The organism is Enterobacter sp. UNJFSC 003, from assembly GCF_036903355.1.
GTDB lineage: Bacteria > Pseudomonadota > Gammaproteobacteria > Enterobacterales > Enterobacteriaceae > Enterobacter.
Window position 1 is genome coordinate 1 of record NZ_JBAKHK010000001.1, and the last position, 461,373, is coordinate 461,373.

Here is a 461,373-nt window from a genome sequence, read left to right on the forward strand (position 1 = left end):
CTCAGAAGTGAAACGCCGTAGCGCCGATGGTAGTGTGGGGTCTCCCCATGTGAGAGTAGGGAACTGCCAGGCATCAAACAAGTGAAGAGGCCATCCTTGCGGATGGCCTTTTTGCGTTTTTCTCCCTTACCGGTATTCATAAACTCATACCTGCCTTCGTTTCCCTTACCCTGCTAATAAAATATGTGATCTCCATCGCAATGTTATATATAACAAAATTATAACATTTCATTTACGAAGCAATTGAGTCTTTCTGGCTCAACACGCCGCTGTATATGGCAGGAGCATAATTACAATGACAGAAAACATCACATCACACGGGACGCTGGATAACAGTGATACCCGTAGAAGAGTATGGGCAATCGTCAGCGCCTCTTCAGGTAATCTGGTTGAATGGTTCGACTTCTACGTCTACTCGTTTTGTTCACTCTACTTCGCACATATTTTCTTTCCGTCCGGTAACACCACCACTCAACTGCTACAAACAGCAGGCGTTTTTGCCGCTGGATTCTTAATGCGTCCAATTGGTGGCTGGTTGTTTGGCCGCATCGCGGATCGTCGTGGGCGCAAAGCCTCCATGCTTATCTCCGTCTGCATGATGTGCTTTGGTTCATTGGTCATCGCATGCTTACCCGGTTATGAAACTATCGGTACATGGGCGCCAGCGCTGCTGTTACTGGCTCGCTTGTTTCAGGGATTATCAGTAGGAGGAGAATACGGTACCAGTGCAACCTATATGAGCGAAATTGCACTTGAAGGCCGGAAAGGTTTTTACGCCTCATTCCAGTACGTTACGCTTATTGGTGGGCAGTTGTTGGCCATCCTGGTTGTAGTGATCCTCCAGCAGATCCTTACAGATGAACAACTCCACGGTTGGGGGTGGCGGATCCCCTTTGCGATGGGGGCTGTTCTGGCCATCGTCGCACTTTGGCTGCGTCGTCAGCTGGATGAAACTTCTCAGAAAGAGGTCAGAACACTGAAAGAGGCTGGAACATTCAAAGGATTATGGCGTAACCGTAAGGCCTTCCTGATGGTATTGGGGTTCACCGCTGGCGGCTCACTCAGCTTTTATACCTTCACCACCTATATGCAAAAGTATTTGGTGAACACGACGGGAATGCATGCCAACGTGGCCAGTGTAGTAATGACCGTCGCGCTGTTTGTCTTTATGTTGATACAGCCACTTATTGGCGCGCTCTCAGATAAGATGGGACGACGGACGTCAATGCTGATATTCGGTGGGCTGTCTGCGGTCTGTACCGTACCTATCTTGTCTGCTCTCCAGCATGTGTCTTCCCCTTACGCTGCCTTTGCTCTGGTCATGCTGGCGTTGGTCATTGTCAGTTTTTACACGTCTATCAGTGGGATCCTGAAGGCAGAAATGTTTCCGGCGCAGGTGCGTGCTTTAGGGGTAGGGCTTTCTTATGCGGTAGCGAATGCACTGTTTGGCGGCTCTGCTGAGTATGTTGCGCTGTCTCTTAAATCATGGGGAAGTGAAACGACCTTCTTCTGGTATGTCACCGTGATGGGCGCGCTGGCATTCATCGTCTCCCTGATGCTGCACCGCAGGGGTAAAGGGATTCGACTTTAATAGTGCGCCATCTGCCATACGGCGTAGCCGGTCGATGCACCGGCTACGTCCCAGGCAAAGTCTTTCCAACTCCATCCGCTTCCTGCGGCGCGGCTATCCCAAAGTTCCTTAGATGCACCGAGGCTTAACGAGAACATCAGGCCGATTGCTGCGCTACGATCCCGACTATATCCCTGGCGCTGTGCATACTCGTTACCCGCGGCAGATAATATAGCAGACGCAAGAAAGTGCTGCGCTTTATCCTGACCAGACCAGCTATCGTTTGCCATATGGCTGCATCCGGTCAAGCAAAGGATGCCCAGCAGGAGAGGGATACGCATTTACGAACTCCATAAAAAAGCCCTGTCGATGACAGGGCCTGAATATTACAGAATACGACTAATAAGACGGTCAATACGGATTCGACGTAAACGGCGAATAAGTTTGCGCACTTTCACCGGATAATCGGCAATACTCTGCAGATCGCGGTAATGGCGCACAACTGTTGTATGAGTGCGAATAAGTTCCAGCTCGCGATCGCGTTTCGCGGCAAGCTCATGCTGCGGATCGTGGATCAATATGGCATTTTCCAGATCCAGACGCCAGGCGCGTGGGTTCAGGTTATTGCCGGTCAGCAGCATCCATTCATCATCGACCCACATCCCTTTGAGATGATAGCTATTTTCTTCATCTTTCCAGAGACGCACAACCAGCTGATCGGTATTCACATAGTACTGTAAGCGGCTCAGGAAACGACGCAGATTGATTTCATAGAGATAGGGCAGGGCACCGATGATCTTGAACGGCTGATCTTCCGGGATGAAGAAGTCGTTTGCCGTTTTATCACCGACGATAATTTCCACTTTCTTCCCATCACGCAGCAGCTGAATAATATTACGTACAAGCACCGCGGGAAGGTTGAAATATGGCGTACAGATGGTGAGCTTATGCTCCGCACACGGCATCAGGTGATAAATGGTTTTATTCAGCAGGCTGGATTTACCTAATCCTACCAACGGCGTAACGGACAGCTCTTCGTTATTAGCATCGCCCTGGAAATGATAGACCGCATCGCGTAATTCCTGTCGGAAGGCTCGCACGTCATTTTTTATTTCAGGGCTCTTTGGACGCAGGGGATCGTCAAGACGGTTCACGCCGCGACCATGAACAAGGTTCTTATCAACCCAGTTGAACATGATGTCGGCCATCTGCGGATTACGAATCAGATGATAGCGGTCATAGCGATACTTATCGAGCTGATGGAGGTAAACATCATTCAGACTCGCACCGCTGTAAAGCACGCTATCATCAATAATGAAACCTTTGTAATGCAGTACGCCAAGGGCCTCACGGGTATTTACCGGTACACCATAAACAGGCACATCGACACCTGGGTTTTCATGAGCCGTACGGCAATACCAGTCTGCATTGGTGTTTGAAGCGGCAGCGCCGATGCGTCCACGCTGCCCGCGATGCCAGTCAACCAGCACCCGAACATCCAGTTCTGGACGTTGACGTTTAGCTTCATAGAGCGCGTTCAGGATCGCGCGCCCACCTTCATCCTGTTCAAGATACAGTGCCACAATGCAAATGCGTCGCGTGGCGCTGGCAATCTTTTCCAGAAGCGTCTCCCGAAAATGAGCGGGAGCATAAAAGAACTCTACATCATCAACTGACTGAGAAATCTTCGGTAGTTGAGCAAGGTGTTGTTGATGTTTATTACGCTTAAATTTTGACAACATCACAGTGCGTTTCTTCTCTGTTCATTGAAGGGTTGTCTGTACCATGCAAACAACATAAGCGGACAATGATACCACCAGTACCGTGCAAAGTGGGTAACATTTCCAGTAGCTTACTCGTGTTTATCTGCTGAATTCAGGCTGAGGGACAAGGCGACAATCCCTTCATCCAGCTGAACATCAACGTCAAATCCGAGTTTCCTCGCCAGTGTCACCATACCGCGATTATTTGGCATAGTAATGCCATTGAGGCGTAACAATCCGTGATCGCGCGTATAACTGATTAGTTTTTCCAGCAGTCGCCGCCCGAGGCCCAGGCCTTTAAGATCGGAGCGCACGAGTACCGCAAACTCAGCATCAACATTGTCCGGGTCGGAAATGGCACGCGTCACACCGAGGATCTCATCTCCCCGATCGGAACGACGAACGGCAACAAATGCCATTTCACGATCGTAGTCGATCTGGGTCATATTGGCTAAATCATCATGGGTAAATTCATTGATTTCGCTAAAGTAGCGATAGTAAAGATCTTCTTTAGTGACCTGAGAAATGAACACGCGTAGCTGTGGTTCATCTTCAGGCAGAATAGGGCGAAACAGGGCCTGTTCACCATTTTTCATCTCAACCCACTCTTCGAGCTGTAGAGGATACGGACGGATCGCAAGGCGACTTTCTCTGTCCCCGTCGAAAGGGGCAATATCCAGCGTAACGTCCAGCGCCGTAAATTCATTGCCGGAGGCGAGCAGGGGATGAATGTCCAAACGCTGGATCTCCGCACAGTCGACAATCAGGTTAGAAACCTGCACCAAAAATTGGCTCAACCCGGCAATATCAAGGGGGCGCAGGGCGCTGCGGCCACGGATTTTTTTACTTTTGATAGCCTGAATAACCAGATAGCGTGCCAGGTTCATGTTCAGCGGGGGGAGCGCCACAACGGCCTGCTCATCCGGTCTCCATTCAACACCGCCTTCACCCAACATGATTAGCGGGCCAAAAACCGGATCCTGTTCAACAACGACCCGTAGCTCCTGAGCACCCGCACGGTTTGCCATACTTTGCACCAGCAGACCATGGATCCTGGCCTGCGGCCAGGTCATTTTTACGCGGTCGATAATGGCATCTGCCGCTTGCTGTACTTCCGCGGCCGTACGGAGATAGAGCATAACGCCCTGCACGTCTGACTTATGTGGAATATCCGGCGATCGGAGCTTAAGGGCGACTGGATAACCAATCTGCTCGGCAATATGCACTGCTTCAGCACTGTCGCTGGCGATCCAGGTGGGCAGGGTTTGCATCCCATAACTGCCAAGAATGGGCTGTACTTCGTGAGTATCAAGGGATGTCGCGCCTTCGTCGATAGCCTGCAGCAGCAGCCGGTGGACGTCGACGGAATTCGCCGTCAGGTTGCCGGGTAACGCAGGCGTTTCACGTAGCTGCTTCTGGTTACGACGATATTCCACCATATGCATAAACGCGGTAATAGTGCCTTCCGGAGTACGGTACGTTGGCAGTCCGGCTTCACTGAAAAGACGCCGCGCTTCCTGGGAAGAAAACTCACCGCACCAGTTGGTCAACAGGGTGACGTATTTACCGCGAGGGTGGTTTCGCACGGCCTCGATAAGCGCACGCGCACTTTCGCTGCCGGGAGCTACCGCGCTGGGCGAGTGGATAATCATCAAAGCATCGAAATCCTGACTATCCAGTAAAATGGAGATTGCCTTGATATAGCGATCGCTGCTGGCATCGTCACGTAAGTCGAGCGGATTACCGGGCGCAACGCTGCCAGGCAATGTATCGCGCAGGCGCTGAAGGGTTTCGTCACCCAGTGTCGCCAGCTTGCCGTTGCGAAGCCACAGCTCATCAAGTGCCAGTGCTGCAGGGGCTGCACCATTACTGACAATCATTAACTTCTCACCGCGTAGCGGGCGCATATGGCTTAACGTCTCAACGGCGGAAAACAGCTCGTGTGTGTCCTGTACACGCAGCAACCCCGCACGCTGGATCGCGGCATCCCAGGCCGGATCCATGCCGGAATGAGAATGCAGCAGGCGCTGAGCTGTAGGACTCCGCCCGCTTTTAATGACCAGGATCGGTTTATTGCGTGATGCGCTACGTGATGCCGACACAAAACGACGCGCGTCGCTGAGGTGCTCAAGGTAAAGAAGAATAGCGCTGGTTTTACTGTCGCGTGCCAGGAAATCCAGTAATTCATCAACGTCGATATCCAGGCTGTCGCCCAGTGCGATGAAATAGGAAAATCCCATCTCCCGCTGTTGTGCCCAGTCAAGGATGGTGTTCGATACGGCTGCCGACTGCGAAATGAAGGCCAGCTTGCCTTTTCGGATAGGCACCGGGGAGAAACTGGCGTTTAATCCCTGCCACGGCGCGAGCAGGCCCAGACTGTTTGGGCCGAGAATACGCATCTGATGTCGGCCGGCACAGGCCAGAAGCGCAGGCTGTTGCTCAGACGGCGAGGAGAGAATAATACAGGTTTTGCATCCTTTCGTGCCGAGTGACTCCAGTAATTCGAGGTTCCGTTTTGCATGCGTACAGAGCACGGCAAGATCGGGCACGAAGGGCAGGCTCTGTATATCCGGCCAGGCAAGTACGCCCTGAACAGCTTTATAGGCGGGGGTAACGGGCATGACGGGGCCATTAAATCCGCCGGCCAGCAGATTGCGCATCATCAGATAACCGGCGCGGTCCGGTTTCATTGAGGCGCCAATAACGGCAATGGATTTAGGACGTAGTAGCGCTTCTAACCCTCGCTGGCTCATGCAATTCTCCTGTGAATGCAAGCGACCTGATGATTTTAAACGCTTTCTGCCTCAGTTGCTGTGACGTTGCCCTTATGAACGGTTTTTCCCGCCAGGTAGCGCTCGCGAAAACAAGCGAAATGGTTACCCAAAGCGCCAGCCGCCACGGTGTCGCCCGCTAAATCCAGAAGTGCAATCGCCACTTCTGCGGTGCAATATTGCCCTTCAGCATGTGCTTCACGCAGGCGATAGGCAGATACGCGAGAAAGATCGATGGAAATTACCGGGAGCACATCCAGATACGGGCTTTTACGAAACATTTTCCGTGCCTCGGTCCAGGTACCGTCCAGCATAATAAACAGCGGCGGTTTGCCTGATGACGGCGCGGAAAGCACCTGTCTCTGTTCTCCGGCATAGGAGGCAGGAAACACGACCATCGGCTGATAGTCTGGATTGGCCACAATGTCGAGCAATGCCTGAGGCGGCTCCGTGCGCGACCACTGAAACGCGACGGTATCCGGCAAAATATCGGCAATAAGACGGCCAGTATTGCTGGGTTTCATCGGTTCCGTATCGAACATCACCAGACAAAAACGGCTTTTCGCCATGCTCGGCGTAAGCGTCTCGCATAAGCATACTTTAAGCGGCAACAGGCAGCGTTGACAGCGGCGAATGCGATTGCCACGGGCAAGGAAAGGGCGAGTCGCACGTGCAAGGCGTTCGGCGCGTAATTGAAGAACAGCGTTATTAGTCATGGGCGAAGTGCAGGAAAAACGCTATTTTCGCAGAGGCGGGAACGGGGCACAAGATGTACCCCGCGAATGTTACAGTGATTCGTTTAACCAGCTTTCAAAAGGCGCCTTTGGTACCGCGCCGTTGAGCATGTCGATGACCTCACCATTTTTGAAAATCATAATGGTTGGGATGCTTCGAATGCGAAAACGGGCACTCAGTTCGCGTTCGGCTTCGGTATTCACCTTAACGAAGCGCATCTTTCCGCTACGCTCTTCGGCCACATCTTCAAATATTGGCGCAAAGTTACGGCACGGGCCGCACCAGGGGGCCCAGAAATCGACCACTACAGGAAGATCGTCCTTGAGGAGTTTGTCCAGCGTAGCACCTGTAGCGTTAATGACGTCGCCATCAAATAATTCATGACCACAACGTCCGCATTTCGCACCATCTTCAATCCGTTCGTCCGGAATGCGATTTAAAGCCTGACAGTTGGCACATACGGTATTCATAACTAACCTCTGATAGAGCCGCGGGACAGCGGCAGAATGCCGATATTGTTTCTAATATGTTACATATTATCAATGAGCCTGTTTGAAACGACAATGCGTTTTATTCAATGAGAACAATAGTCACAGGCTTTTGTACGAAATTATGGCTATGAGGTGACACATCGGGTAATCTGCGCGCTTCGCGCAGCGCTGGTGGAGAAAAGCATGAACGACGAAATGAAAAACAAAAGCGGCAAGGTCAAAGTGATGTATGTCCGCAGTGATGATGACTCTGATAAACGCACCCAAAATCCGCGTACCGGAAAAGGTGGCGGGCGTCCGGCGTCCTCTCGTGCAGACGGTGGCCGTCGCCCCGCCCGCGATGACAGAAATAACCGCGGTGATGACCGCAAACGTGATGACCGTAAGCGTGACGATCGCAAACGCGATGACCGACCACGTGACGATTTCCAGCGTGATGCCTCCCCATGGCGTACCGTTTCTCGTGCACCTGGTGATGAGACGCAAGAAAAGGCCGATCACGGCGGGATCAGCGGTAAAAGCTTTATCGATCCGGAAGTGCTGCGCCGTCAACGTGCAGAAGAGACCCGCGTTTATGGCGAGAATGCTTGCCAGGCACTGTTCCTGAGCCGCCCTGAGTGTATCGTCCGCGCCTGGTTTATCCAGAGCGTCACTCCGCGCTTCAAAGAAGCGCTGCGTTGGATGGCCGCAAACCGTAAAGCCTATCATGTGGTCGATGATGCCGAGCTGACGAAAGCGTCCGGTACTGAGCACCACGGTGGCGTCTGCTTCCTGATCAAGAAACGTAACGGTACTACCGTACAACAGTGGGTCAGCCAGGCGGATGCCGATGACTGCGTACTGGCGCTTGAAGATGTGGGCAATCCGCACAATCTGGGCGCAATGATGCGCAGCTGCGCGCACTTTGGCGTGAAAGGTGTGTTGTTGCAGGATGCTGCGCTGCTGGAATCCGGTGCGGCGATCCGTACTGCAGAAGGCGGCGCTGAACATGTTCAGCCGATCACTGGTGACAGCGTACTGGAAGCGATTGAGCAGTTCCGTAAAGCGGGCTACTCCATTGTGACCACCTCAAGTCATGCTGCTACGCCGCTGTTTAAAGCGACGCTGCCACGTAAAATGGTGCTGGTGTTAGGCCAGGAGCGTGATGGTCTGTCTGATGCGGTACTGTCCAGCGCGGATCTGAGCGTCTCTATTGATGGTACAGGCAATGTTGAGAGCCTGAACGTTTCCGTTGCAACTGGCGTACTGCTGGCTGAATGGTGGCGTCAGAACAAAGCATAAGTTTTATGCTTTTCGTATGCCCGGGAAACCGGGCATAACGCTTATCACTCACTTTCTGCCGGTAATACAGGCATCCAGTCAATGGGCTTTTCGCCCCGTTTTTCCAGCCATTCATTCGCCAGAACAAAATGATTACTGCCGAAGAAACCGCGATGTGCAGACAGCGGCGACGGGTGCGGCGCTTTCAGGACGTGATGACGTTCACGATCGATAATTGCCCCTTTCTTTTGCGCGTGCGAACCCCAGAGCAAAAACACCACCCCTTCACGGTGCGTATTGATAAGGCTAATGACTTTATCCGTAAAGGTTTCCCAGCCCAGGCTGGCGTGAGAATGCGCCTGACCGGCGCGTACGGTCAACACGGTGTTCAGCAATAACACGCCCTGGTGCGCCCAGCTTTCCAGATAGCCATGGTTGGGGCGGGTAAATCCTGGTAGCGTGCCTTCAAGTTCTTTATACATATTCAGCAGAGAAGGCGGAATGGCGATGCCCGGACGCACGGAAAATGCCAGTCCATGCGCTTGCCCTGGTCCGTGATAAGGGTCCTGACCCAGGATGACCACTTTGACGTCACTCAACTCGGTATAGCGAAAAGCGTTAAAAACATCTTTTTGTGGCGGATAAATTACCTGGCCAGACTGGCGTTCAGCCGCCACAGTACTAAGGGTATTGATAAAATAGGGCTGTTGCTTTTCTTCTGCCAGTACGTCATGCCATGTTAAAGGTGTCGTCATCTCGCTCTCCTGCGATTCTCAATTTTTGCCTAGCTTAACCGTTAAATATCGGTGAGCAAAATTCCTGGGGGAAATTTCCACTAAACCCTTAAATAATATTTGAAAATGTGCAAAGTGGTTTGAACTGGGAAGGTTTTAAAATTGATCTAAAACAATAAATTCAAACCATACTCTTTATGTGGTTGGTGTTTTTGTTGATTTAAATCAATAAATCACAACTGGCTGGGTGATATATATACACGCAAGAAACAATGGTTTTACCAATTGGCCGCCAAAGGCCGACACCCGTTAATGTAGCCCAAGGGAGGCATCACATGATTACAGGTATCCAGATTACTAAAGCTGCAAATGACGACCTGCTCAACTCTTTTTGGCTGCTGGACAGCGAGAAAGGTGAAGCACGCTGTGTAGTAGCTAAGGCAGGTTTTGCAGAAGACGAAATCGTTCCGGTAAACAAACTGGGCGAAATCGAATACCGTGAAATTCCAATGGAAGTGAAGCCAGAAGTGCGCGTGGAAGGCGGTCAGCACCTGAACGTGAACGTTCTGCGCCGCGAAACACTGATGGATGCTGTTGAGCACCCTGAAAAATATCCGCAGCTGACTATTCGTGTTTCAGGTTATGCGGTACGTTTCAACTCCTTAACTCCGGAACAGCAGCGCGACGTTATCGCGCGTACCTTCACTGAAAGCCTGTAAGGTTTCAGCCACGGGGGTGGAATAAAAAACCGGGGATTTCCCCGGTTTTTTTTTACTCTTCAGTTTGCGATTCTGGCGTAGAGCCACTTGGCTTACGGCGTTTACCCACGTTTCTGGTATCGCGGTGACGTTGCTTAACGCGTGGCTTCTCTTTTTCTTTCTCTTTCTTCTCAGCACGTTTAGCGAGCGCTTTTTTAGACGGTTTACCGGTCATTTTTTCGCTAGGGGCACGTGTGGTCGGACGAAGTTCATCAATGACGCGGGATTTCAGCGGCTCATCAACGTAGCGACCAATCTTCTGCAGCAGCAGATGATCGTGTGCTTCAACCAGAGAAATGGCAATACCTTTACGCCCAGCACGACCGGTACGGCCGATGCGGTGAAGGTAGGTATCTCCACTGCGCGGCATATCGAAGTTAATCACATGGCTCACGTCTGGAATATCGATTCCTCGCGCTGCAACGTCAGTGGCGACCAGCACGTTTACGCGCCCCTCTGTCAGGCGTTTAATGCCCTCGGTACGCTTAACCTGCGCCATCTCACCTTCGAGGTAGCAGTTGTTGATCCCGGCATTACGCAGCATTTCGGCCAGCTCATGCACGCGCTCGCGTTTACGCACAAAGACGATGGTACGAAGGGCATCTTCCTGCTTCAGCAGGTGTTTCAGCAGTTCAACTTTGTGCTCAAGGTTATCCGCACGGTAGTACCACTGGTGGATCTTCTTGCGTTCGCGCGTGGAAGGCGTAGCCGACACTTCCACCGGGTCTTCCAGCAGGCGCTCTGCGAAGTCTTTAATCGCTTCCCCTTCCAGGGTGGCAGAGAACAGCATTGTCTGGTTGCGCCAGCGCGTTTCACCCGCAATATGTTCAATATCCTGGGCAAAGCCCATGTCCAGCATGCGGTCAGCTTCGTCAAGGATAAGGGTTTCAACGGCGCGGCAGTCAAAGTTCTCTTCTTTGATGTACTGCAGCAGACGGCCAGTCGTCGCAACGACGATGTCTTGGTTTTCGCTGAACACTTCGGCGTGGTTCATATACGCGACGCCGCCGGTAATGGTGGCGATGTCCAGATGCGTGTTCGCCGCAAGTTCACGTGCGTGTTCGGCAACCTGCGTTGCCAGTTCGCGCGTAGGCGTCAGGATCAAAACACGCGGCGGGCCTGATTTTTTACGGGGGAAATCGAGCAGATGCTGCAACACAGGCAGCAAGTAGGCTGCTGTTTTCCCCGTGCCGGTTGGCGCAGAACCGAGCACATCGCGGCCCTCAAGCGCAGGCGGAATGGCCGCGGCCTGAATGGCGGTCGGGCGTGTAAAGCCTTTGCTCTCAAGTGCATTGAGCAGGCTTTCATCGAGTTCAAGTTCGGAAAAAGTCGTTACAGTCATGTTCTACCTCTGTGTGGGGCGCTGATTATAGACGTTACGGCTGTAATCTTCATCTGTTTGTATGGATATCGCTTTTCGACCACTTCGCTTTCCCCTATGCTACTCCAGTTCCACTTAGAAGGTTGTCTTGACATGTCTCAACTCAAAGCGCAGCTGCGCCGCGATGGTTTCACCTTTAAGCAGTTCTTTATTGCTCACGATCGCTGTGCGATGAAAGTCGGTACAGACGGTATTTTACTTGGTGCCTGGGCGCCTGTCGCAGGTGTTAAGCGCATTTTGGATATCGGTACGGGGAGTGGGCTGCTGGCGTTGATGCTGGCACAGCGCACGGACGAGCATGTGACTATCGATGCGGTTGAGCTGGATGCACAGGCAGCGGGGCAGGCGAGTGAAAATGCGGCTGAATCTCCGTGGGCAAATCGAATTAACGTTGAGTGTGCGGATATACTGTCCTGGGCGCCCGAACAGACAGCCCGCTACGATCTGATTGTCAGTAATCCGCCATACTACGAGCCGGGCGTTGAATGCGGTACGCCAGAACGTGAGCAGGCCCGCTACACCGGTTCGCTCGATCATAAAGCGCTATTAACCAGTGCCGCAGAGCTCATTTCTGAAGAAGGTTACTTCTGCGTGGTACTGCCGGAAAATACGGGCAATACGTTCATAGAATACGCGAAGGAAATCGGCTGGTACTTACGGCTGCGCACTGATATTTCGGATACTGAGGGACGACTGCCGCATCGCGTGCTGCTTGCTCTTTCACCGAAAGAGGGGGAGTGCTTTAACGACAGGATGGTAATCCGTGGGTCAGACCAGCGTTACTCCGAAGATTACACTGCGCTGACCCAGGCATTTTATCTGTTTATGTGAACCTGTGGGGAGAGCACTGACGGGCCAGACTCCGGCAGCTGATCCGGATAGTCCAGCGTATAGTGCAGGCCGCGGCTCTCTTTACGCATCATCGCACAGCGCACAATCAGCTCGGCAACCTGGACCAGGTTGCGCAACTCCAGTAGATTGTTAGACACGCGGAAGTGGGCATAATATTCATCAATCTCCTGCTGCAGCATCATGATGCGGCGTAATGCCCGCTCGAGCCGTTTGGTGGTTCGCACGATCCCAACGTAGTCCCACATGAATAAACGTAATTCGTGCCAGTTGTGCTGGATAACAACGAGCTCGTCCGGGTTGTCCACACGGCTCTCATCCCATGCGGGTAATTGCTCCGTCTGGCGGGCGTAAGGCATGCGCTTGCTAATATCTTCTGCGGCAGACCAGCCATAAACCAGACACTCCAGCAGCGAGTTGGATGCCATGCGGTTCGCACCGTGCAGCCCGGTATAACTCACCTCACCGATAGCATACAGGCCGTCTACGTCGGTACGACCATTATCATCAACCATTACGCCACCGCAGGTATAGTGGGCGGCGGGCACAATCGGCACCCGATCGCGAGTAAGATCAATTCCCAGACTCAGCAATTTCTCGTAAATCATCGGGAAGTGCTGACGAATGAACTCTGCCGGTTTATGGCTAATGTCCAGGTACATGCAATCTACGCCAAGACGTTTCATCTCGTGGTCAATAGCACGCGCAACGATATCGCGCGGCGCAAGTTCACCTCTGGCGTCAAAGTCCGGCATAAATCGGGAACCGTCTGGGCGTTTTAGGTAGGCCCCTTCGCCGCGCAGGGCTTCCGTTAGCAAGAAGTTACGCGCCTGCGGGTGAAAAAGCGCTGTCGGGTGGAACTGGTTGAACTCAAGGTTTGCCACACGACAACCTGCACGCCATGCCATTGCGATGCCGTCACCGGAGGCAATATCCGGGTTGGTGGTGTACTGATAGACTTTTGAGGCGCCTCCCGTGGCCAGCACAACGGCTTTCGCACGGCAGGTTTCAACCTTCTCTTTATTGCGGTTCCATACCCATGCGCCGACGACGCGACGCGTGCCGGGAAGGCCAACTTTATCAGAGATAATCAGGTCAACGGCATTACTGCGCTCCAGCACCTGGATATTAGGATGGCTGAGCGCCTTGCCGACCAGCGTAGTTTCAACTTCTTTTCCGGTAGCGTCAGCAGCGTGCAGGATACGGCGATGGCTATGTCCACCCTCACGAGTCAGATGATAGCTCTCTTCACCGTTAGGCTGCACCTGAGTGTCAAATATCACACCCTGATCAATAAGCCATTGAACGCAGTGACGAGCATTGCTGGCAACAAACGCTGCGGCATGTTCGTCGACGATCCCGGCCCCGGCAATCAACGTATCTTCTACATGTGACGCGATGCTATCCGTTTCATCAAATACGGCGGCAATGCCACCCTGAGCATAAAAAGTAGACCCTTCGCTCATCGGGCCTTTACTCAGAACAATCACGTTCTGATGTTCAGCCAATCGCAGCGCGAGGGAGAGGCCAGCAGCGCCGCTGCCGATAATCAGTACATCACAATGGAGTTCAGGTGTTGTGTTCATGATGCTTGTTTAATTTACTAAACAGTGTTTGACCAGAATAGCACCAGGATGCGATATATCGCACGTTTTTTTTACTGTGAGTTGCAATGACTAAACGCTTGAGCGGGGATTAAAATGGCGTAAAAGAACGAAAATATTTTGCGAAGCAGATCGTTAGCTTCAGATTATGTGGTGAAATAAAGCCTGTGTTGCGTTACTCTTCTCACGGCGAAAAAGATGTTTCTTGTCAGAAAGTGGGTGCGTATCGTGAACAGACTTATAATGAGAGAAAATGAACGGTCTGCGGCGCGATGAACAAAAACAAAGGCGTTACGGAACTTATTGAAGAACAGACACTCTAACTCGGTGCTTGCTCAAAGTGCGGTATTTTTAGAGTGGCGTTTCGATAACGCGTGGAATTTAGGTTTGGGGAGACATTACCTCGGATGAGCGAGCAGTTAACGGACCAGGTCCTGGTTGAACGGGTCCAGAAGGGAGATCAGAAAGCCTTTAACTTACTGGTGGTGCGCTACCAGCATAAGGTGGCGAGCCTGGTTTCCCGTTATGTACCGTCAGGTGATGTACCTGATGTCGTACAAGAGTCTTTTATAAAGGCCTATCGTGCGCTGGATTCGTTCCGGGGAGATAGTGCTTTTTATACCTGGCTGTACCGTATTGCAGTGAATACTGCCAAGAATTATCTGGTCGCTCAGGGCCGTCGTCCACCGTCAAGTGATGTGGACGCAATCGACGCCGAAAACTTCGAAAGTGGCGGCGCATTGAAAGAAATTTCGAACCCTGAGAACTTAATGTTGTCAGAAGAACTGAGACAAATCGTTTTTCGCACGATCGAGTCGCTCCCGGAAGATTTACGTATGGCAATTACGTTACGGGAGTTGGATGGGCTGAGCTATGAAGAGATAGCCGCTATCATGGATTGTCCGGTCGGCACGGTACGTTCACGAATTTTCCGTGCGCGAGAAGCTATTGATAATAAAGTTCAACCGCTTATCAGGCGTTGACGATAGCGGGATACTGGAAAAGGTATTAGGCATGCAGAAAGAAAAACTTTCCGCTTTAATGGATGGTGAAACGCTGGACAGTGAGTTGCTCAATGAGCTGTCTCATTCTTCAGAAATGCAAGAGACCTGGGAGAGCTATCATCTCATCCGTGACACCCTGCGCGGTGATACCGGCGAGGTTCTCCATTTCGATATCTCTGCCCGCGTCATGGCGGCCATTGAGAACGAGCCAGTTCATCAGACCACTCCGCTGATTCCTGAAGCTCAACCTGCGCCTCACCAGTGGCAGAAAATGCCGTTCTGGCAGAAGGTGCGTCCTTGGGCCAGCCAGCTTACCCAAATGGGTGTGGCTGCATGCGTATCGCTTGCAGTTATCGTTGGCGTCCAGCACTATAATACTCAGTCTGAAACTAATCAGCAGCCAGAAGCGCCGGTGTTTAATACACTGCCGATGATGGGCAAAGCCAGCCCGGTTAGTCTGGGCGTACCGGCTGATGCTTCCGCAACGGGCGGTCAGCAACAGCAGGTTCAGGAGCAGCGCCGTCGCATTAATGCGATGTTGCAGGATTACGAGTTGCAGCGTCGTCTGCACTCTGAACAGCTTCAGTTTGAGCAGGCACAAACCCAGCAGGCTGCTGTGCAAGTGCCAGGAAACCAAACTTTAGGAACGCAATCGCAGTAATGAAGCAACTTTGGTTCGCCATGTCTCTGATGGCGGGTAGCCTGTTCTTCTCTGCCAACGCCTCGGCTGATGTTTCATCCGGGGCGTTGTTGCAGCAAATGAATCTGGCAAGCCAGTCACTCAACTACGAGTTGGCATTTATCAGTATCAACAAGCAGGGCGTAGAGTCGTTACGTTATCGCCATGCGCGTCTTGATAACCAGCCCCTCGCCCAGCTTTTACAGATGGATGGCCCGCGTCGAGAAGTGGTCCAGCGTGGCAGCGAAATCAGCTATTTCGAGCCAGGTCTGGAGCCTTTCACGCTTAATGGCGACTATATCGTTGATTCTTTGCCATCGCTCATCTACACCGATTTTAAGCGTCTTGCCCCTTACTACGATTTTATCTCGGTAGGGCGTACGCGCATCGCGGACAGACTGTGTGAAGTCATTCGTGTCGTCGCTCGCGATGGTACGCGCTACAGCTATATCGTCTGGATTGATGCAGAAACGAAGCTGCCTATGCGCGTTGACCTCCTAGATCGCGACGGCGAGACGCTGGAACAGTTCCGTGTAATTTCCTTCACCGTGAATAATCAGGTCGGAAATAATATGCAGAATCTGGCTAAAGCGAGTCTGCCGCCGCTGCTGTCGGTTCCTGCAGGCGATACGGTCAATTTCAACTGGGTACCTTCCTGGATCCCACAAGGGTTTAGCGAAGTTTCCAGCAGCCGTCGTCAGCTGCCAACCATTGAAACCCCGGTTGAATCGCGCCTCTATTCAGACGGTTTGTTCAGTTTCTCGGTTAACATTAACCGCGCAACGGCAAACAGCTCTGAACAAATGCTCCGCACCGGGCGCAGAACGGTCAGTACGACGGTACGCGATAACGCTGAGATCACTATCGTCGGTGAATTACCGCCACAAACGGCGAAGCGAATTTCCGACAGCATTAAATTCAAGGCTGCACAATGATCAAAGAATGGGCGACGGTCGTATCGTGGCAGGATGGCGTTGCGCTGGTCAGCTGCGATGTGAAAGCCTCCTGTAATAGCTGTGCATCCCGAGCCGGTTGCGGTAGCCGCGTGCTGAATAAGCTCGGACCGCAAACGTCACACACGATTGCTGTTCCGAGCGAACAGCCTTTGGTGGCGGGGCAGAAAGTGGAGCTGGGCATTGCGGAAGGCAGCTTATTGAGTTCCGCCATGCTGGTGTACCTTTCTCCATTGGTAGGGCTGTTTGTGATGGGCGGACTATTTCAAATGCTGTTTGGTACAGATGTGGCCGCCATGTGTGGTGCTGCATTGGGAGGGCTTGGCGGATTTTGGCTAGCCAAAGGATTCTCTCCTAAGCTTGCCGCGCGGGAAGAGTGGCAGCCCGTAATTCTCAGCGTCTCGCTGGCCCCAGACCAACTTCGCGTTGAAACACTCTCTTCTGAGGCCCGGTGATCCACCGGGCTTTATCATTATTTACATCTCAATTCAGTCAACGCCGTTTCTTCGCGCTATGCTTGGCTCTAAGTGCATTTCCAGGTTACGGGGATGTAGTGTAGAATGCTGCGTTTTCGCACTGAAAAACGTCAGGCTAAGAACAGCGGCCTCCAGGAATTCGTAAGGCATAATTATTTAACTATATGAAGAACATACGTAACTTTTCGATCATTGCTCACATTGACCACGGTAAGTCGACGCTGTCTGACCGTATTATCCAGATTTGCGGTGGCCTGTCTGATCGTGAAATGGCAGCCCAGGTTCTGGACTCCATGGACCTGGAACGCGAACGCGGTATTACCATCAAAGCGCAGAGCGTGACGCTCGACTATAAAGCGGCTGATGGTGAAACCTATCAACTGAACTTTATCGACACCCCAGGGCACGTTGACTTCTCCTATGAAGTATCGCGTTCGCTGGCGGCCTGTGAAGGTGCGCTGCTGGTGGTGGATGCAGGGCAGGGCGTTGAAGCCCAGACCTTAGCAAACTGCTACACCGCGATGGAAATGGACCTCGAGGTTGTGCCGGTTCTGAATAAAATCGACCTGCCTGCCGCCGATCCTGAGCGCGTAGCGGAAGAAATTGAAGACATCGTCGGCATCGACGCGGCCGATGCCGTGCGCTGCTCGGCAAAAACCGGCGTGGGTGTTCCTGACGTGCTGGAACGTCTGGTGCGCGATATTCCGCCACCGGAAGGTGACCCGGATGCCCCGCTGCAAGCGCTAATTATCGACTCCTGGTTTGATAACTACCTCGGCGTTGTCTCGCTGGTGCGTATTAAAAACGGCACCATGCGTAAAGGCGACAAAATCAAGGTGATGAGCACCGGGCAGTCTTATAACGCAGACCGTTTGGGTATCTTCACGCCAAAACAGGTTGACCGTACCGAGTTGAAATGCGGCGAAGTAGGCTGGCTGGTTTGTGCAATCAAAGACATTCTTGGCGCGCCGGTAGGTGATACGCTGACGCTGGCACGTAATCCAGCAGATAAAGCGCTGCCTGGCTTTAAAAAAGTGAAGCCGCAGGTCTACGCCGGTCTGTTCCCGGTCAGCTCTGATGATTATGAAAACTTCCGTGATGCGCTTGGCAAACTGAGCCTCAACGATGCTTCTCTGTTCTACGAGCCAGAAAGTTCAACGGCGCTGGGCTTCGGCTTCCGCTGTGGCTTCCTTGGCCTGCTGCACATGGAGATCATTCAGGAACGTCTGGAGCGTGAGTATGATCTGGATCTGATTACCACAGCGCCAACCGTAGTCTATGAAGTAGAAACCACCTCGAAAGAAGTGATCCACGTCGATAGCCCGTCTAAGCTGCCGCCACTGAACAATATTTACGAGCTGCGCGAGCCTATCGCAGAGTGTCACATGCTGCTGCCGCAGGAGTTCCTCGGCAACGTGATTACCCTGTGTATCGAGAAACGTGGCGTACAGACCAACATGGTTTACCACGGTAACCAGGTGGCCCTGACCTATGAAATTCCGATGGCGGAAGTGGTTCTCGACTTCTTCGACCGTCTGAAGTCGACCTCACGCGGCTATGCGTCACTGGATTACAATTTCAAACGTTTCCAGGCATCCAATATGGTGCGTGTGGACGTGCTGATCAACGGCGAGCGTGTTGATGCGCTGGCGCTGATCACTCACAACGATAACGCGCCATACCGTGGTCGTGAGCTGGTTGAGAAGATGAAAGAGCTGATTCCACGTCAGCAGTTCGACATCGCGATTCAGGCGGCTATTGGTAACCACATTATTGCCCGATCTACCGTAAAACAGCTGCGTAAAAACGTTCTGGCTAAATGCTATGGCGGTGACGTCAGTCGTAAGAAAAAGCTGCTGCAGAAGCAGAAAGACGGTAAGAAACGTATGAAGCAGGTCGGTAACGTTGAGCTGCCGCAGGAAGCATTCCTTGCCATTCTTCACGTTGGCAAAGACGGCAAATAACCTTTAAGGAGTTGGCATGGCGAACATGTTTGCCCTGATCCTGGTCATCGCAACCCTGGTGACAGGTCTGCTGTGGTGTCTGGATAAATTTATCTTCGCCCCAAAACGCCGTGAACGTCAGGCTGCCGCGCAGGCAGCCACCGGTGATGGGATTGATGCGACAACCCTGAAGAAAGTAGGCCCGAAACCGGGCTGGCTTGAAACGGGGGCATCGGTCTTCCCGGTGCTGGCGATCGTTCTGGTGGTGCGTTCGTTTATTTATGAACCCTTCCAGATCCCATCAGGTTCGATGATGCCAACGCTGCTGATTGGCGATTTTATTCTGGTGGAAAAGTTTGCCTACGGCATTAAAGATCCAATCTACCAGAAAACGCTGATCGAAACGGGGCATCCGAAACGTGGCGACATTGTGGTGTTTAAATATCCGGAAGATCCGCGCCTGGACTATATCAAGCGCGCGGTCGGTCTGCCGGGTGATAAAGTCACCTACGATCCGGTTGCTAAAGAAGTCACCGTACAGCCAGGCTGCAGTTCAGGTACCGCATGTGAAAACGCGCTGCCGATTACCTACTCAAACGTTGAGCCAAGCGATTTTGTGCAGACTTTCGCCCGTCGTAACGGCGGCGAAGCGACCAGCGGTTTCTTCCAGGTGCCGAAAGGTGAAACCAAAGAGAACGGTATTCGTTTGGTTGAACGTAAAGAGACGTTGGGGGATGTTACCCACCGTATTCTGACCGTACCTATTGCGCAGGATCAGGTCGGTATGTATTACAAGCAGCCGGGTCAACAACTGGCCAGCTGGATCGTACCGCCGGGACATTACTTCATGATGGGTGATAACCGCGATAACTCCGCGGACAGCCGTTACTGGGGCTTCGTACCGGAAGCCAATCTGGTGGGCAAAGCGACCGCAATCTGGATGAGTTTCGAGAAGCAGGAAGGTGAGTGGCCGACTGGCGTTCGCCTGAATCGTATTGGTGGGATCCATTAATTCCTACTAAATTAACACGTAGTCGCTTTAATTAGCGGCTACGTGAATTATTTAAGCGATAAATCACCTTGAACTAACGACATCCCCTGCCGTTGTGTATAGAATATTTCCCCGAAGTTTAAGGTTGGCCCTGCAAGGGTGCCACGGCACACGAAACCGCGTTGGTTTTCTCAGGTCGGTTTCGTGTGCTGCATTTTTGACGCATTCATTTATTGGTATCGCATGAACCCCATCGTAATTAATCGGCTTCAACGGAAGCTGGGCTACACTTTTCAGCATCAGGAGTTGTTGCAACAGGCATTAACCCACCGCAGTGCCAGCAGCAAACATAATGAACGTCTCGAGTTTTTAGGCGACTCAATTTTAAGTTTTGTGATTGCGAATGCGCTTTATCATCGTTTCCCACGCGTGGACGAAGGTGACATGAGCCGCATGCGCGCTACGCTGGTCAGGGGCAACACCCTTGCGGAAATCGCACGCGAATTTGAACTGGGTGAATGTTTGCGGCTTGGGCCGGGAGAATTGAAAAGCGGCGGTTTCCGTCGTGAATCTATTCTTGCCGATACGGTCGAAGCATTAATCGGTGGCGTATTCCTGGACAGCGATATCCAGACTGTCGAAAAAATGATTCTGAACTGGTATCAATCACGTCTGGACGAAATCAGCCCGGGCGATAAACAAAAAGATCCGAAAACGCGTTTGCAGGAATATTTGCAGGGTCGTCATCTCCCGTTGCCATCCTATCTGGTGGTGCAGGTGCGTGGCGAAGCGCACGATCAGGAATTTACCATCCATTGCCAGGTCAGTGGTCTGAGTGAACCGGTGGTTGGCACAGGTTCAAGCCGCCGTAAGGCTGAACAGGCTGCCGCCGAACAGGCGTTAAAAATGCTGGAGCTGGAATGAACGAAGAAAAAACCTATTGTGGATTTATTGCCATCGTTGGACGTCCGAACGTCGGCAAATCTACCCTGTTGAATAATCTGCTAGGGCAGAAGATTTCAATTACCTCTCGTAAGGCGCAAACCACGCGTCACCGCATCGTCGGGATCCATACTGAAGGCGCGTATCAGGCGATTTACGTCGATACACCCGGCCTGCATATGGAAGAGAAGCGTGCCATCAACCGCCTGATGAACAAAGCGGCGAGCAGTTCTATTGGCGACGTTGAGCTGGTGATCTTCGTTGTGGAAGGCACTCGCTGGACACCAGATGACGAAATGGTGTTGAACAAACTGCGCGATGGCAAAACCCCGGTGATTCTGGCCGTGAACAAAGTCGATAACGTGCAGGAAAAAGCCGATCTGCTGCCACACCTTCAGTGGTTGGGAAGCCAGATGAACTTCCTCGATATCGTGCCACTGTCAGCCGAGACCGGTCTGAACGTTGATACCATCGCGGGCATCGTGCGCAAGCATTTGCCGGAAGCGATTCATCATTTCCCGGAAGAGTACATCACCGATCGCTCTCAGCGCTTTATGGCCTCTGAGATCATCCGTGAAAAGCTGATGCGTTTCCTGGGGGCAGAACTGCCCTACTCCGTGACGGTAGAGATCGAGCGTTTCCAGACCAACGAGCGCGGCGGTTATGACATTAACGGTCTGATCCTCGTTGAGCGTGAAGGGCAGAAGAAGATGGTGATTGGCAACAAAGGTGCCAAGATCAAAACCATCGGTATCGAAGCCCGTAAAGACATGATGGATATGTTTGAAGCACCGGTTCACCTGGAGCTGTGGGTGAAAGTGAAATCTGGCTGGGCCGATGATGAGCGTGCTCTGCGCAGCCTCGGTTACGGCGACGACCAATAACCTAAGACGACGAGTATGATGGATGGATGGCAACGAGCATTTGTCCTGCATAGTCGTCCCTGGAGCGAAACCAGCCTTATGCTGGACGTCTTCACGGAAGAATCTGGTCGCGTGCGCCTCGTTGCAAAGGGCGCACGTTCCAAACGTTCAAATCTGAAAGGTGCATTACAGCCTTTTACACCCTTGCTGATCCGATTTGGTGGGCGCGGGGAAGTTAAAACCCTGCGCAGTGCCGAAGCCGTCTCTCTGGCGCTTCCCCTTTCTGGTATCACGCTTTACAGCGGTCTGTATGTCAATGAACTCATCTCACGCGTTCTTGAACATGAGACCCGCTTCTCTGAACTTTTCTTCGATTATCTGCACTGTATCCAGGCGCTTGCCGGCGCAACGGGCACGCCCGAACCTGCTCTTCGTCGTTTCGAACTGGCTTTGCTGGGGCATCTTGGCTACGGCGTCGATTTTTTGCATTGTGCAGGCAGTGGTGAAGAGGTCGAAGATACGATGACCTACCGCTATCGCGAGGAAAAAGGCTTCATTGCCAGCATTGTGGTGGATAACAGTACCTTTACCGGACGGCATCTCAGAGCGCTGTATGAGCGGGAGTTCCCTGATGGAGATACTCTGCGCGCGGCAAAACGCTTTACCCGTATTGCGCTCAAGCCGTATCTTGGTGGTAAGCCCTTAAAGAGCCGCGAATTATTCAGGCAGTTTGTGCCGAAACGTTGATCGTAGAGAAAAGAAAACCGAGGATTGTCATGGCTGAATTACTGTTAGGCGTCAACATTGATCACATTGCCACGCTGCGTAATGCGCGCGGTACGGCGTATCCTGATCCGGTTCAGGCGGCATTTATTGCTGAGCAGGCTGGCGCCGACGGCATTACCGTTCACCTGCGTGAAGATCGCCGCCACATTACCGATCGTGACGTACGTATCCTGCGTGAGACGCTGGATACCCGCATGAATCTGGAAATGGCCGTCACGGAAGAGATGCTGGCGATTGCCTGCGAGACTAAACCGCACTTCTGTTGCCTGGTGCCTGAAAAACGTCAGGAAGTGACCACCGAAGGCGGTCTGGATGTGGCGGGGCAAGTCGATAAAATGCGTGATGCGTGCAAACGTCTGGCCGACGCGGGCATTCTGGTTTCTCTGTTTATCGACGCCGATTTCGGTCAGATCAAAGCGGCTGCTGACGTGGGCGCACCGTACATCGAAATTCATACCGGCTGCTATGCCGATGCCAAAAACGATGCTGAGCAGGCTAAAGAGCTGGATCGTATTGCCAAAGCGGCGACTTATGCGGCGAGTCTCGGTCTGAAGGTTAACGCAGGCCACGGCCTGACCTACCATAACGTCAAAGCCATAGCCGCATTGCCGGAAATGCACGAGCTGAATATCGGCCACGCTATTATTGGCCGTGCGGTGATGAGTGGCCTGAAAGAGGCAGTGTCAGAAATGAAGCGTCTGATGCTGGAAGCGCGTCCATAATGGCCATCCTGGGCTTAGGCACCGACATCGTTGAAATAGCCCGCATTGAAGCGGTGATCGCCCGAAGTGGCGATCGGCTGGCAAAACGGGTGCTGAGCGATAACGAATGGGCTATCTGGGAAGCGCATCAGCAGCCGGTGCGTTTTCTGGCGAAGCGCTTTGCGGTAAAAGAGGCCGCAGCCAAAGCCTTCGGGACGGGGATACGCAACGGCCTGGCGTTTAACCAGTTTGAAGTGTTCAACGATGAACTGGGCAAACCGCGCCTGCGGTTATGGGGTGAGGCGCAAAAGCTTGCGGAGAAACTTGGCGTGGCGCACATGCATGTAACGATCGCGGATGAACGCCACTACGCCAGCGCGACGGTGATTATCGAAAGTTAAAGTTTGTCCGCGTGGTGCATCAGGACAAACTTATCCCACAGTTGTTCTTCGTTTTCGACGTGTGCCGGATCCTTAAGAATAGTATTGGGGATAGGGCACACTTTCTGGCAGGTCGGCGTTTCATAGTGGCCGATGCACTCGGTGCAGCGGTCGCTGTTAATCTCATATATACTCTCACCCATCGAAATGGCCTCGTTAGGGCATTCGGGTTCGCACATATCGCAATTGATGCATTTTTTGGTGATTAACAGCGCCATCAGGAAATTCTCAGAAACATCACAAACAGGGCGGGCATTATACGCTCATTCCCTGCTCAGACCAGTTTTTTTACCAGCTCTTCGCTGTGGCGAATACGCTCAGGCGCGTGCTCCAGATCCTGTTGTACCAGCGCCATAAACAGCAGGTCCGTCAGCATCATCTGTGCGCTGGTGGACGAGATCGCGGCGCTGCGGGTGGCCTGCTCTTCGGCAATCGTATACAAGCAGCGCGTTGCTCGCTGCTGCAGTGCATTAGGGGTAAAACCGGTGATCGCCAGAATTTTACCGCCAACGCGCAGGGCTTCTTCGGTCGCCATATTGATTTCGCGACGCTCGCCGGAATAGGAGATGGCCAACAGCATATCGTCAGGCTCCATCGCCTGAACGGTGGCCAGCAGAGCATGCATATCGTGCTCGACAATGGCGTTATAGCCAATCTTGGTCAGCTTCCAGCCAAAATTACGCGCCACCAGTCCGGAAGCACCAATCCCGGTCAGGACAATGCGCCGCGCCGCGCGCAGCATTGCCACGCTTTCCAGTAATTTCTCTTCGCTGTTCACGTCCAGGGTGGCATGCATTGCCGCCACGTTCTCTTTGATCAGCTTCTCGCCGACCAGACGCATCGGGTCATCGCCACGGATTTGATTGTGTACCGGCATCGACTGCGGGTTCGGGTTACTCACCAGCGCTTCGCTAATTGCCAGCTTGAGGGCTGGAAAGCCCTTAAAACCAATCTTCTGAGCAAACTTCACCACGCTGGACTGGCTGACGCCTGCTTCACTCGCCAGCTGTTGCGAGCTGAGATGGCGGGCGCGATCGGGTTGAGAAAGTAAAAAATCCGCCAGCTTTTTGTCGCTTTGAGCAAAGCCTGCGTAGCGCTGGCGGATGCGAATTAAACAGTTCATAGGTTCTCCTGGCGAAAATGTGATTGTCTGCGCAAATACGAATTTTGCTCGCCTGAATGAATTTTATATTCCATTATAGTGTGATTAATATGAATTAAAAATTCTTGAGGTAAAAAATGAATCTTGGCTCACTTGTTTCTGAAACGCGTAACCCGCAAACCATGGATCTGGATGCGCTCTCCACGCTTGAACTGGTTAACCGTTTTAATCAACAGGATACGCTGGTCGCGCAGGCAGTGAAAGAGACATTGCCGGAGGTGGCGAAGGCGGTAGATGCGGCTGCGGATGCGCTAAAGGCCGGTGGTCGCATTATTTATATGGGCGCGGGAACCAGCGGGCGTCTTGGTGTACTGGATGCGTCAGAGTGCCCGCCGACCTTTGGCGTGCCGCACGGTCTGGTGATTGGCCTTATTGCCGGTGGTCCTGGTGCGCTGCTCAAGGCCGTAGAAGGTGCGGAAGATAATAAACAGCTCGGCGAAGACGATCTGAAAGGGCTGAATCTCACTGCTCAGGATCTGGTGGTCGGGCTGGCGGCGTCCGGACGCACGCCGTACGTTATTGGCGGGCTGGAATACGCTAACCTGACCGGCTGCACGACGGTCGCGATCTCCTGTAATCCTGGCTCGCCGATTGCGCAGGTGGCGGCAATTGCTATCTCACCGGTTGTCGGGCCTGAAGCGCTGACCGGCTCCACGCGTCTGAAATCGGGGACCGCGCAAAAGCTGGTGCTCAACATGATCTCCACCGGGGCGATGGTGAAATTCGGCAAGGTCTACCAGAACCTGATGGTGGATATGCAAGCCACCAACGTCAAGCTGGTGGACAGAGCCTGCCGCATGGTGATGGAAGCCACGGGTGCAGGCCGTGAAGAGGCTGAAACCGTGCTTAAACAAACCGATCACGATGTAAAACCGGCCATTCTGATGATCCTGAGCGGCCTGGATGCCGCCGCCGCGCGAGCCAAACTTGCGGCGCATGATGGGTTCTTACGGGCGGCATTAGAAAACTAACAAGAGGCGTGTATGGAAAAAACAGCAGCGCTCGCCAGCCATATTTTGCAGGGGATCGGCGGAGAGAAAAATATTCAGCGTCTGGAAAACTGCATGACGCGCGTGCGCGTTGAGGTTTATGACGAGAGTCTTCTTGATGTGCAGGAGCTAAAGACGCTCCCTGGCGTGAGTGGATACGTTAAGCAGGGTCAGCAGCATCAGCTGATTGTTGGGCCAGGTAAAGCGGCGCAGGTTGTCGATGCCATGCGTGCGCTGATGGTGGGGCGCGCTGAGACTGCGTCATTTGACGATGCAGAACGCACCAAAGCTCAGGCAAAAGCCAAATACAAAGCCCCGATGAGCGATGCGCTGCGACAGCTGGCAAATGTCTTTATTCCGCTTATCCCGGCGTTTATTGCCTCGGGCCTGATTACCGGGATCATCAATATCCTCAAGCGGCCGGATATAGTGGGTGATTTTGCCACCCATTATCCGAACCTGTTGGGGATTCTCGGGATCTTCGGCAGCGCTGTGTTTGCCATCATGAACATTCTGGTGGGGGTCAATACCGCCAAAGTCTTTGGCGGGTCGCTGGCAATGGGCGGTGTGATGGCGGGGATCCTCTCAAGCCCTCAGCTGGCGCAGATCACGCTCTTTGGCGAGTCGCTTCAGCCTGGCCGCGGCGGGGTCATCGCCGTGCTGCTGGTGGTCATTCTGATGTGCTGGATTGAGAAAAAGCTGCGCGCCGTATTGCCCGGCTCGATTGAGCTTATCCTCAACCCGTTGCTGACCACGCTGATCACCGGCAGCGTGGCGATTGTCGCCTTGCAGCCCTTGGGCGGCTGGATCTCAGAAGCCATCGCCCACGGTGCTTCACTGGCTATCGATCGCGGCGGCTTGTTGGTGGGCGCTGTGCTGTCAGGCACGTTCCTGCCGCTGGTGCTGACCGGGCTGCATCAGGGGCTGGTGCCAATCCACGTGGAGCTGGTACAAGCGCACGGCTACAACGCGCTGCTGCCCATCCTCTCAATGGCAGGCGTAGGGCAGGTTGGGGCAGCCATTGCCGTGCTGATGAAAACCCGTAATGCGCGCCTGAAAAAGGTCATTAAAGGGGCGCTACCGGTCGGATTACTCGGAATTGGCGAGCCGCTGATTTTCGGCGTTACGCTGCCGCTCGGTAAACCATTCCTCGCCGCGTGCCTGGGCGGAGCCGTGGGCGGCGCGCTCATCAGTTACTGGAAAGTGGCGACCGTCATTACCTTCGGGATCTCCGGTTTACCGTTGGCATTAACTATCGTGACCGGAAAAGTCATGCTCTATCTGTTAGGCTATTTGGTAGCGGTAATCGCCGGGTTCTTGTTTACCTGGCTGTTAGGATTCAACGATCCAGAGGAGTAAGGTTTGGCAAATCACGAGCGTCGCGTTGTCTTTTTCGACCTGGACGGTACGCTGCATCAGCAGGATATGTTCGGCACTTTTATGCGCTACCTGCTGCGGCGTCAGCCTCTGAATGCGCTGCTCGTGTTGCCTCTCTTACCCGTGATAGGCATCGCGCTGCTGGTAAAAGGCCGGGCAGCGCGATGGCCGATGAGCCTGCTGCTGTGGGGATGTACTTTTGGTCATAGTGAATCACGGCTTAAACAGCTCCAGCAGGATTTTGCTCACTGGTTTCGCGATCATGTTGCTGCCTTTCCCGTGGTTCAGGAACGCCTCACCAGCTACCTCGACGCCAATGATGCCGATATCTGGCTTATCACCGGCTCGCCTCAGCCGCTGGTAGAGCAGGTCTATTTTGATACGCCATGGCTGCCAAGAGTCAATCTTATCGCCACGCAAGTTACGCGCGGCTACGGCGGATGGGTGCTGGCTATGCGCTGTTTGGGGCATGAAAAGGTGGTGCAGTTGGAAAAACGCATCGGTACACCGCTACACCTTTACAGCGGCTACAGCGACAGCAAACAGGATAACCCGCTGCTCTATTTTTGCCAGCACCGCTGGCGCGTTACGCCCGAAGGCAAACTACAGCAACTCGAATAGTCTTATCTAGAGGGGCTGTGTATAATGCCGCCCGCTTTTAGACTGGAGTATCAACCGTTGTGTAATCCTGAACACGATCACGAATACTGGATGCGCTATGCGCTGGCGCTGGCTCAACGCGCCTGGGAAGAGGGTGAAGTGCCTGTAGGCGCGGTTCTTGTTCATAATAATCAGGTGATTGGGGAAGGGTGGAATCGCCCGATTGGCCGCCACGACCCTACTGCTCACGCCGAAATCATGGCGCTGCGTCAGGGAGGACTGGTGCTGCAAAATTATCGCCTGCTCGACACCACGCTGTATGTCACCCTGGAACCGTGCGTAATGTGTTCCGGTGCGATGGTGCACAGCCGTATTGGTACCCTCGTCTTTGGGGCGCCGGATGAAAAAACCGGTGCGGCCGGTTCGCTGATGGACGTGCTTGGACACCCAGGGATGAACCACCAGGTGAAAACTATCGGTGGGGTACTTGCATCAGAGTGTTCGGGGCTATTAAGCGATTTCTTTCGAATGCGCCGTCAGCAGAAAAAGCAACAAAAGGCAGAATTGAAGTTGTCGGACGATTGACCTCTTCTGGGGCAACAACCGGATAGCTCTGTGCCAGTTGCTGCGCCTCCGCCGCCTGTTTTTCTTTCTCCAGCAGATAACCCACCAGGCTAATCTGATACTTACGAATATTTTCTACGTAAGCATAAGCCTCATGCCCGCGGGCATAGCCGTAGGTCAGCTTGTTGTACCACGGCTTCTGGCTCAGCAGCGGCAGACGCTGTTTTACATCAGACCAGCTGTCCGGGTTCCCTTTCGTTTTTGCCGTCAGCGCCCGCGCGTCCAGCATATGCGCATAGCCCATATTGTAAGCCGCCAGTGCAAACCAGATGCGCTCTTCTTCCGGCACCGTCTCCGGCACTTTGGTCATCATATCCTGCAAATATTGCGCGCCGCCGCTGATGCTTTGTTCTGCATCGGTTCGGTCGTTAACGCCGAGACTTAGCGCGGTATTTTTGGTCAACATCATCAGCCCACGCACGCCAGTAGGTGAGGTGGCCTGGGTGTCCCAGTGCGACTCCTGATACGAAATCGCCGCCAGCAGCTTCCAGTCAATCTCCTGCGAGTACTTCTCAAATAACGGCTGTAGGTCAGGCAGTACGCTATCCACGGCGCGCAGGAAGCTGCGGGTATCAACGTAATCAAAGTCATCACCGTGACCGAGATACTTCTCTTCCAGACGCGCCAGCGTGCCATCTTCATTGATCGTGTTGAAGAAATCGAGCATCGCTGCAGACACGGTCTGATCGTCATCTCGATGGGTAAACCAGGTCACAGGCTGTTCGTCCGTGACGTCCAGCGCCACGGCAATTTCAGGATGCACGCGCTGGAACAGGCTGATCGCCACAGAATCGGCAATGGTGTAGGTCAGCTTTTTATCTTTCACCTGCGCAAGCAGCTCGGTCGTGCCGAGTTTAGGGTCAACGGTCCAGCTGAGATCCGGGTATTTCTTCTCTTTCAGCTCGCGCAGATCGTCAATGACGACGTGGCCGGGGGCGATGGTTAATTGCTGGTCGTTGATTGCCGCGAGCGTTCGCGGACGCGGAGTGCCAACGCGGTAAACCAGCTGCTGCGAAACAGAATAGTAGGTCGGGCCGGGCTGATAGTTCTTGCTACGCTCGCTGTTGTACACCAGCCCGGCGGCGAGGATATCGGCTTCGTTATTATCCAGGTCATCAAACAGCTGGCTGATGTTCTGACGCACGGTGATTTTGAGCTTCACGCCAAGGTAGTCGGCAAACTGCTGGGCGAGTTCATAATCCAGGCCAATGGTTTTACCGTTGATGTCGCCGTAAATCAGGGGAGAGGTGAGGGTACTGACGCGTAATTCCCCCCGCTCCTGAATGGCGGCGATACGGTTTTCGGCTTTGCCGAACCAAGGGATAGAAGGCCAGAGGGCCACTGCCAGCAGCAACGTAACAATGCCGATGAGCAGATAATTAATCTTTAATTTTTTCAATTAGTTAATTCTCTGCGACGCCGGTTGCCTCAGTATGCTGTAGCCATGTTAAGAATAAGGTTTGCCATTGAATGAGCGGCATTTTGCGCAAAGTTACGCCACTTGGCAACAAATTAGAGAGACAGGTCACACCTATTGTTAAACGTCTGTACAGATTTTATTTCGACGCAAACGGTTTCGTCGGCGCTCAGGATTCTCTATAATAACGCCCGTTTTCCCCCCTTGCGCACACTGTAAGCGCCCCGGCGCTTCGAAGACGAGAGACTTATGATGGAAATTCTGCGTGGTTCGCCTGCACTGTCTGCCTTCCGCATTAACAAACTGCTGGCACGTTTTCAGGCGGCCGACCTTCCGGTAAGCAATATTTACGCTGAGTATGTCCATTTTGCTGACCTGAATGCCCCTCTGAATGCAGAGGAGCGCTTACAGCTGGAACGCTTGCTCAAGTATGGTCCAAACCTGAGCAGCCATACGCCAACCGGCAAACTGATCCTTGCGACGCCTCGTCCGGGCACCATCTCCCCCTGGTCTTCTAAAGCCACCGATATCGCCCACAACTGTGGCCTGAGCCAGATTAATCGTCTTGAACGCGGCGTGGCGTATTACGTTGAAGCCTCGACCCTGAGCGACGCGCAGTGGCAGGTTGTTGCCGCTGAGCTGCACGACCGTATGATGGAGAGCGTGTTTGCCTCTCTGGACGACGCGCAGAAACTCTTCTCCCATCATCAGCCTGCGCCGGTACAAAGCGTAGATCTGCTGGGGCAGGGCCGTCAGGCACTAATTGACGCCAACCTGCGCCTCGGCCTGGCACTGGCGGAAGACGAAATTGACTACCTTCAGGATGCGTTCGTTAAGCTTAACCGCAACCCGAACGATATCGAACTTTATATGTTCGCGCAGGCTAACTCTGAGCACTGCCGACATAAAATTTTCAACGCCGACTGGATTATCGACGGGGAAGAGCAGCCGAAGTCGCTGTTCAAAATGATTAAAAACACCATGGAGCAAACGCCTGACCACGTGCTGTCTGCCTATAAAGACAACGCTGCTGTCATGGAAGGCTCTGAGGTTGGCCGCTTCTTCGCCGATCGCGAAGCAGGGCGCTACGACTTCCACCAGGAGGCTGCACATATCCTGATGAAGGTAGAAACCCATAACCACCCAACGGCAATCTCTCCATGGCCGGGGGCGGCGACCGGTTCTGGCGGTGAAATCCGTGACGAAGGGGCAACCGGGCGTGGCGCCAAGCCAAAAGCGGGTCTGGTCGGTTTCTCCGTTTCCAACCTGCGTATCCCCGGCTTTGAACAGCCGTGGGAAGAAGATTTCGGCAAGCCTGAGCGTATTGTTACCGCGCTGGATATCATGACCGAAGGTCCACTGGGGGGGGCGGCGTTCAACAATGAATTTGGTCGTCCGGCACTGAACGGTTACTTCCGAACCTACGAAGAGAAAGTGGACAGCCACAACGGTGAAGAGCTGCGCGGTTACCATAAACCGATCATGCTGGCCGGTGGGATCGGTAATATTCGTGCCGATCACGTGCAGAAAGGCGAGATCGTCGTGGGTGCGAAGCTGATCGTGCTGGGTGGCCCATCGATGAACATCGGCCTGGGCGGCGGGGCGGCCTCTTCTATGGCCTCCGGCCAGTCTGATGCGGATCTTGATTTTGCTTCCGTACAGCGTGACAACCCGGAGATGGAGCGTCGTTGCCAGGAAGTGATCGACCGCTGCTGGCAGTTGGGCGATGCTAACCCGATCCTCTTTATTCACGACGTGGGAGCGGGCGGTCTGTCTAACGCGATGCCAGAGCTGGTGAGCGACGGCGGTCGCGGCGGTCGGTTTAATCTGCGCGATATTCTCAGCGATGAGCCGGGCATGAGCCCCCTGGAGATCTGGTGTAACGAATCCCAGGAACGCTACGTGATGGCGGTTGCCGCCGATCAGCTGCCGCTGTTTGACGAGCTGTGCCGCCGCGAACGCGCACCGTATGCCGTTATCGGTGAAGCCACTGAAGCGCTGCACCTCAGCCTAAACGACACCCATTTCGACAACCAGCCTATTGATTTGCCGCTGGACGTCCTGCTCGGCAAAACGCCGAAAATGACCCGCGATGTCACCACCCGCAAAGCGGCAGGCAAAGCGCTGGATCGTCAGGGCATTACCGTTGCAGAAGCGGTCAACCGCGTCCTGCACCTGCCTGCCGTGGCGGAGAAAACGTTCCTTGTTACCATCGGCGATCGTACCGTCACCGGTATGGTTTCACGCGATCAAATGGTTGGCCCGTGGCAGATCCCGGTAGCTAACTGCGCCGTGACGACCGCGAGCCTTGACAGTTATTACGGCGAAGCGATGGCGCTGGGCGAACGTACGCCAGTGGCGCTGCTGGACTTCGCCGCATCAGCGCGTCTTGCAGTCGGTGAGGCGCTGACTAACATCGCGGCGACCCAGATTGGCGATATTAAACGTATCAAACTCTCTGCTAACTGGATGGCTGCAGCCGGTCACCCGGGTGAAGATGCTGGCCTGTACGAAGCGGTGAAAGCGGTGGGTGAGGAGCTGTGTCCTGCGCTTGGCCTGACCATCCCGGTAGGTAAAGATTCGATGTCGATGAAAACCCGCTGGCAGGAAGGGAATGAGCAACGCGAGATGACCTCGCCGCTGTCGCTGGTCATTACCGCGTTTGCGCGCGTAGAAGACGTGCGTCAGACCATTACGCCGCAGCTTTCGACCGAAGACAACGCCCTGCTGCTGATTGACCTGGGTAAAGGCCACAACGCGCTGGGTGCGACCGCGCTGGCACAGGTTTACCGCCAGCTCGGTGACAAACCTGCAGACGTGCGTGACGTTGCTCAGCTTAAAGGTTTCTACGACGCCATTCAGGCGCTGGTGGCCCAGCGCAAACTTCTGGCCTACCATGACCGTTCCGATGGCGGCCTGCTGGTGACGCTGGCGGAGATGGCCTTCTCCGGACACTGCGGCGTGGAAGCAAACATTGCAACGCTTGGCGACGATCGTCTGGCGGCGCTGTTTAACGAAGAGCTGGGCGCGGTCATTCAGGTACGCGCCGCAGATCGCGATGCGGTTGAAGCACTCCTGGCGCAGCATGGCCTGGCAGACTGCGTGCACTATCTGGGTAAAGCCGTACAGGGCGACCGCTTCGTGATCGAAGCTGACGGCCACGCGGTGTTCAGCGAAAGCCGCACCACGCTGCGCATGTGGTGGGCAGAAACCACCTGGCAGATGCAGCGTCTGCGTGACAACCCGGAATGTGCGGATCAGGAACACAACGCGAAGGCTAACGACAACGACCCTGGCCTTAACGTGAAGCTTTCCTTCGATATCAACGAAGACATCGCGGCACCTTACATTGCGACTGGTGCGCGTCCGAAAGTGGCCGTCCTGCGCGAGCAGGGCGTTAACTCCCACGTTGAGATGGCGGCTGCCTTCCACCGTGCAGGTTTTGATGCCATCGACGTCCATATGAGTGATCTGCTGACGGGGCGTACCGGTCTGGACGATTTCCAGGCGCTGGTGGCATGCGGTGGCTTCTCTTACGGTGACGTGCTGGGCGCGGGTGAAGGCTGGGCAAAATCCATCCTGTTCAACAGCCGCGTGCGCGATGAGTTTGAAACCTTCTTCCACCGACCTCAGACGCTGGCGTTGGGCGTGTGTAATGGCTGCCAGATGATGTCTAATCTTCGTGAGTTGATCCCGGGCAGTGAAGCCTGGCCGCGCTTTGTGCGTAACCAGTCCGACCGCTTTGAAGCACGTTTTAGCCTGGTGGAAGTGACCCAAAGCCCGTCTCTGTTACTGCAGGGAATGGTGGGTTCACAGATGCCAATCGCCGTTTCTCACGGTGAAGGTCAGGTTGAAGTACGCGATGCTGCGCATCTGGCTCAGCTGGAAAGCAAAGGCCTGGTGGCGCTGCGCTTTGTCGATAACTTCGGCAAGGTTACCGAAACCTACCCGGCAAACCCGAACGGCTCGGCAAACGGGATCACGGCGGTCACCAGCGAAAGCGGCCGTGCAACCATTATGATGCCGCACCCGGAACGCGTTTTCCGTACCGTGAGTAACTCCTGGCACCCGGAAAACTGGGGAGAGGACAGCCCGTGGATGCGCATCTTCCGTAATGCGCGTAAACAGTTGGGTTAAGTTTTCGAGTAATTAAAAAAGCCTCCTGATGGAGGTTTTTTTGTTTGTGTCGGGAAATTGCGACAATCGCGGATCTGCTGTGTCGCTAAATGGAGACATTTAACCTATTGATTTTTATGAGGCAGATTGTGTTTTAGCTAAGGTGTTGTTATTTGGCGACACTTAGCCTGGAAATCATTCATCTGTTAATTAACATATATGAATGGTAAAAATTATATAAATCAATATGATAAATTGTTTCTTTGCATTCTGGCACGACTGTTGCATAATAATAACCAGTGGCTCATTCACCTTCTTATGTCAGCCCCTTCGGGACGTGCTACATAAACTTCGAATGACGCACAAAAAGGTGCCTGCCGTCCAACTACTGATCATAGCGTTGCTTTATCAGGCCAGGGCGAAACGTCGAGTTAGGCACCGCCTCATTCCACAACAAAGCCGGGTTTTTACCCGGCTTTGTTGTATCTGATAGCCGGACTCAGTTACGCTCTCCTCATGACCACTTTAAGAGAGTAACGCGTTGAAACGCTGGCCCGCTTTCCCTCGTTCCCTAAGACAGCTCGTTATGATGGCGTTCTTGCTGATCCTGTTGCCCCTGCTGATACTGGCCTGGCAAGCGTGGCAAAGCCTGAATGCACTCAGCGCCCAGGCTGCATTGACGAATCGCACGACGTTGATAGACGCAAGGCGCAGCGAAGCGATGACCAACGCGGCGCTGGAGATGGAGCGTAGCTATCGTCAGTACTGTGTTCTGGACGATCGCACGCTGGAAAAGGTCTACCAGAATCAGCGTAAACGCTACAGTGAAATGCTCGACGCCCACGCAGGCGTGTTGCCTGACGATAAACTTTATCAGGCGTTACGTCAGGATCTGAACGACCTGGCGCAGCTGCAGTGTAAAAACAGTGGCCCGGATGCCGTTGCCGCCGCTCGGCTTGAAGCCTTTGCAAACGCGAATACGGAGATGGTTCAGTCTACACGAACGGTTATCTTCTCTCGTGGACAGCAGCTTCAGCAGGAAATTGCCGAGCGCGGTCAATTCTTTGGCTGGCAGGCGCTGGTGCTGTTCCTGATCAGTCTTGGGCTGGTGCTACTGTTTACGCGTATGATCATTGGTCCTGTGAAAGGGATCCAGAGAATGATTAACCGCCTGGGGGAAGGAAAATCGCTTGGCGATACGGTCGCCTTTAAAGGCCCGCGCGAGCTGCGTTCCGTCGGGCAGCGGATTATCTGGCTTTCCGAGCGTCTGGCATGGCTGGAATCGCAGCGTCATCAGTTTTTGCGCCACATCTCCCATGAGCTTAAGACCCCGCTCGCCAGCATGCGTGAAGGTACGGAACTGCTGGCGGACGAAGTGGCGGGGCCGTTAAGCGCTGAACAGAAAGAGATTGTCGAGATCCTGGACAACAGTAGCCGCAATCTGCAAAAGCTGATTGAACAACTGCTGGACTATAACCGCAAGCTGGCGGATGGTGCTGTAGTACTGGAAAGCGTCGAGATAGAGCCGCTGGTGGATATGGTGCTTTCAGCCCATAGCTTGCCGGCACGCGCTAAAATGATGCATACCCAGGTGGAGCTTAATGCGTCTGCCTGTCTGGCAGAGCCTATGCTATTGATGAGCGTGCTGGATAATCTTTATTCCAATGCGGTGCACTATGGTACTGAATCCGGTAACATTTATATTAGAAGCTACATGAACGGTTCCCGGGTGTTTATAGACGTAGCCAATACGGGGACCCCGATTCCGGATGATGAGAAAGCGATGATTTTTGAGCCCTTTTTCCAGGGGAGTCATCAGCGAAAAGGTGCGGTAAAAGGAAGTGGTCTGGGGCTTAGCATTGCCCGCGACTGCATACGACGCATGCAGGGTGAGCTGAAAATCGCTCCCGACAACAGCTCGGATGTATGTTTTCGTATCGAACTGCCTCTTGAGCCGGAAAAATCAATGAAATGAATCTATGTCTGGTGAGTATGTCACACGTCTTTTTCCGCGCAGTGCGCGCGGTGTTTTCCAGTAAAAAATTACGCCTGAGCCTGCCATGTCTACTTCTGGCGGGATGTGTCACTCATGCTCCTAAAAGTGCTATTAACGACAAACCCGAAGACAAATTCCCAGAAAATCAGCTGGCTGATTTTCTGACGACCCCCTGTGAGGGGATTTGGCATCTCTCTGGACATGACGTCGAGACAAACCCGTTATTCTGGCTACGCGGCATAGACTGTGCCCAGCGTCTGGCACCTGTTGAGGCTCGTGCACAGGCCACAATGTGGGGGGGCGATAGCTGGCAGGAAAACTTCAAACGGGCCATTCTGCTCGCCGATGCCAAAATCAATCCCGTAGAACGTCGCGCGAATACCTCACGCCTTGATGCGGTTAGCGCAAATATTCCTGCGCAGGTGCGCCCTGTGTATCAGCTTTGGCGCGAGGGGCAGGCTTTACAATTACAATTGTCTGAAGAGCGCACCCGATACAGCAAGCTGCAGCAGTCTACCGATGGCGAGCTGGATACACTCCGTCAACAGCAGGAGCATCTGCGTACTCAGCTTGATACCACAACGCGTAAGCTGGAAAACCTGACCGATATCGAAAGGCAGCTCTCGACCCGTAAGCCAGCAGGTAACTATCTGCCAGATGGATCGAAAGGCAACCCTGCCGCGCAACCGGACGGTGACGCGCAGAAAGAAGAGGATGTGAAGCCATGACAAGCCGTAAACCTGCCCATCTCTTGCTGGTGGATGACGACCCGGGGCTGTTAAAGCTGCTGGGGATGCGCCTGGTCAGCGAAGGCTACAGCGTGGTGACTGCTGAAAGCGGGCAGGAAGGGCTGAAGGTGCTCAGCCGCGAGAAAATTGATCTGGTCATCAGCGATCTGCGGATGGATGAGATGGACGGCCTGCAGCTGTTCGCGGAGATTCAAAAGCAGCAGCCTGGCATGCCGGTCATTATCCTTACGGCGCACGGGTCGATTCCGGATGCGGTCGCGGCCACACAGCAGGGCGTATTCAGCTTCCTGACGAAGCCGGTAGATAAAGACGCGCTCTATAAAGCTATCGACAGCGCGCTGGAACATGCCGCACCGTCGAGTGATGAAGCATGGCGAGAGTCAATTGTCACGCGTAGCCCCATCATGCTGCGTCTGCTCGAACAGGCGCGGATGGTGGCACAATCTGACGTAAGCGTGCTAATTAACGGCCAGAGCGGAACCGGAAAGGAGATCCTGGCGCAGGCGATCCACAACGCTAGCCCGCGCAGCAAAAACGCGTTTATCGCCATTAACTGCGGTGCGCTGCCGGAGCAACTGCTTGAGTCAGAACTCTTTGGTCACGCTCGCGGTGCCTTTACCGGTGCGGTAAGCAGCCGGGAAGGGCTGTTCCAGGCTGCAGAAGGCGGCACGCTTTTCCTCGATGAAATTGGTGATATGCCCGCGCCGCTGCAGGTCAAACTGCTGCGCGTGCTTCAGGAGCGTAAGGTTCGTCCGCTGGGCAGCAACCGCGATATCGACATCAACGTCCGTATTCTCTCCGCCACGCACCGCGATTTACCGAAAGTGATGGCGCGCAACGAATTCCGTGAAGACCTCTATTATCGCCTGAACGTGGTCAATCTTAAGATCCCGGCGCTGGCCGAGCGTGCGGAAGATATTCCGTTGCTGGCAAACCATCTTTTGCGCCAGTCCGCCGATCGCCATAAACCCTTTGTGCGTGCGTTTTCAACCGACGCGATGAAGCGGCTGATGACCGCAAGCTGGCCCGGCAACGTGCGCCAGCTGGTCAACGTCATTGAACAGTGCGTGGCGCTGACCTCTTCGCCCGTCATCAGCGATGCGCTGGTGGAGCAGGCGCTTGAAGGGGAAAATACGGCGTTGCCGACCTTTGCTGAAGCGCGAAACCAGTTCGAACTGAACTATCTGCGTAAGCTGCTGCAAATTACGAAAGGCAACGTGACCCATGCGGCGCGTATGGCCGGGCGCAACCGAACCGAGTTCTATAAGCTGCTGTCGCGCCATGAGCTTGAAGCAAACGATTTTAAAGAGTAGTACCACAAAATTCGAATGAATATGATACTGTGAGCAATCGATTACGAGGCAGCTTACAGGCAAGAGTTTAAGGACCCACCATGAAAAAAATTGATGCGATTATTAAACCTTTCAAACTGGATGATGTACGTGAAGCGCTGGCTGAAGTTGGCATCACCGGGATGACAGTGACAGAAGTGAAAGGTTTCGGTCGTCAGAAGGGCCACACCGAGCTTTATCGTGGCGCAGAGTACATGGTGGACTTTCTGCCGAAAGTGAAAATTGAAATCGTGGTGAGCGACGATATCGTGGATACCTGCGTGGATACCATTATCCGCACGGCGCAAACGGGCAAAATTGGCGACGGTAAAATCTTCGTGTTTGACGTGGCGCGCGTGATCCGTATCCGCACCGGTGAAGAAGACGACGCGGCGATTTGATAATAAAAAGCCCCTCTCCCGAGGGGTTTTTTACATTACAGCACCTTATGAGGCCCAAAACATTCGTAGTGAATGTTGTCTTTATTCACGCCCAGCTCCACCAGCTGCTTCGCGGCATACTGCATAAACGCCACGGGTCCACACACGTAGAACTGCATGTCCGGCGCGCTAAATGCCCCTTCATGTTTGCTTAAATCCATCAGCCCTTCGCTGTCAAAACGTGCCGCCGCGCGGTCAGCCTCCGTAGGCAGGCGATACCAGGTATGCGCCGTGAAGCGGGGTAAATCGGTCGCCAGCGTTTTTACCTCTTCCGCAAAGGCATGCACGTCGCCGTTTTCGGCAGCATGGAACCAGTTAACCTGTGCGCTATGGTTTGCGTTTGCGAGGGTGTCTAACATCGCCAGCATGGGCGTTTGTCCAACACCAGCAGAGATCAGCGTGACCGGGGTATTGGCATCAACGGCCATAAAGAAGTCACCCGCAGGTGCAGCCAGATGAACCACATCACCTACGCTGGCGTCGTTGTGCAGCCAGTTGGAAACCTGACCGCCCTCTTCGCGTTTCACCGCTATGCGATAGCCTTTACCGTTTGGCTTACGGGTGAGTGAGTACTGGCGAATTTCCTGATGCGGGAAGCCCTCAGGCTTCAGCCAGACGCCCAGATACTGGCCTGGCTGATAATCCGCAACGGGCTGGCCGTCCACCGGCTCAAATTCAAAGTGGGTAATCAGCGCGCTACGGGGTGTTTTCTCTACGATACGGAACGCGCGAGTACCTTCCCAGCCGCCGCGCTTGCTGGCGTTTTCGCTATAGATTTGCGCTTCACGGTTGATAAAGACACTTGCCAGCACGCCGTAGGCTTTGCCCCAAGCGTCCAGGACATCCTGACCCGGGTTGAACATTTCGTCCAGCGTGGCCAGCAGGTGGCTGCCGACAATGTTGTACTGCTCGGGTTTGATCTGGAAGCTGGTATGTTTTTGCGCGATTTTCTCTACCGCCGGTAATAACGCCGCCAGATTGTCAATATTGCTGGCATAGGCTGCGATGGCATTGAACAGGGCTTCACGCTGGTCGCCGTTACGCTGGTTGCTCATATTAAAAATCTCTTTGAGCTCTGGATTATGCGTGAACATACGATCGTAAAAATGGGCGGTCAGTTTAGGGCCCGTTTCAACCAGCAGGGGAACAGTAGCCTTCACGGTAGCGATGGTTTGAGCGTCTAACATAGCAACTTCCTTCAATTGTTACTTTGATGATGTATTTTAAATGCATCTTATAAAAATACCCCTTCAATGTAAATGGTTCTTTGCATCGTGAAAAATATGCATCACAAACCTGAAAAGAAATCCGTTCAAAATGGTGAGGGCTTTATTCCTCAAACCCTTGCGTGGCGTGGAGGTAAACGTTTGCGTAAAATCGTTTGTCAAGACCTGTTATCACAGAACGATTCAGTTATACTGTTGCCCGTCGTCCATCAGGACTGCCTTTTCAGGCCAAAATTTACTTGTTAGCTGAGTCAGGAGATGCGGATGTTAAAGCGTGAAATGAACATTGCCGATTATGATGCCGAACTGTGGCAGGCTATGGAGCAGGAAAAAGTACGTCAGGAAGAGCACATTGAACTGATCGCCTCCGAGAACTACACCAGCCCGCGCGTCATGCAGGCGCAGGGTTCTCAGCTGACCAACAAATATGCTGAAGGTTACCCGGGCAAACGCTACTACGGCGGTTGCGAGTATGTTGATATCGTTGAGCAACTGGCCATCGACCGTGCAAAAGAGCTGTTCGGCGCTGACTACGCTAACGTTCAGCCGCACTCTGGCTCTCAGGCTAACTTCGCTGTCTACACCGCGCTGCTCCAGCCGGGCGATACCGTTCTGGGTATGAACCTGGCCCAGGGCGGTCACCTGACTCACGGCTCCCCGGTTAACTTCTCCGGTAAGCTGTACAACATCATCCCTTACGGTATTGATGAAACCGGTAAAATTGACTACGAAGACATGGCGAAGCAGGCGCAGACCCATAAACCGAAGATGATCATCGGCGGTTTCTCTGCTTACTCCGGTATTGTTGACTGGGCAAAAATGCGTGAAATCGCAGACAGCATCGGCGCTTACCTTTTCGTGGATATGGCGCACGTTGCCGGTCTGATTGCTGCTGGCGTTTATCCGAACCCGGTTCCGCATGCACACGTCGTGACCACTACTACCCATAAAACTCTGGCAGGTCCACGCGGTGGCCTGATCCTGGCGAAGGGCGGTGACGAAGATCTGTATAAGAAACTGAACTCTGCCGTATTCCCAAGCGCGCAGGGCGGCCCGCTGATGCACGTTATCGCAGCTAAAGCGGTAGCGCTGAAAGAAGCGATGGAGCCAGAGTTCAAAGTTTACCAGCAGCAGGTTGCGAAAAACGCAAAAGCGATGGTGGAAGTATTCCTGAACCGTGGCTACAAAGTGGTGTCTGGCGGTACTGAAAACCACCTGTTCCTGCTGGATCTGGTTGATAAAAACCTGACTGGTAAAGAAGCTGACGCTGCCCTGGGCCGCGCCAACATCACCGTGAACAAAAACAGCGTGCCAAACGATCCGAAGAGCCCGTTCGTGACGTCCGGTATCCGTATCGGTTCTCCGGCTGTGACGCGTCGCGGCTTTAAAGAAGCCGAAGTGAAAGATCTGGCAGGCTGGATGTGTGACGTTCTGGACAACATCAATGACGAAGCGGTAATTGAGCGCGTCAAAGGTAAAGTTCTGGATATCTGCGCACGCTTCCCGGTATACGCATAATTTTTCAGCGATGCAGAAAAATAAAAGGCCGCGAATGCGGCCTTTTTTTATGGCTAACGTCGGTCGAGAGAAATTGCCCCCGGCCCGACAATCGTCAGTAAAAGAAACGCGCCAGCAATGCTGATATTTTTGTAGAAGTTGATCATATTTGGCACGACCGCATCACCGGTCATGTCCCAGTAAGGGTGGCCAATCACCGCCGTGCCCAGGGTGTAGAAAATAAAGAGCACGGCGAGTGGGCGGGTGAAAAAACCAAGCACGATCAGGATCGCGGCGGGAACCTCCATCACGACGGCAATAATGGCCGCCAGCATCGGCATGGGGGCGCCGAGTGACGTCATGTACTGTACGGTTCCACTGAATCCCGTCAGTTTCGGATAGCCAAAGATAATAAACAATACAACAAGGGCGATGCGGGCAATCAATAGCATCAGATGACGTGACTGGCCGAAATCAAAATAACGAAGTGCGTTCATGGCAGAAATACCTCTGCAAGTGATGTAATTTAAACGTAATACACATTTTCACTCCCCGCCATAAACCCTGCGGCTCTCTCCGATGTTAATTTATCGTTAATTTATAGCAGGCTATGTACTTGCTTAATTTCGCTATTCTCGCCAGACTATCGCCACCATTTCGGGAGGGATTCATGGTCTTGCATTCCACGCGCTGGCTGGCGCTCAGCTATTTCACGTATTTCTTTAGCTACGGTATTTTTCTGCCTTTCTGGAGCGTCTGGCTCAAAGGAATTGGGCTTACCCCTGAAAGCATTGGCGTACTGCTGGGGGCTGGGCTGGTCGCGCGTTTTCTGGGAAGTCTGCTGATTGCACCGCGCGTCAGTGATCCCTCCTTACTTATTAACGCCGTGCGTATTCTTGCCCTGTTAACGCTGGTCTTCGTTGCCTGCTTCTGGGTGAGCAACCAGTTCGCCTGGCTTATGGCGATCATGGTTGGCTTTAACCTGTTCTTCTCGCCGCTTGTCCCGCTGACGGACGCGCTGGCGAACACCTGGCAAAAACAGATCACGATGGACTACGGGCGCGTACGCCTGTGGGGATCGATTGCCTTTGTGATCGGCTCGGCGCTGGTCGGGAAGCTGGTCAGCCTCTACGATTACCAGGCGATTCTTGCGCTGCTGAGTATCGGTATCGCCTCCATGCTCCTGGGAATGCTGCTACGTCCATCGGTCATGCCGCAAGGCGAAAGTCGCCATCAGGAAAGTGCTGGCTGGCCCGCCTGGCGTAGCCTGGTTGCCCAAAGCTGGCGGTTTCTGGCCTGCGTGTGCCTCCTTCAGGGGGCGCATGCGGCGTATTACGGCTTTAGCGCCATTTACTGGCAGGGGGCAGGTTACTCCGCGACAGCCGTGGGCTATCTGTGGTCGCTAGGGGTGGTCGCTGAAGTAATTATCTTTGCTCTCAGCAAGAAGCTGTTCCGACGGTTTGGTGCCCGCGATCTGCTGCTGCTCTCTGCCGTATGCGGCGTGGCGCGCTGGGGGATTATGGGCTGGACCACCGCGCTGCCGTGGCTGATCGTGGCGCAGATCCTGCACTGCGGAACGTTCACCGTTTGTCACCTGGCGGCGATGCGCTATATCGCTGCACGAGAAGGTGGGGACGTCATTCGCCTGCAGGCCGTTTACTCTGCGGTGGCGATGGGCGGCAGTATTGCGATTATGACGGTCTTCGCGGGCTTCCTGTACCAGCATCTGGGGCACGGCGTGTTCTGGGTGATGGCGCTGGTTGCGCTCCCGGCCATGTTTGTTCGTCCTAAAGTGGCCGCGCGCGTAGCTAACTAAGACTCCAGCATGGCGCGAATATGCTCTTGCTGCTGCGGATTCAGCGTCTCGACGGCGTGGATGATGGGCGGCGAGAACAGCGGCAGAACGGTAGGATAGGGGGTGATAACCAGCGCAGCCTCGCGCGGTGCGCCCTCTTTCTGAAAGGCCTGTAGTGGCAGATAACGAATATTGAGCGGTAGCAACGTCAGCTCGCGCAGCTGCTGCTCAATGAGCGCCTCACAGACGGTGTCTTCTCCCGTCAGCAGGAACACCTGCTTTTCGTGGAGGTCGGTTTCCTGCATCAGCCAGGCGCCAAAGATCACCGCCACCAGACTCATCTCCTCATCGGAAAAACGCAGTCCAAATTCGGCCTCAAGCTCAAACAGCGCCTCCTTGGTGGTGCGTAACAGCCGGGGATAGAGGCGGTGGATCTCTTCAGGCAGGCTATTGTCTATGCCGATTTCAAACAGGGAACGGTCCAGCGCCTGAGCAAGATGGACATACAGCTGGTCGGTCAGTCCCTGCTCATCGCTGAACTTCATCCCGGTTTGCGCCCGAAAGCGCGCGACCATCCGCACAATAGTCCGGCGCAGACGCTGATCCTGCTGGTGGGTATCGAGCACCGGATCGGGCGTGCGCAGCATCATAAATAGCAGGGCGAGGAACAGCTGTTCGTCGCTATGCGTCCCCTGCGGAACGCGCCGTTTCCAGTGTCGAACGATCTCCTGCGCCGTAAAGTATTCGCCTCTCGACTGCGTCCAGCTGCGCTGGACGTGTGAAAACTGGGGAGTATTGCCCTGATGGTGTTGAATCAGACAATACTGCAAAAACAGCTGCAAGAACTGCACATCGCGGCACTCAAACTGGCGCTGAAGCCTGCGCGAGCAGAAGTTGATCAGCGCCCGAAGGTTAGCGTCGTCATAAAGCGGGCGGGCAATACCATGCTGTTTAAGTGCGGTTTTTAATGCCGGGGTAAACTGGTGCGAGACAAACTGCGGGCAAAGCCGGAGCGCCCTGCGTAGCCAGTGCAGCAGGCACAAACGCTGATTTAGGGCAGAGCCTTCAATTCGAAAGCTGCCGTCCGGGTGCGTAACGATATCGAGCCGGTGATAGCGCTGGATTTCATCGCGCGTCTCGGCTATATCTTGCCGTGCCATGGAGTCGTCCACGCCGTTAGCAGCAATAATGCTCTCTGCGGTGACGGCAGCATCGGGCAGGTAAAGCATCAAAAGCACCTGGCAGCGGCGCTGCGAACTGGAAAGCACAGATGGAATTTCAAGCGTCGTCATCATCTGTCAGGTATCCAGTATGAATGTTTGATAAGAATAGCTAAAGGATGAACGCTGAAAAGCGCACCGGCAGGCCTTTCACTCAGGATTGCTGGCGAACATCACAGAATTTTTGACGTGGGGAAGAGATGCAAATAGTTAAACACAGCGTGCTGGCGTTATTTTTGGCAGTTTTCACCTTCACCGCCCGCGCGCATCCTCACAGTTTCATCAGCCTGAAAACCGAACTGGTCACGGACGGGACGCAGTTGAGCGGCCTGAAAATGCGCTGGACGATGGATGAAATCACCTCTGCGGATCTGCTTTACGATGCGGGAAATGCAAAGGCCGGGGATGAGGTCTGGAAAAAGCTGGCGGCGGAAGTGATGGCCAACGTGCTGGGGCAACACTACTTCACCGAGTTCTGGCATAACGGTCAAAAGGTGAAATTTCTCAACAGACCGACGGAGTATGGTTTATCGCGGGAGGGGCATCAGGCGGTGCTGACCTTTATCCTCCCGCTCGCTCATCCGCAGCCGTTGGCTGGGCAGACGTTTACCTTTTCGACCTTTGATCCCACTTACTATGTCGATATGCGCTACGCCGAGGATGGCGACGTGACGATACCGACTGTCCTGCAAAAAACCTGCAAGCTTGCCGTGCACACGCCCAAGCCCAGCGAAGAGACGCTTAACTTTGCCGTTTCGCTCGATAAAGCCGATGCACCTCCGGAAGACATGGAGCTGGGTAAACAGTTCGCGCAGGAGGTGACTGTACAATGTCAGTGATTGCATCTCCGTCACGAAAACCACGCCGCTGGCTCCATCTTTGGCCGCTGGCGCTCTTTATGCTGCTAGCCGTTTTCGGAGCGCTGTGGCTGTGGCACGCCTGGCCGCAGGTGATGATGAAAAGCATCATTTGGCAGCGTGAGATCAACCAGCAGATGAGCGGGTTGCTGAAAGCGGTGGCGGAGAATCCAGCGCAAGCGGGCGGTTCTCTGCTGGCATTCAGCTTCGTCTATGGCGTTCTCCATGCGCTGGGGCCGGGGCACGGTAAAATTGTGATAACCACCTGGCTTGCCACTCATCCATCGAAGTTGAAATCCAGCATTGGCCTGACGCTGGCCTCTTCGCTGCTGCAGGGCGGGGTGGCGATTGCGCTGGTGGTGGTTGTGCTTACGCTTTTACAGCTTCCAGCCCGGCAGCTGCATATGAGCAGTTTCTGGATGGAGAAGGGAAGTTATGCGCTGGTTGGCGTCCTGGGGCTGATCCTCTGCTGGCGAGCGCTGAAAAAGCTGCATGCTTTACTGAAAAAGCCCACGTTCAAATCCTTTACGCCGCATCACGTTCACGACGCGCATTGCGGCTGTGGACATCAACACTTGCCGACGCAGGAACAACTGCAGAATGGCGATGACTGGCGAGCACGCTTGATGATCGTTCTCTCAATGGGAATGCGGCCCTGTTCAGGCGCGATCATGGTGCTGTTGTTCAGTAAGGTGATGGGTGTTTTCGGCTGGGGAATGCTGTCTGCGCTAGCCATGGCGGCGGGAACATCCTTGACCATTTCGTCCCTGGCCCTGCTGGTGCACAGTTTTCGTCAGTTGGCGGTAAGGCTCAGCGGCAGTAAGACACCGGTATTATGGCGACAGATAGGCTGGACGACGCTTGCGCTGGCGGGAGGCGTCATTCTGCTGGTGGCTGCGGTCACGATGTGGATAAGTGCAGTGCCAATGGGGAGGGGATTGCGGCCGTTTTAAAACTGGCCCTCTCCTAATGAGGAGAGGGCATTTCCGAGATTAACGCTTCAGCGCATCACTCAGCTCATCACGCATGTTTGCCATCATGGCTTTAACAACGCGCGGGTTACCTGCAACGATATTGCCGGTGGTCATATAGTTGTGGCCGCCGGTGAAATCACAAACAATGGCGCCTGCTTCACGTGCGATCAGCTCGCCCGCAGCGAAGTCCCACGGCTTGAGCGACAGCTCGAAGTAACCGTCAACGCGGCCAGCAGCAACGTAGGCAAGATCCAGCGCTGCAGAGCCGGTGCGACGGAAGTCAGCACATTCGGTAAACAGTTTGCCAAGGATATTCATGTAGGTTGTTGCGTGCTGCTTCGCCTTGAAGGGGAAGCCGGTCGCCAGAATGGTACCGTCCAGATCGCGTGCATTGCTGCAGCGCAGGCGGTAACCGTTCAGCTGCGCGCCCTGGCCGCGAGTCGCGGTGAACAGTTCGTTACGCATTGGATCGTAAACAACGGCGACTTCAGTACGGCCTTTAATGCGTACTGCGATAGACACAGAGAAGTGTGGTAGGCGTTTTACGAAGTTGGTGGTGCCATCCAGTGGATCGATAACCCATTGAACATCCTGATCGGTACCTTCATGTTCACCGCTTTCTTCGGTGATGATGGTGTGCTGCGGGTAAGATTTGCGAATGGTTTCGATAATAATTGCTTCTGCGGCTTTATCGACGTTAGTCACGAAATCATTGCTGCCTTTCTGGCTGGTTTCTACGGAGTCTGGCGTTTCGTAGTGTTTGGCAATTACATTACCCGCCTTGCGCGCTGCGCGCACGGCGATGGTCAGCATCGGATGCATCGGTCTCTCTCACTGGATGTTAAAGAACAGGAAAATCGGCGCAGAGTATAGCAGCGGGATCGGATTATGTCTCCCGATTATGATAATATGCCCGAATATTCTTCAGACACTGACTTCAGATACCTAAAATTATGCTGCAAAATATTCGAATTGTGCTGGTCGAAACATCGCATACCGGCAACATGGGCTCTGTAGCCCGCGCTATGAAAACCATGGGGTTAACCAACCTGTGGCTGGTTAATCCCCTGGTGAAACCAGATTCTCAGGCTATCGCCCTGGCCGCCGGTGCTAGCGACGTGATCGGCAACGCGCAGATCGTGGATACCCTGGATGAAGCCTTGGCCGGCTGCAGCCTGGTCGTCGGTACCAGCGCACGTTCCCGCACCCTGCCGTGGCCGATGCTGGACCCGCGTGAATGTGGTCTGAAAAGCGTGTCAGAAGCGGAACACGCTCCGGTTGCGCTGGTGTTTGGACGCGAGCGCGTTGGCCTGACCAACGATGAACTGCAGAAGTGCCATTACCATGTTGCCATTGCCGCGAACCCGGAATACAGCTCGCTGAACCTGGCGATGGCGGTGCAGGTTATCGCTTATGAAGTGCGTATGGCATGGCTGGCGACTCAGGAAAAAGGCAGTGCAGAACCGCAGGAAGAGACCGCGTATCCGCTGGTAGACGATCTGGAACGCTTCTATGGGCATCTGGAACAGACGCTGCTTTCAACCGGTTTTATTCGCGCCGATCATCCAGGGCAGGTTATGAACAAGCTGCGCCGTATGTTTACCCGTGCGCGCCCTGAGAGCCAGGAACTGAATATCCTGCGGGGCATTCTGGCGTCGATTGAGCAGAAAAATAAAGAGTCATAAACGGCACGGAAAGTTAAATACCTGACTAAAACAGTCAAGTAAATAGTTGACCATTTTAGTCAGGAATGTCAGACTTGGCCCTGCTATGCAATACCCCCATTTTACAATAAAAAACCCCGGGCAGGGGCGAGTTTGAGGTTAAGTAAGACATGAGACTGACATCTAAAGGGCGTTATGCCGTGACCGCGATGCTGGACGTTGCGCTCAACTCCGAAGCGGGCCCGGTTCCGTTGGCTGATATTTCTGAACGACAAGGGATCTCCCTCTCTTATCTGGAACAGCTGTTCTCCAGACTGCGTAAAAATGGACTTGTTTCCAGCGTTCGTGGCCCAGGCGGCGGTTATCTGCTGGGTAAAGACGCGGGCAGTATTGCAGTAGGTGAAGTGATCAGTGCCGTTGATGAATCTGTTGATGCGACCCGTTGCCAGGGTAAAGGCGGCTGCCAGGGCGGCGATAAATGCCTGACCCACGCGCTGTGGCGCGATCTGAGCGACCGTCTGACCGGCTTCCTGAACAACATCACCCTCGGTGAACTGGTGAATAACCAGGAAGTTTTGGATGTATCGGGCCGCCAACATAGCCATGAGTCACAACGCAGCACCCGCGCGCAAGACGCAATCGACGTTAAACTGCGCGCGTAATAAAAAGATAAGTATTTCAGAATCAGGCCGGGGCGTTTGCTCGCCCCGTGTACTCGGTCGTACATCCAGCCGGTTGCCTGATTCCTTGCATTGAAGCGATGTACGGAGTTTATAGAGCAATGAAATTACCGATTTATCTCGATTACTCCGCAACCACGCCGGTGGACCCGCGTGTTGCCGAGAAAATGATGCAGTGTCTGACCCTGGACGGAAACTTTGGTAACCCGGCTTCCCGTTCACACCGTTTTGGCTGGCATGCTGAAGAGGCGGTCGATATCGCCCGTAATCAGATTGCTGACCTGGTTGGCGCCGACCCGCGTGAAATTGTTTTCACCTCCGGCGCGACCGAATCCGATAACCTGGCGATCAAAGGTGCGGCCAACTTTTATCAGAAAAAAGGCAAGCACATCATCACCAGCAAAACCGAACATAAAGCCGTGCTGGATACCTGCCGTCAGCTGGAGCGCGAAGGGTTTGAAGTGACCTACCTGGCGCCACAGAGCAACGGTATCATCGACCTGAAAGAACTCGAAGCGGCAATGCGTGATGACACCATTCTGGTTTCCATCATGCATGTGAATAACGAAATCGGCGTAGTGCAGGATATCGCAACCATCGGCGAAATGTGCCGCGCGCGCGGCATTATCTATCACGTTGATGCGACCCAGAGCGTGGGCAAGCTGCCTATCGATTTGAGCCAGCTGAAAGTTGACCTGATGTCCTTCTCCGGCCACAAAATCTATGGCCCAAAAGGTATCGGCGCACTGTACGTTCGTCGTAAACCGCGTATCCGCATCGAAGCGCAGATGCACGGCGGCGGTCACGAGCGCGGTATGCGTTCCGGTACGCTGCCTGTTCACCAGATCGTGGGCATGGGCGAAGCCTACCGCATTGCGAAAGAAGAGATGGAAAGCGAGATGGCGCGCCTGCGCACGCTGCGTAACCGTCTGTGGGACGGCGTGAAAGATATGGAAGAAGTGTATCTGAACGGCGATCTCGAGCAGGGCGCACCGAACATTCTCAACGTGAGCTTCAACTATGTTGAAGGCGAATCGCTGATCATGGCGCTGAAAGACCTGGCCGTTTCTTCCGGTTCTGCCTGTACGTCTGCAAGCCTTGAGCCATCCTACGTGCTGCGCGCGCTGGGCATGACTGACGAGCTGGCGCACAGCTCTATCCGTTTCTCTTTAGGTCGTTTCACTACCGAAGAAGAGATTGACTACACCATCAAGCTGGTTCGCAACTCCATCGGCCGTCTGCGTGACCTTTCTCCACTGTGGGAAATGTTCAAGCAGGGCGTGGATCTGAACAGCATTGAATGGTCACATCACTAATCGGTACATAAGGAGAATTCAATCATGGCATACAGCGAAAAAGTTATTGATCATTACGAGAACCCGCGCAACGTTGGCTCTTTTGACAACAGCGACGAATCTGTCGGTAGCGGCATGGTCGGTGCACCGGCATGTGGTGACGTGATGAAGTTACAGATTAAAGTCAACAATGAAGGTATCATTGAAGACGCGCGCTTCAAGACCTACGGCTGCGGTTCTGCTATTGCGTCCAGCTCCCTGGTCACCGAATGGGTGAAGGGCAAGTCTCTGGACGAAGCACAGGCAATCAAGAACACGGATATTGCTGACGAACTCGAACTGCCACCGGTGAAAATTCACTGTTCTATTCTGGCAGAAGACGCGATCAAAGCCGCAATTGCGGACTATAAAAGCAAACGTGAAGCAAAATAATTGAGGTTTGAGTATGTCGATTACCCTTAGCGACAGCGCTGCCGCGCGAGTAAGCTCTTTTCTGGCGAACCGTGGTAAAGGCTTTGGCCTGCGACTGGGCGTACGTACCTCCGGCTGTTCTGGTATGGCTTACGTACTGGAGTTTGTTGATGAACCGGCGTCTGACGACACCGTGTTTGAAGACAAGGGCGTGAAGGTGGTGGTCGATGGCAAAAGCCTGCAATTCCTCAACGGCACTCAGCTGGACTTCGTAAAAGAAGGCCTGAACGAAGGGTTCAAGTTCACGAACCCGAACGTCAAAGATGAGTGTGGTTGCGGCGAAAGCTTCCACGTTTAACCGCGCGTCATCCGAAACCCCACCGTGGCTTACCTGCTACGCGTGGGGTTTGTTCTAACAGGCTACCCCTGAGATTGTTATGGATTACTTCACTCTCTTCGGACTACCCGCTCAATACCCGATTGATCTCCAGGCGCTGACGATCCGCTTTCAGGATCTGCAGCGCCAGTACCATCCGGATAAGTTCGCCAGTGGTACGCAGTCAGAGCAATTGGCTGCGGTATCGCAATCTGCGACCATCAATCAGGCCTGGCAAACGCTGCGCCATCCGCTCGCGCGCGCAGAATATCTGCTCTCACTCCACGGTTTTGATCTGGCAAGCGAACAGCACACCGTGCGCGACACCGCGTTTCTGATGGAGCAACTGGAGCTGCGAGAAGAGCTGGATGAGATTGAGCAGGCTAAAGACGAAGCGCGTCTGGAAAGCTTTATTAAGCGCGTGAAGGGCATGTTCGATAGTCGCCATCAGCAGATGGCGGAGCAACTGAACAACGAGACCTGGGACGTGGCGGCAGACACTGTGCGCAAACTCCGTTTTCTCGATAAACTGCGAAGCAGTGCTGAACAACTCGAAGAAAAGCTGCTCGATTATTAATTTCGGAAGCAATTATGGCCTTATTACAAATTAGTGAGCCTGGCTTAAGTGCCGCACCGCACCAGCGTCGTCTGGCGGTGGGTATTGATCTTGGCACCACCAATTCTCTCGTGGCGACCGTGCGCAGCGGCCAGGCGGAAACGCTGGCCGACGAGCAGGGCCGCCATCTGCTGCCTTCCGTGGTCCACTACCAGCAGCAGGGGCATGTGGTCGGCTACGATGCGCGCGCCAATGCTGCACGCGATCCGGCCAACACCATTAGCTCTGTCAAGCGCATGATGGGCCGCTCTCTGGCCGATATTCAAACCCGTTATCCGCATCTGCCGTATCAGCTGCAGGCAAGTGAAAACGGCCTGCCGATGATCGCCACCGCAGCGGGTCTGCTAAATCCGATCCGCGTGTCTGCGGACATCCTCAAAGCCCTGGCAGCCCGTGCAACGGCTACGCTTGAAGGCGAACTGGATGGCGTGGTCATCACCGTGCCGGCCTATTTCGATGATGCACAACGTCAGGGCACCAAAGACGCCGCGCGTCTGGCTGGTCTGCACGTGCTGCGCCTGCTGAACGAACCCACGGCGGCGGCGATTGCTTACGGCCTCGACTCCGGTCAGGAAGGGGTGATTGCGGTTTACGATCTCGGCGGTGGCACCTTTGATATTTCCATTCTGCGCTTAAGCCGTGGCGTGTTTGAAGTGCTGGCCACCGGCGGTGATTCTGCGCTTGGCGGCGATGACTTCGACCATCTGTTGGCCGACTACATTCGCGAACAGGCGGGGATCGGCGATCGCAGCGACGTGCACCTACAGCGCGAACTGCTGGATGCCGCTATCGACGCAAAAATTGCCCTGAGCGACGCGCAGTCAGTCAGTGTGAACGTTGCGGGCTGGCAGGGCGAAATCACCCGCGCGCAGTTTGATGACCTGATCGCTTCGCTGGTAAAACGCACGCTGCTGGCCTGCCGCCGCGCATTGAAGGATGCGGGCGTTGAGGCCAGTGACGTACTGGAAGTGGTTATGGTGGGCGGATCAACTCGCGTACCGCTGGTACGTGAGCGCGTGGGCGAATTCTTTGGTCGGACGCCGTTGACCTCCATCGACCCGGATAAAGTGGTTGCCGTGGGCGCCGCGATCCAGGCCGATATTCTGGTTGGCAACAAGCCGGATAGCGAAATGCTGCTGCTGGACGTCATTCCGCTGTCGCTGGGGTTAGAAACCATGGGCGGCCTGGTGGAGAAAGTCATTCCGCGCAATACCACCATTCCGGTGGCGCGCGCGCAGGAGTTCACCACCTTTAAAGACGGCCAGACCGCGATGTCTATCCACGTGATGCAGGGCGAGCGCGAGCTGGTGCAGGACTGCCGCTCTCTGGCGCGCTTTGCGTTGCGCGGTATCCCGGCCCTGCCTGCGGGCGGGGCGCATATTCGCGTCACCTTCCAGGTGGATGCGGACGGGCTGCTGAGCGTCACCGCGATGGAAAAATCGACCGGAGTGGAATCGTCCATTCAGGTGAAGCCGTCTTACGGTCTGACCGATGGTGAAATTGCCTCCATGATTCAGGATTCAATGAGCTACGCCGAGCAGGATGTGAAGGCGCGTATGCTGGCCGAACAGAAAGTTGAAGCCGCACGCGTGCTGGAAAGCTTGACCGGTGCACTCACTGCCGATGCCGCGCTGTTAAGCGCCGCTGAGCGTCAGGTGATTGACAACGCTGCCGCGCACTTAAGCCTGGTAGCGATGGGCAATGATGCTGACGCAATAGAAGAAGCCATTAAAAACGTTGATAAACATACCCAGGACTTTGCTGCTCGCCGCATGGACAAATCTGTTCGCGTCGCGCTGAAAGGCCAGTCCGTGGACGAGGTTTAATATGCCAAAGATTGTTATTTTGCCTCATGCGGACCTCTGTCCGGATGGTGCTGTTCTGGAAGCGAAGACCGGTGAAACCATTCTCGATGTTGCCTTGCGTAACGGTATCGAAGTGGAACACGCCTGTGAAAAATCCTGTGCCTGCACAACCTGCCACTGCGTCGTGCGTGAAGGTTTCGACTCTCTTGCCGAGAGCACCGAAGACGAAGACGACATGCTGGATAAAGCATGGGGTCTGGAGCCCGACAGCCGCTTGAGCTGCCAGGCGCTGGTAACCGATGAAGATCTGGTCGTGGAATTCCCACGCTATACCATCAACCACGCACGCGAGCATTGATATGGGACTGAAGTGGACAGACAGCCGTGAAATCGGCGAAGCACTCTACGACGCGAATCCGGATCTCGATCCAAAGACCGTACGATTCACCGATATGCACCAGTGGATCTGCGACTTAGAGGATTTTGACGATGATCCCAACGCATCCAATGAAAAAATTCTGGAGGCGATTCTGTTAGTCTGGTTAGATGAAGCAGAATAACTAATATAACGGGCTGCCTTCAGGCGGCCCGTTTGCTCGTTGCGAATAAGGATAAATAAAATGACCGAAGCGATGAAGATTACGCTCACCACCCAGCCTGCTGACGCACGCTGGGGCGAGAAAGCCACTTACAGCATTAACAACGATGGCATTACCCTGCACCTGACGGGCAAAGATGATTTGGGCCTGATCCAGCGTGCTGCGCGTAAAATTGACGGCCTGGGCATTAAACACGTCTCTCTGGAAGGCGAAGGCTGGGACACCGACCGCAGCTGGGCATTCTGGGCAGGCTACAAAGGCCCGAAAGGCACCCGCAAAATTGAGTGGGCGAACCTCGATGAAGCAGGTCAGAAAGAGCTGGAAAGCCGCCTGAACATTATCGACTGGGTGCGCGACACCATCAACGCACCTGCGGAAGACCTGGGGCCGGAACAGCTGGCGCAGCGCGCGGTTGACCTGCTGTGCGGCGTGGCCGGTGACAAAATGTCCTACCGCATCACCAAAGGTGAAGACCTGCGCGAGCAGAACTATATGGGTATCCACACCGTGGGCCGCGGTTCTGAGCGTCCTCCTGTATTGCTGGCGCTGGATTACAACCCAACCGGTGATAAAGCAGCACCGGTATTTGCCTGCTTGGTCGGTAAAGGCATCACCTTCGATACCGGCGGTTACAGCCTGAAGCAGAGCGCGTTCATGGATTCGATGAAGTCCGACATGGGCGGCGCGGCGACCATTACCGGGGCGCTGGCATTCGCTATCACCCGTGGCCTGAACAAGCGCGTGAAGCTGTACCTGTGCTGCGCGGACAATATGGTCAGCGGCAATGCCTTCAAGCTGGGCGACATCATTCGCTACCGCAACGGCAAAAACGTTGAGGTGATGAACACCGATGCAGAAGGCCGTCTGGTGCTGGCTGACGGTCTGATCGACGCGTCAGCCCAGAAGCCAGAGCTGATCATCGACATGGCGACCCTGACCGGTGCGGCGAAAACGGCGCTGGGCAATGACTACCACGCGCTGTTCAGCTTCGATGACACGCTGGCGGCCCGCCTGTTGGCGAGTGCGGCAGCGGAAAACGAACCGTTCTGGCGTCTGCCGCTGGCCGAGTTCCATCGTAGCCAGCTGCCGTCTAATTTTGCCGAACTCAATAACACCGCAAGCGCGGCTTACCCGGCAGGGGCAAGCACCGCCGCAGGTTTCCTGTCTCACTTTGTTGAGAATTACCATGAAGGCTGGCTGCACATCGACTGCTCTGCAACTTACCGTAAAGCGGCGGTTGAGCAGTGGTCCGCTGGCGCAACCGGTCTGGGCGTGCGTACCGTGGCGAACTTGTTGACGGCAGAATGACGGTTATGTCCGAAACCAAAAACGAACTAGAAACCCTGCTGGAGCAGGCTGCGACCGAACCTGCACACCGTCCGGCATTTTTCCGCACCTTGCTGGAATCCACCGTGTGGGTGCCAGGAACGGCGGCGGAAGGTGAGCAGGTTGTAGAAGACAGCGCGCTGGATCTGCTGCACTGGGAGAAAGACGACGGAGCCTCGGTAATCCCGTTTTTCACCTCTCTGGAAGCGTTACAGGAGGCGGTTGAAGACGAACAGGCCTTTGTGGTGATGCCGGTACGTACCCTGTTCGAAATGACGCTGGGCCAAACCCTGTTCCTGAACGCAAAGTTGCCGACAGGAAAAGAGTTCACCCCGCGTGAAATCAGCCATTTGATTGGTGAAGAGGGCAATCCGATCAGCACGCAGGAAGTGCTGGAAGGGGGCGAAACGCTGCTGCTGTCTGACGTTGCAGAACCCCCAGCGCAGATGATTGACTCGCTGACCACGCTTTTCAAAACCATGAAGCCGGTGAAACGTGCCTTCCTCTGCTCAATTAAAGAGAGTGCTGACGAACAGCCGGTGCTGCTGGTTGGCATTGAAGCGGACGGTGATATCGACGAGATTATTCAGGCTGCAGGAAGCGTTGCTACCGACACGCTACCGGGTGATGAGCCGATTGATATCTGTCAGGTGAAGAAAGGTGAGAAGGGCATCAGCCATTTTATTACCGAGCACATCACCCCGTTCTACGAGCGTCGCTGGGGCGGCTTCCTGCGCGATCTCAAAACGACCCGCATTATCTGACAGTAACGGGGTGAGTTCTCACCCCGTTGCTTCCAGCAGCAGTAAATCCATCAACAGCACCAGATTCGACTCGAACGACGTCACCCCTGCGGCTTCGGCAGCGTAGTGCACCGCTTCGTCATATAACGCGAAATGCAGATCGGCCATGCCCGCCAGCGTATTCGCTGAGGCGCGAGTAAAGGCCACGACCGTCATACCCACGTTTTTCGCAATCCGCGCTTTATCCAGCACTTGCTCCGTTTCACCGCTGCGGGAGACCGCGATAAACACCTGATAGCGTGCGGCGTTGCTGAGAAAAATATTCCGGCTGTCACCCGGCCCGGAAATAAACGCCGTTTTGCCCAACACCTGCAATTTTTTGGTCAGATATTCGGCAAACAGATAAGAAAACCCGGCACCATAAAGAAAGAAGCTCTCTTTCTGGCGCAGCAGGTTGGCAAACTGCTGGCGCTTCTCTTCGGTTACCCACTGGAACGTCTGCTGATAATTGGCAATAAACTGGCTAAACAGCGCAGGTAGTTGCGGAAGAGCATTCCCTTTTGTCGCAATGTGCGGCGTGTCGGTAAGAAGCTGTTTGCAGTGCCAGATAAATTCGCTAAAGCCGCTAAATCCGAGCTTCTGACATAATCGCATTATGGTAGCGGTAGAAACGTAAGTTGCCTGCGCCAGTTCGCGCACCGTGATGTTGCCCACCAGCAGCGGATGCTCCGTGAGGTGGGCAAGGACGCGATACTCCGCACGAGTCAGTGACGCTTCGCGCGTGAGCAGCGTGGCCAGACGGTTATCCATTATTTGGCGGGTTCAACCGGCAGGTCGTCACGCGCGCCCCATTCACTCCAGGCGCCGTCGTAAAGTGCAACGTTAGTCGCGCCGAGCGTTGCGAGCGCCAGAATCACCACGCAGGCCGTGACGCCGGATCCACAGCTGGTAATAATGGGACGATGCAGATCCACGCCCTGACGGTCAAAGACGGCCCGCAGCTCGTCGGTGGTTTTCAGCTCGCCTTCAAAGACCAGATCCCCCCACGGCACGTTCAGCGCCCCAGGAATATGGCCGCGCTTGAGCCCCGGACGCGGTTCATCCGCTTGCGCATTGAAGCGTGGTGCTGGGCGAGCATCGACGATTTGGGCCGTTTTTTCATGGCTGACGACCAATACGTCGGTCAGGCGTTTCACCACGCCCGCGTCAAAGGTCGCATCGAACTCCCCTTCCGGCAGGGTTACGTCACCCTGCTGGAGCGGCAGCTCATCACGCTTCCAGCCGGCAAGACCGCCCGCCAGAATAGACACTTTTTCGACACCGAAGTGTTTTAGCATCCACCACGCGCGCGGCGCAGAGAAGAGGTTACCTTCGTCATAAACAACGAGGTGTTTGTCTTTGCTGACGCCCAGCTCGCGCATCGCCACGGAAAACGCTTCCGGGCGCGGCAGCATATGCGGCAGAGGAGAGGTGTGGTCAGAGAGGGCTTCAATATCAAAAAATACCGCGCCAGGCAGATGTCCTGCGCGGTATTCACCGGGAACATCGCGATGTTCTTGCCCTGGAGGGGCCATTCGCGCGTCGATAATTTGCACTTCCGGGTCGTCGCTGTGCTCAATCAGCCAGTCGGCGGCGACAAAATATGAGGTGGACATGGTGCCTCCGTTCTTTTCCGTAAAAAAGGATTGTCGGTGTTTTTTCTGACACCGACAAGCGCACCACGTTCAACTCGCGAGCAACCCCTTATTTTTTCACCGCTTCGCCGTCCTGCCAGGCTTTTTGCAGCGCAGGCCAGTAGTCGCGGTTGGCTTCAATCATCTCATCAAGAATCGCTTTCGCGTGTTCCATGGTTGGCACGGTGCGGTTCAGGGTAAACGCCTGCAGCGCTTTCTCATAGCTGCCTTCAATGGTCGCTTCGACCAACAGCTGTTCGCTGGCAAGCTGCTGCTGCAGCAATGTTTGATGGAAAAGCGGAACCTGACCGACGCGGATTGGCTCTGGCCCTTCAGAGGTGATATAGGCCGGAACCTCAACCACCGCATCGTACGGCAGGTTGGTAATCGCCCCACGGTTCTCCACCATCACCAGATGGCGCTGACGCAGGTTAAAGGCCAGCGAGCAGGCGACGTCAACGATAAATTCACCGTGGACACCCACGTGGAAGGCATCCGGCAGGATCCCGGTGCGCTTATATTCTTCGGCGGCGGCAAACAGCTTTTTCTCGCGCCCGTCCATCACTTCATTGGCGCGGGTATAGTCCGGGTTCTGATGCTCCACAATCTGGTTCGGCATCAGGTAATACTGCAGGTATGGGTTCGGAAGATACTCCGGGAAGTTGTCCATAATGGGCTTAATGTTGCGCCAGGTCTTCACCCATGACGGATCGGAATGCTGCGGATCGGTTTTTGCCGCATCTTCCGTCAGCAGACCGAATTTCGCGATATGCTTGCGCAGCTCCGGCAGCCTGTCCACGCCGTCAACCAATACGCGGGTAAACCAGCCGAAGTGGTTCAGACCGAAGTAGTCGACCTCCAGCTTGTGGCGATCGACACCCAGAATCGCCCCCATGTTACGCATCGCAGCCACCGGCATATCGCAAATGTTCAGCACGCGCGCGTTCGGGCGCAAACGCCGCACACCCTCCGCGACGATCGCAGCCGGGTTGGAGTAGTTCACGATCCACGCTTTTTCATGCGCGTAGCGATCCACCAGATCGATCAGTTCTACCATCGGCAGGATCGTGCGTAGGCCATACGCCAGCCCGCCTGGCCCGCAGGTTTCTTGCCCAACCACGCCATGACGCAGGGGGATCTTCTCATCCTGCTCACGCATCTTGTACTGGCCGACGCGCATCTGGGCGAAAACAAAGTGCGCGCCGCTGAAGGCCACTTCCGGATCCGCCGTTACGGTAAATTTAATGCTCTGGCTATGGTCGCGAATAACTTTCTCGACGACCGGTGCAATGGTGTTCTGGCGCGCTTCGTCGATGTCATAGAGGCGTATCTCGGCCAGCGGGAAATCCTGCAGTCGCACCATCAGGCTTTTGACGATACCCGGCGTGTAGGTGCTGCCACCACCGGCGATAGAAAGAATGAATGGGGGGGTAAACATCTTTAGCTCCTTTCAGAGAAACGTCTCAACGGCTTCTCGCATTTTTTTGACATGCAGCCCGTAGACCACCTGAACGTTGTTACCTTGTTTGATTATCCCTTTCGCGCCCGTCGCCTTGAGCTGTGGCTCGTTGATAAGGGTGACGTCCTTCACCGTGACGCGTAATCGGGTGTAGCAGTTATCCACCACTTCAATGTTTTCCCGGCCGCCCAGCCCCACAACGATAGACTCACCCAGACCGTCGTTATTGCCCTTCGCCTGGTACTCTTGCTTGCTGTAGAGGCGCGTCTCCCGATCCTCATCCTCGCGGCCTGGCGTTTTCATGTTGAAGCGCAGGATCAGGAAGCGGAACACCACAAAGTAGAGCGCGAACATCATCAGCCCGACCAGGATGTACATGGGCCAGTTGGACTTCTCCGTACCGAGCGGCAGGTTGTAGAGGATGAAATCGATAATTCCATTAGCGCCGATAGCGTGGACGCCAAACAGCGAGAACAGCATCATGCCGATACCGGTCAGCACCGCATGCACCACGAACAGCAGCGGAGCGACGAAAAGGAAGGAGAACTCAATCGGCTCGGTCACCCCCACCAGCAGGGAGGTCAGCGCCGCTGGAATCAAAATGGCCTTGGCAATAGCTTTACGCTCTGGCTTCGCGGTCACATACATTGCCAGTGCTGCGGCAGGCAGACCAAACATCTTGCTGATCCCACGCGCGTCCCAGACCGCCGTGCTGCTGAGTTGCTTCACCGTCGGACAGGCCATCTCAGCAAAGTAAATATTGCGGGCGCCTTGATATGTGGTACCGCACACCTCTTGCGTGCCGCCCAGCTCGGTATACAGGAACGGCGTATAAACCAGGTGATGCAAGCCGGTGGGCACCAGAATCCGCTCCAGGAAACCGTAAATCGCCACACCGAACGGACCAGAGCCTTTAATGACCAGCGCGAGAGTGCTGATGCCGTGCTGGGCGTACGGCCACAGCTCGCTCATCACAATCCCCAGCACCATGGAGACGGGGAGCATGACAATGGCGACAAAACAGTGACCGGAGTAGATAGCCATCGCGCCGTTAAACTGTACGCCAGAATATTTGTTGTACAGGTATCCGGAAAGTGCCCCTGTCAGGATCCCGGCAAAGACGCCCATTTCTAGTACCTGAACGCCCAACACCATGCTCTGCCCGGCCGCTTTCATCTGGTCAGCCGGTGCCAGTTCGCCCTGCAGCTGCAGCGTGACGTTCATGGCGTTAATAAAGACCACGAAAGTCACCAGACCAATTAGCGCCGCGTAGCCTTTATCGCGCGAGGCCAGACCAATCGGGATGCCGACCGCAAACACCAGCGCCAGGTTGACCAGTACCGAGACGGCTGATTTGGCGATCAACTGCCCGAGGTTCTGGATCAGCGGGTGGCCCAGGAAGGGTAAATACTCAGCCAGGTTGCCGTTCCCCAGCACGTTACCAAACGCAATAAACAGACCGACAATAGGTAAGATAAGTACCGGTCCGTACAATGATTTTCCGAAATTTTGTAGGGCGTTCACGGCTCGTTTCATGGCTATCTCTCTTATTGAACCGCGCACTCGGGGTGCGTCTCAGACTTAAAACTAGCAGTGTTTAACCCGCATGATCTATCTATCTTATTGTTTTAAAAACAAATGACGCGGAAGGTAACATGTTACGTAAGACTTTGTGATCGGAGTAGTGGCAAAGGGTAGCAGCGTTGCACAACTCTGCGAGGCAGTTTCCAAATTCTAAAATTGGACTTTTTGTATTAATGAAACTTGCGGATAATACTTATCCGGATGACGACCAACAGGCTCTACGGGCCAGGGACAAAGGATGAAACCGTTTCGCTTAGCCGCGCTCTCACTCGCGCTGCTCACCACGTTTACGCTTGTCGGCTGTGATAACAGCGACGATAAACCCCAGGCTGCGGCTCCCGCGGCAACGACGAAAGCAGAAGCAACAAAAACGCCGGAAAAACCAGACGCAGAAAAGCGGGCGAAACTGGCCGCGCAGAGCCAGGGCAAAGAGCTGACTCTGCTGGATGCCTCTGAAGTACAGCTTGACGGTGCCGCTACGCTGGTGCTGACGTTCTCTGTCCCGCTCAATCCCGATCAGGATTTTGCGAAGACGGTGCACGTGGTGGATAAAAAAAGCGGCAAAGTCGACGGGGCGTGGGAACTCGCGCCGAATCTGAAAGAACTGCGTCTGCGTCATCTTGAGCCAAACCGTAATCTTGTCGTCACCGTTGAACGTGATTTGCAGGCGCTGAACAAAGCCACCTTTGGTATTGATTACGAAAAAGCCCTGACCACGCGTGAGGTTGAGCCGACGGTCGGCTTTGCCAGCCGTGGCTCGCTGCTGCCGGGTAAGGTGGTGGAAGGGCTGCCGGTGATGGCGCTCAACGTGAATAATGTGGACGTCAATTTCTATCGCGTGAAGCCAGAGTCTTTGGCTGCCTTTGTGAGCCAGTGGGAGTACCGCAACGCGCTGACCAACTGGGAGTCCGATACCCTGCTGAAGATGGCTGAACTGGTCTATACCGGTCGTTTTGACCTCAACCCGGCGCGCAACACGCGTGAAAAACTCTTATTGCCGCTGCGCGACATTAAGCCGCTTCAGCAATCCGGCGTTTACATCGCCGTGATGAATCAAGCTGGGCACTACAGCTACAGCAATGCCGCGACGCTCTTTACCCTGAGTGATATTGGCCTGTCCGCTCACCGTTATCATAATCGTTTGGATATCTTCACTCAGAGCCTGGAAAACGGTGCGGCACAATCGGGTGTCACCGTTACGTTGTTGAACGACAAGGGGCAAACCCTTGCTGAGGCGAACAGCGATGCAGACGGCCATGCGAAGCTTGAGACGGATAAAGAAGCCGCGCTGATCCTGGCCAGCAAAGATGGCCAGACCACGCTGCTTGACCTCAAGCTTCCGGCGCTTGACCTGGCCGAATTCGACATTGCTGGTAGCCCTGGCTACAGCAAACAATTCTTTATGTTCGGTCCACGCGATCTCTATCGCCCGGGCGAGACGGTGATCCTCAACGGATTACTGCGCGACAGCGACGGCAAGCCGCTGCCAGCCCAGCCGATAAAACTCGACGTGCTGCGCCCGGACGGACAGGTAGCGCGTACCCTTGTGGTTCAACCCGAAAATGGCCTCTACCGCTTTAACTATCCGCTCGACAGCGGAGCGCAGACCGGCATGTGGCATATTCGCGCTAACACCGGCGACAACCTGCAGCGGATGTGGGATTTCCACGTTGAAGACTTTATGCCAGAGCGTATGGCGCTGAACCTGACCGGACAAAAAGCGCCGGTTTCCCCTCAAGATAACGTCGACTTTAACGTCGTAGGCTATTACCTGTACGGCGCACCTGCAAACGGTAATTCGCTGCAGGGCCAGCTCTTCCTGCGCCCGCTCCGTGATGCCGTCAGCGCGCTGCCGGGCTTCCAGTTTGGCGATATCACCGAAGAGAATCTTAGCCGCAGTCTGGATGAAGTTCAGCTCACGCTGGATGAACAAGGGCGCGGGCAGATCTCCACGGAAAGCCAGTGGAAAGAGGTTCATTCCCCTTTACAGCTGATCCTGCAGGCCAGCCTGCTGGAATCCGGCGGACGCCCGGTAACGCGTCGAGCCGAGCAGGCTATCTGGCCAGCGGCGGAACTGCCGGGGATCCGTCCCCAGTTTGCCAGTAAGGCCGTGTACGATTACCGGACCGATACCACAGTCAATCAGCCGATTGTCGATGAAAACGGCAATGCCAGCTTTGACATTGTCTACGCCGATGCCAGCGGTGCTAAAAAGGCCGTTTCCGGATTACAGGTGCGCCTGATTCGCGAGCGACGCGATTATTACTGGAACTGGTCAGAGGGAGAAGGCTGGCAGTCTCAGTTTGATCAAAAAGATTTAGTTGAAGGTGAGCAGGAACTCACCCTTAAAGCCGATGAAACGGGCAAAGTGACCTTCCCGGTTGAATGGGGCTCTTACCGACTGGAGGTGAAAGCACCTGACGAGATGGTCAGCAGCGTACGCTTCTGGGCGGGTTACAGCTGGCAGGATAACAGCGACGGCACGGGCGCCGCGCGCCCTGACCGCGTGACGCTGAAGATCGACAAACCGGCCTACAAGCCGGGTGATACCATTCAACTGCATATCGCGGCCCCGGCAGCGGGTAAAGGGTATGCGATGATCGAATCCAGCGAAGGGCCGCTCTGGTGGAAAGAGATCGACGTCCCGGCAAACGGTCTTGATCTCTCCATTCCGGTCGATAAAACCTGGAAGCGACACGATCTCTATCTCAGCACGCTGGTGGTGCGTCCGGGTGATAAATCCAAATCGGCCACGCCAAAACGCGCGGTCGGCCTGTTGCACCTTCCAATGGGCGACGAAAATCGTCGCCTGAATATTGCCCTGGATACCCCTCTGAAAATGCGCCCGAACCAGACGCTGTCTGTAAAGGTGAAAGCGAGCGTTAAAGAGGGGGCGGTACCGCAGAAAGTGAACGTGCTGGTCTCGGCAGTCGATAGCGGCGTGCTGAACATTACCGACTACGTCACGCCGGACCCATGGCAAGCGTTCTTTGGCCAGAAGCGCTATGGCGCGGATATCTATGACATCTACGGCCAGGTCATTGAAGGGCAGGGGCGTTTGGCTGCGTTACGCTTTGGTGGTGACGGTGATGAACTGAAACGAGGCGGTAAGCCACCGGTAAACCACGTCACCATTATCGCCCAGCAGGCCCAGCCGGTAACGCTTGATGCTAACGGCGAAGGCACCATCACGCTGCCGATTGGTGATTTCAACGGCGAACTGCGTCTGATGGCGCAGGCCTGGACAGAAGACGATTTCGGCAGCAGCGAAAGCAAGGTCGTTGTGGCCGCGCCGATTATTACCGAGCTAAACACGCCGCGCTTCCTGGCAAGCGGTGACACGTCAAGACTGACGCTGGATCTCACCAACCTGACCGACAAACCGCAAACGCTAAACGTCGCCTTGACGGCGTCCGGTAAATTGTCGCTGGAAGGGGCGCAGCCGCAGCCGGTTCAGCTTCAACCCGGCGCGCGAATCACGATGTTCATTCCGGTACGGGCGCTTGATGGCTATGGTGACGGCGAAGTGATGGCTCAGGTGACGGGTCTTCAGCTTCCTGGAGAGACCTTTGCGCCGCAGCAGAAGAGCTGGAAAATCGGCGTACGTCCGGCATACCCGGCACAAACGGTGAATACGGGAGCCATGCTCAATCCGGGTGAGTCCTGGACCGCACCCGCACAGCATATCAACGGTTTCTCGCCGGCTACGCTGCAGGGACAACTGTTGCTCAGCGGTAAACCACCGCTGAACCTGGCACGCTACATTCGTGAGCTGCAGGCTTATCCCTACGGCTGCCTGGAACAAACCACCAGTGGCTTGTTCCCATCCCTGTATACCAACGCGGCGCAGTTAACGGCGCTGGGCATCAAGGGTGACACGGACGACAAACGCCGTGCGGCGATTGATGTCGGCATCTCTCGTCTGCTGCAGATGCAGCGTGACGACGGTGGATTCGCGCTGTGGGACAAAAACGGTTCGGAGGAGTACTGGCTTACCGCCTATGTCACCGATTTCCTGGTGCGTGCAGGCGAGCAGGGCTACAGCGTGCCTGCGGATGCGGTGAACAATGCCAATAACCGTCTGCTTCGTTACCTGCAGGATCCGGGCATGATGTCCATCCGTTACAGCAACGACGCGCAGGCAAGCAAGTTTGCCGTACAGGCCTACGCCTCGCTGGTACTGGCGCGTCAGCAAAAAGCACCGTTGGGCGCGCTGCGTGAAATCTGGGATCGCCACGGTCAGGCGGCTTCGGGTCTGCCGCTGATGCAGCTGGGTATGGCGCTCAAACTGATGGGCGATGCCCCACGCAGTCAGCAGGCGCTGGATCTGGCGCTCAAAACGCCGCGTAATGACAGCAAAAACTGGATGGCGGATTATGGCAGTGCGCTTCGCGATAACGCGCTGATGCTCTCCCTGCTAGAAGAGTACAAGCTGCTTCCGGATGCGCAAAATACGCTACTGAATGCATTGTCTGAACAGGCGTTCAGCCAACGCTGGCTTTCTACGCAGGAGAGTAATGCGCTGTTCCTGGCCGGGCGTTCACTGCAAACGCTGTCTGGCGCATGGCAGGCAACGACCAGCGTTTCAGACCAGGCGTTGAGCGGTGACAAGGCGCAGGTGCAAAACGTGGACGGCGATCGGCTAAACGCGCTGCAGGTGACCAATACCGGTTCCACTCCGCTGTGGGTGCGTCTGGACAGCACCGGTTATCCTGAATATGCCCCTCAGCCATCGTCTAACGTGCTGCAGATTGAGCGCCATATTCTGGCCACCGACGGTAGCAGTAAATCACTCGCTTCGCTTAGAAGCGGCGAGCTGGTGCTGGTGTGGCTTGAGGTGAAAGCCAGCCAGAACGTCCCGGATGCGCTGGTGGTGGATCTGCTGCCGGCTGGACTGGAGCTTGAGAACCAGAATCTGGCTAGCAGCAGCGCCAGCCTGCAGGACAGCGGCAGCGAAGTGCAGAATCTGCTGAATCAAATGCAGCAGGCGGATATTCAGCATATGGAATTCCGCGACGATCGCTTCGTGGCGGCCGTGCCGGTTAACGAAGGACAGCCCGTCACGCTGGTTTATCTGGCGCGTGCTGTGACGCCAGGTACCTATCAGGTGCCGGTCCCGATGGTCGAATCTATGTATATACCGCAGTGGCGGGCAACGGGTGCGGCCAGTGGCCCGCTGATTGTTGTACCGTAATATGCGGGCTGCACGTCTGATACGCTCCCGCTGGCTGTGGCTGGCGGGAGCGCTTCTCGTTTTATGGGGGCTGGTCCTGGCCGCCGACCGCCTGTGGCCGTTGCCTCTGAATGAGGTTAACCCCGCGCGGGTGGTGGTGGATGAGCAGGGAACGCCGCTGTGGCGGTTTGCTGACACTGAAGGCATCTGGCGCTATCCCGTCACCATTGAGGACGTTTCGCCGCGCTACCTTGACGCCCTGATTCAGTACGAGGATCGCTGGTTCTGGGATCACCCGGGCGTGAATCCTTTCTCCGTGCTGCGCGCCGCCTGGCAGGATCTTAGCTCCGGAAAGGTGGTGTCTGGCGGCAGTACGCTCACCATGCAGGTGGCTCGCCTGCTGGATCCGCATCCCCGCACCGTTGGCGGCAAAATTCGTCAGCTCTGGCGGGCTCTGCAGCTGGAATGGCACCTCTCTAAGCGAGAAATCCTCACGCTTTATCTCAATCGCGCCCCCTTTGGCGGCACGTTGCAGGGCATTGGCGCGGCAAGCTGGACCTATCTGGGAAAACCGCCGTCGCAGCTCAGCTATTCCGAAGCGGCGCTGCTGGCCGTACTCCCGCAGGCGCCAAGCCGTTTACGGCCTGACCGATGGCCGGAACGTGCGGAAGCCGCCCGCAATAAAGTGCTCGACAGAATGGTGACGCAGGGCGTCTGGCCAGCCGGCCAGGTTAAAGAGTTCCGAGAAGAGCCTGTATGGCTGGCTCCGCGACAAATGCCGCAGCTGGCACCGCTCTTTTCACGCATGATGCTCGGTAAAAGCCGCGATACGAAAATTGTCACCACGCTGGATGCGGCTTTGCAACGACAGCTTGAAGAGCTGGCAATGAACTGGAAATCACGCCTGCCTGCTCGCAGCTCGCTGGCAATGATCGTCGTCGATCACACGGATATGAAAGTGCGCGGCTGGGTGGGCTCGGTGGATATCAACGACGACACCCGCTTTAGCCATGTCGATATGGTCAATGCGATCCGATCGCCCGGATCGGTGCTGAAACCCTTCATCTACGGGATGGCGCTGGACGATGGCCTGATCCATCCCGCATCGCTGCTTCAGGACGTGCCAAGAAAAACCGGCGATTATCGACCCGGTAATTTTGACAGCGGGTTTCATGGTCCGGTGAGTATGAGCGAGGCGCTGGTTCGTTCGCTGAACCTCCCGGCCGTACAGGTGCTGGAAGCTTACGGGCCAAAACGTTTTGCCGGAATGCTGAGTAATGCCGGGCTGCCGCTTATCCTGCCTGCGGGCGCTCAGCCGAACTTATCGCTGATCCTGGGCGGGGCAGGGGCGCGGCTGGCGGATATCACCGCCGCGTACAGTACCTTTGCCCGACATGGTAAAGCCGGACGCCTGCGTTTACAGCCAGGCGATCCGCTCATTGAACGTCCTCTGTTATCGCAAGGCTCTGCGTGGATTATCCGTCGCATTCTGGGCAATGAGGCGCAACCTCTACCGGATAACGCATTGCCTCAGATAGCACCGCTGGCGTGGAAAACGGGCACCAGCTATGGCTACCGCGATGCCTGGGCTATTGGGTTGAATGCGCGTTATGTGATTGGCATCTGGACCGGGCGACCAGACGGTACGCCAGTCGCGGGGCAGTTTGGTTTTGCGAGCGCTATCCCGCTGTTAAATCAGGTCAATAACCTGCTTCAGTCCCGTTCAACGCTTGATGAAGCGCGTCTGCCGCGCGATCCGCGTCCGGCGAGCGTCGGGCGCGGGGCGATCTGCTGGCCGGGCGGTCAGTCGCTGCCGGAAGGCAGTGAAAATTGTCGGCGTCGCTTGTCCACGTGGCTGCTGGAGGGGAGTGAACCGCCTACGCTACTTCTGCCGGAGCAGGAAGGCATTCGCGGGATCCGTTTCCCTGTCTGGCTCGATAAGCAGGGCAAACGCGTTGCGGCGGATTGCCCGGATGCCACAGAAAAAGTGCTGGACGTTTGGCCGCTGCCCCTTGAACCCTGGCTGCCGGGATCGGAACGTCGCGCAGTACGTGTTCCACCCTCTTCGGCAACTTGCCCGCCGCTGTCGCAGGATTCGCCCGCGCCGCTGATCTTGACCGGTGTACGGGATGGGGCCGTGATCAAACGTCTGCCGGGTGAATCTCGCGTGTCATTACCGCTGCAGGCCACCGGTAATAGCGGTAAACGCTGGTGGTTCCTTAACGGTGAACCGCGGGAGGTGAGAGGGCGGGTTTACACATTACAACTCGAAAAATCGGGCGATTATCAGCTGTTGGTGATGGATGAGACAGGACAGGTTGCGACGGTGAATTTTACGCTGCAGTAGCGCTAAAAGGCGTTTATGAGGTGAGCTGTTGCTAAAACTCGTCTTATTTTAAAAAAATGTTACCTGAATCCATAGGCAATGGCGTTATTGCTCATTATAATCCGCGCCACACCATACTCAGGTATGCAAAACAACAGAACATTTGACAGAGGTTATCATGGCTATTGAACGTACTTTTTCCATCATCAAACCAAACGCGGTGGCAAAAAACGTTATTGGCAGCATCTTCGCTCGTTTTGAATCAGCCGGATTCAAGATTGTTGGCACCAAAATGCTGCACCTGACCGTTGAACAGGCTCGCGGTTTCTATGCTGAACACGAAGGTCGTCCATTCTTTGACGGCCTGGTAGAGTTCATGACCTCTGGCCCAATCGTTGTATCCGTACTGGAAGGCGAAAATGCGGTACAGCGCCACCGCGATCTGCTGGGTGCAACCAACCCGGATAACGCGCTGGCAGGTACTCTGCGCGCTGATTACGCGGACAGCTTCACTGAGAACGGCACCCACGGTTCTGACTCCGTTGAATCTGCAGCACGCGAAATCGCTTTCTTCTTCGCTGAAGGCGAAGTGTGCGCTCGCACTCGCTAATAATTTCGTAAATGCCGCGTGCAAACGTGGCATCCCTGCGTCAGACTTTGTACAATGCAACGCCCCGGATGAGCAAACTGCTTCCCGGGGCGTTTCTTTTCAACCCTCCACGGGCCATAACGTGTAACAACGAGGCCGGAAAATATTATGTCTGAATTAGTGAATACCTCCGAAGTCGCAATTCCTGCGGTTCCAAATAAAAGTGGAAAAATCAACCTGTTGGATCTGAACCGTCAGCAGATGCGCGAGTTCTTCAAAGAGATGGGCGAGAAGCCGTTTCGTGCCGATCAGGTTATGAAATGGATGTACCATTATTGCAGCGATAACTTTGATGACATGACTGACATCAACAAAGTTCTGCGTAATAAACTCAAAGAAGTGGCTGAAATCCGCGCGCCTGAAGTCGTGGAAGAACAGCGCTCTGCCGATGGCACCATTAAATGGGCGATTGCCGTTGGCGATCAGCGCGTTGAAACCGTGTATATCCCGGAAGACGATCGCGCTACGCTGTGCGTTTCCTCTCAGGTAGGTTGTGCGCTGGAGTGCAAATTCTGCTCAACGGCTCAGCAAGGTTTTAACCGTAACCTGCGCGTGTCGGAAATTATCGGCCAGGTGTGGCGTGCGGCGAAAATCGTTGGCGCAGCAAAAGTAACCGGTACGCGTCCAATCACCAACGTGGTGATGATGGGGATGGGTGAGCCGCTGCTGAACCTGACTAACGTCGTTCCGGCGATGGAAATCATGCTCGACGACTTCGGTTTTGGTCTGTCCAAGCGTCGCGTTACCCTGTCTACTTCAGGCGTTGTGCCTGCGCTGGACAAACTGGGCGATATGATTGACGTCGCGCTGGCTATCTCTCTGCATGCGCCAAACGACACAATCCGTGACGAAATTGTACCGATCAACAAAAAGTACAATATCGAGACCTTCCTCGCCGCCGTGCGTCGTTACCTGGAGAAATCCAATGCGAACCAGGGGCGTGTGACTATCGAGTATGTGATGCTGGATCACGTCAACGATGGGACCGAGCATGCGCATGAACTGGCAGAATTGCTGAAAGATACGCCTTGTAAGATCAACCTGATCCCATGGAACCCGTTCCCGGGCGCACCGTATGGTCGCAGTTCGAACAGCCGTATCGATCGCTTCTCCAAAGTGCTGATGGAGTATGGTTTCACCACTATCGTGCGTAAAACCCGTGGCGATGATATCGATGCTGCGTGTGGACAGCTGGCCGGTGATGTTATTGACCGTACCAAGCGTACTCTACGTAAACGCATGCAGGGCGAGACGATTGCGGTCAAAGCTGTTTGATTATTATGCAGTCACGGCGCATTATTTGCGCCGTGAAGCATAATCTTACTGAATAATCAGTCAGATTCGTGATGACTGAGTAATAATTACGGTGCGTTTCATACGACTTTCGGGCAGTATGTAACGACGTAACAACAGTTTAGCCGTGTGGGCAGAGCAGCACTGTCATCTCCGGGCTGACAGCCTTATACTCTCTGTTCAAGGTTAACTGACCAGAAGTTTCGCGGTGCGGGTAGCATTGTGACTCACCGGCACCTGAACCCTTATTTTTCACGTACCAGTAGTTGTAGCGAATGAATACTGAAGCCACTCACGACCAAAATGAAGCACTCTCCACTGGCGTTCGTCTTCGCAACGCCCGTGAACAACTCGGACTCAGCCAGCAAGCCGTTGCAGAACGCTTGTGCCTGAAGGTTTCCACGGTTCGCGATATTGAAGAAGATAAGGCACCTGCCGATCTGGCTTCAACATTTCTGCGCGGTTATATCCGCTCTTACGCAAAACTGGTGCATATCCCGGAAGAAGAATTACTGCCAATGATGGAGAAGCAGGCACCGGTCCGCGCAGCAAAAGTTGCGCCGATGCAGACCTTCTCTCTGGGAAAACGTCGTAAAAAACGTGATGGCTGGCTGATGAGCTTTACCTGGCTGGTCCTGTTTGTGGTTGTCGGCCTGACGGGCGCATGGTGGTGGCAAAACCACAAGGCGCAGCAGGAAGAGATCACCACCATGGCCGATCAATCTTCCGCTGAGCTGAACCAATCCGGAACGGACAATGGGCAGAGCGTGCCGCTGAACACCGACGGTGCGGCCTCCTCAAGCGAACCGCAGACGCCCGCAACCGATACTCCGGCAGCAGAGCCTGCACAGGCACCCACCGCTACGGCCAATACGCCAGCGCCTCAGGTGCAGGATCAGAACGCCGTTGTGTCTCCTTCACAGGCTAACGTAGATAGCGCTCCAGCGGCGACAGCCTCTGCGGATAACGCAACAGCATCACTGCCTACTGACCAGGCGGGCACAGCTCCCGCTGCTGCGGATCCAAACGCGCTGGTGATGAACTTCAACGCTGATTGCTGGTTAGAAGTGACGGACGCAACGGGCAAAAAACTGTTCAGCGGTCTGCAGCGCAAAGATGGCACGTTAAACCTCGCCGGTCAGGCTCCGTACAAACTTAAAATCGGCGCTCCGGCCGCAGTACAGATCCAGTTCCAAGGAAAACCTGTCGACCTGAGCCGCTTTATCAGAACTAACCAGGTTGCACGTCTTACCGTTAATGCCGAACAATCAGCAGCACAGTAACAGACAGGCAACGCGGGAGATTTTTCATGCATAACCAGGCTCCGATTCAACGTAGAAAATCGAAACGGATTTACGTTGGGAATGTGCCAGTCGGCGATGGGGCTCCTATCGCCGTTCAGTCGATGACCAACACGCGCACCACGGACGTGGAAGCGACGGTCAATCAAATTAAAGCATTAGAGCGAGTAGGCGCGGACATTGTTCGCGTCTCCGTACCCACTATGGACGCGGCCGAAGCGTTCAAACTGATCAAGCAGCAGGTGAGTGTTCCGCTGGTTGCTGATATCCACTTCGACTACCGCATTGCGCTGAAAGTTGCTGAATATGGCGTGGATTGCCTGCGTATCAACCCGGGCAATATCGGTAGCGAAGAGCGTATTCGCACGGTCGTGGACTGCGCGCGCGACAAAAATATTCCAATCCGTATCGGTGTTAACGCCGGTTCTCTGGAAAAAGATCTGCAGGAAAAATACGGCGAACCTACGCCGCAGGCATTGCTCGAATCCGCAATGCGCCACGTCGATCATCTGGATCGTCTTAACTTCGATCAGTTTAAAGTGAGCGTAAAAGCCTCAGACGTTTTCCTGGCCGTTGAGTCTTATCGTCTGCTGGCTAAACAGATCGATCAACCTCTGCATCTGGGGATCACCGAGGCGGGTGGCCTGCGTAGCGGTTCTGTTAAATCGGCGATTGGTCTGGGTCTGCTGCTCTCTGAAGGGATCGGCGATACCCTGCGCGTCTCGCTGGCGGCCGATCCGGTCGAAGAGATCAAAGTCGGTTTTGACATTCTGAAATCACTGCGCATCCGCGCGCGCGGGATCAACTTTATTGCATGCCCAACCTGCTCGCGTCAGGAGTTTGACGTGATCGGAACGGTAAATGCGCTGGAGCAGCGTCTGGAAGACATCATCACCCCAATGGACGTGTCCATTATTGGTTGCGTAGTGAATGGACCCGGTGAAGCGCTGGTGTCAACCCTGGGCGTCACGGGTGGTAACAAGAAAAGTGGTCTCTATGAAGATGGCGTTCGCAAAGATCGTCTGGATAATAGTGACATGATCGACCAGCTCGAAGCCCGCATCCGCGCCAAAGCGGCAATGCTGGATGAGACGCAGCGCATCAGCGTTCAGCAGGTTGAAAAATAACGTGATGGGAAGCCGCTCGCTTCCCATGTATGATTGAACCCATTCTTTGGGTTTTTTTTGTATATAGAAAGAGAATAAACGTGGCAAAAAACATTCAAGCCATTCGCGGCATGAACGATTATCTGCCTGGCGAAACCGCCATCTGGCAGCGCATTGAAGGCACACTGAAGCAGGTGCTCGGCAGCTACGGTTACAGCGAAATTCGTTTGCCGATTGTAGAGCAGACCCCGTTATTCAAACGCGCGATCGGCGAAGTGACCGACGTGGTTGAAAAAGAGATGTATACCTTTGAGGACCGCAACGGCGACAGCCTGACCCTGCGTCCTGAAGGTACGGCGGGCTGCGTACGCGCCGGCATCGAACATGGTCTCCTGTACAATCAGGAGCAGCGTCTCTGGTATATCGGCCCGATGTTCCGCCACGAACGTCCGCAGAAAGGTCGTTACCGCCAGTTCAACCAGCTGGGCGTTGAAGTCTTTGGTCTGCAAGGGCCGGATATCGATGCTGAGCTGATTATGCTGACTGCCCGCTGGTGGCGTGCGCTGGGTATCTCCGAGCACGTTTCACTGGAGCTTAACTCTATCGGTTCGCTGGAGGCACGTGCAAACTACCGCGATGCGCTGGTGGCGTTCCTGGAACAGCATAAAGATAAGCTGGACGAAGACTGTCAGCGTCGTATGTACAGCAACCCGCTGCGTGTCCTGGATTCCAAAAATCCAGACGTACAGGCGTTGCTGAACGATGCACCTGCGCTGGGTGACTACCTGGACGACGAGTCTCGCGAACACTTTGCTGGCCTGTGCAAGCTGCTTGAAGCAGCGGGCATTGCCTATACCGTTAACCAGCGGCTGGTGCGCGGTCTGGACTACTATAACCGTACTGTTTTTGAGTGGGTGACCACCAGCCTCGGTTCCCAGGGTACCGTGTGTGCCGGCGGTCGTTATGATGGTCTGGTTGAGCAACTCGGTGGCCGTGCGGCACCGGCTGTAGGCTTCGCAATGGGTCTTGAGCGACTTGTTTTGCTGGTTCAGGCAGTTAATCCGGAATTTAAAGCAGATTCCGTTGTCGATATATACCTGGTGGCTTCAGGTGCGGATACGCAGTCTGCGGCTATGCAGCTTGCCGAACGCGTGCGTGATGTACTGCCGGACGTTAAGCTGATGACCAACCATGGCGGCGGCAACTTCAAAAAACAGTTTGCTCGTGCCGATAAGTGGGGCGCAAGTATTGCACTGGTGCTGGGTGAGTCCGAAGTGGCTAACGGCGAAGTGGTGGTTAAAGACCTGCGCTCTGGTGAGCAGACAACGGTAACGCAGGACGGCGTTGCGGCGCACTTGCGCACTCTATTGGGCTAAGGAGAAAGACTGCGTGGAAATGTACGAGAACGAACACGACCAGGTAGACGCGATTAAACGCTTCTTTGCTGAAAACGGCAAAGCGCTGATCGTTGGGGTTATTTTAGGTGTAGGTGCGCTGATCGGTTGGCGCTACTGGAACAGTCATCAAGCTGATTCCGCACGCGGTTCGTCCCTGACGTATGAAAATACGGTCAGCGCAATTCGTGCCGACCAGCCGCAAACGCTGGCGGCGGCAGAAAAATTTGCCGCTGACAACAAAAACACCTACGGCGCGCTGGCTGCGCTGGAAGTGGCTCAGCAGTATGTTGATAAAAACGAACTGGATAAAGCGGCTGCACAGCTTTCCCAAGGGCTTTCTGCTGCAAAAGATGAAAACCTGAAAGCGGTCATCAATCTGCGCCTGGCACGTATTCAGGTCCAGCAGAAGAAAACTGATGAAGCGCTGAAAACGCTCGATACCATCAAAGGCGAAAGCTTTACTGCCATTGTTGCTGATTTGCGCGGTGAAGCATTGCTGAGCAAAGGCGACAAAGAGGGCGCGCGTAAAGCGTGGCAAGCTGGCGTGGATAGCAATGCTTCACCTGCGCTGAGCGAAATGATGCAGATGAAAATAAATAATTTGTCCGTCTGAGAGGGACCCGATGCAATTGCGTAAATTACTTCTGCCAGGACTGCTTTCTGTTACGTTATTGAGTGGCTGTTCACTGTTCAGTGGCGAAGAAGATGTTGTCAAAATGTCCCCACTGCCAACTGTTGAAAACCAGTTTACCCCGTCTACCGCATGGAGTACGTCCGTGGGGGATGGAATTGGTGATTACTATTCCAACCTGCATCCGGCTTTTGCTGACAGCGTTGTCTATGCGGCTGACCGCAAAGGTACCGTGAAAGCGCTTAATGCTGATGACGGGAAAGAAGTGTGGTCTGTAAACCTGGCTGAAAAAGATGGCTGGTTCTCCCGTAAGCCTGCACTGCTTTCTGGTGGCCTGACCGTTGCCGGTGGGCACGTCTATGTCGGCAGTGAAAAAGCGCAGGTTTATGCGCTGAACACCAGCGACGGTTCTGTTGCCTGGCAAACCAGCGTTGCCGGTGAGTCTCTGTCTCGCCCAGTTGTAAGCGATGGTCTGGTGCTGATTCATACCAGCAACGGCCAGCTGCAGGCGCTGAACGAAGCGGACGGTCTGGTAAAATGGACCGTAAACCTGGATATGCCATCTCTATCCCTGCGCGGTGAATCCGCTCCGGCTACCGCGTTTGGTGCTGCCATTGTTGGCGGTGACAACGGTCGTGTGAGCGCCGTTCTGATGCAGCAAGGCCAGATGATTTGGCAGCAGCGTATCTCCCAGGCAACCGGTTCTACTGAAATCGATCGTCTGAGCGATGTTGATACTACGCCTGTTATTGTAAATGGTGTGGTGTATGCCCTGGCATATAACGGCAATCTGACCGCACTGGATCTGCGCAGCGGCCAGATCATGTGGAAACGTGAACTGGGTTCAGTGAACGATTTCATTGTTGATGGCAACCGTATCTATATGGTTGACCAGAATGACCGTCTGCTGGCGCTGAGCACCGAAGGCGGCGTAACGCTGTGGACGCAAAGCGATCTGCTGCACCGCCTGCTGACCGCACCAGCACTGTATAACGGTAGCCTGGTGGTGGGTGATAGCGAAGGGTATATGCACTGGGTAGACCCGGAGAATGGCCGCTTTACTGCGCAGCAAAAAGTCGACAGCTCTGGCTTCCTGACGGATCCGGTTGTGGCTGACGGTAAATTGCTGATTCAGGCAAAAGACGGCACGCTGTACGCGATCACGCGTTAATTACCCGGCGGTTGTAGTATACTAAACGGCTCCTGTTCGCTCAGGAGCCGTTTTGACATTTTTAAAAACGCCGCCAAAGCGACGTTTATTTGAATTTTATGAGGCTTCAAACATGGTACCTGTGGTCGCGCTTGTCGGGCGCCCTAACGTTGGAAAATCCACTCTTTTTAACCGTTTAACACGCACCCGTGATGCGCTGGTTGCGGATTTCCCGGGGCTGACGCGTGACCGTAAGTACGGTCGTGCAGAGGTGGAAGGACGCGAGTTCATCTGTATCGATACCGGTGGTATTGATGGGACAGAAGACGGCGTTGAAACCCGCATGGCGGAACAGTCTCTGCTGGCGATTGAAGAAGCAGACGTCGTTCTGTTTATGGTTGATGCCCGTGCAGGCCTGATGCCTGCGGACTCCGCTATTGCTAAGCATCTGCGTGCGCGTGAAAAACCAACTTTCCTGGTGGCGAACAAAACTGACGGTATTGATGCCGATCAGGCCGTTGCGGATTTCTGGTCTTTAGGTCTGGGTGAAATTTATCCTATCGCCGCTTCGCACGGCCGTGGCGTTACCAGCCTGCTGGAAACCGTACTGCTGCCGTGGGTTGACGAAGTTAACCCGCCAGAAGAAGTCGATGAAGATGCTGAATACTGGGCGCAGTTTGAAGAAGGTGTGGAAGGCGAAGAAGAGCCTGAAGACACTTTCAACCCGCAGGATCTGCCGATCAAGCTGGCAATCGTGGGGCGTCCAAACGTAGGTAAGTCTACACTTACTAACCGTATTCTGGGTGAAGAGCGTGTCGTGGTATATGACATGCCGGGCACCACCCGCGACAGCATCTACATTCCTATGCAGCGCGATGAACGTGAATTCGTTCTCATCGATACCGCGGGTGTGCGTAAGCGCGGAAAAATCACCGACGTGGTGGAGAAATTCTCCGTTATCAAAACGCTGCAGGCGATTGAAGATGCCAACGTTGTCCTGCTGGTTATCGACGCACGCGAAGGTATTTCCGATCAGGATCTCTCTCTGCTCGGGTTTATCCTCAATAGTGGACGCTCACTGGTTATCGTGGTCAACAAGTGGGATGGCCTGAGCAATGAAGTGAGAGAGCAGGTGAAAGAGACCCTGGACTTCCGTCTGGGCTTTATCGACTTTGCGCGCGTGCACTTTATCTCCGCGCTGCACGGTAGCGGCGTAGGCAACCTGTTCGAATCCGTTCGCGAAGCCTACGACAGCTCTACCCGTCGCCAGAGCACCGCGATGCTGACACGCATTATGACCATGGCAGCAGAAGACCATCAGCCGCCTCTGGTACGCGGTCGTCGCGTGAAGCTGAAATATGCCCACGCTGGTGGTTACAACCCGCCAATCGTGGTGATTCACGGCAACCAGGTAAAAGACCTGCCGGATTCATACAAACGCTATCTGATGAATTACTTCCGTAAATCGCTGGACGTGATGGGCACGCCTATCCGTATTCAGTTCAAGGAAGGCGAAAACCCGTTTGCGAATAAACGCAACACCCTGACGCCTAACCAGATGCGTAAGCGTAAACGCTTGATTAAACACATTAAGAAAAGCAAGTAATCACGGTTAATCTCATGAAACCCGCGCCTGTCGCGGGTTTTTTTGTACTTTCAGTACCGCCCGCGATCCCTGTGTGATGTCAATCACTATTCACTTTGAACCTTCTTTAAATCTAATAAAGTAGACAATCGTCGAATTTTCGTCTTAAAGTCCAGGGTCCGGTACTAGACAAAACTAGCGCCTGGTTATCAAATGGTTAACTAACTTTTCGCCGCATGTAAAAAATCGGCCAGATACCTAACTGACCGGCGTGCATGCTGGTGTTTACAAGCACGACGACATACCTTTCGGGAGAATTATGCAATCCTCTGTTAATCAAAAAGAAAGCCGAACCTTTTTCGGCCATCCCTATCCGCTTGGTTCGCTGTTCTTTACCGAGATGTGGGAACGTTTCTCGTTTTACGGCATTCGTCCGCTACTGATCCTGTTCATGGCTGCCACTGTGTATGACGGCGGGATGGGGCTGGCGCGTGAAAATGCGTCGGCCATTGTCGGTATCTTTGCCGGAACCATGTACCTGGCCGCGCTGCCCGGTGGCTGGCTGGCGGATAACTGGCTCGGCCAACAGCGAGCCGTGTGGTACGGTTCGATTCTGATTGCGCTCGGCCACCTGTCGATTGCGCTTTCAGCCATCCTGGGCGACAACCTGTTCTTTATCGGCCTGATGTTCATTGTGCTCGGCTCTGGCCTGTTTAAGACCTGTATCTCGGTTATGGTAGGTACCCTGTATAAAAAAGGCGATGCGCGTCGTGACGGCGGTTTCTCGCTGTTCTATATGGGTATCAACATGGGGTCGTTCATCGCTCCGCTGATTTCTGGCTGGTTAATTAAAACTCACGGCTGGCACTGGGGCTTTGGTATCGGCGGTATCGGGATGCTGGTAGCGCTGATTATCTTCCGCGTGTTTGCCGTCCCGGCGATGAAACGCTACGACAGCGAAGTGGGTTTGGATTCTACCTGGAACAGCCCGGTGGTAAAACGCAATGGTGTAGGCGCGTGGTTAGTGGCGCTGGCGGTGGGAGTGGCAATCATTGTTACCCTTATTGCGCAGGGCGTCATTGTCATCAACCCGGTTGCGGTAGCCAGCGTGCTGGTCTACGTAATTGCGGCATCCGTTGCGCTGTACTTCATCTATCTGTTCCTGTTTGCTGGCCTGAACCGCAAAGAGCGTGCCAGACTGCTGGTTTGCTTTATTTTGCTGGTCTCCGCCGCGTTCTTCTGGTCTGCATTTGAGCAGAAGCCAACGTCTTTCAACCTGTTTGCCAACGACTACACAAACCGCATGATCGGTGATTTTGAAATCCCGGCGGTATGGTTCCAGTCAATCAACGCCCTGTTTATCATCCTGTTGGCACCGGTGTTTAGCTGGGCATGGCCAAAGCTGGCCAGCAATAACATCCGTCCAAGCAGCATCACCAAATTTGTTATTGGTATTCTATGTGCTGCAGCGGGCTTTGGCCTGATGATGCTGGCGGCGCAGAACGTGTTGAGCAATGGCGGTGCAGGCGTATCTCCGTTCTGGCTGGTGGGCAGCATCCTGATGCTAACGTTGGGTGAGCTGTGCCTGAGCCCGATTGGTCTGGCGACCATGACGCTGTTGGCGCCGGAAAGAATGCGTGGCCAGATGATGGGGCTGTGGTTCTGCGCAAGCGCGTTGGGTAACCTGGCAGCAGGTCTGATTGGCGGTCACGTGAAGGCCGATCAGCTGGATATGCTGCCGGATCTCTTCGCTCGCTGCTCTATTGCGCTGCTGATCTGTGCTGCGGTACTGGTTGTCCTTATTGTTCCGGTTCGCCGTATGCTGGAAAATGTGCAGACTAAACCTGCCGCTTAGGTGTGATAGTCACCAGAATGCCGGGGCAGCCTTTGCGCCCCGGCGTCACTTTACAGGAGCAAGCATGACGATTATGTGTCCGGATTGCCAGGCAGAACTGGAACCTCAAAATGGAGTCGCGCACTGCGATAACTGCCATAAAGATATTCAGTTAGAGGCCCGTTGCTCCGACTGTCACAAACCGCTTCAGGTGTTAAAGGCTTGCGGCGCGGTGGATTATTTCTGTCAGAACGGCCACGGGCTGATCTCGAAAAAGCGCGTGGAGTTCGTCAGAGTAGATGATTAATCGCACACGCAGCCTTCACCTTTCTGCCAGAGTTCAACCAACGATTCCGGCGCTTCCTGCTCGGGAACCAGCACAATGATATCGGTGTATTGCGCCTGGTTGTGCCGGGTCCAGATTATCTGGATACGGAAATAGCGCTGGTCGCCACTGCCCGGTGACGATGGTTGACCAGGCGGTAGTCCGCGTGGAATGGCTTGCTCCAGTATGTTCACCACGCGCTGACGCTGCGCCTCATTGAGTGATGAAAGCGTTATGGTTCGCTGCCCGCTTAACTTTGGGATAAACGCGACGCCGCCTTCGCGGGCCAGCTCAACGACAGCGTCATCCGTCAGTTCCGGAATCTGCATTACAGTACTCCTACCTGTTCCCAGGCGTGTTTAATGGCCGCCGCAACGTCACCGCCGGAGCGTTTCTCCCCGTGGGCAACCGTCAGTTTTGCAAACGCATCAAAATCCGCATCCTGTGCCAGGCTGCGATCGCAAACCGTGTCGTACCACGCGTAACCCGCTTTCTCCCAGGCATAGCCGCCAATTGCCGTTGCAGCAAGGTAAAAGGCACGATTAGGGATACCGGAATTAAGATGCACGCCGCCGTTGTCCTCACGCGTTTTGATAAAGTCCTTCATATGGCCTGGCTGCGGATCTTTGCCAAGCAGCGGATCGTCGTAAGCGGTACCGGGGGCCGACATGGAGCGTAAACCTTTACCGTTAATGCCCTCAGCCAACAGCCCTTCACCAATTAGCCAATCTGCTTTATCGGCAGTTTGCTTGAGGTAATATTGTTTCACCAGCGAGCCGAACACGTCTGACAGCGACTCGTTGAGCGCGCCCGATTGTTCAAAGTAAATAAGCCCGGCTTCGGTCTCGGTAACGCCGTGGCTCAGCTCGTGTGCGACCACGTCGATGGCAATGGTAAAACGGTTAAATATCTCCCCGTCGCCATCGCCAAAGACCATCTGTTGACCGTTCCAGAAGGCGTTTTGATATTCCCGGCCATAATGTACGGTGCCGGTCAGAATAAGGCCCTTATTATCGAGCGAGTCACGCTGGTAATTCTTCCAGAAGAAGTCGTGCGTGATGCCTAAATAATCATACGCCTCGTCAACGGCCACATCTTTATTGGACGGTTGACCTTCGTAACGCACCTGAGTACCCGGCAGCTCCTGGCGCTGGTTGGCATCGTAAATATCGCGCTCCAGCTGACCGGCTTTATTCACGTGCGGCGCCGCGGGTTTGCCCGGCATATGCGCCATCAATGTTTGAACATGGGTTAAGGTCTGGCGGGCACAGCGCTGCTGCGGCTCAGAACCGCTCTCGATAATACGACGCAGAATATAGGGGGGAATAACGGAATGAAGATGGGACATGCTGCTCTCCTTATTTCGGCAAGGCCAGATAAAAGGGAATAGCAGCAGTATAGTCAGTAACGGGTGAAGAATTATCCGCTTTTACGCTGACGTGTCTTTTTCACCGGTTTGATCGCCTTCACTTCGCTCTCTACCCAGCCGTCCGACAGGCGGGTGGTAAGCACATCTCCGGCTTTCACCTGCTTCGTTTGCTTCAGCACTTTGCCGTCGGTGGCGGTGGTCACGCTATAGCCGCGCGCCAGCGTCGAAAGTGGGCTGACCGCTTCGAGATGCGTAACCGCATTGCCAAAGCGTTCACGGGTCGTACTCAGCCGCGCGCGAATAGTCTCAGCTAACCGATATTCCAGCTGTTGAATCCGCGTTTGTGCGCGATAAATCTTCGGCTGAGGGTTCTGCTGGTTCATGCGCTGTGTCACGCGCTGCTGGCGTGATGCCGCGCGCTTCAGCTGATTATCCAGCGCGAAGTTCATGCGCTGGCGTAATCGCTCAAGCACGGTTTGCTGGCGCGCCAGCCGTAACTGAGGGTGCTGCTGCTGTAGGCGATGGTGGAGCTGGGTGAACCGACGGGTACGATTGGCGAGGAAGTAGTCCATTGCCATCTCAAGTCGCTGCTGTCCGTTCTGAATCTGGCGCAGCAATTCCAGCTGATTACGGCTGACGACTTCCGCGGCGGCCGATGGCGTAGGCGCGCGTAAATCCGCGACAAAATCTGCAATCGTCACATCGGTTTCATGCCCGACGGCGCTCACCACCGGGATCTGGCTGGCAAAAATTGCTCGCGCAACGCGCTCGTCGTTAAAGCTCCACAAATCTTCCAGAGAACCGCCGCCGCGCCCGACGATGAGTACGTCACACTCCCGGCGGGCATTTGCCAGCTCAATCGCGCGCACAATCTGACCTGGCGCATCATCACCCTGAACGGCGGTGGGATAGATGATAACGGGCAGGGAAGGGTCGCGGCGCTTGAGCACGTGTAAAATATCGTGCAGTGCTGCACCGGTTTTTGAGGTGATCACCCCAACGCAGTGGGCAGGAGAGGGCAGGGACTTTTTATGCTGCTGATCGAACAACCCCTCTTCTGAGAGCGTTGCTTTTAGCTGTTCATATTTTTGTTGCAGTAAACCTTCACCCGCGGGCTGCATACTCTCGACGATGATTTGGTAATCGCCGCGCGGTTCGTACAGGGTGATATTGGCGCGAACCAGAACCTGTTGGCCATGCTGCGGGCGGAACGTCACGCGACGGTTGCTGTTGCGGAACATTGCACAACGCACCTGAGCGGTGTCGTCTTTCAGGGTAAAGTACCAGTGCCCGGATGACGGTTGCGTGAAATTAGAGATCTCTCCGCTGATCCAAACCTGCCCCATTTCCTGCTCGAGCAGCAAACGAACCGTTTGATTGAGGCGGCTAACAGTAAAAATTGAGGGGGATTGAGAGGATAACATGTGAGCGGGATCAAATTCTAAATCAGCAAGTTATTCAGTCGATAGTAACCTGCTGTGAGGCAATCGCAAGCATTTTTTTCAAAAAAGTGTAGATGCAATCGGTTACGCTCTGTATAATGCCACGGCAATATTTAACCACCCAGGTCAGAGATATTGCCCATGCTACGTATTGCTAAAGAAGCACTGACGTTTGACGACGTCCTCCTCGTTCCCGCTCACTCCACCGTTCTGCCGAATACTGCCGATCTCAGCACGCAGTTGACGAAAACCATTCGCCTGAACATTCCTATGCTCTCTGCGGCAATGGACACCGTGACTGAAGCGCGCCTGGCTATCGCTCTGGCACAGGAAGGTGGCATTGGCTTTATTCACAAAAACATGTCTATCGAGCGTCAGGCTGAAGAAGTTCGCCGCGTGAAGAAACATGAATCCGGCATTGTGTCTGACCCACAGACCGTTCTGCCTACCACCACTCTGCACGAAGTCAAAGCGCTCACCGAGCGTAACGGCTTTGCCGGTTACCCGGTAGTGACAGAAGACTACGAACTGGTGGGCATCATTACCGGCCGTGACGTGCGTTTCGTGACCGACCTGAATCAGCCTGTCAGCGTATACATGACGCCGAAAGAGCGCCTGGTCACCGTGCGTGAAGGTGAAACCCGCGATGTCGTGCTGGCAAAAATGCACGAAAAACGCGTTGAGAAAGCGCTGGTTGTTGATGCCAGCTTCCACCTGCGCGGCATGATCACCGTAAAAGATTTCCAGAAAGCAGAACGTAAACCGAATGCCTGTAAAGACGAGCGTGGCCGTCTGCGCGTTGGCGCTGCGGTTGGCGCGGGTGCGGGCAACGAAGAGCGTGTTGATGCGCTGGTTGCAGCGGGTGTTGACGTGCTGCTGATTGACTCCTCTCACGGTCATTCTGAAGGCGTTCTGCAACGTATTCGTGATACCCGTGCAAAATATCCCGATCTGCAGATCATCGGCGGTAACGTTGCGACGGGCGCAGGCGCTCGCGCGCTGGCTGACGCAGGTTGCAGCGCGGTGAAAGTGGGTATCGGCCCGGGCTCTATCTGTACTACCCGTATCGTGACCGGCGTGGGTGTTCCGCAGATCACCGCCGTATCTGACGCCGTTGAAGCGCTTGAAGGTACCGGTATTCCGGTTATCGCCGACGGCGGTATCCGTTTCTCTGGCGACATTGCCAAAGCTATCGCCGCGGGTGCTGCTGCTGTGATGGTGGGTTCCATGCTGGCAGGTACGGAAGAATCCCCGGGCGAAATCGAACTCTTCCAGGGCCGTTCTTACAAATCTTACCGTGGTATGGGCTCCCTTGGCGCGATGTCCAAAGGGTCTTCCGATCGTTACTTCCAGACCGATAACGCGGCAGACAAACTGGTGCCAGAAGGTATCGAAGGTCGCGTTGCCTATAAAGGCCGTCTGAAAGAGATCATTCACCAGCAGATGGGCGGCCTGCGCTCCTGTATGGGTCTGACCGGCTGTGGTACCATCGACCTGCTGCGTACTAAAGCAGAATTCGTACGTATCAGCGGTGCGGGTATTCAGGAAAGCCACGTTCACGACGTGACGATCACCAAAGAGTCCCCGAACTATCGTCTGGGCTCCTGATAAGTTTCCGCGCCCGGCTCATGCCGGGCGCTCTGTTTTGTTTCACTTGCCTCGGAATTAGCGTCAATGACGGAAAACATTCATAAACATCGCATTCTCATCCTGGACTTTGGTTCTCAGTACACTCAGCTGGTGGCGCGTCGCGTACGTGAACTGGGCGTCTACTGTGAACTGTGGGCGTGGGATGTCACGGAAGCACAGATTCGCGAATTCAATCCAAGCGGCATCATCCTGTCCGGTGGCCCGGAAAGCACCACCGAAGATAACAGCCCGCGTGCACCGCAGTACGTGTTCGAAGCAGGTGTGCCGGTATTCGGCGTGTGCTACGGCATGCAGACCATGGCGATGCAGCTGGGTGGCCACGTAGAAGGTTCTAACGAGCGTGAGTTTGGCTATGCGCAGGTTGAAGTGGTTACCGACAGCGCGCTGGTGCGCGGTATCGAAGACTCCCTGACTGCAGAAGGCAAACCGCTGCTAGACGTGTGGATGAGCCACGGCGACAAAGTCACCGCCATCCCGTCTGATTTCGTGACCGTTGCCAGCACCGAAAGCTGCCCGTTTGCCATCATGGCGAACGAAGAAAAACGCTTCTACGGCGTGCAGTTCCACCCGGAAGTGACCCACACTCGTCAGGGTATGCGCATGCTGGAACGTTTTGTGCGTGATATCTGCCAGTGTGAAGCGCTGTGGACCCCGGCAAAAATCATCGACGACGCCGTTGAGCGTATCCGCCAGCAGGTTGGCGATGACAAGGTGATCCTCGGCCTCTCTGGTGGCGTTGACTCCTCCGTCACCGCGATGCTGCTGCACCGCGCCATCGGCAAAAACCTGACCTGCGTCTTCGTGGATAACGGGCTGCTGCGTTTGAACGAAGCCCAGCAGGTGATGGACATGTTCGGTGACCACTTCGGTCTCAACATCGTTCACGTGGAAGGCGAGAAGCGCTTCCTCGACGCGCTGGCGGGCGAAAACGATCCGGAAGCTAAACGTAAAATTATCGGCCGCGTGTTCGTAGAGGTGTTCGATGAACAAGCATTGCGCCTTGAAGATGTGAAATGGCTGGCACAGGGCACCATCTACCCTGACGTGATTGAGTCTGCGGCATCCGCAACCGGTAAAGCACACGTCATTAAATCTCACCACAACGTGGGCGGCCTGCCGAAAGAGATGAAGATGGGGCTGGTCGAACCGCTGCGCGAGCTGTTCAAAGACGAAGTGCGTAAAATCGGCCTGGAACTGGGTCTGCCGTACGATATGCTCTACCGTCACCCGTTCCCGGGGCCTGGTCTGGGCGTGCGCGTATTGGGCGAAGTGAAGAAAGAGTACTGCGACCTGCTGCGTCGTGCGGATGCTATCTTCATCGAAGAGCTGCACAAAGCTGACCTTTACAACAAAGTGAGCCAGGCGTTCACCGTGTTTCTGCCGGTTCGCTCCGTCGGCGTGATGGGCGATGGTCGTAAATACGACTGGGTTGTTTCCCTGCGTGCGGTAGAAACCATCGACTTCATGACCGCTCACTGGGCGCACCTGCCGTATGACTTCTTAGGCCGCGTGTCTAACCGTATCATCAACGAAGTTAACGGTATTTCCCGCGTGGTGTATGACATCAGCGGTAAGCCGCCGGCGACGATTGAGTGGGAATAGTCCCCCCGCCGCGTAGCCCATAAGCACATCAAGCCCGCCTCAGCGCGGGCTTTTTTATTGATATTTCCGCGTCATCCACCAGAACACCAGCGCCACCAGGCTGACCGCGCTTCCCAGCATACAGACGCCGTGCCAGCCAGCGTTGGCATAGGTTATCGTCGTGCTTATCGCCCCCAGCCCGCTACCGACCGCATAAAAAAGCATATAAAGGCCCACAAGTCGGCTATGCGCTTCGGGACGCGTGCGGAAAATCAGACTCTGATTGGTGACGTGCAGCGCTTGCCCGCCCAAATCAAGCAACACAATGCCAATAAGCAGGACGCCGAGCGAACGGTCCATAAGCGACAGGGGCCACCATGCCAGCAGTAAGATAACCAACGCGGCGGCGCTGGTGCTCTGAGCGTGGCCCCGATCGGCCCATTCACCCGCTCGGGTCGCCGCAAGTGCGCCCACGACGCCAGCAAGCCCAAACGCCCCTATCGCGGTGTGCGAGAAGCCGTAGGGCGGGGCGCTGAGGGGAAGCACCAGAGCGCTCCAGAAAATATTAAATGCGGCAAACATCAGTAATGCTAAAACGCCGCGAACGTGCAGTACCTTCTCCTTTCGCAGGAGGGTCAGCATGGAGCCAATCAGGCGCGGATAGCTCATTGTACTGGATACGGCTGGCAGATGTGGGAGCCTCCACCACAGCGGAAAGGCAATGACGAGCATTAGCGCAGCGGCACAGAGGTAAACGCCGCGCCAGCCTGCGATGTCGCTTATTCCTCCGGAAAATACCCTGGCAAGAAGCAGGCCAATAAACACGCCGCCCTGCGCCGCACCCACCACGCGGCCTTGTTCATGGGGGGATGCCGCACTGGCTGCGTAGGCGATCAGCCCCTGGGTCATTGCCGTCCCCAGCATGCCGGTCGCGAGCATGCCCGCCAATAGAGCAAAAGAGGTCTGCGCCATGCTGACCGAGAGCAGCGCGGCCACCAGCGCAACAAGCTGTATTCCCATCAGACGTCGGCGATCTACTTTGTCTCCCAGCGGCACCACGAACAGCAAAGCCAGCGCGCAGCCGATCTGCGTGGCGCTGACCACGCCGCCAATGGCCGCATGGCTGATGCCAAAGTCTCTGGCCAGGGCGTCGAGCAAGGGCTGCGCGTAATAGACGTTTGCCACGCTTAGGCCGCTGGCAATGGAGAAAAGCCATACCAGGCTGCGCGACATGCGGGTTGAGCTTGACGATAGGGGAGAAGTAAGTGACACGTTCAACATCCTCGCTGGAGTATTCTGGTTGCAAAAAAAAACCAGTTGAATGCTAGGGTATGTAGTTTTAAAATGCAACCAGTTGTTGTGAACCAACCCTCGCGAGGAGAATCCATGCCGCCCCGTAAGCCGACAAATGATGAATTTTGCCCCGTTGCCCGCAGCGTCGATCTGATCGGCGATCGCTGGTCGCTTATGATTGTGCGTAATGCATTCGACGGCATGAGCCGCTTCGGGGACTTTCAGCGGAGTCTTGGGGTGGCGCGTAATATTCTTTCCGATCGGCTTCGTAAGCTTGTTGAGGCGGGCATACTAGAGTTGCAGGGGGCGTCAGACGGCACGGCGTATCAGGAATACGTCATGACGACCAAAGGCGAAAGCCTATTCCCTGTCGTGGTGGCGCTCCGACAGTGGGGAGAACAGCATCTGTTTGCACCAGGAGAGCGTCACTCGTTGTTAATCGACACGCATACCGGCAAACCGGTTCCCTTTATGGCTCCGGCAGGGCAAGACGGTGCCGTGCTGACGACGGCAGATACCCACGTGCAGAAGGTTAAGTAAGCCGCTGTTGTAATGCCCGCAACAGGCGGGCTTTGGTTACGTTTTTATTTTCCGTCGACAGCCTGCTCAATCACCCGGGCAACCCCCTCGGGCTGACTCACCAGGGACACGTGACTTGCCCCCAGCTCCGTGGTATTCGCATGGATGATCTTCGCTATCGCGCGTTCAAGATCGGGGTTGATCATCCGGTCATTTTTACTCACCACATACCAGCTCGGTTTCTCATGCCAGGCCGCATGCGCGACCTTTTCCCCAAATGCATCTGCCCTTATAGGTCCCTGCGTTGCAGCAATCGTATTGCGAGTGCTGGCCTTCACGTCAGGGGCAAAATCTTTACTGACCACGTTAGGCGGCAGATACAAATATCCCTCTGTCGTTTTGACTATGCCTGCGCTTCCCGGCGGAGCAGGGTAGCTGCCCGCCAAATCCGCGGTCGACTGGCCTGAATCGGGGGCAAATGCCGCGACGTAGACCAGTGATTTTACCCGCGCATCGTTGCCCGCCTCGCTAATCACCGTACCGCCCCAGGAGTGACCGACCAGCACCACGTCGCCATGCGCGCGGGCAATCGCACGCTGGGTGGCGGCAACATCTTCTTTCAGCGACGTGAGCGGCAGCTGCACTGCAATAACCTCGGTATGTTGTTTTTGCAAAAGCGCGATCACGTTATTCCAACTGCTGCCGTCGGCAAACGCGCCGTGCACCAGCACCACGCTGGTTTGGTTCTGGGCAAATGCGCTGGCCGACAGTGCCAACATGCTGGCTGTAATGACTGACAGTGTTTTCATCCTCAGGATCCTTAAAAGTGATGGACCGCGGCATGCGGCGGCACGGTGAATTCCACGGTTTGATGAACGATAGGTTTATGCGTAGGGTCGGCGAGAATAAGGGTCACCTTGTGTTTCCCGGCGGGCAGCCCGACAAGAACGATCGGCTCACCGCTGGCATCGGCCCAGTGCCAGGGCGCATCATCCACAATGACGTGGAGATGACCGATACGCGGCGTCACTTTTAGCGCTTCAGGCCCAAAGACGGGTTCAATGCGCAGGTTCTCGGCACGGTACTGAATAAAGACCGCGCCTTTACTCAGCGGCCCGGCAAGCGGCGGGTCAACAATCAGCATTGCGGGGGATTGCGGCCGATCCAGCGGTGCGACGGCGGCAGGGCCGTTAACGTCTGCGGCGCTGAGGCCGTCTAAGGGCGCAGCCCTGGCGCAGGTTGCTGAAGTTAGTGCAAATACAGAAAGCAGTAAATATCGATGGATCATCAGTGTCTCTCCTCATCGGTTCATCATGACGACAGGCACAGAAGACCATTTTTATGTATCGGAGATGTTTGCTGCCCGGGGCTTTTTGTACCGTCTTGTCATCGTGGCACTCTGGATACAGTGGGATACATTTTGCGGGTTGGAACGCCGCACCATAACGAGGGCTAACCCCGCAATGACCAGCGTCAGCCCAGCGGAGACCCACATTGCCCCGGTGATACCCAGCGTCTTATTGAACCACGCATAGGCAAATGGCGATGCCGCCGCCATCAGTTGTCCGGGAATGAGCAGCATACCCGTGCGGCTGGCATAACTCTGCGTGCTGAACAGCTCCAGCGGCAGGGTCGCTTTGACGATGGTCACCAGCCCGTTAATGGCGCCATACCCCAGCACAAACCCTGCAGCGCTCCAGATAAAAAACGTACTGCTCAACCCGATCAGAAAGCAGAACGGCATGGCGAGTGCGGTTAAAAGCGTTAATTTAAGCGGCGTTAGACGAGCGCCCGCCAGCACGTCCATCAACCGTGCGCCGGTCTGTCCTAGCCCCCATAGTATGCCAACGGCGACCGGCAGGCCAAAACTGGCGATAAACTCCGGCAGGTGTGTGGAGGTGCCGTTAGAGACGAAGGTGATAAGCGCAATAAAGCTCGCATAGAGCCAGCCGTTTACGCGCTCCCCGTCTGCGGCTGCTACCTGTGCTTTCGCGGCTACAGCAAGCCGCTTGTGCGGGAGTTGGCGAATAAGCGCCGCGCTCAGCAGGCCGAAAAGCGCGTAGATCCGCAGCGCATCCTGCCAGCCCATGACGTTTAGCAGTGCGTCACCCAGCGGCCAAAAGACCGCTGATGCCAGGCCGCCTGCCAGCGTAATGCGGGAGATCGTTCGTCGTGCCTGCTGTCCGTACAGGTTTACCAGCGCAGCAAACAGGGCATCGTATAGCGACAGACGCATCCCGATCCCGGTCAGTAGCCATGCGCCGTACCAGCCGGGAAGAGACGACGCGGATGCCATCGCCATACAGCTTGCGGCAATCAGCAACGTGCCGCCCATCACCACCCGCTGCCCGCCAAAGCGCGCCAGCAGACGGGCGATAAAAGGGGAAACCGCCGCCATCATCAGCATCGCCAGCGTCAGGCCAAGATAGATTTGCGGCGTTGACCACCCCTTGTCGGCCGAAATGGCCAGTGCGAAGGTACCCGGCATGTAAAACGAAATCCCCCAGTTGATGAGCTGATTACAGCCAGCAGTCAAGGCAAGGCGACGGGGGAGGGCTGGTGTTTCCATTATTTTTCATTCCGTTATGCAGTTGTCCTCAGCATAGCGGGCGCGGTATTGTGCTGGCAGAGCCGCAACCTTATGCGCTGTATAAGAGAAACTTTGAATGACAACGCTCAATCTGGGATATCTCGCGACGTTCCGCCTGGTGATACAGCGCGGCAGTTTTTCAGCGGCTGCAGATGTGCTGGGTATTTCCCAGCCGGCCGTCAGCCAGCAAATTCGCCAGCTGGAACAGTTCCTGCAAACGCGACTGGTGGAACGCACCGGGCGCGGGCTTAAGGCCACGGCTGCTGGACAGGCGTTGTTGGTTCATGCGGAACGCGTTGAGCAGACGGTGGAAGACGCTATTTGCGCCGTGAATGCGTTCAATCACGACGTGAGTGGTACCCTAACGCTTGGTACGGGCGCGACGGCCTGTATTCATCTTTTGCCGCCGCTGCTTCAGCAGCTTCGCAGGGATTATCCGCTACTCCGGGTGGGCGTGACTACGGGTAACACCCTCGATATTGTGCGCGCTGTTGAAGAAAACCGGCTTGATATGGGGTTGGTGACACTGCCCGCGAGCGGACGAGCGCTGGACGTGACGCCCGTGCTGGACGAAGAGTTTGTTTTGATTGCGTCATGGGAGCAGCGGGAGGTGTTTGCCGCCTTAACCCCGGAGATGTTGCACGCGCAGCCGTTGATTGCTTTTGAGTCGGGCAGCGGGACCCGGGCGCTGATTGACGGTTGGTTTGACGCCAGCGGATTAGCCCTCGCACCGGCCATGCAGCTGGGCAGTATTGAGGCCATCAAAAGGATGGTTCGCGCGGGGCTGGGTTACAGCATCGTGCCGCGAATGGCGGTGGAGCAGGTGGCCGATCGTGAAGGGTTAGACGTTCGCTCATTAACGCCCGTTTTACAACGCCAGCTGGCGGTCGTTATGCGCCAGGATAAGATCCTCAGCAAAGGGATTGTGGGCATTATCCGGCTACTGCGAAACCCTCCACGGCGTTAGCGTTCGGGCGTTTCAACGGTCAAGCTGGTTTGTTGCGACTGGATTTTGTCCTGGTGGTGATACCAGGCTCCAATGGAGGAGTAAACAAAGCGGCCAAAGAAAAACAGGAAGCTGATAAGCAGTATGATGCGGGTCATCCGAGTGTTAAATCGATGTCGTTTATGCATACGCGTGACCTGGCTCACGATGTTTTCCTGGGTAAGCCCTTTTGGGCGATACGGATATTAAGGCACAGCAAAATGACGGGGTCAATTCTACGATCTGTAAAACTCCGTCAATGTTTACATTAACTAATGTTATTAAAGTTAATGCATGCATTTACCACGTTGATAATAAGAAGAAAAATAAGCAGGAAAACCGTAAGAAAGAATTATTTGGATAAATTAGTTTGATTTAAGTCAACGGTTTCCCTGCTGCGATAATTAAAATCCTTCCTCCACACTGCTTGCCTCGCATTTACCGGGCAGCATGTTCGTCAGGTTGGATGCCTGTCTTCATTTACCCTCTGGAGCGAAGGGTGTTAAACGGGCATCTATGAATATTTTTCCCTTCCTGAAACACAATAAAGACCGCTGGTGGGCACTTCCTCTTATTTTACCCACCCTGCTGCTTCCTTTGCTAAGCGCGGCTAACACCCTTACTCAACTGGGCGATGGCGTGGTGACGCTCTATTACATCCCGCTTGCATACCTGCTATCCGTGATGTTGTTTTTCGGTCTGGAAGCCCTTCCCGGCATCGTGCTGGCGCTGTTTTTCCGTTATTACCCTACGGTGGGGCTGTTTGAAGCCGGTGCTGCCATCCTGCATTTCATTGTGCCTCTCGTCCTGAGCTGGGGGGGATATCGCGTATTCGCCCCAGGACGCAACATGACGGCGTATGGGAATGTCGGGTTAATGGCCCAGCGCATCTTCTGGCAGGTTTTTTGCCCGGTAACACTATTTCTGGTGCTGTTTCAGTTTGCGGTCTATCTGGGCATTTATGAGAGCCGTCAGAGTCTGGCGGGGCTAAACCCGCTCAATATTCGGACCCTTATCAACTATCAGGCGCTGCTGGTGAGCGGGCTGACCGGCGTACCCTTTTGCTATCTGCTGATCCGCCTGATTCGCCATCCGCGCTACATTAAATCTCTGATCTCGCAGATTCGGGCGCAGATTGATAAAAAAGTCACCGCCGGCGAGTTTCTGACCTGGTCTTTCGTGCTCGCCGGGCTGCTTTCGCTGCTGCTGCTCCCCATGAATGAAAACAGCTCTATTTTTAGCACTAACTATACCCTGTCGCTGCTGATGCCGGTGATGCTCTGGGGCGCAATGCGCTTTGGCTATAAGCTGATATCGATTATCTGGACCCCCGTTCTGCTGGTGTCGATTCACTATTTCTACCGTTATATTCCGCTGCATCAGGGGTATGACATTCAGCTGGCGATCACCTCATCCAGCTATCTGGTCTTTTCATTTGTCATTATTTACATGTCGATGCTGGCGACGCGCCAGCGTGTGGTGAATATTCGTTCCCGCAGGCAAGCGCTTCTCGACCCGGTGGTACACATGCCGAACCTGAGAGCGCTGTCGCGCGATCTTTCCAAAAATCCGTGGTCGGCACTGTGCTTACTGCGTATTCCCGAGCTGGAGGTCCTGGGGCGAAATTACGGCATTCTGCTGCGCATTCAGTACAAACAGCAGTTGGCTCAATGGATTAACGGCACGCTCCAGCCCAATGAGCGCGTTTATCATCTGACCGGCTGTGACCTGGCGGTTCGTCTGAACGCTGAGTCACATCAGCAGCGTATTGATACCCTTGATGCGCATATTAAGCACTTTCGCTTTGTCTGGGATGGGATGACGCTGCAGCCTCAGGTGGGGGTGAGTTACTGCTATGTGCGCTCGCCGGTAAACCATCTCTATTTGGTTCTGGGGGAACTGGGGATTATTGCCGACCTGTCGATCTCGACTGACCACCCGGAAAATCTTCAGCAGCGTGGCGCCCTTCATCTGCAGCGCAGCCTGAAGGAAAAAGTCTCCATGATGAGTCGCCTGCAAAACGCGCTTGAGCAGGACGCGTTCACCCTGATGGTTCAGCCCGTTCGCGGCCTGCGCGGCGACCAGTATCATGAAGTATTGCTGCGGATGTCGGATGAAAACGGCGCGCTGATCTCTCCCGATCGGTTCCTGCCCGTCGCTCAGGAGTTTGGCCTGTCGTCGCGCGTGGACCTGTGGGTGTTGGAGCGCACGCTACGCTTCATGGCAGAACACCGCGACGCACTGCCTGGCCAGCGCTTTGCCATTAATCTGGCACCGTCAACCGTCTGTCGGGCCCAGTTCCCGCTGGAGGTGAGTCGGCTATTGGTGAAATACGCCGTTGAGGCGTGGCAGCTCATTGTCGAAGTTACCGAATGCAGCACCTTTTGCAATGCGGAGCGGGCGGCGCTGACCCTCAGACAGTTACAAAAAATGGGCGTCCGTATCGCGATTGATGACTTCGGGACGGGGTATGCGAGCTATGGGCGGTTAAAAAGCGTGGATGCCGACATTCTCAAAATCGACGGCAGCTTTATTCGCAATATCGTGAACAACAGCCTGGATTACCAGATCGTGGCCTCTATTTGCCATCTGGCGCGCATGAAGAAAATGCTCGTGGTGGCGGAGTATGTCGAAACAGAAGAGATACGTAGCGCGGTTCACGCGCTAGGTATCGATTATGTCCAGGGTTATCTGATCGGCAAGCCGGTCGAGCTTGAATCGCTGCTGGAAACCGAGGCGTCAGCGATCGACGCCTGAGCCGTTACGCCGCGACGTCGGAGCTCTCTTCTTCGATCTTCAGCATCCAGCCGGTGACCGCTTCCCAGTACTGCTGTTCTTTTTCCAGATCCAGCAGCACCAGCGCATTCTGGCTGAACCAGTCGTGTGGGAAGCTTAGCGTCCAGTGGTGATCGTCCGTTTTCAGCCTCAACGTCGGCGGCGTGGTGGTCGCCTGGCGTTGATTATTCAGCAACACGCCCAGACGCAGCAGTTGAATAAGCGGCAAGAACTGTTTTTTCTTAAACAGGGTGAAGCGCGGCAGATCGTCGAGCTTGATGGCTTTACGGTGATACCGCACTAGCGTTGCCATCATGGTTTGCTGCTCCTGATTAAAGCCGGGCAAATCACTGTTTTGCAGAATATAGGCCGAGTGGCGGTGCATTCCGCTGTGATTAATGTTTAACCCCACCTCGTGAAGCATCGCCGCCCATTTCAGCAGTGCAGCCAGTTGCGGGTGCGCCAGCTTAGGGTTTTGATCCTGCCACTGGTCGTATATCTGAACCGTGGTTTCCAGCACGCGCTTCGCCTGTTCACGATCGATGTTGTACTGGTTGGCCAGGCTTTGCGCGGTGCGGCTGCGAATGTCCTGATGGCGGAAACGTCCTTCCATCTCATACAGCACGCCTTCACGCAGCGCACCGTCGGAAAGGCGCAGTTCCTTAATGGCCAGCGCATCGAAGACGCCGCACAGGATCGCGAGGCCCGGCACAAACACCGCTTTACGCTCGTCAGAAAGTCCCGGCAGGCTGAGTGCTTCAAAGCTCTTATGCTTAAGCACTTCTTCGGTGAGCATGACCAGGCGTTCAGGGGTAATGAACCCGTCCTTCTCGCCCATGGCCAGCAGCACCTCATGAGACGCCTTGATGGAGCCTGATGCGCCCAGCGCCACGTTCCAGCCCTGAATGCGATACTGCCAGGCCAGGTTTTCCAGTTTCTGAACAGCGGCCATGCGCGCACGCTGAAAGTTCTCACGCGTGATCGCGCCGCCGGGGAAATACATCTGCGCGAAACTGACGCAGCCCATGCGTCGACTTTCTACCAGACGTGGCTCGAAGTCTTCACCAATCACCAGCTCGGTTGATCCGCCGCCGATATCGATAACCAGCTTGCGGCCTTTTTCTGGCTGCGTGTGCTCTACGCCCATAAAAATCAGTCGGGCTTCTTCGTTACCGGAGATGATCTCAATCGGGTAGGGGATAACCTTTTCCGCCCGCTTGAGAAACTCTGGCGCGTTAAGCGCCTGGCGTAGCGTGTGCGTACCCACGATGCACACGCTGGACGGAGAAAAGCCCTGCAGGCGTTCCGCAAACAGCGACAGGCAGTTTAGGCCGCGCTCCATGGCTTCTTCGCTGAGCATGCTGCGCGCGTCCAGGCCATCGGCCAGATGCACGCGTTGCTTCAGGCGGCCGATGATCTGCAGCGCGCCATCAACCTCACGGGCGATGACCATGTGGAAACTGTTAGAACCAAGATCGACCGCGGCAAACTCCTGTGGTCGTGGGGTCTTATCATTTATCGGCATAGGTTAATCGGGTTGCTCGAGTGATTTGATATAGTCGTAAATCGCCAGCTGCGACCGCACTTTGCGGCGGTTGCCGCGCGGTACATAGCGATTACTCAGTTCTTTGTCGATATAGCGTGCTTTTACCGTATCGCTAAACAAAATCTCGATGATGTCGAGGATCTGCTGCTTCAGGCGCGGATCGAGCAGCGGAGCCGCCACTTCAATTCGGTAATCAATATTACGCGTCATCCAGTCCGCAGAGGAGAGGTAAACCTGTTTATCGCCCGCATTATCGAAAATATAGATCCGATCGTGTTCCAGATAGCGGTCAACGATGCTGATAACGCGAATATTTTCACTGATGCCTTCCAGTTCCGGGATCAGCGAACACATGCCGCGGATCAGCAGGTTAACCGGCACGCCGGAGCTGGATGCCGCATACAGCCTGTCCACCAGCCCTTTGTCGACGAGGTTATTGAGTTTCAGGGTGATACCAGACGATATCCCTTTCTGCGCATTGGCGATCTCTTTGTCGATCATGTCGTACAGCAGGCGACGTGAGTTCTGCGGCGACACCAGCAGATAATCGAAGCTCACCGGACGATACGGGTTCTCAATAAAGTTAAACACTCGGCGCACTTCGTTAGTGATGCGCGCATCGGCGGTCAGCAGCGAGTAGTCAGTATAAATACGCGCGGTTTTCTCGTTGAAGTTACCGGTGCCGATATGGGCATAACGCACCACGTCTTCTCCCTCTTTACGGGAGATCAGGAACAGCTTGGCGTGAATTTTCAGCCCCGGCGCGGAGAAGATAACGTGGACACCGGCTTCCGTTAGACGGCGCGCCCAGTGAATGTTGGCCTCTTCGTCAAAACGGGCCTGCAGTTCAACCACCACGGTCACTTTCTTGCCGTTATGCGCCGCGTGGATCATCGCATCGATAATGCGGGAATCTTTTGCCACGCGGTAGATATTGATTTTGATAGCCAGCACGTTCGGGTCAAATGATGCCTGACGTAGCAGTTCCAGCACGTGTTCAAAGGTGTGGTACGGGTAATAGAGCAGAACATCGCGCTCGCGGATGGCGTCGAAACCGTTGCGGAATTTATCGAACCACAGGTGACGCAGGCGCGGCAGCGGTTTATTCACCAGATTGGCTTTGCCAACGTTCGGGAAGCCAATAAAGTCTTTAAAGTTGTGGTACCGCCCGCCCGGGATAATGGAGTCATAGCGGGAGATGGTGAGCTTATCGCGCAGCATTTCGACCATCGCATCGGGCATATCGCGCTGGTAAACGAAGCGGACCGGCTCTGCCGTCAGACGCTGCTTCAGGCTGGAAGACATCAGCTCCATCATGCTGGCTTCCATCTCGTGCACCAGGTCATATTCGGCGTCACGAGTCATCTTCATCGAGTAGGCGTTTAACGCGTCGTAATCGAAGAAGCCTTTGAAGATATCGTCCAGGCAGTAGCGCAGGATGTTATCCAGCAGGATCATCGGCTTGCGTCGGCGCGGGGTTTCCGGCGGCAGGTTCACAAAGCGCGGTACTTTGTCGGACGGAATTTCCAGCAGCGCATAGCTAATATTGTCACCGCGAATAATTTCCACCGCCAGATAGGTGTAGTCATCCTTCAGGAACTGCACCAGATCGGTTTCGCGGTTAATCAGAATCGGGGTGATGTGCTGACGCAGATAGTGTTTAAAGTAGTGACGCAGCCAGGTCTGCTGGTTGGCGGAAAGCTGGCGTTCGTTGATCAGGAAGATTTGGTTGCGTGCCATTTCCAGCAACAGCTCGTTGTAGAGGCCGTCAAACTCCTGATCGGCTTTCATAACGCGAGACTGGATTTTTCCAAGCAGGTGGCGCGAATGGGAGTTTAAACCCTGTTCTTCGCTGATGATGATTCGCCGCTTCAGTTCGGCAAAGCGAACTTTGTAGAACTCATCCAGGTTGTTGGAATAAATGCCTAAAAAACGCATACGCTCGATCAGCGGGTTACTTTTGTCTGCCGCTTCCTGCAGTACACGCTCGTTAAATGCTAACCAGCTTAGCTCTTTCTCGATATATAACTTTTCCTGACCCATTACAGCTCACACTCCAGTTCAATCACAGGACGTGGTAAATCCGTCTCGTCCTTATTATGGCGAGCATTTCCACGATATGTCCAACAGTGCCAGAAAAGTATGACAGTTATTTTTTTTGTTGGGGAATTTAGAGGGTTGGAGAAGGGAAGATCGGGTGAGCGTTGCGCCACCCGACTGAACAACTACTCTTCGGCCGCATAACCCTGTGCAGGCAGCTGAACGCCGTCAAGCCAGGCCGCGCCGTCGCGCATTTCCAGACGCCCGTCGACAAACCAGCTTACCACCAGCGGGTAGATGGCGTGCTCCTGCGTTTGCACGCGCTCGGTCACGTCGTCTTCGTTGTCACCGTCAAAGACCGGCACTTTTGCCTGTAGAATCACCGGGCCGCCGTCCAGCTCGTCAGTCACAAAATGCACTGAGGTGCCGTGCTCTTCATCGCCGTTCTCCAACACCTGGCGGTGCGTGTGCAGGCCGGGATATTTGGGCAGAAGGGACGGGTGGATATTCAGCAGACGACCGGCATAGTGGGAGACAAACGCCGGGCTAAGGATGCGCATATACCCCGCCAGCACCACAACGTCCGGTGCGTAGGCATCAATCTCTTGTACCAGCTCGCGGTCAAAGGCTTCGCGACCCGCGAACTGGCTGGCTTCCAGCGCATGTGCGGGAATGTTCGCTTCCCGCGCACGCTCAAGGCCGAACGCATCGGCCTTGTTGCTGAATACTGCCCGAATGGTGCCATTGATTTTCTTCTGCATGCAGGCGTCAATGATTGCCTGCAAATTGCTTCCGTTACCGGAAATGAGCACCACAATATTTTTCATTCAATGACCACACGCTGTTCGGAATCGGATGCTTTAATCGTACCGATTTTCCACGCGTTTTCACCTTTCTCGGTCAGCAGCGTAATGGCCTTGTCCGCTTCGCTTGCTGGCAGGGCGATAACCATGCCCACGCCGCAGTTAAAGGTGCGGTACATTTCGTGAGAGCTTACGTTACCTGCGGTCTGCAGCCAGTTAAAGACGGACGGCCACTGCCACGAGGACGCGTCGATCACCGCTTGGGTGTTATCCGGCAGTACGCGCGGAATATTTTCCCAGAAGCCGCCCCCGGTCAGGTGGGCAATGGCGTGCACGTCGACGTTCGCGATCAGGTCAAGGACGTTTTTCACGTAGATGCGGGTTGGGGCCAGCAGGTGATCGGCCAGCGGTTTGCCGTCCAGTTCGGTGGTCAGTGGGTCACAGCCGCTCACTTCAAGAATTTTACGCACCAGAGAGTAGCCGTTGGAGTGCGGGCCGCTGGAGGCCAACGCAACCAGCACATCGCCGTCGGCCACTTTGCTGCCGTCGATAATTTCTGATTTTTCTACCACGCCGACGCAGAAGCCTGCGACGTCATAATCGTCGCCATGGTACATGCCAGGCATTTCCGCCGTTTCGCCGCCTACCAGCGCGCAACCGGACTGCAGACAGCCTTCGGCGATACCGCTGATCACGCTGGCTGCGGTATCCACATCCAGTTTGCCGGTCGCGTAGTAATCGAGGAAGAACAGTGGCTCAGCGCCCTGGACCACCAGGTCGTTGACGCACATTGCCACCAGATCGATACCGATCGTGTCGTGACGCTTAAGATCCATCGCCAGGCGCAGTTTTGTTCCTACGCCGTCAGTACCCGAGACCAGAACAGGTTCACGATATTTTTGCGGCAGCGCGCACAGTGCGCCGAATCCACCCAGGCCACCCATTACTTCAGGGCGGCGGGTTTTTTTCACCACACCTTTAATTCGGTCAACCAGCGCATTACCTGCGTCAATATCAACACCGGCATCTTTGTAGCTGAGAGAAGTTTTGTTGGTCACGGCTCAAGTCCCCACGCGATTGCATAGCTAGTAAGAAAAATCGGCGCAATTCTAACAGTCCAGGCAAACGTTTGCGAGCCTATTCTGGGCAGGTGGATTTTTTTTTCCGCCGAGCCCCAGACGACGTGCAAACTTGACTCCGTTCACGAAAATGAAACCGGTTTCGGCGTTCTGCTTGCAACCAGTTTGTTGAATGAACATCATGCACTGAAACCGGTTTCAGTTTCATTCAGGAGGGATGAAAGAGATGAAAATCGCCGCATTTGATATTGGTGGCACAGCGTTAAAGATGGGCGTCTCCACGGCAGAAGGGGCGCTCCTGCATACTGATAAGGCCGCTATCAAGAACAGCGACGGCGAGGCGATTTTGTCGCAGATGCTGAACTGGGTGGCGTTACATCCCGACGTCGAGGGCATTGCTATCAGCGCGCCGGGCTACGTCAATCCCTATACCGGTTTTATCGCGATGGGGGGCGCCATCCGTCGGTTCGACCAATTTAATATCAAAGCCTGGCTCGAAGCGCGCACGGGGTTGCCGGTCACCGTAGAGAATGACGCTAACTGCGTGCTGCTGGCAGAACGCTGGCAGGGGAAGGCGGCAGACAGCGATAATTTTCTGGTGCTGACCATCGGCACCGGCGTCGGTGGGGCAATATTCTGCAACGGCCAGCTGGTTCACGGCGCGCGCTTTCGCGCCGGTGAGTTCGGCTACATGCTTACTGAAAGGGCCGATTCCAGGCGTATCGCCCGCCACTCCATGAATGAAAACTGCACGCTTCGTACGCTTCGCAAACGCTATGCCGACTTCTATGGCTTAGGGCTTGAGGACGTCACGGGAGAGGCTATTTTCGATGGTTACGACGCGGGGGACGCGGTGTGCCGTCGTCTGGTCGATGACTTTCTCAACGGCATTGCGACAGGGCTTTACAACCTGGCGAACGTTTTCGATCCCCAGACCATTTTAATCGGCGGCGGTATTGCAGAGCGCCCGGGGTTTATGGATTTGCTACGCACGCATCTCGCGTGGTTTGGCATCGCGGATATCGCCGATGTCGTGAGCCACGGCAACAGCGCCGGACTGATTGGCGCGGTTTATCACTTCAGACAGCAGTATCCGTCAGCAATTAGCAACATCGAATGAGGGAAAAAGTATGTCAGGATTCAAAGAAGGTTTTCTGTGGGGCGGCGCGGTGGCGGCGCATCAGCTTGAAGGCGGCTGGAAAGAGGGCGGCAAAGGGGTTAGCGTTGCCGACGTGATGACGGCAGGCGCGCACGGCGTGCCGCGTGAAATTACCCACGGCGTGTTGCAGGGCAAAAATTACCCTAACCACGACGCTATCGACTTTTACCATCGCTATAAAGAAGACATCAAACTCTTTGCCGAGATGGGGTTCAAATGTTTCCGTACCTCAATCGCCTGGACGCGTATTTTCCCGAAAGGAGATGAGCTGGAGCCAAACGAAGCGGGCCTGACGTTCTATGACGATCTGTTCGACGAGTGCCTGAAATACGGTATCGAACCCGTTATCACGCTGTCCCACTTCGAGATGCCTTTCCACCTGGTCACCGAATACGGCGGCTGGCGCAACCGCAAGCTGATCGACTTCTTTGTTCGCTTCGCGGCGGTTGTCTTCGAGCGCTATCAGCATAAAGTGAAGTACTGGATGACCTTTAACGAGATCAATAACCAGGCCAACTTCCACGAAGACTTTGCGCCATTTACCAACTCCGGGCTGAAGTACGAGCCGGGTGAAGACCGCGAGCCCGTGATGTTCCAGGCGGCGCACTATGAGCTGGTGGCCAGCGCCCTGGCGGTGAAAGCGGGACGGGAAATTAATCCGTCGCTACACATTGGCTGCATGATTGCCATGTGCCCTATCTATCCGCTGACCTGTGCGCCGAACGACGTGATGATGGCAATGAACGCGATGCATCGCCGTTACTGGTTCACTGACGTCCACGTGCGCGGCAAGTATCCGCAGCACCTGCTTAACTACTTTGAACGCCGTGGCTTTGCGCTGGATATTACCGAAGACGATAAAGCGGCGCTGACGCAGGGCTGCGTGGATTACATCGGCTTCAGCTATTACATGTCCTTCACCACCAAAGCAACGGAAGACAACCCTGCGCTGGATTACGACGAGAGTAAGAGCCTTGTCTCCAACCCGTACGTGCAAAAATCTGACTGGGGCTGGCAGATCGATCCGGTCGGGCTGCGCTATTCCCTGAACTGGTTCTGGGATCACTATCAGCTGCCGCTGTTTATCGTTGAAAACGGCTTCGGCGCTATCGACGTGCAGGAGAGTGACGGCACGGTGAACGATCAATACCGCATTGACTACCTGGCGGCACATATCAGTGAGATGAGAAAAGCGGTGGTGGAAGATGGCGTTGACCTGATGGGGTATACCCCGTGGGGCTGCATCGACCTCGTTTCCGCGGGTACCGGTGAAATGAAGAAGCGCTACGGCTTTATCTTTGTTGATAAAGATAACGAAGGCAACGGCACCCTCAACCGCAGTAAGAAGAAATCGTTTGAGTGGTATCAGCAGGTGATTGCCAGCAACGGCGAGCATCTCTAATTGCCTTAACAAAGCCGGAGCTTGTCTCCGGTTTTTTTATCGGTAAAACACATTGCTTGATATACATCAAGCAATGTGGGTATGGCAGGATCCGAAAAAAGCGGTATAATCCCGCGATTTTTTTGCGGTTGCCGCCCAGAGGAGAAAGAGAATGAAGATTGTTGAAGTGAAACACCCACTCGTTAAACACAAGCTGGGCCTGATGCGTGAGCATGACATCAGCACGAAGCGTTTTCGCGAACTGGCTTCTGAAGTCGGCAGCCTGCTGACCTACGAAGCGACCTCTGACCTGGAAACGGAAAAAGTGACCATCGAAGGCTGGAACGGCCCGGTACAGGTTGAGCAGATCAAAGGTAAAAAAATTACCGTGGTGCCAATCCTGCGTGCGGGTCTCGGCATGATGGAAGGCGTACTGGAGCACGTACCGAGCGCGCGTATCAGCGTGGTCGGTATCTACCGTAACGAAGAGACGCTGGAGCCGGTTCCGTATTTCCAAAAGCTGGTGTCTAACATCGACGAGCGTATGGCGCTGGTGGTTGACCCTATGCTGGCGACGGGCGGTTCGATGATCGCTACCATCGACCTGCTGAAAAATGCGGGCTGCAACAGCATTAAGGTGCTGGTGCTGGTTGCTGCGCCGGAAGGTATCGCCGCGCTGGAAAAAGCGCACCCGGACGTTGAGCTGTATACCGCCTCTATTGATCAGGGTCTTAACGAGCACGGGTATATTATCCCGGGGCTTGGCGATGCCGGCGATAAGATTTTTGGTACTAAATAATCGAATAACGATAAAGAAGCCGACTTTGATAGTCGGCTTTTTTTTGAATAAAACACCCATAACAATACGACTGAGGAAAACGCTATGACGCGCCGCGCTATCGGGGTAAGTGAAAGACCGCCGCTTTTACAGACGATCCCGCTTAGTTTACAGCACCTGTTCGCCATGTTTGGCGCAACCGTGCTGGTGCCAATCCTGTTTCACATTAACCCGGCTACCGTTTTGCTGTTCAACGGTGTGGGCACACTGCTTTACCTCTTCATCTGTAAAGGTAAAATCCCGGCGTATCTGGGATCAAGCTTTGCCTTTATTTCTCCGGTGCTGCTTTTGCTGCCGCTGGGTTATGAAGTGGCGCTGGGCGGCTTTATTATGTGCGGCGTATTGTTCTGCCTTGTCTCCTTCATTGTGAAGAAAGCAGGTACCGGCTGGCTGGACGTGATGTTCCCGCCTGCGGCGATGGGCGCAATCGTTGCCGTCATCGGTCTTGAACTGGCGGGTGTGGCGGCCAATATGGCCGGTCTGCTGCCTGCTGACGGGCAATCACCGGATTCCAAAACTATCATCATCTCGCTGGTGACGCTGGGCGTGACGGTGTTTGGCTCCGTGCTGTTCCGCGGTTTTATGGCGATCATCCCGATCCTGATTGGCGTGCTGGCAGGCTATGCGCTCTCCTTCGTGATGGGCGTTGTCGATACCACCCCCATTGCCCAGGCGCACTGGTTCGCGCTGCCAACCTTCTATACCCCGCGCTTCGAATGGTTTGCCATCTTCACCATTCTGCCCGCCGCGCTGGTGGTCATTGCCGAACACGTGGGCCATCTGGTGGTCACGGCGAACATCGTCAAACGCGACCTGATCCGTGACCCGGGTCTGCACCGCTCAATGTTTGCTAACGGTCTCTCTACCATCATTTCCGGTTTCTTCGGTTCCACGCCTAACACAACTTACGGTGAGAACATCGGCGTTATGGCGATTACCCGCGTCTACAGCACCTGGGTTATCGGTGGCGCAGCCATCATCGCTATCCTGCTCTCTTGCGTGGGCAAGCTGGCCGCGGCTATCCAGATTATCCCGGTACCGGTGATGGGCGGCGTGTCTCTGCTGCTGTACGGTGTGATCGGCGCGTCCGGTATTCGCGTGCTGATTGAATCCAAAGTGGATTACAGCAAAGCGCAGAACCTGATCCTGACCTCCGTTATCCTGATCATCGGCGTGAGCGGCGCGAAGGTACACATTGGTGCGGCAGAGCTGAAAGGTATGGCGCTGGCGACGATTGTGGGTGTGGGCCTGAGCCTGATCTTCAAGCTGATTTCCGTCCTGCGTCCGGAAGAAGAAATACTGGACGCTGACGATAGCGAAAAAGCACCACATTGATCGTTTAACCGGGCGGACGATCCGCCCGGTTCTCTCCTTGCAGGTTCCGTGCTAAACTCCATGCCGATTTTACGTAATATCGGGTTGAGGTATTTCTGAACGGACCGGCACAGCTCTCTCTGCCACTCTATTTACCTGACGACGAAACTTTCTCAAGTTTCTGGCCGGGTGATAACTCCTCTTTACTGGCCGCACTGCAAAACGTGCTGCGTCAGGAACACAGCGGATACATCTATATCTGGTCACGCGAAGGCGCGGGGCGCAGTCACCTGTTGCATGCAGCCTGTGCTGAACTCTCTGCACGCGGTGACGCGGTGGGCTATGTGCCGCTGGATAAACGGACGTGGTTCGTGCCTGAAGTGCTCGAGGGAATGGAACATCTCTCTTTGGTCTGCATCGATAACATCGAATGCGTGGCAGGAGATGAGCCGTGGGAAATGGCGATGTTTAATCTCTATAACCGCATTCTGGAATCGGGCAAAACCCGGCTGCTGATCACCGGCGATCGTCCACCGCGCCAGCTCAACCTTGGGTTACCGGATCTGGCTTCGCGTCTGGACTGGGGGCAAATCTACAAGCTACAGCCGCTGTCTGATGAAGACAAACTCCAGGCACTGCAGCTTCGTGCCCGGCAGCGCGGGTTTGAGCTGCCGGAAGACGTGGGGCGTTTCCTGCTGAAACGTCTGGATCGCGAAATGCGCACCCTCTTTGATACGCTCGATCAGCTCGATCGCGCCTCCATCACCGCGCAGCGCAAGCTGACCATTCCGTTTGTGAAAGATATTCTGAAGCTGTGATGGCGCCGGGTGGCGCCATCGGGCTAGAGATCGCCCAACAGGTGCTCCACCAGCAGCGGTATCGGTCTCCCTGACGCCACGCTTCTTCCGTTCTCACGCCACAGCGCCGTACCGCTGATATCCAGATGTGCCCACGGGATGCCTGGCGGGCAGAAGTGATGCAATAGCCAGGCCGCGGATGCGCTAATGGCCGCATTGTTGGTGGGCGTGTTGCACAGATCGGCAATGGCGCTGTCGGTCTGCTTTTTCAGCCGTGCATCCAGCGGCAGGGACCACACCTCATCTCCGCTCTGCTTGCCCGCTTCGGTGAGGGCATGCCGCAAGGGTTCATTTTGCGTCATCAGCCCGCTCAGCTCATATCCCAGCGCTTTTACCACGGCACCGGTTAAGGTTGCCATATCGATAAGATAGCGCGCGTTCGGATGTCGCTGGCTGACCCAGGCGATGGCGTCCGCCAATACCAGCCTGCCTTCCGCATCGGTATTGTTGATTTCAACCGTAACCCCGTTGCAGGCTCTTGCTACCGTACCGGGCTGCATGGCGTCCGGCCCGATGGCGTTTTCCGCCAGCGCCAGCACGCCCATGATGCGAACGGGCAGGCCCAGCTCTGCCACGCTAAGCATCAACCCCAGCACGTTTGCTGCACCACACATGTCATATTTCATGGTGTACATCCCCGCGCCTTCTTTCAGCCACAGGCCGCCGGTATCAAACGTAATGCCTTTGCCTACGTAGCAGCGCACCGGGCCCTCGGATACGCCGTCATAATGAATCGCCAGCAGGCGCGGTGGACGGGTCGCCCCTTTGCCAACGGCGTGCAGTAGCCCAAGACCCTGCTCAACGATCTGCTTTTCATCGAGAACCTCACAGCGCAGGGCAGGAAAAGCGGCACACAGCTTTTGTGCCTCTTCGACCATAAACTGCGGCGTATAGCGATCGGAAGGGATATCTGCCAGACGGCGCGCGGCGACCATACCCAGGGCAATAGCCTGCTGCTGGCGAAAGAATGTTTCGAATTTTCCCCGCTGCTCCGGGCGGCAGAGGGCGGTGATGTGGCGAAGACGCATCGTCGTTTCGTCGGTTTTCTTTAGCTGGAGATCGCTGAGCCTGTGCGCCTGATTAAAGAGAAAGCGCAGCACCTGCGCCAGCACGATGTCATTGATTTCCGTGACGTCCAGAACCACCTCGCTGCTGGCGGGATTAGCAAGGAGCGGGCGCAGCGCGGTGAGCAACCCGTCGGTCAGGCTATCCTGCCAGAGGGGGTCGGGCAGCAGCGTGATTCGCGCAAAGGGCGCGCAGCCAAACCGGGCGTCCGCCGTGACGTTCTGCTCGCGCATTTCAGCGATAAGCGCCGTATCCGGCAGAAGGTGGCTGGCGGGGCGGGCAATCACATGGCTCTGCGGTTTCGCCTCTGAAAGGTCGGTAATAAACTGATACGTAATCATCATTGTTCCTCAATCGGGGCACGGATCCGTGCGGCATAGTCCTGCATCCATTCGTCATCCACGGCCTGATACTGCGTCTTCTCGGGCAGACGCTCGGTGCGAAACACGGTGAGCGGCTGTTGGGCTGACGCCACCACGAAAGAGAAGGTTTTGATATTGGTTGCCGCGCCAAACTCGCCTTTATTATTCATGCACACCACGGAGAGATCGCCCACGCGGCCAAAGCGCGACATCAGCTTGTCCTCCAGCTCAAACACCACTGAATCCGCCGCCTGCTGCGGTGACATTCCCTGCGCCATACGGCGCACGATTTCATAGCTGGTACAGCCTTTCATCAGGTCTTCACCTACGCCGGTAGCGGTGGCCGCGCCGGTTTCGCTGTCGCAGTAAAAGCCCGAGCCGATAATCGGTGAGTCGCCAATACGGCCGCGCTTTTTCATAAACAGGCCGCTGGTTGATGTGGCGACGCTCATCGACCCCTGCTTGTCGAGACCAATAATGCCTACGGTGTCATGACCATCGTAGGGGCTTAAGCCCTTATCCAGCGTCTCCCTACAGCGCTTGTGGTAATGCTGTATTGCGCGGTCGGTGAGCATGGTTTTATCGGCAAAACCCTGGTTCAGCGCCCATTCGCGCGCGCCCTGGCCGACCAGTAGACTGTTATAGCGCTGTCGGCTGAGGGCATACGCTACGCGAACCGGGTTGGCGATATCCACCAGATTGCCCACGGCGCCAAACGCTAGCGTATCGCCATCCATAAATGCGGCATCCAGCTCGACTTCACCGTTTTCGGTAGGCAGCCCGCCGTAGCCCACGGATTTGTACAACGGAAAATCCTCGACGGTGGCGACGGCATCCACCACCGTCGAAGCGGCCGGTTTGCCTGCAGCCAGCGCGGAGGCAGACTCCGTTACACCTTCAAGCGCCATTCGCCAGGTTGCGATAATTCCCCACATGCGTTACTCCTGTTTTGCAAGGGTTGAGTCGGTTTGCGTAACGGTGGCAATCTCTGCCGCACGGTACTGTTTATCCACGATGCGCATGAAGGGCAGATACAGCATGGCACCAATCAGCAGGTTTATGAGCTGCATAACGCTGCCGCTGAGATGTCCGGTCACGATAAAACCGCTGATGACCGGCGGCAGTGTCCACGGAATAAAGACCCCGGTCGTGACGGCGACTGCGCCAATTTTCATGGCGGCATACTGCACGGTGACCAGGACCAGAGGCACCAGATTGAACGGAATAAGCATGATGGGGTTCATGATCACCGGCAGCCCAAACAAGATCGGTTCGTTGATGTTAAATACGGACGCCCCCGCCCCCAGTCGCGCGACTTCACGCATGTTTTTACTGCGGGCAAAAATCAGCATTGCTATCACCAGCGACAGCGTTGCCCCTGCGCCCCCCATCCAGATCATGTCAAAAAACTGTTCGGTGATAATGTGCGGCGGCGTTGTCCCGGCCTGAATAGCGGCAATGTTATCGGTCTGGTTCTCCATCCACAGCGGGCGAATAATGCCGTTGATCATCGAGCCGGAGTTAATGCCCACTGACCACAGAATAGTGATGCTGAATACCGTCATCAGGGCGCCAAAATAGGATGTGCCATAGTGGCGCACCGGCGTGGCAACCACCTCGTAGATGAACTGGTGAATGGTGTGGTAGTGGGTATTTTCGAAGACGATGCGTATAACCAGCACCAGAATCATCACCAGCAGCGCGGGGATGAGCGCGGCGAAAGACTCCTGCACCGCCGGAGGAACGCCGTCCGGCATTTTAATCACCAGATTTTTTCGCTTCAGCCAGCAGAACAGTTCCGTCCACAGCAGCGAACCAATCATCGCCACGAACAGCCCTTTACTGCCAATCCACTCTACCGGCATCACGGTGATCCCGCCGTTCTCCGCCACTTTAATAAACGGCGTCAGGATCAGAAACGCGACCAGCGCCAGAATGCCACAGGAGATGCGGTCTTCACCGTAATGTTCGGCCAGGCGGAAAGCCACCAGGAAGCTGATAAACAGCGACATGGTCGAGAACACCGCGTTGAACGGAATTTCAATGATGGCGCTCCAGCTGGCACCAAAGGCCTGAGACATAAACTGTTGATAGGTTTGATTCGGGAACGACGAGATCACCAGCAGAATAGAACCGACGATGATGAAGGGCATGAACGACACGTAGGCGCCGCGAATGGCCCCGAGATGACGCTGCTGTGCCGTTTTGGCCGCCAGCGGCATCAGCTTTGCTTCAAGAAATCCCAGAACATTGTTCATTGTGAACTCCGTACAAGATTGAGTGGTGCGGTTTATGTTATGTCTGTGGATTATCAGTGAAGCGTGGCGAGCGAAAGGTGAAATCGGTCACAAAGCAACCGCCTGCGCTATATAAATCTCATATGATTAGTTAACGGAATTGTTGCGATGGAAATTAAACTGCATGCCAATGCCACCACCACCCCACGCATTCGTCGCTACCTTCAGCAGTCCGATAAAAGCGACAGGGAGCTGGCGGTTGAGCTTGGCATTTCAGTCACTACCGTCAGGCGCTGGCGTCAACGTGAGCAGGTTTCTGATAACCACACAACGCCGAAAGTGATATACAAAGCGCTGAGACAGGAACAGGTTGTGCTGGTAAACGCCCTACGGGACGAGACCGGTGCTCCCCTTGATGACCTGCTGTATCTGGTGAATGCGGGGTTAGGGATCTCTGTCTCACGGGCGACCCTGAACCGCTACCTCAAGCCGTTATCGGTAAAACAAAAGGGTGTCCCGTTGCAAGGTAAAAAGGCGCTGAGGGCAGGAATCGTGCCGCATCAGCTGATCCTGCATCATCTGCCGTTGTCACTGCATATGGACGATGGGGGCGAGCAGCATCTGCTGTGGGCGCGTGAGCCGGTGAGCGGCTGGTGCTATGCGCGGCTCTATGCAGGGCTTTCGCCTCAGCTACTGGCTCACTGGACGCGGGAGCTGCTTGATGCCTGCCCGGTCGCTATACAATCTCTTGAGACTTTTGGTTTTGAGGTGATAGTGGCGGAACGTGACGTTGCCATTAAAGCGCATCCCCAAAAGCATAACGTCCTGCAGGTGGCGGTACCATTAGGTGAAATCATTCCGCGCGCGACTACTGAGACGGCTGGGGATCTATTGATTCAACTGTGCGAGTTTTACAACTGCGGTAAAACGCAGAAGAAGCTAGGGGACAGTACGCCGCAGGCGTTTCTGGAAGCGCTGCGGCGCAAGGATTAAAGGATCTCGAGCACGTCTTCCGGCGGACGGCCAATGCGCGCCTGTCCGTTTGCCACGACAATCGGGCGTTCAATCAGCTTTGGATTTTCAACCATCGCCTGAATGAGCTGGTCTTCACTCAGATGAATATCATCCAGATTGAGCGACGTATAAAGGTCTTCTTTCTTGCGCATCAACTCCCTTGCGCTTCCCATTCCCAGCAGGTGCAAGAGCTGGCGAATTGTCTGCGCATCCGGAGGCGTCTCAAGGTATAGGATCACCTCCGGGTCAACGCCGTTAGACTTCAGCAGGCTAAGCGTGTCGCGGCTCTTGGAGCAGCGAGGGTTATGGTAGATCTTTACGGCGTCTGTCATGACGTGAACTCTCCTTTATTACATCTTTTCGTACGGCTTGAAGCGCTGCTGCAAACCGCGCAGCTGATCGATACGGGCATCGTAGCGGGCCTGCTGAAGGCTGCCGAGTTTGACCTGCGCGCTGGCGCTACTCAGCATGGAAATAGCCTGGTCAAGTCGGCCGACCAGTGCGAAGCCTTCGGCGCGCGCTTCCAGCTCCTGATCGCGGTTGCCCAACTGGGCTTCGGCCTGTGCAAGCAGATCCCAACCGTTTTGATCGTCTTTATTGTTGAAGGTGTAGCGGTTCAGAATGGCCGCGGCTTCACCGGGCTGGCCGCCCTGCAGGTAAGCATTCGCCAGATTAAGTTGAAGCACTGGGTTGGTACGCACGTCCTTCGCGCCTTTCAGGCGGTTAATCGCATCGGTGGCTTTTTTCTGCCCCAAATCGATATCGGTCGCGAGGTCGAGATACCACGGGTTGTTTGGCTCGGCCGTCAGCAAAGGCTGCAGGGCTTTACGCGCCTCGTCGTATTTACTGGCTTCCATCGCCTGCAGCGCCTGGCCATACTGCGCGGCATTTTTCTCGCGCACGTTGCCTTTTGCGAGGGCATCCAGCAGGTCGCTGGTAAGCTGGTTACGCCCCGAATTGTACATGCCCAGCGTCCTCACTTTCGCCATGTAGAAATCTTGCGAAGACTGGACCACGACCGGACGCATCTGGTTGGCACGGTTACGCGCGTCCGACAGTCGACTTTCCGGTAGCGGGTGAGTCAGCAGGATTTCGGGTGGGCGCGACGAGTAGCGCGCCTGATCGAGCAGCTTTTCCAGGAAGCTCGGCATGGCCTGTGGGTCAAAGCCCGAGCGCTGCAATACCTGGATGCCGATGCGATCTGCCTCCTGCTCGTTTTGCTGGGTGAAGCTGATCATACCCTGCCGGGTTCCGGCCAGGGTACCGGTTAAGGCCGCCATCCCGGCCTGTGGGCTGGCCATCGCCAGCAGAATGGAGCCGAGTGCGCCAACCCAGGTCAGCGGGGCGTTGCGTTTCTGGTCTTCCATCGCACGCGCAAGGTGGCGCTGGGTAACGTGTGAAATTTCGTGCGCCATGACTGACGCCAGCTGGCTTTCATTGTCGGAATAACGGAACAATGCCGAATGCAGCACCACGTTTCCGCCAAAGAAGGCGAAGGCGTTAATTTCATCGTTATTGATTAAATAGAAGTGGAAGGGCGTTTTCACCGAGTCGGCGTGCGCAACCAGGCGCATCCCCAATCCGTTTATATACTGGACCAGCAGCGGGTCATTGATCAGCGGTGCACTGCCGCGAAGCTGGCGTACATAGTAGTCACCCATTTGCATCTCCTGCCCAATGGAGAGCGTGCTCCCTGCTGTGGTACCCATATCCGGCAATGAATCGGACGAGTCAGCAAAAGCTGGCAACACCTGACCGACCGTCAGTGCGGCAATCAGTGTCGCAACCAGTGTTTTTCTCAACTGCCTGAACATAACCACTGTCCTGTATGTTGGATGTGCTAATTTGACCAATGAACGGGCGTATCGTTCATCTCCGCTGCTCTGCGAGTGTAGCCGTGTTCAGGCATGAAGAAAATCCCATTCATCAGGGTTTTGCGAAACGTTACAGTGATACAAAAAGGAAAGTCTTTTTTGTGACAGTTAGATACAATTCGCACTCTCACTCCCGCCATCCGATTCAGGGAAGGGTTGTATGCTCGAAATGTTGATGCAGTGGTACCGTCGTCGGTTTAGCGACCCGGAAGCCATTGCTTTGTTGGTCATTCTGGTTGCCGGATTCGGTATTCTGTTCTTCTTTAGCGGCCTGCTTGCCCCCCTGCTGGTGGCGATTGTTCTGGCCTATTTGCTGGAGTGGCCGACCGCGCGTCTGGAAAACATTGGCTGCTCGCGCCGGTGGGCGACCAGTATTGTGCTGGTACTGTTTGTCGGCATTTTGCTGTTAATGTCATTTGTGGTGATGCCGATTGCCTGGCAGCAGGGGATTTACCTGATTCGCGACATGCCCGGCATGCTGAATAAACTGTCTGATTTCGCCGCCACGCTGCCGCGTCGTTATCCTGCCTTGATGGATGCCGGAATTATTGACGCGATGGCAGAAAACATGCGCGCCCGCATCATGACAATGGGTGACTCGGTGGTGAAATATTCTCTCGCCTCGCTGGTGGGGCTGCTGACGCTGGCGGTCTATCTGGTACTGGTTCCGCTGATGGTGTTCTTCCTGGTCAAAGATAAAGACCAGATGCTCAACGCCGTGCGCCGTATTCTGCCGCGCAATCGCGGCCTGGCGGGGCAGGTTTGGGAAGAGATGAACCAACAAATTACCAACTATATTCGCGGCAAAGTGCTGGAGATGATTGTGGTGGGTGTGGCGACATGGATTGGCTTCCTGATCTTCGGCCTGAACTACTCGCTGCTGCTGGCGGTGCTGGTGGGGCTGTCTGTCCTCATTCCTTACATCGGGGCCTTTGTGGTGACCCTCCCCGTGGTGGGCGTTGCGCTGTTCCAGTTTGGGCTGGGCACGGAGTTCTGGAGCTGCTTTGCGGTATACCTTATCATTCAGGGGCTGGACGGCAATCTGCTGGTGCCGGTGCTGTTCTCGGAAGCGGTAAATCTGCATCCGCTGGTGATTATTCTGTCGGTGGTCATTTTCGGCGGGCTGTGGGGATTCTGGGGCGTGTTCTTTGCGATTCCTCTGGCTACGCTTATCAAAGCCGTTGTCCATGCATGGCCGGATGTGCCGGCAGTTGAAGAGAAGTAGATGGTGTGTTGTGGCCTGATACCCTCACCCCAACCCTCTCCCGTGGGAGAGGGGGAAAACACTAAAAACGGCAACCTGGGTTGCCGTTTTTAGTGTTTATTAGGCGCTCTCTTTCAACCAGTTCAGCACCACGTCGTGGTGATTGCTGGTTTTGAAGTTATCGAACACATGCTCAATTTTACCCTCAGCGTCAATCAGGAAGCTGATGCGATGAATCCCGTCATAGGTTTTGCCCATAAAGGTCTTCTCGCCCCAAACGCCAAACTGCTCGCATACCTGATGGTCTTCGTCTGAAAGCAGCGTGAAGTTCAGGATCTCTTTTTCTGCAAAACGTGACAGTTTTTCGGGTTTGTCGGTGCTAATACCCAGCACTTCCACACCGGCTTTTTTCAACTCGTCCATGTTGTCGCGTAAGCCACATGCCTGCACGGTACAGCCTGGGGTCATGGCTTTCGGGTAGAAATAGACCAGAACACGCTGTCCCTGGAAGTCGGTCAAATTTACTTGCTCGCCGTCTTGATCCGGCAGGCTAAATTTCGGTGCGATGTCACCGGCTTTCAGTGGGTTCATTACTCAACTCCATTCTGTTCATGCTGCGAATAATTTACGACGCTTATACTGCCCTGCGCGTTTAATTCTGTACAGAGGGCTTTGAACGCTTGCTCGATATTTGATGCATCCTGCGAGGCGGGGCTGTGGGCGGTAATCTGAATAAACAGTAGCGGAAGCGTTTTATCATCGCTTGTTTGCGTACGGGAAACCAGCTCAGCGATGTTCATCTGGTGGCTGTCAAACAGGGCGGTAAAACGCTCAATCAGATGGGGTGAATCAGGGACTTCAACCTGTACCCAGACGGTAGAAGGCAGTGCCGGACGCGGGCGCGCAGTGGTGCGCTTCATCACGATCAATAAATCCAGCTCTGCGCCTTTCAGCGGCAGGGTGGACTCGATAAGCGTGATGGCATTCCATGTCCCGGACAGCAGCATAATAAACGTGAACTCTTCGCCCAGCATGGCCAGGCGACTGTCCTCGATATTACAGCCGCAGCTGCTCACGTGACGGGTAATGGTGTTCACGATACCTGGCCTGTCAGCACCCAGCGCAGTGATAACCAGGTAATGTTGTGATGAGGTTGTCAAACCTGTTCTTCCTTTGCTTGGTTAAGTCTTCCTAAGGAAAGCATAAAAAAAACATGCATACAACCGCCTGAGCGCCTCAGGTCGCTTGCTTTTATTACAGTTCCAAACGTAACATTGAGACTCTTGTTCGCACAGAGGATGGCCCATGTTCACGGGAAGTATTGTCGCGCTTGTTACACCGATGGATGAAAAAGGTAATGTCTGCCGGTCAAGCATGAAGAAGCTGATTGATTATCATGTCGCCAATGGAACCTCGGCGATCGTTTCGGTAGGGACTACCGGTGAGTCTGCAACGCTGAGCCACGAAGAGCACGGCGACGTGGTGATGCTGACCCTGGAACTGGCTGACGGACGTATTCCTGTCATTGCAGGAACCGGCGCTAACGCCACCGCAGAGGCTATCAGTCTGACTCAACGTTTTAACGACAGCGGCATTGTCGGCTGTCTGACGGTCACTCCATATTATAACCGTCCTACTCAGGAAGGTTTGTTCCAGCATTTCAAAGCCATCGCTGAACATACTGACTTGCCACAAATTCTGTATAATGTGCCGTCCCGCACTGGCTGCGATATGCTGCCAGAAACCGTAGGCCGTCTCGCGAAAGTAAAAAATATTATCGCGATTAAAGAGGCCACAGGGAACTTAAGCCGCGTTCATCAGATCAAAGAGCTGGTTTCAGATGACTTTATTCTGTTGAGCGGCGACGATGCAACCGCACTGGACTTTATGCAGCTCGGTGGCCATGGCGTGATTTCCGTAACCTCAAACGTTGCGGCCCGCGATATGGCAGAAATGTGCAAACTGGCGGCTGCCGGTCATTTTGATGAAGCTCGCGTGATTAATCAGCGTCTGATGCCATTGCACAATAAATTATTTGTCGAACCCAATCCTATCCCAGTGAAATGGGCATGTAAGGAGTTGGGACTTGTAGCAACCGATACGCTGCGTCTGCCAATGACACCTATTACCGACCACGGTCGCGATATTGTCACTGGTGCGCTGAAGCATGCCGGTTTGCTGTAAAGTTTAGGGAGATTTGATGGCTTATTCAGTACAGAAGTCGCGCCTGGCGAAGGTTGCGAGTGTTTCGCTTGTTATGCTGCTCGCTGCCTGTAGTTCAGACTCGCGCTACAAGCGCCAGGTGAGCGGTGATGAATCCTATCTGGATGCGACACCGCTTGCTGAACTTCATGCACCGGCTGGCATGATCCTGCCAATTCAAAACGGCGATTATAACATCCCCGTGACTAATGGCAGTGGCCTGGTCGGTAAAGCGCTTGATATTCGTCCGCCAGCTCAGCCTCTGGCGCTGGTGAGCGGTGCGCGTACCCAGTTTACCGGTGATACGGCGTCTCTGATGGTCGAGAGCGCGCGTGGTAGCTCACTGTGGCCACAAGTTGTTAGCGTGATTCAGTCGAAGAACTACGCGATTGATAAACGTGATGACGCCAGCCAGACGTTAACCACTGACTGGGTCGAATGGAACCGTCTGGATGAAGATCAGCAGTACCGTGGTCGTTATCAAGTCTCCGTTAAACCACAGGGCTATCAGCAGGCGGTTACCGTTAAGCTGCTGAACCTGGAGCAGGCGGGTAAACCGGTTGCCGATGCTGCTTCCATGCAGCGTTATAGCACTGAAATGCTGAACGTGATTGCCGCGGGTCTGGATAAGAACGCGACTGACGCCGCCAACGCAGCGCAGAGCCGTAACGGTGCAACCTTCGATGTGCAAAGCGCCGCAGATGATACCGGTCTGCCAATGCTGGTAGTTCGTGCACCGTTCAACCAAACCTGGCAGCGCCTGCCGGCTACGCTTGAAAAAGTGGGCATGAAGGTGACCGACAGCACGCGTTCAACCGGCAGCATGACGGCAACGTATAAGCCGCTGTCCGACAGCGCCTGGCAGGAACTGGGGGCGAGCGATCCACAGCTGGCATCCGGCGACTACAAAATTCAGGTAGGTGACCTCGATAACCGCAGTAGCCTGCAGTTTATCGACCCGAAAGGTCATACGCTGACCCAGTCGCAGAACGACGCGCTGGTCGCCGTCTTCCAGGCGGCATTCAGCAAATAAAAAAAGAGGGCTGGCAAATCCAGCCCTTTTTATTTTCGTGCTACGCAAACGTGTGCGTGGCATAATATCACCAGTTTTGAATACAAATCATCACACCAGGAGTAATGAAGATGCAGAAGCAAGCTGAGTTGTATCGTGGCAAAGCGAAAACCGTATACAGCACGGAAAACCCGGATCTGTTGGTGCTCGAGTTCCGCAATGATACGTCAGCAGGTGATGGCGCGCGCATTGAGCAGTTCGATCGTAAGGGCATGGTGAACAACAAATTTAACCATTTCATTATGACTAAGCTGGCCGAAGCGGGTATCCCGACTCAGATGGAAGCATTGCTGTCCGATACGGAATGTCTGGTAAAAAAACTGGATATGGTGCCGGTTGAGTGTGTCGTTCGTAACCGTGCTGCGGGCTCCCTGGTGAAGCGTCTGGGCATTGAAGAAGGTATCGAACTGAATCCACCGCTGTTCGATCTGTTCCTGAAGAATGATGCAATGCACGACCCCATGGTCAATGAATCTTACTGTGAAACCTTCGGCTGGGTGAGTAAAGAGAATCTGGCGCGTATGCAGGAGCTGACCTATAAAGCGAACGACGTGCTGAAAAAACTGTTTGATGACGCAGGCCTGATCCTGGTCGACTTCAAGCTGGAGTTCGGTCTGTTCAAAGGTGAAGTGGTGCTGGGTGATGAGTTCTCACCGGACGGCAGCCGTCTGTGGGACAAAGAAACGCTCGATAAAATGGACAAAGATCGTTTCCGTCAGAGCCTGGGTGGCCTGATTGAAGCGTACGAAGCGGTTGCACACCGTTTAGGCGTTAAGCTCGACTAACGCCCTCAGTTGCCAAAGGATGTTCACATCCTTTGGCGTCTTACCTTTGTTTCCTATGGTAATCTTGCCGTTAACCGCCTACGATCATAGCTATTATTAATGGGATAGTTCGAGGTGGTTATGCGCTGGCAAGGGCGTCGTGAAAGTGACAATGTAGAAGACAGGCGCAGTAGCGGCGGTGGCGGTCCATCAATGGGCGGCCCCGGCTTTCGGTTACCCAGCGGAAAGGGCGGTATCATTCTGCTGATTGTGGTGCTGGTTGCGGGCTACTACGGCGTCGATCTTACCGGCATGTTGACCGGGGAACCTCTGCAGCAAGAGCAGCAGTCTCAGCGCTCCATCAGCCCGAATGAAGATGAAGCCGCAAAATTTACCTCCGTTATTCTCGCGACGACAGAAGATACCTGGAGTCAGCAGTTTGAGAAAATGGGGCGAACCTACCAACAGCCAAAGCTGGTGATGTATCGCGGCGCGACGCGTACCGGATGCGGTACCGGCCAATCCGTAATGGGGCCGTTCTACTGCCCGGCGGACAGCACCGTCTATATCGATCTCTCCTTCTATGACGAAATGAAACGCAAGCTGGGCGCCGACGGTGATTTTGCCCAAGGCTACGTTATCGCGCACGAGGTGGGTCATCACGTACAGAAGCTGCTGGGTATCGAACCTAAAGTGCGTCAACTCCAGCAGAATGCTTCTCAGGCAGAAGTCAATCGACTGTCCGTACGGATGGAGCTGCAGGCAGACTGCTTTGCAGGCGTCTGGGGCCACAGCATGCAGCAGCAGGGCGTGCTTGAAACAGGTGACCTGGAAGAGGCGTTAAACGCGGCGCAGGCCATTGGCGACGACCGACTCCAGCAGCAGAGCCAGGGACGCGTTGTCCCGGACAGTTTCACCCACGGAACCTCCGAGCAGCGTTATACCTGGTTCAAACGCGGTTTCGACAGCGGTGACCCGGCGCAATGTAATACCTTCGGCAAAGCCATGTGATGATAGGGTTTGAGCAGCTGATCGAACGGCTGAAGCGTAAAGGCCATCGTCGGCTGGTCGTGCTCAGCGGAGATGAAGAATGGGTATCGACGCAGGCTATTTGCCTGCGTGATACCCTGCCGGGCGACTGGCTTTGGCTGGAAGATAACGCGTCCAGGGCCATTAGCGGACTCCTGGGACGCGAGTTTCTGCATGCTATTTTTGACGCTCGCGCGGGGTTTGACGCGTCAGCGTTCGCCGCGTTGAGCGGAACGTTGCGCGCCGGGAGCCTGCTGGTTTTGCTGGTGCCACCGTTCGCGCATTGGCCGGAAAAACCTGACAGGGATTCCCTGCGCTGGAGCGATGCCGCTGAACCGATCGCCACGCCGAACTTTGTCCACCATTTCTGCCGCACGGTTGGAAACGATCCTGACGCGATTGTCTGGCGGCAAAATCACCCTTTATCATTTCCTCTCACCGTCGATGCACCCGACTGGCATCCCGCCAGCGGTGCGCCACAGCGCGAGCAGGCTGAGATTCTGCATATCCTTCAGACCATGACGGCCGGCATTGTGGCCGTCACGGCCGGCATTGTGGCCGTCACGGCCGCGCGCGGGCGCGGTAAGTCAGCGCTGGCGGGCATGCTGCTCAACCGTATTCAGGGGACCGCTATCGTCACCGCCCCGGCTAAAGGGGCAACGGATGTTATCGCCTCTTTCGCCGGAGAGCATTTCCACTTTATGGCCCCGGATGCGCTGCTGGTCTCTGCGCTGCAGGCTGACTGGCTGATTGTCGATGAGGCCGCGGCCATTCCAGGCCCGCTGCTTGAGAGGCTTGTCGCACGTTTTCCACGCGTGCTGCTAACGACTACGGTTCAGGGCTACGAGGGAACGGGAAGGGGATTTCTGCTTAAATTCTGCGCCCGATTCAGCCGCTTGCAGCGCTTTACCTTATCAACCCCTATCCGCTGGGCGGCTGGTTGCCCGCTTGAGCGGGTGGTGGGGAATACCCTGCTGTTTGACGATGCGCTTCTCGATCGGCAACCGCAGGGCGAGGTGCGCATCAACGCTCTGGAGCCGCTGGCGTGGGAGCAAAATCCCGCTCTCGCGGCGAGCGTGTATGAACTGCTGTGTGCGGCCCACTATCGCACCTCTCCGCTGGATTTACGCCGCATGATGGATGCGCCCGGCCAGCATTTTGCTGTTGCGCAAACGGATTCCGCTCTTGCCGGTGCACTCTGGATGGTAGATGAGGGCGGGTTAACCCCCGAGCTTAGCCGTGCCGTATGGGCTGGCTTTCGACGGCCTCGCGGGAATCTCGTGGCGCAGTCGCTGGCGGCACACGGCGGCTCCCCTCTGGCGGCAACGCTTAAAGGTCGACGGGTAACCCGCATCGCCGTGCATCCCCATCGCCAGCGGGAAGGCATTGGGCAGGCGATGATTCATGGTGCAAGCGGTGAGGATTATCTGTCGGTGAGTTTCGGCTACACTGAGGCGCTGTGGCGTTTCTGGCAGCGGTGCGGTTTTGTGCTGGTGCGTATGGGAAGCCACCGCGAAGCCAGCAGCGGCTGTTATACCGCAATGGCCATACTGGCGCAGAGCGAAGCAGGGCATCGACTGTGTGAACAGGAACACCGCCGCCTGTGCCGTGATGCACGTGTGCTTTCTCACTGGAATGGCGAAAAAATCCCCGTAGAGGACGGCTGGGAAGCTACCCTTAATTACGAGGACTGGCTGGAGCTAGCTGGGTTTGCCTTTACCCATCGGGCGTTTTCGACTTCCGTTGCTGCGCTTACTCGCCTGCTGTTAAGCGTGGATATGCCTCTCCCGGTCCTGCGCCGTAAAATGGAGGGGAAAACGGAAGACGTCGGGCGAAAAGCGCTGCTGGCAACGCTTCGCGATGAAACGGCTCAGGCGCTTGAAACGCTTGATGCCGCGCGCTGCCAACGGTTGAAAGATGACGTATTGCAATGGCAATTTTTTCAATGACTTCATCAGTAAAGTGGCATGGTCATTCCCCTTCAGAGGCGTAGAATCCAGGTCATCAATTAAGGAGACCGCCATGAAACACGACCATTTTGTTGTTCAACGCCCCGACAAACCGGCAAAACAGTTACTGCTTCTTTTTCATGGCGTTGGCGATAATGCCGTCAATATGGGACAGATTGGCAGCTGGTTTGCGCCAGTGTTTCCGGAGGCGCTGATAGTCAGCATTGGTGGCGTCGAGCCCTGTGGCCCAAACGGTCGGCAGTGGTTCTCCGTACAAAACGTGACTGAAGAGAACCGTCAGGCGCGTATTGACGCCATCATGCCCACCTTTATCGCCACGGTGCGCTACTGGCAGCAGGAGAGTGGCGTCGGTGCCGACGCGACGGCGTTGATTGGCTTCTCACAAGGGTCAATTATGTCGCTGGAAAGCGTAAAAGCGCAGCCTGGACTGGTATCGCGCGTCATTGCCTTTAACGGGCGTTTTGCGACGTTACCGCAAAGTACGACGGCTCAAACCACCGTTCATTTAATCCACGGTGGAGAAGACCGGGTAATAGAGCTTTCGCATGCGGTTGCCGCACAGGAAGCGCTGATCCGCGCAGGCGGGGATGTGACGCTGGATATCGTGGACGATCTGGGGCATGCCATTGATGACCGCAGCATGCAGTTTGCGCTCGACCATCTGCGTTATACCGTTCCTAAGCACTACTTTGATGAAGCGCTCAGCGGCGGTAAGCCAAATGACGATGATATTGTAGAGTTTCTGTGAGGTTATCCCCTCTCCGTCGGGAGAGGGGATACCGAACGATTACTTTTTCTGGTCTTTCTTCGGCCAGTCCTCGTCATCGTCCCATTTGTCGTTAAAATCACGGTGCGGGGGAAGATCCGGCTTGTTCGCGAGAAACTTCTTGTGGTCAACGCGCTTGAGATCTTTAATCACGTTCAGCAGCACGCCGACCAGAAACACCAACACCAGAATCCACCAGTACTTTGAAAGCCAATCCATTCGCTAATCCTCTGAGAGCAGTCGTCAGGCGACGAGCTGCTCCATGATACGTTGATACATACGGGCCAGCAGCTGTAAATCTGCCGCGTTCACACATTCATTAATTTTATGAATGGTCGCGTTCACCGGACCGAGTTCGACAACCTGTGCACCCATGCGAGCGATAAAGCGCCCGTCGGAGGTGCCGCCCGTTGTCAGCAGTTGTGGCTTAATTTCATTATAGTGCGCGATAGCGTTAACCACCGCATCCACCAGCTTGCCGCGCTGCGTCAGGAATGGCTGGCCCGATACCCACCACTCCACGCTGTAGCGCAATGCGTATTTTTCCAGCAGCGCAATAACGCGCGCTTTGATCATCTCATCCGTCAATTCCGTGCTGAAGCGGAAGTTAAACTGGACGAAACAATCACCCGGGATCACGTTGTTGCTGCCGGTGCCGGCCTTGATGTTAGCAATTTGCATGCTGGTCGGCGGGAAAAACGCATTGCCTTTGTCCCACTCAATCCCCACCAGTTCGTTCAGCATGGGGGCTGCGCGGTGAACCGGGTTATCCGCCAGATGTGGATAAGCAACGTGACCCTGAACGCCATGGATAGTCAGATTGCAGGTCATCGAACCGCGGCGGCCGTTTTTCACCACGTCACCGACCACCTCAGTGCTCGACGGCTCACCGACCAGACAGTAGTCCAGACGCTCGTTACGGGCCATCAATGCTTCAACAACCTTCACGGTGCCGTTATGCGCGCTGGCTTCTTCGTCAGAGGTGATCAAAAACGCAAGGCGGTTTTTGTGGTTTGGATGCTGAGCAACAAAGCGCTCGGCCGCCACGACCATCGCCGCCAGCGAGCCTTTCATGTCTGCTGCGCCGCGTCCGAACAGCATGCCGTCACGGATGGTGGGTTCAAACGGCGGGTTGATCCAGCGATCTGCATCGCCTGCGGGAACCACATCCGTATGTCCGGCAAACGCCAGCGTTTCACCCTGACCACGCCATGCCCAGAAGTTCTGGGTATCACCAAAATCCATAGGTTCAACGGTAAAACCGATGGCACGCAGGCGCTCAATCATTAATGCCTGACAACCTGCATCGTCCGGGCTAAGGGAAGGACGGCGAATAAGCTGCTGAGTCAGCTCAATGACCGGGCATGACATAGACTACACCTCAACGAATAAAGTCTGAATAAAGGGTTTCACTGAAACCCAGCAGCATAGGCTGCCCGGGCGCGCAGAGCAATGGGCGTTTGATGATTGCCGGCATTTCCAGCATCAGCTTTGCCGCACTGTCAGCGTCGGTGATGCGGGCACGCTGGGATTCGTCGAGTTTACGCCAGGTGGTGCCGCGGGTATTCAGCAGCGCTTCCCAACCTAATTCACTGATGGCGGTATGCAGAAATTCTGCATTAAGACCGTCGGCACGGTAATCATGAAAACGGTACTCGACGCCGTGGGTCTCCAGCCAGCGGCGAGCTTTTTTAATGGTGTCGCAATTTTTAATGCCGTACATCACAATCATGGTGAATCCTTTTGTTCTTACGATGATTAAATGTTCAGTAATTTCGAATATATATCCTTAAGTGGAATATAACACATTCAGGAATACGCTTGATTTACAATTCTCCTTAATTCAACGCACATCTGTAAGCTGAATATACCGTCATCATTTAAGCATAGATGCCCATACGATTTAAATTTCTAATAAACTCAGTGGTTAAATTAAGCGCCATTCGGTGGACGCGTTATTTCTAAATATTGCTATGCGTCACACAAAAATTAAGGCTATGCGTTCATATTTATCATAATTCCAGCGTTTTAGCGGGGTACAATCACAGCAATAGGTTAAACAGTCTTCACAATGATGATACGTTTTCGTAGAATGCGCATAATAATAAGAGAGGTTGTTATGATTGAACGTGAACTGGGGAACTGGAAAGATTTTATCGAAGGCATGCTTCGTAAATGACATTCAGTAAGAATGGCAAGAGCACTTAAATAAGTAAAATAACCATAGTGTGAAGTCATCACACAATAAAAAAGGCGGCCATCTGAGCCGCCTTTTTATTTCATTCGATTATTCAGGACGTTCCTTTAGCGGGAAACGCCGACGCACCAGCACAAAGAACAGAGGAACGAAGTAAATGGCCAGGACGGTGGCTGAAATCATCCCGCCCATCACGCCTGTACCGACCGCGTGCTGGCTGCTGGAGCCTGCCCCCGTACTGGTTGCCATAGGCAGCACGCCGAAGACAAACGCCAGAGAGGTCATCAGGATTGGACGTAAACGCTGACGGCAGGCATGCAGCGTAGCGGCCATTAGCTCGTGTCCCTTCGCATTCATTTCGTTCGCAAATTCAACGATCAGAATGGCGTTCTTCGCTGATAAACCGATCACGGTGAGCAGTCCAACCTGGAAGTAAACATCGTTTTCCAGGCCGCGCATCCAGGTCGCCAGCAATGCGCCGATCACGCCAAGCGGCACCACCAGCATAACCGAGAAGGGAACTGACCAGCTTTCATAGAGCGCGGCAAGGCAGAGGAATACCACCAGCAGCGACAGCGCATAAAGTGCGGGCGCCTGAGCACCGGAGAGCCGCTCCTGATAGGACATGGCGGTCCACTCCAGGCCAAAGCCGGTCGGCAGCTGTTGTACCAGATTTTCCATAATATCCATTGCCGTACCGGTACTCACACCCGGTGCCGCTTCGCCTACAATTTCCAGAGCGGAATAGCCGTTATAGCGTTCCAGACGCGGAGACCCGGTTTCCCAGTGCGAGGTGGAAAATGCCGAGAACGGCACCATACCGCCCGCATTATTACGCACATACCAGCGGTTGATATCATCCGGCAGCATACGGTATTTGGCGGCAGACTGAACGTACACTTTCTTCACGCGACCGCGATCCATAAAGTCATTCACGTAGCTGGAACCCCACGCCGTTTGCAGCGTGTCGTTAATATCATCGATCGATACGCCAAGCGCCTGGGCTTTACGCTGGTCGATATCCACCTGCAGCTGCGGGCTGTCATCCAGGCCGTTATGGCGAACGCGTGTTAATTGCGGATCTTTGCCTGCCAGGTCGAGCAGCCTATCGCGCGCGGCCATCAGCGCATCATGCCCGGCACCGGCGTGATCTTGCAGTTCCATATCAAATCCTGCCGAACTCCCCAATCCGCTGATGGCCGGAGGACTGCTGGCAAAGACGCGCGCTTCTTTGATATGGCTGAAGGCTTTGGTCGCGCGTTCAATAATGGCAAAAGAGGAGCCTGTCTGGCTGTCACGCTGATTCCAGTCTTTCAGACGCACGAACATACGCGCTACGTTCTGTCCGTTGCCGCCAGGGCCAGAGCCGACTGTGGAGAAGACGGAGACCACGTTATCTTTTTCTTTGGTCTGGAAGTAGTTTTCAATCTGTTGCACCACCTTCAGGGTCTGCTGTTGGGTCGAGCCGCTTGGCAACTGTACGGAGGTAATGAACATGCCGCGGTCCTCCAGCGGCAGGAAGGAGGTAGGCAAGCGCAGGAACAAGAACACCATGCCGCCCAGAAGGAGCACATACACCACCATCCAGCGCGCGCTGCGGTGCAGGACCCTGCCAACGCCCGCTTCATAGCGGGCCGCATTGCGGTTAAACATGCGGTTAAACCAGCCGAAAAAGCCTTTCTGACCGTGATGCTCGCCCTTGTGCAGCGGTTTGAGGATCGTGGCGCAGAGGGCTGGGGTGAGGATCATCGCCACCAGTACCGAAAGCACCATCGCGGAAACAATGGTGATGGAGAATTGACGATAAATCGCGCCGGTTGTGCCGCCAAAGAAGGCCATTGGAATAAACACCGCGGAGAGCACCATTGCGATGCCCACCAGCGCCCCCTGAATCTGCCCCATCGACTTGCGCGTTGCCTCACGAGGCGATAGCCCTTCCTCGCTCATGATGCGCTCGACGTTTTCAACAACCACGATGGCATCGTCTACCAGAAGGCCTATCGCCAACACCATCGCGAACATGGTCAGGGTGTTGATACTGTAGCCGAAGGCGTAAAGCACCACGAAGGTGCCGAGCAGAACCACCGGCACGGCAATAGTGGGGATAAGCGTTGCGCGGAAATTCTGCAGGAACAGGTACATCACCAGGAACACCAGCGCAATCGCTTCGAGCAGCGTTTTCACCACATCTTCGATAGAGGCTTTAACAAAGGAGGTGGTTTCGTAGGCGACTTTGTATTCCAGACCGTGCGGGAAAAAGTGCGATAGCTCGTCCAGGCGGTCTAACACAAGCTGGGCGGTGGCCATTTCGTTCGCGCCGGAGGCCAGTTTGACCCCTAAACCTGATGCCTGATTGCCGTTGAAGCGGCTCAGATAATCATACTTCTCCGCCCCCATTTCCACGGTGGCGACGTCGCCCAGGCGAACCTCTGAGCCATCCTGGTTGACCCGCAGGGTAATGGCGCGGAATTGCTCCGGCGTCTGGAGCAGCGATTGAGAGTTAATGGTGGCGTTCAGCGCCTGATTATCCACAGACGGCGTGCCGCCTAATTGCCCCACGGCAATCTGGGCGTTTTGCGACTCAATAGCGTCGGTAACGTCTTTGGCCGTCATCTGCACGCTGTTGAGCTTGTTGGGGTCGAGCCAGATGCGCATTGAATACTGTGAGCCGTAGGCGTCGATATCGCCCACGCCGTTGATGCGGCTGAGGGGATCCTGAATATTACTGGCAACATAGTCCGCAATATCCTGCTTATCCATCGAGCCGTCGGTGGAGACAAACGCGATGGTCAGGATATTGGTATCACCGGTTTTACGCACGGTGACGCCCTGGTTCTGGACCGCCTGGGGCAGCTTACGCAGGGCAGACTGCAGCTGGTTTTGCACCTGCTGTACCGCTTCGTCGGGATCGGTGCCTGCCGTAAAACTCAGGGTAACCGTGGCCTGACCCGTCGCGCTACTTTGCGAAGACATGTACATCAGGTTATCGAGGCCCGTCATGTTCTGCTCGATAACCTGGGTGACGGTGTTCTCCAGCGTTTGTGCAGACGCACCCGGATAGTTTGCCGTAACACGCACGTTCGGCGGTGCCAGATCGGGGTATTGCTCAACAGGAAGTGAAGAAATGGCCAGGACACCCGTCAAACACAACAGAATGGCAAGTACCCAGGCAAAAATGGGGCGATCGATGAAAAAATTCGCCATGAAAAAGTGACCTCGTTTTGCTGCACGTCATTATTGTTTATTGCCCGCATCACTTTAGCGGCAAGACGAAGACCAAACGTGGAGAAATAAAGGAGATAGTGTAAATTATCATGCGCTTCTTTCTACGCTTTCCCCTTTACCGTTATTTACCTGCTGGCGATGCGGGAGAAGGGAATGTCACGCTGACCTGCGTCCCGCCGTTTTGCGGTTGCGAAAACTGTAACGTCCCGCCAAGCCGCTCTGCGCGTTCGCGCATGATATTCAACCCATAATGTCCCGGCGGCTCGCTGGCCTCGCCAATGCCTATGCCGTTATCGCGAATAGTCACGGTGTGCGTGCCGTCCACCGACGTTAAACAGCTCACGGTTATCTCGCCCGCCTGGGCATGTTTAATGGCGTTCAGCACTGCTTCACGGACGATCTGTAACAGATGCACCTGTTTTTGCGCATCAAGCGCCAGAGAGGAGAGGCGGCAGTCAAGATGCAGCTTAGCCTGGGTTTGGCTTTGTAACCCATCCAGCGTCTCCTGCAGTGCCGCAGGTAGATTGGCGTGGTTAAGCGTTAGGCGGAAGGTCGTCAGCAGCTCGCGCAGCTGATGCCAGGCATTGTTCAACTCCCGGGAGAAGTCCGTGATTATGGTTTGCGCAGGGGCATTCTCCTCAGGAATGGCGCGCTTTAGCAGCGCCAACTGGATTCGTAAATACGACAGCACCTGCGCCAGAGAATCATGCAGCTCGCGGGCAATCGTCGCGCGCTCTTCCATTAACAGCAGCTGCTGGTAGTGCTTTTGCGCCTGGTTGAAATAGAGGCCACGGCCCAACATCGTTGCGACGCTTTTCATCAGCGGAAGAGGAACGAGCCCGGCCTCATTTTGCCACCGCAGCTCGCCGTACAGGGTGTCCTGCATCAGCACGGGCAGGCTTTGCATTTCCGCGTGCTGCGACAACGTCCCCTCGCACAGATGCCAGTCATCGCTGGTACGCAGTTCCAGATAATTCATCTGCGTGTATTCATGCACAATCTGCAAAATATGCCTGAAGCAATGGCTGTCGATCTGGCCGGTGTTCAGCGCCTGAGAGCATTTGAACAGCATTTCGAGCTGTTGATGGGCTTCGTTAAGATGCAACGTCTTTTCTGCAACGGAATCCTCAAGCGAGCGATAAAGGCTGTGCAGCTCGCCCGACATATGGTTGAAGGCGCGAGAAAGTTGGCCCAATTCGTTAGGCAGGGCGGTATCCGGTGCGGGCGTATCGAACTGTCTGCGCTCAATGCGCTCGCTCGCCGCCACCAGGTGATTGAGCGGCACCACCACCTGGCGGCGGATCCGTCGCAGAGTCATCACCGTCAGCAGCAGAATGCCTACTCCGCCTGCCAGCGACATCAGGATCACCAGCTGAATTTTATGTTCGGTGTAGTGCTGGAGTGCCAGCACGAAGGCGTCAATCCGGCCGACAAAACCCTCTATGTTGTTCCGATACCACGCCGTGTCGCCGCTTGCGACGCGCGCGTCCATCTCCTGCCAGCCAAGATGGAGCTGCTGATAGCGATGTTTAACGTCCTCCGGCACGTACCAGCGGTTTAGCTTTTGCAGCGCAGGGGCGCTAAGGGTTTGTTGCCAGGCGGCGCGATGTTCAGTCAGAGAGGGGCTGCTACGCTGCATCTCGTAGCCTAGACGGTAACTCTGCATGCGCAGTGAACCGGCAATATTGATGGCTTCAGCGTCACGCTGGCTGCTGGCAAGCGTCAGCAGGGCGATCGTGCTGGTCAGCACGGACAGCACAATAATTGAAAAGAAAGCCCAGGCCAGGCTTCCGGAAACAGGTCGTTTAACGGTCACAGAACAGCTTCCTGAATAAAATTGATCTGCCACAGGTTCACTGGAAATAGTTTGGCTTCCTGGGCATTTGTACATTGCCTGATAGCGCCGCCGTGGGTAAATACAGTATTCCTATAAAGAATAAGGTTATTGAACCAGAAACAGGTGTCGTTATGAATCATTTTATTATGGCCAACAGCCAGCAATGTATCGGTTGCCGTGCCTGTGAAGTCGCCTGCGTAATGGCGCACAATGGTGAACAGCACGTCCTGAGCGAGCGACAGTTTCATCCACGAATTACGGTTCTCAGGTCGGGTGTAAAGAAAAGCCCCGTGACCTGCCACCACTGCGAAAATGCGCCCTGCGCGCAAAGCTGTCCTAACGGTGCCATCAGCAAGCACGACGACAGCGTACAGGTGAATCAGCAAAAATGCATTGGCTGTAAGGCCTGCGTAGTGGCGTGTCCTTTTGGCACCATGGAGGTGATCGTCACCCCGCTCGACAACGGTAGCGTGAAGGCTTCTGCGTACAAATGCGACCTCTGCCACGCGCGCCCGCAAGGCCCGGCCTGCGTCGAAAATTGCCCGGCGGATGTACTCGCGCTCGCCACCCCTGACGTGCTGGACGCTCTGGCTCAATCTCGTCGGCAACGGACCGCTCGCCTGGAGGCGCAGCCCTGGCACGGCGAGGCGGCGATGGCGAACGTCGCGCAAAGTAAATTGCAGCAGATGCAAAACACGCCGACGCGCGGCGAGCCGGATAAACTCCCGGCAGAAGAGCGCGCCACGCATTTTAACGAAATCTATCTGCCATTTCGCACAGAACAGGCGCAGCGCGAAGCCTCCCGCTGTCTGAAGTGCGGTGAACACAGCATTTGTGAGTGGACCTGCCCGCTGCACAACCACATTCCGCAGTGGATTGAGCGCGTTAACGCGGGGGATATCGCCGGTGCGGTTGAACTTTCTCACCAGACAAACTGTTTACCGGAAATCACCGGCCGCGTCTGCCCGCAGGACCGATTATGTGAGGGAGCCTGTACCCTTCGTGATGAAACAGGTTCGGTCACCATCGGTAATATTGAGCGGTATATTTCCGATCGGGCACTGGCGATGGGCTGGCAGCCGGACATGAGCGGCGTTACTCCGGTGGATAAGCGGGTGGCCATTGTTGGCGCTGGCCCGGCGGGGCTCGCCTGCGCCGATGTGCTGGTGCGTAACGGCGTGAGCGTGACGGTTTACGATCGCCATCCGGAAATTGGCGGCTTGCTGACCTTTGGTATTCCGGCGTTCAAGCTGGATAAAGCGCTTCTCGCACGGCGCAGAGAGATTTTCACAGCAATGGGGATCCACTTTGAGCTGAACTGTGAGGTCGGCAAAGACGTGCCGATGTCTCAGCTGCAGCGGGATTACGACGCGCTGTTTATCGGGGTGGGAACCTATCGTTCAATGAAAGCAGGTATTCCTCACGAGGACGCGCCGGGCGTGTACGACGCGCTGCCCTTCCTGGTGGCAAACACCCGCAACGTGATGGGGCTTGAACCGACGGTGGCCGAGCCGTTTGTCAATACACACGGGCTAAACGTGGTGGTGTTGGGGGGCGGCGATACCGCAATGGACTGCGTGCGTACGGCGTTACGTCACGGTGCCGCGAAGGTGACCTGCGCCTACCGCCGGGATGAGGCCAACATGCCGGGCTCAAAAAAAGAGGTTAAAAACGCGAAGGACGAGGGGGCTGAGTTTGAATTTAACGTTCAGCCCGTTGAGCTGTCGCTCGCGCCTGAAGGGCGGGTTAACGGTATCCGGATGCTGCGCACCGAACTCGGCGAACCGGATGCACAGGGGCGTCGTCGCCCCGTTCCTGTCGTGGGCAGCGAGTTTATCATGCCTGCCGATGCGGTAATCATGGCCTTTGGATTTAACCCGCACGCCATGCCGTGGCTGCAGGCGCAAGGCGTGGAGACGGATCGCTGGGGGCGCATCATTGCCTCTGTCGAGGGGCGCTATCGCTATCAGACCACCAACCCGCAAATTTTCGCTGGCGGTGACGCGGTGCGCGGTGCCGATCTGGTGGTGACCGCGATGGCGGAGGGGCGTCATGCGGCTCAGGGTATTCTGGACTGGCTTGAGGTAAAGACACCGAAAGGGCAGTAAAACCGGCGGGCGACAAAGCGGGGTTCGCGGCGTAATATATTTGCACTCATTATGCCGTGGAGCCCGTATGACCCTGAAAATCGACGTGATCAAAGACAAAATCCTGTCAGAAAATTACTTTGTCCTGCGCAACATCACCTATGATTTAACGCGTAAAAACGGTGAGGTGATTCGCCACAAGCGCGAGGTCTACGACCGCGGCAATGGGGCGACCATCCTGCTTTACAACCGTGAAAAGCAAAGCGTGGTGCTGATCCGTCAGTTTCGGGTGGCGACCTGGGTTAATGGCAACCCGGATGGACGGCTGATAGAAACCTGCGCCGGCCTGCTTGATGACGATGAACCAGAAGTCTGCATCCGCAAAGAGGCTGTCGAAGAGACGGGCTTTGAAGTGGGTGATGTGAAGAAAGTTTTCGAGCTGTTTATGTCACCGGGCGGCGTGACCGAGATCGTTCACTTCTTCATTGCGGAATACAGCGAGGCGCAGCGCACGCATCAGGGCGGTGGCGTAGAAGATGAAGATATAGACGTGCTGGAGCTCCCCTTCTCGCAGGCGCTGGCGATGGTTCGCTCTGGCGAAATCAAGGATGGTAAGGCTGTGATATTGTTGCAGTATTTGCAAACCACCGGGATTATGAATGCCGCTTTCGACCAGCAGTAGATTATATTTCGGTTAAATTTATACCCAAAATACTTCGAGTTGCATGAAGGCGGCGACGCAGCGAATCCCCCCGTCACGGACACCAGTACGTGACGGGGGAATGCGTAAAGCCAACGCACAGGCAATGTAAAGTATGACGGGTATATCTGATAAATCCGATTGAGCAAGCCAGGCTGGAACACGAAGATACTGCCCAGATTGACGTTTTCGTATCCGGGACTGTGCCATTCATGCGCCACTGCGTTACTTTTCTCTTTTTATTTTGCGTACTGCCCGCGCCGTTGGCGTGGGCAGCGCCTGCTCAGCAATCTTTTTCTGACTGGCAGGTGACCTGCAATAACCAGAATTTTTGCGTGGCACGTAATACCGGTGAACACCGTGGGTTGGTCATGACGCTCAGCCGTAGCGCAGGGGCGAAAACCGATGCCACGCTGCGTATCGATCTCGGCGGACTCTCCTCACCTTCGGTCAAAGAGCCTGACATCGCTCCCCGGTTACTGGTCGACGGTGCTCCGTTGACGCTGGAGCCTCAGCGCTGGCAGGTTACCCCCTGGCATCTCAAAACTGATGATGCCGCGACCATTACGGCCTTTTTAAAAGAGATACAGGAAGCGAAAGCCCTGACGTTGCGGGGCGGTAATCAGGTCGCCTCCCTGGACGGCCTAAAAGCGGCGCTGCTGTTTATCGACGCGCAGCAAAAGCGTGTCGGGAGCGAAACGGCGTGGATTAAGAAAGGCGACGATCCGCCGTTAAGCGTACCGCCCGCGCCCGCCTTAAAAAAAGTAGCAATAGTGAACCCAACGCCAACGCCGCTTACTCACAATGAACTCAACGATTTGCTGGATTACGGCACCTGGCGGATGAATAACAGTCAGTGCTCGCTGGATCCGAACCGACGGGAAGTGCGCGTTACCGCCTTAACCGACGACAAAGCGCTGCTGATCGTCAGTTGCGAAGCGGGAGCCTATAACACCGTCGATTTGGCGTGGCTAGTCTCGCGCACAAAACCGTTTTCGGCCAGTAGCATCAGGCTGCGTCTGCCGTTTACCCCTTCAAGCGAGAGCAGTGAAATGGAGTTGATGAACGCCAGCTTTGATGAGAAAACGCGCGAGTTGACGACGCTGGCGCTAGGGCGGGGTATAGGGGATTGCGGGATCCAGACGCGCTGGCGTTTTGACGGCCAGCGCTTCCGTCTGGTGCGTTATGCTGAAGAGCCCAGCTGCGATAGCTGGAATGGACCAGATGCCTGGCCCACGCTGTGGATCACGCGGTAGTTTTTTTGCCGGGCAAGCAACCGCGCTACCCGGCAACGCAGACGGCACTAAAGCACGCTCAACGCCTTCTCAACCACATTCTCAACGGTAAAGCCAAAATACGGGAACAGCTTGTCGGCAGGGGCCGATTCACCGTATCCGCGCATCCCGACAATCGCCCCTTCCAGCCCCACATATTTGTACCAGTAGTCCGCAATACCGGCCTCGACCGCCACGCGCGCCGCGACGTTTGAAGGCAGGACGGATTCACGGTAGGCCTCGTCTTGCGCGTCAAAAATATCCGTTGAAGGTAGTGACACTACACGCACCGCATGACCTTCGGCGGTCAGTTTTTCCGCGGCTTTCACCGTGATTTCTATCTCGGAACCGGTGGCGATAAGAATGACATCCGGCTTGCCGCCGCTGTCTTTCAGTATGTATCCACCGCGGGCGATATTTTTTACCTGCTCTGGCGTGCGCTCGATCTGTGCCAGGTTCTGGCGCGACAGGATCAGCGCCGTTGGCCCGCTGTGGCGCTCAACGGCCAGCTTCCAGCCGACCGCCGCTTCGACCTGATCGCACGGACGCCAGGTGCTAAAGTTGGGGGTCAGGCGCAGGCTGGCCAGCTGTTCAACCGCCTGGTGCGTTGGCCCATCTTCGCCAAGACCAATCGAATCGTGGGTGTAGACCATAATCTGCCGCGCTTTCATGAGCGCAGCCATGCGCGCCGCGTTACGTGCATATTCCACAAACATCAGGAAAGTCGCGGTATAGGGTACAAATCCCCCGTGATGAGCGATGCCGTTAGCGATGGCTGTCATCCCAAATTCGCGCACGCCGTAGTGAATGTAGTTCCCGGCAATATTCTCTTTCAACGATGTCGAGCCAGACCAGATGGTCAGGTTGCTCGGCGCCAGATCCGCCGAACCGCCCAGCAGTTCAGGCAGGAGTGGCCCAATCGCATTCAGGGTATTTTGCGAAGCCTTACGGGTGGCGATTTTTGCCGGATTAGACTGCAGGTTTTCAATCAGGGCCTGGGTTTTCGCTTCCCAGTCCTCCGGCAGCCCGCCGCTCATGCGCCGGGAAAACTCGGCGGCCAGTTCCGGGTACGCTTTTTTATAGGCGGCAAACTTATCGTTCCAGCTATGCTGGGCTTTTTCACCCTCTTCACGGGCATCCCAGGCCCTGTAGATCTCTTTCGGGATCTCAAACGCCGGGTATTTCCAGCCGAGTTTCTGACGGGTCAGCGCCACTTCTTCTTCACCCAGCGCCGCGCCATGTGCCTCTTCTTTGCCCGCTTTATTTGGCGAGCCGAAACCGATGGTAGTGCGGCAGATAATCAGCGATGGCTTATCCTTAACGCTCTGGGCTTCCTGAATTGCTTTTTTTACCGCTTCAGGGTCGTGGCCGTCGATCTCATGCACCACGTGCCAGTCATAGGCCTCAAAGCGTTTTGCCGTATCGTCGGTAAACCAGCCTTTGGTTTCCCCGTCGATGGAGATGCCGTTGTGATCGTAAAAACCAATCAGCTTGCCCAGCCCCAGCGTGCCTGCCAGCGAACAGACCTCGTGCGAAATACCTTCCATCAGACAGCCGTCACCCATAAACACATAGGTGTAGTGATCGACAATGTCGTGGTCGGGCTGGTTAAACTGCGCGGCCAGCGTGCGCTCGGCAATGGCCAGGCCGACGGCATTCGCTAATCCCTGTCCGAGCGGCCCGGTGGTGGTTTCTACGCCCGGCGTATAGCCGATCTCCGGGTGGCCGGGCGTTTTTGAATGCAACTGACGGAAGTTTTTCAGCTCTTCAAGCGGCAGGTCATAGCCGGAAAGATGCAGCAGGCTGTAGAGCAACATCGATGCGTGGCCGTTGGAGAGGATAAAACGATCGCGATCGTACCAGGTCGGGTCGTTCGGATTGTGCTTCAGGAAATCGTTCCACAACACTTCGGCAATATCTGCCATGCCCATCGGTGCGCCAGGGTGGCCGGAATTGGCTTTCTGCACGGCATCCATGCTGAGGGCGCGAATGGCATTGGCTAGCTCTTTACGGGACATAGTTCACTCCGTGGCAAGGTTAAAGTTTGGCGGCGAGAAGGTCTTCAAGTTTGCGCTGGTCGACGGCGAACAGGCGGATGCCTTCCGCCAGCTTGTCGACAGCCATCGCGTCCTGGTTATGCTCCCAGCGGAATTCCGCTTCGGTCATGGCTTTCGGTTTTGGCAGTACGGTGGAGGTTGGTACCAGCTTGCGGATCACCGTGTCGTCTTTGTCCTGCAGCTCTTTGAGCAGGTTGGGGGAGAGGGTCAGACGGTCGCATCCCGCCAGGGCGAGGATCTGCTCGGTGCGGCGGAAGCTGGCCCCCATCACGATGGTTTCGTAGCGGTGCTGTTTGTAGTAGTCGTAAATATTGCGGACCGATTTCACGCCGGGGTCTTCTTCCACCACGTACGGGTCCATTGGCTGTTTCGCCTGATACCAGTCGTAGATACGTCCGACAAACGGTGACACGAGGAAAACGCCCGCTTCGGCGCAGGCGCGAGCCTGTGCAAAGGAGAACAGCAGCGTCAGGTTGCAGTGGATCCCCTCTTTTTCCAGCACCTCGGCGGCGCGGATCCCTTCCCACGTGGAGGCGAGTTTGATCAGAATGCGCGATTTATCGATGCCCTGCTCCTGGTAAAGTTCGACCAGACGGCGTGCTTTGGTGATGCTTTTTTCCCGATCGAACGAGAGGCGAGCGTCCACTTCGGTAGAGACGCGCCCCGGGATGCTTTTCAGAATTTCCGCACCGATATTAACCGCCAGCTTGTCGCTCGCCTCAGCCACCTGTTGTTCCTGCGTTTTCCCGCGCTGCTTGCCGTAGGCAATAGCGTCATCAATCAGATGACTGAAATGCGCAAGGCCAGCCGCTTTGAGCAGCAGCGAGGGGTTAGTGGTCGCATCTTCCGGCTGATAGTGGCGAATCGACTCGATATCGCCGCTGTCGGCGACCACGGTAGTGAATTGTTTGATGCCGTCTAGTTGGTTCATAAGTAATTACTCCATGAAAATAAAAGACTTACTCGAGTGCGTTAGTTCACACTTCTGGGAAAATCATGATGGACTTAACAAAAAAGCATAGCAGACGGGGGAGGCATTGCTGGCTGAGGCGGGTAACATGACTGTTATAAATTGATAACAATTTTTAATGTGTGATGGTGAGAGTTTGGCAGCCTTCAAAGTTTGAGAAACTGCCTGCGGCGATACTATGCGGCACTCCAGGGTGTGCATCAGGATCAAAACGTCACCCTTTTTGACCGATACGTGAAAGGAATAACAAGATGGATGAGCAGTTAAAACAAAGTGCCCTCGATTTTCACGAGTTTCCTGTCCCGGGCAAAATCCAGGTTTCTCCTACCAAGCCGCTGGCGACGCAGCGCGATCTGGCGCTGGCCTATTCGCCAGGCGTTGCGGCTCCTTGTCTTGAGATCGAAAAAGACCCGCTCGCCGCCTATAAATACACCGCGCGCGGCAACCTGGTGGCGGTGATCTCTAACGGCACGGCGGTGCTGGGCTTAGGCAACATTGGTGCGCTGGCGGGTAAGCCCGTGATGGAAGGTAAAGGCGTTCTGTTCAAGAAATTTGCCGGTATTGACGTGTTTGATATCGAAGTGGACGAGCTGGATCCGGACAAATTCATCAACGTGGTCGCCGCGCTGGAACCTACGTTCGGCGGGATTAACCTCGAAGACATCAAAGCGCCGGAATGTTTCTATATCGAGCAGAAGCTGCGCGAGCGTATGAACATTCCCGTGTTCCATGATGACCAGCACGGCACTGCGATTATTAGCACCGCCGCTATTCTGAACGGCCTGCGCGTGGTTGAGAAAAATCTCTCTGACGTGCGCATGGTGGTCTCTGGCGCAGGCGCCGCGGCCATCGCCTGTATGAACCTGCTGGTGGCGCTGGGGATGCAGAAACACAACATTGTGGTCTGCGACTCGAAAGGCGTTATCTATAAAGATCGCGAGCCTAACATGGCGGAAACCAAAGCGGCGTACGCGGTGGAAGACGACGGTAAGCGCACGCTTGAGGACGTCATCGATGGCGCGGATATCTTCCTCGGTTGCTCTGGCCCGAAAGTGCTGACCCAGGAGATGGTCAAGAAGATGGCGCGCGCGCCAATGATCCTGGCCCTGGCAAACCCGGAACCGGAAATCCTGCCGCCGCTGGCGAAAGCGGTGCGTGAAGATGCCATTATCTGTACCGGCCGTTCCGACTACCCGAACCAGGTGAACAATGTCCTCTGCTTCCCGTTCATCTTCCGCGGTGCGCTGGACGTCGGCGCGACGGCAATCAACGAAGAGATGAAGCTTGCCGCCGTTCACGCCATCGCGGAGCTGGCTCACGCCGAGCAGAGCGAAGTGGTTGCGTCAGCCTATGGCGATCAGGATCTGAGCTTTGGTCCGGATTACATCATTCCAAAACCGTTCGACCCGCGTCTGATTGTCAAAATCGCGCCAGCGGTGGCCAAAGCGGCGATGGACTCCGGTGTGGCGACGCGACCGATTCAGGATTTCGACGCTTACGTCGATAAGCTCACCGAGTTCGTCTACAAAACCAACCTGTTTATGAAGCCGATCTTCTCGCAGGCGCGTACCGACGCGAAACGCGTTGTACTGGCGGAAGGGGAAGAGGCGCGCGTGCTGCACGCTACGCAGGAGCTGATCACCTTAGGCCTGGCGAAGCCGATCCTGATTGGTCGTCCGAGCGTGATCGAGATGCGTATCCAGAAGCTGGGTCTGCAGATAAAGCCTGGCGTGGATTTTGAGATCGTGAACAACGAATCGGATCCGCGCTTCAAAGAGTACTGGAACGAATACTACGCGATCATGAAACGTCGCGGCATCACCCAGGAGCAGGCGCAGAAAGCGGTCATCAGTAACACGACGGTGATCGGCGCGATCATGGTGCATCGCGGTGAAGCGGACGCGTTAATCTGCGGGACCATCGGTGACTATCACGAGCATTTCAGCGTGGTGCAGGAGATCTTCGGCTACCGTGAAGGCGTGCATACCGCCGGGGCGATGAACGCGCTGCTGCTGCCAAGCGGGAACACCTTTATTGCGGATACCTACGTCAACGACGATCCGACCCCGGAAGAGCTGGCGGAGATCACCGTGATGGCCGCGGAAACCGTGCGTCGCTTTGGTATTGAGCCGAAGGTGGCGCTGCTGTCGCATTCTAACTTCGGCTCGTCCAAATCACCGGCGGCCTGCAAAATGCGTCAAACGCTGGCGCTGGTCCGCGAGCGCGCGCCGGAGCTAATGATTGACGGTGAGATGCACGGTGATGCCGCGCTGGTGGAAAGCATCCGTAACGAACGTATGCCGGACAGCCCGTTAAAAGGCTCTGCAAACGTGCTCATTATGCCAAACGTGGAAGCCGCGCGTATCAGCTACAACCTGCTGCGCGTTTCCAGCTCTGAAGGGGTGACCGTAGGGCCGGTATTAATGGGCGTGGCGAAACCGGTTCATGTGTTAACCCCAATTGCCTCCGTGCGCCGTATCGTGAACATGGTGGCGCTGGCGGTGGTTGAGGCGCAGACGCAGCCGCTGTAAACCCCTCACCCCGGACCGTACACCCCTTTGGGGAGAGGGTGAGGGTGAGGGGGAAGTGATTTTTACACCCAATCCCTCACCTTAATAAACTCTTTCAAGGCAGCCTCCGGGCTGCCTTCTTTTGGCTCAAAGCTATACTCCCAACGTACCAGTGGCGGCATCGACATCAGAATGGATTCCGTACGCCCGCCGGTCTGCAGGCCAAACAGCGTGCCACGATCCCACACCAGGTTGAACTCGACGTAGCGTCCGCGACGGTATAGCTGGAATTCCCGTTCACGCACGCCGTAGTCGGTGTCTTTACGCCGCTCCACGATAGGCAGATAGGCGTCGGTATAACCTTCGCCCACCGCGCGCATAAAGCTGAACGCGGTATCAAAATCAGGGGTGTTGAGATCGTCAAAGAACAGCCCGCCGATGCCGCGCTGCTCGTCGCGGTGCTTCAGGTAAAAGTAGTCGTCGCACCACTTTTTAAATTTCGGGTAGACGTCTTCGCCAAACGGCAGACAAAGGTCCCGCGCGGTGGTGTGCCAGTGCACGGCATCCTCTTCGAAGCCGTAGGAGGGCGTTAAGTCGAAACCGCCACCAAACCACCAGACCGGATCGGCACCCGGTTTTTCCGCGATGAAAAAACGCACGTTGGCGTGGCTGGTCGGGACAAACGGGTTATGTGGATGCACCACCAGAGAGACGCCCATCGCCTCGAAGCTGCGCCCCGCCAGCTCAGGGCGATGCGCGGTCGCGGAGGCGGGCATCGCATCTCCGTGAACGTGGGAAAAGTTGACCCCAGCCTGTTCGAAGACTCCACCGTTGCGCAGCACGCGACTGCGGCCGCCGCCGCCAGCTTCTCGCTGCCAGCTATCTTCCTGGAATTCGCCGCCGTCTACGGCGGCGAGTTTCTGGCAGATTTCATCCTGCAACTGCAGCAGGAACGTTTTAACCAGTTGAGTATTGGGTTTCATCAACGTTTCCTGGAGTGCGCTTTTTGGTTATCGAACCAGTTGAAGTAACTGATAATGCCAGAGGCAATGGCGTTGGCGATCTTCTGACGAAACGCCGTGGTGCCGAGAAGTCGCTCTTCTTCCGGGTTGGTAATGAAGGAGGTTTCCACCAGTACGGATGGGATTGACGGTGATTTCAGCACCACAAACGCCGCCTGTTCCGTCCCTTTACTGTGCAGACGGTGTACGGGCTTAATCTTTTTCAGAATGTGCGAGCCGAGCGTCAGGCTGTTTTTGATGGTATCCGTCTGCACGAGGTCGAACAGCACCTGCTGTAGCAGATGATCTTTGTCGGTGGCTTTTTTTCCGGCGACTTCATCCGCCCGGTTTTCGCGGTCGGAGAGATATTTTGCCATCGCGCTACTGGCGCCACGGTTAGAAAGCGCAAACACCGATGCGCCTGCCGCGGACGGATTGGTAAAGCCGTCTGCATGAATCGACATAAACAGATCTGCACCGTGCTGGTGGGCGATCTCCACGCGGTCATACAGCGGAATGAAGGTATCGCCAGTTCGCGTCAGGCGGGCGTCAATGCCGTTGCTGCGTAAAATCGATCGCACATTTTTTGCAATCGCCAACACAACGTGTTTTTCTTTCGACCCGTTTTTGCCGATGGCGCCAGTATCAATACCGCCATGGCCCGGATCGAGCATCACCACGCGCTTTGCGCCCGGTTTTTTTGCCTTTGGTTTACTGTGTCCGTTAGTGGTTTTAAGCGTGCTCTCTTCTTTTGCTTGAGCCTGCTTTGCGATGCCCGTTAACGTTAAGGCCGCCAGCCCCGCTTTGAGAACCTGACGACGCGATGTGAGTGCTTTTAATGGTTTGAATGTGCTCATGCGGCCTGAATACTAAAAATTGGGGTCCTGGTGTTATATCGTATCGTGTTTCCCGTTACGACAGTCCATATTGAGAATTGTTTTACTTTTCATTTCAATACGTGACAAAGTGACATTATGCCAAATTTTGGCGAGATTTTCCCCGGTTATTGGCTAAACGCACCGTTCGCGCCATAATCACTGTTTTTAAACCCGAAAAGGCGGTTAATACCATGGAGATACGCGTTTTTCGCCAGGAAGATTTCGAAGAGGTGATCACCCTTTGGGAACGCTGCGATTTGCTGCGTCCGTGGAACGATCCGGAAATGGATATCGAGCGTAAGATGAATCACGACGTCAGTCTATTCTTAGTCGCGGAAGTGAATGGCGAGGTCGTCGGAACGGTGATGGGCGGGTATGACGGGCATCGCGGCTCGGCGTATTATTTGGGCGTCCACCCGGAATACCGCGCGCGGGGCATTGCCAATGCGCTGCTCAATCGCCTGGAAAAGAAGCTTATCGCCCGCGGTTGCCCGAAAATCCAAATTATGGTGCGGGAAGATAACGACGTGGTGCTGGGTATGTATGAACGTCTGGGTTATGAGCACGCTGACGTACTGACCCTCGGGAAGCGCCTGATCGAAGATGAAGAGTACTGAGTTTCACCCTGGCGATTACGACGGTCATGGCCGTCTTCGTCTGCCTTTTTTGTTCTGGTGCGTGTTGCTGTTACAGGCGCGAACCTGGGTACTGTTTGTGATGGCGGGGGCGTCACGCGGGCAGGGCGATACGCTACTGAACCTTTTCTATCCCGATCACGATGCATTCTGGCTCGGTTTGTTGCCCGGCGTGCCGGCGGTGCTGGCTTTTCTATGCAGTGGACGGCGGCATGTCATGCCCCGCTTGTGGCGCGCGCTTCGCTGGCTGCTTATCGTCGCCCAGATTGCGCTACTTTGCTGGCAACCGATGCTTTGGCTATACGGTGAGCCGCTCTCCGGTATCGGTATTGCGCTGCTGGTGGCCGATATTGTGGCGCTGTTGTGGCTGCTGACGAACCCGCGTTTGCGCGCCTGTTTTACGCATCAGTCAGATTAATGTGGCACTTTTTGCCGATGTCGTACTCCAACAAGCGTTGATTTAACACGTAAGGACGTTTCAATGAAATCGCTGCGTTTACTTTTATGCGCTCTTCCGCTGGTATTAACGGGATGCTCTACGCTCTCTTCCATCAACTGGTCTGCGGCCTATCCCTGGAACTGGTTCGGCTCGTCAACGGAGATGACAGAGCAGGGCGTGGGGAAAATAACCGCCGCGACGGCGCTGGATCAGGACGCCATTCAGGATGCGCTGAGCAGTGACTATCGCCTACGCAGCGGTATGAAAACGGAAAACGGTAACATCGTGCGTTACTTCGAAGCGCTGAAGGGCGACAAGCTGGCGCTGGTTATTAACGGCGATAAGGGCACGGTAAATCGCGTTGCGGTGCTGGATGACAGCATCCCGACGGCAAGCGGTGTAAAGGTCGGCACGCCGTTTAGCGACCTCTACAAACAGGCTTTCGGCAACTGTACCAGCGTCCCTTCTGATGAGAGCGTGACGGTGGAATGTAAGGCGGAGGGCAGCCAGCACATCAGCTATCTCTTTACCGGAGCCTGGAGCGGCCCTGATGGGTTAATGCCGTCTGATGACACTCTGAAAGCCTGGAAAGTGAGCAAGATTATCTGGAAGCAGTAATTTGCGCCTGAGCAAACCGCCTCGCTGAAATCCAGGTATAATGGTCGCCATCAATGCCACGCTGTCGTGGTATCTTTATTTCAGGAGGAGCGATGTCTCAGGTTCAGAGTGGTATTTTGCCAGAACATTGCCGCGCGGCGATTTGGATTGAAGCCAATGTTAAAGGGGATGTGGATGCCCTGCGTGCGGCCAGCAAAGTGTTCGTTGATAAACTGGCTACATTCCAGTCCACATTCCCGGACGCCCACCTTGGTGCGGTCGTTGCTTTCGGCAATAACGTCTGGCGTCAGCTGAGCGGCGGTGAAGGGGCTGAAGAGCTGAAAGACTTCATACCCTATGGCAAAGGTCTTGCGCCAGCCACCCAGTATGACCTGCTCATTCATATTCTCTCTCTGCGCCACGATGTGAACTTCTCTGTTGCGCAGGCGGCCGTGGAAGCCTTTGGCGACAGCATCGACGTGCAGGAAGAAGTCCACGGTTTCCGCTGGGTAGAAGAGCGCGATCTCAGCGGCTTTGTTGACGGTACTGAAAACCCGGCTGGCGAAGACGTGCGTCGTGACGTGGCTGTCATCAAAGACGGCGTGGACGCGGGCGGTAGCTACGTGTTCGTGCAGCGTTGGGAGCACAACCTCAAGCAGCTTAACCGCATGAGCGTGCACGATCAGGAGATGATGATTGGCCGCACCAAAGAGGCCAACGAAGAGATTGACGGCGACGATCGCCCGGTCACCTCTCACCTGACCCGCGTTGACCTTAAAGAGGACGGTAAAGGGCTGAAGATTGTCCGCCAGAGCCTGCCATACGGCACGGCGAGCGGCACGCACGGTCTTTACTTCTGCGCCTACTGCGCGCGTCTGTACAACATCGAACAACAGCTGCTGAGCATGTTCGGTGACACCGACGGCAAGCGCGACGCCATGCTGCGCTTTACTAAACCGGTAACCGGCGGCTACTACTTCGCGCCGTCCGTCGAGCGTCTACTGGCGCTGTAACAGCTCTCATCCTACCCCTCTTCCCACCGGGGAGAGGGGTAAAGCCTTATTCTCTTTTCTGCTTGTAAATCACCAAACGGTATATAAAACCGTTACTCCTTTCGCACGCGTTATAAATATTATGACCATAAGATAGTCATCACATTTATAAGGGTGCGCAATGGCCATTACTGTACTGAAAAAAGGATCGCTGGCACTGGCTGGTTTACTGCTGGTGGCAAATGCGCAGGCAACTGAGCTGCTGAACAGTTCGTATGATGTTTCTCGCGAGCTGTTTGCCGCCCTTAACCCACAGTTTGAGCAGCAGTGGGCAAAAGACAACAACGGCGACAAGCTGACCATTAAACAATCCCATGCGGGTTCCTCCAAGCAAGCATTGGCAATCCTGCAGGGGCTGAAAGCGGACGTAGTGACCTACAACCAGGTGACCGACGTGCAGATCCTGCACGACAAAGGCAAACTGATCCCGGCGGACTGGCAGAGCCGTTTGCCGAACAATAGCTCGCCGTTTTATTCCACCATGGGCTTCCTGGTGCGTAAGGGAAACCCAAAGAATATTCATGACTGGAGCGACCTGGTCCGTTCCGACGTCAAACTGATCTTCCCAAATCCTAAAACCTCCGGCAACGCGCGTTATACCTATTTAGCCGCCTGGGGGGCAGCGGATAAAGCTGACGGTAACGATAAAGCCAAAACCGAGCAGTTCATGACCCAGTTCCTTAAAAATGTCGAAGTGTTTGATACCGGCGGGCGCGGGGCGACAACAACGTTTGCCGAACGCGGTCTGGGTGACGTGCTGATCAGCTTTGAATCCGAAGTGAACAATATCCGTAAGCAGTACGAGGCCCAGGGCTTCGAAGTGGTTATCCCGAAAACCAACATTCTGGCCGAGTTCCCGGTGGCATGGGTGGATAAAAATGTTCAGGCCAACGGCACGGAGAAGGCGGCGAAAGCCTACCTCAACTACCTGTACAGTCCGCAGGCGCAGACCATCATTACCGATTACTACTACCGCGTGAATAATCCTGACGTGATGAACAAGCTTAAAAACAAATTCCCGCAGACCAAGCTGTTCCGCGTGGAAGACCATTTCGGCTCCTGGCCTGATGTAATGAAAACGCATTTTGTCAGTGGCGGTGAGTTAGACAAATTGCTGGCGGCGGGGCGTAAGTAATGTTTGCAGTTTCCTCCAGACGCGTGCTGCCGGGCTTTACCTTAAGCCTCGGGACCAGCCTGCTGTTCGTCTGTCTGATTTTGCTGTTACCGCTCAGTGCGCTGGTCGTGCAGCTTTCTGCGATGAGCTGGTCGCAATACTGGGAAGTCATTACCAATCCGCAGGTGGTGGCGGCCTATAAAGTGACGCTGCTGTCGGCGTTTGTGGCTTCGATATTCAACGGCGTGTTTGGCCTGCTGATGGCGTGGATCTTAACCCGCTACCGTTTTCCCGGACGCACGCTGCTTGATGCGTTAATGGATTTACCGTTTGCGCTGCCGACGGCGGTTGCAGGCTTAACGCTGGCGTCGCTTTTCTCCGTGAACGGGTTTTATGGCGAGTGGCTGGCGAAGTTTGATATCAAAGTGACCTATACCTGGCTGGGTATCGCCGTGGCGATGGCCTTTACCAGCATCCCGTTTGTGGTGCGTACCGTGCAGCCTGTATTGGAAGAGCTGGGCCCTGAATACGAAGAGGCCGCCGAAACGCTGGGAGCAACGCGTCTGCAAAGCTTTTGCAAGGTGGTGCTGCCGGAGCTGTCTCCCGCGCTGTTGGCGGGCGTGGCGTTGTCGTTTACCCGTAGCCTCGGCGAATTTGGTGCGGTCATCTTTATCGCCGGTAACATTGCGTGGAAAACGGAAGTGACGTCGCTGATGATTTTTGTTCGTTTGCAGGAGTTTGATTATCCGGCAGCGAGTGCTATCGCGTCGGTGATCCTCGCCGCGTCGCTGCTGTTGCTGTTCTCAATTAACACTCTGCAAAGTCGCTTTGGTCGACGTGTGGTAGGTCACTGATGGCGGAAGTTACGCAGTTGAAGCGCTATGACGCACCCCGTACTAACTGGGGGAAATGGTTTTTGATTGGGACGGGCGTGCTGGTTTCTGCGTTCATTCTCGTCGTGCCAATGGTTTACATTTTTGTTCAGGCTTTCAGCAAAGGGATTATGCCTGCACTGCAAAACCTGGCCGACCCGGACATGCTGCACGCTATTTGGCTGACGGTGATGATTGCGTTGATCACCGTTCCGGTTAACCTGGTCTTCGGTATTTTGCTGGCCTGGCTGGTCACGCGCTTTAACTTTCCGGGCCGTCAGCTGCTGCTGACGCTGCTGGATATCCCGTTTGCGGTCTCACCGGTGGTCGCAGGTCTGGTCTATTTGCTCTTTTACGGCTCTAACGGCCCGCTGGGCGGCTGGCTGGATGAACATAACCTGCAGATCATGTTCGCCTGGCCGGGCATGGTGCTCGTAACTATCTTTGTGACTTGTCCGTTTGTGGTGCGCGAGCTGGTGCCGGTGATGTTAAGCCAGGGTAGTCATGAAGATGAAGCGGCGGTGCTGCTGGGCGCGTCCGGCTGGAAGATGTTCCGCCGCGTGACGCTGCCGAACATTCGCTGGGCGCTCCTTTACGGCGTGGTGCTGACCAACGCGCGCGCCATTGGTGAGTTCGGCGCGGTGTCCGTGGTCTCTGGATCGATTCGCGGTGAAACCCTGTCGCTGCCGTTACAGATTGAGTTACTGCAGCAGGACTACAACACCATCGGCTCGTTTACTGCCGCAGCGTTGCTGACGCTGATGGCGATTTTGACCCTGTTTTTAAAGAGTGTGGTGCAGTGGCGTTTAGAGAATCAGGAAAAACGTCAGCATCAGGAGGGAAATCATGAGCATTGAGATTGCCAATATTAAGAAGTCTTTTGGTCGCACCCAGGTGCTGAATGATATCTCGCTGGATATCCCTTCCGGACAAATGGTAGCGCTGCTGGGGCCGTCTGGTTCGGGCAAAACCACGCTGCTGCGTATTATCGCCGGGCTTGAGCACCAGACCAGCGGGCATATACGTTTTCACGGTACCGACGTAAGTCGCCTGCATGCCCGTGACCGTAAGGTCGGCTTTGTGTTCCAGCATTACGCCCTGTTCCGCCACATGACCGTGTTCGACAACATCGCGTTTGGCCTGACCGTACTCCCGCGTCGCGAGCGCCCGAATGCGGCAACCATTAAGGCAAAAGTGACCAAACTGCTGGAGATGGTGCAGCTGGCTCACCTGGCGGACCGTTTCCCGGCGCAGCTGTCCGGCGGGCAGAAGCAGCGCGTGGCGCTGGCGCGTGCGTTAGCCGTTGAGCCGCAAATTCTGCTGCTGGATGAACCCTTCGGCGCGCTGGATGCACAGGTGCGTAAAGAGCTGCGTCGCTGGCTGCGTCAGCTGCATGAGGAGCTGAAATTCACTAGCGTCTTCGTGACCCACGATCAGGAAGAGGCGATGGAGGTCGCGGACCGCGTGGTGGTGATGAGCCAGGGGAATATTGAGCAGGTTGACGAGCCGGAACAGCTCTGGCGTGAACCGCGAACCCGTTTTGTACTGGAGTTTATGGGTGAGGTGAACCGTCTGCAGGGCACTATTCGCGGCGGGCAATTCCACGTGGGCGCACACCGCTGGCCGCTGGGCTATACCTCTTCGCACCAGGGGGCGGTCGATCTGTTCCTGCGGCCGTGGGAAGTGGACGTTAGCCGCCGCACCAGCCTCGATTCACCGCTGCCGGTGCAGGTGCTGGAAGCTAGCCCGAAAGGGCACTACACCCAATTGGTGGTACAACCGCTGGGCTGGTACACCGAGCCGCTGACCGTGGTCATGCGCGATGACGTACCGCCGTACCGCGGCGAGCGCCTGTTCGTTGGGCTGCAACACGCGCGTATTTATCACGGTAACGAACGTATCGAGACGCGTGAGGATGTTGCTCTGGCGGAGTCAGCCTGATAGGTTATTGAGTATGTTTTCGCCCGGTGGCGTAATGCTTACCGGGCTTTTTATTGAGTAAAAAACGTGATTACACTCGAACACACCATCGGCAATACCCCGCTGGTCAAGCTTCAGCGCATGGGGCCGGACAACGGCAGCGAAATTTGGGTCAAACTCGAAGGCAATAACCCGGCGGGTTCGGTGAAGGACAGAGCGGCACTGTCGATGATTGTCCAGGCTGAAAACCGCGGTGAGATTAAACCCGGCGACGTGCTGATTGAGGCCACCAGCGGCAATACGGGGATTGCGCTGGCGATGATTGCTGCCATGAAAGGTTACCGGATGAAGCTGCTGATGCCGGATAACATGAGCCAGGAGCGTCGCGCTGCCATGCGGGCGTACGGGGCCGAGCTCATTCTGGTGACGAAAGAACAGGGGATGGAAGGGGCGCGCGATCTCGCGCTTTCCATGTCTCAGCGCGGTGAAGGTAAACTGCTCGACCAGTTCAACAACCCCGACAACCCTTACGCGCATTACACCACCACGGGCCCGGAAATCTGGCAGCAAACTGGCGGGCGCATCAGCCATTTTGTCTCCAGCATGGGAACCACAGGTACCATTACCGGCGTGTCACGTTTTCTGCGCGAGCAGGAAAGCGCGGTAACGATTGTCGGCCTTCAGCCGGAAGAGGGTAGCAGCATTCCCGGTATTCGCCGCTGGCCCGAAGAATATATGCCCGGCATCTTTAATGCGCAGCTTGTGGACCAGGTGCTGGATATTAACCAGCGCGAGGCGGAGAATACGATGCGTGAGCTGGCCATACGTGAAGGTATCTTCTGCGGTGTCAGTTCGGGTGGCGCGGTAGCCGGAGCGATCCGGGTCGCGCAGGTAAATCCGGGCGCGGTGGTGGTGGCGATTATCTGCGATCGTGGCGACCGTTACCTGTCTACCGGCGTGTTTGGTGAAGAAAGTTATTCGCAGGGGGCGGGGATTTAAGCGTCATGGAGATGATTTTATTCCGGGATAAAACCCGGGCGCAGCAAACCGACATTGTCGCGGTACAGTCGCAGGTGGTGTATGGCAGCGTGGGTAACAGCATTGCGGTGCCGAACATTCGCACCCATCACCTCAACGTTACGGCTGTCCCGACCGTTCTGTTCAGTAATACGCCGCACTACGACACTTTCTACGGCGGCGTGATCCCCGATGAATGGTTCAGTGGCTATCTGAAGGCGCTGGGAGAGCGTGATATTTTACGCGCGCTAAAAGCGTTTACCACCGGTTACATGGGCAGCGCCAGCCAGATTGAACTGTTGTCGCAGTGGCTTAAGTCCATCAAGGTGCAGCATCCTGACCTGCTGGTATTAGTCGACCCGGTGATGGGGGATATTGACAGCGGGATGTACGTCAATCCAGGCATTCCTGAAGCTTATCGTCATCATCTTCTGCCGCTGGCGCAGGGCATCACGCCAAACGTGTTTGAGCTTGAAGTCTTAAGCGGCCAGCCGTGCCGTTCGCCTGAAAGCGCCATCGAAGCGGCGCAGGGTCTGCTGTCCGACACGCTGAAATGGGTTGCTATCACCAGCGCACCGGTGGCTGACGATCCGGAAAATATCCACGTGGTGCTGGTCACCGATGCGGGTGTAACCGTGAGCGCGCACCCGCGGGTGGCGACGGATCTCAAAGGTACGGGCGATCTGTTCTGTTCGGAGCTGGTGAGCGGTATTGTCGAAGGGAAAGCCATTGCCGATGCGATTCGTCGCGCGGGCGATCGCGTCACCGAGGTGATGGTCTACACTCATGAAAAAGGCTACGACGAGCTTATCCTGCCGGCATAAACAAAAATGGCGCCCGAAGGCGCCATTTTTCTGTGCGGCAAGAATTACTTCTTGATGCGGATAACCGGGGTTTCACCCACGGTGACGCTGCCAGACAGTTTGATCAGTTCTTTGATTTCATCCATGTTGGAGATAACAACCGGCGTCAGGGTAGACTTGGCCTTCTCTTCCAGCAGTGGCAGATCGAATTCAATCACTGGGTCGCCAACTTTGACACGCTGGCCTTCTTCCGCGATACGTTTGAAGCCTTCGCCTTTCAGTTCAACGGTGTCGATACCGAAGTGAACGAAAAGTTCGATACCGCTATCAGATTCGATAGAGAACGCATGATTGGTTTCAAAAATTTTGCCGATGGTGCCGTCAACTGGAGCAACCATTTTGTTGCCAGTTGGTTTGATGGCAATGCCATCGCCAACGATTTTCTCAGCAAACACTACATCCGGCACGTCTTCGATGTTGACGATCTCGCCGGAGAGCGGAGCAACAATCTCAATAGTTCCGGAGTCGCTATTGCTTTTGTCACCGAACAGTTTACTAAATAAACCCATTAGACTTATCTCCTAAGCAGTAATTTGGGCCGCATCTCGTGGATTAGCAGATTGTTTTTTCTTCAATGAACTTGTTAACCAGCGTCATTAACTCGTCCGTTGTCGGTTGAGCAAGAGCCTGCTCTGCTAATACCTTCGCATCTTTGAAGTTCGTGTTACGGATAATCTTCTTGATGCGCGGGATGGAAATGGCACTCATAGAGAATTCGTCCAGACCCATACCCAGCAACAGAAGTGTAGCACGTTCATCGCCTGCAAGCTCACCACACATGCCAGTCCATTTACCTTCTGCATGAGAAGCATCAATTACTTGCTTGATCAGCGTCAGTACTGATGGGGACATTGGCTGGTAGAGATGCGAAATCATATCATTACCACGGTCAACTGCCAGGGTGTACTGCGTTAAATCATTGGTACCAATACTAAAGAAATCCACTTCTTTGGCTAAATGACGAGCAATCGTTGCCGCAGCAGGCGTTTCTACCATTACGCCGACTTCGATAGTTTCGTCAAAGGCTTTGCCTTCGTCACGCAGTTCCTGTTTGTAGATTTCGATCTCTTTTTTCAGTGCACGCACTTCTTCAACAGAGATGATCATTGGGAACATAATGCGCAGCTTGCCAAAAGCGGAGGCACGCAGAATCGCGCGCACCTGGTCACGCAGGATCTCTTTGCGATCCATAGCGATACGCACAGCACGCCAGCCCAGGAACGGGTTTTCTTCTTTTGGGAAGTTCATGTACGGCAGCTCTTTGTCGCCGCCAATGTCCATGGTACGCACGATAACCGCCTGAGAGCCACAGGCTTCAGCGACGGCTTTGTACGCAGCAAACTGCTCTTCTTCAGTTGGCAGCGCGTCACGGTCCATGAACAGGAATTCGGTACGATACAGACCAACACCTTCCGCACCGTTGCGCTCAGCGCCATCAACGTCACGTACGGTACCGATGTTTGCGCACACTTCTACCTGATGGCCGTCCAGCGTGATCGCTGGCAGGTCTTTCAGTTTAGCAAGTTCCGCTTTCTCGGTTGCAACCTGCTCCTGAACGGCGCGCAGTTGTTCGATCTCTTCGTTAGTTGGGTTGACGTAAACCACGTTGTTTACGGCATCCAGAATCAGATAGTCGTCGTTTTTCACCTGAGAGGTCACGCTACCGGTACCCACGATGGCAGGCAGTTCGAGAGAGCGCGCCATGATTGAGGTGTGGGAGGTACGGCCACCTGCATCAGTGATGAAACCCAGCACCTTGTTCAGGTTCAGCTGTGCAGTTTCAGACGGGGTCAGGTCAGCGGCAACCAGGATCACTTCATCCTGAATGGAGCTGAGGTCGATGATGGCCAGACCCAGGATGTTGCGCAGCAGGCGCTTACCGATGTCACGCACGTCTGCCGCGCGCTCTTTCAGGTATTCATCATCCAGTTCTTCCAGGGCAGTCGCCTGACCTTCGATAACTTCATGCGCAGCCGCGTCGGCCGTCATGCCTTTATCTTTAATCAGGGCTATGATTTCCTGCTCCAGCTCCTCATCTTCGAGCAGCATGATGTGCCCTTCGAAGATGGCTTCTTTTTCTTCACCGAAAGTTTCGCCAGCTTTAGTTTTGATCGTTTCCAGTTGTGCAGATGCCTTGGCACGACCGCTCAGAAAACGTTCAACTTCCTGATCAACCTTGTCGGCAGAAATTTTTTTCCGGTCAATGACGATTTCGTCTTCTTTCAACAACAGTGCTTTGCCGAAAGCGATACCCGGGGATGCTAAAATGCCTGAAATCATAACCCTACCTTACTTGTGACTGATATTGAAAAGAACCCGGAAACTTACTCGAGCTCAGCCATCAGTTTAACCAGATGCTCAACTGCTTTCTGCTCGTCTTCACCTTCTGCAGAGATGGTGACTACGGTGCCCTGAGTCAGGCCCAGAGTCTGCAGTTTAAACAGGCTTTTTGCGCTAGCGCTTTTGCCGTTGGAAGTCACAGTGATTTCAGAAGTGAAGCCTTTCGCTTCTTTAACAAACTGAGCAGCAGGGCGGGTATGCAGACCGTTCGGAGCGGTAATGGTAACTTCTTGCTGGAACATTGTATTTCCCCAACTTATAGGTTTAGTGTTGTGGAACTAAAGTCTAGCCTGGCGACTTAACTTTAGCCTGTATTGGTATTGTTAGCGCTGACGTTTCAATCGTCATTAAACATTATGCAGCGAAAACAAGACTTGAACCAAATCATAAAATCGATTCAGCAAGCCTATTTCGTTCACTGATTAATTTCGCGCATCAAAATAATTGCTGGTTTAAATACCAGACCCAACGGGGTGAATCAATGCCAGGAGGGGCAAAACTTTGAAGCAGGCCACAAAAAAGCACCCAAAAAGGTGCTTTTTTACGCGTTTTTAACATGCTGGCATCACTGTTGCAGTTCTTTCTCGGTGAAGAGATCGGCAAACAGTGCTGTGCTTAAGTAACGCTCACCCGAGGAAGGCAGGATAACCACAATGTTCTTGTTGGTAAAGGTTTCGTCTTCCTGAAGTTTGAGCGCTGCCGCAACTGCCGCACCGGAAGAAATACCCGCCAGGATGCCTTCTTCGTCCATCAAGCGGCGTGCGGTGGAGATCGCTTCTTCGTTCGTGATCGCCACAACTTTGTCGATGAGCTTCAGATCCAGGTTACCCGGAATGAAGCCCGCCCCGATACCCTGAATTTTGTGGGGACCGGGTTTAAGTTCTTCGCCTGCCAGTGCCTGAGCGATAACCGGAGAGTCAGTTGGCTCGACGGCAACGGTAATCAGATCTTTTTTGCCTTTTGTGCCTTTGATATAGCGTGACACGCCGGTCAGCGTACCGCCGGTACCCACACCGGAGATAAACACGTCAACCTGGCCGTCGGTATCTTCCCAGATTTCCGGACCGGTGGTTTTTTCGTGGATTTCCGGGTTAGCCGGGTTACTGAACTGCTGCAGAAGCAGATATTTAGCCGGATCGCTCGCCACGATCTCTTCCGCTTTCTGGATGGCACCTTTCATGCCTTTAGCGCCTTCGGTCAGCACCAGGTTAGCGCCCAACGCTTTCAGCAGCTTACGACGCTCAATGCTCATGGTTTCAGGCATGGTCAGCGTCAGCCTATAGCCGCGCGCCGCAGCCACGTAGGCCAGCGCAATACCGGTGTTGCCGCTGGTGGGTTCAACCAGTTCAACGCCAGGCTTTAGCACGCCACGTTTTTCAGCATCCCAAATCATGTTTGCACCGATACGGCATTTTACGCTGAAGCTTGGGTTACGTGATTCGACCTTCGCCAGAATGCGTCCATTACCGATACGGTTCAGTCGAACCAGGGGCGTATGACCGATAGTCAGCGAGTTGTCTTCATAAATCTTACTCATGGCCTGTCCTTAACTGTATGAAATTGGGATACCGACCCAGCATACCTGTTGAATAAGTCTGGGGAAGTAAGGAATTCGCATATCTATATGCTGCAAGGAAATAATGGGGATCAGTATGGAATAAGGGAGAGCATAAGCCCTCCCTCATTTACACAGTTTTGCATTATTTCCATAACGCGTGCTTAGCACGATAGCAATCCACCCACATCGCCGTCGCACCGCACACCGCAACCGGCATGATGAACAAATTCAGGAGCGGAATCATGGTGAATAGGCTGGTCAGCGCGCCAAACTGCATATTGGCAACTTTCTGCGTGCGAAGCGCCGTGCGCATCGCTTTGAACGGCACCTTATGGTTATCGAACGGGTAGTCGCAGTACTGAATAGCCAGCATCCAGGCGCTAAACAGGAACCACAGTACCGGAGCCACTGTCTGACCGATGCCCGGTACAAAATAAAGAATAAGCAGCACAATAGCGCGCGGAAGATACCAGGCAAACTTCTGCCACTCGCGCTTCATGATGCGGGGGAGGTCTTTCATGATCCCCAACACGCCGATATCGGGCGGGGTGGCACCGGTAAGGCGCGCTTCTAGCTGTTCGGCCAGCAGGCCGTTAAACGGTGCCGCTATCCAGTTGGCGATGGTTGAGAAGAAATAGCCAAATACCAGCAGCACGGAGATCACCACAATTGGCCACAGTAGATAGCTCAGCCACTGCAGCCAGTCAGGAACATGACCCATGATGGCCGGCACCCAGCTTTCCAGCTTGGTGAACAGCCACCAGAAGGCCCCGCCCATCAGAATAATATTGATCAACAGGGGCAAGATGACGAATCGGCGAATACCCGGCAGGGAGACGAGCTTCCAGCCCTGAGAAAAATACCAGACGCCGCTGCGCGGGGGGGAAGTTGATGTTGAAACCATAACCAGGCTGTACTCCTTTTTACACAACCAGTGGAATTGCCCGCCTATCTTATCCAGTTACGGGCCAATGACCAGTTCGGAAATGTTCGAAAAAACAGCAAAAAGCACGATTTCGTTCATCTTTATGCTGTGAATGCTCCGCGCACACTTGCACTTGACGTCAACGGCAAATACTCTTAGTGAGTAAATGTTTGCCGTGGTGGCAAGGTGTTAGAACAACAGAGAATATAATGATGCAGGATTTGCGTCTGATATTAATCATTGTTGGCGCGATCGCCATAATCGCTTTACTGGTACATGGTTTCTGGACCAGCCGTAAAGAGCGTTCTTCTATGTTTCGCGATCGCCCACTGAAGCGCATGAAGTCCAGTCGTGATGACGATGACAGTGAAGATGACATCGTAGGTAGCGACGACGACGGCGTGGGTGAAGTTCGTGTTCATCGAGTCAATACTGCGCCCGGCGTAGCACATGGGGAACAAGAAGCGCCCCGCGCTCCGCAGCATCAGTATCAACCGCCGTATGCGTCCGCACAGCCGCGCCAGACTGCCCCGCAGCCTGTGCAAGAACCCGTGCGTCAGCCGCCGCAACAGCCTGTCCATCAGCCGCCGCAACAGCCTGTCCATCAGCAGCCTGCAGCGCCTCAGCCGGTTCAACAGCAGCCAGTACAACAGCCTGTGCAGCAACCGCAACAGCCTGTTCGTGTACAGCCTGAGCCAGCGCCTGCGCCAGTTGTTGAGCCAGAGCCCGTTGTAGAGCCTGCACCGGTCGTTGAAAAACCGCAGCGCAAAGAGGCGGTGATTATCATGAATGTAGGTGCCCATCATGGTACCCATCTGAACGGTGAGATTCTGCTTAACAGCATTCAACAGGCAGGCTTCAAGTTTGGCGATATGAATATTTTCCATCGTCACCTTAGCCCTGACGGTAGTGGCCCGGCACTGTTTAGCCTGGCTAATATGGTCAACCCAGGCACGTTCGATCCGGAAATGACCGGTGATTTCGTGACGCCCGGCGTAACCATCTTTATGCAAGTGCCGTCCTATGGTGACGAACTGCAGAACTTTAAGCTGATGCTCCAGTCCGCTCAGCACATTGCCGACGAAGTGGGCGGTGTGGTGCTTGACGATCAGCGCCGGATGATGACGCCACAGAAACTGCGCGAGTATCAGGACCGCATCCGCGAAGTTAAGGAAGCTAACGCGTAATCGTCGCGTTTACTTCAACTCCTCCTGAACCCCCGCCTGTCGGGGGTTTTTTCTCATTGATGGTGTGATATGGACTCAATCGAACAACAACTCACTGAACTGCGAACCACGCTTCGCCATCATGAATATCTCTATCATGTTTTGGACGCGCCGGAAGTCCCGGACGCGGAGTACGATCGCCTGATGCGCGAGCTGCGCGAATTAGAGACACAGCACCCGGAGCTCATTACCCCAGATTCACCGACCCAGCGCGTCGGTGCTGAACCGCTTGGCGCATTCAGCCAGGTGCGTCATGAAGTCCCGATGCTCTCTCTGGATAACGTCTTTGATGAAGACAGTTTTCTTGCGTTCAACAAGCGCGTGCAGGATCGCCTGAAGAGCAGTGATTCTCTGAGCTGGTGCTGCGAGCTGAAGCTTGACGGTCTGGCGGTGAGCATTCTGTATGAAAACGGCGTGCTGGTGCGTGCTGCGACCCGTGGTGATGGCACGACGGGGGAGGATATCACCACCAACGTGCGTACTATCCGTGCTATCCCGCTCAAGCTGCGTGGTGACAATATTCCTGCTCGTCTGGAAGTGCGAGGGGAAGTTTTCCTCCCTCAGGCGGGGTTTGAAAAAATCAACGAAGAAGCGCGTCGCACGGGGGGGAAAGTGTTTGCTAACCCACGTAATGCAGCGGCAGGTTCTTTACGCCAGCTGGACCCGCGCATCACCGCGAAGCGACCGCTTACTTTCTTCTGCTACGGCGTCGGGATTCTGGAAGGCGGCGAACTGCCGGATACGCACCTGGGGCGTTTGCTGCAGTTTAAAGCGTGGGGATTACCGGTCAGCAACCGCGTGCAGCTTTGCGATTCGCCTGAAGCGGTGCTGGCGTTTTACCACAAGGTTGAAGACGATCGCCCGACGCTGGGTTTCGATATCGACGGTGTGGTGATTAAAGTTAACTCTCTTGAACTTCAGCAACAGCTTGGCTTTGTGGCCCGAGCGCCGCGCTGGGCGGTGGCCTTTAAATTCCCGGCGCAGGAACAGATGACGTTTGTGCGTGACGTGGAGTTCCAGGTTGGCCGCACCGGGGCAATTACGCCGGTCGCGCGTCTGGAGCCGGTGCAGGTTGCCGGCGTGCTGGTCAGTAACGCCACGCTGCACAATGCCGATGAAATTGAGCGTCTTGGGCTGCGCATTGGCGACAAAGTGGTGATTCGCCGTGCGGGAGACGTGATCCCGCAAGTGGTAAACGTTGTGGTATCAGAACGTCCGGACGATACGCGGGCCATTGAATTTCCGTCACATTGCCCGGTATGCGGGTCGGACGTTGAACGCGTTGAAGGTGAAGCGGTGACTCGCTGTACCGGCGGGCTAATCTGCGGGGCGCAGCGCAAAGAGGCGCTTAAGCACTTCGTTTCCCGCCGCGCGATGGACGTCGACGGTATGGGCGATAAAATCATCGATCAGCTGGTCGAGAAAGAGTACGTTCACACCCCTGCGGACCTGTTTAAGCTGACGGCGGGTAAGCTGACCGGACTTGACCGTATGGGGCCGAAATCGGCGCAGAACGTGGTTAATGCGCTGGAAGCCGCCAAACAAACGACATTCGCCCGTTTCCTTTATGCGCTGGGCATCCGTGAAGTGGGCGAAGCCACGGCTGCAGGGCTGGCGGCGTACTTCGGCACGCTGGAAGCGCTGGAGAAAGCCAGCATTGAAGAGCTGCAGAAAGTCCCGGATGTCGGCATTGTGGTGGCTACGCACGTCTTTAATTTCTTTGCAGAAGAGAGTAACCGTGAAGTCATCGGTAAGCTGCTGGAGGAGGGCATCAAATGGCCAGCACCGGTGGTGGTAAATGCCGAAGAGATCGACAGCCCGTTTGCCGGTAAAACTGTCGTGCTGACCGGAAGCCTGAGCCAGCTTTCACGTGATGATGCCAAAGCGCGCCTCGTGGCGCTGGGTGCAAAAGTGGCGGGCAGCGTGTCGAAGAAAACGGACCTGGTGATCGCCGGGGAAGCGGCAGGTTCGAAGCTTGCGAAAGCGCAGGAGCTGGGCATTGACGTTATCGACGAAGCGGAAATGCTGCGCCTGTTAGGAGGGTAACGTGGAGAAAGAACAGCTCGTTGAGATTGCCAATACGGAAATGCCCTTCGGTAAATATAAGGGACGCAGGCTGATCGATTTACCAGAGGAGTATTTGCTGTGGTTTGCCCGAAAGGATGAATTCCCAGCCGGGCGACTGGGCGAGCTGATGGCTATCACGCTACTGATTAAAACTGAGGGGCTGACTCAGCTGGTTCAGCCCCTGAAACGTCCTTAAGCCTTCGCGGCGCGGGTTTCTTCCTGCGCCAGTTTTTCCGTCTGGCGTTTGTAACGACGCGCCAGCACCGCACAGACCATCAGCTGGATCTGATGGAAAATCATCAGCGGCAGCACCATCATCCCAATGATAGACGTTGGGAATAAAATGTTGGCCATCGGGATGCCGTTCGCCAGGCTCTTCTTGGAGCCGCAGAAGACAATAGTGATTTCATCCGCTTTATTGAAGCCGCACTTGCGCGCCACAAAGACGTTTACGGCAATCACAATCGCCAGCAGAACGATGCTGACCACCACGATAAACAGCAGCGAACCTGCACCAACCTTATGCCAGATACCGTTCACCACCGCTTCACTGAACGCGGAGTAAACGACTAAAAGAATCGACGTCTGATCGGTTTTCGAGATCCACTTCTTGTGCTTCGCCACGAAAGCGCCCGTCCACGGACGAGAGAGGTGCCCAAGCACAAAGGGCAGCAGCAGCTGCAGACAGATTTTACCTACCTGCTCAAGGTTACCTTCAGCGCCGTGCATATTCATCAGCAGGCCCACCAGCAGCGGCGAGACAAAAATCCCTAACAGGCTGGAGGCCGATGCTGAACAGACGGCCGCCGCAACGTTACCGCCAGCCAGCGACGTAAACGCAATGGCCGACTGAACGGTTGCAGGCAGAATGCACAGATAGAGAAATCCTGTATACAGAGCTGGATCGACATTCACCGGTGCCCACCAGGCAAACAGCACGCCGAGAACGGGGAAAAGAATGAAGGTGCTACACATCACCCAAAGATGGAGCCGCCAGTGTCCGCCCCCGGCGATAATGGCTTCACGAGAGAGCTTAGCGCCGTGCATAAAGAACAGCAGCGCAATCGCCGCCGTGGTCAATCCTTCAAAGAATGGGACAAAACCGCCACGAGCCGGGAAAAAGGAGGCCAGTAAAACGGTCACTACAAGGGTAAGCGTAAACGGATCGAGGATGCGAAAGAGTTTCATAATGACTCCTGAAATCAGATGTCGCTATTGTGCTTTGATCCCTTTGAGAAATAAAATTGATTTATTGCATCCATTTATGAATTAAACAGATGAATTATTCACTACGCCAGCTACGTGTTTTTGTCACCGTCGCGCATGCCCGCAGCTTTAGTCGGGCAGGGGAGATCATCGGCCTGAGCCAGTCGGCCGTCAGCCACAGTGTTAAGGAACTGGAGAGTCAGACGGGGGTAAGGTTACTTGACCGCACCACGCGTGAAGTGGTGCTTACGGAAGCAGGGCAGCAGCTGGCGTTACGTCTGGAGCGGTTACTGGATGAGCTAAACAGCACGCTGAGAGATGTGGGGCGACTGGGGCAACAGCTTTCCGGCACCGTGCGTGTCGCTGCCAGTCAGACGATATCCGCGCACCTTATCCCTCAGTGCATTGCCGAAAGTAATCATCGCTATCCTGATATAGATTTTGTCCTCCACGACAGGCCGCAGCAGTGGGTGCTTGAGAGTATCCGCCAGGGCGATGTGGACTTCGGAATTGTGATCGATCCGGGTCCGGTAAGCGATCTGGAATGTGAAGTGGTGCTATCAGAGCCCTTTCTGTTGCTTTGTCGCGATGACGACCCGCTGGCCACGTTACCGCAGGTGATGTGGCACAGGCTGCAGGGCGCTAATCTGGTTTTACAGGATTATGCCTCCGGAAGCCGGCCATTAATCGATGCCGCTTTGGTTGCACAAGGCATAAGCGCGACTATAGTGCAGGAGATTGGCCATCCGGCCACGCTGTTTCCGATGGTTGAGGCAGGCATTGGGATCAGCGTGTTACCGGCGCTGGCGCTTCCGCTACCGCAGGGAAGCTGCCTGACGGTGAAACGGCTGGAGCCGTGTATCGATCGTAAGGTGATGCTGGTAAGGCGCAAAAATCGTTCGCTGTCGGGGGCGGCTCATGCCTGCTGGGATGTGGTGCGTATGCAGGCTCGGCATTTGATGGAGGCACGCATACGCGATCCACTGTTTAATGAAGCCAATAATCAGATGTAGATATCAATCTGGTGTTCTGCAGAAGGCTTGTTGACGCCTTCTGCGACTGCCTGACCGTTTTCCTGTTTTGGCATCGCCTCTTCTGCCTGCTGATGCTGCAGTTGCGCCAGCTGCGCCTGTAGCATAGTCAGCTGAGACTGGAGTAACTCCTCCTGCTTTTGCTTCTCTTCCGTTGTTGCGTCACTTAGTGCCACTTCTTTAAGTTGCTGAGTAGCTTTTGTGATTTGCTTCATCAACTGGTTGATCTGGGAGGCTATGTCATTTCCGCCAGAACTGTTACCAACGCTACCTATTTCTATCGCCGACAGTGAAACTGCATTGAGTGTCGTCATCATGAGATCCTTTTCGCCATAAAACAGAGGTATCGGCACGAGAAGAATAAGCTTGAGCAAAACAACGCTGTTTGGCTACATGGGGAAGCGTAGTAGGCTTGTGATGGGAAAAGGCAGGAATGGGGACTACTCTCAGGCTAAATGTATAACGCTGAGTATCGTAGATAGCAAAAAAGCGCCTTTAGGGCGCTTTTTTACATTGGTGGGTCGTGCAGGATTCGAACCTGCGACCAATTGATTAAAAGTCAACTGCTCTACCAACTGAGCTAACGACCCGAAATGGTGGGCGATGACGGGCTCGAACCGCCGACCCCCTCCGTGTAAAGGAGATGCTCTACCAACTGAGCTAATCGCCCAATCTCAATTCTTATCTACACTGCGAGCCTACTGAAGTAGATGGTGGGTGATGACGGGCTCGAACCGCCGACCCCCTCCGTGTAAAGGAGATGCTCTACCAACTGAGCTAATCACCCCCGCTGTGTGGAGTCGCATTATAGGGAGAGTTGAAAATGAGTCAACGCCTTTTCTAAAGTTTTTATTCGTTCGTCGTAAAATTAAACAAAACGACCGCAGAACGGGCTGTGGCGCATGATTTCTAAACAAAAATCGCAAACGCCGTCACGATACAGGGATCAACATTGAGGAATCGCCCCACAGTGATAGAATATCGCCCATTGTTTTTTTCCCTGGTTTTGCCGATCGCCGGCACCTTTATAACGTAAGGCCATTTCATGAAAATCAAAACTCGCTTCGCGCCCAGCCCGACAGGCTATCTGCACGTCGGTGGTGCACGTACCGCTCTCTATTCCTGGCTTTTTGCACGCCACAACAAAGGTGAGTTCGTGCTGCGTATTGAGGACACCGATCTCGAGCGCTCTACGCCGGAAGCAATTGAAGCCATTATGGATGGTATGAACTGGCTGAATCTGGAGTGGGATGAAGGCCCTTACTTCCAGACTAAACGTTTTGATCGCTATAACGCCGTCATTGATGAGATGCTGGTCGCGGGTACGGCTTATAAGTGCTACTGCTCTAAAGAGCGCCTGGATGCACTGCGTGAAGAGCAGATGGCGAACGGTGAAAAGCCGCGCTATGACGGCCGTTGTCGCCATGACCACAGCGAACATGCTGCTGATGAGCCTTGCGTAGTCCGTTTTGCTAACCCGCAGGACGGTTCTGTCGTTTTTGACGACCAGATCCGTGGCCCCATTGAATTCAGCAATCAGGAGCTGGACGACCTGATTATCCGCCGTACCGATGGCTCTCCAACTTACAACTTCTGCGTGGTGGTTGACGACTGGGATATGGAAATCACTCACGTTGTCCGCGGTGAAGACCATATCAACAACACCCCGCGCCAAATCAACATCCTGAAGGCGCTGAACGCGCCCGTTCCGGTGTATGCGCACGTCTCCATGATTAACGGTGACGACGGTAAAAAACTGTCCAAACGTCATGGGGCAGTGAGCGTTATGCAATATCGCGATGATGGCTACCTGCCAGAAGCGCTGCTGAACTATCTCGTGCGTCTGGGGTGGTCCCATGGTGACCAGGAGATCTTTAGCCGCGAAGAGATGATTAATCTGTTCTCGCTGAACTCGGTCAGTAAATCCGCAAGTGCGTTCAACACCGAAAAACTGCAGTGGTTGAACCACCACTACATCAACACCATGCCGCCAGAATATGTTGCGACGTATCTGCAGTGGCACATCGAGCAGGCCAATATCGATACCCGCACCGGCCCTGAGCTAGCAGATTTAGTGAAGCTGCTTGGCGAACGTTGCAAAACGCTGAAAGAGATGGCGGAAAGCTGCCGCTATTTCTACGAAGAATTTGACGCGTTCGACGCGGACGCGGCTAAGAAGCACCTGCGACCCGTTGCTCGTCAGCCGCTGGAAGTGGTGCGCGACAAACTGGCTGCTATGACTGAATGGACGGCTGAGAATGTGCATCACGCCATCCAGGCGACAGCAGATGAGCTTGAAGTCGGCATGGGTAAAGTCGGCATGCCGCTGCGTGTTGCCGTTACGGGCGCGGGTCAGTCTCCGGCGCTGGATGTCACTGTCCATGCGATTGGTAAATCCCGCAGCGTAGCGCGCATCAATAAGGCGCTGGACTTTATTGCTGAACGTGAAAGCCAGCAGTAAGGTAGCCAAAGATAAAAAGCGGCAGGGTGACCTGCCGTTTTTTATGCATGTAATTCGGCAATGCCAAGACGTGCAAGAAAACCGCGTATACCTTCACGCTTCAGCAGCACATAAAGTCTCTCTTGTTCGACCTGGGTCATGTTCTCCAGCGAGTCGATTATCTGAGGAAGCAGTTTCGGCGAGGTTGTCTCACCATATAAAGAAGTGACTTCTGCAAGATGATAAACTGCCTGACGGTTGCGGATGGCCGGGAGGCTCATAATGTGCTCCTTTACGCGGGCATCAATATGAATCAGCCGCGCCCGACCGCCTTTCACTCCATTAATCCCTTCGCGCAGTAGCAGTGAAGTCATCTGCTTTTGTTCATCCGGCGTCATTTCATTCGCCAGCGTCAGAAGTAAGGCGTGCAGCGAGCCGTCCTGGTAGACTTTTTCTGGAATATCGGGCGTTTCCGAGGCCCTACGCGCGCTGCGAATAAACTCGCGCACTTTTTCGTTCACATGCACCAGACGCGCTTTGCCACCCTGTACTCCTGGTTTTGGCGACGTAATCCAACCCTCTTTGCGTACCCATTTATTGATGGTCTGTCGGCTATAGCCAGTGAGCAGGGCTAACTCTTCTGGCGTCATTCGTTCCTTGATCATGCAATTTCCTGAATATCTGTGGGGTTAATTAGTGGTTCATTTTATAGCACCGTTTTACGTGAAAACGTGACAGGCTTAACTCATGGCTGCGAGCAGGTTCGCAAAGTGATTCATTTGCATGATTTTTCGGCGATTGAAAGCGTAGAGCTGATTTTGCCGTTGACACTCAGCGGTGGAATTCATATTATGCCGCCCGTCAACATGACAGCTTTACGATGGGGCTATAGCTCAGCTGGGAGAGCGCCTGCATGGCATGCAGGAGGTCAGCGGTTCGATCCCGCTTAGCTCCACCAAACTCTGAACCCAACAGAGTCGGGTAAGTAAAGTCACATGTGGGGCTATAGCTCAGCTGGGAGAGCGCTTGCATGGCATGCAAGAGGTCAGCGGTTCGATCCCGCTTAGCTCCACCAAAATTTAGACCCTCGTCGAAAGACGAGGGTTTTTTTATGCTTTTGTAACATCCTTGAGCAGTTTCTGTTGCCGATAGGGTTTTTTTCTATACCCCACCTCAATTCAAATCAATAAAGAGGTCTATAAATAGACTTGAACTTGATTCGCTCAATTAATAAACCTATTATCCATCGGGTCAATGATATGAATGGATAAATAGATTATCTAACTTAATGAATAGAAAAACTTACAATAATGTAAAGATATTTATAATTGCACTGGCGTTATGCCTGGTGGCGGTGCCTTTTTCACGGTATCTCTCTCCGCGCGCGGTTGTTAATGGGAATGATGTTTATTTGGCATGGTTACCCTTAAGCGTCATGCTGGCGATGATTTTGTTATTCGGTCGCCGGGCAATTATTCCCATTTTGTTAAGTTTCAGTATCACTAATATATTCATCATTGATTTAGCTCCACTACAATATCTTGTCTTATTGTTTTGTCAGACTTTTTCAGTATTCGCGGCCTGCGGCGCGATCCGTCTGATTCTGGGCAAGCGTTGGCGCTATAGCGTGCCGAACAAGCATATCGGGGTCCGTATTTTCTGGCTCGGGTTTATGGTTCCGTTAGGCATTAAGCTGTCGATGTACCTGGCCGGATATTTATTCCATTTCCCGGTAACGATCTCGAATTTTTTTGGAGAAGGAACCGCAATTTATAACGTCGTCGATATTCAAAGCCTGATTTGTGCGGCATTGATCTTTACGATGATGTTCTATTATCCATTAAGAATGATTATTAATCCCCGCTATGCGAGAACATTCTGGCGGCGGAGTGTGAAGCCCGTTTTTTTACGCAAGAAATCCTTATATTTATTAGTCTGGTTGATGCTTTTAGTCATCGTGGTGGCAATATTGTGTGCTCCTTTAGAGTCGCCTATTATCGCCGGTTATCTGATGCCGATTATTTTCATCCTGTTTACGTTATGTATCAGCCGCTTGAGCTATGCACTTATCTCTCTACTCTGGGCGGCATCCGCACTGCTTCTGTTAACCTACAACTACAATTTTCTCAATGGCGTTGAATCTGGTCATTCACTCTCCTTTATTCTGTCTGTTCTCATCTCTTTTGCTATCTGTTTGCTTTATATGTCGCGGATCTACCAGCGAAGCGAATGGATGAAGCAGGGCTGGCAGGAGAGGGCGTTAACCGATCCATTGACCGGGTTACCCAATATTCGCGCGCTTGAAGATTATCTCCTCATTCACCCTGAGGCCAACGTATGCTGCCTGAGAATGGATAACCTGGAGTTTTTAAGTCGCCACTACGGCATTTTGATGCGGGTGCATTGCAAGCGCATGATTACCACATCGCTGCAGCCGTTGTTACAGAAAGATGAGAAGCTCTTTCAGCTCCCGGGGAGCGAACTGATGCTGGTATTGCTGGGGCCGGATACCGCCGAGCGCCTGCAACATATGGTTGACCAACTGAACAGCCGGAAGATTTTCTGGAACAATACCGGGTTGGATATTGAGTTTGGCGCATCCTGGGGCAAAGTTGAAAATGGCGAAACCTTACATCATATGCTGGGGCAGCTGAGCTGGCTGTCAGAACAATCTTGCGGGGGCAATAACGTCCTGGCGCTCACAAACAGCCTTGAGGCGGCGTCTGGACAGACGACGGAGCGGGTCTTGATGTTAGGGCGCATCAAGCGGGCGCTGGAGGCAGGGCAGCTTCACCTGTATGCGCAGCCAATCCTGAATGCTGAAGGTCAGGGATATTCTGAAATTCTGACGCGTCTGGAGAGCGATGGCGATATCATCACGCCGGATCGCTTCATACCACTGATTGCCCAGTTTAACCTGAGCCACAGGTTCGACCTGGCCGTGATGGAGAAATTGCTGGTATGGTTACGCGATCATCCCGCAACGCACGCGGGTGCCCGTTTTTCTGTCAATCTGATGCCCATGACGCTGATGCACAAAGAGGTGGCCGCAGAGATTATCTCGCTCTTTGAACGCTATGGTATTGCGCCCCAGGCTGTCATTATCGAGATCACTGAAGAGCAGGCATTTTCTAATTCCGGTAGCAGTATCAAGAACATCCAGCAGCTGCGGGAATACGGTTTGCGCATCGCGATTGATGATTTTGGTTCTGGGTATGCCAACTATGAGCGCCTCAAGCGGCTACAGGCAGATATCATTAAGATTGATGGCTGCTTTGTGAAAGATATTTGTACTGACGGTATGGATGCGATGATCGTGCAGTCGATTTGTAATCTGGCGAAAACGAAATCACTCTGTGTGGTCGCTGAATATGTCGAAACGACGGAGCAGCGGGAGATGTTGCTTGGCTTTGGCGTGGATTATCTTCAGGGCTATTTGATAGGTAAACCCACGCCGCTTAGCGAATGACAGAGATAAAAAAACCGGGAGCCTGCTGGCTCCCGGTTTTTTTACTGCGCGAGTTACAGTACCAGTGCTGCGATAGAAGCAGACAGGACGCTTACCAGCGTAGAACCGTAAACCAGTTTCAGACCAAAGCGAGAAACCACGTTACCCTGTTCTTCGTTCAAACCTTTAATTGCACCGGCGATAATACCGATGGAAGAAAAGTTAGCGAAGGAAACCAAGAACACGGATAGAATACCTTCAGCGCGCGGAGAGAGCGTGCTGGCAATTTTCTGCAGGTCCATCATTGCCACGAATTCGTTAGACACCAGCTTGGTTGCCATGATGCTGCCCACCTGCAGCGCTTCATGCGCCGGCACACCCATCACCCAGGCAATTGGGTAGAAGATATAGCCCAGAATCCCCTGGAAAGAGATGCCCAGCACGGCGGCGAACAGGGCGTTCAATGCGGCGATCAGCGCGATAAAACCAATCAGCATTGCGGCAACAATAATTGCAACCTTGAAGCCTGCGAGAATGTATTCACCCAGCATTTCGAAGAAGCTCTGCCCTTCGTGCAGGTTTGACATCTGAATGTTTTCTTCGCTGGCGTCCACGCGGTATGGGTTGATAATCGACAGTACGATAAAGGTGCTGAACATGTTCAGAACCAGTGCTGCAACAACGAATTTTGGTTCCAGCATTGTCATGTACGCACCCACGATAGACATGGAAACGGTAGACATTGCGGTAGCCGCCATGGTGTACATGCGGTTACGGGACATTTTGCCGAGGATATCTTTATACGCGATAAAGTTCTCAGACTGACCGAGGATCAAGGAACTCACTGCGTTGAAGGATTCCAGCTTGCCCATGCCGTTGACTTTAGACAACAGGAAACCAATCGCGCGGATAACCACAGGCAGAACACGGATGTGTTGCAGAATACCGATCAGTGCAGAGATGAAGACGATAGGGCATAGCACCTTCAGGAAGAAGAAAGCCAGGCCTTGATCGTTCATGCTGCCAAAGACAAAGTTTGTCCCTTCGTTAGCAAACCCGAGCAGTTTTTCAAACATTTCGGAGAAGCCTTTCACGAAGCCGAGGCCAACGTTGGAGTTCAGGAAGAACCACGCCAGTAAAACTTCAATGACCAGCAGTTGAACAACATAGCGAATACGAATTTTTTTGCGGTCTGTGCTGACCAGCAATGCAAGTGCAGTAACGACAACGAGTGCCAGGACAAAATGAAGGACGCGGTCCATATTTGCTCCAAATATGAGGCAGGTTTAATTTCCGTGCACATTCTATGTAACAAGCGCAAAGAAAACGAGATCAAGGCCACACTATAGTTACATCCTGTGACGAGTCTCAAAAATAGTGATCAACAATACATTTTTGTTATGTTAGGTAAATGAGTGAAAAGTTAAGTTTGTGTGCTACGCTTCACAAAAGACTGCGCATTTTCACTTTCTGTGATGTCGCACCTCCTGCCCATCTATCGTTTGCAGCTATCAGAGTAATCACCAAAAACATCTCAAATGATCTTGATAATCATTCTCACTTTGATAGCATTAAACATAGCAAAGGCTATATTTCCAGAGGCAGAAATGACAAACAGTCGCGTAGAGGGTAGCAGTGGCAGGGCAGCGCGCAAGTTACGGTTCGCATTAATGGGACCTGCATTCATTGCTGCTATTGGCTACATCGATCCGGGTAACTTTGCGACCAATATTCAGGCCGGGGCCAGCTTTGGCTATAAGCTGCTGTGGGTGGTTGTCTGGGCTAACTTTATGGCCATGCTGATTCAGATGCTTTCGGCGAAATTGGGTATTGCTACCGGCAAAAACCTGGCGGAACAGATCCGTGACCACTATCCGCGTCCGGCGGTATGGCTTTACTGGGTACAGGCTGAAATTATCGCGATGGCGACCGATCTCGCTGAATTTATCGGGGCGGCTATTGGCTTCAAGCTGATCCTCGGCGTGTCGCTGCTCCAGGGCGCCGTGCTGACCGGGATAGCCACTTTCCTTATCCTGATGCTTCAGCGTCGAGGGCAAAAGCCGCTGGAGCGGGTCATCGGCGGGTTGCTGCTGTTTGTTGCTGCGGCCTATATTGTTGAGCTAATTTTCTCGCAACCAAACGTAGTGCAGCTCAGTAAAGGCATGCTTATCCCTAGCTTGCCGACCTCTGAGGCCGTTTTCCTTGCTGCCGGTGTGTTGGGGGCAACCATCATGCCGCATGTTATTTATCTGCACTCATCACTTACTCAGCATCTAAACGGTGGATCTCGTAAAGAGCGGTATTCAGCAACGAAATGGGATGTCGGCATCGCCATGACGATTGCCGGTTTTGTTAACCTCGCGATGATGGCGACCGCGGCGGCGGCGTTCCACTTTAATGGGCACACCGGCATTGCCGATCTCGATCAGGCCTATTTAACGCTGGAGCCGTTGCTGAGCCATGCCGCTGCGACAATATTCGGGTTAAGCCTCGTTGCGGCGGGTCTCTCTTCGACGGTGGTTGGGACGCTGGCAGGGCAGGTAGTGATGCAAGGGTTTGTCCGGTTCCATATCCCATTATGGGTGCGCCGTGCGGTGACTATGCTGCCATCATTTATTGTGATTTTGATGGGGCTTGATCCCACGCGGATCTTGGTCATGAGCCAGGTGCTGCTGAGTTTTGGTATCGCGCTTGCGCTGGTTCCGCTGCTGATTTTTACCAGCGACAAATCGTTAATGGGCGACCTCGTAAATACCACGCTGGTGAAAAGAGCAGGTTGGGTCATCGTGGTGGTGGTGGTGGCGCTTAATCTGTGGCTATTGGTCGGCACAGCGTTAGGGCTATAAAAAGAAAAAGGAGCCGAAAGGCTCCTTTTTGCGATTAGTGGTGTCCGTGACCGTGGCCATGACCTCTGCCGTGGTCTCTACCGCCTCGACGATCGTCACGATCGCTCCAGCCTTCGCGATAGCCACGCTCATAGGCTTTACGATTATCCCAACCGCGATGGCGACCATTATCATGTTTCCACCAGCGATCTTTACGCCATTCATAATGACGGTGCCAGTAATCACGGTCGCGCCAGCCGCCGCCATCCCAGTAGTTACCGTAATTGTCGCGATCGCCAATTTGTAATTTAATCGATGGCAACAGGGTGATCTCGCCTGCATTGGCGATCAGCGGGGCCGAAGCCAGTAGTACCGCTGCAAGAATCAGTGACCTGAACATACTCTTTCTCCTTCACGATCGGAGCCTTTATGGGGCCTGTTAATGCAATTTTACGATTTGGTAAACATTCGTTTCATCACCTCAACTCCGAAATCCTGTGGGAGAGCACTTTTTGCTAAAAAACGACTTTATTTTGAGCTGTTCAGAATCTCTTCGATAGTAGCCATTTCATCGGCAGTAAAATGACGGTTCTCCAGCATGCCCACGGCATCGTCGATCTGTATCGTTTTACTGGCACCGATCAGTACAGAGGTCACCGTGTCATGGCGTAGAATCCAGGCCAGCGCCATCTGTGATAATTTCTGGCCGCGACTTTCCGCCATCGCGTTCAGTTTGCGGACTTTATCCAGCTTTTCTTCGGTAATCTGGTCCGGGCTCAGGAACTTACTGCCACTGGCGGCGCGAGAGTCTTCCGGGATCCCGTTCAAATACCGGTTGGTCAACTGACCGCCTGCCAGCGGTGAAAAGGGAATACAGCCGACCCCGTTTTCCTTTAACACATCCAATAATCCCTCTTCAGGCGCGCGTTCAAACATCGAATATTTGGGCTGATGAATAATGCACGGCGTCCCGAGATCGTTCAGGATTTCAATAGCCTGTCGGGCCAGTTCAGCAGGATAGTTAGACAGCCCGACGTAAAGGGCTTTACCCTGTCGCACCACGTGGTCAAGCGCTTTCATCGTCTCACGCAGCGGCGTTTCCGGGTCAGGGCGGTGGTGATAGAAGATATCGACATACTCCAGCCCCATGCGCTTCAGGCTCTGGTCCAGACTTGCGATCAGATATTTGCGTGAACCCCAGTCGCCGTAGGGACCATCCCACATCGTATATCCCGCTTTTGTGGAGATGATTAACTCATCGCGCCATGGCAGGAAATCTTCCTGCACAATATGGCCGAAATTACGTTCAGCAGATCCAGGAGGTGGACCGTAATTATTGGCAAGGTCGAAGTGCGTAATGCCGAGATCGAATGCACGCTGTAAAAGTTGACGGCTATTTTCGATAAGCGTCGCATCGCCAAAATTATGCCAAAGCCCCAGAGAGACGGCGGGCAACTTGAGCCCGCTCTGTCCGCAGCGGCGGTACTGCATTGTCTGGTAACGATTTTTGTCCGGCTGATAACCCATACTCATGACCCCTGGCGCGAAAAAGAAATAACAGTGTATGCGTTTACACTAGCGTGAAGAAATGAAGAATAGCGCAGCCTTTTTTGTAAAGCATTCTTTCCATGGCCTTCTTGCCGCCATTTCTGGACAGTCATCACGCTTCTTTAATACTCAAGGTGAGGTCAACGTCAGAAGGACACCTGTTATGCGTACCCCATACTGCGTCGCCGATTACCTGCTGGACCGTCTTACAGATTGTGGAGCCGATCATCTGTTTGGCGTACCGGGCGACTATAACCTGCAGTTTCTCGATCACGTGATAGACAGCCCGGATATCTGTTGGGTGGGTTGTGCCAACGAGCTGAACGCATCATACGCTGCCGACGGATATGCCCGTTGTAAGGGCTTTGCCGCGCTGCTGACGACATTCGGAGTAGGGGAGTTAAGCGCCATGAACGGCATCGCGGGCAGCTTTGCTGAGCATGTTCCGGTATTGCATATCGTCGGGGCGCCGGGGATGGCTTCCCAGCAAAAAGGGGAGTTGTTGCACCACACGCTGGGTGATGGCGAGTTTCGCCATTTCTATCATATGAGCGAGCCGATCACCGTTGCTCAGGCTATCCTGACCGAACAAAATGCCTGCTACGAAATTGATCGCGTGCTAACAACAATGCTCCGGGAACGCCGTCCGGGCTACCTGATGTTGCCTGCCGATGTGGCTAAAAAAGCCGCTACCCCTCCTGTAAACGCTCTCACACTCAAGCCTGTTTATGCCGATAACGCCTGCCTGAAAGCGTTCCGTGAGGCCGCCGGGAGCAGACTGGCAATAAGCAAACGCACAGCCCTGTTAGCCGATTTTCTGGTACTGCGCCATGGTCTGAAGCCAGCGCTTCAGAAGTGGGTAAAAGCGGTGCCAATGGCGCATGCCACGATGCTGATGGGCAAAGGGATCTTCGATGAACGGCAGGCAGGTTTTTACGGTACCTACAGCGGTTCAGCGAGCGCTGGCGCGGTGAAAGAGGCGATTGAAGGTGCTGATACCGTGCTGTGTGTTGGTACACGCTTTACCGATACCTTGACTGCCGGCTTCACCCATCAGCTTACCTCCGAACAAACGATAGAAGTCCAACCACACGCGTCGCGGGTGGGGGATGTGTGGTTCACGGGCATTCCGATGCTTCAGGCAATTGAGACGCTGACAGAACTGTGCAAACAGCATGTTCATGCACCTCTCATACCGCCTTCACACAGTGGTTTCTCATTCCCACAGCCGGATGGTTCGCTTACGCAGGAAAACTTCTGGAACACGCTGCAAACGTTTATTCGTCCGGGTGACATTATTCTGGCCGATCAGGGCACCTCCGCGTTTGGCGCAATTGACCTGCGCTTGCCTGACGACGTGAACTTTATCGTCCAGCCGCTCTGGGGTTCGATTGGTTACACGCTAGCGGCGGCATTCGGCGCGCAAACGGCCTGCCCGAACCGGCGCGTTATTGTGCTGACAGGCGATGGCGCGGCGCAGTTGACCATTCAGGAGCTTGGCTCGATGCTGCGTGATAAACAGCGCCCCGTTATTCTGGTGCTGAACAACGAAGGGTATACCGTTGAAAGGGCAATTCACGGGCCTGAGCAACGGTATAATGACATTGCGCTGTGGAACTGGACGCAAATCCCCGGGGCACTCAGCCTGGATCCACAGGCCGAGTGCTGGCGGGTCAGCGAGGCGGAGCAACTGGCGGATGTTCTCGACAAAGTGGCGCATCACGAACGGCTTTCGCTGATTGAGGTCATGCTGCCAAAAGCCGATATTCCGCCGCTGTTAGGCGCGCTGACGAAAGCGCTGGAAGCGCGTAATAGCGCCTGATTACTTGTCGTTTCTCCAGGCCATCAGCATCGGTTTGCCCGCCAGCAGGAGCCAGGCGGGCAACATCACGATACAAAGCAGGGGGATGAGGGTGGCATCTGGCACAACGACGGCGGCCATAAACAGGCTTAACCACGCATCGCGCGTGACCACCAGAACCAGGCCCAAAATAGAACACGAGACGGTGATTGCCGCCGGAACCGCATCCACATGTTCGTGTAGCATCAGCCCCAGGGCTACGCCGATAAATACCGCCGGGAAGATACGCCCCCCGCGAAAACCACACGCTGCTGCCACGACCAGCGCCGCCAGTTTTATGAGCGCAAACAGCAGATAATCGGAGACGCTAAACACCTGGCTGAAGGCCAGCTGTTGCATCTCGTCCAGGCCTTTAAACAGCGTTACCGTCCCGCCGATTGCCCCTAAAATGCCCAGCATCAGACCCCCTACGCCAAGGATCAGCACCGGGTGTTTCAGCTTATGCACCAGGCGGTGCAGTCGCGGAAGACACCATACCGCAACCATCCCCAACGCTATCGCGATAGCAACCACAATGGCACCGCTGAAAATATCCGCTATTTGCATCTGGCCGTAGTGGGGTAGAGAGAGTGAAAAATGAGGATGGAAAAACAGGCTGGTGGTCAGCGCGCCGGCAGCTGCGGCCATCAGTGGCGCAAAGAGTTTGTCCCACAGCGGCACGTCGTTATTACTGCTGAGCGTCTGAGAAAAGATCAGCGCGGCGGCAACGGGGGTTCCAAACAGCGCGCCGATGGTGCCGGCTGAGGCCAGAATAGTCCAGTCCAGCGACCCGATGCGGGGTAAAATCCGCGAGCCAATAAACACCGCCAGGCCAATGTTCACCGCCATAATCGGGTGTTCCGGCCCCAGGCTTACGCCGCCTGCCAGACCGATTATCAACGCAATAATCAGCCCCGGCAGGGCTGCAGGATTGACCGGCGCACCAATCAGCGGCTCTTGCGCCGGATCCGGCCCCGCATGTCCTGGGCTAAAACGAATCACCAGACCCACCGCAATGCCGGTGAGCGTCAGCATCAAAATAATCCAGGCTGGAGAATCAAAGCTGATACCGAGTTTTGCCGGAAGCGCAGCCCATAACATCGACTGCAGTACCGAGGCCACCTTCATCACGACGATGAGCACCAGACTTGAGGCAATACCAATGATTAATGCCGGGATTGCCAGTAGCAGCATGGTTCTGGCACGCGGGTGGAGCATGATGATTTCCTTGTACTAAACGGTATAGCGTTACTTTGCACAATCAGGTTTATGGCAATAGTGCAAAAGGTGCTGAAACGGTAAAGTTATTCTGTGACGAAGATCGATAATCCTGGGGCATTCACCTTCCGGTCGTTGTTGTTATCACGCCTTGAATTTACAGTGTCCCAAAGATTTATTCTGACTTTAGCGGAGCAGTAGAAGAATGACAAAGTATGCTTTGGTAGGTGATGTGGGCGGCACGAACGCGCGCCTCGCATTATGTGATGTTAGCAGCGGTGAGATTTCCCAGGCGAAAACCTATTCAGGGCTGGATTATCCGAGCCTGGAAGCTGTTGTACGCGTTTATCTTGAAGAGCATAAGGCGAATGTTGAAGACGGCTGCATCGCCATTGCCTGCCCGATTACGGGTGACTGGGTGGCGATGACCAACCACACCTGGGCGTTTTCTATCGCCGAGATGAAAAAAAATCTGGGCTTTGCGCATCTTGAAATCATTAACGATTTTACTGCGGTGTCCATGGCAATCCCGATGCTGAAGCCAGAGCATTTGATTCAGTTTGGCGGCACTGCTCCGGTAGAAGGCAAACCCATTGCCGTATACGGCGCTGGGACGGGGCTGGGTGTCTCGCACCTGGTGCATGTTGATAAACGTTGGGTCAGCCTGCCGGGTGAAGGCGGCCACGTTGACTTTGCGCCAAACAGTGAAGAAGAAGGCATTATCCTCGAAGAATTACGCGCAGAGATAGGCCATGTGTCTGCCGAGCGCGTACTTTCAGGCCCGGGTCTCGTAAACCTGTATCGTGCAATTGTGAAATCAGACGGGCGTCTACCGGAAAACCTGCAACCGAAAGACGTGACTGAACGTGCGCTGGCGGACAGCTGCATTGACTGCCGTCGTGCGTTGTCACTGTTCTGTGTGATCATGGGACGTTTTGGCGGCAACCTGGCGCTGAACCTTAGCACCTTTGGCGGAGTTTATATCGCGGGTGGGATCGTACCGCGTTTTCTCGACTTCTTTAAGGCATCGGGCTTCCGCGGCGGTTTCGAAGATAAGGGCCGTTTTCGAAGCTACGTGCAGGACATTCCTGTTTACCTGATTGTGCATGATAATCCTGGCCTGCTTGGCTCGGGTGCGCATTTGCGTCAGGTCCTGGGACAAATTCTCTGATTGCTTTCCCCTCTCCGGCAGGAGAGGGGAACCTTCTAGAGGTGCATCAGCTGGCGAAATTCTTTCACCTTGCTGCGACTCACCGGCACCTGAAAATCAAGATCCTTCAGACGTAAAATATAGGTGTTATTAAACCAGGGTTCGATCTCGCGGATCTTGTTTAAGTTGACGCAAAACGAACGGTGGCAGCGGAAGAAGTGCGCAGCCGGCAGCTTGCTGCAAAACTCAGTTATGTTCATTGCCATCACGTACGATTCACGTCGCGTATAGACAAACGTCATTTTCTCATGAGCTTCGGCGTAGTAGATATCGTCGATAGGCGTCACGATGATACGCTCATCCTTAACCAGATTAATGGTGTCATTCTCCCGAACGACAGGGCTGGTATTCGCCGGGGTGGCCTGCTGCTGCCACGCTGCTTCCAGCTTTTGCAGCATGCTGATAATACGTGATTCCTGGTAAGGCTTGAGGATGTAATCAAACGCTTCCAGTTCGAACGCCTCTACGGCATGTTCTTTCCAGGCCGTAACGAAAACGATAAACGGCTTGTGAGCAAACTGATTGATGTTTTGCGCCAGTAACACCCCGTCCAGCGACGGAATGTTGATATCAAGAAAAATGGCGTCTACCCGGTTATGCTGCAAAAACTTCAGCACGTCCAGGCCATCGTCAAACGTGCCCACAATCTCCATCTGGCTGTGCGTTCTGATAAGCCAGCTCAGCTCTTGTTGAGCCAGAAATTCATCTTCTACGATGATGACTTTCATCTGTTACTCCGGCCTATGGCAACAAAGATATGGGCGCATGAACGGGTGTGCGTTCATTCGGGACGTAAAAAGCAATTTCAGTACCAGGCTCAAGACGACGGATGATCAGACCGTCTCCATACAGCAATTTTACGCGATGGTGGACGTTCAGTAATCCAATCTTATTCCCCGGCATCTCGTTAGATTCAACACGGTCGATCACTTTCGGGTCGATACCGTGGCCGGTATCGCGTACCGCAATGCGCACGCGGTTGCCGCTCTCGTTTACGCTGATGGTCACCACGCCTTTCCCTTTACACGGCTGAATACCGTGGACGATCGCATTTTCTACCAGCGGCTGGATCAGCAGACTAGGGATCACGCAGTTAACTTCTTCATCAATATCGTAAATGACCGTGAGTTTGTCACCAAAGCGTGCCTGCTCAATCGCAATGTAGTCTTTGATTTGATAAAGCTCTTTTTTGATGTCGATCTGCTCGTCATCTTTCAGCTCGATGTTGTAGCGCAGATAGCGTGACAGATTGAAAATCAGCTGACGCGCGGTGTCCGGATTCAGGCGAATGGAGGATGAGATCGCATTCAGCGCGTTAAAGAGGAAATGGGGATTAATTTTACTTTGCAGCGCACGGAGCTCAGCCTTATTTGCCATTTCGCGCAGCTGCTCTGCCCGTGAAACCTCCAGCTGCGTCGAGATTATCTGCGACAGGCCAATTGCCATCTCCTGCAGCGAAGAGGTGATTTGGTGTGCGTGGCAGTAATAAATTTTCAACGTTCCCGTCACGACACCTTTTTCCCAGAGCGGGATCACCAGCATTGAGTGAATTTCAGGCGTTCTGTGGGCTTCATCATTGTTTTTGATGATGATTTTACCGTAATTGATCGCCTGTCTGGTGGTCGGGCTGATGGTGTCATCGTTGTCCTGATAGTTGTGCTCACCCACGCCAACATAGGCCAGTACATGGTCGATATTGGTAATGGCGACGGCATCGGCGTGAATATCGCGGCGGATGATATCGCAGACCTGGCGTAAAGATTCCGTATTAACGTGGCGGAATAGAGGAAGCGTTTTGTTCGCGATATCAAGCGCCAGCTTGGCCTGACGAGCGGCGCTGGCCTCTTTTTCGCCTTCGACACTTTGCACCAGCAGCACAATGAACCCGATGCAAACGCTTCCGAGGATCATCGGTATACCGATTTTAGAGACGATATCCAGCCCTAGCGCGGTTGTCGGAGCCAACACCACGACCAGGATCATGGTCAGCGTTTCGCACACCATGCCCGCGACGATGCCCGCACGCCAGTGCTGCTTTTTAGGTATTTTTCGGTTAATCCAGCCGGAAAGTCCCCCCGCAATAATGCTGGTGATAAAGCACGGGATAGCCGTCACTCCCCCGATATCGATCAGGTAACGGTGCGTGCCGGCGATAAGACCCGTGATAACGCCCACCCACGGGCCAAACAGGATCCCGCCCGACATGACGGCGATAATACGCACGTTGACGAGCGAACCCTCGACCGGGACACCAGACCAGGTACTGAACAGGGCAAACATCGAAAAGATGGCGGTGACGGCCAGCAGCTCTTTTGGCGAGTGCGCAGACTTATGCAAAAGCTCGCGAAACAGGCGAATGCGAATGAGGAAAAACAAGCAAATCAGCATTAATGCCGCGCGATCAAAAACCGCGAGAAGCATATCGAATATTTCGTGCACGGGAAGACCAGAGCTAACGGGAAAGATCTATGATAAAAAACCTGGCGCGCATTGACCAGCTATCCGTCAGGTTTATGAAATGGGGAAAACCCCTAATTTCCAAAGGGGATAGTTTCAGGGTTACTGAAGAATCGTGTTTTTAACATCATCGCCCCGTATAAGGTAAGAATACTGATATCATCATGTTAAATATAAGGTATTACTAATGCATGTTAGGGTAAAAGTCTTCCGCTTTTAGGCTCAGCAGGGTTCCCGTTTTAGCGCGACATTTATTTTTTACGTTTCCTCTCGACAGCACGTTTTTATTCAGGTTATTTTCTAAGCATGCCGCACCAGTGGCAGCGTCGCTCGGACGGTCCGGGCGCTCACGTTAATCTGAGGAATCTATGGCTGAATTCAGTCCTGAACGCCGTTTTACGCGTATCGATCGTCTCCCCCCTTATGTTTTTAATATCACTGCTGAACTGAAAATGGCTGCGCGTCGGCGCGGCGAAGATATTATTGATTTCAGTATGGGTAATCCTGACGGCCCGACCCCGCCGCATATCGTTGAAAAACTCTGTACCGTTGCCCAGCGACCGGATACGCATGGCTATTCCACCTCTCGCGGCATTCCTCGATTACGACGCGCTATTTCGCGCTGGTACCAGGATCGCTACCAGGTTGATATCGATCCTGAAAGCGAGGCTATTGTTACGATCGGGTCGAAAGAGGGGTTGGCACACCTGATGCTGGCTACACTGGACCATGGCGATACCGTACTGGTGCCAAACCCAAGCTACCCCATCCACATTTACGGTGCGGTGATCGCTGGAGCGCAGGTTCGTTCTGTGCCGCTGGTGGAAGGTGTCGATTTCTTTAACGAACTGGAACGTGCCATTCGCGAAAGCTATCCGAAACCCAAAATGATGATCCTCGGCTTCCCGTCGAACCCAACGGCGCAGTGTGTCGAGCTTGAGTTCTTCGAGAAAGTCGTTGCGTTGGCTAAACGTTACGACGTGCTGGTGGTTCACGATCTCGCATATGCCGATATTGTGTATGACGGCTGGAAAGCACCTTCAATTATGCAGGTGCCCGGCGCGCGCGATGTTGCTGTTGAATTCTTTACTCTGTCTAAGAGTTACAACATGGCAGGCTGGCGTATTGGTTTTATGGTCGGAAACAAAACGATGGTGAATGCCCTGGCGCGTATTAAGAGCTATCACGATTACGGCACCTTTACGCCACTCCAGGTGGCGGCGATTGCGGCCCTGGAAGGGGATCAGCAGTGCGTGCATGACATTGCCGCCCAGTATAAACGTCGGCGCGACGTGCTGGTGAAAGGCTTGCATGAAGCAGGGTGGATGGTTGAAATGCCAAAAGCGTCCATGTACGTCTGGGCTAAAATTCCTGAGCCGTATGCGGCGATGGGGTCGCTGGAGTTCGCCAAAAAGCTGTTGCAGGATGCAAAAGTGTGCGTCTCGCCTGGTATTGGCTTTGGTGATTATGGCGACACGCATGTGCGATTTGCGCTGATTGAGAATAGCGACCGTATTCGCCAGGCTGTGAGGGGCATTAAGAGCATGTTCCGGGCGGACGGGCTTCTCGCATCAAAGAGCGTCGCTGACCATCCCGAGTCGTAATGACATAAAAAAAGGAGCCAACGGCTCCTTTTTTTAACTGTGTTTGCTTTGCTAGATCATCAGGGCAAAGGTTCCGGCCCAGACCAATACAATCACCGAAATGCCCATAAAGAAATATTTCACGTTTCATCACTCCGCGTATCTTTTGGTACGCATTTAAAAACAGAGTCCACCTGATTATAGAGAACTGAAATCGGGTTCAGGCGGAATTAAGAATTATCCCGCATGCCACTCATTTCAGATCAGAATTCTGTGCTTTCCTGTTGCCAGACGGCGCTAATGTACGCCTAAAAATTCAGGGTGACAAGAGGGCTTTTTTTTAAATAATTTCCGTAACTTACGAGTGTCGTGGAACAGCGACAGTTTAATTTCAGAACGCAATAAATTCATTTTGAGCGACGGCAGGAAAAACAATTACTCGGGGTGATTACAGGTGATTGAAAAGGTTAGTTTCTTACCGAAACTAACCTTTGAAAAGCTTAGACATAGAGCGAGGATTCGCCGATTGGGCGTGTTTTAAAGCGGCGATGCATCCACAGATATTGTTCAGGCGCACGCATAATCTCTGTCTCAATGACTTTGTTGATAAACGCCGCGGCTTCGCCTTCGTTTTCTGGGTAGTTAGCCATTTCAGGAGAAATGTGCAGACGATAGCCGGACTTGTCCGCTTTTCTTACCATCGTCACGGTCAGCATTGCAGCACCTGATAAACGAGAGATCACAAAGGTGCCGTTTGTCGTTGCTACGTTTTGAACCGCAAAGAAGGGGGCAAAGCTGCTGCCTTTACGTCCGTAATCCTGATCGGGTGCAAACCATACGGCTTCACCTTTCTTCAGTGCACCGACCATGCCGCGCAGATTATTTCGGCTGATCATTGCCTTATTCGAGCGCATGCGGCCGCGTGTTTGTACCCATTCCATGAGCGCGCTGTTGTGCGGGCGGTAGGTAGCCATCATCGGCTGACAAAGTCCCATTACGCGTCCACCCAGTTCCAGCGACATAAAGTGAACGCCGACAACCATCACGCCACGGTTTTGCGCCTGTGCACGTTTCAGATTTTCAAGGCCTTCCACATCAAACCATTTACGCACACGCTCATCAGGCCAAAACCAGGCCATGCCGGTTTCAAGCAGTGCCATGCCGATCGACTTGAAGTTTTCAGCAATCAGTTTTTCACGCTGTTCCGCATTATATTGTGGGAAGCAGAGTTCAAGGTTCTTACGGGCGATAGATTCACGACGCTTGAGGAAGTATCGTGACGTGCTGCCCAGCTTAGAACCCAGCGTGCGAATAAGAGGATAAGGAAGCTGGACCAGCAACCAAAGAATGCCAAGACCAAACCATGTAAACCAGTAGCGTGGGTGTAAAAACGCACGTTTGAATTGGGATTGAGACAAATTAGAGAACCTATGTAAAGCCTTTGAAAGTAACGCTTTTGCGTTACCACGTGCCAATTAGACCGTAGGACAAGGTCAAGGTTGCAGGCTTTACCGATCTTTACGGCGTTGCCTGTCCATCGCTGACGTTGGGTGGGCGTCTTAATGTAGCACCATCATAAGATATGTTCCATCGTTCGTTTTTGATTAAAAAAGCGGCAGATGACGAGATGCTTGATTCCGAACATTTTTATTTTCATCAGGCGCCACCCGCGAGAGTGGCATGGAGGACGACGTTGATAATGGATTTACCGGCTCAATATGTTTGTCCCCCAGAAGGCGTCATGCTAACGCTCACTATTAGTATAAAGTAACTAACGGATTCTTAAATCGTCACTTTCGTAATGCAAGTCATTATCAATACGCTATTTTGACAAGAGAGTATGTAGAATCTGACAGGGTATTAATGCTTATCTCTCTTCTTAAAAGGTAATGTAAAAGCTGACATTAAGAATAATTAATATGAGCAAGGGGTAAGAATAATTCATTTTTATTTTAGTATCAGATGTCGGTAAGTAGGGAGTATTGCGCATTTTAGGTCAAAAATAGGTGTCCAGAACGCACATATCACCTGCATTGGTAGAAAATATTGAGCAAGGCTGGATAGCCATCTTTTCTTTTATTTTTTTCGCAAATGTATAAGTTTCATTCAGGTGACTAATACAACACGGTGAAGACCAGGAAAAATCGCTAATTTTTTTAGCAAACTGAGTTATGTCATACCTTCTCTTTTAGAAAAATAAGAAATCAGACATTTAAGGGGAGTGGTGTGATTTTGTACAGATTTACCACCTAAGTTAAATTGATCGCTTTATGAACACCCTTATTCCATGGGGTTTTGAGGGTTTTAACAAGAAAATTCTTATAAATCAGAAAGATGATCTACTGTTGTTAAAGGTTGTTTATGTAATGTTTTGTTACATATTTTCATTTCCGATTAGGTGTGAAACGTTTCTAAACTCCGGCTATTGGGTCTTATCCTAAATTTCACTGTTTCAGATAATTACCCAAAAATACAGTGTCGACATGCTAGTGAATGGAATGCGCTCGCTATTAATTACGGGTTTTCATTTTCGTCGAATGACGTGAACTCGGAAATCGTTCTGGCTGGATTTGCCTTCCTTAGTAATTTATCACTGGCATTGACCGTTTCTATAACTCCATAGAACAGGGACAGCTATGTCTAACTCTTCCTTTCAGTCCGAAATCCCCAAGGCCCGTATAAATTTAAAGCTTGATCTGCATACCGGGGGCGCGAGCAAGAAAACGGAGCTCCCCCTGAAATTACTGGTGACGGGTGACTTCAGTAATGGTCAGGAGACTGCACCACTGTCTGAGCGCAAAAAAGTTAACTTGAACAAAAATAACTTCGACTCAGTGCTTTCCGAATATTCCCCAAAAGTTAATTTGACCGTTAAAAACACGCTGGCTGATGACGGTAGCGAAGACAACATCAGTCTCACCTTCCAGAATATGAAAGATTTCACCCCGGAGCAGGTTTCCCGGCAAATCCCCCAGCTGAAGGCGATGCTTTCCATGCGTAATTTACTTCGTGATTTAAAAGCAAACCTGCTGGATAACCAGGCTTTCCGAAAGGAGCTGGAAAAAATTCTGCTCGACCCGGCCTTGAGCGCAGAACTCAGAGCCGAACTCTCAGCCCTGGCCCCGAAACAGCCATAACGGTCACGATGATTTAACGGATTAATAAGGAAGATGCTGATGTCTGTACAAAATGAGAATGCTGCGGGTGGCGGCGTTGTGCTTGACCGTCCTGTTACGGGTGGGGTTTATGCGTCCCTGTTTGAAAAAATCAACCTGAACCCGGTCTCGGAGCTGAGTGCGCTGGACATCTGGCAGGACGCGCAGGCGATGTCGGATGCGACTGCGGATGAACGATTAACGGCCGGGATGCAGGTGTTCCTTGAATGCCTGACGAAATCGGGCTCAAAAGTTGAGAAACTCGACAAAAACCTGATTGACCACCATATCGCTGAGCTGGACTACCAGATTAGCCGTCAGCTTGATGCGGTAATGCACAGCGAAGAATTCCAGGCGGTAGAAAGTCTGTGGCGCGGCGTGAAATCCTTAGTCGACAAAACCGATTTTCGCCAGAACGTGAAGGTTGAACTGCTGGATATGTCCAAAGAAGACCTGCGTCAGGACTTCGAAGACAGTCCGGAAATCATCCAGAGCGGGCTGTATAAACATACGTATATTGATGAGTATGACACCCCGGGTGGAGAGCCGATCGCTGCACTGATTTCTTCCTATGAATTTGATGCCTCTGCGCAGGATGTCGCCCTGCTGCGAAACATCTCTAAAGTCGCTGCTGCCGCGCATATGCCGTTTATCGGCTCTGCCGGCCCGAAATTCTTCCTGAAAGACAGCATGGAGGACGTGGCGGCCATCAAGGATATCGGTAACTACTTTGATCGCGCTGAATACATCAAATGGAAGTCTTTCCGTGAGACGGACGATGCCCGCTATATCGGTCTGGTGATGCCGCGCGTGCTGGGTCGCCTGCCGTATGGCCCGGACACCGTGCCGGTGCGCAGCTTCAACTACGTGGAAGAAGTCAAAGGCCCCGATCACGACAAATATCTGTGGACCAACGCCTCGTTTGCCTTTGCATCCAACATGGTTCGCAGCTTCATCAACAACGGGTGGTGTGTGCAAATTCGTGGCCCGCAGGCTGGTGGTGCCGTACAGGACCTGCCTATTCATCTGTACGATCTGGGAACCGGCAATCAGGTGAAGATCCCGTCGGAAGTGATGATCCCGGAAACCCGTGAGTTTGAGTTTGCCAACCTCGGTTTCATTCCGCTCTCCTACTACAAAAATCGCGATTACAGCTGTTTCTTCTCCGCGAACTCCACGCAGAAACCGGCCCTGTATGACACCGCCGATGCGACGGCCAACAGCCGTATCAATGCGCGTCTGCCGTACATCTTCCTGCTGTCGCGTATTGCGCATTACCTCAAGCTTATCCAGCGTGAAAATATCGGTACCACCAAAGACCGACGTCTGCTGGAGCTGGAGCTCAACACCTGGGTGCGCAATCTGGTCACCGAAATGACCGACCCGGGCGACGAGTTGCAGGCGTCTCACCCACTGCGCGACGCGAAAGTGGTAGTGGAAGACATTGAGGATAACCCGGGCTTCTTCCGCGTTAAGCTGTACGCCGTGCCGCACTTCCAGGTGGAAGGGATGGACGTCAACCTGTCGCTGGTTTCCCAGATGCCGAAGGCGAAATCATAAGCTAAGGCAGGAAGCCAATGAAAACGGAACAACCGTTATGGGGCAGGGGCCAGATGGTCTCTCCCCAGCACTTCCAGCAACAGGCCGCGTATGCGGCCTGGTCTGCGGAATGCATCGCCCGACTGGGCCTCTCCCATCCCTGGGGGATGATTGATGCCACTTTCGAACCGGATGCACTGAAGCTGGGCCGCCTGCAGGCCCGCCATCTGCACATCCGTTTCCCCGATGGCTCGCTTATCGACACGGATAATGCCGATTCCCTGCCGCCGGTGCTGGCGCTTGAGGGCGAATCACAGGAAGTGGTGGTGGTTCTGGCGCTGCCGCTGCTGCGGGCGAATGGCGGCAACTGCCTTAAACCCGATGAGGTGGCCGAGCGCCCTGTGCGTTATCGCCAGCGCTGGCGGGATGTCCGCAACACCTTTGGGGACGATACCCGTCAGATTGCGGTGATGCAGCCAGAGTTGACGCTGCGTTTCGCCCATCAGAACAACAGCGATTATCTGACCTGTCCGGTTGCCCGTCTGCAGCAGGATTCACAGGGGAGCTGGGCACTCGATGAAACCTTTCTTCCGCCACTGCTGGCTCTGCAGGGCAGCCGCTGGCTGGTGACCCAGCTGGAACAGCTGATGACGCAACTGCGTGCCCGTCTGAGCCGCCTGATGGACATGCGTCGTGAAAGCAACGAGCGCATGGCCGATTTTGCCGTGGCTGATGTGTCTCTGTTCTGGCTGCTCAATGCCCTGAACAGTGCAGAACCTGTGCTCGGACAGTTTCTGCGTCACCCGCAAAGTCCGCCGGAGCGTCTGTACCCTGAGCTGGCACGCCTTGCGGGCAGCCTGCTGACCTTCTCGCTGGAGCACCAGGTTAGCGCCATTCCTGTCTGGCAGCATGAGCAGTTGAATGACGTCTTCCCGCCGCTGTTTGATTTGCTGGGCGACCTGCTGGAAGCCAGCCTGCCGTCGCGGGTGGTGGCGATTGAGCTTGAGCACGATGCCCGACTTCACTTCTGGCAGGCCCGTCTGCATGACCCACGCCTGCGCGAAGGGGCGGATTACTACCTCTCCGTGCGTTCACCGATGCCGGTGGCACAGCTGCAGGAACAGTTCCCGCGCCAGTGCAAGGTCGGCAGTCCGGATCATGTCAGGAGTATCGTCAATTCTTCACGGGTGGGTGTGCCGCTGACGCCGCTGCGTCATGTGCCGGCCGCCATTCCACTGCGTCTGGAAAACCAGTATTTCAGCCTCGATGTCTCTCATCCTCTGGCCACCGAAATGCTCCAGGGTGGGACCTGTATGTTTTACGTTCCGGGCATGCTCGGCGAGCCTGAACTTGAACTCTTTGCGGTACTGAGAACATGAGTGAGCGCAAACGCGGCCCGGCCGCGTCCATTGATATTGATGCCCTGCTGCACGACACCTGGCTGCAGGTGATAAGCCTCCGTCACGGTCCGAAATTTCAGGATGGAGAAGGGCGCACGTTGTGGGAGCGCTGCATTGCTGATGTCGAACGTGTACAGCGTGAGCTGAAAGCGAGCGAACTCGATGAAGCCAGCTGTCAGCATATTCTCAAAGCACAATGTGCGCTGCTTGATGAAGCTGTCAAAGGTCGCGGTGTGGAGGATGATGCCTGCGTGCAGTGGTATGACATTCCCCTGCAGGGACACTTCCTCGGCACCATGGATGCCGGTGATACGCTGTGCGATCGGATGCGCGATGTGCTGCGTGAACCTGCGCCTGATCATGCTGTCGTGACCTGCTTCCAGCGGGTCATGATGCTGGGGTTCCTCGGCAGTTTCCGCTCGCTGAACGCTCCGGAGCGCCAGAAACTCGTCAACGCGCTCAGTGAACATGTCACGCCGTTCAGTTATCCACAAACCCATCCTGTCCTGGCTGAAAGTCGTACCGGGCGTGGAATGGGCGGCTGTCTGGCGTCATGGCCCGTGCGAATTGGCCTGAGCGTGGTGGTGGTTGCTGCGCTGTGGTGGGGACTGAGCCACTGGCTGGATCAGACACTGCTGACCTTGCTGCCGGGAGCCGTCAAATGAGTCCTGCACAACAGCGCGGGCTTGCGCTGTGGGCCTCCCTGCTGAGTGCAGTGATCTGCCTGGGCTTCCTGCCGGTATCCCGACTGGTTTCTGTGCTTGTTCTGTTGGCGATGCTGGGGCTTATCCTGGCGTTCTTGTATGTCGCCAGTCGTCGTGCGGAGCATGAGGTCACCCTGCGTCTGGATGACCTCCCTGAAGCCACTTACCGTCAGCCCGTGGTGCTGGTCTGTGGCGATCTGCCGCTGGCCTGGCCACAGCAGTCACCGGTGCTTACGGTCATGCAGGGTTGCTGGATCCGTGTGGAGGATCATCAGGATCTGGAACAGGTCGTCCGGCAGGTACTGTGGTTGCGACCTGACTGGGGTCGCCAGCTGTCGGTGATGGTCAGCGTCTGTCCGCAGAAACACGCCGAAAGCGAAGCGCTTACCAGCCGTCTGCTGGCCCTGCGATGGCAAATCAGCCAGTTGCGTAAAGAAACCGGGCATTCCGTGCCGCTGGTTCTGAATGGCCAGTTTGGTAGCACGATGACGAATGCTCTTCTCTGGCAGGCGGCTATCCCGGGGGAAGGGGTGAGGGTCTGGCGTGAATCTTCAGCGCCGAGTTCAATCGCTGCATGGGTTACCACCGGTGGGTCGCCTGCGATGCAGCAACAGGTGCTGCTGAACAGTCTGATGAGCTGGTTCCATCAGCACGTCCAGGCAGTCTTTATGGATGAGAACCCCGACGTTCCTGTGATTGCACCTGGCGCGGTGCTGTGGGGAATGGGGCCGATCCTTGCCGGAAGTCTGGCCACATCTGCCTGGACTGCATGGCTTTCCCGTCACACTGCGATGCAGCAGGTGGCGGGCTGGCAGCCGTCAGGAACGGACAGTACGGTTATCTCCCCCTTCCCGGATTTTATCCTGCCGCTGCTGCCCGAAGGGCGAGGCCTGACGCCGCGTGGGCGAACCTTCCGTTGTGCGCTCGGGATTTTCACACTGGGGGCCATTGCTGCGCTGCTCAGCAGTGGCTGGAACAATCATCAGCTGCTGCAGCGTGTGAGCTTCGATATTGCCCGCTATGACCGTATCCCGATGCATGATTTCGGACCCAAAGCCGATGCCGTTGCTGTCCTGCGTGACGATGCGGCAGAGCTGGATGATCAGGCGCGCAATGGCGTACCGGCGCGTATGGGCCTTGGTCTGTATCAGGGGGAGCGTCTGCGAATGCCTGTGCTGGATGCGATCCGTTCGTATGTGCCTCCACCGCCACCACCTAAACCACAGCCGAAACCTAAACCGGTACCGAAAATTGTCCGCCTCGACAGCATGTCGCTGTTCGATTCCGGCAAATCCGTGCTGAAGGCTGGCTCCACCAAAATGCTCGTCAACTCCCTGGTCGGTATCAAAGCGAAGCCGGGCTGGCTGATTGTGGTCGCCGGGCATACCGATAACACCGGCAATCCAAAACTGAACCAGACGCTTTCACTCAAGCGTGCCGAAGCAGTGCGCAACTGGATGCGTGATACCGGTGATGTACCGGAAAGCTGTTTTGCGGTGCAGGGCTATGGCGAGAGCCGTCCGATCGCAACCAATGACACCCCGGATGGGCGCGCGCTCAACCGCCGTGTCGAAATCAGTCTGGTACCGCAGGCCAGTGCCTGTCAGATACCGGGCCACACCCAGGCGTCATCGCAGGATGATGGCGCATCACAACACAATGGAGAGTAATTCCATGGCAATTCCTGTTTATCTTTGGCTGAAAGACGACGGCGGCGCGGACATTAAAGGTTCTGTGGACGTTCAGGATCGTGAAGGCAGCATCGAAGTGGTCGCTCAGGAGCATAACCTGTACATCCCGACCGACAACAACACCGGCAAGCTGACCGGTACCCGTATCCACACCCCGTTCCTGTTCACCAAGGAAATCGACTCGTCCAGCCCGTACCTGTACAAGGCTGTGACCACCGGTCAGACCCTCAAGTCTGCGGAATTCAGGTGGTACAAAATCAACGACGCGGGCCAGGAAGTTGAGTACTTCAACACCAGACTGGAAAACGTCAAAGTGGTGAAAGTAAATCCTGAAATGTATGACATCAAGGATCCTTCTAAAGAGAAGCACAACCACCTTGAGCGCATTGAGCTGCGTTACGAAAAAATCACCTGGACCTACAAGGACGGCAACATTATTCATTCCGATTCCTGGAACGAACGCGCCACCGCGTAAGCCCGATGCGGACGGGGTTTCCTGTCCGCAGTTTTTTGCTGAGTGCCTGTATGAAACGGGCTTTCAGCAAAGAAACCCACAAACTGCCAGCCTGACCATATGCGCTTTGGTCCCCTTCACGGAAAACAGCGATGGGCGGTAGCGTGTCCAGGAACCGACAAAGAGAGAGATTCATGGAAAATCCAGCCATCCTGCTGCGACGTCTGAACCCTTACTGTGCCCGTGCGATGGAAGGGGCAGCTTCGCTCTGCCAGACCCGCGCCCATGCGGAAATTTTGCCGGAGCACTGGCTGCTGAAACTGCTGGAGCAGGGCGAGGGCGACCTGACGGTGCTGGCCCGCCGCTACGAGTGGGACATGGACGCCATCTGGCAGGATTTGCTGGGCTGGCTGGATAATCAACCGCGTTCAGTACGTCAACGTCCGCAGCTGTCTGACGCCATTCAGACGCTTATGCAGGAAGCCTGGCTGATTGCTTCTCTTAACGGTGAGGAACAAATACGCAGCATCCATCTGCTGATGGCGCTGGTTGACAAACAGAAACTGGTCCGCTGCGACGGCCTGTGGCCGCTGCTGACGCTGGGCCAGAACCAGCTGGAGCGTCTGCGTCCTCTGCTCGACGCACAGTCGGACGAACGTCCGGACGTGCAGCAGGAAGCGGGACTGGCGCAGAGCCATTGTGGTGAAGTGGAGTTTGTCGGCCGCCCGGTTGGTGCAGAGCTGAAAGAGGGCGAACTCAACCCGGCGCTGCAAAATGCGCTGGATAAATTCACCCTCGACGTCACCGCCAAAGCGAAAGAGGGCAAAATCGACCCGGTATTCGGGCGTGACACTGAGATCCGCCAGATGGTCGATATCCTCTCGCGCCGTCGTAAGAACAACCCGATCCTGGTCGGTGAACCAGGCGTCGGTAAAACCGCGCTGGTTGAAGGCCTGGCGCTGCGTATAGCAGAGGGCAACGTCCCTGAATCGCTCAAGCCGGTCATCCTGCGTACCCTTGACCTCGGCCTGTTGCAGGCGGGCGCAGGTGTGAAAGGCGAGTTCGAACAGCGCCTGAAAAACGTTATCGATGCCGTGCAGCAGTCACCGGTACCGATTTTGCTGTTTATCGACGAAGCCCACACCATTATCGGTGCAGGTAACCAGGCGGGCGGTGCGGACGCCGCTAACCTGCTGAAACCCGCTCTGGCACGTGGCGAACTGCGCACCATTGCTGCGACCACCTGGAGCGAGTACAAACAGTACTTCGAGCGCGATGCCGCGCTGGAACGCCGCTTCCAGATGGTGAAGGTCGACGAGCCGGACGATGACACCGCGTGCCTGATGCTGCGTGGCCTGAAATCGCGCTATGCCGAACACCATAACGTGCACATCACCGACGATGCGGTCCGTGCCGCGGTTACGCTGTCCCGTCGCTACCTGACCGGCCGCCAGCTGCCGGACAAGGCTGTTGATTTGCTGGATACCGCCGCCGCGCGCGTGCGCATGAGTCTTGATACCGTGCCGGAAGCCATTGTACGCCTGAAAGCACAGCTGACCGCGCTGGAACTGGAAGAACAGGCGCTGCTGGAAGATATCGCCGCCGGCAGCAACCGCCATGGTGACCGCCTGGGTGCCATTGAGCAGCAGCGGACTGAACTGGAAGCGCGCATTGCGGAGCAGGAATCGCGTTTCAGCACTGAAAAGGCGCTGGCGCAGCAGCTGATGGCCAGCCGCCAGGACATCAGCCAGCAGGCGGAGATTTCCGACCTGCAGCAGCAGCTCGAACAGGCACAACAGGGCGACGTGCTGGTTCAGGTGGATGTGGACACCCGCACGGTTGCCAACGTGATTGCCGACTGGACCGGCGTGCCGCTCTCTTCCCTGATGAAAGACGAACAGACTGAGCTGCTGACTCTGGAAAATGAAATCGGCCAGCGTGTCGTCGGTCAGGATGTGGCGCTTGAGGCTATCGCCCAGCGTCTGCGTGCCTCCAAAACCGGGCTAACCTCTGAGAACGGCCCGCAGGGTGTGTTCCTGCTGGTCGGCCCGAGCGGCGTCGGTAAGACCGAAACCGCGCTGGCGCTGGCGGACGTGCTGTACGGCGGGGAAAAATCTCTGATTACCATCAACCTTTCCGAGTACCAGGAGCCGCACACCGTTTCACAGCTGAAAGGCTCACCGCCGGGCTATGTCGGTTACGGTCAGGGCGGCATTCTCACCGAAGCGGTGCGCAAGCGTCCGTACAGTGTGGTGCTGCTCGATGAAGTGGAGAAAGCGCACCGCGACGTCATGAATCTGTTTTATCAGGTCTTCGACCGCGGCTTTATGCGCGACGGTGAAGGGCGCGAAATCGACTTCCGCAATACCGTTATCCTGATGACCTCCAACCTCGGTAGTGACCACCTGATGCAACTGCTGGATGAACAGCCGGAAGCGACCGAAGGCGACCTGCACGACCTGCTGCGCCCGATATTGCGCGAACACTTCCAGCCTGCGCTGCTGGCCCGCTTCCAGACCGTGATTTACCGCCCGCTGGCCGAAGCGGCCATGCGTACCATCGTGGAGATGAAACTCGAACAAGTCAGCAAGCGCCTGAACCGCCACTACGGTCTGACCACGCAGATTGATGAGAGCCTGTATGACGCGCTGACCGCCGCCTGTCTGCTGCCGGACACCGGGGCACGCAACGTCGACAGCCTGCTCAATCAACAAATTCTGCCGGTGCTGAGTCAGCAGTTGCTGACCCACATGGCTGCGAAACAGAAACCACAGTCGCTATGCCTTAGCTGGAGTGAGGAAGAGGGCATCGGGCTGGAGTTTGACCGTACACAAGGAGTGCACGCATGAGCAGTAATCCCCCGATCAGATTCAGCCACAATCATCACCAGTTGTCGGTGAAGGGATGTGAAGCAGAACTCGATGTACTGGCGTTTGAAGGCGATGAAGCCCTGAGCACGCCGTTCAGTTACCGTATTGAATTCACAAGCGCTGACCATGCCATCAGTAAAGAAACGATGCTGATGAAAGCGGCTTCCCTGACGCTGCAGGCCCCGGTTGACCAGGGTTACGGCATCAAAATGCAGCAGGCCGTGCGAACCCTTCAGGGTGTGGTGAGCGGCTTTGAACGTCTCAACACCTCAAAAGATGAAACCCATTATGCCCTGACGCTCCAGTCACGCCTCGCACTGCTCGACCGTTCGCACCAGAACGCCATTTATCAGGACATGTCGGTCCCACAAATCGTGGAAAAAATTCTGCGCGAGCGTCACAACATGCGCGGTCAGGATTTTCTGTTCTCACTCTCAAAAGAGTACCCGCGTCGTGAGCAGGTGATGCAGTACGGTGAGGATGACCTGCACTTTATTACCCGCCTGCTGGGTGAGGTGGGTATCTGGTTCCGCTTTACCACCGACACGCGCCTGAACATCGACGTCGTGGAGTTTTACGACGGTCAGCAGGGGTATGAAAAAGGCCTGACCCTGCCATCGGTTCCGCTATCAGGGCAGCATTCGGAAGGGGTAGACTCGGTCTGGGGCATGGAGAGCCATCATAACGTGGTTCAGAAGCAGGTGAGCACCTGTGATTACAACTACCGTCAGGCCACGGATGACATGAACACCCAGGTTGATGCGACCCGCGGGGATGCCACCACCTACGGTGATGCCTATCATTATGCGGATAACTATCTGACAGCGGGTAGCACCTACGACCGCAATCCGGCCCCGGAGTCCGGGGCCTTTTATGCCCGCATTCGTCATGAGCGCTACCTGAATGGCCAGACGCAGACACATGCCATCACCAGTTGCCCGACTCTCTCTCCGGGTCAGGTGCTGAAAGTCACCGGCGGGTACGAAGTGGCCGACGTGTTTGCTCAGGGCGTGGTCGTCACGGCTATGCACAGCCATGCACGCCGTGATGAAGACTTTGGCGTCAACTTCGACGGCATCCCGGACAGCACTGATTTTAGTTTCCGCCCTGAGCCTGGCTCCCGTCCGGTGATGGCCGGCACATTGCCGGCACGTGTTACGAGCACCACCGAGAACGATACCTACGGCCACATCGATAAAGACGGCCGCTATCGCATCAACATGCTGTTTGACCGTGATAACTGGGAGACCGGGTTCGAGAGCCTGTGGGTGCGTCAGTCCCGCCCGTATGCGGGGGACACTTACGGCCTGCACCTGCCGCTGCTGGCGGGCACCGAAGTGGCGATTGGCTTTGAGGACGGCAACCCCGACAGGCCGTATATCTCCGGCGTGCTGCACGATTCAGCCCACGGTGACCATGTCACTATCCGAAACTACAAACGTAACGTCCTGCGCACGCCTGCGAACAACAAAATCCGCCTCGATGATGAGCGCGGAAAAGAGCATATCAAGGTCAGTACGGAGTACGGCGGCAAAAGCCAGCTGAACCTCGGCCATCTCGTCGACAGCGAAAAACAGAAGCGCGGCGAGGGTTTTGAGCTCAGAACCGACAGTTGGGGGACCATCCGTGCGCGGAAAGGGATGTTTATCAGCGCTGATGGTCAGACGAAAGCACAGGGCAAAGTGTTGGAGATGGAGCCAACAATCAGTCTGCTGAAAGGCGCACTGAATCAGATAACTGAATGGGGCAGTATTACCCAGACTCACCATAACTTTTCACCGGACGCGGATTCACTCAGAGAATTTGTTAATGGTGCAGACAACCTGAAGGAAGCGGCTTTATTGATGGCTGCCCCCAAAGGGATTGCTGCCGTTACCCCTGATACTGCGCTAATACACAGTGGTAAAGGTCTTTACCTGCAAAGCCAGGGAGAGGTCAATATTGCAACTGCGCAGCGCCACTCTGTAAATGCCAGTAAAGCTATTTCCCTACTTTCACAGCAGGAAGGAATACGCTTGGTCTCGGCGAAAGGACCACTTGAAGTAGAATCACACGCAGACACACTCTCCCTTACGTCACTGAAAGACGTTACGGTTCAGTCAACCCAGGGTCACCTGCAACTTACTGCAAAGAACGGGATCACTATTGCATGTGGTGGTGCTTACATCCAGTTGACACCTGAGGGAGAAATTAAGGTTCATGGCCCTGGCCTGTTAAGCCTTAAAGGGCAGCACAACATGGAAGGGCCTGCGAGCCAGGATTTCCCGTTGCCTGAACTACCCTCTTCGGTCTGCAAAGATTGTCTGAAACGAGCGCAAGAAATTGCTCAAGGTTTTGTTCCAAGGGAGATGTAAAAAATGGATTTCGTTTCTCCGTGGATGGACAAAATTAGAACAACCTGCCAGCGTGCAGAACTGGACCATATTGATGTGATTATCGATCAGTGCGCTGTTGATTTCTCTATCCTTCCCGCACTCACTACTTTCAGTAACCCTATGATGTGGCAGTCGCTTTATCATGGGCTACCTGAGGATATTTATCCTGAAGATGCTCCTGTACTGGTTCGGGTGAATCTTTCAGATGCTGAGCATGCTCAGTGGTTGCACAACCTTGCGGCAGAAATGGTTGAATCGGCTCCCCTGCTGATATGCGGTTCTTGCTGGTCGTTTGAACAGCTTGCTGTTTGGCTCAGGGATTGTGCTAATGCGCAACATGAGGGCCGGGAGGGGATTTTTCGATTCTGGGATACTCGTATTTTTCCTTTCCTGTTCAGCCACATTCTTGATGATGAGCAGCAAAAACAACTTCTGAAACCTGTTTTATTCTGGACCTGGCTGGATTGTGATAATCAGCCCTCTATTCAATTAGGGAGTGGCGACACCCCCGAATCTGACGAGTCGGTAGGACAAATTGGATTTACTGATAGACAGTTTGAAAAACTAATGTGTGTCAGTGATGCGAGGCAATTTCTGAGCTATGAAAAAATACCGGAAGGACTATTGGCTAACCGACAAACTGAATTTACAGCCTGTTATGAGGCTATGCTGTCTGCGACAGAGCAGCGAATTCTTTTTGAAGATAAACGCAGTGCCTGGGTTATGGCGCAGATTATTTCAAATAGTTCTGCTGCCTGATCGATTCCTCACAAGGAGCGTTGAATGAAATTTTCTTTTTTATCCCTGGCTGTCGCGGTGCTTCTACTGGCGGGCTGTAATCAGCCTGCTGAAGCTGACTCGGTCAGCGGTGGTGGTGGAACCATTGAAGCCATTAATCATACCCACTGGGCCATCAACCACTTTAGTGTCAATGGGCAATCGGGAGTTGATATTATTGGCCCATGGCAAGGAGGTGGAGGAGCAGGTTACTTTGGTGTGCCTCCCAAATGGGTACCGGGAATGACTGTAAAAATTGAATGGGAGACAGGAGAAGCATCAACGGATGGTTTTCCTGGGTACGATCATTGGGATGAGTATCTTGAGTGGGAAAAAAAAATAAAAGCCAGCCATAAAGAACACAGCGCTATTGTTCCCATCCCTGATTATACAGACCAAAAAACCTGTGGAATAAAAATCCACTTTTTTCCCTGTGACCAAATCAAAGTCACTACCAGCTGTTACGATTACGGCAATCCTAATTACCCGATTAAAGATCCTATCAGAATGGAGGAGCCAAAAGTCTGTCCGAAGTGACCCTGGCATATCCTTGATCATACTTTGAGATAAACAGAGAGGGTGCTTTTGTCAGCATCCTGGCGAAGGAGCGTTGAATGAAATTTTCTTTTTTATCCCTGGCTGTCGCGGTGCTTCTACTGGCGGGCTGTAATCAGCCTGCTGAAGCTGACTCGGTCAGCGGTGGTGGTGGAACCATTGAAGCCATTAATCATACCCACTGGGCCATCAACCACTTTAGTGTCAATGGGCAATCGGGAGTTGATATTATTGGCCCATGGCAAGGAGGTGGTGGAGCAGGTTACTTTGGTGTGCCTCCAAAATGGGAACCGGGAATGACCGTTAAAATCGACTGGGAAACCGGTGTTGGTGATATGGATGGTTTTCCTGGTTTTGGTGACGATGAAAAATATTTGACGTGGTATAAAAAGAAGAAATCGTTAAATAGAGAGCATAGTCTAATAGTTCCTGTTCCTGATTATACAGGTCAAAAGACCTGTGGCATAAAAATACACTTTCTTCCATGCGATATAGTTAAAGTCACTACCAGCTGTTACGACTACGGAAATCCTAATTACCCCATTAAAGATCCTATCAGAATGGAGGAGCCAAAAGTATGTCCAAAATAAACCCCGATTTAGCATGGTATCCTCCATATTTCCCAAAGGAAGGCCGTTTACCAACGGAGTCAGCAGCCGTTGGTCAAAACTGTAAACAACAAGACAGCCATGAACTGGCATATCGAAATGAACTGTGTCAGGCGGCTGGAAAGCTTGTTGAGCCTCCATGCTGCAAGACTTTACATATCAGCCTCTTTTTTGATGGAACAGGAAATAACCTTAATAATGATTTGTATCTGTCAGAAACTGCCCACCCAACAAATATTGCTCGTTTGTTTCGTGCAACTATCGGACAGGGTTATGCCGGTGGGGTTCAGGGACATTCTGAAGAGTTAGTTGATTTAGCGGGAACTTCTAATAACAAATATTTTAAATATTATATCCCGGGTGTTGGAACTCCTTTTCCTGAAGTTAATGACCTCGATTACAGTATGCCTGGCCTGGCTTTTGCCACCTACGGTGAAGAGCGTGTAAACTGGGGATTGTTGCGGATTATTGATGCATTAAGGAGAACATCCGGTTTAACTGAAATCTCCGATGCTGAGAGTAATGCTGTTGTTAAAACAATGACATCACGATTAGAAGATCTCGGTGCCGCGGGTCCATACAAACGCAAAATTGAGTTTAATAGATTATTAAATGCGTCCGATCTTGCTCCGAAACTGAAGCAAGCAATTATGCAGCCAGAGCCCGGCAAACCAAAACTGTTAGGCATTAAGCTTTATGTTTATGGCTTTTCTCGTGGGGCAGCGAGTGCAAGGGCTTTTGTGAACTGGTTATCTGAGCTCTTACCTGGTGCCGGAAAAAAGGCAGGAAAGCCTGAGCTCTGTCTGGTTTCTGGTGGGGTAAAAATCCCACTCAATATCGAGTTTCTTGGTCTGCTTGATACTGTAGCATCTGTTGGTGTCGCAAATATTGCGCCATTTGCTGAAGGGCATATGGGGTGGGCTGACGATTCCATGGAATTACCGGATAATGGGCTGATCAAGAAATGTACCCACCTGGTGTCTTCTCATGAACAGAGGCTTTGCTTCCCGCTGGATTCAATCTGTCGCAGTGATGGAACTTATCCCGGGTATGCTACTGAAGTCGTTTATCCTGGAATGCATTCCGATATTGGTGGTGGATATCCACCAGGAGATCAAGGTAAAGCAGTTGGTGATAATGATGGTAATTTGTTATCACAAATAGCTTTGCATGATATGTATGCTTCTGCATTTTATGGAGGTGCTCCTTTAAAAGTAGGGCGAGAATCGTTGCCAATTGATTTACAGAAAGATCTATGGAGAACAATGAATGCAGAACAATTACGAGAGTTTGCAGTATCACCTATCTTGATATCTCGATTTAATGCATGGCGGAAACTTACTCTTAATTTATCGCCAAGCGATGCAGATGACTCGAATGGTGCGTTACAATATAACCCTATTCGAGGAAGCTCAAATGTTATAACGGCATTGGAAAACCAAATTGGCTGGATTACTGCCTGGCGTATTGGCCGTTATGCAAATGGCGCTTATAAATCACAAGGTTTTTATAAAGATTCTGCTGCAAACGGTGGGAATAAAGACAGCGATCCTACAACATTTGCTGTATCAGAAGCTACACGCGCAGAGAAGCAAAAAAGAGTCGATGGTGAGAGACAGAGGCTGATAGCATCACGTAAAAGAGGAGAATATATAGCGTTTCCTCCCGGTCCAAAAGATTTTGACCCAGCTATCGCTCAGGTTCAGCTAAGACAGGCAGCGGAAGAATTCAATGCCGATTATCAGTCTAAGCCACGCCCTGTCACGGGAAACTGGAAATATACGGCGACTCAGCAATTATCCAATGTCATGTATGCTTTCAGTGAGAATGAATCTGCTGTTGAGTATGATCACATCAAAAGTTCAGGTGACAGTAAATTTAGCAAACTGTTTCCTAAGGACTCCATTGATAATTCGGCTGAATCACCAGGCGGTCTGGTCAGTTCATTATTTGACGAGCAGGTCCACGACTCACGCGCTTGGTTTATGCAGGCAACCTTTGGTGACAGAGAACCCTGGGGAAGCTACTTCCTTTATCGGATGATTTATTTTGGTGAATTAATGAGTAAGAATGTCTCATTTATTGCTAAATATGGCCGTTTTGTTGAAGGTCAGCTTAAGTTCTCCATAAAAGGGGCCAGCCTCATTTTCGATAATACAGAAACTATAAACAGACTTTCTGATGACATTTCCTCCAGGATTAAGCAAATGATTTCGATTACGCCAGCATCATCAGGTGATCCACAAATCGTTAATGTAGACTCTAATATTCAACCTGCAATGACAAATGGTATTGCAGCAGCAGGCAGTCAGACGCGTAAAGTTGTGGATAATGCAAAACTGGCTGAAACCAAAGCTGATATTCTCAAAATATGGTGATGGCTAATTGTTCTATCCTGGTTAATTCAAGTAAGGAATGTTGATGAAACATATTATCAGGCAGGGTGATACGCTTAAGGAGTATGGTGGTTCAGTTATTAGCGGCCACTATCTTTATTTTGGTAAAGGTATTGCAGTGAAAGGTGATGCTGTGAAATGTAATAAGCATGGGATGACAACCATTGCTGAAGGCAGTTCTCTGACAAAAGTTGACGGTCAACCTGCAGCATTACATGGTCATCGCTGCGCCTGTGGTTGTACGCTGGTGAGTTCAAACCCCGATTGCCGGGTTACGCAGTGAGGGCGATGCCTACATTCCCCCGCTATCGTATTGCTAAGCCACCGGTTGCAAAACGCTGGCTGGGAACAGGAGCCGCTCTGGTGTTGCTTTCCGGTATCATCACGGCAATGGTGAGAAAATCAGGCGCAAATACCAGTATCATTCTGACCTGCATGGTTGCAATGGTACTGCTCGGCGGCCTTATCTGGTTTGTACGCACGATTTTCTTTCGCCTTTCAGTTCATCATTCACATACCTGGGAACGCGAAGCAGAAAATGAGCGCAGGCATTGGTGGGAAATACATCAGCGTCAGTTTGCCCTGAAAGATATTGTCTTGATTGGCCCCGCAGGCGCTGAACTTTCTGACTGGCTACGTGTGATCAAGCGAGAGCATCAAGCTCCATCAATCAGGCAGGGATCCCAGGGGAAATCATTGCGTATTTCCAGAAGTTTCTCTTCTGATCTTATTGAACGTGAAAAACAACTGGCTCAGATGCTGGTATTGCAATGGAAAAGGCAGCGAGGTAAGGAATCATTAGCTTCTCCTGAAAAATATTTCTGGCAGGGGAGTTTTGAAGCCTGGCAAGCCTTTGTGGTTCAGCTGATCGAGAGTTTTCCCGAGATTAAACCTCCTGAGTTACCTGAGATATGGCAAGGGGAGAAAACATTATCCTTACTGGCTAATGTGTTTGCTAGCGACGAACAGCAGGCTAATTATTTGATTGCCGGTTGCCAGTCCTTATCTCCCACTTCTGACTTTTCTCGTCCTGCTGGTGAATGCGCAGTGCTGTGGCTGGCCGGAAGCCAGGGGGATGTCACATTATCCCGTGGTGAAATTTTTGAGCCTTCTGATAGTGAGTCCCTGCAGCACGTAACCTCGCGAGCCGAAAAGCAAAGTGAACTTAATGAGTCACCTGAGCGGTGCATTCTCTTCTCACACCCGGAGCAACCTCAACTTGCAGCCTGTGGCTGGAATGTGACCCACAATATCCAGGATGACTATTGGGGAGAGCCTGGAAAACTTGATGCGCTGGTTGTGATATCGCTCGCTGCAATTACCGCTAAGAATGAAACAAAACCTTGCGGCTGGATAGCGTCAGACCCCCTTCATACCTTAGCTCTTGGGATCGTAAAACCACATGGAAACAGATAAAGACAAAAATCAGACACAGGAGATTTCTGCCGGGATCACTGTACTGCTTATTATCGTGGCAGTGACTCTGGTGATCATGCTGGGGGGATTTGCGTACTGGTTTATTGCCGGAGACCGTTCGACAGAATGGTCAGTTATTTCTCCAATCTTGCTTGTGTGCAGCCTCCTCTGGGTCACGCTTTCCTGTGTGATCGCGCTGGTTTTCCTTGCCGTTCATTTTTGGATCATCAGTCGGGTTAAACGAACAACGGCAATCACGCAACAAAAAGAGACCCGAAAGAAGAATAAAGTAAACCGCCTGACACTCACCCGGGATATTGACGCAACACTACGTAAACGCTACACCTTCTTCTGGCGTCACAAGGTTCGTCTGCTGCTGGTCACGGGCGACGATGCGGCAATCGAACAACTGATACCTGGCCTGCAGGAAAACCAGTGGCTTGAAGGTAACCGTACCGTTCTGATTTACGGCGGCAGTTTGACTGCTGAGCCCGATAAGGAAAAATACGCCGCGCTGCGTAAACTGCGCCGCGGTCGTCCACTGGACGGTATTGTACGTGTCATGCCGCAGTCGCTTAATCTGACCCCACAAATCAGCGACAACGATTTACGCGGACTGGAAAAAATCAGTGAACTGATCCGTTATTCCGCCCCGGTCTGGCTGTGGAGACTGTGTGACAGCACCTGGTCGCAAGCTAAACGCACTGAGCAGCCGGTAGGGGCCAGTTTCCCACTGCGTGCCAGGCCTGACGATATTACCCGCCAGCTTGAACTGATGCTGCCGAAATTGCGGGCGCAGGGGGTGAGTCAGGTCGCCGAGAACAACAGCCACGACTTCCTGCTGCGCCTGGGCCAGCACCTCAAAGACGGCGCTATCGCCCGCTGGGCTCAGCAACTGGCGCCATGGCTCTCTGTCTCTCAGCAGCGTGTTCCGCTGCGGGGAATGATGTTCAGCCTGCCGGAGAATAAATCTGCTGAGATGTCAGAGGGAGCAGCAGGTGCTGACTCTGCCGGGGCTGAGAAATATATCCCGGAATCACAACGCCATGCGCTGACCCTGCCGGTAACCTGGCAGGGCATTGTGGATGACTGTACCCGCGTGCGTGGCCGCCGTGTCGGTATGGCGTGGGAACAGACGCTGGCCTGGACGTTGATGGCCATTATCGGTGTCTGGGGGGCGGGGACGCTGCTGTCGTTTGCGGTCAACCGCCAGCAGATAGTGTCTGTTGCTGAGCAGGCGCATGCTCTGGTGGAGCATCCCTCCGTATCGGATTATCAGCTGACGGCTCTGCATACCCTGCGTAATGACGCAGGCCGCCTGCAGCACCGTATTCAGGAAGGCGCGCCATGGTATCAGCGCTTCGGTCTGGACCATAATCAGCAGCTGCTCGACGCGATGCTGCCCTGGTACGGCGTGGCGAACAATCGCCTGATCCGCGACCCGGCAAATGCCGCCCTGACGCAGAAGCTCAGCGTGCTGGCTGGCTCCGCTCCCGGCAGCGACCAGCGGGCACAGCTGGCGAAGCCGGGCTATGACCAGCTGAAGGCCTGGCTGATGATGACCCGTCCGGATAAAGCCGATGGCGCGTATTACGCTCAGACCATGAAAGCCGTGCAGCCGACGCGGATGGGCATTTCAACCGGCCTGTGGCAAAGCCTGTCACCGGATTTGTGGGCCTTCTACATTTCCGAACTGCCAAAACAGCCACAGTGGAAAATCACGCCGGATGCGCAGCTGGTGAGCCAAAGCCGTCAGGTATTGTTGCAGCAAATCGGGCGGCGTAACGCTGAAAGCACTCTGTATGAGAACATGCTCAAATCCGTGCGTCGTAACTTCGCCGATGTGTCTCTGGAAGACATGACCAGCGGTACCGATGAGCGGCGACTGTTCACCACCGAGGAAGTGGTACCGGGTATGTTTACCCGCCAGGCGTGGGAAGGGGGCATTCAGCAGGCTATCGAAAAGGCCGCAAATTCCCGCCGGGATGAAATTGACTGGGTGCTGAGTGACTCCCGTAAGGCGGTGTCCTCAGACCTGTCGCCGGAAGCCCTGAAAGCGCGTCTGACGCAACGTTACTTCACCGACTTTGCCGGCAGCTGGCTGAGCTTCCTCAACAGCCTGCGACTTAATCCGGCAAACAACATTGCTGATGTGACCGACCAGCTGACGCTGATGAGTGATGTCCGTCAGTCGCCACTGATAGCCCTGATGAATACCATCGCCTGGCAGGGGCAGACCGGCCAGCAAAGCGAGGGGCTTTCGGATTCCATCATCAAATCGGCTAAAGACCTGGTGGGTGGAAAAGACAAGCCCGTTATTGATCAGTCTGCTTCAGGCCCGCAGGGGCCGCTGGATGATACCTTTGGCCCGTTGCTTCAGCTTCTGGGCAAAAACACAGGCAGCAACGTCATGTCGGCTGACAGCTCGCTGAGCCTGCAAACGTATCTGACCCGCATCACCCGCGTGCGTCTGCGCCTGCAGCAGGTAGCCAACGCCTCTGACCCGCAGGAAATGATGCAGACCCTGGCGCAGACCGTATTCCAGGGAAAAAGCGTGGACCTGACCGACACCCAGCAATATGGCAGCCTCATTTCCGCAAGCCTTGGCGAAGAGTGGAGCGGTTTTGGCAGCACGATGTTTGTGCAACCGCTGACCCAGGCCTGGGAGACCGTGCTTCAGCCGTCGGCGGCGAGCCTGAATGACAAATGGAGCCGTTCGGTGGTGGCGAACTGGCACACAGCCTTTGACGGGCGCTTCCCGTTTGCGGCGAGTAAAAGTGATGCCTCCCTGCCAATGCTGGCTGAATTTGTGCGTAAGGACAGCGGTCGTGTTGAGCGCTTCATGACGACCGAGCTCAGCGGGGTACTGCATAAAGAGGGCAGCCAGTGGGTACCGGATAAGGTCAACAGCCAGGGGCTGAGCTTTAACCCGGCTTTCCTGCGGGCGATTAATCAGCTGAGCCAGCTGTCAGACATTCTGTTCACCGATGGCAGCCAGGGCATCAGCTTTGAGCTGCAGGCTCGCCCTGTACCGCAGGTGGTGGAAACACAGCTGACCATTGATGGCCAGCCTTTGCACTATTTCAATCAGATGGCTGACTGGCAGAGTTTCCGCTGGCCGGGAGAGACTTACAAGCCGGGGACGATGCTGACCTGGACCACGGTTAATGCCGGGGCGCGCCTGTTCGGGGACTACAGCGGGACCTGGGGCTTTATTCGCTGGCTGGACCAGGGCAAACGCCAGCAGCTTGACCGCAGCCAGTGGGTGATGAGCTTCGCAGCCCCGGACGGTCGAACCCTGCAGTGGGTATTGCGCTCACAACTCGGAAAAGGTCCGCTGGTGCTGCTGGATCTGCGCGGATTCACGCTGCCGGATCAGATATTCAGTGTCGACAGCGCGGCCACGGCACAGGCGCTGATGGCTAACACGGGAAACAGTGACATGGATGGAGTCGAATAATGAGCACACTGCAGAATCTGGTCGCGGCCTGTCAGGCTGACGGCACCCAGCTGCGACAAGAGGCGCAGACACGCGCGGAAAACTGGCAGTCCTGGCTTGCTCCGGTAAGTGACGCCAGTCCGACCGGAGAAGACCCCGGCTATGACGATGATTTTCAGCGTATCCGCGAAGAGGTCAATAAGCTTTCCGGCATCGATACCGGGCTGATTTGCACGCTTGCCGAAAAACTGCTGACCACCACGGCCAAAGATATCCGGATTGCCACCTATTACTGCTGGGCGCGTCTGCATCAGGACGGGGAGACCGGCTTTGCCGAAGGGCTTGAACTGCTGGCCGGATTGCTACAGCGCTATGGAACGCAGCTTCATCCTCAGCGTGAGCGGAGCCGTAAACCGGCCCTGGAGTGGCTCGCAGGCTCCCGTGTGCTGGACAGCCTGTCACTCTGGCCGGAAGTGGTACGCGACGATGCATTGCGCACTGCCGGTGCGCTGCTGCTCATCCACGACAGTCTGGAGTCAGAGCCGGAAGCGTCACGCCCAGAACTGAATGCTCTGTACAGCGCGCTGGAATCCCGCCTGATGAAGGCTGGCGGCGTGGATGCTGTGGTGCCGCAGAACGCCGGTAATAAGGCACAGTCACAGAGCGCCACGCATACGGCAGAGTCAGACGCGCCGGTTCTGAATCGCATTACCTCCGGCCAGGATTTACTGGCTCAGGCCCGTACACTGACCGGATATCTTCGTGAGCAACCCGATGGCTGGCTTGCCGCACATCGGCTGATGAAAAGCCTGCGTCATGACACGCTGAGTGCTATTCCGGCCCCGGATGCCGAAGGAAAAACGCGCATCGAACCGCCGCGGGCTGACCAGCGGGCCATGCTCAAACGCCTGTACCTGCAGCAGAGCTGGCTGGAGATTCTGGAGCAGGCAGACAGCACTTTCTCGCGTGGCGCCAATCACCTCTGGCTGGACCTACAGTGGTACACCCACCAGGCCCTGGTGAAGTCAGGGCAGGATGTGCTGGCTGATATCATCGCCGCCGACCTGAAAGGATTGCTGCGCCGTCTCACGGGGCTTGAAACCCTGGCCTTTAATGACGGTACGCCGTTTGCCGATGAGGTCACGCTGAACTGGATAAATCAGAACGTACTGGACGATATGTCCGGCTGGCGGGATGAGCCGGTCAGTGCCGCCGGTGAAACAGATAACGATATCCTGGCTCTCGAGCCGGAAGCGCTGGAGAAAGCGGACACTGACGGTCTGGACGCCACACTCCACTGGCTGCAGACACGTCCGGGCACCGACGCCATAAAAGACAAATGGCTGCTGCGCCTGCTGATGGCCCGCGTGGCCGAGCAGAAAGGTAAGAATGAGCTTGCCCTGCATCTGCTGGGTGAGCTCGATGGGGCTGCACAGTCCATCACTCTCACGCAGTGGACGCCAGCACTGTTATTTGAGGTCAAATCGCGCCGGCTCAGGCTGCTACGCATGAAAGCCACACGCAGTGAAACCGATAAATCGCGGTTACAGCCAGAGATGGATTCGCTTCTGTCTGGTCTGATTGCGCTCGATCCGGCCAGCAGTGCGGTGCTTTGCGGGTAATAATGGCTGGCATACCTTTACAACACACATATTCAGGTTTTTATGGATGACTTAACCCTGCGTTATTACGACGCTGAAATGCGCTACCTGCTGGAAGCCGGCGAAGAGTTTGCCCGTGCTCACCCCGAGCAGGCGGCCTTGCTCAATCTGGATAAAGCGGGCGCGCGCGACCCGTACGTGGAGCGGCTGTTCGAGGGCTTTGCCTTCCTGATGGGCCGGCTGCGTGAGAAGCTTGATGACGACTTGCCTGAACTGACCGAAGGGCTGGTCAGCCTGCTGTGGCCGCATTACCTGCGCACCATTCCGTCGATGTCGGTGGTGGAATTCACCCCTGACTGGCGCGAAATGAAAGAGCAGATGCGCATCGTCAAAGGCTTTGAGGTGAACTCGCGGCCGATTGGTGAGAAAGGCACGCGTTGCCGGTACACCACAACCAAAGAGATTACCCTTCAGCCATTGTCGCTTGAGAGTGCCCGACTGGCGACCGATCCGGATGGCCGTTCGGTCATCACGCTGCGCTTTAACTGTAGCCAACTTGCCGACTGGAGCCGGGTCGATCTCAGCCAGCTCCCGTTCTACTTCAACGCGGACGCACCGCTGGCCTGCGCCATGCATGAAGCCTTTACCATGAACGCGGCGCGCCTGTGGTTGCGCATGCCGGGCGACGTTGACAGAAGACCACTCGACGGGCATTTCACCGCGCTGGGGTTTGGCGATGATGACGACCTGTGGCCGAAGGGAAGCAGCAGCTTTAGCGGCTATCAGCTGCTGCTGGAGTACTTCACCTTCCGTGAGAAATTCATGTTCACAGGGCTGCGTGGGCTGGAGACTGTGGCTTTTCCGGCTGAGCTCCCCTGGTTTGAAATCGACGTGGTGCTGGCGGAACGCTGGGAGCATGATTTCAGCTTTACCGAAAAGCATCTGCGCCTGAACTGTGTGCCGGTGATTAACCTTTTCCCGCTGGAATCCGACCCGCTGACGCTCAACTCCCTGCAGACCGAATACATGCTGCGTCCGATGCGCGTGCAGGATGGCCATACCGAGATATACGCGGTGGATTCGGTGATGTCATCGAGCCAGCATACCTACGTGCCGTTTTCGAGCTTCCGCCACAAAGGCGGAATGATGCGTCATGAAGCGCCGGAATATTACTACCACACCCGCGTGCGCCGGGGTCCGTCGGGCCTGCATAACACCTGGCTTATACTTGGCGGTGAAGCCTTTGATAACCACACGGTACCGGAAGACGAAAGCCTGTCGCTGACGCTTACTGGCACTAATGGCCAGTTGCCTCGACGAGCACTGCAGAGCACGGTGCTCGATTCGGTGATGAAAACCACCTCAGCCAGCATCGCCGTGCGTAACCTGTGTGCACCGACACTGCCCTGTTACCCACCGGCGCAGGATCGTTTCCACTGGCGCGTGCTGAGCCACCTCGGCAGCGGATTCCTGTCGATGATGGATAATGCCGACGTGCTGCGTGGCACCCTGGCGCTGTACGAATGGACAGACAGCGAGATGAACCGCCGCCGCCTGGAAGCCATCATTGACGTGAAGCACAGCGAAACCGAGCGCTTTGAGCAGGGTTACCTGGTACGCGGTGTGCAGATTGAGGTGACGCTGGACAGTCACGGTTTTGCCGGGCGTGGTGATATCTGCCTGTTCGGCGAGATGCTGAGCCGCTTCTTTGCGCTCTACACCGATATCTACCTGTTTAACCGCCTGATTATCATCCTGCAACCGACCGGAGAGCGCCTGGAATGGGAAGAGAAGCACAACCGCCGCATTCCCGGCTGACCCCGCGGCTGGAAGCCGACCTTCACCGCATCAACTTTTATCGTTTATGCCAGCTGCTGGAGAAGCGTAATCCGGGCAGGCCGCTGATGGGGTCGACCAGCCATCCCGCAGATGACCCGGTGCGGTTTGCGCCGCATCCGGGGATGGGTTTCCCGGCGAGCGAGCTGAAGGCTGTCGAATATGACGAGGATGATGACAGCAGGCCACCGCTCATCCGCACGACCTTTATGGGGATGTACGGCGTCGATTCCCCCTTACCAACGGCATACCTCGATGACATCACCCAGCGTCGTGAAGGACACGAGGCGCTACAGGGCTTTCTGGATATCTTCAGCCACCGCATCCTGACGCAGTTTTACCGCATCTGGCGAAAATACTCGTACCCGGCCACCTTTGAGCCCGGCGGCACCGACAGCATTTCACAGTCGCTGCTGGGCCTGGTGGGGCTGGGCATTCCGGGCACCGCAGAGCACATCGCCACTCCGGTATCGCGCTTTCTGTCGCTGCTGGGCGTACTCCAGCAGCCAGGCAAAACCCAGGAAGGGATGCAGGCGCTGGTGAGCCTCCTGGCACCTGACACGACGGTGCAGGTGAGCCCGTACTGCCTGCGGCCGGTGGAGGTCAGTCAGCCGCTGGGCTTTTACGGTGATGACGATTTTCTTCTGGATGGCAACAAGCCGCTGGGTGAAGAAGCTATGGATGCTAACAGTCAGCTGCTGATTGCCCTGTCCACCGATAACGAACAGGAATCACAGGGCTGGAAACCTGATGGTCTGCTGTATCAGGACTTTCTCGTGATGCTGCGTGTCTATCTGGGCTGGCGCTTTAAGGCAAAAATCACCCTGACCACCGCCACCCGTCTGCTGGCCGCGCCGCCGCTCGGCGAAGGCCCCTTCTGGCTGGGGATGAATGGCGTTTTGGGCGCGGATGACGAAGACCTCCCGGACGATATCCCGCAGACCTTTACGACGGAACTGGGCTATTACACCGGCCTGCAGCCCGCAACACCACAACAAGGAAACCGACGTGTTACGTACAAGTTTGATTAAACCCGCGTGCTGGCTGCCTGCACTGCTGGCGTTCAGCCTGACGGGCTGTGGGGTGACGCAGGGCGTCGCAGATGGCACTAAATCGGTCTATACCGCGGTGTTTTACAAGAAAATTAAAGTGCTCCATCTTGATTTCACGGCGCGTGAAGCACTGAACACCGATGCGCGCGAAAGCAACTCACTGTCCGAGCCGGTGGTGGTCCGTATTTACCAGCTGAAAGACCGCAAAGCATTCGACAAAACGGTCTACCAGCAGCTGCTGAAAGACGGGGAAACAATTCTGAAGGCTGACCTGCTGGCCACCCGCGATGTCGTGGTGAAACCTGGCGGGGATGCAAATCTTGATATGCCCATGGAAGAAGAGGCGCAGTTTGTCGCCGTGGTCGGGTTGTTCCGTCACCCGGATATGGTCAACAACACCTGGAAGCTGGTGATGGGGCGTGAAGAACTTGACCCGGATAAGCCTCGCATTCTGGAAGCTGGTAACAATCATCTTACGCTGCAACCTCTCAAGGACGACTGATGCCCCAGGGACACAACACACCTTCACTGTATGAAATGCTCACCGGCAACTATAGCGGAGGCCTCGATCTCCACCAGGTAAGCGAGCAAAATCAGGTGATTTTATCGGTGCTCGATAACATGCAGCGCATCCTCAACTGTCGCACTGGCACGCTGGCGCACCTGCCGGACTACGGCCTGCCGGATATGACCAAAATCCTGCAGGGGATGCCGGGTACCGCCCATGAGCTGATGGGCACCCTGTCTGCTGTCCTGCTCAAATATGAGCCGCGCCTGAAAAAAATTACGGTCGTCCTGCTGGAGCAGAATGTCCCCGGGGAGTTGCGTTACGCCATTGATGCTGAGCTTAAGGGCATTGGCCTCGTGCGTTACGGAACTGAGTTTATGCCCGAGGGACGAGTGATGCTGAGACACCTGAAGCAACAGCAGTATCTCGACACCGCAACCCGCCTGTAAGGCCAGATAACACCATGTCAGTAAAATCACAGTTTCTCGTAAAACTACAGGCTCGACAGCCTGCTCCGGCTTCATCTGTCAGCAAGACCCAGGCCGATATTGCAGAGTTTCGCCTGCGAATGGCACAGCTTCAGGAGCAGATGGACGCGTGGCTGGTGGGTACCGGGCTGAATGTGGAGACGCTCAGTACATCCGTTACGGATCTGCTGGTTGAGGGGAGAGTATTTGATATTGCCACCCTGGTTCTTCGTATCGACGACCGGTCTGTAAAATTTGTGCCGTCATTCCTTTATGGTCAGGGTGTAACCGGGTGCGTGGAGGCGACCTTCCATGATGGGAGTTATACGACTTCACTGGGGCGATTATTTATGCGGTCAGGCACGGTGAACAACTGGACCTTTACTCCGCCTGGTGCTTTATCCCCCTCCGGGCAGAGTTTTGATGAGAGCACGTTCTTTGGCCTGATTTTTTCGCTACTTCCATAGCGGAAGCGGAATGCGTAATAGTTATTTTTTGCCTGTCAGTCATAGCGAATTTATCCGGCGAAGCAGTTAATGGCGTATGCGTAACAGAGCCACAAAATAACGAAATAAATCAGGGATAGGTCAAATGAGAAAATTAATCTTCCTTCTGTTTTCAGGAAGACTGCTTACGACAATCGAACGCGTCAGAATGGACAACTGGTCATGAATGACATTACCCAACGTAAAATCAAAACAGGCGATGACCCGCGCACGCTACCGGATTATGCCGCCCTGCGTGATGAGATGAGTAAGCTGGCACATCCGGCTCGGCCAGATGTGAACTGGCAATATGTTGAAAAACTCTGCCTCTCGCTGTTTGAGCAAAACGGTGTAGAGCTACAGACAGTGGCCTGGTACACGCTGGCCCGTGCGCAACTGGCTGGCCTGTTCGGCCTCAATGAAGGTTTGGCGATACTGGAGGCGCTGATAACCCATCAGTGGGGCGCGCTGTGGCCGCAGCCAGTACATGCCCGCATGGAAATCCTCAGCAGTCTGAGCCACCGCGTGCAACAACGAATGCGCTCGCTCCCGTTAAATCACAGCGACCTCGGGCAGTTGTATCGAGCGGAGCAATTACTTACCGATCTTGGGGCCGTGCTGCAACGACTGGAGCTAAAGCATCTCAGCCAGCTCGACACGTTGCGTACCCTGATGCACAACAGTGCTGTCAGGCTGGAAAATAGTGATAACACAACCCGTTCAAGGGCGACTATTCAGCCAGGTATCGTGAAAGACCTTACTGGTAGTCTGCCAGAAGATATGCCAGACAGCTCAGTGAAGTGGGTGTACGTTGCCCAGACAGAACACCAGGCGAACGTTGAGGTAGTGGGGGCAATGCCGACGCCGGTAAAACAGTGGAAATCCTTCGCTGCCGGGATGTGTACCATGCTTGTAATTAGCGCTGCAACGGTATGGGCTTGGCAGTATTTTCACCGGTCTGAATCTCTTCAGACTCAGTTTGCAGCATCTCTGGCCCCTTTACCTGAAACTCTCACACCCGAAAAACTGGAAATATTACGTCAGCAATTTCCGTCACCACAAACATTTATAACACAAATACAGCAGCAGCTTGACCGACTGGACAAATTGTCTCCTGATTGGAATATTGACTATAGTCGACAGCTAGTTGAACAGGCCCAGGTGCTGTGGCCGGAGCAAGCTAAGCCTCTCGTACAGCATTTGCAGCAGCTTGACGCCTCAGCGTTGTCGATTGAGTCAGTAAACGGCTGGAGTGAGGGGATGACACAGCTGCAGACTCTTGCTGATAAACTAAATGGACTTGACGGTCAGAAGGGAAAATATATCACCGTCAGTGAGCTGAAATCCCAGGTCTTTGGCATGATGACAAGCTTCAGGCAGACCGTCCCGGTGGAAGAACAGTTTCGTCAGTTGAAAAGGTTGAAAGCAGACTCACCACTGCGCCAGCAGCAGCTGCGACTGGTTGAGCAACATCTCCGGACGCAAATCTACACGTTAAATCAGGAAAAGTAACATGATTGATATCTGCGGTTTGACATGGCGGAAGCAGCCCAAGTGACGGGATGCTGCTGGAGCTCACTCAAGACTCTTTTTTTGTCTTGGCATTAAAACGGGGTGTGAAGGAGGCCTGATGTTGGTATTCCGATGAGGGCAGTGCGTTAAGAATTAGTATGTCCCCTGCAGGAATCGAACCTGCAACTAGCCCTTAGGAGGGGCTCGTTATATCCATTTAACTAAGGGGACGAGGCGGCACGAGTATACCGTTATTTACAGTTTTCGTTAAGCACAATGCCGCCTGACTGCTCAAAGAGTCACCATTCAGGCTGATTTTTTTGCAGATTTATCATTATCTTCCTTTGCCTTAAGTTCTGCTTTACGCTTATTCGACATATCGTTGCGGATTTGTGCATGGCTCAACAGGGCAAAGATAAAGGTACCGCCACAGATGTTACCGGCGAGCGTGGGCAGGGCAAACGGCCAGAAGAAATCGCTCCAGTGAAGCGTGCCGTTAAAGACCAGATACAGGATTTCAACGGTCCCGACAACAATATGGGTCGTATCAGCAAGCGCAATAAGCCAGGTCATTAATATGATCACCACAATTTTGGCGCTTCCCGCCGACGGAAACATCCAGACCATCGTTGCAATAATCCAGCCGGAGATAATGGCGTTTGAGAACATCTCTAGCGGCGTGTTTTTCATCACATCCATGCCGATTTTTACGAATGCATCTCGGGTGGGTTCATCGAAGATCGGCATATATTCAAACGCCCAGGCCGCGATGCCTGTGCCAATAAGGTTTCCCAGCAATACCACGCTCCACAGACGCATTAATAAACCAAAATTACCGAGGGTAGGGTTCTGCATGACGGGAAGCACCGCAGTCACGGTGTTCTCGGTAAACAGCTGTTGGCGTGCCATGATGACAATAATAAAACCGAAGGTATAACCGAGATTTTCCAGTAAATACCCGCCTGGTACACCTTCTAATTGGACGTGGAAGATCCCCTTAGCAAGCAGAGAGGCGCTCATAGACAATCCGGCAGCGACCGCTGACCACAGCAGCGCCATGGCATCGCGTTCCATCTCCTTTTCACCGTCCTGGCGAATATGCTCATGGATGGCCATCGCCCGTGAAGGCAGACGGTCTTCATCGACCTCTATCTCCTCTCCACGGTTTTTTTCCTCGCTCTCAATTTCAACCTCTTCTTTTTGCCCGCCAATTTTATCTTCAAGAATTTCCTTCATCACTGCTTCTCCAGAGTAAACTTTCCTTAAAGCGTAGCGGCTTTTAATGAATTGCCCGTGGGGATGCTCTGAAATCGCTGACAATGGCAACAAAGGTGATACATCTCTTTCAAAGTCATTATAAAATTGGCGACGAAACGAATTCTAAAAGCCAGGCTATGCTGAGATCAGAGTGACGCTGGTTACTACCCGTAATTGTGCTCATAGACATCGTGAAACGTGCTGTTACAATCACTTGCACGTTTTCAGACGGAGCGCCAGACGCTCCGTTACGGATGGCAATCAACGATAGCCATACTGAACAGGGAGATATTTATGAAACTTCGGCTGTCGGCGCTTGCGCTGGGCGCAACCATGCTTGTGGGCTGCGCTAGCTCGGGTGAGCAAACGGGACGCTCAGATCCTCTCGAAGGATTTAACCGTTCCATGTATAGCTTCAACTACAACGTACTTGATCCCTATCTGGTGCGTCCGGTGGCAGTCGCATGGCGTGACTATGTCCCCCAGCCTGCACGTAACGGGCTGAGCAATTTCACCAGTAACCTGGAAGAGCCTGCGGTCATGGTGAACTTTTTCCTGCAGGGCGACCCGTATCAAGGGATGGTGCATTTTACGCGCTTCTTCCTGAACTCTCTGTTGGGGATGGGCGGCTTTATCGATGTTGCCGGCATGGCGAACCCGAAACTGCAGCGTGAACAGCCTCACCGCTTTGGTAGTACTCTGGGAAGTTATGGTGTGGGTTATGGCCCGTACGTACATTTGCCATTCTACGGTAGCTTCACCGTGCGTGATGACGGTGGTGACATGGTCGATACCCTGTATCCGGTGCTGTCGTGGCTCACCTGGCCTCTGTCTATTGGTAAATGGACGGTTGAAGGGATTGAAACACGCGCGCAACTGCTCGACTCCGACGGCCTGCTGCGCCAGTCTTCTGATCCGTATATTATGGTGCGTGAAGCTTACTTCCAGAACCATGACTTTATCGCGAACGGTGGCAAGCTGAAGCCGGAAGAGAATCCGAACGCCAAAGCAATCGAGAATGAATTAAAAGATATCGATTCGGAATAAATAAAAAAGGTGAGCAATGCTCACCTTTTTTAATATCTGCGCGATTAGAACGCGTAGTTGAAGTTGGTCCCGAACAGCCAGGCTTTCCCTTCAGAAGTAAACTCGTATGGACCTTCCTGGAACGTCACTTTCTGGCCGTGCATATAAGAGACGCCAGCATCGATTGAGGCATTCTCATTAAAGGCGTATGTTGCGCCAGCACTTAACCAGAAGCGGTCCTGATCCGGAATGGAGATAGAACGTTTATCCGCCGGGACTGGGCTATCATCAAACGCGATACCGGTACGGAACGTCCAGTTGTCGTCCATATAGTAGGTGGTTCCCAGCGCAATACGGTAAGCGTCGTGGAAACTTTCATCCTTATAGAACAATGTCTGACCATTAGTGCCGGTTGCTTTCAGCTCGTCGAACTGGCTCCAGCTCGTGTAGGCCAGGCTATAGTGAATCGCCCACTGTGGCGCGACGCGGTTGTAACCGGAGACTTCCCACATTTCAGGCAGATGCAGAGTCAGTGAGCCTGGAATCGTCTGGCCAGATGTTCCCCATGGGATTGTGGTGCCAGCACCAGGAACCAACCCGTTAACCGGGCTCAGGATGCCGCTTTTATAGTCGCCATCGAAATCAATTTTAACTTCTGAGCGATAGGTCAGGCCCCAGCGGTTGTTTTTATCCAGTTCATACAGGATACCGGCGTTCCATCCATAGCCCCATTCATCACCTTTCAGACTGGCGATTTTGTTGCTGTTTTTCGGTAACGCTGCGGTTTGTTCACCAGAATAACGTTCGATTTTCGCATCAGCGTAGACGGCGTTAAAGCCCAGACCAAAGCTCCAGCTATCGTTCAGACGATAAGCGCCGCTAAGATTCAGGTTCAGAGTGGTAAGGTCTGTTTTACCGCCGTATTCACCCGCCGGGTAGTTGTTATTAAACTCGGTCGCCAGACCATAGTTGGAGGTGACAGAAGCACCCCAACCAAATTGTTCATTGATAGGCGCAACGAAGTGCAGGTTAGGTACCCACGCCGTTGGCGCAATATTATCGGCTTTCAGGCTCGCGCCAGTGAAAGGCGATTTGCCGGAAATATTGACATCGGGGTCGATATAAACGGCACCCGCTGAGAACGTTGGGCGATCAAACATCATGATCAGTGCAGGGTTACGACTAGCGTTACCAGCATCATCAGCGATTGCACCTTCCCCGGAATACGCACGGCCAAGGCCAGAGGAAGAAAATTCGTTTAACTGGAAGCCCGCTGACCAGGCGGACGTTGAGACGATTGCCACTGCGACTGCCAGCGCAGTCTTTTTGAACAGGGTTTTCTGGCTCATGACCATAACCTCATTGAGTTATTTTTATTCAATAATTGTTACATACCGTAACAGGAGCGCGAAGTGTAGGGTCTGTGGTAATACATACAAAGCAGACCAGTGGCGTGAGTATAGGTCTGACCAGCTGGAATGTTGCAAGTTTGTTTATTAATATTTTCAAACATGTTTCGCGAAACGAGATCTGGTTGGCAAAATTGTGACCATCGCGGCTCACCCAAAAGGGTGGTTTTTGTTCTGGATCATTTTTTAGTGTGATATTGGTCACTTATCCCCTTTTGCGTCATTAACGGCTGGAGAGCATCTTCATCGGGGCGTAAAATATCAGCATCGTGTTTATCTCGTGCCCCATGCACGAATACAGAGGAAATTGAGCTATGAGTAAATGCAGTGCTGATGAAACCCCGGTTTGCTGCTGTATGGATGTTGGCACCATCATGGACAACACCGATTGCACCGCCTCCTACAGCCGCGTATTTTCTAGCCGCGCCGATGCGGAAGAAACCCTGGCCGCGCTGAGCGCACGTGCGCGTGAAGTTGAATCTGACCCATGCGACATCAAATCCACCTTCACGGAAGTAGAAGGCGGCGTGAAGCTGGATATCGACTTTGTGTTTGCCTGTGAAGCTGAGACCCTGATTTTCCAGTTAGGCCTGCGTTAATTCCTGTGGCCTGATACCCCCTCCCAAGGGAGAGGAGCCAAACACTAAAAAACGGTAACCTCAGGGTTACCGTTTTACTTTTATTCCTCGGCATTTTCTTTTTCTGCTCTGTGTTTTAGCTCGCACTTTTTTATTTCCCCGATTGGCTCAATGTAAAAAAATGGTTAAGACTATTATCAGGTCAGACCACTTTGTGTTGGCGCAAAATTTTACAGGGGAGCGTTATGAGTCAGGCATTACCGCTTATCACTCGTCAGGGTGATCGCATTGCCATTGTCAGCGGATTGCGTACGCCTTTTGCCCGTCAGGCGACGGCATTTCACGGTATACTGGCTGTCGATCTGGGGAAGATGGTGGTGGGAGAAATGCTGGCTCGCAGCGAAATACCGCCAGAGGTCATCGAACAGCTGGTGTTCGGCCAGGTGGTACAAATGCCTGAAGCCCCCAATATCGCGCGTGAAATTGTTCTCGGCACCGGCATGAACGTTCACACCGATGCCTATAGCGTCAGCCGCGCCTGCGCGACCAGTTTCCAGGCGGTAGCTAACGTGGCCGAAAGCCTGATGGCAGGCACCATTCGCGCTGGCATTGCGGGCGGCGCAGACTCTTCTTCGGTACTGCCCATCGGCGTAAGCAAAAAGCTGGCGCGCATCCTGGTGGATGCCAATAAAGCGCGCACAGCGGGGCAAAAGCTCAAACTCTTCTCGCGTTTACGTCTTCGGGATCTCATGCCCGTACCGCCCGCCGTAGCCGAATATTCCACCGGTCTGCGCATGGGCGACACGGCCGAGCAGATGGCGAAAACCTACGGCATTACGCGTGAGCAGCAGGATGCGCTGGCCTATCGTTCACATCAGCTCGCCGCAAAAGCTTGGTCGGAAGGCAAACTGGCCGACGAGGTCATGACCGCCTATATTCCGCCGTATCGCGAACCGCTTGCGGAAGATAACAACATTCGCGGCAGCTCGACGCTGGCGGATTATGCCAAACTGCGTCCGGCATTTGACCGCAAGCACGGTACCGTGACGGCGGCTAACAGCACGCCGCTGACGGACGGTGCAGCTGCGGTGATCCTGATGACTGAATCCCGTGCCAAAGAATTAGGCATAAAGCCGCTGGGATATCTGCGCAGCTACGCTTTTACGGCGATTGATGTCTGGCAGGATATGCTGTTAGGACCTGCCTGGTCCACGCCGCTGGCGCTAGAGCGCGCGGGGCTGACGCTTGCTGATGTGACGCTAATTGATATGCACGAAGCCTTTGCTGCGCAGACTCTGGCGAACGTACAGCTGCTAGCAAGCGAGCGTTTTGCTCGCGATGTCCTTGGCCGCGCGCACGCCACCGGAGAAGTCGACCTGAGCAAATTCAACGTGCTGGGCGGTTCCATCGCCTACGGCCATCCGTTTGCGGCGACGGGGGCACGTATGATCACCCAAACATTACACGAACTGCGTCGCCGCGGCGGCGGTTTTGGTCTCGTCACCGCCTGCGCGGCGGGCGGCTTGGGTGCGGCAATGGTTCTGGAGGCTGAATAATGGAAAGGGTATCTGCATTTAATATGACGGTCCGCCTCGATAATGTGGCCGTCATTTCCATCGATGTGCCGGATGAAAAGATGAATACCCTGAAGGCCGAATTTGGCGTTCAGGTCCGCGCGATGCTCAAACAGATCCGTGAAAATAAAGCGATTCGCGGCCTGGTGTTTATCTCGGCGAAGCCGGATAACTTTATTGCTGGAGCGGATATCAACATGATCGCCCAGGCACAAAGCGCTCAGGATGCTGAGGATCTGGCGCGTCAGGGGCAGCAGGTCATGGCGGAGATCCACGCCCTGTCGATCCCGGTAATTGCCGCGATCCACGGCGCGTGTCTTGGGGGCGGTTTAGAACTCGCCCTCGCCTGCCACAGCCGCATTTGTACCGATGATGCGAAAACGGTGCTGGGGTTGCCGGAAGTGCAACTTGGGCTGTTGCCGGGCTCTGGCGGTACGCAGCGTCTGCCGCGTCTGGTCGGCGTGAGCACGGCGCTGGAGATGATTTTAACCGGCAAGCAGCTGAGGGCCCGTCAGGCGCTGAAAGCAGGCCTGGTTGATGACGTCGTCCCGCACGCAATTTTGCTTGAGTCTGCCGTTGCACTGGCGGTGAAAGGTCGCCAGGCCAAGCGCCCTCTACCCGTGCGTGAGCGCGTGCTGGCGGGTCCCTTGGGGCGTGCCTTGCTGTTCAACATGGTGCGTAAAAAGACAGAACAAAAAACCAAAGGCAACTACCCGGCGGCAAAGCGCATTCTTGAGGTCATTGAAACCGGGCTATCGCAGGGCAGCAGCAGCGGCTATGCCGCTGAGGCAAAAGCCTTTGGTGAACTGGCGATGACACCACAGTCGCAGGCGCTGCGCAGTATCTTCTTTGCCAGCACTGACGTGAAAAAAGATCCAGGGAGCGAAGCTGAGCCCGCACCGCTCCGCACCGTGGGGATTCTGGGCGGCGGACTGATGGGCGGCGGAATTGCGTTTGTTACTGCAAGCAAAGGCAAATTGCCCGTGCGTATTAAAGACATTAACCCTAAGGGAATCAACCACGCACTGCAGTACAGCTGGCAAAACCTTGATCAAAAGGTCAAACGCCGCCATATCAAGGCCAGCGAGCGTGATAAAACGCTGGCGATGATCACCGGTACTACGGACTACAGCGGTTTTGCGGAGCGCGATCTGGTCATTGAAGCGGTATTTGAAGACCTGGCGCTTAAGCAACAGATGGTGGCGGATGTCGAACAGCACTGTGCGTCGCACACCATTTTTGCGTCGAACACGTCGTCATTACCGATTGGCGATATCGCGGCAAAAGCAGCGCGCCCCGAGCAGATCATAGGGCTCCACTTTTTTAGCCCGGTAGAAAAAATGCCGCTGGTGGAGGTGATCCCACATGCTGCAACCAGCCCGCAAACCGTTGCAACGGTGGTGAAGCTGGCGAAAAAACAGGGCAAGACCCCGATAGTGGTGGCCGATCGGGCGGGGTTCTACGTGAACCGCATTTTGGCTCCCTACATTAACGAAGCAATGCGACTCCTGACCGAAGGGGAAAAAATTGAGCACGTCGATGAGGCGTTGGTAAAGTTTGGTTTCCCTGTTGGCCCAATCCTACTTTTGGATGAGGTAGGAATAGACACCGGCACTAAAATTATACCTGTGCTGGAAGCTGCTTATGGCGATCGTTTTAGTCCGCCTGCAAACATTGTCTCTGCAATTTTGAAGGACGATCGCAAAGGCAGAAAAAATGAACGCGGTTTCTATCTTTACGCTGCAAAAGGGCGTAAAAGCAAGAAACAGGTCGACCCCTCAGTTTATGGGCTTATTCCCGTTGAGGGGCAGGGGAAATTGTCGGCTACGCAGTGTGCGGAACGTTGTGTCATGATGATGCTTAACGAAGCTGCCCGTTGCTTTAGCGAGCAGGTTATCAAAAACGCACGCGACGGCGACATCGGTGCTGTGTTCGGTATTGGTTTCCCGCCGTTCCTTGGCGGCCCGTTCCGTTATATGGATACCCTTGGTGCGGGTGAAGTGGTTGCTATTCTGCAACGTCTGGCCACGCAGTATGGTCCACGGTTTACACCTTGTGACCCATTATTGCAGATGGCGGAACGGGGCCAAACTTTTTGGCCAGCAAGAGAAACTGTCCTCGTAAGTTGAGGTCAGAGAAGGGTAAATCCCGACGTGGGTGAGCCTGTTTTGGCGAATTTATAAACAGAGATTGACTATACTTACGCCAATGAGGTAAAAAACAGCGTTTCATTCACCGAATGGATCAGGCACAATGCCCGGCCATCGGGTTTTCTACCTCGCGGTAGTTATTGCGGGTAGTCGACGCCGGTGATTCTGGTTAACAAAAGCGGTGCAATATGCAAGTTTTTATCATGCGTCACGGCGACGCGGCACTCGATGCCGCCAGTGACTCAGTACGTCCTTTGACCGTCTGCGGCTGCGACGAATCTCGTCAGATGGCTACCTGGCTGAAAGGTCAAAAAGTGGACATCGAACGCGTTCTGGTGAGTCCGTTCCTGCGTGCGGAACAGACGCTGGATGTAGTAGGGGAGTGTATGAACCTGCCAGCCAGCGTAGATGTTCTTCCTGAACTCACGCCGTGTGGCGATGTCGGTCTGGTGAGTGCATACCTTCAGGCTCTGTGCAATGAAGGTGTCGCTTCCGCGCTGGTCATTTCTCACCTGCCGCTGGTCGGGTACCTGGTATCTGAGCTGTGCCCGGGCGAAACGCCTCCGATGTTCACGACTTCCGCTATTGCCAATGTTTCGCTCGACGAAACGGGCAAAGGGGTCTTCAACTGGCAAATGAGCCCGTGCAACCTGAAGATGGCAAAAGCTATCTGATGTGACGTGCGATATGGCGGGGTGCAAAACACGCTTCCCGCCATCCTGTCAGGGCAGCTCCGGTGGCTGCCACTCCTCAACCTCAATCAACACCAGCAATGCGGCATCTCCGCCGTACTCTTTGGGTGCCTGATGAAAAGCCATCACGTGTGGATGCTGAGCCAGCCACAGCGGCGTCTGTTGTTTAAGAATGTGTTTACCGTGCCCGTGCATCACACAGGTGCAAAAGACATGCTCGCGCCGACAGGCGGCAATTAACGCCCCCAGCTCCTGTTTCGCCTGCATCTGCGTTAACCCATGCAGATCGAGAAACAGCTCCGGCGAGTAATCCCCACGACGAAGTTTTTTCAACTCAAAATGGCTGACGTCTTCACGGACATACTTAATTGCGCCCTGCGTATTCAACAGCGGCTGAAATTCATCCGAAAAATAGTGGCTGTTATCTGCCTGTTCCTGGAGAAGTCGTTTGACCGGCACCTCGGTTATTTTTTTACGCTGAGGACGATGGACTATGGTGTCCTGCCTGATTTGACGCGTCCCGGTCATAAGCTGTCGGAAGAGTGTCTGGTCCTCCTCGCTGAGCGGTGTTTTCTTTTTCATTCGTCATTCTCATCTCGTATTTCGGATAGTGTACCCGACTAAACGCATTTTTTAACCTCAAGCGGTACGCGTCATTGCTGATTTATCGCCGTCTTCATGGCAAACTAGCCGCCGAAAATTATGCGAGCATGCCCTGGAGGAAAGAGTGGATAAAATTTTTGTCGATGAAGCAGTAAACGAGCTGCATACCATACAGGACATGTTGCGCTGGTCGGTTAGCCGCTTCAGCGCCGCCAATATCTGGTACGGACACGGCACCGATAACCCGTGGGATGAGGCGGTACAGCTGGTACTTCCGTCGTTGTACCTGCCGCTGGATATCCCGGAAGACATGCGTAGCGCGCGTCTGACTTCCAGCGAAAAACACCGCATCGTTGAGCGCGTGATCCGCCGCGTCAACGAGCGTATTCCCGTCGCCTATCTGACCAACAAAGCTTGGTTCTGCGGCCACGAATTTTATGTTGATGAACGTGTGCTGGTGCCGCGCTCGCCGATTGGCGAGCTGATCAACAATCATTTCGATGGCCTGATTAACCATCAGCCGCAGCATATCCTGGATATGTGTACCGGCAGCGGCTGTATCGCCATCGCCTGCGCGTATGCTTTCCCGGAAGCGGAAGTGGACGCGGTAGACATCTCGACCGACGCGCTTGCCGTGACCGAGCACAACATTGAAGAGCACGGTCTCATCCACCACGTTACGCCAATTCGCTCTGACCTGTTCCGCGACCTGCCGACGCTGCAATACGATCTGATAGTCACCAATCCGCCGTATGTTGATGCGGAAGATATGTCCGATCTGCCAAATGAATATCGCCACGAGCCAGAGCTGGGTCTGGCGTCAGGATCTGATGGCCTGAAGCTGACGCGCCGTATTCTGGCCTGTGCGCCGGATTACCTGACCGACCACGGTGTTCTGATTTGTGAAGTGGGCAACAGCATGGTACATCTGATAGAGCAGTACCCGGATGTGCCGTTCACCTGGCTTGAGTTCGACAACGGCGGTGACGGCGTCTTTATGCTGACCAAAGCGCAGCTTCTCGCCGCGCGTGAACACTTCAGCATTTACAAAGATTAATCCAGCGGGCTTCGGCCCGTTTCACAACGCTCACACACAAATAACGACATCGGAGCCGTGATGGCAGGAAACAGTATTGGACAATTATTCCGCGTAACCACCTTCGGTGAGTCGCACGGGCTGGCGCTGGGCTGTATCGTTGACGGCGTACCGCCAGGCATCGAACTGACCGAAGCCGATCTACAGCACGACCTCGACCGTCGTCGTCCGGGCACCTCTCGCTACACCACGCAGCGTCGCGAGCCGGACCAGGTTAAAATTCTTTCCGGCGTTTTCGAAGGCCGCACCACCGGGACCAGCATCGGTCTGTTGATTGAAAACACCGATCAGCGTTCCCAAGACTACGGTGCCATTAAAGACGTCTTCCGTCCGGGTCATGCCGACTACACCTATGAGCAAAAATACGGTTTCCGCGACTATCGCGGCGGCGGGCGTTCGTCCGCGCGCGAAACCGCGATGCGCGTGGCGGCAGGAGCCATTGCCAAGAAATACCTGCAGCAGAAATTCGGCATTGCGATCCGCGGCTGTCTGACCCAGATGGGCGATATTCCGCTGGCGATCAAAGACTGGGACCTGGTTGAACAAAACCCGTTCTTCTGCGCGGATGCCGACAAGCTGGACGCGCTGGATGAACTGATGCGCGGCCTGAAAAAAGAGGGTGACTCCATAGGCGCTAAAGTCACCGTGGTCGCTGACGGCGTGCCGCCAGGCTGGGGTGAGCCGGTGTTCGATCGCCTGGACGCCGACATCGCCCACGCAATGATGAGCATCAACGCGGTGAAAGGCGTTGAAATTGGCGACGGTTTTGACGTCGTTCAGCTTCGCGGCAGCCAGAACCGCGATGAGATTACCAAAGACGGTTTCCAGAGCAACCATGCCGGTGGCATTTTGGGCGGGATCAGCAGCGGGCAGCAGATTGTCGCCAATATCGCGCTGAAGCCAACCTCCAGTATTACCGTGCCGGGCCACACGATTAACCGTTCTGGCGAAGAAGTTGAGATGATCACCAAAGGACGTCACGATCCCTGCGTTGGGATCCGCGCAGTGCCGATCGCAGAAGCCATGCTGGCGATCGTGCTGATGGATCACTTCCTGCGCCAGCGCGCGCAGAATGCGGATGTGACGACCACCATTCCACGCTGGTAAACATGAAAAAAACCGCAATTGCTCTGCTGGCGCTGCTCGCCAGTGGAGCCAGTCTGGCCGCGACGCCGTGGCAGAAAATCACCCATCCGGTGGCCGGGAGCGCGCAGTCTATCGGTGCGTTCTCGAACGGCTGTATTGTTGGCGCTCAGGCGCTTCCGCTTCAGTCTGATACCTACCAGGTGATGCGCACTGACCAGCGCCGCTACTTCGGTCACCCGGATCTGGTGCTGTTTATCCAGCGTCTGGGAAATCAGGTGCATAACCTGGGGCTGGGTACGATGCTGATTGGCGATATGGGAATGCCTGCAGGTGGCCGCTTCAACGGTGGGCACGCCAGCCACCAGTCCGGGCTGGACGTTGATATCTTCCTGCAGTTGCCGAAAGCGCGGTGGAGCGCTGCCCAGCTGTTAAAACCGCAGGCCCTGGATCTGGTCGCGCGCGACGGAAAAAGCGTTGTGCCGTCGCTCTGGACACGGGATGTTTCCAGCATGATCAAGCTGGCGGCGGAAGATAATGACGTCACGCGGATTTTTGTTAATCCGGCTATCAAGCAACAACTCTGTCTGGATGCGGGAACCGACCGTGATTGGCTGCGTAAAGTGCGCCCGTGGTTCCAGCATCGTGCGCATATGCACGTCCGTTTACGCTGCCCGGCGAACAGTCTCGAATGTGAAGATCAGCCGCTTCCACCGCCGGGCGATGGCTGTGGTGCGGAACTGCAAAGCTGGTTTGAACCGGCCAAACCTGGAACCTCTAAGCCTGAGAAGAAGACACCGCCTCCGTTGCCGCCTTCCTGCCAGGCGCTACTGGATGAGCATGTACTTTAATGGATAATTTCGTCGAACTGTTTATGGTGTCACCGACGCTGCTGGTGGTGCTCTTTTTTGTTGCGATGCTGGCCGGTTTTATCGATGCCCTCGCGGGGGGCGGTGGTTTGCTAACCGTCCCGGCGCTGCTGGCGGTGGGCATGAGCCCTGCACAGGCGCTTGCGACGAACAAACTGCAGGCCTGTGGCGGGTCACTCTCGGCGTCACTCTACTTCATTCGTCGCAAAGTGGTGAATCTTGCCGATCAGAAGCTCAATATTCTGATGACCTTTATCGGCTCCACTTCAGGTGCGCTGCTGGTGCAGCACGTGCAGTCTGATATCTTGCGTCAAATCCTGCCCATACTGGTTATCTGCATCGGCCTGTATTTTTTACTGATGCCAAAACTCGGTGAAGAAGACCGCCAGCGTCGTCTGCACGGCTTGCCGTTTGCGCTTATCGCTGGGGGCTGCGTCGGCTTTTACGATGGCTTCTTCGGGCCGGGGGCAGGTTCATTTTACGCGCTGGCGTTCGTGACGCTGGCCGGGTTTAACCTGGCTAAATCTACTGCTCATGCCAAAGTTCTCAACGCCACGTCGAACGTGGGCGGTCTGCTGCTGTTTATCATCGGGGGCAAGGTTATCTGGGCAACGGGCTTTGTGATGATGGCAGGACAATTTTTAGGCGCGCGCGTGGGCTCGCGCCTGGTATTAAGCAAGGGGCAAAAGCTGATCCGTCCGATGATTGTTGTGGTATCGGCGGTGATGAGTGCCAAGCTACTTTTCGACAGCCACGGACAGGAGATCCTCCACTGGTTGGGGATGAACGCATGAACAGTACGCATAATTATGAACAGCTGATTGAGATTTTTGACGGCTGTTTTGCCGGTGATTTTAATACCCGTCTGATTAAAGGCGACGACGAACCGATCTATCTTCCTGCTGATGCCGAGGTGCCGTATAACCGCATCGTGTTTGCGCACGGCTTTTATGCCAGCGGAATGCATGAGATTTCGCACTGGTGTATTGCGGGAAAAGCGCGCCGCGAGTTGGTGGACTTCGGCTACTGGTATTGCCCGGACGGTCGCGATGCCGCGACGCAGGGGCAGTTTGAAGATGTTGAGGTAAAACCGCAGGCGTTAGAGTGGTTGTTCTGCGTGGCGGCGGGCTTCCCGTTCAACGTCAGCTGCGACAACCTCGAAGGTGACGTTGAGCCAGACCGTATTGTCTTCCAGCGCCGCGTGCACGCGCAGGTGATGGAATATCTTGATAAGGGTATCCCGGAACGTCCGGCGCGCTTTATCAAGGCGTTACAAAATTATTACCACACGCCGGATATCACGGCGGAATGCTTCCCGTGGCCGGAAGATCTTTAACTGAGGAAAGAAGATGATCGCAGAGTTTGAATCACGCATTCTGGCGTTAATTGATGACATGGTGGAACACGCCAGTGATGATGAGCTGTTCGCCAGCGGTTATCTACGTGGTCACCTGACGCTCGCCGTTGCCGAGCTGGAAGCAGGGGACGATCACTCTGCCGAAGCGGTTCACGAAGAGGTGAGCCGCAGCCTGGAGAAAGCCATTCAGGCGGGCGAGCTCTCTCCCCGTGACCAGTCATTAGTGCTCGGCATGTGGGACAATTTGTTCCAGCAGGCTAAACGCTAAGTCGGCACGTTCACTTCCCTCTCCCCTTTCGGGAGAGGGCTAGGGTGAGGGGCCAGGCCGCACTTTACTTAACCAATTTCCCCTTTAGCAACTTCCTTACCCACAAACGATTTGGATTGAGTCCTGCCAGGGTAATGCTGTCCAGCGGTATCGGTTCATTGCTCATTTGCGCGGCAAGGACTTCCGCCAACAGCGGCGCAGAACACAGCCCACGCGATCCCAACCCCCCAAGCATAAACAGCTCCGGATAAACCGGTGCGCCCACCGCAGTTTGTCGGTTCTCAGCAAGATCCTGATAGGCCTCAAGCGTAGCGCCATAATTCGGTACATTTCCCACCATCGGCAGATGGTCACGGGTGGCACAGCGTACGCCGCAGCGTGCATCGCCTGCGCTGACATCAACCTGTTTCGCCCAGGTCGCCTCAGGGAAACAGTCAATCAAGCGCTGGCGATTTTGCTGCTGATCGTCTTCACGGTAATGCATGTTGGTTTCACCGCGATGATAGCTGGCACCGATGCAGTGGTGGCCATTTGACGGGTTTTGCGGCGTCAGATAGCCGTCGTAACAGAGCACCTGGCGTAATTTTTCCAGCGCCTGCGTGGTGGGGATGTGGCTTACCTGACCCCCGACCGGATAAACGGGCAGCGTTTCTGTCTGGCAAAACTGGCTGATAGTGTGCCCGTTTGCCAGCACAACGCTGGCATGCTGCGCCTGCGTGCTATCAGCAAAGTGAAGATGCCATTTCTCGCTCCGGCTAAGTGACTCAACCTTGTGGGCATAGTACACAGAAAGTCCGTGCGACTGTGCAAGGGCTATCGCCGCTGCCGTCAGTTCCGCAGGACACAGCCAGCCGCCGAGCGGATAGTGAATACCGTCGCAGCCAGCGTCAACGCCAGCGATGTCAGCAATCTGCTGCGCGGTTACCGCGTGGGCGATCGCTTCCGGTAAGCCCAGCGACAGCATTTGCGTGATTTTTTGCTGGCTTTTCTCATCCCAGCCAAGCTGCGTGACGCCGCACCAGTCATGAGCAAACGCGACGGGCAGCGTGTCATACAGGCGTCGGGCGAAGGTGAAGGCCGCCGGGAAGAACTGGCTCAATGCCGGATCGTGGGCGCTCAGCAGGGGATAGAGCGCCCCCTGACGATTACCGGACGCCCCCGCTGCCGGTGCGTCATCGGCACAGTAGAGCGTTACCTGCCAGCCGCGATGCAAAAGGGCGAGCGAGAGCAGGGCGCTGGCAATGCCTCCACCGACTATTGCCACCTCACGGGATGCGCTAGCACTGCGGGCAAACCAGGGAGCCTGTACGGGGACCGTCAGCGCCTGTTCCATATCGCCGACCAGCATGTCGCGCTTGCGGCCAAAGCCTTTGGTCTTTCGCATCGTAAAGCCCGCTTCCTGCAATCCGCGACGAACAAATCCAGCCGAGGTGAAGGTGGCTAGCGTAGCGCCGGGACGCGCCAGGCGCGCCATTGCGTCGAACAGATGTTGGCTCCACATATCCGGATTTTTAGCGGGAGCAAAACCATCCAGGAACCAGGCGTCAACTATCTGATTCATCGAGTCGTCGAGTTTATCCGTCAGGTCATTAATATCGCCCAGCCATAAATCCAGCGTTACGCGCCCGCCGTCCAGCAGCAGGCGATGACAACCGCCAATGGCCGGTGGCCATTGGGACTGAAGCTGCGCTGCCCAGGGCGCAAGCTCCGGCCAGTGTTGATGGGCTAGCAGCAGATCGTGCGCGGTAAGCGGGAATTTTTCAAAACTGACGAAATGTAATCTTTGGAGCGTAGCCTCAGGATGGGTAGCGCGAAACCGATCGAACGCCTGCCAGAGGGTAAGAAAGTTCAGCCCGGTGCCGAATCCGCTTTCCGCCACGACAAACAGGCTGCGCGGATGCGTCGGGAAACGGGTGCTAAGATGGTTTCCTTCAAGGAAAACATAACGGGTTTCTTCCAGTCCGTTATCATTAGAAAAATAGACGTCATCAAAATCTCGGGAAACAGGTGTACCCTCAGCGTTGAATTCGAGGTTGGCGGGTTGTATAGCGTTTTGTTTCACGTAAGTTACTCGTCTGACAGGCAGTGGCACGATCTTAACGATGTGAGTCCGTTGGTGCAAATTTCCACAGAAATTGGCTGATCGGACTTGTTCGGCGTACAAGTGTACGCTATTGTGCCACTCGAAACTTATTATAGTGCGACTTACAGAGGTATTGAATGAAACGTGCAGTGATTACTGGCCTGGGCATCGTTTCCAGCATCGGTAATAACCAGCAGGAAGTCCTGGCATCTCTGCGTGAAGGACGCTCCGGGATCACTTTCTCTGAAGAGTTTAAAGATTCGGGCATGCGTAGCCACGTATGGGGTAACGTCAAACTGGATACCACCGGTTTGATTGACCGCAAAGTGGTTCGTTTCATGAACGATGCCTCTATTTATGCCTATCTCTCCATGCAGGAAGCTATCGCTGATGCGGGTCTGAGCGAAGAGGTTTATCAGAACAACCCACGCGTTGGCCTGATTGCCGGTTCCGGCGGCTCGTCTAAAGCACAGGTCTTCGGTGCTGACGCGATGCGTAGTCCGCGCGGCCTGAAAGCGGTGGGTCCTTACGTTGTGACCAAAGCGATGGGCTCTGCGGTTTCTGCTTGCCTGGCAACCCCGTTTAAAATCCATGGCGTTAACTACTCAATCAGTTCCGCGTGTGCGACGTCTGCACACTGTATCGGTAACGCGGTTGAGCAGATCCAACTGGGTAAACAGGACATCGTGTTTGCTGGCGGCGGCGAAGAGCTGGGCTGGGAAATGGCCTGTGAGTTCGACGCGATGGGCGCACTGTCCACCAAATACAACGAAACCCCGGAAAAAGCATCCCGTACCTATGATGCTCACCGCGACGGTTTCATCATCGCTGGCGGCGGCGGTATGGTTGTGGTTGAAGAGCTGGAACACGCTCTGGCACGCGGTGCACACATCTATGCTGAAATCGTTGGCTACGGCGCAACGTCCGATGGCGCTGACATGGTTGCACCTTCAGGCGAAGGCGCGGTGCGCTGCATGAAGATGGCAATGCACGGCGTTGATACCCCAATCGACTACCTGAACTCCCACGGTACGTCTACTCCGGTAGGCGACGTGAAAGAGCTGGGTGCGATCCGTGAAGTTTTCGGCGACAACAGCCCGGCTATCTCTGCAACCAAAGCCATGACCGGCCACTCACTGGGTGCGGCAGGCGTGCAGGAAGCTATCTACTCACTGCTGATGCTGGAAAATGGCTTTATTGCGCCAAGCATCAACATCGACGAGCTGGACGAGCAGGCGGCTGGCCTGAACATCGTGACCAAGCCGACTGACGCGACATTGACTACCGTTATGTCCAACAGCTTCGGTTTTGGCGGAACTAACGCCACGCTGGTTATGCGTAAGCTGAAAGCATAAGCGTTTGAATGTAGACTAAAAGGGAGCCTGTGGCTCCCTTTTTTTATGCCTGAACATGGAGTTATGCATGACGGCCGTTACCTCAGAAAAAAAACTCTCCTCCGGGAACACCTCGCTGTTCCGCATCGCGTTTGCGGTGTTCCTGACCTACATGACCGTTGGCCTGCCGCTGCCGGTGATCCCGCTATTTGTTCATCAGGAACTGGGCTATGGCAACACCATGGTGGGTATTGCCGTTGGTATTCAATTTTTAGCCACGGTATTAACCCGTGGTTATGCCGGACGTCTGGCGGATCAGCACGGAGCAAAACGCTCGGCGCTACAGGGAATGTTTGCCTGCGGCCTGGCGGGGGGCGCATGGCTGCTGGCCGCACTTCTGCCGGTGGACGCGGCATATAAGTTCGCACTGTTGGTGCTCGGGCGTCTCATCCTCGGCTTTGGCGAAAGCCAGCTGCTGACCGGTACCCTGACCTGGGGGATGGGGCTGGTTGGCCCTGCGCGTTCAGGCAAGGTTATGTCATGGAACGGTATGGCTATCTATGGCGCACTGGCCGCTGGCGCACCGCTGGGGCTGCTGATCCACAGCCATTTTGGCTTTGCAGTGCTGGCGGGTACTACGATGGTGCTGCCGCTGCTGGCGTGGGCGTTTAACGGTTCAGTACGTAAGGTACCTGCCCATAAAGGCGAGCGTCCTTCTCTGTGGAGTGTGGTGGGACAAATCTGGCAGCCTGGTCTGGGCCTGGCCCTACAGGGCGTCGGCTTTGCGGTGATTGGCACCTTCGTCTCGCTGTACTTTATGAGCCGCGGCTGGGCGATGGCGGGCTTTACGCTTACGGCATTTGGTGGTGCGTTTGTGCTGATGCGCGTGCTGTTCGGCTGGATGCCGGATCGCTTCGGCGGCGTAAGGGTTGCCGTGGTTTCTCTGGTGATTGAAGCCATAGGCCTGGTCCTGCTATGGCAGGCACCGAATGCATTCGTCGCATTGCTGGGGGCAGCATTGACCGGCTGCGGCTGTTCGCTGATCTTCCCGGCGCTCGGCGTTGAGGTCGTGAAGCGCGTCGCCCCGCAGGTGCGTGGCACGGCGCTGGGTGGCTATGCAGCGTTTCAGGATATTTCGTACGGTATCACCGCACCGCTGGCAGGGCTGCTGGCGACGTCGTTTGGTTACCCTTCCGTATTTCTGGCGGGAGCGGTTTCCGCGGTCGTGGGGATCGTAGTGACGCTGGTGGCATTTCGTAAGGCGTAGAGAACGGTGTTTACGGGCCCGGTAAGCTTCACGCCACCGGGCACAGCGTCACGCAACCAGCCAGAAAATCGCCAGCGCAATCATCAACGCAATAAACAGCAGACCCGGCCGGGCGGAAAGCGTTTTAAACGTATCTACCACGGGCGCGAACAGTGGGCTATATATCGGCTGAATGTTGCGAACCTCTGGCGCGCCATTTTCACGCTCGCCGCGACGAACGAAGATCTGATTCAGTAAATCCTGTACCTGCGATGTCGTCAGTACCGTTTGCGGTGTGGCCTGCCAGTTCTGCTGGGCGTAATCACGTATTGCGTCAAACTCGCGCGGTTCAAGCGGTTGTTTCAGCGCGGCCTGGACCGTGTGCAGGGTAGGGGCACTCTGGGCGCTGAGCGTCTGGCGCGCCTGCAGCCAGGTGACCAAGTGCGTAAACTGTTTGGCGGGGATCAGCTCACCGCTTTTCACGCCGGACAGTTCCAGCATCGACTGCCAGATAAGTTTTGTCGGTTCGCCCGTAGCGGCGGCCAGTCGGGTCACCATCTGCTTAAGCGTATTGTGCTCCGCAGGCTGTAGCGGACGCTCGGTTGCCGGACGCTGCTGCGGCTGTGGAATAGACAGTTGGTTGTTTTGCAGCAGGGTCAGTACGGTTTTGAGCTGTTCCGGCGTCAGCTGGCTCAGCGCAGTATGTCCGAACTGTTGTCGAATAAAATCGCTCACCGCCTGGCGGTTATTCCCCTGGCCCAACAGCTCGGTCAGCTGGGATACGGTCTGTCGCATGGTGTGATTTTGCTGCGCGGTGCTCAGACGCTGATTCAGATTCTGCTCGGCGGCAGGGAAATGGCGCGATTGCAGCGGCGCATCGTTTTTCACCCCCAGATCGTGTTTTACCCCCGCCCAGACTTCAGCGTTTTGCTGTGACGTCAGCGCAATCAGGCGCGTGATCAGTCGCTCCAGCACGGTGCGCTGTTGCGTGGAAAGCGGTTGTTCACCTGCGACGTTGGGCGTTACGGGGCCTTCACCCGGAGGGCGAGGCGGCGTACCTGAAATGGGCTGCATCGGCAAAAATCCTTAAAGTCTAAACTCAGCGTTAACCCGGCATACGTATATGCCTGGCGGCGAGATTATGGCACACTTGATGGGTTTTCTTCCTCTCAAACAGGTACTCAGACGTGAAAATCCTCGTTGATGAAAATATGCCTTACGCCCGTGAGCTGTTTAGCCGCCTCGGCGACGTTAAGGCTGTCCCTGGCCGCCCCATTCCGGTAAACGAGCTGGATGATGCTGATGCCCTGATGGTGCGCTCGGTGACCAAAGTAAATGAGGCGTTGCTCTCCGGCAAAGGGATTCAATTTGTCGGCACCGCTACGGCAGGGACGGATCATGTGGATGATGCATGGCTTAAGCAGGCAGGGATTGGTTTTTCGGCCGCGCCAGGCTGTAACGCTATCGCGGTGGTGGAGTATGTATTCTCTTCCCTGCTGATGTTGGCAGAGCGTGACGGCTTTGCGTTGAAGGACCGCACCGTGGGCATTGTCGGCGTAGGCAACGTGGGTGGACGCCTGCAAAAGCGTCTTGAGGCGTTGGGCATTCGCACCCTGCTGTGTGACCCGCCGCGGAAAGACAACGGCGATCGGGAAAATTTCCACTCGCTGGACGAGCTGGTTGAACAGTGCGATGTGCTCACTTTCCACACGCCGCTCTTTAAAGAGGGGCCGTATACGTCGCTGCATCTTGCTGACGAAACGCTTATCCGTCGCCTAAAGGCTGGCACTATTCTGATAAATGCCTGCCGTGGCCCTGTTGTCGATAACGCCGCGCTGCTGACATGTCTGGAAGAGGGGCAAGACCTCAGCGTGGTGCTTGACGTCTGGGAGCCAGAGCCCGATCTCAACGTTGCGCTGCTGAATAGGGTGGACGTGGGTACCGCGCATATCGCCGGTTATACTCTCGAAGGAAAAGCGCGCGGGACGACCCAGGTCTTTGAGGCCTACAGCGCCTTTATTGGACATCCGCAACAGGTGGCGCTGGATACGCTACTGCCTGCGCCTGAATTCGGGCGGATTACCCTTCATGGCCCGCTCGATCAGGCAACGCTGAAAAGGCTGGTGCATTTGGTGTATGATGTGCGCCGCGATGACGCACTGCTGCGTAAATCGGCGGGTATTCCGGGTGAATTTGACAAGCTGCGCAAAAATTATGTTGAGCGTCGCGAATGGTCTTCCCTGTACGTGATGTGCGACGACGCGTCGGCAGCGACGCTTCTGCACAAACTGGGTTTTAACGCCGTTCATCACCCGGCGCGTTAATGTCTTCTTAATGCTCCCTGTTGGATACTCCGACAGGGACGCTTTTTTATTTCTGGAGTAAACCACCATGTCTGAAGGCTGGAACATTGCCATTTTGGGTGCCACTGGCGCCGTGGGCGAAGCCCTGCTTGAAACCCTTGCTGAGCGTCAGTTCCCGGTGGGCGATATTTATGCGCTGGCACGTACCGATAGCGCGGGTGAGCATCTGCGCTACAACGGTAAATCCGTCAGGGTTCAGGATGCCGCAGAGTTTGACTGGACCCAGGCGCAGCTGGCGTTTTTTGCCGCAGGTGTTGAGGCTACGGCCGCTTATGCTGAAGAAGCGACCAACGCGGGCTGTCTGGTGATTGATCTTAGCGGCCTGTTCTCCCTGGAGCCAGACGTGCCGCTGGTTGTGCCAGACGTGAATCCGTTTGTTCTGGCAGACTACCGCAATCGTAACATCATTGCGGTACCCAACAGCCTGACCAGCCAGCTGCTTACCGCACTGAAACCGCTGATCGACGACGGTGGCCTGTCGCGTATTACCGTCACCAGCCTGCTGTCAGCTTCTGGCAACGGTAAAAAAGCGGTCGATGCGTTGGCGGGGCAGAGCGCGAAGCTGCTAAACGGCATTCCGATTGACGAAGATGATTTCTTTGGCCGTCAGCTGGCGTTCAACATGCTGCCTCTGCTGCCCGATCGCGAAGGATCCGTGCGTGAAGAACGTCGTATCGTCGATGAAACCCGTAAAATCCTGCAGGATGACGGCCTGATGATCTCCGCCAACTGCGTGCAGTCGCCCGTGTTTTACGGACACGCGCAGATGGTGGGTTTTGAAGCACTGCGCCCGCTGGCGGCGGAAGAAGCACGTGACGCGTTTGGCCGTGGCGAAGATATCGTGCTGTCTGAAGAGGGAGAGTTCCCCACTCAGGTGGGCGACGCGAGCGGCAGCGCGCATCTCTCTGTTGGCTGCGTACGTAACGATTACGGTATGCCGGAGCAGGTACAGTTTTGGTCCGTAGCCGACAACGTCCGCTTTGGTGGCGCGTTAATGGCGGTTAAAATTGCGGAAAAACTGGTGCAGGAGTACCTGTACTGATGTCAGAAGTGGAACAAAAGCCGGTTCATAAAATTGCCCTCGGCATTGAGTACGATGGCAGTAAATATTATGGCTGGCAGCGTCAGAATGAGGTGCGCAGCGTCCAGGAAAAGCTGGAAAAAGCGCTTACTCAGGTGGCAAACGAGCCGATTAACGTCCTGTGTGCAGGACGTACCGATGCCGGTGTTCACGGCACGGGTCAGGTGGTTCACTTTGAAACCACCGCGGTTCGCAAAGACGCCGCATGGACGCTGGGGGTAAATGCGAATTTACCTGGTGACATTGCCGTTCGTTGGGTGAAAGCTGTGCCGGATGATTTTCATGCGCGCTTCAGCGCCACCGCGCGCCGCTACCGCTACGTCATTTATAACCAGCGCCTGCGTCCTGCGGTGTTAAGCCAGGGCGTAACGCATTTTTATGAACCGCTGGATGCAGATCGTATGCATCGTGCGGCGCAGTCGTTGTTAGGAGAAAATGACTTTACGTCGTTCCGTGCGGTGCAGTGTCAGTCCCGTACGCCGTGGCGTAATGTCATGCACATAAACGTCAGCCGTTTTGGCGCGTATGTGGTGGTGGATATCAAAGCCAATGCCTTTGTACATCATATGGTGCGGAATATTGTAGGCAGCCTGATGGAAGTAGGTGCCGGACACCAGCCGGAGAGCTGGATTGCAGAACTGCTGGCAGCGAAGGACAGAACGCTTGCAGCAGCAACGGCGAAAGCGGAAGGGCTGTATCTGGTCTCGGTGGACTACCCGGATCGGTTTGACCTGCCAAAACCGCCAATGGGCCCGCTGTTTTTAGCGGACTAAACGAAGGTGCAATTAAGGCTTAAACAATATGGACGTAATACGTTTTCTGATTGATTTCATTTTGCATATTGATGTTCACCTGGCGGAGCTGGTCGCGCAGTATGGCGTCTGGGTCTACGCCATTCTGTTCCTGATCCTGTTTTGCGAAACTGGCCTTGTCGTCACGCCGTTTCTTCCGGGGGATTCACTGCTGTTTGTGGCAGGTGCGCTGTCAGCGCTGCCAACCAACGATCTGAATGTGCACCTGATGGTGGCACTGATGATTATCGCGGCGATTATCGGCGATGCGGTCAATTACACCATTGGGCGAGTGTTTGGTGAACGGCTATTCAGTAATCCGAATTCGAAAATTTTCCGCCGCAGCTATTTAGACAAGACCCACGCGTTTTATGAACGCCATGGCGGTAAAACCATTATCCTTGCGCGCTTTGTGCCTATTGTGCGTACATTTGCGCCGTTTGTGGCGGGAATGGGACATATGTCCTATCGTCATTTTGCAATGTATAACGTGGTTGGTGCGCTGCTGTGGGTGCTGCTCTTTACCTACGCGGGCTATCTGTTTGGCGATCTTCCGGTCGTTCAGGAAAACCTTAAGTTACTGATTGTAGCGATTATTGTTCTCTCTGTATTGCCAGGCGTGATTGAAATTATTCGTCACAGACGTGCGGCAGCAAAACAAACGAAGTAAATGCGCATCGGCGGTTCGACCACTTTTTTATCCAAAGTTTCGGGCTGTTATGTTTTAATGTGCAACATTCATGGTCTGTTGGAGGCAAAAATGGCATTATTCGCCTCTTATAGCAAAACTGGCATACGACCAGGTTCAGGCAGAAAGGTTATCAATGAGCTGGATTGAACGAATTAAAAGCAACATTACCCCGACTCGCAAAGCGAGCATTCCTGAAGGGGTGTGGACGAAGTGTGATAGCTGCGGCCAGGTTCTGTATCGTGCAGAATTGGAACGCAATCTTGAGGTTTGTCCTAAATGTGACCACCACATGCGTATGTCGGCGCGTAACCGCCTGCATAGCCTGCTGGACGAAGGTTCTCTGGTAGAACTGGGTAGCGAGCTTGAGCCGAAAGATGTGCTGAAGTTCCGCGATTCCAAAAAATACAAAGATCGTCTGGCCTCTGCCCAGAAAGAGACCGGCGAGAAAGACGCCCTGATCGTCATGAAAGGCACCCTGCACGAGATGCCGGTTGTTGCTGCAGCGTTTGAGTTCTCCTTTATGGGCGGCTCAATGGGTTCAGTGGTCGGCGCGCGTTTCGTACGTGCTGTTGAGCAGGCTCTTGAAGACAACTGTCCGCTGATCTGCTTCTCCGCCTCGGGCGGCGCGCGTATGCAGGAAGCGCTGATGTCCCTGATGCAGATGGCGAAAACCTCTGCGGCGCTGGCAAAAATGCAGGAACGTGGTCTGCCGTACATCTCTGTGCTGACCGACCCAACCATGGGTGGCGTATCTGCAAGCTTTGCGATGCTGGGCGATCTGAACATCGCTGAGCCAAAAGCGCTGATTGGCTTTGCCGGTCCTCGCGTAATCGAACAGACCGTTCGAGAAAAACTGCCGCCGGGCTTCCAGCGCAGTGAATTCCTCATCGAGAAAGGCGCTATCGACATGATCGTCCGCCGTCCGGAAATGCGCCTGAAATTGGCAAGCGTTCTGGCGAAGCTGATGAATCTTCCGTCGCCGAGCCCGGATGAGCCGCGCGAAGGCGTGGTTGTACCGGATCAGGAACCCGAGGCCTGATAACTGAAAAGGGCAGGGCCGGTCGGCGCTGCCCTTTTGCTTTCTAAACCGTTAAAGAACCGGGCATCATGGAAAATAAAAGCATTCCCCAAGCCACGTCGCCCCTGGTCGCGTGGCTTTCTTATCTGGAAAATCTGCACAGTAAAACCATCGATATGGGGCTTGAGCGCGTAAGCCAGGTCGCGATGCGTCTCGACGTGCTGAAGCCAGCCCCCTTCGTGTTTACCGTTGCAGGCACCAACGGTAAAGGCACCACCTGCCGTACGCTGGAATCTGTCCTGATGGCCGCTGGCTACAGGGTGGGGGTGTACAGCTCTCCGCACCTGGTGCGTTATACCGAGCGGGTACGCGTGCAGAATACCGAGCTGCCGGAATCGGCGCACGCGGCGTCGTTTGCGGAAATTGAAGCCGCGCGCGGTGAGATCTCATTAACCTATTTTGAATACGGTACGCTTTCGGCGCTGTGGCTGTTTAAACAGGCCCAGCTGGACGTGGTGATCCTTGAAGTCGGTCTCGGCGGGCGTCTTGATGCCACCAATATGGTGGATGCTGATGTTTCCGTGGTCACCAGCATCGCGCTGGACCATATCGACTGGCTGGGGCCAGATCGCGAAAGCATTGGCCGCGAGAAGGCCGGTATTTTCCGCGCGGGCAAGCCTGCCGTCGTGGGTGAACCTGACATGCCGCACACCATTGCAGATGTTGCAAAAGAGAAGGGCGCTCAGCTTTTGCGCCGCGGCGTAGACTGGCAGTATGAGGTTCAGGACGGCGGTTGGCGTTTCTGCGATACCCAAGGCACACTGGACAACCTGCCGCTGCCGCAGGTACCGCAGCCTAACGCGGCGACCGCGCTGGCGGCGCTGCGTGCCAGTGGACTGAAGGTCAGCGAGCAGGCCATTCGTGAGGGCATTCAGAACGCGATCCTGCCGGGACGTTTTCAGATTGTCAGCGAGTCACCGCGGGTGATTCTGGACGTGGCGCACAACCCGCATGCGGCGGCGTATCTCGCAGGACGTCTCAAATCGTTACCAAAAACTGGGCGCGTGCTGGCGGTTATCGGTATGCTTCATGATAAAGATATCGGCGGTACGCTTGCCTGCATGGAGACTGTGGTCGATAGCTGGTATTGTGCTCCTCTGGAAGGGCCACGTGGCGCCACTGCTGAACAGTTGATGGAACATCTCAGCGAAGGCAAAATCTTTACAAGCGTGGTTCAGGCCTGGCATGCCGTGATGGCGGATGCTAAACCAGAAGATACCGTGCTGGTGTGTGGGTCATTCCACACGGTGGCACATGTCATGGAAGTAATGGACGCGGGGAGAACCGGTGGCGAGTAAGTTTCAGAACCGTTTAACAGGAACCATTGTGCTGGTCGCGCTCGGGGTGATTATTCTTCCGGGACTGCTCGACGGGCAGAAAAAACATTATCAGGATGAGTTTGCAGCCATTCCGCTGGTGCCAAAACCGGGCGATCGCGACGAGCCGGATATGCTGCCTGCTGCAACGCAGGCGCTTCCTGCCCAGCCGCCGGAAGGTGCTGCCGAAGAGGTGCGCGCAGGTGATGCGGCTGCACCATCGCTGGACCCGTCGCGTCTGGCGGCGAATACCAACAGTGAGATCGATCCTGTTCCGGTTGAGCAGCCAAAACCGGTAGAAAAACCAAAGCCCGTTGAGAAACCGCAGCCTAAGCCACAGCGTGATAAAACCGCAGAGCAGCTGGCCGCCGCGTCAGAGACGCCGCCTCCGGCAAAATCGACTCAGCCAGATGCTGCGCCAACGGCTAAAGCCTATGTTGTCCAGCTCGGCGCGCTTAAAAATGCCGATAAAGTCAACGAGGTAGTGGGTAAACTGCGCGCTGCGGGATACCGTGTTTACACTTCACCTTCCACACCGGTGCAGGGTAAAATTACCCGTATCCTTGTGGGCCCGGAAGCCTCTAAAGATAAGCTGAAAGGTTCACTGGGTGAACTGAAGCAAATCTCCGGTTTGAGCGGCGTGGTGATGAACTATAGTGCGAACTAAGTCCGACCTGCTCCCTTAAAGAGAGAGGCGGAAAGGGACGGCGTTGAACATTTTTTCAGCGCCTTTTTTATTTACGCGCGGGAAGGAAATCCCTACGCAAACGTTTTCTTTTTCTGTTAGAATTCGCCCCGAACTGGATGACAGGGCGTTAAATCGTGGGACACATATGGTCTGGATTGATTACGCCATCATTGCGGTGATTGGTTTTTCCTGTCTGGTTAGCCTGATCCGTGGCTTTGTTCGTGAAGCGTTATCGCTGGTAACATGGGGTTGTGCTTTCTTTGTTGCCAGTCATTACTACACTTACCTGTCTGTCTGGTTCACGGGCTTTGAAGATGAACTGGTCCGAAACGGAATCGCCATCGCGGTGCTGTTTATCGCGACGCTGATTGTTGGCGCTATCGTCAATTACGTGATAGGTCAGCTGGTCGAGAAAACCGGTCTGTCAGGAACGGACAGGGTGCTCGGGATCTGTTTCGGCGCACTGCGAGGCGTGCTGATTGTGGCCGCGATACTGTTCTTCCTGGATACCTTTACCGGGTTTTCAAAAAGTGAAGACTGGCAGAAATCGCAGCTGATTCCAGAATTCAGCTTCATCATCAGATGGTTCTTTGACTATCTGCAAAGCTCGTCGAGTTTCTTGCCCAGGGCGTAAGCTCTGAGATGTGGCTTAACGAGGAAAAGACGAATGTGCGGTATTGTCGGTATCGCCGGTTTCATGCCGGTAAACCAGTCTATTTATGACGCGTTATCGGTGCTCCAGCACCGTGGTCAGGATGCTGCGGGTATCATCACCATTGATGCACACAACTGCTTCCGTTTACGCAAGGCGAATGGCCTGGTAAACGATGTGTTTGAAGCTCGCCATATGCAGCGTCTGCAAGGTAATATGGGGATTGGTCACGTTCGTTATCCTACTGCTGGCAGTTCCAGCGCCTCTGAGGCTCAGCCTTTCTACGTCAACTCACCGTATGGCATCACGCTTGCCCACAATGGCAACCTGACCAACGCGCATGAGCTGCGTAAGAAGCTGTTCGAAGAGAAACGTCGCCACATTAACACCACCTCTGATTCTGAAATCCTGCTCAATATTTTTGCCAGCGAGCTGGATAATTTCCGTCACTACCCGCTGGAAGCTGACAACATCTTTGCTGCCGTTGCCGCGACAAACCGCCTGATCCGCGGTGCATACGCCTGTGTGGCGATGATTATCGGTCACGGGATGGTTGCCTTCCGGGATCCAAACGGCATTCGTCCGCTGGTGCTCGGTAAGCGCGATCTTGGCGATGGCCGTACCGAATATATGGTGGCCTCTGAAAGCGTGGCGCTGGATACCCTGGGCTTTGAATTCCTGCGCGACGTTGCGCCGGGCGAAGCGGTTTACATCACTGAGAAGGGCCAGCTGTTCACCCGCCAGTGTGCAGATAACCCGGTCAGCAACCCGTGCCTGTTCGAATACGTTTACTTTGCTCGCCCGGACTCGTTTATCGACAAAATTTCCGTATACAGCGCGCGCGTGAATATGGGGACCAAGCTGGGCGAGAAAATTGCCCGCGAGTGGGACGACCTGGACATTGACGTGGTGATTCCTATCCCGGAAACCTCCTGCGACATCGCGCTGGAAATTGCCCGCATACTGGATAAGCCATACCGTCAGGGCTTCGTTAAAAACCGCTACGTTGGCCGCACCTTCATCATGCCGGGCCAGCAGCTGCGTCGTAAGTCCGTGCGCCGTAAACTGAACGCCAACCGTGCAGAATTCCGCGACAAGAACGTGCTGCTGGTGGATGACTCTATTGTGCGTGGCACCACGTCTGAGCAGATTATCGAGATGGCGCGTGAAGCCGGTGCGAAAAAAGTGTACCTGGCCTCTGCGGCACCGGAAATCCGCTTCCCGAACGTGTACGGCATTGATATGCCAACCGCGACGGAGCTGATCGCTCATGGCCGTGAAGTGGACGAGATTCGTCAAATCATCGGGGCCGACGGTCTGATTTTCCAGGATCTGAACGATCTGATCGACGCGGTGCGCGCTGAGAACCCGGATATTCAGCAGTTCGAATGCTCGGTGTTCAACGGCGTTTATGTCACCAAAGACGTTGATCAGCAGTATCTCGACTACCTTGATTCACTGCGTAATGACGATGCGAAAGCTGTCCAGCTGCAGAACGATCTTGAAAGCTTAGAGATGCACAACGAAGGTTGATGTCTCCGCAAGTGAGGGCGTTCGCCCTCACTTGCAACTCCCCGTAAAATCCTGCACAGTCAGCCCTGAAATCAGCAAGGGCAAAAATCATGAAACGACTCATTGTAGGGATCAGCGGTGCCAGCGGCGCGGTTTATGGCGTACGTCTGTTGCAGGTACTGCGTGACGTAGCAGAAGTGGAAACCCATCTGGTCATGAGCCAGGCGGCGCGTCAGACCCTTTCCCTTGAAACCGATCTCTCCCTGCGCGATGTGCAGTCCCTGGCTGATGTGGTTCACGATGCCCGTGATATCGCCGCCAGCATCTCCTCCGGCTCGTTTAAAACGGCGGGGATGGTGATCCTGCCCTGTTCCATTAAAACCCTCTCCGGCATTGTGAACAGCTATACCGATACGCTGGTAACGCGTGCAGCCGACGTGGTGCTCAAAGAGCGACGTCCGCTTGTTTTGTGCGTGCGCGAAACGCCGATGCATTTGGGGCACTTACGTTTAATGACCCAGGCTGCCGAGCTGGGCGCGGTGATTATGCCCCCGGTTCCCGCGTTCTATCATCGCCCGCAAACGCTTGATGACGTGATCAACCAGACGGTCAACCGCGTGCTGGACCAGTTTGATATCGACCTGCCGGAAGACCTCTTCACCCGCTGGCAGGGTGCATGAGGGCGTGCACAACTAGCGTGCATGGAAAGACAACTTGCCCTGTTACAGGGCAAAACTGCAACCGCGATCATATCCTCGACATTTAATTCGTTTTTTCCCTTTTTCCCTCTGCGGTTCGTTCGGCAGACCTGCTATCTTTCCTCATTAAGGCAATATCGCAACGTTTTATTAACATATTTAACGTCGAATTTTTGACCAGACGGCAATGTGGCATAAGACCTGCAAGAGAAGCCTGCAACACAACACACAACACAATACATAATAAAATCACGGTACTTGAGGGTAAATGTATGAAGAAGACGGTTCTGGCTCTGTCTTTGCTCGTGGGGTTAAGTGCAGCAGCAGGTAGCTATGCGGCACTGCCACAGACAGTTCGTATCGGTACGGACGCAACTTACGCACCATTCTCATCCAAGGATGCGAAAGGCGAATTTGTTGGGTTCGATATCGATCTGGGAAATGAAATGTGCAAACGCATGGAAGTGAAATGCACATGGGTGGGCAGCGACTTTGATGCGCTGATCCCGTCGCTGAAAGCCAAGAAAATTGACGCCATTATCTCTTCTCTCTCCATCACCGAAAAACGTCAGCAGGAGATTGCCTTCTCTGACAAGCTCTATGCTGCGGATTCCCGTCTGATTGCGGCCAAAGGTTCTCCTATTCAGCCGACCATCGACTCGTTGAAAGGCAAACATGTGGGTGTGCTTCAGGGCTCTACTCAGGAAGGTTTTGCGAATGCCAACTGGCGCGAGAAGGGCGTAGACGTGGTGGCTTATCAAAACCAGGATTTGATTTACTCTGACCTGGCGGCGGGCCGTCTGGATGCGGCGTTCCAGGATGAGGTTGCCGCGAGCGAAGGCTTCCTCAAGCAGCCTGCAGGTAAAGAATTCGCGTTTGCGGGCCCGTCTGTTAAAGACAAAAAATACTTTGGTGACGGCACCGGTATTGGCCTGCGTAAGGACGATACCGAGCTGAAAGCTGCCTTTGACAAAGCCTTCACCGAGCTGCGCAAAGACGGTACTTACGACAAACTGGCGAAGAAATACTTCGACTTCAACGTGTACGGTGACTAACGCACGATGGCGATGCACCAATAAGGTGCGTTGCCAGGGTTTATGATCCAATACAGTGCAATTCATGCACTGTATTGGATCGCCTTGTGCATACTTACGCATTTATAATGCAAAAAATCCCGTGTGGAAGGCATTATTCTTTGCCTGACTATGGGGATTAATGGCACATTAACGACACCCCGTCGTCGTAAAAACCCGTATAAAGACAGTTTGTTGAGGACAGATATGAAAAAACTCGTGTTGTCACTTTCTCTGGTGCTCGCCTTTTCCAGCGCTACCGCGGCATTCGCAGCCATTCCGCAAAAAATTCGTATTGGTACCGATCCTACCTATGCCCCGTTCGAATCGAAGAATACGAAGGGTGAACTGGTCGGTTTTGACATTGATTTGGCCAACGAGCTGTGCAAACGCATCAAAGCACAATGTACCTACGTTGAGAACCCGCTGGACGCGCTGATCCCATCGCTGAAAGCCAAGAAAATCGACGTCATCATGTCTTCTCTCTCCATCACTGAAAAGCGTCAGCAGGAGATTGCCTTTACTGACAAACTCTATGCGGCAGACTCCCGTTTGGTCGTGGCGAATGCCTCTGACATTCAGCCAACGATTGACTCGCTGAAAGGCAAGCGCGTGGGCGTGCTGCAGGGCACCACGCAGGAAACCTACGGCAATGTCCACTGGGCACCGAAAGGCATTGAAATCGTCTCGTACCAGGGCCAGGAAAACATCTATGCAGACCTGACGGCTGGCCGTATTGACGCCGCGTTCCAGGATGAAGTCGCCGCGAGCGAAGGTTTCCTGAAACAGCCGATCGGTAAAGATTACAAGTTCGGCGGTCCGTCCATTAAAGACGAGAAACTCTTTGGTGTGGGCACCGGTATGGGTCTGCGCAAAGAAGACAATGAACTGCGCGAAGCGCTGAACAAAGCCTTTGCTGAAATGCGCGCTGATGGCACCTACGACAAGCTGGCGAAAAAATACTTCGATTTTAATGTTTACGGCGGCTAATTGCCCCGTCAAATAACGTGCGGCCCCTCCCGCGGAGGGAGGGGATAAGACACGGTTCTACCACTCACGACACGACAGGGCACGCTATGCTGTACGGATTTTCTGGCGTTATTTTACAAGGCGCGCTTGTCACCCTTGAGCTGGCGTTAAGCTCCGTGGTACTGGCTGTGCTGATAGGCCTGGCGGGCGCTGGGGCAAAGCTTTCAGCGAATAAGCCGCTGGCGCTGATTTTTGAAGGCTATACCACGCTGATTCGCGGCGTTCCGGATCTTGTGCTGATGCTGCTGATTTTTTACGGCCTGCAGATTGCGCTAAACAGCGTGACGGATGCGATCGGTATGGGACAAATTGATATCGACCCGATGGTGGCCGGTATTATTACCCTCGGATTTATCTACGGGGCGTACTTCACGGAAACCTTTCGCGGGGCTTACATGGCCGTGCCGCGAGGGCATATTGAAGCGGCGACCGCATTTGGTTTTACCTCCTCACAGACGTTTCGCCGAATCATGTTCCCGGCCATGATGCGCTTTGCGCTTCCCGGTATCGGTAACAACTGGCAGGTAATCCTCAAGGCGACGGCACTGGTTTCTCTGCTGGGCCTGGAAGATGTCGTGAAAGCGACGCAGCTGGCCGGTAAAAGTACCTGGGAACCGTTCTACTTTGCGGTGGTGTGTGGCGTCATCTATCTGGTCTTTACGACCGTCTCCAATGGTGTGCTGCTTCTGCTAGAACGTCGCTACTCCGTGGGTGTGAAGAGGGCTGACCTGTGATTGAGATTATTCAGGAATACTGGAAATCGCTGCTGTGGACGGACGGCTATCGCTTTACCGGCGTGGCGATCACGCTATGGCTGCTGATTTCTTCCGTGGTAATGGGCGGCATTCTGGCGGTGTTTCTGGCCATTGGTCGCGTGTCGAACAATAAATACATTCGTTTCCCTATCTGGCTGTTTACCTACGTGTTCCGCGGTACGCCGCTGTACGTACAGCTGCTGGTGTTCTATTCGGGGATGTACACGCTGGAGATCGTGAAAGGCACCGAGATGCTGAACGCCTTCTTCCGCAGCGGACTGAACTGTACCGTGCTGGCGCTGACGCTCAACACCTGTGCCTACACCACCGAGATTTTCGCGGGGGCTATTCGCTCCGTGCCTTACGGTGAAATCGAAGCGGCGCGCGCGTACGGATTCTCGTCGGTGAAGCTTTACCGTTGCATTATTCTGCCGTCGGCGCTGCGTATCGCGCTGCCTGCTTACAGCAACGAAGTGATCCTCATGCTGCACTCCACCGCGCTGGCGTTTACTGCAACAGTGCCGGACCTGCTGAAGATCGCCCGTGACATTAACTCTGCGACCTATCAGCCGTTTACCGCGTTTGGCATTGCGGCGGTGCTCTATTTGATTATTTCCTACGTCCTCATTAGCCTGTTCCGCAAGGCTGAAAAACGCTGGCTGCAGCATATAAAACCTTCTTCGACGCACTGAGAATTATGATGGCTGAGAACAAACTAAACGTTATCGACTTGCACAAACGCTACGGCGAACATGAAGTGCTGAAAGGGGTGTCGCTGCAGGCTAACGCGGGCGATGTGATCAGTATTATTGGCTCATCCGGTTCCGGTAAAAGTACCTTCCTGCGCTGCATTAACTTCCTCGAAAAACCGAGCGAAGGTTCAATCGTGGTGAGCGGGCAGAATATCAACCTGGTGCGTGATAAAGACGGTCAGCTGAAGGTGGCGGATAAGCATCAGCTGCGTCTGCTGCGCACGCGCTTGACGATGGTATTCCAGCATTTTAACCTCTGGAGCCATATGACGGTGCTGGAGAACGTCATGGAAGCACCGGTTCAGGTACTGGGTCTGAACAAGCAGGAAGCCCGCGAGCGCGCGGTGAAGTATCTGGCGAAAGTGGGTATCGATGAGCGCCAGCAGATGAAGTACCCGGTACACTTGTCCGGCGGCCAGCAGCAGCGTGTGTCCATTGCGCGCGCGCTGGCAATGGAGCCAGAAGTATTACTGTTTGACGAACCGACGTCTGCATTGGACCCAGAACTCGTCGGCGAAGTGCTGCGCATCATGCAGAAGCTGGCCGAAGAGGGCAAAACGATGGTGGTAGTGACGCACGAGATGGGCTTTGCCCGTAACGTCTCGAATCACGTCATCTTCCTGCATCAGGGGAAAATTGAAGAGCAGGGTCATCCGGATGAGGTGCTGGCGAACCCGCAAAGCCCGCGTCTGCAGCAGTTCCTGAAGGGATCGTTAAAGTAGTTTTGCCTTTCGCCCTCTCCTCTTTAGGGAGAGGGCGAGATTGAGGAGATTAAACCGCACCGCACTCCAGCCGATATACCCAGTCGTCATACCGCACCCCGTCTATTTCGTACGCCTTCTCCAGCACCTGCGTGCGCACAAAACCTGCTTTCTCTAACACCCGGACCGATCCGCCGTTGTCCGCCAGCACATAGGCGTTAATCGCTTTCACGCTCGTCTGATTAAAGGCGTAGTCGCACACTGCGCTCAGCGCCTCGCTGGCAATGCCCTTACCCTGCGCGGCAGGCACGACGGTATAGCCGATATCCGCCTCTTCACGGTTTTCTGCGCTGATTTTCAGGCCAATATCGCCAAGCGGGGTGTCATCATCACGAAAGCGAATCACAAAAACATGCGCCGCTGCTATACGAGCGGCAAACACGCGGCGGGTTTCTTTTTCCGGGGCGATGGCGGCCATGTAACGCATGATATTGCGGTCTTCCCGCAGAGAGCGGAAAAACGCCCAGTCCGTGGGTTCGAAAGGAGTGAGGTGCAGACGGGGTGTGGTGATGGTTGCCATTGTTACGCCATATCATCGGAACATGACGTATAACTGTAACATATTCACTGCACCACATCCCCCAGGGCTTCTTCTAAGTCATACCAGCGAAAGGCAAATCCCGCCGCCTCAAGCCGTTTTGGCAACGCCCGCTGTCCGCCCAGGACCAGCACCGATGATTCGCCCATTAGCAGCCTAATCACGGTAGCGGGCACGCGCAACACCGCCGGGCGATGCAGGGCATGTCCCAGCGCATGGGCGAACTGTTCGTTCCGCACAGGGTATGGCGAGACCATATTAAACGGCCCGCGCAGGTCGTTATCGAGCAGCCAGAGAATACCGTTGACCATATCGTCGATATGGATCCACGCCATATATTGGCGACCATTGCCGATCGGCCCGCCGAGCCCGAGCTTAAAGGGGGGAAGCATTTTGCCCAAAATGCCGCCTTTTGGCGCAAGCACCACGCCCGTACGCAGCAGGCAGACACGTGTGCTATCGCTCTGCGCAGCGCAGGCGATACGCTCCCACTGGGCGCAGAGTTTATGCGTAAACTCGTTGTGCGGGGGCTCTTCTTCGGTAACGACTACCTCGCCGAGGTCGCCGTAGTATCCCACCGCCGAGCCGGAAATAAATACCGACGGTGGGGTATGGCTGTTACGGATAAGCTCAACCAGCCTTTCGGTGATGTTCCATCGGCTGCTGCACAGCCGCTGTTTTTGCTCTTCTGTCCAGCGTTTGTCGGCAATGGGTTCTCCCGCGAGGTTAATGACGGCGTCAAAGCCGTCCAGATTCTGCTGCTCAGTTAGCCCCTTCCAGATATCGACGCCCGTCCCCAGCGCCTGACGGGCTTTCTCCGGACTGCGCGTGACCACGGTGATGTCGTGATGCAGCGCCTGCAGGCGTGGAATGAGATGGCGACCAATCAGGCCCGTACCGCCGGTCAGCAGAATCTTCATACAACCTCCAGGTTTACGCCTGGCGCTGCCAGCTTAACGTCATTGAGACAGAGTCGGCATAGCGCAGGGCGTGAAGTTTATCGATCTCTACTTCAGCATATGTGACCCAGCTATGCTCGCGTGCGATATCGAGCACATCCTGAGTTAATTTTTCCAGTAAGAAAAAGCGGTTGTTCTCAACATACTGGATGATGCTTTTGGTAATAGTGCGATAGTTCAGCGCGTCATTGATGTCTTCGCTGGCGCGCGCCTTGTCTGCCGGGTAGTGGATCACCACGTTAATAACGATATCCTGACGATTGGCGATCTCTTCGTCTTTGATACCAATGAAGGTGCGTAAGCGTAAGTTTTTTATACGTATAATAGCGTCATGCTGCGACATTGCAGGTCTTCTCCGTGTCTGGATTTCCGCTCCATAATACATGAGTGCAACATCTGCGCACATCAGGGGACCGGCTTAAATATCGTGGATTTTTTGCATGGCGCGCTCGGTAGCTGGACGGGTGCGGATGCGCTCGAACCAGTTGTTAACCGCCGGATAAGAGGCGAGATCGATACGGTGGCGTTCATGCGTGTTCACCCACGGCCAGCAGGCGATATCGGCAATGCTGTAGTGTTCGCCCCCGAGCCAGGGCGTTTTCTCCAGCCTTTGGTTCAATACGCCGTAAAGACGTTGGGTTTCAACCTGATAGCGTTCGATAGCGTAAGGGATGGGTTGCGGAGCATAGGCGGTAAAGTGGTGGTTTTGTCCGAGCATTGGGCCCAGGCCGCTCGTCTGCCAGAAGAGCCACTGCAGCGTTTGATGGCGCTCGCGCAATTCGCTGCTTAGCAGTTTGCCGGTTTTCTCGGCCAGATAAAGCAAAATCTCCCCGGACTCAAACAGGCTCAACGGCCTGCCGCCGTCAGCGGGAAGGTTATCGATAATCGCAGGAATTTTGTTGTTGGGTGAGATAGCCAGAAAAACCGGCCTGAACTGGTCACCCTTGCTAATGTCGACACGAACGATCCGGTACTCTACTTCGGCCTCTTCCAGAAAGAGGGTAATCTTATGGCCTTTTGGGGTAGGGGCATAGTAAAGGTCGATCATTCTCAACTCCTGTCCGTGCGAATAGTGGTGCCATGACAATTGAGTATAGGTGCTTGTTGCAAATCGTGAGTTTTCATCAAGTGACAGCAGGGTAAAGAGATTATATGTTGAGTGAAAACCGATGAGTCGATGAGGAAGTTATGAACCAGCCTGCTATTACACTGTGGTCCGATTCCCGTTACTTTTCACCGTATGTCATGAGCGCGTACGTGGCGCTGGCTGAAAAAGGGCTGACGTTTACCTTAAAGACGGTCGATCTGGACGGTGGCGAACACCTTAATCCGCAGTGGAAGGGATATGCTCTGACCCGACGCGTGCCAATGCTGGAAGTGGATGACTTTGAATTAAGCGAATCCTCAGCGATCGATGAATATCTTGAAGATCGTTTCGCGCCGCCCGAGTGGGAGCGGATTTACCCTCACGATCTGCAAAAGCGTGCGCGTGCGCGTCAGATCCAGGCCTGGTTGCGCAGCGATCTGCTGCCAATCCGCGTTGAGCGTTCCACCGATGTCGTCTTTGCCGGGGTGAAAAAGCCCGCCCTCAGCGCTGAGGGGAGCGCCAGTGCGCAAAAGCTGATTAAGACTGCCTCCGCGTTGTTGGCCCATGGCAACCCAAACCTGTTTGGCGAGTGGTGTATTGCCGATACCGATCTGGCAATCATGCTGAACCGTCTGATCCTCAACGGTGACGATGTTCCACCGCTGCTGGTGGATTATGCCGCATTCCAGTGGCAACGCGCCTCTGTACAGCGCTATGTGGCACTCTCCGCTAAGCGTGTGGGCTGAACAGGCCTGGCGCTTCAGGTATGATATGGGCATCTGATTTTCTGAGGAGTTACTGATGAAACTGATGTTTGCGTCGGATATCCATGGATCGCTGCCTGCTACCGAGCGTGTTCTTTCACTGTTTGTCCAAAGCGAGGCGCAGTGGCTGGTGATTCTGGGCGATGTGTTAAACCATGGCCCGCGCAATGCGCTGCCGGAAGGCTATGCACCCGCTCAGGTGGCGGAAAAGCTCAACCCCTTTGCCTCCCGTATCATCGCCGTTCGCGGCAACTGCGACAGTGAAGTGGACCAGATGCTGCTCCAGTTTCCCATGACGGCGCCCTGGCAACAGGTGCTTCTGGAAAAATGCCGTCTTTTTTTAACCCACGGGCATCTTTTTGGCGCGGATAATCTCCCGGCGCTTGCGGCTGGCGATGTCCTTATTTACGGTCATACTCATATTCCGGTCGCCGAAAAACGCGGGGAGATTTATCACTTTAACCCTGGTTCGGTCAGCATACCCAAAGGCGGGAATCCTGCCAGCTACGGCATGCTGGACGAGAATACGTTAAGCGTTATCGCACTTAATGATCAGCAAGTTATTGCGCAGATAGCGATTAATCCGTAAGTTACACCTCAACTGCAAACGCGCCAAAAGAGCGCTTAGACGAGAAGGTTTCCCGATGGTGGAGCAGAGTCATTTGGCAAGTACTGAATGGGTTGACATTGTCAGCGAAGAAAATGAAGTAATCGCGCAGGCCAGCCGCGAACAAATGCGCGCAGAGCGTCTTCGTCACCGCGCAACCTATATCGTTGTCCATGACGGTATGGGCAAAATACTGGTTCAGCGCCGTACTGAAACCAAAGATTTTCTTCCCGGTATGTTGGATGCGACTGCGGGCGGCGTGGTTCAGGCCGATGAAGTGCTGCTGGATTCCGCACGTCGTGAAGCAGAAGAAGAGTTAGGCATTGCCGGTGTGCCGTTTGCCGAACACGGCCAGTTCTATTTCGAGGACGAAAATTGCCGCGTCTGGGGCGGGCTGTTTAGCTGCGTCTCTCACGGACCTTTCGCCCTGCGGGAAGAAGAGGTCAGTGAAGTGAGCTGGATGACGCCGGAAGAGATTACCGCGCGTTGTGACGAGTTCACGCCGGATTCGCTGAAAGCGTTGGCGCTGTGGATGACCCGCAACGCCAAAAACGAATCCGCTAAACCGGAAAGTAAGCCGGAAAAAGAGGAAGAGGCTGAATAAGCCTTAACAACTTTCCCGCAAACAGAGGCTGGACGCGATAGGTTTATGATCGCGCCAGTCTCCGTCATTCAGACGTTCAAGCAACGCTCTTCCGGCTTCAATGCCAATCTTTCGATGGGGTACCGCCATTGTCGTCAGCGGTGGCTGACAGACGCGGCTCACGTCGCTGTCGCCAAACCCCACAACGGCCAAATCATCGGGGACTTTAATGCGCCGGCGCTGGCACTCATAAAGCACGCCACAGGCCAGTTCATCCGAAACGCAGACCAGCGCATCCAGCTCCGGCCAGGCCAGCAGAAACTCGGGCAGTTGCGCAGAGCCTGTCGAAAACGTCGGCGGCATGGCGGCGTTAATCACCCGATTGGGTGACATATGGTGGCGAAGCATTGCCTTGTACCAGCCCTGCAAATGCTGCTGGAAAATCCACTGTTCCTGGTTCGCACACAGCAGGCCGATATTTTGATAGCCACGCTGGATCAGCATTTCCGTCAGCTCATACATGGCGGCCACGTTATCGATCCCAATGTTCATATCAATAGGGTCGGCGCGCATCGCGCCCATCTCCATTACCGGAATTGAGGCATTATTCAGCCAATGGCGGACGGTATCAGAGTGTTCAACGCTGAGTAATATCGCCGCGGCGATATTCGACGCCAGTAGGGTTTCGAGTAATTTTTCTTCTTGTTCAAGACGATGGCTGGATTCCGCCAGCATAATTTGGTACCCGGCAGGTTGTAGCACCTGCTGCAGTCCGGCAAACATCTCCGAGCACCCGGCTTCGGAAAGGTTAGGGACAACCATGGCTATCGTCCATGATGAGGCCGAGGCCAGGGCGCTGGCAGCTAAATTGGGCATATAGCCCAGCTCCTGCACGGCGGCTTCAATTTTTTCACGCAGTTTATCGGAAACCTGTTCAGGCGTGCGGAGTGCACGTGACACGGTCATCGTACCTACGCCCGCAAGCTGTGCGACATCGGCGAGTGTCACTTTGCCGGTACTGCGCCTTTTTCGGGTTAGAGACATACATCTTCCTGCTGACAGGACGCGACTAATTTCATCCTTCGCTTCACGTGAAAGGCAGTATACGCCTTAAATCCCTTTTTTTGCTGTGATTTAACACGATGATATCAATTTGATAGCGCTATCACACTTCTGAATGTTAATCGTTGGTAGCGCTATCTTTGTGATCACGATCGCAGCCAATGAGTGTTGTGTTGAATAAAGTTTGCTCATCTTTGGTGCTATGACGGGGGGGCAAAGTGCTCAAAAAGTGGATATATGATACAACCATCACGCTTGCCGATAGCGTCGAGGACTGGTCCCAGGCATTGGCGCTGTGCGCGAAACCGCTGCTGGATTTGCAGGTGATATCGCCAGAATACGTCACGGCGATCGTCGACCAACACCACGCCTTAGGGCCTTACTATGTGCTGGCACCAGGGCTAGCCATGCCGCATGCGCGGCCTGAAGAAGGGGCGAAAGGACTTGGCCTCTCATTATTAAAACTGAAACAGGGAGTCTCATTCGGTGCGGGAGAATTCGATCCCGTTGACGTGATCGTGATGCTCGCTGCACCGGACAAACACAGTCATATCGAAACGATCTCTGCGCTGGCGGAATTATTTTCCAGCGACGAAGATATGGCTGAATTACATCAGGCGAATACCCTGGAGGAGATAAAAACAATTATCGACCGCTTCTGATTTAATTATTTCATCCGATTAATCACAACATTACGCGCCAGCGTGATGGGGCGAACTTTACTCAAAATAGGGGACGACAATGAAAATCATGGCTATTTGCGGTTCCGGCCTCGGCAGTAGTTTTATGGTCGAAATGAATATTAAAAAGGTGCTCAAAAAACTCGATATTGAAGCCGAGGTTGAGCACTCCGATCTCTCTTCCGCCACGCCAGGCGCGGCCGACCTTTTTGTGATGGCGAAAGACATTGCGGCCAGCGCCAGCGTGCCGGAAAGCCAGCTGGTGGTGATCAACAACATCATCGACATCAATGAACTTGAAGCGCAGCTGCGTGCCTGGTTCGAAAGACAATAATCCTGATTAGGCGAGGTGGATATGTTTATCCTTGAAACGCTGAATTTCGTTGTTGATATTTTAAAAGTTCCTTCGGTACTGGTCGGCCTCATTGCATTAATTGGCCTGGTCGCGCAGAAAAAATCCTTTTCCGATGTGGTAAAAGGCACCATTAAAACCATTCTTGGCTTTATCGTACTGGGCGGTGGGGCCACGGTTCTGGTGGGATCGTTAAATCCACTAGGCGGTATGTTTGAACACGCCTTTAATATCCAGGGCATTATTCCTAACAATGAAGCAATTGTGTCGATTGCGCTGGAAAAATACGGAGCATCGACCGCACTGATTATGGCTTTTGGCATGGTGGCGAATATCATTGTCGCCCGCTTTACCCGCCTCAAATACATCTTCCTGACCGGACATCACACGTTCTACATGGCCTGCATGATTGGTGTGATTCTGACGGTTGCAGGCTTTGAGGGCGTCGGTCTGGTCTTTACCGGCTCGCTGATCCTCGGTCTGGTGATGGCCTTTTTCCCGGCCATTGCGCAACGCTATATGAAGCGCATTACCGGCACTGATGATATCGCTTTCGGTCACTTCGGAACTCTGGGATACGTGCTGTCGGGCTGGATTGGCAGCAAATTCGGAAAAGGCTCCCGCTCAACTGAAGAGATGAACCTGCCGAAGAACCTGAGCTTCCTGCGCGATAGCTCTATCTCCATTTCGCTGACCATGATGATTATCTACCTAATCATGGCGGTGAGCGCCGGGCGTGAGTACGTTGAGGCAACCTTCAGCGGCGGGCAAAACTACCTGGTCTACGCCATCATCATGGCCATTACCTTTGCGGCCGGGGTGTTCATCATTCTGCAGGGCGTGCGTTTGATTCTTGCAGAAATCGTCCCGGCCTTTACCGGCTTCTCTGAAAAACTGGTCCCCAATGCGCGTCCTGCGCTGGACTGTCCGGTGGTCTATCCGTATGCGCCAAACGCGGTGCTGATTGGCTTCCTGTTCAGCTTCCTCGGCGGGCTGGTGGGGCTGTTCATCTGCGGCCAGTTTAGCTGGGTGCTGATCCTGCCGGGCGTGGTGCCGCACTTCTTTACCGGTGCGACTGCGGGCGTGTTCGGTAACGCAACTGGCGGACGTCGCGGGGCGATGATCGGTGCCTTCGCCAACGGGCTTCTGATCACCTTCCTGCCGGTTCTGCTGCTGCCGGTATTGGGTGCGATTGGTTTCGCTAATACCACCTTCTCAGATGCCGACTTTGGCGCGGTCGGGATTGTGCTGGGCAACCTGGCGCGCTTCCTCTCACCGCTTGCCATCACCGGGCTGGTTGTGGCGTTGTTCGCGCTCCTGGTGGTGTACAACGTGTTCGCTAAAAACAAACCTGCGGATGATAACGCGCAGGAAAACACCGGAGCCAAATCATGAATGAGAAAGAGATAACTGACCTGGCGCGTCAAATCCGCCTTGAGACCCTGAAATCGCTGACGCAGCTTGGGTTTGGTCACTACGGCGGCAGTATGTCGGTCGTCGAAACCTTGGCTGTACTGTATGGCGCAGTCATGAAAATTGATCCGGCGGATCCGGACTGGCCAGAGCGCGACTACTTTGTGCTGTCGAAGGGCCACGCCGGCCCGGCGCTGTACAGTACGCTGGCGATTAAGGGCTATTTCCCGGTTGAAGAGTTGAGCACGCTCAACCAGAACGGCACGCGGCTGCCAAGCCATCCGGACCGTCTGAAAACCCGCGGCGTAGATGCCACCACCGGCTCGCTGGGGCAGGGGATTTCGATCGCAGGCGGAATGGCGTTGTCACACAGGCTGGCAGGAAGGCCAAACCGGGTATTTTGCATCGTGGGCGATGGCGAACTGAACGAAGGCCAGTGCTGGGAAGCATTCCAGTTTATTGCTCACCATCGTCTGAACAACCTGACGATATTCGTGGACTGGAACAAGCAGCAGCTGGATGGCGAGCTGGACGAGATCATCAGCGCGTTTGACCTGGAAGGAAAATTCCGTGCGTTTGGCTATGACGTCGTGACCGTGAAAGGGGACGACATTCCGGCGCTGCTGGAGGTGACGTCCCTGGTGCCCGCAGCAGACGCGCGTCCGCTGGTAGTGATCCTCGACAGCATCAAAGGCCAGGGGGTGCCGTATCTGGAGCAGCTCAGCAATTCGCACCATCTTCGATTGACCGAGGAGAGCAAAGCGGCACTCAGCCAGACGATTCGCAAACTGGAGGCTTCACATGATTAACGTTGCACCTGCAGGCCAGAAAGACGCCGTTGAGATGCGTAAAGTCTACGCGGGATTTGTGGCAGAACAGATTGAGGTGGGGAGCGAAATTATCGCGCTTGAAGCCGATCTGATGAGCTCAATGGCGATGGACGGCGTCGCGCGCGATTATCCGCAGCACGTGATTAACTGCGGCATTATGGAGGCTAACGTCATCGGCACGGCGGCAGGGCTGTCGCTTACCGGACGCAAGCCGTTCGTACATACCTTTACCGCCTTTGCCAGCCGTCGCTGCTTCGATCAGCTTTTTATGTCCCTGGACTACCAGCGCAATAATGTGAAGGTTATTGCTTCGGATGCCGGGGTCACGGCATGTCATAACGGCGGCACACATATGTCGTTTGAGGATATGGGTATCGTGCGCGGCCTGGCCCATTCCGTGGTGCTGGAAGTGACCGATGCGGTGATGTTTGAGGATGTGTTGCGCCAGCTTATCGACCTCGACGGTTTCTACTGGGTACGTACCATCCGTAAGCAGGCCCCGAGTGTGTATGCGCCGGGCTCGACGTTTACCATCGGCAAAGGCAACGTGCTGCGTGAGGGAAACGATATTACGCTCATTGCCAACGGTATCATGGTGGCAGAAGCGTTGGAAGCGGCGCGCCAGCTGGAACAAGAGGGTGTAAGCGCTGCGGTGATCGATATGTTTACCCTGAAGCCGATTGACCGGATGCTGGTGAAAAACTATGCCGAGAAAACCGGGCGCATCGTCACCTGCGAAAACCACAGCATTCATAACGGGCTGGGGTCAGCGGTGGCAGAAGTGCTGGTGGAAACCTGTCCGGTGCCGATGCGCCGTGTTGGCGTGAAGGAGCGTTATGGGCAGGTGGGTACGCAGGACTTCCTGCAAAAAGAGTACGGTCTGACGGCGCATGATATTGTGGCGGCGGCGAGGGAGCTGCTGTAAATAAAAAAGGCGACCAGTAGGTCGCCTTTTTAGTGCAGCGAAGAAATTACTGCTGCTGCTGTGAAGACTGTATCGCGGTCAGAGCAATGGTGTAGACGATATCGTCAACCAGCGCGCCACGGGACAAGTCGTTCACAGGCTTGCGCATGCCTTGCAGCATTGGCCCGATGGAGATCAGGTCTGCTGAGCGCTGTACTGCTTTGTAGGTGGTGTTACCGGTATTCAGATCCGGGAAGATGAACACGGTAGCGCGACCAGCAACCGGCGAGTTAGGCGCTTTGGATTTCGCAACGTCAGCCATGACCGCGGCGTCGTACTGCAGCGGGCCGTCGATCATCAGGTCAGGACGTTTTTCCTGTGCCAGACGGGTCGCTTCACGGACTTTCTCTACGTCGCTACCTGCACCCGAGGTGCCGGTGGAGTAGGAGAGCATCGCAACGCGTGGTTCGATACCGAAGGCAATCGCCGAGTCCGCAGACTGAATAGCGATTTCAGCCAGCTGTTCTGCCGTAGGATCCGGGTTAATCGCACAGTCGCCGTAAACGTAAACCTGTTCAGGCAGCAGCATGAAGAAGACGGAAGAGACCAGAGAACTGCCCGGTGCCGTTTTGATCAGCTGCAGCGGTGGACGAATGGTGTTCGCGGTGGTGTGAACTGCACCGGAAACCAGACCGTCAACTTCGTCCTGTTCCAGCATCAGCGTACCCAACACCACGTTGTCTTCCAGCTGTTCGCGCGCAACGGCTTCGGTCATGCCCTTGCTCTTACGCAGCTCAACCAGACGGGCAACGTAGCTTTCGCGAACCACTTCTGGATCGACGATTTCGATGCCAGCACCCAGCTCAACGCCCTGAGACGCTGCAACGCGGGTGATCTCATCCGGGTTACCCAGCAGCACACAGGTCGCGATGCCGCGCTCTGCACAGATAGCCGCTGCTTTAACGGTACGCGGTTCGTCGCCTTCTGGCAGAACAACGCGTTTGCCCGCTTTACGCGCCAGTTCGGTCAATTGGTAGCGGAAGGCTGGTGGAGACAGACGGCGGCTGCGCTCGGAGGTTGCCGTCAGGGATTCGATCCAGTCAGCATTGATGTAGCCAGCAACGTATTCCTGAACTTTCTCGATACGCTCGTGGTCATCAACCGGCACTTCCAGGTTGAAGCTCTGCAGGCTCAGAGAGGTCTGCCAGGTGTTGGTGTTCACCATGAAGACCGGCAGGCCAGTCGCAAATGCGCGTTCGCACAGCTTGCTAACGCGTGGGTCCATCTCGTAGGCACCGGTCAGCAGGATGGCACCGATTTCGACGCCGTTCATTGCTGCCAGGCATGCTGCAACCAGCACGTCTGGACGGTCTGCGGAGGTGACCAGCAGGGAGCCTGCACGGAAGTGTTCCAGCATGTGCGGAATGCTGCGCGCACAGAAGGTCACGGACTTCACGCGGCGAGTGTTGATATCGCCTTCGTTAACCACGGTCGCGTTCAGGTGGCGCGCCATATCGATTGCACGGGTTGCAATCAGATCGAAGCTCCACGGCACTGCGCCCAGAACAGGCAGCGGGCTGGATTCTTGCAGGGTAGCCGGGTCAACTTTGATGACTTTTGCTTTAGAAGAGTCGTCGAAGATCTCAGACAGGTCAGGGCGAGTACGGCCCTGCTCATCAACCGGGGCGTTCAGTTTGTTAACGATAACGCCGGTGATGTTGGAATTTTTCGCGCCGCCGAAGCTGCTGCGAGTCAGTTCAATACGTTCTTTGAGCTGTTCCTGGGTATCGGTACCCTGGGACATCACGAAGACGATCTCTGCGTTCAGCGTTTTTGCAATTTCGAAGTTCAGAGACTGAGCAAACTGGTGTTTGCGCGTTGGAACCAGACCTTCAACCAGCACCACTTCTGCGTCTTGCGCATTAGCGTGGTAGTTGGCGATGATCTCTTCCATCAGCACGTCTTTCTGGTTGCTGGACAGCAGCGATTCAACGTGGCTCATCTTCAGCGGTTCAGCCGCTGGCAGATTGGAGTTCTTGCGAATAATGGAGGTGGTCTGGTCTGGCGCATCGCCACCGGCACGTGGCTGGGCGATGGGCTTAAAGACGCTCAGACGAACGCCTTTGCGTTCCATAGCACGGATGACGCCAAGGCTGACGCTGGTCAGGCCGACGCTGGTTCCGGTAGGGATCAGCATAATAGTACGGGACACGGTTTATCCTCTTTCGTTACCGCCAAACTGTGGCGGGTTACAAAACAGCACCGCCAGCTAAGCTGGCGGTGTGGAATCAGGCAGTCAGACGGTTCGCGTCTTGCGCGATGACCAGCTCTTCGTTAGTTGGGATAACGATAGCAGGGCGGGTGCCTTCTTTGTTGATGAAGCCAGACTTGCCGAAGCGGGCAGCCAGGTTACGCTCGTGATCGACGTCGAAGCCCAGAACGCCCAGTTTGCCCAGGGACAGTTCACGAACCATTGCCGCGTTCTCACCGATACCGCCGGTGAAGATAACCGCGTCCAGACGACCGTCCATCAGCGCAGTGTAAGAGCCGATGTACTTCGCCAGACGGTGGCAGTAAACGTCCATTGCACGTTTAGCGTCTTCTTTGTCTGCGTAGTTGTCTTCAACATAACGGCAGTCGCTGGTGACTTCGGTCAGACCGAGCAGGCCAGACTCTTTAGTCAGCATTTTGTTGATCTGATCAACGCTCATGCCCAGGGTGTCATGCAGGTGGAAGATAATCGCCGGGTCGATGTCACCGGAACGGGTACCCATCACCAGACCTTCCAGCGGGGTCAGACCCATGGAGGTATCAACACATTTACCGTTACGGATCGCAGAAACAGAACCGCCGTTGCCCAGGTGGCAAGTGATGATGTTAACTTCTTCAACCGGCTTGTTCAGGACTTTCGCGGCTTCCTGAGTCACATAGAAATGGCTGGTGCCGTGTGCGCCATAACGACGTACGCCGTGCTCTTTGTACAGGCTGTACGGCAGCGCATAGAGGTAAGATTCTTCCGGCATGGTCTGATGGAACGCGGTATCAAATACGGCCACGTTTTTGTCTTTCAGATTCGGGAAGGATTTCAGCGCTTCAGCGATACCGATCAGGTGAGCTGGGTTATGCAGTGGTGCGAAGGATGCAGAGTCTTTAATGCCCTGGATCACTGATTCGTCGATCACGACGGAACTGGTGTATTTTTCGCCGCCGTGGACGATACGGTGACCAATCGCAGTCAGCTGAGCAGACAGTTCTGGTTTTTGTGCCAGAATAGTGTTAACGATAAAGTTCAGCGCTTCACTGTGAGCGGCGCCTGCACCTAAAGCCGCTTCTTGTTTGCTGCCGTCCATCTTCCACTTGATACGTGCTTCAGGCAGATGGAAACATTCGGCCAAACCAGAGAGGTACTCGTCACCGTTGAGCGCATCGATGATGGCGAATTTCAGTGAGGAGCTACCGCAGTTCAGAACCAGTACTAACTTACTCGACATGGAAGTACCTATAATTGATACGTGGCTAAAAAAACGTCAGTGAGTCTACTAGCGTAACGCATGCTGACCCAGACATTTATGATTAACATCATGCCGAACGAACATTGTGGCATGATGGAAGAAATACCTATGATTTTACGCCATTTTGAACATTTTTCAGACAATGGCATAATATGCGATAATTTGACGAGTTAATGATTCTCGTCTAAGGCCCTATCAGGCTGGCACAGAATACCCGATACGGGGTAGCGATGACAAAATATTTTGAACGTTGTCATAGCCTGTTGTGGTTTTGCACAAAAATTTTAATTTTTATATGTGAAGTTGAGGTACAGCCATGTCGACACCTGAAATCCCATCCGTGAACTTCTTCAGTCTGTTTCGCCGGGGGCAGCATTACGCAAAGACGTGGCCACTTGAAAAGCGCCTTGCGCCGATGTTTATCGACAATCGCGTCATTCGCGCCACGCGCTATGCGATTCGTTTTATGCCACCTGTCGCCATCTTTACCCTGTGTTGGCAAATTGCACTGGGTGGACAGCTTGGCCCGGCTGTTGCCACCGCACTGTTTGCCCTTAGCCTGCCCATGCAGGGGCTGTGGTGGTTAGGGAAACGCTCAATCACGCCGCTACCGCCTACTATTTTACACTGGTTTTATGAAGTCCGTGGGAAACTTGAAGAGGCGGGACAGGCGCTCGCGCCCGTTGAAGGCAAGCCAGATTACCAGGCCCTGGCCGACACCTTAAAACGGGCTTTTAAACAACTTGATAAAACATTCCTCGATGACTTGTGATTGATCATCGAAACGACCAGTAAAAGAAGGCACAGTAACAAACAGTTACCGTGTCTTTTTTTTAAAGTGCAATGCGCTACAGGAGTCGAAAGATGGAAATGACCCATGCTCAACGTCTGATTTTGTCTAACCAGTACAAGATGATGACTATGCTTGATCCCGATAACGCTGAGCGCTACAGCCGCCTGCAAACGATAGTCGAACGCGGGTTTGGTTTACAGATGCGCGAACTAGACCGCGAGTTTGGCGAGCTGAAAGAAGAAACCTGCCGCATCGTTATCGACATCATGGAGATGTATCACGCGCTGCATGTCTCCTGGACAAATCTCAAGGATCAGCAATCGATTGACGAGCGCCGCGTAACGTTCTTAGGCTTTGATGCCGCAACGGAAGCACGCTATCTGAGCTATGTCCGCTTTATGGTGAATACAGAAGGGCGCTATACCCATTTTGATGCGGGCACCCATGGCTTTAACGCGCAGACCCCAATGTGGGAAAAATATCAGCGCATGCTGAGCGTCTGGCACTCCTGCCCGCGCCAGTACCATTTGAGCAGCAACGAAATTCAACAAATCATTAATGCCTGACGGAGGTGCGTGTGCAGTGTAAAGGTTTTCTGTTTGATCTGGACGGTACGCTGGTGGATTCGCTGCCGGTTGTGGAGCGTTCGTGGTGCCATTGGGCTGACAGGCATGGCATCGACCATCAGGACGTACTGAATTTCATCCATGGCAAACAGGCCATTACCTCCTTGCGACACTTCCTGGCAGGGCGTTCTGAGGAAGAGATTCAGGCGGAGTTCAGCTATCTTGAGCAAATCGAAGCGACTGATACCGACGGCATTACCGCGTTGCCGGGCGCGCGCGAACTGCTTGAGCATCTGAATGAAGCGCAGATCCCTTGGGCTATCGTTACCTCCGGCTCTATCCCTGTTGCTCATGCCCGTCACAAGGCAGCGGGTCTACCGACGCCAGACGTGTTTATCACTGCTGAGCGGGTAAAGCGCGGCAAACCTGAGCCGGACGCATTTTTACTGGGCGCTGAACTGCTTGGCCTGGCACCGGCAGAGTGCGTAGTAGTAGAAGACGCCGCGGCGGGTGTACTGGCAGGGCTAAACGCCGGAAGCCGCGTGATTGCCGTCAACGTACCGGCAGATTCCCCCCGGCTGGACGAGGCGGACTTTGTGCTCACCACCCTGACCGCGCTTGCTATCACGAAGGCGCCAGGCGGAGTTGTAACAGTCTCGCTGAAAATGTAATCCCATGATTTAGCCCCACATTGTTGGGGCTTTTTTATGGCAAAATCCTTTCTCCCCCTCTGACAAGGATATGTTGTGAACGGTGAACTGATTTGGGTCCTCAGCCTGCTTTTAATCGCCATCATTCTCTTTGCTTCCGGCAAGGTGCGCATGGATGCCGTCGCCTTGTTTGTGATTGTCGCTTTTGTTCTCAGCGGTACCCTCACGCTTGCGGAAGCCTTTTCCGGTTTTAGCGATCCCAACGTTATTTTAATTGCCGCCCTGTTTATCATTGGCGATGGCCTCGTACGCACCGGCGTAGCCACCATTATGGGCACGTGGCTGGTCAAGGTTGCTGGCAGTAGCGAAACGAAAATGCTGGTCTATCTGATGGTGACTGTCGCCGGGCTGGGGGCGTTTATGAGCTCCACTGGCGTAGTTGCAATCTTCATTCCGGTTGTGCTTAGCGTTTCTATGCGAATGCACATCTCGCCGTCGCGCCTGATGATGCCCCTGAGCTTTGCTGGACTTATTAGCGGCATGATGACGCTGGTGGCCACGCCGCCGAACCTGGTCGTCAACAGCGAACTGATCCGCGAAGGGCTTGAGGGGTTTAGCTTTTTCAGCGTCACTCCGCTTGGGCTGGTGATTCTGGTGATGGGCGTTATCTATATGCTGCTGACGCGCTTTGCCCTGAAGGGCGAGAAGCAGGATAAAACCAAAGACGGCTGGAAACGCCGCACCTTTCGCGATCTGATAAAAGAGTACCGTCTGACCGGGCGCGCTCGCCGCCTCGCTATCCGCCCCGGTTCGCCGATGGTCGGCCAGCGGCTGGACGATCTCAGGCTGCGCGAGCGCTACGGCGCGAACGTGATTGGCGTGGAGCGCTGGCGTCGCTTTCGCCGGGTAATCGTGAACGTGAATGGGGTGTCGGAATTCCGTGCGCGTGATGTCCTGCTGATTGATATGTCCACGGCGGATGTGGATCTGCGCGAGTTCTGCAGCGAACAGCTGCTGGAGCCGATGGTGCTGCGCGGCGAGTATTTCTCAGACCAGGCGTTGGATGTGGGGATGGCCGAAGTGTCGCTGATCCCGGAATCGGAATTACTGGGTAAAACCGTGCGCGAAATGGGATTTCGCACGCGCTATGGTCTGAACGTTGTCGGCTTGAAGCGCGACGGTGTGGCAATGGAAGGCGCGGTGGTCGATGAACCTATCCTGCTGGGAGATATTTTCCTGGTGGTGGGCAACTGGAAGCTGATTAGCCAGCTCGGGCAGAAGGGCCGCGATTTCGTGGTGCTCAATATGCCTGTCGAAGAAAGTGATGCCTCTCCGGCCCACAGTCAGGCTCCCCACGCGATTTTTTGTCTGGTGCTGATGGTCGCGCTGATGCTTACCGACGAGATCCCCAATCCTGTTGCGGCGATTATTGCCTGCCTGCTCATGGGTAAATTCCGCTGCATAGACGCCGAAAGCGCTTATAAAGCCATTCACTGGCCGAGCATCATTTTAATAGTCGGGATGATGCCTTTTGCGCTGGCGCTACAGAAAACCGGTGGCGTGGATATGATCGTTAAAGGGTTGATGGATGTCGGCGGGGGATATGGTCCGTATCTGATGATGGTATGCCTGTTCGTCATGTGCGCCTCGATAGGACTTTTTATCTCTAACACCGCCACGGCAGTCCTGATGGCGCCGATTGCGCTGGCGATGGCGAAATCCATGGGCGTTTCACCCTATCCCTTTGCGATGATGGTGGCAATGGCGGCGTCGGCGGCGTTTATGACGCCGGTCTCGTCACCGGTTAATACGCTGGTGCTGGGGCCGGGAAATTATAAATTCAGCGATTTCGTCAAGATTGGCGTGCCCTTCACCGTGCTGGTGATGATGGTATGCGTAGTGTTAATACCGGTGCTGTTCCCGTTTTAATGGGGAAAACAGAAGCCCCGGCCGGGTAAGGCGTGGCAGCCACCCGGCATGGGGTTAAAGAGGAGAATCCTGGCTGATCTCATCTAGCGATAAATGGAAGCTTGGCACAAATACCTGCATAAAGTAGTCCATTTCCTCGCTGCGGCGGGATTCCAGCGTTTTCTCCAGACGCGTTTTTGCCAATAAAAATTCGTTGTTGCCCGCTGACAGTTCCTCCAGACACTTCAGATAGGCGCACAGCGCGTCAGCCTGCTTCACCAGCAATTTTTCATCTTCTGTGTACTGATGTTCATCGATCAGCGGCTCAAAAATATCGCGTAACTCGTCCGGGACCATGTCGATCAGCTTCTGCTGGGCAATCTTTTCAATCGCCTTATATTCCTGCGCAATTTGCGAGTTGAAATATTTAACTGGCGTAGGCAGATCTCCGGTAAGCACTTCCGACGCGTCGTGATACATCGCCAGCAGAGCAATACGCTCCGCATTGACCTTGCCGTTGAACTTGCGGTTTTTGATGGCGGCCAGCGCGTGAGCGACCATGGCAACCTGCAGGCTGTGTTCTGACACATTCTCGGTGCGCACGTTGCGCATCAGCGGCCAGCGGTTGATGAGTTTCAGGCGGGAGAGGTGGGCAAAGAAATGACTCTGACTCATAAATTACCTTTTGTCTTCACTGCGACAGACTTCATTGTGCGGGGAGGGGAGACAAGATGCAAATCAGGCTACCTAAGTAGCCTGATTTTTTAGATTACTGATGGTAACCCGAGAGGAAGCGTCCGAAGCGGCTGATGGCCATTTCGAGATCGTCTTCGCGCGGTAAGGTAACGATACGCACGTGGTCCGGCCACGGCCAGTTAAACGCGGTCCCCTGAACCAGCAGCACTTTTTCCTGCAACAGGAAATCAAGCACCATTTTCTGGTCGTCGTGAATATTGAAGCGCTTGGCGTCAATTTTTGGGAACATATAGAGCGCGCCGTTAGGCTTCACGCAGGAGACGCCAGGGATGTCGTTGATCAGCTCCCACGCGCGGTTGCGCTGTTCATATAAGCGGCCACCCGGGACGATGAACTCGCTGATGCTCTGATAGCCACCCAATGCCGTCTGGATTGCGTGCTGCGCTGGCACGTTGGCGCACAGGCGCATAGAGGCAAGCATCTCCAGGCCTTCAATATAGCCCTTCGCGTGTTTCTTCGGTCCGTTTAACACCATCCAGCCCTGACGGAAACCGGCCACACGGTAGGTTTTTGACAGGCCATTAAAGGTTACCGTCAGCAGGTCTGGCGCCAGTGCGGCGATAGAGTGGTGTTGGGCGGCGTCATACAGGATCTTGTCGTAAATTTCGTCGGCAAAGATGATCAGGTTATGCTGGCGGGCAATCTCCACGATTTCCATCAGCAGCTCTTTGGAATACACAGCCCCCGTTGGGTTGTTCGGGTTGATAATCACGATGCCGCGCGTGCGTGGCGTGATTTTGGCGCGGATATCGTCGAGATCCGGGAACCAGTCAGAGGATTCGTCGCACAAATAGTGCACCGCTTTGCCGCTGGAGAGTGACACGGCCGCCGTCCACAGCGGATAGTCCGGTGCAGGCACCAGCATTTCATCCCCGCTATTCAGCAGCGCCTGCATGGCCTGCACGATCAGTTCGGAGACGCCGTTGCCGATGTAGATGTCTTCAACGGTAACATCACGCATGCCGCGTGCCTGATAGTGCTGCATGATGGCTTTACGTGCGGAATAGAGCCCTTTTGAATCGCAATAGCCCTGCGCCGTGGGTAAGTTGCGAATCACATCAACCAGGATTTCGTCCGGCGCTTCAAAACCAAACGGCGCAGGGTTACCAATGTTGAGTTTCAGAACTTTATTGCCTTCTTCTTCAAGGCGCTTTGCCTCTTTCAGAACCGGGCCGCGGATGTCGTAACAGACGTTATCAAGCTTGCTGGATTTTTCGATAGGGGACATGAACCTTAACCTTTTTGCTATTATTGCCACTCCCTGCCGTGGAAGTCAGCACGGAACAATGTACTCCCCCCTCGCTTCCTTTTGAAGGGTGTACAGAAGAAGATTTTGTCCAATGGGTAAATTCCTTTTGAATCTTTTTCGCTATTTCTTCGTTAATTCCCTGGTTGAAAGTTGTATCTTTAGTGTGGTTTTAGGTTAATTGTGCTAGCGACATTCAAAAATGTTGCATATTGTACTGTTAAAAATAAAATGGCGGCCGGACGTACGCGAAAAGTTTCGCTGAGTGACATTTCGTAAAATCTGAATGCTGACAGACAACTTGATCTAATAGTACGTCCAGGCTAAAAGTTACTCATGTGAAATTAATGTTAAGTGTTATTAATGAATGAACTTAATCTAAATTAAATTTTATTTATTATTAACGATGAAAATGCAACTTTCGTTAATTTTAATAAAATTAGTTTAGTCACTTAACAACACCGCTAAATCTTGAATATTGCATTAAGACTTATAAATAAAGTGGATTTGGGTTAAGATGTCTTACGGGAAAGCAGACGAACGATACTCAAATCATGAATATCTGAACGTGCTTTTCTGAATTAATTGATTGTTATTGTTGGAGTTATCTCTGGCTGGTATGTGTGAAGCACATCTTGCTACGTTGACAGCGCTGCGATAAAGATGGCAGAAAACGTGTTATTCCTTTAATGGAATTTACATAAACCTGCAAACATCTAAATATCCTGAACGTTTAAGAGAATAAAAATAACGTCATGAAACGTGATTTCTGACTGTTGATATACCGCGGCACAATAACTATCTGTCAGGCAGTCTGCCGGGCCGGGATGCGAGGGAAAACCTTCAGAGGGAATTGCTTAACTGTTACACACAGCTTCAACCCGGGCAGCTCCGCACGAGCAACCTGAAAGTGAAAAGATATGATAAATGCAAATCGTCCGATAATGAATCTCGACCTCGATCTGCTGAGAACGTTTGTTGCGGTCGCCGATCTCAACACTTTTGCAGCTGCTGCTGCCGCAGTTTGCCGAACCCAGTCCGCCGTAAGCCAGCAAATGCAGCGGCTGGAGCAACTGGTCGGTAAAGAGCTTTTTGCTCGTCATGGGCGAAATAAGCTTTTAACTGAACACGGTATTCAGCTTCTGGGTTATGCCAGGAAAATACTTCGTTTTAATGATGAAGCATGTATGTCTTTAATGTTTAGCAACCTCCAGGGGGTGCTTACATTAGGTGCATCTGATGAGTCAGCGGATACAATATTGCCGTTCCTTCTCAATCGAATCAGTTCGGTTTATCCGAAGCTTGCGTTGGACGTAAGCGTAAAGCGAAATGCGTTTATGAGTGAAATGCTCAAAGAGAACGAAGTTGACCTCGTGGTCACTACGCATCGTCCAGGGCAATTTGACTGCCTGACGCTGCGCACGTCTCCGACTCATTGGTATTGCGCGGCTGAATATGTCCTGCAAAAGGGTGATCCTGTTCCGCTGGTGCTGCTGGACGATCCAAGCCCATTCCGCGATATGGTGCTGTCGGCGCTAAACGAGGCCAATATTCCGTGGCGGCTGGCGTATGTAGCCTCTACATTGCCTGCGGTACGTGCCGCCGTAAAAGCAGGGCTTGGCGTCACCGCGCGTCCAGTCGAGATGATGAGCCCCGATCTGCGCGTTTTGGGTAAAAGCGACGGTCTTCCTGCACTGCCGGATACGGAATACCTGCTGTGCCACAATACGTCCAGCAATAACGAGCTGGCGAAAGTGGTGTTTGACGCGATGCAAAACTACCATAATCTATGGCAGTACGAGCATATTACTCCTGAAGGGGGGGATAACTCCCTTATCGTGGAAGGGGACTTTGAGTGATCAATCACTCAAAATTCTGGTAACAAATTGTAAGTGTAAAAAAAGGCCGCTCGCGCGTTTTTCGCGTGGAGTGGTTTTTTTTTGTCACTAATAACCTCCGTATGCATGCGGTTTTTTGAATTACTGCCTAGTTATCATGAGAATAGGTTGATTTGGTTACTGCGCGTACAACTTACCATCTCCCTTCCTTCCTCACCCCGCCATGTTAATAAAACAGGAAATATGTTGCCGTTTTTTTGATTGAATTAACAAAAGCGTGTCTCAGATCAAGAAAATACTCCTATTTGGGGGGAGGAATCGTTGGCAAATCCTGTCAAAATAGGAGGGTTATTTTTTTTACTTCCAAAACGGACACGATTCAACAACATGCATTTGACGTAAAGTCAGGTACCCACCAGGGTTAAAGGGCATGAAATGTTAATGAGAATCGCTCGGTGTCATTTAATGTGAAGAAACCTTTGTTAAAGTTGACAAAAGGTTATAGAAAGGAGTAAAAAACCCCATCATTTTGCTGTCTATGTCTCATTTCTGACAGTTAGTGTAAGGTTATTTATTCCTCCCCATGAATCGATGTGATGCCCATCTGCCAGCAAGAGCAGTGTCGTTGGTATCACTTTTGATGAGTAAGCAATGAGTATGTCAACATCCACAGAAGTCATCGCTCATCACTGGGCATTCGCAATCTTTCTTATTGTAGCCATTGGCCTGTGCTGCCTGATGTTAGTCGGCGGCTGGTTCCTGGGCGGTCGCGCCCGTGCAAGGCACAAAAATACACCTTTCGAATCAGGTATTGATTCAGTAGGTTCCGCTCGCTTACGCCTGTCTGCCAAGTTCTATCTGGTAGCCATGTTCTTCGTCATTTTTGACGTGGAAGCGCTCTACCTTTTCGCATGGTCAACCTCGATCCGCGAAAGTGGTTGGGTGGGCTTTGTCGAGGCCGCAATTTTCATTTTAGTGCTACTGGCCGGTCTGGTTTATCTGGAGCGTATTGGCGCGCTTGACTGGACGCCTGCGCGTTCACGTCGTGAACATATCAACCCGGAAAACAGTATCTCTAATCGTCAGCAGTAACAGCGAGGCAATAAGATGGATTATACGCTCACCCGCATAGATCCTAACGGTGAGAATGACCGTTACCCCCTGCAAAAACAGGAGATCGTAACCGACCCCCTGGAGCAAGAAGTCAATAAAAGCGTGTACATGGGCAAGCTCGAACATGCCATGCACGATATGGTCAACTGGGGTCGTAAGAACTCCATCTGGCCCTATAACTTTGGCCTTTCTTGCTGCTACGTTGAAATGGTGACGTCATTCACTGCGGTGCATGACGTCGCGCGTTTTGGGGCAGAGGTACTGCGTGCTTCCCCGCGTCAGGCTGACCTGATGGTGGTGGCGGGTACGTGCTTTACCAAAATGGCGCCGGTTATTCAGCGTCTTTATGATCAGATGCTCGAGCCAAAATGGGTTATTTCCATGGGTGCATGTGCAAACTCTGGCGGTATGTACGACATTTACTCCGTCGTGCAGGGCGTGGATAAGTTCATTCCGGTGGATGTTTACATCCCGGGCTGCCCGCCGCGACCTGAAGCGTATATGCAGGCATTAATGCTGCTGCAGGAATCTATTGGTAAAGAACGCCGCCCGCTCTCGTGGGTTGTCGGCGATCAGGGTGTGTACCGCGCGAACATGCAGTCTGAGCGCGAGCGTAAACGCGGTGAACGTATTGCAGTGACCAACCTGCGTACGCCTGACGAAATTTAATTTGCGCCTGTGCGCCTGGAGAACACCTTCGCATATCACTACTCAAATAGCGCGAAGCCAGGCTTAACAGTCACCACGGACCATTTGCAATGGTGAACAATATGACCGACTTAACCGCGCAAGAAGCCGCCTGGCAGACCCGGGATCATCTGGATGACCCTGTCATTGGCGAACTGCGCAACCGTTTTGGGCCGGATGCCTTTACTGTTCAGGCCACCCGCACCGGGGTACCCGTTGTCTGGGTGAAGCGTGAACAATTACTGGAAGTGGTCGATTTCCTCAAGAAATTGCCGAAACCTTACGTCATGCTGTTTGACTTACACGGCATGGATGAACGTCTGCGTACGCACCGCCAGGGTCTCCCTGCTGCGGATTTTTCCGTTTTCTACCACCTGATCTCAATAGACCGTAATACGGATATCATGCTCAAGGTGGCATTGTCTGAAAACGACATGCATCTGCCGACGATCACCAAACTTTTCCCGAACGCCAACTGGTATGAGCGTGAAACCTGGGAAATGTTCGGTATGACCTTCGACGGCCACCCGCATCTGACGCGCATCATGATGCCGCAGACCTGGACCGGCCACCCGCTGCGTAAAGACTACCCCGCACGTGCCACTGAATTCGACCCGTTTGAGCTGACCAAAGCCAAGCAGGATCTGGAGATGGAAGCACTCACCTTCAAACCGGAAGACTGGGGCATGAAGCGCGGAACCGAAAACGAGGACTTTATGTTCCTCAACCTCGGTCCAAACCACCCGTCTGCGCACGGTGCATTCCGTATTATTCTTCAGCTTGATGGCGAAGAGATTGTCGACTGTGTCCCGGATATCGGTTACCACCATCGTGGTGCTGAAAAGATGGGCGAGCGTCAATCCTGGCACAGCTACATTCCGTATACCGACCGTATTGAGTACCTCGGCGGCTGCGTAAACGAAATGCCATACGTGCTGGCCGTTGAGAAACTGGCGGGTATCACCACCCCGGATCGCGTTAACGTGATTCGCGTTATGCTCTCAGAGCTGTTCCGTATCAACAGCCACCTGCTGTACATCTCCACGTTCATTCAGGACGTCGGCGCAATGACCCCGGTCTTCTTCGCCTTTACCGACCGTCAAAAGATCTACGATCTGGTTGAAGCGATTACCGGTTTCCGTATGCACCCGGCCTGGTTCCGTATCGGCGGTGTCGCACACGATCTGCCGCGTGGTTGGGACCGTCTGCTGCGTGAATTCCTCGACTGGATGCCAAAGCGTCTGGCCTCTTACGAGAAAGCCGCGCTGCGTAACACTATCCTGAAGGGCCGTTCCCAGGGCGTTGCCGCCTACGGCGCGAAAGAAGCACTGGAGTGGGGAACCACAGGTGCAGGTCTGCGCGCGACCGGTATTGATTTCGACGTGCGTAAAGCCCGTCCTTACTCTGGCTACGAAAACTTCGACTTTGAAGTCCCGGTTGGCGGCGGTGTTTCCGACTGCTATACCCGCGTGATGCTGAAAGTGGAAGAGCTGCGCCAGAGTCTGCGCATCCTTGAGCAGTGCCTCAATAACATGCCGGAAGGCCCGTTCAAAGCGGATCACCCGCTGACTACGCCGCCACCGAAAGAGCGCACGCTGCAACATATCGAAACCCTGATCACCCACTTCCTGCAGGTTTCCTGGGGCCCGGTCATGCCGGCACAAGAATCCTTCCAGATGATTGAAGCGACCAAGGGTATCAACAGTTACTACCTGACCAGCGACGGCAGCACCATGAGCTACCGTACGCGCGTGCGTACGCCAAGCTTTGCGCACCTGCAGCAGATTCCGGCCGCTATTCGCGGCAGTCTGGTCTCCGACCTGATTGTGTATCTGGGTAGTATCGATTTTGTTATGTCAGATGTGGACCGCTAATTATGCACGAGAATCAACAACCCCAAACCGAGGCTTTTGAGCTGAGTGAAGCAGAACGTGCCGCCATTGAGCACGAGATGCACCACTACGAAGACCCGCGTGCGGCGTCCATTGAAGCGCTGAAAATCGTACAGAAACAGCGTGGTTGGGTGCCGGATGGAGCGATCTATGAGATTGCAAAAGTGCTGGGTATACCGGCCAGCGATGTTGAAGGTGTGGCGACATTCTATAGCCAGATTTTCCGTCAGCCAGTGGGCCGCCATGTGATCCGTTATTGTGACAGCGTTGTTTGTCACATCACCGGTTATCAGGGCATTCAGGCAGCTATTGAGAATAAGCTCAATATCAAGCCGGGCCAGACCACTTTTGATGGTCGCTTTACACTCCTGCCAACCTGCTGCCTGGGTAACTGCGACAAGGGGCCGACCATGATGATTGATGAGGACACTCACAGTCATCTGACGCCGGAAGCCATTCCTGACCTTCTGGAGCAGTACAAATGAAAACTGTAATTCGTACTGCTGAAACTCATCCGCTGACCTGGCGTCTGCGCGATGACAAACAGCCGGTATGGCTTGAAGAATACGAAAGCAAGAACGGCTATGCCGGCGCGCGTAAAGCCCTTGGCGGCATGGCGCCGGACGATATCGTTAATGCGGTGAAAGACTCTGGTCTGAAAGGGCGCGGCGGTGCGGGTTTCTCCACCGGCCTGAAGTGGAGCCTGATGCCAAAAGACGAATCCATGAACATTCGTTACCTGCTGTGTAACGCCGATGAAATGGAGCCGGGCACCTATAAAGACCGTCTGCTGATGGAACAGCTGCCACACCTGCTGGTGGAAGGCATGCTGATCTCCGCGTTCGCGCTGAAAGCGTACCGTGGCTACATCTTCCTGCGCGGTGAGTACATCGAAGCGGCAGAAAACCTGCGTCGCGCGATTGCCGAAGCCACCGAAGCCGGCCTGCTTGGCAAAAACATCCTGGGCACCGGCTTTGACTTCGAGCTGTTCGTGCATACCGGTGCCGGGCGTTATATCTGCGGTGAAGAAACCGCGCTGATTAACTCCCTGGAAGGTCGCCGTGCGAACCCGCGTTCCAAGCCACCGTTCCCGGCAAGCTCCGGCGTATGGGGTAAACCGACCTGTGTAAATAACGTCGAAACCCTGTGTAACGTTCCGGCTATCCTCGCCAACGGCGTGGAGTGGTATCAGGGCATCTCCTCAAGCAAAGATGCCGGTACCAAGCTGATGGGCTTCTCCGGTCGCGTTAAAAATCCTGGCGTCTGGGAACTGCCGTTCGGTACCACCGCACGTGAAATTCTTGAAGATTACGCCGGCGGCATGCGCGATGGCCTGAAATTCAAAGCCTGGCAGCCGGGTGGGGCAGGGACTGACTTCCTGACCGAAGCCCACCTTGACCTGCCAATGGAATTCGAAAGCATTGGTAAAGCAGGCAGCCGTCTGGGTACCGCGCTGGCGATGGCCGTCGACCACGAGATCGGCATGGTATCACTGGTGCGTAACCTGGAAGAGTTCTTCGCCCGCGAGTCCTGCGGCTGGTGTACACCGTGCCGTGATGGTCTGCCGTGGAGCGTGAAGATCCTGCGTGCTATCGAGCGTGGTGAAGGTCAGCCGGGCGATATCGAGACACTTGAGCAACTGTGTCGATTCCTGGGCCCAGGTAAAACCTTCTGTGCCCACGCGCCTGGTGCCGTTGAGCCACTGCAAAGCGCGATTAAGTATTTCCGCGACGAATTCGAAGCAGGCATCAAGCAGCCGTTCAGCAATACCCATTCTATCAATGGTATTCAGCCGAACCTGCTGAAAGCGCGCTGGTAAAAATAGAATTTTGATTAACGCTCGAAGCTAATTCGAGCCAACTGGAAGCATGCTAATGGCTACGATTCATGTAGACGGCAAAGAATACGAAGTCAACGGGGCGGACAACCTGCTAGAAGCTTGTCTGTCTCTTGGCCTCGATATTCCGTACTTTTGCTGGCATCCGGCGCTGGGCAGCGTCGGTGCTTGCCGCCAGTGTGCGGTGAAGCAATATCAGAACGCGGAAGACACGCGTGGTCGCCTGGTGATGTCCTGTATGACGCCAGCCACCGAAGGCACCTTTATTTCGATTGATGACGAAGAAGCCAAACAGTTCCGCGAAAGCGTTGTGGAATGGTTGATGACCAACCACCCGCACGACTGTCCGGTCTGTGAAGAAGGCGGCAACTGCCACCTTCAGGATATGACCGTGATGACCGGTCACAGCTTCCGTCGCTATCGCTTTACCAAGCGTACCCACCGTAACCAGGACCTGGGGCCGTTCATTTCTCACGAAATGAACCGCTGCATCGCCTGCTACCGCTGCGTGCGTTACTACAAAGATTACGCAGACGGCCAGGATCTGGGCGTGTATGGCGCGCATGACAACGTCTACTTCGGTCGTCCTGAAGACGGTACGCTGGAAAGCGAATTCTCCGGTAACCTGGTAGAAATTTGCCCGACCGGCGTATTCACGGACAAGACTCACTCCGAGCGCTACAACCGTAAATGGGACATGCAGTTTGCACCAAGCATCTGCCAGCAGTGCTCCCTCGGCTGTAACACTAGCCCGGGTGAGCGCTACGGCGAACTGCGTCGTATCGAAAACCGCTACAACGGCACCGTTAACCACTACTTCCTGTGCGACCGCGGGCGTTTCGGCTATGGCTATGTGAATCTGAAAGACCGTCCGCGTCAGCCGGTTCAGCGCCGTGGCGACGACTTCATTACCCTGAACGCTGAACAGGCGATGCAGGGTGCGGCAGATATTCTGCGCCAGTCGAAGAAAGTGATCGGTATCGGCTCGCCGCGCGCCAGCATCGAAAGCAACTTCGCGCTGCGCGAGCTGGTAGGGGCGGAAAACTTCTATACCGGCATCGCCCAGGGCGAGCAGGAACGTCTGCAGCTGGTTCTGAAAGTGCTGCGCGAAGGCGGTATTCATACCCCTGCACTGCGTGAAATCGAATCCTATGATGCGGTTCTGGTGCTGGGTGAAGATTTGACTCAGACAGGCGCTCGTGCTGCCCTGGCGGTTCGTCAGGCGGTGAAAGGGAAAGCACGTGAAATGGCGGCAGCGCAGAAAGTGGCTGACTGGCAGATTGCGGCGATCCTGAACATCGGCCAGCGCGCCAAGCATCCGCTGTTTGTGACTAACGTTGACAACACCCGTCTGGACGATATCGCCGCGTGGACCTACTGCGCGCCGGTTGAAGATCAGGCGCGTCTTGGCTTTGCGATTGCCCACGCGCTGGACAACAACTCGCCGGCAGTTGAGCTGGATCGCGACCTGCAAAACAAGGTCGACGTGATTGTTCAGGCGCTGGCGGGTGCGAAGAAACCCCTGATTGTTTCTGGTACTAACGCCGGTAGCGCTGAGATTGTTCAGGCGGCAGCAAACGTTGCCAAGGCCCTGAAAGGCCGTGGTGCTGACGTTGGCGTGACCATGATTGCCCGTGCGGTAAACAGCATCGGTCTGGGGATGATTGGCGGGGGGTCTTTGGAAGCCGCGTTAAGCGAACTGGAGTCCGGTGCCGCTGACGCCGTTGTGGTGCTGGAAAACGACCTGCATCGCCATGCCTCTGCTGCTCGCGTTGACGCAGCGCTCTCCAAAGCGCCGCTGGTGATGGTTATCGACCATCAGCGCACCGCCATTATGGATAAAGCCCATCTGGTTCTTTCTGCGGCTAGCTTTGCAGAAAGCGACGGTACGGTGATCAACAACGAAGGCCGCGCACAGCGCTTCTTCCAGGTTTATGACCCGGCGTACTACGACAGCAACACCGTGATGCTTGAAAGCTGGCGCTGGCTGCACTCCCTGCACAGCACCGTGCAGAGCCGTGAAGTGGACTGGACGCAGCTCGACCATGTTATTGACGCGGTTGTGGAAAAACTGCCTCAGCTGGCGGGTATCAAAGATGCCGCACCTGACGCAAGCTTCCGTATTCGTGGTCAGAAACTGGCGCGTGAACCGCACCGTTACAGCGGCCGTACCGCGATGCGTGCCAACATCAGCGTGCATGAACCTCGTCAGCCGCAGGACAAAGACACCATGTTTGCCTTCTCGATGGAAGGCAACAACCAGCCGTCTGCACCGCGCTCTCAGGTTCCATTTGCATGGGCCCCGGGCTGGAACTCCCCGCAGGCATGGAACAAGTTCCAGGTTGAAGTGGGCGGCTCTCTGAGCCACGGCGATCCGGGCGTGCGTCTGATTGAAGCCTCTGAAACCGGTCTGGATTTCTTCACCACCGTGCCGGCGAGCTTCGAGGCGCAGGAAGGTAACTGGCGTATTGCGCCGTATTACCATCTGTTCGGCAGTGACGAACTGTCCCAGCGTTCTCCGGTCTTCCAGACCCGCATGCCGCAGCCTTACATCAAGCTCAACCCGGCCGACGCCGCGAAGCTTGGCGTGAATGCGGGCGCGAACATTGCCTTTAGCTACGATGGTCAGACAATCAGCTTGCCGCTGATTATCTCCGAAGGCCTGACAGCAGGGCAGGTCGGTCTGCCGATGGGGATGCCTGGCATCGCGCCGGTACTGGCGGGTGCACGTCTTGATAACCTGCAGGAGGCAAAAGCATGAGTTGGTTAACGCCGGATCTTATCGACATCCTGCTGAGCATTCTGAAAGCAGTCGTTATCCTGCTGGTTGTGGTCACCTGCGGTGCGTTCATGAGCTTTGGTGAACGTCGTCTGCTTGGTCTGTTCCAGAACCGTTACGGACCAAACCGCGTGGGCTGGGGTGGTTCACTCCAGCTGGTCGCGGATATGATCAAGATGTTCTTTAAAGAGGACTGGATCCCGCGCTTCTCGGATCGCGTTATCTTTACTCTGGCACCGATGATCGCCTTTACCTCGCTGCTACTGGCGTTTGCTATCGTTCCTGTCAGCCCGACCTGGGTTGTGGCTGACCTGAACATCGGCATTCTGTTCTTCCTGATGATGGCAGGCCTCGCGGTTTACGCGGTGCTGTTCGCAGGCTGGTCCAGTAACAACAAATACTCCCTGCTGGGTGCGATGCGTGCGTCTGCACAGACGCTGAGCTACGAAGTGTTCCTGGGGCTCTCCCTGATGGGCGTGGTGGCGCAGGCCGGTTCATTCAACATGACCGACATCGTCAACGACCAGGCCGATATCTGGAACGTTATCCCGCAATTCTTTGGTTTTGTGACCTTTGCTATCGCGGGCGTGGCGGTGTGTCACCGTCACCCGTTTGACCAGCCAGAAGCCGAACAGGAACTGGCCGACGGTTACCACATTGAATATTCCGGGATGAAGTTCGGTCTGTTCTTCGTGGGCGAGTACATCGGTATCGTCACCATTTCCGCGTTGATGGTCACGCTGTTCTTTGGTGGCTGGCATGGCCCGTTCTTACCGCCGTTCATCTGGTTCGCGCTGAAAACCGCGTTCTTCATGATGATGTTCATTTTGATTCGTGCGTCCTTACCGCGTCCTCGCTATGACCAGGTAATGTCCTTCGGCTGGAAAGTGTGCCTGCCGCTGACGCTCGTCAACTTGTTGGTAACGGCGGCTGTCATTCTCTGGCAGCAGCCATAAGGGGCTTTAGAACATGACCTTAAAAGAATTATTGGTAGGTACCGGCACCCAGCTTCGCAGTATCTGGATGATCGGCCTGCACGCGTTTGCCAAACGCGAAACCCAGATGTATCCGGAAGAGCCGGTGTATCTGCCGCCGCGCTACCGTGGTCGTATCGTGCTGACGCGCGATCCGGACGGTGCGGAGCGCTGCGTTGCCTGTAACCTGTGTGCGGTAGCGTGTCCGGTGGGCTGTATCTCTCTGCAGAAAGCAGAGACGGTAGATGGCCGCTGGTACCCTGAGTTCTTCCGCATCAACTTCTCACGCTGCATTTTCTGCGGTCTGTGTGAAGAAGCGTGCCCAACCACGGCGATTCAGTTGACTCCAGACTTCGAGCTGGGTGAGTACAAGCGTCAGGATCTGGTGTACGAGAAAGAGGATCTGCTGATTTCCGGTCCGGGCAAATACCCGGAATATAACTTCTACCGGATGGCGGGTATGGCAATCGACGGCAAAGATAAGGGCGAAGCAGAGAACGAAGCTAAGCCTATCGACGTCAAGAGCCTGTTACCGTAAGGAGAGGGCAATGGAATTCGCTTTTTATATCTGTGGCCTTATCGCCATCCTGGCTACGCTGCGAGTGATTACGCACACCAATCCGGTGCATGCGCTGCTGTATTTAATCATTTCGCTGCTGGCCATTTCCGGGGTGTTCTTTGCGCTCGGCGCGCACTTTGCCGGTGCACTGGAAATCATCGTCTACGCCGGGGCCATTATGGTGCTGTTCGTCTTCGTGGTGATGATGCTCAACCTGGGCGGCTCTGAAATTGAGCAGGAACGTCAGTGGTTAAAACCGCAGGTGTGGATTGGCCCGGCAATTTTGTCGGCCATCATGCTGGTGGTCATAGTTTACGCCATTCTGGGCGTTAACGATCAGGGCATCGACGGTACGCCAATCAGCGCTAAAGAAGTGGGTATTGCGCTCTTTGGTCCGTACGTTCTGGCGGTTGAACTGGCCTCCATGCTTCTGCTGGCAGGTCTGGTCGTTGCCTTCCACGTGGGTCGCGAAGAGCGTATGGGTGAGGTGCTGAGCAACCGCACTGATGACCGCGCGAAAAGAAAAACGGAGGAGCGCGCATGATCCCCTTAACACATGGACTGATCCTCGCTGCGATTTTGTTCGTTCTGGGTTTAACCGGTCTGGTTATCCGCCGCAATCTGCTGTTTATGCTGATCGGTCTGGAAATCATGATTAACGCTTCCGCGCTGGCCTTCGTGGTCGCCGGCAGCTACTGGGGCCAGGCCGACGGTCAGGTGATGTATATCCTCGCCATCAGCCTCGCGGCTGCTGAAGCGAGTATTGGCCTGGCGCTGTTGCTGCAGCTCCATCGTCGCCGCCAGAACCTGAACATCGATTCAGTAAGTGAGTTGCGTGGATGAACATGCTTGCCTTAACCATTATTTTTCCGCTGATTGGCTTCGTGCTTCTGGCATTTTCTCGTGGCCGCTGGTCCGAGAATCTGTCTGCAACCGTGGGCATTGGCTCTATCGGTCTGGCTGCGCTGGTGACAGCGTATGCGGGTATCGACTTCTTCAACAACGGACGTGAGGCCTACAGCGTACCGCTGTGGACCTGGATGTCGGTCGGTGATTTCAACATCGGTTTCAACCTGGTGCTGGATGGTCTGTCTCTGACCATGCTCTCTGTGGTGACCGGCGTGGGCTTCCTGATCCACATGTTCGCCTCCTGGTATATGCGCGGTGAAGAGGGTTACTCCCGCTTCTTCGCCTACACCAACCTGTTTATCGCCAGCATGGTGGTTCTGGTGCTGGCCGATAACCTGCTGCTGATGTATCTGGGCTGGGAAGGCGTGGGTCTGTGTTCTTACCTGCTGATCGGTTTCTACTACACCGATCCGAAGAATGGCGCAGCGGCCATGAAAGCGTTCGTCGTCACCCGTGTGGGTGACGTGTTCCTCGCTTTCGCGCTGTTCATTCTCTACAACGAACTGGGCACGCTGAACTTCCGCGAAATGGTGGAACTGGCGCCAGCGCACTTCGAAGCGGGCAACAACATGCTGTGGTGGGCAACGCTGATGCTGCTGGGTGGCGCCGTGGGTAAATCCGCACAGCTGCCGTTGCAGACCTGGCTGGCCGACGCGATGGCAGGTCCTACGCCTGTCTCCGCGCTGATCCACGCAGCGACCATGGTTACCGCGGGTGTTTATCTGATTGCGCGTACCCATGGTCTGTTCCTGATGACGCCGGAAATTCTGCATCTGGTGGGTATCGTTGGTGCGGTCACGCTGGTACTGGCAGGCTTTGCCGCGCTGGTTCAGACCGACATCAAACGCGTTCTCGCCTACTCCACGATGAGCCAGATTGGTTACATGTTCCTGGCACTGGGTGTTCAGGCATGGGACGCGGCGATTTTCCACCTGATGACGCACGCGTTCTTTAAAGCGCTGCTGTTCCTCTCGTCCGGTTCCGTGATCCTGGCCTGCCATCACGAGCAGAACATCTTCAAGATGGGCGGACTGCGTAAGTCTATCCCGCTGGTGTATGTCTGCTTCCTGGTGGGCGGCGCGGCGCTGTCAGCACTGCCGCTGATTACCGCAGGCTTCTTCAGTAAGGACGAGATCCTTGCGGGTGCCATGGCGAATGGTCATATCAATCTGATGGTTGCGGGTCTGGTCGGTGCGTTCATGACCTCCCTGTATACCTTCCGTATGATTTTCATCGTATTCCACGGTAAAGAACAAATTCACGCTCACGCAGGGAAGGGGATTACCCACCACCTGCCGCTGATTGTGCTGCTGGTACTCTCCACCTTCGTTGGCGCGATGATTGTGCCACCGCTGCAGGGCGTACTGCCGGCGACAACCGAGCTTGAGCACGGTCGCGTTCTGACGCTTGAAATCACCTCCGGTGTGGTCGCTATCGCGGGCATCCTGATTGCCGCATGGCTGTGGCTGGGCAAACGTACTCTGGTGACCGCCGTTGCCAACAGTGCGCCAGGCCGTCTGCTGGGGACCTGGTGGTACAACGCGTGGGGCTTCGACTGGCTGTACGACATGATCTTCGTTAAGCCGTTCCTGGGTATTGCGTGGCTGCTGAAACGCGACCCGATGAACAGCATGATGAACATTCCGGCGATCCTGTCCCGCTTCGCAGGTAAAGGCCTGTTGCTGAGCGAGAACGGTTATCTGCGCTGGTATGTGGCGTCCATGAGCATCGGTGCGGTTATCGTGCTGGCGCTGCTGATGGTGTTGCGTTGATCGTTAAGTGAATTTTATTCGAATTCGTTGAAAATCAGGCCCCTGCTGGGGCCTTAAAAAGGAATGTAAATCGCCATGTTACTACCCTGGCTAATATTAATTCCCTTCATCGGCGGCTTCCTGTGCTGGCAGACTGAACGCTTTGGCGTGAAGATGCCGCGCTGGATCGCGCTGATCACCATGGGATTGACGCTCGCGCTTGGTCTGCAACTGTGGTTGCAGGGCGGCTACTCTCTGACCCAGTCTGCGGGTATTCCGCAGTGGCAGGATGAATTCATTCTGCCGTGGATCCCGCGTTTCGGCATTACGATCCACCTGGCCATTGACGGGCTGTCGCTGCTGATGGTGGTGCTGACCGGTCTGCTCGGCGTTCTGGCGGTACTTTGTTCCTGGCGAGAAATCGAAAAATACCAGGGCTTCTTCCACCTGAACCTGATGTGGATCCTGGGCGGCGTTATCGGCGTGTTCCTTGCCATCGACATGTTCCTGTTCTTCTTCTTCTGGGAGATGATGCTGGTGCCGATGTACTTCCTGATCGCGCTGTGGGGCCATAAGGCATCCGACGGTAAAACGCGTATCACGGCGGCAACCAAGTTCTTCATCTATACCCAGGCGAGCGGTCTGGTCATGCTGATTGCCATCCTGGCGCTCGTGTTCGTGCATTACAACGCGACCGGTGTTTGGACCTTCAACTATGAAGACCTGTTGAAGACGCCAATGTCTCACGGTGTTGAATATCTGCTGATGCTGGGCTTCTTCATCGCCTTCGCGGTGAAAATGCCGGTGGTTCCGCTGCACGGCTGGCTGCCGGATGCGCACTCGCAGGCGCCAACGGCAGGTTCCGTTGACCTGGCGGGCATCTTGCTGAAAACCGCGGCCTATGGTCTGCTGCGTTTCGCACTGCCGCTGTTCCCGAACGCCTCCGCAGAGTTCGCGCCGATTGCCATGTGGCTGGGTGTGATTGGTATCTTCTACGGTGCGTGGATGGCCTTCACGCAGTACGACATTAAACGTCTGATCGCTTACACCTCCGTTTCCCACATGGGCTTCGTGCTGATTGCGATCTACACCGGCAGCCAGCTGGCGTACCAGGGCGCGGTCATTCAGATGATTGCGCACGGCCTGTCCGCCGCGGGTCTCTTCATCCTGTGCGGTCAGCTGTACGAACGCCTGCACACCCGTGACATGCGTATGATGGGCGGCCTGTGGGGCAAAATGAAATGGCTGCCCGCGCTCTCCATGTTCTTCGCTGTTGCCACGCTGGGTATGCCAGGTACCGGTAACTTCGTCGGCGAATTTATGATTCTGTTCGGCAGCTTCAAGGTGGTTCCGGGAATTACCGTGATCTCTACCTTTGGTCTGGTATTCGCATCGGTTTATTCGCTGGCGATGCTGCACCGCGCCTACTTCGGTAAAGCGAAGAGCGAAATTGCTGCACAAGAACTGCCGGGGATGTCGCTGCGTGAGCTGTTCATCATCCTGCTGCTGGTCGTACTGCTGGTGCTGCTGGGCTTCTATCCGCAGCCGATTCTGGATACCTCGCATTCCGCGATGGGCAATATCCAGCAGTGGTTTGTTAATTCTGCTTCTACTACAAGGCCGTAATTCGCCATGACAATAACTCCACAACAACTGATCGCGCTGCTACCGCTGCTGATCGTCGGATTGACGGTGGTGGTTGTGATGCTCTCCATTGCGTGGCGACGCAATCACTTCCTGAATGCGACCCTGTCCGTTCTGGGTCTGAACGCTGCGTTGGTTTCTCTCTGGTTTGTTGGCCAGGCGGGGGCGATGGACGTCACGCCGATGATGCGCGTCGATGGCTATGCCATGCTGTACACCGGTCTGGTTCTGCTGGCGAGCCTCGCGACCTGTACCTTTGCGTACCCGTGGCTCGAAGGCTACAACGACAACAAAGAAGAGTTTTACCTGCTGGTTCTGATTGCCTCGCTGGGCGGCATTCTGCTGGCGAACGCTAACCACCTGGCCGCACTGTTCCTCGGCATTGAGCTTATCTCTCTGCCGCTGTTCGGTCTGATTGGTTACGCCTTCCGTCAGAAGCGCTCTCTGGAAGCGAGTATCAAGTACACTATTCTGTCTGCTGCTGCGTCGTCCTTCCTGCTGTTTGGCATCGCGCTGGTTTACGCACAGACGGGTAATCTCTCCTTCCTGGCAATCGGCAAGAGCCTCGGCGACGGCATGCTGCACGAGCCGCTGCTGCTGGCGGGTCTGGGCATGATGATTGTTGGCCTCGGCTTTAAGCTTTCTCTGGTGCCGTTCCACCTGTGGACGCCAGACGTTTACCAGGGCGCTCCGGCTCCTGTCTCTACCTTCCTGGCGACGGCGAGTAAAATCGCTATCTTCGGTGTGGTGATGCGTCTGTTCCTGTACGCACCGGTGGGTGATAGCGAAGCGGTTCGCGTAGTGCTCGGCATTATTGCGTTCGCCTCCATCATCTTCGGTAACCTGATGGCACTGAGCCAGACCAACATCAAACGTCTGCTGGGCTACTCGTCTATCTCCCATCTGGGCTACCTGCTGGTGGCGCTGATTGCGCTGCAAAGCGGTGAGATGTCGATGGAAACCGTAGGCGTATATCTGGCAGGCTACCTGTTCAGCAGCCTCGGCGCGTTCGGCGTGGTGAGCCTGATGTCCAGCCCGTACCGTGGCCCGGATGCAGATTCACTGTTCTCCTACCGTGGTCTGTTCTGGCACCGTCCGATTCTGTCCGCAGTAATGACGGTGATGATGCTCTCTCTGGCAGGTATCCCGATGACGCTGGGCTTCATCGGTAAGTTCTACGTGCTGGCAGTGGGTGTGCATGCAGGTTTGTGGTGGCTGACCGCAGGCGTGGTTATTGGCTCCGCGATTGGTCTTTATTACTACCTGCGCGTTGCCGTGAGCCTGTATCTGAGCGCGCCTCAGCAGCTTAACCGCGATGCACCGACCAACTGGCAGTACAGCGCCGGGGGGATCGTCGTGCTGATCTCCGCGCTGCTGGTGCTGATCTTCGGTATCTATCCGCAGCCGCTGATTTCCATCGTGCAGCATGCGATGCCATTAATGTAAAAGTAAAAAACCCGCTTCGGCGGGTTTTTTTATGGTTTGCGTCTCTCCCTTAAGGAGAGAGACGGGGTGTGGGCATCAGCCCCCACAAACCTAAGCCAACTGCTTGCGACTGATCAACGGTCCGTCAATTTTCTTCATCGAACGGTCCAGCACTTCCTCAATCACCGACGACAGCTCGTTCAATTCAAACTTCGCGACATACCCGTCAGCTTTCACTTTACGAATGTGATCTTCGTTGGCATTCCCTGACAGGGACGAGTGGATCACCACCGGAATGTCTTTCAGGAACGGATCGGTTTTGATTTTGCGCGTTAGCGTAAAACCGTCCATCTCCGGCATTTCCAGGTCGGTCAGCACCAGGGCGATTTTATCCGTAATCGGGACGCCCTCAGCCTGGGCCTGCGCTGCCAGCGCGCCAATTTTCTCCCACGCGTCTTTACCGGTGATATGCAGCTGAGCCGGGATTTCCATCGCCTGCAAACCTTTTTCCAGCATTGAGCGCGCCACTTTTGAGTCTTCCGCAACAATCGCGACCGAGCCTGGCTTGATGTTGAATTTAGTGGTCTTCAGGTTGGTGGCATGCAGATCGTGGTTGGCCGGAGTGATGTCGTAGAGGATCTGCTCAACGTCCAGCACCATCGCCAGATCGTTGGTATCGGTCTTCTCGTCCAGGCAGGCAATACTGGTGATGTAGCGTCCACTGACGGCGGTTTCAGCCGCATGAACCTGTTTCCAGTCCAGACGCATAATGTTCTCGACGGATTCCACGGCAAACGCCTGTACGCTACGGGCATACTCGGTGATCAGCAGGATGTTCAGTCCGGTTGTTGGCTTACAGCCCGCGACGGCGGCCAGGTCGATCACCGGGATCACCTGATCGCGAATATTCACCATCCCCATCAGCGGTGATTTCATCCCTGCGGGTTTCGTGAATTCCGGCATAGGCACGATCTCACGCAGCTTAAAAACGTTAATGCCAAACAGCTCGGATTTATTTTCGTTCAGAGAGGTGCCAAGGCGAAACAGCAACAGTTCAAAACGGTTCGACAGGGTGAGATTCGCCCTGTCATCAATGTCTTTCTGGAAATTATCCATTCTACCCTCAAGAGAAATGCTGACCTTTTAATCGTTATCGGCATTCTGAGGGAAAAATGAAGGACTAAACGCTGACCTGAGCGAAATCTTCGGCCAGCTCACATTCCGGGAACACGCTGCGGCACTCTGCCAGCAGGCTTTCACACCCTCTGGCATCGTAACGGGAGCTAACGTGAGTGACGAGCAGCTTCCCGACATTTGCTTCACGCGCAAGCTGCGCCGCCTGGCGGGTGGAGCTGTGGCCGCGGCTATTGGCCTTCTCTTCCATCGCTGCTTCAAGCGTGGCTTCGTGCACCATCACATCAACGTCCTGGGCAAGCAGGAAAGCGGATGGGCAAGGCGCGGTATCGCCAAAAATCGCCAGTTTTTTACCCGGCTGGGGGGCCGCCAGATACGCGTGTCCGTTGATAACGCGTCCGTCCTCCAGGGTGACGGTTTCGCCCTGCTTCAGGCGCTGGAACAGCGGCCCGGGCTTCACGCCGTCGGCGATCAGCGCAGCGGCGTCGAGCGCGCCGGGTTTGTCATGCTCTTCAATGCGGTAGCCGTAGCATTCCACCGGATGATTTAACGGACGGGCGATGACCTTATGGTCTCCGTCATCGAAAACCAGCCCCTCGGTAATCTCCACCACCTCCAGAGGATAATCGGTCCAGGAACCGCTGAGGCGCAGCGTGGTTTCCACAAATTCAGCAATACCTGCCGGGCCGTAAATCGTTAGCGGGTTGGCATTACCGGCCATTGAGCGGCTGCACAGCAGGCCGGGCAGACCAAAGAGATGATCGCCATGCAGGTGGGTGATAAAAATTTTATCCAGCTTACCCGGATGCCAGGCCGTGCGTAACAGCTGGTGCTGAGTGCCTTCGCCACAGTCAAACAGCCATAATCCGCCACGGGTAGGGTGCTGCAGATCCAGTAGGATCGCGGTCACGTTTCGTGAGCGGGTTGGCACGCCAGCAGACGTACCCAGAAAAATGAGTTCCATAACGCAATCAGCCCTTTGCCGATGGGGAGGGGTTTAGTATAACGGGAGAAACCCAGGAAGGAGACCGACATGATCCAGTGGCACGATTTACACCACAGTGAACTCACCGTGAATGCACTTTACGCTCTGCTCAAGCTGCGGTGCGAAGTGTTTGTTGTTGAACAAACCTGCCCGTATCAGGACATCGATGGTGATGATCTGGTGGGGGAAAATCGACACATCCTCGGCTGGCGCGATAACGAACTGGTCGCGTATGCGAGGATTCTGAAAAGTACCGATGATTTCGACCCCGTTGTCATTGGCCGCGTGATTATCAGCGGTAAAGCTCGCGGTGAAAAACTGGGCTATCAGCTGATGGAGAAAACCCTGGAGTCATGCCAAAAATACTGGCCAGACAAGGCGTTATATCTGGGCGCTCAGGCACATCTTCAGCCTTTCTACAGCCACTTTGGCTTTATGCCGGTAACGGAGGTCTATGACGAAGATGGCATACCCCACATCGGAATGGCGCGGGAAGCGAAACAGGCGTAATGGCGAGTCGTTGGCTATAGTTAGCGGACTGGTGCATTAACATGGAGAAAAATATGTCATTTCAATCTTGGGAAACCCGTATCGATGACGACCTGGCTTTACTGAGCGAAACGCTGGAAGAGGTGCTGCGTTCGTCGGGCGATCCTGCCGATCAGAAATATATCGAGCTGAAAGCCCGTGCCGAACAGGCGCTGCATGAAGTGAAAAACCGCGTCAGCCATGCATCGGACACTTACTACTACCGCGCTAAAAAAGCGGTTTATCGTGCTGATGATTACGTACATGAAAAACCCTGGCAAGGCATTGGCGCAGGTGCCGCCGTGGGGCTGGTGCTGGGCCTTCTGTTAGCCCGCCGTTAACAGCGTTTTAAACGGTTAACCACTCCCTATACGTGGGTACTGCTATTTATGGTCAGTACCCCGTATACTATGAGGTTTTAACAGGGAGAGGTTCGCGTGCATTCGATTTTCCTCGCGCTGGGACGTCTGCGCAGCCAGCTTGCGCAAGCGTTGCCCGCTACACCCGGCTTACGTCATTTCGACGTTTCTTTCCCGTTAAACGACGCTTTCGATCCCCTGTCCTGGCTGGGGGGGCAGCAATGTTATCCTCAATTCTACTGGCAGCAGCGTAGCGGCGATGAAGAGCTGGCTGCACTGGGTGCCGTTACCCATTTTTCCTCTCTGGCTTTAGCCTCGCATTTCTTGCATTCGCAAAAAGCGGCGAATGACACCCGTATCTGTGGCCTTAACGCCTTCAATCCTGAGCAAGGCTCGCTGTTTTTACCGCGCCTGCTCTGGCGACGTTATGCCGGCGTTGCCACCCTGCGCCTGCAGCTGTGGAGCAACAGCTCGCTTAAAGAAGATGCGTATGCCGCGCTGGATTTTTTAAACCAGCTGCAGGACGCCAAACCGATCGAGCCGCTGTCGGTCCAGGTGGTGCAGGAAGCGCACCAGCCGCAAAAAACGGAATGGCTGCGCCTTATTCGCCAGGCGACTGAAACCATCGCGCAGGGTGATTTTGAAAAGGTGGTGCTCGCCAGGGCTACCGATCTGCAGTTCAATCAGCCCGTTAGCGCAATTGCGTTGATGGCGGCCAGCCGTGCCCTGAATTTGAATTGCTATCATTTCTGCATGATCTTCGATGCCGGCAACGCGTTTCTTGGCTCCACGCCAGAGCGCCTGTGGCGACGCAGGGGCAAACTGCTGCGTACTGAAGCGCTGGCTGGCACCGTCGCCAGCCATTCAGACGATAAGCAGGCGCAGCGTCTGGGCGAGTGGCTGATGAACGATGACAAAAATCAGCGCGAAAATATGCTGGTGGTGGAAGACATCTGCCAACGGCTGCAGCATCAAACGCAAACGCTGGAGGTTCTGCCAGCTCAGGTTGTACGTCTGCGCAAGGTACAGCATTTGCGCCGCTGCATCTGGACCGAACTCAAACACGCGGACGATGAGCAATGTCTGCACGTACTGCAGCCGACGGCTGCCGTTGCCGGGCTACCGCGGCAGGCGGCACGTGAATTTATTCAGCGCGTTGAACCCTTTGACCGCGAGTGGTATGCCGGATCTGCCGGGTATTTATCGCCTGAGCAAAGTGAGTTCTGCGTGGCATTACGCTCCGCTCGCGTTCATGACGCGGCGCTGCGACTCTACGCCGGCGCGGGGATTGTCAGCGGGTCCGACCCGGAACAGGAGTGGCAAGAGATAGAAAACAAAGCCGCTGGGCTGCGTTCTCTGCTCCTTAGGGATTAATACTGATTCGTGCAATCCCGACCCATATCAAAATACCGAGTTTCTCTATTATTTATACTGTGTCGCAATCTTGATACCGGACAATATCATGTCAGTAAGTTCTTTTAACCGACGCTGGGCGACGGTGATCCTTGAAGCCCTGACTCGCCATGGCGTCAGGCACGTGTGTATTGCCCCGGGCTCTCGCTCGACACCGCTGACGCTGGCGGCGGCGGAAAACCGGTCCTTTATTCATCACACCCATTTTGATGAGCGCGGTCTGGGCCATCTGGCTTTAGGCCTGGCGAAAGTCAGTAAAGAACCCGTGGCGGTGATTGTCACGTCCGGTACCGCGGTGGCAAACCTGTATCCGGCCATTATTGAAGCCGGGCTAACCGGTGAAAAACTGATCCTGCTGACCGCAGATCGCCCGCCCGAATTAATCGACTGCGGTGCCAATCAGGCGATCCGCCAGCCGAATATTTTTGCCTCACATCCCGCTCAGGCGATTGCATTACCGCGTCCCACCCAGGATATTCCCGCAAGCTGGCTGGTCTCTACGCTCGATCATGCGATGGGCACGTTGCGCAGCGGTGCGCTGCATATCAACTGTCCCTTTGCCGAGCCGCTGTACGGTGAAATGGACGACACGGGTCTTGAATGGCAACAGGCGCTCGGCGACTGGTGGAAGAGTGAAAAACCCTGGCTGCGTGAGCAAATTCATCTGGAGAGTGCCAAACAGCGAGACTGGTTTTTCTGGCGGCAAAAGCGCGGCGTCGTTATCGCCGGGCGCATGAGTGCCACCGAAGGAAAGCGGGTCGCCGAATGGGCGCAAACGCTCGGCTGGCCGCTGATGGGTGACGTACTCTCCCAGACCGGTCAGCCGCTGCCGTGCGCCGACCTTTGGCTTGGCAACGCGAAAGCTGTCTCTGAGTTGGCCCAGGCGCAGATTGTTGTCCAGATAGGCTCCAGCCTTACCGGTAAGCGTCTCCTTCAGTGGCAGGCGACCTGCAAACCCGAAGAGTACTGGCTGGTCGATCCGCTGGAAGGGCGGCTCGATCCGGCACACCATCGTGGTCGTCGACTGGTGAGCGAGATTGATGCCTGGCTGGATCTGCATCCGGCCGAAAAACGCAAGCCCTGGGCGGTTGAGATCCCGGAACTTTCGCGCCAGGCGTGGGAGCTCACGAAAGCGCAGTGCGAAGGTTTTGGTGAAGCGGAGCTTGCGCACCGCATCCGTCACTATTTGCCTGAACAAGGGCAGCTGTTTGTTGGTAATAGCCTGGTGGTGCGTCTGATAGATGCCTTCTCCAGGCTGCCAGCCGGATATCCGGTTTACAGTAACCGGGGGGCCAGCGGTATCGACGGGCTGATCTCCACGGCGGCAGGCGTGCAGCGCGCCAGCGCCAAGTCCACGCTGGCCATTGTGGGCGATCTCTCCGCGCTCTACGATCTTAACGCGCTTGCGCTGCTGCGCCAGGTCTCGGCCCCCTTTGTGCTGATCGTCGTCAATAACAACGGCGGGCAGATTTTCTCCCTGCTGCCGACGCCGCAGAGCGAACGCGAGCGTTTTTATCTGATGCCGCAGAACGTGCAATTCGAGCATGCTGCTGCGATGTTCAGCCTGAAATACCATCGTCCGGAAAGCTGGGATGACCTCGACGCGGTGTTGAGTACCGCCTGGCGACAGCCGGGCGCAACGCTGATTGAGCTGGTGGTAAACGATGCTGACGGCGCGCAGACGCTGCAAAATCTGCTGGCGCAGGTGAGCCACCTGTGATCCTCGCGGGCGTGCATCAGGCCGGGAAGCCGGGCAATCCTTGGCTGGTCTTTTTGCACGGTTTTTCCGGCGATTGTCGTGAGTGGCAGTCGGTCGGGGCATTGTTGAGTGAGTACCCGCGACTGTATCTTGATTTACCGGGGCACGGGAGTTCTGCCGGAATAACGGTATCTGGGTTTACTGACGTCAGCGATGTGCTCGCCCGAACCTTGCTTAGTTACAACATACTTAACTTCTGGCTGGTGGGGTACTCCCTCGGTGGCCGCATTGCGATGTTTCACGCTTGCCAGCAGCCGAAAGGGCTATGCGGCATCGTCGTGGAAGGGGGGCATCCGGGACTACAGGATGCCGATGCGCGTAAGATGCGGCGCACATCCGACAATCATTGGGCTACGCGCTTTCGCACAGAACCTCTGAGTCACGTTTTTGCCGACTGGTACCAACAGCCCGTATTTGCATCTCTTACGCAGACACAGCGCAGTGAGCTCACTGTGCTTCGCAGCCAAAACAATGGTGCGAATCTGGCGACTATGCTGGAGGCCACCTCGCTGGCTGTACAGCCTGATTTACGTGCGGCGCTCGGCGCGCGCGATTTTCCTTTTTACTATCTCCATGGCGAACGGGATAAAAAGTTTGCGGCCGTTGCCGCCGAGCTGAATGCTGTGCGCCATATCATTCCTCATGCCGGACACAACGCCCACCGGGAAAATCCCGCTGCGGTTGCCGCGAGTCTGGCGCAGATACTGCGTCTTCGAATAAAGGACACTCCATGATCTATCCTGATGAACACATGCTGTATGCACCGGTTGAATGGCAAGACTGCTCCGAAGGCTACACCGACATTCGTTACCACAAATCCGCTGACGGCATTGCCAAAATCACCATCAACCGTCCGCAGGTGCGTAACGCATTTCGTCCTCTGACCGTCAAAGAGATGATTCAGGCGCTGGCGGATGCGCGCTACGACGACAATATTGGTGTGATCGTGTTGACCGGTGAAGGCGATAAAGCCTTCTGTGCCGGTGGCGATCAGAAGGTCCGTGGCGACTATGGCGGATACCAGGACGATTCAGGCACCCATCACCTGAACGTGCTCGACTTCCAGCGTCAGATCCGCACCTGTCCAAAGCCGGTTGTCGCCATGGTGGCGGGGTACTCCATCGGCGGCGGTCACGTGCTGCACATGATGTGTGACCTGACCATTGCCGCCGAGAACGCCATCTTTGGCCAGACCGGCCCGAAAGTCGGCTCCTTCGACGGCGGCTGGGGAGCCTCTTACATGGCGCGCATCGTGGGGCAGAAAAAAGCCCGTGAAATCTGGTTCCTTTGCCGTCAGTACAACGCGCAGGAAGCGCTGGACATGGGCCTGGTCAACACCGTTGTGCCCAATGCCGACCTTGAAAAAGAGACGGTGCGCTGGTGCCGTGAGATGTTGCAGAACAGCCCAATGGCGCTGCGCTGCCTGAAGGCGGCGCTGAACGCAGACTGCGACGGTCAGGCGGGTCTTCAGGAGCTGGCAGGTAACGCGACGATGCTGTTCTACATGACCGAAGAGGGTCAGGAAGGGCGCAACGCGTTTAATGAAAAACGCCAGCCCGACTTCAGCAAATACAAACGGAACCCGTAATGCGTCGCGCGCAGGTTTACCGCTGGCAGATACCGATGGACGCGGGCGTGGTGCTGCGTGAACGGCGGTTAAAAACCCGTGACGGATTTTTCGTTCAGCTTCAGCAGGGCGATCGGGAAGGTTGGGGCGAGATCGCGCCCCTGCCGGGCTTTAGCCAGGAGTCGCTGGATGAGGCGCAATCGGCCCTGCTCGCCTGTACAGCCGAATGGCGTGACGGGGAAAACCCGCCGCTGCCAGAGTTGCCTTCCGTGGCCTTTGGCATCAGCTGCGCGCTGGCGGAGCTTGACGGCAGCCTACCCGAGGCGGCCAATTACCGAGCGGCACCGCTTTGTACGGGCGATCCTGACGAACTGTTCGCGCTGCTTTCCGCCATACCCGGCGAGAAAGTGGCGAAAATTAAAGTCGGTCTCTACGAAGCGGTGCGCGACGGGATGGTGGCGAACCTGCTGCTGGAAGCCATTCCCGATCTGCATCTGCGGCTGGATGCTAACCGTGCCTGGACGCCGCTAAAGGCCCAGCAGTTTGCGAAGTACGTCAACCCGGCGTATCGCAGCCGCATTGCCTTCCTGGAAGAGCCGTGCAAAACCCGCGATGACTCTCGCGCTTTCGCCCGAGAAACGGGTATTGCCATTGCGTGGGATGAAAGCCTGCGGGAGCCTGATTTCACGTTTATTGCCGAGCCGGGCGTGAGCGCAGTAGTGATTAAACCGACGCTGACCGGTAGCCTCGAAAAGGTGCGTGAACAGGTTGCTGCGGCGCATGCTTTGGGGCTGACGGCGGTGATCAGCTCTTCGATTGAGTCAAGCCTCGGGCTAACGCAGCTGGCGCGCATCGCCGCGTGGTTGACGCCAAATACCGTCCCCGGTCTCGACACGCTGAACCTGATGAAGTCCCAGCTCATTCGCCAGTGGCCGAACAGCGCGCTGCCGTGCCTCAGCGTTGAGGCGCTGGAGCCGATGCTATGAGTTTTACCGACTGGCCGTGGCGGCAATGGCGCGCGCGGTGCGCCGATAAACCCGCGCTACGGATGAATGAGGAAATACTCACCTGGCAGCAGCTGTGCGCGCGTATCGACAGTCTTGCCGCCGGGTTTCAGCATCAGGGGGTTGAAGAGGGCGACGGCGTGATGCTGCTCGCCCATAACCATCCGGAGACCCTGCTGGCATGGCTGGCGCTGCTACAGTGTGGAGCGCGCATCCTGCCGGTTAACCCGCAGCTGCCGCGCCCGCTGCTCGACGTGCTTCTTCCGCAGATGACGCTGCGTTTCGCGCTGGTGCTGGACGGCCACTATGACGGCCTGGCTGCGCTGAGCATGCGCGCGCAACCGGGGGGATGTGGCGTGACGTGGCGGCCGGAGCGGCTCGCGTCCATGACCTTAACTTCTGGCTCCACCGGCTTGCCTAAGGCTGCGGTCCATAGCTGTGCGGCGCATCTTGCCAGCGCGCAAGGGGTCCTGGCGCTGATGCCCTACGGCGACGAGGATGACTGGCTGCTGTCGCTGCCGCTTTTTCATGTCTCCGGTCAGGGGATTTTATGGCGCTGGCTGCAGGCCGGCGCGCGCTTAACCGTGCGCAGTAAACAGCCGCTGGAGCAGGCGCTGATGGGCTGTACTCACGCCTCGCTGGTACCCACCCAGCTCTGGCGACTGCTTAATGCCGAAAACCAGATTGACCTGAAAGCCGTGTTACTTGGCGGCGCGTCCATCCCCGTTGAGCTCACGCAAAAGGCGCGCGAGCGGGGTATTCGTACCTTTTGCGGCTACGGCCTGACGGAGTTTGCCTCTACCGTTTGTGCCAAAGAGGCTGACGGGGCGCCTGATGTGGGCTCTGCGCTGCCGGGCAGAGAGGTGCATGTGGTGGAAGGGGAAGTCTGGCTTAAGGCGCACAGCATGGCCGCCGGATACTGGCGGGACGGGGCGTTGCTCCCCCTTACGAATGCCCAGGGCTGGTTTACCACCCGCGATCGCGGTGAACTGCGTGAGGGTCGCCTGACGATCCTCGGGCGTATGGATAATCTCTTTTTTAGCGGTGGAGAAGGGATCCAGCCGGAAGAACTTGAGCGGGTGATTGCCACCCATCCGAGGATAAGCCAGGTGTTCATTGTCCCGCTGGACGATGCCGAGTTTGGCCAGCGTCCTGTCGCGGTAGTCGAGTGTGAACCAGGAACGGATATTACCGACTTCCCCAACTGGTTTAGGGATAAACTGGCACGTTTTCAGCAACCTGTGCGCTGGCTGGTCTTACCGACTGCGCTAAAAAATGGCGGGATTAAGATCTCGCGTCGGGCGTTGCAGCAGTGGGTGAATACCTCACTGAGGGGATAGCCGTACCTGCCGTGGTTTCAAATAGTTACAAACTTATTGTCTGGCGCACGCAGAGTGCTTGATCCCACCAGGACTCAGGTTAAAATCTCGCGGTTTTGGGACAAATCTAAATAAATTGTGCGGGATCACGACAATGAAAAAAGTGGCATTAATGGGCTTAGGCCTGATGGTTGTTTCTTCGGCGGCGAACGCCATTAGCGTTAACGGCTCGGCGGGTCAGGACTATACCCACCTGGGCTTTGGCCTCGGCACGGAGACCTCCGGGCTGGCGATGACCGGGGGCTGGACGCATAACGACGACGACGGCGATGCGGCAAGCCTCGGTCTCGGTCTGAATGTTCCTCTTGGCCCATTCCTGGCGACCGTCGGCGGTAAAGGCATCTACACCAACCCGAATGACGGTGATGAAGGCTATGCAGCGGCAGTTGGCGGCGGTCTGCAGTGGAAAATCGGCGACAGCTTCGGCCTGTTTGGCGAGTACTACTACTCTCCGGATTCTCTCTCCAGCGGAATCGAAAGCTATGAAGAAGCCAACGCCGGTGCACGCTGGACGATTATGCGCCCAATCACCATTGAGGCAGGCTACCGCTATCTGAACCTGGCCGGTAAAGACGGCAACCGCGATAACGCGCTGGCCGACGGCCCGTACGTGGGCGTGAGCGCTGGCTTCTAATCTCTTCGGCGCGGCGTCTGTCGCGCCAGTTTCTTTCTCCTCGCCGATTCCATATGCGCTATAGTGTTGCGACCATAGAAGTGGGAGAACGCAATGATCAACGTGGAAATGTTATCCACTGGCGACGAAGTGCTGCATGGGCAAATAATTGATACCAATGCTGCCTGGCTTGCCGATGTATTCTTTGAGCAGGGATTACCGTTAACGCGCCGCAATACGGTAGGCGACAATCTTGAGTCGCTGGTGAATATTCTGCGCGAGCGCAGCGAGCACGCTGACGTGCTGATTGTGAACGGCGGCCTGGGTCCCACCAGCGACGATCTCAGCGCGCTGGCCGCCGCGACGGCGAAAGGCGAAGGGCTGGTGATGCATGAAGAGTGGCTGGCCCAGATGGCGCGCTTCTTTACCGAGCGTGGCCGCGTGATGGCACCCAGCAACCGCAAGCAGGCTGAAATTCCCGCCAGCGCAGAGCTGGTTGATAACCCGGTTGGCACCGCCTGCGGGTTTGCCGTCCAGCTGAATCGCTGTCTGATGTTCTTCACGCCCGGCGTTCCCTCTGAATTTAAAGTGATGGTGGAGCAGCAAATTCTGCCGCGCCTTCGCGCACGTTTTACGCTGCCTGAACCGCCGCTCTGCCTGCGCCTGACCACCTTTGGCCGCTCTGAAAGCGATCTGGCGCAGAGCCTCGATCATCTGCAGCTTCCGCCGGGTGTGTCGATGGGCTATCGCTCATCGATGCCGATTATTGAACTTAAACTGACCGGGCCAGCCGCGCAGAAAGCCGCAATGCTGGCGCTGTGGCCGGAAGTGCAGCGTGTGGCAGGCGAAAGTCTGATCTTCGAAGGTACGGAAGGGTTGCCTGCGCAGATTGCACAACACCTGCAGGCGCGACAGCTAAGCGTGACCTTAAGTGAACAGTTCACCGGCGGGCTGCTGGCGCTGCAGTTGTCACGTGTCGGTGCGCCACTGCTGGCCAGCGAAGTCGTGCCGTTCCAGCAGGAGACGCTGGCACAGACGGCCCGCTGGGCCTCCGAGCGCAGGGTGAACCATTTTGCCGGGCTGGCGCTTGCCGTCGGTGGCGTAGATGGTGAGCACCTTAATTTTGCCCTCGCGACGCCGGAAGGTACGCACGCGCTGCGCGTCAGAATGAGCATCACCCGGCACAGCCTGGCGGTGCGTCAGGAAGTCTGCGCCATGATGGCGCTGAACATGCTGCGCCGCTGGTTGAACGGAAAAGAGGTTGCCAGCGAGCACGGCTGGATTAACGTCGTCGAGTCGCTGTTCGTTGAGTAATCATTTGCCGGGGGAAAGCCCCGGCAATGCTTACCCCAGCGCTTTTGCCAGTAAGGTAATGGGATGCTCGCAACGCTTGCGGGTGGACATCTCAATCTGCCATTTGCAGGTTTCACAGTCGGTCACCACGATATCCGCGCCGCTCTCTTCAATCTGGCGGAACAGCGGTGCGCCAATCGCCTGTGAGGTTTCGAAGTTCTCACGCTTAAAGCCGTAGGTTCCCGCAATCCCGCAGCAGCGCGAATCCAGCACCGTCAGCTCAAGGCCCGGAATCAACCGTAGCAGTTCAAGCGTATAGAGCGACCAGCCCATTTTTTCCATATGACACGGCGTGTGATACACCACTTTCAGCGGTAATGTCCCTAGCGGCAATGTCTGCCCGCTATCCAGTTTGCGCCACAGGAAGCGCGTCGCTAGCTCAATGTGCTCGCGCAGGCCGGTATTATCCACGTCCAGCAGATGCGGGTACTCGTCGCGCAGGGTAAAGGTGCAGGTGGACGAGGTCGCCAGCACCGGAATACCTTTATCGACAATGGCTTCCCGCAGTGACGTGACGTTGCTTTTTGCCTGCTTGCGCGCTTTATCGGTAAACCCGTTGGCAATCAGCGGTACGCCGCAGCACTTCTCCTTATTCAACAGCTGAACGCCTGTTCCCATGGCGTTAAGCACCTTCAGCAGGTCTTTACCCAGTTGCGGGTGGTTGTAGTTCACATAGCAGCCGTGGAAAAAGGCCACCTGATCGGCAAACTGTGCCTGTTCTGCCGCCACGGATTTGTACCAGCGGCGGAAGGTACCGTGAGAATATTTGGGCAGGCTGCGGTGATGGTCAATCTTGAGCGTGGCATCCAGCAGCTGGCGCACCGGTCTGAGAGAGGTCGCGGCATTCACCAGCGGGGCGAACGGCGTCGATACGGTGCCCATCAGATCGGTATGGCTGAGGATCGCATCGCGAAGCGACGGTTTCTGAGTGCTGTAACGCGCCCGGGCGCGCTGGATAATATCACCAATTTTGACATCCGACGGACAGGCGACTTCGCAGCGTTTACAGTTGATGCAGTATTTCAGCGCGTCGTCGTACAGTGCGCCGTCCTTCAGTCGCAGGCGCTCGCCGTCCGGCCCGGCCTGTTTGGGGCCAGGGTAACGCGGGTTCACGCCGCTGACCGGGCAGACCGTGGTGCAGACCGTGCATTTAATGCAGCTTTCAAAACGGGTATCGTTCATGGATGAGCCTCCGTGCGCTGGCAAATCTGCTCTGCCACATACAGCGCCGTGATGGCGCACACGCCGCCCCCGCACCCCTGGGCGATAGGATCGTATCCGCCGAGAAGGGAGCCAATGGCATAGAGTTTGTCGATGGGGCGACCCGAAAGCTGCGGATGCAGCTGCGTATCAACGATCGCCCCAAACTGCTGCCAGGGCTGCGGGCTGAAGAAATCACTCTGATACCAGTCCGCGCGGGAAGCGCTTTGTCTGACATCCAGCCCCAAAATGGCCTCACGGATACCCTCGCGGCTGCTCAGTAATCCGTTGCTGAAGAAACTGCCGCTTGCCAGCACCGTGTAACGCGCGCGAAGCGGGATATCCCCGTGGTTACGCGTCCATACATCGCTGAAATCGCCCTCGGTCAGGGTGATTTTTTTGACTTCGTCACCCGCCAGCCATACGCCGCCCTGGGCAATAAACTGGCGTTGAAGCTGGGTATGAAGACGAATGCCGGGCACGGAAGGCGGAAGCGTCGGCAGCAGGCCAAGCGTGCAGGGGAGGCGATCCGACAGCCAGCGCCAGAGCCGGTTATCCGTCAGGCCGAAACAGGCTGGCATATATAGCGTGTCGTATTTCGCACTCAATGGCTTCAGCGCCTCATACAGCAGCGGCCACTTCTCTTCGTTATCAAGCAGCCGGGCAATGTTCACCGCGCGAAACTCGCTCGGGTTATCGCGCAGGACGTCAAGCTCAGGCAGGTCAATTTCCGCCGTTTCGGCGTTAACCCCCTGTCGGCAGAGCGATGCCGCGGCGAGATGGGGCTGGAAATCAAGAAAACCGCTGATCCCTACCACCAGCACAGGCTTCTCGTTGAACGGCGAAATGGGCACTTCTTCCGGGCTGAGCCAGGCGGAGCGCAGGGTGCCGAGCGGCGTGACGCGCTGGTGATTGTGTTGGGCATTGCCCTGCAATCGCGCGCCACACTCCGCCAGCAGCGCTTCGGCTTCATGGGCAAAGCGTTCAATATTCTCTGTACCCGTCAGGCGATAGGGATGCTCTGGGGGGAGCGCATCGCGCCAGGCGTCGTCCAGCAAATCCAGCGAGCCGGAAGAGAAGTGCAGGGCGCTTTGGCCACGGGTGACGATGGCACAGCGCAGGCCCTGCTTCGTGAGTTTGATGCCGCACAGCAAGCCCGCCAGCCCGCCGCCGACAATCACGGTATCAAATTTCATCGTGTTGCTCCTTCTCCAGACCGCAGAGCCCCTGGTAAACCCAGCGGGTAAACTCGCTTTCGCGCAGGGCATCGCCCCAGGCGATGGGCTGAATGCCCTTCCAGCGCTCATTCAAAAAATCGCTAAGCTGATCGAGCGACTGCGTGGCGGTGGTGGTATGAAAACGTTGTAGTAGCGCGGCAGCGCGGCAGGCGCACAGCTCCCCCTGGCAGGTTCCCATTCCGACGCGCGTGCGGCGGCGTAAATCGAGCAGAGTTTTTACCGTCAGGTTCTCCACGGCATATTGCACTTCACCTGCCGTCACCGCTTCGCACTCGCACACCAGGCTACGGCTAAGTCGGCCTTCGCCCAGCCAGGTCGGAGTTCTGTCGCCGTGGCGATAAATGGCCGAGCCGCGAAGAGGTGCGGGGAGTGAGATGATCTTTTGGAGCGTTTTCTCGGTCGACTGGCGCGAGCCGGGCAGCGGCTGCTCCGCCGTGACGCACCGTTCGGTATTCCCTAGCTTGCGGCAGACGGCATCGGTAGCCCATTCCGCCATCAAACGGTAGGTCATCAGCTTGCCGCCAGTAATGGTGATAAACCCCTCCATTCCGTCGCGCTTAGCATGATCGAGCAGCACAATGCCGCGGCTGACGTTACGTCCGCTCGGGTCGTTATCGCTGGCAACCAGCGGGCGTATGCCCGCGTAGGCGCGAAGGATACGGGTCTGCGCCATTACCGGTGCCAGCTTTTCCCCTTCGCGCAGCAAAATGTCGACTTCTTCTGCCGTCACCCTGTTGTCATCAATCTCGCTGTAATCCACGTGGGTTGACGTGGTGCCAATCAGCGAGATGGTGTCGCCCGGCACCAGAATATCGGCGTCAGACGGTTTGCGGCAGCGGTTAATCACATGGTTATTGATGCGATGATCCAGGATCAGCAGAGAGCCTTTGGCCGGGAACATGCGAACGGATAAGTCAGCATATTCGGCAATGCGTTGACCCCATATTCCCGCCGCGTTAATGACGACGGCGGCAAACAGCTCGCTGTGTTCGTTATAACGGGTGTCGAAAAGGCGCACGCCGCAGACGGTATTGCCTTCGCGGATAAGCCCGGTGACGTCATGCCCGGTCAGGATCCGCGCGCCGTGCTCCCGGGCATCCAGCATATTGGCGGCCGTCAGGCGGAAGGGGTCAACCGTGCCATCCGGGACCTTCACCGCGCCGATCAGGGCAGGGTTTACCGAGGGTTCTAAACGACGCGCCAGCGCGGGATCAATGGCCTCAGCCTGAATGCCCGCTGAGCCGCATGCGGCAATAAAGGTGTGCTGAAAGGCGAGGTCATCTTCGGGAAGGGTGATAAAGAGGCCGTCGGTCGGCTCGATGCAGTGGCGAGCGATGCGCTTGAGGATTTGGTTTTCAGCAATACACTCGCGCGCTGACTCACCGTCGGTCACCGCATACCGCGCGCCGCTGTGCAGCAGGCCATGATTGCGGCCGGTTGCGCCGGTCGCGATGTCATGACGCTCCAGCAGCGTCACGCTTAAGCCCCGCAGGGCGCAATCGCGTGCAATCCCGGCACCGGTCGCGCCACCACCAATGATTATCACATCGCTGTAGCGAGGATCGTGAAGTGTCATTGTCATCCCTCAATGTTCGTTTTTTACCATTTAGCCACATCAATTTTGTGGTTTGTTTGATTTCGAACATAAACGCGCTCAATTCGAAAGTGAAACGTGATTTCATGCGCTTTTTTGCGCATTCTGTCATATTTCTGTAACAATCTGTGCGTTGATTCACAGTAACAATCACTGTGATTTCTTAACATCCCCGCCTCTGGAACCAGGTGCGAGCCACCTGCTCATTTACTACAAGGCCACGGAGGCTGTTATGCTCAGTATCTTCAAACCTGCGCCGCATCGGGCGCGTCTGCCAGAGGCAGAAATAGATCCGCTTTATCGCCGCCTGCGCTGGCAAATCTTCCTGGGGATTTTCTTCGGGTACGCCGCTTATTACCTTGTGCGTAAAAACTTTGCGCTCGCAATGCCGTATCTGGTGGAGCAGGGCTTTTCGCGTGGCGATCTGGGGTTCGCGCTGTCGGGGATCTCCATCGCGTACGGTTTTTCCAAGTTCATTATGGGATCTGTGTCGGATCGCTCGAATCCGCGCGTGTTCCTGCCTGCCGGTCTGATTTTAGCGGCAGCGGTCATGCTCTTTATGGGCTTTGTGCCGTGGGCGACCTCCAGTATCGCGGTGATGTTTGTGCTGCTGTTCCTGTGCGGCTGGTTCCAGGGGATGGGGTGGCCGCCGTGCGGACGCACCATGGTGCACTGGTGGTCGCAGAAGGAGCGTGGCGGGATCGTGTCGGTGTGGAACTGCGCGCACAACGTGGGCGGCGGTATTCCGCCACTGCTATTCCTGCTGGGGATGGCCTGGTTCAATGACTGGAAAGCCGCACTGTACATGCCAGCCTTTGGCGCGATCGTGGTGGCGCTGATTGCTTTCGCACTGATGCGCGACACGCCGCAGTCCTGCGGTCTGCCGCCGATTGAAGAGTATAAAAATGACTATCCGGACGATTACAGCGAGCAGCATGAAGAAGAGCTGACCGCAAAACAGATTTTCATGAAGTACGTGCTGCCCAACAAACTGCTGTGGTACATCGCGGTGGCGAACGTATTTGTCTACCTGCTGCGCTACGGCATTCTCGACTGGTCACCAACGTATCTCAAAGAGGTGAAGCACTTCGCCCTGGATAAATCCTCTTGGGCCTATTTCCTCTATGAATACGCCGGGATCCCCGGCACGCTGATTTGCGGCTGGATGTCGGACAAAGTGTTCAGGGGCAACCGCGGCGCAACGGGCGTCTTCTTTATGACCCTGGTGACTATCGCAACCGTCGTTTACTGGCTCAACCCGCCGGGTAACCCGGGTGTGGATATGGCCTGTATGATTGTTATCGGCTTCCTGATTTACGGCCCGGTCATGCTGATTGGCCTGCACGCTCTGGAATTGGCACCGAAAAAAGCAGCAGGTACCGCCGCAGGCTTTACCGGTCTGTTCGGCTATCTGGGTGGTTCGGTCGCGGCAAGCGCCATTGTGGGCTATACCGTCGACTTCTTCGGCTGGGACGGCGGCTTTATGGTCATGATTGGCGGAAGTGTGATGGCGGTTCTGCTGCTGATTGTGGTCATGATCGGTGAAAAACGTCACCATGCCGACGTGCAGGCGCGTCGTCAATAAGGAGCATCGTGATGAAATTGACTCAACTTGCAACCGGTCTGCTGCTGGCCGGCCTGATGACAGGCTCCGCGCTGGCGACCGATAAGATTGTGATTGCCCACCGCGGTGCGAGCGGCTACTTACCGGAGCACACGCTCCCTGCAAAAGCGATGGCCTATGCGCAGGGTGCGGATTACCTGGAGCAGGATCTGGTGATGACGAAGGACGATCGGCTGGTTGTCCTGCATGACCACTATCTTGACCGCGTGACGGACGTGGCGGAACGCTTCCCGGACCGCGCCCGAAAGGACGGGCGTTACTACGCCATCGACTTCACGCTGGCGGAGATTCGCTCGCTGAAATTTACCGAAGGCTTCGAGATTGAAAACGGCAAGAAGGTGCAGGTCTATCCGGGACGTTTCCCGATGGGCAAATCTGATTTCCGCATTCATACCTTCGAAGAGGAGATTGAGTTCATACAGGGACTGAACCACTCAACCGGTAACAACATCGGTATCTACCCGGAAATCAAAGCGCCGTGGTTCCATCATCAGGAAGGTAAGGACATTGCGGCAAAAACGCTGGACGTGCTGAAGCAGTACGGCTACACCAGCAAGAAGGACAAGGTCTACCTGCAGTGTTTTGATGCGGCAGAACTCAAACGCATTAAAACCGAGCTGGAGCCGAAGAGGGGGATGAACCTCAATCTGGTGCAGCTGATTGCCTATACCGACTGGAATGAAACTCAGGAGAAGCAGCCAGACGGCAAATGGGTGAACTACAGCTACGACTGGATGTTCAAGCCTGGCGCGATGAAGCAGATTGCGCAGTATGCTGACGGTATCGGACCTGATTACCATATGCTGGTGGCCGAAGGATCCACGCCGGGTCACGTGACGCTGACGGCCATGGTAAAAGAAGCCCATGCCAGCAAGCTGCAGGTTCATCCGTATACGGTGCGTGCGGATCAGCTGCCGGATTATGCGACGGACGTGAATCAGCTGTACGACGTGCTGTACAACCAGGCAGGCGTGGATGGACTGTTTACGGATTTCCCGGACAAAGCAGTGACGTTCTTAAAATAGAAAAAGGGCCGTAAGGCCCTTTTTTACATCTCGATCTCAATATCGCCTTTTGCCCGGCAGCAGCAAGGCAAAATTTCACCTTCGTTGATAAAGGCCAGCGGTTCGGTCAGCCAGTCCACCTGGCCTGCAACCAGACGGCAGCGGCAAGAGCCGCAATACCCTTCCCGACACTGGTACTCTACTTCAACCTGATGCGCCTCAAGCGCCACCAGCAGAGAAGGATGCTCTTCCTGACACAGCACTTCCGTGCCAGAAAGGCTTAGCGTTACCCGGGTCATCAGAGCTGGAAGTCGCTCAGGTCGTCAGTATTCACTTCAGAGTCAATCTGACCGACCAGGTACGAACTCACTTCCACTTCCTGTGGCGCAACCTGCACGTTATCGGACACCAGCCAGGTGTTGATCCACGGGATGGGGTTAGAGCGCGTCTGGAACGGCAGCTCGAGGCCAACAGCCTGCATGCGGATGTTGGTGATGTACTCAACGTACTGGCAGAGGATGTCTTTGTTCAGACCAATCATGGAGCCGTCGCGGAACAGGTAATCGGCCCACTCTTTTTCTTGCTGAGCCGCCAGCACGAACAGGTCATAGCACTCCTGCTTGCACTCTTCGGCGATTTCCGCCATCTCTGGATCGTCAACGCCGCTGCGCAGCAGGTTCAGCATGTGCTGGGTGCCGGTCAGGTGCAGGGCTTCATCGCGGGCAATCAGACGGATGATTTTGGCGTTGCCCTCCATCAGCTTGCGCTCGGCAAAGGCGAAGGAGCAGGCGAAGCTCACGTAGAAGCGGATTGCTTCCAGCGCGTTCACGCTCATCAGGCACAGGTACAGCTGCTTTTTCAGCGCGCGCAGGTTCACGGTGAGGGTTTTACCGCCCACGTTGTGTGTACCTTCACCCAGCAGATGCCAGTAGCTGGTCATCTCGATCAGCTCGTCGTAATAGTGCGCAATACCTTCAGCACGCTTCTGGATCTGCTCGTTGGTCACGATGTCGTCAAACACCACCGCCGGATCGTTAACGATGTTGCGGATGATATGGGTGTAAGAACGGGAGTGGATCGTCTCCGAGAACGCCCAGGTTTCCACCCATGTTTCCAGCTCCGGAATGGAGATCAGCGGCAGCAGCGCGACGTTCGGGCTACGGCCTTGAATAGAGTCCAGCAGCGTCTGGTATTTCAGGTTGCTGAGGAAGATGTGCTTTTCATGATCCGGCAGCGCCTGAAAATCGATGCGATCGCGGGATACGTCAACCTCTTCCGGGCGCCAGAAGAAGGAGAGTTGCTTTTCAATCAGCTTTTCGAAGATGTCATATTTTTGCTGATCGTAGCGTGCCACGTTGACCGGCTGGCCGAAGAACATCGGCTCTTTGAGCTGGTCGTTTTTCGTCTGTGAAAAGGTGGTATATGCCATGAGTGTGTCCTGTCTTACGAAATAAAGGCGGGGAAATCCCCGCCCTTCATTAGATCTTACATGCGCCGCTTTCGCAGCCATCGTCCTGAATTGACGGTACCATGTCGTCCTGGGCGTCTTCCGCACCATCACGGGTGTTGTGATAGTACAGGGTTTTCACGCCAAATTTATAGGCAGTGAGCAGGTCTTTCAGCAACTGCTGCATCGGAACCTTGCCAGACGGGAAGCGCGTCGGATCATAGTTGGTATTGGCAGAGATCGACTGGTCGATGAACTTCTGCATGATACCCACCAGCTGTAGATAACCGTCGTTGTTTGGCATTTCCCACAGCAGCTCGTAGTTGTTGCCCAGCGTTTCGTAATCTGGCACTACCTGACGCAGAACGCCGTCTTTCGAGGCTTTGATGCTGACGTGACCGCGTGGCGGCTCGATACCGTTGGTGGCGTTAGAGATCTGCGAAGAGGTCTCGGACGGCATCAGGGCAGACAGCGTGGAGTTACGCAAGCCGTGCGTTTTAATGGACTCGCGCAGGCCTTCCCAGTCCAGATGCAGCGGCTCGCTGACAATCGCATCCAGGTCTTTTTTGTAGGTATCGATTGGCAGAATGCCTTTCGCGTAGGTGGTTTCGTTAAACCACGGGCACGCGCCTTGCTCTTTCGCCAGCTCGTTAGAGGCTTTCATCAGGTAGTACTGAATCGCTTCGAACGTCTGGTGCGTCAGGTTGTTAGCGCTGCCGTCAGAGTAACGCTTGCCGTTTTTCGCCAGCCAGTACGCGAAGTTAATCACGCCAATGCCCAGAGTACGACGGCCCATTGCGCCGCGTTTAGCGGCGGGAATTGGGTAATCCTGATAGTCCAGCAGCGCATCCAGCGCACGAACGGCCAGCACGGCCAGCTCTTCCAGCTCGTCCAGGCTCTTAATCGCACCCAGGTTGAACGCAGACAGCGTACACAGCGCGATTTCACCGTTTTCGTCGTTAACGTCGTCCAGCGGTTTGGTTGGCAGGGCAATTTCCAGGCACAGGTTAGACTGGCGCACTGGCGCAACCGCCGGGTCAAACGGGCTGTGGGTGTTGCAGTGGTCAACGTTCTGGATATAGATACGGCCAGTAGAAGCACGTTCCTGCATCATCAGGGAGAACAGGTCTACCGCCTTCACGCGCTGCTTGCGGATGCTGTCGTCTTTTTCGTATTGGGTGTACAGACGCTCGAACTCATCCTGGTCAGCGAAGAACGCGTCGTACAGGCCCGGGACGTCAGACGGGCTGAACAGGGTGATCTCTTCACCTTTCAGCAGGCGGGTGTACATCAGTTTGTTGATCTGTACGCCGTAGTCCATATGACGGACGCGGTTGCCTTCAACGCCACGGTTATTTTTCAGTACCAGCAGGCTTTCAACTTCCAGATGCCACATTGGGTAGAACAGGGTGGCTGCGCCACCGCGCACGCCGCCCTGAGAGCAGGATTTCACTGCAGTCTGGAAGTGTTTGTAGAACGGGATACAGCCGGTATGAAACGCTTCACCGCCGCGAATTGGGCTACCCAGCGCACGGATGCGACCGGCGTTGATGCCGATACCGGCACGCTGGGAAACGTATTTTACAATCGCGCTGGAGGTGGCGTTGATGGAATCCAGGCTGTCACCGCACTCAATCAGCACGCAGGAGCTGAACTGACGGGTAGGGGTGCGTACGCCAGACATGATTGGCGTCGGCAGAGAAATTTTGAACGTGGACACCGCATCGTAGAAACGCTTCACGTAGGTCAGACGCGTGTCACGCGGGTAGTTGGAGAACAGGCACGCGGCCACAAGAATATAGAGGAACTGGGCGCTCTCATAGATTTCGCCCGTTACGCGGTTCTGAACCAGGTATTTGCCTTCAAGCTGTTTCACCGCCGCGTAGGAGAAGTTCATGTCGCGCCAATGATCGATAAACCCGTTCATCTGCTCGAACTCTTCTTCCGTATAGTCTTCCAGCAGATGCGTGTCATATTTGCCCAGCTCAACCATTTTCACCACGTGATCGTAAAGCGCAGGCGGCTCAAACTGACCGTAGGCTTTTTTACGCAGGTGGAAAATGGCCAGACGTGCAGCGAGGTACTGATAATCCGGTGCGTCGCGGGAGATCAGGTCTGCCGCTGCTTTGATAATGGTTTCGTGGATATCAGACGTCTTGATGCCGTCGTAGAACTGGATATGCGATCGCAGTTCAACCTGGGAGATAGATACGTTGTTCAGGCCTTCTGCTGCCCAGTCGAGAACTCGATGGATTTTGTCCAGATTGATACGCTCGGTAGTACCGTCGCGCTTTGTCACCAGCAGACTCTGATTCATGTGGGTTTTTACCTGTCCGTGAAATAAAAAAATATCCCCCGCTTATCCACAGATCCGTCTTGTGACTAACTCTGTGGATAAATACTACATATAGGGGGTTTGCGATAAAATGAACGCTATATGGTGAGTATTCTAGTATCGAATCATTTCAGTACAAGGGTTGATTTTGACGTTAAATTGAGGTTGTGAAAGGGTAAAAAAGCCTAAGTCCTCGTGCTATAAGGCCTGGACCCCATGTCAATATTTAAGAAAAAAAATTCAAAATTTGATCGAGTGCTGATTTCTTCAACGGGCGGTCAGAATTGCGCAACATGATGCTGCGCAATCTTTATAAGAAAAGCAGATGACGTTAGTCGTTTTTGGCGGTTGTATGCAACATATAGTTAACATCTACGCCCGGCGCGAGCTTGAATTTATCCGTTAATGGATTGTAATGCAGACCGGTGATGTGCTGCTCTTTGAGCCACGTTTGGTCAACCCAGCCTAACAGTTCGGCAGGCTTGATGAATTTCTTCACGTCGTGCGTGCCTTTCGGCACCATGCGCAGCACATACTCTGCACCGACCACCGCCATCAGCCAGGCTTTGCCGTTGCGGTTGATGGTCGAGAAGAAGACCTGACCGCCCGGCTTAACCAGTTTTGCACAGGCTTTAACCACGGATTGCGGATCGGGAACGTGTTCCAGCATCTCCATGCAGGTCACGACATCGTACTGATGGGCATATTTTGCCGCGTGGTCTTCAACAGTCTCCTGCACATACTCTACCTGCACACCGGACTCCAGCGCATGAAGGCGAGCGACCTGCAGTGGCTCAAAGCCCATGTCCAACCCAGTGACGGTTGCCCCTTCTCGCGCCATGCTCTCAGCCAGAATGCCGCCACCGCAGCCAACGTCGAGCACTTTCTTACCGAACAGGCCGCCGGAACGTTCCGCGATATAGCCCAGACGCAGCGGGTTTATGCGGTGCAGCGGTTTGAACTCGCCTTCAAGATCCCACCAGCGGGACGCCACCGCTTCAAATTTGGCGATCTCTTCATGGTCAACGTTGTGCGCCACCGAGGATTTTTCGGCATTCATGGGTGCTTTTACTCCTAATTTAGCAAGACTTCGGAGTATATCAGGCTATCCCTGTGAATAAAGCATACAGGTTTACCTGTCTGAGAGCGGTTGTGTTATAATTTGCGACCTTTGAATCCGGGACACAGTAGAGGGATAGCGGTTAGATGAGCGACCTTGCGAGAGAAATTACACCGGTTAACATCGAGGAAGAGCTGAAGAGCTCCTATCTGGATTATGCGATGTCGGTCATTGTTGGCCGTGCGCTCCCAGATGTCCGCGATGGCCTGAAGCCGGTACACCGTCGCGTACTATACGCCATGAACGTATTGGGCAATGACTGGAATAAAGCCTACAAAAAATCTGCCCGCGTCGTGGGTGACGTTATCGGTAAATATCACCCGCATGGTGATACCGCCGTGTATGACACCATCGTCCGTATGGCACAGCCATTCTCCTTGCGTTACATGCTGGTAGATGGTCAGGGTAACTTTGGTTCTGTCGACGGCGACTCCGCTGCGGCGATGCGTTATACGGAAATCCGTATGTCGAAAATCGCCCACGAGCTGATGGCCGACCTCGAAAAAGAGACCGTTGATTTCGTCGATAACTACGACGGCACCGAGCGCATTCCTGATGTTATGCCAACCAAGATCCCGAACCTGCTCGTTAACGGTTCATCGGGTATCGCAGTGGGCATGGCAACCAATATTCCGCCACACAACATCACCGAAGTGATCAACGGCTGCCTGGCCTTTATCGACGATGAAGAGATCAGCCTTGAAGGGCTGATGGAACACATCCCCGGGCCGGATTTCCCGACGGCGGCGATCATCAACGGTCGTCGTGGTATTGAAGAAGCGTACCGCACCGGTCGCGGCAAGATTTACATCCGTGCCCGCGCAGAAGTGGAAGCGGACGCGAAAACGGGCCGTGAAACCATTATTGTTCACGAGATCCCGTATCAGGTGAACAAAGCGCGTCTGATTGAAAAAATCGCCGAGCTGGTAAAAGAAAAACGTGTTGAAGGTATCAGCGCGCTGCGTGACGAGTCTGATAAAGACGGGATGCGCATCGTGATTGAAATCAAACGTGACGCGGTGGGCGAGGTTGTCCTGAACAACCTGTACTCCCAGACTCAGCTTCAGGTCTCCTTCGGTATCAACATGGTTGCGTTGCACCATGGCCAGCCGAAGATCATGAACCTGAAAGAGATCCTGAGCGCGTTCGTCCGTCACCGTCGTGAAGTGGTGACGCGTCGTACTATCTTCGAACTGCGTAAAGCGCGTGACCGTGCCCACATCCTGGAAGCACTGGCTGTTGCACTGGCAAACATCGACCCGATTATCGAGCTGATTCGTCGTGCGCCGACCCCTGCGGAAGCGAAAGCTGGATTGGTCGCTCAGCCATGGGCGCTCGGCAATGTTTCTGCCATGCTGGAACGTGCGGGCGATGACGCTGCGCGTCCTGAGTGGCTGGAACCTGAATTTGGCGTGCGCGACGGTCAATACTACCTGACCGAACAGCAGGCCCAGGCGATTCTGGATCTGCGTCTGCAGAAGCTGACCGGCCTTGAGCATGAAAAACTGCTCGACGAATACAAAGAGCTGCTGGAACAGATTGCCGAGCTGCTGCATATCCTGGGTAGCGCAGATCGCCTGATGGAAGTAATCCGTGAAGAGCTGGAACTGGTCCGCGATCAGTTTGGCGATGAGCGTCGCACTGAAATCACCGCAAACAGCTCTGATATCAACATTGAAGATCTGATCAACCGCGAAGACGTGGTGGTCACCCTGTCTCATCAGGGCTATGTGAAATATCAGCCACTCACTGACTACGAAGCACAGCGTCGTGGGGGTAAAGGCAAATCTGCAGCACGTATTAAAGAAGAAGACTTTATTGACCGCCTGCTGGTGGCAAACACCCATGACACGATCCTCTGCTTCTCAAGCCGTGGTCGTCTGTACTGGATGAAAGTCTATCAGCTGCCTGAAGCGAGCCGTGGCGCGCGTGGTCGTCCAATCGTCAACCTGCTGCCGCTGGAAGCGAATGAACGTATCACCGCTATCCTGCCAGTACGCGAGTACGAAGAAGGCGTGAATGTCTTTATGGCGACCGCCAGCGGTACCGTGAAGAAAACCGCGCTGACCGAGTTCAGCCGTCCACGTTCTGCCGGCATCATTGCGGTGAACCTGAACGAAGGCGATGAGCTGATTGGCGTTGACCTCACTTCCGGTTCTGATGAAGTGATGCTGTTCTCTGCCGCCGGTAAAGTGGTGCGCTTTAAAGAGAATGCCGTGCGCGCGATGGGGCGTACTGCGACCGGCGTTCGCGGTATCAAACTGGCGGGCGAAGACACCGTTGTTTCCCTGATCGTTCCGCGTGGTGAAGGTGCAATCCTGACCGTGACGCAAAACGGTTACGGCAAACGTACGGCAGAAAGCGAATACCCGACCAAGTCTCGCGGCACGCAGGGCGTTATCTCCATTAAAGTGACCGAGCGCAACGGTTCCGTTGTGGGCGCGGTACAGGTAGACGATGCTGACCAGATCATGATGATCACCGATGCCGGTACGCTGGTGCGTACACGCGTTTCCGAGATCAGCGTGGTTGGCCGTAACACCCAGGGCGTTATCCTCATCCGTACAGCGGAAGATGAAAACGTAGTGGGTCTGCAGCGCGTTGCTGAACCTGTGGATGACGAAGAGCTCGACTCTATCGACGGTAGCGTAGCCGAGGGCGATGATGACATCGCGCCGGAAGCGGACATCGACGATGAAGCAGCGGATGACGCTGACGAGTAACGTCTCCTGACGCAAAAAAGGGCCGGATTCCGGCCCTTTTCTTTTGCGGAAGCCGTTAAGTGAACGTTGCGACCTGGCGCGTTTACCGCTACCTTAACCACATTCTTTTTGACCCCGATGGCGGAGCCTCGCCCCTTTGAAATACCTTGTCTCCTTTCGTAGTACGCTGAAAATTTCTCGCTATCTTTTTCGGGCGCTGGCGCTATTGCTTTGGTTGCTGGTGGCGTTGTGCTCGGTGTTTTACATCGTTAACGCGTTAAACCAGAAAGAAGCCGAGATCCGTCAGGAATTTAACTTAAGCTCCGATCAGGCTCAGCGCTATATTCAGCGAACATCTGACGTAATGAAGGAACTGAAGTACATTGCCGAAAATCGCCTGACGGCAGAAAACGGAATTCTTGCCATCCGTGAGCGCAATGACAAAACTGAAGTGCCGGACTTTGAGCCGCTGTTCCCGGATTCCGACTGTTCCGCGATGGGGAATACCTGGCGCGGATCGCTAGAATCTCTCGCATGGTTTATGCGCTACTGGCGCGATAATTTTTCCGCGGCTTATGACCTGAATCGCGTTTTCCTGATTGGCAGTGAAAACCTCTGCATGGCGGATTTTGGCCTGCGCGATATGCCCGTTGAGCGCGATGATGCGCTGAAAAGCCTGCATGAGCGCATTGTGAAATATCGCAACGCGCCGCAGGACGAGCGTGGGAACAACATCTTCTGGATAAGCCAGGGGCCGCGCATGGGCGTTGGCTATTTCTATGCTCTGACGCCGGTGTATCTGGGCAATCGCCTGCAGGCGCTGTTGGGTATTGAACAAACCATTCGCATGGAAAACTTCTTCACGCCGGGCAGTCTGCCGATGGGCGTGACCATTCTGGACGAAAACGGCCATACCCTGATTTCCCTCACCGGCCCGGAAAACCGTTTGCAAGTCGATCCGCACTGGATGCAGGAGCGCGCGTGGTTTGGATATACCTCAGGCTTCCGTGAGCTGGTACTGAAGAAAAGTTTGCCGCCTTCCTCGCTGAGTATCGTCTACTCTCTGCCGGTTGACGTGGTGCTGGAGCGGATCCGCATTCTGATCATGAATGCGATTCTGCTGAACGTGCTGATGGGTGGGGCGCTATTTACCCTGGCGCGCATGTACGAACGCAAGATATTCATTCCTGCCGAAAGCGACGCCCAGCGGCTGGAAGAACATGAACAGTTTAACCGTAAAATTGTGGCCTCTGCGCCAGTAGGGATCTGTATCCTGCGTACGCAGGACGGTACCAATATCCTCAGTAACGAACTGGCGCACAACTACCTCAACATGCTCACGCACGAGGATCGACAGAGGCTCACGCAGATTATCTGTGGTCAGCAGGTCAACTTTGTTGACGTGCTGACCAGCACGCACACCAATCTGCAAATCAGCTTTGTCCACTCGCGCTATCGCAACGAAAACGTGGCGATTTGCGTGCTGGTAGACGTTTCTGCGCGCGTGAAGATGGAAGAGTCGCTGCAGGAGATGGCACAGGCGGCGGAGCAGGCGAGTCAGTCGAAATCAATGTTCCTTGCTACCGTCAGTCATGAGTTACGCACCCCGCTGTATGGGATTATCGGTAATCTCGACCTTCTGCAGACCAAAGAGCTGCCGAAAGGGGTCGACAGGCTGGTGACGGCGATGAATAACTCGTCGAGCCTGCTGCTGAAAATCATCAGCGATATCCTCGACTTCTCTAAAATTGAGTCCGAGCAGCTGAAAATCGAGCCTCGTGAGTTCTCGCCGCGCGAGGTGATGAACCATATCAGCGCCAACTATATGCCGCTGGTGGTGCGTAAACAGCTGGGGCTGTACTGCTTTATTGAGCCGGATGTGCCGCTGACGCTGCACGGCGACCCGATGCGCCTGCAGCAGGTAATTTCTAACCTGCTCAGCAATGCCATCAAGTTCACCGACATCGGCTGTATTGTGCTGCACGTGTGTCGGGCAGGGGATTATCTGAGTATTCGCGTGCGCGATACCGGCGTGGGTATCCCGGCAAAAGAAGTTGTCCGGCTGTTTGATCCGTTCTTCCAGGTAGGGACCGGCGTGCAGCGTAATTTCCAGGGTACCGGGCTGGGGCTGGCGATCTGTGAGAAACTCATCAGCATGATGGACGGGGATATTTCTGTGGATACTGAACCGGGCATGGGAAGCCAGTTCACGATCCGTATTCCGCTCTATTCGGCGCAGTATCCGACGAAAACAACGGTCGATGGATTGAGCGACAAGCGCTGCTGGTTGGCAGTACATAACGCGTCGCTAAATGACTACCTGACGGCACTCCTCACCCATAGCGGCGTGCGGGTATCGCGCTATGAAGGCCAAACGCCGGACGTGGACGATATGCTGATAACCGATGACGTGCTGGAACAGGCATGGCAGGGAAGAGGGGCGGTCATCTTCTGTCGCCGCCATATCGGTATTCCGCTTGAGCGTGCGCCTGGGGAGTGGATGCACAGCGTGGCAACGCCACACGAGCTGTTAGGCCTGCTGGCACGGATTTACAGCGTGCAGCTGGAGGACGGCGAGGGCTCTGCTGCGCTGCCGTCGCCGGAATCTCTGGCGCTGGAAAACGACGATATGATGATTCTGGTGGTGGACGACCATCCGATTAACCGTCGCCTGCTTGCCGATCAGCTCGGCTCGCTGGGCTATCAATGTAAAACCGCCAATGACGGCGTGGATGCCCTGAACGTGCTGAGTAAAAACCACATTGATATCGTCCTCAGCGATGTGAACATGCCGAATATGGATGGCTATCGTTTGACCCAGCGCATCCGTCAGCTTGGCCTGACGTTGCCGGTTGTCGGCGTGACGGCAAATGCGCTGGCGGAAGAGAAACAGCGCTGCCTGGAGTCAGGTATGGACAGTTGCCTCTCCAAACCGGTCACGCTGGACGTGCTGAAGCAGACGTTGTCTATTTACGCGGATCGCGTCAGGAAAACGAGAACATAAAAAAAGGCCCGAAAGGGCCTTTTATGCTTTTCACGAGAGGGACGAGTGAGGGCATAGGCCTCATCCCGTCTCGAATCAATCCTTATCCGACGCGCTCAGCGTAACGGAGGAGAGATAGTTCAGCAGCGCAATATCGTTATCCACGCCCAGCTTCATCATCGCTGATTTTTTCTGGCTACTGATGGTTTTAATACTGCGGTTCAGCTTCTTGGCAATTTCGGTAACCAGGAAACCTTCAGCGAACAGGCGCAGAACTTCACTCTCTTTCGGCGACAGACGCTTGTCACCGTAGCCACCCGCGCTGATTTTCTCAAGCAGACGAGAGACGCTTTCAGGCGTGAACTTCTTGCCCTTCTGCAGCGCGGCGAGCGCTTTCGGCAGGTCTGTCGGCGCGCCTTGCTTCAGCACAATCCCTTCAATGTCCAGATCCAGTACGGCGCTGAGGATCGCCGGGTTATTGTTCATGGTCAGAACGATGATCGAGATGTCCGGGAAGTGACGTTTAATGTATTTGATAAGCGTGATCCCATCACCGTATTTATCTCCGGGCATGGAGAGATCGGTAATGAGCACGTGCGCATCAAGTTTTGGGAGGTTATTGATCAGTGCTGTAGAGTCTTCAAATTCACCGACTACATTCACCCACTCGATCTGCTCAAGTGATTTGCGAATACCGAACAGTACAATCGGATGGTCATCGGCAATAATTACGTTCATATTGTTCATGTATAAGGCTACCTTGCTACAGCAAGCTCTTGACGTATGCGTCAATGTCGCTGATGTATTTTTCAATGCCAGAGGCATCTTTCTCACGAATTAGATGTTCCAGCGTTTCACATAACTGCTTGCCGGGAACCAGATTAAGCATGGCAAACACCCCTTTAAGCCGGTGTGCTGTCTGTGCCAGCGCCGCAAAATCATTCGCAGCGGACTCAGTATACAACCGCTTAACATCATCTGGAACTGTATCAACAAAGAGTGAATAGTAGCCGCTGGCATGGAGCTCGGCATTTTCATTGCCGCCTAACGGTGATTCCGTTATCTCTTCCTGCGCCAGTTGCTCTTCTATAAGTTGTAGTACAGCTTCCTGCATTGCATTGCTCATATTAAAGTTGACGCGCAGCTGGCCTGGGCCGATTTTTCGCACGCCTGACTCATCATCGCTTAAAAGCAAGCCGGAGGCAGTAAGATTAGACGGATTATCAGTTAAAAACAGATCAAATTCTTGACTCGCGAGTCTTTCATCCGGGGTAATGCATGCCGCCCCCCAGTTTTCTAGCTGACGAACCACGATATTGCGGATTTCGTTGGAGGTGACATCCACCATCACGATGACATCATCCAGCAGGCGTTCTTCATCTTCTTCCTGTGGATTAGCGGTCATTTTCACGTGCAACGAATAACGCGTTCCCAGCGAGTCGCGCGCCTTGATATTGAGATGACCACCCAGCTTGCGCGCCAGCTGATCGCACAGCCAGAAGGTCAGGGCGTTCGCTTTACCGTAATGATCGCTCTGGGTGTCGTTCAGGAATGGGAAGTGCAGATTATCGATCTCACTCACCGTTACGCCTTCACCGGTGTCCAGAATGCGGAACGTCAGGCGATCTTCTGTAGATTCATCGGTGCTGACTTCAAGCGTGATCTTCCCAATCTGGGTAGTGGTCACCGCGTACTGGAAGAGCATCAGCAGGATCCGGCGCAGCGCTTCGCGATCGCCGTGACGCTCGTCATTCGCCGGTAGATGGTTGTTGATAAGCAGCTGCAGCCCTTTGCGCTTAATCACGGGCAGTACCTCGGGCACCACTTCATCGATCAGATTCTGAATTGAAAAGAGCGTTGGGGAGCTTTTCCAGATGTCATTTTCCAGCATGTTTGCCAGCTGGATCTCATCCACCAGGCGCACCAGCGCATCCGCCTGGCTCGCAAGCTGATGGCTTTCAGGCGTGCCCATATCAGCAGCCTGTGTGGCCAGCGTTTTTAGCGGCTTCTTGAAGGCATCACCAATATTCTGCATAAAGGCAGCGCGGCCCTGCTGGTTTTTCTCATACAGCCTTTGCGCCTGCTTGAGTTTTTTATTCACCAGCACTTCTCTGTCCTGATCGCGGATCACGAAGATTTGCGTGCGTGAGGCGACCTGGCTGCGGAACTGACGGATCTCGTACAGTTCATTATTGATGGTCGCCTGAATCACCCCCTGATGCTGATCCGCCATCGTGGTGATATTTTGCAAATTCAGGTGCGGCAGCAGATGGTCAGCAATTTTATTGCTCATTACCGTGCGGTTTGCTTCCTGATCGTGAACTAATACGCCAAGCGGCAGCACGGAGACGATCTCTTCGTTCAGGGCGCGTAACACCCGCAGTTCATTACTGGAACCTACGCTCGGTGAAGTGGATTCACTCTGACGTCCGGGCTGCGAGCGGAACGTGCTGTAACCAAACAGCGCCAGCGCCAGCAGGCCGATATTCAGCAGCAGAGGTAACAGGATATTTTGCAGGGTGTCGAGCAGCAGCGTACCGAACGGCACCTGCCACACCAGGCGCATACCGGTTGAGTTCAGCGAAGAGGCGATCTCAATCTTCGAGCCGTTAAACGAGATAGAAACGCTCTCTGCAGCCTCTTTTTCCGGTGGCGTGCGCATATTCTGCGTGCTGTTATCGGGCTCGAGGCGGAAGCTGTCCAGCGGCATATCCGGTGGAATCAAATCATTGATGGGCAGGTCGAAGGCGACCACTGTTGCGAGATGGCCCGGCTGGTTAAACGTGGTGCGCAGGGTAAAGTAGTGCCCATTTTGCCAGGCCAGGCGGCGCAACGATGAGAAGCTCTCGCGTTCATCAAGCGCATTTGCTTGCTGTAGCATTTCTGCCCGGCGTGAATCAACGATGCTGCCTACGGTCGTCTCTTTGAAACCGGAAGAAAGATCCTTCAACGGCAAGGTCGAGATCAGGATCATGCTGTTGTCCTGACCGTTCAGATAGTACATCGACCACGGTACCGTCTCGGCACCCCAGAGGGTATCAAGATAGGTTGAAATGCGCTGCGTCATCTCAAGCGTCGCGCTGTCGTGAGAGCCAAAGATAAGTGCCTCAGTTTTGCGCTGCGGTTTTTCGAGATAATAGACATCCTGCTTCAGGCGCGTCTCCTGAAGTCCTTCTCCTGAGGATGTCGTTGGGGCGGCAGCGATATTGTCGTAAATCTGCCAGGTGGCATAGCGCCAGGTATCAATGCGCTTGTGTACGGCATGAGTGATATCAACGACCTGATAGCTTTTATCCTTCAGCCAGGCGTTCACCGCACTCTGAACCATGACCCCCATCGTCACTAACAGCACGATGATCAATAAAAGAAAGAAACGGGTGATGCTCCCGGGAAGAAGAGAGAACTTACTTGAGGCGGTGGTCTCAGACTGACTCATTGATATATTTAACCCGTGATGACCGTGCTTTAAGGGGATACGGCAGTATAAAGGGTAATAATTGAATTTCCAGCGTCGATACCTGTTAACAGGCGACTTTTTCGGCTGGAATAGCGTGCGTGCGCGTTGTGCTAAACGTGTACAAACCGACGAGAAATGTACAAATAAAATACAACGCAGAGTAGGGAATAGCACGAATAAACAAGAAATTAAGTTTTGCGGTTATGTTTAGCCTGGAGGAAAAGTTTCGAAGATGTTTAGTTAATAGTCGTTATAATTTCATGGTGGTAGCACAAAATAATTATAGTTACGTAAAGAAAGGTAAAAAAAAACCGAATGCAGTGCATTCGGTAGAATTAGGGATAAACAGACATTCAAAGCTGAATGACGGTAATAAATAAAGTTAATGATGATAGCGAGAGTTATTTTAGTGATTTGCCCTTATTTTGTTTTGTCATTCAGTGCTGTAACAAAAATTATACTAACTTGTTGATTTTAAATGCAACTTATCTTGATTTGATTAAACGTGCTATATTTTTAAGCTCTTAGTGCTTTGTAAAAGTTCCCGATCATTTACAAAATGAAACATCTTGATAGAACAATGAAACATCTTCAAAGTTTTCGTATCATATTCCCATTGGATTATTCTGTAATTTTGAGGAGAATGAAGTTGCCGACTGGTTAAGAGGGTTAACCAGTGAGCAGTGGCAATAATAAGGCATATAACAGAGGGTTAATAAAATGAAAGTTAAAGTTCTGTCCCTCCTGGTACCAGCACTGCTGGTGGCAGGCGCAGCAAATGCGGCTGAAATTTATAACAAAGACGGCAACAAATTAGATCTGTACGGTAAAGTCGACGGTCTGCACTATTTCTCCGATGACGATTCTCAGGATGGTGACCAGACCTACATGCGTCTCGGCTTCAAGGGCGAAACCCAGGTTAACGATCAGCTGACCGGTTACGGCCAGTGGGAATACCAGATTCAGGGCAATTCCGGCGAAAACGAAAACAACTCTTGGACGCGTGTGGCGTTCGCGGGGCTGAAATTTGGCGATGCGGGTTCATTCGACTACGGCCGTAACTACGGTGTTGTTTACGATGTGACCTCCTGGACCGACGTTCTGCCGGAATTCGGCGGCGACACCTACGGTGCTGACAACTTCATGCAGCAGCGCGGTAATGGTTTCGCGACCTACCGTAACAGCGATTTCTTCGGCCTGGTTGATGGCCTGAACTTCGCTGTTCAGTATCAGGGCAAAAACGGTAGCGTAAGCGGTGAAGACCAGACCAACAACGGTCGTGATGCGCTGCGTCAGAACGGTGACGGCGTCGGCGGTTCTATCACTTACAACCTGGGTGAAGGCTTCGGCATCGGTACGGCTGTGTCCAGCTCTAAGCGTACCAGCTCTCAGAACGATTTGGCTTACGGTAATGGCGATCGCGCTGAAACCTACACCGGCGGTCTGAAATACGACGCGAACAACATCTACCTGGCTGCTCAGTATACTCAGACCTACAACGCAACTCGCGCGGGCGATCTGGGTTGGGCAAACAAAGCGCAGAACTTCGAAGTGGTTGCTCAGTACCAGTTCGACTTCGGTCTGCGTCCTTCCGTAGCATACCTGCAGTCTAAAGGTAAGGATTTGGAAAACGGCTACGGCGACCAGGATATCCTGAAATATGTTGACGTTGGCGCGACCTACTACTTCAACAAAAATATGTCCACCTACGTTGATTACAAAATCAACCTGCTGGATGAGAACGACTTCACTCGCAGCGCGGGTATCGGTACTGACGATATCGTAGCGCTGGGTCTGGTGTACCAGTTCTAATCGCTTTTCGGTGTGACTCAGGGGCCTATTGGCCCCTTTTTTCATGCTTTTTTGGGGTCTTACAATTCTCCCTTTTTGGTGTACTCTTGCCGCCCTGGCATGAGGATAATAACGAATGGACATGACTTTTTTACGCGCCAGCTTCCTGGCAACCCTTTTTTTCCTCACAGCATGTGACGGTTCTGTACCTCCAGCTAAAACCGAGGCGCCAGCGGCGACGGTTCTGGAAGGAAAAACGATGGGCACATTCTGGCGCGTTAGCGTGATGAACCTCGATAAAGCTCGCGTTGACGAGCTGCGCGGTAAAATTCAGTCTCAGCTAGACGCCGACGATCAGCTGCTTTCCACTTATAAAAAAGACTCGGCGCTGATGCGTTTTAACTTGTCCACCAGTACCTCCCTCTGGCCGGTGAGCGAAGCGATGGCCGATATCGTGACCGTTGCGATGCGGGTAGGCTGGAAAACCAACGGCGCGATGGACGTGACCATCGGGCCGCTGGTTAACCTCTGGGGATTTGGCCCTGACAAGCAGCCGGTCACCACGCCCGATCGGGCGGCCATTGATGACGCCCGTGCCCGAACGGGATTGCAGCATCTGACGGTCATCAATCAGTACGGGCAGCAGTACCTGCAAAAAGATATTCCCGATCTGTTTGTCGATCTTTCAACCGTGGGGGAAGGGTACGCTGCGGATCACCTGGCCGCGCTGATGGCGCAGGAAGGTATTTCCCGGTACCTGGTTTCCGTGGGCGGCGCGTTAGTGAGTCGCGGTATGAACGCCAGCGGTAAACCGTGGCGCGTCGCCATTCAAAAACCGACCGACCAGCAAAATGCCGTCCAGGCGATTGTGGATATCAATGGGCACGGCATCAGCACCTCCGGAAGCTACCGTAACTATTACGAGCTTGACGGGAAGCGTATTTCGCACGTCATTGACCCGCAGACCGGGAGCCCAATCACGCATAACCTGGTCTCAGTCACGGTGATTGCACCGACCGCCCTGGAAGCCGATGCCTGGGATACCGGTTTGATGGTTCTTGGCACTGAAAAAGCGAAAGAGGTGGTGCGTCAGGAAGGTCTGGCGGTCTTCATGATCGTCAAAGAGGCCGACGGGTTTAAGACCTGGAGTTCGCCGCAGTTTAATAGCTTCCTGGTGAGTGAAAAAAATTAAAAAGCAAGGTTGCGGGTTTTTGTCCGCTGGCACTCAGGCACGCTGTGTATATGCTTGTAAGAGGAGTCCATGATGAAAAACGTCACCTTTATTACCGATGAGGATCGCTGGCTGGCCGTGCAGGCCCGCGATCCGCGTGCTGATAATCAGTTTGTCTTTGCCGTACAGACGACGGGGATTTTTTGCCGACCGTCCTGCCGTGCCCGCCGCGCGCTGCGTAAAAACGTCCGTTTTTATCCCGATGCTCAACAGGCTGCGCTGGCCGGATATCGCCCTTGTAAACGCTGTTTGCCGGATAAATACGATCCGCAGGAACAGACGCTGGCAAAAGTTGAGCAGGCCTGCCGTTTGCTCGAACAGGATCCCTCATTGACGCTGGAGGCGCTGGCGCACCATGTAGCCAGCAGTCCTTTCCATTTCCATCGCCTGTTTAAATCCGTGACGGGGATGACGCCAAAAGCCTGGCAGCAGGCGGCGCGGGATCTGCGCCTGCGCACCGCGCTGGCGCAGGGGGATAAAATTACTGATGCGGTTCTGGCGGCAGGGTTCCCCGACAGCAGCAGCTATTACCGTAAAGCCGATGCTGCCCTCGGAATGACGGCGAAGCAGTACCGAAAAGGAGAGGCTGCCGTGCACTATGCTGTCAGTGATTGTTCGTTAGGCCGTTGTCTGGTGGGGGAAAGCGAGCGAGGGATCTGTGCGATATTGCTGGGTGATGATGATGCGACGTTACTTGCAGAGCTGTTAACGCTTTTTCCAAATGCGGAACAAGAACCCCTCGAAGGTGACTTCGCCCGGCGCATCCAGCAGGTGATTGCCAGTGTTGATAGCCGCTCTGTACCGCTGGCGCTGCCGCTGGATATTCGCGGAACCGCTTTTCAGCAGCAGGTATGGCAGGCGCTGCGCGCCATTCCCTGCGGTGAAACGGCAAGCTACCAGCAGGTGGCGCAGAGGATGGGGAAACCCGGTGCGGTTCGCGCGGTGGCGGGAGCCTGTGCTGCAAACAAACTGGCGGTAGTCATTCCCTGTCATCGTGTGGTTCGCAACAACGGGGCGCTTTCGGGTTATCGCTGGGGAACTACGCGAAAGGCGCTATTGCTGCAACGTGAGGCAAAAAGCCAGGAGGAATAATGCTCGATCTTTTTGCAGATGCTGAACCCTGGCAGGAGCCGCTTGCGCCGGGGGCTGCGATCCTGCGTCGCTTTGCGCTCTCCCGCGCGACCGCGTTGCTTGGCGGGATTGACGACGTTGCGGCGGTCTCGCCGTTTCGTCACATGGTCACGCCGGGGGGCTATACTATGTCGGTTGCGATGACCAACTGCGGCAGGCTGGGCTGGGCGACGAACGACCGGGGCTATCTTTATGCCCCGAACGACCCCATCACCGGGCAGCCGTGGCCGCCTATGCCTGACGTCTTTCGTGCGCTCTGCCATGACGCTGCCGTTGAAGCGGGATACGCTGACTTTACACCTGACGCGTGTCTGGTGAATCGCTATGCCGTGGGCACAAAACTTTCGCTGCATCAGGATAAGGATGAACCCGACCTGCGCGCGCCCATTGTTTCCGTCTCCTTAGGCTTGCCGGCTATCTTTCAGTTTGGCGGATTGCGTCGCAACGATCCGCTTAGGCGCCTGATGCTGGAGCATGGCGACGTGGTGGTATGGGGTGGGGCATCAAGGCTGTTCTACCACGGCATTCAGCCGCTTAAGCCGGGGGCTCATCCGCAGACGGGTGCGTTTCGCTTTAACCTGACTTTCCGGCAGGCTGGGTCTGGTGAACAAAAATAAGAATTATTCTTGATGTAAGCGTAAGGCAGTTTACACTGCTGGCTGTTTTTTCTTGTCCGGATTGCCTGCATGCAACTACTTCTCCTTGTCTGGCGTCAGTATCGCTGGCCCTTTATTGCGGTAATGGCGCTAAGCCTTGCCAGCGCTGCTTTAGGTATTGGCCTGATCGCGTTCATTAACGTGCGTCTGATTGAAATGGTCGATACCTCGCTGTCCGTTCTGCCGGAGTTTTTAGGCTTACTGCTGCTGTTAATGGCGGTCACGCTCGGTTCACAGCTGGCCCTGACCGCGCTCGGCCACTATTTCGTTTTCCGTCTGCGCAGCGAGTTCATCAAGCGTATTCTCGACACCCAGGTTGAGCACATTGAACAGCTTGGCAGCGCCTCGCTGCTGGCGGGGCTGACCAGCGATGTTCGGGCGATTACCATCGCGTTTGTTCGTCTGCCGGAACTGGTGCAGGGGATCATCCTGACGTTTGGCTCTGCGGCATATCTTGCCTGGCTTTCCACCAAAATGCTGGCCGTCACCGCGCTGTGGATTGTCATTACCATCTGGGGCGGCTTCCTGCTGGTGTCGCGCGTCTACAAGCACATGGCGGTGCTGCGTGAAACCGAGGATAAACTCTACAATGATTACCAGACGGTGCTGGAAGGACGCAAAGAGCTTACGCTGAACCGCGAGCGCGCCGAGCATATCTTTAATAACCTCTATATTCCCGATGCGCGCGAGTATCGCCATCATATTATTCGCGCCGATACCTTCCACCTGAGCGCGGTGAACTGGTCGAACATTATGATGCTGGGCGCCATCGGCCTGGTGTTCTGGATGGCTAACAGCCTGGGCTGGGCCGACACCAACGTAGCAGCAACCTACTCGCTGACGCTGCTGTTCCTGCGCACGCCGCTGCTCTCGGCTGTCGGCGCACTGCCAACCTTGCTGAGCGCGCAGGTGGCATTTAACAAGCTCAAAAAATTCGACCTTGCGCCGTTTAAGGCGGAGTTCCCGCGCCCGCAGGCGTTTCCGAACTGGCAAACCCTCGAGCTTCGTAACGTCACGTTCCGCTATCAGGACAATGCCTTTTCCGTTGGGCCGGTCAATTTGACCCTGCATCGTGGCGAGCTGGTGTTCCTGATTGGCGGTAACGGCAGCGGAAAGTCGACCCTGGCGATGCTGCTAACCGGGTTATACCAGCCGCAATCGGGTGAAATTTTGCTGGATGGGCAGGCGCTGAGCGCAGAGAAACCGGAGGATTACCGCAAGCTCTTCTCCGCGGTGTTTACTGACGTCTGGCTGTTCGAACAGCTGCTGGGGCCTGAAGGGCAGCAGGCTAATCCGGCTCTGGTGGAAAAGTGGCTTACGCATCTGCAGATGTCACACAAGCTGGAACTGCAGGACGGTAAAATTCTCAACCTGAAGCTTTCCAAAGGCCAGAAAAAACGCGTGGCGCTGCTGCTGGCGCTGGCAGAAGAGCGTGACATCATCCTGCTGGATGAATGGGCGGCCGATCAGGATCCTCATTTCCGCCGCGAGTTTTATCAGGTGCTGCTGCCGCTGATGCAGGCGATGGGGAAGACTATCTTTGCCATCAGCCATGACGATCACTACTTCATTCACGCTGACCGACTGCTGGAGATGCGCGACGGCAAGCTGAGCGAGCTGACTGGCGAAGAGCGTGACGCTGCGTCTCGTGATGCGGTGGCGCGTACGGCCTGATGCCCTGCCTTAACCCTCTCCCGGTGGGAGAGGGGATAATTAACCGCCAATACGCGGCTTTTTTGTCCATCCCGCCCCATTGTTTATTCTTATTTACATATCCCCGCGCTATGCTTGATGTCATCTCATTTCATGGATTTATGATTGATGTCGGTATTAAAGAAAAACAGCGCACGACAGCGTGACCAGGAGCGTGCGCGACTCGTCTGGCTACTTACGACGGATAAAGCCGTCACCTCTACGCTACTCGGCAAATTGACCCTGGCTGAGCAATATGATGTCGGCACCCTTGCCGACGATATTGCTGAGGTAGGTGCGCTGGTTGCCCATTTACCCCCGCCCGATCTGGCGGATACCCTGGAGGCACTGCCTTCAGAAGAGCGTCACGCCCTGTGGCGTCTGGTTCAGGATCACGAGCGAGGGCAGGTCCTGCTCGAAGCCTCAGAAAACGTCTGGGACGACCTCATCGATGAGATGAGCGACCGGGACATCCTCGACGCGCTGCAAACGCTGGATATCGACGAGCAGATTTATCTTGTTCAACACCTGCCGCGTAACCTGACGGGACGCCTGCTGGCCTCGCTGCCTGCTGAAGAACGCGCGCGCGTGCGTCAGGTGATGCACTACGAGAAAAACACCGTCGGCGCCATCATGGAGTTTGGCGTCATTATGGTACGTCCGGACGTGACCCTCGGGACGGTGCAGCGATATTTGCGGCGCCTGGGCAGTATGCCGGACAACACCGATAAGCTGTTTGTCACCTCTCGGGATAAAACCCTGCTCGGCGAGCTGGAGCTGAAAACGATCCTGCTGAACAGCACCCAGCGGCGGGTGAGTGAGGTCATGGAAACCGAGCCCATGGTTTTCTCCCCGGAAGACGATGCCGAAAAAGCGGCGCGTACCTTCGAACGTGATGACCTTGTGAGCGCGGCCGTTGTGGATTCCGTGGGTAAACTGATGGGGCGTCTGACCATCGATGAGATCGTTGACGTGGTCTATGAAGAGACCGATAACGATTTACGCGCGCTCGGTGGGATCAGCGCGGAAGACGATGTGCATGCTTCCGTCGGTAAAGCGGTAAAAACCCGCTGGGCCTGGCTTGCCATTAACCTGTGTACTGCCTTCATCGCCTCTCGCGTGATCGACGGTTTTGAACACACCATTTCGCAGCTGGTGGCGTTAGCCTCCCTGATGCCTATCGTGGCGGGAATTGGCGGGAACACCGGGAACCAGACCATCACCATGATCGTCCGCGCCCTGGCGCTGGAAAAAATTCAGCCGGGCAACTTCGCTTACCTGATCTTTAGGGAAATGGGCGTCGCGCTGATTAACGGCCTGGTGTGGGGGGGTATTATGGGCGGCGTGACCTGGTGGCTTTACGACGATATGGCTCTGGGCGGCGTTATGATGCTGGCGATGGTGCTCAACCTGTTGGTTGCGTCAATGATGGGGGTCATCATCCCGCTGACGATGACCAAGCTGGGACGCGACCCCGCGGTGGGGTCGAGCGTGATGATCACCGCCATCACCGATACTGGCGGTTTCTTTATTTTCCTGGGGCTGGCGACGATTTTTCTTCTTTGATTCGTCGCGTAATGCGGGCGGGAAGCAGCGCCATAACAACAATCCCGCCCAGTACGCCGATGGCCAGGTTACCGGTTGATACTGTTGCTGCAACGGTCACCAGCATGACGACCGTTTCTGCAACGGGTGCACCTTTGATCGTTGCGGGCTGAAGGCTATGCCAGCTGAAGGTTTTGAAGGCGACAATGGCCATGATCCCAGCCAATACGGCCATCGGGATTTTAGCCATCACCTCACTCAGCGCGGTGACCAATACCAGTAGCACAACCGCTGCGGCGAGGGTAGAAATGCGGCTTCGACCTTTGCCCATCTCCACGTTGACGATGGTTTGCCCAATCATCGCGCAGCCCGCAATACCGCCATATAACCCGGCCAGAATATTGCCCACGCCTAACCCGATACTTTCGCGACGTTTGCTTGAGGGCGTCGCCGTCAGTTCATCCACCAGTTTCGCCGTCAGCAGAGATTCCAGCAGCCCGACAAAGGCGATGCTCAACGCGCACGGCCAGATGATGCTCAGCGTCTGCATATTGAGCGGAACCCGCAGTTCGGTTAAACCCGGCAGGCCGCCGCTCATCGAGCCTTCATCACCCACCGTTGGCAGGATTTGTCCGGTGGTGACGGTGAACAGCGTTAACAACACAATTGCGATCAGCGGTGAGGGGATGCTTTTTATAAAGCGCGGTACCCACAGGACAATTAATAGCGTCAGCACAAAGAGGCCCACAATCAGCGGGCTTCGGCTCCAGAAGTGAGGCACCTGCGCGAAGAAAATCAATATCCCGAGGGCGTTTACAAACCCGGTCATAACGGACTGAGGTATGAAGCGCATTAGCCGTGCCATGCCAAGGACGCCAAACAGGATTTGAATGACGCCGGCCATCAGAACGGCAGGAAGGATGTACTGTACGCCGTGCAGATGCACCATCGGGCCAATGACCAGCGCTACGGAACCGGCTGCAGCCGTCACCATCGCCGGACGACCACCAAGAATCGAAAGGGTCAGGCACAGCACCACGGAGGCAATCAGGCTGACTTTCGGATCAACGCCCGCGACGACGGAAAATGAGATCACTTCCGGGATCAGGGCGAGGGCGGTAATCACGCCCGCCAGCGTTTCACGCATCAGTTGCTTAGGAGAACGCAGGACGGTGGCAACATGGCCTTCAGGGGATACGGCAGAGTGAGGTAATGACATAACAGTTCGCTGGTTGAGGCAGGCTTCCGTGCGCGCGATCACAAAGTGCAGCATAGTAGCCACAAAATCCCGTCATTGCCAGCTACTGGCACAATCCCCTACAAACAATCCATCATTAAATTTCACAATTACAATAATTTCGTAACCTTTAAACAATATTTAAAAGTTGCTACCGTGCCCCCGCAGCTTTTTTCACCTGCAATTTCCACGCATCACGCACTATTAAACTAAGGCATAAATTATGAAAAAAATGACTGCCATGCTCTTTTCGCTGGCCGTGGGGCTGAACGCCGTCTCAATGGCGGCGAAAGCAGACGCACCAAAAGAGCAGGAAACGGACGTCCTTTTAATTGGTGGCGGCATCATGAGCGCTACGCTGGGTACCTATCTGCAAGAACTGCAGCCGGACTGGTCAATGACCATGGTCGAACGTCTTGATGGCGTGGCGCAGGAGAGTTCTAACGGCTGGAACAACGCCGGTACAGGACATTCGGCACTCATGGAACTGAACTATACGCCGCAGAAAAAGGACGGTTCCATTAGTATCGAGAAAGCGGTAGAGATCAACGAAGCGTTCCAGATCTCACGTCAGTTCTGGTCTCACCAGGTCAACAGCGGCGTGATGCACGATCCGCACTCCTTTATTAACACCGTACCGCACATGAGTTTTGTGTGGGGCGATCGGAACGTCAACTTCCTGCGCGCGCGCTACGCTGCCCTTCAGCAGAGCACCCTGTTCCGCGGCATGAAGTACTCTGAAGATCACGCTCAGATCAAAGAGTGGGCGCCACTGGTCATGGAAGGTCGTGACCCGAACCAGAAAGTAGCCGCGACCCGCACTGAAATCGGGACTGACGTTAACTATGGTGAAATCACCCGTCAGCTGGTGGGGTCTCTGAAGAAAAAAGAGAACTTTAACCTGCAGCTCAGTACCGAAGTGCGCGGTTTTAAACGCAATGCGGATAATAGCTGGAGCGTGACCGTTGCGGATCTGAAAAATAACGAAGCCGAACACGTCATCAAAGCGAAATTTGTCTTCATCGGTGCGGGCGGCGCGGCGCTTAAGCTGCTGCAGGAGTCCGGTATTCCGGAAGCTGACGACTATGCGGGCTTCCCGGTTGGCGGGCAGTTCCTGGTGTCGGAGAATCCAGAAGTGGTAAACCGCCATCTGGCGAAAGTATACGGTCAAGCTTCTGTGGGTGCGCCACCGATGTCCGTGCCGCACATTGATACCCGTATGCTGGACGGTAAGCGCGTGGTGCTGTTCGGGCCGTTTGCTACGTTCTCCACCAAGTTCCTGAAAAATGGCTCCCTGTGGGATCTGCTCAGCGCAACAACCACCTCTAACGTTAAGCCAATGATGGACGTGGGTCTGGATAACTTCGATCTGGTGAAATACCTGATTAGCCAGGTCATGCTCTCTGATGACGATCGTTTCGAGGCGTTGAAAGAGTACTATCCGCAGGCGAAGAAAGAAGACTGGCGTCTGTGGCAAGCGGGCCAGCGCGTACAGATCATCAAGCGCGACCCGAAAGAGGGCGGCGTTCTGCGTCTGGGTACCGAAGTGGTGAGTGATAAAGAAGGGACTATCGCCGCGCTGCTGGGGGCATCACCTGGCGCTTCTACTGCTGCACCTATTATGCTGCACCTGATGGAAAAAGTGTTTAAAGATAAAGTTGCCAGCCCGGAATGGCAGGCCAAACTGAAAACCATTATTCCATCATACGGGACTAAGCTGAACGGCAACGTGGACGCGACGGAGCAGGAGCTGGAATACACCAGCCGGGTGCTGCAGCTGCAATACGTGAAGCCGCAGGCTGCTGAAGCTGCACCAAAAGCAGAGCTGAAGCCTCAGGCGGAAAACAAACCGGTTGCGGATATCGCGCTGTAAGGTAAAAGCAAAACGGTAACACATGTTACCGTTTTGAGTCTTTTCGCCCTCTCCCGGTGTGAGAGGGGGCGTTTTAACGTACTACGGCTTGGCCGATGTCTTCGTCTGCCTTCCACACGCGGTACTTCACCTCTACATTTTCAGGCGTATATACCACGATCGGCAGCTTGCTGTTATAGCGCAGCAGGCTATTGTCACCCAGATACGCGGTCACAAATTTCTTCTCTTTCTTACCGTCCGGGCAGGCCATCATGGTAGAGACTGGTGAGGTCACGTTATTAAAGACATAGTAGTCGTAACCCCAGCCTTCCAGAGTCTTACTTTCCAGCTGACCACCCAGACGATGCTGGTTACAGTCCACTTCCAGCGTCTTCCCGATGAGCAACTCCACTTTGAAATTTGCTTCATTCTGCTGAGCCGGTAACTGAATCACCTGACGCGTCATCCCTTTCTCCGCTTGCGGATAAGGTGCCACTTTTTCCAGCGGCTGCTCTTTTGGGGTTTCGTTAGCGAAAGCACTGGTGCTGACGCAGGCTGCCGCGATCAGGGCAATAGCAAATTTAGGTGCGTTTTTCACAGTCATTCCTTTATGTCAAAACGTTCTCAAGCAGATTAGCATAACGTTGATGAATGGTTAGAGTGATTTACTTACTTTTTCAATATGACCAGAGTAATAAACTGGTTTTTTGCTTGCTGTGTGGTCTTTTGTACTGATGTGGAGTCTGTGGAGAGATCGTGTTATTTTAAGCGCCAGTTAATGTTATTCATCTGTAAAGGGAAGAGAGAGATGGTTCGCGCAAAACTGAAAACACCAGAAGGCCGCAAATTCCTGTTGGCGCTACTGGTTGTGTTTATGATTGCCGCCGCGTGCGTTGGGCGAGCAACCATCGTTGGCGTCATTGAACAATACAATATCCCACTGTCGGCGTGGACAACCAGCATGTATGTCCTGCAATCGGCGATGATCTTTGTTTACAGCCTCGTATTTACCGTCCTGCTTGCCATTCCGCTGGGGATTTTCTTCCTCGGCGAACGTGAAAAACACTAAACGTTTATGGCGACAATTGAAGCCAGCCTGCGGGTTGGCTTTTTTTATGCCTGACGATATTTATTCTCATTTCCAGGATATTCTGTTCCGAACTCAATGATTGTTCTACAGAAAGCAGGAGATGCTCAATGCTATCCCGGTTTGCAACGCTCAGCCGGATCCCGAAAGGGGTCTGGGTCGTCGGTGGTGTCAGCATGTTAATGGATATCTCCTCAGAGATTATTCACAGCCTGTTGCCGCTGTTTATGGTGACCACGCTGGGAGCCAGCGTGATTTTTATTGGCGTGATCGAAGGCCTGGCTGAAGCCACTGCGCTGATTATCAAGGTTTTCTCAGGTGCAATCAGCGATTACCTCGGTAAGCGAAAAGGGCTGGCGGTGTTAGGTTATGGGCTTGGAGCACTGAGCAAACCGCTATTCGCCATCGCTTCCTCTTCCGGCATGATTTTAGGCGCACGGTTAATTGACCGGGTGGGAAAGGGGATCCGCGGCGCGCCGCGTGATGCGCTCGTCGCCGATGTCACTCCGCCCGAACTTCGCGGTGCGGCGTTCGGTTTGCGTCAGTCAATGGACACGGTAGGCGCTTTTCTCGGCCCGTTGCTGGCGGTGGGGTTGATGCTGCTGTGGAACGATGATTTCCGAGCCATTTTCTGGCTAGCCGTGATCCCCGGCGTGCTCGCCGTTGCGTTGCTTTTCTTTGGCCTGCATGAATCGACAACGCCCGTTCAACACAAACGCACTAACCCGATAAAAAAAGAGAACCTGAAGCGGTTGGGTAAAGGCTGCTGGTGGGTTATCGGATTAGGCGCCGTTTTTACTCTGGCACGTTTCAGTGAGGCTTTTCTTGTCCTTCGCGCGCAGCAGTCAGGCGTACCGCTGGCATTGATTCCGTTAGTCATGGTTGCGATGAACCTGCTCTATTTCCTTTCGGCCTATCCGTTTGGCAAGCTCTCTGACGCAATGAGCCACACCCGCCTGCTGCGCTGGGGACTGGTGGTGTTGATTGCTGCAGACATCGTACTTGCACTGAGCACGCACTGGGCTGGGATTCTGCTGGGGGTTGCGCTATGGGGCGTGCATATGGGGATGACACAGGGATTGCTGGCGGCGATGATTGCAAAAACTGCACCAGCGGATTTACGGGGCACGGCCTTCGGCATGTTTAGTATGGTCAGCGGCGTGGGGCTGTTAATTGCCAGCGTAGGTGCAGGGGTTATCTGGGAAATATTGGGTGCAGAATACACATTTTATGCTGGAGCGGTAATTTGCCTGATGACGCTGGCTTATCTGCGTAAAACGCCCGATGAAATGAAATAAAAAAAAACCAGCCAAACGGCTGGTTTTCAGTGTGATTTTGGTCGGCACGAGAGGATTTGAACCTCCGACCCCCGACACCCCATGACGGTGCGCTACCAGGCTGCGCTACGTGCCGACGCATAAAAAGAATACTACTCGATTCCTTTTTGAATGCAAGAGAAACGACACGCTAACTGGTTTATTATTAATCAGTTAGCGATAAAACGCTTCTCATCCGTCAGCACCTGCAGAAGCAGGCTGAGCTGAGGCTTCTGGTCTTTGACCTTCTCGCCCTGCAGGTTATACGTTTGATAATTACCGTTGCTGTTCAGGATCAGCGACAGTTCAGGCGTCGTCACCACCAGCGTGTTACTGCCGGCGGCCGTTACCCAGTTGTGCCGGCGCGTGGCGCTAAACAGGTCTTGCCCCTGCGAGTATTCATTTGCTGGCGTGCTCACATGCAGCAGGCGTTGCATCAGCGTGGTCATCACATCTTTATGATCGGTGAGCATGCTGATGCGTTGCGCTGGGGTGCCCGGCCAGTGTACAACCAGCGGAACATGCAGGTTTGGACGCGACCATTCACCACTTTTCGTCCCGTCACCCAGCGGTACGCCATGCCCCGCAGTGATAATCACCACGGTATTATCCAGTTTGCCCGATTCGCGCAGCGCGCTTAGCACGCGGCCAATCTGCGCATCTACGTCTCCTGCTGCACGACTGTAGCGGCGAGCAAAGCCTTTCTGATTACTATCTTCAAGCGTAGTTCCGTTGAAGGCGACCCATGAGAACCAGCGGTTATCTTCCTGAGCATAACGCTGCAGCCAGTTTATCCACTGGTTAGCGGTCTGATCGTCGGACTGACTCTGTGCCGCCGGGAGCGAGAAATCAGAGAGCAACGCCTGACGGTATAGCGAGCTGTTGAAACCATCTGATGCGAACAGACCCAGCTGATATCCCTGCTGATTAAGCCCGGTGATCAGCGCTGCAGGTATGCGTGCAGAAAGAACGCCGTCCATGTACGCCGCTGAAATTCCGTAGAACAGGCCAAAAATACCCGCGTCGGTTGTGTTGCCGGAGCTCATATGCTGCGTAAAGGTGATGTTCTTCTCGCCAAACTCAGCCAGGGCAGGCATCTGCTTCTCGTAGCGGGAATAGTTAAGGCCATCAACGGTAATCAACAGCACGTTCTGACCGCGTCCCATATCACGATAGTGTAGCTCGCTAAGCGGATACTGCACGCTGACCGCTTCAGGGTTACCTTGCTCGATCAGACGGCGCTGGTACTCCTGCGCGTCAAGCAGGCCATGTTTCTCAAGGAAGCGGCGTGCCGTCATTGGATATGAGAGCGGTAGGTTTGCACGCTGCATGGTAATAGGGCGATAGAAGTTCGCATCAGCCCAGATATACATGATGTGCGAGCTAATAAATGACACAAAAAAGAGAGCCGCGACGGGCTTCGCATAATGGCGACGTCGGGTCAAACTGCGGAGCTTTTGCCAACTCCACGTTGCAAACAGCATCTGAATCAAAAGAATAATCGGCACGCTGATAAACATCAGCTGCCAGTCACGCGCGGTTTCGTTCTGATCGGGGTTTATCACCAGTTCCCAGACGATGGGATTGAGATGGAGGTGGAAACGGGTAAACACTTCGCTGTCGATGAGCAACAGCGTCATGCCCGCTGTCGCAAGGATAGCGGACAGGAATCGCATCAGACGCTGCGACATGACGATAAACGTCAGGGGAAACAGAATCAGCAGATAGGTGGCGAAAACCAAAAAGCTAAAGTGCCCCACAACGCTGATCCAGGAGTAGATACGCCCGGTTAAGGTTGTCGGCCAGTCAGCCACAAACAGATAACGACAGCCAATTACCGTCGCCAGCAGAATGTTGAACAGTGCAAACCAGTGCCCCCAACTGACCATTTGGGAGACTTTTTCACGGTAGCGCTGACGATTTGTCACCATAAACTGTTATTCGTTTCCCTTAATGGGCCTGGTCGTCGCTAACGGAAGACTGTAACGCGTGGGCGAAAGATTTGGCGATCGCCTGACGCTGAGCCGGAGCAACGCTGGTATTGATAAGGTTGGTGACCATATTTCCCAAAACCATCAGGGAGAGATCGGTCGGCGTTTTATGTTTTTCCAATACGTTGACCAGCTCACTGAGCAATTGTTCAACGTGTTCATCACTGTAGCGGGAATGTTGTGGCATAAATCAAAATCAGTTCGTTGATGAAAGGGCAACATATTACCGTAGCGACAGCTTTTTTTCCCCTTTTTTATCTGTTGTTGCACACATGCGTTGGTGGTGGTTGAATACCGCGGGTCTAAAAGGAGAGTTTATCATGAGTCTGGAAATCAACCAGATTGCCTTGCACCAGCTTATCAAGCGTGATGAGCAAACCCTTGAAGTGGTGCTGCGCGATTCGTTACTGGAACCAACGGCTACCGTTGTGGAAATGATGGCGGAGCTGCACCGCGTCTACAGTGCTAAAAACAAAGCCTATGGCCTGTTCAGCGAAGAGAGCGAGCTGGCCGACAGCCTGCGACTCCAGCGTCAGGGTGAAGAGGATTTTCTGGCCTTTAGCCGTGCCGCAACCGGGCGCCTGCGCGATGAGCTGGCGAAATATCCCTTCGCCGACGGCGGTATCGTCCTGTTCTGTCACTATCGCTATCTTGCGGTGGAGTATTTACTGGTGACCGTGCTGAATAACTTAAGCAGCATGCGCGTGAATGAACAACTGGATATCAGCTCTACCCATTATCTGGATATCAATCATGCGGATATCGTCGCGCGTATTGATTTAACCGAGTGGGAAACCAACCCGGAGTCCACCCGCTACCTGACGTTCCTGAAAGGGCGCGTTGGTCGTAAAGTGGCTGATTTCTTCATGGATTTCCTCGGTGCCAGCGAAGGGCTTAACGCGAAAGCGCAGAACAAAGGTCTGCTGCAGGCAGTGGATGACTTCACGGCAGAAGCGCAGCTCGATAAATCCGAGCGCCAGACCGTGCGTCAGCAGGTTTACAGCTATTGTAACGAACAGCTGCAGGCTGGCGAGGAGATTGAGCTGGAATCGCTGTCGAAAGAGCTGGCGGGCGTCAGTGAAGTCAGCTTCCAGGCGTTCACCGCGGACAAAGGCTATGAGCTTGAAGAGAGCTTCCCGGCGGATCGCAGCACGCTGCGTCAGCTGACCAAGTTTGCGGGCAGCGGCGGTGGGTTGACCGTTAACTTCGACGCCATGCTGCTTGGGGAACGTATCTTCTGGGATCCGGCTACCGACACCCTGACCATCAAAGGTACGCCGCCGAATCTGCGCGATCAGCTTCAGCGCCGCACGTCTGGCGGTAAATAACGGCCATAAAAAACCCCGCAAAAGCGGGGTTTTATTCGACGAGTTTGCGATTACGCGCGAACGAAGTCGATGTGAGACAGTTTTGGCTTGAACGGGTGACGCTGAACAGCCTGAACCTTCACTTTTTCTTCTTTCCCGCCAACAACGAGAGTCAGAACTTCGCTGTAAAAACCTTCTTTGGTCTGCAGGTTCCACACTTTGTCGTGATCCAGTTCGATTGCAACTGGAGCAGCTTCGCCACCGTAAATGATAGCTGGGAACTTGTTGGCGTTACGCAGGCGGCGGCTCGCACCCTTACCCTGAACGCTACGTACTTCTACTTCGATAGTAAACATTGATTTCTCTCTGTATTTATAACCCTGCTACAGGCGACCCAGCAGCAGGCGAGTGTTCTGCCCCACGGATGTGGAGCGGGCGGCATTTTATACTCATATGCCCCTCACTTCAATGAAAAGTGCCGCTAACCGCGCATTTCGTTTGCCCGGCGGAATCGGCCTTCATAGTCAAAGACCTTCTCACGCACCTGCCAGAACTGGCCTTTCTTACGGGCAACCACAAAATCAGGATGACGCAGCAACGCCTGCTGATGGACGATGTCGGCAACGGTTATCCAGCGCAGAGGCACACCGGGGGTACGCGTATGAGGGCGGATGAAGAGCTGTTCGAAGGCCGTTCGCTGGGCCGCAGTCTGCAAGCGAAACCGCTCGCTAACGTCGGCACCGTCTTCATCGTAATAGGTGATTTTCAGCCACTCACCTTTGTCGTCTGCGCCAGGCTGTAACGCCATCCCCGAACAGCGGAGGACCAGGGCGTCCTTTAGCTTCAGCGCCGCTTTCAGCATATCGTCAGGGTCGACCAGCACCGTGTCACATTCCCGGCAGCGACGGGCGGCAATATCATTTTCGGCGTTACACTGCGGGCAGTTTTTAAAACGAAAGCGGAAGTCGCACTGTTCGCGATGCCCTTCATCATCTTCAAACCAGCCCTGGCAGCGGCGGCCAAAATGTTCAATCAGCGTGCCGTCAGCGGTGGTTTTCCCCCAGAAGGTGTTCGCAAACCCGCAGGCCGGACAAAAAACCTGAACGGGCACGTTGTCACTTTTCCCTTTTGGCGTGCCAACTTCAGGGGAATAGAGGTCGTGCGGGTTCCCGGCGTAATCCAGAATCAGGCAGTCGGTTTTTCCCGGTGCCAGACGCAGGCCGCGCCCGACGATTTGCTGATACAGGCTTACCGATTCCGTCGGTCGTAAAATGGCAATCAGGTCGACGTGGGGCGCGTCAAAGCCGGTAGTCAGTACCGAGACGTTCACCAGATAACGGAATTTTTGCGCCTTAAAGGCTTCAATCAGGCTGTCGCGTTCCGGGCCGGGCGTCTCGCCGGTGATCAGCGCCGTGTCGTCGGTGGGAAGCAGTCCGGCGATCTCTCGCGCGTGTTCAACGGTGGCGGCAAAGATCATTACCCCTTTGCGCGTCTGAGCAAACTCCTCAATCTGGCTGATGATATGCGGCGTAATGCGTTTTTGTTTTTTCAGCTCCTGATTGAGATCGGCGTCGCTAAACAGCCCGTTGCTCTGGGCCTGCAGGCGGCTGAAATCGTACTGCACCACCGGCATATCTAGTCGTTCCGGGGGCGTCAAATAACCGTGTTTAATCATGTAGCGCAGTGGAAGCTCATAAATACAGTCGCTAAACAGCGCCTTGTTATCCCCTCGCACCATGCCGTGATAGTGAAAATGATAAATCCAGCCTTTACCCAGACGAAAGGGGGTTGCCGTCAGGCCAAGCAGACGTAAGTGAGGATTCACCTCTTTCAGGTGAGTGAGGATTTGCTGATACTGGCTATCGTCGTCATCGCTGATTCGGTGGCATTCATCGACAATCAGCAGTGAAAACTCGCTGCGAAACAGATCCAAATTGCGGGCAACCGACTGGACGCTGCCGAACACCACTTTTCCGTGGCTCTCTTTGCGCTTTAGGCCGGCGGCGAAAATATCGGCTTCAAGGCCGAGTGCGCAATATTTGGCGTGGTTTTGCGCCACCAGCTCTTTGACGTGCGCCAGCACCAGCACGCGGCCACGGGCCAGACGCGCCAGTTCGGCAATCACCAGGCTTTTGCCTGCTCCGGTCGGGAGCACGATAGCGGCCGGTTCCTGATGTTTACGGAACCAGGCGAGGGTAGCGTCAACGGCTTCCTGTTGATAAGGACGAAGGGTAAAAGTCATGGGTTCTCAATCTCATCATTTCACGCACAGTATGCCACGAAACTTTTTCCCTTGAGTGGTGCAACCAGACCATTATACTTACCCCTTCTTAACTGCTTCTTTTTTTCGGGCGCGTTGTCCGACTTCCAGCACCATTAAGGCTAAAAAGATTTCATGCGACTTGATAAGTTTATCGCTCAGCAGCTCGGCGTAAGCCGCGCTATTGCCGGGCGCGAGATCCGCGCCAGCCGCGTTACCGTGGACGGCGACATTGTGAAAGACACCTCTTTCAAAATTCAACCTGACCATCAGGTCGAGTATGACGGCAACCCGCTTGCTCAGCAGCACGGCCCGCGTTACTTCATGCTTAATAAACCGGAAGGCTACGTGTGCTCGACCGACGATCCCGATCATCCGACAGTGCTCTATTTTCTCGATGAGCCAGTGGCGCATAAGCTGCACGCTGCGGGGCGTCTGGACATCGACACTACGGGCCTGGTGCTAATGACGGATGACGGTCAATGGTCACATCGCATTACCTCTCCACGCCATCAGTGCGAGAAAACCTATCTGGTGACGCTGGAGTCTCCGGTTGCGGATGACACTGCAGAACAATTCGCCAAAGGCGTTCAGCTGCATAATGAAAAAGATCTGACCAAACCGGCGGTTCTGGACGTCATTACCCCGACAGAAGTCCGTCTGACCATCAGCGAAGGGCGCTATCACCAGGTAAAACGTATGTTTGCCGCGGTGGGGAACCACGTTGTCGGTCTGCATCGTGAACGTATTGGTGCGATTGCGCTCGATTCAGATCTGGCACCTGGCGAGTATCGCCCGCTGACAGAAGAAGAGATCGCCAGCGTCGGTCTGCCTTCGCATTAATTTCAGGAGAACTCTGTGACCACCAGGCCACACTCGTCTTTCAAAATCGTGTTCATTCTTGGCCTGCTGGCGATGTTAATGCCGCTGTCCATCGATATGTATCTGCCCGCGTTGCCAGTGATTTCCGCCCAATTTGGCGTTCCGGCAGGCAGTGCACAAATGACGCTCAGTACCTATATCCTTGGTTTTGCTATTGGCCAGCTGTTTTATGGTCCGATGGCCGACAGTCTCGGGCGTAAGCCCGTCATCCTGGGCGGTACGCTGATTTTTGCGGGCGCAGCCGTCGCCTGCGCGCTGGCGCAGAGTATTGACCAGCTGATCGTTATGCGTTTTTTCCACGGTCTGGCGGCAGCGGCGGCAAGCGTGGTGATTAACGCCCTGATGCGCGATATTTACCCGAAAGAAGAGTTTTCCCGCATGATGTCGTTCGTCATGCTGGTGACCACTATTGCGCCGCTGGTGGCGCCAATGGTCGGTGGCGCGGTACTGGTCTGGTTTAGCTGGCATGCGATTTTCTGGATTCTGGCGATTGCCGCGCTGCTGGCCTCGGCGATGATTTTCTTCTTTATTGATGAAACGCTGCCCGTTGAGCGGCGACAAAATTTCCACATCCGCACCACAATGGGGAATTTTGCCTCCCTGTTTCGCCATAAGCGCGTGCTGAGCTATATGCTGGCGAGCGGCTTCAGCTTTGCTGGAATGTTCTCCTTCCTCAGCGCAGGGCCGTTTGTCTACATCGAACTGAACCACGTGTCACCGCAGCACTTTGGCTATTACTTTGCGCTGAACATTGTGTTCCTGTTCATTATGACCATCATTAACAGCCGCTTTGTGCGTCGGGTCGGCGCAATCAACATGTTCCGCGCGGGGCTGTGGATCCAGTTCGTGATGGCAATTTGGTTGGTTGTTAGCGCGTTTTTCGATGTGGGCTTCTGGGCTCTGGTCGTGGGCGTTGCGGCCTTCGTTGGCTGCGTGTCTATGGTCTCTTCCAATGGAATGGCGGTAATACTCGACGAGTTTCCGCATATGGCAGGTACGGCATCGTCGCTGGCGGGTACGTTCCGCTTTGGCATTGGCGCCATCGTGGGGGCGTTGCTTTCGTTGGCGACGTTTAACACAGCCTGGCCTATGCTGTGGGCCATTGCATTTTGCGCGACCAGCTCCATTCTTTTCTATCTTTATGCCAGCCGGCCGCGTAAAGCGGCTCACTAAAGCAGACTTAAGGCCCGATTCGGGCCTTTTTGTTGACCCATATCAACCAAATCGTCGTTCGTTTACCCCACGTTTGTTTCTTTTATGTAAAATCTATTTGTGTAAAAAGTCACATCATTGTATTTAAAAAGGTTGAGTTAGATCGCAGAAACGGGTACATATAGCGCCGACGCGAGCCTGTGCCGCCTATAAAAAGCACTGAACAGTGCAGGTTAACGCCGATGTGTTACTATAAATGTAAATAATTTGTGAAGTTAATTTTGCTTCCGGGGAACGAACGTGAATACATTACAGCTCTCGATTGTCCATCGCTTGCCCCAGAGCTATCGCTGGTCGGCGGGTTTTGCAGGTTCGAAAGTTGAACCGATTCCGCAAAGCGCTGCAGAGTGCGAGAATTGTCTGGTTGCGCTCAAGCTGCTGAGCCCGAGCGAAGGAGAAGCATGGCCGGTGATGGAGCGTCTCAGCCAGGCGCTGACGGACATTGAAGTGGACAGCTCCGTGCTGGAGTGCGAAGGCGAGCCGTGCCTGTTTGTGAACAGTCAGGACGAGTTTGCGGCGACCTGCCGACTGAAAAACTTTGGCGTGGCCATTGCTGAGCCTTTCTCCGGCCAATATCCTTTTTAAGCGCTAGTCTGCCGATAACAGCTGGCGCGTGTAGCTTTGCGTTGGCGCTGCGAATACGCGCTGGCACTCTCCCTGCTCAACCACGTCTCCCTGCCGCAACACAATCACCTGATGGCATAGCGCCCGCACGACCTGTAAATCATGGCTGATAAAGATATACGCCAGCCGATATTTTTCCTGTAACCCTTTTAACAGCGCCAGAATCTGCGCCTGCACGGTTCTGTCCAGTGATGACGTGGGTTCATCAAGGATGATCAGCTCTGGTTTCAGAATCAGCGCGCGAGCTATTGCGATACGTTGACGCTGCCCGCCAGAGAACTCAGCCGGATAGCGGTGCCGGGTAAGGGGATCTAATCCTACCTCGGTCATTACCTTTATCACTGCTTCTTCACGGTTCTGCGCTGTGAGTGCGGGCTGATGGACGCGTAATCCCTCTTCAATAATCTGCAACACGCTCAGTCTCGGGTTGAGCGAAGAGTTGGGATCCTGGAAAACCACCTGCATACGCGGACGGATGGGCAGCATTTGGCGGCGGCTCCAGCTGTGCAACGGCATACCGTCAAAGAGGATCTCACCCTGGGAGGCGATCAGGCGAAGCAGCGCCAGCCCGGTGGTGCTTTTGCCCGAACCGGATTCACCCACCAGCCCCAGCGACTCTCCGGGGCGCAGGGAAAAATGGATATTTTTCAGCACCGGGTTCGGATCGACGATGCGCCGCAAAATACCTTTGCGGACGGGGAACGACACGGCCAGCCCTTCAACGCGCAGCAGCGGTGTACTGTCAGCGTTTAAAGGAACCGGATCGCCCGACGGTTCGCTATCAAGCAGTCGCCGTGTATAGGGATGCTGTGGCGCGTTCAGCAGCGTGGTTGCTACGTTCTGCTCAACGCAGCGTCCGTTTTGCATCACGGCGACGCTGTCGGCAAGCTTTCTTACAATGCTCAGGTTATGCGTGATGAACAGCAGGCTCATGTTCAGCTCGTCACGCAGTTCCCGCAGCAGCTGCAGGATTTGCGCCTGTACCGTCACGTCGAGCGCAGTTGTCGGCTCATCGGCAATTAACAGTTCTGGACGCGTAAGCAGAGCCATGGCAATCATCACGCGCTGGCGTTCACCGCCGGAAAGCTGATGCGGAAAATCAGTCAGGCGCCTGGCTGCATTGCGTATGCCGGTCCGTTCAAGACAGTCTAGGATCTCCCCGCGAGCCGCCTCTTTGCGCATCCCACGATGCAGTGAGAGCACTTCATAAAGCTGTTTTTCCAGCGTATGCAGCGGGTTGAGTGAAACCATGGGTTCCTGAAAAATCATGGCGATTTTATTGCCGCGTATCCCGCGCAGGGTATGCTCATCGGCGTACAGCAATGAGCTGCCGTGAAATAGAATATCCCCTTGCGGATAGCTTACCGGCGGGGAAGGGAGCAGGCGCAGCACGGAAAGTGCCGATACGCTCTTACCGGAGCCTGATTCACCCACCAGCGCCAGCGTTTCGCCGCGCTGAATTTGCAGCGACAGGTCGCTAACCACCGTATGCGTCTCACCTTGCTTCGAAAACGCAATCGACAGGTTATCGATACTGAGAAGAGGCTGCGTCATGTTATACCGCCTTGTTGGGATCAAAGGCATCGCGCACGGCTTCGCCAATAAAGATCAGCAGCGAAAGCAGCACTGCCACCGAGAGGAACGCGGTGATGCCAAGCCACGGTGCCTGCAGATTATTTTTGCCCTGCAACAGCAGCTCGCCCAGCGACGGAGAGCCAAGGGGTAGCCCAAAGCCGAGGAAATCAAGCGAGGTGAGGGTGGTAATAGAGCTGCACAAAATAAACGGCAGAAAGGTGAGGGTTGCCACCACGGCGTTTGGCAGCATATGGCGGAAGATGATCCCGCGGTCGCTCACCCCAAGCGCCTGTGCGGCACGAATATAGTCAAAATTGCGTGTCCGCAGGAATTCTGCACGCACCACCCCAACCAGCGCCATCCAGCCGAATAAGACGGTAATCCCCAGTAACCACCAGAAACCGGGCTGAACCACGCTCGAAAGAAGGATGATCAGAAACAGCGTCGGCATGCCTGACCACACCTCAATGACGCGCTGGCCCCAGAGGTCAATTTTCCCGCCGTAGTAGCCCTGAACGGCACCCGCCACGACGCCCATCACGCTGGAGAAGAGGGTGAGCATCATTCCAAAGAGCAGGGAAATACGCGTGCCGTACAGAATACGTGCCAGCACATCGCCACCGTTAGCATCGGTTCCTAACCAGTTTTGCGTGGAGGGCGGGGACGGGAAGGGGCGGGTGGTGGCAAAGTTAATGCTGTTCGCGCCGAATCGAATCGGCGCCCAGAGCGCCCAGCCGTGTTGCTCAATTTGCTGTTGAAGCCAGGGGTCCTGATACACTGCGGGGGTCGCAAACGGGCCGCCAAAATCGCTTTCACTGTAGTTAGTGAGTACGGGAACGTACCAGCGATCGTTAAAGTGCACCAGCAGCGGTTTGTCGTTAGCTATCAGCTCCGAGCACATGCTTAAGACAAACAGCACCGCAAAAATCCACAGCGACCAGTAGCCGCGGCGGTTGTGGCGAAAACGGGCCCAGCGGGCCTGATTGACAGGGCTTAAATGTGGCATCAACGGCCCTCAAAATCGATGCGAGGATCGACCAGCGTATAGCTGATATCGCTGATGATATTCAGCAGCAGGCCAATCAGGGTAAAGATGTAAAGTGTGCCAAACATGACCGGATAATCGCGGGACACCGTGGCTTCATAGCCGAGCAACCCCAGACCGTTTAGCGAGAACATCACCTCAATCAACAGCGAGCCGGTAAAAAACATACTGATGAACGTGGCAGGAAATCCGGCAATTACCAGTAGCATGGCGTTGCGAAAAACGTGCTTCCACATAATTTGCTTTTCACTCACGCCCTTCGCGCGGGCGGTAACAACGTACTGTTTGCGAATTTCATCAAGAAAGGCATTTTTTGTCAGCATGGTTAAGGCGGCAAAACCGCCAATCACCGTCGCAAGGACCGGCAGCGTGATATGCCATAAGTAATCAGTGATTTTTTGGTACCACGGCAGGTTGCTGAAATCCGCCGACACTAATCCCCGCAGCGGGAAGATATCGAAATAGCTGCCGCCGGCAAAAAAGACAATCAGCAGGACGGCAAACAGGAATGCCGGGATAGCGTAGCCGATGATGATGAATGTGCTGCTCCAGATATCGAAGCGGCTGCCGTTGTGGACCGCTTTACGGATCCCCAGCGGAATGGAAACCAGATAGATAATCAACGTCCCCCACAGCCCCAGGGTGATGGAGACCGGCAGGCTTTGCTTGATCAACGTTAAGACAGACGCGCTGCGAAACAGACTGTCGCCAAAATCAAAACGGATGTAATCCCAGAGCATTTTGAAATAGCGCTCATGAAGAGGTTTATCAAAACCGTAGCGATGAGTGATCTCGGCGATCACCTCCGGATCCAGCCCTCGACCGCCGCGGTAATGGCTTTCGCTGATATTGCCCACGCCCGTTTTGGCGTGGCTAGCGCCCATACCTTCGCCGCCGCTGCCGGGCATGCCGCCGCTGTTGCCAAACTCAATGGCCGCAATGGCCTGATCGACCGGGCCACCGGGGGCAATTTGCACGATAAAAAAATTAATGGTGATGATCGCCCACAGGGTCGGGATTATCAGCAGCAGACGGCGAATCAGATATGCACCCATGATGATTTCCTAGCGCCGTTCAGCGGGAAGCCTGGCGGCTTTGTTGACGTCATACCACCAGGTATCGAAGCCCAGCGTATAGATGGGCCGCACGGCAGGCTGTGAGAATTTATCCCAGCGGGCAAGCCGGTCTTCACCCATGTACCACATAGGCAACATGTAGTAATTCCAGGTCAAGACCCTGTCGAGGGCGCGGCCGAGCGGCAACAGCTTCGCTTTATCGCCCTGGGCGGCCACGATTTTGGCAATAAGTGCGTCGATGGCCGGGCTCTTAACGCCTGGGGCATTATAGGAGGAGTCGATATAGCTTGAGGCCCATGAAATTTGCAGATCGCCGCTGGGCCAGGGTTGCGCCTGCCACAGGCGCTGCATCATATCGTAATCCCGGCTGCGCATGCGGTTGGTTATTTGCGCGTTATCCACCTGGCGAATATTCATCACTATCCCCAGTCGGGCGAGATTTTGCTTAAACGGCAAGACCCACTGATCGTTGGCACCTGACGCGAGCAGTAATTCGAAACTCAGCGGTTTACCCGTCTGCGCGTTGACCCGCTTTTGGTTTTTAAGGATCCAGCCAGCATCATCCAACAGCTTGCTGGCCTTCAGCAGATTGTTGCGATCGAAGCCGTTACCGTTCGAGGTGGGTGGCTCAAACACCGTGGTAAACACTTCAGGCGGGAGTTCGGCTTTCATCGGCGCCAGCAGAACCAGCTCATCGGCATCGGGATAATTCCGTGCAGCGTATTCGGTATTCTGAAAGTAACTGTTTGCCCGGCTGTATGCGCCGTAAAACAGGGCTTTGTTCATCCACTCAAAATCAAAGGCCAGAGTGATAGCCTGACGTACCCGGCGGTCGGTAAATACCGGGCGCTGAATATTAAACGCCAGCCAGCGTGTATCCTGCGCCGACTCATTTTTGTGTTCGTCTTTGACGATGTAACCGTTGGCGAAGTTTTTGCCGATATAGCGCGTAGCCCAGTTTTTAGCGCTGTTCTCCACCCGCAAATCAAAGGCGCCCGCTTTGAACGCCTCAAATGCGACATTGTCGTCAAGATAGTAATCATAACGAAGGGTATCGAAGTTCCATCGACCACGGTTTACCGGCAACTCTGCTGCCCAATAATCTTTTACGCGTGAATAGACAACGTATTGCCCCATACGCCAGTCGGTGATGCGGTAAGGACCGCCCGCCAGCGGTGGTCTGGAGAGGGGGTCGCTAAGCTTATGATGCTTCCAGAACGACTCAGGCATAACCGGCAATGAAAACAAGCTCAGCATATTTTCTTTATTCGGCTCGCTCAGCTCAATCCGAACGGTGAGCGGAGCGATGGCTTTGACCGTCGCGCCTTTGTACACCAGGCGAAACTGAGGGACCCCTTCGGTCATAAATTTATGAAACGTGAAGGCAACGTCGCTGGCTTTAACCGGCGTACCGTCGTGAAAGCGCGCGAGAGGGTTAAGGGATATTTCGGCCCAGGCAAAATCTTCGGCATAGCGCACGTTATCGGCCACCAGCGGGTAATAGCTGCCGGGTTCATCGTCAGAGGTGACGAAAAGCGTATCGTAGAGAGACTCCGTCCGGGCTGCGGCGACACCCCGCAGGGCGAAGCGGTTGAAGTTGTCGAACGTCCCCGTGGCGGAAAGCGTCACGTTCCCGCCTTTTGGCGCGGCTGGGTTGACGTAATCAAAGTGGGTAAAATTAATGGCGTATTTCGGCTCACCAATTACCGCAAACGCAACGTTTTCTTTGATGGTTTGCGCCAGGCTGGGCAAGCTTATTAGGGCCACTATCAGCAATATGGAGCGTATTAACATCAGCGACGACTCCTTCGTTCTCAGTTAAGCTGAATAATAAGTGACGTCGCCATTATTGTGAAATTATTCACTGGCATGCGGGAGATCCGGCTGCCATTTTCTGAACTGCTCCAGCGGCATTGGGCGGCTAATCCAATAGCCCTGCAGATAATTCACCCCATGCTCGCGCAGCCAGGCTGCCTGTTCCAGCGTTTCCACGCCTTCCGCAACGGTTAACATATTCAGTCGTCTCGCCAGCGTCAGCACGGCATCCAGAACCGGTGATGTGACGGTTTCTGTGCCAATAGCATGCACGAAGCCCCGGTCGATTTTGAGGTAGTCCATTGTAAAGTGCTCAAGATAAATCAGCGCACTGTGGCCGGTACCAAAATCATCAATGGCAATCTCAAACCCTTCGTTGTGCAGCCACTCAAAAAGCGGGTTAGCTTCACGCTGGTTAATCATGTCGCGTTCGGTTACCTCCAGCACTATTTGGAAGTGATCGGCAGGCAGAGACGCGGCAAACTGGCGCATATCGTCTTTAAAGCTTTCTGAATGCAGATGGCCGGGCGCGATGTTAATCCCGAATTTTGCCCCAGCCGGTAAAAGGGTTTGCAGAACAGGCGCATCGCGAATGATAAGGTCAAAAAGATGCAGCGTCAGCGGGACAATCAGCTTTTGCGCTTCAGCAAAATTGATAAAGGCATCTGGCGGAATTTCTCCCATCGCAGGATGTTTCCAGCGCATCAACACTTCAAGCCCGGTCATCTGCAGCGTGGTGGCATCCACAACGGGCTGGTACACCACGTAGAACTGACCACGCTTAATCGCGCTTAAAATTTCTTTACCCGGGTTCAGGCGTATGGTGAGGACATAGAAATTAAGCGATCCGGCGGCGATACCGCATACCAGGCCAAAGAACAGGGCAAAGAGTATTTCATCGCTGGTCCAGGATTCAGCATACAGTTTGATCGTCAGGGGGACATCTTTAAGCGTCGCGGTACGGGCGGGGGTTCCATGCAGGTCCTGAACGCTGACCAGGTCGCTGGACATGGTCGACAACGCATGATTACCAATGATAATCGCTATGCCTGCGAATTCGTCCTGCCGTGCGGTGTAAAGCAGGTAAGGCGTGAGATTGAGATTTACCGAGGTAAAGACGCCGCCGTCCTTAACCAGAGGATTACGGTACCAGATGGCAATCGCCGGTTTATTCGGCAGCATCGGTGTGCCGGGCAGAAGTACCATGTCGAGATGCTTGTTGATGTGAAGCTCGGGAATAAGCTCTTCCATCGGCGCGTTCATTGGCCCGGTTGCCGACGAGCAGAATGCCATTTTGTCTCTGACCAGCAAAAACGCGCGGACATTGAGACTAAAAGCCGCGCGTGAGGTCAGGTCGGCGCTCACATCCTGGCAATTGCTTAGCGTCAGCGGCTGAAGCGCATCGATAGAGGTTTTCAACTCACCGAAATAGCTCTCCATGTAAACGCTGACATCCGTAATCAAGGTATCGTACCGAACTTCCCGCTTGTGGTAACTCCAGTAAAATTGTAACGCGCCCAGCACCAGGGCAGTGAGCAGGCCTGTAACAATACTGAGGAACAGAATCTTGCGGTGACTTGAGAAGTAGCGGGTGAACATAGACGTCGTGGTTCCTGAAATGCCGCTGAATGTATTCAGTGTAACGGGCAAAAAAAAACACCGCCGAAGCAGTGTTTCTTTTTCATCGTATCGTTAGCCAAGGGATAACCAACGATACCATTATGATATTAACTGCGGGTCAATACGCGGCGCGCTTCGTTGTAGCGCTTCTTCCAGTACGGCTCGTTCATGCTTGAGATGGTGACGCCACTGCTGGTGGACGCATGGACAAACTGATCGTTACCGATATAGATGCCAACATGTCGACCTGTAGAGCCTGCTTTGAACAGGACTAAATCGCCTGTGCGCAGCTTAGTACGAGAAATCGACCTGCCCATCTCCTGCTGTTCATAGGTTGAACGCGGAAGATCTAACCCAAATTGCTCGCGGAAGGTACGTTGTACAAAACCAGAGCAATCAATACCTTTTTTGGTGCTGCCGCCCAGACGATAACGTACGCCTTTCCAGTCAGCATACTGGTCCATAATGCGGGACTTCACGTCCAGATTACGTACCATATTCTCAAATTCATCCTGAGAGGCTTGCAGTGACGAGGAGTCTTCTATTCCCACAACACGCGTCTCAGGATGCATATTCTTCGCGGTATTCGATGTACTACATGCCGAAAGCAGAACCGCTACTGCTATCGCCGGGATCCCCCGCATGATATATCTCAAAATCGGTTGAGATTTGACCATTTTGTTTATTTTCCCTTGAAGTCCTTAACGATAAATATCGTTATAAAAATGCCAACCGTGACGAGACTAATTATCTGTTCACAATGAGACAATTCTTTCTGGTCAGATTTGTGGCGCAGCGCACAAATTTATTCACCATGATAATAATTATCTCAGTGGGGCAAAACGAGTTCGAGATTAACCGATTGCAAGAGGCATTGCGAGCAAAAAAGTCCTATTTTTTATAAGAAATTGTGATACTGAAAGTAAAAAAACGTAATTGCTCAAATTGCCGTCGGATCCGGCGGATTATCGTGCAATAGCTTCATTTTTATCATGAATTCGATGACAAGAAGATGACAGTGGGGAGCGATTGGGCGGGAAAGTCTATCAGGGATCGCTATGATCCCTGATAATTAGTGTTAATTAAAATCGATTATTTGTTCGAAGTTTGTTGCTTTTTTCCGGGTAAATAACGATCAAAAACAGCAATTAAGCGATCGCTTAACGGCGTCATCAGCACCCACGGGAGACCCATCAGCACCGCCGAGAGTGACCCCACGGCAATATCCGTCAGCCAGTGAGCGCCGATCATGACGCGCGGGAAAGCAAATATCACCACAATAACCAGGGCAATAGAGAAGGCTTTTTTGCCGAAATAGCGCAACATAAATGCTGAAAAAATAAGCAGCATCATACCATGATCGCCCGGGAAACTGTCTTTCGAGGCGTCTTTAGTCGGTATATGAAGCAGTTCGCTGACGCGATAAATATTCGGAAAATAGAGAGACGGACTCGCGCGTTTTACCGGCATCAGATGTTGCGCCAGCTGGTTAATCACTACCGCTGCCAGCAGCATCACCAGGCCCACGATCATAATCCGGCGACGTCCTGTTGCGTCCTCTTTCAACCAGAAGGAGAGCATCAGGCAGCCCATCGCCAGCAGCGAGCAGCCGTCAAAGGCACGGTTGTTGGTAATCGCAACAAACCACAGAAATGCCTGGCTCTTACCCAGTTCCTGATTGAAGAAATGGAAAATGCCGGAATCCAGAGGGAACCAGAAACCATGGTTCACCGGAAGATACCAGGATAAAAAGAGCGCCAGTCCGGCGGCGTTAAGCAGCAATATCTGGGGGAGTCGAGTCTTCATAACCGTCAGCATAGAGTGAAATCAGGGGCAACGTTAGCCGCCCGAACTTAAACGAAGCTTCAACAAGCTCGACTGCAGCGCGTTCCAGTCGGCGTTAACCGCACTAATAAGCTCTATACGGCTATCGGGTGGGGCAACGTTTTGCGTTTCGATAAAGAAATCTGCGCCCTGACGGTTGATCCGTACCAGTCCGTCCGGGGTTCGCATAATCCCTTTTACGCGATCGACCGGGGCAAGTCTGGCCCACTCGAGAACGCCAATAGTGTCGAAAACGGTATCGGCATCAAAAATCCATCCACAGGCCTGATATCCCTGACCGCTGTTCACGTTACGACGCCAGCGCTGATGCTCCGGCAGGCTTAACGCCGCCAGCCCTTGCTTCACTGGATGGCTATGGCGATGTTCCGCGCTCACGGGAAGTTCAGCCAGATTCAGGCGAGGAAGGTCAAGTAAAGCAGTATCAATCTTACCCTGAGAAGTCTGAACACGTCGGCGATTGCCGCCGAAATGCTGCCACCAGGTATCCAGGGCAGCCTGGCTTTCTGCTGTTGCGCGGTCTTCTTTATTAGCAACAATAATATCGGCCGAAGCGAGCTGATCGCGGAAGTTCTCATTGGCTACTGCTTTTTCATCCAGAAGCTGACGCGGGTCGAGAAGGCACAGGGTGGCGCGCAGATCGATCCAGGGTTCGTAGACCGGTGCGGTCAGTAAATCGAGAATTTGCTTTGGATGACCTAGCCCGGTGGGTTCAATCAGCAGGCGGTCGGGTTTACCCTGCCGCAGCAGGGTGTTCAATCCTACCTGCATCGGTAAACCATTCACGCAGCACATACATCCGCCAGGGATCTCTTTAATCATTGCGCCACTGTCTGACAGCAATGCGCCATCGATGCCCACTTCGCCAAATTCGTTGACCAGAACGGCCCATTTTTCAGCCGGATCTTTATGAGCCAGTAAATGGAGGATTGAGGTGGTTTTACCGCTGCCGAGAAAACCGGTAATGAGGTTGGTTTTGGTCACGCGTACTCCAGAAGATAAGGGTGATGCAATAGCAATGACCCATCATCCTGGCGAAAAACGAGCGTAATGAGAAGGGGAAGTGCGAACGGAGACGATTTCCGTTCGCCTGAAGCGCCATAATCGTTAAATTTTTAACGTTTCAATAACAGCCTGACGTGCGCCATGGCGGCGGATGCGTTGATATGCGTCGTTTACTGCCACCACAAAAACGCTATTCTGCGGAAGATCCTGACCGAAGACTTCGCTGAGTTGCAGTATGGCGTAAACGCGTTCATCTTCACTACTTCCCTCGACAATCGAACGGATTTTATCGCTAAGCGGATCGCGTACATCAATACCGTTCCCGCGTTCATCTGTGCCGCTGACGTAGCGTATCCATCCAGCAACACCCAGTGCCAGCAGCGGCCACGCGCTTTTACGCTCAAGATGGACACGGATCCCGTCCAGCATACGCTGCGGCAATTTTTGGCTGCCGTCCATTGCGATTTGCCAGGTTCGATGCTGCAACGCCGGATTAGCAAAACGCGCGATCAGGCTGTCCGCATAGGCCGTGAGATCCACGTCGGTGATGCGCAGCGTGGGGGCCTGCTCGCTCAGCATGAGCTGACGCGCGGCGTTACGTAGGCTCTCATCCTCCATGCATTCATTAATATGCGCGTATCCGGCGAGATAGCCGAGATAGGCCAGGAACGAATGGCTGCCGTTGAGCATCCGCAATTTCATCTGTTCCCAGGGTAAAACATCCTTCACCAGCTGCACGCCAGCCAGTTCCCATTCCGGGCGTCCGGCGACGAAGTTATCTTCTACGACCCACTGAATAAACGGCTCACAGCTGATGGCGCAGGGATCTTCAACACCAAGTGCCTCAGTGATTTCAGCGAGCGTTGCTTCCGTTGCGGCGGGAACAATCCTGTCTACCATCGTTCCAGGAAAACTGACATGGGTATCAATCCATCCGGCCAGTTCAGGAGAGCGTTTCTGCGCCATCCCGAGCACCGCGTTCTTTACCACGTGACCGTTATCAGGAATATTGTCGCAGGAAAGAACGGTGAAGGCTGGCAATCCCCGTTCACGTCGGCGGTGGAGCGCTTCGACCAGGATACCGGGAGCAGAATGCGGCTCCGAAGGGGTCTCCAGGTCGTGAATGATGCGGCTGTTTTGCATATCAAGCTTGCCGGTCGCAGGGTCGATACAATAGCCTTTTTCAGTGATGGTGAGCGAAACGATGGCGACCTGAGGCTCGCAGAATTTCTCGATAATCGCCGCCAGCGAGTCGAGTTTTGCATTCAGGCATTCGTGTACTGCGCCGACGATAATCGGCTGATTACCCTCAGCCCCTTTCTCCAGTACGGTGAACAAATGATCCTGCGCCCGCAGCTGGCTCATCAGTACATCGCCACTAAAGAGGCTAATCTCACACATTCCCCAATCGCCCCCTTTAGCATTCAATACCCGGTTTGTTAACAACGCCTGATGCGCGCGGTGGAACGCGCCAAAGCCAAAATGGACGATGCGCGAGCGTAATTGCTGGCGATCGTAGAGAGGTTGCTGAACATGGGCGGGCAGCGAAGTGGAGGCAATAGTCTTCATGAAGGACACACCTGATTAACCATTAATTAACAATGGCAGTGTAAAGTTATATGACAGCAAATTGAATTGGTAAGCCGTAAATATCCCTGTTCTGTGAGTTTGATCAATCAATGCGTGGCACCGTGTTGACCACTTTGGTGAAACATGTATGGTAGTCGTCATTGCGGTATCGCATATTGGTATAACAACTTGAGGGGTGAACAATGGAACAAACCTGGCGTTGGTACGGGCCGAACGATCCGGTTTCTCTTGATGATGTGCGCCAGGCTGGCGCAACGGGTGTCGTCACGGCGCTGCATCATATTCCTAACGGTCAGGTGTGGCCGGTAGAAGAAATTCAAAAACGTCAGGCGATGCTGGCGGAAAAAGGCTTAACCTGGTCTGTTGTTGAAAGTATTCCGGTTCACGAAGAGATCAAAACGCATTCAGGCGAGTTTCAAACCTGGATTGCCAACTATCAGCAAAGCATCCGTAATCTGGCGGCCTGCGGTATTGATACCGTGTGCTATAACTTTATGCCGATTCTGGACTGGACGCGAACTGACCTTGAGTATCAGATGGCCGACGGTTCAAAAGCGCTGCGTTTTGATCAGATCGCTTTCGCGGCGTTTGAGCTGCATATTCTTAAGCGCCCGGGTGCCGAAGCCGATTATACCGCAGAAGAGCAGCAGCAGGCGCTCGCGTGGTTTAATGCCGTCAGTGAAGCGGACATTGAAAAACTCACCCGCAATATTATTGCTGGCCTGCCGGGTGCGGAAGAGGGCTATACGCTGGATCAGTTCCGCGCGCGTCTGGCGGAGTATGGTGATATTGATAAAAACCAGCTGCGCGAAAACATGGCGCATTTCCTGCGCGCGATCGTGCCGGTAGCCGAAGAGGCGGGCGTACGCCTGGCCGTGCACCCTGACGATCCTCCGCGTCCAATCCTCGGCCTGCCGCGTATTGTGTCGACTATTGAAGACATGCAGTGGCTTAAAGAGACCGTAGACAGCATCTACAACGGCTTTACCATGTGCACGGGCTCATACGGCGTACGAGCGGATAACGACCTGGTGCAGATGATTGAAACCTTCGGCGATCGCATTCACTTCACGCACCTGCGTGCAACCTGCCGTGAAGATAACCCGAAAACCTTCCACGAAGCCGCGCATCTGGGCGGAGACGTGAATATGGTTGCGGTGGTGGACGCGATTCTGGCAGAAGAGGTACGGCGCAAGCAGGCGGGAGATGTGCGTCCTATTCCGTTCCGTCCGGATCACGGGCACCAGATGCTGGATGATTTACGCAAGAAAACGAACCCGGGCTATTCGGCGATTGGTCGCCTGAAGGGAATGGCGGAAGTGCGCGGCGTTGAGCTGGCGCTGAAGATGACGAAGTATCCCGAATTACTGTAAAAGAAAACCCGGCGAAAGCCGGGTTTTTTGATTTAGTCAGCACGACCCATATAACGTTTTTCTTCAATATGGATGCGAATTTTCTCGCCAGCAGACAGGTATTCAGGAACCTGCACTACCAGACCGGTGGTCAGGGTAGCGGGTTTGTTGCGGGCACTTGCTGAAGCGCCTTTGATACCCGGAGCGGTTTCAACAATTTCCAGATCCACGGTCTGAGGCAGTTCCAGCGCCAGCAGCACGCCGTCCCATGTCAGTACCTGCATATCAGGCATTCCGCCTTCAGGAATGAACAGCAGCTCTTCTTCAATCTGATCTTTCGTGAAGATGTACGGGGTGTAATCTTCTTTATCCATGAACACGTACTCGTTACCGTCGATGTAAGAGAAATCGACATAGCGGCGGGTCAGGGTCACGGTATCAACGATATCATCGCCTTTAAAACGTTCTTCGACCTTCAGGCCGGTACGCACGTCGGCAAAACGCATTTTGTACAGCGTTGCTGCACCACGGGCGCTAGGGGCCTGAATATCGATATCTTTTACAATCAGCAGCTTGCCGTTGTAATTCAGCACCATACCTTTCTTAATTTCGTTCGCTCTTGGCATTGCAGTAATCCTGTTTACGGGAGGTAAAAAATATCGCGCCAAATTACTCGCGCGCGGCCTTTCAGGCAAGCGGAATTCGTGGCTTTTGCTATCAATACGCAAAAGGTGTTACTGTGCGCGCGATGCCCGACTGCGCGGGTATTTGCCACCGATAGAGAGCATTTATGGATTGTCGTCCAGATTGCGGCGCGTGCTGTACCGCACCGTCCATTTCAAGCCCCATTCCAGGAATGCCGAAGGGCAAGCCAGCCAACACCCGCTGTGTTCAGCTTTCTGAAACCAACCTGTGTATGATCTTTAGCTCGCCGCTGCGCCCGAAGGTGTGCTCAGGGCTTCTGCCTTCTGCCGACATGTGTGGCAGCACAAAACTGCAGGCAATGACTTATCTTCTTAAACTGGAATCGCTCACCGCACCTTAAACGTCTTTAATTCGCGTCAGGCACGTTATCGTCAGGACGCACATCACCAGCGCAATCCAGAACACCGTGTGGTAATTCCAGATCTCCGCAACAACGCCAGCCATCGAACCTGCAATAATCCAGCCCACGCGGGTGGTATTAGTATAAAGGGTGGTGGCGGAGCCTGCCTGGCCCGGCATCAGATCCTGGAAGTAGAGCATGCCGATCCCGGCCAGTATGCCGATGTAGATGGCGTTCAGCAGCTGTAAAGCCAGCAGCAGCCCCGGCGTGTGTACCGTTAGCATACCGATGTAGAACAGCAGTCCGGCGACAGCGGCAATGCGCATCAAAAAGCGTTTGCCGAAGCGTCTGGCGTAATAGCCTGCAATCAGCATCGTGGGGATCTCAAGACCGGCAGCCGTCCCCATCATGATGCCCGCCAGTTTCTCCGGCAGATGCAGCTCATCAATAATAAACAGGGGCATATTGATGATATAGAGGCTGTTAGTTCCCCACATCAGGGTACAGATAATAAAGAGCAGCAGCGCGTCACGGCGGTTACGGCGCGGGGCTTCAAGCGTGCCTGTTGCGACCTTCGGCTCTTTGCGCATTGACGGCAGAAAGAACCACACCATCGCACCACACACCACAAAAGCGACCGCAGCACTCAGGTACATCACCGTAAAGCCAAACCCCATTGCCAGTGCGTACGCCAGCGGCGGACCTATAACCCATGCCAGTGAAACCTGCGCGCGCAGAATAGAGCTGAACATCACCGCTTCACGTCCGGTGCGGTCTGCGTGCTCGCGGGCAAGGGCAAACATCTGTGGGTTAGCGGTTGAACCAAAGCTGCTCAGGAATACCCCAACAAACAGCAGCACGAAATAGTTTCGGTTCCAGGCAAACAGGATGCAGGCAAAAACGCCCAGCAAGCAGCAAAAGACGATCAGGCTTTTCCGATCGCCTTTGCGGTCTGAACGGCCCGCTAAAAACTGGCTGACCAGGATGCCGATGATGGCGCTTCCGGTAAAGAAGAAGCCCACCATCGCCGGACGGGCGTGGACTTCATTCGTCAGAAACAAGCTTAGCGTTGGCGTTTGTAACGCACCGGCGATCCCAGTGAGGAAAGCAACAATCAAAAACGCCGATGACGTCAAATTAAAGGGCTTTGGTGAGGCGGCAGCGGGGGTGTTATGCATGTTTCAGGATCGGTGAGTGTCAAGGAGACGCGGAGTTTACGCCGCCAGTCATTAAATAAACAGAGGGTGTGGTCACTTTTGCCACGAAAAATCAAAATGGCGTTTCAACTTCCGCACCAAGCTGACCTTAGCTGAAACGGGCTTGCTGAACGTCAGCAGCTTTCAGCTTGATGACGATGAAATGTGCAGTATCTCAAAATTCTGAAATGAGAAATGTAACTTTTCTTGCAACACCTTGCAGAAAGAGCAAGACTTCTTGAAACGTTTCAGCGCTATCTTGTTTTAACTGACGGAGCAGGTTAGCGCATTTTTTCTCATTAGAGCTGAAACGATTCAAGTTCAGCAGGAGAGGAGAACCATGTTCCAGTTATCTGTACAGGATATCCACCCGGGCGCACAGGCCGGGAATAAAGAAGAGGCTATTCGCCAGGTTGCCGCTGCACTGGTGCTGGCGGGCAATGTGGCTGATGGCTACGTCAACGGCATGCTGGCACGCGAGCAGCAGACCTCTACGTTTCTCGGCAACGGCATCGCGATCCCGCACGGCACCACGGATACCCGCGATCAGGTACTGAAAACCGGGGTTCAGGTTTATCAGTTCCCGCAGGGCGTACTTTGGGGCGACGGCCAGGTGGCGTACGTGGCTATCGGTATTGCGGCGAGCAGTGATGAGCACCTGGGCCTCCTGCGCCAGCTGACGCACGTCTTGAGCGATGACTCTGTGGCTGAACAGCTGAAGTCCGCAACGACAGCGGAAGAGCTGCGCGCCTTGCTGATGGGCGAAAAACAGAGCGACGCGCTGAAACTGGATAATGAAACGCTGACGCTGGACGTGGCCGCGACCGACCTCTTGACGCTGCAGGCGCTGAACGCGGGCCGCCTGAAGGAAGCCGGTGCCGCTGATACTACCTTTGTGACTCGCGTTATTAACGATAAACCGCTGAATCTTGGCCAGGGCATCTGGCTGAATGACAGCGCTGAAGGCAATCTGCGCAGCGCTATCGCGGTGAGCCGTGCAGTTAACGCGTTTGAGGTTGACGGCGATCGCGCTGCGATGCTGGTTACCGTGGCGATGACCGACGATCAGCCGGTTTCCGTGCTCAAGCGTCTTGGCGATCTGCTGCTGAGCAATAAAGCTGAAAAATTGCTGAACGCTGATGCCGCAACCGTGCTGGCGCTGTTGACCAGCGATGATGCATTGACTGACGACGTGCTGAATGCCGAATTCGTTGTGCGTAACGAACACGGCCTGCACGCGCGCCCCGGCACCATGCTGGTGAATACCATTAAACAATTCGAAAGTGAGATTACCGTGACCAATCTGGATGGTTCAGGCAAACCGGCTAACGGCCGTAGCTTGATGAAAGTTGTCGCGCTGGGCGTGAAGAAGGGCCATCGCCTGCGTTTCACCGCGCAGGGTGCGGATGCTGAACACGCGCTGAAAGCGATTGGCGAAGCCATCGCAGCGGGTCTGGGGGAGGGCGCATAATGAGCAGACGTGTTGCGACTATTACGCTGAACCCGGCTTATGACCTGGTGGGGTTTTGCCCGGAAATTGAGCGTGGCGAAGTCAACCTCGTGCGTACCACTGGCCTGCATGCTGCGGGCAAAGGGATCAACGTCGCGAAAGTGCTTAAGGACCTTGGTATCGATGTCACCGTGGGCGGATTCCTGGGGAAAGATAACCAGGACGGTTTCCAGCAGCTGTTCAGCGAGCTGGGAATAGCGAACCGTTTCCAGGTCGTTCAGGGCCGTACCCGTATCAACGTGAAGCTGACAGAAAAAGACGGGGAAGTGACCGACCTGAACTTCTCCGGTTTCGAAGTCACCCCCTCAGATTGGGAGCGTTTTGTTAACGATTCCCTGACCTGGCTGGGCCAGTTCGACATGGTGTGCGTCAGCGGCAGCCTGCCGTCCGGCGTGAGCCCGGAAGCGTTCACAGACTGGATGACGCGCCTGCGCAGTCAGTGCCCGTGCATTATTTTTGACAGTAGCCGCGATGCGCTGGTTGCCGGTCTGAAGGCGTCACCGTGGTTGGTTAAGCCAAATCGCCGTGAACTTGAGATCTGGGCGGGCCGTAAGCTGCCAGAATTAAAAGATGTGATTGAAGCTGCACATGCATTGCGCGAACAGGGGATCGCTCACGTGGTGATTTCTCTGGGTGCAGAAGGCGCGTTATGGGTTAACGCTTCTGGCGAATGGATCGCCAAACCGCCGTCGGTGGAGGTTGTTAGCACCGTTGGCGCAGGGGATTCGATGGTTGGCGGTCTGATTTACGGTCTGCTGATGCGCGAATCCAGTGAGCATACTTTACGTCTTGCCACCGCCGTTGCTGCCCTGGCGGTCAGTCAGAGCAATGTCGGTATTACCGATCGTACCCAGTTAGCCGCGATGATGGCGCGCGTTGACTTAAAACCTTTTAACTAACAGCAGGAGAGGAATAATGAAAACGCTGCTGATCATTGACTCCGGTCTCGGACAGGCTCGCGCCTATATGGCGAAGACCTTGCTGGGAGCGGCGGCGAACAAAGCGCATCTGGACATTATTGATAATCCAGGTGATGCCGAACTGGCGATTGTTCTGGGCGATAAGATCCCGGCTGACAGTGCGCTGAACGGCAAAAAAGTGTGGCTGGGCGATATCAATCGCGCGGTGGCACATCCTGAACTGTTCCTGAGTGAAGCAAAAGGCCACGCGTCTGTTTACAGCGCACCTGCTGCTGCCGCACCGGTTGCCGCTTCTGGCCCGAAACGCGTTGTGGCGGTAACGGCGTGCCCGACGGGTGTCGCACATACCTTTATGGCGGCAGAAGCGATTGAAACCGAAGCGAAAAAACGCGGCTGGTGGGTAAAAGTTGAAACCCGTGGCTCCGTGGGGGCTGGCAATGCCATCACCCCAGAAGAAGTGGCAGAAGCCGATCTGGTGATCGTGGCGGCAGATATTGAAGTGGATCTGGCGAAATTTGCCGGGAAGCCGATGTACCGCACCTCAACCGGCCTGGCGCTCAAAAAAACCGCTCAGGAGTTTGATAAAGCGCTGGTGGAAGCCAAGCCTTATCAGGCAACAGGGGCTGCTCAGAACGCGACTGAAGGTAAGAAAGAGTCTGCTGGTGCATACCGTCACCTGCTGACCGGTGTCTCCTACATGCTGCCGATGGTGGTGGCGGGTGGTCTGTGTATCGCTCTGTCATTCGCGTTTGGTATTACGGCGTTTAAGGAAGAAGGGACGCTGGCGGCTGCGTTGATGCAGATTGGTGGTGGCTCAGCGTTCGCGCTGATGGTGCCTGTGCTGGCCGGTTTTATTGCCTTCTCCATTGCTGACCGTCCAGGTCTGACGCCGGGTCTTATTGGCGGTATGCTGGCCGTGAGCACCGGTTCTGGCTTCATTGGCGGTATCATTGCTGGCTTCCTGGCCGGTTACGTTGCGAAGCTTATAAGTTCGAAGCTGAAGCTGCCGCAAAGTATGGAAGCGCTGAAGCCGATCCTCATCATCCCGCTGATTTCCAGCCTGGTGGTGGGTCTGGCGATGATTTATCTCATCGGCAAACCGGTTGCAGGCATTCTGGCGGGTCTGACCCACTGGCTGCAAACCATGGGCACGGCAAACGCCGTTCTGCTGGGGGCTATCCTCGGTGGCATGATGTGTACCGACATGGGCGGTCCGGTGAACAAAGCGGCTTACGCCTTCGGTGTTGGTCTGCTGAGTACCCAAACCTACGCGCCGATGGCAGCCATTATGGCGGCAGGAATGGTGCCACCTCTGGCGCTGGGCCTGGCGACAATTATTGCTCGCCGTAAGTTCGATAAAGCGCAGCAGGAAGGTGGGAAAGCCGCGCTGGTATTGGGCTTGTGCTTCATTACTGAGGGTGCTATTCCGTTCGCTGCCCGTGACCCAATGCGTGTCCTGCCATGTTGTATCGTTGGCGGCGCGGTGACCGGGGCTATCTCGATGGCGATTGGTGCAAAACTAATGGCACCACACGGCGGTCTGTTTGTTCTGCTGATCCCTGGCGCAATCACCCCGGTCCTGGGCTATCTGCTGGCGATTATCGCGGGTACGCTAGTGGCGGGTCTGTCTTATGCGGTGCTGAAGCGCCCTGAAGCAGAAGTGGTTGCGAAAGCGGCCTAAGCGTTAACGTGATAAAAAAGCCGGGCGCGTAAGCAGCCCGGCTTTTTTTATGCCGCCTGTTCAGCGGTTTGCTGTGCTTTGAGCCAGGCAATTTCTTCTGCCCAGATATCGGGATTGATGGTTTCAAGCACCATCGGGATATCGTCGAAACGGGCATCCTGCATGATAAAGCGGAACGCATCATGGCCGATATTGCCTTCTCCCAGACTATGATGGCGGTCAACGCGGCTACCGAACGCGCTTTTCGCATCGTTCAGGTGCATTCCTCGCAGATACTTAAAGCCGACAATGCGTTCGAACTCGTCGAAGGTCTTTTGGGTTTCGTCGAGGGTGCGCAGATCGTAACCGGCCGCAAATGCGTGACAGGTGTCGATGCAAACACCCACGCGGGATTTATCTTCCACGCCGTCGATGATCGCTGCCAGGTGCTCGAACTTAAAGCCGAGATTACTGCCCTGACCGGCGGTGTTCTCTATCACCGCCGTCACACCCTGAGTTTTGTCCAGGGTGATGTTGATGGACTCAGCGATGCGCGCCAGGCAGGCATCTTCGTCAATCTGCATCAGATGACTTCCCGGATGGAAGTTCAGCAGCGTCAGCCCGAGCTGTTCGCAGCGCTGTACTTCATCAAGAAACGCGTCGCGGGATTTCTCCAGCGCCTCTTGAACCGGATGGCCGAGGTTAATCAGATAGCTGTCGTGGGGAAGGATCTGGCCCGGCCCGAAGCGGTACTTCTCGCAGGCAGCTTTGAAATCGTCAATCACTTCAGCGGTCAGCGGTGCGGCACGCCACTGGCGCTGGTTCTTGGTGAACAGGGCGAAAGCGGTCGCCTCGATTTCGGCGGCGCGAATGGCGGCATTCGCAAGGCCACCTGCAGCGCTAACGTGCGCTCCAACATATTTCATTAAGGGACTCCTGTTAACCCGAAAAGCGTATGATAGCGGGTTAACAGGAGAAGGACGTAGTGGTTTATGCCATCAGGCTGTGAACCGCGAGGTTTATCGCGCCGCCGCCGACAATCAGCCAGATGAAGAGCACCAGCGCCATCAGCAGCGGTTTAGCACCGGCTTTTTTCAGCGCGCTGACGTGTGTCGTCAGCCCCAGTGCGGCCATCGCCATCGCCAGCAGTACGGTGTCCAGCGTGACCAGCATATCCACCACCGCTTTTGGCAGCAGGTGGAAGGAGTTGAAGATCGCGACCACGATAAACAGAATCGCAAACCACGGGATGGTGATTTTGCTTTTCTGGTTACTTCCCGCAGGGGCAAGCTGCTTGACCCGCGCGGCGAGGATAATCAGGAACGGCGCCAGCATCATCACGCGCAGCATTTTGGCAATCACCGCCGCGTTTTCCGCGTCCGGGCTAATGGCATGACCTGCCGCAACCACCTGTGCCACCTCATGCATGGTTGAGCCAATATAGATGCCGTAGGTTTCCGGGCTAAACCAGTGGGCAACCAGCGGGTACATGGCCGGGTATAGGAAAATGGCCAACGTACCGAAGATCACCACGGTTGCCACTGCCACCGTCACTTTACTGGCTTCAGCTTTAACCACGGGTTCCGTTGCCAGCACGGCGGCAGCACCGCAAATACTGCTGCCGGCACCAATCAGCCAGCTGGTGTGCTTATCCAGCCCAAAGACTTTCTGACCGAGAACGCACGCCAGGAAAAAGGTGCTGCTTAGCGTCAGAACATCAATGGCGATCCCGCTGACCCCAACATCTGCAATTTGCGAAAACGTAAGGCGAAAGCCGTAAAGGATAATCCCGAGGCGCAGCAAGTGTTGCTTGGCAAAAATGACGCCGCCATCGCAGGATTTCCAGATATGCGGATAAACGGTATTCCCCACCACCATGCCGAGCAAAATAGCCAGCGTTAGGGCGCTAAAACCTGCTCCCGCAACGGCGGGAATGCTACCGCCCCATAGCGCCACGCCGGTCACTACAGCGCTAAGCGCAAGACCCGGCACAAAGTGCCAGACTGTACGATGATTTTGTAAGGTGAGTTCTGTCATAACCTTCTCCTTTGTCTGGCTAAAAGGTTACGGCGCTCTGGCTTAAAAATAAAATTGATTATATATTTATAATCAATCTTTATAAGTGGTAAGCAACCATGCACATTACATTGCGTCAGCTGGAAGTCTTTGCCGAAGTGCTGAAGAGCGGGTCGACGACGCAGGCCTCACAGAGGCTGGCACTTTCACAGTCGGCGGTGAGCGCCGCGCTAACCGATCTCGAAGGGCAGCTGGGCGTGCAGCTTTTTGACAGGGTAGGGAAGCGTCTGGTGGTCAACGAACATGGCCGCCTGCTGTATCCCCGCGCGCTGGCGCTGCTGGAACAGGCGACTGAAATCGAGCAACTGTTCCGCGAAGAGAACGGTGCGATCCGCGTCTACGCCAGCAGTACGATCGGGAACTACATTCTGCCGGAAGTGATTGCCCGCTACCGTCGCGATTTTCCAACCTTGCCGCTGGAAATGAGCGTCGGCAATAGCCAGGACGTGATCACTGCGGTGATCGATTTCCGCGTGGATATCGGCCTTATCGAGGGTCCATGCCATAACGTGGATATTGTTGCTGAACCCTGGCTGGAGGATGAACTGGTGGTGTTTGCTTCGCCGGCCTCTTCTTTATTGCAGGGTGACGTAACCCTGGAACGCCTGGCGCAGGCGCAGTGGATACTGCGCGAGCAGGGCTCCGGCACACGTGAAATTGTCGATTATCTGCTGCTCTCGCATTTGCCTCATTTCCAGCTCGGCATGGAGCTGGGCAATTCCGAGGCGATCAAGCATGCGGTACGTCATGGCCTGGGGATTAGCTGCCTTTCCCGTCGGGTGATCGCTGAACAGCTTGAGGTGGGCTCGCTGGTTGAAATCCCCATCCCGCTGCCGAAGCTGGTGCGCACGCTCTGGTGTATTCACCATCGTCAGAAACACCTTTCCAGCGCGCTGCAGCGTTTTCTGCGTTATTGCAATACATGAGATTCATCCCGTCTTTTTCTACTTTACTTATAATCCTGGCCGAGTCATGAAGCTCTCTTATAACTGGGTATTTCTGCCGGAAGGAACGCGTATCGTCTGCTACAATCGCGCCTCATTTGTTAAATGGACAGCATTTTCACATGGTTTCAGAAACTAAAACCACAGAAGCGCCCGCGCTACGTCGCGAACTTAAGGCGCGTCACCTGACGATGATCGCGATAGGCGGTTCAATCGGTACAGGTCTTTTCGTTGCCTCTGGCGCAACGATTTCGGCAGCAGGCCCGGGTGGGGCACTTTTCTCTTATATCCTGATTGGCCTGATGGTGTACTTCCTGATGACCAGTCTGGGCGAACTGGCAGCGTACATGCCGGTCTCAGGTTCATTCTCAACCTACGGGCAAAAATACGTTGAAGAGGGCTTCGGCTTCGCGCTGGGGTGGAACTACTGGTACAACTGGGCGGTTACTATCGCCGTTGACCTGGTGGCATCACAGCTGGTGATGACCTGGTGGTTCCCGGATACGCCCGGCTGGATCTGGAGTGCCGTGTTCCTTGCGGTGATCTTCCTGCTGAATTACATCTCCGTGCGCGGTTTTGGTGAAGCAGAATACTGGTTCTCTTTGATCAAAGTGGCTACCGTCATCATCTTTATCGTTGTCGGTGTGGCGATGATCGTGGGTATTTTCAAAGGCACAGAACCTGTGGGCTGGAGCAACTGGACGATAGGCGATGCGCCATTTGCCGGTGGTTTCTCGGCGATGATCGGCGTGGCGATGATTGTCGGTTTCTCCTTCCAGGGCACCGAGCTGATTGGTATTGCCGCCGGTGAATCTGAAAACCCGGAAAAGAACATTCCTCGCGCCGTGCGTCAGGTGTTCTGGCGTATCCTGCTGTTCTATGTGTTCGCTATCCTGATTATTAGCCTGATCATTCCCTACACCGATCCGAGCCTGCTGCGTAATGATGTCAAAGACATCAGCGTTAGCCCGTTCACGCTGGTCTTCCAGCATGCCGGCCTGCTCTCAGCAGCGGCAGTGATGAATGCCGTGATCCTGACGGCCGTGCTGTCTGCGGGCAACTCCGGTATGTACGCCTCAACGCGTATGCTCTACACCCTGGCCTGCGATGGCAAAGCGCCGCGCATCTTTGCAAAACTGTCTCGGGGTGGCGTGCCGCGTAACGCGCTGTACGCAACAACGGTGGTTGCCGGTCTGTGCTTCCTGACCTCCATGTTTGGCAATCAGACGGTCTACCTGTGGCTGCTTAACACCTCGGGGATGACGGGCTTTATCGCCTGGCTGGGGATTGCCATCAGCCATTACCGCTTCCGTCGCGGCTATGTGTTCCAGGGACACGATCTTAACAACCTGCCGTACCGCTCAGGGTTCTTCCCGCTGGGGCCAATTTTCGCCTTCATTCTGTGTCTGATTATTACGCTGGGGCAGAACTATGAAGCCTTCCTTGCGGACACCATTGACTGGGGCGGCGTTGCAGCGACCTACATTGGTATTCCGCTGTTCCTTCTCATCTGGTTTGGCTACAAGCTGACGAAAGGAACCCGCTTCGTTCGCTACGGCGAAATGGATTTCCCGGAACGATTTAAACAATAACCGCACCTCCTCTCTTTTAGCCCGCTCATTCGAGCGGGCTTTTTTATCTCCACATTATGCACAACAGATATAATTTCTAACAATTGAATTGATAATAGTTATCGTTTGCTTTATCGTTATCAAAAAATAAGTCCCCCTAACGACCTCTCTGAAATGCGGGCGGACAGACAGGCACTGTGAGCAATTATTATTTGATTTAGTTGTATTTACCTCATGGAGATATGGAATGTTTAGGTTGAATCCCATCGTCAGGGGAGGACTTTGTGCGTCCGCACTGTCCCTGGCACTGCCTGTTATCGCTGCGGAATCTGGCGACACTATGGTTGTAACGGCATCAGCGACCGAGCAAAACCTGAAAGACGCACCGGCAAGTATTAGCGTCATTACTCAGGAAGATTTGCAGCGTAAACCCGTTAATAATCTCAAAGATGTGTTACAGGACGTGCCCGGCGTGCAGCTCACCAACGAAGGGGACAACCGAAAAGGGGTAAGTATTCGTGGTCTGGACAGCAGTTACACGCTCATCTTGATTGATGGCAAGCGCGTGAACTCTCGCAATGCGGTTTTCCGTCACAACGATTTTGATTTGAACTGGGTCCCGGTCGATGCGATCGAACGTATCGAAGTGGTGCGCGGACCGATGTCCTCACTTTATGGTTCTGACGCACTGGGCGGCGTGGTGAACATCATCACCAAAAAAATTGGCCAGAAATGGACCGGTTCCCTGAGCGCTGATTCTACCCTTCAGGAACACCGCGATCGCGGGGATACCCATAACGGACAGTTCTATACCAGCGGCCCGCTGGTGGACGGCGTGCTGGGGCTAAAAGCCTACGGCAGCGTGTCTAAGCGTGAAAAAGACGATCAGCAACGCTCCTCGACTTCTGCCTCCGGTGAAACGCCCCGTATCGAAGGCTTCACCAGCCGTGATGCCAACGTCGAGTTCGCCTGGACACCCACTGAAGATCATGACTTTACGGCAGGTTATGGCTTTGACCGTCAGGATCGTGACTCGGACTCTCTGGACAAAAACCGGCTCGAACGCCAGAACTACTCCCTTAGCCACAACGGCCGCTGGGGCGTGGGCAACAGCGAGCTGAAGGTTTACGGTGAGAAGGTCGATAACAAAAATCCCGGTAACAGCAATACGATCACGTCCGAGAGCAACGCGGTCGACGGGAAATATGTGCTGCCCCTGGGCGAAATTAACCAGCTGCTGACCTTTGGCGGCGAGTGGCGCCACGACAAGCTGAAAGATCCGGTCAATCTGACGGGCGGATCAAGCAGCAACACCTCTGCAAGCCAGTATGCACTGTTCCTTGAAGACGAATGGCGGATCTTTGAGCCGCTGGCCCTGACCACCGGCATCCGTATGGATGACCATGAAACCTACGGCGATCACTGGAGTCCACGTGCCTATCTGGTCTATAACGCGACCGACACCGTGACGGTGAAAGGGGGTTGGGCGACCGCGTTTAAAGCGCCGTCACTGCTGGAGCTCAGCCCGGACTGGGTCACCGGCTCTTGCCGTGGTGCCTGCGATATTGTCGGCAACCCGGATTTGAAGCCGGAAACCAGCGAAAGCGTCGAGCTCGGTGTGTACTACAGCGGGGAAGAGGGCTGGCTAGAAGGCGTGCAGGCCAGCATCACCACCTTCCAGAATGATGTCGATGACCGCATCAGCATCACCCGTACGGCAAACGTTGACCAGGCGAAGAGCTACCCGAACTACGTTGGGCTGAACGCCGACGGCGAGCCCATTTTCCGTTACTACAACGTCAACAAGGCGCGGATCCGTGGCGTGGAAACCGAGCTGAAATTCCCGGTGGCGGAGGACTGGAAAGTCACGCTGAACTACACCTATAACGATGGCCGAGACATCAGCAACGGCGGCAATAAACCGCTGTCCGAACTGCCGTTCCATACCGCCAACGGTACCGTTGACTGGAAGGCAACGCAGGACTGGTCATTCTACGTGCAGGGCAACTATAAGGGCGAGAAGCGCGCGCTCACCAGCAGCGATCCCACGCCGGGCGGCTACGTGATCTGGAATACCGGTGCGGCATGGCAGGCAACCAAGAGCGTGAAGCTGCGCGCGGGCGTGCAGAACCTGCTGGATAAAGATCTCAGCCGTGATGATTACAGTTACACGGAAGACGGTCGTCGCTACTTTGTGGGCGTGGACTATAAGTTCTGATGAGAAGCCGGTAAAAGCAAAGCGGCAACGTCAGCTGCCGCTTTTAGCGCGTGTTCCCTCTCCCTGTGGAAGAGGCTTACCGGCACTTACCCAAATAAATGCTCCGCATGGAAGCGGAGATGTTCCTCAATAAAGGACGCCATAAAGTAATAGCTGTGGTCATATCCCGGCTGTATACGCAGCGTCAGCGGCCAGTCTTTCTGACGCGCTGCCTCTGCCAGCACTGCAGGCTGGAGCTGTCCGGCTAAAAACTGATCCGCGTCGCCCTGATCGATGAGCATTGGAATCGCATCCGCAGAATCGCTTGCCAGCATCAGCGCGCAGCTATCCCACTCCTGCCAGCTTTCTGCATTATTACCCAGGTAGTGGGAGAACGCTTTCTGCCCCCAGGGAACCTGCGTGGGGTTCACAATTGGCGCAAATGCCGACACGCTGGTGTACTTTCCGGGGTTTTTTAGCGCCACGATCAACGCCCCGTGGCCGCCCATAGAGTGTCCGCTGATGGCAAAACGATCGCCTACCGCAAACTCCGCCTGAATCAGCGCGGGTAGCTCGTCGCAAATGTAATCGTACATGCGGTAATGGCTCGCCCAGGGCTGTTCGGTGGCGTTCAGATAGAACCCGGCTCCTTTGCCTAAATCGTACCCCGCGTCGTCAGCAACATCATCGCCGCGCGGACTGGTGTCCGGCATCACGAGCGCAATACCCAGCTCGGACGCAACACGTTGCGCACCGGCTTTGGTGGTGAAATTCTCGTCGTTACAGGTTAATCCTGAGAGCCAGAACAGCACCGGCGGCTTTTTCCCTGGTTCGCCTGGCGGCAGGAAAATGCTGAACGTCATCGCGCAGTTCAGTACGGTGGAGTCGTGGCGCCAGCGCTGCTGTCGGCCTTCAAAACAACGATGCTCTTCGAGCAGTTCCATGCAGGGCTCCTTATGCGAATTGCTATTCATGAGACTCATAATACAGAGTTTTCATTTACCTGTGAGCAACTTTCACTTTCGCAAGGCGACGAGATGCTGCATCATAAATTTACTTTTCTTTAACAATTGGAGCGGTCATGGCGCTGCGTATCGCGCTCAGTGGATTTGTGGTTCTGGTGGTGGCGATGGGGATAGGGCGCTTTGCTTTCACACCTCAGGTGCCGCTGATGATTGCTGCCGGGCAACTCACGCTGACCAGCGCGGGACTGGTGGCGGCGATGAACTATCTGGGCTATCTGGTGGGCGCATGGGACGCAATGCGCGCGCACCGCTTTGTTGAAACCCGTCTCTGGCTGGGCATTTTTGGTGCCGTTGGGCTCACGCTCCTCTCCGCTGTTGCCGAGAATGCCGTGGTACACGGTTTGATGCGCTTTGCGATCGGCTGCATGAGCGGTTGGTCAATGGTGCTTATCGCTGCGTGGACCAACGAGCGGCTGGGGCAGCTTGGCAAGCCGGGCCTCAGTGCCGCCGTGTTTGCCGGGCCTGGTGCCGGTATTGCCCTGAGCGGGCTGCTCGCGGTGTATATTCAGGCGAAATCGCTGTCAGCCGGGGCCGCATGGCAGATTTACGGCGTGCTGGCGCTGGTGCTTATCGCGCTGGTGGCGCGATACCTGCCGCGCGCCGGTCAACTTCATCGACCGGGCAGCGCGCCGGAGCCGCTCATCCTGACGCAGGATTTAAAGCGTCTGGTCTGGAGCTACAGCCTGGCGGGCTTTGGGTACATTCTCCCGGCCACCTTTTTATCGCAGATGGCAGCGGCGCGTTTTCCCGGCAGCGTCATCGCCCAGTTCGTCTGGCCGCTTTTTGGTGCGGCGGCCGTTGTGGGGATTGCGCTGAGCATCGCGCTGCGTCACACCTCAACGTCTAACCGCCGGCTGGCGATTGTGCTCTGGCTGCAGGCCGCGGGCGTACTGGCCGCCTGGCTGCTGCCGGGGATTGTCGGGCTCCTGCTGGGCGGATTGCTGGTAGGGGGCGGGTTTTTATGCGCCGTGCAGCTCTCTCTTTTATATGGACGCGAGCTGGCACCCAACCATACCCGCTATATGGCGGGATTGCTGACCACGGGTTATGCCATCGGCCAGTTAATTGGCCCGGTTACCTCGGCGTTATCGACCTGGCTGACGCATCAGCTTGAGCCTGCTCTGGGGCTGGCGGGTATCGCGCTGTTCGTAGGCGGTGCTCTGGTCTGGAACCGTCAGGCTGAAAGGCAACAGCAATTGCAATAATTATCGTCGTGAATACTGGATTATGTGCGCCGCCTCACGCACAATGAGCGCACACTTTTGCCACAACGAGGGCAAAAGATGCCACACCTGCAGGAGATAAAAATGTCATCACTCAGTAAAGAAGCTGCCCTGGTTCATGAAGCTCTGGTTGCGCGCGGGCTCGAAACGCCGCTGCGTCCACCGGTTCAGGAACTGGATAATGAAACCCGTAAGCGTCTGATTTCAGGGCATATGACCGAGATCATGCAACTGCTGAATCTCGATCTGAGCGATGACAGTCTGATGGAGACACCGCAGCGCATCGCCAAAATGTACGTCGATGAGATTTTCTCCGGCCTCGACTACGCGAACTTCCCGAAAATTACCGTTATCGAAAACAAGATGAAGGTTGATGAAATGGTGACGGTGCGTGATATCACGCTGACCAGCACCTGCGAACATCACTTTGTGACCATCGATGGCAAAGCAACCGTGGCGTACATTCCAAAAGATACGGTTATTGGTCTGTCCAAGATCAACCGCATCGTGCGGTTCTTCGCGCAGCGTCCGCAGGTGCAGGAGCGTCTGACGCAGCAGATCCTGACCGCGTTGCAAACCCTGCTGGGCACCAACAACGTGGCGGTTTCCATTGATGCGGTTCACTACTGCGTGAAAGCGCGCGGCGTGCGTGATGCCACCAGCGCGACCACCACGACGTCGCTGGGCGGCCTGTTCAAATCCAGCCAGAATACCCGCCAGGAGTTCCTGCGCGCTGTACGTCACCACAACTAATCAGACAGGGCAGGAACCATGGAGCGAAACGTTACGCTCGATTTTGTTCGCGGCGTCGCGATCCTCGGTATCCTGCTGCTGAATATCAGCGCCTTCGGCCTGCCGAAGGCCGCCTATCTGAATCCTGCGTGGTATGGCGACATCACCCGTAGCGATGCCTGGACGTGGGCCATCCTCGATCTTTTTGCGCAGGTCAAATTTCTCACCCTTTTTGCGTTGCTGTTTGGCGCGGGTCTGCAGCTGCTGCTCAAGCGCGGCACGCGCTGGATCCAGTCTCGTCTGACGCTGCTGGTCATCCTCGGGTTTATTCACGGTCTGCTGTTCTGGGATGGAGACATTCTTCTCGCCTATGGATTAGTCGGCCTGATTTGCTGGCGGCTCATCCGCGATGCACATAGCGTGAAAAGCCTCTTCAATACCGGCGCGATGCTGTATGCGATGGGGCTTGGCGTGCTGCTTTTACTGGGCCTTATTTCGGGGGAAGCGACTAACCGTTCGTGGATCCCGGATGCGGCCAACCTGCAGTACGAGCAGTTCTGGAAACTGAAAGGTGGCACAGAAGCGATAAGCAACCGGGCGGATATGTTGGGTGATAACCTGCTGGCGTTAGGCGCGCAGTATGGCTGGCAGCTGGCGGGAATGATGCTGATGGGCGCTTCCCTGATGCGCACAGGCTGGCTGAAAGGGGAGTTTAGCCTACGGCATTATCGTCGCGTGGGGTCAGGACTGGTTCTGCTGGGCGTGCTGATTAACCTTCCGGCAGTGGTTGCGCAGTGGCACCTTCACTGGGACTACCGCTGGTGTGCCTTCCTGCTACAGCTTCCGCGCGAGCTCAGCGCGCCGTTCCAGACAATCGGCTATGCCGCGCTGATTTATGGTTTCTGGCCGCGCCTTGCCAGGCTGTGGATCGTCAGCGCTGTTGCCTGCGTTGGGCGCATGGCATTAAGCAATTACATTCTGCAAACCCTGATTTGCACCACGCTTTTCTACCGATTCGGCCTGTTTATGAAATTCGACCGCCTTGAGCTGCTGGCGTTTGTTATTCCGGTCTGGGCGGTTAATGTGGTGTTTTCGGTTATCTGGCTCCGCTATTTCCGCCAGGGACCGCTGGAGTGGGTGTGGCGACAATTAACCGCACATGCTTCGGGTGTATCATTGAGTAAAACATCCAGATAACGATCTGGATCACAATCATTAACAAAACGGATGTAAGCGTTTTCATTCGTGTGACCTTCTTCACGTAGTCCCCTCTCTCTCACTGCCAAAATAGCCACCTTGCTAAACACAGGGGGTGTCTGTGAGCTGCTGCAATCCTTTGAAGGATGGTGAATATGATCACCATTCGTGACGTCGCCCGTCAGGCGGGTGTTTCTGTTGCTACCGTTTCTCGCGTGCTTAACAAAAGCGCGCTGGTTAGCCCTGAAACCCGTGAAACCGTAATGAAAGCCGTGACCCAGCTGGGGTACCGGCCAAACGCTAATGCCCAGGCGCTTGCCACGCAGGTCAGCGACACCATTGGCGTCGTGGTGATGGATGTGTCGGATGCATTTTTTGGCGCGCTGGTAAAAGCGGTGGACGTTGTTGCTCAACAGCATCAGAAATATGTGCTGATTGGCAACAGCTATCATGAGGTTGAAAAAGAGCGTCATGCTATCGAAGTGCTGATACGCCAGCGTTGCAATGCCTTGATTGTCCATTCAAAAGCGTTGAGTGATGAAGAACTGGCCGGCTTTATGGAGCAGATCCCCGGCATGGTATTGATCAACCGCATTGTGCCAGGCTACGCCCACCGATGTGTTGGCCTGGATAACGTTAGCGGCGCCATGATGGCCACGCGAATGCTTATCAACAACGGCCATCAGCGCATCGGTTTTCTGGCCTCCAGCCACGCTATCGAAGACGACGAGATGCGCCGGGAAGGGTGGCAGAACGCGTTGAAAGAGCACGGGATAATGCCGCTTGAGAGCTGGGTAGGAACCGGTACGCCGGATATGCAGGGCGGTGAAGCCGCTATGGTTGAACTGCTGGGCAGAAACCTTCAGCTTTCTGCCGTGTTTGCCTACAACGACAGCATGGCTGCGGGGGCGCTGACTGCGCTGAAAGACAACGGTATTGCGGTGCCACAGCATTTGTCGCTGATTGGTTTTGATGACATCCCGATAGCTCGCTACACCGACCCGCAGTTAACCACCGTACGTTACCCCATTGCCTCGATGGCGAAACTGGCGACAGAGCTGGCGTTACAGGGCGCGGCAGGGCTGCTGGATCCAAACGCAACGCACTGTTTCATGCCGACTTTAGTACGTCGTCATTCGGTCGCGTTACGACAAAATGTGGCTCCGATCACTAACTGATCATGTGGTGTGATGTAACCGTTTTCAATCTGTGAGTAAATTCACAGTATCTTAACAAGCTGCTGACTATGATGTCAGCGTTTTAGGGGCTGAAACGCTATGTAACGGTGATTAATCACTTTCGCTATAGCCAACGTGCCGCAAACAACCAAAAAAACGCATTTCTGGAGCGTTACCGAACACGGAAGATAGAAATTTTATAAGTGAACTTCGGCGTTCAGTAACTTTTTATTAACATCTGCCCGCCGACCGTTATTCACAAGAACTACCCTGCATAAAAAAAACCGGAGATACCATGAATAAGAAGGTGTTGACTCTGTCTGCTGTAATGGCAAGCATGCTTTTTGGTGCAGCAGCGCACGCTGCGGATACCCGTATTGGTGTGACTATCTATAAGTACGACGACAACTTCATGTCTGTTGTGCGTAAAGCTATCGAGAAAGATGCTAAAGCAGCGCCAGACGTTCAGCTGCTGATGAATGACTCCCAGAACGACCAGTCCAAACAGAACGACCAGATCGACGTTCTGCTGGCAAAAGGCGTGAAAGCGCTGGCCATCAACCTGGTTGACCCGGCTGCAGCAGGCACGGTCATTGAAAAAGCGCGTGGCCAGAATGTGCCAATTGTCTTCTTCAACAAAGAACCTTCCCGTAAGGCGCTGGATAGCTACGACAAAGCGTTTTACGTCGGTACTGACTCCAAAGAGTCCGGTATTATTCAGGGCGATCTGATCGCGAAACATTGGGCGGCAAACCCGAACTGGGACCTGAACAAAGATGGTCAGATCCAGTTCGTTCTGCTGAAAGGCGAGCCGGGTCACCCGGATGCGGAAGCACGTACCACTTACGTGATCAAAGAGCTGAACGACAAAGGCCTGAAAACCCAGCAGCTGGCGTTAGATACCGCAATGTGGGATACCGCTCAGGCGAAAGATAAAATGGACGCATGGCTGTCTGGCCCGAACGCGAACAAAATTGAAGTGGTTATCGCCAACAACGATGCGATGGCGATGGGTGCGGTCGAAGCGCTGAAAGCACACAACAAATCGTCTATCCCTGTATTCGGTGTGGATGCTCTGCCAGAAGCGCTGGCGCTGGTTAAATCTGGCGCAATGGCCGGTACCGTGCTGAACGATGCCAATAACCAGGCGAAAGCCACCTTCGATCTGGCGAAAAACCTGGCCGACGGTAAAGGTGCAGCTGATGGCACCAGCTGGAAAATTGAAAATAAAATCGTTCGCGTACCTTACGTGGGCGTAGACCAGTCCAACCTGGCTGAGTTTATCGGTAAATAAGTTAGCGGTACTGTCTCCACTGGGCGCAATTCGTTGCGCCCTTTTATAACGCGATATGCGAGGCCAACAAGGTATAATTATGGTCAGCACAAATACTCAGTCGTCCGGTGAATACTTGTTGGAAATGACCGGTGTCAACAAGTCTTTTCCCGGTGTTAAGGCACTCGATAATGTTAATTTAAAAGTACGTCCTCACTCTATTCATGCTTTGATGGGGGAGAACGGTGCGGGTAAATCAACGTTATTAAAATGTCTTTTTGGGATCTATCAAAAAGATTCTGGCAGCATTCTTTTTCAGGGGAAAGAGATCGATTTCCATTCAGCAAAAGAAGCGCTGGAAAACGGTATCTCCATGGTTCACCAGGAATTAAACCTGGTACTGCAACGTTCGGTTATGGACAATATGTGGTTGGGCCGTTATCCAACCAAAGGTGTCTTTGTCGATCAGGATAAAATGTATCGCGACACCAAAGCGATTTTCGACGAGCTGGATATTGATATTGACCCGCGCGCGCGCGTAGGTACATTGTCCGTCTCTCAAATGCAGATGATCGAAATTGCGAAAGCGTTCTCCTATGATGCAAAAATCGTCATCATGGATGAACCCACATCGTCATTAACGGAAAAAGAGGTTAATCACCTTTTCACCATCATTCGTAAACTCAAAGATCGCGGCTGCGGCATCGTCTATATTTCCCACAAGATGGAAGAGATCTTCCAGTTGTGCGATGAAATCACGATCCTGCGCGACGGTCAGTGGATTGCCACGCAGCCGCTGGAAGGGCTGGACATGGACAAGATTATCGCCATGATGGTCGGCCGCTCCCTGAACCAGCGTTTCCCGGACAAAGAGAACACCCCGGGCGAGGTGATCCTTGAGGTACGTAACCTGACCTCGTTGCGTCAGCCATCCATTCGCGACGTTTCCTTCGACCTGCACAAAGGCGAAATTTTAGGCATTGCCGGGCTGGTGGGCGCCAAACGTACCGATATTGTGGAAACCTTGTTTGGTATTCGTGAAAAATCGGGCGGCACTATCACGCTGCACGGTAAGAAAATTAATAACCATAACGCCAATGAAGCCATTAATAATGGTTTTGCGCTGGTGACGGAAGAGCGTCGCTCAACCGGTATTTACGCCTATCTCGATATTAACTTTAACTCGTTGATTTCGAATATCCGTAACTATAAAAGCAAAATTGGTCTGCTGGATAATTCCCGCATGAAGAGCGATACCCAATGGGTTATTGACTCTATGCGCGTAAAAACGCCCGGCCACCGTACGCAAATTGGTTCGCTGTCGGGCGGTAACCAGCAAAAAGTGATTATTGGTCGCTGGTTATTAACGCAGCCAGAAATCCTGATGCTGGATGAGCCCACACGCGGAATCGACGTGGGTGCAAAATTTGAAATTTATCAGCTGATTGCTGAGCTGGCGAAAAAGAATAAAGGGATCATTATTATTTCTTCCGAAATGCCGGAATTATTAGGGATCACAGATCGTATTCTGGTAATGAGCAATGGTCTCGTCGCCGGTATTGTTGACACCAAAACGACTACGCAAAACGAAATTTTACGTCTTGCGTCTTTGCACCTTTAAGATCAGGGGCTCCTCATGAGTGCGTTAAATAAAAAAAGTTTTCTCACTTATCTGAAAGAAGGCGGTATTTACGTCGTACTTTTAGTCTTACTGGCCATTATTATTTTCCAGGATCCTACGTTCTTAAGTCTGCTCAACCTGAGTAACATTCTGACCCAGTCTTCCGTGCGTATTATCATCGCGCTGGGCGTGGCGGGTCTTATCGTAACCCAGGGTACTGACCTTTCAGCGGGGCGCCAGGTGGGGCTTGCGGCGGTTATCGCGGCGACCATGCTGCAGTCAATGGAAAACGCCAACAAGGTATTCCCGGAAATGGCGACCATGCCGATTTTCGTGGTGATCCTGATTGTGTGTGCCATCGGCGCGATCATTGGTCTGATTAACGGCATCATTATCGCTTACCTGAACGTGACGCCATTCATCACCACGCTGGGTACGATGATCATCGTTTACGGTATCAACTCCCTGTACTACGACTTTGTGGGCGCGTCTCCCATCTCTGGTTTCGACAGCGGCTTCTCGACCTTCACGCAAGGGTTTGTGGCCCTCGGCAGTTTCCGCCTGTCGTACATCACCTTCTATGCACTGATTGCGGTCGCCTTCGTTTGGGTGCTGTGGAACAAAACTCGTTTCGGTAAAAACATCTTCGCCATCGGCGGTAATCCGGAAGCCGCGAAAGTATCTGGCGTAAACGTTGCTCTGAACCTGCTGATGATTTATGCCCTGTCCGGCGTGTTCTATGCCTTTGGCGGGATGCTGGAAGCGGGTCGTATCGGGTCTGCAACCAACAACCTCGGCTTCATGTACGAACTGGATGCGATTGCGGCCTGCGTGGTCGGCGGGGTGTCCTTCAGCGGCGGCGTGGGTACCGTGATCGGTGTGGTAACCGGTGTCATCATCTTTACCGTCATCAACTACGGTTTGACCTACATCGGCGTGAATCCGTACTGGCAGTACATCATCAAAGGGGCGATCATTATCTTCGCGGTTGCTCTGGATTCACTGAAGTACGCCCGTAAAAAGTAATTGTTTCGAACGTTATCTGGCCCGCTCATCGAGCGGGCTTTTTTATTTTCAGGCAAGCGTCGATTCCTGGCCGGTGACGATACTTTCAAACCAGTCGAGTTCTGCAAGCTTGCAGGTGACCCACTGCTGAGAAAAGGCTTCACCCAGGCTGTTGGTGAGATACTGGCACCGGGAGAAAGTCTCAATTGCCTGCTGTTGAAACAGGGGAAGCTCAGGTTGATCGTGCTGCGGTTCAGGTAAATCCTCTTCTTCAAACTTTTCCAGACCATACAGCATGCCCGTCAGGATGGTAGCCGCAACCAGATACGGGTTTGCATCTGCCCCTGCCAGGCGGGACTCGATACGACGGTTACCTTCATCCGAGCAGGGAATGCGCAGTGCGGCGGAGCGGGTGTTATAGCCCCAGGAGTTGAATAAGGGTTCGGTAAGATTTTTACGCAGGCGTCGGTAGGCATTAACGCCCGGAGCCATAATAGCAACGGATGCTGGCATGAGTGCCAGCTGCCCGGCGATGCACAGTCGCATCATGCTGTTCAGTTCCTCCACCGGCGAGGCAAACAGGTTATTGCCGTGAATATCATTCAGGCTGAAATGAAAATGCAAACCGCTGCCGGATTGAAGGCTGTAGGGTTTAGCCATAAAGTTGGCCTGCAGCCCGTGTTGTTCGGCGACAAATCGGGTCAGGCGGCGGAGCGACAGCACGTTATCGCAGACCTCAACCACCCGATGGCTGTGCTTTAGGTTCAGCTCGTACTGGCCCGACTCCGCTTCCGCCACAATCCCGGTGAGCGGAATACGCTGGAGCTGCGCAAGCTGCTCCAGTTCACCGAACAGGGCCGCGTGCGCCGTTGAGGTGTCCATATGAAAGCAGCCCTGATTCTGCGGATCCCGAGCGTCGCGGCCGGTCAGATAGAACTCAATCTCTGGCGCAATCACCGGGAAAAGCCCGTGCTGGTGGAAGCGAGCCAGCACGTTCTGCAGAATCACGCGTGGCTCAAAGGGACAAGGATCGCCCTCGCTGTCCTTCATCGTCAGCAGGATCTGCGCATTGTGCTGGGGATCCTGTGGAGAAGGCCGCAGCGAGCCGGCGACCGGCACGCAAAGCCTGTCTGGCTCATCGGGAAGTGAGGCGGCTATTTTGCCTTTCTGATCCATTGAGTAGACCGAAAGTGGAAAATAGCAGCCTTTCTCAAGACTCAACATGCTGTCCACTGAGAGTCGCTTGCCGCGCATAATACCGTTGATATCGTTCAGATAGACGTCAATATGTTTTGTCTGTGGGTAACGCTCCAGATAGTCCGCCACGTCGAGAGACACGTTGCGCTGCAGGGCATCAATTTTCGCATCAAGATACAGGCCGGAATTGAGTGCAGTCGGAAGCGATAAGCCCGGAAAGTTAAAGCAAGGGCGGATATTTTTCAGAAAAAAAGCATTCATGATCGAGTTCATAGTCATTCTTAAATGAAGCCGTAGCGGCAGTGAACTCAGCTTAAAATGGCGGGTATAAAGGGGAGATAAAAAGAGTCGCCTACGGTGTAAAGAATCGATAAAAGAGAGGCTATTTTTTCTCTTTCTTCTGCATGTCCAGCAGCTGTTCAGGCGTCACTGCGGGATAACCCTGCGCATCTTCTGGCACCTCATGCATCGCTGGAATGGGCACTAGCGGACCTAAAAAACGCGGTTCGCGTTTGAAAATATACAGGTCGGCCAGCGCGCCAAAACGGGCACCGAATTCGCGCACGCGCACGCTGAGCATATCTTTTGGCGACGGTACGGCGTAGCACTGGGCCTGAATACCCATATGGAGGGCAATAAACAGCGCGCGTTCGCAGTGGAAGCGCTGGGTGATGATGATGAAGTCGTTGGTGTCGAACACCTTCCGGGTGCGCACGATGGAGTCAAGGGTGCGGAACCCGGCGTAATCGAGCACGATGTCCGCCGGATCGACGCCAGCAGCAATCAAATCCTTACGCATCGTCATCGGCTCGTTATAGCTTTGCAGGGCATTATCGCCGCTCAATAGCAGGTAATTCACCTTGCCGCTATTGTATGCGTTAAGCGCGCCCTGAATACGGTAACGGTAATACTGGTTAATGACGCCGGTGCGGTAATATTTGGCGGTGCCGAGCACCACGCCGACCTGACGATAGGGAAGGTCCTGCAGATCATCAAAGATGTAGGGGGCCGTTTTCCAGCTCATCCAGCGGTCGAGGCCCAGCACGATCAACAGCAGTATGCCGACCAGGACAGACAGGCTGTAAAAAACGCGCTTTAACATGAAGATGGCTCGTTCGTGGATGAAATTTAGCTCAGGCTACTTTACCCGCCTGGTTAGCGCAAGAAACAGCGAATCAACTGAGGGGTTTTTCAGCAAACGGGCGGGCATTTCTGCCCGCCGAAAGGATTACGCAAGCAGAACGCGCTCGATATTTGTGCAGCCCAGCGCCTTCAGCGTGGCGGCCGTGGCATCCCACTGAATCAGCGGCGCATCGGCAATCTCAGCCAGAATGGCGCGCTGAATATCGGGATAGTCATAACCGTTCAGGCTCAGCAGGTTGAGTGCGCCCTGTAATGGCGGCAGCGTCGGGTTAAATGCGGCGTTCTCCGCGTAGCTGCCGGTGAAGATGCGGCCATCGCGGCACTGCAGCGCCACGCCGCTTGGCGATTTACTGTAGGGGGTATGACTTTTATTGGCGGCACCGATAGCGGCTTCGCTGAGATCGTCCCCGGAAAGGACGAAGCCGTGATCCTGCGCGTCCATCAGCAGCGTTTTGATCTCAAGATCTTTAGGGCCGAAGGCATCGGGCAGGTAATCGCCCAGCGTGTGCGGCTCGCGCCCCGGCAGATTAATGCGCAGCTGCAGCCCGCTGTTGAGTTCATTCATAAACTGACGACAGTGGCCGCAAGGGGTGTAGTTAACGGTGATGGCGCTCAGCGCTTTTTCTCCGCGCAGCCAGGCGTGGCTAATCGCGCTCTGCTCTGCATGAACGGTTTGCTGCATGGTGGCGCCAAGGAACTCCATATTCCCGCCGAAGTACCAGGTTCCGCTTACGCCGCGCGCGATGGCACCGACGTTAAAATGGGAGAGATCGGCGCGCGCGCAGGCGGCAGCTAGGGGCAGCAATGCGAAAGCCAGCGCGTCTTCGTCCAGCCCCGTTGCTTGTTTAAGCGCGGTGACCTGCTCTGTCGTTAGCATGGCGGGGAAATGCGCCTCTGCCAGCATCGGGGCAAGGGCTGATTGCAAATTCTCTGCAAGCTGGGCGAAAGCAGCGTGAAAACGTGGGTGCATGGCGTTTGCCTCATAAAGGTTAATGGATCGGTAGTGTACGGAGCCGCCTGGGCTTTATATGTGATCCAAATCTCATTATTTATGCAACTTATGAAAACAAAATGAAATTTGCGCGACGCATCGCAAATTTTAGCCTACTACCGCCAGAATAATCGGGAACAGGAAGGGCGCTATCAATGAGGTCATGATTCCGCAGATGACCAGTGCCAGCGAGCTAAATGCTCCTTCCTGATAATCTATTTCGGCGCAGCGCGCGGTTCCCAGGGCATGGGAGGCGGTTCCCATTGCCAGGCCCCGAGCAGCTTTGGTCCGAATTTTCATCAGATTCAGCAGCGTATGACCAAACACCGCGCCAAGGATGCCGACGAAAATGACGCACATTGCGCTGATGGCCGGAATACCGCCGATGCTGCCCCCTACGGCCATTGCGATAGGCGTAGTGACCGATTTTGGCAAGATGGAGGCGGCAATTTGAGGCGAGGCGCCCATCAACAGCGCAACGGAGGTGCCGGTAATCATCGCCACCAGGCTCCCGACAAAGCAGATGGTGATGATGGACTTCCAGCGGGCGCGGATCTGATGCAGCTGCTCATATAAAGGAAAAGCGAGGGCCACAACCGCGGGCTGTAGCAGGTCGTTTAAAATTTTGCTCCCGGCGAAGTAGCGTTCATAGGGAATACCGGTGAGAAGCAGGAAAGGAATAATCACCACCATTGCCACCAGCAGCGGGTTGAGCAACGGCATTTTGAAACGTGCGGCAAGTTTGCGTGCAGCGAAGAACACCACCAGAGTTAAGGGCAGCGACCACCAGATATTGGCCATCATTTTTCTGTTTTCTCCCCGACCACTTTACGTTCGCCATGCACCAGATGTGAACTCCAGCTCACCACCAGGAAAACCACCAGCGTGCTGACCGCACAGGAAACAACAATCGGGCCGAACTGCGCCCTGAGCAAATCGTAATACTGCATCACGCCCACGCCAATCGGCACGAACAGCAGCGCCATATAGCGAATGAGTACAAAGCAGCCTGGGTTGACCCACTTTGCCGGTAAGACCTGCAGCGCCAGCAGCACAAACAGGATCAGCATCCCGATGATGCTGCCCGGAATGGTTATCGGCAGCAGCGAGGCGATGAAAATCCCGGCATACAGGCACGCGTAAATGAGGATGAAGGCGCGGAGATATTGCCAGACAGTGTTCAGTGATTTGCTCATGGTGAAAGTCCTTGATGAAACGCATTCATCATACAATTAAACTCAGGAATGTGCCACGGATCACATCATGAATTTTGAGCATACCAGACATTCCAGAATGGAACGTCCGGCATTTCCACAAATGGACAGCTTCCCGTTTAAATGCCAGTATTTGTTTTATTTATGAATCAAGTGATTAAGCATCACGACGCAGGAGGTACTCAATGTCGTCAATCATCATTAAAACCGCCGATGAACTTGCCCGGCAACGCCATGCCGGGGAGCTGCTGGCCTCCGTCTTTACCATGTTAGACGGCTTTATCGCACCCGGCGTCACGACGATGGCGATTAACAATCAGGTTGAAGATTTTATTGTGAATCAACTCCATTCCCGTCCGGCCAGCAAAGGTCAGTATGATTTCCCCTATGTGCTGAATACCTCCGTTAACGAGGTGGTATGCCACGGTATTCCCAAAGCGTCCGAGCACCTGAAATCGGGCTCAATTGTGAACGTGGATATCACCCTTGAGAAAGACGGCATGATTGCCGACTCCAGTAAAATGTACCTGATTGGTGACGTATCACCGCTGGCGCGTCGGCTGGTGAAAAAGACCTATGAAGCCATGTGGAAAGGGATCAAGGTCGTGAAGCCCGGCGCGACGCTGGGAGACATTGGTCACGCCATCCAGACGCACGTCGAAGGTAACGGTTACAGCGTGGTGCGCGAATATTGCGGACACGGCGTAGGTAAAGAGATGCACGAAGATCCGCAGGTGCTGCACTACGGTAAGCCGGGTGAAGGGGCAGTTCTGCAGGAAGGGATGGTGTTTACCATTGAGCCGATGGTGAATCAGGGCGACAGCCGGATCAAAACCAAAAAAGATGGCTGGACGGTGGTCACCCGCGATAAAAAACTGTCCGCACAGTGGGAGCATACTATTGCCGTGACGGCGGATGGCTTCGAGGTGTTGACGCTGCGTCCGGAAGAGACGATCCCGGAATAACGCCCGGGCTTTCCACATACCTGCAGAGCGGCTACTATAGCGCGTCTTTTTTCACAGGTACTCTGAATGCGTGTTTTACTGGCCCCAATGGAAGGCGTGCTCGACTCCCTCGTGCGCGAGCTTCTGACCGAGGTGAACGACTACGATCTCTGCGTGACGGAGTTTTTGCGCGTGGTTGATATGTTGCTGCCAGCAAAATCATTCTACCGGCTCTGCCCGGAGCTGCATCGACAAAGCCGCACCACCTCCGGCACGCTGGTGCGCATTCAGCTGTTGGGTCAGTATCCTGAGTGGCTGGCGGAAAACGCCGCCCGCGCGGTAGAGCTGGGTTCATATGGCGTGGATCTCAACTGCGGTTGTCCGTCCAAGATGGTGAACGGTAGCGGTGGCGGAGCAACGTTGTTAAAGGATCCGGATCTTATTTATCGTGGCGCAAAAGCCATGCGTGAAGCGGTGCCGTCTCATCTGCCGGTCACGGTTAAAGTGCGTTTGGGCTGGGACAGCGACGCGCGACAGTTTGAAATTGCCGATGCGGTGCAGCAGGCCGGAGCCACCGAGCTGGTGGTGCACGGGCGCACCAAAGAAGATGGTTATAAGGCCGACCGCATTAACTGGCAGGCGATTGGGGAGATCCGCAAAAGGCTCGCCATTCCCGTGATTGCCAATGGAGAGATTTGGGATTATGAGAGCGCGCAGGCCTGCCTGAAAGAGACGGGTTGCGATGCGGTGATGATTGGCCGCGGCGCGCTAAATGTGCCAAACCTCAGCCGGGTAGTGAAATATAACGAACCGCGCATGCCGTGGGCTGACGTCGTTACGCTGCTGCAAAAATACAGTCGTCTGGAAAAGCAGGGCGATACGGGGCTGTATCATGTTGCGCGTATTAAACAGTGGCTCAGTTATTTGCGAAAAGAGTACAGCGAAGCGCTGGGATTATTCCAGGAAATACGTACGTTGCAGACGTCTGCTGATATTGCTCGCGTCATTCAGTCAAAATAATAAGCGTTAAACGGTTCACACTTTTTTAAAATAGAAAACAGCGCGGGTTTTCAACGTGACGCGACGGTGTTAAGGTGCCACTGTTTTCAACGCAGGATTGTTACTGTTCACAGGCAAAACCTAAGCGTTTCACAGCATTCACCGCTGTGGAGCGCTTAGGTTTTTTTTTGCCTGTTATTTACGCAGGAGAGACATTTGGCCTAACGATTTTTACTGAATTTTAATAATCAAAATACGACAGGAAATAGATTAATTTCCTGCGGACGGTTACGCACAAAATACTCACTCACAGGGTTTTATCATGGAAAATAAAAATATTCTCTATGCCCTCGCCTTATTGACGATGTCCCCTTTGTCGATGGCACAGGAATGGAACGGAACGGTGTTAGGGTTTGAAGCACCGCCGGATCCCCTTCTCGGCGACATGCTAGGTATGCGTAAAATCCTTAACGACAACGGATTTACCTACAATCTTGGTTACCTGAATGAAATTGCCTGGAACGGTGGTGGTGGCTACAACCATGACTCCCACGTGGCCTATATCGACCAGTTTGCGCTGACCTTTAACCAGGACCTGGAGCGCTGGACAGGCATTCCCGATGCTCGCATTGAAGGGAACATCGTCAACCGTAATCACAATGACGATCTCACCACCAAACGGGTTCAGGATCCGCGCGTCAACTTTAACGATCTCACGCAGGAGAGCTGGGGCGGGCAATCCATTACACGCCTGGGCTGGCTGACCTTTGCCCGCAGCTTTGACGACCGGCGTCTGACCTGGCGCATCGGGATGATGAACAAGGTGCAGACCTTCGATCAGATAATCCCCTGTGATTTTCAGCTGCTGTCGCAGTGCGGCGGGAAATCGGCCAACTCGCTGACATGGAACAACTGGAACGTACACACTTGGGGTACCACGCTGGAATACAAGGTTACGCCAACGGTCACCTTAAAAGGCGGGGTCATGGAGCAGAACCCGAATGCCTCCAGCCGCAGCCATGCGTGGAGCTGGTCGACGAAGGGCAGCAAAGGTGTCTTGCTCCCGGTCGAGATCGACGCCCGTCCTCGCATTAATGGCCTACCGGGGGCATACAACCTGGGCGTGGTGTTTACGAATGCTCCGCAGGCCGATCTTTATCGCGGCGCATCAGGCGGCGCGGGCGCCACCGACCCGGACGGTTTTGAGAAACACAACCGTACCTGGTTTATGTACGCAGGTCTGAACCAGCAGCTTACGCAGCATCAGGACGACCCGAATCGCGGGTTGAGCACCTCGGTCAGCATGAGTCTAGCCGATCAACGCAGCAACTATATGCACCAGGTCTATGCCGCCTCGCTGCGCTATCGGGGACTGTTTGACGCCCGGCCGGACGACTGGATTGGCGTTGGCCTGACCTGGATTGATATGAGCAGCCAGTACGCGCGTAATCAGCGTTACCTGAATGCCCAGAATGGCGTTACGGACTATAACAATCCGGCCTATCATCCGGTGCCGGGTCATTCACTGAACGGCGAGTTTTACTATCGCTTCCGCCCGGTGTCATGGCTTGAGCTACAGCCGGGCATTCAGTACTGGCACCACCCGGGGGGAGTATCTCGTACGCAGGATGCGTGGGTTACCGAGCTTAAAACGGTGGTGACCTTCTGATATCACCGTAGCAAGTACGATCTGCGTCACGTTTTGACGCGTGACGGATTGAGGCTACGAATGAAACTGATAGAGTGCCAGAACTGGATTGTTACTGCTGCGGCAGGCAAAACCTGATTTTCTGGCATTTGCCGGAGGTCAGGTTTTTTTGTTTCTGGGGTGCCGATGAAAATCGCCAAAATTCTCAATAACAATGTGGTGGTTGTTCAGGATGAGCGCGGGCGCGAACAGGTGGTGATGGGCCGTGGGCTGGCCTTTCAGAAGCGCATCGGTGAGGCGCTGGATACCGCGTTGATTGAAAAGGTGTTTGCGCTACAGAGTGACGAACTGGTGCGTCGTCTGGGGGAGTTGCTAAACCAAATCCCGCTGGAGGTGATGACCACCTGCGATCGCATCATTGGGCTGGCGGCGCAGCGGCTGGGTAAACTGCAGGACAGTTTGTATATCACCTTAACGGACCACTGCTACTTTGCGATTGAACGCCAAAAGAAGGGGCTGGCAATCAAAAACGTGCTGTTGTGGGATATCAAACGGCTCTATCCGAAGGAGTTCGAACTGGGGCAGGAGGCGCGGGCCATTATCGCCAAACGCCTGAACGTCGAACTGGCAGAAGACGAAGCCGGGTTTATTGCCCTGCATCTGGTGACCGCGCAGCTGAACAGCGAAATGCCGGAAGTGATGCACGTGACCCGGGTGATGCAGGAGATCCTGCAGTTGGTGAAGTATCAGCTGCAGCTTGAGTATGACGAAGAGTCGCTCAGCTATCAGCGCTTTGTCACCCATCTGAAATTTTTTGCCCAGCGGATGCTGACCCGCACGGTGGTGGAAGACGACGATGTCTCACTGCATACGGCGGTGAAAGACAACTACGCGAAGGCGTGGAAATGCGCCGAGAAAATCGCGCAGCACCTGAACAAAAGCTACCAGCGCGAGCTGACAACCGAAGAAATTATGTTCCTCGCTATCCACATTGAGCGGGTGAGAAAAGAGGGGCGTTAAGCCTCAAACGGGATTGTTACTGCAATACGCAGGCAAAACCTGAGCGCGGCCTCTGAAAGGAGGACGTTCTCAGGTTTTTTTATTTTTATACTCAGTCAACAGGTGCCTGCGGGCATCGGATGTAAGGAATTCGAGATGGAATACCAGGCTTTAGCGAAGGATATTCTCGGCCACGTTGGCGGCAAACAGAACATCGTCAGTCTTGTACACTGCGCCACCCGGCTTCGCTTCAAACTGAAAGAGAATCAGAAAGCGGATGCGGAAGGACTCAAGAAAAACCCCGGCGTGATTATGGTGGTCGAAAGCGGTGGCCAGTTTCAGGTAGTCATTGGTAATCACGTGCACGACGTCTGGCAGGCGGTGCGCCAGGAAGCGGGGCTGACCGATGACGCTCCCGTCGTGGAAGATAAGGGTGAAAAAGGCAACCTGCTGGGCCGGCTGATCGACATTGTTTCCGGAATTTTCACGCCGTTTATCGGCATTCTGGCGGCATCCGGTATCCTGAAAGGACTACTGGCGCTGGCCGTAGTCTGTGGTTGGCTCACCGCCGAAAGCGGCACCTACAAAATCTGGTTTGCGGCAAGCGACGCGCTGTTCTACTTTTTCCCGCTGGTGCTGGGCTATACCGCCGGGAAAAAATTTGGCGGCAATCCGTTTATCACCATGGTGATTGGCGGAGCGCTCACCCATCCGATGATGATCGCCGCATTTAACGCCAGCCAGCAGCCTGGCGCGGTAGCGGAGGCGTTTCTTGGCATTCCGGTGACCTGGTTCAACTACAGTTCGTCGGTGATCCCGATTATCCTCGCCGCCTGGGTAAGCTGCTGGCTGGAAAAGCAGAGCACGAAGCGGTTGCCCTCATCGATGAAAAATTTCTTCGCGCCGCTGATCTGTTTAGGCGTGACCGTGCCGCTAACCTTCCTGGTCATTGGCCCCCTGGCGACCTGGCTGAGCCAGATACTGGCGAACGGCTACCAGTGGATTTACGTCCTGGCACCGTGGCTGGCGGGGGCGGCGATGGGCGCGCTGTGGCAGGTATGCGTGATCTTCGGCCTGCACTGGGGGCTGGTGCCGCTGATGATTAACAACCTGGCGGTGCTCGGCCATGACTCGATGCTGCCTATGCTGTTACCGGCCGTGTTTGGTCAGGTAGGGGCTGCGCTCGGGATCTTCCTGCGCACCCGCGATGCGCGTCTGAAAATGCTGGCCGGTTCATCCGTCACGGCGGGGATATTCGGTATCACCGAACCGGCAGTCTACGGTGTGAACTTGCCGCTGCGCCGTCCGTTTATCTTTGGCTGCGTGGCGGGCGCTATTGGCGGAGCCATTGTCGGCTTCAGCGATACGCACGTTTACTCTTTCGGCTTCGCCAATATCTTTACCATCGCCCAGATGATCCCGCCGGGCGGCGTCGATGCCACGCTGTGGGGCGGCATTATCGGTACCGTCGTGGCATTGGTACTCAGCTGCGGCATGACGCTGGTGGCCGGTATGCCGGATCGTATTGCGCCAGAGGGGGTGGTTTCAGCGGGTGAAAACGAGGTGTTGTCGCCGATGACCGGCACCGTACTGGCACTCGATCAGGTGCCGGATACCACCTTTGCGAGCGGCCTGCTGGGTAGCGGCGCCGCGATCGTTCCGTCAGATAACAAGGTGATTGCACCGTTCGCCGGCGAAGTGGCCTCGTTGTTTCAGACGAAACACGCCATTGGCCTGCTCAGCGACAGCGGCATTGAAGTATTGATCCACGTCGGGATCGACACCGTAAAACTCGACGGCAAGCCGTTTACCGCGCATGTCAAGGTGGGTGACAAAGTTCAGCCGGGTGACCTGCTGCTGGAGTTTGACCGTCAGGCGATTATCGATGCCGGATACGATCTGGCAACCCCTATTATTATCAGTAACAGCGACGAGTATCGCGAGGTGGTGACCGTGGCGGCAACGTCCGTGAACGCCGGTGCGCCATTGCTCAGCGTAAGCCATCAATAACAGGAGAACGTGATGAAAACTTTCCCGGATAATTTTTTATGGGGCGGCGCGGTTGCCGCGAATCAGGTCGAAGGTGCATATCTGGAGCACGGCAAAGGGCTGTCCACCTCTGACGTCCAGCCGCAGGGGGTTTTTGGCCCGGTTGTCGAGCGCGTGGCGGGCGACAGCGGCATTAAGGATGTCGCCATCGATTTTTATCATCGCTACCCGGAAGATATCACCCTCTTTGCCGAAATGGGCTTTAGCTGCCTGCGCGTCTCCATTGCCTGGACGCGCATCTTCCCGAACGGTGACGAACAGGAGCCTAACGAAGCGGGCCTGGCGTTTTACGACAGGCTGTTTGACGAGCTGGCCGCGCACAGCATCACCCCGCTGGTGACGCTGTCGCACTATGAAATGCCGTGGGGGTTGGTCAAGCAGTACGGAGGCTGGGGCAGCCGTGAGACGATCGGTTTCTTTGAGCGTTACGCCCGTACCGTTTTTGCGCGCTATAAAGAGAAGGTGAAGCTGTGGCTGACCTTCAACGAGATCAATATGTCCCTGCACGCGCCGATGACCGGCGTCGGTTTACCGGAAACCAGCAGCAAAGGTGAGGTGTATCAGGCGATCCACCACCAGCTGGTGGCGAGCGCGCTGGCGGTGAAAGCCTGCCACGAGATTGTCCCTGACGCTAAGATTGGCAACATGCTGTTAGGTGGCCTGATGTACCCGCTGACCTGCAAGCCAGAAGATGTGCTGGAAGCATTGCAGGAAAACCGCGCCTGGCAGTTCTTTGGCGACGTTCAGTGCCGCGGTGCCTACCCGGGCTATATGCTGCGCTTCTTCCGCGATAACGGTATCCAAATTGAGATCACCGACGCCGATCGCGAGACGTTGAAGTCGACGGTCGATTTTATCTCATTCAGCTACTACATGACCGGCTGCGTTACCACCGATGAAGCGTTAAATCAGCAGGCGCGTGGCAACATTCTGAGCATGGTGCCGAACCCGCATCTCGCAAGCTCTGAATGGGGCTGGCAAATTGACCCCATCGGCCTGCGCACGCTGTTGAACGTGCTGTGGGATCGCTATCAGAAACCGCTCTTTATTGTGGAAAATGGTCTGGGAGCGAAGGACAAGCCGGATGCGAACGGCGTGGTGCAGGATGACTACCGCATCAGCTACCTCAACGACCACCTGGTGCAGGTACGTGAAGCGATTGACGATGGGGTTGAAGTCATGGGCTATACCAGCTGGGGGCCGATTGACCTGGTCAGCGCGTCTAAAGCGGAATTGTCCAAACGTTATGGTTTTATTTACGTCGATCGCGACGACAGCGGAAAAGGGACGTTAGCGCGTAGCCGTAAGAAAAGTTTCCACTGGTATAAAGAGGTCATTGCGACGAAAGGGGCATCCCTGAAAGCGTAATACGGTGAATTTGCCCGGCATCAAGCCGGGCAAACGCATCAGAAAATCATTTTGAATACACCGGTAACCACCAACAGCCCTATCAGAAATATAATCAAAATAACCCACAGCAATATTTTCATTCCCTTCTCCTGCGTATGTATGTCCTGAATAAGTGTAGCAGCGCATTCATAATTGGTATGAATGCGTTGAATTTATTCATTGTCATCATTAATAATTTTCGGAGTATGTAAATGTATGACAAATTGCAGATTGCCACGCGTTACTAAAAAAAAGATGTGCTGTAAGCGTAATTTGCGCCTTTATTTTTTCAGCGAATGGCGTAATGAAACCTTCTCTTATTTTCTCTCTGAGTGCTCCCCTTGTCTTAATTCTGGCGGCCTGTGCGCCGGAACATGCCACGGTGTCGCCCATTAAAACGCAAACCACGGCGGCTTCGGTTAATACGCAGATCCAGCGTACTGACTGGCCGAAAAACGAATGGTGGAAAGACTATAACGATCCCGAACTGAATTCGCTGATAGCGAAGGCGTTGAACGACGCGCCGGATATGCAAATTGCCCGGCAGCGCATTACGCTTGCCGAAGCGCAGGCGAAAGCCACGATGGCTGCCGACGGGCCACACATCGATTTTTCAGCCGATGCTGAACGCCAGAAAATGTCGGCAGAAGGCTTAATGGGGCCCTTTGCCACTACCGATCCCGCAGCAGGCACCACCGGGCCCTGGTATACCAACGGGACCGTTGGCCTGACCGCCGGCTGGGATCTCGACCTGTGGGGCAAAAACCGCGACAAAGTGGAAGCCCGCATCGGTAAGGTTAACGCGCAAAAAGCGGAGATGGAGCAAACGCGTCAGCTGCTCGCCAGCAGCGTTGCCCGGCTCTATTGGGAATGGCAGACCCAGGCCGCCGCCGCGAATGTCCTCGCGCAGATTAAACGCGAACAGGACAATATCATCAGTGCCGACCGTGAGCTGTATCAGCATGGCGTAACCTCCTCTGTAGAAGGCGTTGAAACCGACATTAACGCCAGCAAAACGGAGGAGCAACGGGCAGAAGTGCAGGGCAAAATGAAGGCTGTTGAGGCGCGACTGGGGGCGTTGACCAACAGCTCTGCCATCACGCTCACGCGCCATGCATTACCCGAAACGGACGCCGCGTTACCGACAACCCTGGGCTATGAGCTGCTGGCGCGTCGACCGGATCTTCAAGAGGCACACTGGTATATCGAGGCTTCCATGAGCGAGGTGGATGCTGCTAAAGCGGCGTTCTACCCGGACGTGAACCTGATGGCGTTCTTGCAGCAAGATGCTCTGCATCTGAGCGATCTGTTCCGCTCCTCGGCGCAGCAAATGGGCGTGACGGCCGGGCTGACGCTACCGATCTTTGACAGCGGGAGGCTAAACGCGGAGCTGGACATCGCTCAGGCGCAGAACAATCTCTCGGTTGCACACTACAACAAGGCAGTGGTTAATGCCGTCAACCAGGTGGCGCGCGCGGCCAGCGAAGTGGAGACCCTGACGGCTAAAAATCTGCACCAGCAGCAGGTCGAAAAAGATGCTGCCCGCGTGGTGGCGCTGGCGCAGGCCCGTTTTCGCGCCGGGATTATTGCCGGTTCTCGCGTGAGTGAAGCCAACATCCCGGCACTGAAGGAACACCTCGCCGGACTGATGCTGAAAGGCCAGTATGTTGATGCCACGCTGCAGCTGACGTCCGCGCTGGGCGGCGGCTATCATCACGGCTAAAAAAGGCCATTATCTATACTTACCTCTTTGCAGATTTTCAGGAGGTGAGTATGACCCGAGTAGCCATTGTTACCGCATCGGATTCCGGAATTGGTAAAACCACGGCGCTGATGCTGGCCGAGCGCGGATTTGATATTGGCGTGACCTGGCATTCCGATGAAAAAGGGGCGCTGGAAACCTGTCGTGAAGTTGAGGCGCACGGTCAGCGTGCCGAAGCTGTGCGGCTCGATTTAAGCACTTTACCGCAGGGCGCTAAGGCGATTGAAACCCTGATTGCACGTTTTGGTCGGCTGGATGTGCTGGTCAATAATGCGGGTGCGATGTCCAAAGCCCCCTTCCTTGAGATGCCATTTGACGACTGGCGGAACATTTTCACCGTCGACGTGGACGGCGCGTTTCTCTGCTCGCAAATTGCTGCCCGCCAGATGGTGAAGCAGGGGGAAGGAGGGCGGATCGTGAATATCACCTCGGTGCATGAACACACCCCGCTGCCCGACGCCAGCGCCTATACGGCGGCAAAACATGCGCTTGGGGGGCTAACCAAATCCATGGCGCTGGAGCTGGTCGGGCACAATATACTGGTCAACGCCGTTGCGCCGGGCGCCATTGCCACGCCGATGAACGATATGGACGACAGCGAGGTGAAGGCAGGTTCAATGCCGGAAATTCCGCTGGCAAGGCCCGGTCACACGAAAGAGATCGCCAGCCTGGTGGCATGGCTGTGCGACAGCGACGCCAGCTACACGACGGGACAATCTTTTATTGTTGATGGGGGATTTATGCTGGCGAATCCGCAATTTAAACCGGCAGAGTAACGGATTAATCCTCTCCCCTTTGGGGAGAGGACTAGGATAAGGGGGACGCGACACGGGTTTACTCATCCCCACGCTTCTTCTCCCGATACTTCAGCCACAGCCGTACACTAATCACCGCCACCACCACCAGGATCAACCACGCCCAGTGCTTAATATGCTGGTCGAGATGGTGCAGCCACGGGCCAATCACTTCGCCGCCAACGTAGCCGAGCGTCGTGAAAATCAGCGCCCAGCCAACTGCGCCCAAAACATTCAGCGGCAGAAAAATTTTGGGTGGCAGGCGGCTGGCGCCAATCAGGATGGGACCGATAATGCGAAATCCGTACATAAAGCGGGTGCCGATGACGAACAGGTAGGGATGGCGCTGTATTAGACGCTGCGCCCGCCTGATTTTCTTTTGATGCTTAGCAAAGCGTTTCAGCAGCGTAGGCCCAAAACGCAGCCCCAAAAAATAGAGCAACTGGTCGCCAATCATTCCGCCCAGCGCGACGGCGGCCACTACCAGCGGAAACTTTAGCAGCCCCTGATGCGCGGCAACCCCGCCCAGCAGCGTGATGGTTTCGCCTTCTGCCACGCTACCGACGACCAGCGCAGCGTATCCATATTGTTCAATAAGTCCGTTGATATCCATTACGTCTTCGTGTTCTCCCTCTGCTTGCCTGCATTAATCATATACCCCCTGCGTCAACGGCGCGGCAATCAACGGAAATTTCCCACTGTACATAAAATAATCTAAAGCCTGCATTATACTTAAGGTATCGCTGACGGGCCGACAATAAGGGGGCGCTATGAACCATGTCTGGGGACTCTTCTCCCATCCCGACCGTGAAATGCACGTGATCAGAAACGAGAACGAAACGGTCGCGCATCATTACATGCACCATGTGCTGCTGATGGCAGCGGTGCCGGTAATCTGCGCGTTTATAGGTACCACACAAATCGGCTGGAACTTTGGTGACGGCACCGTGGTTCAGCTCTCCTGGTTTACCGGACTTTATCTTGCCGTTATTTTTTACGGCCTGATGCTGGGCGGGGTAGCGGTGATGGGGCGCGTCATTCACTGGATGGCGCGTAACTACCCGCAACGCCCGTCTCTGGCACACTGTATGGTCTTTGCCGGATATGTCGCGACCCCGCTGTTCTTAAGCGGCATTGTTGCGCTCTATCCACTGGTCTGGCTGTGCGCGCTGATCGGTACGATTGCCCTCTTTTACACCGGTTATCTGCTGTATTTGGGGGTTCCCACCTTCCTGAATATCAATAAAGAAGAGGGCCTGAGCTTCTCCAGCTCAACGCTCGCCATCGGCGTGCTGGTGCTGGAGGCGTTACTGGCGCTGACGGTTATTCTTTGGGGTTATGGATACCGTCTCTTTTAAGCTCACTGCACTGCTGGCGTAAATGCCAGCAGTGCAGCATCTGTTCACGATTATCCGCTGGCGACAAAGCACGGTGCCCGCTATGATGCCGAAGCCAGCCTGCGTTTATCCGTCGATGCAGGCGGTGTACGTTATTACGTGCGTGAATAATTATCAGAAGTCTCACCATGCTGAAATTCCGAGTCTCATTACTTAGCCTGGCGTTATTGCTGGGTGCGTCTGCTGCCGCGCCAGCGCTCGCCAAAACACCTGCGGTGACCGCTGCCGCTGCACAGCCGCAAATCGCTTCCGGCAGTGCGATGATTGTCGATCTCAACACCAACAAGGTGATTTACGCGAGCCACCCTGACCTGGTGCGCCCGATCGCCTCGATTACCAAATTAATGACCGCGATGGTGGTGCTTGATGCACGGCTGCCGCTGGACGAAAAGCTAAAAGTGGATATCAGCCACACGCCAGAGATGAAAGGGATCTACTCTCGCGTGCGCCTGAACAGTGAAATCAGCCGCAAAGATATGCTGCTGCTGGCGTTAATGTCTTCAGAAAACCGCGCAGCGGCGAGCCTGGCTCATCATTATCCCGGCGGTTACGACGCATTTATTCGTGCAATGAATGCCAAAGCCAAATCGCTGGGGATGACTCACACCCGTTACGTGGAGCCGACGGGGTTGTCGACCCAAAACGTGTCAACGGCGCGTGATTTGACGAAGCTGCTGATTGCCAGCAAACAATATCCGCTGATTGGCCAACTGAGCACTACGCGTGAAGATATGGCCACCTTTGCGAGTCCGGCATATACGCTGCCGTTCCGCAATACTAACCATCTTGTCTATCGCGAGAACTGGAATATCCAGTTAACGAAAACCGGCTTTACCAACGCAGCGGGTCACTGCCTGGTGATGCGAACCGTGTTTAACGGCAAACCGGTGGCGCTGGTGGTGATGGATGCCTTTGGCAAATATACCCACTTCGCGGATGCAAGCCGCCTGCGTACCTGGATTGAGACCGGGAAGGTGCAGCCTGTTCCTGCCGCAGCGCTGAGTTATAAAAAGCAGAAAGCTGAACAGATGGCGACTGCACAAAACGATTGATCCGTTCTGCATTTACTCCGGCAGCGTCCAGTCACCCTCGTTGAGTGGGCGCTGCATAATCACCGTATCCCGCCAGTCACCCTTTTTATAGCCAACGCTGCGTAGCTGACCGACCACTTCAAACCCGTGTTTCTTGTGCAGCCGTAACGACCCGGCGTTATTGTTCCCGTCGCCGACAACGGCGATCATTTGTCGCCATTGGCCCTGCTCGCAGCGCGCAATTAACGCCTGTAATAACGTTGAACCAAACCCGCGTCCGGTGGTGCTGGCATCCACGTAAATGGATTCCTCAAGGGTGTATCGATAAGCGTGCCGCGGACGGTAAGGCGTGGCGTAGCAATAGCCGACGATAATGCCGCAATACAGTACGACCAGCCACGGCAGGCCGCTGCTGGTGACCGCCTTCATCCGCTGGCGCATTTCATCGACGGTGGGAGGGACTTCTTCAAATGACGCGCGCCCATGCAGCACATGCCAGGCGTAAATGGCTGAGATGGCATGCGCATCGTCTGGAAGCGCATCGCGCACTTCCAGTTCGGTTTCAGATAAAACGTCAACAGCCGACATGATGTGCCTGCTCCTCGTCATGGAAAGCCAGAGAAACGTTTCTCTGGCGACAGGCATTCACTCTAGTACGTTTGAGTCACGCTAAACAATCTCTTAAAGTTGGCTGTATTCTTTAATCAGCAGCTTGCGAATTGTTCTGCTCCGTTTCACCGCTCTCTTTCCAGTGTTTATGCCGTGTTGTTTTACCAATGCCGGGATTCATGCTGTTTGTAGGGTCATTCTTGCGATAAAACTGCTTAAGTGTTTCTGGCGCTTTGTAAAGATGCCCGACGTTATGTTCCGCAGGATATTGTGCCCCTCGCGCGCTCAGCAACGCTAGCATCTGCTCCTTCAGCGCGTGCGCATCGACCCCTTTTTTGACGATGTAATCCTGGTGGAAGACGTAGCACATAAAGTGGCCGTAGTAGAGCTTGTGCACTAGCGTGCTGTCGATCTCTGGCGGCAGATGTTCAAACCACTCGGTATCGTTGCGGCGCAGGGCAATATCCAGCGCCAGAATATCTTCCACCTCATCAGCGTGGACCGCCTGATAACGTATGGCCGCACCCGCCGCCGCAAAACGGTGCAGGAAGGCTTTGCTGCCTTCTTCAGGCGTGCAGGCGAAGAAATCCCCCTCGGCTGTTTTGAAAAATTCGGTCAGCCAGGATTGTGCTTCGGCAATGCCGTCACCGGCCATTTTCAGCAGCAGGTGATGCTCATATTTATCGCGCCAGGTTTTCATCCGCGCCGGTAAATGCGCCGGGAAAACGTTGCCCACCTTTTGCATAAAGCGGTCAGTAAAGTGTGGCTTGAACAGCGACACTTTATCGAGCATTGCGTCGGTGCGCCCCTTCATGGTGAAGAAGAACGGCATTTTGTCGGTGCCGAGCTTGTCGATCATCAGGAACGTGTCTTTGCCGTAGCGCTCGGCGATATCGTAGATGTCCCGGTGCATATACTCGCCCGCCACCGGCAGATGGGTAAATTCACCCAGAATATGTCGACGAATTTCGGTCAAGACTTCAGGCTGATTGGTGCCGATGTAAAACACCTGCTGCTTTTTCTCTGCCGGGAAGGTATCAAGGCGCACGGCAAAAACAGCCAGTTTGCCCGCGCAGCCGGAGGATTCAAACAACCGGTCCGGATCGGCGTTGTAGCGCGCAGGGGTATCGGCCTCGATATCGCGCACGCGGGTGACGTAATCGTGATCGTGTGCGTGACGGCCATCGTGCTGAACGTCTTCGTCTTTCACCCGATCATCGTCTAGCTTGCTGAGGATCTGCTCGGGCGTCACGCCCAGGTCGATGCCCAGATGGTTGACCAGCGTCAGCTTGCCGTTTTCATCGATACGGGCATACAGCGACATCTCGGTGTACGCGGGGCCACGCTGCACCAGCGAGCCGCCGGAGTTATTGCAGATCCCGCCAATCACCGAGGCACCGATACAGGACGAGCCGATTACCGAGTGCGGTTCGCGTCCCAGCGGCTTCAGCGCTTTTTCCAGTGAATAGAGCGTGGTGCCCGGGAAGGCAAGTACCTGTTCACCTTTGTCCAGCAGGTGCAGCTTGTCCAGGCGCAGGGTGCTGATGATGACAATGTCACGATCGTAATCGTTGCCGTTTGGCGTTGAGCCTTCGGTCAGGCCGGTATTGGCGGCCTGCATCAGAATAATTTTGTCTGCGGCGACGCAGGCGCTCAGCACCCGCCACAGTTCCAGCAGCGTGCCGGGAAACACCACCGCCAGCGCATCGCCCTGACCGGAACGAAAACCCTTACGGTAGCGGGCAGTTTTGGGCGGGTCGGTAAGCAGGTGAGTGTGACCCACCAGGCGTGACAGTTCGTTAATAAAAGTCGTGTTATCGTCAGTTCGAACAGAAGTCATCTTCCACTCCTTGTGGCGGGGCAAATTTCACGCTGTAAAGCATAGCGCGATTAACTGTTAAGCGGTCGAGTATTCACGAGAAAAATCAGAGAATAACCCTGCAACGTTCAGAGGGTTTGTGGCACACTGCGCTTTTCGCACGGTCTGGCCGAGTTCTTCCGGCGGTTATTGATGAGAGAGTAAAAACACCATGAAATGGCTATGTTCTGTAGGTGTCGCCGTCAGCCTGGCGCTGCAACCTGCGCTGGCAGATGAAATGTTTGGCAATCACCCGCTCACGCCTGAAGCCCGCGACGCGTTTGTCACGGACTTGCTCAAAAAGATGACTGTCGATGAGAAAATCGGTCAGTTGCGTCTTATCAGCGTCGGCCCGGATAACCCGAAAGAGGCGATCCGCGAGATGATTAAAGAGAGCCAGGTGGGGGCGATTTTTAACACCGTTACCCGCCAGGATATCCGCAAAATGCAGGATCAGGCGATGGAACTCAGCCGTCTGAAAATCCCTCTGTTCTTTGCCTATGACGTGCTGCACGGCCAGCGTACCGTTTTCCCGATTAGCCTCGGTTTAGCCTCCTCCTTTAACCTCGACGCGGTGAAAACCGTCGGGCGCGTGTCTGCTTATGAAGCGGCGGACGACGGCCTGAACATGACTTGGGCACCAATGGTCGACGTCTCGCGCGATCCGCGCTGGGGCCGCGCGTCGGAAGGTTTCGGCGAAGATACGTATTTAACCTCCACGATGGGCAAAACCATGGTGGAAGCGATGCAGGGCAAAAGCCCGGCGGATCGCTACTCGGTGATGACCAGCGTCAAGCACTTTGCAGCCTACGGCGCGGTTGAAGGCGGTAAAGAGTACAACACCGTCGACATGAGCCCGCAGCGTCTGTTCAACGACTATATGCCGCCATACAAAGCGGGGCTGGATGCGGGCAGCGGTGCGGTAATGGTGGCGCTGAACTCCCTTAACGGCACGCCTGCGACCTCTGATGCCTGGCTACTGAAAGATGTCCTGCGCGACCAGTGGGGCTTTAAGGGCATCACCGTGTCCGATCACGGCGCGATTAAAGAGCTGATCAAACACGGCACGGCGTCCGATCCGGAAGACGCGGTGCGCGTGGCGCTCAAGTCCGGCATCAACATGAGCATGAGCGACGAATACTACAGCAAATACCTGCCGGGGCTGGTGAAGAGCGGCAAAGTGACCATGGAAGAGCTGGACGATGCCGCGCGCCACGTGCTGAACGTGAAATATGACATGGGGCTGTTTAACGATCCGTACAGCCACCTTGGGCCGAAAGCGTCCGATCCGGTAGACACCAACGCCGAAAGCCGTCTGCACCGTAAAGAAGCGCGTGAAGTGGCGCGTGAAAGCCTGGTGCTGCTGAAAAACCGCCTCGATACGCTGCCGCTGAAAAAATCCGGCACCATTGCCGTAGTGGGCCCGCTGGCCGACAGCAAGCGCGACGTGATGGGGAGCTGGTCTGCCGCAGGCGTGGCCGACCAGTCCGTGACCGTGCTTACCGGCATTAAAGACGCCGTGGGTGGCAACGCCAACGTGGTGTATGCCAAAGGGGCAAACGTCACGAACGACAACGATATCGTTACCTTCCTCAACCAGTACGAAGAGGCGGTGAAGGTTGACCCGCGCTCGCCGAAAGCAATGATCGACGAAGCGGTCAACGCCGCGAAGCAGTCCGACGTCGTCGTCGCCGTGGTGGGTGAAGCACAGGGCATGGCACATGAAGCCTCCAGCCGTACCGATATTACGCTTCCTCAAAGCCAGCGTGACCTGATCGCCGCCCTGAAAGCAACCGGCAAACCGCTGGTACTGGTGCTGATGAACGGTCGTCCACTGGCGCTGGTGAAAGAAGACCAGCAAGCGGATGCGATCCTGGAAACCTGGTTCGCCGGTACCGAAGGGGGGAATGCTATTGCAGACGTGCTGTTTGGCGATTACAACCCGTCAGGCAAGCTGCCGATGTCGTTCCCGCGTTCCGTTGGGCAAATCCCGGTTTACTACAGCCACCTGAACACCGGGCGGCCGTACAACGCCGACAAGCCAAACAAATACACTTCACGCTACTTCGACGAAGCCAACGGCCCGCTCTATCCGTTCGGCTACGGCCTGAGTTACACCACCTTCAAGGTCTCTGACGTGAAAATGTCAGCGCCAACCCTGAAACGTGACGGCAAGGTGACGGCCAGCGTCGACGTGACTAACACCGGTAAACGGGAAGGGGCCACGGTCGTTCAGATGTACGTTCAGGACGTCACGGCCTCCATGAGTCGCCCGGTGAAACAGCTGCGTGGCTTTGATAAGGTTGACCTCAAGCCTGGCGAAACCAAAACCGTCAGCTTCCCGATTGACATCGATGCGCTTAAGTTCTGGAACCAGCAGATGAAATACGATGCTGAACCCGGCAAGTTCAATGTCTTTATCGGCATGGACTCTGCCCGCGTCAATAAAGGCGAGTTCGACCTGCAGTAATCATTTCCTCCTCAGCATCCCTCGCCTGTCGGGGGATGCGTCTTACCTTATGCGAAAAAGGCATTTTGACGGTTAAATCCGCCGTTTTAAGCTACGCTTTTCACTCAAGCCTCTGAAAAAGGCAGCAAAATAATGAGGAAAGCAGAATGACGATTAAAACGGGGATGATGGGATCTGCGGTGCTGTTGGCAGCGCTGAGCCTGCCTCTGCAAGCGGCTGAACCGGTGAAGGTTGGTTCGAAAATTGATACCGAAGGGGCGTTACTCGGCAATATCATTTTGCAGGTTCTGGAAAGCCACGGTGTTAAAACGGTCAATAAAGTTCAGCTTGGCACTACGCCCGTGGTGCGCGGCGCCATTACCTCTGGCGAGCTGGATATCTACCCAGAATATACCGGCAACGGTGCCTTCTTCTTCAAACAAGAAAACGATCCGGCCTGGAAAAACGCCAAAGCGGGATACGAAAAAGTTAAAAAGCTGGATGCGGAACAGAACAAACTGGTCTGGCTGACGCCAGCCCCGGCCAACAATACCTGGACTATCGCGGTGCGCAAAGACATTGCGCAGAAAGGCAAGCTGACCTCACTTGAGGATCTCAGCCGCTATCTGAAAGAGAAAGGCGACTTTAAGCTTGCGGCCTCCGCGGAGTTTATCGAACGTCCGGACGCGCTGCCCGCATTCGAAAAAGCCTATGATTTCAAACTTGAACAGTCGCAGCTGCTCTCTCTGGCTGGCGGTGACACGGCGGTGACGATCAAAGCCGCAGCGCAGCAAACCTCTGGGGTGAATGCTGCAATGGCTTACGGCACCGACGGCCCGGTGGCGGCGCTGGGCCTGCAAACGTTGACCGATCCGAAAGGCGTTCAACCCATTTATGCGCCTGCGCCCGTCGTGCGTGAATCTGTGCTGAAAGCCTACCCGGATATCGCCGAATGGCTTAAGCCCGTCTTTGAAAAGCTGGACGAAAAAACGCTGCAACAGCTGAATGCCAGCATTGCCGTAGAGGGACTGGATGCCAAAAAAGTGGCTGCCGATTTCCTGAAGCAACAAGGGCTTGTGAAGTAACGGGACAAGGCTGTGCCAATAAAATGTCATAACCGCGTGCTGCTGCTGTTGGCCTGCGTGGCCATCGTGGCGGTCGCGTTACCTTTTGTGAACGTCGCGCCTAACCGCCTGATGTCGGGCGAAGCGCGCCCGCTCTGGCAGGTGTGGTCGTTTGCGCCGCTGCTGCTGGCAGGGGCGCTGGGCGCGCTCGTTGCGTTATCCTTCTGGCAAGGGCGTAAGGCGCAGTGGCTTACGCTGCTCCTCTGCGAGGGGCTCTTCATCGTGCTGTTCTGGAGCGCGGGCCGTGCGGCAGCGCATATGGTCTCCGCCGAAAGCCCGCTGGCGCGCACCTCCGTTGGCAGCGGGCTATGGCTGTGGCTGGCGCTTTGCCTGCTGGCCTGCAGCGACGCCATTCGCCGTCTGGTGCCGACATCCGTCTGGCGATGGCTACTCAACGCACAAATCTGGTGTATCCCCCTGGTGCTGCTCTTGAGCGGTGAGCTGAACGATCTCTCGCTGTTGAAAGAGTACGCTAACCGTCAGGAGGTGTTTAACGATGCCCTGGCGCAACATCTGACCATACTGTTTGGCACGCTGGTACCGGCGCTGCTGCTCGGGATACCGCTGGGCATGTGGTGTTACCGCCATCCTTCCCGTCAGGGCGGGGTCTTTACGGTGCTCAATGTTATCCAGACCATTCCTTCCGTGGCGTTATTTGGCCTGCTGATTGCGCCGCTGGCGGGGCTGGTGACGTCGTTTCCCGTGCTGAGAACGCTAGGTATTGCCGGAACCGGATTAACGCCCGCGCTTATCGCTCTGGTGCTTTATGCGCTGTTGCCGCTGGTGCGCGGCGTGGTGGCGGGCTTAAGCCAGGTGTCACCGGATGTGCTGGAAAGCGCCCATGCGATGGGGATGAGCGCGCGGCAGTGTTTCTGGAAAATTCAACTTCCCCTCGCGCTGCCGTTGCTACTGCGCAGTCTGCGGGTGGTCGCGGTACAGACCGTGGGGATGGCGGTGATCGCGGCCCTGATCGGAGCCGGGGGCTTTGGCTCGCTGGTATTCCAGGGCCTGCTCAGCAGCGCGCTGGACCTGGTGTTATTGGGCGTGGTGCCCACTATCGTATTGGCAGTGGTCATCGATGCGCTGTTTGCCTTATGGCTCGCGTTGCTCGGGAGAAGAGCCAATGATTGAATTTCATGATGTGAGTAAAACCTTTGCGGGCCGTCCGGCGGCAAGCCACCTGAACCTGAACTTTGCCGAAGGCGCATTCTCCGTGCTGATCGGCACCTCAGGATCGGGGAAATCCACCACGCTGAAGATGATTAACCGGCTGGTGGAACACGACAGCGGCCTGATTCGCTTTGCGGGGGAGGAGATCCGTAGCCTGCCTGTGCTGGAGCTGCGGCGTCGCATGGGCTATGCCATTCAGTCCATCGGCCTGTTTCCCCACTGGACGGTGGCGCAGAACATCGCCACCGTGCTGCAGCTGGAGAAGTGGTCCCGAGTCAAAACGAACGAGCGGGTCGATGAGCTCATGGCGCTGCTCGGGTTAGAGCCCGGGCTCCGTGAACGCTACCCCCATCAGCTTTCCGGCGGGCAGCAGCAGCGCGTTGGGGTCGCCCGTGCGCTGGCCGCCAACCCGCAGGTGCTGCTGATGGATGAACCTTTTGGCGCGCTGGACCCGGTGACGCGCGGCGCGCTTCAGGCGGAGATGACCCGCATTCATCGCATTTTGGGGCGCACCATCGTGCTGGTGACGCACGATATCGACGAGGCGCTGCGTCTGGCCGATCGTCTGGTGCTGATGGACCACGGGGAAGTCGTGCAGCAGGGCACTCCGCTGGAACTCTTGACCCATCCGAAAAATGATTTCGTACGCGAATTTTTTGGCCGCAGCGAGCTGGGCGTCAGGCTGCTCTCCCTGCGCACCGTTAGCGACTATATGCGCCGACAGGATGAGCCGATAAGCGGTGAGCCATTACATGAACAGATGAGCCTGCGGGATGCGCTTTCTGCCTTTGTTGCGCGGCAGAGTGAGGTGCTCCCGGTTGCGGATGCGCAGGGTGCACCCTGCGGCACATTGTATTTTCGCGATCTGCTGGCCGGGGAGGTGACGCGTGAAAGCCATGCGTGATCCGCTGCTCTGGCTGGTGGGGCTATTCCTTGCCCTGCTGTTTCTGATGCCGCACAGCGCGGCATTATTCAGCACGCTTTTCCCCGGACTGCCGCGGCCGGTATATCAGCAGGAGAGCTTTATCAATTTAGCGCTGGCACACCTGTGGCTGGTGGCGCTCTCAAGCATCATTGCCATCGTGCTGGGCGTGGGCGCAGGAATGGCGGTGACTCGCCCCTCCGGCAGGGAGTTTCGCCCGCTGGTAGAGACCATTGCGGCGATCGGGCAGACCTTTCCGCCGGTAGCCGTGCTGGCTATCGCGGTGCCGGTGATGGGATTTGGTCAGCAGCCGGCCATTATTGCGCTGATTTTATATGGGGTGTTGCCCATTCTTCAGGGCACGCTGGCGGGCATTGCGGCGGTACCGGCATCGGTGCTGAGCGTTGCCGAAGGGATGGGAATGAGCCCCTGGCAGCGGCTGTGCAAGGTTGAACTGCCGTTAGCCGCGCCGGTTATCCTTGCGGGGATCCGGACGTCGGTGATTATCAATATCGGAACGGCGACCATCGCCTCGACGGTGGGCGCAAACACGCTGGGGACGCCGATCATCATCGGCTTAAGCGGGTTTAATACGGCCTACATTATTCAGGGTGCGCTACTGGTTGCGCTGGCGGCGATTGTGGTTGACCGCGTGTTCGAGCGTCTGGCGCGCTATCTCAGCCGACACCGCCACGAACAATAAACGAATAGCCTGCCAGCATTACGCCGCCGATACCGCTTACGGCCATCAGAACAAAAAGGGTAATTACGGCCAGTTTGGTTGCCTTCATCATGTGCTCCTGTTGTTAACGGAACAATTATACGGTGAAGCGCAGCTGTTAATGAACCATTAAATGCCGTTACGGCTCATTCGGGCCGAGGGCGTAGACGGGATAACCATGCTCACGCCATTCCGTCAGGAGCTGTTGCTGTGAGGCAGACGGAACCTCGCCACACCAGACCAGCAGGGTGTGACCGTCAAAAAATTCTGGCCGGAGCTGGGCCAGCGAGTGCGCCAAAACATCCACGCGCCAGCCCTGCTGGGTGGCGATCCAGGCTTCCAGCCACAGGCGCGTAGTATCGTGAACGTTCCAGCCGACCACCAGCGCATCTTTACCGTTCTTATTTCTCGCGGAGGCAAGACACACCGAAATGTAGTTAATGAGCATCCCATCCAGGATGCTGAGCAGCGCCTGCAGGGTTGACTGCTGGCACTGAAGGCGGCGGCGTAACGGGATGAACAGATGGGTGATCAAGGTTTGCGCGGGGTAGTCGCGGCCTTGCTCTTTTATCCAGCCACGCAGGCGCTGGAGATTACCCGCTTGCAGAAGCCGCAGCAGGGTTTCCTGCTGCTCACGCCAGAGGTGCTGCGTATCGGGGTCGTGCTGACTCAGCAGCGACTTCACTTTGCCGACCTGTACGCCATTGTCGATCCAGCTTTTGATCTCGCGAATCCGGTCTATATCGGCATCATTGAAAAGGCGATGCCCACCGTCCGTTCTCTGCGGTTTGAGTAATCCATATCGTCTTTGCCACGCTCGTAGCGTAACGGGATTGATTTCACAAAGGAGTGCCACTTCACCGATCGTGTAAAGCGCCATATTCGCCCCCTGGCCTGCGCGTCCCCAGCTTAACTGTAGACGCAGATCACCGAACCAGGTAGAAATGATCGTTTTTTGAACAAAAAATGCGAAGCATACGTTATGTTCGGTAAAAGGTGTGATATCGAACACGATTTCCACCTTTTTTGTACCGCTTCAAAGAAAGTTAACCTACATCAGTGTATGTTACGCGTTTTTAGAGCGCGTGGTTGTGAGTATGTACGAGTTTAATCTGGTGCTGCTGTTGCTTCAGCAGATGTGTGTGTTTCTTGTCATCGCCTGGTTGATGAGTAAAACGCGCCTGTTCATCCCGCTGATGCAGGTTACCGTCCGACTGCCGCACAAGCTGCTTTGCTACGTCACTTTTTCCATTTTCTGCATCCTCGGTACCTACTTTGGCCTTCATATTGAAGATTCCATTGCCAATACGCGCGCCATCGGCGCGGTGATGGGCGGATTGCTCGGCGGCCCTGTCGTGGGCGGCCTGGTCGGGTTAACCGGCGGTCTGCATCGGTATTCAATGGGCGGCATGACGGCGCTAAGCTGCATGATCTCAACCATCGTCGAAGGGCTACTCGGCGGTCTGGTGCACAGCTACATGATCAAGCGTGGCCGTCCGGATAAAGTCTTCAGCCCGCTTACCGCGGGCGCAATTACCTTTGTGGCCGAAATGGCCCAGATGGCAATCATCCTGCTGATTGCGCGACCCTATGAGGATGCGCTGAAGCTGGTGAGCAGTATTGCAGCCCCAATGATGGTGACCAACACCGTGGGTGCGGCGCTGTTTATGCGTATTCTGCTCGACAAGCGCGCCATGTTTGAGAAATACACCTCGGCGTTCTCTGCCACGGCGTTAAAGGTTGCGGCATCAACGGAAGGTATCCTGCGTCAGGGATTTAACGAAGAGAACAGCATGAAGGTGGCGCTGGTGCTGTATAAGGAGCTGGACATTGGTGCAGTGGCGATCACCGATCGCGAGCGGCTGCTGGCCTTTACCGGAACCGGTGACGATCATCATCTTCCAGGCAGACCGATTTCGTCCGCCTATACGCTGCGCGCGATAGAAACCGGTGAGGTCGTCTACGCCGACGGAAACGAGGTGCCGTACCGCTGTTCACTGCATCCGCAGTGTAAGCTCGGCTCGACGCTGGTCATTCCGCTACGCGGTGAAAACCAACGGGTGATGGGGACCATTAAACTGTACGAAGCGAAAAACCGCCTGTTCAGCTCCATCAACCGCACGCTGGGGGAGGGGATTGCGCAGTTGCTTTCCGCACAGATCCTTGCCGGGCAATATGAACGCCAGAAAGCGCTGCTGACGCAGTCAGAGATCAAGCTGTTGCATGCTCAGGTGAATCCGCATTTCTTATTCAACGCCCTTAATACCCTGAAGGCGGTGATCCGACGCGACAGCGATCAGGCCGCGCAGCTGGTGCAATTCCTGTCGACCTTTTTCCGCAAGAACCTCAAACGCCCGTCGGAGATTGTCACCCTGGCGGATGAGATAGAACACGTTAATGCCTATCTGCAGATTGAACAGGCACGTTTTCAGTCACGGCTTCAGGTCTCGCTCTCCGTGCCGGATGAACTGGCGGATCAGCATCTTCCGGCATTTACCCTGCAGCCCATCGTGGAAAACGCGATCAAGCACGGTACGTCGCAGCTTCTGGGGACAGGGGAGATAACCATTGCGGCCAGCCGTTTCAACCACCATCTGGTGCTGGATATTGAAGATAATGCCGGGCTTTATCAGCCTTCCGCCTCCGGTGGTTTAGGGATGAGCCTGGTGGATAAACGCCTGCGCGCCCATTTTGGCGATGATTGCGGCATTACCGTCGCCTGCGAGCCGGACCAATTTACCCGTATTACGTTACGACTGCCGCTGGAGGAAAACGCATGCTGAGAGTGCTTATTGTCGATGATGAGCCGTTAGCGCGGGAAAACCTGCTCGTGCTGCTGCAGGAGCAGAGCGATATTGAGGTGGTGGGCGAGTGCGCCAATGCGATTGAGGCCATTGGTGCCGTGCATAAGCTGCGGCCGGACGTGCTTTTTCTTGATATCCAGATGCCGCGCATCAGCGGGTTGGAGATGGTCGGAATGCTCGACCCGGAACATCGTCCCTATATCGTGTTCCTGACGGCATTTGATGAATATGCGGTAAAAGCCTTTGAAGAGAACGCCTTTGATTATCTGCTCAAGCCGATTGAAGAGCAGCGACTGGAAAAGACGCTTGCCCGCCTGCGTCAGGAGCGCACGGTGCAGGACGTCTCGCTGCTGCCGGAAAATCAGCAGCCGCTGAAGTTTATTCCCTGCACCGGACACAGCCGCATTTACCTCCTGCAAATGGATGACGTCGCCTTTGTCAGCAGCCGCCTGAGCGGGGTCTACGTGACCAGTGCCGAAGGTAACGAAGGCTTTACCGAGCTGACGCTGCGCACGCTGGAAAGCCGCACGCCGCTGATCCGCTGCCATCGACAGTATCTGGTGAACATGGCGCACCTCAAAGAGATCCGTCTCGAAGATAATGGCCAGGCGGAGCTGGTTTTGCGTGCTGGGCAAACGGTGCCCGTCAGCCGACGCTACCTGAAGAGTTTGAAAGAGGCGATTGGTCTGTAAAACTGGTACACTGCGCGGCATTGCAACATCGACGGTGAAAAGGCACTCATGCTTAGTAATGACATTCTTCGTAGCCTGCGCTACACCCTGAAAGCGAACAATAACGACATGGTGCGCATTCTTGCGCTCTCCGATATGGAAGCCACGTCGGCCGGGTTTGATACCTGGATGACCAAAGAAGATGAAGAGGGCTTTGTGCGCTGCCCGGACATCATTCTGTCGGGTTTCCTGAACGGCCTGATTTACGATAAGCGTGGCAAAGATGAGTCTGCGCCGGAGCTGGCGCTGGAGCGTCGGGTGAACAACAACACGGTGCTGAAAAAGCTGCGTATCGCCTTTTCGCTGAAAACAGACGATATTGTGGCGATCATGACCGAGCAAAAATACCGCGTGTCGGTGCCGGAAATCACCGCCATGATGCGCGCGCCGGACCATAAAAACTATCGTGAATGCGGCGATCAGTTTTTGCGTAATTTCCTGCGCGGGCTGACCCATCGGGTGCATCACCCAAAATCATAAAAAAAGCCGGAGATGACCTCCGGCTTTTTTATTATTTCACCTGCTGACCTGGCTTCGCGCCTTCATCAGGGCTTAACAGGAAGATATCTTTCCCGCCAGGACCTGCAGCCATCACCATCCCTTCAGAGATGCCGAAGCGCATTTTGCGCGGTGCCAGGTTAGCCACCATCACGGTCTGGCGGCCAATCAGCACCTGCGGATCAGGATACGCGGAGCGGATACCGGAGAAGACGTTACGTTTCTCGCCGCCCAGATCCAGCGTTAGACGCAGCAGTTTGTCCGAACCTTCAACGAATTCCGCGTTCTCGATAAGCGCTACGCGCAGGTCCACTTTCGCGAAATCATCAAAGGTAATGGTGTCCTGGATAGGATCGTCTGCCAGCGGGCCGGTAACCGGTGCCGCAGCCGCCTTCACCTCTTCTTTAGAGGCTTCCACCAGGGCTTCCACCTGCTTCATCTCGATGCGGTTATACAGTGCCTTGAAGGTGTTCACCTTGTGGGCAAGCAGCGGCTGCTGGATAGCATTCCAGGTCAGCTTGGTGTTCAGGAACGCTTCGGCGCGCTCAGAGAGCTGCGGCAGAACCGGCTTCAGATAGGTCATCAGCACGCGGAACAGGTTAATGCCCATGGAGCAGATAGCCTGCAGGTCCGCGTCGCGGCCTTCCTGCTTAGCGACAACCCACGGCGCCTGCTCGTCCACATAGCGGTTAGCCAGGTCTGCGAGCGCCATGATTTCACGCACCGCCTTACCGAACTCGCGCGCTTCCCACGCTTCGCCAATGGTGGCCGCAGCGTCAGTGAAGGTTTTGTACAGCGCCGGATCGGCCAGTTCAGCCGCCATTACGCCCTCGAAACGCTTCGCGATAAAGCCCGCGTTACGGGAGGCCAGATTGACCACTTTGTTAACGATGTCTGCATTCACGCGCTGCACGAAATCTTCCAGGTTCAGGTCGATATCGTCGATGCGGGAAGAGAGCTTCGCCGTGTAATAGTAGCGCAGGCTGTCCGCGTCGAAATGGTTCAGCCAGGTGCTGGCTTTAATGAAGGTGCCGCGAGATTTAGACATCTTCGCGCCGTTGACCGTCACATAGCCGTGCACAAACAGGTTGGTTGGCTTGCGGAAGTTACTGCCTTCCAGCATCGCTGGCCAGAACAGGCTATGGAAGTAAACAATGTCTTTACCGATGAAGTGATACAGCTCGGCGTCGGAATCTTTCTTCCAGTATTCGTCAAAGCTGGTGGTGTCGCCACGCTTGTCGCACAGGTTCTTGAAAGAGCCCATGTAGCCGATTGGTGCGTCCAGCCAAACGTAGAAATATTTGCCCGGCGCGTTCGGGATTTCGAAACCAAAGTACGGCGCATCGCGGGAGATATCCCATTGCTGCAGACCGGATTCGAACCACTCCTGCATTTTATTCGCCACCTGCTCCTGCAGCGCGCCGCTGCGGGTCCACGCCTGCAGCATTTCGCTAAACGACGGCAGATCGAAGAAGAAGTGCTCGGAATCACGCATGACAGGCGTCGCGCCAGAAACCACGGACTTCGGTTCGATAAGCTCGGTTGGGCTGTAGGTTGCACCGCACACTTCGCAGTTATCGCCGTACTGGTCCGGTGATTTACATTTTGGACAGGTGCCTTTGACGAAACGGTCCGGCAGGAACATGCCTTTTTCCGGATCGTAGAGCTGAGAGATGGTGCGGTTTTTAATAAAACCGTTCTCTTTCAGACGGGTGTAAATCAGCTCTGACAGTTCACGGTTCTCGTCGCTATGCGTGGAGTGATAGTTGTCATAGCTGATGTCAAAGCCAGCAAAATCGGTCTGATGCTCCTGACTCATTTCGGCAATCATCTGCTCTGGGGAGACACCCAGCTGCTGTGCTTTCAGCATGATCGGCGTGCCGTGGGCATCGTCCGCGCAGATGAAATTAACCTCGTGGCCGCGCATTCGCTGGTAACGGACCCAGACATCAGCCTGGATATGCTCCAGCATGTGGCCGAGGTGGATTGAGCCGTTGGCGTACGGCAGTGCGCACGTTACCAGAATTTTTTTCGCGACTTGAGTCATAGTAGGCATTACTTCTTTTAACTGTGAAAAGGGTTTTTGATATTACCAAAAGGGGCATTATTAAGTAAGCACAAACCACGGCCTTTCAGGTAAACTTGTTCATCTAAGGTCTTATTCACAAGAACAAAGGAGTCGGGATGAGTTCTCAATCCCAGGCCAAATCACCGGAAGCCTTACGAGCAATGGTTGCCGGGACGCTGGCTAATTTTCAGCATCCAACCCTGAAGCACAATCTCACTACGCTGAAGGCGTTGCACCATGTTGCGTGGCTGGACGATACCCTGCACATAGAGCTGCAGATGCCCTTCGTCTGGACCAGCGCATTTGACGTGCTGAAAGAGCAAGCCAGCTCTGAACTGCTGCGCATTACCGGTGCGAAAGCGATCGACTGGAAGCTGACCCACAGCATCGCCACGCTTAAGCGCGTTAAGAATCAGCCCGGCGTGAACGGCGTGAAAAACATCATTGCCGTGAGCTCAGGTAAGGGCGGGGTGGGTAAATCATCCACCGCAGTCAACCTGGCCCTGGCACTCGCTGCCGAAGGGGCAAAAGTCGGTATTCTGGATGCCGATATCTACGGACCGTCCGTTCCGAACATGCTGGGCGCGGAAAACCAGCGTCCAACCTCACCGGACGGCACCCATATGGCGCCGATTATGGCGCACGGTCTGGCGACCAACTCGATCGGTTATTTGGTGACAGACGATAACGCCATGGTCTGGCGTGGCCCGATGGCCAGCAAAGCGTTGATGCAGATGCTGCAGGAGACGATGTGGCCGGATCTGGATTATCTGGTGCTGGATATGCCGCCGGGTACCGGTGACATACAGCTGACGCTGGCGCAAAACATTCCCGTAACGGGCGCAGTTGTGGTTACGACGCCGCAGGATATCGCGCTGATTGACGCTAAAAAAGGGATCGTCATGTTCGAGAAAGTCGAGGTGCCGGTGCTCGGCATCGTCGAGAACATGAGCATGCACATCTGCAGCAACTGTGGACATCATGAGCCTATCTTTGGTACCGGTGGTGCAGAAAAACTGGCCGCGCAGTACCACACGCAGCTGCTGGGTCAGATGCCGCTGCACATCACGCTGCGTGAGGATCTGGATCGCGGCACGCCTACGGTCGTTAGCCGCCCGGACAGTGAATTCGCTGAGATGTATCGCCAGCTGGCAGGGCGCGTTGCGGCACAGCTCTACTGGCAGGGTGAAGTCATACCGAGCGAAATCGCCTTCCGCGCGGTGTAATGTTTAGCCGGGTGAGCACAGCGCCACCCGGCGTTAACCTTTTCGGTAGTGCATCAAATAATACTCTCCGTCCGGAGAATCTCCCGTCGACTCAATATGCCAACCGTGGCGCTGGTAAAAGGCGACTGCCCGCTCATTTTTCACCAGACACTTTAACGCTCCCGTACCGGTAAACGTCTTTTGTGCCTGCTCCAGCAGTAAACGCCCGACGCCCACGTTCTGATAGCCTGGGTCAACGAACAAATTGTGCAGGAAATTATCGTTCGACCAAATGGAAGCGAAGCCAAGACGATGGCCGTCCTGCTCTGCGACCCAAATCGCTTCGTCGCGAGTGGCCGCGTCGAAATCTTCAAGCTGCCATTCAGCGTCGTCAAGCCATGGCCACGCATCGCGGCGGGCATGCAGGTACAGCGTGCGTAGAAAAGGGCGATCGCTTTCCTGCCCCGGACGAATAAGAATTTTATTAACGGTGATAGAAATATCTCCCCTATAGACTTTGCTGATTTTACTTGCTGTATCGTCAGTAACCCGGTCATCTTCTCTTCTTCTTAGTCTGAAATCAAATGTTAACCTCTCAACCCTCCTCGATAATATTTTAAGACTATTTTAAAAATGAAATTATCTGAAAATTAACCTCAGATGTTTATTTAATTATAGGGTGTGGTATGTTTGTTTTATAATCCCAGTCAGTTTATGCCTGATGAGTAGAGCTTTGCTTTATTAATATGGCGTGGGAGCCTTATGCTCAATGTAAGCGTTATACATCTGGGTAATATTTGCAATCTCTAACCTAGAAAACCGAGAAATATCCGGTATCTGTATTTTAATGAAAAATGAAATTAATAAAAACAGCAATAATTCTTTCCGTGTTCTTTCTTACAAGCTGCCAGTTAGCTCCGGGTCAGTATTTATCGGCATCCGGTAAAAATAAAGTCCCGGTATCTGACAGCCAGTTTGATCTCAATAAGATGGTCGATATCTATCCTTTGACGCCTTCTGTTATCGAGAGCCTGCGCTCCGCCCCGATTAAATCTCAGATTAATCCTGCCCTGGATGAGCAGGCAAAACAGTGGGAATATCGCATTGGTCCAGGAGACGTTTTAATGATCACCGTCTGGGATCACCCCGAATTAACGACACCGGCGGGGCAATACCGCAGCGCCAGCGACACGGGCAACTGGGTCGATGCCGATGGCACTCTGTTTTATCCCTACGTGGGGAAAGTCAGTGTGGCGGGGAAAACGCTGGCTGAGGTGCGCGAAATGATTACCTCTCGGCTTGATAAGGTCATTGAAAGTCCTCAGGTGGATGTCAGCATTGCCGCGTTTCGTTCCCAGAAGGTTTACGTTACGGGCGAGGTCGCCAAATCAGGCCAGCAGCCGATCACGAATATTCCGCTTACCGTAATGGATGCCGTTAATGCCGCTGGTGGACTTTCAGCAGATGCGGACTGGCGTAATGTTGTATTAACGCATAATGGCAAAGATGCCCGTATTTCATTATATGCGCTGATGCAGCACGGCGACTTAACGCAAAATCATTTGCTTTGGCCGGGCGACATTCTCTTTATTCCACGAAACGATGCGCTAAAAGTTTTTGTTATGGGGGAGGTGGTTCAGCAGAGTACCCTAAAGATGGATCGCAGCGGTATGACGCTTGCGGAGGCGCTGGGAAATGCAGGTGGGCTACTTCAGAATATGGCTGATGCCAGTGGGATATTTGTTGTTCGCTCCCGGGCGCGTACCAACGATAAAGAAAAAATTGCAAGTATTTACCAGCTTGATGCACGGGATGCTTCTGCAATGGTGCTCAGCACGGAATTTCAGCTTGAACCTTACGATATCGTCTATGTCACCACGGCGCCTCTGTCGCGCTGGAACCGCGTAGTGAGCCAACTGGTGCCAACCATTACGGGTATTCACGATTTAACTGAAACCGTTCGTTATATCAAGACGTGGCCACAATGATCATTAAATCGATTTTAGTGGTATGTACCGGCAATATTTGCCGCTCTCCCATTGGAGAGCGATTACTCCAACATTATGCGCACGGCGTGAAAGTGGAATCTGCGGGTATACGTGCTATGGCAGGTTATTCTGCAGATCCTCAGTCGCAGGCAGTTAGTCTGCGGCACGGTATTTCGCTGGAGGGGCATCTCGGCCGTCAATTAACCACCTCAATGCTTCGTCAGGCCGACCTCATCCTCGCAATGGAAAGCCATCAGCTTAACCACATCTCGGCCATGGCGGCGGAAGTGAGGGGAAAAAGTATGCTCTTCGGACGGTGGCTTAGCGTCAAAGAAATACCCGATCCTTACCGAAAAAGTGAGGAAGCCTTCGAGTATGTATTTGGTCTTCTGGATGGGGCGAGCAAGGAGTGGGCCAAACGGCTCAACCGGTAAAGGACTGCGTATGTTGTCGAAAAATGATTACGTTCAGAATGATTCAAATGATGCTCAGCAAATAGATCTCGTTCGTCTGCTGCTTGAGCTTTTTGAGTACCGCATTTTTATTATCTCCGTCACGGTCTGTTTTATGATCGGCGGGGCGTTGTATGCTTACCTGGCGACGCCGGTCTACACCGCTGATGCCCTGTTGCAGATAGAGGATAAGCAACAAAACAGTTTGCTCAAATCGCTTGAACAGTTCACGCCCCGGCTAACGGCAGACTCAACGGCTGAAGTTCAGCTTCTGAAATCGCGAATGATCCTCGGGAAAACTGTTCGGGATCTTCATCTGCACTATCAAATTGAACAGGTTCAGCTGCCCGTCGTGGGTAAAATTTGGGCACGACTCAATAACGACGCTCCTGGCGTGCTGAAGCTTGCCTGGCTGCAATTCCCCGCCAATTTTATGGCTGAGCGTAGTCTGACGATCATTGCCGAGGGTAATGAGCGGTATCGTGTTGAAGGTAAGGGGATCCGTGCGAAGGGGAGAGCGGGAGCGTTGCTGCATTTCGCTGGCATATCGCTGCGCGTCAGCGAACTGAACGCGGAGCCAGGCACGCGTTTTAACGTGACGTTATTGCCTCTGCCGCGCGCCATCAACGCGTTAAGTGAACGTTTCAGCGTTAAGGATATGGGGAAAGACACGGGGATCCTGAGCCTGAATATGACGGGGGCCGACCCAGAGCTTATTACCCGGATACTTAACAATATTGCAGAAAATTATCTGCAACAAAACATCGCCCGTCAGGCGGCGCAGGACTCTCAGAGTCTGGAATTCCTGCAGGGGCAATTGCCAAAAGTTCGTTCGGACCTTGAGCGCGCCGAACAGCATCTCAATGATTATCGCAGGCAACGAGATTCGGTTGATTTAAGCCTTGAGGCGAAGTCAGTTCTTGAGCAAATCGTCAACGTGGATAATCAACTCAATGAAATCACGTTCCGCGAAGCGGAGGTGTCTCAGTATTACAAGAAAGAGCACCCAACCTATCGTGCGTTGCGGGAGAAACGCCAGACCCTGGAAGACGAACGTACCCGACTCAACAAACGGGTTTCCGGCATGCCTTCTGTGCAGCAGGAGATTTTACGTCTTAGCCGCGATGTGGATTCTGGACGTGCTATTTATCAGCAGTTATTGACTCGCCAACAGGAGCTGAATATTTCGCGTTCCAGCACGATCGGTAACGTGCGTATTATTGATACTGCACTGGCTCAGCCCGAACCGGTTAAGCCACGTAAAATACTGATTGTTATGCTCTCTACGCTCATTGGTTTTATGCTTTCAGCTGCCCTCGTGCTGGCTAGAGTGGCAATGAAAAACGGTATTGATTCACCCGACCAGCTTGAGTCTCAGGGGCTAAACGTTTATGCCACGCTCCCACGTTCCGCATGGTTGAATGAACGAACCCGGCTTTCCAGAATGAATTTATTCCGCTCTGCGGAAAGGCACAAAACAACCAACGTCCCCTTTCTGCCCGTCGATCGGCCGTTGGATAATTTTGTGGAGGCTGTGCGGGGTCTGCGCACCAGTCTGCACTTTGCGATGATGGATGCTGAAAACAATATCCTGATGTTCAGTGGCCCGACGCAAAACTGTGGTAAGACGCTGGTCAGTACAACGCTGGCTGCGCTTGTTGCCCAGGTCGGTGAACGCGTGCTGCTTATCGATGCAGATATGCGCAAGGGCTACGTGCATAACATTTTTTCTTTACCTAACAACGCCGGGTTATCCGATGTGCTTTCCGGAAAGATCGAATTTTCCCGGGCCATTCAGACCTACGATGCCGCCAATTTTGACGTCGTAACCTGCGGACTCGCACCACCTAATCCGTCCGAACTGCTGATGCACGATCGTTTTCGTCAGTTTATGGCGTGGGCAAGCGAACGCTATGACCGGGTGATCATTGATACACCGCCGATTCTGGCCGTTACTGACGCCGCTGTGATAGGGCATATCGCGGCCTCAACGCTGTTGGTCGCACGCCACAACGTGACCAGCGTAAAGGAGATGTTAGTGAGCGTTCGTCGGCTGCAAAAAAGCAAAGTGGACGTTAAAGGCGTGGTTGTTAATGATTTCGTCAATTCAGCCATCGATTATTACAGCTACGGCTATAAGGTCTACGGTTACGGCTATGAGTCTGACAACAAGACGGGCTAGAAAGGAATGCTGATCCATGCGTGCGCAGGGGAGGGCAATCGCTCTCCTGCCACGCACGCAGTAGAACTGCATTAACGGTGATAGAAGATATCGCCGTTATACGCCTTGAGGATTTTGCCATCGGCGTCGCCAATCAGGACGTAGTTTTCACCCATATAGGTCCAGTGAGCACCGGCATCCGGCGCAGGCAGATTGCGCAGCTGATACTGTTTAATGGTGTACTCGGGCGTTTGATACATCGCAGGAGCCGTGTCGCCAATTTTGAACTTTGTAAAATCGGCGATGAACTCTTGTTCTTCATAGGCTTTGATGCCAGAAGGCGCAGACGCCGTTTGCGGAGCCGCAGAGGCCGCACCCGCCAGAGACATTACAACACCCAGAAGCAGCCATTTATGCTTAGCCATTTTTTCTCCAGTTATACCGTTACTGATACTCACAGCCTGCTGTTGCGTTGACAGTATGGCAGACAGCCTATTTTAAAGACCACAGTACAGTCTGTTCGAGAAAAAATGTAACAAAAATGGACAGTTTTGTGTAGTTCAAAGCGTTAATACCATATTTATAATGAATGTAATCGCTTCCTAATATTTGCTGTCATTATTACTTTTTTAACTAATTCCTAAATTACGTCTCATATACGGCGTTGTGATCGCTATAACATGCATTTTCTCCTTAGAGCATTTAAGATTATAAATACGGGGTGATTTAATATCGCAATCGTATAAATTACCCCGCTGGTTTCTTTTTTTATCACGTTTCTCAGGATGTAAATATACCTAACTCTTTGAATAAAAGGCTTTTAATAAGGTTGGTGACCCTGTTTTTGTTACCAGTTGCGCATTTATCGCTACCATGAAAGAAACATTTTAATAAATGAAAAATACGGCAATCATTCCATTTTTAATATTTATCTTTAGCCAGTTGACCGGGTGTGTATTTTCCCCGGGCCAGCATGTTGACCTCACAGGAAAAAATATCATTACCTCGGAGCAGGAAAGTAATGATCTGAATAAAAAGGTCGATCTCTATCCTCTTACCCCTTCGCTGATTGAAAAACTGCGTCCCGCCGCTGCAAAATCTCAGTCTAATCCTAACCTGGATGCACTGGTCAAAAGTTGGGAATACCGTATCGGAACGGGGGATATTTTGACCGTTACCGTCTGGGATCATCCCGAACTGACCACACCCGCAGGGCAATACCGCAGCGCCAGCGACACGGGCAACTGGGTTAATGCGGACGGTACGCTTTTCTACCCCTATATCGGCAATATACCTGTGGCGGGGAAAACGGTCTCTGAAGTGCGTAAAGCAATCGCCGCGCGCCTGGAGAGCGTAATCGAAAGTCCGCAGGTGGATGTCAGCGTGGCCTCGTTCCGCTCGCAAAAAGCCTACGTCACGGGAGAGGTGGCAAAATCCGGCCAGCAGGCCATTACCAATATCCCCCTCACGGTGATGGATGCAGTCAACGCGGCGGGCGGCCTTTCGGCCGATGCTGACTGGCGCAACGTGGTGTTGACTCATGAAGGAAAGGATTCGCGCCTCTCCCTGTACTTGCTTATGCAGCATGGCGACCTGACGCAAAACAAACTGCTCTATCCTGGCGATATTCTTTTTGTTCCACGTAATGACGCGCTGAAAGTCTTTGTGATGGGCGAAGTCATCAAGCAGAGCACGCTGAAGATGGACAGAAGCGGAATGACCCTCGCGGAAGCGCTGAGCAATGCGGGAGGGCTGAATCAGGATATGGCCGATGCAACGGGTATCTTCGTCATTCGCTCAGTCACACAACCCGGTGATACGGGAAAAATCGCCAATATTTATCAGCTGAATGCCAGGGATGCCTCGGCGATGGTTCTGGGTACCGAATTCCAGCTTGAACCCTATGACATCGTCTATGTCACGACCGCACCGCTGTCGCGCTGGAATCGCGTCATAACGCAGCTGGTGCCGACCATCAGTGGGGTGCATGACCTGACCGAAACGGTCCGCTACCTCAGATCGTGGCCGCAATAATGTTCAATTCCATTCTCGTGGTATGCACGGGCAATATCTGCCGTTCCCCGGTAGGTGAGCGGCTTTTACGCCAGCTACTGCCCGGAAAGCAGGTCACCTCGGCCGGGATTTTTGGGCTTGAAGGGCGTCCGGCAGATGCCGTCGCGCAGGATGTGGCCTGGCGACACGGCATCTCCCTGGACGGGCACGTTGCGCGCCAGCTGACGCCGCGAATGATGCGGGGTTCCGATCTTATTCTGGTGATGGAACCTGTACATCTTGGTTATATCTCTGCGATAGCTCCTGAGCTTCGCGGCAAATCGCTGCTGTTTGGGCAATGGCTGGAGCCCCAGGATATCCCCGATCCTTACCGTAAAAGTCGTGATGCATTCGAGTATGTTTTCGGGCAGTTGGGAAACGCCAGCCAGGAATGGGCTCGTCGTCTGAGTCAAAAAGGAATAAAGCGTTAATGTCGTATTACACAACGGACAGTTACGGTGCGTCTGCACCGGAAAATCATGAAATTGATCTCGTGCGCCTCCTCAGCGAGATGCTCGATTATCGTGCAGTCATTTTATCCATCACGCTCGGTTTCACACTCGTTGCGGGGCTGTATGCCTTCTTATCCACGCCGGTGTATCGTGCGGATGCCATGATCCAGGTTGAAGGGAAACAGGATAACAGCCTGCTGAAGAACCTGAGCCAGTTCGGCAGCGAGCTGTCTCCCGATGTTGAACCAGAAATATTGCTGCTGAAATCGCGCATGATCCTGGGGGCCACCGTCGACGAACTAGGCTTGACGCTGCCGTCAGAGACCCGGCTTGAGGCAATCAACACCCTGGCGAAACAGTTCGCCGTTGTCGAATCTGCGAAGCAGAGCGGGGTGCTGACGTTGACGTTAACCGGCAACGACCCTGACAACATCGCCCACGTGCTCAACCGGATTGCTGAAAATTATCTGCAGCAAAACATTGCTCGTCAGGAAGCACAGGACGCCCGCAGCCTGACGTTTTTGCAGCAGCAGTTACCGAAAATCAGAAGCGAGCTGGATCTGGCCGAAGAGCGGCTTAACCTTTATCGCAAACAGCGCGATTCGGTCGATCTCTCCCTGGAGGCGAAGTCGGTTCTCGAACAGAGTGTGAATATCGAGAATCAACTCAACGAGCTGACCTTTCGCGAGGCGGAGATCTCACAGCTCTTTAAAAAAGAGCACCCGAACTACCGCGCACTGCGCGAAAAGCGTCAGACGCTTGAACGGCAGAAGGCGCATCTGAATAAACGTGTTTCGGCTATGCCATCGACCCAGCAGGATATCTTGCGCTTGAGCCGGGATGTGGATTCTGGACGCGCCATCTACCTGCAGTTATTAACCCGCCAGCAGGAGCTGAATATTTCGCGTTCCAGCGCCATCGGCAATGTGCGAATCATTGACAGTGCGGTAACGCAACCAGAGCCGATTAAACCGAGAAAGGTGCTGATACTGGTTCTGGGCACGGTGTTGGGGCTGATCTTTTCAGCAGGCGTGGTGCTGGTACGCGTTGCGCTCAAGCGCGGTATAAATACCGCTGAGCAGCTGGAAGCGCAGGGGCTGCAGGTGATGGCGACCTTGCCACGTTCAGCCTGGCTATGGAAGAAGACGCATCTGCGCAGGAAAAGGCCGTTTGCTACGCGCTGGAAGCATAAAATCAACGATGTGCCGTTTCTTCCCGTCGACAGGCCGACGGATATTTTCGTCGAGGCCGTGAGAGGGCTTCGCACCAGCCTGCACTTCACGCTGCAGGATGCCGCCAATCGTATTGTTATGATCTCTGGCCCGACCCAGGACTGCGGCAAAACGCTGATCGGAACGTCCCTGGCGGCGGTGGCCGCGCAGGCAGGGCTGCGGGTGATGTTCATTGATGCCGATATGCGTGAGGGGTATGTCCACAACGTATTCGGCCTGAAAAACCATACCGGGCTTTCCTCCGTGCTGGAGGGGAAGCGTACCTGTCAGGACGTTATTCAGCCTTATGAGAAAGGGAATGTCGATGTACTGACCTGCGGGCCGGTGCCGGAGCGTCCGTCAGAACTGCTGATGAGCGAACGCTTTCGGGATGTAATGACGTGGGCAAATGAACATTACGATCTTGTTATTATTGATACACCGCCCGTTCTTGCTGTTACCGATGCGTCAGTGGCCGCCCGTGTAGCGGCAACCACGGTGCTGGTTGCTCGCTTCGGTAAAACCAGCCTAAAAGAGATGGAAAACAGCATAAAACGACTCCAGCAAACGGGCGTGAAGGTGAGCGGTGTCGTGCTGAACGATGTGGTAAGAAGCGTTGCACAGTATTACCGGTCGGGGTACAGCCATGATGAATATGGCACTACCCCGACGCGGACACGCTCAAAAGGTTAATGCTTCACCAGCGTGGCAAAGTAATACACCAGCGGAATGGCGAGGATCCAAAGCCCCACAGGGATTTCTCGCCATTTTCCGGCAATCGTTTTAATGACAACATAGAACAACAATCCCCCCGCAATACCTGTTCCAAAGCTGTTGGCAATCAGCGTAATCATCACCATCATCAGCACCGGCAGCCCGTCGGTGAAGTTCGCGAGATCGACTTTGCGCAAGCCGCTGAACATGTTCAGCCCGATGAGGATAAGGGCTGGTGCCGTGGCTTCTTTCGGGATCATCAGCGCAACGGGCGTAAACAGCAGCATCAGCAGGAACATGACGGCGGCAGCCAGCGCGGTCATGCCCGTTTTACCGCCTGCCTCAGCGGCAGCTGATGACTCGATAAGCGCCGTGGCGGCAGGAATACCAACCCATGGGCCAATGGCGGCCGCGATGGAGTCCACCATAAACGGGCGGTTGATATGTGGCATATTGCCTTCGTCATCCAGCAACCCCGCCTCGCCGCCGACCGCCAGCGTTGTTCCCATGGTGGAGAAAAACTCCGAGGCAAAGAAAACAAACAGGAACGGCAGGAAGGCAATATTCAGCGCGCCGAGCATGTCGATATGGCCAAACACCGGCGTCAGTGAGTGGGGCATATCAATGAAGCTGGCGGGTAATTTTGTTACGCCCAGCGGGATGCCGACGAGGGTCGCGAACAGGATTGCCCATAAGATCGCCCCCGGAATACGCCGCGCCTGCAGGGCAATGGCCAGGAACAAACCGGCTAAGGCTACCAGCGCTGCGGGCGACAGAAAATCGCCCAGCATCAGCGCGTTGGTTTTGGCGTTAGCCAGCACCAGCCCGGCGTTGCGAAAGCCCAGTACGGCAACGAACAGTCCAATAGACGCCGTCAACCCCAGCTTGATGGATTGCGGCACCGAGCGGGTGACCACTTCACGCAGGCCAAAGCGGGTCAGCAGGAAGAACAAAATACCTGACCAGCAGGCGATCCCCAGACCGATTTGCCAGCCAATGCCTTCACTGCCTGCGAGCGTTACCCCCACCAGCACCGAGCCTCCAATGCCAGGCCCGACGATAAACGGCAGGTTGGCATAGAAGGCCATCAGCAGCGTACCGGCGACAAACACCAGAATGGTGCCGGTTGTTGCGGCACCTTTATCCATCCCACCCACGGCCAGCAGCCCTGGGATCACCACCAGCAAATAGGCGGCAGCGAGAAACCCGGTGATACCTGCCAGGCACTCGGTGCGCACGGTGCTGCCGCGAGCATGTAACGCAAAACGACGTTCAATCCAGCTCCCTGGTGCTGGCGAATTTACGGTGTTGTCGGCCATTATCCGGCTCTCCTTCGATATTATTGTGTTGTGTCCGGGGTTTCCCGGTAAGAGATCAGCGGATCGACAATCTGGCGCGTGCTGCCATCGGTCAGTCCCAGATCGGTCAAATGCGGCCCGGCGTTGCAGGCAAGACAGGTGCCTTCGATCGCTTTAAAGACCCGATACGGCGGCTCCCAGTCGGCAATCAGGCTGCTGCGCTCGCGCAGCGCTTTGAACTGGTGGGCCAGCTCAGCAGGCGGCAGCGCTGACAGCATGCCCGCAATCGGCATCGCCACGTGGGCAACTACCTCGCCACCTTGAACCAGCGCCATCCCGCCGCCACTCTGAATTAACGTGTTTGCGGCCAGCGCCATCTCGTCGGGATCGCGGCCCAGGACCACCAGATTGTGGGAGTCGTGGGAGTAGCTGGTGGCAATCGCGCCGCGCAGTTCTCCCCAGCCTTCCAGAAGCGCCATTTGCGGTGTTGCCGCGTGGCGCGCATGGCGATGCTGAACCCAGATCAGGCTGAAGCCGTCCGGGATCTGCACCTGTCCGTTACGCACCTGGGCATCAACCTCGCCCCAGCGGGTAAAGCGTGCGCCGCTGATATGGCGAAGGCGAGCAACGCCTTGGCCCGCGTTTGCGATCCGCATGTGGAAATCACTGGCGGTCAGCGCGGACAGCCGCACGGTATCACGCGGCAGCGCTAGCGGCGTATCGACAATGGGTTCAATCATTGCCCCGTCGCGAGCAAGCAGTTTTCCTGCAACGTACACCTGGCGTGCCTTTAACGTCTCCAGCGAGTCGAACACCACCAGATCCGCACGACGACCGGCGGCAATCAGCCCCACATCGTTACGCTGCAGGCGGAGAGAGGCATTTAGCGTGGCAAAGCGCAGCGCGTCCGTTGCCGGTAAGCCATGTTCAATGAGCAGGTTCAGCAGCGCGATAATACCGCCTTTCTCCATTAGCATGTCGGGCGGAACATCATCGGTACAAACCGTGATCTGTGACGAGAGATGCGGCAGGGTTTTCAGGGCGTTGACGATATCCGGCAGCAGATAAGGGTGGGAGCCCCGGATCTCCAGCGTCAGTCCGGCGCGCAGTTTTTCAAGCGCGTCGTCCGCGGAGGTCAGTTCGTGGTCAGAGGTTACGCCCGCCGCCAAATACGCCTGTAAATCGGCACCGCTAAGACCCCGCGCGTGGCCTTCAATCAGCTTGCCGCTGTCCAGCCCGGCCTGGAGGATCTCCAGCATTCGCTGGCTGCCGTTAAGCACCCCATGCATATCCATCACTTCCGCTACGCCGCGCACTTCCGGCCAGCCCAGCAGGGTGTTCATCTCTTTGCCGGCAAAATCAGCGCCCGACATTTCCAGGCCCGGCGTAGACGGCACGCTGGAGGGGGCGGCAACCATCACCTGCAGCGGTAGGTCGCGGCTGGCCTCGATCGCGAAACGCACGCCGTCAATGCCCAACACGTTCGCCAGCTCATGCGGATCCCAGAAAACGGCAGTGGTTCCCTGAGCCAGGACAATCTCCGCATAGCGTGCGGGCAGCAGGTGCGAGCTTTCGAGGTGAACGTGCGTGTCCATGAGTCCCGGAGAGAGGAACTGGTTGTTCAGATCGTGGATTTCGCGCGCGTCGTCACGGCAGCCGCGCGGATGGACGCTGGCGATAAGGGAGCCGACGATGCCGACGTCCGCTTCACGGATCTCACCGGTGACCATATCAACAATGCGGGTGTGGGTGAGCAGCAGGTCAAAAGGCGTTTCGCCTCGCGCAGCCTGGACGGCGCGGCGTCGAGTTTCGGCAGTCATGCAATTAACAGTTCCAGCATCAAATTATTGACGCTACTCTATGCACGCGGCAAACGTTTGCCCAGCTGATAAAATTTATCACCCGATAACCCGGGCTTATTCTGTGACGCGTGTAAGAGATAATGATGATGGAACCCTGGCAGCGCTTGCCCGCGCTTTCTCTTCGACAGCTACAGTATTTTGTTACTCTGGCGCAGCTGCGCCATTTTACCGATACCGCCAGCAGGCTGGCGATTAGCCAGCCCGCGCTTAGCAGCGCGTTGCGGCAAATCGAGACGGTACTCGGCGGCAAGCTGGTGAACCGGACCGCCTCAGCCGTAACGCTGACAGAACTTGGCAATGCTATCCTCCCGCACGCGCAGCGGGTGCTCAGCGTGGCTCAGCTCGCGTTCAACGATATGCAGCAAATCGTACAGGCGGGCGGAGACGGGACGGTGCGTATTGGTCTCATCCCTTCCGTGAGCTCGCTGTTGTTTCCCATATTGCCCCAAACCCTCGCGCAGGCTTTTCCGCGCCTCAGCGTGGAGTTTCACGATCAAACTAACGATGCGCTGGTGGCACAGCTGCTGAAGGGGCAGATTGATTTTGGTATTGGTGCGCTCGATAACGCCGTTCCGGAACGACTGAATGTTGTCCCACTGCAGGAGGATCCGTTTGTGGCGGTGATCCACTGCGACGACCCGCTTGCCGCATCGGCACATCTCCCCTGGAAGCAGCTGGTCGGCAGGGATATCGCCGTATTTTCAAAAGGCAATATCCAGCGTCTGGTGAGCGCGCTCGCCGAAAGCCATCGGCTGTCTTTGCAGACGCGCTATCAGGTGGATTACATTGAAACGCTGTACGGTCTGGTACGTTCGAAACTGGCCGTTGCAATACTGCCGCAGCTCTACACCACTCATCTTCAGGATCCGCAGCTTAAGGTTGTTCATCTTCAACAACCGGCGCTGGCGCGAACCGTGGCGCTGATGCGTGCCCCGCAGGCACTTCCCCCGCTGATTGAATCCTGTTTTACGCTGATGATGGAAACCTTGCGCACCCGCTGATGCGACACTTCTTTACAGCATCGCGGCGTGTAGGTCGCTAAGATGATCCGTTCTCATTCACGAGGTCATAATGGATAACCGCAAATTCAGTAAGCTGCGCCGCTGGGCGCGGGAAGGGATCATTTACGTTCTGCTGGCATTGGCCGTGATGTGGGGCGTGGATTATTTCCGTCAACCGACATTACCCGCCAGCTTCAGCGCAACGCCAGTGCAGGGCATTGACGGCAAGACGTACGATATCGCTGCGCTCAGCCAGGATCGGCCGCTGCTGATTTACGTCTGGGCAACCTGGTGCAGCATCTGCCGCTACACCACGCCTTCGGTCGATAAGCTGGCACACAAGGGTGGCAACGTGGTGAGCATTGCGATGCGCTCGGGCGATGATGCAAAACTGGCGCGCTGGGTGGATAAGAAACAGCTCATAATGCCGGTGATTAACGATGCGAACGGCGCGCTGTCGCAGGAATGGCAGGTGAGCGTCACGCCGACGCTGGTGATTGTGTCGAAAGCCGAGGTTGTCAGCACCACGACGGGCTGGACGAGCTACTGGGGAATGAAACTGCGGATGTGGTGGGCAGGGGTGTAAAAATAACCCCTCTCCCGGTGGAAGAGGGGCAAGGCGTTACTTCGCCAGAACTTCCGCTGCGGTACGCTCAACCAGAGACAGCAGGACTTGAATATCCTCCAGAGTCACGGTTGGGTTCAGCAGGGTCAGCTTCAGGCAGGTGATGCCGTTATGCTCGGTCACGCCGACGTTAGCACGACCGGACTCCAGCAGCGCGTCACCAATTTTTTGGTTCAGCAGGGCGATTCCCGCATCATCAAACTGCGTCTGTCCGCGGAAGCGGAACAGCACGCTTGCCAGCTGCGGCTGCATGACCAGCTCAAGAGCAGGCTGCTCTTTCACATAAGCCGCAACCTGCTGCGCCAGCGTCACGCCATGATCGATGATGGCAGCATATTGCTCCTGACCCAGTGCTTCCAGGCTCATCCACAGCTTCAGCGCGTCGAAGCGACGGGTGGTCTGCAGAGATTTGGACACCAGGTTAGGAACGCCGGCTTCTTCGTCGAACTCGGAGTTCAGATAGGCCGCCTGATAGCGCATCAGCTCATAGTGACGGGCTTCTTTCAGCAGGAACGCGCCGCAGCTGATGGTCTGGAAGAACTGCTTATGGAAGTCCAGGGTAATGGAATCCACCAGCTCGATACCGTCCAGATAGTGACGATACTGCTCGGACATCAGCAGCGCGCCGCCCCAGGCTGCATCAACGTGTACCCAGATATTCTGCTTCGCCGCCAGCTCAGCAATCGCACGCAGCGGGTCGATAGCGCCCGCATCGGTGGTACCCGCTGTTGCAACAATCGCCAGAATCTGTTCGCCGTTCGCGTTGCACTGTTCGATTTTTGCCGCCAGATCGGTCAGATCCATGCGGGAAAATTCATCCGTTTTCACCTGCACCACGGACTGGTAGCCCAGACCCATCAGCGCCATGTTTTTCTGCACGGAGAAGTGCGCGTTTTCGGAGCACAGCACGCGGATTTTACGCAGATCGCCAACCAGACCGTCCTGCTGAACGGAGTGACCCTGACGCGCGAAGAACGCATCACGGGCCAGCATCAGACCCATCAGGTTGCTCTGGGTGCCGCCGCTGGTGAAGACACCGGCGTCGCCAGCCTGATAACCCACGCGGGTACGCAGCCATTCGATCAGTTTGATCTCGATAATGGTCGCGGACGGGCTTTGATCCCAGGAATCCATACTCTGGTTAGTGGCGTTGATCAGCACTTCCGCTGCCTGGCTTACCACCAGGCTTGGGCAGTGCAGGTGCGCCACGCACTGCGGGTGATGAACGGACAAACTGTCTTTCAGGAAGAACTCCACGGCGCGTTCAATCGCCGCGTCGTTGCCCAGCCCTTTCGGGTTGAAATCCAGCTTAATACGGTCGCGCAGCTCCGCGACCGTTTTGCCCTGATACATCTCAGGCTGTTTCAGCCACTGCATCACAGCCTGAGTGCTTTGTTCAATCGCCTGCTGGTAAGCTTCAATGCTCTGTGCAGAGGAGAACAAAATTGGGTTTGAATCAGACATCGTAATCAACAACTCCGGTTACGCCGGGCGAACGCCCGCAGCAAGCAGCGCCTGCTCGAATTTATCCAGGAAGATTTTCAGCTCATCATCACTGATCAGCAGAGACGGCAGCAGACGCAGAACGATACCGTTACGACCGCCACGCTCCAGAATCAGACCGGCTTCGAAGCACTTCTTCTGAATCAGTGCAGACAGCTCGCCGTCGCCCGGGTAGCAGCCCATGTGGTCAGCCGCTTCGTGCGGCTTAACGATCTCAATACCGATCATCATGCCCAGACCGCGAACGTGGCCGATAACCGGGTAACGTTTCGCCATCTCGTTCAGCTGGCCTTTCAACCATTCGCCTTGTGCAGCCACTTTGCCTGCGATGTTCTGGTCTTTCAGGATTTTCAGCGTCGTCAGACCGGTTGCCATCGCCAGCTGGTTGCCGCGGAAGGTACCGGTGTGGTGACCTGGCGCCCATGCATCGAACTGCTTTTTGATACCGAGCACGGCCAGTGGCAGTCCGCCACCTACAGCTTTAGACATCACGATGATGTCTGGCTCGATGCCAGCGTGTTCGAAGGCGAAGAATTTACCGGTACGGGCAAAGCCAGCCTGAACCTCGTCGAGTATCAGCAGAATGCCGTGTTCCTGAGTCACTTTACGGATGCGCTGCAGCCACTCAGCCGGAGCCGGGTTCACGCCACCTTCGCCCTGAACCGCTTCCAGGATGACGGCAGCAGGTTTACGCACGCCGCTTTCTACGTCGTTAATCAGGTTGTCGAAGTAGTAGGTCAGCGCTTTCACGCCCGCTTCACCACCGATACCCAGCGGGCAACGGTATTCGTGCGGGTAAGGCATGAACTGGACTTCTGGCATCATACCGTCAACCGCTTCTTTCGGAGACAGGTTGCCGGTCACGGACAGTGCGCCGTGGGTCATACCGTGGTAACCACCAGAGAAGCTGATGATACCGCTACGACCGGTCACTTTTTTCGCCAGCTTCAGCGCCGCTTCAACGGCATCCGCACCGGATGGACCGGTGAACTGCAGGCAGTACTCTTTGCCCTGACCAGGCAGCAGAGAGAGCAGGTATTCGGAGAACGCGTCTTTCAACGGCGTAGTCAGATCCAATGTATGTAACGGCAAGCCGCTGGTAATGACATTTTGGATGCTTTTCAGCACATCAGGATGATTGTGACCGAGCGCAAGGGTGCCTGCGCCAGCTAAACAGTCAAGGTATTCTTTATTATCTGCATCGGTGATCCACACGCCATCTGCTTTCGTGATGGCTAAAGGCAGCTTGCGCGGATAACTCCTGACGTTAGATTCAAACTCGGCCTGACGGGCCAGATAGGTTTCGTTGCTTTTATGGGCATCTACGGTGTCAATACGGACTTTATCCGTCATCATATCACTCCTACAACCGCGGCTTCGTTATGCGCCACGATTGAATAAAAAGTTAAAAAACAGATGGGGGTGTCTAAAAAACGCCGCCAATATAGAGCCTTTTTACACGGGGCTCAATGGTTAATTTGTTTACTGTTTTGTTACATGGCGTGCGGGGGAGGGAATATCCCCCTTTTTAACAAAAAAGAGACAATGTCTCTGCAAGGAAAACAGCGGCTTACGCTATTTTTATTGCGACTGTAAAAGTAGCGGCCAGAGTGTTACAAATCGTGCCTTTTGCTGTGTGAAAAGGAGGCGAATTGCCTCCCTGAGATCGTTATTTCTGCGTGACCTGCAAAAGACCGTGGTCGCGACCTTTGGTGTTATTCCAGGACGCGCTATTAATACCATTTTCATCAAGGCTAATGGATATAACAAATCCGCTACCATGAATTTCAAAGAAATTAGCCTGTAGACGCTTAACGGAGGCCTTCTTGCCGTTCACCGTTGCGTTAAAAAAGCCGTTCGAAATCGTGGCATTAACGTTACCCGATGTAAAAGTCGCTTCTCGCATTGGATCGTGGATCTGTGTTGCCGACGGTTTTTGCGCGGCGTTTTCGGCTTTGGTTTTATGGATGTCACAAGAGCCATCGCCATCACTGACCTGAGTGCAACCCGAACGCTCGAGTTGCGCACGATAATGCGCGTTAATGGCATGGGCCGGCGTCGCTGCAAGCGCGAATAACAGCGTCATCAGGGCTAATTTCGTTTTCATCGCAATACCTTAATTGTGGTGAGGGTGTTTTGAGTGGGTATCGGCCGCTCTGGCCGCGTTGGCATAAGCTGCTGACAGAGACGCATTATTGATACCTTGCTGTCTCTGCTGTTCAGACAAATAACAGGTATCGTAGCTCACCCCTTTCGCGGTGCAATCCGCAATACGCTGGTCAGGCGAAACACAGCCTGCAAGCAACGTCGCGCTCATCATCATCATTAACTTTTTCATTTTCTTGCCTTATAAACTGCATAAGTAATATGAGACGTACATTACCCCGATCCAAATCCCAACAGAGATGAGCATCAAATAAAGCACAGCTGAGATAAATATATATTTGGACATGCTCTTGGCTATCATCGTAATTCTCACCAGATATGATCTGGTATTAAATAAATCACGTGTTATAAGGATGTGCTTTTTTGTTAAAAGCCCATTCCGACGCCAACGGAGGCGGCCATGTTATTCGCGGTATCATCTGAGAAGCTGACTTTCGCTATTACATGTGGAGTGAAGTTAACGGATGCACCCACAGCCAGCGCGCTTTCACCGTTATAGGTCGCACCCCCAGCAGAGAACATGACGCGCTGATTTGTTTGTACTTGCGGTAGACCCGCCATCGCCATGGCACCTGAAATCCCTGCATTTGCCTGCTTCTTGTTATTATCCACTTCATCATGTAATGATTTGAATTGCTGATTATTATTGTTGTTCATTGCTTGTAAGGTTTGCTTTGTGGCTTGCAGATCTTGAGCCGTGGTGGCAACGCTCTGGCTATTTGTAGCGACTTTTGCCTGTGTCGCGGTGTCTAGCTGCATTTTTGTTACGGTCGTGGTGACGCCATCTTTACCGTTGTTGCCCTTCACACCGTCGCGCCCACTTATTCCCGCGATGCCTTGCGAGCCCGTAGCGCCGGTATCTCCTTTGTCGCCTTTTCTCCCTGTCGCGCCGGTATCACCCTTATCCCCTTTAGCCCCCTCTTTTCCATCGGCACCGTTTGTTGGCTTTGGTGCGTTTTCGAGAGCATCAAGACGGCTATCCTGCACGCCGTTAACGTTTTGAATACTGATGATTGTATTACCGTTAGTGGCAACACTTTTTAAAGCAGCATCACCTTTTTGATTAGCGGTATCGGCAAGCGCACCCGCTAATTTAGCTTCGCGATCGACGTTTGATACATTGGCTGCCAGATTTCCTACGTCGCTATGCAGCGTGATAATGTCAGAACCGTTGACAACATTCTGTTGCAAAGCCTGGTCTGCTTTATCACCAGCGGTTTTGATTGCATCATCACGGAATACGTTCTCTTGCTTCATCGTGATAACAGCGCTATTAACATTGGAGGTACGATCGTAGTTATCCTGAATTTGATCGTAAATTTGTTGATTTAATTGTGTCTGAGTCCAGCCTAAATGATCCTGAACGTCGTCAGTACTGACAATAGCTGCCCGAGCGATATCAGTATAACCTGTTAACACAATACCCAACACAACAACAGAAATAGCAGATTTCATTAAAGGCTTCATTTGAAGAACTCACATCAATAACGTAATTAAAAAGATAGTTAAGCTGAACGTTTGTAATTTCATTGAGCAGGGGTGATACATAAATGTTTACTTTTAAACAGAGTAATTATTGCTCAAATCTTTTTTAGCAACGTGAATAAACTATCAATTAAAGCCAGTCTGATGATTTTGATCTAAATCATGCATGAGACCGATATTTTCAATGATTGGATGAAGGAGAGGTAAGCTTTATTTAATGTATACATTACCTCACGTAAGAATAGCGCTATAATGACTGAACGTTAACCTCTTGATAGGAATATAGATGTTCGAGAAGTTTATGATGTTTATTTTATTTTTTAATTTCATATGAAACATGTTTTTATGTCTTATAAAAGATCGGACGGTGCGAAAATAAAATGAAATAAAAACACTGTAAAAATGGAGAATAATGATTTTTTAAAATTCTATTAACAACTTTGGAACCACAATTAACGGGTTTCTAATAGAAATAGACTAAAGCATTAATAAACGCTTCCTGGTTGCCTGAATGACGCAACCAGTGATAAATCGAGACCCCTTGCACCTGAGCAGAGTCCCCGGTTACACATAAATATATGTATGTTGTTTCTTCGTAATTAGTTGTTTTATTAGTACTTTGACTCGGGTGTCCTTCTTTGTGAAGGCTGAGAAATACCCGTATTGCCTGATCTGGATAATGCCAGCGTAGGGGACCGAAATTCGACATGCTAATCATTGGATTTCATTTCTTTTTGTCCGTGCGTAATGCACTTGCGGTACAAAAGGGTATGTTCATGAGGTTATCGCAAAGCATGTGCTTTGATGATTAGCATCATTCCGCACATTCCTTTTGTTAAATCATTAGCTACGCCGCTCCTCGTGTTCGAATCATTTTTGTCTAATCTGATTGCGCCAGAACCCAAGGCTGTGAGAAATCCACTTTTGTCCCACCAGCAGATAGCTCCTCCTGTTGAAATCGTGGAATCTCAACCGCCAGCCGAACCGGAAAAAGTGCTAACCCTCTCGGATGCGTGGGCGATGTACAAAGACGAAAAGGGGCGAAACTGGACGAAATCGATCTCAATGGCAAATGAGCGTTACATGTAATTGTTGCTAACTGTCTTGCGAGGCGAAACTGATGTCGCGGCGATCACCAAACAGAGCATTAAACAGGTGATGGAGGTCGTTGAAAATCTCCCTAAGCGCGTTGTTCAGCCTTACCGCTCAATGTCCATTCATCAATTGATAGAATGTGATGACGTGCCACCGGATGATCTGGTTGGTGTTGAGGCCATCCATAAGCATCTCAAGATCTACAAATCACTGTTCAAAACTTTTCTTACCGAGGGCAAAGACATTCTGCCTAAATCGCCAACTGATGGCGTAGTGGCTGCGCCATCAAAAGCAAGATTTGGCGCATACAGCACGGCGGAGATGAAAAAGTTTGTTGGATGGGCGCTTAAGCAGCCTGATAACTGGCAAAAATGGATCACGTTATTATTGGCATATACGGGGGCGAGAAGAGGCGAGATAGGCAAACTGGAGAAGTCACAATTTAAATTCGACGAAGATAGCCAGCGCTACTATTTCCTGATTGCCGAAGGAGGCCAAGGGAAGACGGAGAATGCTACAAGACAGGTAGTTATTCATCCCAAGCTGATCGAATGGGGATTCATGGAATACGTTGATCGCCAGTGGAAAGAGCGGATCTTCTCAGAAGTGGCGGGTACAAACATGGCTAAGATCGGCAAGGTTTTTGCTGACCTACGAGATCAGCTTGGTATCCCGTATCTGGATGATTACGGACAACGGCGGTTACTGCATTCGATCCGCCACAGCGTCTGTTCATCTGCTATGGCTGGTTGGGTGAAAAACATTCTGTACCTACAGCAAACCGTAGGTCACGAGAAAAGCGGAGGGATCACTAAACGCTATTTGCATACGTTTCCCTTATCCTCTGTTTCTTATGTAATCGATGGTATTGATTGGGAGTGAATAAAATAGACAAGTTTTTCGCTTGGCTATTTATTTTACTTCCGTTAAATGAACGTTGGTAAATAGAAAGCTGATAACATCATGAATAGAAAAATAATACCGACGACAGAAAGCCGCACTTTTACACGTAACCAATCGGTGTACTGATTAGGAAGTTCTTTAATGAATCGGATTTGCTCATTATCCATTCCTCGCGTATGGAATGAGTTCTCTTTAAAGTATAATGCTTTAATAAAGAATGCATCACGCATAAACGAGAAAAAGAATCCCCCATCCTGATAAATTAAAACTTCTGCTGGTCTTGCTCCAAATTTATCGACAAATAGCGAGCAAAGGGTCATGAACTTTCTCTTGGTTAATTTGTCATAAATCACGTAAGAAACATAATTAATTATTCCGAGAATCAAAAAGATCCCAGCGATTTCAACTCGATGTATCGTCAGAAAATTAATTGCCGAAAACGTCATACAACTGTTCTCCGCCTAATTCCCCAACAGCACTTCCCACTGTGCTACCAGCGTACCCTAAACCAACACCTGCAATAACGGTACAAACAAGCCCGCCAACACCAGCAGTACCAACGCCTATTGCGACGCATAATGGTATAGCCCCGCCACCAGCGAGAACACCGCCACCTGTACCCAAAGCAAAACTACCTATCTCAGTATACTTTTTCTTGGTACATTCAGCTTCGCGACCAACAGAACATGCCTCATGGATTTCGTTAAGAGAATGGAGTCCGCTAAAACCAATGCCTAAATAACCAGTGTAACGCATTGCTTTTACGTATTTAGCTGCCCGTTCGATGTGGGTAGCATAACCTTCAATGTCACTGATCCCCGTTTCATTCCATTTGTGGGTAATAGAATTACTGGACAGGCCGAGTGCATTTTTTATTTTGGTATACTCTCCGAATTTCATAGCCTTATTCAGGAAGTTGACTTTGAGTATGGATTCAAGCTCTTTAAACAACTGGCTGCGTCGTACATAAAATTGTTCACCAATTAATGCACCACGTGTTAAGTAGGTGTTTTAATATGTTTCCTGGATCTCTTGGAGTATTTTTTCGATACTCTCAAAGTATTTTCCAACAGGATCAGCAGCAAGACCAATTCCTGTATCAGCGTAGCTGGTGAAATTAGCTATGGTAGCGTAGTGTTTGTGCAGTAAGTTAGCTTCCTCATGCGTCAAGGGGGCCAATGCTGCATCTACTCGCGCTTTCGCGGCTTTCATGTGGGCGATCTGTTCGTCGTCCTGCTTATTAGGATCAACCAGAAGCATAATCGAACCAGCTTTGTATCTTTCATCCGGGCCGTTCAGTGTAGAGAATAGTTCCTTTGCTCCTGCTGGTGGGGTGCCTGTGAATAACAAGCGTTGCCAGGCTTCTGTGGTGGCGCCATAGGGGAGAACGGCAAAACCAGCGTCTGTGCCTGTTTTCTTTTTCGCTGTCTGGGCGTGTTGTTCTGGTTCCTGCTGGGCTTGTTGCACCAAAGGTACAGCAGCGACTGCTGATTTAGCGCTCATGAATCCCGGATGACGTTCCCCAGTGAAGCCGGACATGGCGATCACAAAGTTATCTTTGCAGTGACATAAAACCAGGTCTCCATCACCCGCGATGAAACCCGCTTCGAGGAGTCCTGTATAGGTTGCATTGATTTCAAAAGCACCTTTGCAAACATCACACCATGCTTTATCACCAGCCCTCACCAATGGATTGTGGTCTTCATCAAAAATAGTTGATGAGGCAGAAACGATGTGCCCGTACCTCGTTTTATTACCCAGCTTTGCAAGTGTTCTTTGCGTTACCATCAGTGATCCCTCAGTGAGCAGTTTCTGCTGCCAACATTTTGTCTACTTCAAAGTTATCAACAAGAAATCCCTTTGCTGCTGGAATGCCACGACGTAGAACCAGTATTTCTGATCCCTGAGGGGTACTTGTTATTTCATCTCCATTGCTGAGACGACTGCCGACAAGAGCAACGCTACGGCGTGCGTTATTATGTTCAGCCTCTCCTGCACCACTGATTATTGTCGCCTCAGTACCCTCGGGATAAACGACTGCATCCTGAGTTTGAGCGACCCCGAGTTTTTGACCTGTGCTGATCTCGACTTCCGAAGTGGATGTTGCGGTTTTGAGTATGCCACCGTCACGAGTCAGACTTCCTTCAATCTCGATGCGAAAGATCTCGTTCACTGGATGCTGTTGGAGTTCGGTTTGCTGTTTAGTAATGAGTTCCTGCCATTGTTGACCCATTTCAGCAATTTTTTTATCACTGAACGCTGGTTTATCAAAAGATGAAAGAATTTCAGGGGTAGGATCGTTGTTGTACTGTTTCATAAGTCCCTTTACTGATTATAGAAATAATCACAGAGGTCATTTTACAAACAATAACCACATGCGCAACAAGCATTAGATCTAAGTGAAACTACATTTCGTAACAGAAGATTTGGGAGAGAGGGCGATGCTTTGCGCCATTAGTTGAGCTATTAAGCGCAATTTGAGCCTCTCCCGGTTTTTTACCCCGACAATACCCAGATATCAGGGACCAAGTGGCCCCGAAACGGGGGAGGTTTACGCCGCCAGCACTTTGTTAATGGTGGTTCTTGCTGCACCTGTGAGGCGATGGATCTCGCTCTTTGTCTTACCTGCTTCATACCATGCGCGGATCTGTTCGTGTAGCTTCTCATTTACTGGACGGCCCTTGTAAGCGCCCCCAGCTTTCGCTTTGCTGATACCCTCTGCCTGACGGCGGCGGTCTGTGTAGTCTTTACGGGCGGTTGCTGCCAGCATTTCTAACATCATACCGTTGATAGCTGCCAACATGGATTGCACAAGCTCCCCCTGTGCGGCTAATACAACGTGACTGGTAGGCAGATCGAGAGCTACCACCCGTAAACCTTTACTATCGATCTGGCTTTTCAGTGCTTCCCAATTCTCAGCGTTAAGACTGCTCAGGCGGTCTACTAGTTCCACTAACAGAATGTCACCTGGCGCGGCTATGTCTATCGGCACCGCTAAGCTAAGAGCACATCTAGGTAAATAGGTTTGTGAAGGCACCTTCAATTGTGCTATTGAGGCTGGGGAAACCCGGCCTTTTTTGTGTTCGGTGTTTGGTGCTATGAGCCACAACTTGGGACACAAGCTTGCACACAGAGCATTTTTTAGGGTTGAGTCTTTGGCTTTCCGCTGGCATGATCCAGAACAGGGATTAACGGGGCGTTAATCGCAACCTTTTGATTTTGTTTTATTTGACTCGGGGTGCCCTTCTTTGTGAAGGCTGAGAAATACCCGTATTACCTGATCTGGATAATGCCAGCGTAGGGAAGTCAGATGCCTTCCCGGTCATCGCTTCTTCACGCAAGGCAGGAGCGAAACCATGCAGCCTGACCTGCTCGATCTACACGTTTTACATCAGTTCCGAACCCGTTCCCCGCTCACGCACTGTATGACCAACGATGTCGTACAAACCTTCACGGCCAACGTGCTGCTCGCTCTGGGCGCTTCTCCGGCAATGGTAATTGAAGCCGAAGAAGCCGAACAGTTTGCCGCGCTCGCCGATGCGTTGCTGATTAACGTGGGCACGCTGACGTCATCTCGCGCCCAGGCAATGCGACGTGCGATTGAGCGCGCCGTGGCGGCAGGCAAGCCCTGGACGCTCGATCCGGTTGCTGTTGGGGCGCTGGCGTTTCGCACGCGTTTTTGCCATCAAATTCTCGCCCTCAACCCCGCAGCCATTCGCGGCAATGCCTCTGAAATTCTTGCGCTTGCCGGAATGAGCGCGGGCGGACGTGGGGTCGATACGACCGATACCGCTGCCAGGGCGTTACCCGCCGCGCAGGCGCTGGCGCTTCAGACCCATGCCATTGTTGTGGTCACGGGAGAGGTGGACTACATCACCGACGGGCAGCAAACCCGCACGGTAACGGGGGGCGACCCGCTGATGACTCGCGTCGTCGGTACGGGGTGCGCGCTCTCGGCGGTTGTGGCGGCGAGCTGTTCGCTGCCGGGTGACAGGTTAGACAACGTGGCAGCCGCCTGCGGATGGATGAAGCGTGCCGGAACGGCCGCTGTAGCGCAGTCCCGGGGCCCGGGCAGTTTTGCCAGCGCGTTCCTGGATGCACTCTATATGCTGGAGGAGCAGGCATGAAGCGGATTAACGCTCTGACCATTGCCGGTACCGATCCCAGCGGCGGCGCGGGTATCCAGGCTGACCTGAAAACCTTCTCCGCCCTTGGCGCATACGGCTGTTCCGTCATTACCGCGCTGGTGGCGCAAAACACGCGCGGCGTGCAGTCGGTCTACCGAATCGATCCGGATTTTGTTGCCGCGCAGCTGGATTCGGTGTTCAGCGACGTTCGTATTGATACCACCAAGATCGGCATGCTGGCCGAAACGGACATTGTGGAAGCGGTGGCCGAGCGGCTTAAGCGTTATCAGGTGCAAAACGTGGTGCTGGATACCGTCATGCTGGCGAAAAGTGGCGACCCGCTACTCTCCGCCTCCGCCGTGGAGACGCTGCGCACAAAGCTGCTGCCGCAGGTGGCGCTGATCACGCCCAATCTGCCGGAAGCCGCCGCGCTGTTAGGCACATCGCATGCGCAAACTGAACGCGAAATGAAAGCGCAGGGGAACGCGCTGCTGGCGATGGGCTGCGACGCGGTGCTGATGAAGGGCGGTCATCTTGATGATGCCGAAAGCCCGGACTGGCTCTTTACCCTCGATGGCGAAATGCGTTTTACCGCGGCGCGCGTGCAAACCATAAACACCCACGGCACGGGCTGCACGCTCTCTGCCGCGCTGGCGGCGCTGCGGCCCCGGCATGAAAGCTGGGCCGATACGGTGGGCGAAGCTAAAATCTGGCTCTCCGCGGCGCTGGCAAAAGCCGATACTCTGGAAGTAGGTCACGGTATTGGGCCGGTTCATCATTTTCATGCGTGGTGGTAACCCAGTATACTGGCAGGAAACACCACGCCTGAGAAAACAGAGATGGAACAAGCGCATACCCGGTTAATCGCTCAACTGAATGAACGGATCGCCGCGCCGGACAACACGCCGCTGTACCTGAAATTTGCCGAAACGGTAAAAAATGCGGTACGAAGCGGCATGCTGGAGCACGGGAATATTTTGCCCGGCGAGCGCGATCTGAGCCAGTTAACCGGCGTGTCGCGCATTACCGTGCGTAAAGCGATGCAGGCGCTGGAGGAAGAGGGGGTAGTGACGCGCTCCCGCGGTTACGGAACCCAAATCAACAATATCTTCGAGTATTCACTCAAAGAGGCGCGCGGCTTTTCTCAGCAGGTGGTGCTGCGCGGCAAAACGCCTAACACGCTGTGGGTCAACAAACGCGTCGTGAAGTGTCCAGAGGAGGTGGCGAACCAGCTGTCGTTAGCGCCGGAAAGCGATGTCTTTTTGCTTAAGCGCATCCGCTATGTTGATGATGACGCCGTCTCGATTGAAGAGTCCTGGGTGCCGGTGGCGTTTATCCCCGATCCGGATGAGATAGGGATTTCACTGTACGACTACTTCCGCAGCCAGAATATCTTCCCGCAGCGCACCCGCTCATGGGTAAGCGCCCGCATGCCGGACAGTGAATTTCAGGCGCACATTAAGATGGACGATAAAATACCGGTGCTGGTAATCAAGCAGGTTGCGCTTGACCAACAGCACCGGCCGATCGAGTATAGCATCAGCTACTGCCGGAGCGATCTATACGTCTTTGTGTGCGAGGAGTAACGCCTCGCGCGTTGGGGCACAATCGCCGCCACGGTGGCTGACCACCCAAGCCGCAACCGCATTACCCAGCCGCACCGCATCAGCCAGACGCCAGCCAGCTGCAAGTCCGGCCAGCGTACCGCCCGCATGGCTATCCCCCGCGCCAATAGTATCCACTACCGTGGCGGGAAATGCCGGAACGTGACCCGAGTCCGCGCCGTCATACCACATTGCTCCGTCTTTATCGTGACGCACAATAAGCGCGGCGTGGAAGCGCTGCTGCCAGCAAGCGCCCAGCATTTCCACAGTAACCCCCAGTCGCTCTGCGGCAATTTGCGCCTCCTGACGATTAAGCGACACGATCGGTTTGCAGGCCATCACGCGCGCCATCAGCGCGTCGGGAATATCCGCAATGCGTGGTCCAAAATCGATAAAGGCACTGACGTCCTGCAACCCTTCCAGCCAGCCCGTCAGCAGCTCGCCGCACGGCGAGGCCAGCTGATAGCCGGACAAATAGACCAGGCTGTTGGCCGGCACGTTGAGCGCCTCAAGCCAGGCGGGCTGCCACTGGTTTTCTACGCCGCTAAACGACATAAAGGTCCGTTCGCCGTCAGGCTCTACCAGCGCCAGACACCAGCCGTTATCCCCGCTTTCGGCTTCCACGGCGCTCTGCAGATCCTGTTTTGCCATCGCATTGCGGATAATATCTGCCCACACGCCATGCCCTACGGGGAGCGCATTCTGTGACGCAATGCCGAGCCGCTTCAGGGCGATGGCAATATTGAGCGCGCAGCCGCCGATATTCACACTCTGCTGTTTAAGCTCGATATCGCACCCGCGCCAGGGCAGGGCGTAGGCATCGGCGATCACATCAATAACCGCCGCGCCCAGCACCGTGACGGGCCGCGTGGCGTGCAATGTCTCCAGGCGTGGTGCCAGCGAATTCATACGCCCTCCCTTTGCTCCCGGAAGTGCAGGAGTCTCTCGCAGTAGTGGTCAAAATCAAGCTGATTCACCGCATCAAGTTCGGCCTTGAGCGCCGGATCAATCGCCTGTACGCCGTGCAGCGCCCCGCAGATTGCCGTCGCCATTGCGCCAATCGTGTCGGTATCACCTCCGAGGTTGGCACATAAAATGGCGCAGCGGTTGGGGTCGGTTCCTGCAAGCTCGACCATTGCAATGGCCGCCGGAACGGACTCAATGGTGCTGGTGCCTGCCCCAACGAGCTGGTACACCTGCTCGCTGGCAGATTCTATGCCGTTGGCTTCACGCACCGTTTTAAGTGCCAGCTCAATGCGCGCTGCCAGCGATGCGCTGAAGGTGGTGGTGTGACTTTCCTGCGCAAAGCGGGCAATGCCCGGCAGCGCATCGACGATGTTCTGCCAGCACTCACCCTCAACGGCGCGGGAAATCGCCCAGGCAATGACCACCGCACCCGCGATAGCAAGATCCGATTTATGGGTCGGACTGGAGGCCAGCGCCACCTGTGAAACAAAATGTTCAAGGCGGGTGGCGGGAAGCAGACAGCCCAGCGGGGAGGCACGCATTGCCGCCCCGTTGGTCACGCCGTTATTCTCCAGCTCGCTCACCGGCTTGCCGTCGCGAATCGCATTCAGCGCGATTTTGGAGGTCGGGCCGAGCACGTTTTTATTAAATGCATCGAAATCCAGCGCCCAGCGCAGGATATGTTTGCCGATAACATCCGCGTTGATTTCCCCGTCGCACTCAATAATCGCATCCGCCAGACACAGCGCCATCGACGTATCGTCGGTGAATTCTGCGCGGTTGAAATAGCAGGCAGCATTGTTTTCCGCCGGGCCGGGTAGAAAACGGTCGATCCAGCCGAAGTGTGCTTTCACACGCTTTCTCGGCCACAGCTCCGACGGCATGCCCATCGCATCCCCTAACGCCTGCCCGTAAAGAGCACCGAGAATACGTTCTTGTTTCATTTAACTTCCCCTTGTGTCAGCGCAGAATCGCTTTCGACCACCTCAATGGCGGCGATCTCTTTATCCGATTCGCGGAAAAACAGCATAAACAGCACGGCAATCACCACAATCATGATTGCGCCAAACGTCCACATTCCGGCCCAGTTGAAGGTCAGCCCATTCACCGGCTCTTTGTAAGCGAACATTTTTTCCATCATCACGCCGCCCAGGCGGTAACCCAGCAGGCTACCAAAGCCCTGACAGCACAGCGTAATCAAGCCTTGCGCAGCGGTACGCATATGCGCCGGCGCTTTTTTGTCCACGTAGATATACGCGGTCACGTAGTAGAAGTCGTAGCTCACGCCGTGCAGCAGAATGCCGAGGAACAGCAGGGCGTAGGTGAAGTATTGTTCCGCCCCGCCGTAAACAAAGAACCCGTAGCGGATGGCGGCGGTAATCAGACCCAGCAGTAACACCTTCTTAATACCAAAGCGTTTGGTAAAGAACGGCAGCGCGAGCATAAAGAAGATTTCGGAGAACTGGCCGAGCGTCATCCAGCCGGTGGCGTTTTTCATCCCCACTTCGGTGAGATAGCCGTTAGCGAAGATGTAGTAGAAGGCCAGCGGCATCGCGAACAGGAACGAACAGAAGAAGAACACGAGGAAGTTTTTATCGCGCAGCAGGATCAGCGCATCCAGCCCCAGCATCACTTTAATATCCAGCTTGCCGGTGCTCCTTGGCGGCGTATTGGGCAGGAACAGCGCGAACACGCCGAGCAGCGCCGAGCTGGCCGCGGTCATCAGCAGCGGAATATTGGTATCGGAGATGTCGCTGTAGCCCATCATCTGCGGCAGGAATCCGCACGCCAGGCCGGAGGCGATCCAGCCAATGGTGCCCATCACGCGAATGCGCGGGAAATCAGCCTCGACGTCATCCACGTTGGCGAACGCGATACTGTTGGTCAGCGCGATGGTCGGCATATAGGTCAGGGAGTAGGCCAGCAGCAGCGGGAAGAAGGTGCTGAACTGAGTTTGCTGCGCGGCGAAGTACATCAGGACAGCGCCAGCAAACATCAGGACCGACAGCACCTTTTGCGCCGCGAAGAAGCGGTCGGTCAGCGAGCCGACGAGAATAGGTGAGAGGATCGCCGCAATGGCGGTACAGGCATAAGACCAGCCAATTTCCCCGGCGGTAAAGCCGCTTTTACTCAGCCATAGCCACAGCGGTACGAACCATGCGCCCCAGATAAACCATTCAACAAACATCATGAATGACAGTTGGACTTTCGTTTTCATTGTTTAATCCTGCATGTCAGAGAGGGTACGCCTTTAACATACCACTCAATAATACCTTTTAAATACCTTTGTGGTGATTGTTTGATCAATGTAACAGTTTTGTTGTACACGAATCGAGCCAGCAGATTGTGCTGAAAAAAAATACAGAAGGTGGAAAATCTGTTAAGTCGGTACCAGGCTTAGTCTGCCTGCAAAACGGCGGGCCTGGATACACGCTCCGACTCACGTCGGACTTACGGGAGCATCACTATGACTGATATTGCGCAGTTGCTTGGCAAAGACGCCGACAGCCTTTTACAGCATCGTTGTATGACCATTCCAGCCGAGCAGCTTTATCTGCCTGGCCACGATTACGTAGACCGCGTGATGATTGACAATAACCGGCCGCCAGCCGTACTGCGAAACATGCAGACGCTCTACAACACCGGGCGGCTCGCTGGTACCGGGTATCTCTCTATTCTGCCCGTTGACCAGGGCGTAGAGCACTCCGCGGGGGCGTCCTTCGCCGCCAACCCGCTCTATTTCGATCCGAAGAACATTGTTGAGCTGGCGATTGAAGCGGGCTGTAACTGTGTGGCATCGACCTACGGCGTGCTGGCATCCGTCTCGCGGCGCTATGCCCACCGGATTCCATTCCTCGTTAAGCTAAACCACAACGAAACCCTGAGTTATCCCACCGAATACGACCAGACCCTGTACGCCAGCGTCGAGCAGGCATTCAATATGGGCGCGGTGGCGGTCGGGGCGACCATCTACTTTGGCTCTGAACAGTCGCGTCGTCAGATAGAAGAGATCTCTGCCGCCTTCGAACGCGCGCACGAGCTGGGAATGGTGACGGTGCTGTGGGCTTACCTGCGTAACAACGCATTCAAAAAAGACGGCGTGGATTACCACGTGTCCGCGGACCTGACCGGTCAGGCGAACCATCTGGCGGCCACGATCGGTGCCGATATTGTGAAGCAGAAAATGGCCGAGAATAATGGTGGCTATAAGGCGGTGAACTTCGGCTACACCGATGACCGCGTCTACAGCAAGCTGACCAGCGATAACCCGATCGATCTGGTGCGCTACCAGTTGGCGAACTGCTACATGGGCCGCGCAGGGCTGATTAACTCCGGCGGTGCGGCAGGCGGTGACACCGATTTGACCGACGCGGTGCGCACGGCGGTGATCAACAAGCGCGCGGGCGGCATGGGGTTGATCCTCGGCCGTAAGGCGTTTAAGAAAACCATGGCCGACGGCGTGAAGCTGATTAACGCGGTCCAGGACGTGTATCTGGATAGCAAAGTGACGATTGCTTAATCATTTTCCCCTCTCCCTATCGGGGAGAGGGATACAGAAAATTCGAAACCCTATTTTATTTCATTCAAACATCCCTTCCGATCCCCGTCACAGTTCCGCTTTCTTTTGTGAAAACTGTCACTCCTCGTCGTGCGTATGCACAAAAAATGGTCGAAGCTTAGCGGAATTTGTCTAAGGCAGCGGACGAATTTTGCGCTTACAGTTAGTTTCGAAACAGCTTTTCAAAATACAAGACACACTGAACCTCTGTCGTGTTAAGGACTGATAATGAAAATCGAATCTGTAAACGTCACCGTCTTCCAGTATCCGACGCGTCGGGTTTCCGACAGCGCAGGACATTCCCATCCGGGGGCGGAAAGCATGGCAAAAATGGCGATGCTGACCCTCACCGCAGACGATGGCACTCAAGGGTACGCGTTCGCGCCGCCGGAAGTGGTGCGTCCGTATGTGGTTAACACTTTCTTTCGCAAAGTGCTGATCGGTCAGGACGCCTTCGACCGCGAAAAAATTTGGCAGGACCTGGTGCACTGGCAGCGCGGCAGCGCCCATCAGCTGACCGAACGCGCGCTCTCCTTCGTTGAGCAGGCGCTGTGGGATCTGGCGGGCCGCAAGCTGAATATACCGGTCTGGAAGCTGCTGGGCGGCTACCGTGACAGCGTCCCAGCCTATGGCAGCACCATGTGCGGCGATGACCTGCCGGGCGGGCTTTCAACGCCGGAGGAGTACGCCAGCTTTGCGGAGAAGCTGGTGGCGCGCGGCTATAAAGCCATCAAGCTGCACACCTGGATGCCACCAGTCTCCTTTGCGCCGAACCCGAAAATGGACGTTAAAGCCTGTGCCGCCGTACGTGAAGCGGTTGGCCCGGACATCGATCTGATGATCGACGGCTATCACTGGTACAGCCGTACGGAAGCGCTCTACATCGGCAAAGCGCTGGAAAAACTCAACTTCGCCTGGTTCGAAGAGCCGATGGAAGAGGAGAGCATGTCCTCCTACGCCTGGCTGGCAGAGAACCTGTCGATCCCGATTATCGGACCGGAAAGCTTGGGTGGCAAACACCACAGCCGCGCGGATTGGGTAAAAGCAGGTGCCTGCGACATACTGCGGGCCGGCGCTAACGGGGTGGGCGGCATTTCACCGACGCTGAAAGTGGCGCATCTGGCGGAATCCTTTGGTATGGACTGCGAGGTTCACGGTAACGGCGCAGCAAGCCTGGCGGTAATCGGTGCCATTAAGAACTGCCGCTGGTACGAGCGCGGCCTGCTGCACCCGTTCCTCGACTACGACGAACCGGCGGCGTACCTCAACAGCCTGATTGACCCGATGGACGAAAACGGCATGGTCAGCCTGCCAACCCGCCCGGGATTGGGCGAAGACATTAATTTTGCATATATCGAAGCCAATACCGTCAGCCACGACTGACGCATAAAAACGTACCCTACAGGCGATATATACATGAAACGATCTCCCTTAGCCGGCGCGTGCTTGCTCGCGCTCTCGCTGATGATGGGGAGCGGTGCGGTGTACGCAAAAACGCCGCCCGACCAGCTCATCATCGGCATGAATATGAATAACCTGCTAACCCTCGATCCGGCGGCAATGACCGGGAATGAAGTGGTGGGCATCGTGGTCAATCTCTATGATTCGCTGGTGGAGCTTGACCCGAACGCGCTCACCAACGTCAGGCCCGCGCTGGCGAAATCCTGGGATATTGCCCCTGACGGCAAAACCCTGACCTTTCATCTGCGCGATGACGTCACGTTTCACTCTGGTAATCCGCTGACGGCGCAAGACGTGGTCTGGTCGATGCGGCGTTTGCTGCATCTTAACCTCGCGCAGGCGTCGGTGTGGAAATCCTACGGTTTCAGCAAGAAAAACGTCGACCAGCAGATACGTGCGCCGGATGCATACACCGTGCAAATTGTTCTGCCGAAAGCCAATGACCCACAGCTGGTGATTTATTCCCTCGGCGCGCTTGGCAATCTGGGCGTACTCGACAGCAAAACGGTCCAACAGCATGCGGTCAATAACGACTGGGGCAACCGCTGGCTCACCACCAACGAAGCCGGTTCCGGCCCGTTCATGCTCGAAACCTGGCAGGCGAAAGACGTGCTGCGCATGCAGCGCAACCCGCACTACTGGCGCGAAGCGCCGAAGATGAACCGCGTGGTGCTGCGTCATTTCCAGGAGTCGCAAACCCTGCGCCTGATGATTGAGAAAGGCGACCTCGACATTGCCAACAATATGGCGGTGGCGGACATCAACGCCCTGCGCAACGATCCGCAGCTCACCGTGGAGGCCGTGCAAAAAGGCACGGTCTACTATGTGGCGATGAGCATGAAAGAGGCGCACTTCGCTAACCCGAAAGTCCGTGAAGCAGTGCGTTATCTGATTGATTATCAGGGCATCAATAAAGCGCTGATGCCGGGATACGGCGTGCTGCATCAGCGTCCGATCAAAGCGGGCATGCCCTCAACGCTGCCGGATCCGGGCTATAAGCTCGATATCCCGCGCGCCAAAAAGCTGCTGGCGGAGGCGGGTTATCCTGACGGATTTGATACCACTCTGCGCGTGCTGGCCGATCAGCCGTTTCTGAATATCGCCATTGCCGTACAGTCCACCCTGATGCAGGCGGGGATTAACGCCAAAATCATCACCGGCACCGGCAACCAGATTTATGGCGCAATGCGAGAACGTAAGTTCGACATGCTGGTCGGGCGCGGCGGTAGCGGGGTCGAGCCGCATCCGAACTCCAGCCTGCGCGCGTTGGTCTACAACCCGGATAACAGCGATGAAGCCCGCCTGACCAACTTCCAGGGCTGGCGCACCAGCTTCTACGATAAGCCGCTCAACGAGATGATTGATCAAGCCCTGCTGGAGCGCGATCCGAAAAAACAGGTGGCCGACTACCAGCAGATCCAGGTGCGCTATGACGAACTGATCCCGGCGATGATTCCCCTGTCGCAGATGGTCGATTCGGTGGTGGTGCGTAATGAGGTGAAAAATTTCCAGTCCCATCCCTCTGCCACCACGTTCCTGCGTGAAGTCTATAAAACCGGAGGTAAACAATGAGCGTGGCGATCCTTTCCCCCGGATCCCGTACCCGGCGCGTTTCGAAACGGTTAACGCAGGTGCTGGTGACGCTGTTCGGCCTGCTGCTGCTGACCTTTTTTATTGGCCGCGTGATGCCCGTCGATCCGGTGCTGGCCATTGTCGGCCCGGATGCCGATCACAGCACCTATCAGCAGGTGTATCACCAGCTGGGGTTTGATCAATCCCTGCTTACCCAGTTTGGTCTCTACCTCAGCAACCTGCTGCACGGCAATTTAGGCAATGCGCTGCTGACCGGGAAACCGGTGACGGCCGATATCCTGCGCGTCTTCCCCGCGACGCTGGAGCTGGCGACGATGGCCATCCTCGTTGGCGCGGGCCTCGGCATTCCGCTCGGGGTGCTGGCGGCGGCGCGTCGGAACAGCATTTCCGATTACGTGGTGCGCATTATCAGCCTTGCGGGTTACTCCACGCCGATCTTCTGGGTCGGAATGATGGGTCTGCTGCTGTTCTACGCCTGGCTTGGCTGGGTGGGCGGCGCTGGTCGTCTGGATTTGGGGCTGGAAGGCGTCGTGCCCCGTCGCACGGGGTTGATGACCGTTGATGCGCTGCTGGCCGGAAACGGCGCGGTGTTCTGGAATGCCGTTAACCATCTGGTACTACCGGCCTCGCTGCTCGGCTTCCACTCGCTGGCCTACATTAGCCGCATGACCCGCAGCTTTATGCTGGCGCAGCTTTCGCAGGAGTTCATCATCACCGCGCGCGTTAAGGGCTTAACCGAGCGTCAGGTGATCTGGAACCACGCCTTTCGCAATATCCTCGTGCAGCTGCTGACGGTGGTGGCGCTGGCGTACGGCTCGCTGCTGGAAGGGGCCGTATTGATCGAAACCGTCTTCTCCTGGCCCGGCTTTGGCTCGTATCTCACCGGCAGCCTGCTGCTGGGCGATATGAATGCGGTGATGGGCTGCGTGCTGCTGGTAGGGGTAATCTTCGTGATGCTCAACCTGCTCTCCGACATGCTGTATCAACTCTTTGACCCGAGGACGAAATCATGACCGTGTCTCTGGATACGCCGCGGGGGGCAGGGCAGTCTGAACGCCGTCAGCGCATCAAACGCGCCTGCGAGCGTGCCGCTGGGTTTGTCGGCAAAATGGCGCGCAATCCGCTCACCGCCATTGGCGGCGGCATTATCCTGCTGTTGCTGATAGTGGCCGCCTTCGCGCCGCTGATCGCACCCTACAACCCGCTGGTGCAGGATCTCAATAATGCACTGGCGGCACCGAACGTGCAGCACTGGTTCGGCACCGATGAGTTTGGCCGGGATATCTTCAGCCGGCTGGTTTACGGCTCGCGGATCACGCTCTATATCGTGCTGCTGGTCTCCGTTACCGTTGGGCCGCTCGGGCTGCTGCTGGGCGTCACCGCGGGCTATTTCGGTGGCAAGGTTGATGCGGTACTGATGCGCGTGACCGATATCTTTATCTCCTTCCCAAGCCTGGTACTGGCGCTGGCGTTTGTTGCGGCGCTTGGCCCGGGGCTGGAGCATGTGGTGATTGCCATTACGCTCACCGCCTGGCCGCCGATTGCCCGTCTGGCGCGTGCCGAAACGCTTTCACTGCGCCAGGCTGATTTTATCTCTGCGGTGCGTTTACAGGGGGCATCACCGGTGCGCGTGCTGTGGCGTCACATTGTGCCGCTGTGTCTGCCGTCAGTCATTATCCGTATCACCATGAACATGGCGGGGATCATTCTGACTGCCGCCGGGCTGGGCTTTCTCGGCCTTGGCGCACAGCCGCCGGAGCCGGAGTGGGGCGCGATGATTTCCAGCGGTCGCACTTACATGATGGAGTGCTGGTGGGTCGTGACTATTCCGGGGCTGGCGATCCTGATCAACAGTCTGGCATTTAATTTCTTAGGAGATGGCTTACGTGACATCCTCGATCCTCGCAGCGAATAACCCTTTGCTCGACGTGCGCGATCTCCACGTCGATTTTATCAACGGTGGCGCGGTGACAAACGCCGTGCGCGGCGTCTCTTTTCAGCTCGGACGCGAAAAGCTGGCGATTGTCGGTGAATCCGGCTCCGGCAAATCCACCGTCGGGCGGGCGTTACTGCGCCTGCACCCGGCGAAAGCCCGCATCAGCGCCACGCGCATGCAGTTTGGCGACGTGGATTTACGCGCCGTTAGCGAGGCGCAGATGCGCGGGATCCGCGGCAAGCGAATCTCGATGATCATGCAGGACCCGAAATACTCGCTCAACCCGGTGGTCTGCGTCGGCGATCAGATAGCCGAAGCCTGGCTTACCCATCATCCGGGAGGCAAAGCGGCTGCAAAAGCCAAAGTGCTGGAGATGCTCGACGTGGTCCGCATTCGCCAGCCGGAGCGGGTTTATCACCTTTATCCGCACGAGATTTCCGGCGGGCAGGGGCAGCGCATCATGATTGCTATGATGCTGATTACTGATCCGGAGCTGGTGATTGCCGACGAGCCCACTTCGGCGCTGGACGTCTCCGTGCGTTTACAGGTGCTCGGTCTGCTGGACGATCTGGTGCAGTCTCGCGGGCTGGGGCTAATCTTCATCAGCCACGACATCAACCTGGTGCGCAGCTTTTGCGACCGGGTGCTGGTGATGTACGCCGGACGGGTGGTGGAATCCATCGCGGCGAAAGATCTGCACAACGCGAAGCATCCGTATACCCAAGGGTTAATCAGCGCGCTGCCGGAAATTAACCACCGTCGTCCGACGCTGCCGGTACTGCAGCGCCAGGCCAGCTGGCTTACCGAGTAAGGAGCAGAGATGATCGAGATTAAACACCTCAACCTGGCGTTTGGCGAAGGTGAGAAGCGCAATCGGGTGCTGGATGACGTGAACATCAGCGTGAAAGAGGGTGACATTTACGGTCTGGTGGGGGAGTCCGGCTCGGGCAAAACCACAGTATTAAAGTGCCTGGCCGGCCTGTTTACGCACTGGGACGGCGAGCTGGCCATTGGCGGCAAACCGCTGGAGAAACGCATCAGTCAGGAGCGCTGCCGCCGGGTGCAGATGGTTTTTCAAGATCCTTATGGCTCGCTGCATCCGCGCCACACGATCGGCGACATTCTGGAAGAACCGCTGCAAATCCACGGCATCAAAGACCGGGAGCGACGCATTCACGCCCTGCTGGATAAAGTGGGGCTGAACAGGGCGTTTCGTGACCGTTACCCGCATCAGCTTTCTGGCGGGCAGAGACAGCGCGTTGCCATTGCCCGCGCGCTGATTCTGGAGCCGCAGGTGCTGCTGCTGGACGAGCCGACCTCCGCGCTGGACGTCTCCGTGCAGGCCGAGATCCTCAACCTGCTGGCACAACTGCAGCGCGAGTCGAACCTGACCTATCTGATGGTAACGCACGATCTGGGCGTTATTGCCCATCTGTGTCAGAAAGTGGCGGTAATGCAGTACGGTAAAATCCTCGAAAGCCTGACCGTCGACGAGCTGGTCGCCGGGCAGGCTAAAACGGACTATACGCGGATGCTGGTCACTGCCAGCCAACAATATTCCCGCGAAATGGCGCGTGAGGTGGCGGTGTATTAGCGAAGCAGCACACAATCTGGCGGCAACCGGCACTGCAATGCGCCCGGTACGACCTCGATGCGGAACCTCTCTCCGCTTAACGGTTCCCCGTCGAGGTTAAACGTCATGCCGTGTGGGGCGATCACCTCAAACCACGCGGATTTCCCGGCGATGATATTTGGACTCTCTTCCGGTTGCGTCAGCGTGGTGAACAGCGCAGGCAGCAGGCCGTCGCCGGTGAAAATACGCAGCTGGAGCTGACCGTCGTTGATCAACGCTTCCGGGCAAAGCTGTTGTCCGCCGCCCGCCTGACGCCCGTTGCCGATGCCAATCACCAGCGCGTCGCCCTGCCAGTGGAAGTTCTCACCGTGGATTTCACAGCGGTCGGGCTTCAGCGTGTCCATGCGCATCAGACCGTGGATCAGGTATGACACGCCGCCCAGCGCCGCCTTTAGCTTTTCCGGCGTTTCGCTGGTAATGCGCGTACCGAAGCCGCCCGTCGCCATATTGATAAAGCAGGTTTTATCATTCACCTGCGCAATGTCTACGGCGGTCGCTTTACCCAGAATTGCCAGCTGTAGCGCTTTCCCGAAGTCTTCTGGGATCCCGGCACTGGTGGCAAAATCATTAGCCGTGCCAAGCGGCAAAATCCCCATCACCGGGCGGTCTGTCGTGGACAGGTCGATAAGCGCGGAGGCGATCTCATTGATGGTGCCATCTCCGCCGCCGGAAATAATGGTTTTGACGCCCAGCCGGATGCCTTCATCGATGTACCGTGCCGCGTCGCCTTTTTCAAACGTCACCCGCACGTGAATGCGCGCACCGTCTTCCCGTAATTCGGTAATGGCCTGGCGAAGCACATCGTTGCCCGCACTTTTGCCGTTGAGAATCAATAAACTGTCTGGATAGGTTGCCATCCGCGCTGCTCCCTTTTTTAGCGTTAGTTAGAGTGTATAGCAGAGAGGAAAAAAGCGGGTAAGAACAGGATGAAAGGGAAAAATAAACCCGCGTGAAAAGGGGCTCCTTTACAACGAAAGATGCGCCCCGTTTTGTTGACTCTTTATACGACTTTTGCTCAATGGATTCCTACCCTCAACGTTTGAGTTCTTCCATTTGCGTTACCTCTATTTTCAACTGCTTACGCCATACCCGATTATGTAGCGTTAGCGCAATTGAACGGTAAAAGACTGACGTATTCATCCACACGATATTCAGGCAGAAAAATCCCAACCCTAATAATGAGGTTATTTGCGGTGTGTAATTCTCTACAGAGCCGAATAAAAGTGAAATCCACGTCCAGATAAAGTAAACGATGCTCATCAAGCCAGTCAGTGTAATAACAGAAATATGCAGTTTATATCCCGTTAAGGACCCTCTGGCAGTTAAAAACATCGTGCTCATCACAACCATGCAATACACCACTGCTGCAAGGAATACTCCCATCATTACCTTAAATTCAGGTAAGCCGAACAGGCGAAATAGCAAGATCCAGACAGAAACTTGTAGCATAGCGTAGCAAAAAATAGTGAGTAAGGTGCTTATTGCTAATGGAATGCCTGTCATATGTACACCCACAGGAACACCGAACTGACCTTTTAAGCGATGTTTCAATGATTCAAGCCGTTGGCGATCGTCAGTCGCCATTTCACCTGTTATCACCGTACTTAATGCAAGGCTCTTTTTGATGTAATTTATCATGTCCAGGTCAAAAACTTCCTGTAAATGAAAAAGACTGAATCAAACCAAAAACGTATTTACCAGATTGTGTAATATTCTGAGGATTCCGGATTGTACCTGAGATAGCACTTCCAACAAATGCTGAGGAGTTTGAAATAGCCTTCAACAACTCTCGCTGTAAGAGCAACTGCAGCGCTTCCGAGGGATAACGTTTAGGGTACATCCCAGCCTTCATCGCTGCGTTAACCCCTGAATTAGAGATCCCAGGATTTCGGATACGAATGATTTCCTCAGTTAACCGCGTGCGGTCCGCTCGGCTCATTTTTTGTAATAACGAGAGTAAACTTTCGGATGTCGAGCGATTTAAGTAGGCGGTAGGTTAATACAGCGCTTTTTAGACCCGCAGCAGCTCCGCAAGAAATCGCCGTAGAACCTATTTCAGTCGCTAATGAAGGGGATTGAATCGTAGTCGTCGTTGCCTGGACAGGATTACTTGATGATGCATTTACTTTCGTTATGACGACATGACTTACCGAGCTTTCGTTTGGCGTCGCAATCCGTCTTGAAGGTCTGACTAACCACTGACGCGCACCGTCTGAGTAGATGATCCCAACCTGGCTAAAGTTCTGAACCTATGAATACACTAAATTCTCTGTAGGAAATCGCATGCGCGATCCGCAACCTTACCCTAATATACATCGTGACCGACTTCGTCCACGACGAGGGGCTGCGTCGGGTCCAGACATGCCTCATTGAAACCACTTGGCTGAACTGGCTTACCAGTCGCGCAGGTCGTGCTGCCTGGCATTTTCTCTGACAACCATCCAGCGTGCCGTCTGCCTCAGCTGATGTGTTTCACGTGTCCTTTACTGACGGGGCGGTTAGCGAGGCTTTAAGTATCGATGTGGTCAATATGTGAACGCGGCCTGAAGTAATTGCTTTTATTTCGTTGTGTTAAACAAAAAAATAAGCCCACGTAAGGGAGATTACGCGGGCTAAGGAGGTGGTTCCTGGTACAGCTAGCATTTATGGGTTATGTTTTTCAGCGCTGGGGATAATACCCGTATTGAACGAAGCGGTATGTGATCCGATTCTAAGAATTATCCCGATGTGAAAAAATCCCGCTGATTGACTATTTGCTGTGCGGATTTCGGGTATTTTCACCCTCGAAATTACGCATCAGCAGTGCGAACTCCAGCTCGACCTCTTCAGGAACCGGCAGCCAGACGACGTGTCCGTCGCCCGGTGCGACGTCAATCGCTTCACCCTTTTTGTTTTCCATATGCTCCAGACGGAAGTTCATGTTGCCCTGCGGGGTCATCAACTCCAGGCTGTCACCTTTGGTGAATTTGTTTTTCACCGCGACTGCCGCCAGCGGGCCTTTGCGCTCGCCGGTAAAATCACCCACAAACTGTTGGCGCTCCGAAATGGAGTAACCATGCTCGTAGTTCTGGTAATCGTCATGCGTATGGCGACGCAGGAACCCTTCGGTGTAGCCGCGATGCGCCAGACCTTCCAGCGTCTCCAGCAGAGTGGTGTCGAACGGTTTACCGGCAGCGGCATCGTCGATGGCTTTACGATAAACCTGCGCGGTACGTGCGCAGTAGTAGTAGGACTTGGTGCGGCCTTCGATTTTCAGGGAGTGCACACCCATCTGGGTCAGGCGCTCGACGTGCGCGATGGCGCGCAGGTCTTTGGAGTTCATAATGTAGGTGCCGTGCTCGTCTTCAAAGGCGGTCATGTACTCGCCCGGACGCTTGGCTTCTTCAATCATAAACACGCTGTCGGTTGGCGCGCCGACGCCCAGCGTAGGCTCAACGTTGGTGACAGGGATCGGCTCGTGCTTGTGCACGATGTTGCCGATGTCATCCTCTTTGCCTTCCTGGACGTTATATTCCCAGCGGCAGGCGTTGGTGCAGGTGCCCTGGTTCGGGTCACGCTTGTTGATATAACCGGACAGCAGGCAGCGGCCAGAGTAGGCCATGCACAGCGCGCCGTGAACGAAGATTTCGATCTCCATATCCGGCACCTGGGTGCGAATCTCTTCGATCTCTTCAAGAGACAGCTCGCGAGACAGAATGACGCGGGTCAGTCCCATCTGTTTCCAGAACTTCACCGTTGCCCAGTTCACGGCGTTGGCCTGTACGGAAAGGTGAATATCCATCTCCGGGAAATTCTCCCGAACCAGCATGATTAAACCCGGATCCGACATGATCAGCGCGTCTGGCCCCATATCCACGACCGGCTTCAGGTCACGGATAAACGTTTTCAGCTTAGCGTTGTGCGGCGCGATATTCACCACCACGTAGAATTTTTTGCCCAGGGCATGCGCTTCATTGATGCCGAGCTGCAGGTTCTCGTGGTTGAATTCGTTGTTGCGCACGCGCAGCGAGTAGCGCGGCTGGCCCGCGTACACGGCGTCGGCACCATAGGCAAAAGCGTAACGCATATTTTGCAGCGTTCCCGCCGGGGAAAGGAGTTCCGGTTTAAACATGTTTGTTCTCGTTCTGATGACAGGTCAGATCCGCGTGCACCTGGTGCAGCGGTAAGGGGAGATCCCCCACTTTAAGGGCGGGCATTGTAGCGCTGCGGGGCGGGGAGGTAAAGCGCCGGGTCGCGTCATCGCTCGCACGGCGCGCTTTGTGCTATCAGGTGTTGTCTTTTACCGTCTGGACAGAACCGTTGGTTTTGACCGAGGTGATGCCCTTATCACGCGATTGTTCCGTTGCATAAAGCTGGCTACTGCCAATGACCTGATGATTGCCCGCCTTGAGATTGAAATGGAACTTACCGTTAGAGGCCGTTTTCTTCTCAAAGCGCTCATCCAGGGGGCTGTTCGTGCGTACGGAAGCGATGCCGTTTTCAGCCGCACTTTTGCTGGTGTAAAGCTCACTGGTAAGGATGATCTCTCCGTTTCCAGCTTTTAACACAAACCTGAACTGACCATCACTGCTTTTACTTAATTCGAACCAACCAGACATAGGAACTCCTTGATCGAAAGTAAAATGATAAGCACCAGTTATAAGTAAGCGAACCGGTAAAAAGAGTATGGTTGATTCCTGAATGGATTCCAGAAAAGAAAAACCCGCCAGAGGCGGGTTTCAGCGGCGAAAAGTTACGCAATCCTGCACGCATCCGCTTCCCATCGGTATCCCACACCATACACTGCACGAATAAACGACTGATCGGCATCAAGCGCCTCCAGCTTGCGGCGCAGGTTTTTGATATGGCTGTCGATTGTGCGGTCGGTCACCACGCGGTAGTCGTCATACAGGTGGTTAAGCAGCTGCTCGCGGGAGAAAACTTTTCCCGGCTCATGAGAGAGGGTCTTCAGCAGGCGGAACTCAGCAGGCGTGAGATCCAGAAGCTTGCTGCGCCAGCTCGCCTGGAAACGGCTTTCATCGACAATCAGCGGGCTTTCCGCGTCCAGCGCCTGTATTTCGCGCTGAGGTTTGCAGCGGCGCAGAATGGTCTTCACGCGGGCGACCACTTCGCGCGGGCTGTAGGGTTTGCAGATGTAATCGTCCGCGCCGATTTCAAGACCCAGCAGGCGGTCTATCTCTTCGATTTTGGCGGTCACCATCACGATGGGCACGTCAGAGAAGCGACGAATTTCGCGGCACAGGGTCAGGCCATCGGTGCCGGGTAGCATCAAATCCAGTAGGATCAGATCCGGCGGGGTCTGGCGCACGTACGACAATACCTGATCGCCATGGCTGATAAGCGACGGGGCATAGCTTGCCGCCCGTAAATAGTCGATCAATAACTGTCCAAGCTTAGGCTCGTCTTCCACGATCAGAATGCGTGGGGTGTTTTCGTCAATCGGTAACTCGGTCATGCTTCTCTCGATAAATCCCGTTCCAGAGGTAACTCTACTGTAATGCTAACCCCACCAAAAGGCGAATGGGCGGCGCGGATCGTGCCATTATGCGCTTCGACGATGTTCACACAAATCGCCAGCCCCAGGCCGGAACCGCCGCTCGCGCGATTGCGTGAACCTTCGGTGCGATAAAAACGCTCAAAGAGCTTTTCCAGCTGCGCGTCCTGCACGCCAGGGGCGGAGTCTGCAAAGGTGAGGGCAAAACGCCCGTTTTCCTGTCGACCAGAAATATGCAGCCCGCCGCCGCTGTCGGTATAGCGCAGGCTGTTTTCCAGCAGGTTGTTGAACAATTGCATCAGGCGATCTTTGTCGCCGAACACCACGGCGCTGTCCGGAAGTGAGAGATCAATTTTCAGGTTGCGGCTGGCGAAGCGTTCGCGGAACGCGCCGCTGATGACTTCCAGAATGTTGATCACATCCACAGGCGCTTTCTGGTAGGCCAGCGCCCCTTCGTCGGACATGGACAGCTGATGCAGATCGTCCACCAGCTTGGTCAGCGTACCGACCTCAGCCTGCAGCGAAGCCACGGATTCGGGCGTGAACTGGCGCACGCCGTCCTGAATGGCCTCCAGCTCGCCGCGCAGCACCGCCAGCGGAGTGCGCAGCTCGTGTGAAATATCGGCCATAAAGTCGCGGCGCATCTGCTGGTTTTTCTCAAGCGTGCTGGCGAGCTGGTTAAAGTCCTGCGCCAGCTTGCCGAGTTCGTCCTGGCTGCGGGTATCCACGCGGGTGGAAAAATCCCCGGCGGCCAGCTTGTGCGTGCCTTCCACCAGTCGCTTCACCGGGGCGAGCAGGCCGCGCGCCAGTGGGAAGGTGGCGAGCGCAGCGAGCAGCGTGGAGAGGGCGACAATCAGCCAGCTTGTCCGGCGCTGCTGGCGGTCAAAGTTGATGTCGGTGTTGCGCGTCAGGCGCTCCACCGGCGAGGCGATAACCCAGCCGACGGTCGCGTTGTTCACAGTGATGGCACGCCTTGTGCCATCCGGGGGAACCGGCGCGCGCGGGCCGACCAGGACGCGCATCTCCTGGTCGATCACCCAAAACTGGGTGCGCCAGCCGTGCGGCGGCATGCCGGGACCCGGACGATCGTCACCGGTATCGTGCTCAAGCGAACGCAGGATCTGGAAAATAAAGCGGTCATTATTGCGCAGAAAACGCCAGTTGCCGTGCTGGGCATACTGGTCAGCCAGCGCGTCGCTCAGCCCCTGCAGGCGCTGCTCATTGCCGTGTTTGATGTAGTCAATAAAGCCGCGCTCAAAGCTGACCCGCACCGCCCAGTGCATGGTGATCAGCAGTACGATACAGGTGGCGAAAATCGCCACGAAAAGCTTGCCGGTGATGCCGGGACGCCAGAATTTCATGGTGCACTCCTTTTGCCGCGTCGGATGACGACATTCTTACGGGTATCATCCGGCACTCTGGCGAAGATGAAGGCGGGCAGGGCGATAATCACCGCCATGCTGAGATAGGTATACAAAAACACCTGATGGGCGACCGGCGTGTCGATGCTCAGATGGTGCTGTCCGTACATGCCGAGCAGTAACCCGGCAACGGTGACGCCCACGCTCATGGAGAGCTGCATGACCATCGACAGCAGGCTGTTACCGCTGCTCGCCAGCTCGTCCGGCAGATCTTTCAACGTGAGCGTGTTCATGGACGAGAAGCGCATGGAATTGATAATTCCCTGACAAAACAGCACCAGCGGCAGGGCGTAGTACCAGCCCATCAGCGCCACGGCCATAAACAGCAGGCTGACCAGCGCCAGCCCCAGCGTGGCGGCCACCAGCACGTGGCGATAGCCAAAATGGTTTACCACCTGCACCACAATGCTCTTCATCCCCATGCTGCCGAGCACCATGGGGATCATCATTAACCCCGCGTGGAACGGCGAAAACCCCATTCCAATCTGTAAAAATACCGGCGTCATAAACGGCAGCATGCCGCTGCCGATGCGTCCTGCAAAGCTGCCGAGCAGACCCAGACGGTAGGTCGGATTTTTAAACAAATTCAGGCTGAACAGCGCTTTATCGTTCCCTCTGGCATGCCGCAGATACCAGAGAACGGTGGTGATCCCGAGCGCGACCAGAATGCTCAGCGTTAGAGTCGATATCCCCAACCCTTTTTGCCCATCGAGCGCCAGCGTCAGCGTCGCCATACCGGCGGCCAGCAGAACAAAACCGAAGAAATCAAAGCGCCGCGTTTGCATGGTGTAGTTCGGCATCAGGGTTAGCGTGGCAATCGCCCCGATAATGCCCACCGGCAGGTTGATCAAGAAAATCCAGTGCCAGGAGGCGTACTCCACCAGAATGCCGCCCAGCGCCGGACCGAGCAGCGGGCCGACCTGGCCCGGCAGCGTCACAAAGGTCATTGCCGCCATGTACTGCTCGCGGGGGACAATCTTCATCACCGTCAAGCGCCCGACGGGGACCATCATCGCACCGCCAACGCCCTGTAACACGCGCGCCATGACCAGCTGATCGAGCGTATTCGCCCGAGCGCAAAACAGCGACCCGACGGTGAACAGCACGATGGCGGTGAAGAAGATATTCCGCACCCCCACTTTATCCGCCAGCCAGCCGCTTGCCGGCAGCATCACCGCCACCGTCAACACGTAGGAGACAATCACCATATGCATATGCAGCGGACTCTCGCCCAGACTTTTCGCCATTGAGGGGAGAGCGGTGTTAACGATGGTCGTATCCAGCGACTGCATAAAAAAGCCGAAGGCGACAATCCATAGCTGCCAGCGAACGTTGCTGGGTAGGTCGGTCATTTACTCGGTCACCGTGGTTCTGTTTTTACGTGAAAAACGCAGGCGCAAACGGTCGAAGAACAAATACACCACCGGCGTAGTATAGAGCGTCAACAGCTGGCTCATGACCAGGCCGCCAACGATGGTGATCCCCAGCGGCTGGCGCAGCTCGGAACCGTCACCCCCGGAGATCACCAGCGGCAGGGCGCCAAACAGCGCCGCCAGCGTGGTCATCATAATGGGGCGGAATCGCAGCAGGCAGGCCTGAAATATCGCCTCTTCCGGCGTCAGATTGCCGTTGCGCTGGGCGTCGAGTGCGAAGTCGACCATCATGATGGCGTTTTTCTTCACTATGCCGATGAGGAGCATAATGCCGATTAACGCAATCAGGCTGAAGGGCGCGCCAAACAGCTCCAGCGCCAGCAGTGCCCCAACCCCCGCCGACGGCAGGGTTGAAAGAATCGTCAGCGGATGAACGTAGCTTTCATACAGTACGCCGAGCACGATATAGACCGTCGCGATAGCGGCCAGAATCAGGATCACCTGCGAATTCATCGTATCCTGGAATACCTGCGCGGTACCGGCAAAGCTGCCGCGCACGGTGGAGGGCACGCCAAGCTGGGTCATCGCCCGGTTAATCGCATCGCTGGCTTCAGAAAGCGACGATCCGGTAGGCAGGTTGAATGAGATGGTCGACGCCGCCGATAGCCCCTGATGATTAACCGAGAGCGGCGCGTTGGCCGGCTGCCAGCTGGCGAAGTAAGAGAGCGGGATCGCCTTGCCGTCGCCGTTAATCACAAACATCTTATCCAGCGCGCTGATGTCCTGGGTGTAGCGCGGGTCGACCTCCATGACCACCTTGTACTGGTTCATCGGCTGGTAGATGGTGGAAATTTCGCGCTGGCCGAAGGCGTTATTCAGCAGGCTGTTGGCGGCTTCAACGTTAATGCCCAGACGTGACATGGTTTCGCGATCGTAGGTTAACGCCATCTCTGCACCGTTATCCTGCTGGTCTGAGTTAACGTCCGCCAGCTGCGGCAGGGCGGCCAGCGCCTTGCGGATCTTCGGCTCCCATTCGCGCAGGGCGGCTAAATCATCCGAAAGCAGGGTGTACTGATAGCTGGCGTTAGCCTGGCGGCCACCCACGCGAATATCCTGAACGGCCATCAAAAACAGGTTTGCGCCCGGCTCTTTGGCGAGCTTCACGCGCAGGCGGTCAATCACCTGCTGCGCAGTTTCTTCACGCTCGCCGCGCGGTTTGAGGGTGATAAACATCATTCCGCTGTTGACGCGTGACCCGCCGGTAAAGCCGGTGACGTTATCGACGGCCGGATCTTCACGGATGATCTTCATAAAGTCCTGCAGTTTTCCGCGCATCGCCTGGAACGAAATGCTCTGATCGGCCTGAATACTGCCCATCAGCACGCCGGTGTCCTGCTCCGGGAAAAAGGTTTTCGGGATGGTGATGTACATCCAGACGTTGAGCACGATAGTGCCCATGAGCACTAGCCCGACAATGCGGGTGTGGTTGAGCACCCACTTCAGCGATTTTCCGTAACCCTCCTGCATTGCCATCAGGAAACGGCCAAAGCCTTTACGACGCGGCTGTGAATGCGGTTTGCTGCGCTTTAGCATCCAGGCGCACATCATTGGCGTGAGCGTCAGCGATATCACCAGCGAAATACCGATGGCGACCGAAAGCGTGACGGCGAATTCCCGCAGCAGCCGTCCCGGCAGGCCGCCCATCAGCAACAGGGGCAGAAAGACCGCCACCAGCGACAGGCTCATGGAGAGCACGGTGAAGCCCACCTCGCGCGTGCCCTGGAGCGCCGCCTGCATCGGTTTCACGCCCGCTTCCAGATGGCGGGAGATGTTCTCCAGCACCACGATGGCGTCATCCACCACAAAACCGGTGGCGATGGTCAGGGCCATAAGCGACAGGTTGTTGAGGCTAAAGCCGCACAGGTACATGGCGGCAAAGGTGCCGATCAGCGAGACCGGCACGGCAACCGCGGGGATAAGCGTCGCCCGACCGGAGCGCAGAAACAGGAACACCACCAGGATCACCAGCGCAACGGAAATAACCAGCGTCTGCTCGACCTCTTCAAGCGAGGCGCGGATAGTCGGGGATCGGTCCTGGGCAATCTGCAAATCAATGGCTGCCGGAATGGTTTCCTGCAGCGCCGGTAGCCGCTCGCGAATGCTGTTCACGGTCTGGATAATGTTGGCTTCCGGCAGCTTGCGGATCATCAGCAAAATCGCCGGCTTGGCGTTGGTCATCCCCGCGTTGCGCACGTCCTGCACCGAGTCGGTGACGCTGGCGACATCGCTTAAGCGCACCGCCGCGCCGTTATTGTAGTGAATAATTAACGGCTGATATTCGGCTGCGGTTTTGAGCTCATCGTTGGTCTGGATTTGCCAGCGATGGCGAGTGTCTTCAATTGCCCCCTGCGGTTTACGCACGTTGGCACTGCTGATGGCGGTGCGCACATCGTCCAGCGACACGCCCTGGTTAAACAGCGCCTGCGGATTTAACCCCACGCGCACGGCGGGCAGGGAGCTTCCCCCGACGCTCACATCACCCACGCCGTCAATCTGGGCGAGAGTCTGCGCCAGCTGGGTTGACGCAAAGTCATATAGCTGGCCTTGCGAATAGGTGTCCGAGGTCAGCGTCAGGATCATAATCGGCGCATCGGACGGGTTAGCTTTGCGGTAGGTCGGGCGGCTCGGCATCCCGCTCGGCAGCAGGCTTTGTGCGGCATTAATGGCTGCCTGCACGTCGCGTGCTGCGCCGTTAATATCCCGGTTGAAGTTGAATTCCAGAATGATGCGCGTGCTGCCAAGCGAGCTGCTGGAGGTCATTTCGTTGACCCCGGCAATGCGCCCAAGCGAGCGTTCCAGCGGTGTAGCCACCGAGGAGGCCATTGTTTCCGGTGATGCGCCAGGCAGCGAGGCGCTGACCATGATCACCGGAAAATCCACCTGCGGTAGCGGCGCGACCGGCAGCAGCCGGAAGCCCAGCACGCCGCACAGGGTAATGGCGATCGAGAGTAAAATCGTCGCCACCGGGCGATAAATGAAGAGCGCGAAAAACCTCACTTATGCCTCCTCTTCACGTTTCGGGAAGCGGCTTTTCGTCCACAGCGCCAGACGGTCGAACAGCAGGTAAATGACCGGCGTCGTGAACAGCGTCAGCACCTGGCTGACCAGCAGGCCGCCGACCATGCCAATGCCTAACGGACGACGCAGTTCAGCCCCGACGCCGGTACTGAGCATTAGCGGCAACGCGCCTAACAAAGCCGCCAGGGTGGTCATCAGGATCGGACGAAAACGCAGCAGACACGCCTGGAAAATGGCGTCTCGCGGAGACATGCCCTGTTCACGTTCGACGGCAAGCGCAAAGTCGATCATCATGATGGCGTTTTTCTTCACGATCCCGATCAGCAGGATAATGCCGATTATTGCAATCACGTCCAGCTCGCTGCCCGCCAGCATCAGCGCCAGCAGCGCACCGACGCCCGCCGTCGGCAGGGTAGAGAGGATGGTGATCGGGTGGATAAAGCTTTCGTACAGCACGCCAAGCACGATGTACATCGCGACCACGGCAGCGACAATCAGCCAGATGGTGTTGCCCAGCGCGGCCTGGAACGCCAGCGTGCTGCCCTGGAACTGGGTCTGAATATCGGACGGGAAGCTGAGTGCTTTTTCAGCCGCCTGAATGGCCTCCACCGCTTCGCCGAGAGAATGATCGTCCGGCACGTTAAACGAAATGGTGGTGGACGGGAACTGATCCAGATGATTGATCGACAGCGGGGTATAGCGCTCTTCCACGTTCGCAATGGCGCTTAAGGGCACAATGCCGCCGTCTTTACTGGTCAGGCGGACCGAATCCAGCGCAGCAAGCCCCGGGGTGTTGTCGGTATTGTGCTCCAGCACCACGCGATATTGGTTGGCCTGGGTATAAATGGTGGAGATCAGACGCTGACCAAAGGCGTTGTACAGAGCGTTATCGACGTCCGCCATGGAAATGCCCAGACGGCTGGCGGTATCGCGGTTAACGTTCACGTACGCGGCTAACCCTTTATCCTGCCAGTCGCTGCTGACGTCGGAAAGCTGCGGCAGCGTTTTCAGCTTATCCACCAGCTGCGGCACCCAGGTGCTCAGCGCGTCAAGCGTGGTGGCCTGCAGGGTGAACTGGTACTGCGTGCGGCTGACCTGGGTATCGATGGTCAAATCCTGAATCGGCTGCAGGTACAGCGCGATGCCCGGCACGCGATCGACCGCGTTTTGCAGGCGTTCAATCACCGTATTAACGCGGTCATCGCGCTCATCAAGCGGTTTAAGGTTGATTTGCAGACGCGCGCTGTTCAGCGCCGGGTTGGTGCCATCGACGCCGACATAGGACGTCAGGCTCTCCACAGCCGGATCCTTCATGATGATTTCTGAGACCTGCTGCTGGCGCTGCGCCATGTTGGCAAAAGAGACCGATTGGGGAGCCTGAAGCGTACCCTGAATAATGCCGTTGTCCTGAATCGGGAAGAAGCCTTTAGGGATAAGAATCCACAGCATCACGCTCAGGGCCAGCGTTCCCAGCGCTACGCCCAGCGTCGCCCAGGGATGATTGAGCACCTTCGCCAGCAGGCGGCCATAGGTGGCAATAATGCGCTCGAACATCCGCTCAGAGGCGCGGGAAAAGCGGTTCTGCTTGCGCAGGGACTCGTGGCTCAGCATGCGGGCGCACATCATCGGCGTCAGGGTCAGCGATACCACGGCAGAGATCAAAATCGCGACCGCCAGCGTAACGGCAAATTCCCGGAACAGACGCCCGACGATGTCGCCCATAAACAGCAGCGGGATCAGCACGGCAATCAGCGAGAAGGTGAGGGAGATAATGGTAAAGCCGATTTCACCCGCCCCTTTTAACGCGGCGGCCAGCGGTTTTTCGCCTTTCTCGATATACCGCGAGATGTTCTCGATCACCACGATGGCGTCATCCACCACGAAGCCGGTGGCGATGGTCAGCGCCATCAGCGTCAGGTTGTTGATCGAGAAATCAAGGAACACCATTACCGCAAACGTACCCACCAGCGAGAGCGGGACGGCGACGGCGGGAATAATGGTCGCCGGCACGTTACGCAGGAACAGATAAATAATCATGACCACCAGCGCAATCGCCAGCATCAGTTCGAACTGGGTATCGGTTACCGAGGCGCGAATGTTAGTGGTGCGGTCAGAAAGCACTTTCACGTTGACGGATTTGGGCAGGCTTTCAATCAGCTGCGGCAGCATGGCGCGGATGCTGTCTGCGGTTTCAAGGATGTTTGCGCCCGGCTGGCGCTGGACGTTCATCACGATCGCCTGCTGCGTGTTCGCCCAGGCGCCCAGCCAGCTGTTTTCTGCGCCTTGCTCCACGGTGGCAACATCGCCCAGGCGAACCGGGGCACCGTTCTGGTAAGCAATAATTAGCTGACGATATTCATCGGCAGACTGCATCTGATCGTTTGCGGAGAGCGTAACGGCACGGGTTGGGCCGTCCAGCGAGCCTTTTGCCGAGTTGACGTTGGCGCTGCTGATGGCGGTGCGGATCGTTTCACTGGTTAACCCCAGCGCGGCGATGGCCTGCGCGTTAAGCTTCACGCGCACGGCCGGACGCTGACCGCCGGCCAGCGTCACCAGGCCCACGCCGGAGACCTGCGAAATTTTCTGCGCCACGCGGGTCTCAACCATATCTTCAACCTGCGTCATCGGCATGGCGGATGACGTCACGGCAAGCGTCATGATCGGCGGATCGGCCGGGTTTACTTTGCTGTAAACCGGCGGGTTGGGCAGATCGGACGGCAGCAAATTGGTAGCGGCGTTAATGGCGGCCTGCACCTCCTGCTCCGCGACGTCCAGCGACAGCGACAGCTGGAACTGCAACGTGACCACCGACGCCCCGCCCGAACTTTGCGAGGACATCTGTTTCAGGCCAGACATCTGGCCAAACTGCCGTTCCAGCGGGGCGGTAATGGCGGACGTCACCACATCCGGGCTGGCTCCCGGGTAGAGGGTGATAACCTGAATCGTCGGGTAGTCCACCTCGGGCAGCGCCGACACGGGCAGGAAACGATAGCCGATAATTCCGGCCAGCAGGATCGCCACCATCAGCAGCGTCGTGGCGACAGGGCGCAAAATAAACAGGCGTGACGGCCCACCTGTAGAGCCTGGCGGCATCACCTGCATCAGGCTTTCGCTCCCTGTTTCACCGGCTCAACAACGTCCACCGTTGCCCCTTCGGTCAGGCGGTCTATGCCGTCCGTTACCACGCGGTCGCCAGCAGAAAGACCCGCGCTGATCGCCACCGTCTGGCTGTCCTGAATCCCGGTTTTCACCAGATGTTTGCTGACCTTGTTGTCGCTATTGAGCACCCAGACGAAGTTACCTTCATTGCCCATTTGCAGCGCGGCGGTTGGGATCACCACCGCGTTTTCTTCCGTCGCAACCAGCATCCGCGCGTTCACGAACTGGTTCGGGAAGAGGGCGTCATCCTGGTTGTTAAAGCGCGCCTTTAGCTTGATGGTGCCGGTTGTGGTGTCAATCTGGTTATCCAGGCTCAGCAACGTCCCTTCGCTGAGCTTCTGCGTATTGGTGCGATCCCAGGCTTCCACCGCCAGCCCTTTACCTGCCTTTTGCGCCTTAACCACGGTGGCGATATCGCTTTCCGGCAAGGTAAAGACGAGATCAATTGGGTGGGTTTGGGTAATAACCACGATGCCGGTGGTATCGCCGCTGGAGATTTGGTTACCAATATCAACCTGCTTCAGGCCGACGCGCCCGTCAATCGGGGCGGTGATGCGGCTCCAGTCGAGCTGAAGCTGCGCGCTGGCAACCGCCGCTTCATCGGCTTTGATGGTGCCCCGAGATTCGCTCACCAGCGACTGCTGGGTATCCAGCTCCTGGCGCGATACGAGGTTTGTTTTCACCAGCTGCTGGTAGCGCGCCAAATCGCGCTGGGCGTTAGCGAGCGTGGCTTTGTCTTTGGCAAGCTGGCCCTGCGCCTGGGCGAGAGCGACCTTAAACTGGCTCGGGTCGATTTCGGCCAGCAAATCACCGGCCTTGACCTGCTGGCCTTCCTGGAAATGTATCGCCAGTAATTGACCGTCGACGCGGCTACGCACCGTGGCGGTGTTTGCCGCGGTAATCGTACCCAAGCCAGAGAGATAGCGCGGAACGGCTTTATTTACGGCGGTAGCTGCCTGTACCGGTGCCAGCGCGCCGCCGCGCATACCGTGACGTCCCCCGCCCGAAGCACGCTGCGGCTGACTGCTGGCACCTGCGGGTGCGGCGGTCTCTGACGATTTACTGTGCCAGTACCAGGCGGCGGCAAGGACCACCACAATGATGCCAGCGGTGATTGCCCAGCGGGATTTGTGACTGCTTTTCATCGTTATACGTTCTCATCCTGAAACACTTCGGGGAATGATACTAGTTTAGTCAGGCAACACAGCGGAAAAATGGAGGAAATATGGAAGACTGTCAGGAATGGTCTGAATGGTGCCGGTGGCGGCTTCGTTGCGTGTCACTATGCGGATTCTGTTTAATCCAGGAATATTCTTTATTTGTAGAATATTCTGAAGCCACTCCGTTCAGATGAGAAATATAACCCGTTACTCAGCATTTATTATTAATTAATAGTCCAGGAATATTCCTGTCATTATTAATATGGCATAGGATTTTTCCCTTGCTTACTAAATTGATGCATATTTTTAGCAAAAATTTAACAAATATTTTTATTTTAAGTCAGGTTCAATAGTTAATTGATTCACAATGCTTTTTTGCTTTTTTGCATTCTTTTTCTATTTTGATTTGTATCAAAAAAGCAAAACAGATTTAAAATTCTTAATGTGTGTTTAATTTGGAATTAAAATCCATTAATTTCCTATAATTTAGATTTTAATGTTGTTAATGAGCGTTGCCAGCCAATTATTGATAAGAGATTTCTTAGGAGTGGTAAGGTTTTTTGTATTTGATAGTGTTGTGAGGAAGGTTTTTTCGAATAATACTTTTTTGGCGCGGCAAATCTCGCTCGCAATTAAATGGAGTAGCCAGGTTCTTATATAAAGAGTGCCTGGTTGCGCGTTTGTTCTCAGGAGAAAAAAATGAAAAAGTTATTACTGGTGGCCTCTCTGGTTTCTGTATTTGCAGCAGCAAATGCAATGGCTGATGTGACTGCATCTGCTACAGCGTCATGGGATGCTACTGCTACAAAAGATACGACCAGCATGCTGGTTGTTACTCCGCTGAACTCTCTGACTTTCCAGTATGCGGAAGGTCTGAACGGGTTTAACACTCAGGACGGCGCTTTTGACGTAACCATTCAGGGACAAGAAAGTGCGACAGATTTCGAGCTGACTGCACAGGTCATCAGCAATACGCTGACCAACGCAAGCGGTGATGCGTCTACGCTGGACGTAGGTGTGGCATGGAACGGCAATGCGCTTTCAAGCGCGTCTGAGACCGTACTGGTTAACTCCTCTTCAACCGCTGGCCTCGAAAGCCTGATGGCGGATGGTGCTTATAACGGTGCTGAGCGCGTGAGCGATCAGTCCAGCTTCAAGTTCTCCATCTCCTCAGCTACCTCTGACGGTACGACTCCGGTAACAGATTACTCAGCGCTGCCTGACGGCTACTGGACTGGCGATGTGAAAGTACAGTTCAACGCGACCTGGACCACGCCAGCGTAATGAATAAAATTCGGGAGAGTCACTCTCCCGAATTTTCTCAGGAAATAAGTAATGACTAAATATGTGCCAATAGCCATGTTGGTAGGGGTTGCCACATCCTTTTCCAGCTGGGCAATTAATGTGGGTGATATCACGTCGATAATGACTTCCGAAGCGAGTTCATTATCGAAAGAAATTATCAACACGACTGATTCCGCGCGCTACGTAAGCGTGACGGTAAAACAACTCTCTTCTCCGCTGCCCGGCGGCGTAGAGCTGAACGTTAATCCCGGTGAATTATTGTCGACTCCCGCCAACCTTATTCTTCCAGGCGAGGCAAAAGACGTTTTCCGCTTTTTCTATAAAGGCCCGGAGGATGATAAAGAGCGCTATTACCGCCTGCAGTGGATAGACGAGCCGATCAGTGAAAGCGCCACAACCAAAGCCGGTAAGGCCGCGACGGCCACGGCTTCTGCGGAAATTGGCACCATTCTGGTGGTTGCTCCGCGCAAGGAGCGCTTCGACTACAGCCGTCAGGGCGACCTGATTACCAATACCGGCAATGTTTCCTTTCGTGTGATTGCCTATGGCGCCTGTAAGGACAAGGCACAGGATCAGGGCAGGGGCTGCCGCGAGCGTTATTACGTCATGCCGGGCACAAAAATAAGGCTGCAAAAAAGCGATGTGTCGAATAGCCGTACCCGCATTGGCATCTGGCACGGCAAGCAATTTATTACAGTGAAGTAAAAACATAACGCCATTACCGGTACCAAAAATTAAAATGCCGATGTGTAAGGATGCGTATGTCATTTAAATATCTCGTTGGGGGAAGTGTATTTCTCTCGTTAGCGTTAACACCAGGCTTTGCACATTCTGCGCCCGTGAAGATCGGGAAATACGTTATTCCTGGCGCGTTTGCCCGTTCGCTGGAGCAGGGAATGACGGTTCCGGTATTTATTCGCTATCAGGAAACGGACGAAAAGAGTCAGCAGAAAATTGCGGACGCGGTGATCTCTCTGGTCGACGGGAATATTACCGTGAAGTCGATTATGGTTGCCGACCTGCCAAATAACGCCGTGCTGTCGGATAAAACCCGCGCCATGGTGGAAAAAATCGCTGACGCTAAGTTTGTCGATAACACGGCGATTACCCTGACGCCGGAAGCCAGGCTGCAGCTGAACGTTTCGTCGTTTCACCTGGAGATGATCGTCAGCCGGGACGCGCTGACTGAGGCGGTAGTGGCGCGCAGCACCTTATTAGGCCCGTCCAGCGTGGACAGGCTCTCTAACGTGCTTAATTACAATTTCGGCACTTATTACAACGACTATCAGAACGGCAGCAGCTCGCGCAGCTATTTAACGCTGGATAACACCCTGTCGCGTCGGGAGCATCACTTCAATATTAACGGTTCGGTATATGGTATTGGCCAGAGCAACAGTTCGAGCAAGGTGTATCGCGCGATGTACGAACGCGACTACGAGGGCTATCGCCTGGCGCTTGGGATGCTGGATACGTGGAACGTGCAGTCCATTGCCAGCCTGAACGCGCTGAACGGCGGAAAAATCTACGGTGCCAGCTACGGCAACAAAGGGAGCACAGTGGTGGAAAATACCGCACTGTCGCTGACACCCATTACGGTCTTTCTTCCGGCCGCCGGGGAAGTCCACGTCTTCCGCGACGGGCGCCTGCTGAGCGTGCAGAACTTCAACATGGGCAGCTACGAAATTGACACCAGCCGTTTTCCCTACGGGGTTTACGACGTGACGGTGGATATCGTGGTGAACGGTCGCACGGTGAACACCCGCGTCAGCCGCGTGAATAAAATCTTCGCGCGCCAGCAGGCCGCCGGGCTGGACCAGCTCTCATGGCAGGTGTTCGGCGGATCGCTGGATTACGATCGCGTAAGCTACAAACGCAATCACTACCACAATGCAGGCAGCGAGCAGACCTGGATTGCCGGCGGCGCGGCCTCTCTGACGCTGGCGATACTCTCAGGCCTGAACGTGAAGTCCACGCTGTACGGCTTTGATTCCAACGTCGTGAACGAAACCGACCTGACCTTAAACGTCAATGAATACGTGAGCGTGGGCACTCAAACGCTGGTGGCAAACGACGGCACCTGGCGCAACGTCAGCAGCGTGAGCCTCAACGCTCCCGGCGGGTTTGGCTCGGTGTGGGCGTCACGCGAGGACAGCAAAATTGGCGACCATTTGCCGGTGCAGGAGCGCGATAACTACTCAATTGGCGGTACGATTAACCTCGGGCGCTTTATTCCGCACGGGGGATCGCTGACGGTGAGCCAGACGGAAAACCGCTACTCGGGCAACAAATATCGCAACCTGGATTACAGCACCACGCTATACGCCGGGCGTTACGCCACCGTCGGCCTGCGCGCGGGGGTGCAGCGCTATTACTACAACAACCGTAATGACGACGGTCGTCAGGAGCGTTACGTCAGCCTCGACTTCTCGCTGCCGCTGGCCTCCTGGCTGAGCGTCGGGGCATCGCGGGATCGTTACGGTGCAACGCAGGGCAACATCAGCGCCCGCAAGCAATTTGAAGACGGGCCAATTACCTCGGCGGGGATCGCGGCCTCCACCCGCCTGAGCGGCGAGCAGAACTACGGCAACGATTATTCCGTGAACGGCAACATGAGTTACGCCACCAAATACAACGCCGGGACGGTCTCCATTACCCGATCGGCGGATAACGCCACCAACCTGAACTTCTCATCCCAGGGTTCGGTTGCCTGGGCGGGGGGCGATTTCGGCCTCAGCAAAGAGCGCCAGCGTTCCGGCATCATCGTGAAAACCGGGCTGGCAGGGGACGGCAAGCTGGCGGCAAAAATCAATAACCGTCACTACGTCCTGAGCGGCAAATCGAGCTTTATCGCGCTACCGCCGTACGCCCAGTACAAGCTGGAGATCATGAACGACCGCAACTCCGAGGACAGCTTCGATATCGTCTCCGGGCGTAAGCAGTCGCTGAACCTCTATCCGGGCAACGTTGGTGTGGTGGCGCCGGAAGTGAAAAGCATGGTGACCGTCTTCGGGCGCGTGCGCTATCCGAACGGGCAGCTCGCGGCCAATACCGATATTCATAACCACATCGGTAAAACGCGCACCGATGCGAAAGGTGAGTTCGCGATTGATATCGATAAGACATTCCCCGCCATTACCCTTGTTTCGGCGAATGGCAACATCTGCGAAGCCGATTTAGATCTGGAAAAAGCCCGCGGCGCAGCGTGGGTCGGGGACGTGCAATGCGCACTGCAATCGACTATGGCGCAGAGATAATGCTATGAAAAATGTTAACCTAATTCTTCCGTTACTCGTTGCGTGTGCATTGACGCCACAGGCGGCGAAAGCGTTGACCGCGTCATCGTCCGGCTCGGTCAGCAATAACTTTCTGTTTATTGAAAACGCCGTGGACGGTGAGTATTTTATTACCCCCTCCGCGCTCGATCCTCGCTTTAGCGGATCCAATACCTGGGTGAAATACGGCACCTCGCAGGTGAGCCTCGGCTATCTCGGCTACGTAGGCTGGACGGCTCCGGCGAATAACTATCAGGATATGTGGATCGATAATTCGCCGATTGACGGGCCGTTTAACGGCATCCGCTGTTACAGCGGTACGCAATGCCCAACGTCCGGCTATATCTCCGGTCAGGGCCGAGACAGCAACGGTTTCTACCACGCTCAGGTCGGCTCGGTCGCGGGCGTGGTGGGCGGAGCGTACGGCTTTGCGTCGCTGAGCGATTCGGCCTACGAATATTTCCGCGCGATGCCGACTGGCAGCAGCGAAACTTACGTCTTTAACCGCTGCTATACCTCGGTTAACTATGATTACGCGGGGGGCGCGCGCTGTAAGGATCAAAGTAGCGGGCGCTGGAACTACGTGAATTATACCTTAACCAAGCGCGGCCATCTGGCGCTGGAATCGACCAGCGCTTTTCAGGAGCTTTGGATCGCCAGCGACGGGACGCCGAGCATTACCAATGACTCCGGCGCCTGCGAGCTGGGGGTTGTCGGAAACGTAAGCGGTGTGATTTGTAAAATGGTCAGCTACAGCCTTCAGCAGACCGCGAATCTGACCGCTTCGCTCACCTTCAGGGCCTATATCGATTCCGCCGCGCTGGGCTTCACCCCGGCGGCGTCAACGGTACGTTATTCCGGCAACGGCTCGAACTGGTATAACTTCAGCGCGACGACGGCCTATTACAATGTTTTCTCAACGGACGGCCACTACGTCTATCTCTTTTTGTCGAAGACGTTTCTTAAAAACCTTGTCGACTCGGGCTACAGCATTACCAACAGTCAGCCTTTTACCTTTGCCTTCCGCAATGGCTTAACGCCGGAGTCGGGGCATTACGAGTTCACGCCATCGTTGCAGCTGAACATTATTCCGAAGGAGTATGGAATCAGCATTGTCTCGTCGAATAACACCACGTCGGCAAGCGGCAGCGGCACCATCGGCGATGATACCCCGATTGGCATGGATTATGTCGTCACTGTTTCCGGCCCGCGTCAGGCGGACAGTATTACCGCCCAGGTTACGGGGGACACTACGACCATTAACAATACGTCATACTGCCTGTTTACCTCCGCGCAGGGCGGGATCAGCGTGCCGATCCCGGCGTATCTTCAGTACAGCAACCAGTCGGGTAGCGTGACGCAGGTGCGCAATAGCTGCGGCGACGCGCCCATCAGCCTCAACGATGCGCTGTGGCAGCAAACGCCGTGGGATGCGAATAACACCGACGACGGAAGCTACTTCAGCACCGGCTTATCGCTGCTGTTCCCGATGAATGACTCCCGCTCGGCGCTGACGGCTGCAGGCTCCGACTGGGAAGGCGTGGTTAGCGCCAGCGGCGAAATCAAAGTCACCGCGAACTGGCTGGGCGTCACCAAATGAAGCGCTGGTATGCGGCAATCATCAGTGCGGCGCTGCTGAGCTTTTCGGCGCACGCCCTGCATCTCGATTCCACGATTTATGAGATGCCTGCGGACAAGTCATTCATAAGCAAACGCATTTTTAACGACAGCAAAAAGCAGAATGTGTATCGCATTTCTGCGGTGAAAATTGATAAGCCCGGGCCGGGCGGGGAGAAGCGCCAGGATATAGAAGAAGGAGAGCTGATTTTTGCGCCGCTGACGTTCTCGCTGGCGCCTGATGCCGGGGAGTTTTTTAAGATTTTCTACCGCGGCCCGCAGGATGATAAGGAGCGCTATTACCGGGTGCAGTTCACGGAGCTGCCCGTCACGATGTTTCCGGAGCGCAACGGAGGGAAAAGAAGCGAAGCGATACCGGCTATCGCCCTGGATACGATACTGGTGGTTCGCCCGAGAAAGATCGACCTGCGCTATACCCTGGATGAGCGGGCAGGGGTGCTTAGAAATACCGGGAACACGTTTTTTAAAATCATTGTGCAGCAGGGGTGCAATTCAACGGATGATGAGGCCACTATCCGTTACGTTCTCCCCGGAGAAACGTATCGCAGTAGCGGGTTAAAGAATCAAAATAAAAAATTCATTGTCGCTTTGCACAAGTATATCCCTGTTGGCAGCGCGTGTTTCAAACCTGACTCATAAAATCTAAATAAAAATATTCTTATATTGCTAA

The 461,373-nt window shown here is 54.7% G+C and carries 401 protein-coding genes, 7 tRNA genes, 4 pseudogenes and 2 riboswitches; of the genes and pseudogenes, 260 read left to right on the top strand and 152 right to left on the bottom strand.

Going from position 1 to position 461,373, the window contains the following annotated elements:
• The first annotated feature begins 295 nt into the window (after positions 1–295).
• Positions 296–1,591 carry an MFS transporter gene (locus V5P19_RS00005; protein ID WP_334398934.1) on the top strand — a complete coding sequence of 432 codons (1,296 nt, stop codon included), beginning with the start codon at positions 296–298 and terminating at the stop codon, positions 1,589–1,591.
• Here V5P19_RS00005 and V5P19_RS00010 read toward each other — a convergent pair.
• The 5 genes from V5P19_RS00010 to trxC all read right to left on the bottom strand — a co-directional run bounded on the left by V5P19_RS00010 (position 1,588) and on the right by trxC (position 7,309).
• Entirely contained in the window at positions 1,588–1,911 is a 324-nt protein-coding gene (locus V5P19_RS00010; protein ID WP_334398936.1) for a YfiM family lipoprotein, read from the bottom strand. The two genes, V5P19_RS00005 and V5P19_RS00010, sit on opposite strands and share 4 nt — an antisense overlap.
• A 45-nt stretch (positions 1,912–1,956) precedes the next feature.
• Positions 1,957–3,312, bottom strand: coding sequence for a CDP-diacylglycerol--serine O-phosphatidyltransferase (pssA, locus tag V5P19_RS00015; RefSeq protein ID WP_334398938.1), 1,356 nt, complete (start codon positions 3,310–3,312; stop codon positions 1,957–1,959).
• A 110-nt stretch (positions 3,313–3,422) separates the two neighbouring features.
• Positions 3,423–6,086 (bottom strand): protein lysine acetyltransferase, encoded by a 2,664-nt coding sequence (gene pat / locus V5P19_RS00025; protein WP_334398940.1) that lies wholly within the window; start codon positions 6,084–6,086, stop codon positions 3,423–3,425.
• 35 nt (positions 6,087–6,121) lie between these two features.
• Complete coding sequence (tapT, locus tag V5P19_RS00030) at positions 6,122–6,820, bottom strand: tRNA-uridine aminocarboxypropyltransferase (protein ID WP_334398942.1); 699 nt, start codon at positions 6,818–6,820, stop codon at positions 6,122–6,124.
• A gap of 69 nt (positions 6,821–6,889) precedes the next feature.
• Positions 6,890–7,309 (bottom strand): thioredoxin TrxC, encoded by a 420-nt coding sequence (gene trxC, locus V5P19_RS00035; protein ID WP_334398944.1) that lies wholly within the window; start codon positions 7,307–7,309, stop codon positions 6,890–6,892.
• Positions 7,310–7,513: 204 nt separating this feature from the next.
• Between trxC and V5P19_RS00040 the strand changes: the two genes are divergently transcribed.
• Positions 7,514–8,611 (top strand): tRNA/rRNA methyltransferase, encoded by a 1,098-nt coding sequence (locus V5P19_RS00040; RefSeq protein ID WP_334398946.1) that lies wholly within the window; start codon positions 7,514–7,516, stop codon positions 8,609–8,611.
• Between the two features lie 44 nt (positions 8,612–8,655).
• Here V5P19_RS00040 and ung read toward each other — a convergent pair whose 3' ends face one another.
• Entirely contained in the window at positions 8,656–9,345 is a 690-nt protein-coding gene (ung, locus tag V5P19_RS00045; RefSeq protein WP_334398947.1) for a uracil-DNA glycosylase, read from the bottom strand.
• A gap of 314 nt (positions 9,346–9,659) precedes the next feature.
• Here ung and grcA point away from each other — a divergent pair, with 314 nt between their 5' ends.
• Positions 9,660–10,043 (top strand): autonomous glycyl radical cofactor GrcA, encoded by a 384-nt coding sequence (gene grcA, locus V5P19_RS00050; protein WP_234671410.1) that lies wholly within the window; start codon positions 9,660–9,662, stop codon positions 10,041–10,043.
• A 52-nt stretch (positions 10,044–10,095) separates the two neighbouring features.
• Here grcA and srmB read toward each other — a convergent pair whose 3' ends face one another.
• Positions 10,096–11,424 carry an ATP-dependent RNA helicase SrmB gene (gene srmB / locus V5P19_RS00055; RefSeq protein WP_334398952.1) on the bottom strand — a complete coding sequence of 443 codons (1,329 nt, stop codon included), beginning with the start codon at positions 11,422–11,424 and terminating at the stop codon, positions 10,096–10,098.
• Between the two features lie 132 nt (positions 11,425–11,556).
• On the opposite strand from srmB, the gene V5P19_RS00060 reads away from it, so the two are divergent.
• The gene (locus V5P19_RS00060; protein ID WP_334398955.1) at positions 11,557–12,294 is read left to right on the top strand and encodes a tRNA1(Val) (adenine(37)-N6)-methyltransferase; all 738 of its coding nucleotides are present in this window, start codon (positions 11,557–11,559) and stop codon (positions 12,292–12,294) included.
• On the opposite strand, the gene nadB is transcribed toward V5P19_RS00060, so the two are convergent.
• Positions 12,279–13,898, bottom strand: coding sequence for an L-aspartate oxidase (nadB, locus tag V5P19_RS00065; RefSeq protein ID WP_334398957.1), 1,620 nt, complete (start codon positions 13,896–13,898; stop codon positions 12,279–12,281). The genes V5P19_RS00060 and nadB overlap by 16 nt on opposite strands.
• A 345-nt stretch (positions 13,899–14,243) precedes the next feature.
• On the opposite strand from nadB, the gene rseD reads away from it, so the two are divergent.
• From rseD to acpS, 12 genes are all read left to right on the top strand, one after another.
• Positions 14,244–14,327, top strand: a complete 84-nt coding sequence (gene rseD / locus V5P19_RS24695) for a rpoE leader peptide RseD (RefSeq protein WP_223605340.1) — start codon at positions 14,244–14,246, stop codon at positions 14,325–14,327.
• Complete coding sequence (gene rpoE / locus V5P19_RS00070) at positions 14,324–14,899, top strand: RNA polymerase sigma factor RpoE (RefSeq protein WP_006176728.1); 576 nt, start codon at positions 14,324–14,326, stop codon at positions 14,897–14,899. The genes rseD and rpoE overlap by 4 nt, the downstream gene beginning before the upstream one ends.
• Positions 14,900–14,930: 31 nt before the next feature.
• Positions 14,931–15,581: an anti-sigma-E factor RseA gene (gene rseA / locus V5P19_RS00075; RefSeq protein WP_334398959.1), complete on the top strand. Its 651-nt coding sequence runs from the start codon at positions 14,931–14,933 to the stop codon at positions 15,579–15,581.
• Complete coding sequence (rseB, locus tag V5P19_RS00080; RefSeq protein WP_334398961.1) at positions 15,581–16,534, top strand: sigma-E factor regulatory protein RseB; 954 nt, start codon at positions 15,581–15,583, stop codon at positions 16,532–16,534. The genes rseA and rseB overlap by 1 nt, the downstream gene beginning before the upstream one ends.
• Positions 16,531–17,007 carry a SoxR-reducing system protein RseC gene (rseC, locus tag V5P19_RS00085; protein ID WP_334398963.1) on the top strand — a complete coding sequence of 159 codons (477 nt, stop codon included), beginning with the start codon at positions 16,531–16,533 and terminating at the stop codon, positions 17,005–17,007. The genes rseB and rseC overlap by 4 nt, the downstream gene beginning before the upstream one ends.
• Before the next feature lie 185 nt (positions 17,008–17,192).
• A complete protein-coding gene (gene lepA / locus V5P19_RS00090; protein WP_334398965.1) occupies positions 17,193–18,992 on the top strand; it encodes a translation elongation factor 4 in 1,800 nt (599 codons plus the stop codon).
• 16 nt (positions 18,993–19,008) lie between these two features.
• On the top strand, positions 19,009–19,983 hold the full coding sequence (gene lepB, locus V5P19_RS00095) for a signal peptidase I (protein WP_334398967.1): 975 nt from the start codon (positions 19,009–19,011) through the stop codon (positions 19,981–19,983).
• A gap of 222 nt (positions 19,984–20,205) precedes the next feature.
• Positions 20,206–20,886, top strand: coding sequence for a ribonuclease III (gene rnc, locus V5P19_RS00100; protein WP_334398969.1), 681 nt, complete (start codon positions 20,206–20,208; stop codon positions 20,884–20,886).
• Positions 20,883–21,788 carry a GTPase Era gene (era, locus tag V5P19_RS00105; RefSeq protein ID WP_334398971.1) on the top strand — a complete coding sequence of 302 codons (906 nt, stop codon included), beginning with the start codon at positions 20,883–20,885 and terminating at the stop codon, positions 21,786–21,788. Before rnc ends, era begins: the two co-directional genes overlap by 4 nt.
• An 18-nt stretch (positions 21,789–21,806) precedes the next feature.
• Positions 21,807–22,514 carry a DNA repair protein RecO gene (gene recO / locus V5P19_RS00110; RefSeq protein WP_334401075.1) on the top strand — a complete coding sequence of 236 codons (708 nt, stop codon included), beginning with the start codon at positions 21,807–21,809 and terminating at the stop codon, positions 22,512–22,514.
• 29 nt (positions 22,515–22,543) lie between these two features.
• Positions 22,544–23,275, top strand: a complete 732-nt coding sequence (pdxJ, locus tag V5P19_RS00115; protein WP_334398973.1) for a pyridoxine 5'-phosphate synthase — start codon at positions 22,544–22,546, stop codon at positions 23,273–23,275.
• Entirely contained in the window at positions 23,275–23,655 is a 381-nt protein-coding gene (gene acpS / locus V5P19_RS00120; RefSeq protein ID WP_334398975.1) for a holo-ACP synthase, read from the top strand. Before pdxJ ends, acpS begins: the two co-directional genes overlap by 1 nt.
• Here the strand turns inward: acpS and V5P19_RS00125 are convergent.
• On the bottom strand, positions 23,652–23,912 hold the full coding sequence (locus V5P19_RS00125) for a YfhL family 4Fe-4S dicluster ferredoxin (RefSeq protein ID WP_334398977.1): 261 nt from the start codon (positions 23,910–23,912) through the stop codon (positions 23,652–23,654). The two genes, acpS and V5P19_RS00125, sit on opposite strands and share 4 nt — an antisense overlap.
• Before the next feature lie 56 nt (positions 23,913–23,968).
• Positions 23,969–24,817: a MurR/RpiR family transcriptional regulator gene (locus V5P19_RS00130; RefSeq protein ID WP_334398979.1), complete on the bottom strand. Its 849-nt coding sequence runs from the start codon at positions 24,815–24,817 to the stop codon at positions 23,969–23,971.
• Positions 24,818–24,933: 116 nt separating this feature from the next.
• Between V5P19_RS00130 and murQ the strand changes: the two genes are divergently transcribed.
• Genes murQ through tadA form a run of 4 tightly spaced genes read left to right on the top strand, consistent with a single transcriptional unit; the run spans position 24,934 to position 28,407 of the window.
• Positions 24,934–25,827: an N-acetylmuramic acid 6-phosphate etherase gene (murQ, locus tag V5P19_RS00135; RefSeq protein ID WP_334398981.1), complete on the top strand. Its 894-nt coding sequence runs from the start codon at positions 24,934–24,936 to the stop codon at positions 25,825–25,827.
• A 12-nt stretch (positions 25,828–25,839) separates the two neighbouring features.
• Positions 25,840–27,204, top strand: a complete 1,365-nt coding sequence (locus V5P19_RS00140) for a PTS transporter subunit EIIC (RefSeq protein WP_334398983.1) — start codon at positions 25,840–25,842, stop codon at positions 27,202–27,204.
• Positions 27,205–27,207: 3 nt separating this feature from the next.
• The gene (yfhb, locus tag V5P19_RS00145) at positions 27,208–27,843 is read left to right on the top strand and encodes a phosphatidylglycerophosphatase C (RefSeq protein ID WP_334398985.1); all 636 of its coding nucleotides are present in this window, start codon (positions 27,208–27,210) and stop codon (positions 27,841–27,843) included.
• 24 nt (positions 27,844–27,867) lie between these two features.
• Positions 27,868–28,407 (top strand): tRNA adenosine(34) deaminase TadA, encoded by a 540-nt coding sequence (gene tadA, locus V5P19_RS00150; protein ID WP_334398987.1) that lies wholly within the window; start codon positions 27,868–27,870, stop codon positions 28,405–28,407.
• Here the strand turns inward: tadA and mltF are convergent.
• Entirely contained in the window at positions 28,295–29,845 is a 1,551-nt protein-coding gene (gene mltF / locus V5P19_RS00155; protein ID WP_334398989.1) for a membrane-bound lytic murein transglycosylase MltF, read from the bottom strand. The two genes, tadA and mltF, sit on opposite strands and share 113 nt — an antisense overlap.
• Positions 29,846–30,112: 267 nt before the next feature.
• Between mltF and purL the strand changes: the two genes are divergently transcribed.
• The 5 genes from purL (at position 30,113) to glnB (ending at position 38,456) form a co-directional block, all read left to right on the top strand.
• The gene (gene purL, locus V5P19_RS00160; protein ID WP_334398991.1) at positions 30,113–34,000 is read left to right on the top strand and encodes a phosphoribosylformylglycinamidine synthase; all 3,888 of its coding nucleotides are present in this window, start codon (positions 30,113–30,115) and stop codon (positions 33,998–34,000) included.
• A gap of 520 nt (positions 34,001–34,520) precedes the next feature.
• Entirely contained in the window at positions 34,521–35,954 is a 1,434-nt protein-coding gene (gene qseE, locus V5P19_RS00165; RefSeq protein ID WP_334398993.1) for a two component system sensor histidine kinase QseE/GlrK, read from the top strand.
• Positions 35,951–36,703, top strand: a complete 753-nt coding sequence (gene qseG / locus V5P19_RS00170) for a two-component system QseEF-associated lipoprotein QseG (RefSeq protein WP_334398994.1) — start codon at positions 35,951–35,953, stop codon at positions 36,701–36,703. The genes qseE and qseG overlap by 4 nt, the downstream gene beginning before the upstream one ends.
• Positions 36,700–38,037 (top strand): two-component system response regulator GlrR, encoded by a 1,338-nt coding sequence (gene glrR, locus V5P19_RS00175; RefSeq protein WP_334398996.1) that lies wholly within the window; start codon positions 36,700–36,702, stop codon positions 38,035–38,037. Before qseG ends, glrR begins: the two co-directional genes overlap by 4 nt.
• Before the next feature lie 80 nt (positions 38,038–38,117).
• The gene (gene glnB / locus V5P19_RS00180) at positions 38,118–38,456 is read left to right on the top strand and encodes a nitrogen regulatory protein P-II (RefSeq protein WP_003860685.1); all 339 of its coding nucleotides are present in this window, start codon (positions 38,118–38,120) and stop codon (positions 38,454–38,456) included.
• Positions 38,457–38,491: 35 nt separating this feature from the next.
• On the opposite strand, the gene hmpA is transcribed toward glnB, so the two are convergent.
• Positions 38,492–39,682 carry an NO-inducible flavohemoprotein gene (gene hmpA / locus V5P19_RS00185; RefSeq protein WP_334398998.1) on the bottom strand — a complete coding sequence of 397 codons (1,191 nt, stop codon included), beginning with the start codon at positions 39,680–39,682 and terminating at the stop codon, positions 38,492–38,494.
• A gap of 303 nt (positions 39,683–39,985) precedes the next feature.
• Between hmpA and glyA the strand changes: the two genes are divergently transcribed.
• Complete coding sequence (gene glyA / locus V5P19_RS00190) at positions 39,986–41,239, top strand: serine hydroxymethyltransferase (protein ID WP_334398999.1); 1,254 nt, start codon at positions 39,986–39,988, stop codon at positions 41,237–41,239.
• A gap of 53 nt (positions 41,240–41,292) precedes the next feature.
• Here the strand turns inward: glyA and V5P19_RS00195 are convergent, their stop codons facing one another.
• Entirely contained in the window at positions 41,293–41,715 is a 423-nt protein-coding gene (locus V5P19_RS00195; RefSeq protein WP_334399001.1) for a DoxX family protein, read from the bottom strand.
• A gap of 173 nt (positions 41,716–41,888) precedes the next feature.
• Here V5P19_RS00195 and V5P19_RS00200 point away from each other — a divergent pair, with 173 nt between their 5' ends.
• Complete coding sequence (locus V5P19_RS00200) at positions 41,889–43,034, top strand: 3-phenylpropionate MFS transporter (protein ID WP_334399004.1); 1,146 nt, start codon at positions 41,889–41,891, stop codon at positions 43,032–43,034.
• On the opposite strand, the gene csiE is transcribed toward V5P19_RS00200, so the two are convergent.
• Entirely contained in the window at positions 43,031–44,308 is a 1,278-nt protein-coding gene (gene csiE, locus V5P19_RS00205) for a stationary phase inducible protein CsiE (protein WP_334399006.1), read from the bottom strand. The two genes, V5P19_RS00200 and csiE, sit on opposite strands and share 4 nt — an antisense overlap.
• 125 nt (positions 44,309–44,433) lie before the next feature.
• Here csiE and V5P19_RS00210 point away from each other — a divergent pair, with 125 nt between their 5' ends.
• On the top strand, positions 44,434–45,072 hold the full coding sequence (locus tag V5P19_RS00210) for a DUF1007 family protein (RefSeq protein WP_334399008.1): 639 nt from the start codon (positions 44,434–44,436) through the stop codon (positions 45,070–45,072).
• The gene (locus tag V5P19_RS00215; protein WP_334399010.1) at positions 45,063–46,043 is read left to right on the top strand and encodes a nickel/cobalt transporter; all 981 of its coding nucleotides are present in this window, start codon (positions 45,063–45,065) and stop codon (positions 46,041–46,043) included. The genes V5P19_RS00210 and V5P19_RS00215 overlap by 10 nt, the downstream gene beginning before the upstream one ends.
• Positions 46,044–46,082: 39 nt before the next feature.
• Here the strand turns inward: V5P19_RS00215 and suhB are convergent, their stop codons facing one another.
• On the bottom strand, positions 46,083–46,886 hold the full coding sequence (gene suhB / locus V5P19_RS00220; RefSeq protein ID WP_334399012.1) for an inositol-1-monophosphatase: 804 nt from the start codon (positions 46,884–46,886) through the stop codon (positions 46,083–46,085).
• 131 nt (positions 46,887–47,017) lie between these two features.
• Between suhB and trmJ the strand changes: the two genes are divergently transcribed.
• The 11 genes from trmJ (at position 47,018) to sseB (ending at position 55,600) form a co-directional block, all read left to right on the top strand.
• Entirely contained in the window at positions 47,018–47,749 is a 732-nt protein-coding gene (gene trmJ, locus V5P19_RS00225; RefSeq protein WP_334399014.1) for a tRNA (cytosine(32)/uridine(32)-2'-O)-methyltransferase TrmJ, read from the top strand.
• Between the two features lie 149 nt (positions 47,750–47,898).
• Positions 47,899–48,390 carry a Fe-S cluster assembly transcriptional regulator IscR gene (gene iscR / locus V5P19_RS00230; protein ID WP_006176693.1) on the top strand — a complete coding sequence of 164 codons (492 nt, stop codon included), beginning with the start codon at positions 47,899–47,901 and terminating at the stop codon, positions 48,388–48,390.
• Between the two features lie 119 nt (positions 48,391–48,509).
• Positions 48,510–49,724: a cysteine desulfurase gene (gene iscS, locus V5P19_RS00235; RefSeq protein ID WP_006176692.1), complete on the top strand. Its 1,215-nt coding sequence runs from the start codon at positions 48,510–48,512 to the stop codon at positions 49,722–49,724.
• Positions 49,725–49,748: 24 nt separating this feature from the next.
• Positions 49,749–50,135 (top strand): Fe-S cluster assembly scaffold IscU, encoded by a 387-nt coding sequence (gene iscU / locus V5P19_RS00240; protein WP_005120408.1) that lies wholly within the window; start codon positions 49,749–49,751, stop codon positions 50,133–50,135.
• 13 nt (positions 50,136–50,148) lie between these two features.
• The gene (iscA, locus tag V5P19_RS00245) at positions 50,149–50,472 is read left to right on the top strand and encodes an iron-sulfur cluster assembly protein IscA (RefSeq protein ID WP_003860659.1); all 324 of its coding nucleotides are present in this window, start codon (positions 50,149–50,151) and stop codon (positions 50,470–50,472) included.
• Between the two features lie 79 nt (positions 50,473–50,551).
• Complete coding sequence (gene hscB / locus V5P19_RS00250; RefSeq protein WP_334399020.1) at positions 50,552–51,067, top strand: co-chaperone HscB; 516 nt, start codon at positions 50,552–50,554, stop codon at positions 51,065–51,067.
• 14 nt (positions 51,068–51,081) lie between these two features.
• Positions 51,082–52,932, top strand: coding sequence for a Fe-S protein assembly chaperone HscA (gene hscA, locus V5P19_RS00255; RefSeq protein WP_334399021.1), 1,851 nt, complete (start codon positions 51,082–51,084; stop codon positions 52,930–52,932).
• Position 52,933: 1 nt separating this feature from the next.
• Positions 52,934–53,269 (top strand): ISC system 2Fe-2S type ferredoxin, encoded by a 336-nt coding sequence (fdx, locus tag V5P19_RS00260; protein ID WP_014071345.1) that lies wholly within the window; start codon positions 52,934–52,936, stop codon positions 53,267–53,269.
• 1 nt (position 53,270) lies between these two features.
• Entirely contained in the window at positions 53,271–53,471 is a 201-nt protein-coding gene (gene iscX, locus V5P19_RS00265) for a Fe-S cluster assembly protein IscX (protein ID WP_003860650.1), read from the top strand.
• A 60-nt stretch (positions 53,472–53,531) separates the two neighbouring features.
• Entirely contained in the window at positions 53,532–54,818 is a 1,287-nt protein-coding gene (gene pepB, locus V5P19_RS00270) for an aminopeptidase PepB (RefSeq protein ID WP_334399025.1), read from the top strand.
• Between the two features lie 5 nt (positions 54,819–54,823).
• A complete protein-coding gene (gene sseB / locus V5P19_RS00275; RefSeq protein ID WP_334399027.1) occupies positions 54,824–55,600 on the top strand; it encodes an enhanced serine sensitivity protein SseB in 777 nt (258 codons plus the stop codon).
• A gap of 18 nt (positions 55,601–55,618) precedes the next feature.
• Here the strand turns inward: sseB and V5P19_RS00280 are convergent, their stop codons facing one another.
• The 4 genes from V5P19_RS00280 to V5P19_RS00295 all read right to left on the bottom strand — a co-directional run bounded on the left by V5P19_RS00280 (position 55,619) and on the right by V5P19_RS00295 (position 60,247).
• The gene (locus tag V5P19_RS00280; protein WP_334399029.1) at positions 55,619–56,389 is read right to left on the bottom strand and encodes a MurR/RpiR family transcriptional regulator; all 771 of its coding nucleotides are present in this window, start codon (positions 56,387–56,389) and stop codon (positions 55,619–55,621) included.
• On the bottom strand, positions 56,389–57,234 hold the full coding sequence (gene sseA, locus V5P19_RS00285) for a 3-mercaptopyruvate sulfurtransferase (RefSeq protein WP_334399031.1): 846 nt from the start codon (positions 57,232–57,234) through the stop codon (positions 56,389–56,391). Before sseA ends, V5P19_RS00280 begins: the two co-directional genes overlap by 1 nt.
• An 88-nt stretch (positions 57,235–57,322) precedes the next feature.
• On the bottom strand, positions 57,323–58,690 hold the full coding sequence (locus V5P19_RS00290; RefSeq protein WP_334399033.1) for a 6-phospho-alpha-glucosidase: 1,368 nt from the start codon (positions 58,688–58,690) through the stop codon (positions 57,323–57,325).
• A gap of 12 nt (positions 58,691–58,702) precedes the next feature.
• Complete coding sequence (locus V5P19_RS00295) at positions 58,703–60,247, bottom strand: PTS transporter subunit EIIC (protein ID WP_334399035.1); 1,545 nt, start codon at positions 60,245–60,247, stop codon at positions 58,703–58,705.
• 286 nt (positions 60,248–60,533) lie between these two features.
• Between V5P19_RS00295 and V5P19_RS00300 the strand changes: the two genes are divergently transcribed.
• The 12 genes from V5P19_RS00300 to V5P19_RS00355 all read left to right on the top strand — a co-directional run bounded on the left by V5P19_RS00300 (position 60,534) and on the right by V5P19_RS00355 (position 79,047).
• On the top strand, positions 60,534–65,489 hold the full coding sequence (locus V5P19_RS00300) for an alpha-2-macroglobulin (protein WP_334399037.1): 4,956 nt from the start codon (positions 60,534–60,536) through the stop codon (positions 65,487–65,489).
• A 1-nt stretch (position 65,490) separates the two neighbouring features.
• Positions 65,491–67,815 (top strand): peptidoglycan glycosyltransferase PbpC, encoded by a 2,325-nt coding sequence (gene pbpC, locus V5P19_RS00305; RefSeq protein ID WP_334401077.1) that lies wholly within the window; start codon positions 65,491–65,493, stop codon positions 67,813–67,815.
• 157 nt (positions 67,816–67,972) lie between these two features.
• On the top strand, positions 67,973–68,404 hold the full coding sequence (ndk, locus tag V5P19_RS00310) for a nucleoside-diphosphate kinase (RefSeq protein ID WP_010433958.1): 432 nt from the start codon (positions 67,973–67,975) through the stop codon (positions 68,402–68,404).
• Positions 68,405–68,551: 147 nt separating this feature from the next.
• On the top strand, positions 68,552–69,718 hold the full coding sequence (locus V5P19_RS00315; RefSeq protein WP_334399042.1) for a bifunctional tRNA (adenosine(37)-C2)-methyltransferase TrmG/ribosomal RNA large subunit methyltransferase RlmN: 1,167 nt from the start codon (positions 68,552–68,554) through the stop codon (positions 69,716–69,718).
• A gap of 293 nt (positions 69,719–70,011) precedes the next feature.
• Positions 70,012–71,019, top strand: coding sequence for a cytoskeleton protein RodZ (rodZ, locus tag V5P19_RS00320; protein ID WP_334399044.1), 1,008 nt, complete (start codon positions 70,012–70,014; stop codon positions 71,017–71,019).
• A gap of 26 nt (positions 71,020–71,045) precedes the next feature.
• On the top strand, positions 71,046–72,164 hold the full coding sequence (gene ispG / locus V5P19_RS00325) for a flavodoxin-dependent (E)-4-hydroxy-3-methylbut-2-enyl-diphosphate synthase (protein WP_334399046.1): 1,119 nt from the start codon (positions 71,046–71,048) through the stop codon (positions 72,162–72,164).
• 80 nt (positions 72,165–72,244) lie between these two features.
• Positions 72,245–73,519: a histidine--tRNA ligase gene (hisS, locus tag V5P19_RS00330; protein ID WP_334399048.1), complete on the top strand. Its 1,275-nt coding sequence runs from the start codon at positions 72,245–72,247 to the stop codon at positions 73,517–73,519.
• A 13-nt stretch (positions 73,520–73,532) separates the two neighbouring features.
• Complete coding sequence (locus V5P19_RS00335; RefSeq protein WP_334399050.1) at positions 73,533–74,153, top strand: YfgM family protein; 621 nt, start codon at positions 73,533–73,535, stop codon at positions 74,151–74,153.
• Positions 74,154–74,163: 10 nt separating this feature from the next.
• Complete coding sequence (gene bamB / locus V5P19_RS00340; RefSeq protein WP_334399052.1) at positions 74,164–75,342, top strand: outer membrane protein assembly factor BamB; 1,179 nt, start codon at positions 74,164–74,166, stop codon at positions 75,340–75,342.
• Between the two features lie 112 nt (positions 75,343–75,454).
• A complete protein-coding gene (der, locus tag V5P19_RS00345; RefSeq protein WP_334399054.1) occupies positions 75,455–76,927 on the top strand; it encodes a ribosome biogenesis GTPase Der in 1,473 nt (490 codons plus the stop codon).
• A 298-nt stretch (positions 76,928–77,225) separates the two neighbouring features.
• Entirely contained in the window at positions 77,226–78,761 is a 1,536-nt protein-coding gene (locus V5P19_RS00350; protein WP_334399056.1) for a peptide MFS transporter, read from the top strand.
• 64 nt (positions 78,762–78,825) lie between these two features.
• A complete protein-coding gene (locus tag V5P19_RS00355) occupies positions 78,826–79,047 on the top strand; it encodes a zinc ribbon domain-containing protein (protein WP_334399058.1) in 222 nt (73 codons plus the stop codon).
• Here the strand turns inward: V5P19_RS00355 and V5P19_RS00360 are convergent.
• The 3 genes from V5P19_RS00360 to xseA form a co-directional block, all read right to left on the bottom strand.
• Positions 79,044–79,394 carry a protealysin inhibitor emfourin gene (locus tag V5P19_RS00360; protein ID WP_334399060.1) on the bottom strand — a complete coding sequence of 117 codons (351 nt, stop codon included), beginning with the start codon at positions 79,392–79,394 and terminating at the stop codon, positions 79,044–79,046. The genes V5P19_RS00355 and V5P19_RS00360 overlap by 4 nt on opposite strands.
• Positions 79,394–80,413 (bottom strand): M4 family metallopeptidase, encoded by a 1,020-nt coding sequence (locus V5P19_RS00365; RefSeq protein ID WP_334399062.1) that lies wholly within the window; start codon positions 80,411–80,413, stop codon positions 79,394–79,396. Before V5P19_RS00365 ends, V5P19_RS00360 begins: the two co-directional genes overlap by 1 nt.
• Positions 80,414–80,484: 71 nt before the next feature.
• Positions 80,485–81,858: an exodeoxyribonuclease VII large subunit gene (xseA, locus tag V5P19_RS00370; RefSeq protein ID WP_334399064.1), complete on the bottom strand. Its 1,374-nt coding sequence runs from the start codon at positions 81,856–81,858 to the stop codon at positions 80,485–80,487.
• 159 nt (positions 81,859–82,017) lie between these two features.
• On the opposite strand from xseA, the gene guaB reads away from it, so the two are divergent.
• Both guaB and guaA read left to right on the top strand, forming a co-directional pair.
• Positions 82,018–83,484 (top strand): IMP dehydrogenase, encoded by a 1,467-nt coding sequence (gene guaB / locus V5P19_RS00375; protein ID WP_334399066.1) that lies wholly within the window; start codon positions 82,018–82,020, stop codon positions 83,482–83,484.
• A 66-nt stretch (positions 83,485–83,550) separates the two neighbouring features.
• A complete protein-coding gene (gene guaA / locus V5P19_RS00380) occupies positions 83,551–85,128 on the top strand; it encodes a glutamine-hydrolyzing GMP synthase (protein ID WP_334399068.1) in 1,578 nt (525 codons plus the stop codon).
• Between the two features lie 54 nt (positions 85,129–85,182).
• Here the strand turns inward: guaA and V5P19_RS00385 are convergent, their stop codons facing one another.
• On the bottom strand, positions 85,183–86,340 hold the full coding sequence (locus V5P19_RS00385) for an MFS transporter (protein ID WP_334401079.1): 1,158 nt from the start codon (positions 86,338–86,340) through the stop codon (positions 85,183–85,185).
• Between the two features lie 153 nt (positions 86,341–86,493).
• Between V5P19_RS00385 and V5P19_RS00390 the strand changes: the two genes are divergently transcribed.
• Positions 86,494–86,940 (top strand): helix-turn-helix domain-containing protein, encoded by a 447-nt coding sequence (locus V5P19_RS00390; protein ID WP_334399070.1) that lies wholly within the window; start codon positions 86,494–86,496, stop codon positions 86,938–86,940.
• Between the two features lie 44 nt (positions 86,941–86,984).
• Here the strand turns inward: V5P19_RS00390 and V5P19_RS00395 are convergent, their stop codons facing one another.
• Genes V5P19_RS00395 through V5P19_RS00405 form a run of 3 tightly spaced genes read right to left on the bottom strand, consistent with a single transcriptional unit; the run spans position 86,985 to position 89,488 of the window.
• Complete coding sequence (locus tag V5P19_RS00395; protein ID WP_334399072.1) at positions 86,985–87,728, bottom strand: alpha/beta hydrolase; 744 nt, start codon at positions 87,726–87,728, stop codon at positions 86,985–86,987.
• Between the two features lie 11 nt (positions 87,729–87,739).
• Positions 87,740–88,207: a DUF6130 family protein gene (locus V5P19_RS00400; RefSeq protein WP_334399074.1), complete on the bottom strand. Its 468-nt coding sequence runs from the start codon at positions 88,205–88,207 to the stop codon at positions 87,740–87,742.
• Positions 88,208–88,258: 51 nt separating this feature from the next.
• Entirely contained in the window at positions 88,259–89,488 is a 1,230-nt protein-coding gene (locus tag V5P19_RS00405; RefSeq protein WP_334399076.1) for an MFS transporter, read from the bottom strand.
• 97 nt (positions 89,489–89,585) lie between these two features.
• On the opposite strand from V5P19_RS00405, the gene V5P19_RS00410 reads away from it, so the two are divergent.
• Positions 89,586–90,476 carry a LysR family transcriptional regulator gene (locus tag V5P19_RS00410; RefSeq protein ID WP_334399078.1) on the top strand — a complete coding sequence of 297 codons (891 nt, stop codon included), beginning with the start codon at positions 89,586–89,588 and terminating at the stop codon, positions 90,474–90,476.
• Here the strand turns inward: V5P19_RS00410 and V5P19_RS00415 are convergent.
• The gene (locus V5P19_RS00415) at positions 90,473–90,661 is read right to left on the bottom strand and encodes a YfgG family protein (protein WP_214598033.1); all 189 of its coding nucleotides are present in this window, start codon (positions 90,659–90,661) and stop codon (positions 90,473–90,475) included. The genes V5P19_RS00410 and V5P19_RS00415 overlap by 4 nt on opposite strands.
• Positions 90,662–90,684: 23 nt before the next feature.
• Between V5P19_RS00415 and V5P19_RS00420 the strand changes: the two genes are divergently transcribed.
• A complete protein-coding gene (locus V5P19_RS00420; RefSeq protein ID WP_334399082.1) occupies positions 90,685–90,858 on the top strand; it encodes a hypothetical protein in 174 nt (57 codons plus the stop codon).
• Positions 90,859–91,010: 152 nt separating this feature from the next.
• On the top strand, positions 91,011–93,251 hold the full coding sequence (locus V5P19_RS00425) for an EAL domain-containing protein (protein ID WP_334399085.1): 2,241 nt from the start codon (positions 91,011–91,013) through the stop codon (positions 93,249–93,251).
• Positions 93,252–93,255: 4 nt separating this feature from the next.
• Here V5P19_RS00425 and ppx read toward each other — a convergent pair whose 3' ends face one another.
• From ppx to purM, 4 genes are all read right to left on the bottom strand, one after another.
• Positions 93,256–94,794 carry an exopolyphosphatase gene (ppx, locus tag V5P19_RS00430; protein WP_334399087.1) on the bottom strand — a complete coding sequence of 513 codons (1,539 nt, stop codon included), beginning with the start codon at positions 94,792–94,794 and terminating at the stop codon, positions 93,256–93,258.
• Between the two features lie 3 nt (positions 94,795–94,797).
• Positions 94,798–96,858, bottom strand: a complete 2,061-nt coding sequence (gene ppk1 / locus V5P19_RS00435) for a polyphosphate kinase 1 (protein ID WP_334399089.1) — start codon at positions 96,856–96,858, stop codon at positions 94,798–94,800.
• 182 nt (positions 96,859–97,040) lie between these two features.
• Complete coding sequence (purN, locus tag V5P19_RS00440; protein ID WP_334399091.1) at positions 97,041–97,682, bottom strand: phosphoribosylglycinamide formyltransferase; 642 nt, start codon at positions 97,680–97,682, stop codon at positions 97,041–97,043.
• Positions 97,679–98,716, bottom strand: coding sequence for a phosphoribosylformylglycinamidine cyclo-ligase (gene purM / locus V5P19_RS00445; RefSeq protein WP_334399093.1), 1,038 nt, complete (start codon positions 98,714–98,716; stop codon positions 97,679–97,681). Before purM ends, purN begins: the two co-directional genes overlap by 4 nt.
• Positions 98,717–98,963: 247 nt before the next feature.
• Here purM and bglK point away from each other — a divergent pair, with 247 nt between their 5' ends.
• The 5 genes from bglK to V5P19_RS00470 all read left to right on the top strand — a co-directional run bounded on the left by bglK (position 98,964) and on the right by V5P19_RS00470 (position 104,247).
• On the top strand, positions 98,964–99,857 hold the full coding sequence (bglK, locus tag V5P19_RS00450; RefSeq protein ID WP_334401081.1) for a beta-glucoside kinase BglK: 894 nt from the start codon (positions 98,964–98,966) through the stop codon (positions 99,855–99,857).
• Positions 99,858–99,867: 10 nt separating this feature from the next.
• Entirely contained in the window at positions 99,868–101,298 is a 1,431-nt protein-coding gene (locus V5P19_RS00455) for a 6-phospho-beta-glucosidase (RefSeq protein ID WP_334399095.1), read from the top strand.
• A 151-nt stretch (positions 101,299–101,449) separates the two neighbouring features.
• Positions 101,450–102,076 carry a uracil phosphoribosyltransferase gene (gene upp, locus V5P19_RS00460; protein WP_023308769.1) on the top strand — a complete coding sequence of 209 codons (627 nt, stop codon included), beginning with the start codon at positions 101,450–101,452 and terminating at the stop codon, positions 102,074–102,076.
• An 84-nt stretch (positions 102,077–102,160) separates the two neighbouring features.
• Positions 102,161–103,450, top strand: a complete 1,290-nt coding sequence (uraA, locus tag V5P19_RS00465) for a uracil permease (protein WP_334399097.1) — start codon at positions 102,161–102,163, stop codon at positions 103,448–103,450.
• 95 nt (positions 103,451–103,545) lie between these two features.
• Positions 103,546–104,247 (top strand): DnaA inactivator Hda, encoded by a 702-nt coding sequence (locus V5P19_RS00470; RefSeq protein ID WP_334401083.1) that lies wholly within the window; start codon positions 103,546–103,548, stop codon positions 104,245–104,247.
• Between the two features lie 23 nt (positions 104,248–104,270).
• Here V5P19_RS00470 and V5P19_RS00475 read toward each other — a convergent pair whose 3' ends face one another.
• Genes V5P19_RS00475 through celB form a run of 3 tightly spaced genes read right to left on the bottom strand, consistent with a single transcriptional unit; the run spans position 104,271 to position 107,971 of the window.
• Positions 104,271–105,692 (bottom strand): leucyl aminopeptidase family protein, encoded by a 1,422-nt coding sequence (locus tag V5P19_RS00475; protein WP_334401085.1) that lies wholly within the window; start codon positions 105,690–105,692, stop codon positions 104,271–104,273.
• Positions 105,692–106,648, bottom strand: coding sequence for a N(4)-(beta-N-acetylglucosaminyl)-L-asparaginase (locus V5P19_RS00480; protein ID WP_334399098.1), 957 nt, complete (start codon positions 106,646–106,648; stop codon positions 105,692–105,694). Before V5P19_RS00480 ends, V5P19_RS00475 begins: the two co-directional genes overlap by 1 nt.
• 3 nt (positions 106,649–106,651) lie before the next feature.
• On the bottom strand, positions 106,652–107,971 hold the full coding sequence (gene celB, locus V5P19_RS00485; RefSeq protein WP_334399100.1) for a PTS cellobiose transporter subunit IIC: 1,320 nt from the start codon (positions 107,969–107,971) through the stop codon (positions 106,652–106,654).
• 147 nt (positions 107,972–108,118) lie between these two features.
• On the opposite strand from celB, the gene V5P19_RS00490 reads away from it, so the two are divergent.
• Positions 108,119–108,943 carry an XRE family transcriptional regulator gene (locus V5P19_RS00490; protein ID WP_334399102.1) on the top strand — a complete coding sequence of 275 codons (825 nt, stop codon included), beginning with the start codon at positions 108,119–108,121 and terminating at the stop codon, positions 108,941–108,943.
• On the opposite strand, the gene arsC is transcribed toward V5P19_RS00490, so the two are convergent.
• Together arsC and bepA are read right to left on the bottom strand one after the other, a co-directional pair.
• Positions 108,940–109,296 (bottom strand): arsenate reductase (glutaredoxin), encoded by a 357-nt coding sequence (arsC, locus tag V5P19_RS00495; protein ID WP_334399104.1) that lies wholly within the window; start codon positions 109,294–109,296, stop codon positions 108,940–108,942. The two genes, V5P19_RS00490 and arsC, sit on opposite strands and share 4 nt — an antisense overlap.
• Before the next feature lie 18 nt (positions 109,297–109,314).
• Positions 109,315–110,778, bottom strand: coding sequence for a beta-barrel assembly-enhancing protease (gene bepA / locus V5P19_RS00500; protein WP_334399106.1), 1,464 nt, complete (start codon positions 110,776–110,778; stop codon positions 109,315–109,317).
• Positions 110,779–110,998: 220 nt separating this feature from the next.
• Here bepA and V5P19_RS00505 point away from each other — a divergent pair, with 220 nt between their 5' ends.
• Positions 110,999–112,063, top strand: coding sequence for an AI-2E family transporter (locus tag V5P19_RS00505; protein WP_334399108.1), 1,065 nt, complete (start codon positions 110,999–111,001; stop codon positions 112,061–112,063).
• A 99-nt stretch (positions 112,064–112,162) separates the two neighbouring features.
• Here V5P19_RS00505 and bcp read toward each other — a convergent pair whose 3' ends face one another.
• Both bcp and V5P19_RS00515 read right to left on the bottom strand, forming a co-directional pair.
• The gene (bcp, locus tag V5P19_RS00510; protein ID WP_334399110.1) at positions 112,163–112,633 is read right to left on the bottom strand and encodes a thioredoxin-dependent thiol peroxidase; all 471 of its coding nucleotides are present in this window, start codon (positions 112,631–112,633) and stop codon (positions 112,163–112,165) included.
• Positions 112,633–113,202, bottom strand: a complete 570-nt coding sequence (locus tag V5P19_RS00515) for a glycine cleavage system transcriptional repressor (protein WP_334399112.1) — start codon at positions 113,200–113,202, stop codon at positions 112,633–112,635. Before V5P19_RS00515 ends, bcp begins: the two co-directional genes overlap by 1 nt.
• 145 nt (positions 113,203–113,347) lie before the next feature.
• Here V5P19_RS00515 and dapA point away from each other — a divergent pair, with 145 nt between their 5' ends.
• The 6 genes from dapA to ypfH all read left to right on the top strand — a co-directional run bounded on the left by dapA (position 113,348) and on the right by ypfH (position 119,827).
• Positions 113,348–114,226, top strand: a complete 879-nt coding sequence (gene dapA, locus V5P19_RS00520; RefSeq protein WP_334399114.1) for a 4-hydroxy-tetrahydrodipicolinate synthase — start codon at positions 113,348–113,350, stop codon at positions 114,224–114,226.
• 16 nt (positions 114,227–114,242) lie between these two features.
• Positions 114,243–115,277, top strand: a complete 1,035-nt coding sequence (bamC, locus tag V5P19_RS00525) for an outer membrane protein assembly factor BamC (protein ID WP_334399116.1) — start codon at positions 114,243–114,245, stop codon at positions 115,275–115,277.
• A gap of 110 nt (positions 115,278–115,387) precedes the next feature.
• Positions 115,388–116,101 (top strand): phosphoribosylaminoimidazolesuccinocarboxamide synthase, encoded by a 714-nt coding sequence (purC, locus tag V5P19_RS00530; RefSeq protein WP_042320387.1) that lies wholly within the window; start codon positions 115,388–115,390, stop codon positions 116,099–116,101.
• A 120-nt stretch (positions 116,102–116,221) separates the two neighbouring features.
• Complete coding sequence (locus V5P19_RS00535; RefSeq protein ID WP_334399119.1) at positions 116,222–117,091, top strand: neutral zinc metallopeptidase; 870 nt, start codon at positions 116,222–116,224, stop codon at positions 117,089–117,091.
• Entirely contained in the window at positions 117,091–119,058 is a 1,968-nt protein-coding gene (locus V5P19_RS00540) for a GNAT family N-acetyltransferase (RefSeq protein ID WP_334401086.1), read from the top strand. Before V5P19_RS00535 ends, V5P19_RS00540 begins: the two co-directional genes overlap by 1 nt.
• Before the next feature lie 73 nt (positions 119,059–119,131).
• Positions 119,132–119,827 (top strand): esterase, encoded by a 696-nt coding sequence (gene ypfH / locus V5P19_RS00545; protein WP_334399121.1) that lies wholly within the window; start codon positions 119,132–119,134, stop codon positions 119,825–119,827.
• 39 nt (positions 119,828–119,866) lie between these two features.
• On the opposite strand, the gene V5P19_RS00550 is transcribed toward ypfH, so the two are convergent.
• Genes V5P19_RS00550 through V5P19_RS00560 form a run of 3 tightly spaced genes read right to left on the bottom strand, consistent with a single transcriptional unit; the run spans position 119,867 to position 121,577 of the window.
• Positions 119,867–120,064, bottom strand: coding sequence for a YpfN family protein (locus V5P19_RS00550; protein WP_219321946.1), 198 nt, complete (start codon positions 120,062–120,064; stop codon positions 119,867–119,869).
• Between the two features lie 24 nt (positions 120,065–120,088).
• Entirely contained in the window at positions 120,089–121,216 is a 1,128-nt protein-coding gene (dapE, locus tag V5P19_RS00555) for a succinyl-diaminopimelate desuccinylase (protein WP_334399124.1), read from the bottom strand.
• A 10-nt stretch (positions 121,217–121,226) separates the two neighbouring features.
• Complete coding sequence (locus V5P19_RS00560; RefSeq protein ID WP_334399126.1) at positions 121,227–121,577, bottom strand: ArsC family reductase; 351 nt, start codon at positions 121,575–121,577, stop codon at positions 121,227–121,229.
• Between the two features lie 387 nt (positions 121,578–121,964).
• Between V5P19_RS00560 and ypfM the strand changes: the two genes are divergently transcribed.
• Entirely contained in the window at positions 121,965–122,024 is a 60-nt protein-coding gene (gene ypfM / locus V5P19_RS00565) for a protein YpfM (RefSeq protein ID WP_015572204.1), read from the top strand.
• Between the two features lie 108 nt (positions 122,025–122,132).
• Here ypfM and acrD read toward each other — a convergent pair whose 3' ends face one another.
• Together acrD and narQ are read right to left on the bottom strand one after the other, a co-directional pair.
• On the bottom strand, positions 122,133–125,246 hold the full coding sequence (acrD, locus tag V5P19_RS00570) for a multidrug efflux RND transporter permease AcrD (protein WP_334399128.1): 3,114 nt from the start codon (positions 125,244–125,246) through the stop codon (positions 122,133–122,135).
• Between the two features lie 142 nt (positions 125,247–125,388).
• Entirely contained in the window at positions 125,389–127,083 is a 1,695-nt protein-coding gene (gene narQ, locus V5P19_RS00575) for a nitrate/nitrite two-component system sensor histidine kinase NarQ (protein ID WP_334399130.1), read from the bottom strand.
• A 152-nt stretch (positions 127,084–127,235) separates the two neighbouring features.
• On the opposite strand from narQ, the gene aegA reads away from it, so the two are divergent.
• From aegA to V5P19_RS00590, 3 genes are all read left to right on the top strand, one after another.
• Positions 127,236–129,212, top strand: a complete 1,977-nt coding sequence (gene aegA / locus V5P19_RS00580) for a formate-dependent uric acid utilization protein AegA (protein ID WP_334399132.1) — start codon at positions 127,236–127,238, stop codon at positions 129,210–129,212.
• A 67-nt stretch (positions 129,213–129,279) separates the two neighbouring features.
• On the top strand, positions 129,280–129,873 hold the full coding sequence (gene nudK / locus V5P19_RS00585; RefSeq protein WP_334399134.1) for a GDP-mannose pyrophosphatase NudK: 594 nt from the start codon (positions 129,280–129,282) through the stop codon (positions 129,871–129,873).
• Between the two features lie 230 nt (positions 129,874–130,103).
• On the top strand, positions 130,104–131,147 hold the full coding sequence (locus tag V5P19_RS00590; protein WP_334399136.1) for a DUF1176 domain-containing protein: 1,044 nt from the start codon (positions 130,104–130,106) through the stop codon (positions 131,145–131,147).
• 47 nt (positions 131,148–131,194) lie between these two features.
• On the opposite strand, the gene tkt is transcribed toward V5P19_RS00590, so the two are convergent.
• Both tkt and tal read right to left on the bottom strand, forming a co-directional pair.
• The gene (gene tkt / locus V5P19_RS00595; protein WP_334399138.1) at positions 131,195–133,183 is read right to left on the bottom strand and encodes a transketolase; all 1,989 of its coding nucleotides are present in this window, start codon (positions 133,181–133,183) and stop codon (positions 131,195–131,197) included.
• A gap of 19 nt (positions 133,184–133,202) precedes the next feature.
• Positions 133,203–134,153 (bottom strand): transaldolase, encoded by a 951-nt coding sequence (gene tal, locus V5P19_RS00600; protein WP_334399140.1) that lies wholly within the window; start codon positions 134,151–134,153, stop codon positions 133,203–133,205.
• Positions 134,154–134,443: 290 nt separating this feature from the next.
• On the opposite strand from tal, the gene maeB reads away from it, so the two are divergent.
• Entirely contained in the window at positions 134,444–136,723 is a 2,280-nt protein-coding gene (gene maeB, locus V5P19_RS00605; protein WP_334399142.1) for an NADP-dependent oxaloacetate-decarboxylating malate dehydrogenase, read from the top strand.
• A 62-nt stretch (positions 136,724–136,785) separates the two neighbouring features.
• Here the strand turns inward: maeB and hemF are convergent, their stop codons facing one another.
• Positions 136,786–137,685 carry an oxygen-dependent coproporphyrinogen oxidase gene (gene hemF / locus V5P19_RS00610; protein ID WP_334399144.1) on the bottom strand — a complete coding sequence of 300 codons (900 nt, stop codon included), beginning with the start codon at positions 137,683–137,685 and terminating at the stop codon, positions 136,786–136,788.
• Positions 137,685–138,560 (bottom strand): N-acetylmuramoyl-L-alanine amidase AmiA, encoded by an 876-nt coding sequence (amiA, locus tag V5P19_RS00615; RefSeq protein WP_334399146.1) that lies wholly within the window; start codon positions 138,558–138,560, stop codon positions 137,685–137,687. The genes hemF and amiA overlap by 1 nt, the downstream gene beginning before the upstream one ends.
• A gap of 212 nt (positions 138,561–138,772) precedes the next feature.
• Between amiA and V5P19_RS00620 the strand changes: the two genes are divergently transcribed.
• The 10 genes from V5P19_RS00620 to pdxK all read left to right on the top strand — a co-directional run bounded on the left by V5P19_RS00620 (position 138,773) and on the right by pdxK (position 147,051).
• The gene (locus tag V5P19_RS00620) at positions 138,773–139,198 is read left to right on the top strand and encodes a GNAT family acetyltransferase (RefSeq protein WP_334399148.1); all 426 of its coding nucleotides are present in this window, start codon (positions 138,773–138,775) and stop codon (positions 139,196–139,198) included.
• A complete protein-coding gene (locus V5P19_RS00625) occupies positions 139,185–139,634 on the top strand; it encodes a DUF2919 domain-containing protein (protein ID WP_334399150.1) in 450 nt (149 codons plus the stop codon). Before V5P19_RS00620 ends, V5P19_RS00625 begins: the two co-directional genes overlap by 14 nt.
• 63 nt (positions 139,635–139,697) lie before the next feature.
• Positions 139,698–140,273: an RpoE-regulated lipoprotein gene (locus V5P19_RS00630; RefSeq protein WP_334399152.1), complete on the top strand. Its 576-nt coding sequence runs from the start codon at positions 139,698–139,700 to the stop codon at positions 140,271–140,273.
• A 92-nt stretch (positions 140,274–140,365) separates the two neighbouring features.
• Positions 140,366–141,265, top strand: coding sequence for a Dyp-type peroxidase (locus V5P19_RS00635; protein ID WP_334399154.1), 900 nt, complete (start codon positions 140,366–140,368; stop codon positions 141,263–141,265).
• 160 nt (positions 141,266–141,425) lie between these two features.
• A complete protein-coding gene (locus tag V5P19_RS00640; protein ID WP_334399157.1) occupies positions 141,426–142,439 on the top strand; it encodes a sulfate ABC transporter substrate-binding protein in 1,014 nt (337 codons plus the stop codon).
• Entirely contained in the window at positions 142,439–143,272 is an 834-nt protein-coding gene (gene cysT / locus V5P19_RS00645; protein WP_334399159.1) for a sulfate/thiosulfate ABC transporter permease CysT, read from the top strand. The genes V5P19_RS00640 and cysT overlap by 1 nt, the downstream gene beginning before the upstream one ends.
• Positions 143,272–144,147, top strand: a complete 876-nt coding sequence (gene cysW / locus V5P19_RS00650; protein WP_334399161.1) for a sulfate/thiosulfate ABC transporter permease CysW — start codon at positions 143,272–143,274, stop codon at positions 144,145–144,147. Before cysT ends, cysW begins: the two co-directional genes overlap by 1 nt.
• A complete protein-coding gene (cysA, locus tag V5P19_RS00655; RefSeq protein ID WP_334399163.1) occupies positions 144,137–145,231 on the top strand; it encodes a sulfate/thiosulfate ABC transporter ATP-binding protein CysA in 1,095 nt (364 codons plus the stop codon). Before cysW ends, cysA begins: the two co-directional genes overlap by 11 nt.
• A gap of 66 nt (positions 145,232–145,297) precedes the next feature.
• Positions 145,298–146,209 (top strand): cysteine synthase CysM, encoded by a 912-nt coding sequence (gene cysM, locus V5P19_RS00660; RefSeq protein ID WP_334399164.1) that lies wholly within the window; start codon positions 145,298–145,300, stop codon positions 146,207–146,209.
• Positions 146,210–146,214: 5 nt separating this feature from the next.
• Complete coding sequence (gene pdxK, locus V5P19_RS00665) at positions 146,215–147,051, top strand: pyridoxine/pyridoxal/pyridoxamine kinase (RefSeq protein ID WP_334399166.1); 837 nt, start codon at positions 146,215–146,217, stop codon at positions 147,049–147,051.
• 44 nt (positions 147,052–147,095) lie between these two features.
• Here the strand turns inward: pdxK and crr are convergent, their stop codons facing one another.
• From crr to cysZ, 5 genes are all read right to left on the bottom strand, one after another.
• Positions 147,096–147,599: a PTS glucose transporter subunit IIA gene (gene crr, locus V5P19_RS00670; RefSeq protein WP_022648946.1), complete on the bottom strand. Its 504-nt coding sequence runs from the start codon at positions 147,597–147,599 to the stop codon at positions 147,096–147,098.
• Positions 147,600–147,642: 43 nt separating this feature from the next.
• On the bottom strand, positions 147,643–149,370 hold the full coding sequence (ptsI, locus tag V5P19_RS00675) for a phosphoenolpyruvate-protein phosphotransferase PtsI (protein WP_334399168.1): 1,728 nt from the start codon (positions 149,368–149,370) through the stop codon (positions 147,643–147,645).
• 44 nt (positions 149,371–149,414) lie between these two features.
• Positions 149,415–149,672 carry a phosphocarrier protein Hpr gene (gene ptsH, locus V5P19_RS00680; protein ID WP_000487600.1) on the bottom strand — a complete coding sequence of 86 codons (258 nt, stop codon included), beginning with the start codon at positions 149,670–149,672 and terminating at the stop codon, positions 149,415–149,417.
• Between the two features lie 323 nt (positions 149,673–149,995).
• Positions 149,996–150,967, bottom strand: coding sequence for a cysteine synthase A (cysK, locus tag V5P19_RS00685; protein WP_334399170.1), 972 nt, complete (start codon positions 150,965–150,967; stop codon positions 149,996–149,998).
• A gap of 163 nt (positions 150,968–151,130) precedes the next feature.
• A complete protein-coding gene (gene cysZ, locus V5P19_RS00690) occupies positions 151,131–151,892 on the bottom strand; it encodes a sulfate transporter CysZ (RefSeq protein ID WP_334399172.1) in 762 nt (253 codons plus the stop codon).
• Positions 151,893–152,122: 230 nt separating this feature from the next.
• Between cysZ and zipA the strand changes: the two genes are divergently transcribed.
• The 3 genes from zipA (at position 152,123) to V5P19_RS00705 (ending at position 155,402) form a co-directional block, all read left to right on the top strand.
• A complete protein-coding gene (gene zipA, locus V5P19_RS00695; RefSeq protein ID WP_334399174.1) occupies positions 152,123–153,100 on the top strand; it encodes a cell division protein ZipA in 978 nt (325 codons plus the stop codon).
• A gap of 69 nt (positions 153,101–153,169) precedes the next feature.
• A complete protein-coding gene (gene ligA, locus V5P19_RS00700; RefSeq protein WP_334399176.1) occupies positions 153,170–155,185 on the top strand; it encodes an NAD-dependent DNA ligase LigA in 2,016 nt (671 codons plus the stop codon).
• A gap of 1 nt (position 155,186) precedes the next feature.
• Positions 155,187–155,402 carry a DUF3820 family protein gene (locus tag V5P19_RS00705; protein WP_003861328.1) on the top strand — a complete coding sequence of 72 codons (216 nt, stop codon included), beginning with the start codon at positions 155,187–155,189 and terminating at the stop codon, positions 155,400–155,402.
• Here V5P19_RS00705 and V5P19_RS00710 read toward each other — a convergent pair.
• Positions 155,399–156,394 carry a bile acid:sodium symporter family protein gene (locus V5P19_RS00710; RefSeq protein ID WP_334399178.1) on the bottom strand — a complete coding sequence of 332 codons (996 nt, stop codon included), beginning with the start codon at positions 156,392–156,394 and terminating at the stop codon, positions 155,399–155,401. The two genes, V5P19_RS00705 and V5P19_RS00710, sit on opposite strands and share 4 nt — an antisense overlap.
• 89 nt (positions 156,395–156,483) lie before the next feature.
• Between V5P19_RS00710 and V5P19_RS00715 the strand changes: the two genes are divergently transcribed.
• On the top strand, positions 156,484–157,425 hold the full coding sequence (locus V5P19_RS00715) for a LysR family transcriptional regulator (protein WP_334399180.1): 942 nt from the start codon (positions 156,484–156,486) through the stop codon (positions 157,423–157,425).
• On the opposite strand, the gene V5P19_RS00720 is transcribed toward V5P19_RS00715, so the two are convergent.
• The 4 genes from V5P19_RS00720 to V5P19_RS00735 all read right to left on the bottom strand — a co-directional run bounded on the left by V5P19_RS00720 (position 157,416) and on the right by V5P19_RS00735 (position 158,230).
• Entirely contained in the window at positions 157,416–157,757 is a 342-nt protein-coding gene (locus V5P19_RS00720) for a FlxA-like family protein (protein ID WP_334401087.1), read from the bottom strand. The genes V5P19_RS00715 and V5P19_RS00720 overlap by 10 nt on opposite strands.
• Positions 157,758–157,957: 200 nt before the next feature.
• A tRNA-Lys gene (locus tag V5P19_RS00725) sits at positions 157,958–158,033 on the bottom strand.
• A gap of 4 nt (positions 158,034–158,037) precedes the next feature.
• Positions 158,038–158,113, bottom strand: a tRNA-Val gene (locus V5P19_RS00730).
• Positions 158,114–158,154: 41 nt separating this feature from the next.
• Positions 158,155–158,230: transfer RNA gene (locus tag V5P19_RS00735), tRNA-Val, on the bottom strand.
• Between the two features lie 258 nt (positions 158,231–158,488).
• Between V5P19_RS00735 and gltX the strand changes: the two genes are divergently transcribed.
• Positions 158,489–159,904, top strand: a complete 1,416-nt coding sequence (gene gltX / locus V5P19_RS00740) for a glutamate--tRNA ligase (protein WP_334399181.1) — start codon at positions 158,489–158,491, stop codon at positions 159,902–159,904.
• 41 nt (positions 159,905–159,945) lie between these two features.
• Here the strand turns inward: gltX and V5P19_RS00745 are convergent, their stop codons facing one another.
• Together V5P19_RS00745 and V5P19_RS00750 are read right to left on the bottom strand one after the other, a co-directional pair.
• Positions 159,946–160,221, bottom strand: coding sequence for a YfeC-like transcriptional regulator (locus V5P19_RS00745; RefSeq protein ID WP_334401088.1), 276 nt, complete (start codon positions 160,219–160,221; stop codon positions 159,946–159,948).
• Positions 160,219–160,548: pseudogene (locus V5P19_RS00750) on the bottom strand (YfeC-like transcriptional regulator); the annotation flags it as partial. The gene V5P19_RS00745 and the pseudogene V5P19_RS00750, both read right to left, overlap by 3 nt.
• A 217-nt stretch (positions 160,549–160,765) precedes the next feature.
• On the opposite strand from V5P19_RS00750, the gene V5P19_RS00755 reads away from it, so the two are divergent.
• The 3 genes from V5P19_RS00755 to V5P19_RS00765 all read left to right on the top strand — a co-directional run bounded on the left by V5P19_RS00755 (position 160,766) and on the right by V5P19_RS00765 (position 163,352).
• Positions 160,766–160,841: transfer RNA gene (locus V5P19_RS00755), tRNA-Ala, on the top strand.
• 41 nt (positions 160,842–160,882) lie between these two features.
• Positions 160,883–160,958, top strand: a tRNA-Ala gene (locus V5P19_RS00760).
• 213 nt (positions 160,959–161,171) lie between these two features.
• Positions 161,172–163,352 (top strand): EAL domain-containing protein, encoded by a 2,181-nt coding sequence (locus V5P19_RS00765; protein WP_334399183.1) that lies wholly within the window; start codon positions 161,172–161,174, stop codon positions 163,350–163,352.
• Positions 163,353–163,405: 53 nt separating this feature from the next.
• Here V5P19_RS00765 and nupC read toward each other — a convergent pair whose 3' ends face one another.
• Positions 163,406–164,593 carry a nucleoside permease NupC gene (gene nupC / locus V5P19_RS00770; RefSeq protein ID WP_119937366.1) on the bottom strand — a complete coding sequence of 396 codons (1,188 nt, stop codon included), beginning with the start codon at positions 164,591–164,593 and terminating at the stop codon, positions 163,406–163,408.
• Positions 164,594–164,938: 345 nt separating this feature from the next.
• Between nupC and V5P19_RS00775 the strand changes: the two genes are divergently transcribed.
• Positions 164,939–166,177, top strand: coding sequence for an Nramp family divalent metal transporter (locus V5P19_RS00775; RefSeq protein WP_334399188.1), 1,239 nt, complete (start codon positions 164,939–164,941; stop codon positions 166,175–166,177).
• Positions 166,178–166,211: 34 nt separating this feature from the next.
• On the opposite strand, the gene V5P19_RS00780 is transcribed toward V5P19_RS00775, so the two are convergent.
• Together V5P19_RS00780 and mgrA are read right to left on the bottom strand one after the other, a co-directional pair.
• Entirely contained in the window at positions 166,212–166,556 is a 345-nt protein-coding gene (locus tag V5P19_RS00780) for a DUF2502 domain-containing protein (protein ID WP_334399190.1), read from the bottom strand.
• 128 nt (positions 166,557–166,684) lie between these two features.
• Positions 166,685–167,683 carry an L-glyceraldehyde 3-phosphate reductase gene (gene mgrA, locus V5P19_RS00785; protein ID WP_334399192.1) on the bottom strand — a complete coding sequence of 333 codons (999 nt, stop codon included), beginning with the start codon at positions 167,681–167,683 and terminating at the stop codon, positions 166,685–166,687.
• Between the two features lie 184 nt (positions 167,684–167,867).
• On the opposite strand from mgrA, the gene ipdC reads away from it, so the two are divergent.
• Entirely contained in the window at positions 167,868–169,526 is a 1,659-nt protein-coding gene (ipdC, locus tag V5P19_RS00790) for an indolepyruvate decarboxylase (protein ID WP_334399194.1), read from the top strand.
• On the opposite strand, the gene V5P19_RS00795 is transcribed toward ipdC, so the two are convergent.
• Entirely contained in the window at positions 169,527–170,762 is a 1,236-nt protein-coding gene (locus V5P19_RS00795) for an ion channel protein (protein WP_334399196.1), read from the bottom strand. It abuts the gene before it with no gap.
• A gap of 205 nt (positions 170,763–170,967) precedes the next feature.
• Here V5P19_RS00795 and glk point away from each other — a divergent pair, with 205 nt between their 5' ends.
• On the top strand, positions 170,968–171,933 hold the full coding sequence (gene glk / locus V5P19_RS00800; RefSeq protein WP_334399198.1) for a glucokinase: 966 nt from the start codon (positions 170,968–170,970) through the stop codon (positions 171,931–171,933).
• Between the two features lie 35 nt (positions 171,934–171,968).
• On the opposite strand, the gene V5P19_RS00805 is transcribed toward glk, so the two are convergent.
• Together V5P19_RS00805 and V5P19_RS00810 are read right to left on the bottom strand one after the other, a co-directional pair.
• On the bottom strand, positions 171,969–172,700 hold the full coding sequence (locus V5P19_RS00805; protein WP_334399200.1) for a LytTR family DNA-binding domain-containing protein: 732 nt from the start codon (positions 172,698–172,700) through the stop codon (positions 171,969–171,971).
• A 13-nt stretch (positions 172,701–172,713) separates the two neighbouring features.
• A complete protein-coding gene (locus V5P19_RS00810) occupies positions 172,714–174,411 on the bottom strand; it encodes a sensor histidine kinase (RefSeq protein WP_334399201.1) in 1,698 nt (565 codons plus the stop codon).
• A gap of 386 nt (positions 174,412–174,797) precedes the next feature.
• Between V5P19_RS00810 and alaC the strand changes: the two genes are divergently transcribed.
• A complete protein-coding gene (gene alaC, locus V5P19_RS00815) occupies positions 174,798–176,033 on the top strand; it encodes an alanine transaminase (protein ID WP_334399203.1) in 1,236 nt (411 codons plus the stop codon).
• 51 nt (positions 176,034–176,084) lie between these two features.
• Here alaC and ypdK read toward each other — a convergent pair whose 3' ends face one another.
• Entirely contained in the window at positions 176,085–176,156 is a 72-nt protein-coding gene (gene ypdK / locus V5P19_RS00820) for a membrane protein YpdK (RefSeq protein ID WP_099458937.1), read from the bottom strand.
• Positions 176,157–176,512: 356 nt separating this feature from the next.
• Complete coding sequence (lpxP, locus tag V5P19_RS00825; RefSeq protein ID WP_334399205.1) at positions 176,513–177,430, bottom strand: kdo(2)-lipid IV(A) palmitoleoyltransferase; 918 nt, start codon at positions 177,428–177,430, stop codon at positions 176,513–176,515.
• A gap of 1,218 nt (positions 177,431–178,648) precedes the next feature.
• On the opposite strand from lpxP, the gene tssB reads away from it, so the two are divergent.
• The 22 genes from tssB to V5P19_RS00935 all read left to right on the top strand — a co-directional run bounded on the left by tssB (position 178,649) and on the right by V5P19_RS00935 (position 206,852).
• Positions 178,649–179,149: a type VI secretion system contractile sheath small subunit gene (gene tssB, locus V5P19_RS00830; protein ID WP_334399207.1), complete on the top strand. Its 501-nt coding sequence runs from the start codon at positions 178,649–178,651 to the stop codon at positions 179,147–179,149.
• 33 nt (positions 179,150–179,182) lie between these two features.
• On the top strand, positions 179,183–180,727 hold the full coding sequence (tssC, locus tag V5P19_RS00835) for a type VI secretion system contractile sheath large subunit (RefSeq protein WP_334399209.1): 1,545 nt from the start codon (positions 179,183–179,185) through the stop codon (positions 180,725–180,727).
• Between the two features lie 17 nt (positions 180,728–180,744).
• Positions 180,745–182,085 carry a type VI secretion system baseplate subunit TssK gene (gene tssK / locus V5P19_RS00840; protein WP_334399211.1) on the top strand — a complete coding sequence of 447 codons (1,341 nt, stop codon included), beginning with the start codon at positions 180,745–180,747 and terminating at the stop codon, positions 182,083–182,085.
• Positions 182,082–182,771, top strand: a complete 690-nt coding sequence (gene tssL / locus V5P19_RS00845) for a type VI secretion system protein TssL, short form (protein WP_334399213.1) — start codon at positions 182,082–182,084, stop codon at positions 182,769–182,771. Before tssK ends, tssL begins: the two co-directional genes overlap by 4 nt.
• Positions 182,768–184,480 (top strand): OmpA family protein, encoded by a 1,713-nt coding sequence (locus tag V5P19_RS00850; protein ID WP_334399215.1) that lies wholly within the window; start codon positions 182,768–182,770, stop codon positions 184,478–184,480. The genes tssL and V5P19_RS00850 overlap by 4 nt, the downstream gene beginning before the upstream one ends.
• 4 nt (positions 184,481–184,484) lie before the next feature.
• Entirely contained in the window at positions 184,485–184,976 is a 492-nt protein-coding gene (gene hcp / locus V5P19_RS00855; RefSeq protein ID WP_050862713.1) for a type VI secretion system effector Hcp, read from the top strand.
• A 173-nt stretch (positions 184,977–185,149) separates the two neighbouring features.
• The gene (gene tssH / locus V5P19_RS00860; protein WP_334399219.1) at positions 185,150–187,804 is read left to right on the top strand and encodes a type VI secretion system ATPase TssH; all 2,655 of its coding nucleotides are present in this window, start codon (positions 185,150–185,152) and stop codon (positions 187,802–187,804) included.
• Positions 187,801–190,179 carry a type VI secretion system tip protein VgrG gene (locus V5P19_RS00865; protein WP_334399220.1) on the top strand — a complete coding sequence of 793 codons (2,379 nt, stop codon included), beginning with the start codon at positions 187,801–187,803 and terminating at the stop codon, positions 190,177–190,179. The genes tssH and V5P19_RS00865 overlap by 4 nt, the downstream gene beginning before the upstream one ends.
• A gap of 3 nt (positions 190,180–190,182) precedes the next feature.
• A complete protein-coding gene (locus tag V5P19_RS00870) occupies positions 190,183–190,959 on the top strand; it encodes a DUF4123 domain-containing protein (protein ID WP_334399222.1) in 777 nt (258 codons plus the stop codon).
• A 24-nt stretch (positions 190,960–190,983) separates the two neighbouring features.
• Positions 190,984–191,514 carry a DUF3304 domain-containing protein gene (locus V5P19_RS00875; RefSeq protein WP_334399224.1) on the top strand — a complete coding sequence of 177 codons (531 nt, stop codon included), beginning with the start codon at positions 190,984–190,986 and terminating at the stop codon, positions 191,512–191,514.
• 77 nt (positions 191,515–191,591) lie between these two features.
• On the top strand, positions 191,592–192,122 hold the full coding sequence (locus V5P19_RS00880; protein ID WP_334399226.1) for a DUF3304 domain-containing protein: 531 nt from the start codon (positions 191,592–191,594) through the stop codon (positions 192,120–192,122).
• Positions 192,110–194,518, top strand: coding sequence for a DUF2235 domain-containing protein (locus V5P19_RS00885; RefSeq protein ID WP_334399228.1), 2,409 nt, complete (start codon positions 192,110–192,112; stop codon positions 194,516–194,518). Before V5P19_RS00880 ends, V5P19_RS00885 begins: the two co-directional genes overlap by 13 nt.
• Before the next feature lie 43 nt (positions 194,519–194,561).
• Positions 194,562–194,819: a PAAR domain-containing protein gene (locus tag V5P19_RS00890; RefSeq protein ID WP_334399230.1), complete on the top strand. Its 258-nt coding sequence runs from the start codon at positions 194,562–194,564 to the stop codon at positions 194,817–194,819.
• 5 nt (positions 194,820–194,824) lie between these two features.
• Positions 194,825–195,952, top strand: a complete 1,128-nt coding sequence (locus V5P19_RS00895) for a hypothetical protein (protein WP_334399232.1) — start codon at positions 194,825–194,827, stop codon at positions 195,950–195,952.
• The gene (locus tag V5P19_RS00900) at positions 195,939–199,412 is read left to right on the top strand and encodes an ImcF-related family protein (RefSeq protein ID WP_334399234.1); all 3,474 of its coding nucleotides are present in this window, start codon (positions 195,939–195,941) and stop codon (positions 199,410–199,412) included. The genes V5P19_RS00895 and V5P19_RS00900 overlap by 14 nt, the downstream gene beginning before the upstream one ends.
• Positions 199,412–201,013: a type VI secretion system protein TssA gene (gene tssA, locus V5P19_RS00905; RefSeq protein ID WP_334399236.1), complete on the top strand. Its 1,602-nt coding sequence runs from the start codon at positions 199,412–199,414 to the stop codon at positions 201,011–201,013. Before V5P19_RS00900 ends, tssA begins: the two co-directional genes overlap by 1 nt.
• 42 nt (positions 201,014–201,055) lie before the next feature.
• Entirely contained in the window at positions 201,056–202,810 is a 1,755-nt protein-coding gene (gene tssF, locus V5P19_RS00910; protein ID WP_334399238.1) for a type VI secretion system baseplate subunit TssF, read from the top strand.
• Complete coding sequence (tssG, locus tag V5P19_RS00915) at positions 202,774–203,859, top strand: type VI secretion system baseplate subunit TssG (RefSeq protein ID WP_334399240.1); 1,086 nt, start codon at positions 202,774–202,776, stop codon at positions 203,857–203,859. The genes tssF and tssG overlap by 37 nt, the downstream gene beginning before the upstream one ends.
• On the top strand, positions 203,837–204,382 hold the full coding sequence (tssJ, locus tag V5P19_RS00920; protein ID WP_334399242.1) for a type VI secretion system lipoprotein TssJ: 546 nt from the start codon (positions 203,837–203,839) through the stop codon (positions 204,380–204,382). Before tssG ends, tssJ begins: the two co-directional genes overlap by 23 nt.
• Positions 204,382–204,837 (top strand): type VI secretion system baseplate subunit TssE, encoded by a 456-nt coding sequence (tssE, locus tag V5P19_RS00925; RefSeq protein ID WP_334399244.1) that lies wholly within the window; start codon positions 204,382–204,384, stop codon positions 204,835–204,837. The genes tssJ and tssE overlap by 1 nt, the downstream gene beginning before the upstream one ends.
• 14 nt (positions 204,838–204,851) lie before the next feature.
• Positions 204,852–205,322, top strand: a complete 471-nt coding sequence (locus V5P19_RS00930; protein ID WP_334399246.1) for a hypothetical protein — start codon at positions 204,852–204,854, stop codon at positions 205,320–205,322.
• 201 nt (positions 205,323–205,523) lie between these two features.
• A complete protein-coding gene (locus tag V5P19_RS00935) occupies positions 205,524–206,852 on the top strand; it encodes a VasL domain-containing protein (RefSeq protein WP_334399249.1) in 1,329 nt (442 codons plus the stop codon).
• 159 nt (positions 206,853–207,011) lie between these two features.
• On the opposite strand, the gene V5P19_RS00940 is transcribed toward V5P19_RS00935, so the two are convergent.
• Positions 207,012–207,083, bottom strand: a tRNA-Arg gene (locus V5P19_RS00940).
• A 75-nt stretch (positions 207,084–207,158) separates the two neighbouring features.
• Complete coding sequence (locus V5P19_RS00945; RefSeq protein WP_334401090.1) at positions 207,159–208,088, bottom strand: formate/nitrite transporter family protein; 930 nt, start codon at positions 208,086–208,088, stop codon at positions 207,159–207,161.
• A 315-nt stretch (positions 208,089–208,403) separates the two neighbouring features.
• Between V5P19_RS00945 and mlaA the strand changes: the two genes are divergently transcribed.
• Entirely contained in the window at positions 208,404–209,156 is a 753-nt protein-coding gene (gene mlaA / locus V5P19_RS00950) for a phospholipid-binding lipoprotein MlaA (protein ID WP_334399251.1), read from the top strand.
• Positions 209,157–209,200: 44 nt separating this feature from the next.
• Here mlaA and fadL read toward each other — a convergent pair whose 3' ends face one another.
• Entirely contained in the window at positions 209,201–210,484 is a 1,284-nt protein-coding gene (gene fadL / locus V5P19_RS00955) for a long-chain fatty acid transporter FadL (RefSeq protein WP_334399253.1), read from the bottom strand.
• 374 nt (positions 210,485–210,858) lie between these two features.
• On the opposite strand from fadL, the gene V5P19_RS00960 reads away from it, so the two are divergent.
• The 4 genes from V5P19_RS00960 (at position 210,859) to sixA (ending at position 215,520) form a co-directional block, all read left to right on the top strand.
• Positions 210,859–211,143 carry a YfcZ/YiiS family protein gene (locus V5P19_RS00960; protein WP_334399255.1) on the top strand — a complete coding sequence of 95 codons (285 nt, stop codon included), beginning with the start codon at positions 210,859–210,861 and terminating at the stop codon, positions 211,141–211,143.
• A 224-nt stretch (positions 211,144–211,367) separates the two neighbouring features.
• Complete coding sequence (gene fadI / locus V5P19_RS00965; RefSeq protein ID WP_334399257.1) at positions 211,368–212,678, top strand: acetyl-CoA C-acyltransferase FadI; 1,311 nt, start codon at positions 211,368–211,370, stop codon at positions 212,676–212,678.
• Complete coding sequence (fadJ, locus tag V5P19_RS00970) at positions 212,678–214,825, top strand: fatty acid oxidation complex subunit alpha FadJ (RefSeq protein ID WP_334399259.1); 2,148 nt, start codon at positions 212,678–212,680, stop codon at positions 214,823–214,825. Before fadI ends, fadJ begins: the two co-directional genes overlap by 1 nt.
• Positions 214,826–215,034: 209 nt before the next feature.
• Positions 215,035–215,520 (top strand): phosphohistidine phosphatase SixA, encoded by a 486-nt coding sequence (gene sixA, locus V5P19_RS00975; protein ID WP_334399260.1) that lies wholly within the window; start codon positions 215,035–215,037, stop codon positions 215,518–215,520.
• A gap of 48 nt (positions 215,521–215,568) precedes the next feature.
• Here the strand turns inward: sixA and smrB are convergent, their stop codons facing one another.
• Positions 215,569–216,120, bottom strand: coding sequence for an endonuclease SmrB (gene smrB / locus V5P19_RS00980; protein ID WP_334399262.1), 552 nt, complete (start codon positions 216,118–216,120; stop codon positions 215,569–215,571).
• Positions 216,121–216,265: 145 nt separating this feature from the next.
• Between smrB and prmB the strand changes: the two genes are divergently transcribed.
• The 6 genes from prmB to V5P19_RS01010 are packed head-to-tail and all read left to right on the top strand — an operon-like array spanning position 216,266 to position 220,814.
• Positions 216,266–217,198: a 50S ribosomal protein L3 N(5)-glutamine methyltransferase gene (gene prmB / locus V5P19_RS00985; protein WP_334399264.1), complete on the top strand. Its 933-nt coding sequence runs from the start codon at positions 216,266–216,268 to the stop codon at positions 217,196–217,198.
• Positions 217,199–217,258: 60 nt separating this feature from the next.
• On the top strand, positions 217,259–218,344 hold the full coding sequence (aroC, locus tag V5P19_RS00990; protein ID WP_334399266.1) for a chorismate synthase: 1,086 nt from the start codon (positions 217,259–217,261) through the stop codon (positions 218,342–218,344).
• A 2-nt stretch (positions 218,345–218,346) separates the two neighbouring features.
• Entirely contained in the window at positions 218,347–219,171 is an 825-nt protein-coding gene (mepA, locus tag V5P19_RS00995; protein WP_334399268.1) for a penicillin-insensitive murein endopeptidase, read from the top strand.
• Positions 219,171–219,983 (top strand): sulfite exporter TauE/SafE family protein, encoded by an 813-nt coding sequence (locus V5P19_RS01000; protein ID WP_334399270.1) that lies wholly within the window; start codon positions 219,171–219,173, stop codon positions 219,981–219,983. The genes mepA and V5P19_RS01000 overlap by 1 nt, the downstream gene beginning before the upstream one ends.
• Positions 219,980–220,525, top strand: a complete 546-nt coding sequence (locus tag V5P19_RS01005) for an elongation factor P hydroxylase (RefSeq protein WP_334399272.1) — start codon at positions 219,980–219,982, stop codon at positions 220,523–220,525. The genes V5P19_RS01000 and V5P19_RS01005 overlap by 4 nt, the downstream gene beginning before the upstream one ends.
• Before the next feature lie 13 nt (positions 220,526–220,538).
• A complete protein-coding gene (locus V5P19_RS01010) occupies positions 220,539–220,814 on the top strand; it encodes a YfcL family protein (RefSeq protein WP_334399274.1) in 276 nt (91 codons plus the stop codon).
• Positions 220,815–220,878: 64 nt separating this feature from the next.
• Here V5P19_RS01010 and mnmC read toward each other — a convergent pair whose 3' ends face one another.
• Positions 220,879–222,876, bottom strand: a complete 1,998-nt coding sequence (gene mnmC / locus V5P19_RS01015; protein ID WP_334399276.1) for a bifunctional tRNA (5-methylaminomethyl-2-thiouridine)(34)-methyltransferase MnmD/FAD-dependent 5-carboxymethylaminomethyl-2-thiouridine(34) oxidoreductase MnmC — start codon at positions 222,874–222,876, stop codon at positions 220,879–220,881.
• Positions 222,877–223,034: 158 nt separating this feature from the next.
• Between mnmC and fabB the strand changes: the two genes are divergently transcribed.
• Together fabB and V5P19_RS01025 are read left to right on the top strand one after the other, a co-directional pair.
• Complete coding sequence (gene fabB, locus V5P19_RS01020; RefSeq protein WP_334399278.1) at positions 223,035–224,252, top strand: beta-ketoacyl-ACP synthase I; 1,218 nt, start codon at positions 223,035–223,037, stop codon at positions 224,250–224,252.
• Positions 224,253–224,319: 67 nt separating this feature from the next.
• On the top strand, positions 224,320–225,498 hold the full coding sequence (locus V5P19_RS01025; protein ID WP_334399280.1) for an MFS transporter: 1,179 nt from the start codon (positions 224,320–224,322) through the stop codon (positions 225,496–225,498).
• Between the two features lie 48 nt (positions 225,499–225,546).
• Here V5P19_RS01025 and flk read toward each other — a convergent pair whose 3' ends face one another.
• Complete coding sequence (gene flk / locus V5P19_RS01030) at positions 225,547–226,551, bottom strand: flagella biosynthesis regulator Flk (protein ID WP_334399282.1); 1,005 nt, start codon at positions 226,549–226,551, stop codon at positions 225,547–225,549.
• Between the two features lie 113 nt (positions 226,552–226,664).
• On the opposite strand from flk, the gene pdxB reads away from it, so the two are divergent.
• From pdxB to hisP, 15 genes are all read left to right on the top strand, one after another.
• Positions 226,665–227,801: a 4-phosphoerythronate dehydrogenase PdxB gene (pdxB, locus tag V5P19_RS01035; protein ID WP_334399284.1), complete on the top strand. Its 1,137-nt coding sequence runs from the start codon at positions 226,665–226,667 to the stop codon at positions 227,799–227,801.
• A gap of 67 nt (positions 227,802–227,868) precedes the next feature.
• Complete coding sequence (locus V5P19_RS01040) at positions 227,869–228,882, top strand: aspartate-semialdehyde dehydrogenase (RefSeq protein WP_334399286.1); 1,014 nt, start codon at positions 227,869–227,871, stop codon at positions 228,880–228,882.
• Positions 228,882–229,694, top strand: a complete 813-nt coding sequence (gene truA, locus V5P19_RS01045; RefSeq protein WP_334399288.1) for a tRNA pseudouridine(38-40) synthase TruA — start codon at positions 228,882–228,884, stop codon at positions 229,692–229,694. The genes V5P19_RS01040 and truA overlap by 1 nt, the downstream gene beginning before the upstream one ends.
• A 28-nt stretch (positions 229,695–229,722) precedes the next feature.
• Positions 229,723–230,382, top strand: a complete 660-nt coding sequence (locus V5P19_RS01050) for a DedA family protein (RefSeq protein WP_334399290.1) — start codon at positions 229,723–229,725, stop codon at positions 230,380–230,382.
• 154 nt (positions 230,383–230,536) lie between these two features.
• Positions 230,537–231,442, top strand: coding sequence for an acetyl-CoA carboxylase, carboxyltransferase subunit beta (gene accD, locus V5P19_RS01055; protein WP_154849050.1), 906 nt, complete (start codon positions 230,537–230,539; stop codon positions 231,440–231,442).
• 68 nt (positions 231,443–231,510) lie between these two features.
• The gene (gene folC, locus V5P19_RS01060; RefSeq protein WP_334399294.1) at positions 231,511–232,779 is read left to right on the top strand and encodes a bifunctional tetrahydrofolate synthase/dihydrofolate synthase; all 1,269 of its coding nucleotides are present in this window, start codon (positions 231,511–231,513) and stop codon (positions 232,777–232,779) included.
• Positions 232,769–233,464, top strand: a complete 696-nt coding sequence (dedD, locus tag V5P19_RS01065; protein WP_334399296.1) for a cell division protein DedD — start codon at positions 232,769–232,771, stop codon at positions 233,462–233,464. The genes folC and dedD overlap by 11 nt, the downstream gene beginning before the upstream one ends.
• 166 nt (positions 233,465–233,630) lie before the next feature.
• Complete coding sequence (gene cvpA, locus V5P19_RS01070; protein ID WP_000262116.1) at positions 233,631–234,119, top strand: colicin V production protein; 489 nt, start codon at positions 233,631–233,633, stop codon at positions 234,117–234,119.
• A gap of 33 nt (positions 234,120–234,152) precedes the next feature.
• Positions 234,153–235,670, top strand: a complete 1,518-nt coding sequence (gene purF / locus V5P19_RS01075; RefSeq protein ID WP_119937116.1) for an amidophosphoribosyltransferase — start codon at positions 234,153–234,155, stop codon at positions 235,668–235,670.
• Positions 235,671–235,759: 89 nt separating this feature from the next.
• Positions 235,760–236,329: a UbiX family flavin prenyltransferase gene (locus tag V5P19_RS01080; RefSeq protein WP_334399302.1), complete on the top strand. Its 570-nt coding sequence runs from the start codon at positions 235,760–235,762 to the stop codon at positions 236,327–236,329.
• Positions 236,330–236,619: 290 nt separating this feature from the next.
• Positions 236,620–237,402 carry a lysine/arginine/ornithine ABC transporter substrate-binding protein ArgT gene (argT, locus tag V5P19_RS01085; RefSeq protein ID WP_119937114.1) on the top strand — a complete coding sequence of 261 codons (783 nt, stop codon included), beginning with the start codon at positions 236,620–236,622 and terminating at the stop codon, positions 237,400–237,402.
• 225 nt (positions 237,403–237,627) lie between these two features.
• The gene (gene hisJ, locus V5P19_RS01090) at positions 237,628–238,410 is read left to right on the top strand and encodes a histidine ABC transporter substrate-binding protein HisJ (RefSeq protein WP_334399307.1); all 783 of its coding nucleotides are present in this window, start codon (positions 237,628–237,630) and stop codon (positions 238,408–238,410) included.
• Between the two features lie 86 nt (positions 238,411–238,496).
• Positions 238,497–239,183, top strand: a complete 687-nt coding sequence (locus V5P19_RS01095; protein ID WP_334399309.1) for a histidine ABC transporter permease HisQ — start codon at positions 238,497–238,499, stop codon at positions 239,181–239,183.
• Positions 239,180–239,896: an ABC transporter permease gene (locus V5P19_RS01100; RefSeq protein ID WP_334399311.1), complete on the top strand. Its 717-nt coding sequence runs from the start codon at positions 239,180–239,182 to the stop codon at positions 239,894–239,896. The genes V5P19_RS01095 and V5P19_RS01100 overlap by 4 nt, the downstream gene beginning before the upstream one ends.
• Before the next feature lie 8 nt (positions 239,897–239,904).
• On the top strand, positions 239,905–240,678 hold the full coding sequence (gene hisP / locus V5P19_RS01105; RefSeq protein WP_108416648.1) for a histidine ABC transporter ATP-binding protein HisP: 774 nt from the start codon (positions 239,905–239,907) through the stop codon (positions 240,676–240,678).
• A 49-nt stretch (positions 240,679–240,727) separates the two neighbouring features.
• Here the strand turns inward: hisP and V5P19_RS01110 are convergent, their stop codons facing one another.
• The 4 genes from V5P19_RS01110 to yfcG form a co-directional block, all read right to left on the bottom strand.
• Complete coding sequence (locus V5P19_RS01110) at positions 240,728–241,237, bottom strand: GNAT family N-acetyltransferase (RefSeq protein ID WP_334399313.1); 510 nt, start codon at positions 241,235–241,237, stop codon at positions 240,728–240,730.
• Positions 241,238–241,281: 44 nt separating this feature from the next.
• Positions 241,282–242,175 (bottom strand): TIGR01777 family oxidoreductase, encoded by an 894-nt coding sequence (locus tag V5P19_RS01115; protein ID WP_334399315.1) that lies wholly within the window; start codon positions 242,173–242,175, stop codon positions 241,282–241,284.
• A gap of 13 nt (positions 242,176–242,188) precedes the next feature.
• A complete protein-coding gene (gene folX, locus V5P19_RS01120; RefSeq protein ID WP_334399317.1) occupies positions 242,189–242,557 on the bottom strand; it encodes a dihydroneopterin triphosphate 2'-epimerase in 369 nt (122 codons plus the stop codon).
• A gap of 75 nt (positions 242,558–242,632) precedes the next feature.
• A complete protein-coding gene (gene yfcG / locus V5P19_RS01125) occupies positions 242,633–243,262 on the bottom strand; it encodes a GSH-dependent disulfide bond oxidoreductase (protein ID WP_334399319.1) in 630 nt (209 codons plus the stop codon).
• Between the two features lie 140 nt (positions 243,263–243,402).
• Between yfcG and yfcF the strand changes: the two genes are divergently transcribed.
• Genes yfcF through yfcD form a run of 3 tightly spaced genes read left to right on the top strand, consistent with a single transcriptional unit; the run spans position 243,403 to position 245,276 of the window.
• Positions 243,403–244,047 carry a glutathione transferase gene (gene yfcF, locus V5P19_RS01130; RefSeq protein ID WP_334399321.1) on the top strand — a complete coding sequence of 215 codons (645 nt, stop codon included), beginning with the start codon at positions 243,403–243,405 and terminating at the stop codon, positions 244,045–244,047.
• Positions 244,048–244,102: 55 nt separating this feature from the next.
• Positions 244,103–244,654, top strand: a complete 552-nt coding sequence (gene yfcE / locus V5P19_RS01135) for a phosphodiesterase (protein WP_334399323.1) — start codon at positions 244,103–244,105, stop codon at positions 244,652–244,654.
• 55 nt (positions 244,655–244,709) lie between these two features.
• On the top strand, positions 244,710–245,276 hold the full coding sequence (gene yfcD / locus V5P19_RS01140) for an NUDIX hydrolase YfcD (protein ID WP_334399325.1): 567 nt from the start codon (positions 244,710–244,712) through the stop codon (positions 245,274–245,276).
• A 3-nt stretch (positions 245,277–245,279) separates the two neighbouring features.
• On the opposite strand, the gene V5P19_RS01145 is transcribed toward yfcD, so the two are convergent.
• Positions 245,280–246,299, bottom strand: coding sequence for a LacI family DNA-binding transcriptional regulator (locus V5P19_RS01145; protein ID WP_334399327.1), 1,020 nt, complete (start codon positions 246,297–246,299; stop codon positions 245,280–245,282).
• Between the two features lie 236 nt (positions 246,300–246,535).
• Between V5P19_RS01145 and V5P19_RS01150 the strand changes: the two genes are divergently transcribed.
• The 5 genes from V5P19_RS01150 to V5P19_RS01170 all read left to right on the top strand — a co-directional run bounded on the left by V5P19_RS01150 (position 246,536) and on the right by V5P19_RS01170 (position 250,517).
• Complete coding sequence (locus V5P19_RS01150) at positions 246,536–246,979, top strand: PTS sugar transporter subunit IIA (RefSeq protein ID WP_334399329.1); 444 nt, start codon at positions 246,536–246,538, stop codon at positions 246,977–246,979.
• Between the two features lie 79 nt (positions 246,980–247,058).
• Positions 247,059–247,331: a PTS sugar transporter subunit IIB gene (locus tag V5P19_RS01155; protein WP_218307715.1), complete on the top strand. Its 273-nt coding sequence runs from the start codon at positions 247,059–247,061 to the stop codon at positions 247,329–247,331.
• Positions 247,332–247,352: 21 nt separating this feature from the next.
• The gene (locus tag V5P19_RS01160) at positions 247,353–248,744 is read left to right on the top strand and encodes a PTS ascorbate transporter subunit IIC (RefSeq protein WP_334399335.1); all 1,392 of its coding nucleotides are present in this window, start codon (positions 247,353–247,355) and stop codon (positions 248,742–248,744) included.
• The gene (locus tag V5P19_RS01165) at positions 248,741–249,571 is read left to right on the top strand and encodes a transketolase (RefSeq protein ID WP_334399337.1); all 831 of its coding nucleotides are present in this window, start codon (positions 248,741–248,743) and stop codon (positions 249,569–249,571) included. The genes V5P19_RS01160 and V5P19_RS01165 overlap by 4 nt, the downstream gene beginning before the upstream one ends.
• Entirely contained in the window at positions 249,564–250,517 is a 954-nt protein-coding gene (locus V5P19_RS01170; protein ID WP_334399339.1) for a transketolase family protein, read from the top strand. Before V5P19_RS01165 ends, V5P19_RS01170 begins: the two co-directional genes overlap by 8 nt.
• Positions 250,518–250,563: 46 nt before the next feature.
• On the opposite strand, the gene pta is transcribed toward V5P19_RS01170, so the two are convergent.
• Positions 250,564–252,708 (bottom strand): phosphate acetyltransferase, encoded by a 2,145-nt coding sequence (gene pta / locus V5P19_RS01175; protein WP_334399341.1) that lies wholly within the window; start codon positions 252,706–252,708, stop codon positions 250,564–250,566.
• Positions 252,709–252,784: 76 nt separating this feature from the next.
• Positions 252,785–253,987 (bottom strand): acetate kinase, encoded by a 1,203-nt coding sequence (gene ackA, locus V5P19_RS01180; protein ID WP_334399343.1) that lies wholly within the window; start codon positions 253,985–253,987, stop codon positions 252,785–252,787.
• A 337-nt stretch (positions 253,988–254,324) separates the two neighbouring features.
• Between ackA and yfbV the strand changes: the two genes are divergently transcribed.
• The 4 genes from yfbV to V5P19_RS01200 all read left to right on the top strand — a co-directional run bounded on the left by yfbV (position 254,325) and on the right by V5P19_RS01200 (position 257,946).
• The gene (gene yfbV, locus V5P19_RS01185) at positions 254,325–254,780 is read left to right on the top strand and encodes a terminus macrodomain insulation protein YfbV (RefSeq protein ID WP_334399345.1); all 456 of its coding nucleotides are present in this window, start codon (positions 254,325–254,327) and stop codon (positions 254,778–254,780) included.
• 92 nt (positions 254,781–254,872) lie between these two features.
• The gene (locus V5P19_RS01190) at positions 254,873–255,367 is read left to right on the top strand and encodes a YfbU family protein (RefSeq protein ID WP_334399347.1); all 495 of its coding nucleotides are present in this window, start codon (positions 254,873–254,875) and stop codon (positions 255,365–255,367) included.
• An 11-nt stretch (positions 255,368–255,378) separates the two neighbouring features.
• The gene (locus tag V5P19_RS01195) at positions 255,379–256,038 is read left to right on the top strand and encodes a sugar phosphatase (protein WP_334399349.1); all 660 of its coding nucleotides are present in this window, start codon (positions 255,379–255,381) and stop codon (positions 256,036–256,038) included.
• 75 nt (positions 256,039–256,113) lie between these two features.
• The gene (locus tag V5P19_RS01200) at positions 256,114–257,946 is read left to right on the top strand and encodes an SLC13 family permease (protein ID WP_334399351.1); all 1,833 of its coding nucleotides are present in this window, start codon (positions 256,114–256,116) and stop codon (positions 257,944–257,946) included.
• A gap of 54 nt (positions 257,947–258,000) precedes the next feature.
• Here the strand turns inward: V5P19_RS01200 and yfbR are convergent, their stop codons facing one another.
• Both yfbR and alaA read right to left on the bottom strand, forming a co-directional pair.
• A complete protein-coding gene (yfbR, locus tag V5P19_RS01205; protein ID WP_334399353.1) occupies positions 258,001–258,600 on the bottom strand; it encodes a 5'-deoxynucleotidase in 600 nt (199 codons plus the stop codon).
• 94 nt (positions 258,601–258,694) lie between these two features.
• Positions 258,695–259,909, bottom strand: a complete 1,215-nt coding sequence (alaA, locus tag V5P19_RS01210) for an alanine transaminase AlaA (protein ID WP_003861471.1) — start codon at positions 259,907–259,909, stop codon at positions 258,695–258,697.
• A 938-nt stretch (positions 259,910–260,847) separates the two neighbouring features.
• On the opposite strand from alaA, the gene lrhA reads away from it, so the two are divergent.
• The 14 genes from lrhA (at position 260,848) to nuoN (ending at position 277,356) form a co-directional block, all read left to right on the top strand.
• Positions 260,848–261,786, top strand: coding sequence for a transcriptional regulator LrhA (gene lrhA / locus V5P19_RS01215; RefSeq protein ID WP_334399355.1), 939 nt, complete (start codon positions 260,848–260,850; stop codon positions 261,784–261,786).
• 630 nt (positions 261,787–262,416) lie between these two features.
• Positions 262,417–262,857 (top strand): NADH-quinone oxidoreductase subunit NuoA, encoded by a 441-nt coding sequence (nuoA, locus tag V5P19_RS01220; protein WP_334399357.1) that lies wholly within the window; start codon positions 262,417–262,419, stop codon positions 262,855–262,857.
• A 15-nt stretch (positions 262,858–262,872) separates the two neighbouring features.
• Complete coding sequence (gene nuoB / locus V5P19_RS01225; RefSeq protein WP_003861482.1) at positions 262,873–263,547, top strand: NADH-quinone oxidoreductase subunit NuoB; 675 nt, start codon at positions 262,873–262,875, stop codon at positions 263,545–263,547.
• A gap of 89 nt (positions 263,548–263,636) precedes the next feature.
• Positions 263,637–265,439 (top strand): NADH-quinone oxidoreductase subunit C/D, encoded by a 1,803-nt coding sequence (gene nuoC, locus V5P19_RS01230; protein WP_014071108.1) that lies wholly within the window; start codon positions 263,637–263,639, stop codon positions 265,437–265,439.
• A 2-nt stretch (positions 265,440–265,441) separates the two neighbouring features.
• On the top strand, positions 265,442–265,942 hold the full coding sequence (gene nuoE / locus V5P19_RS01235; protein ID WP_316942716.1) for an NADH-quinone oxidoreductase subunit NuoE: 501 nt from the start codon (positions 265,442–265,444) through the stop codon (positions 265,940–265,942).
• Entirely contained in the window at positions 265,939–267,276 is a 1,338-nt protein-coding gene (nuoF, locus tag V5P19_RS01240) for an NADH-quinone oxidoreductase subunit NuoF (RefSeq protein ID WP_089597913.1), read from the top strand. The genes nuoE and nuoF overlap by 4 nt, the downstream gene beginning before the upstream one ends.
• 55 nt (positions 267,277–267,331) lie before the next feature.
• A complete protein-coding gene (nuoG, locus tag V5P19_RS01245; RefSeq protein WP_334399366.1) occupies positions 267,332–270,055 on the top strand; it encodes an NADH-quinone oxidoreductase subunit NuoG in 2,724 nt (907 codons plus the stop codon).
• On the top strand, positions 270,052–271,029 hold the full coding sequence (gene nuoH, locus V5P19_RS01250; RefSeq protein ID WP_334399368.1) for an NADH-quinone oxidoreductase subunit NuoH: 978 nt from the start codon (positions 270,052–270,054) through the stop codon (positions 271,027–271,029). Before nuoG ends, nuoH begins: the two co-directional genes overlap by 4 nt.
• Before the next feature lie 13 nt (positions 271,030–271,042).
• Positions 271,043–271,585, top strand: coding sequence for an NADH-quinone oxidoreductase subunit NuoI (gene nuoI, locus V5P19_RS01255; protein WP_334399370.1), 543 nt, complete (start codon positions 271,043–271,045; stop codon positions 271,583–271,585).
• A gap of 10 nt (positions 271,586–271,595) precedes the next feature.
• The gene (gene nuoJ, locus V5P19_RS01260) at positions 271,596–272,150 is read left to right on the top strand and encodes an NADH-quinone oxidoreductase subunit J (protein ID WP_334399372.1); all 555 of its coding nucleotides are present in this window, start codon (positions 271,596–271,598) and stop codon (positions 272,148–272,150) included.
• The gene (gene nuoK, locus V5P19_RS01265) at positions 272,147–272,449 is read left to right on the top strand and encodes an NADH-quinone oxidoreductase subunit NuoK (protein WP_006176506.1); all 303 of its coding nucleotides are present in this window, start codon (positions 272,147–272,149) and stop codon (positions 272,447–272,449) included. The genes nuoJ and nuoK overlap by 4 nt, the downstream gene beginning before the upstream one ends.
• A complete protein-coding gene (gene nuoL, locus V5P19_RS01270) occupies positions 272,446–274,287 on the top strand; it encodes an NADH-quinone oxidoreductase subunit L (protein ID WP_334399374.1) in 1,842 nt (613 codons plus the stop codon). The genes nuoK and nuoL overlap by 4 nt, the downstream gene beginning before the upstream one ends.
• Before the next feature lie 75 nt (positions 274,288–274,362).
• Positions 274,363–275,892 carry an NADH-quinone oxidoreductase subunit M gene (gene nuoM / locus V5P19_RS01275; RefSeq protein WP_334399376.1) on the top strand — a complete coding sequence of 510 codons (1,530 nt, stop codon included), beginning with the start codon at positions 274,363–274,365 and terminating at the stop codon, positions 275,890–275,892.
• Positions 275,893–275,898: 6 nt separating this feature from the next.
• The gene (nuoN, locus tag V5P19_RS01280) at positions 275,899–277,356 is read left to right on the top strand and encodes an NADH-quinone oxidoreductase subunit NuoN (RefSeq protein WP_334399378.1); all 1,458 of its coding nucleotides are present in this window, start codon (positions 275,899–275,901) and stop codon (positions 277,354–277,356) included.
• 90 nt (positions 277,357–277,446) lie between these two features.
• Here the strand turns inward: nuoN and V5P19_RS01285 are convergent, their stop codons facing one another.
• Together V5P19_RS01285 and rnz are read right to left on the bottom strand one after the other, a co-directional pair.
• Entirely contained in the window at positions 277,447–278,451 is a 1,005-nt protein-coding gene (locus tag V5P19_RS01285; protein WP_334399380.1) for a chemotaxis protein, read from the bottom strand.
• Between the two features lie 64 nt (positions 278,452–278,515).
• A complete protein-coding gene (gene rnz / locus V5P19_RS01290; RefSeq protein WP_334399382.1) occupies positions 278,516–279,433 on the bottom strand; it encodes a ribonuclease Z in 918 nt (305 codons plus the stop codon).
• A 69-nt stretch (positions 279,434–279,502) separates the two neighbouring features.
• Here rnz and V5P19_RS01295 point away from each other — a divergent pair, with 69 nt between their 5' ends.
• From V5P19_RS01295 to V5P19_RS01340, 10 genes are all read left to right on the top strand, one after another.
• A complete protein-coding gene (locus V5P19_RS01295) occupies positions 279,503–279,964 on the top strand; it encodes a GNAT family N-acetyltransferase (protein WP_334399384.1) in 462 nt (153 codons plus the stop codon).
• Positions 279,965–280,017: 53 nt separating this feature from the next.
• On the top strand, positions 280,018–280,323 hold the full coding sequence (gene elaB, locus V5P19_RS01300) for a stress response protein ElaB (protein ID WP_334399386.1): 306 nt from the start codon (positions 280,018–280,020) through the stop codon (positions 280,321–280,323).
• A gap of 96 nt (positions 280,324–280,419) precedes the next feature.
• Positions 280,420–281,715, top strand: a complete 1,296-nt coding sequence (gene menF / locus V5P19_RS01305; RefSeq protein WP_334399388.1) for an isochorismate synthase MenF — start codon at positions 280,420–280,422, stop codon at positions 281,713–281,715.
• 88 nt (positions 281,716–281,803) lie between these two features.
• Positions 281,804–283,474, top strand: coding sequence for a 2-succinyl-5-enolpyruvyl-6-hydroxy-3-cyclohexene-1-carboxylic-acid synthase (gene menD / locus V5P19_RS01310; RefSeq protein ID WP_334399390.1), 1,671 nt, complete (start codon positions 281,804–281,806; stop codon positions 283,472–283,474).
• Entirely contained in the window at positions 283,471–284,247 is a 777-nt protein-coding gene (gene menH, locus V5P19_RS01315; RefSeq protein WP_334399392.1) for a 2-succinyl-6-hydroxy-2,4-cyclohexadiene-1-carboxylate synthase, read from the top strand. The genes menD and menH overlap by 4 nt, the downstream gene beginning before the upstream one ends.
• Entirely contained in the window at positions 284,244–285,101 is an 858-nt protein-coding gene (gene menB / locus V5P19_RS01320) for a 1,4-dihydroxy-2-naphthoyl-CoA synthase (protein WP_334399394.1), read from the top strand. The genes menH and menB overlap by 4 nt, the downstream gene beginning before the upstream one ends.
• Positions 285,101–286,066 (top strand): o-succinylbenzoate synthase, encoded by a 966-nt coding sequence (gene menC, locus V5P19_RS01325; protein ID WP_334399395.1) that lies wholly within the window; start codon positions 285,101–285,103, stop codon positions 286,064–286,066. Before menB ends, menC begins: the two co-directional genes overlap by 1 nt.
• The gene (gene menE / locus V5P19_RS01330) at positions 286,063–287,424 is read left to right on the top strand and encodes an o-succinylbenzoate--CoA ligase (protein WP_334399396.1); all 1,362 of its coding nucleotides are present in this window, start codon (positions 286,063–286,065) and stop codon (positions 287,422–287,424) included. Before menC ends, menE begins: the two co-directional genes overlap by 4 nt.
• A 133-nt stretch (positions 287,425–287,557) precedes the next feature.
• On the top strand, positions 287,558–288,097 hold the full coding sequence (locus V5P19_RS01335) for a YfaZ family outer membrane protein (protein ID WP_334399397.1): 540 nt from the start codon (positions 287,558–287,560) through the stop codon (positions 288,095–288,097).
• Positions 288,098–288,190: 93 nt separating this feature from the next.
• Positions 288,191–289,390 (top strand): nicotinamide mononucleotide deamidase-related protein YfaY, encoded by a 1,200-nt coding sequence (locus tag V5P19_RS01340; protein WP_334399399.1) that lies wholly within the window; start codon positions 288,191–288,193, stop codon positions 289,388–289,390.
• A 30-nt stretch (positions 289,391–289,420) separates the two neighbouring features.
• Here V5P19_RS01340 and glpC read toward each other — a convergent pair whose 3' ends face one another.
• The 3 genes from glpC to glpA are packed head-to-tail and all read right to left on the bottom strand — an operon-like array spanning position 289,421 to position 293,443.
• Positions 289,421–290,611 (bottom strand): anaerobic glycerol-3-phosphate dehydrogenase subunit GlpC, encoded by a 1,191-nt coding sequence (gene glpC, locus V5P19_RS01345; protein ID WP_334399401.1) that lies wholly within the window; start codon positions 290,609–290,611, stop codon positions 289,421–289,423.
• Complete coding sequence (glpB, locus tag V5P19_RS01350; RefSeq protein WP_334399403.1) at positions 290,608–291,825, bottom strand: glycerol-3-phosphate dehydrogenase subunit GlpB; 1,218 nt, start codon at positions 291,823–291,825, stop codon at positions 290,608–290,610. The genes glpC and glpB overlap by 4 nt, the downstream gene beginning before the upstream one ends.
• The gene (glpA, locus tag V5P19_RS01355) at positions 291,815–293,443 is read right to left on the bottom strand and encodes an anaerobic glycerol-3-phosphate dehydrogenase subunit A (protein ID WP_334399405.1); all 1,629 of its coding nucleotides are present in this window, start codon (positions 293,441–293,443) and stop codon (positions 291,815–291,817) included. Before glpA ends, glpB begins: the two co-directional genes overlap by 11 nt.
• A 250-nt stretch (positions 293,444–293,693) precedes the next feature.
• On the opposite strand from glpA, the gene glpT reads away from it, so the two are divergent.
• Together glpT and glpQ are read left to right on the top strand one after the other, a co-directional pair.
• Positions 293,694–295,046: a glycerol-3-phosphate transporter gene (glpT, locus tag V5P19_RS01360; protein ID WP_334399407.1), complete on the top strand. Its 1,353-nt coding sequence runs from the start codon at positions 293,694–293,696 to the stop codon at positions 295,044–295,046.
• Positions 295,047–295,057: 11 nt separating this feature from the next.
• Complete coding sequence (gene glpQ, locus V5P19_RS01365; protein ID WP_334399409.1) at positions 295,058–296,110, top strand: glycerophosphodiester phosphodiesterase; 1,053 nt, start codon at positions 295,058–295,060, stop codon at positions 296,108–296,110.
• 23 nt (positions 296,111–296,133) lie between these two features.
• Here the strand turns inward: glpQ and yfaE are convergent, their stop codons facing one another.
• From yfaE to ubiG, 4 genes are all read right to left on the bottom strand, one after another.
• Entirely contained in the window at positions 296,134–296,388 is a 255-nt protein-coding gene (gene yfaE, locus V5P19_RS01370; RefSeq protein WP_025757202.1) for a class I ribonucleotide reductase maintenance protein YfaE, read from the bottom strand.
• Entirely contained in the window at positions 296,388–297,518 is a 1,131-nt protein-coding gene (nrdB, locus tag V5P19_RS01375) for a class Ia ribonucleoside-diphosphate reductase subunit beta (protein ID WP_334399411.1), read from the bottom strand. Before nrdB ends, yfaE begins: the two co-directional genes overlap by 1 nt.
• Before the next feature lie 49 nt (positions 297,519–297,567).
• Entirely contained in the window at positions 297,568–299,853 is a 2,286-nt protein-coding gene (gene nrdA / locus V5P19_RS01380; RefSeq protein ID WP_334399413.1) for a class 1a ribonucleoside-diphosphate reductase subunit alpha, read from the bottom strand.
• A 349-nt stretch (positions 299,854–300,202) separates the two neighbouring features.
• Complete coding sequence (gene ubiG, locus V5P19_RS01385) at positions 300,203–300,931, bottom strand: bifunctional 2-polyprenyl-6-hydroxyphenol methylase/3-demethylubiquinol 3-O-methyltransferase UbiG (RefSeq protein ID WP_334399415.1); 729 nt, start codon at positions 300,929–300,931, stop codon at positions 300,203–300,205.
• 146 nt (positions 300,932–301,077) lie between these two features.
• Here ubiG and gyrA point away from each other — a divergent pair, with 146 nt between their 5' ends.
• Complete coding sequence (gyrA, locus tag V5P19_RS01390) at positions 301,078–303,714, top strand: DNA topoisomerase (ATP-hydrolyzing) subunit A (RefSeq protein ID WP_334399417.1); 2,637 nt, start codon at positions 301,078–301,080, stop codon at positions 303,712–303,714.
• A gap of 136 nt (positions 303,715–303,850) precedes the next feature.
• The gene (gene rcsC / locus V5P19_RS01395; RefSeq protein ID WP_334399419.1) at positions 303,851–306,697 is read left to right on the top strand and encodes a two-component system sensor histidine kinase RcsC; all 2,847 of its coding nucleotides are present in this window, start codon (positions 303,851–303,853) and stop codon (positions 306,695–306,697) included.
• Between the two features lie 75 nt (positions 306,698–306,772).
• Here rcsC and rcsB read toward each other — a convergent pair whose 3' ends face one another.
• Together rcsB and rcsD are read right to left on the bottom strand one after the other, a co-directional pair.
• Positions 306,773–307,423 (bottom strand): response regulator transcription factor RcsB, encoded by a 651-nt coding sequence (gene rcsB, locus V5P19_RS01400; RefSeq protein WP_006176468.1) that lies wholly within the window; start codon positions 307,421–307,423, stop codon positions 306,773–306,775.
• Positions 307,424–307,439: 16 nt separating this feature from the next.
• Entirely contained in the window at positions 307,440–310,112 is a 2,673-nt protein-coding gene (rcsD, locus tag V5P19_RS01405; protein WP_334399422.1) for a phosphotransferase RcsD, read from the bottom strand.
• A 741-nt stretch (positions 310,113–310,853) separates the two neighbouring features.
• Between rcsD and V5P19_RS01410 the strand changes: the two genes are divergently transcribed.
• The 6 genes from V5P19_RS01410 (at position 310,854) to mgtE (ending at position 318,200) form a co-directional block, all read left to right on the top strand.
• Positions 310,854–311,945, top strand: coding sequence for a porin OmpC (locus tag V5P19_RS01410; RefSeq protein ID WP_334399424.1), 1,092 nt, complete (start codon positions 310,854–310,856; stop codon positions 311,943–311,945).
• A 115-nt stretch (positions 311,946–312,060) separates the two neighbouring features.
• Positions 312,061–313,116, top strand: a complete 1,056-nt coding sequence (apbE, locus tag V5P19_RS01415) for an FAD:protein FMN transferase ApbE (RefSeq protein WP_334399426.1) — start codon at positions 312,061–312,063, stop codon at positions 313,114–313,116.
• Between the two features lie 72 nt (positions 313,117–313,188).
• Positions 313,189–314,247, top strand: coding sequence for a bifunctional DNA-binding transcriptional regulator/O6-methylguanine-DNA methyltransferase Ada (ada, locus tag V5P19_RS01420; protein ID WP_334401095.1), 1,059 nt, complete (start codon positions 313,189–313,191; stop codon positions 314,245–314,247).
• On the top strand, positions 314,247–314,903 hold the full coding sequence (gene alkB / locus V5P19_RS01425; protein ID WP_334399428.1) for a DNA oxidative demethylase AlkB: 657 nt from the start codon (positions 314,247–314,249) through the stop codon (positions 314,901–314,903). The genes ada and alkB overlap by 1 nt, the downstream gene beginning before the upstream one ends.
• A gap of 69 nt (positions 314,904–314,972) precedes the next feature.
• The gene (locus tag V5P19_RS01430; protein WP_334399430.1) at positions 314,973–316,616 is read left to right on the top strand and encodes a multidrug ABC transporter permease/ATP-binding protein; all 1,644 of its coding nucleotides are present in this window, start codon (positions 314,973–314,975) and stop codon (positions 316,614–316,616) included.
• Positions 316,617–316,763: 147 nt separating this feature from the next.
• Positions 316,764–318,200 carry a magnesium transporter gene (gene mgtE, locus V5P19_RS01435; protein WP_334399433.1) on the top strand — a complete coding sequence of 479 codons (1,437 nt, stop codon included), beginning with the start codon at positions 316,764–316,766 and terminating at the stop codon, positions 318,198–318,200.
• Here mgtE and V5P19_RS01440 read toward each other — a convergent pair.
• The gene (locus V5P19_RS01440) at positions 318,163–319,452 is read right to left on the bottom strand and encodes a SulP family inorganic anion transporter (protein WP_334401097.1); all 1,290 of its coding nucleotides are present in this window, start codon (positions 319,450–319,452) and stop codon (positions 318,163–318,165) included. The two genes, mgtE and V5P19_RS01440, sit on opposite strands and share 38 nt — an antisense overlap.
• 187 nt (positions 319,453–319,639) lie before the next feature.
• On the opposite strand from V5P19_RS01440, the gene mqo reads away from it, so the two are divergent.
• Entirely contained in the window at positions 319,640–321,289 is a 1,650-nt protein-coding gene (gene mqo, locus V5P19_RS01445) for a malate dehydrogenase (quinone) (protein WP_334399435.1), read from the top strand.
• 73 nt (positions 321,290–321,362) lie between these two features.
• Here mqo and eco read toward each other — a convergent pair whose 3' ends face one another.
• Positions 321,363–321,872 carry a serine protease inhibitor ecotin gene (eco, locus tag V5P19_RS01450; protein ID WP_334399437.1) on the bottom strand — a complete coding sequence of 170 codons (510 nt, stop codon included), beginning with the start codon at positions 321,870–321,872 and terminating at the stop codon, positions 321,363–321,365.
• A gap of 204 nt (positions 321,873–322,076) precedes the next feature.
• Here eco and V5P19_RS01455 point away from each other — a divergent pair, with 204 nt between their 5' ends.
• The gene (locus V5P19_RS01455; protein WP_334399439.1) at positions 322,077–322,337 is read left to right on the top strand and encodes a DUF2534 family protein; all 261 of its coding nucleotides are present in this window, start codon (positions 322,077–322,079) and stop codon (positions 322,335–322,337) included.
• Positions 322,338–322,465: 128 nt separating this feature from the next.
• Positions 322,466–323,653: an MFS transporter gene (locus V5P19_RS01460; RefSeq protein ID WP_334399441.1), complete on the top strand. Its 1,188-nt coding sequence runs from the start codon at positions 322,466–322,468 to the stop codon at positions 323,651–323,653.
• A gap of 38 nt (positions 323,654–323,691) precedes the next feature.
• Here the strand turns inward: V5P19_RS01460 and V5P19_RS01465 are convergent.
• The 3 genes from V5P19_RS01465 to V5P19_RS01475 form a co-directional block, all read right to left on the bottom strand.
• Positions 323,692–323,768, bottom strand: a tRNA-Pro gene (locus tag V5P19_RS01465).
• A 73-nt stretch (positions 323,769–323,841) separates the two neighbouring features.
• Positions 323,842–325,602, bottom strand: coding sequence for an LPS biosynthesis-modulating metalloenzyme YejM (yejM, locus tag V5P19_RS01470; RefSeq protein ID WP_334399443.1), 1,761 nt, complete (start codon positions 325,600–325,602; stop codon positions 323,842–323,844).
• Between the two features lie 19 nt (positions 325,603–325,621).
• On the bottom strand, positions 325,622–325,849 hold the full coding sequence (locus V5P19_RS01475) for a YejL family protein (protein WP_100779494.1): 228 nt from the start codon (positions 325,847–325,849) through the stop codon (positions 325,622–325,624).
• A gap of 133 nt (positions 325,850–325,982) precedes the next feature.
• Here V5P19_RS01475 and yejK point away from each other — a divergent pair, with 133 nt between their 5' ends.
• The gene (gene yejK / locus V5P19_RS01480; RefSeq protein ID WP_334399454.1) at positions 325,983–326,990 is read left to right on the top strand and encodes a nucleoid-associated protein YejK; all 1,008 of its coding nucleotides are present in this window, start codon (positions 325,983–325,985) and stop codon (positions 326,988–326,990) included.
• 50 nt (positions 326,991–327,040) lie between these two features.
• Here yejK and rplY read toward each other — a convergent pair whose 3' ends face one another.
• The gene (gene rplY / locus V5P19_RS01485) at positions 327,041–327,325 is read right to left on the bottom strand and encodes a 50S ribosomal protein L25 (protein WP_334399456.1); all 285 of its coding nucleotides are present in this window, start codon (positions 327,323–327,325) and stop codon (positions 327,041–327,043) included.
• Between the two features lie 125 nt (positions 327,326–327,450).
• A complete protein-coding gene (locus V5P19_RS01490) occupies positions 327,451–329,211 on the bottom strand; it encodes a DEAD/DEAH box helicase (RefSeq protein WP_334399458.1) in 1,761 nt (586 codons plus the stop codon).
• 153 nt (positions 329,212–329,364) lie between these two features.
• Between V5P19_RS01490 and rsuA the strand changes: the two genes are divergently transcribed.
• From rsuA to V5P19_RS01505, 3 genes are all read left to right on the top strand, one after another.
• Positions 329,365–330,072 (top strand): 16S rRNA pseudouridine(516) synthase RsuA, encoded by a 708-nt coding sequence (rsuA, locus tag V5P19_RS01495; RefSeq protein ID WP_334399460.1) that lies wholly within the window; start codon positions 329,365–329,367, stop codon positions 330,070–330,072.
• A 15-nt stretch (positions 330,073–330,087) separates the two neighbouring features.
• On the top strand, positions 330,088–331,284 hold the full coding sequence (locus V5P19_RS01500; RefSeq protein WP_334399462.1) for a Bcr/CflA family multidrug efflux MFS transporter: 1,197 nt from the start codon (positions 330,088–330,090) through the stop codon (positions 331,282–331,284).
• Between the two features lie 279 nt (positions 331,285–331,563).
• Positions 331,564–331,908 carry a YejG family protein gene (locus V5P19_RS01505; protein WP_334399464.1) on the top strand — a complete coding sequence of 115 codons (345 nt, stop codon included), beginning with the start codon at positions 331,564–331,566 and terminating at the stop codon, positions 331,906–331,908.
• Positions 331,909–331,911: 3 nt separating this feature from the next.
• Here V5P19_RS01505 and yejF read toward each other — a convergent pair whose 3' ends face one another.
• The 9 genes from yejF to V5P19_RS01550 form a co-directional block, all read right to left on the bottom strand.
• Entirely contained in the window at positions 331,912–333,501 is a 1,590-nt protein-coding gene (gene yejF, locus V5P19_RS01510) for a microcin C ABC transporter ATP-binding protein YejF (RefSeq protein ID WP_334399466.1), read from the bottom strand.
• Position 333,502: 1 nt separating this feature from the next.
• Complete coding sequence (locus V5P19_RS01515) at positions 333,503–334,528, bottom strand: ABC transporter permease (protein WP_334399468.1); 1,026 nt, start codon at positions 334,526–334,528, stop codon at positions 333,503–333,505.
• Positions 334,528–335,622, bottom strand: coding sequence for a microcin C ABC transporter permease YejB (locus V5P19_RS01520; protein WP_334399470.1), 1,095 nt, complete (start codon positions 335,620–335,622; stop codon positions 334,528–334,530). Before V5P19_RS01520 ends, V5P19_RS01515 begins: the two co-directional genes overlap by 1 nt.
• 9 nt (positions 335,623–335,631) lie before the next feature.
• Positions 335,632–337,437, bottom strand: coding sequence for an extracellular solute-binding protein (locus V5P19_RS01525; RefSeq protein WP_334399472.1), 1,806 nt, complete (start codon positions 337,435–337,437; stop codon positions 335,632–335,634).
• Positions 337,438–337,500: 63 nt separating this feature from the next.
• On the bottom strand, positions 337,501–339,057 hold the full coding sequence (locus V5P19_RS01530) for a cyclic di-GMP phosphodiesterase (protein ID WP_334399474.1): 1,557 nt from the start codon (positions 339,055–339,057) through the stop codon (positions 337,501–337,503).
• A gap of 128 nt (positions 339,058–339,185) precedes the next feature.
• The gene (mepS, locus tag V5P19_RS01535) at positions 339,186–339,755 is read right to left on the bottom strand and encodes a bifunctional murein DD-endopeptidase/murein LD-carboxypeptidase (RefSeq protein WP_334399476.1); all 570 of its coding nucleotides are present in this window, start codon (positions 339,753–339,755) and stop codon (positions 339,186–339,188) included.
• A 415-nt stretch (positions 339,756–340,170) separates the two neighbouring features.
• Entirely contained in the window at positions 340,171–340,884 is a 714-nt protein-coding gene (locus V5P19_RS01540) for a phosphatase PAP2 family protein (protein ID WP_334399478.1), read from the bottom strand.
• A 33-nt stretch (positions 340,885–340,917) separates the two neighbouring features.
• Positions 340,918–341,904, bottom strand: coding sequence for a GTP-binding protein (locus V5P19_RS01545; RefSeq protein WP_334399480.1), 987 nt, complete (start codon positions 341,902–341,904; stop codon positions 340,918–340,920).
• Between the two features lie 123 nt (positions 341,905–342,027).
• On the bottom strand, positions 342,028–343,494 hold the full coding sequence (locus V5P19_RS01550; RefSeq protein WP_334399482.1) for a fructuronate reductase: 1,467 nt from the start codon (positions 343,492–343,494) through the stop codon (positions 342,028–342,030).
• Between the two features lie 203 nt (positions 343,495–343,697).
• Between V5P19_RS01550 and uxuA the strand changes: the two genes are divergently transcribed.
• Positions 343,698–344,888 (top strand): mannonate dehydratase, encoded by a 1,191-nt coding sequence (uxuA, locus tag V5P19_RS01555; RefSeq protein ID WP_334399484.1) that lies wholly within the window; start codon positions 343,698–343,700, stop codon positions 344,886–344,888.
• A 32-nt stretch (positions 344,889–344,920) separates the two neighbouring features.
• Here uxuA and yeiP read toward each other — a convergent pair whose 3' ends face one another.
• Entirely contained in the window at positions 344,921–345,493 is a 573-nt protein-coding gene (gene yeiP / locus V5P19_RS01560; protein WP_008500940.1) for an elongation factor P-like protein YeiP, read from the bottom strand.
• 164 nt (positions 345,494–345,657) lie between these two features.
• Here yeiP and V5P19_RS01565 point away from each other — a divergent pair, with 164 nt between their 5' ends.
• Entirely contained in the window at positions 345,658–345,912 is a 255-nt protein-coding gene (locus tag V5P19_RS01565; protein WP_334399486.1) for a YkgJ family cysteine cluster protein, read from the top strand.
• Here V5P19_RS01565 and setB read toward each other — a convergent pair.
• The gene (gene setB / locus V5P19_RS01570) at positions 345,909–347,090 is read right to left on the bottom strand and encodes a sugar efflux transporter SetB (protein ID WP_334399488.1); all 1,182 of its coding nucleotides are present in this window, start codon (positions 347,088–347,090) and stop codon (positions 345,909–345,911) included. The genes V5P19_RS01565 and setB overlap by 4 nt on opposite strands.
• 358 nt (positions 347,091–347,448) lie before the next feature.
• Between setB and fruB the strand changes: the two genes are divergently transcribed.
• The 3 genes from fruB to fruA are packed head-to-tail and all read left to right on the top strand — an operon-like array spanning position 347,449 to position 351,219.
• Positions 347,449–348,579, top strand: coding sequence for a fused PTS fructose transporter subunit IIA/HPr protein (gene fruB, locus V5P19_RS01575; RefSeq protein ID WP_334399490.1), 1,131 nt, complete (start codon positions 347,449–347,451; stop codon positions 348,577–348,579).
• Positions 348,579–349,517, top strand: a complete 939-nt coding sequence (gene fruK / locus V5P19_RS01580; RefSeq protein ID WP_006176431.1) for a 1-phosphofructokinase — start codon at positions 348,579–348,581, stop codon at positions 349,515–349,517. Before fruB ends, fruK begins: the two co-directional genes overlap by 1 nt.
• Positions 349,518–349,533: 16 nt before the next feature.
• Positions 349,534–351,219 (top strand): PTS fructose transporter subunit IIBC, encoded by a 1,686-nt coding sequence (gene fruA, locus V5P19_RS01585; protein ID WP_334399492.1) that lies wholly within the window; start codon positions 349,534–349,536, stop codon positions 351,217–351,219.
• A gap of 47 nt (positions 351,220–351,266) precedes the next feature.
• On the opposite strand, the gene nfo is transcribed toward fruA, so the two are convergent.
• Complete coding sequence (gene nfo / locus V5P19_RS01590; protein WP_334399494.1) at positions 351,267–352,124, bottom strand: deoxyribonuclease IV; 858 nt, start codon at positions 352,122–352,124, stop codon at positions 351,267–351,269.
• A gap of 64 nt (positions 352,125–352,188) precedes the next feature.
• Complete coding sequence (locus V5P19_RS01595; protein WP_334399496.1) at positions 352,189–353,235, bottom strand: YeiH family protein; 1,047 nt, start codon at positions 353,233–353,235, stop codon at positions 352,189–352,191.
• Between the two features lie 98 nt (positions 353,236–353,333).
• Between V5P19_RS01595 and yieE the strand changes: the two genes are divergently transcribed.
• From yieE to cirA, 3 genes are all read left to right on the top strand, one after another.
• Positions 353,334–354,200, top strand: coding sequence for a DNA-binding transcriptional regulator YeiE (yieE, locus tag V5P19_RS01600; RefSeq protein WP_334399498.1), 867 nt, complete (start codon positions 353,334–353,336; stop codon positions 354,198–354,200).
• A 140-nt stretch (positions 354,201–354,340) separates the two neighbouring features.
• Positions 354,341–355,810, top strand: a complete 1,470-nt coding sequence (locus V5P19_RS01605; protein WP_334399500.1) for an amino acid permease — start codon at positions 354,341–354,343, stop codon at positions 355,808–355,810.
• 226 nt (positions 355,811–356,036) lie between these two features.
• Positions 356,037–358,007: a catecholate siderophore receptor CirA gene (gene cirA, locus V5P19_RS01610; RefSeq protein WP_334399502.1), complete on the top strand. Its 1,971-nt coding sequence runs from the start codon at positions 356,037–356,039 to the stop codon at positions 358,005–358,007.
• A gap of 86 nt (positions 358,008–358,093) precedes the next feature.
• Here the strand turns inward: cirA and fghA are convergent, their stop codons facing one another.
• Positions 358,094–358,930 carry an S-formylglutathione hydrolase gene (gene fghA / locus V5P19_RS01615; protein WP_334399503.1) on the bottom strand — a complete coding sequence of 279 codons (837 nt, stop codon included), beginning with the start codon at positions 358,928–358,930 and terminating at the stop codon, positions 358,094–358,096.
• A gap of 137 nt (positions 358,931–359,067) precedes the next feature.
• Here fghA and V5P19_RS01620 point away from each other — a divergent pair, with 137 nt between their 5' ends.
• The 7 genes from V5P19_RS01620 to mglC all read left to right on the top strand — a co-directional run bounded on the left by V5P19_RS01620 (position 359,068) and on the right by mglC (position 367,261).
• The gene (locus V5P19_RS01620) at positions 359,068–360,216 is read left to right on the top strand and encodes a YbfB/YjiJ family MFS transporter (RefSeq protein WP_334399505.1); all 1,149 of its coding nucleotides are present in this window, start codon (positions 359,068–359,070) and stop codon (positions 360,214–360,216) included.
• Positions 360,217–360,318: 102 nt separating this feature from the next.
• On the top strand, positions 360,319–360,987 hold the full coding sequence (gene folE / locus V5P19_RS01625) for a GTP cyclohydrolase I FolE (RefSeq protein ID WP_334399506.1): 669 nt from the start codon (positions 360,319–360,321) through the stop codon (positions 360,985–360,987).
• An 18-nt stretch (positions 360,988–361,005) separates the two neighbouring features.
• Complete coding sequence (gene yeiB, locus V5P19_RS01630) at positions 361,006–362,163, top strand: DUF418 domain-containing protein YeiB (RefSeq protein WP_334399507.1); 1,158 nt, start codon at positions 361,006–361,008, stop codon at positions 362,161–362,163.
• Positions 362,164–362,318: 155 nt separating this feature from the next.
• Complete coding sequence (gene galS, locus V5P19_RS01635) at positions 362,319–363,341, top strand: HTH-type transcriptional regulator GalS (RefSeq protein WP_334399509.1); 1,023 nt, start codon at positions 362,319–362,321, stop codon at positions 363,339–363,341.
• A gap of 295 nt (positions 363,342–363,636) precedes the next feature.
• Positions 363,637–364,635, top strand: coding sequence for a galactose/glucose ABC transporter substrate-binding protein MglB (gene mglB, locus V5P19_RS01640; protein WP_134347857.1), 999 nt, complete (start codon positions 363,637–363,639; stop codon positions 364,633–364,635).
• A gap of 79 nt (positions 364,636–364,714) precedes the next feature.
• Positions 364,715–366,235 carry a galactose/methyl galactoside ABC transporter ATP-binding protein MglA gene (mglA, locus tag V5P19_RS01645; RefSeq protein ID WP_334399513.1) on the top strand — a complete coding sequence of 507 codons (1,521 nt, stop codon included), beginning with the start codon at positions 364,715–364,717 and terminating at the stop codon, positions 366,233–366,235.
• 15 nt (positions 366,236–366,250) lie between these two features.
• On the top strand, positions 366,251–367,261 hold the full coding sequence (gene mglC, locus V5P19_RS01650) for a galactose/methyl galactoside ABC transporter permease MglC (RefSeq protein ID WP_334399515.1): 1,011 nt from the start codon (positions 366,251–366,253) through the stop codon (positions 367,259–367,261).
• Between the two features lie 48 nt (positions 367,262–367,309).
• Here the strand turns inward: mglC and V5P19_RS01655 are convergent, their stop codons facing one another.
• The 5 genes from V5P19_RS01655 to V5P19_RS01675 all read right to left on the bottom strand — a co-directional run bounded on the left by V5P19_RS01655 (position 367,310) and on the right by V5P19_RS01675 (position 371,767).
• Entirely contained in the window at positions 367,310–368,698 is a 1,389-nt protein-coding gene (locus V5P19_RS01655) for a glutamine synthetase family protein (protein WP_334399517.1), read from the bottom strand.
• Between the two features lie 121 nt (positions 368,699–368,819).
• The gene (sanA, locus tag V5P19_RS01660; RefSeq protein WP_334399519.1) at positions 368,820–369,539 is read right to left on the bottom strand and encodes an outer membrane permeability protein SanA; all 720 of its coding nucleotides are present in this window, start codon (positions 369,537–369,539) and stop codon (positions 368,820–368,822) included.
• A gap of 126 nt (positions 369,540–369,665) precedes the next feature.
• Positions 369,666–370,550: a cytidine deaminase gene (cdd, locus tag V5P19_RS01665; protein WP_334399521.1), complete on the bottom strand. Its 885-nt coding sequence runs from the start codon at positions 370,548–370,550 to the stop codon at positions 369,666–369,668.
• Between the two features lie 129 nt (positions 370,551–370,679).
• Positions 370,680–371,375 (bottom strand): CidB/LrgB family autolysis modulator, encoded by a 696-nt coding sequence (locus tag V5P19_RS01670; protein ID WP_334399523.1) that lies wholly within the window; start codon positions 371,373–371,375, stop codon positions 370,680–370,682.
• A complete protein-coding gene (locus tag V5P19_RS01675) occupies positions 371,372–371,767 on the bottom strand; it encodes a CidA/LrgA family protein (RefSeq protein WP_334399525.1) in 396 nt (131 codons plus the stop codon). Before V5P19_RS01675 ends, V5P19_RS01670 begins: the two co-directional genes overlap by 4 nt.
• A 203-nt stretch (positions 371,768–371,970) precedes the next feature.
• Between V5P19_RS01675 and map the strand changes: the two genes are divergently transcribed.
• From map to V5P19_RS01715, 8 genes and pseudogenes are all read left to right on the top strand, one after another.
• Positions 371,971–372,750, top strand: a complete 780-nt coding sequence (map, locus tag V5P19_RS01680; protein WP_334399527.1) for a type I methionyl aminopeptidase — start codon at positions 371,971–371,973, stop codon at positions 372,748–372,750.
• Between the two features lie 66 nt (positions 372,751–372,816).
• Entirely contained in the window at positions 372,817–373,749 is a 933-nt protein-coding gene (gene dusC / locus V5P19_RS01685) for a tRNA dihydrouridine(16) synthase DusC (RefSeq protein ID WP_334399529.1), read from the top strand.
• A 343-nt stretch (positions 373,750–374,092) separates the two neighbouring features.
• Positions 374,093–375,397 carry a carbohydrate porin gene (locus V5P19_RS01690; RefSeq protein ID WP_334401099.1) on the top strand — a complete coding sequence of 435 codons (1,305 nt, stop codon included), beginning with the start codon at positions 374,093–374,095 and terminating at the stop codon, positions 375,395–375,397.
• Positions 375,398–375,562: 165 nt separating this feature from the next.
• Positions 375,563–376,396: a transcriptional antiterminator BglG gene (gene bglG / locus V5P19_RS01695; RefSeq protein WP_334399532.1), complete on the top strand. Its 834-nt coding sequence runs from the start codon at positions 375,563–375,565 to the stop codon at positions 376,394–376,396.
• A gap of 29 nt (positions 376,397–376,425) precedes the next feature.
• A pseudogene (gene bglF, locus V5P19_RS01700) lies at positions 376,426–378,385 on the top strand (PTS beta-glucoside transporter subunit IIABC); the annotation flags it as partial.
• A gap of 12 nt (positions 378,386–378,397) precedes the next feature.
• A complete protein-coding gene (locus tag V5P19_RS01705; RefSeq protein WP_334399534.1) occupies positions 378,398–379,792 on the top strand; it encodes a 6-phospho-beta-glucosidase in 1,395 nt (464 codons plus the stop codon).
• Between the two features lie 325 nt (positions 379,793–380,117).
• A complete protein-coding gene (mdtQ, locus tag V5P19_RS01710) occupies positions 380,118–381,536 on the top strand; it encodes a multidrug resistance outer membrane protein MdtQ (protein WP_334399536.1) in 1,419 nt (472 codons plus the stop codon).
• 50 nt (positions 381,537–381,586) lie between these two features.
• Positions 381,587–382,351 (top strand): SDR family oxidoreductase, encoded by a 765-nt coding sequence (locus tag V5P19_RS01715; protein WP_334399537.1) that lies wholly within the window; start codon positions 381,587–381,589, stop codon positions 382,349–382,351.
• 58 nt (positions 382,352–382,409) lie between these two features.
• On the opposite strand, the gene V5P19_RS01720 is transcribed toward V5P19_RS01715, so the two are convergent.
• Positions 382,410–382,982, bottom strand: a complete 573-nt coding sequence (locus V5P19_RS01720; protein WP_334399539.1) for a DedA family protein — start codon at positions 382,980–382,982, stop codon at positions 382,410–382,412.
• Positions 382,983–383,139: 157 nt separating this feature from the next.
• Here V5P19_RS01720 and V5P19_RS01725 point away from each other — a divergent pair, with 157 nt between their 5' ends.
• A complete protein-coding gene (locus V5P19_RS01725; RefSeq protein WP_334399541.1) occupies positions 383,140–383,727 on the top strand; it encodes a Yip1 family protein in 588 nt (195 codons plus the stop codon).
• 167 nt (positions 383,728–383,894) lie between these two features.
• Positions 383,895–384,818: a D-alanyl-D-alanine endopeptidase gene (pbpG, locus tag V5P19_RS01730; RefSeq protein ID WP_334399543.1), complete on the top strand. Its 924-nt coding sequence runs from the start codon at positions 383,895–383,897 to the stop codon at positions 384,816–384,818.
• Positions 384,819–384,830: 12 nt separating this feature from the next.
• Here the strand turns inward: pbpG and V5P19_RS01735 are convergent, their stop codons facing one another.
• The gene (locus V5P19_RS01735; protein WP_334399545.1) at positions 384,831–385,385 is read right to left on the bottom strand and encodes an N-acetyltransferase family protein; all 555 of its coding nucleotides are present in this window, start codon (positions 385,383–385,385) and stop codon (positions 384,831–384,833) included.
• A gap of 112 nt (positions 385,386–385,497) precedes the next feature.
• On the bottom strand, positions 385,498–387,246 hold the full coding sequence (dld, locus tag V5P19_RS01740; protein WP_334399546.1) for a D-lactate dehydrogenase: 1,749 nt from the start codon (positions 387,244–387,246) through the stop codon (positions 385,498–385,500).
• Positions 387,247–387,436: 190 nt separating this feature from the next.
• Here dld and bglX point away from each other — a divergent pair, with 190 nt between their 5' ends.
• From bglX to V5P19_RS01765, 5 genes are all read left to right on the top strand, one after another.
• The gene (gene bglX / locus V5P19_RS01745; RefSeq protein WP_334399548.1) at positions 387,437–389,734 is read left to right on the top strand and encodes a beta-glucosidase BglX; all 2,298 of its coding nucleotides are present in this window, start codon (positions 387,437–387,439) and stop codon (positions 389,732–389,734) included.
• A gap of 146 nt (positions 389,735–389,880) precedes the next feature.
• On the top strand, positions 389,881–390,798 hold the full coding sequence (locus tag V5P19_RS01750) for an ABC transporter substrate-binding protein (RefSeq protein WP_334399550.1): 918 nt from the start codon (positions 389,881–389,883) through the stop codon (positions 390,796–390,798).
• A gap of 12 nt (positions 390,799–390,810) precedes the next feature.
• Positions 390,811–391,968 (top strand): ABC transporter permease, encoded by a 1,158-nt coding sequence (locus tag V5P19_RS01755; RefSeq protein WP_334399552.1) that lies wholly within the window; start codon positions 390,811–390,813, stop codon positions 391,966–391,968.
• Entirely contained in the window at positions 391,961–392,911 is a 951-nt protein-coding gene (locus V5P19_RS01760) for an ABC transporter ATP-binding protein (protein WP_334399553.1), read from the top strand. The genes V5P19_RS01755 and V5P19_RS01760 overlap by 8 nt, the downstream gene beginning before the upstream one ends.
• Complete coding sequence (locus V5P19_RS01765; protein WP_334399555.1) at positions 392,895–393,632, top strand: ABC transporter permease; 738 nt, start codon at positions 392,895–392,897, stop codon at positions 393,630–393,632. Before V5P19_RS01760 ends, V5P19_RS01765 begins: the two co-directional genes overlap by 17 nt.
• Here V5P19_RS01765 and V5P19_RS01770 read toward each other — a convergent pair.
• Together V5P19_RS01770 and mlrA are read right to left on the bottom strand one after the other, a co-directional pair.
• Positions 393,607–393,720 (bottom strand): protein YohO, encoded by a 114-nt coding sequence (locus V5P19_RS01770; RefSeq protein ID WP_010433613.1) that lies wholly within the window; start codon positions 393,718–393,720, stop codon positions 393,607–393,609. The genes V5P19_RS01765 and V5P19_RS01770 overlap by 26 nt on opposite strands.
• Before the next feature lie 69 nt (positions 393,721–393,789).
• Complete coding sequence (gene mlrA / locus V5P19_RS01775) at positions 393,790–394,530, bottom strand: HTH-type transcriptional regulator MlrA (RefSeq protein ID WP_334399557.1); 741 nt, start codon at positions 394,528–394,530, stop codon at positions 393,790–393,792.
• Between the two features lie 217 nt (positions 394,531–394,747).
• Here mlrA and V5P19_RS01780 point away from each other — a divergent pair, with 217 nt between their 5' ends.
• Genes V5P19_RS01780 through V5P19_RS01790 form a run of 3 tightly spaced genes read left to right on the top strand, consistent with a single transcriptional unit; the run spans position 394,748 to position 397,665 of the window.
• Positions 394,748–396,433, top strand: a complete 1,686-nt coding sequence (locus V5P19_RS01780) for a sensor histidine kinase (protein WP_334399559.1) — start codon at positions 394,748–394,750, stop codon at positions 396,431–396,433.
• Positions 396,427–397,146, top strand: coding sequence for a two-component system response regulator BtsR (gene btsR / locus V5P19_RS01785; protein WP_334399561.1), 720 nt, complete (start codon positions 396,427–396,429; stop codon positions 397,144–397,146). Before V5P19_RS01780 ends, btsR begins: the two co-directional genes overlap by 7 nt.
• Positions 397,147–397,194: 48 nt before the next feature.
• Positions 397,195–397,665 (top strand): DUF1456 family protein, encoded by a 471-nt coding sequence (locus tag V5P19_RS01790; RefSeq protein ID WP_334399563.1) that lies wholly within the window; start codon positions 397,195–397,197, stop codon positions 397,663–397,665.
• A 31-nt stretch (positions 397,666–397,696) separates the two neighbouring features.
• Here V5P19_RS01790 and metG read toward each other — a convergent pair whose 3' ends face one another.
• On the bottom strand, positions 397,697–399,730 hold the full coding sequence (gene metG, locus V5P19_RS01795) for a methionine--tRNA ligase (protein ID WP_334399565.1): 2,034 nt from the start codon (positions 399,728–399,730) through the stop codon (positions 397,697–397,699).
• Between the two features lie 137 nt (positions 399,731–399,867).
• Here metG and apbC point away from each other — a divergent pair, with 137 nt between their 5' ends.
• Complete coding sequence (gene apbC / locus V5P19_RS01800; RefSeq protein WP_334399567.1) at positions 399,868–400,977, top strand: iron-sulfur cluster carrier protein ApbC; 1,110 nt, start codon at positions 399,868–399,870, stop codon at positions 400,975–400,977.
• Positions 400,978–401,010: 33 nt separating this feature from the next.
• Here the strand turns inward: apbC and V5P19_RS01805 are convergent, their stop codons facing one another.
• Positions 401,011–401,457 carry a GNAT family N-acetyltransferase gene (locus V5P19_RS01805; RefSeq protein WP_334401103.1) on the bottom strand — a complete coding sequence of 149 codons (447 nt, stop codon included), beginning with the start codon at positions 401,455–401,457 and terminating at the stop codon, positions 401,011–401,013.
• A 353-nt stretch (positions 401,458–401,810) separates the two neighbouring features.
• Here V5P19_RS01805 and V5P19_RS01810 point away from each other — a divergent pair, with 353 nt between their 5' ends.
• The 3 genes from V5P19_RS01810 to V5P19_RS01820 are packed head-to-tail and all read left to right on the top strand — an operon-like array spanning position 401,811 to position 405,578.
• Positions 401,811–402,944 (top strand): polysaccharide export protein, encoded by a 1,134-nt coding sequence (locus V5P19_RS01810; protein ID WP_334399569.1) that lies wholly within the window; start codon positions 401,811–401,813, stop codon positions 402,942–402,944.
• Complete coding sequence (locus V5P19_RS01815) at positions 402,941–403,378, top strand: protein tyrosine phosphatase (protein ID WP_334399571.1); 438 nt, start codon at positions 402,941–402,943, stop codon at positions 403,376–403,378. The genes V5P19_RS01810 and V5P19_RS01815 overlap by 4 nt, the downstream gene beginning before the upstream one ends.
• Before the next feature lie 10 nt (positions 403,379–403,388).
• On the top strand, positions 403,389–405,578 hold the full coding sequence (locus V5P19_RS01820; protein WP_334399572.1) for a polysaccharide biosynthesis tyrosine autokinase: 2,190 nt from the start codon (positions 403,389–403,391) through the stop codon (positions 405,576–405,578).
• A 71-nt stretch (positions 405,579–405,649) separates the two neighbouring features.
• Here the strand turns inward: V5P19_RS01820 and V5P19_RS01825 are convergent, their stop codons facing one another.
• Entirely contained in the window at positions 405,650–405,982 is a 333-nt protein-coding gene (locus V5P19_RS01825) for an RcnB family protein (protein WP_334399573.1), read from the bottom strand.
• Between the two features lie 469 nt (positions 405,983–406,451).
• Between V5P19_RS01825 and V5P19_RS01830 the strand changes: the two genes are divergently transcribed.
• The 3 genes from V5P19_RS01830 to V5P19_RS01840 are packed head-to-tail and all read left to right on the top strand — an operon-like array spanning position 406,452 to position 409,965.
• The gene (locus V5P19_RS01830) at positions 406,452–407,591 is read left to right on the top strand and encodes a polysaccharide export protein (protein WP_334399574.1); all 1,140 of its coding nucleotides are present in this window, start codon (positions 406,452–406,454) and stop codon (positions 407,589–407,591) included.
• Complete coding sequence (locus tag V5P19_RS01835) at positions 407,591–408,040, top strand: protein tyrosine phosphatase (protein WP_334399575.1); 450 nt, start codon at positions 407,591–407,593, stop codon at positions 408,038–408,040. The genes V5P19_RS01830 and V5P19_RS01835 overlap by 1 nt, the downstream gene beginning before the upstream one ends.
• Positions 408,040–409,965: a polysaccharide biosynthesis tyrosine autokinase gene (locus V5P19_RS01840; RefSeq protein ID WP_334399577.1), complete on the top strand. Its 1,926-nt coding sequence runs from the start codon at positions 408,040–408,042 to the stop codon at positions 409,963–409,965. The genes V5P19_RS01835 and V5P19_RS01840 overlap by 1 nt, the downstream gene beginning before the upstream one ends.
• Here the strand turns inward: V5P19_RS01840 and V5P19_RS01845 are convergent.
• Both V5P19_RS01845 and V5P19_RS01850 read right to left on the bottom strand, forming a co-directional pair.
• Positions 409,962–411,305 (bottom strand): NCS2 family permease, encoded by a 1,344-nt coding sequence (locus V5P19_RS01845; protein WP_334399579.1) that lies wholly within the window; start codon positions 411,303–411,305, stop codon positions 409,962–409,964. The two genes, V5P19_RS01840 and V5P19_RS01845, sit on opposite strands and share 4 nt — an antisense overlap.
• 20 nt (positions 411,306–411,325) lie before the next feature.
• Positions 411,326–413,104, bottom strand: a complete 1,779-nt coding sequence (locus tag V5P19_RS01850) for an adenine deaminase C-terminal domain-containing protein (RefSeq protein WP_334399581.1) — start codon at positions 413,102–413,104, stop codon at positions 411,326–411,328.
• A 122-nt stretch (positions 413,105–413,226) separates the two neighbouring features.
• Here V5P19_RS01850 and V5P19_RS01855 point away from each other — a divergent pair, with 122 nt between their 5' ends.
• Entirely contained in the window at positions 413,227–414,147 is a 921-nt protein-coding gene (locus V5P19_RS01855; RefSeq protein ID WP_334399582.1) for a LysR family transcriptional regulator, read from the top strand.
• A 70-nt stretch (positions 414,148–414,217) separates the two neighbouring features.
• The gene (locus V5P19_RS01860) at positions 414,218–414,733 is read left to right on the top strand and encodes a protein disulfide oxidoreductase (protein ID WP_334399584.1); all 516 of its coding nucleotides are present in this window, start codon (positions 414,218–414,220) and stop codon (positions 414,731–414,733) included.
• 36 nt (positions 414,734–414,769) lie between these two features.
• On the opposite strand, the gene V5P19_RS01865 is transcribed toward V5P19_RS01860, so the two are convergent.
• The 5 genes from V5P19_RS01865 to V5P19_RS01885 all read right to left on the bottom strand — a co-directional run bounded on the left by V5P19_RS01865 (position 414,770) and on the right by V5P19_RS01885 (position 419,896).
• On the bottom strand, positions 414,770–416,236 hold the full coding sequence (locus V5P19_RS01865; protein ID WP_334399586.1) for an aspartate aminotransferase family protein: 1,467 nt from the start codon (positions 416,234–416,236) through the stop codon (positions 414,770–414,772).
• A gap of 18 nt (positions 416,237–416,254) precedes the next feature.
• Complete coding sequence (locus V5P19_RS01870; RefSeq protein ID WP_334399588.1) at positions 416,255–417,631, bottom strand: diaminobutyrate--2-oxoglutarate transaminase; 1,377 nt, start codon at positions 417,629–417,631, stop codon at positions 416,255–416,257.
• Between the two features lie 313 nt (positions 417,632–417,944).
• On the bottom strand, positions 417,945–418,382 hold the full coding sequence (locus V5P19_RS01875; RefSeq protein WP_334399590.1) for a hypothetical protein: 438 nt from the start codon (positions 418,380–418,382) through the stop codon (positions 417,945–417,947).
• 9 nt (positions 418,383–418,391) lie between these two features.
• On the bottom strand, positions 418,392–418,613 hold the full coding sequence (locus V5P19_RS01880) for a hypothetical protein (RefSeq protein ID WP_334399592.1): 222 nt from the start codon (positions 418,611–418,613) through the stop codon (positions 418,392–418,394).
• Between the two features lie 194 nt (positions 418,614–418,807).
• Positions 418,808–419,896, bottom strand: coding sequence for a YadA-like family protein (locus tag V5P19_RS01885; protein WP_334399594.1), 1,089 nt, complete (start codon positions 419,894–419,896; stop codon positions 418,808–418,810).
• Between the two features lie 644 nt (positions 419,897–420,540).
• Positions 420,541–420,637, top strand: a riboswitch (TPP riboswitch).
• On the opposite strand from V5P19_RS01885, the pseudogene V5P19_RS01890 reads away from it, so the two are divergent.
• A pseudogene (locus V5P19_RS01890) lies at positions 420,634–421,903 on the top strand (tyrosine-type recombinase/integrase). It overlaps the preceding riboswitch by 4 nt.
• Positions 421,904–421,947: 44 nt before the next feature.
• Here the strand turns inward: V5P19_RS01890 and V5P19_RS01895 are convergent.
• The 5 genes from V5P19_RS01895 to V5P19_RS01915 all read right to left on the bottom strand — a co-directional run bounded on the left by V5P19_RS01895 (position 421,948) and on the right by V5P19_RS01915 (position 424,877).
• Complete coding sequence (locus V5P19_RS01895) at positions 421,948–422,370, bottom strand: hypothetical protein (RefSeq protein WP_334399596.1); 423 nt, start codon at positions 422,368–422,370, stop codon at positions 421,948–421,950.
• Positions 422,351–422,875: a hypothetical protein gene (locus tag V5P19_RS01900; protein WP_334399598.1), complete on the bottom strand. Its 525-nt coding sequence runs from the start codon at positions 422,873–422,875 to the stop codon at positions 422,351–422,353. The genes V5P19_RS01895 and V5P19_RS01900 overlap by 20 nt, the downstream gene beginning before the upstream one ends.
• 60 nt (positions 422,876–422,935) lie before the next feature.
• Positions 422,936–423,712: a PAAR domain-containing protein gene (locus tag V5P19_RS01905; RefSeq protein WP_334399600.1), complete on the bottom strand. Its 777-nt coding sequence runs from the start codon at positions 423,710–423,712 to the stop codon at positions 422,936–422,938.
• A gap of 10 nt (positions 423,713–423,722) precedes the next feature.
• Positions 423,723–424,241 carry a hypothetical protein gene (locus V5P19_RS01910; protein WP_334399602.1) on the bottom strand — a complete coding sequence of 173 codons (519 nt, stop codon included), beginning with the start codon at positions 424,239–424,241 and terminating at the stop codon, positions 423,723–423,725.
• 234 nt (positions 424,242–424,475) lie between these two features.
• Positions 424,476–424,877 carry a hypothetical protein gene (locus V5P19_RS01915; protein WP_334399604.1) on the bottom strand — a complete coding sequence of 134 codons (402 nt, stop codon included), beginning with the start codon at positions 424,875–424,877 and terminating at the stop codon, positions 424,476–424,478.
• Between the two features lie 271 nt (positions 424,878–425,148).
• Positions 425,149–425,245, top strand: a riboswitch (TPP riboswitch).
• A gap of 35 nt (positions 425,246–425,280) precedes the next feature.
• On the opposite strand from V5P19_RS01915, the gene thiM reads away from it, so the two are divergent.
• From thiM to V5P19_RS01930, 3 genes are read left to right on the top strand one after another with little or no spacing between them, the layout of a single operon-like run.
• Positions 425,281–426,051: a hydroxyethylthiazole kinase gene (thiM, locus tag V5P19_RS01920; protein WP_334399606.1), complete on the top strand. Its 771-nt coding sequence runs from the start codon at positions 425,281–425,283 to the stop codon at positions 426,049–426,051.
• Complete coding sequence (gene thiD / locus V5P19_RS01925) at positions 426,048–426,848, top strand: bifunctional hydroxymethylpyrimidine kinase/phosphomethylpyrimidine kinase (protein ID WP_334399608.1); 801 nt, start codon at positions 426,048–426,050, stop codon at positions 426,846–426,848. The genes thiM and thiD overlap by 4 nt, the downstream gene beginning before the upstream one ends.
• 42 nt (positions 426,849–426,890) lie before the next feature.
• Positions 426,891–427,637 carry a GntR family transcriptional regulator gene (locus V5P19_RS01930; RefSeq protein ID WP_334399610.1) on the top strand — a complete coding sequence of 249 codons (747 nt, stop codon included), beginning with the start codon at positions 426,891–426,893 and terminating at the stop codon, positions 427,635–427,637.
• Here V5P19_RS01930 and V5P19_RS01935 read toward each other — a convergent pair.
• Genes V5P19_RS01935 through V5P19_RS01945 form a run of 3 tightly spaced genes read right to left on the bottom strand, consistent with a single transcriptional unit; the run spans position 427,611 to position 430,839 of the window.
• Positions 427,611–428,564, bottom strand: coding sequence for a PfkB family carbohydrate kinase (locus tag V5P19_RS01935; RefSeq protein WP_334399612.1), 954 nt, complete (start codon positions 428,562–428,564; stop codon positions 427,611–427,613). The two genes, V5P19_RS01930 and V5P19_RS01935, sit on opposite strands and share 27 nt — an antisense overlap.
• On the bottom strand, positions 428,561–429,565 hold the full coding sequence (locus tag V5P19_RS01940) for an ADP-ribosylglycohydrolase family protein (RefSeq protein ID WP_334399614.1): 1,005 nt from the start codon (positions 429,563–429,565) through the stop codon (positions 428,561–428,563). The genes V5P19_RS01935 and V5P19_RS01940 overlap by 4 nt, the downstream gene beginning before the upstream one ends.
• On the bottom strand, positions 429,562–430,839 hold the full coding sequence (locus V5P19_RS01945) for a nucleoside permease (protein ID WP_334399616.1): 1,278 nt from the start codon (positions 430,837–430,839) through the stop codon (positions 429,562–429,564). The genes V5P19_RS01940 and V5P19_RS01945 overlap by 4 nt, the downstream gene beginning before the upstream one ends.
• 249 nt (positions 430,840–431,088) lie before the next feature.
• Here V5P19_RS01945 and fbaB point away from each other — a divergent pair, with 249 nt between their 5' ends.
• The 7 genes from fbaB to V5P19_RS01980 all read left to right on the top strand — a co-directional run bounded on the left by fbaB (position 431,089) and on the right by V5P19_RS01980 (position 438,764).
• On the top strand, positions 431,089–432,141 hold the full coding sequence (gene fbaB, locus V5P19_RS01950) for a class I fructose-bisphosphate aldolase (protein ID WP_334399618.1): 1,053 nt from the start codon (positions 431,089–431,091) through the stop codon (positions 432,139–432,141).
• Between the two features lie 267 nt (positions 432,142–432,408).
• Positions 432,409–433,563 carry a mandelate racemase family protein gene (locus V5P19_RS01955; RefSeq protein WP_334399620.1) on the top strand — a complete coding sequence of 385 codons (1,155 nt, stop codon included), beginning with the start codon at positions 432,409–432,411 and terminating at the stop codon, positions 433,561–433,563.
• A 33-nt stretch (positions 433,564–433,596) separates the two neighbouring features.
• The gene (locus tag V5P19_RS01960; protein WP_334399622.1) at positions 433,597–435,213 is read left to right on the top strand and encodes an ABC transporter substrate-binding protein; all 1,617 of its coding nucleotides are present in this window, start codon (positions 433,597–433,599) and stop codon (positions 435,211–435,213) included.
• Complete coding sequence (locus tag V5P19_RS01965; protein ID WP_334399624.1) at positions 435,210–436,247, top strand: ABC transporter permease; 1,038 nt, start codon at positions 435,210–435,212, stop codon at positions 436,245–436,247. The genes V5P19_RS01960 and V5P19_RS01965 overlap by 4 nt, the downstream gene beginning before the upstream one ends.
• Positions 436,244–437,149 carry an ABC transporter permease gene (locus V5P19_RS01970; protein ID WP_334399626.1) on the top strand — a complete coding sequence of 302 codons (906 nt, stop codon included), beginning with the start codon at positions 436,244–436,246 and terminating at the stop codon, positions 437,147–437,149. Before V5P19_RS01965 ends, V5P19_RS01970 begins: the two co-directional genes overlap by 4 nt.
• Positions 437,121–437,981 carry an ABC transporter ATP-binding protein gene (locus V5P19_RS01975; RefSeq protein WP_334399627.1) on the top strand — a complete coding sequence of 287 codons (861 nt, stop codon included), beginning with the start codon at positions 437,121–437,123 and terminating at the stop codon, positions 437,979–437,981. The genes V5P19_RS01970 and V5P19_RS01975 overlap by 29 nt, the downstream gene beginning before the upstream one ends.
• A 9-nt stretch (positions 437,982–437,990) precedes the next feature.
• Positions 437,991–438,764 (top strand): ABC transporter ATP-binding protein, encoded by a 774-nt coding sequence (locus V5P19_RS01980; protein ID WP_334399628.1) that lies wholly within the window; start codon positions 437,991–437,993, stop codon positions 438,762–438,764.
• Here the strand turns inward: V5P19_RS01980 and yegS are convergent.
• Positions 438,761–439,660 (bottom strand): lipid kinase YegS, encoded by a 900-nt coding sequence (gene yegS, locus V5P19_RS01985; protein WP_334399630.1) that lies wholly within the window; start codon positions 439,658–439,660, stop codon positions 438,761–438,763. The two genes, V5P19_RS01980 and yegS, sit on opposite strands and share 4 nt — an antisense overlap.
• Positions 439,661–439,835: 175 nt before the next feature.
• Positions 439,836–440,441: a hypothetical protein gene (locus V5P19_RS01990; RefSeq protein ID WP_334399632.1), complete on the bottom strand. Its 606-nt coding sequence runs from the start codon at positions 440,439–440,441 to the stop codon at positions 439,836–439,838.
• Between the two features lie 640 nt (positions 440,442–441,081).
• On the opposite strand from V5P19_RS01990, the pseudogene V5P19_RS01995 reads away from it, so the two are divergent.
• Positions 441,082–441,309, top strand: a pseudogene (locus V5P19_RS01995) (phage baseplate assembly protein V); the annotation flags it as partial.
• Between the two features lie 243 nt (positions 441,310–441,552).
• Here V5P19_RS01995 and yegQ read toward each other — a convergent pair.
• From yegQ to V5P19_RS02035, 8 genes are all read right to left on the bottom strand, one after another.
• Positions 441,553–442,914, bottom strand: coding sequence for a tRNA 5-hydroxyuridine modification protein YegQ (yegQ, locus tag V5P19_RS02000; RefSeq protein ID WP_334399634.1), 1,362 nt, complete (start codon positions 442,912–442,914; stop codon positions 441,553–441,555).
• Between the two features lie 154 nt (positions 442,915–443,068).
• Positions 443,069–443,401, bottom strand: a complete 333-nt coding sequence (locus V5P19_RS02005) for a YegP family protein (RefSeq protein WP_148242213.1) — start codon at positions 443,399–443,401, stop codon at positions 443,069–443,071.
• 134 nt (positions 443,402–443,535) lie between these two features.
• Positions 443,536–444,258, bottom strand: coding sequence for a two-component system response regulator BaeR (baeR, locus tag V5P19_RS02010; protein WP_334399638.1), 723 nt, complete (start codon positions 444,256–444,258; stop codon positions 443,536–443,538).
• On the bottom strand, positions 444,255–445,658 hold the full coding sequence (gene baeS, locus V5P19_RS02015; RefSeq protein ID WP_334399640.1) for a two-component system sensor histidine kinase BaeS: 1,404 nt from the start codon (positions 445,656–445,658) through the stop codon (positions 444,255–444,257). Before baeS ends, baeR begins: the two co-directional genes overlap by 4 nt.
• Positions 445,655–447,070, bottom strand: coding sequence for an MFS transporter (locus V5P19_RS02020; RefSeq protein ID WP_334399642.1), 1,416 nt, complete (start codon positions 447,068–447,070; stop codon positions 445,655–445,657). The genes baeS and V5P19_RS02020 overlap by 4 nt, the downstream gene beginning before the upstream one ends.
• The gene (mdtC, locus tag V5P19_RS02025; protein WP_334399644.1) at positions 447,071–450,148 is read right to left on the bottom strand and encodes a multidrug efflux RND transporter permease subunit MdtC; all 3,078 of its coding nucleotides are present in this window, start codon (positions 450,146–450,148) and stop codon (positions 447,071–447,073) included. It abuts the gene before it with no gap.
• Positions 450,149–453,271, bottom strand: coding sequence for an MdtB/MuxB family multidrug efflux RND transporter permease subunit (locus tag V5P19_RS02030; RefSeq protein ID WP_334399646.1), 3,123 nt, complete (start codon positions 453,269–453,271; stop codon positions 450,149–450,151). It abuts the gene before it with no gap.
• Positions 453,271–454,473 carry an MdtA/MuxA family multidrug efflux RND transporter periplasmic adaptor subunit gene (locus V5P19_RS02035; RefSeq protein ID WP_334399648.1) on the bottom strand — a complete coding sequence of 401 codons (1,203 nt, stop codon included), beginning with the start codon at positions 454,471–454,473 and terminating at the stop codon, positions 453,271–453,273. The genes V5P19_RS02030 and V5P19_RS02035 overlap by 1 nt, the downstream gene beginning before the upstream one ends.
• Before the next feature lie 714 nt (positions 454,474–455,187).
• Between V5P19_RS02035 and V5P19_RS02040 the strand changes: the two genes are divergently transcribed.
• The 5 genes from V5P19_RS02040 to V5P19_RS02060 are packed head-to-tail and all read left to right on the top strand — an operon-like array spanning position 455,188 to position 461,342.
• Positions 455,188–455,772, top strand: coding sequence for a common pilus major fimbrillin subunit EcpA (locus V5P19_RS02040; RefSeq protein ID WP_334399651.1), 585 nt, complete (start codon positions 455,188–455,190; stop codon positions 455,770–455,772).
• 51 nt (positions 455,773–455,823) lie between these two features.
• On the top strand, positions 455,824–456,498 hold the full coding sequence (locus V5P19_RS02045; RefSeq protein ID WP_334399653.1) for a hypothetical protein: 675 nt from the start codon (positions 455,824–455,826) through the stop codon (positions 456,496–456,498).
• A gap of 56 nt (positions 456,499–456,554) precedes the next feature.
• Positions 456,555–459,047 carry a TcfC E-set like domain-containing protein gene (locus V5P19_RS02050; RefSeq protein ID WP_334399655.1) on the top strand — a complete coding sequence of 831 codons (2,493 nt, stop codon included), beginning with the start codon at positions 456,555–456,557 and terminating at the stop codon, positions 459,045–459,047.
• Between the two features lie 4 nt (positions 459,048–459,051).
• Positions 459,052–460,665 (top strand): fimbrial protein, encoded by a 1,614-nt coding sequence (locus V5P19_RS02055; protein WP_334399657.1) that lies wholly within the window; start codon positions 459,052–459,054, stop codon positions 460,663–460,665.
• Positions 460,662–461,342 (top strand): fimbria/pilus periplasmic chaperone, encoded by a 681-nt coding sequence (locus V5P19_RS02060; RefSeq protein ID WP_334399659.1) that lies wholly within the window; start codon positions 460,662–460,664, stop codon positions 461,340–461,342. Before V5P19_RS02055 ends, V5P19_RS02060 begins: the two co-directional genes overlap by 4 nt.
• The last annotated feature ends 31 nt before the right edge of the window (positions 461,343–461,373 follow it).

Coding starts and splice junctions, on each gene's coding strand:
- V5P19_RS00005 (WP_334398934.1), top strand. CDS start 296: ATGACAGAAAACATCACATCACACGGGACGCTGGATAACAGTGATACC.
- V5P19_RS00010 (WP_334398936.1), bottom strand. CDS start 1,911: ATGCGTATCCCTCTCCTGCTGGGCATCCTTTGCTTGACCGGATGCAGC.
- pssA (WP_334398938.1), bottom strand. CDS start 3,312: ATGTTGTCAAAATTTAAGCGTAATAAACATCAACAACACCTTGCTCAA.
- pat (WP_334398940.1), bottom strand. CDS start 6,086: ATGAGCCAGCGAGGGTTAGAAGCGCTACTACGTCCTAAATCCATTGCC.
- tapT (WP_334398942.1), bottom strand. CDS start 6,820: ATGACTAATAACGCTGTTCTTCAATTACGCGCCGAACGCCTTGCACGT.
- trxC (WP_334398944.1), bottom strand. CDS start 7,309: ATGAATACCGTATGTGCCAACTGTCAGGCTTTAAATCGCATTCCGGAC.
- V5P19_RS00040 (WP_334398946.1), top strand. CDS start 7,514: ATGAACGACGAAATGAAAAACAAAAGCGGCAAGGTCAAAGTGATGTAT.
- ung (WP_334398947.1), bottom strand. CDS start 9,345: ATGACGACACCTTTAACATGGCATGACGTACTGGCAGAAGAAAAGCAA.
- grcA (WP_234671410.1), top strand. CDS start 9,660: ATGATTACAGGTATCCAGATTACTAAAGCTGCAAATGACGACCTGCTC.
- srmB (WP_334398952.1), bottom strand. CDS start 11,424: ATGACTGTAACGACTTTTTCCGAACTTGAACTCGATGAAAGCCTGCTC.
- V5P19_RS00060 (WP_334398955.1), top strand. CDS start 11,557: ATGTCTCAACTCAAAGCGCAGCTGCGCCGCGATGGTTTCACCTTTAAG.
- nadB (WP_334398957.1), bottom strand. CDS start 13,898: ATGAACACAACACCTGAACTCCATTGTGATGTACTGATTATCGGCAGC.
- rpoE (WP_006176728.1), top strand. CDS start 14,324: ATGAGCGAGCAGTTAACGGACCAGGTCCTGGTTGAACGGGTCCAGAAG.
- rseA (WP_334398959.1), top strand. CDS start 14,931: ATGCAGAAAGAAAAACTTTCCGCTTTAATGGATGGTGAAACGCTGGAC.
- rseB (WP_334398961.1), top strand. CDS start 15,581: ATGAAGCAACTTTGGTTCGCCATGTCTCTGATGGCGGGTAGCCTGTTC.
- rseC (WP_334398963.1), top strand. CDS start 16,531: ATGATCAAAGAATGGGCGACGGTCGTATCGTGGCAGGATGGCGTTGCG.
- lepA (WP_334398965.1), top strand. CDS start 17,193: ATGAAGAACATACGTAACTTTTCGATCATTGCTCACATTGACCACGGT.
- lepB (WP_334398967.1), top strand. CDS start 19,009: ATGGCGAACATGTTTGCCCTGATCCTGGTCATCGCAACCCTGGTGACA.
- rnc (WP_334398969.1), top strand. CDS start 20,206: ATGAACCCCATCGTAATTAATCGGCTTCAACGGAAGCTGGGCTACACT.
- era (WP_334398971.1), top strand. CDS start 20,883: ATGAACGAAGAAAAAACCTATTGTGGATTTATTGCCATCGTTGGACGT.
- recO (WP_334401075.1), top strand. CDS start 21,807: ATGGATGGATGGCAACGAGCATTTGTCCTGCATAGTCGTCCCTGGAGC.
- pdxJ (WP_334398973.1), top strand. CDS start 22,544: ATGGCTGAATTACTGTTAGGCGTCAACATTGATCACATTGCCACGCTG.
- acpS (WP_334398975.1), top strand. CDS start 23,275: ATGGCCATCCTGGGCTTAGGCACCGACATCGTTGAAATAGCCCGCATT.
- V5P19_RS00125 (WP_334398977.1), bottom strand. CDS start 23,912: ATGGCGCTGTTAATCACCAAAAAATGCATCAATTGCGATATGTGCGAA.
- V5P19_RS00130 (WP_334398979.1), bottom strand. CDS start 24,817: ATGAACTGTTTAATTCGCATCCGCCAGCGCTACGCAGGCTTTGCTCAA.
- murQ (WP_334398981.1), top strand. CDS start 24,934: ATGAATCTTGGCTCACTTGTTTCTGAAACGCGTAACCCGCAAACCATG.
- V5P19_RS00140 (WP_334398983.1), top strand. CDS start 25,840: ATGGAAAAAACAGCAGCGCTCGCCAGCCATATTTTGCAGGGGATCGGC.
- tadA (WP_334398987.1), top strand. CDS start 27,868: ATGCCGCCCGCTTTTAGACTGGAGTATCAACCGTTGTGTAATCCTGAA.
- purL (WP_334398991.1), top strand. CDS start 30,113: ATGATGGAAATTCTGCGTGGTTCGCCTGCACTGTCTGCCTTCCGCATT.
- qseG (WP_334398994.1), top strand. CDS start 35,951: ATGAATCTATGTCTGGTGAGTATGTCACACGTCTTTTTCCGCGCAGTG.
- glrR (WP_334398996.1), top strand. CDS start 36,700: ATGACAAGCCGTAAACCTGCCCATCTCTTGCTGGTGGATGACGACCCG.
- glnB (WP_003860685.1), top strand. CDS start 38,118: ATGAAAAAAATTGATGCGATTATTAAACCTTTCAAACTGGATGATGTA.
- hmpA (WP_334398998.1), bottom strand. CDS start 39,682: ATGTTAGACGCTCAAACCATCGCTACCGTGAAGGCTACTGTTCCCCTG.
- glyA (WP_334398999.1), top strand. CDS start 39,986: ATGTTAAAGCGTGAAATGAACATTGCCGATTATGATGCCGAACTGTGG.
- V5P19_RS00195 (WP_334399001.1), bottom strand. CDS start 41,715: ATGAACGCACTTCGTTATTTTGATTTCGGCCAGTCACGTCATCTGATG.
- V5P19_RS00200 (WP_334399004.1), top strand. CDS start 41,889: ATGGTCTTGCATTCCACGCGCTGGCTGGCGCTCAGCTATTTCACGTAT.
- csiE (WP_334399006.1), bottom strand. CDS start 44,308: ATGATGACGACGCTTGAAATTCCATCTGTGCTTTCCAGTTCGCAGCGC.
- V5P19_RS00210 (WP_334399008.1), top strand. CDS start 44,434: ATGCAAATAGTTAAACACAGCGTGCTGGCGTTATTTTTGGCAGTTTTC.
- V5P19_RS00215 (WP_334399010.1), top strand. CDS start 45,063: ATGTCAGTGATTGCATCTCCGTCACGAAAACCACGCCGCTGGCTCCAT.
- suhB (WP_334399012.1), bottom strand. CDS start 46,886: ATGCATCCGATGCTGACCATCGCCGTGCGCGCAGCGCGCAAGGCGGGT.
- trmJ (WP_334399014.1), top strand. CDS start 47,018: ATGCTGCAAAATATTCGAATTGTGCTGGTCGAAACATCGCATACCGGC.
- iscR (WP_006176693.1), top strand. CDS start 47,899: ATGAGACTGACATCTAAAGGGCGTTATGCCGTGACCGCGATGCTGGAC.
- iscS (WP_006176692.1), top strand. CDS start 48,510: ATGAAATTACCGATTTATCTCGATTACTCCGCAACCACGCCGGTGGAC.
- iscU (WP_005120408.1), top strand. CDS start 49,749: ATGGCATACAGCGAAAAAGTTATTGATCATTACGAGAACCCGCGCAAC.
- iscA (WP_003860659.1), top strand. CDS start 50,149: ATGTCGATTACCCTTAGCGACAGCGCTGCCGCGCGAGTAAGCTCTTTT.
- hscB (WP_334399020.1), top strand. CDS start 50,552: ATGGATTACTTCACTCTCTTCGGACTACCCGCTCAATACCCGATTGAT.
- hscA (WP_334399021.1), top strand. CDS start 51,082: ATGGCCTTATTACAAATTAGTGAGCCTGGCTTAAGTGCCGCACCGCAC.
- fdx (WP_014071345.1), top strand. CDS start 52,934: ATGCCAAAGATTGTTATTTTGCCTCATGCGGACCTCTGTCCGGATGGT.
- iscX (WP_003860650.1), top strand. CDS start 53,271: ATGGGACTGAAGTGGACAGACAGCCGTGAAATCGGCGAAGCACTCTAC.
- pepB (WP_334399025.1), top strand. CDS start 53,532: ATGACCGAAGCGATGAAGATTACGCTCACCACCCAGCCTGCTGACGCA.
- sseB (WP_334399027.1), top strand. CDS start 54,824: ATGTCCGAAACCAAAAACGAACTAGAAACCCTGCTGGAGCAGGCTGCG.
- V5P19_RS00280 (WP_334399029.1), bottom strand. CDS start 56,389: ATGGATAACCGTCTGGCCACGCTGCTCACGCGCGAAGCGTCACTGACT.
- sseA (WP_334399031.1), bottom strand. CDS start 57,234: ATGTCCACCTCATATTTTGTCGCCGCCGACTGGCTGATTGAGCACAGC.
- V5P19_RS00290 (WP_334399033.1), bottom strand. CDS start 58,690: ATGTTTACCCCCCCATTCATTCTTTCTATCGCCGGTGGTGGCAGCACC.
- V5P19_RS00295 (WP_334399035.1), bottom strand. CDS start 60,247: ATGAAACGAGCCGTGAACGCCCTACAAAATTTCGGAAAATCATTGTAC.
- V5P19_RS00300 (WP_334399037.1), top strand. CDS start 60,534: ATGAAACCGTTTCGCTTAGCCGCGCTCTCACTCGCGCTGCTCACCACG.
- pbpC (WP_334401077.1), top strand. CDS start 65,491: ATGCGGGCTGCACGTCTGATACGCTCCCGCTGGCTGTGGCTGGCGGGA.
- ndk (WP_010433958.1), top strand. CDS start 67,973: ATGGCTATTGAACGTACTTTTTCCATCATCAAACCAAACGCGGTGGCA.
- V5P19_RS00315 (WP_334399042.1), top strand. CDS start 68,552: ATGTCTGAATTAGTGAATACCTCCGAAGTCGCAATTCCTGCGGTTCCA.
- rodZ (WP_334399044.1), top strand. CDS start 70,012: ATGAATACTGAAGCCACTCACGACCAAAATGAAGCACTCTCCACTGGC.
- ispG (WP_334399046.1), top strand. CDS start 71,046: ATGCATAACCAGGCTCCGATTCAACGTAGAAAATCGAAACGGATTTAC.
- bamB (WP_334399052.1), top strand. CDS start 74,164: ATGCAATTGCGTAAATTACTTCTGCCAGGACTGCTTTCTGTTACGTTA.
- der (WP_334399054.1), top strand. CDS start 75,455: ATGGTACCTGTGGTCGCGCTTGTCGGGCGCCCTAACGTTGGAAAATCC.
- V5P19_RS00350 (WP_334399056.1), top strand. CDS start 77,226: ATGCAATCCTCTGTTAATCAAAAAGAAAGCCGAACCTTTTTCGGCCAT.
- V5P19_RS00355 (WP_334399058.1), top strand. CDS start 78,826: ATGACGATTATGTGTCCGGATTGCCAGGCAGAACTGGAACCTCAAAAT.
- V5P19_RS00360 (WP_334399060.1), bottom strand. CDS start 79,394: ATGCAGATTCCGGAACTGACGGATGACGCTGTCGTTGAGCTGGCCCGC.
- V5P19_RS00365 (WP_334399062.1), bottom strand. CDS start 80,413: ATGTCCCATCTTCATTCCGTTATTCCCCCCTATATTCTGCGTCGTATT.
- xseA (WP_334399064.1), bottom strand. CDS start 81,858: ATGTTATCCTCTCAATCCCCCTCAATTTTTACTGTTAGCCGCCTCAAT.
- guaB (WP_334399066.1), top strand. CDS start 82,018: ATGCTACGTATTGCTAAAGAAGCACTGACGTTTGACGACGTCCTCCTC.
- guaA (WP_334399068.1), top strand. CDS start 83,551: ATGACGGAAAACATTCATAAACATCGCATTCTCATCCTGGACTTTGGT.
- V5P19_RS00385 (WP_334401079.1), bottom strand. CDS start 86,340: ATGTCGCGCAGCCTGGTATGGCTTTTCTCCATTGCCAGCGGCCTAAGC.
- V5P19_RS00390 (WP_334399070.1), top strand. CDS start 86,494: ATGCCGCCCCGTAAGCCGACAAATGATGAATTTTGCCCCGTTGCCCGC.
- V5P19_RS00395 (WP_334399072.1), bottom strand. CDS start 87,728: ATGAAAACACTGTCAGTCATTACAGCCAGCATGTTGGCACTGTCGGCC.
- V5P19_RS00400 (WP_334399074.1), bottom strand. CDS start 88,207: ATGATCCATCGATATTTACTGCTTTCTGTATTTGCACTAACTTCAGCA.
- V5P19_RS00405 (WP_334399076.1), bottom strand. CDS start 89,488: ATGGAAACACCAGCCCTCCCCCGTCGCCTTGCCTTGACTGCTGGCTGT.
- V5P19_RS00410 (WP_334399078.1), top strand. CDS start 89,586: ATGACAACGCTCAATCTGGGATATCTCGCGACGTTCCGCCTGGTGATA.
- V5P19_RS00425 (WP_334399085.1), top strand. CDS start 91,011: ATGAATATTTTTCCCTTCCTGAAACACAATAAAGACCGCTGGTGGGCA.
- ppx (WP_334399087.1), bottom strand. CDS start 94,794: ATGCCGATAAATGATAAGACCCCACGACCACAGGAGTTTGCCGCGGTC.
- ppk1 (WP_334399089.1), bottom strand. CDS start 96,858: ATGGGTCAGGAAAAGTTATATATCGAGAAAGAGCTAAGCTGGTTAGCA.
- purN (WP_334399091.1), bottom strand. CDS start 97,682: ATGAAAAATATTGTGGTGCTCATTTCCGGTAACGGAAGCAATTTGCAG.
- bglK (WP_334401081.1), top strand. CDS start 98,964: ATGAAAATCGCCGCATTTGATATTGGTGGCACAGCGTTAAAGATGGGC.
- V5P19_RS00455 (WP_334399095.1), top strand. CDS start 99,868: ATGTCAGGATTCAAAGAAGGTTTTCTGTGGGGCGGCGCGGTGGCGGCG.
- upp (WP_023308769.1), top strand. CDS start 101,450: ATGAAGATTGTTGAAGTGAAACACCCACTCGTTAAACACAAGCTGGGC.
- uraA (WP_334399097.1), top strand. CDS start 102,161: ATGACGCGCCGCGCTATCGGGGTAAGTGAAAGACCGCCGCTTTTACAG.
- V5P19_RS00475 (WP_334401085.1), bottom strand. CDS start 105,692: ATGATTACGTATCAGTTTATTACCGACCTTTCAGAGGCGAAACCGCAG.
- V5P19_RS00480 (WP_334399098.1), bottom strand. CDS start 106,648: ATGTGGGGAATTATCGCAACCTGGCGAATGGCGCTTGAAGGTGTAACG.
- celB (WP_334399100.1), bottom strand. CDS start 107,971: ATGAACAATGTTCTGGGATTTCTTGAAGCAAAGCTGATGCCGCTGGCG.
- V5P19_RS00490 (WP_334399102.1), top strand. CDS start 108,119: ATGGAAATTAAACTGCATGCCAATGCCACCACCACCCCACGCATTCGT.
- arsC (WP_334399104.1), bottom strand. CDS start 109,296: ATGACAGACGCCGTAAAGATCTACCATAACCCTCGCTGCTCCAAGAGC.
- bepA (WP_334399106.1), bottom strand. CDS start 110,778: ATGTTCAGGCAGTTGAGAAAAACACTGGTTGCGACACTGATTGCCGCA.
- V5P19_RS00505 (WP_334399108.1), top strand. CDS start 110,999: ATGCTCGAAATGTTGATGCAGTGGTACCGTCGTCGGTTTAGCGACCCG.
- bcp (WP_334399110.1), bottom strand. CDS start 112,633: ATGAACCCACTGAAAGCCGGTGACATCGCACCGAAATTTAGCCTGCCG.
- dapA (WP_334399114.1), top strand. CDS start 113,348: ATGTTCACGGGAAGTATTGTCGCGCTTGTTACACCGATGGATGAAAAA.
- bamC (WP_334399116.1), top strand. CDS start 114,243: ATGGCTTATTCAGTACAGAAGTCGCGCCTGGCGAAGGTTGCGAGTGTT.
- purC (WP_042320387.1), top strand. CDS start 115,388: ATGCAGAAGCAAGCTGAGTTGTATCGTGGCAAAGCGAAAACCGTATAC.
- V5P19_RS00535 (WP_334399119.1), top strand. CDS start 116,222: ATGCGCTGGCAAGGGCGTCGTGAAAGTGACAATGTAGAAGACAGGCGC.
- V5P19_RS00540 (WP_334401086.1), top strand. CDS start 117,091: ATGATAGGGTTTGAGCAGCTGATCGAACGGCTGAAGCGTAAAGGCCAT.
- ypfH (WP_334399121.1), top strand. CDS start 119,132: ATGAAACACGACCATTTTGTTGTTCAACGCCCCGACAAACCGGCAAAA.
- V5P19_RS00550 (WP_219321946.1), bottom strand. CDS start 120,064: ATGGATTGGCTTTCAAAGTACTGGTGGATTCTGGTGTTGGTGTTTCTG.
- dapE (WP_334399124.1), bottom strand. CDS start 121,216: ATGTCATGCCCGGTCATTGAGCTGACTCAGCAGCTTATTCGCCGTCCT.
- V5P19_RS00560 (WP_334399126.1), bottom strand. CDS start 121,577: ATGATTGTGATGTACGGCATTAAAAATTGCGACACCATTAAAAAAGCT.
- acrD (WP_334399128.1), bottom strand. CDS start 125,246: ATGGCGAATTTTTTCATCGATCGCCCCATTTTTGCCTGGGTACTTGCC.
- aegA (WP_334399132.1), top strand. CDS start 127,236: ATGAATCATTTTATTATGGCCAACAGCCAGCAATGTATCGGTTGCCGT.
- nudK (WP_334399134.1), top strand. CDS start 129,280: ATGACCCTGAAAATCGACGTGATCAAAGACAAAATCCTGTCAGAAAAT.
- V5P19_RS00590 (WP_334399136.1), top strand. CDS start 130,104: ATGCGCCACTGCGTTACTTTTCTCTTTTTATTTTGCGTACTGCCCGCG.
- tkt (WP_334399138.1), bottom strand. CDS start 133,183: ATGTCCCGTAAAGAGCTAGCCAATGCCATTCGCGCCCTCAGCATGGAT.
- tal (WP_334399140.1), bottom strand. CDS start 134,153: ATGAACCAACTAGACGGCATCAAACAATTCACTACCGTGGTCGCCGAC.
- maeB (WP_334399142.1), top strand. CDS start 134,444: ATGGATGAGCAGTTAAAACAAAGTGCCCTCGATTTTCACGAGTTTCCT.
- hemF (WP_334399144.1), bottom strand. CDS start 137,685: ATGAAACCCAATACTCAACTGGTTAAAACGTTCCTGCTGCAGTTGCAG.
- amiA (WP_334399146.1), bottom strand. CDS start 138,560: ATGAGCACATTCAAACCATTAAAAGCACTCACATCGCGTCGTCAGGTT.
- V5P19_RS00620 (WP_334399148.1), top strand. CDS start 138,773: ATGGAGATACGCGTTTTTCGCCAGGAAGATTTCGAAGAGGTGATCACC.
- V5P19_RS00625 (WP_334399150.1), top strand. CDS start 139,185: ATGAAGAGTACTGAGTTTCACCCTGGCGATTACGACGGTCATGGCCGT.
- V5P19_RS00630 (WP_334399152.1), top strand. CDS start 139,698: ATGAAATCGCTGCGTTTACTTTTATGCGCTCTTCCGCTGGTATTAACG.
- V5P19_RS00635 (WP_334399154.1), top strand. CDS start 140,366: ATGTCTCAGGTTCAGAGTGGTATTTTGCCAGAACATTGCCGCGCGGCG.
- V5P19_RS00640 (WP_334399157.1), top strand. CDS start 141,426: ATGGCCATTACTGTACTGAAAAAAGGATCGCTGGCACTGGCTGGTTTA.
- cysT (WP_334399159.1), top strand. CDS start 142,439: ATGTTTGCAGTTTCCTCCAGACGCGTGCTGCCGGGCTTTACCTTAAGC.
- cysW (WP_334399161.1), top strand. CDS start 143,272: ATGGCGGAAGTTACGCAGTTGAAGCGCTATGACGCACCCCGTACTAAC.
- cysA (WP_334399163.1), top strand. CDS start 144,137: ATGAGCATTGAGATTGCCAATATTAAGAAGTCTTTTGGTCGCACCCAG.
- pdxK (WP_334399166.1), top strand. CDS start 146,215: ATGGAGATGATTTTATTCCGGGATAAAACCCGGGCGCAGCAAACCGAC.
- crr (WP_022648946.1), bottom strand. CDS start 147,599: ATGGGTTTATTTAGTAAACTGTTCGGTGACAAAAGCAATAGCGACTCC.
- ptsI (WP_334399168.1), bottom strand. CDS start 149,370: ATGATTTCAGGCATTTTAGCATCCCCGGGTATCGCTTTCGGCAAAGCA.
- ptsH (WP_000487600.1), bottom strand. CDS start 149,672: ATGTTCCAGCAAGAAGTTACCATTACCGCTCCGAACGGTCTGCATACC.
- cysK (WP_334399170.1), bottom strand. CDS start 150,967: ATGAGTAAGATTTATGAAGACAACTCGCTGACTATCGGTCATACGCCC.
- cysZ (WP_334399172.1), bottom strand. CDS start 151,892: ATGGTTTCAACATCAACTTCCCCCCCGCGCAGCGGCGTCTGGTATTTT.
- zipA (WP_334399174.1), top strand. CDS start 152,123: ATGATGCAGGATTTGCGTCTGATATTAATCATTGTTGGCGCGATCGCC.
- ligA (WP_334399176.1), top strand. CDS start 153,170: ATGGACTCAATCGAACAACAACTCACTGAACTGCGAACCACGCTTCGC.
- V5P19_RS00710 (WP_334399178.1), bottom strand. CDS start 156,394: ATGAAACTCTTTCGCATCCTCGATCCGTTTACGCTTACCCTTGTAGTG.
- V5P19_RS00715 (WP_334399180.1), top strand. CDS start 156,484: ATGAATTATTCACTACGCCAGCTACGTGTTTTTGTCACCGTCGCGCAT.
- V5P19_RS00720 (WP_334401087.1), bottom strand. CDS start 157,757: ATGACGACACTCAATGCAGTTTCACTGTCGGCGATAGAAATAGGTAGC.
- gltX (WP_334399181.1), top strand. CDS start 158,489: ATGAAAATCAAAACTCGCTTCGCGCCCAGCCCGACAGGCTATCTGCAC.
- V5P19_RS00765 (WP_334399183.1), top strand. CDS start 161,172: ATGAATAGAAAAACTTACAATAATGTAAAGATATTTATAATTGCACTG.
- nupC (WP_119937366.1), bottom strand. CDS start 164,593: ATGGACCGCGTCCTTCATTTTGTCCTGGCACTCGTTGTCGTTACTGCA.
- V5P19_RS00775 (WP_334399188.1), top strand. CDS start 164,939: ATGACAAACAGTCGCGTAGAGGGTAGCAGTGGCAGGGCAGCGCGCAAG.
- V5P19_RS00780 (WP_334399190.1), bottom strand. CDS start 166,556: ATGTTCAGGTCACTGATTCTTGCAGCGGTACTACTGGCTTCGGCCCCG.
- mgrA (WP_334399192.1), bottom strand. CDS start 167,683: ATGGGTTATCAGCCGGACAAAAATCGTTACCAGACAATGCAGTACCGC.
- ipdC (WP_334399194.1), top strand. CDS start 167,868: ATGCGTACCCCATACTGCGTCGCCGATTACCTGCTGGACCGTCTTACA.
- V5P19_RS00795 (WP_334399196.1), bottom strand. CDS start 170,762: ATGCTCCACCCGCGTGCCAGAACCATGCTGCTACTGGCAATCCCGGCA.
- glk (WP_334399198.1), top strand. CDS start 170,968: ATGACAAAGTATGCTTTGGTAGGTGATGTGGGCGGCACGAACGCGCGC.
- V5P19_RS00805 (WP_334399200.1), bottom strand. CDS start 172,700: ATGAAAGTCATCATCGTAGAAGATGAATTTCTGGCTCAACAAGAGCTG.
- alaC (WP_334399203.1), top strand. CDS start 174,798: ATGGCTGAATTCAGTCCTGAACGCCGTTTTACGCGTATCGATCGTCTC.
- tssB (WP_334399207.1), top strand. CDS start 178,649: ATGTCTAACTCTTCCTTTCAGTCCGAAATCCCCAAGGCCCGTATAAAT.
- tssC (WP_334399209.1), top strand. CDS start 179,183: ATGCTGATGTCTGTACAAAATGAGAATGCTGCGGGTGGCGGCGTTGTG.
- tssK (WP_334399211.1), top strand. CDS start 180,745: ATGAAAACGGAACAACCGTTATGGGGCAGGGGCCAGATGGTCTCTCCC.
- tssL (WP_334399213.1), top strand. CDS start 182,082: ATGAGTGAGCGCAAACGCGGCCCGGCCGCGTCCATTGATATTGATGCC.
- V5P19_RS00850 (WP_334399215.1), top strand. CDS start 182,768: ATGAGTCCTGCACAACAGCGCGGGCTTGCGCTGTGGGCCTCCCTGCTG.
- hcp (WP_050862713.1), top strand. CDS start 184,485: ATGGCAATTCCTGTTTATCTTTGGCTGAAAGACGACGGCGGCGCGGAC.
- tssH (WP_334399219.1), top strand. CDS start 185,150: ATGGAAAATCCAGCCATCCTGCTGCGACGTCTGAACCCTTACTGTGCC.
- V5P19_RS00865 (WP_334399220.1), top strand. CDS start 187,801: ATGAGCAGTAATCCCCCGATCAGATTCAGCCACAATCATCACCAGTTG.
- V5P19_RS00870 (WP_334399222.1), top strand. CDS start 190,183: ATGGATTTCGTTTCTCCGTGGATGGACAAAATTAGAACAACCTGCCAG.
- V5P19_RS00875 (WP_334399224.1), top strand. CDS start 190,984: ATGAAATTTTCTTTTTTATCCCTGGCTGTCGCGGTGCTTCTACTGGCG.
- V5P19_RS00880 (WP_334399226.1), top strand. CDS start 191,592: ATGAAATTTTCTTTTTTATCCCTGGCTGTCGCGGTGCTTCTACTGGCG.
- V5P19_RS00885 (WP_334399228.1), top strand. CDS start 192,110: ATGTCCAAAATAAACCCCGATTTAGCATGGTATCCTCCATATTTCCCA.
- V5P19_RS00890 (WP_334399230.1), top strand. CDS start 194,562: ATGAAACATATTATCAGGCAGGGTGATACGCTTAAGGAGTATGGTGGT.
- V5P19_RS00895 (WP_334399232.1), top strand. CDS start 194,825: ATGCCTACATTCCCCCGCTATCGTATTGCTAAGCCACCGGTTGCAAAA.
- V5P19_RS00900 (WP_334399234.1), top strand. CDS start 195,939: ATGGAAACAGATAAAGACAAAAATCAGACACAGGAGATTTCTGCCGGG.
- tssA (WP_334399236.1), top strand. CDS start 199,412: ATGAGCACACTGCAGAATCTGGTCGCGGCCTGTCAGGCTGACGGCACC.
- tssF (WP_334399238.1), top strand. CDS start 201,056: ATGGATGACTTAACCCTGCGTTATTACGACGCTGAAATGCGCTACCTG.
- tssG (WP_334399240.1), top strand. CDS start 202,774: ATGGGAAGAGAAGCACAACCGCCGCATTCCCGGCTGACCCCGCGGCTG.
- tssE (WP_334399244.1), top strand. CDS start 204,382: ATGCCCCAGGGACACAACACACCTTCACTGTATGAAATGCTCACCGGC.
- V5P19_RS00930 (WP_334399246.1), top strand. CDS start 204,852: ATGTCAGTAAAATCACAGTTTCTCGTAAAACTACAGGCTCGACAGCCT.
- V5P19_RS00935 (WP_334399249.1), top strand. CDS start 205,524: ATGAATGACATTACCCAACGTAAAATCAAAACAGGCGATGACCCGCGC.
- V5P19_RS00945 (WP_334401090.1), bottom strand. CDS start 208,088: ATGAAGGAAATTCTTGAAGATAAAATTGGCGGGCAAAAAGAAGAGGTT.
- mlaA (WP_334399251.1), top strand. CDS start 208,404: ATGAAACTTCGGCTGTCGGCGCTTGCGCTGGGCGCAACCATGCTTGTG.
- fadL (WP_334399253.1), bottom strand. CDS start 210,484: ATGAGCCAGAAAACCCTGTTCAAAAAGACTGCGCTGGCAGTCGCAGTG.
- V5P19_RS00960 (WP_334399255.1), top strand. CDS start 210,859: ATGAGTAAATGCAGTGCTGATGAAACCCCGGTTTGCTGCTGTATGGAT.
- fadI (WP_334399257.1), top strand. CDS start 211,368: ATGAGTCAGGCATTACCGCTTATCACTCGTCAGGGTGATCGCATTGCC.
- fadJ (WP_334399259.1), top strand. CDS start 212,678: ATGGAAAGGGTATCTGCATTTAATATGACGGTCCGCCTCGATAATGTG.
- sixA (WP_334399260.1), top strand. CDS start 215,035: ATGCAAGTTTTTATCATGCGTCACGGCGACGCGGCACTCGATGCCGCC.
- smrB (WP_334399262.1), bottom strand. CDS start 216,120: ATGAAAAAGAAAACACCGCTCAGCGAGGAGGACCAGACACTCTTCCGA.
- aroC (WP_334399266.1), top strand. CDS start 217,259: ATGGCAGGAAACAGTATTGGACAATTATTCCGCGTAACCACCTTCGGT.
- mepA (WP_334399268.1), top strand. CDS start 218,347: ATGAAAAAAACCGCAATTGCTCTGCTGGCGCTGCTCGCCAGTGGAGCC.
- V5P19_RS01000 (WP_334399270.1), top strand. CDS start 219,171: ATGGATAATTTCGTCGAACTGTTTATGGTGTCACCGACGCTGCTGGTG.
- V5P19_RS01005 (WP_334399272.1), top strand. CDS start 219,980: ATGAACAGTACGCATAATTATGAACAGCTGATTGAGATTTTTGACGGC.
- V5P19_RS01010 (WP_334399274.1), top strand. CDS start 220,539: ATGATCGCAGAGTTTGAATCACGCATTCTGGCGTTAATTGATGACATG.
- fabB (WP_334399278.1), top strand. CDS start 223,035: ATGAAACGTGCAGTGATTACTGGCCTGGGCATCGTTTCCAGCATCGGT.
- V5P19_RS01025 (WP_334399280.1), top strand. CDS start 224,320: ATGACGGCCGTTACCTCAGAAAAAAAACTCTCCTCCGGGAACACCTCG.
- flk (WP_334399282.1), bottom strand. CDS start 226,551: ATGCAGCCCATTTCAGGTACGCCGCCTCGCCCTCCGGGTGAAGGCCCC.
- V5P19_RS01040 (WP_334399286.1), top strand. CDS start 227,869: ATGTCTGAAGGCTGGAACATTGCCATTTTGGGTGCCACTGGCGCCGTG.
- truA (WP_334399288.1), top strand. CDS start 228,882: ATGTCAGAAGTGGAACAAAAGCCGGTTCATAAAATTGCCCTCGGCATT.
- V5P19_RS01050 (WP_334399290.1), top strand. CDS start 229,723: ATGGACGTAATACGTTTTCTGATTGATTTCATTTTGCATATTGATGTT.
- accD (WP_154849050.1), top strand. CDS start 230,537: ATGAGCTGGATTGAACGAATTAAAAGCAACATTACCCCGACTCGCAAA.
- folC (WP_334399294.1), top strand. CDS start 231,511: ATGGAAAATAAAAGCATTCCCCAAGCCACGTCGCCCCTGGTCGCGTGG.
- cvpA (WP_000262116.1), top strand. CDS start 233,631: ATGGTCTGGATTGATTACGCCATCATTGCGGTGATTGGTTTTTCCTGT.
- purF (WP_119937116.1), top strand. CDS start 234,153: ATGTGCGGTATTGTCGGTATCGCCGGTTTCATGCCGGTAAACCAGTCT.
- V5P19_RS01080 (WP_334399302.1), top strand. CDS start 235,760: ATGAAACGACTCATTGTAGGGATCAGCGGTGCCAGCGGCGCGGTTTAT.
- argT (WP_119937114.1), top strand. CDS start 236,620: ATGAAGAAGACGGTTCTGGCTCTGTCTTTGCTCGTGGGGTTAAGTGCA.
- hisJ (WP_334399307.1), top strand. CDS start 237,628: ATGAAAAAACTCGTGTTGTCACTTTCTCTGGTGCTCGCCTTTTCCAGC.
- V5P19_RS01095 (WP_334399309.1), top strand. CDS start 238,497: ATGCTGTACGGATTTTCTGGCGTTATTTTACAAGGCGCGCTTGTCACC.
- hisP (WP_108416648.1), top strand. CDS start 239,905: ATGGCTGAGAACAAACTAAACGTTATCGACTTGCACAAACGCTACGGC.
- V5P19_RS01110 (WP_334399313.1), bottom strand. CDS start 241,237: ATGGCAACCATCACCACACCCCGTCTGCACCTCACTCCTTTCGAACCC.
- V5P19_RS01115 (WP_334399315.1), bottom strand. CDS start 242,175: ATGAAGATTCTGCTGACCGGCGGTACGGGCCTGATTGGTCGCCATCTC.
- folX (WP_334399317.1), bottom strand. CDS start 242,557: ATGTCGCAGCATGACGCTATTATACGTATAAAAAACTTACGCTTACGC.
- yfcG (WP_334399319.1), bottom strand. CDS start 243,262: ATGATCGACCTTTACTATGCCCCTACCCCAAAAGGCCATAAGATTACC.
- yfcF (WP_334399321.1), top strand. CDS start 243,403: ATGAACCAGCCTGCTATTACACTGTGGTCCGATTCCCGTTACTTTTCA.
- yfcE (WP_334399323.1), top strand. CDS start 244,103: ATGAAACTGATGTTTGCGTCGGATATCCATGGATCGCTGCCTGCTACC.
- yfcD (WP_334399325.1), top strand. CDS start 244,710: ATGGTGGAGCAGAGTCATTTGGCAAGTACTGAATGGGTTGACATTGTC.
- V5P19_RS01145 (WP_334399327.1), bottom strand. CDS start 246,299: ATGTCTCTAACCCGAAAAAGGCGCAGTACCGGCAAAGTGACACTCGCC.
- V5P19_RS01155 (WP_218307715.1), top strand. CDS start 247,059: ATGAAAATCATGGCTATTTGCGGTTCCGGCCTCGGCAGTAGTTTTATG.
- V5P19_RS01160 (WP_334399335.1), top strand. CDS start 247,353: ATGTTTATCCTTGAAACGCTGAATTTCGTTGTTGATATTTTAAAAGTT.
- V5P19_RS01165 (WP_334399337.1), top strand. CDS start 248,741: ATGAATGAGAAAGAGATAACTGACCTGGCGCGTCAAATCCGCCTTGAG.
- V5P19_RS01170 (WP_334399339.1), top strand. CDS start 249,564: ATGATTAACGTTGCACCTGCAGGCCAGAAAGACGCCGTTGAGATGCGT.
- ackA (WP_334399343.1), bottom strand. CDS start 253,987: ATGTCGAGTAAGTTAGTACTGGTTCTGAACTGCGGTAGCTCCTCACTG.
- yfbV (WP_334399345.1), top strand. CDS start 254,325: ATGTCGACACCTGAAATCCCATCCGTGAACTTCTTCAGTCTGTTTCGC.
- V5P19_RS01190 (WP_334399347.1), top strand. CDS start 254,873: ATGGAAATGACCCATGCTCAACGTCTGATTTTGTCTAACCAGTACAAG.
- yfbR (WP_334399353.1), bottom strand. CDS start 258,600: ATGAGTCAGAGTCATTTCTTTGCCCACCTCTCCCGCCTGAAACTCATC.
- alaA (WP_003861471.1), bottom strand. CDS start 259,909: ATGTCCCCTATCGAAAAATCCAGCAAGCTTGATAACGTCTGTTACGAC.
- lrhA (WP_334399355.1), top strand. CDS start 260,848: ATGATAAATGCAAATCGTCCGATAATGAATCTCGACCTCGATCTGCTG.
- nuoA (WP_334399357.1), top strand. CDS start 262,417: ATGAGTATGTCAACATCCACAGAAGTCATCGCTCATCACTGGGCATTC.
- nuoB (WP_003861482.1), top strand. CDS start 262,873: ATGGATTATACGCTCACCCGCATAGATCCTAACGGTGAGAATGACCGT.
- nuoC (WP_014071108.1), top strand. CDS start 263,637: ATGGTGAACAATATGACCGACTTAACCGCGCAAGAAGCCGCCTGGCAG.
- nuoE (WP_316942716.1), top strand. CDS start 265,442: ATGCACGAGAATCAACAACCCCAAACCGAGGCTTTTGAGCTGAGTGAA.
- nuoF (WP_089597913.1), top strand. CDS start 265,939: ATGAAAACTGTAATTCGTACTGCTGAAACTCATCCGCTGACCTGGCGT.
- nuoG (WP_334399366.1), top strand. CDS start 267,332: ATGGCTACGATTCATGTAGACGGCAAAGAATACGAAGTCAACGGGGCG.
- nuoH (WP_334399368.1), top strand. CDS start 270,052: ATGAGTTGGTTAACGCCGGATCTTATCGACATCCTGCTGAGCATTCTG.
- nuoI (WP_334399370.1), top strand. CDS start 271,043: ATGACCTTAAAAGAATTATTGGTAGGTACCGGCACCCAGCTTCGCAGT.
- nuoJ (WP_334399372.1), top strand. CDS start 271,596: ATGGAATTCGCTTTTTATATCTGTGGCCTTATCGCCATCCTGGCTACG.
- nuoK (WP_006176506.1), top strand. CDS start 272,147: ATGATCCCCTTAACACATGGACTGATCCTCGCTGCGATTTTGTTCGTT.
- nuoL (WP_334399374.1), top strand. CDS start 272,446: ATGAACATGCTTGCCTTAACCATTATTTTTCCGCTGATTGGCTTCGTG.
- nuoM (WP_334399376.1), top strand. CDS start 274,363: ATGTTACTACCCTGGCTAATATTAATTCCCTTCATCGGCGGCTTCCTG.
- nuoN (WP_334399378.1), top strand. CDS start 275,899: ATGACAATAACTCCACAACAACTGATCGCGCTGCTACCGCTGCTGATC.
- V5P19_RS01285 (WP_334399380.1), bottom strand. CDS start 278,451: ATGGATAATTTCCAGAAAGACATTGATGACAGGGCGAATCTCACCCTG.
- rnz (WP_334399382.1), bottom strand. CDS start 279,433: ATGGAACTCATTTTTCTGGGTACGTCTGCTGGCGTGCCAACCCGCTCA.
- V5P19_RS01295 (WP_334399384.1), top strand. CDS start 279,503: ATGATCCAGTGGCACGATTTACACCACAGTGAACTCACCGTGAATGCA.
- elaB (WP_334399386.1), top strand. CDS start 280,018: ATGTCATTTCAATCTTGGGAAACCCGTATCGATGACGACCTGGCTTTA.
- menD (WP_334399390.1), top strand. CDS start 281,804: ATGTCAGTAAGTTCTTTTAACCGACGCTGGGCGACGGTGATCCTTGAA.
- menB (WP_334399394.1), top strand. CDS start 284,244: ATGATCTATCCTGATGAACACATGCTGTATGCACCGGTTGAATGGCAA.
- menC (WP_334399395.1), top strand. CDS start 285,101: ATGCGTCGCGCGCAGGTTTACCGCTGGCAGATACCGATGGACGCGGGC.
- menE (WP_334399396.1), top strand. CDS start 286,063: ATGAGTTTTACCGACTGGCCGTGGCGGCAATGGCGCGCGCGGTGCGCC.
- V5P19_RS01335 (WP_334399397.1), top strand. CDS start 287,558: ATGAAAAAAGTGGCATTAATGGGCTTAGGCCTGATGGTTGTTTCTTCG.
- V5P19_RS01340 (WP_334399399.1), top strand. CDS start 288,191: ATGATCAACGTGGAAATGTTATCCACTGGCGACGAAGTGCTGCATGGG.
- glpC (WP_334399401.1), bottom strand. CDS start 290,611: ATGAACGATACCCGTTTTGAAAGCTGCATTAAATGCACGGTCTGCACC.
- glpB (WP_334399403.1), bottom strand. CDS start 291,825: ATGAAATTTGATACCGTGATTGTCGGCGGCGGGCTGGCGGGCTTGCTG.
- glpA (WP_334399405.1), bottom strand. CDS start 293,443: ATGACACTTCACGATCCTCGCTACAGCGATGTGATAATCATTGGTGGT.
- glpT (WP_334399407.1), top strand. CDS start 293,694: ATGCTCAGTATCTTCAAACCTGCGCCGCATCGGGCGCGTCTGCCAGAG.
- glpQ (WP_334399409.1), top strand. CDS start 295,058: ATGAAATTGACTCAACTTGCAACCGGTCTGCTGCTGGCCGGCCTGATG.
- yfaE (WP_025757202.1), bottom strand. CDS start 296,388: ATGACCCGGGTAACGCTAAGCCTTTCTGGCACGGAAGTGCTGTGTCAG.
- nrdB (WP_334399411.1), bottom strand. CDS start 297,518: ATGGCATATACCACCTTTTCACAGACGAAAAACGACCAGCTCAAAGAG.
- nrdA (WP_334399413.1), bottom strand. CDS start 299,853: ATGAATCAGAGTCTGCTGGTGACAAAGCGCGACGGTACTACCGAGCGT.
- ubiG (WP_334399415.1), bottom strand. CDS start 300,931: ATGAATGCCGAAAAATCCTCGGTGGCGCACAACGTTGACCATGAAGAG.
- gyrA (WP_334399417.1), top strand. CDS start 301,078: ATGAGCGACCTTGCGAGAGAAATTACACCGGTTAACATCGAGGAAGAG.
- rcsB (WP_006176468.1), bottom strand. CDS start 307,423: ATGAACAATATGAACGTAATTATTGCCGATGACCATCCGATTGTACTG.
- rcsD (WP_334399422.1), bottom strand. CDS start 310,112: ATGAGTCAGTCTGAGACCACCGCCTCAAGTAAGTTCTCTCTTCTTCCC.
- V5P19_RS01410 (WP_334399424.1), top strand. CDS start 310,854: ATGAAAGTTAAAGTTCTGTCCCTCCTGGTACCAGCACTGCTGGTGGCA.
- apbE (WP_334399426.1), top strand. CDS start 312,061: ATGGACATGACTTTTTTACGCGCCAGCTTCCTGGCAACCCTTTTTTTC.
- ada (WP_334401095.1), top strand. CDS start 313,189: ATGAAAAACGTCACCTTTATTACCGATGAGGATCGCTGGCTGGCCGTG.
- alkB (WP_334399428.1), top strand. CDS start 314,247: ATGCTCGATCTTTTTGCAGATGCTGAACCCTGGCAGGAGCCGCTTGCG.
- V5P19_RS01430 (WP_334399430.1), top strand. CDS start 314,973: ATGCAACTACTTCTCCTTGTCTGGCGTCAGTATCGCTGGCCCTTTATT.
- mgtE (WP_334399433.1), top strand. CDS start 316,764: ATGTCGGTATTAAAGAAAAACAGCGCACGACAGCGTGACCAGGAGCGT.
- V5P19_RS01440 (WP_334401097.1), bottom strand. CDS start 319,452: ATGCTGCACTTTGTGATCGCGCGCACGGAAGCCTGCCTCAACCAGCGA.
- mqo (WP_334399435.1), top strand. CDS start 319,640: ATGAAAAAAATGACTGCCATGCTCTTTTCGCTGGCCGTGGGGCTGAAC.
- eco (WP_334399437.1), bottom strand. CDS start 321,872: ATGACTGTGAAAAACGCACCTAAATTTGCTATTGCCCTGATCGCGGCA.
- V5P19_RS01455 (WP_334399439.1), top strand. CDS start 322,077: ATGGTTCGCGCAAAACTGAAAACACCAGAAGGCCGCAAATTCCTGTTG.
- V5P19_RS01460 (WP_334399441.1), top strand. CDS start 322,466: ATGCTATCCCGGTTTGCAACGCTCAGCCGGATCCCGAAAGGGGTCTGG.
- yejM (WP_334399443.1), bottom strand. CDS start 325,602: ATGGTGACAAATCGTCAGCGCTACCGTGAAAAAGTCTCCCAAATGGTC.
- V5P19_RS01475 (WP_100779494.1), bottom strand. CDS start 325,849: ATGCCACAACATTCCCGCTACAGTGATGAACACGTTGAACAATTGCTC.
- yejK (WP_334399454.1), top strand. CDS start 325,983: ATGAGTCTGGAAATCAACCAGATTGCCTTGCACCAGCTTATCAAGCGT.
- rplY (WP_334399456.1), bottom strand. CDS start 327,325: ATGTTTACTATCGAAGTAGAAGTACGTAGCGTTCAGGGTAAGGGTGCG.
- V5P19_RS01490 (WP_334399458.1), bottom strand. CDS start 329,211: ATGACTTTTACCCTTCGTCCTTATCAACAGGAAGCCGTTGACGCTACC.
- rsuA (WP_334399460.1), top strand. CDS start 329,365: ATGCGACTTGATAAGTTTATCGCTCAGCAGCTCGGCGTAAGCCGCGCT.
- yejF (WP_334399466.1), bottom strand. CDS start 333,501: ATGACGCAGCCTCTTCTCAGTATCGATAACCTGTCGATTGCGTTTTCG.
- V5P19_RS01515 (WP_334399468.1), bottom strand. CDS start 334,528: ATGCCACATTTAAGCCCTGTCAATCAGGCCCGCTGGGCCCGTTTTCGC.
- V5P19_RS01520 (WP_334399470.1), bottom strand. CDS start 335,622: ATGGGTGCATATCTGATTCGCCGTCTGCTGCTGATAATCCCGACCCTG.
- V5P19_RS01525 (WP_334399472.1), bottom strand. CDS start 337,437: ATGTTAATACGCTCCATATTGCTGATAGTGGCCCTAATAAGCTTGCCC.
- V5P19_RS01530 (WP_334399474.1), bottom strand. CDS start 339,057: ATGTTCACCCGCTACTTCTCAAGTCACCGCAAGATTCTGTTCCTCAGT.
- mepS (WP_334399476.1), bottom strand. CDS start 339,755: ATGGTCAAATCTCAACCGATTTTGAGATATATCATGCGGGGGATCCCG.
- V5P19_RS01540 (WP_334399478.1), bottom strand. CDS start 340,884: ATGAAGACTCGACTCCCCCAGATATTGCTGCTTAACGCCGCCGGACTG.
- V5P19_RS01550 (WP_334399482.1), bottom strand. CDS start 343,494: ATGAAGACTATTGCCTCCACTTCGCTGCCCGCCCATGTTCAGCAACCT.
- uxuA (WP_334399484.1), top strand. CDS start 343,698: ATGGAACAAACCTGGCGTTGGTACGGGCCGAACGATCCGGTTTCTCTT.
- yeiP (WP_008500940.1), bottom strand. CDS start 345,493: ATGCCAAGAGCGAACGAAATTAAGAAAGGTATGGTGCTGAATTACAAC.
- V5P19_RS01565 (WP_334399486.1), top strand. CDS start 345,658: ATGGATTGTCGTCCAGATTGCGGCGCGTGCTGTACCGCACCGTCCATT.
- setB (WP_334399488.1), bottom strand. CDS start 347,090: ATGCATAACACCCCCGCTGCCGCCTCACCAAAGCCCTTTAATTTGACG.
- fruB (WP_334399490.1), top strand. CDS start 347,449: ATGTTCCAGTTATCTGTACAGGATATCCACCCGGGCGCACAGGCCGGG.
- fruK (WP_006176431.1), top strand. CDS start 348,579: ATGAGCAGACGTGTTGCGACTATTACGCTGAACCCGGCTTATGACCTG.
- fruA (WP_334399492.1), top strand. CDS start 349,534: ATGAAAACGCTGCTGATCATTGACTCCGGTCTCGGACAGGCTCGCGCC.
- nfo (WP_334399494.1), bottom strand. CDS start 352,124: ATGAAATATGTTGGAGCGCACGTTAGCGCTGCAGGTGGCCTTGCGAAT.
- V5P19_RS01595 (WP_334399496.1), bottom strand. CDS start 353,235: ATGACAGAACTCACCTTACAAAATCATCGTACAGTCTGGCACTTTGTG.
- yieE (WP_334399498.1), top strand. CDS start 353,334: ATGCACATTACATTGCGTCAGCTGGAAGTCTTTGCCGAAGTGCTGAAG.
- V5P19_RS01605 (WP_334399500.1), top strand. CDS start 354,341: ATGGTTTCAGAAACTAAAACCACAGAAGCGCCCGCGCTACGTCGCGAA.
- cirA (WP_334399502.1), top strand. CDS start 356,037: ATGTTTAGGTTGAATCCCATCGTCAGGGGAGGACTTTGTGCGTCCGCA.
- fghA (WP_334399503.1), bottom strand. CDS start 358,930: ATGGAACTGCTCGAAGAGCATCGTTGTTTTGAAGGCCGACAGCAGCGC.
- V5P19_RS01620 (WP_334399505.1), top strand. CDS start 359,068: ATGGCGCTGCGTATCGCGCTCAGTGGATTTGTGGTTCTGGTGGTGGCG.
- folE (WP_334399506.1), top strand. CDS start 360,319: ATGTCATCACTCAGTAAAGAAGCTGCCCTGGTTCATGAAGCTCTGGTT.
- yeiB (WP_334399507.1), top strand. CDS start 361,006: ATGGAGCGAAACGTTACGCTCGATTTTGTTCGCGGCGTCGCGATCCTC.
- galS (WP_334399509.1), top strand. CDS start 362,319: ATGATCACCATTCGTGACGTCGCCCGTCAGGCGGGTGTTTCTGTTGCT.
- mglB (WP_134347857.1), top strand. CDS start 363,637: ATGAATAAGAAGGTGTTGACTCTGTCTGCTGTAATGGCAAGCATGCTT.
- mglA (WP_334399513.1), top strand. CDS start 364,715: ATGGTCAGCACAAATACTCAGTCGTCCGGTGAATACTTGTTGGAAATG.
- mglC (WP_334399515.1), top strand. CDS start 366,251: ATGAGTGCGTTAAATAAAAAAAGTTTTCTCACTTATCTGAAAGAAGGC.
- V5P19_RS01655 (WP_334399517.1), bottom strand. CDS start 368,698: ATGAATGCTTTTTTTCTGAAAAATATCCGCCCTTGCTTTAACTTTCCG.
- sanA (WP_334399519.1), bottom strand. CDS start 369,539: ATGTTAAAGCGCGTTTTTTACAGCCTGTCTGTCCTGGTCGGCATACTG.
- cdd (WP_334399521.1), bottom strand. CDS start 370,550: ATGCACCCACGTTTTCACGCTGCTTTCGCCCAGCTTGCAGAGAATTTG.
- V5P19_RS01670 (WP_334399523.1), bottom strand. CDS start 371,375: ATGATGGCCAATATCTGGTGGTCGCTGCCCTTAACTCTGGTGGTGTTC.
- V5P19_RS01675 (WP_334399525.1), bottom strand. CDS start 371,767: ATGAGCAAATCACTGAACACTGTCTGGCAATATCTCCGCGCCTTCATC.
- map (WP_334399527.1), top strand. CDS start 371,971: ATGTCGTCAATCATCATTAAAACCGCCGATGAACTTGCCCGGCAACGC.
- dusC (WP_334399529.1), top strand. CDS start 372,817: ATGCGTGTTTTACTGGCCCCAATGGAAGGCGTGCTCGACTCCCTCGTG.
- V5P19_RS01690 (WP_334401099.1), top strand. CDS start 374,093: ATGTCCCCTTTGTCGATGGCACAGGAATGGAACGGAACGGTGTTAGGG.
- bglG (WP_334399532.1), top strand. CDS start 375,563: ATGAAAATCGCCAAAATTCTCAATAACAATGTGGTGGTTGTTCAGGAT.
- V5P19_RS01705 (WP_334399534.1), top strand. CDS start 378,398: ATGAAAACTTTCCCGGATAATTTTTTATGGGGCGGCGCGGTTGCCGCG.
- mdtQ (WP_334399536.1), top strand. CDS start 380,118: ATGAAACCTTCTCTTATTTTCTCTCTGAGTGCTCCCCTTGTCTTAATT.
- V5P19_RS01715 (WP_334399537.1), top strand. CDS start 381,587: ATGACCCGAGTAGCCATTGTTACCGCATCGGATTCCGGAATTGGTAAA.
- V5P19_RS01720 (WP_334399539.1), bottom strand. CDS start 382,982: ATGGATATCAACGGACTTATTGAACAATATGGATACGCTGCGCTGGTC.
- V5P19_RS01725 (WP_334399541.1), top strand. CDS start 383,140: ATGAACCATGTCTGGGGACTCTTCTCCCATCCCGACCGTGAAATGCAC.
- pbpG (WP_334399543.1), top strand. CDS start 383,895: ATGCTGAAATTCCGAGTCTCATTACTTAGCCTGGCGTTATTGCTGGGT.
- V5P19_RS01735 (WP_334399545.1), bottom strand. CDS start 385,385: ATGTCGGCTGTTGACGTTTTATCTGAAACCGAACTGGAAGTGCGCGAT.
- dld (WP_334399546.1), bottom strand. CDS start 387,246: ATGACTTCTGTTCGAACTGACGATAACACGACTTTTATTAACGAACTG.
- bglX (WP_334399548.1), top strand. CDS start 387,437: ATGAAATGGCTATGTTCTGTAGGTGTCGCCGTCAGCCTGGCGCTGCAA.
- V5P19_RS01750 (WP_334399550.1), top strand. CDS start 389,881: ATGACGATTAAAACGGGGATGATGGGATCTGCGGTGCTGTTGGCAGCG.
- V5P19_RS01760 (WP_334399553.1), top strand. CDS start 391,961: ATGATTGAATTTCATGATGTGAGTAAAACCTTTGCGGGCCGTCCGGCG.
- V5P19_RS01770 (WP_010433613.1), bottom strand. CDS start 393,720: ATGAAGGCAACCAAACTGGCCGTAATTACCCTTTTTGTTCTGATGGCC.
- mlrA (WP_334399557.1), bottom strand. CDS start 394,530: ATGGCGCTTTACACGATCGGTGAAGTGGCACTCCTTTGTGAAATCAAT.
- V5P19_RS01780 (WP_334399559.1), top strand. CDS start 394,748: ATGTACGAGTTTAATCTGGTGCTGCTGTTGCTTCAGCAGATGTGTGTG.
- btsR (WP_334399561.1), top strand. CDS start 396,427: ATGCTGAGAGTGCTTATTGTCGATGATGAGCCGTTAGCGCGGGAAAAC.
- V5P19_RS01790 (WP_334399563.1), top strand. CDS start 397,195: ATGCTTAGTAATGACATTCTTCGTAGCCTGCGCTACACCCTGAAAGCG.
- metG (WP_334399565.1), bottom strand. CDS start 399,730: ATGACTCAAGTCGCGAAAAAAATTCTGGTAACGTGCGCACTGCCGTAC.
- apbC (WP_334399567.1), top strand. CDS start 399,868: ATGAGTTCTCAATCCCAGGCCAAATCACCGGAAGCCTTACGAGCAATG.
- V5P19_RS01810 (WP_334399569.1), top strand. CDS start 401,811: ATGAAATTAATAAAAACAGCAATAATTCTTTCCGTGTTCTTTCTTACA.
- V5P19_RS01815 (WP_334399571.1), top strand. CDS start 402,941: ATGATCATTAAATCGATTTTAGTGGTATGTACCGGCAATATTTGCCGC.
- V5P19_RS01820 (WP_334399572.1), top strand. CDS start 403,389: ATGTTGTCGAAAAATGATTACGTTCAGAATGATTCAAATGATGCTCAG.
- V5P19_RS01825 (WP_334399573.1), bottom strand. CDS start 405,982: ATGGCTAAGCATAAATGGCTGCTTCTGGGTGTTGTAATGTCTCTGGCG.
- V5P19_RS01830 (WP_334399574.1), top strand. CDS start 406,452: ATGAAAAATACGGCAATCATTCCATTTTTAATATTTATCTTTAGCCAG.
- V5P19_RS01835 (WP_334399575.1), top strand. CDS start 407,591: ATGTTCAATTCCATTCTCGTGGTATGCACGGGCAATATCTGCCGTTCC.
- V5P19_RS01840 (WP_334399577.1), top strand. CDS start 408,040: ATGTCGTATTACACAACGGACAGTTACGGTGCGTCTGCACCGGAAAAT.
- V5P19_RS01845 (WP_334399579.1), bottom strand. CDS start 411,305: ATGGCCGACAACACCGTAAATTCGCCAGCACCAGGGAGCTGGATTGAA.
- V5P19_RS01850 (WP_334399581.1), bottom strand. CDS start 413,104: ATGACTGCCGAAACTCGACGCCGCGCCGTCCAGGCTGCGCGAGGCGAA.
- V5P19_RS01855 (WP_334399582.1), top strand. CDS start 413,227: ATGATGATGGAACCCTGGCAGCGCTTGCCCGCGCTTTCTCTTCGACAG.
- V5P19_RS01860 (WP_334399584.1), top strand. CDS start 414,218: ATGGATAACCGCAAATTCAGTAAGCTGCGCCGCTGGGCGCGGGAAGGG.
- V5P19_RS01865 (WP_334399586.1), bottom strand. CDS start 416,236: ATGTCTGATTCAAACCCAATTTTGTTCTCCTCTGCACAGAGCATTGAA.
- V5P19_RS01870 (WP_334399588.1), bottom strand. CDS start 417,631: ATGATGACGGATAAAGTCCGTATTGACACCGTAGATGCCCATAAAAGC.
- V5P19_RS01875 (WP_334399590.1), bottom strand. CDS start 418,382: ATGAAAACGAAATTAGCCCTGATGACGCTGTTATTCGCGCTTGCAGCG.
- V5P19_RS01880 (WP_334399592.1), bottom strand. CDS start 418,613: ATGAAAAAGTTAATGATGATGATGAGCGCGACGTTGCTTGCAGGCTGT.
- V5P19_RS01885 (WP_334399594.1), bottom strand. CDS start 419,896: ATGAAATCTGCTATTTCTGTTGTTGTGTTGGGTATTGTGTTAACAGGT.
- V5P19_RS01895 (WP_334399596.1), bottom strand. CDS start 422,370: ATGACGTTTTCGGCAATTAATTTTCTGACGATACATCGAGTTGAAATC.
- V5P19_RS01905 (WP_334399600.1), bottom strand. CDS start 423,712: ATGGTAACGCAAAGAACACTTGCAAAGCTGGGTAATAAAACGAGGTAC.
- V5P19_RS01910 (WP_334399602.1), bottom strand. CDS start 424,241: ATGAAACAGTACAACAACGATCCTACCCCTGAAATTCTTTCATCTTTT.
- thiM (WP_334399606.1), top strand. CDS start 425,281: ATGCAGCCTGACCTGCTCGATCTACACGTTTTACATCAGTTCCGAACC.
- thiD (WP_334399608.1), top strand. CDS start 426,048: ATGAAGCGGATTAACGCTCTGACCATTGCCGGTACCGATCCCAGCGGC.
- V5P19_RS01930 (WP_334399610.1), top strand. CDS start 426,891: ATGGAACAAGCGCATACCCGGTTAATCGCTCAACTGAATGAACGGATC.
- V5P19_RS01935 (WP_334399612.1), bottom strand. CDS start 428,564: ATGAATTCGCTGGCACCACGCCTGGAGACATTGCACGCCACGCGGCCC.
- V5P19_RS01940 (WP_334399614.1), bottom strand. CDS start 429,565: ATGAAACAAGAACGTATTCTCGGTGCTCTTTACGGGCAGGCGTTAGGG.
- V5P19_RS01945 (WP_334399616.1), bottom strand. CDS start 430,839: ATGAAAACGAAAGTCCAACTGTCATTCATGATGTTTGTTGAATGGTTT.
- fbaB (WP_334399618.1), top strand. CDS start 431,089: ATGACTGATATTGCGCAGTTGCTTGGCAAAGACGCCGACAGCCTTTTA.
- V5P19_RS01955 (WP_334399620.1), top strand. CDS start 432,409: ATGAAAATCGAATCTGTAAACGTCACCGTCTTCCAGTATCCGACGCGT.
- V5P19_RS01960 (WP_334399622.1), top strand. CDS start 433,597: ATGAAACGATCTCCCTTAGCCGGCGCGTGCTTGCTCGCGCTCTCGCTG.
- V5P19_RS01965 (WP_334399624.1), top strand. CDS start 435,210: ATGAGCGTGGCGATCCTTTCCCCCGGATCCCGTACCCGGCGCGTTTCG.
- V5P19_RS01970 (WP_334399626.1), top strand. CDS start 436,244: ATGACCGTGTCTCTGGATACGCCGCGGGGGGCAGGGCAGTCTGAACGC.
- V5P19_RS01980 (WP_334399628.1), top strand. CDS start 437,991: ATGATCGAGATTAAACACCTCAACCTGGCGTTTGGCGAAGGTGAGAAG.
- yegS (WP_334399630.1), bottom strand. CDS start 439,660: ATGGCAACCTATCCAGACAGTTTATTGATTCTCAACGGCAAAAGTGCG.
- V5P19_RS01990 (WP_334399632.1), bottom strand. CDS start 440,441: ATGATAAATTACATCAAAAAGAGCCTTGCATTAAGTACGGTGATAACA.
- yegQ (WP_334399634.1), bottom strand. CDS start 442,914: ATGTTTAAACCGGAACTCCTTTCCCCGGCGGGAACGCTGCAAAATATG.
- V5P19_RS02005 (WP_148242213.1), bottom strand. CDS start 443,401: ATGTCTGGTTGGTTCGAATTAAGTAAAAGCAGTGATGGTCAGTTCAGG.
- baeR (WP_334399638.1), bottom strand. CDS start 444,258: ATGACCGAGTTACCGATTGACGAAAACACCCCACGCATTCTGATCGTG.
- baeS (WP_334399640.1), bottom strand. CDS start 445,658: ATGAAATTCTGGCGTCCCGGCATCACCGGCAAGCTTTTCGTGGCGATT.
- V5P19_RS02020 (WP_334399642.1), bottom strand. CDS start 447,070: ATGACCGACCTACCCAGCAACGTTCGCTGGCAGCTATGGATTGTCGCC.
- V5P19_RS02030 (WP_334399646.1), bottom strand. CDS start 453,271: ATGCAGGTGATGCCGCCAGGCTCTACAGGTGGGCCGTCACGCCTGTTT.
- V5P19_RS02035 (WP_334399648.1), bottom strand. CDS start 454,473: ATGAAAAGCAGTCACAAATCCCGCTGGGCAATCACCGCTGGCATCATT.
- V5P19_RS02040 (WP_334399651.1), top strand. CDS start 455,188: ATGAAAAAGTTATTACTGGTGGCCTCTCTGGTTTCTGTATTTGCAGCA.
- V5P19_RS02045 (WP_334399653.1), top strand. CDS start 455,824: ATGACTAAATATGTGCCAATAGCCATGTTGGTAGGGGTTGCCACATCC.
- V5P19_RS02050 (WP_334399655.1), top strand. CDS start 456,555: ATGTCATTTAAATATCTCGTTGGGGGAAGTGTATTTCTCTCGTTAGCG.
- V5P19_RS02055 (WP_334399657.1), top strand. CDS start 459,052: ATGAAAAATGTTAACCTAATTCTTCCGTTACTCGTTGCGTGTGCATTG.
- V5P19_RS02060 (WP_334399659.1), top strand. CDS start 460,662: ATGAAGCGCTGGTATGCGGCAATCATCAGTGCGGCGCTGCTGAGCTTT.